The 461,373-nt window shown below is 56.7% G+C and carries 374 protein-coding genes, 9 tRNA genes and 1 pseudogene (1 of these 384 only partly in view); 223 read left to right on the forward strand and 161 right to left on the reverse strand.

Features of this window, described 5'->3' with window-relative positions:
• Window positions 1–74: 74 nt before the first annotated feature.
• From ACNKU7_RS08195 to acnB, 3 genes are all read right to left on the reverse strand, one after another.
• Window positions 75–407: a hypothetical protein gene (locus tag ACNKU7_RS08195; RefSeq protein ID WP_418296490.1), complete on the reverse strand. Its 333-nt coding sequence runs from the start codon at window positions 405–407 to the stop codon at window positions 75–77.
• 199 nt (window positions 408–606) lie between these two features.
• The gene (locus tag ACNKU7_RS08200) at window positions 607–1,122 is read right to left on the reverse strand and encodes a DUF3592 domain-containing protein (protein WP_418296491.1); all 516 of its coding nucleotides are present in this window, start codon (window positions 1,120–1,122) and stop codon (window positions 607–609) included.
• A 308-nt stretch (window positions 1,123–1,430) separates the two neighbouring features.
• The gene (gene acnB / locus ACNKU7_RS08205) at window positions 1,431–4,046 is read right to left on the reverse strand and encodes a bifunctional aconitate hydratase 2/2-methylisocitrate dehydratase (RefSeq protein ID WP_418296492.1); all 2,616 of its coding nucleotides are present in this window, start codon (window positions 4,044–4,046) and stop codon (window positions 1,431–1,433) included.
• 389 nt (window positions 4,047–4,435) lie between these two features.
• Between acnB and ACNKU7_RS08210 the strand changes: the two genes are divergently transcribed.
• The 3 genes from ACNKU7_RS08210 to ACNKU7_RS08220 all read left to right on the forward strand — a co-directional run bounded on the left by ACNKU7_RS08210 (window position 4,436) and on the right by ACNKU7_RS08220 (window position 6,389).
• The gene (locus ACNKU7_RS08210) at window positions 4,436–4,897 is read left to right on the forward strand and encodes a DUF1289 domain-containing protein (protein ID WP_418296493.1); all 462 of its coding nucleotides are present in this window, start codon (window positions 4,436–4,438) and stop codon (window positions 4,895–4,897) included.
• Window positions 4,898–4,941: 44 nt separating this feature from the next.
• Window positions 4,942–5,853: a lipid kinase gene (locus ACNKU7_RS08215; protein WP_418296870.1), complete on the forward strand. Its 912-nt coding sequence runs from the start codon at window positions 4,942–4,944 to the stop codon at window positions 5,851–5,853.
• 110 nt (window positions 5,854–5,963) lie between these two features.
• On the forward strand, window positions 5,964–6,389 hold the full coding sequence (locus ACNKU7_RS08220) for a hypothetical protein (RefSeq protein WP_418296494.1): 426 nt from the start codon (window positions 5,964–5,966) through the stop codon (window positions 6,387–6,389).
• 46 nt (window positions 6,390–6,435) lie between these two features.
• On the opposite strand, the gene ACNKU7_RS08225 is transcribed toward ACNKU7_RS08220, so the two are convergent.
• Window positions 6,436–7,365, reverse strand: a complete 930-nt coding sequence (locus ACNKU7_RS08225; protein WP_418296495.1) for a hypothetical protein — start codon at window positions 7,363–7,365, stop codon at window positions 6,436–6,438.
• Window positions 7,366–7,609: 244 nt separating this feature from the next.
• Here ACNKU7_RS08225 and ACNKU7_RS08230 point away from each other — a divergent pair, with 244 nt between their 5' ends.
• Complete coding sequence (locus ACNKU7_RS08230; protein ID WP_418296496.1) at window positions 7,610–8,230, forward strand: MiaE family protein; 621 nt, start codon at window positions 7,610–7,612, stop codon at window positions 8,228–8,230.
• Between the two features lie 9 nt (window positions 8,231–8,239).
• Here ACNKU7_RS08230 and ACNKU7_RS08235 read toward each other — a convergent pair whose 3' ends face one another.
• Window positions 8,240–8,500 carry a DUF3081 family protein gene (locus ACNKU7_RS08235; RefSeq protein WP_418296497.1) on the reverse strand — a complete coding sequence of 87 codons (261 nt, stop codon included), beginning with the start codon at window positions 8,498–8,500 and terminating at the stop codon, window positions 8,240–8,242.
• A 108-nt stretch (window positions 8,501–8,608) separates the two neighbouring features.
• The gene (locus ACNKU7_RS08240) at window positions 8,609–9,550 is read right to left on the reverse strand and encodes a hydrogen peroxide-inducible genes activator (RefSeq protein ID WP_418296498.1); all 942 of its coding nucleotides are present in this window, start codon (window positions 9,548–9,550) and stop codon (window positions 8,609–8,611) included.
• A gap of 124 nt (window positions 9,551–9,674) precedes the next feature.
• Between ACNKU7_RS08240 and ACNKU7_RS08245 the strand changes: the two genes are divergently transcribed.
• Both ACNKU7_RS08245 and ACNKU7_RS08250 read left to right on the forward strand, forming a co-directional pair.
• A complete protein-coding gene (locus ACNKU7_RS08245; protein ID WP_418296499.1) occupies window positions 9,675–10,349 on the forward strand; it encodes a carbonic anhydrase in 675 nt (224 codons plus the stop codon).
• A 91-nt stretch (window positions 10,350–10,440) separates the two neighbouring features.
• A complete protein-coding gene (locus ACNKU7_RS08250; RefSeq protein ID WP_418296500.1) occupies window positions 10,441–12,078 on the forward strand; it encodes a SulP family inorganic anion transporter in 1,638 nt (545 codons plus the stop codon).
• A 36-nt stretch (window positions 12,079–12,114) separates the two neighbouring features.
• Here the strand turns inward: ACNKU7_RS08250 and ACNKU7_RS08255 are convergent, their stop codons facing one another.
• The 3 genes from ACNKU7_RS08255 to ACNKU7_RS08265 all read right to left on the reverse strand — a co-directional run bounded on the left by ACNKU7_RS08255 (window position 12,115) and on the right by ACNKU7_RS08265 (window position 14,645).
• Window positions 12,115–13,278 carry a saccharopine dehydrogenase family protein gene (locus ACNKU7_RS08255; protein WP_418296501.1) on the reverse strand — a complete coding sequence of 388 codons (1,164 nt, stop codon included), beginning with the start codon at window positions 13,276–13,278 and terminating at the stop codon, window positions 12,115–12,117.
• Window positions 13,279–13,356: 78 nt separating this feature from the next.
• Window positions 13,357–14,085 (reverse strand): UDP-2,3-diacylglucosamine diphosphatase, encoded by a 729-nt coding sequence (locus ACNKU7_RS08260; RefSeq protein WP_418296502.1) that lies wholly within the window; start codon window positions 14,083–14,085, stop codon window positions 13,357–13,359.
• A gap of 50 nt (window positions 14,086–14,135) precedes the next feature.
• A complete protein-coding gene (locus ACNKU7_RS08265; protein ID WP_418296503.1) occupies window positions 14,136–14,645 on the reverse strand; it encodes a peptidylprolyl isomerase in 510 nt (169 codons plus the stop codon).
• 167 nt (window positions 14,646–14,812) lie between these two features.
• Here ACNKU7_RS08265 and ACNKU7_RS08270 point away from each other — a divergent pair, with 167 nt between their 5' ends.
• From ACNKU7_RS08270 to ACNKU7_RS08315, 10 genes are all read left to right on the forward strand, one after another.
• A complete protein-coding gene (locus ACNKU7_RS08270) occupies window positions 14,813–16,486 on the forward strand; it encodes a glutamine--tRNA ligase/YqeY domain fusion protein (RefSeq protein WP_418296504.1) in 1,674 nt (557 codons plus the stop codon).
• A gap of 84 nt (window positions 16,487–16,570) precedes the next feature.
• On the forward strand, window positions 16,571–17,944 hold the full coding sequence (gene cysS, locus ACNKU7_RS08275; RefSeq protein ID WP_418296505.1) for a cysteine--tRNA ligase: 1,374 nt from the start codon (window positions 16,571–16,573) through the stop codon (window positions 17,942–17,944).
• A 73-nt stretch (window positions 17,945–18,017) separates the two neighbouring features.
• Window positions 18,018–18,203, forward strand: coding sequence for a DUF3012 domain-containing protein (locus ACNKU7_RS08280; protein ID WP_418296506.1), 186 nt, complete (start codon window positions 18,018–18,020; stop codon window positions 18,201–18,203).
• Between the two features lie 15 nt (window positions 18,204–18,218).
• Window positions 18,219–19,646 carry a Wadjet anti-phage system protein JetA family protein gene (locus ACNKU7_RS08285; RefSeq protein ID WP_418296507.1) on the forward strand — a complete coding sequence of 476 codons (1,428 nt, stop codon included), beginning with the start codon at window positions 18,219–18,221 and terminating at the stop codon, window positions 19,644–19,646.
• Window positions 19,639–20,352 carry a DUF4194 domain-containing protein gene (locus tag ACNKU7_RS08290; protein WP_418296508.1) on the forward strand — a complete coding sequence of 238 codons (714 nt, stop codon included), beginning with the start codon at window positions 19,639–19,641 and terminating at the stop codon, window positions 20,350–20,352. The genes ACNKU7_RS08285 and ACNKU7_RS08290 overlap by 8 nt, the downstream gene beginning before the upstream one ends.
• Before the next feature lie 65 nt (window positions 20,353–20,417).
• Window positions 20,418–24,047: an ATP-binding protein gene (locus ACNKU7_RS08295; protein ID WP_418296509.1), complete on the forward strand. Its 3,630-nt coding sequence runs from the start codon at window positions 20,418–20,420 to the stop codon at window positions 24,045–24,047.
• A gap of 137 nt (window positions 24,048–24,184) precedes the next feature.
• On the forward strand, window positions 24,185–24,634 hold the full coding sequence (locus ACNKU7_RS08300) for a hypothetical protein (RefSeq protein WP_418296510.1): 450 nt from the start codon (window positions 24,185–24,187) through the stop codon (window positions 24,632–24,634).
• 86 nt (window positions 24,635–24,720) lie between these two features.
• Window positions 24,721–25,197, forward strand: a complete 477-nt coding sequence (locus tag ACNKU7_RS08305; protein ID WP_418296511.1) for a GAF domain-containing protein — start codon at window positions 24,721–24,723, stop codon at window positions 25,195–25,197.
• Window positions 25,198–25,203: 6 nt separating this feature from the next.
• Window positions 25,204–25,950: a spermidine synthase gene (locus ACNKU7_RS08310; protein WP_418296512.1), complete on the forward strand. Its 747-nt coding sequence runs from the start codon at window positions 25,204–25,206 to the stop codon at window positions 25,948–25,950.
• 71 nt (window positions 25,951–26,021) lie between these two features.
• Window positions 26,022–26,477, forward strand: a complete 456-nt coding sequence (locus ACNKU7_RS08315; RefSeq protein WP_418296513.1) for a hypothetical protein — start codon at window positions 26,022–26,024, stop codon at window positions 26,475–26,477.
• A gap of 48 nt (window positions 26,478–26,525) precedes the next feature.
• On the opposite strand, the gene ACNKU7_RS08320 is transcribed toward ACNKU7_RS08315, so the two are convergent.
• From ACNKU7_RS08320 to folD, 3 genes are read right to left on the reverse strand one after another with little or no spacing between them, the layout of a single operon-like run.
• Window positions 26,526–27,542: a methyltransferase gene (locus ACNKU7_RS08320; protein ID WP_418296514.1), complete on the reverse strand. Its 1,017-nt coding sequence runs from the start codon at window positions 27,540–27,542 to the stop codon at window positions 26,526–26,528.
• Between the two features lie 6 nt (window positions 27,543–27,548).
• A complete protein-coding gene (gene rsuA / locus ACNKU7_RS08325; RefSeq protein ID WP_418296515.1) occupies window positions 27,549–28,271 on the reverse strand; it encodes a 16S rRNA pseudouridine(516) synthase RsuA in 723 nt (240 codons plus the stop codon).
• Complete coding sequence (gene folD / locus ACNKU7_RS08330; protein ID WP_418296516.1) at window positions 28,264–29,109, reverse strand: bifunctional methylenetetrahydrofolate dehydrogenase/methenyltetrahydrofolate cyclohydrolase FolD; 846 nt, start codon at window positions 29,107–29,109, stop codon at window positions 28,264–28,266. Before folD ends, rsuA begins: the two co-directional genes overlap by 8 nt.
• A 272-nt stretch (window positions 29,110–29,381) precedes the next feature.
• On the opposite strand from folD, the gene ACNKU7_RS08335 reads away from it, so the two are divergent.
• The 15 genes from ACNKU7_RS08335 (at window position 29,382) to ACNKU7_RS08405 (ending at window position 41,965) form a co-directional block, all read left to right on the forward strand.
• Window positions 29,382–29,458 (forward strand) — tRNA-Pro (locus ACNKU7_RS08335).
• A 17-nt stretch (window positions 29,459–29,475) separates the two neighbouring features.
• Window positions 29,476–29,552: transfer RNA gene (locus ACNKU7_RS08340), tRNA-Arg, on the forward strand.
• Between the two features lie 171 nt (window positions 29,553–29,723).
• A tRNA-His gene (locus ACNKU7_RS08345) sits at window positions 29,724–29,799 on the forward strand.
• Between the two features lie 182 nt (window positions 29,800–29,981).
• A complete protein-coding gene (gene cysC, locus ACNKU7_RS08350) occupies window positions 29,982–30,605 on the forward strand; it encodes an adenylyl-sulfate kinase (protein WP_418296517.1) in 624 nt (207 codons plus the stop codon).
• Window positions 30,606–30,875: 270 nt separating this feature from the next.
• Entirely contained in the window at window positions 30,876–33,260 is a 2,385-nt protein-coding gene (locus tag ACNKU7_RS08355; RefSeq protein WP_418296518.1) for a DUF6351 family protein, read from the forward strand.
• 134 nt (window positions 33,261–33,394) lie between these two features.
• Window positions 33,395–33,470 (forward strand) — tRNA-Val (locus ACNKU7_RS08360).
• 46 nt (window positions 33,471–33,516) lie between these two features.
• Window positions 33,517–33,593 (forward strand) — tRNA-Asp (locus ACNKU7_RS08365).
• Between the two features lie 272 nt (window positions 33,594–33,865).
• Window positions 33,866–34,228: an antitoxin Xre/MbcA/ParS toxin-binding domain-containing protein gene (locus tag ACNKU7_RS08370; protein WP_418296519.1), complete on the forward strand. Its 363-nt coding sequence runs from the start codon at window positions 33,866–33,868 to the stop codon at window positions 34,226–34,228.
• A complete protein-coding gene (locus ACNKU7_RS08375; protein ID WP_418296520.1) occupies window positions 34,225–35,007 on the forward strand; it encodes an RES family NAD+ phosphorylase in 783 nt (260 codons plus the stop codon). Before ACNKU7_RS08370 ends, ACNKU7_RS08375 begins: the two co-directional genes overlap by 4 nt.
• Before the next feature lie 11 nt (window positions 35,008–35,018).
• Window positions 35,019–35,993 (forward strand): 1-aminocyclopropane-1-carboxylate deaminase/D-cysteine desulfhydrase, encoded by a 975-nt coding sequence (locus ACNKU7_RS08380; protein WP_418296521.1) that lies wholly within the window; start codon window positions 35,019–35,021, stop codon window positions 35,991–35,993.
• Window positions 35,994–36,202: 209 nt separating this feature from the next.
• Window positions 36,203–37,072: an NAD(+) kinase gene (locus ACNKU7_RS08385; RefSeq protein ID WP_418296522.1), complete on the forward strand. Its 870-nt coding sequence runs from the start codon at window positions 36,203–36,205 to the stop codon at window positions 37,070–37,072.
• 41 nt (window positions 37,073–37,113) lie between these two features.
• Window positions 37,114–37,512 (forward strand): FAD synthase family protein, encoded by a 399-nt coding sequence (locus ACNKU7_RS08390; RefSeq protein WP_418296523.1) that lies wholly within the window; start codon window positions 37,114–37,116, stop codon window positions 37,510–37,512.
• Window positions 37,513–37,542: 30 nt separating this feature from the next.
• Window positions 37,543–39,741 carry a bifunctional glycosyltransferase/CDP-glycerol:glycerophosphate glycerophosphotransferase gene (locus ACNKU7_RS08395; RefSeq protein WP_418296524.1) on the forward strand — a complete coding sequence of 733 codons (2,199 nt, stop codon included), beginning with the start codon at window positions 37,543–37,545 and terminating at the stop codon, window positions 39,739–39,741.
• 6 nt (window positions 39,742–39,747) lie between these two features.
• A complete protein-coding gene (locus ACNKU7_RS08400; RefSeq protein ID WP_418296525.1) occupies window positions 39,748–41,058 on the forward strand; it encodes a hypothetical protein in 1,311 nt (436 codons plus the stop codon).
• Between the two features lie 46 nt (window positions 41,059–41,104).
• Window positions 41,105–41,965 (forward strand): hypothetical protein, encoded by an 861-nt coding sequence (locus ACNKU7_RS08405; RefSeq protein WP_418296526.1) that lies wholly within the window; start codon window positions 41,105–41,107, stop codon window positions 41,963–41,965.
• Between the two features lie 322 nt (window positions 41,966–42,287).
• Here the strand turns inward: ACNKU7_RS08405 and ACNKU7_RS08410 are convergent, their stop codons facing one another.
• The 8 genes from ACNKU7_RS08410 to ACNKU7_RS08445 all read right to left on the reverse strand — a co-directional run bounded on the left by ACNKU7_RS08410 (window position 42,288) and on the right by ACNKU7_RS08445 (window position 50,621).
• Complete coding sequence (locus ACNKU7_RS08410; protein WP_418296527.1) at window positions 42,288–42,971, reverse strand: hypothetical protein; 684 nt, start codon at window positions 42,969–42,971, stop codon at window positions 42,288–42,290.
• A gap of 20 nt (window positions 42,972–42,991) precedes the next feature.
• Window positions 42,992–44,482 (reverse strand): capsular polysaccharide export protein, LipB/KpsS family, encoded by a 1,491-nt coding sequence (locus tag ACNKU7_RS08415; RefSeq protein WP_418296528.1) that lies wholly within the window; start codon window positions 44,480–44,482, stop codon window positions 42,992–42,994.
• Window positions 44,479–45,489, reverse strand: coding sequence for a glycosyltransferase (locus tag ACNKU7_RS08420; protein WP_418296529.1), 1,011 nt, complete (start codon window positions 45,487–45,489; stop codon window positions 44,479–44,481). Before ACNKU7_RS08420 ends, ACNKU7_RS08415 begins: the two co-directional genes overlap by 4 nt.
• Window positions 45,490–45,639: 150 nt before the next feature.
• Window positions 45,640–46,839 carry a capsular polysaccharide export protein, LipB/KpsS family gene (locus ACNKU7_RS08425; RefSeq protein ID WP_418296530.1) on the reverse strand — a complete coding sequence of 400 codons (1,200 nt, stop codon included), beginning with the start codon at window positions 46,837–46,839 and terminating at the stop codon, window positions 45,640–45,642.
• Between the two features lie 23 nt (window positions 46,840–46,862).
• On the reverse strand, window positions 46,863–48,137 hold the full coding sequence (locus tag ACNKU7_RS08430; RefSeq protein ID WP_418296531.1) for a glycosyltransferase: 1,275 nt from the start codon (window positions 48,135–48,137) through the stop codon (window positions 46,863–46,865).
• 50 nt (window positions 48,138–48,187) lie between these two features.
• Entirely contained in the window at window positions 48,188–49,162 is a 975-nt protein-coding gene (locus tag ACNKU7_RS08435) for a hypothetical protein (protein ID WP_418296532.1), read from the reverse strand.
• The gene (locus tag ACNKU7_RS08440; protein WP_418296533.1) at window positions 49,159–49,857 is read right to left on the reverse strand and encodes an ABC transporter ATP-binding protein; all 699 of its coding nucleotides are present in this window, start codon (window positions 49,855–49,857) and stop codon (window positions 49,159–49,161) included. Before ACNKU7_RS08440 ends, ACNKU7_RS08435 begins: the two co-directional genes overlap by 4 nt.
• On the reverse strand, window positions 49,854–50,621 hold the full coding sequence (locus ACNKU7_RS08445; protein WP_418296534.1) for an ABC transporter permease: 768 nt from the start codon (window positions 50,619–50,621) through the stop codon (window positions 49,854–49,856). Before ACNKU7_RS08445 ends, ACNKU7_RS08440 begins: the two co-directional genes overlap by 4 nt.
• Before the next feature lie 260 nt (window positions 50,622–50,881).
• On the opposite strand from ACNKU7_RS08445, the gene ACNKU7_RS08450 reads away from it, so the two are divergent.
• Window positions 50,882–52,000, forward strand: coding sequence for a glycosyltransferase (locus ACNKU7_RS08450; protein ID WP_418296535.1), 1,119 nt, complete (start codon window positions 50,882–50,884; stop codon window positions 51,998–52,000).
• A complete protein-coding gene (locus ACNKU7_RS08455) occupies window positions 52,000–53,082 on the forward strand; it encodes a glycosyltransferase family 4 protein (protein WP_418296536.1) in 1,083 nt (360 codons plus the stop codon). The genes ACNKU7_RS08450 and ACNKU7_RS08455 overlap by 1 nt, the downstream gene beginning before the upstream one ends.
• Before the next feature lie 45 nt (window positions 53,083–53,127).
• Here the strand turns inward: ACNKU7_RS08455 and ACNKU7_RS08460 are convergent, their stop codons facing one another.
• Genes ACNKU7_RS08460 through ACNKU7_RS08485 form a run of 6 tightly spaced genes read right to left on the reverse strand, consistent with a single transcriptional unit; the run spans window position 53,128 to window position 60,277 of the window.
• Window positions 53,128–54,801 carry a BatD family protein gene (locus tag ACNKU7_RS08460; RefSeq protein WP_418296537.1) on the reverse strand — a complete coding sequence of 558 codons (1,674 nt, stop codon included), beginning with the start codon at window positions 54,799–54,801 and terminating at the stop codon, window positions 53,128–53,130.
• A gap of 17 nt (window positions 54,802–54,818) precedes the next feature.
• Window positions 54,819–56,657 (reverse strand): VWA domain-containing protein, encoded by a 1,839-nt coding sequence (locus tag ACNKU7_RS08465; protein WP_418296538.1) that lies wholly within the window; start codon window positions 56,655–56,657, stop codon window positions 54,819–54,821.
• Entirely contained in the window at window positions 56,654–57,703 is a 1,050-nt protein-coding gene (locus tag ACNKU7_RS08470; RefSeq protein WP_418296539.1) for a vWA domain-containing protein, read from the reverse strand. Before ACNKU7_RS08470 ends, ACNKU7_RS08465 begins: the two co-directional genes overlap by 4 nt.
• Window positions 57,696–58,265, reverse strand: coding sequence for a DUF4381 domain-containing protein (locus tag ACNKU7_RS08475; protein ID WP_418296871.1), 570 nt, complete (start codon window positions 58,263–58,265; stop codon window positions 57,696–57,698). The genes ACNKU7_RS08470 and ACNKU7_RS08475 overlap by 8 nt, the downstream gene beginning before the upstream one ends.
• Window positions 58,265–59,281 carry a DUF58 domain-containing protein gene (locus ACNKU7_RS08480; protein ID WP_418296540.1) on the reverse strand — a complete coding sequence of 339 codons (1,017 nt, stop codon included), beginning with the start codon at window positions 59,279–59,281 and terminating at the stop codon, window positions 58,265–58,267. Before ACNKU7_RS08480 ends, ACNKU7_RS08475 begins: the two co-directional genes overlap by 1 nt.
• 36 nt (window positions 59,282–59,317) lie before the next feature.
• On the reverse strand, window positions 59,318–60,277 hold the full coding sequence (locus tag ACNKU7_RS08485) for an AAA family ATPase (RefSeq protein WP_418296541.1): 960 nt from the start codon (window positions 60,275–60,277) through the stop codon (window positions 59,318–59,320).
• A gap of 397 nt (window positions 60,278–60,674) precedes the next feature.
• On the opposite strand from ACNKU7_RS08485, the gene ACNKU7_RS08490 reads away from it, so the two are divergent.
• Window positions 60,675–65,558 (forward strand): NAD-glutamate dehydrogenase, encoded by a 4,884-nt coding sequence (locus ACNKU7_RS08490; RefSeq protein WP_418296872.1) that lies wholly within the window; start codon window positions 60,675–60,677, stop codon window positions 65,556–65,558.
• Between the two features lie 76 nt (window positions 65,559–65,634).
• The gene (locus ACNKU7_RS08495; RefSeq protein ID WP_418296542.1) at window positions 65,635–66,675 is read left to right on the forward strand and encodes a quinone-dependent dihydroorotate dehydrogenase; all 1,041 of its coding nucleotides are present in this window, start codon (window positions 65,635–65,637) and stop codon (window positions 66,673–66,675) included.
• 73 nt (window positions 66,676–66,748) lie between these two features.
• Here the strand turns inward: ACNKU7_RS08495 and rmf are convergent, their stop codons facing one another.
• Complete coding sequence (gene rmf / locus ACNKU7_RS08500) at window positions 66,749–66,952, reverse strand: ribosome modulation factor (protein WP_418296543.1); 204 nt, start codon at window positions 66,950–66,952, stop codon at window positions 66,749–66,751.
• Between the two features lie 436 nt (window positions 66,953–67,388).
• Between rmf and rlmKL the strand changes: the two genes are divergently transcribed.
• Entirely contained in the window at window positions 67,389–69,584 is a 2,196-nt protein-coding gene (gene rlmKL / locus ACNKU7_RS08505) for a bifunctional 23S rRNA (guanine(2069)-N(7))-methyltransferase RlmK/23S rRNA (guanine(2445)-N(2))-methyltransferase RlmL (RefSeq protein WP_418296544.1), read from the forward strand.
• A 46-nt stretch (window positions 69,585–69,630) separates the two neighbouring features.
• Here rlmKL and ACNKU7_RS08510 read toward each other — a convergent pair whose 3' ends face one another.
• Together ACNKU7_RS08510 and ACNKU7_RS08515 are read right to left on the reverse strand one after the other, a co-directional pair.
• The gene (locus ACNKU7_RS08510; protein ID WP_418296545.1) at window positions 69,631–72,030 is read right to left on the reverse strand and encodes a bifunctional serine/threonine-protein kinase/formylglycine-generating enzyme family protein; all 2,400 of its coding nucleotides are present in this window, start codon (window positions 72,028–72,030) and stop codon (window positions 69,631–69,633) included.
• Between the two features lie 38 nt (window positions 72,031–72,068).
• Complete coding sequence (locus ACNKU7_RS08515; RefSeq protein ID WP_418296546.1) at window positions 72,069–73,046, reverse strand: PP2C family protein-serine/threonine phosphatase; 978 nt, start codon at window positions 73,044–73,046, stop codon at window positions 72,069–72,071.
• 430 nt (window positions 73,047–73,476) lie between these two features.
• Between ACNKU7_RS08515 and ACNKU7_RS08520 the strand changes: the two genes are divergently transcribed.
• Entirely contained in the window at window positions 73,477–74,349 is an 873-nt protein-coding gene (locus ACNKU7_RS08520) for an FHA domain-containing protein (RefSeq protein ID WP_418296547.1), read from the forward strand.
• Window positions 74,350–74,408: 59 nt separating this feature from the next.
• The gene (locus ACNKU7_RS08525) at window positions 74,409–74,660 is read left to right on the forward strand and encodes a glutaredoxin family protein (protein ID WP_418296548.1); all 252 of its coding nucleotides are present in this window, start codon (window positions 74,409–74,411) and stop codon (window positions 74,658–74,660) included.
• A gap of 92 nt (window positions 74,661–74,752) precedes the next feature.
• On the opposite strand, the gene ACNKU7_RS08530 is transcribed toward ACNKU7_RS08525, so the two are convergent.
• The gene (locus ACNKU7_RS08530) at window positions 74,753–76,801 is read right to left on the reverse strand and encodes a transglycosylase SLT domain-containing protein (RefSeq protein WP_418296549.1); all 2,049 of its coding nucleotides are present in this window, start codon (window positions 76,799–76,801) and stop codon (window positions 74,753–74,755) included.
• Between the two features lie 93 nt (window positions 76,802–76,894).
• Here ACNKU7_RS08530 and ACNKU7_RS08535 point away from each other — a divergent pair, with 93 nt between their 5' ends.
• Window positions 76,895–78,799, forward strand: a complete 1,905-nt coding sequence (locus tag ACNKU7_RS08535; RefSeq protein WP_418296550.1) for an ATP-binding cassette domain-containing protein — start codon at window positions 76,895–76,897, stop codon at window positions 78,797–78,799.
• A gap of 55 nt (window positions 78,800–78,854) precedes the next feature.
• On the opposite strand, the gene ACNKU7_RS08540 is transcribed toward ACNKU7_RS08535, so the two are convergent.
• Window positions 78,855–79,298: a universal stress protein gene (locus ACNKU7_RS08540; protein ID WP_418296551.1), complete on the reverse strand. Its 444-nt coding sequence runs from the start codon at window positions 79,296–79,298 to the stop codon at window positions 78,855–78,857.
• 181 nt (window positions 79,299–79,479) lie between these two features.
• Between ACNKU7_RS08540 and ACNKU7_RS08545 the strand changes: the two genes are divergently transcribed.
• From ACNKU7_RS08545 to ACNKU7_RS08560, 4 genes are all read left to right on the forward strand, one after another.
• Window positions 79,480–80,016: a hypothetical protein gene (locus ACNKU7_RS08545; RefSeq protein WP_418296552.1), complete on the forward strand. Its 537-nt coding sequence runs from the start codon at window positions 79,480–79,482 to the stop codon at window positions 80,014–80,016.
• 325 nt (window positions 80,017–80,341) lie between these two features.
• On the forward strand, window positions 80,342–83,050 hold the full coding sequence (topA, locus tag ACNKU7_RS08550; protein WP_418296553.1) for a type I DNA topoisomerase: 2,709 nt from the start codon (window positions 80,342–80,344) through the stop codon (window positions 83,048–83,050).
• Window positions 83,050–83,577, forward strand: coding sequence for a DUF6586 family protein (locus ACNKU7_RS08555; protein ID WP_418296554.1), 528 nt, complete (start codon window positions 83,050–83,052; stop codon window positions 83,575–83,577). Before topA ends, ACNKU7_RS08555 begins: the two co-directional genes overlap by 1 nt.
• A 62-nt stretch (window positions 83,578–83,639) precedes the next feature.
• Window positions 83,640–83,894: a hypothetical protein gene (locus ACNKU7_RS08560; RefSeq protein WP_226661919.1), complete on the forward strand. Its 255-nt coding sequence runs from the start codon at window positions 83,640–83,642 to the stop codon at window positions 83,892–83,894.
• A gap of 100 nt (window positions 83,895–83,994) precedes the next feature.
• Here the strand turns inward: ACNKU7_RS08560 and lexA are convergent, their stop codons facing one another.
• A complete protein-coding gene (lexA, locus tag ACNKU7_RS08565) occupies window positions 83,995–84,603 on the reverse strand; it encodes a transcriptional repressor LexA (protein ID WP_418296555.1) in 609 nt (202 codons plus the stop codon).
• Window positions 84,604–84,912: 309 nt separating this feature from the next.
• On the opposite strand from lexA, the gene ACNKU7_RS08570 reads away from it, so the two are divergent.
• Complete coding sequence (locus ACNKU7_RS08570) at window positions 84,913–85,560, forward strand: LOG family protein (protein ID WP_418296556.1); 648 nt, start codon at window positions 84,913–84,915, stop codon at window positions 85,558–85,560.
• A 75-nt stretch (window positions 85,561–85,635) separates the two neighbouring features.
• Here ACNKU7_RS08570 and ACNKU7_RS08575 read toward each other — a convergent pair whose 3' ends face one another.
• The gene (locus ACNKU7_RS08575; protein ID WP_418296557.1) at window positions 85,636–85,968 is read right to left on the reverse strand and encodes a DUF6763 family protein; all 333 of its coding nucleotides are present in this window, start codon (window positions 85,966–85,968) and stop codon (window positions 85,636–85,638) included.
• A gap of 228 nt (window positions 85,969–86,196) precedes the next feature.
• Here ACNKU7_RS08575 and ACNKU7_RS08580 point away from each other — a divergent pair, with 228 nt between their 5' ends.
• From ACNKU7_RS08580 to ACNKU7_RS08595, 4 genes are all read left to right on the forward strand, one after another.
• Window positions 86,197–86,826, forward strand: a complete 630-nt coding sequence (locus ACNKU7_RS08580; protein ID WP_418296558.1) for a TetR/AcrR family transcriptional regulator — start codon at window positions 86,197–86,199, stop codon at window positions 86,824–86,826.
• A 105-nt stretch (window positions 86,827–86,931) separates the two neighbouring features.
• Window positions 86,932–87,945, forward strand: a complete 1,014-nt coding sequence (gene nagZ / locus ACNKU7_RS08585) for a beta-N-acetylhexosaminidase (RefSeq protein WP_418296559.1) — start codon at window positions 86,932–86,934, stop codon at window positions 87,943–87,945.
• An 87-nt stretch (window positions 87,946–88,032) separates the two neighbouring features.
• The gene (locus ACNKU7_RS08590; RefSeq protein WP_418296560.1) at window positions 88,033–89,154 is read left to right on the forward strand and encodes a mechanosensitive ion channel family protein; all 1,122 of its coding nucleotides are present in this window, start codon (window positions 88,033–88,035) and stop codon (window positions 89,152–89,154) included.
• 274 nt (window positions 89,155–89,428) lie between these two features.
• Window positions 89,429–89,644 carry a cold-shock protein gene (locus ACNKU7_RS08595; protein WP_226661900.1) on the forward strand — a complete coding sequence of 72 codons (216 nt, stop codon included), beginning with the start codon at window positions 89,429–89,431 and terminating at the stop codon, window positions 89,642–89,644.
• 241 nt (window positions 89,645–89,885) lie between these two features.
• Here the strand turns inward: ACNKU7_RS08595 and ACNKU7_RS08600 are convergent, their stop codons facing one another.
• From ACNKU7_RS08600 to mfd, 3 genes are all read right to left on the reverse strand, one after another.
• Window positions 89,886–91,121, reverse strand: coding sequence for a DUF819 family protein (locus tag ACNKU7_RS08600; RefSeq protein ID WP_418296561.1), 1,236 nt, complete (start codon window positions 91,119–91,121; stop codon window positions 89,886–89,888).
• Between the two features lie 108 nt (window positions 91,122–91,229).
• Window positions 91,230–92,078 carry a CsiV family protein gene (locus ACNKU7_RS08605; RefSeq protein ID WP_418296562.1) on the reverse strand — a complete coding sequence of 283 codons (849 nt, stop codon included), beginning with the start codon at window positions 92,076–92,078 and terminating at the stop codon, window positions 91,230–91,232.
• Window positions 92,079–92,172: 94 nt separating this feature from the next.
• Window positions 92,173–95,670 carry a transcription-repair coupling factor gene (gene mfd, locus ACNKU7_RS08610; protein WP_418296563.1) on the reverse strand — a complete coding sequence of 1,166 codons (3,498 nt, stop codon included), beginning with the start codon at window positions 95,668–95,670 and terminating at the stop codon, window positions 92,173–92,175.
• A gap of 316 nt (window positions 95,671–95,986) precedes the next feature.
• Between mfd and ACNKU7_RS08615 the strand changes: the two genes are divergently transcribed.
• The 11 genes from ACNKU7_RS08615 to ACNKU7_RS08665 all read left to right on the forward strand — a co-directional run bounded on the left by ACNKU7_RS08615 (window position 95,987) and on the right by ACNKU7_RS08665 (window position 107,004).
• On the forward strand, window positions 95,987–97,450 hold the full coding sequence (locus ACNKU7_RS08615) for a glyceraldehyde-3-phosphate dehydrogenase (RefSeq protein ID WP_418296873.1): 1,464 nt from the start codon (window positions 95,987–95,989) through the stop codon (window positions 97,448–97,450).
• Window positions 97,451–97,862: 412 nt separating this feature from the next.
• Window positions 97,863–99,203, forward strand: a complete 1,341-nt coding sequence (locus ACNKU7_RS08620) for a Na(+)-translocating NADH-quinone reductase subunit A (protein ID WP_418296564.1) — start codon at window positions 97,863–97,865, stop codon at window positions 99,201–99,203.
• 2 nt (window positions 99,204–99,205) lie between these two features.
• Window positions 99,206–100,417, forward strand: coding sequence for an NADH:ubiquinone reductase (Na(+)-transporting) subunit B (locus ACNKU7_RS08625; protein WP_418296565.1), 1,212 nt, complete (start codon window positions 99,206–99,208; stop codon window positions 100,415–100,417).
• Window positions 100,410–101,192 carry a Na(+)-translocating NADH-quinone reductase subunit C gene (locus tag ACNKU7_RS08630; RefSeq protein WP_418296566.1) on the forward strand — a complete coding sequence of 261 codons (783 nt, stop codon included), beginning with the start codon at window positions 100,410–100,412 and terminating at the stop codon, window positions 101,190–101,192. Before ACNKU7_RS08625 ends, ACNKU7_RS08630 begins: the two co-directional genes overlap by 8 nt.
• Before the next feature lie 2 nt (window positions 101,193–101,194).
• Window positions 101,195–101,866 (forward strand): NADH:ubiquinone reductase (Na(+)-transporting) subunit D, encoded by a 672-nt coding sequence (locus ACNKU7_RS08635; RefSeq protein WP_418296567.1) that lies wholly within the window; start codon window positions 101,195–101,197, stop codon window positions 101,864–101,866.
• A gap of 3 nt (window positions 101,867–101,869) precedes the next feature.
• A complete protein-coding gene (gene nqrE, locus ACNKU7_RS08640) occupies window positions 101,870–102,478 on the forward strand; it encodes an NADH:ubiquinone reductase (Na(+)-transporting) subunit E (protein ID WP_418296568.1) in 609 nt (202 codons plus the stop codon).
• A gap of 18 nt (window positions 102,479–102,496) precedes the next feature.
• Window positions 102,497–103,723: an NADH:ubiquinone reductase (Na(+)-transporting) subunit F gene (gene nqrF, locus ACNKU7_RS08645; protein WP_418296569.1), complete on the forward strand. Its 1,227-nt coding sequence runs from the start codon at window positions 102,497–102,499 to the stop codon at window positions 103,721–103,723.
• Window positions 103,689–104,810, forward strand: coding sequence for an FAD:protein FMN transferase (locus ACNKU7_RS08650; RefSeq protein ID WP_418296570.1), 1,122 nt, complete (start codon window positions 103,689–103,691; stop codon window positions 104,808–104,810). Before nqrF ends, ACNKU7_RS08650 begins: the two co-directional genes overlap by 35 nt.
• 2 nt (window positions 104,811–104,812) lie before the next feature.
• A complete protein-coding gene (gene nqrM / locus ACNKU7_RS08655; protein WP_418296571.1) occupies window positions 104,813–105,070 on the forward strand; it encodes a (Na+)-NQR maturation NqrM in 258 nt (85 codons plus the stop codon).
• Between the two features lie 72 nt (window positions 105,071–105,142).
• On the forward strand, window positions 105,143–106,540 hold the full coding sequence (gene sthA / locus ACNKU7_RS08660) for a Si-specific NAD(P)(+) transhydrogenase (protein WP_418296572.1): 1,398 nt from the start codon (window positions 105,143–105,145) through the stop codon (window positions 106,538–106,540).
• Complete coding sequence (locus ACNKU7_RS08665; RefSeq protein WP_418296573.1) at window positions 106,537–107,004, forward strand: thioesterase family protein; 468 nt, start codon at window positions 106,537–106,539, stop codon at window positions 107,002–107,004. The genes sthA and ACNKU7_RS08665 overlap by 4 nt, the downstream gene beginning before the upstream one ends.
• A gap of 130 nt (window positions 107,005–107,134) precedes the next feature.
• Here ACNKU7_RS08665 and ACNKU7_RS08670 read toward each other — a convergent pair whose 3' ends face one another.
• Entirely contained in the window at window positions 107,135–107,452 is a 318-nt protein-coding gene (locus ACNKU7_RS08670) for a hypothetical protein (protein WP_418296574.1), read from the reverse strand.
• A 188-nt stretch (window positions 107,453–107,640) separates the two neighbouring features.
• On the opposite strand from ACNKU7_RS08670, the gene ACNKU7_RS08675 reads away from it, so the two are divergent.
• From ACNKU7_RS08675 to ACNKU7_RS08690, 4 genes are all read left to right on the forward strand, one after another.
• Window positions 107,641–109,272, forward strand: a complete 1,632-nt coding sequence (locus ACNKU7_RS08675) for an alpha/beta hydrolase (protein ID WP_418296575.1) — start codon at window positions 107,641–107,643, stop codon at window positions 109,270–109,272.
• A gap of 86 nt (window positions 109,273–109,358) precedes the next feature.
• The gene (locus ACNKU7_RS08680; RefSeq protein ID WP_418296576.1) at window positions 109,359–110,600 is read left to right on the forward strand and encodes a lipoprotein-releasing ABC transporter permease subunit; all 1,242 of its coding nucleotides are present in this window, start codon (window positions 109,359–109,361) and stop codon (window positions 110,598–110,600) included.
• A 69-nt stretch (window positions 110,601–110,669) separates the two neighbouring features.
• A complete protein-coding gene (gene lolD, locus ACNKU7_RS08685) occupies window positions 110,670–111,419 on the forward strand; it encodes a lipoprotein-releasing ABC transporter ATP-binding protein LolD (protein WP_418296577.1) in 750 nt (249 codons plus the stop codon).
• Entirely contained in the window at window positions 111,412–112,680 is a 1,269-nt protein-coding gene (locus ACNKU7_RS08690; RefSeq protein WP_418296578.1) for a lipoprotein-releasing ABC transporter permease subunit, read from the forward strand. Before lolD ends, ACNKU7_RS08690 begins: the two co-directional genes overlap by 8 nt.
• 222 nt (window positions 112,681–112,902) lie before the next feature.
• Here ACNKU7_RS08690 and ACNKU7_RS08695 read toward each other — a convergent pair whose 3' ends face one another.
• The gene (locus ACNKU7_RS08695) at window positions 112,903–113,439 is read right to left on the reverse strand and encodes a DUF2062 domain-containing protein (RefSeq protein WP_418296579.1); all 537 of its coding nucleotides are present in this window, start codon (window positions 113,437–113,439) and stop codon (window positions 112,903–112,905) included.
• A gap of 430 nt (window positions 113,440–113,869) precedes the next feature.
• Here ACNKU7_RS08695 and ACNKU7_RS08700 point away from each other — a divergent pair, with 430 nt between their 5' ends.
• The 7 genes from ACNKU7_RS08700 (at window position 113,870) to ACNKU7_RS08730 (ending at window position 122,691) form a co-directional block, all read left to right on the forward strand.
• The gene (locus ACNKU7_RS08700) at window positions 113,870–114,601 is read left to right on the forward strand and encodes a GntR family transcriptional regulator (protein ID WP_418296580.1); all 732 of its coding nucleotides are present in this window, start codon (window positions 113,870–113,872) and stop codon (window positions 114,599–114,601) included.
• A gap of 21 nt (window positions 114,602–114,622) precedes the next feature.
• Window positions 114,623–115,501, forward strand: a complete 879-nt coding sequence (gene prpB, locus ACNKU7_RS08705; RefSeq protein WP_418296581.1) for a methylisocitrate lyase — start codon at window positions 114,623–114,625, stop codon at window positions 115,499–115,501.
• 58 nt (window positions 115,502–115,559) lie between these two features.
• Window positions 115,560–116,684 carry a bifunctional 2-methylcitrate synthase/citrate synthase gene (gene prpC / locus ACNKU7_RS08710; protein WP_418296582.1) on the forward strand — a complete coding sequence of 375 codons (1,125 nt, stop codon included), beginning with the start codon at window positions 115,560–115,562 and terminating at the stop codon, window positions 116,682–116,684.
• A gap of 159 nt (window positions 116,685–116,843) precedes the next feature.
• Complete coding sequence (gene acnD / locus ACNKU7_RS08715; RefSeq protein ID WP_418296583.1) at window positions 116,844–119,441, forward strand: Fe/S-dependent 2-methylisocitrate dehydratase AcnD; 2,598 nt, start codon at window positions 116,844–116,846, stop codon at window positions 119,439–119,441.
• Between the two features lie 166 nt (window positions 119,442–119,607).
• Entirely contained in the window at window positions 119,608–120,786 is a 1,179-nt protein-coding gene (gene prpF / locus ACNKU7_RS08720) for a 2-methylaconitate cis-trans isomerase PrpF (protein WP_418296584.1), read from the forward strand.
• 424 nt (window positions 120,787–121,210) lie between these two features.
• Window positions 121,211–121,537: a hypothetical protein gene (locus tag ACNKU7_RS08725; RefSeq protein WP_418296585.1), complete on the forward strand. Its 327-nt coding sequence runs from the start codon at window positions 121,211–121,213 to the stop codon at window positions 121,535–121,537.
• A 221-nt stretch (window positions 121,538–121,758) separates the two neighbouring features.
• Window positions 121,759–122,691, forward strand: a complete 933-nt coding sequence (locus tag ACNKU7_RS08730; RefSeq protein ID WP_418296586.1) for a putative phage abortive infection protein — start codon at window positions 121,759–121,761, stop codon at window positions 122,689–122,691.
• Window positions 122,692–123,392: 701 nt separating this feature from the next.
• Here the strand turns inward: ACNKU7_RS08730 and ACNKU7_RS08735 are convergent.
• From ACNKU7_RS08735 to ACNKU7_RS08745, 3 genes are read right to left on the reverse strand one after another with little or no spacing between them, the layout of a single operon-like run.
• The gene (locus ACNKU7_RS08735) at window positions 123,393–123,986 is read right to left on the reverse strand and encodes a hypothetical protein (RefSeq protein WP_418296587.1); all 594 of its coding nucleotides are present in this window, start codon (window positions 123,984–123,986) and stop codon (window positions 123,393–123,395) included.
• 51 nt (window positions 123,987–124,037) lie between these two features.
• Window positions 124,038–125,120, reverse strand: a complete 1,083-nt coding sequence (locus tag ACNKU7_RS08740; RefSeq protein ID WP_418296588.1) for a hypothetical protein — start codon at window positions 125,118–125,120, stop codon at window positions 124,038–124,040.
• 17 nt (window positions 125,121–125,137) lie between these two features.
• Window positions 125,138–126,061, reverse strand: a complete 924-nt coding sequence (locus ACNKU7_RS08745; protein ID WP_418296589.1) for a hypothetical protein — start codon at window positions 126,059–126,061, stop codon at window positions 125,138–125,140.
• A gap of 524 nt (window positions 126,062–126,585) precedes the next feature.
• Between ACNKU7_RS08745 and ACNKU7_RS08750 the strand changes: the two genes are divergently transcribed.
• Window positions 126,586–127,266, forward strand: a complete 681-nt coding sequence (locus tag ACNKU7_RS08750) for a DUF998 domain-containing protein (protein WP_418296590.1) — start codon at window positions 126,586–126,588, stop codon at window positions 127,264–127,266.
• Between the two features lie 124 nt (window positions 127,267–127,390).
• A complete protein-coding gene (locus ACNKU7_RS08755) occupies window positions 127,391–128,374 on the forward strand; it encodes a hypothetical protein (protein WP_418296591.1) in 984 nt (327 codons plus the stop codon).
• A 57-nt stretch (window positions 128,375–128,431) separates the two neighbouring features.
• Here the strand turns inward: ACNKU7_RS08755 and ACNKU7_RS08760 are convergent, their stop codons facing one another.
• A complete protein-coding gene (locus ACNKU7_RS08760) occupies window positions 128,432–129,214 on the reverse strand; it encodes an OmpW/AlkL family protein (protein ID WP_418296592.1) in 783 nt (260 codons plus the stop codon).
• Window positions 129,215–129,704: 490 nt separating this feature from the next.
• Here ACNKU7_RS08760 and ACNKU7_RS08765 point away from each other — a divergent pair, with 490 nt between their 5' ends.
• The 14 genes from ACNKU7_RS08765 to ACNKU7_RS08830 all read left to right on the forward strand — a co-directional run bounded on the left by ACNKU7_RS08765 (window position 129,705) and on the right by ACNKU7_RS08830 (window position 148,396).
• Window positions 129,705–132,086: a TonB-dependent receptor gene (locus ACNKU7_RS08765; RefSeq protein ID WP_418296593.1), complete on the forward strand. Its 2,382-nt coding sequence runs from the start codon at window positions 129,705–129,707 to the stop codon at window positions 132,084–132,086.
• A gap of 67 nt (window positions 132,087–132,153) precedes the next feature.
• Window positions 132,154–132,858 carry a response regulator transcription factor gene (locus ACNKU7_RS08770; protein WP_472439828.1) on the forward strand — a complete coding sequence of 235 codons (705 nt, stop codon included), beginning with the start codon at window positions 132,154–132,156 and terminating at the stop codon, window positions 132,856–132,858.
• Window positions 132,858–134,084: a sensor histidine kinase gene (locus ACNKU7_RS08775; RefSeq protein ID WP_418296594.1), complete on the forward strand. Its 1,227-nt coding sequence runs from the start codon at window positions 132,858–132,860 to the stop codon at window positions 134,082–134,084. The genes ACNKU7_RS08770 and ACNKU7_RS08775 overlap by 1 nt, the downstream gene beginning before the upstream one ends.
• A 412-nt stretch (window positions 134,085–134,496) precedes the next feature.
• Complete coding sequence (locus tag ACNKU7_RS08780) at window positions 134,497–135,369, forward strand: polyprenyl synthetase family protein (protein WP_418296595.1); 873 nt, start codon at window positions 134,497–134,499, stop codon at window positions 135,367–135,369.
• A gap of 9 nt (window positions 135,370–135,378) precedes the next feature.
• On the forward strand, window positions 135,379–136,368 hold the full coding sequence (ccmA, locus tag ACNKU7_RS08785; RefSeq protein ID WP_418296596.1) for a heme ABC exporter ATP-binding protein CcmA: 990 nt from the start codon (window positions 135,379–135,381) through the stop codon (window positions 136,366–136,368).
• A gap of 17 nt (window positions 136,369–136,385) precedes the next feature.
• Entirely contained in the window at window positions 136,386–137,573 is a 1,188-nt protein-coding gene (locus tag ACNKU7_RS08790; protein WP_418296597.1) for an ABC transporter permease, read from the forward strand.
• Between the two features lie 14 nt (window positions 137,574–137,587).
• Window positions 137,588–138,079, forward strand: a complete 492-nt coding sequence (locus ACNKU7_RS08795) for a sterol desaturase family protein (protein ID WP_418296598.1) — start codon at window positions 137,588–137,590, stop codon at window positions 138,077–138,079.
• A 169-nt stretch (window positions 138,080–138,248) separates the two neighbouring features.
• Window positions 138,249–139,310 (forward strand): type 2 isopentenyl-diphosphate Delta-isomerase, encoded by a 1,062-nt coding sequence (gene fni / locus ACNKU7_RS08800; protein ID WP_418296599.1) that lies wholly within the window; start codon window positions 138,249–138,251, stop codon window positions 139,308–139,310.
• A 27-nt stretch (window positions 139,311–139,337) separates the two neighbouring features.
• On the forward strand, window positions 139,338–140,528 hold the full coding sequence (gene crtY, locus ACNKU7_RS08805) for a lycopene beta-cyclase CrtY (RefSeq protein ID WP_418296600.1): 1,191 nt from the start codon (window positions 139,338–139,340) through the stop codon (window positions 140,526–140,528).
• Entirely contained in the window at window positions 140,525–142,048 is a 1,524-nt protein-coding gene (locus ACNKU7_RS08810; RefSeq protein ID WP_418296601.1) for a phytoene desaturase, read from the forward strand. Before crtY ends, ACNKU7_RS08810 begins: the two co-directional genes overlap by 4 nt.
• Window positions 142,038–142,982, forward strand: coding sequence for a 15-cis-phytoene synthase CrtB (crtB, locus tag ACNKU7_RS08815; protein ID WP_418296602.1), 945 nt, complete (start codon window positions 142,038–142,040; stop codon window positions 142,980–142,982). Before ACNKU7_RS08810 ends, crtB begins: the two co-directional genes overlap by 11 nt.
• A gap of 13 nt (window positions 142,983–142,995) precedes the next feature.
• A complete protein-coding gene (locus ACNKU7_RS08820; protein ID WP_418296603.1) occupies window positions 142,996–144,030 on the forward strand; it encodes an amidohydrolase family protein in 1,035 nt (344 codons plus the stop codon).
• Window positions 144,031–144,155: 125 nt separating this feature from the next.
• Complete coding sequence (locus ACNKU7_RS08825) at window positions 144,156–146,501, forward strand: DNA polymerase II (protein ID WP_418296604.1); 2,346 nt, start codon at window positions 144,156–144,158, stop codon at window positions 146,499–146,501.
• Between the two features lie 350 nt (window positions 146,502–146,851).
• Window positions 146,852–148,396 (forward strand): alpha/beta hydrolase-fold protein, encoded by a 1,545-nt coding sequence (locus ACNKU7_RS08830; protein WP_418296605.1) that lies wholly within the window; start codon window positions 146,852–146,854, stop codon window positions 148,394–148,396.
• A 112-nt stretch (window positions 148,397–148,508) separates the two neighbouring features.
• On the opposite strand, the gene ACNKU7_RS08835 is transcribed toward ACNKU7_RS08830, so the two are convergent.
• Window positions 148,509–149,447 (reverse strand): SDR family oxidoreductase, encoded by a 939-nt coding sequence (locus ACNKU7_RS08835; protein WP_418296606.1) that lies wholly within the window; start codon window positions 149,445–149,447, stop codon window positions 148,509–148,511.
• A gap of 173 nt (window positions 149,448–149,620) precedes the next feature.
• Here ACNKU7_RS08835 and ACNKU7_RS08840 point away from each other — a divergent pair, with 173 nt between their 5' ends.
• Both ACNKU7_RS08840 and ACNKU7_RS08845 read left to right on the forward strand, forming a co-directional pair.
• The gene (locus ACNKU7_RS08840) at window positions 149,621–150,544 is read left to right on the forward strand and encodes a M14 family metallopeptidase (RefSeq protein WP_418296607.1); all 924 of its coding nucleotides are present in this window, start codon (window positions 149,621–149,623) and stop codon (window positions 150,542–150,544) included.
• Between the two features lie 66 nt (window positions 150,545–150,610).
• Window positions 150,611–151,456 carry a PA4780 family RIO1-like protein kinase gene (locus ACNKU7_RS08845; protein WP_418296608.1) on the forward strand — a complete coding sequence of 282 codons (846 nt, stop codon included), beginning with the start codon at window positions 150,611–150,613 and terminating at the stop codon, window positions 151,454–151,456.
• 86 nt (window positions 151,457–151,542) lie between these two features.
• Here ACNKU7_RS08845 and ACNKU7_RS08850 read toward each other — a convergent pair whose 3' ends face one another.
• From ACNKU7_RS08850 to ACNKU7_RS08860, 3 genes are all read right to left on the reverse strand, one after another.
• Window positions 151,543–152,226, reverse strand: coding sequence for a winged helix-turn-helix domain-containing protein (locus ACNKU7_RS08850; protein ID WP_418296609.1), 684 nt, complete (start codon window positions 152,224–152,226; stop codon window positions 151,543–151,545).
• Window positions 152,227–152,627: 401 nt separating this feature from the next.
• Window positions 152,628–153,149: a hypothetical protein gene (locus tag ACNKU7_RS08855; RefSeq protein WP_418296610.1), complete on the reverse strand. Its 522-nt coding sequence runs from the start codon at window positions 153,147–153,149 to the stop codon at window positions 152,628–152,630.
• Window positions 153,150–153,434: 285 nt separating this feature from the next.
• The gene (locus ACNKU7_RS08860; protein ID WP_418296611.1) at window positions 153,435–155,171 is read right to left on the reverse strand and encodes an amidohydrolase; all 1,737 of its coding nucleotides are present in this window, start codon (window positions 155,169–155,171) and stop codon (window positions 153,435–153,437) included.
• Window positions 155,172–155,646: 475 nt separating this feature from the next.
• Here ACNKU7_RS08860 and ACNKU7_RS08865 point away from each other — a divergent pair, with 475 nt between their 5' ends.
• The 6 genes from ACNKU7_RS08865 (at window position 155,647) to ACNKU7_RS08890 (ending at window position 164,361) form a co-directional block, all read left to right on the forward strand.
• Entirely contained in the window at window positions 155,647–157,074 is a 1,428-nt protein-coding gene (locus tag ACNKU7_RS08865) for a metal-dependent hydrolase family protein (RefSeq protein ID WP_418296612.1), read from the forward strand.
• A 52-nt stretch (window positions 157,075–157,126) separates the two neighbouring features.
• Window positions 157,127–158,662 carry an amidohydrolase family protein gene (locus ACNKU7_RS08870; RefSeq protein WP_418296613.1) on the forward strand — a complete coding sequence of 512 codons (1,536 nt, stop codon included), beginning with the start codon at window positions 157,127–157,129 and terminating at the stop codon, window positions 158,660–158,662.
• A gap of 434 nt (window positions 158,663–159,096) precedes the next feature.
• On the forward strand, window positions 159,097–161,526 hold the full coding sequence (locus ACNKU7_RS08875; protein WP_418296614.1) for a TonB-dependent receptor: 2,430 nt from the start codon (window positions 159,097–159,099) through the stop codon (window positions 161,524–161,526).
• A gap of 47 nt (window positions 161,527–161,573) precedes the next feature.
• On the forward strand, window positions 161,574–163,055 hold the full coding sequence (locus tag ACNKU7_RS08880) for a carotenoid oxygenase family protein (protein WP_418296615.1): 1,482 nt from the start codon (window positions 161,574–161,576) through the stop codon (window positions 163,053–163,055).
• A gap of 98 nt (window positions 163,056–163,153) precedes the next feature.
• A complete protein-coding gene (locus ACNKU7_RS08885; RefSeq protein ID WP_418296616.1) occupies window positions 163,154–163,657 on the forward strand; it encodes a hypothetical protein in 504 nt (167 codons plus the stop codon).
• Between the two features lie 149 nt (window positions 163,658–163,806).
• A complete protein-coding gene (locus tag ACNKU7_RS08890; protein ID WP_418296617.1) occupies window positions 163,807–164,361 on the forward strand; it encodes a cytochrome b in 555 nt (184 codons plus the stop codon).
• Window positions 164,362–164,370: 9 nt separating this feature from the next.
• Here the strand turns inward: ACNKU7_RS08890 and ACNKU7_RS08895 are convergent, their stop codons facing one another.
• From ACNKU7_RS08895 to ACNKU7_RS08915, 5 genes are all read right to left on the reverse strand, one after another.
• Entirely contained in the window at window positions 164,371–164,985 is a 615-nt protein-coding gene (locus ACNKU7_RS08895) for an ABC-type transport auxiliary lipoprotein family protein (protein ID WP_418296618.1), read from the reverse strand.
• Between the two features lie 20 nt (window positions 164,986–165,005).
• Window positions 165,006–165,959: an MlaD family protein gene (locus ACNKU7_RS08900; RefSeq protein ID WP_418296619.1), complete on the reverse strand. Its 954-nt coding sequence runs from the start codon at window positions 165,957–165,959 to the stop codon at window positions 165,006–165,008.
• A gap of 103 nt (window positions 165,960–166,062) precedes the next feature.
• Window positions 166,063–166,551: a DUF4234 domain-containing protein gene (locus ACNKU7_RS08905; protein WP_418296620.1), complete on the reverse strand. Its 489-nt coding sequence runs from the start codon at window positions 166,549–166,551 to the stop codon at window positions 166,063–166,065.
• A 151-nt stretch (window positions 166,552–166,702) separates the two neighbouring features.
• Window positions 166,703–167,146: an OsmC family protein gene (locus tag ACNKU7_RS08910; RefSeq protein ID WP_418296621.1), complete on the reverse strand. Its 444-nt coding sequence runs from the start codon at window positions 167,144–167,146 to the stop codon at window positions 166,703–166,705.
• A 104-nt stretch (window positions 167,147–167,250) separates the two neighbouring features.
• Window positions 167,251–167,715 carry a GNAT family N-acetyltransferase gene (locus ACNKU7_RS08915; RefSeq protein ID WP_418296622.1) on the reverse strand — a complete coding sequence of 155 codons (465 nt, stop codon included), beginning with the start codon at window positions 167,713–167,715 and terminating at the stop codon, window positions 167,251–167,253.
• Between ACNKU7_RS08915 and ACNKU7_RS08920 the strand changes: the two genes are divergently transcribed.
• Window positions 167,709–168,287 carry a tRNA-uridine aminocarboxypropyltransferase gene (locus tag ACNKU7_RS08920; protein ID WP_418296623.1) on the forward strand — a complete coding sequence of 193 codons (579 nt, stop codon included), beginning with the start codon at window positions 167,709–167,711 and terminating at the stop codon, window positions 168,285–168,287. The genes ACNKU7_RS08915 and ACNKU7_RS08920 overlap by 7 nt on opposite strands.
• 98 nt (window positions 168,288–168,385) lie before the next feature.
• Here the strand turns inward: ACNKU7_RS08920 and ACNKU7_RS08925 are convergent, their stop codons facing one another.
• The gene (locus tag ACNKU7_RS08925) at window positions 168,386–168,814 is read right to left on the reverse strand and encodes a hypothetical protein (protein ID WP_418296624.1); all 429 of its coding nucleotides are present in this window, start codon (window positions 168,812–168,814) and stop codon (window positions 168,386–168,388) included.
• Between the two features lie 306 nt (window positions 168,815–169,120).
• Between ACNKU7_RS08925 and ACNKU7_RS08930 the strand changes: the two genes are divergently transcribed.
• The 6 genes from ACNKU7_RS08930 to ACNKU7_RS08955 all read left to right on the forward strand — a co-directional run bounded on the left by ACNKU7_RS08930 (window position 169,121) and on the right by ACNKU7_RS08955 (window position 174,536).
• A complete protein-coding gene (locus ACNKU7_RS08930) occupies window positions 169,121–169,579 on the forward strand; it encodes a GNAT family N-acetyltransferase (RefSeq protein WP_418296625.1) in 459 nt (152 codons plus the stop codon).
• A gap of 103 nt (window positions 169,580–169,682) precedes the next feature.
• Window positions 169,683–170,054 carry a hypothetical protein gene (locus tag ACNKU7_RS08935; RefSeq protein ID WP_418296626.1) on the forward strand — a complete coding sequence of 124 codons (372 nt, stop codon included), beginning with the start codon at window positions 169,683–169,685 and terminating at the stop codon, window positions 170,052–170,054.
• Window positions 170,055–170,066: 12 nt separating this feature from the next.
• Window positions 170,067–170,333: a hypothetical protein gene (locus ACNKU7_RS08940; protein ID WP_418296627.1), complete on the forward strand. Its 267-nt coding sequence runs from the start codon at window positions 170,067–170,069 to the stop codon at window positions 170,331–170,333.
• Window positions 170,334–170,366: 33 nt separating this feature from the next.
• Window positions 170,367–171,056 (forward strand): ABC transporter ATP-binding protein, encoded by a 690-nt coding sequence (locus ACNKU7_RS08945; RefSeq protein WP_418296628.1) that lies wholly within the window; start codon window positions 170,367–170,369, stop codon window positions 171,054–171,056.
• A complete protein-coding gene (locus tag ACNKU7_RS08950) occupies window positions 171,032–173,458 on the forward strand; it encodes an ABC transporter permease (protein ID WP_418296629.1) in 2,427 nt (808 codons plus the stop codon). Before ACNKU7_RS08945 ends, ACNKU7_RS08950 begins: the two co-directional genes overlap by 25 nt.
• Window positions 173,451–174,536 carry a lipocalin-like domain-containing protein gene (locus ACNKU7_RS08955; RefSeq protein WP_418296630.1) on the forward strand — a complete coding sequence of 362 codons (1,086 nt, stop codon included), beginning with the start codon at window positions 173,451–173,453 and terminating at the stop codon, window positions 174,534–174,536. The genes ACNKU7_RS08950 and ACNKU7_RS08955 overlap by 8 nt, the downstream gene beginning before the upstream one ends.
• Before the next feature lie 46 nt (window positions 174,537–174,582).
• On the opposite strand, the gene ACNKU7_RS08960 is transcribed toward ACNKU7_RS08955, so the two are convergent.
• Window positions 174,583–175,020: a bacteriohemerythrin gene (locus ACNKU7_RS08960; protein WP_418296631.1), complete on the reverse strand. Its 438-nt coding sequence runs from the start codon at window positions 175,018–175,020 to the stop codon at window positions 174,583–174,585.
• Between the two features lie 657 nt (window positions 175,021–175,677).
• Between ACNKU7_RS08960 and speB the strand changes: the two genes are divergently transcribed.
• The 3 genes from speB (at window position 175,678) to ACNKU7_RS08975 (ending at window position 179,779) form a co-directional block, all read left to right on the forward strand.
• Window positions 175,678–176,595: an agmatinase gene (speB, locus tag ACNKU7_RS08965; RefSeq protein WP_418296632.1), complete on the forward strand. Its 918-nt coding sequence runs from the start codon at window positions 175,678–175,680 to the stop codon at window positions 176,593–176,595.
• Between the two features lie 128 nt (window positions 176,596–176,723).
• Window positions 176,724–177,446, forward strand: a complete 723-nt coding sequence (locus tag ACNKU7_RS08970) for an SDR family oxidoreductase (protein WP_418296633.1) — start codon at window positions 176,724–176,726, stop codon at window positions 177,444–177,446.
• A 140-nt stretch (window positions 177,447–177,586) separates the two neighbouring features.
• Window positions 177,587–179,779: an OsmC domain/YcaO domain-containing protein gene (locus ACNKU7_RS08975; RefSeq protein WP_418296634.1), complete on the forward strand. Its 2,193-nt coding sequence runs from the start codon at window positions 177,587–177,589 to the stop codon at window positions 179,777–179,779.
• A gap of 153 nt (window positions 179,780–179,932) precedes the next feature.
• Here ACNKU7_RS08975 and ACNKU7_RS08980 read toward each other — a convergent pair whose 3' ends face one another.
• From ACNKU7_RS08980 to ACNKU7_RS08990, 3 genes are all read right to left on the reverse strand, one after another.
• Window positions 179,933–181,504 (reverse strand): hypothetical protein, encoded by a 1,572-nt coding sequence (locus ACNKU7_RS08980; RefSeq protein WP_418296635.1) that lies wholly within the window; start codon window positions 181,502–181,504, stop codon window positions 179,933–179,935.
• 158 nt (window positions 181,505–181,662) lie between these two features.
• Window positions 181,663–184,599, reverse strand: a complete 2,937-nt coding sequence (locus ACNKU7_RS08985) for a M16 family metallopeptidase (RefSeq protein WP_418296636.1) — start codon at window positions 184,597–184,599, stop codon at window positions 181,663–181,665.
• Between the two features lie 305 nt (window positions 184,600–184,904).
• A complete protein-coding gene (locus ACNKU7_RS08990) occupies window positions 184,905–185,843 on the reverse strand; it encodes a porin (RefSeq protein ID WP_418296637.1) in 939 nt (312 codons plus the stop codon).
• A gap of 347 nt (window positions 185,844–186,190) precedes the next feature.
• Between ACNKU7_RS08990 and ACNKU7_RS08995 the strand changes: the two genes are divergently transcribed.
• From ACNKU7_RS08995 to ACNKU7_RS09060, 14 genes are all read left to right on the forward strand, one after another.
• Entirely contained in the window at window positions 186,191–188,710 is a 2,520-nt protein-coding gene (locus tag ACNKU7_RS08995) for a DNA internalization-related competence protein ComEC/Rec2 (protein ID WP_418296638.1), read from the forward strand.
• Window positions 188,711–188,870: 160 nt separating this feature from the next.
• A complete protein-coding gene (locus tag ACNKU7_RS09000; protein ID WP_418296639.1) occupies window positions 188,871–189,698 on the forward strand; it encodes a hypothetical protein in 828 nt (275 codons plus the stop codon).
• Window positions 189,699–189,787: 89 nt separating this feature from the next.
• On the forward strand, window positions 189,788–190,561 hold the full coding sequence (locus tag ACNKU7_RS09005; protein ID WP_418296640.1) for a hypothetical protein: 774 nt from the start codon (window positions 189,788–189,790) through the stop codon (window positions 190,559–190,561).
• A gap of 258 nt (window positions 190,562–190,819) precedes the next feature.
• On the forward strand, window positions 190,820–191,440 hold the full coding sequence (locus tag ACNKU7_RS09010) for a MotA/TolQ/ExbB proton channel family protein (protein ID WP_418296641.1): 621 nt from the start codon (window positions 190,820–190,822) through the stop codon (window positions 191,438–191,440).
• A gap of 29 nt (window positions 191,441–191,469) precedes the next feature.
• Complete coding sequence (locus tag ACNKU7_RS09015; RefSeq protein WP_418296642.1) at window positions 191,470–191,889, forward strand: ExbD/TolR family protein; 420 nt, start codon at window positions 191,470–191,472, stop codon at window positions 191,887–191,889.
• 110 nt (window positions 191,890–191,999) lie between these two features.
• Window positions 192,000–193,838, forward strand: a complete 1,839-nt coding sequence (gene msbA, locus ACNKU7_RS09020; RefSeq protein ID WP_418296643.1) for a lipid A export permease/ATP-binding protein MsbA — start codon at window positions 192,000–192,002, stop codon at window positions 193,836–193,838.
• Window positions 193,839–193,887: 49 nt separating this feature from the next.
• Window positions 193,888–194,925 (forward strand): tetraacyldisaccharide 4'-kinase, encoded by a 1,038-nt coding sequence (lpxK, locus tag ACNKU7_RS09025; RefSeq protein WP_418296644.1) that lies wholly within the window; start codon window positions 193,888–193,890, stop codon window positions 194,923–194,925.
• Window positions 194,922–195,704, forward strand: a complete 783-nt coding sequence (gene kdsB / locus ACNKU7_RS09030; protein WP_418296645.1) for a 3-deoxy-manno-octulosonate cytidylyltransferase — start codon at window positions 194,922–194,924, stop codon at window positions 195,702–195,704. Before lpxK ends, kdsB begins: the two co-directional genes overlap by 4 nt.
• Window positions 195,705–195,734: 30 nt before the next feature.
• Window positions 195,735–196,757 carry a UDP-N-acetylmuramate dehydrogenase gene (gene murB, locus ACNKU7_RS09035; protein WP_418296646.1) on the forward strand — a complete coding sequence of 341 codons (1,023 nt, stop codon included), beginning with the start codon at window positions 195,735–195,737 and terminating at the stop codon, window positions 196,755–196,757.
• Window positions 196,758–196,832: 75 nt separating this feature from the next.
• The gene (locus tag ACNKU7_RS09040) at window positions 196,833–197,441 is read left to right on the forward strand and encodes an alpha-ketoglutarate-dependent dioxygenase AlkB family protein (RefSeq protein WP_418296647.1); all 609 of its coding nucleotides are present in this window, start codon (window positions 196,833–196,835) and stop codon (window positions 197,439–197,441) included.
• A gap of 196 nt (window positions 197,442–197,637) precedes the next feature.
• Window positions 197,638–198,285, forward strand: a complete 648-nt coding sequence (locus ACNKU7_RS09045; protein ID WP_418296648.1) for a response regulator — start codon at window positions 197,638–197,640, stop codon at window positions 198,283–198,285.
• A gap of 76 nt (window positions 198,286–198,361) precedes the next feature.
• Entirely contained in the window at window positions 198,362–200,176 is a 1,815-nt protein-coding gene (gene uvrC / locus ACNKU7_RS09050; protein WP_418296649.1) for an excinuclease ABC subunit UvrC, read from the forward strand.
• A 146-nt stretch (window positions 200,177–200,322) separates the two neighbouring features.
• The gene (pgsA, locus tag ACNKU7_RS09055; protein ID WP_418296650.1) at window positions 200,323–200,898 is read left to right on the forward strand and encodes a CDP-diacylglycerol--glycerol-3-phosphate 3-phosphatidyltransferase; all 576 of its coding nucleotides are present in this window, start codon (window positions 200,323–200,325) and stop codon (window positions 200,896–200,898) included.
• A gap of 245 nt (window positions 200,899–201,143) precedes the next feature.
• Window positions 201,144–201,746 (forward strand): HNH endonuclease family protein, encoded by a 603-nt coding sequence (locus tag ACNKU7_RS09060; RefSeq protein ID WP_418296651.1) that lies wholly within the window; start codon window positions 201,144–201,146, stop codon window positions 201,744–201,746.
• A gap of 47 nt (window positions 201,747–201,793) precedes the next feature.
• On the opposite strand, the gene ACNKU7_RS09065 is transcribed toward ACNKU7_RS09060, so the two are convergent.
• From ACNKU7_RS09065 to ACNKU7_RS09100, 8 genes are all read right to left on the reverse strand, one after another.
• The gene (locus ACNKU7_RS09065; protein WP_418296652.1) at window positions 201,794–203,152 is read right to left on the reverse strand and encodes a serine hydrolase domain-containing protein; all 1,359 of its coding nucleotides are present in this window, start codon (window positions 203,150–203,152) and stop codon (window positions 201,794–201,796) included.
• A gap of 207 nt (window positions 203,153–203,359) precedes the next feature.
• Window positions 203,360–203,446: transfer RNA gene (locus ACNKU7_RS09070), tRNA-Leu, on the reverse strand.
• A gap of 76 nt (window positions 203,447–203,522) precedes the next feature.
• Window positions 203,523–203,596 (reverse strand) — tRNA-Cys (locus ACNKU7_RS09075).
• A 496-nt stretch (window positions 203,597–204,092) separates the two neighbouring features.
• A complete protein-coding gene (locus ACNKU7_RS09080) occupies window positions 204,093–205,361 on the reverse strand; it encodes a hypothetical protein (RefSeq protein ID WP_418296653.1) in 1,269 nt (422 codons plus the stop codon).
• 83 nt (window positions 205,362–205,444) lie between these two features.
• Window positions 205,445–206,431, reverse strand: coding sequence for a bifunctional Delta(1)-pyrroline-2-carboxylate/Delta(1)-piperideine-2-carboxylate reductase (gene lhpI, locus ACNKU7_RS09085; RefSeq protein ID WP_418296654.1), 987 nt, complete (start codon window positions 206,429–206,431; stop codon window positions 205,445–205,447).
• A gap of 30 nt (window positions 206,432–206,461) precedes the next feature.
• Window positions 206,462–207,586, reverse strand: a complete 1,125-nt coding sequence (locus ACNKU7_RS09090) for a proline racemase family protein (RefSeq protein WP_418296655.1) — start codon at window positions 207,584–207,586, stop codon at window positions 206,462–206,464.
• 290 nt (window positions 207,587–207,876) lie between these two features.
• Window positions 207,877–207,953, reverse strand: a tRNA-Pro gene (locus ACNKU7_RS09095).
• A gap of 144 nt (window positions 207,954–208,097) precedes the next feature.
• Window positions 208,098–208,946: an acyl-CoA thioesterase gene (locus ACNKU7_RS09100; RefSeq protein WP_418296656.1), complete on the reverse strand. Its 849-nt coding sequence runs from the start codon at window positions 208,944–208,946 to the stop codon at window positions 208,098–208,100.
• A 101-nt stretch (window positions 208,947–209,047) separates the two neighbouring features.
• On the opposite strand from ACNKU7_RS09100, the gene ACNKU7_RS09105 reads away from it, so the two are divergent.
• Window positions 209,048–209,920, forward strand: coding sequence for a GntR family transcriptional regulator (locus ACNKU7_RS09105; RefSeq protein ID WP_418296657.1), 873 nt, complete (start codon window positions 209,048–209,050; stop codon window positions 209,918–209,920).
• Between the two features lie 99 nt (window positions 209,921–210,019).
• Here ACNKU7_RS09105 and ACNKU7_RS09110 read toward each other — a convergent pair whose 3' ends face one another.
• From ACNKU7_RS09110 to ACNKU7_RS09120, 3 genes are all read right to left on the reverse strand, one after another.
• Entirely contained in the window at window positions 210,020–210,988 is a 969-nt protein-coding gene (locus ACNKU7_RS09110) for a proline racemase family protein (protein WP_418296658.1), read from the reverse strand.
• A gap of 74 nt (window positions 210,989–211,062) precedes the next feature.
• Window positions 211,063–212,646, reverse strand: coding sequence for an aldehyde dehydrogenase (NADP(+)) (locus ACNKU7_RS09115; protein ID WP_418296659.1), 1,584 nt, complete (start codon window positions 212,644–212,646; stop codon window positions 211,063–211,065).
• Between the two features lie 23 nt (window positions 212,647–212,669).
• Window positions 212,670–213,569, reverse strand: a complete 900-nt coding sequence (locus tag ACNKU7_RS09120; RefSeq protein WP_418296660.1) for a dihydrodipicolinate synthase family protein — start codon at window positions 213,567–213,569, stop codon at window positions 212,670–212,672.
• A 202-nt stretch (window positions 213,570–213,771) separates the two neighbouring features.
• On the opposite strand from ACNKU7_RS09120, the gene pepQ reads away from it, so the two are divergent.
• Both pepQ and ACNKU7_RS09130 read left to right on the forward strand, forming a co-directional pair.
• Window positions 213,772–215,148 (forward strand): Xaa-Pro dipeptidase, encoded by a 1,377-nt coding sequence (pepQ, locus tag ACNKU7_RS09125; RefSeq protein WP_418296661.1) that lies wholly within the window; start codon window positions 213,772–213,774, stop codon window positions 215,146–215,148.
• Between the two features lie 36 nt (window positions 215,149–215,184).
• On the forward strand, window positions 215,185–216,459 hold the full coding sequence (locus tag ACNKU7_RS09130; RefSeq protein ID WP_418296662.1) for an NAD(P)/FAD-dependent oxidoreductase: 1,275 nt from the start codon (window positions 215,185–215,187) through the stop codon (window positions 216,457–216,459).
• A 62-nt stretch (window positions 216,460–216,521) separates the two neighbouring features.
• Here ACNKU7_RS09130 and ACNKU7_RS09135 read toward each other — a convergent pair whose 3' ends face one another.
• Together ACNKU7_RS09135 and ACNKU7_RS09140 are read right to left on the reverse strand one after the other, a co-directional pair.
• The gene (locus ACNKU7_RS09135; RefSeq protein ID WP_418296663.1) at window positions 216,522–217,607 is read right to left on the reverse strand and encodes a M24 family metallopeptidase; all 1,086 of its coding nucleotides are present in this window, start codon (window positions 217,605–217,607) and stop codon (window positions 216,522–216,524) included.
• Entirely contained in the window at window positions 217,604–218,968 is a 1,365-nt protein-coding gene (locus ACNKU7_RS09140) for an MFS transporter (protein ID WP_418296664.1), read from the reverse strand. Before ACNKU7_RS09140 ends, ACNKU7_RS09135 begins: the two co-directional genes overlap by 4 nt.
• Before the next feature lie 128 nt (window positions 218,969–219,096).
• Here ACNKU7_RS09140 and ACNKU7_RS09145 point away from each other — a divergent pair, with 128 nt between their 5' ends.
• A complete protein-coding gene (locus ACNKU7_RS09145; protein WP_418296665.1) occupies window positions 219,097–222,054 on the forward strand; it encodes a TonB-dependent receptor in 2,958 nt (985 codons plus the stop codon).
• A 179-nt stretch (window positions 222,055–222,233) separates the two neighbouring features.
• On the opposite strand, the gene ACNKU7_RS09150 is transcribed toward ACNKU7_RS09145, so the two are convergent.
• The 3 genes from ACNKU7_RS09150 to ACNKU7_RS09160 form a co-directional block, all read right to left on the reverse strand.
• On the reverse strand, window positions 222,234–225,080 hold the full coding sequence (locus tag ACNKU7_RS09150) for a TonB-dependent receptor domain-containing protein (protein ID WP_418296666.1): 2,847 nt from the start codon (window positions 225,078–225,080) through the stop codon (window positions 222,234–222,236).
• 219 nt (window positions 225,081–225,299) lie between these two features.
• Entirely contained in the window at window positions 225,300–227,072 is a 1,773-nt protein-coding gene (locus ACNKU7_RS09155) for a collagenase (protein ID WP_418296667.1), read from the reverse strand.
• 171 nt (window positions 227,073–227,243) lie between these two features.
• Entirely contained in the window at window positions 227,244–229,637 is a 2,394-nt protein-coding gene (locus ACNKU7_RS09160; protein ID WP_418296668.1) for a M9 family metallopeptidase, read from the reverse strand.
• 640 nt (window positions 229,638–230,277) lie between these two features.
• On the opposite strand from ACNKU7_RS09160, the gene ACNKU7_RS09165 reads away from it, so the two are divergent.
• From ACNKU7_RS09165 to ACNKU7_RS09180, 4 genes are all read left to right on the forward strand, one after another.
• Entirely contained in the window at window positions 230,278–230,994 is a 717-nt protein-coding gene (locus ACNKU7_RS09165; protein WP_418296669.1) for a TetR/AcrR family transcriptional regulator, read from the forward strand.
• The gene (locus tag ACNKU7_RS09170; RefSeq protein ID WP_418296670.1) at window positions 230,987–231,541 is read left to right on the forward strand and encodes a DUF1285 domain-containing protein; all 555 of its coding nucleotides are present in this window, start codon (window positions 230,987–230,989) and stop codon (window positions 231,539–231,541) included. Before ACNKU7_RS09165 ends, ACNKU7_RS09170 begins: the two co-directional genes overlap by 8 nt.
• A gap of 435 nt (window positions 231,542–231,976) precedes the next feature.
• Entirely contained in the window at window positions 231,977–233,632 is a 1,656-nt protein-coding gene (locus ACNKU7_RS09175) for a serine/threonine protein kinase (RefSeq protein WP_418296671.1), read from the forward strand.
• Between the two features lie 106 nt (window positions 233,633–233,738).
• Complete coding sequence (locus tag ACNKU7_RS09180; RefSeq protein ID WP_418296672.1) at window positions 233,739–236,483, forward strand: TonB-dependent receptor domain-containing protein; 2,745 nt, start codon at window positions 233,739–233,741, stop codon at window positions 236,481–236,483.
• A 188-nt stretch (window positions 236,484–236,671) separates the two neighbouring features.
• On the opposite strand, the gene ACNKU7_RS09185 is transcribed toward ACNKU7_RS09180, so the two are convergent.
• Window positions 236,672–238,294 carry an electron transfer flavoprotein-ubiquinone oxidoreductase gene (locus tag ACNKU7_RS09185; RefSeq protein WP_418296875.1) on the reverse strand — a complete coding sequence of 541 codons (1,623 nt, stop codon included), beginning with the start codon at window positions 238,292–238,294 and terminating at the stop codon, window positions 236,672–236,674.
• A 456-nt stretch (window positions 238,295–238,750) separates the two neighbouring features.
• Between ACNKU7_RS09185 and ACNKU7_RS09190 the strand changes: the two genes are divergently transcribed.
• The 16 genes from ACNKU7_RS09190 (at window position 238,751) to ACNKU7_RS09265 (ending at window position 254,454) form a co-directional block, all read left to right on the forward strand.
• The gene (locus ACNKU7_RS09190) at window positions 238,751–239,500 is read left to right on the forward strand and encodes an electron transfer flavoprotein subunit beta/FixA family protein (protein ID WP_418296673.1); all 750 of its coding nucleotides are present in this window, start codon (window positions 238,751–238,753) and stop codon (window positions 239,498–239,500) included.
• Window positions 239,500–240,429: an electron transfer flavoprotein subunit alpha/FixB family protein gene (locus ACNKU7_RS09195; RefSeq protein WP_418296674.1), complete on the forward strand. Its 930-nt coding sequence runs from the start codon at window positions 239,500–239,502 to the stop codon at window positions 240,427–240,429. The genes ACNKU7_RS09190 and ACNKU7_RS09195 overlap by 1 nt, the downstream gene beginning before the upstream one ends.
• Before the next feature lie 204 nt (window positions 240,430–240,633).
• A complete protein-coding gene (locus ACNKU7_RS09200; protein WP_418296675.1) occupies window positions 240,634–241,317 on the forward strand; it encodes a type II secretion system protein N in 684 nt (227 codons plus the stop codon).
• Between the two features lie 127 nt (window positions 241,318–241,444).
• Window positions 241,445–243,358 (forward strand): type II secretion system secretin GspD, encoded by a 1,914-nt coding sequence (gspD, locus tag ACNKU7_RS09205; protein ID WP_418296676.1) that lies wholly within the window; start codon window positions 241,445–241,447, stop codon window positions 243,356–243,358.
• The gene (gene gspE, locus ACNKU7_RS09210; RefSeq protein ID WP_418296677.1) at window positions 243,358–244,836 is read left to right on the forward strand and encodes a type II secretion system ATPase GspE; all 1,479 of its coding nucleotides are present in this window, start codon (window positions 243,358–243,360) and stop codon (window positions 244,834–244,836) included. Before gspD ends, gspE begins: the two co-directional genes overlap by 1 nt.
• A 1-nt stretch (window position 244,837) precedes the next feature.
• On the forward strand, window positions 244,838–246,055 hold the full coding sequence (gspF, locus tag ACNKU7_RS09215; RefSeq protein WP_418296678.1) for a type II secretion system inner membrane protein GspF: 1,218 nt from the start codon (window positions 244,838–244,840) through the stop codon (window positions 246,053–246,055).
• A gap of 59 nt (window positions 246,056–246,114) precedes the next feature.
• The gene (gene gspG, locus ACNKU7_RS09220) at window positions 246,115–246,543 is read left to right on the forward strand and encodes a type II secretion system major pseudopilin GspG (protein WP_418296679.1); all 429 of its coding nucleotides are present in this window, start codon (window positions 246,115–246,117) and stop codon (window positions 246,541–246,543) included.
• 21 nt (window positions 246,544–246,564) lie between these two features.
• Window positions 246,565–247,167, forward strand: a complete 603-nt coding sequence (gene gspH / locus ACNKU7_RS09225; RefSeq protein WP_418296680.1) for a type II secretion system minor pseudopilin GspH — start codon at window positions 246,565–246,567, stop codon at window positions 247,165–247,167.
• Window positions 247,157–247,525, forward strand: coding sequence for a type II secretion system minor pseudopilin GspI (gene gspI / locus ACNKU7_RS09230; RefSeq protein ID WP_418296681.1), 369 nt, complete (start codon window positions 247,157–247,159; stop codon window positions 247,523–247,525). The genes gspH and gspI overlap by 11 nt, the downstream gene beginning before the upstream one ends.
• The gene (gspJ, locus tag ACNKU7_RS09235; RefSeq protein WP_418296682.1) at window positions 247,522–248,427 is read left to right on the forward strand and encodes a type II secretion system minor pseudopilin GspJ; all 906 of its coding nucleotides are present in this window, start codon (window positions 247,522–247,524) and stop codon (window positions 248,425–248,427) included. Before gspI ends, gspJ begins: the two co-directional genes overlap by 4 nt.
• Complete coding sequence (gene gspK, locus ACNKU7_RS09240) at window positions 248,399–249,391, forward strand: type II secretion system minor pseudopilin GspK (protein WP_418296683.1); 993 nt, start codon at window positions 248,399–248,401, stop codon at window positions 249,389–249,391. The genes gspJ and gspK overlap by 29 nt, the downstream gene beginning before the upstream one ends.
• Entirely contained in the window at window positions 249,392–250,708 is a 1,317-nt protein-coding gene (gene gspL / locus ACNKU7_RS09245) for a type II secretion system protein GspL (RefSeq protein WP_418296684.1), read from the forward strand.
• 11 nt (window positions 250,709–250,719) lie between these two features.
• The gene (gspM, locus tag ACNKU7_RS09250; protein WP_418296685.1) at window positions 250,720–251,208 is read left to right on the forward strand and encodes a type II secretion system protein GspM; all 489 of its coding nucleotides are present in this window, start codon (window positions 250,720–250,722) and stop codon (window positions 251,206–251,208) included.
• A gap of 232 nt (window positions 251,209–251,440) precedes the next feature.
• Complete coding sequence (locus tag ACNKU7_RS09255) at window positions 251,441–251,710, forward strand: acetyltransferase (protein ID WP_418296686.1); 270 nt, start codon at window positions 251,441–251,443, stop codon at window positions 251,708–251,710.
• A gap of 267 nt (window positions 251,711–251,977) precedes the next feature.
• Window positions 251,978–252,184 (forward strand): DUF2788 domain-containing protein, encoded by a 207-nt coding sequence (locus ACNKU7_RS09260; RefSeq protein WP_418296687.1) that lies wholly within the window; start codon window positions 251,978–251,980, stop codon window positions 252,182–252,184.
• A gap of 41 nt (window positions 252,185–252,225) precedes the next feature.
• Window positions 252,226–254,454: a hybrid sensor histidine kinase/response regulator gene (locus tag ACNKU7_RS09265; protein ID WP_418296688.1), complete on the forward strand. Its 2,229-nt coding sequence runs from the start codon at window positions 252,226–252,228 to the stop codon at window positions 254,452–254,454.
• 94 nt (window positions 254,455–254,548) lie between these two features.
• On the opposite strand, the gene ACNKU7_RS09270 is transcribed toward ACNKU7_RS09265, so the two are convergent.
• Window positions 254,549–257,689 carry a TonB-dependent receptor gene (locus tag ACNKU7_RS09270; RefSeq protein ID WP_418296689.1) on the reverse strand — a complete coding sequence of 1,047 codons (3,141 nt, stop codon included), beginning with the start codon at window positions 257,687–257,689 and terminating at the stop codon, window positions 254,549–254,551.
• 258 nt (window positions 257,690–257,947) lie between these two features.
• Here ACNKU7_RS09270 and ACNKU7_RS09275 point away from each other — a divergent pair, with 258 nt between their 5' ends.
• Window positions 257,948–258,733, forward strand: coding sequence for a S1/P1 nuclease (locus ACNKU7_RS09275; protein ID WP_418296690.1), 786 nt, complete (start codon window positions 257,948–257,950; stop codon window positions 258,731–258,733).
• Between the two features lie 66 nt (window positions 258,734–258,799).
• Here the strand turns inward: ACNKU7_RS09275 and arsH are convergent, their stop codons facing one another.
• The 7 genes from arsH to ACNKU7_RS09310 form a co-directional block, all read right to left on the reverse strand.
• Window positions 258,800–259,513: an arsenical resistance protein ArsH gene (gene arsH, locus ACNKU7_RS09280; protein ID WP_418296691.1), complete on the reverse strand. Its 714-nt coding sequence runs from the start codon at window positions 259,511–259,513 to the stop codon at window positions 258,800–258,802.
• Window positions 259,503–260,537, reverse strand: a complete 1,035-nt coding sequence (gene arsB / locus ACNKU7_RS09285) for an ACR3 family arsenite efflux transporter (RefSeq protein ID WP_418296692.1) — start codon at window positions 260,535–260,537, stop codon at window positions 259,503–259,505. Before arsB ends, arsH begins: the two co-directional genes overlap by 11 nt.
• A gap of 2 nt (window positions 260,538–260,539) precedes the next feature.
• Window positions 260,540–261,013, reverse strand: a complete 474-nt coding sequence (locus ACNKU7_RS09290; protein WP_418296693.1) for an arsenate reductase ArsC — start codon at window positions 261,011–261,013, stop codon at window positions 260,540–260,542.
• A gap of 27 nt (window positions 261,014–261,040) precedes the next feature.
• The gene (locus ACNKU7_RS09295; protein WP_418296694.1) at window positions 261,041–261,385 is read right to left on the reverse strand and encodes a metalloregulator ArsR/SmtB family transcription factor; all 345 of its coding nucleotides are present in this window, start codon (window positions 261,383–261,385) and stop codon (window positions 261,041–261,043) included.
• Between the two features lie 135 nt (window positions 261,386–261,520).
• Window positions 261,521–262,336 carry an exodeoxyribonuclease III gene (gene xthA, locus ACNKU7_RS09300; protein WP_418296695.1) on the reverse strand — a complete coding sequence of 272 codons (816 nt, stop codon included), beginning with the start codon at window positions 262,334–262,336 and terminating at the stop codon, window positions 261,521–261,523.
• A 104-nt stretch (window positions 262,337–262,440) separates the two neighbouring features.
• Window positions 262,441–264,543, reverse strand: coding sequence for a carboxy terminal-processing peptidase (locus ACNKU7_RS09305; protein ID WP_418296696.1), 2,103 nt, complete (start codon window positions 264,541–264,543; stop codon window positions 262,441–262,443).
• 409 nt (window positions 264,544–264,952) lie between these two features.
• Complete coding sequence (locus tag ACNKU7_RS09310) at window positions 264,953–265,606, reverse strand: TetR family transcriptional regulator (RefSeq protein ID WP_418296697.1); 654 nt, start codon at window positions 265,604–265,606, stop codon at window positions 264,953–264,955.
• Window positions 265,607–266,033: 427 nt separating this feature from the next.
• Here ACNKU7_RS09310 and ACNKU7_RS09315 point away from each other — a divergent pair, with 427 nt between their 5' ends.
• Window positions 266,034–267,248, forward strand: a complete 1,215-nt coding sequence (locus ACNKU7_RS09315) for an efflux RND transporter periplasmic adaptor subunit (RefSeq protein ID WP_418296698.1) — start codon at window positions 266,034–266,036, stop codon at window positions 267,246–267,248.
• A 5-nt stretch (window positions 267,249–267,253) separates the two neighbouring features.
• Window positions 267,254–270,436 carry an efflux RND transporter permease subunit gene (locus tag ACNKU7_RS09320; protein WP_418296699.1) on the forward strand — a complete coding sequence of 1,061 codons (3,183 nt, stop codon included), beginning with the start codon at window positions 267,254–267,256 and terminating at the stop codon, window positions 270,434–270,436.
• Window positions 270,437–270,522: 86 nt separating this feature from the next.
• On the opposite strand, the gene modC is transcribed toward ACNKU7_RS09320, so the two are convergent.
• The 3 genes from modC to modA are packed head-to-tail and all read right to left on the reverse strand — an operon-like array spanning window position 270,523 to window position 273,184.
• Window positions 270,523–271,695, reverse strand: coding sequence for a molybdenum ABC transporter ATP-binding protein (modC, locus tag ACNKU7_RS09325; protein WP_418296700.1), 1,173 nt, complete (start codon window positions 271,693–271,695; stop codon window positions 270,523–270,525).
• Window positions 271,685–272,395, reverse strand: coding sequence for a molybdate ABC transporter permease subunit (modB, locus tag ACNKU7_RS09330; protein ID WP_418296701.1), 711 nt, complete (start codon window positions 272,393–272,395; stop codon window positions 271,685–271,687). The genes modC and modB overlap by 11 nt, the downstream gene beginning before the upstream one ends.
• 12 nt (window positions 272,396–272,407) lie before the next feature.
• Window positions 272,408–273,184, reverse strand: a complete 777-nt coding sequence (modA, locus tag ACNKU7_RS09335) for a molybdate ABC transporter substrate-binding protein (protein ID WP_418296702.1) — start codon at window positions 273,182–273,184, stop codon at window positions 272,408–272,410.
• Between the two features lie 281 nt (window positions 273,185–273,465).
• Between modA and ACNKU7_RS09340 the strand changes: the two genes are divergently transcribed.
• Window positions 273,466–274,110 carry a sigma-70 family RNA polymerase sigma factor gene (locus ACNKU7_RS09340; protein WP_418296703.1) on the forward strand — a complete coding sequence of 215 codons (645 nt, stop codon included), beginning with the start codon at window positions 273,466–273,468 and terminating at the stop codon, window positions 274,108–274,110.
• Window positions 274,107–274,319, forward strand: coding sequence for an anti-sigma factor family protein (locus ACNKU7_RS09345; RefSeq protein ID WP_418296704.1), 213 nt, complete (start codon window positions 274,107–274,109; stop codon window positions 274,317–274,319). Before ACNKU7_RS09340 ends, ACNKU7_RS09345 begins: the two co-directional genes overlap by 4 nt.
• 19 nt (window positions 274,320–274,338) lie before the next feature.
• Here the strand turns inward: ACNKU7_RS09345 and ACNKU7_RS09350 are convergent, their stop codons facing one another.
• The 4 genes from ACNKU7_RS09350 to ACNKU7_RS09365 all read right to left on the reverse strand — a co-directional run bounded on the left by ACNKU7_RS09350 (window position 274,339) and on the right by ACNKU7_RS09365 (window position 280,441).
• Window positions 274,339–275,187 carry a mechanosensitive ion channel family protein gene (locus tag ACNKU7_RS09350; protein ID WP_418296705.1) on the reverse strand — a complete coding sequence of 283 codons (849 nt, stop codon included), beginning with the start codon at window positions 275,185–275,187 and terminating at the stop codon, window positions 274,339–274,341.
• A 135-nt stretch (window positions 275,188–275,322) separates the two neighbouring features.
• Window positions 275,323–276,138, reverse strand: a complete 816-nt coding sequence (locus tag ACNKU7_RS09355; protein ID WP_418296706.1) for a CLCA_X family protein — start codon at window positions 276,136–276,138, stop codon at window positions 275,323–275,325.
• A 128-nt stretch (window positions 276,139–276,266) separates the two neighbouring features.
• The gene (locus ACNKU7_RS09360) at window positions 276,267–278,780 is read right to left on the reverse strand and encodes an ATP-dependent DNA helicase (RefSeq protein ID WP_418296707.1); all 2,514 of its coding nucleotides are present in this window, start codon (window positions 278,778–278,780) and stop codon (window positions 276,267–276,269) included.
• Window positions 278,777–280,441 (reverse strand): VRR-NUC domain-containing protein, encoded by a 1,665-nt coding sequence (locus tag ACNKU7_RS09365; protein ID WP_418296708.1) that lies wholly within the window; start codon window positions 280,439–280,441, stop codon window positions 278,777–278,779. Before ACNKU7_RS09365 ends, ACNKU7_RS09360 begins: the two co-directional genes overlap by 4 nt.
• A gap of 146 nt (window positions 280,442–280,587) precedes the next feature.
• Here ACNKU7_RS09365 and ACNKU7_RS09370 point away from each other — a divergent pair, with 146 nt between their 5' ends.
• The 4 genes from ACNKU7_RS09370 (at window position 280,588) to ACNKU7_RS09385 (ending at window position 282,609) form a co-directional block, all read left to right on the forward strand.
• Window positions 280,588–280,719, forward strand: coding sequence for a hypothetical protein (locus tag ACNKU7_RS09370; protein ID WP_418296709.1), 132 nt, complete (start codon window positions 280,588–280,590; stop codon window positions 280,717–280,719).
• A 175-nt stretch (window positions 280,720–280,894) separates the two neighbouring features.
• The gene (locus ACNKU7_RS09375; RefSeq protein WP_418296876.1) at window positions 280,895–281,596 is read left to right on the forward strand and encodes an AzlC family ABC transporter permease; all 702 of its coding nucleotides are present in this window, start codon (window positions 280,895–280,897) and stop codon (window positions 281,594–281,596) included.
• 14 nt (window positions 281,597–281,610) lie between these two features.
• The gene (locus tag ACNKU7_RS09380) at window positions 281,611–281,955 is read left to right on the forward strand and encodes an AzlD domain-containing protein (RefSeq protein WP_418296710.1); all 345 of its coding nucleotides are present in this window, start codon (window positions 281,611–281,613) and stop codon (window positions 281,953–281,955) included.
• 24 nt (window positions 281,956–281,979) lie between these two features.
• Window positions 281,980–282,609 (forward strand): NAD(P)H-binding protein, encoded by a 630-nt coding sequence (locus ACNKU7_RS09385; RefSeq protein WP_418296711.1) that lies wholly within the window; start codon window positions 281,980–281,982, stop codon window positions 282,607–282,609.
• An 80-nt stretch (window positions 282,610–282,689) separates the two neighbouring features.
• Here ACNKU7_RS09385 and ACNKU7_RS09390 read toward each other — a convergent pair whose 3' ends face one another.
• The 4 genes from ACNKU7_RS09390 to ACNKU7_RS09405 all read right to left on the reverse strand — a co-directional run bounded on the left by ACNKU7_RS09390 (window position 282,690) and on the right by ACNKU7_RS09405 (window position 289,276).
• A complete protein-coding gene (locus ACNKU7_RS09390; protein ID WP_418296712.1) occupies window positions 282,690–284,471 on the reverse strand; it encodes an MAC/perforin domain-containing protein in 1,782 nt (593 codons plus the stop codon).
• Between the two features lie 477 nt (window positions 284,472–284,948).
• Window positions 284,949–286,160, reverse strand: a complete 1,212-nt coding sequence (locus ACNKU7_RS09395; protein WP_418296713.1) for an efflux RND transporter periplasmic adaptor subunit — start codon at window positions 286,158–286,160, stop codon at window positions 284,949–284,951.
• Between the two features lies 1 nt (window position 286,161).
• Window positions 286,162–288,537: an ABC transporter permease gene (locus tag ACNKU7_RS09400; RefSeq protein ID WP_418296714.1), complete on the reverse strand. Its 2,376-nt coding sequence runs from the start codon at window positions 288,535–288,537 to the stop codon at window positions 286,162–286,164.
• A 7-nt stretch (window positions 288,538–288,544) separates the two neighbouring features.
• Window positions 288,545–289,276, reverse strand: coding sequence for an ABC transporter ATP-binding protein (locus ACNKU7_RS09405; RefSeq protein ID WP_418296715.1), 732 nt, complete (start codon window positions 289,274–289,276; stop codon window positions 288,545–288,547).
• Between the two features lie 153 nt (window positions 289,277–289,429).
• Between ACNKU7_RS09405 and atpD the strand changes: the two genes are divergently transcribed.
• The 8 genes from atpD to ACNKU7_RS09445 are packed head-to-tail and all read left to right on the forward strand — an operon-like array spanning window position 289,430 to window position 295,650.
• Window positions 289,430–290,818: a F0F1 ATP synthase subunit beta gene (gene atpD, locus ACNKU7_RS09410; protein WP_418296716.1), complete on the forward strand. Its 1,389-nt coding sequence runs from the start codon at window positions 289,430–289,432 to the stop codon at window positions 290,816–290,818.
• A 33-nt stretch (window positions 290,819–290,851) separates the two neighbouring features.
• Window positions 290,852–291,247: a F0F1 ATP synthase subunit delta/epsilon gene (locus ACNKU7_RS09415; RefSeq protein WP_418296717.1), complete on the forward strand. Its 396-nt coding sequence runs from the start codon at window positions 290,852–290,854 to the stop codon at window positions 291,245–291,247.
• 20 nt (window positions 291,248–291,267) lie between these two features.
• Window positions 291,268–291,558: an AtpZ/AtpI family protein gene (locus ACNKU7_RS09420; protein WP_418296718.1), complete on the forward strand. Its 291-nt coding sequence runs from the start codon at window positions 291,268–291,270 to the stop codon at window positions 291,556–291,558.
• Window positions 291,559–291,576: 18 nt separating this feature from the next.
• Window positions 291,577–292,266 carry a F0F1 ATP synthase subunit A gene (locus tag ACNKU7_RS09425; RefSeq protein ID WP_418296719.1) on the forward strand — a complete coding sequence of 230 codons (690 nt, stop codon included), beginning with the start codon at window positions 291,577–291,579 and terminating at the stop codon, window positions 292,264–292,266.
• A complete protein-coding gene (gene atpE / locus ACNKU7_RS09430; protein WP_418296720.1) occupies window positions 292,259–292,534 on the forward strand; it encodes an ATP synthase F0 subunit C in 276 nt (91 codons plus the stop codon). Before ACNKU7_RS09425 ends, atpE begins: the two co-directional genes overlap by 8 nt.
• A gap of 12 nt (window positions 292,535–292,546) precedes the next feature.
• On the forward strand, window positions 292,547–293,308 hold the full coding sequence (locus ACNKU7_RS09435) for a F0F1 ATP synthase subunit delta (protein WP_418296721.1): 762 nt from the start codon (window positions 292,547–292,549) through the stop codon (window positions 293,306–293,308).
• 3 nt (window positions 293,309–293,311) lie between these two features.
• Window positions 293,312–294,799, forward strand: coding sequence for a F0F1 ATP synthase subunit alpha (locus tag ACNKU7_RS09440; RefSeq protein ID WP_418296722.1), 1,488 nt, complete (start codon window positions 293,312–293,314; stop codon window positions 294,797–294,799).
• The gene (locus tag ACNKU7_RS09445; protein ID WP_418296723.1) at window positions 294,796–295,650 is read left to right on the forward strand and encodes a F0F1 ATP synthase subunit gamma; all 855 of its coding nucleotides are present in this window, start codon (window positions 294,796–294,798) and stop codon (window positions 295,648–295,650) included. The genes ACNKU7_RS09440 and ACNKU7_RS09445 overlap by 4 nt, the downstream gene beginning before the upstream one ends.
• A gap of 3 nt (window positions 295,651–295,653) precedes the next feature.
• Here ACNKU7_RS09445 and ACNKU7_RS09450 read toward each other — a convergent pair whose 3' ends face one another.
• Window positions 295,654–297,972, reverse strand: a complete 2,319-nt coding sequence (locus ACNKU7_RS09450; protein ID WP_418296724.1) for a heavy metal translocating P-type ATPase — start codon at window positions 297,970–297,972, stop codon at window positions 295,654–295,656.
• Between the two features lie 140 nt (window positions 297,973–298,112).
• Between ACNKU7_RS09450 and ACNKU7_RS09455 the strand changes: the two genes are divergently transcribed.
• Entirely contained in the window at window positions 298,113–300,860 is a 2,748-nt protein-coding gene (locus ACNKU7_RS09455) for a cation-translocating P-type ATPase (protein WP_418296725.1), read from the forward strand.
• A 7-nt stretch (window positions 300,861–300,867) separates the two neighbouring features.
• Here the strand turns inward: ACNKU7_RS09455 and ACNKU7_RS09460 are convergent, their stop codons facing one another.
• The 3 genes from ACNKU7_RS09460 to ppsA (ACNKU7_RS09470) all read right to left on the reverse strand — a co-directional run bounded on the left by ACNKU7_RS09460 (window position 300,868) and on the right by ppsA (ACNKU7_RS09470) (window position 305,726).
• Entirely contained in the window at window positions 300,868–301,278 is a 411-nt protein-coding gene (locus tag ACNKU7_RS09460; RefSeq protein WP_418296726.1) for a low affinity iron permease family protein, read from the reverse strand.
• Window positions 301,279–301,293: 15 nt separating this feature from the next.
• Window positions 301,294–303,189: a potassium transporter Kup gene (locus ACNKU7_RS09465; RefSeq protein WP_418296727.1), complete on the reverse strand. Its 1,896-nt coding sequence runs from the start codon at window positions 303,187–303,189 to the stop codon at window positions 301,294–301,296.
• Window positions 303,190–303,281: 92 nt separating this feature from the next.
• Entirely contained in the window at window positions 303,282–305,726 is a 2,445-nt protein-coding gene (gene ppsA / locus ACNKU7_RS09470; RefSeq protein ID WP_418296728.1) for a phosphoenolpyruvate synthase, read from the reverse strand.
• Between the two features lie 235 nt (window positions 305,727–305,961).
• Here ppsA (ACNKU7_RS09470) and ACNKU7_RS09475 point away from each other — a divergent pair, with 235 nt between their 5' ends.
• Both ACNKU7_RS09475 and ACNKU7_RS09480 read left to right on the forward strand, forming a co-directional pair.
• Window positions 305,962–306,951 (forward strand): universal stress protein, encoded by a 990-nt coding sequence (locus ACNKU7_RS09475; protein WP_418296729.1) that lies wholly within the window; start codon window positions 305,962–305,964, stop codon window positions 306,949–306,951.
• Window positions 306,948–315,584: a GH36-type glycosyl hydrolase domain-containing protein gene (locus tag ACNKU7_RS09480; RefSeq protein WP_418296730.1), complete on the forward strand. Its 8,637-nt coding sequence runs from the start codon at window positions 306,948–306,950 to the stop codon at window positions 315,582–315,584. Before ACNKU7_RS09475 ends, ACNKU7_RS09480 begins: the two co-directional genes overlap by 4 nt.
• Before the next feature lie 18 nt (window positions 315,585–315,602).
• On the opposite strand, the gene ACNKU7_RS09485 is transcribed toward ACNKU7_RS09480, so the two are convergent.
• Window positions 315,603–316,520: a 1-phosphofructokinase family hexose kinase gene (locus tag ACNKU7_RS09485; RefSeq protein WP_418296731.1), complete on the reverse strand. Its 918-nt coding sequence runs from the start codon at window positions 316,518–316,520 to the stop codon at window positions 315,603–315,605.
• Between the two features lie 23 nt (window positions 316,521–316,543).
• Window positions 316,544–317,542, reverse strand: coding sequence for a type I glyceraldehyde-3-phosphate dehydrogenase (gene gap, locus ACNKU7_RS09490; RefSeq protein ID WP_418296732.1), 999 nt, complete (start codon window positions 317,540–317,542; stop codon window positions 316,544–316,546).
• Between the two features lie 243 nt (window positions 317,543–317,785).
• Here gap and ACNKU7_RS09495 point away from each other — a divergent pair, with 243 nt between their 5' ends.
• Genes ACNKU7_RS09495 through hypE form a run of 11 tightly spaced genes read left to right on the forward strand, consistent with a single transcriptional unit; the run spans window position 317,786 to window position 327,730 of the window.
• Window positions 317,786–318,907, forward strand: coding sequence for a 4Fe-4S dicluster domain-containing protein (locus ACNKU7_RS09495; protein WP_418296733.1), 1,122 nt, complete (start codon window positions 317,786–317,788; stop codon window positions 318,905–318,907).
• Window positions 318,904–319,386: a cyclic nucleotide-binding domain-containing protein gene (locus tag ACNKU7_RS09500; protein ID WP_418296734.1), complete on the forward strand. Its 483-nt coding sequence runs from the start codon at window positions 318,904–318,906 to the stop codon at window positions 319,384–319,386. The genes ACNKU7_RS09495 and ACNKU7_RS09500 overlap by 4 nt, the downstream gene beginning before the upstream one ends.
• Window positions 319,383–320,192, forward strand: a complete 810-nt coding sequence (locus tag ACNKU7_RS09505; protein ID WP_418296735.1) for an FAD/NAD(P)-binding protein — start codon at window positions 319,383–319,385, stop codon at window positions 320,190–320,192. The genes ACNKU7_RS09500 and ACNKU7_RS09505 overlap by 4 nt, the downstream gene beginning before the upstream one ends.
• A complete protein-coding gene (locus ACNKU7_RS09510) occupies window positions 320,168–320,989 on the forward strand; it encodes an NADH-quinone oxidoreductase subunit B family protein (protein WP_418296736.1) in 822 nt (273 codons plus the stop codon). Before ACNKU7_RS09505 ends, ACNKU7_RS09510 begins: the two co-directional genes overlap by 25 nt.
• Window positions 320,976–322,295, forward strand: a complete 1,320-nt coding sequence (locus tag ACNKU7_RS09515) for a Ni/Fe hydrogenase subunit alpha (protein WP_418296737.1) — start codon at window positions 320,976–320,978, stop codon at window positions 322,293–322,295. The genes ACNKU7_RS09510 and ACNKU7_RS09515 overlap by 14 nt, the downstream gene beginning before the upstream one ends.
• On the forward strand, window positions 322,292–322,777 hold the full coding sequence (locus ACNKU7_RS09520) for a hydrogenase maturation protease (protein ID WP_418296738.1): 486 nt from the start codon (window positions 322,292–322,294) through the stop codon (window positions 322,775–322,777). Before ACNKU7_RS09515 ends, ACNKU7_RS09520 begins: the two co-directional genes overlap by 4 nt.
• Entirely contained in the window at window positions 322,759–323,031 is a 273-nt protein-coding gene (locus tag ACNKU7_RS09525) for a hydrogenase/urease maturation nickel metallochaperone HypA (RefSeq protein ID WP_418296739.1), read from the forward strand. Before ACNKU7_RS09520 ends, ACNKU7_RS09525 begins: the two co-directional genes overlap by 19 nt.
• Window positions 323,021–325,348, forward strand: a complete 2,328-nt coding sequence (gene hypF / locus ACNKU7_RS09530; protein WP_418296740.1) for a carbamoyltransferase HypF — start codon at window positions 323,021–323,023, stop codon at window positions 325,346–325,348. Before ACNKU7_RS09525 ends, hypF begins: the two co-directional genes overlap by 11 nt.
• A 26-nt stretch (window positions 325,349–325,374) precedes the next feature.
• Window positions 325,375–325,581, forward strand: a complete 207-nt coding sequence (locus tag ACNKU7_RS09535; protein WP_418296741.1) for a HypC/HybG/HupF family hydrogenase formation chaperone — start codon at window positions 325,375–325,377, stop codon at window positions 325,579–325,581.
• 18 nt (window positions 325,582–325,599) lie between these two features.
• Window positions 325,600–326,703 (forward strand): hydrogenase formation protein HypD, encoded by a 1,104-nt coding sequence (gene hypD, locus ACNKU7_RS09540; RefSeq protein WP_418296742.1) that lies wholly within the window; start codon window positions 325,600–325,602, stop codon window positions 326,701–326,703.
• The gene (hypE, locus tag ACNKU7_RS09545; RefSeq protein WP_418296743.1) at window positions 326,693–327,730 is read left to right on the forward strand and encodes a hydrogenase expression/formation protein HypE; all 1,038 of its coding nucleotides are present in this window, start codon (window positions 326,693–326,695) and stop codon (window positions 327,728–327,730) included. Before hypD ends, hypE begins: the two co-directional genes overlap by 11 nt.
• A 23-nt stretch (window positions 327,731–327,753) precedes the next feature.
• Here the strand turns inward: hypE and ACNKU7_RS09550 are convergent, their stop codons facing one another.
• Window positions 327,754–328,776 (reverse strand): site-specific integrase, encoded by a 1,023-nt coding sequence (locus ACNKU7_RS09550; protein WP_472439829.1) that lies wholly within the window; start codon window positions 328,774–328,776, stop codon window positions 327,754–327,756.
• 205 nt (window positions 328,777–328,981) lie between these two features.
• On the opposite strand from ACNKU7_RS09550, the gene ACNKU7_RS09555 reads away from it, so the two are divergent.
• The 4 genes from ACNKU7_RS09555 to ACNKU7_RS09570 all read left to right on the forward strand — a co-directional run bounded on the left by ACNKU7_RS09555 (window position 328,982) and on the right by ACNKU7_RS09570 (window position 333,533).
• Window positions 328,982–330,052: a DNA-binding protein gene (locus ACNKU7_RS09555; protein ID WP_418296744.1), complete on the forward strand. Its 1,071-nt coding sequence runs from the start codon at window positions 328,982–328,984 to the stop codon at window positions 330,050–330,052.
• Between the two features lie 183 nt (window positions 330,053–330,235).
• Window positions 330,236–330,694, forward strand: coding sequence for a (2Fe-2S)-binding protein (locus ACNKU7_RS09560; RefSeq protein ID WP_418296745.1), 459 nt, complete (start codon window positions 330,236–330,238; stop codon window positions 330,692–330,694).
• Between the two features lie 21 nt (window positions 330,695–330,715).
• Window positions 330,716–332,905 (forward strand): xanthine dehydrogenase family protein molybdopterin-binding subunit, encoded by a 2,190-nt coding sequence (locus ACNKU7_RS09565; RefSeq protein ID WP_418296746.1) that lies wholly within the window; start codon window positions 330,716–330,718, stop codon window positions 332,903–332,905.
• 43 nt (window positions 332,906–332,948) lie between these two features.
• Window positions 332,949–333,533, forward strand: coding sequence for a nucleotidyltransferase family protein (locus ACNKU7_RS09570; protein ID WP_418296747.1), 585 nt, complete (start codon window positions 332,949–332,951; stop codon window positions 333,531–333,533).
• 56 nt (window positions 333,534–333,589) lie between these two features.
• On the opposite strand, the gene ACNKU7_RS09575 is transcribed toward ACNKU7_RS09570, so the two are convergent.
• The 3 genes from ACNKU7_RS09575 to ACNKU7_RS09585 form a co-directional block, all read right to left on the reverse strand.
• Complete coding sequence (locus ACNKU7_RS09575) at window positions 333,590–334,186, reverse strand: FMN-dependent NADH-azoreductase (protein ID WP_418296748.1); 597 nt, start codon at window positions 334,184–334,186, stop codon at window positions 333,590–333,592.
• Window positions 334,187–334,331: 145 nt separating this feature from the next.
• Window positions 334,332–335,198 carry a copper resistance protein B gene (locus tag ACNKU7_RS09580; RefSeq protein WP_418296749.1) on the reverse strand — a complete coding sequence of 289 codons (867 nt, stop codon included), beginning with the start codon at window positions 335,196–335,198 and terminating at the stop codon, window positions 334,332–334,334.
• A 23-nt stretch (window positions 335,199–335,221) separates the two neighbouring features.
• Complete coding sequence (locus tag ACNKU7_RS09585; protein ID WP_418296750.1) at window positions 335,222–337,015, reverse strand: copper resistance system multicopper oxidase; 1,794 nt, start codon at window positions 337,013–337,015, stop codon at window positions 335,222–335,224.
• 362 nt (window positions 337,016–337,377) lie between these two features.
• On the opposite strand from ACNKU7_RS09585, the gene ACNKU7_RS09590 reads away from it, so the two are divergent.
• The gene (locus ACNKU7_RS09590; protein ID WP_418296751.1) at window positions 337,378–339,564 is read left to right on the forward strand and encodes a M3 family metallopeptidase; all 2,187 of its coding nucleotides are present in this window, start codon (window positions 337,378–337,380) and stop codon (window positions 339,562–339,564) included.
• A gap of 66 nt (window positions 339,565–339,630) precedes the next feature.
• On the opposite strand, the pseudogene ACNKU7_RS09595 reads toward ACNKU7_RS09590, so the two are convergent.
• Window positions 339,631–339,813: pseudogene (locus ACNKU7_RS09595) on the reverse strand (S-(hydroxymethyl)glutathione dehydrogenase); the annotation flags it as partial.
• Window positions 339,814–339,907: 94 nt separating this feature from the next.
• On the opposite strand from ACNKU7_RS09595, the gene ACNKU7_RS09600 reads away from it, so the two are divergent.
• The 9 genes from ACNKU7_RS09600 to ACNKU7_RS09640 all read left to right on the forward strand — a co-directional run bounded on the left by ACNKU7_RS09600 (window position 339,908) and on the right by ACNKU7_RS09640 (window position 346,451).
• The gene (locus tag ACNKU7_RS09600) at window positions 339,908–340,234 is read left to right on the forward strand and encodes a LysR substrate-binding domain-containing protein (RefSeq protein ID WP_418296878.1); all 327 of its coding nucleotides are present in this window, start codon (window positions 339,908–339,910) and stop codon (window positions 340,232–340,234) included.
• 822 nt (window positions 340,235–341,056) lie between these two features.
• Complete coding sequence (locus ACNKU7_RS09605; protein ID WP_418296752.1) at window positions 341,057–341,800, forward strand: hypothetical protein; 744 nt, start codon at window positions 341,057–341,059, stop codon at window positions 341,798–341,800.
• Between the two features lie 43 nt (window positions 341,801–341,843).
• Window positions 341,844–342,038 (forward strand): hypothetical protein, encoded by a 195-nt coding sequence (locus ACNKU7_RS09610; protein WP_418296753.1) that lies wholly within the window; start codon window positions 341,844–341,846, stop codon window positions 342,036–342,038.
• 33 nt (window positions 342,039–342,071) lie between these two features.
• The gene (locus ACNKU7_RS09615; RefSeq protein WP_472439830.1) at window positions 342,072–342,377 is read left to right on the forward strand and encodes a beta-barrel domain-containing protein; all 306 of its coding nucleotides are present in this window, start codon (window positions 342,072–342,074) and stop codon (window positions 342,375–342,377) included.
• A 15-nt stretch (window positions 342,378–342,392) separates the two neighbouring features.
• Window positions 342,393–343,121: a hypothetical protein gene (locus ACNKU7_RS09620; protein WP_418296755.1), complete on the forward strand. Its 729-nt coding sequence runs from the start codon at window positions 342,393–342,395 to the stop codon at window positions 343,119–343,121.
• A gap of 12 nt (window positions 343,122–343,133) precedes the next feature.
• Window positions 343,134–343,295, forward strand: coding sequence for a hypothetical protein (locus ACNKU7_RS09625; RefSeq protein ID WP_418296756.1), 162 nt, complete (start codon window positions 343,134–343,136; stop codon window positions 343,293–343,295).
• Between the two features lie 100 nt (window positions 343,296–343,395).
• Window positions 343,396–343,695, forward strand: a complete 300-nt coding sequence (locus ACNKU7_RS09630; RefSeq protein ID WP_418296757.1) for a calcium-binding protein — start codon at window positions 343,396–343,398, stop codon at window positions 343,693–343,695.
• A 339-nt stretch (window positions 343,696–344,034) separates the two neighbouring features.
• Window positions 344,035–344,373 carry a hypothetical protein gene (locus tag ACNKU7_RS09635; RefSeq protein WP_418296758.1) on the forward strand — a complete coding sequence of 113 codons (339 nt, stop codon included), beginning with the start codon at window positions 344,035–344,037 and terminating at the stop codon, window positions 344,371–344,373.
• A 152-nt stretch (window positions 344,374–344,525) separates the two neighbouring features.
• Window positions 344,526–346,451, forward strand: a complete 1,926-nt coding sequence (locus ACNKU7_RS09640) for an LTA synthase family protein (protein WP_418296759.1) — start codon at window positions 344,526–344,528, stop codon at window positions 346,449–346,451.
• Here ACNKU7_RS09640 and ACNKU7_RS09645 read toward each other — a convergent pair.
• The 8 genes from ACNKU7_RS09645 to ACNKU7_RS09680 form a co-directional block, all read right to left on the reverse strand.
• Window positions 346,445–349,585, reverse strand: a complete 3,141-nt coding sequence (locus ACNKU7_RS09645; RefSeq protein WP_418296760.1) for an efflux RND transporter permease subunit — start codon at window positions 349,583–349,585, stop codon at window positions 346,445–346,447. The two genes, ACNKU7_RS09640 and ACNKU7_RS09645, sit on opposite strands and share 7 nt — an antisense overlap.
• A 9-nt stretch (window positions 349,586–349,594) precedes the next feature.
• Entirely contained in the window at window positions 349,595–350,842 is a 1,248-nt protein-coding gene (locus ACNKU7_RS09650; RefSeq protein ID WP_418296761.1) for an efflux RND transporter periplasmic adaptor subunit, read from the reverse strand.
• Window positions 350,839–352,161 (reverse strand): TolC family protein, encoded by a 1,323-nt coding sequence (locus tag ACNKU7_RS09655; protein WP_418296762.1) that lies wholly within the window; start codon window positions 352,159–352,161, stop codon window positions 350,839–350,841. Before ACNKU7_RS09655 ends, ACNKU7_RS09650 begins: the two co-directional genes overlap by 4 nt.
• A gap of 104 nt (window positions 352,162–352,265) precedes the next feature.
• A complete protein-coding gene (locus ACNKU7_RS09660; RefSeq protein ID WP_418296763.1) occupies window positions 352,266–353,282 on the reverse strand; it encodes a hydrolase in 1,017 nt (338 codons plus the stop codon).
• Between the two features lie 60 nt (window positions 353,283–353,342).
• Entirely contained in the window at window positions 353,343–353,834 is a 492-nt protein-coding gene (locus ACNKU7_RS09665; RefSeq protein WP_418296764.1) for a DUF411 domain-containing protein, read from the reverse strand.
• Complete coding sequence (egtD, locus tag ACNKU7_RS09670) at window positions 353,818–354,816, reverse strand: L-histidine N(alpha)-methyltransferase (protein ID WP_418296765.1); 999 nt, start codon at window positions 354,814–354,816, stop codon at window positions 353,818–353,820. Before egtD ends, ACNKU7_RS09665 begins: the two co-directional genes overlap by 17 nt.
• Window positions 354,813–356,153, reverse strand: coding sequence for an ergothioneine biosynthesis protein EgtB (gene egtB, locus ACNKU7_RS09675; RefSeq protein WP_418296766.1), 1,341 nt, complete (start codon window positions 356,151–356,153; stop codon window positions 354,813–354,815). Before egtB ends, egtD begins: the two co-directional genes overlap by 4 nt.
• Before the next feature lie 178 nt (window positions 356,154–356,331).
• Window positions 356,332–358,989 carry a TonB-dependent receptor gene (locus ACNKU7_RS09680; RefSeq protein WP_418296767.1) on the reverse strand — a complete coding sequence of 886 codons (2,658 nt, stop codon included), beginning with the start codon at window positions 358,987–358,989 and terminating at the stop codon, window positions 356,332–356,334.
• A gap of 312 nt (window positions 358,990–359,301) precedes the next feature.
• Here ACNKU7_RS09680 and ACNKU7_RS09685 point away from each other — a divergent pair, with 312 nt between their 5' ends.
• A complete protein-coding gene (locus tag ACNKU7_RS09685; protein WP_418296768.1) occupies window positions 359,302–361,659 on the forward strand; it encodes a penicillin acylase family protein in 2,358 nt (785 codons plus the stop codon).
• A 33-nt stretch (window positions 361,660–361,692) separates the two neighbouring features.
• Here the strand turns inward: ACNKU7_RS09685 and ACNKU7_RS09690 are convergent, their stop codons facing one another.
• From ACNKU7_RS09690 to ACNKU7_RS09720, 7 genes are all read right to left on the reverse strand, one after another.
• A complete protein-coding gene (locus ACNKU7_RS09690) occupies window positions 361,693–361,968 on the reverse strand; it encodes a hypothetical protein (RefSeq protein WP_418296769.1) in 276 nt (91 codons plus the stop codon).
• Between the two features lie 100 nt (window positions 361,969–362,068).
• Window positions 362,069–363,448 (reverse strand): siroheme synthase CysG, encoded by a 1,380-nt coding sequence (gene cysG, locus ACNKU7_RS09695; RefSeq protein ID WP_418296770.1) that lies wholly within the window; start codon window positions 363,446–363,448, stop codon window positions 362,069–362,071.
• A gap of 20 nt (window positions 363,449–363,468) precedes the next feature.
• Window positions 363,469–364,746: a serine--tRNA ligase gene (serS, locus tag ACNKU7_RS09700; RefSeq protein ID WP_418296771.1), complete on the reverse strand. Its 1,278-nt coding sequence runs from the start codon at window positions 364,744–364,746 to the stop codon at window positions 363,469–363,471.
• An 18-nt stretch (window positions 364,747–364,764) separates the two neighbouring features.
• The gene (crcB, locus tag ACNKU7_RS09705) at window positions 364,765–365,139 is read right to left on the reverse strand and encodes a fluoride efflux transporter CrcB (RefSeq protein WP_418296772.1); all 375 of its coding nucleotides are present in this window, start codon (window positions 365,137–365,139) and stop codon (window positions 364,765–364,767) included.
• Window positions 365,140–365,178: 39 nt separating this feature from the next.
• Complete coding sequence (locus ACNKU7_RS09710) at window positions 365,179–366,528, reverse strand: replication-associated recombination protein A (protein WP_418296773.1); 1,350 nt, start codon at window positions 366,526–366,528, stop codon at window positions 365,179–365,181.
• The gene (lolA, locus tag ACNKU7_RS09715) at window positions 366,521–367,138 is read right to left on the reverse strand and encodes an outer membrane lipoprotein periplasmic chaperone LolA (protein WP_418296774.1); all 618 of its coding nucleotides are present in this window, start codon (window positions 367,136–367,138) and stop codon (window positions 366,521–366,523) included. Before lolA ends, ACNKU7_RS09710 begins: the two co-directional genes overlap by 8 nt.
• A gap of 96 nt (window positions 367,139–367,234) precedes the next feature.
• A complete protein-coding gene (locus tag ACNKU7_RS09720) occupies window positions 367,235–369,559 on the reverse strand; it encodes a DNA translocase FtsK (RefSeq protein ID WP_418296775.1) in 2,325 nt (774 codons plus the stop codon).
• A 499-nt stretch (window positions 369,560–370,058) separates the two neighbouring features.
• Between ACNKU7_RS09720 and trxB the strand changes: the two genes are divergently transcribed.
• The 4 genes from trxB to infA all read left to right on the forward strand — a co-directional run bounded on the left by trxB (window position 370,059) and on the right by infA (window position 373,042).
• Window positions 370,059–371,000 carry a thioredoxin-disulfide reductase gene (gene trxB, locus ACNKU7_RS09725; protein ID WP_418296776.1) on the forward strand — a complete coding sequence of 314 codons (942 nt, stop codon included), beginning with the start codon at window positions 370,059–370,061 and terminating at the stop codon, window positions 370,998–371,000.
• 131 nt (window positions 371,001–371,131) lie between these two features.
• Window positions 371,132–371,839 (forward strand): leucyl/phenylalanyl-tRNA--protein transferase, encoded by a 708-nt coding sequence (gene aat, locus ACNKU7_RS09730; RefSeq protein WP_418296777.1) that lies wholly within the window; start codon window positions 371,132–371,134, stop codon window positions 371,837–371,839.
• A gap of 98 nt (window positions 371,840–371,937) precedes the next feature.
• On the forward strand, window positions 371,938–372,657 hold the full coding sequence (locus ACNKU7_RS09735; RefSeq protein ID WP_418296778.1) for an arginyltransferase: 720 nt from the start codon (window positions 371,938–371,940) through the stop codon (window positions 372,655–372,657).
• 166 nt (window positions 372,658–372,823) lie between these two features.
• A complete protein-coding gene (infA, locus tag ACNKU7_RS09740; RefSeq protein WP_010130378.1) occupies window positions 372,824–373,042 on the forward strand; it encodes a translation initiation factor IF-1 in 219 nt (72 codons plus the stop codon).
• Window positions 373,043–373,127: 85 nt separating this feature from the next.
• Here the strand turns inward: infA and clpA are convergent, their stop codons facing one another.
• Both clpA and clpS read right to left on the reverse strand, forming a co-directional pair.
• Entirely contained in the window at window positions 373,128–375,413 is a 2,286-nt protein-coding gene (clpA, locus tag ACNKU7_RS09745; protein WP_418296779.1) for an ATP-dependent Clp protease ATP-binding subunit ClpA, read from the reverse strand.
• Between the two features lie 129 nt (window positions 375,414–375,542).
• Window positions 375,543–375,938: an ATP-dependent Clp protease adapter ClpS gene (clpS, locus tag ACNKU7_RS09750; protein ID WP_418296780.1), complete on the reverse strand. Its 396-nt coding sequence runs from the start codon at window positions 375,936–375,938 to the stop codon at window positions 375,543–375,545.
• Between the two features lie 327 nt (window positions 375,939–376,265).
• On the opposite strand from clpS, the gene cspD reads away from it, so the two are divergent.
• A complete protein-coding gene (gene cspD, locus ACNKU7_RS09755; RefSeq protein WP_418296781.1) occupies window positions 376,266–376,556 on the forward strand; it encodes a cold shock domain-containing protein CspD in 291 nt (96 codons plus the stop codon).
• A 273-nt stretch (window positions 376,557–376,829) separates the two neighbouring features.
• On the opposite strand, the gene icd is transcribed toward cspD, so the two are convergent.
• Entirely contained in the window at window positions 376,830–378,080 is a 1,251-nt protein-coding gene (icd, locus tag ACNKU7_RS09760) for an NADP-dependent isocitrate dehydrogenase (protein WP_418296782.1), read from the reverse strand.
• A 196-nt stretch (window positions 378,081–378,276) separates the two neighbouring features.
• Here icd and ACNKU7_RS09765 point away from each other — a divergent pair, with 196 nt between their 5' ends.
• From ACNKU7_RS09765 to ACNKU7_RS09795, 7 genes are all read left to right on the forward strand, one after another.
• Window positions 378,277–378,924 carry a pseudouridine synthase gene (locus ACNKU7_RS09765; RefSeq protein ID WP_418296783.1) on the forward strand — a complete coding sequence of 216 codons (648 nt, stop codon included), beginning with the start codon at window positions 378,277–378,279 and terminating at the stop codon, window positions 378,922–378,924.
• Window positions 378,925–379,154: 230 nt separating this feature from the next.
• Window positions 379,155–380,282 (forward strand): tRNA 2-thiouridine(34) synthase MnmA, encoded by a 1,128-nt coding sequence (gene mnmA, locus ACNKU7_RS09770; protein ID WP_418296879.1) that lies wholly within the window; start codon window positions 379,155–379,157, stop codon window positions 380,280–380,282.
• Window positions 380,279–380,914 carry a high frequency lysogenization protein HflD gene (gene hflD, locus ACNKU7_RS09775; protein WP_418296784.1) on the forward strand — a complete coding sequence of 212 codons (636 nt, stop codon included), beginning with the start codon at window positions 380,279–380,281 and terminating at the stop codon, window positions 380,912–380,914. Before mnmA ends, hflD begins: the two co-directional genes overlap by 4 nt.
• A gap of 70 nt (window positions 380,915–380,984) precedes the next feature.
• Window positions 380,985–382,358: an adenylosuccinate lyase gene (gene purB, locus ACNKU7_RS09780; protein ID WP_418296880.1), complete on the forward strand. Its 1,374-nt coding sequence runs from the start codon at window positions 380,985–380,987 to the stop codon at window positions 382,356–382,358.
• A gap of 21 nt (window positions 382,359–382,379) precedes the next feature.
• Complete coding sequence (locus tag ACNKU7_RS09785; protein WP_418296785.1) at window positions 382,380–383,564, forward strand: JmjC domain-containing protein; 1,185 nt, start codon at window positions 382,380–382,382, stop codon at window positions 383,562–383,564.
• A 2-nt stretch (window positions 383,565–383,566) separates the two neighbouring features.
• Complete coding sequence (locus ACNKU7_RS09790) at window positions 383,567–384,007, forward strand: GNAT family N-acetyltransferase (RefSeq protein WP_418296786.1); 441 nt, start codon at window positions 383,567–383,569, stop codon at window positions 384,005–384,007.
• A 1-nt stretch (window position 384,008) separates the two neighbouring features.
• On the forward strand, window positions 384,009–384,491 hold the full coding sequence (locus ACNKU7_RS09795; protein WP_418296787.1) for a DUF7931 domain-containing protein: 483 nt from the start codon (window positions 384,009–384,011) through the stop codon (window positions 384,489–384,491).
• A gap of 43 nt (window positions 384,492–384,534) precedes the next feature.
• On the opposite strand, the gene ACNKU7_RS09800 is transcribed toward ACNKU7_RS09795, so the two are convergent.
• Window positions 384,535–386,088 (reverse strand): SulP family inorganic anion transporter, encoded by a 1,554-nt coding sequence (locus tag ACNKU7_RS09800; RefSeq protein ID WP_418296788.1) that lies wholly within the window; start codon window positions 386,086–386,088, stop codon window positions 384,535–384,537.
• 228 nt (window positions 386,089–386,316) lie between these two features.
• Here ACNKU7_RS09800 and ACNKU7_RS09805 point away from each other — a divergent pair, with 228 nt between their 5' ends.
• Window positions 386,317–386,985, forward strand: a complete 669-nt coding sequence (locus ACNKU7_RS09805) for a response regulator (protein ID WP_418296789.1) — start codon at window positions 386,317–386,319, stop codon at window positions 386,983–386,985.
• Window positions 386,982–388,373, forward strand: a complete 1,392-nt coding sequence (locus tag ACNKU7_RS09810) for a sensor histidine kinase (protein WP_418296790.1) — start codon at window positions 386,982–386,984, stop codon at window positions 388,371–388,373. The genes ACNKU7_RS09805 and ACNKU7_RS09810 overlap by 4 nt, the downstream gene beginning before the upstream one ends.
• A gap of 32 nt (window positions 388,374–388,405) precedes the next feature.
• On the opposite strand, the gene ACNKU7_RS09815 is transcribed toward ACNKU7_RS09810, so the two are convergent.
• The 5 genes from ACNKU7_RS09815 to ACNKU7_RS09835 form a co-directional block, all read right to left on the reverse strand.
• Entirely contained in the window at window positions 388,406–390,727 is a 2,322-nt protein-coding gene (locus ACNKU7_RS09815) for an FdhF/YdeP family oxidoreductase (RefSeq protein ID WP_418296791.1), read from the reverse strand.
• Between the two features lie 11 nt (window positions 390,728–390,738).
• Entirely contained in the window at window positions 390,739–391,575 is an 837-nt protein-coding gene (gene fdhD, locus ACNKU7_RS09820; RefSeq protein WP_418296792.1) for a formate dehydrogenase accessory sulfurtransferase FdhD, read from the reverse strand.
• An 18-nt stretch (window positions 391,576–391,593) separates the two neighbouring features.
• Complete coding sequence (locus tag ACNKU7_RS09825; protein ID WP_418296793.1) at window positions 391,594–391,914, reverse strand: heavy metal-binding domain-containing protein; 321 nt, start codon at window positions 391,912–391,914, stop codon at window positions 391,594–391,596.
• Window positions 391,915–392,025: 111 nt separating this feature from the next.
• The gene (locus ACNKU7_RS09830) at window positions 392,026–394,203 is read right to left on the reverse strand and encodes a malate synthase G (RefSeq protein WP_418296794.1); all 2,178 of its coding nucleotides are present in this window, start codon (window positions 394,201–394,203) and stop codon (window positions 392,026–392,028) included.
• Between the two features lie 125 nt (window positions 394,204–394,328).
• Window positions 394,329–395,264 carry a LysR family transcriptional regulator gene (locus ACNKU7_RS09835; protein WP_418296795.1) on the reverse strand — a complete coding sequence of 312 codons (936 nt, stop codon included), beginning with the start codon at window positions 395,262–395,264 and terminating at the stop codon, window positions 394,329–394,331.
• A gap of 173 nt (window positions 395,265–395,437) precedes the next feature.
• Here ACNKU7_RS09835 and ACNKU7_RS09840 point away from each other — a divergent pair, with 173 nt between their 5' ends.
• The 3 genes from ACNKU7_RS09840 (at window position 395,438) to pta (ending at window position 400,560) form a co-directional block, all read left to right on the forward strand.
• A complete protein-coding gene (locus tag ACNKU7_RS09840) occupies window positions 395,438–397,036 on the forward strand; it encodes an isocitrate lyase (RefSeq protein ID WP_418296796.1) in 1,599 nt (532 codons plus the stop codon).
• A 149-nt stretch (window positions 397,037–397,185) separates the two neighbouring features.
• A complete protein-coding gene (locus ACNKU7_RS09845) occupies window positions 397,186–398,421 on the forward strand; it encodes an acetate kinase (RefSeq protein ID WP_418296797.1) in 1,236 nt (411 codons plus the stop codon).
• 6 nt (window positions 398,422–398,427) lie between these two features.
• Window positions 398,428–400,560, forward strand: a complete 2,133-nt coding sequence (gene pta / locus ACNKU7_RS09850; RefSeq protein ID WP_418296798.1) for a phosphate acetyltransferase — start codon at window positions 398,428–398,430, stop codon at window positions 400,558–400,560.
• Between the two features lie 51 nt (window positions 400,561–400,611).
• Here pta and ACNKU7_RS09855 read toward each other — a convergent pair whose 3' ends face one another.
• The 4 genes from ACNKU7_RS09855 to ACNKU7_RS09870 all read right to left on the reverse strand — a co-directional run bounded on the left by ACNKU7_RS09855 (window position 400,612) and on the right by ACNKU7_RS09870 (window position 406,626).
• Window positions 400,612–402,852, reverse strand: a complete 2,241-nt coding sequence (locus tag ACNKU7_RS09855; RefSeq protein ID WP_418296799.1) for an acetyl-CoA hydrolase/transferase C-terminal domain-containing protein — start codon at window positions 402,850–402,852, stop codon at window positions 400,612–400,614.
• Between the two features lie 68 nt (window positions 402,853–402,920).
• Entirely contained in the window at window positions 402,921–405,134 is a 2,214-nt protein-coding gene (locus ACNKU7_RS09860; RefSeq protein WP_418296800.1) for an acyl-CoA dehydrogenase, read from the reverse strand.
• A gap of 159 nt (window positions 405,135–405,293) precedes the next feature.
• Window positions 405,294–405,779, reverse strand: coding sequence for a ribonuclease E activity regulator RraA (gene rraA / locus ACNKU7_RS09865; RefSeq protein WP_418296801.1), 486 nt, complete (start codon window positions 405,777–405,779; stop codon window positions 405,294–405,296).
• A 202-nt stretch (window positions 405,780–405,981) separates the two neighbouring features.
• Complete coding sequence (locus ACNKU7_RS09870; RefSeq protein ID WP_418296802.1) at window positions 405,982–406,626, reverse strand: L,D-transpeptidase family protein; 645 nt, start codon at window positions 406,624–406,626, stop codon at window positions 405,982–405,984.
• 172 nt (window positions 406,627–406,798) lie between these two features.
• Here ACNKU7_RS09870 and ACNKU7_RS09875 point away from each other — a divergent pair, with 172 nt between their 5' ends.
• Complete coding sequence (locus ACNKU7_RS09875; RefSeq protein WP_418296803.1) at window positions 406,799–407,008, forward strand: hypothetical protein; 210 nt, start codon at window positions 406,799–406,801, stop codon at window positions 407,006–407,008.
• A 28-nt stretch (window positions 407,009–407,036) separates the two neighbouring features.
• On the opposite strand, the gene ppsA (ACNKU7_RS09880) is transcribed toward ACNKU7_RS09875, so the two are convergent.
• On the reverse strand, window positions 407,037–409,406 hold the full coding sequence (ppsA, locus tag ACNKU7_RS09880; RefSeq protein ID WP_418296804.1) for a phosphoenolpyruvate synthase: 2,370 nt from the start codon (window positions 409,404–409,406) through the stop codon (window positions 407,037–407,039).
• A gap of 202 nt (window positions 409,407–409,608) precedes the next feature.
• Here ppsA (ACNKU7_RS09880) and ppsR point away from each other — a divergent pair, with 202 nt between their 5' ends.
• The 3 genes from ppsR (at window position 409,609) to ACNKU7_RS09895 (ending at window position 412,433) form a co-directional block, all read left to right on the forward strand.
• The gene (ppsR, locus tag ACNKU7_RS09885; protein WP_418296805.1) at window positions 409,609–410,448 is read left to right on the forward strand and encodes a posphoenolpyruvate synthetase regulatory kinase/phosphorylase PpsR; all 840 of its coding nucleotides are present in this window, start codon (window positions 409,609–409,611) and stop codon (window positions 410,446–410,448) included.
• A 169-nt stretch (window positions 410,449–410,617) separates the two neighbouring features.
• A complete protein-coding gene (pabB, locus tag ACNKU7_RS09890; RefSeq protein WP_418296806.1) occupies window positions 410,618–411,955 on the forward strand; it encodes an aminodeoxychorismate synthase component I in 1,338 nt (445 codons plus the stop codon).
• A 199-nt stretch (window positions 411,956–412,154) separates the two neighbouring features.
• Window positions 412,155–412,433 carry a hypothetical protein gene (locus ACNKU7_RS09895; RefSeq protein ID WP_418296807.1) on the forward strand — a complete coding sequence of 93 codons (279 nt, stop codon included), beginning with the start codon at window positions 412,155–412,157 and terminating at the stop codon, window positions 412,431–412,433.
• Between the two features lie 39 nt (window positions 412,434–412,472).
• Here ACNKU7_RS09895 and cysB read toward each other — a convergent pair whose 3' ends face one another.
• The 5 genes from cysB to ACNKU7_RS09920 all read right to left on the reverse strand — a co-directional run bounded on the left by cysB (window position 412,473) and on the right by ACNKU7_RS09920 (window position 419,116).
• On the reverse strand, window positions 412,473–413,447 hold the full coding sequence (gene cysB / locus ACNKU7_RS09900; protein ID WP_418296808.1) for an HTH-type transcriptional regulator CysB: 975 nt from the start codon (window positions 413,445–413,447) through the stop codon (window positions 412,473–412,475).
• A gap of 174 nt (window positions 413,448–413,621) precedes the next feature.
• Window positions 413,622–414,530, reverse strand: coding sequence for a 5'-nucleotidase (locus ACNKU7_RS09905; RefSeq protein ID WP_418296809.1), 909 nt, complete (start codon window positions 414,528–414,530; stop codon window positions 413,622–413,624).
• Window positions 414,527–415,207 (reverse strand): TetR/AcrR family transcriptional regulator, encoded by a 681-nt coding sequence (locus ACNKU7_RS09910; protein WP_418296810.1) that lies wholly within the window; start codon window positions 415,205–415,207, stop codon window positions 414,527–414,529. The genes ACNKU7_RS09905 and ACNKU7_RS09910 overlap by 4 nt, the downstream gene beginning before the upstream one ends.
• Window positions 415,208–415,313: 106 nt before the next feature.
• Window positions 415,314–417,683 (reverse strand): TonB-dependent receptor, encoded by a 2,370-nt coding sequence (locus ACNKU7_RS09915; RefSeq protein ID WP_418296811.1) that lies wholly within the window; start codon window positions 417,681–417,683, stop codon window positions 415,314–415,316.
• Between the two features lie 125 nt (window positions 417,684–417,808).
• Window positions 417,809–419,116, reverse strand: coding sequence for an NAD(P)/FAD-dependent oxidoreductase (locus ACNKU7_RS09920; RefSeq protein WP_418296812.1), 1,308 nt, complete (start codon window positions 419,114–419,116; stop codon window positions 417,809–417,811).
• Between the two features lie 219 nt (window positions 419,117–419,335).
• Between ACNKU7_RS09920 and ACNKU7_RS09925 the strand changes: the two genes are divergently transcribed.
• On the forward strand, window positions 419,336–420,670 hold the full coding sequence (locus tag ACNKU7_RS09925; protein WP_418296813.1) for a glutamine synthetase family protein: 1,335 nt from the start codon (window positions 419,336–419,338) through the stop codon (window positions 420,668–420,670).
• A 95-nt stretch (window positions 420,671–420,765) separates the two neighbouring features.
• Here ACNKU7_RS09925 and ACNKU7_RS09930 read toward each other — a convergent pair whose 3' ends face one another.
• The 6 genes from ACNKU7_RS09930 to ACNKU7_RS09955 all read right to left on the reverse strand — a co-directional run bounded on the left by ACNKU7_RS09930 (window position 420,766) and on the right by ACNKU7_RS09955 (window position 426,191).
• Window positions 420,766–422,424: an alanine/glycine:cation symporter family protein gene (locus tag ACNKU7_RS09930; protein ID WP_418296814.1), complete on the reverse strand. Its 1,659-nt coding sequence runs from the start codon at window positions 422,422–422,424 to the stop codon at window positions 420,766–420,768.
• Between the two features lie 222 nt (window positions 422,425–422,646).
• On the reverse strand, window positions 422,647–423,666 hold the full coding sequence (locus ACNKU7_RS09935) for a D-cysteine desulfhydrase family protein (RefSeq protein ID WP_418296815.1): 1,020 nt from the start codon (window positions 423,664–423,666) through the stop codon (window positions 422,647–422,649).
• Between the two features lie 113 nt (window positions 423,667–423,779).
• A complete protein-coding gene (gene yajC / locus ACNKU7_RS09940) occupies window positions 423,780–424,112 on the reverse strand; it encodes a preprotein translocase subunit YajC (RefSeq protein ID WP_418296816.1) in 333 nt (110 codons plus the stop codon).
• A gap of 133 nt (window positions 424,113–424,245) precedes the next feature.
• Window positions 424,246–424,692 (reverse strand): helix-turn-helix domain-containing protein, encoded by a 447-nt coding sequence (locus tag ACNKU7_RS09945; protein WP_418296817.1) that lies wholly within the window; start codon window positions 424,690–424,692, stop codon window positions 424,246–424,248.
• Between the two features lie 373 nt (window positions 424,693–425,065).
• The gene (gene bcp / locus ACNKU7_RS09950) at window positions 425,066–425,542 is read right to left on the reverse strand and encodes a thioredoxin-dependent thiol peroxidase (protein ID WP_418296818.1); all 477 of its coding nucleotides are present in this window, start codon (window positions 425,540–425,542) and stop codon (window positions 425,066–425,068) included.
• Between the two features lie 127 nt (window positions 425,543–425,669).
• A complete protein-coding gene (locus tag ACNKU7_RS09955; protein WP_418296819.1) occupies window positions 425,670–426,191 on the reverse strand; it encodes a DUF2244 domain-containing protein in 522 nt (173 codons plus the stop codon).
• 478 nt (window positions 426,192–426,669) lie between these two features.
• Between ACNKU7_RS09955 and asnS the strand changes: the two genes are divergently transcribed.
• Complete coding sequence (gene asnS, locus ACNKU7_RS09960) at window positions 426,670–428,070, forward strand: asparagine--tRNA ligase (RefSeq protein WP_418296820.1); 1,401 nt, start codon at window positions 426,670–426,672, stop codon at window positions 428,068–428,070.
• 107 nt (window positions 428,071–428,177) lie between these two features.
• On the opposite strand, the gene ACNKU7_RS09965 is transcribed toward asnS, so the two are convergent.
• The 15 genes from ACNKU7_RS09965 to ACNKU7_RS10035 form a co-directional block, all read right to left on the reverse strand.
• On the reverse strand, window positions 428,178–429,158 hold the full coding sequence (locus tag ACNKU7_RS09965) for a malate dehydrogenase (protein ID WP_418296821.1): 981 nt from the start codon (window positions 429,156–429,158) through the stop codon (window positions 428,178–428,180).
• 88 nt (window positions 429,159–429,246) lie between these two features.
• Window positions 429,247–429,876: a dUTP diphosphatase gene (locus ACNKU7_RS09970; RefSeq protein ID WP_418296822.1), complete on the reverse strand. Its 630-nt coding sequence runs from the start codon at window positions 429,874–429,876 to the stop codon at window positions 429,247–429,249.
• A gap of 36 nt (window positions 429,877–429,912) precedes the next feature.
• Window positions 429,913–430,689: a TatD family hydrolase gene (locus ACNKU7_RS09975; protein ID WP_418296823.1), complete on the reverse strand. Its 777-nt coding sequence runs from the start codon at window positions 430,687–430,689 to the stop codon at window positions 429,913–429,915.
• Between the two features lie 128 nt (window positions 430,690–430,817).
• Window positions 430,818–431,171: a PilZ domain-containing protein gene (locus ACNKU7_RS09980; protein ID WP_418296824.1), complete on the reverse strand. Its 354-nt coding sequence runs from the start codon at window positions 431,169–431,171 to the stop codon at window positions 430,818–430,820.
• 73 nt (window positions 431,172–431,244) lie between these two features.
• On the reverse strand, window positions 431,245–432,276 hold the full coding sequence (locus ACNKU7_RS09985) for a DNA polymerase III subunit delta' (protein WP_418296825.1): 1,032 nt from the start codon (window positions 432,274–432,276) through the stop codon (window positions 431,245–431,247).
• Window positions 432,273–432,902 (reverse strand): dTMP kinase, encoded by a 630-nt coding sequence (gene tmk, locus ACNKU7_RS09990; RefSeq protein WP_418296826.1) that lies wholly within the window; start codon window positions 432,900–432,902, stop codon window positions 432,273–432,275. Before tmk ends, ACNKU7_RS09985 begins: the two co-directional genes overlap by 4 nt.
• A gap of 9 nt (window positions 432,903–432,911) precedes the next feature.
• Window positions 432,912–433,940, reverse strand: a complete 1,029-nt coding sequence (mltG, locus tag ACNKU7_RS09995; RefSeq protein ID WP_418296827.1) for an endolytic transglycosylase MltG — start codon at window positions 433,938–433,940, stop codon at window positions 432,912–432,914.
• Between the two features lie 63 nt (window positions 433,941–434,003).
• Entirely contained in the window at window positions 434,004–434,723 is a 720-nt protein-coding gene (locus tag ACNKU7_RS10000) for an aminotransferase class IV (protein WP_418296828.1), read from the reverse strand.
• Between the two features lie 141 nt (window positions 434,724–434,864).
• A complete protein-coding gene (gene fabF, locus ACNKU7_RS10005; RefSeq protein WP_418296829.1) occupies window positions 434,865–436,106 on the reverse strand; it encodes a beta-ketoacyl-ACP synthase II in 1,242 nt (413 codons plus the stop codon).
• Window positions 436,107–436,274: 168 nt separating this feature from the next.
• Window positions 436,275–436,511 (reverse strand): acyl carrier protein, encoded by a 237-nt coding sequence (gene acpP / locus ACNKU7_RS10010; protein WP_010130751.1) that lies wholly within the window; start codon window positions 436,509–436,511, stop codon window positions 436,275–436,277.
• Between the two features lie 225 nt (window positions 436,512–436,736).
• A complete protein-coding gene (gene fabG / locus ACNKU7_RS10015; protein WP_418296830.1) occupies window positions 436,737–437,492 on the reverse strand; it encodes a 3-oxoacyl-ACP reductase FabG in 756 nt (251 codons plus the stop codon).
• Between the two features lie 63 nt (window positions 437,493–437,555).
• Window positions 437,556–438,500 carry an ACP S-malonyltransferase gene (fabD, locus tag ACNKU7_RS10020; protein ID WP_418296831.1) on the reverse strand — a complete coding sequence of 315 codons (945 nt, stop codon included), beginning with the start codon at window positions 438,498–438,500 and terminating at the stop codon, window positions 437,556–437,558.
• Between the two features lie 52 nt (window positions 438,501–438,552).
• Window positions 438,553–439,563 (reverse strand): phosphate acyltransferase PlsX, encoded by a 1,011-nt coding sequence (plsX, locus tag ACNKU7_RS10025; protein ID WP_418296881.1) that lies wholly within the window; start codon window positions 439,561–439,563, stop codon window positions 438,553–438,555.
• A gap of 27 nt (window positions 439,564–439,590) precedes the next feature.
• Window positions 439,591–439,785, reverse strand: coding sequence for a 50S ribosomal protein L32 (gene rpmF, locus ACNKU7_RS10030; protein WP_418296832.1), 195 nt, complete (start codon window positions 439,783–439,785; stop codon window positions 439,591–439,593).
• Between the two features lie 78 nt (window positions 439,786–439,863).
• Entirely contained in the window at window positions 439,864–440,331 is a 468-nt protein-coding gene (locus tag ACNKU7_RS10035) for a YceD family protein (RefSeq protein ID WP_418296833.1), read from the reverse strand.
• Window positions 440,332–440,437: 106 nt separating this feature from the next.
• Between ACNKU7_RS10035 and ACNKU7_RS10040 the strand changes: the two genes are divergently transcribed.
• A complete protein-coding gene (locus ACNKU7_RS10040; protein ID WP_418296834.1) occupies window positions 440,438–441,118 on the forward strand; it encodes a Maf family protein in 681 nt (226 codons plus the stop codon).
• Between the two features lie 19 nt (window positions 441,119–441,137).
• Here ACNKU7_RS10040 and ACNKU7_RS10045 read toward each other — a convergent pair whose 3' ends face one another.
• Both ACNKU7_RS10045 and rluC read right to left on the reverse strand, forming a co-directional pair.
• Window positions 441,138–441,782, reverse strand: coding sequence for an HAD-IA family hydrolase (locus tag ACNKU7_RS10045; protein ID WP_418296835.1), 645 nt, complete (start codon window positions 441,780–441,782; stop codon window positions 441,138–441,140).
• Between the two features lie 44 nt (window positions 441,783–441,826).
• On the reverse strand, window positions 441,827–442,810 hold the full coding sequence (gene rluC / locus ACNKU7_RS10050; RefSeq protein WP_418296836.1) for a 23S rRNA pseudouridine(955/2504/2580) synthase RluC: 984 nt from the start codon (window positions 442,808–442,810) through the stop codon (window positions 441,827–441,829).
• Between the two features lie 801 nt (window positions 442,811–443,611).
• Here rluC and rne point away from each other — a divergent pair.
• The gene (rne, locus tag ACNKU7_RS10055; RefSeq protein ID WP_418296837.1) at window positions 443,612–446,722 is read left to right on the forward strand and encodes a ribonuclease E; all 3,111 of its coding nucleotides are present in this window, start codon (window positions 443,612–443,614) and stop codon (window positions 446,720–446,722) included.
• Window positions 446,723–446,835: 113 nt separating this feature from the next.
• A tRNA-Ser gene (locus ACNKU7_RS10060) sits at window positions 446,836–446,923 on the forward strand.
• A 279-nt stretch (window positions 446,924–447,202) separates the two neighbouring features.
• Here the strand turns inward: ACNKU7_RS10060 and ACNKU7_RS10065 are convergent.
• Window positions 447,203–448,306 (reverse strand): low temperature requirement protein A, encoded by a 1,104-nt coding sequence (locus ACNKU7_RS10065; RefSeq protein ID WP_418296838.1) that lies wholly within the window; start codon window positions 448,304–448,306, stop codon window positions 447,203–447,205.
• Between the two features lie 301 nt (window positions 448,307–448,607).
• On the opposite strand from ACNKU7_RS10065, the gene ACNKU7_RS10070 reads away from it, so the two are divergent.
• The 9 genes from ACNKU7_RS10070 to ACNKU7_RS10110 form a co-directional block, all read left to right on the forward strand.
• Entirely contained in the window at window positions 448,608–449,294 is a 687-nt protein-coding gene (locus tag ACNKU7_RS10070) for a hydrolase (RefSeq protein ID WP_418296839.1), read from the forward strand.
• A 24-nt stretch (window positions 449,295–449,318) separates the two neighbouring features.
• Complete coding sequence (locus ACNKU7_RS10075; protein WP_418296840.1) at window positions 449,319–451,334, forward strand: amidohydrolase; 2,016 nt, start codon at window positions 449,319–449,321, stop codon at window positions 451,332–451,334.
• Between the two features lie 17 nt (window positions 451,335–451,351).
• The gene (locus ACNKU7_RS10080) at window positions 451,352–452,998 is read left to right on the forward strand and encodes an MFS transporter (protein ID WP_418296841.1); all 1,647 of its coding nucleotides are present in this window, start codon (window positions 451,352–451,354) and stop codon (window positions 452,996–452,998) included.
• 54 nt (window positions 452,999–453,052) lie between these two features.
• On the forward strand, window positions 453,053–454,438 hold the full coding sequence (locus ACNKU7_RS10085; protein WP_418296842.1) for an alginate export family protein: 1,386 nt from the start codon (window positions 453,053–453,055) through the stop codon (window positions 454,436–454,438).
• Between the two features lie 280 nt (window positions 454,439–454,718).
• On the forward strand, window positions 454,719–456,782 hold the full coding sequence (locus ACNKU7_RS10090; RefSeq protein ID WP_418296843.1) for a multicopper oxidase family protein: 2,064 nt from the start codon (window positions 454,719–454,721) through the stop codon (window positions 456,780–456,782).
• A 10-nt stretch (window positions 456,783–456,792) separates the two neighbouring features.
• Complete coding sequence (locus ACNKU7_RS10095) at window positions 456,793–457,374, forward strand: SCO family protein (RefSeq protein WP_418296844.1); 582 nt, start codon at window positions 456,793–456,795, stop codon at window positions 457,372–457,374.
• 267 nt (window positions 457,375–457,641) lie between these two features.
• Complete coding sequence (locus ACNKU7_RS10100; protein WP_418296845.1) at window positions 457,642–458,931, forward strand: MgtC/SapB family protein; 1,290 nt, start codon at window positions 457,642–457,644, stop codon at window positions 458,929–458,931.
• A gap of 202 nt (window positions 458,932–459,133) precedes the next feature.
• Entirely contained in the window at window positions 459,134–459,838 is a 705-nt protein-coding gene (locus tag ACNKU7_RS10105) for a TVP38/TMEM64 family protein (RefSeq protein ID WP_418296846.1), read from the forward strand.
• A protein-coding gene (locus ACNKU7_RS10110) for a glucosidase family protein (RefSeq protein WP_418296847.1) crosses the window boundary here: on the forward strand, window positions 459,838–461,373 show its 5' portion. 717 nt of this gene lie beyond the right edge of the window; 1,536 of the gene's 2,253 nt are visible here — the first part of the coding sequence; its start codon is at window positions 459,838–459,840; its stop codon lies beyond the right edge, outside the window. The genes ACNKU7_RS10105 and ACNKU7_RS10110 overlap by 1 nt, the downstream gene beginning before the upstream one ends.

Below are 461,373 nucleotides of genomic sequence, written 5' to 3' on the forward strand. Positions count from 1 at the left end.
TGAATGCGATGATTCGAGAAAAACAAGCGTGGTGTGCAACTTAAATTTTGGGTGGTTGACACCACAGTCGCTTGTTAAGTGAGAAGCGGGAATTGGTACCTGGTTTCATCTTTAGAACACGCATCATCACCACGACTGTATACAACAACAAAGTCATACAATTTCAAATCTGAAGACCTGACGGACAATAAATACGCCTTACGTGAGCCTTCTTCTTCTACCGTTTCAAGCATGGCAGCAAACGTATAGCTTTCGTTTTCCTTTCTTCTAACCCCAATACTCTTGAATCCCAATCCTTTGTATTTATTTTTAACACTTATCTCTAAATCAATAGTGTTGTGCTCAGCCCCAACGTGAATGACACTAAAGATTTCCTTTGGAGCGACTTCGCTAGTTTCATCATACACATGCGGACATGAAATAGAGAGCGCGTACGCCGCAGACGAGCAAGAGATAAGCAATATTAGTAGGAGGTAATTTATCGTCATCATCACTTAACGCCTAGCGCAGGCGCAGCCAGCGCGGAGCTCCTTTTGTGTTAATGTTTGAGCGACAGCGAGTAACACAAAAGGTGTGTAGCGTTGGCTGTCGCTCTGCCGCTGCTTGTTACGTTTTTTGGATCTGCTCATACATCCGGTCCCCCAGGTCAGAATCATGCCCCATTACCTCAGCCATGAACCAACCATAGCCAAATATAAAAGCAAGATACAGCACTGCAAGTATCGGAATAGCAATTGCAGATAGCCTGCTGAAAGGTTCAATCTCAATAAATGCTACTTTTGGCGATCGAGGCAAAACCTTGACATTAACGCGATCACCCACCTTGTATTTTTGAAGAAGCTCGTGCTCAAAGTTATGATCTTTGAACAATTGTGGAGACCGTAGAAGCGGAGTATCTGAACAGTATTTTTGACCGTCAAAATCATACTCAAATTTTATATTTGCCTCGTAAACTCGCTGCCCTTCTGTATTTGTAAAATTTGCAAGTTTGGATTCTATGATTTCTCCGTGCACTACAGGGTATGACTTCCACTTCCCCTGAATGCGCCGATAGATGTAGGTTTGCCCTACACCAATAAATGCCAAAATCAAAAATCCAACGTATTTTAAAATTCCCAACATACTTATTTTCTACCGAAACGTAACAGTTTATTCAATAGCCCCACATATAGGCAGAATGCCTATATGTAGGCATCTGGTATCCATATCTGCCAATAATGCCCAGATATGCCCATATCGTTCAAGTTTCCTAGATGCCTAGATCTGGGCATTCGTAAGTTCGCACAGTGGCTGCTCTGAACATTCAATTGTCGAAAATTGCGACATTGCATGGGGGCTTGATCGTTTTAACTGCCAGGGAAATTTTTCGGCGGGCATAAAAAAGCCCCGCCGGGGAGGGCGGGGCTTTTTAGTGTGCTTCAGTCTGTTACTTAAATAGCAACGTCCTGAATTTCGGTAGCGGCGATGCGCTTGCCTTCTTCGGCAGATTTCTGGAATTCCTCAATCTGGTCGAAGTTCAGGTAGCGGTAGATCTCTGCAGACATGGCGTCCAGGTTCTTGGCGAATTCCTGGTATTCCGCCGGGGTCGGCAGCTTGCCCAGGATCGCGCCCACGGAAGCCAGTTCCGCAGAGGTCAGGTACACATTGGCACCGTCGCCCAGGCGGTTCGGGAAGTTACGGGTGGAGGTGGACAGTACGGTGCTGTTCGGCGCTACACGTGCCTGGTTACCCATGCACAGGGAGCATCCCGGCATCTCGGTGCGGGCACCGGCGGAGCCGTAGATGTTGTAGTAGCCTTCTTCCATCAGCTGGTGCTCGTCCATCTTGGTAGGCGGAGAGATCCACATACGGGTGGAGATGCCACCTTTGTGCTGCTGCAGCAGTTTACCCGCGGCGCGGAAGTGACCGATGTTGGTCATACAGGAGCCGATGAACACTTCGTCTACCTTGTCGCCGGCAACATCAGACAGCAGGCGCGCGTCGTCCGGGTCGTTCGGTGCACAAACGATCGGCTCTTTCACTTCCGCCAGGTCGATTTCGATCACGGCAGCGTATTCCGCGTCGGCGTCGGCGCTCATCAGTTCCGGGTTGGCCAGCCACTCTTCCATGGCGCGTGCACGACGCTCCAGGGTGCGCTTGGAACCGTAACCTTCGGCGATCATCCAGCGCAGCAGGGTGATGTTGGAGCGCAGGTATTCGGCGATGGCTTCTTCCGGCAGCTTGATGGTACAGCCAGCAGCGGAACGCTCGGCAGATGCGTCAGACAGTTCGAACGCCTGCTCTACGGTCAGGTGATCCAGGCCTTCGATCTCGAGGATGCGGCCGGAGAAGATGTTCTTCTTGCCTTTTTTCTCGACGGTCAGCAGGCCCTGCTGGATAGCGTAGTAGGGGATCGCATGTACCAGGTCACGCAGGGTGATGCCCGGCTGCAGTTCGCCCTTGAAGCGCACCAGTACGGATTCCGGCATGTCCAGCGGCATAACGCCGGTCGCAGCGGCAAAGGCTACCAGGCCAGAACCGGCCGGGAAGGAGATGCCCATCGGGAAGCGGGTGTGGGAGTCACCACCGGTACCTACGGTGTCCGGCAGCAGCATGCGGTTCAGCCAGCTGTGGATGATGCCGTCACCCGGGCGCAGGGAAACACCGCCACGGTTCATGATGAAGTCGGGCAGGGTGTGCTGGGTGTCGATGTCCACCGGCTTCGGGTAAGCCGCAGTGTGACAGAAAGACTGCATGGTGAGATCCGCGGAGAAGCCCAGGCACGCCAGGTCTTTCAGTTCGTCGCGGGTCATCGGGCCAGTGGTGTCCTGGGAGCCAACGGTGGTCATCTTGGGCTCGCAGTAGGTGCCCGGACGGATACCTTCAACGCCACAGGCCTTGCCAACCATTTTCTGGGCCAGGGTGTAGCCTTTACCGGTATCGGCCGGCTGCTCCGGCTTGCGGAACAGGTCGGAAACCGGCAGGCCGAGGGATTCACGGGCCTTGGTGGTCAGGCCGCGACCGATGATCAGGTTGATACGGCCACCAGCCTGAACTTCGTCCAGCAGTACGTCGGACTTCAGTTCGAATTCAGACAGTACCTTGCCGTCTTCGGCCAGGATCTTGCCTTCGTACGGGCGGATTTCGATCACGTCGCCCATGTTCAGCTCGTCAACCGGGGCTTCGAATACCAGTGCGCCGGCGTCTTCCATGGTGTTGTAGAAGATCGGAGCCACTTTGCCGCCGATACAGATACCGCCACCTTTCTTGTTCGGTACGCCCGGCAGGTCGTCACCGAAGAACCACAGTACGGAGTTGGTGGCAGACTTACGGGAAGAACCGGTACCTACTACGTCACCAACGAAGGCAACCGGCAGGCCTTTGGCCTGGATTTCTTCGATTTGCTGCATCGGACCGGTAACGCCGTGTTCTTCCGGAGTCAGGCCGTCGCGGGTCATTTTGTACATGGCGCGCGCATGCAGGGGGATGTCCGGGCGGGACCAGGCGTCCGGTGCCGGGGACAGGTCGTCGGTGTTGGTTTCGCCGGTTACCTTGAATACGGCAACCTTGATGCTCTCGGCGACCTTGTTGCGCTTGGTGAACCACTCGCCGTCAGCCCAGGACTGAATAACGCCTTTGGCGACTTCGTTGCCGGCTTTGGCTTTCTCTTCCACGTCGTGGAAGGCGTCGAACATCAGCAGGGTGTCTTTCAGCTGCTCACCGGCCAGCTCGGCCAGGTCTTTGTCGTCCAGCAGTTCAACCAGGGTGGAAATGTTGTAACCGCCCAGCATCATGCCCAGCAGTTTGGTGGCGTGTTCGCGGTCGATCAGCGGGGATTCCGCTTCGCCTTTCACGATGGCGGTGAGGAAGCCGGCTTTTACGTAAGCAGCTTCGTCCACACCCGGCGGTACGCGGTTGGTGATCAGGTCGAGCAGCTCCTGCTCTTCACCGGCGGGCGGGTTCTTCAGCAGTTCCACCAGGCCGGCAACCTGTTCGGCGTTCAGGGGCTTGGGTGGGATACCTTGTTCGGCGCGCTCGGCGACGTGTTTGCGATAGGCTTCAAGCACGGATAATTCCCTCTCTGTATATGGGGTAAAACCAACAGCTTTTCAGGGTTCCGGAAGTGTATCTTCTTTTCGACCGGATCCCCGTTTTCATCGGTGGCCGCTGGAGGCGGGTGGCGAATTCTACAATAAAAGCGTTCACGCTGTTAAGTTCGCTGAAAAATCAATAACTTACGCAAATTGCGATCATTCACAAAACAAATAGTGGTCGTATTTTTACCGCGCTGGAAGTGAGAATTACTCGCATTCCGTGGCGCAAGTATCCATTGTGTGAATGGGTGTGAAGGGCAGAATCCGCCGCTGAAAAAATGCTATTCTCTGCGGCCTGTAATTACACGGGTTTGCTTGAGGCCTGTGAAATGCTTTGATTGATTCACGAGGATTTCTGCTGCATGGCGATTTACAAAAAAGTACGCACGCCCTGCATTGGTGTTTGTTCCACGGGAATTGGCGATAACGTCTGCCGCGGTTGTAAACGCTTTGCCCATGAGGTGATCGACTGGAATGCGTATAGCGAGGATCAGCGCCGGATTATCGCAGACCGCCGTGACGGTTATCTTGCAAATGCGGTGCGCAGCCAGCTGGAAATCATCGACCAGCAGGTGCTGCTGTCGCAGCTGCGCCACCAGCAGATCCGCTTCAATGAAGACCAGAATCCGTATTGCTGGGTGTTCGAGTTGTTGCGGGCGGGAGCCAGCCAGATCCGGGATCTCAACGAGTACGGTCTCGCGAGAACCGCAGCGTCCCAGGGGGTATCGCTGGTGGAGGTGCGCCAGCGCATCGATGAAGATTTTTATGCGCTCTCGGTGGCGTACTATCAGCGCTTTGTGGCACCCGGTGTGCGCATCGCCTGAACCATTCTATTTACGAGCGGTTTGACCAGATAAGGAGCCGCGCTATCACTCTTCAGCGCACCAAATTCCAGCGTGCAGTATTGATTGAAAACCCGGCCAGCCGCCGGGGAAATACCGCTGTGTTGGATGAGGGGGTCTCAAGCCTCAAGCGGGCCGGGTTATCGGTCGAAAAAGTGGCTGCCGAGTCCGTGGAGCAGAGTCGTGAGGCGATTCTGCGCTGCGGAAAAGAGGTTGACCTGGTTATCGTCGCCGGTGGTGACGGCACCGTCAGCTCCTGCGCGCCGGCGTTGCTCGAGCGCGGATTGCCATTTGCCATACTTCCTCTTGGTACTGCCAATGATCTGGCCCGTTCCCTCGGCATCACCGATCTCGATCAGGCATTTGCCGCCATTCAGGCGGGCTTTACCGCAGCGATCGATATTGGTGTGGTCAACGGTCACCATTTCTTCAATGTTGCGAATCTTGGGCTGGGCGTGAAAGTCACCGAGGAGTTGACGCCCGAACTGAAGCAGCGCTGGGGTGTTTTAAGCTATTGCAAGGCGCTGTTTTCAGCGCTGGCGCGGCACCGTCAGTTCAAGGTCTCAATCAACGCCGATGGTAACAATTATTCAATGCGGTCTATCCAGCTCGCCGTTGGCAACGGGCGCTTTTATGGCGGCGGCAACGCGGTTCACGCCTCGGCAAAAATTACCGACGGTCTGCTGCATCTGTACAGCCTGCGCCCACAGGGTGTCCGGGAGTTGCTGACGCTGGCACCGCTGCTGCGCATTGGCAGGCATGATGATGTCCGGCGCACTTTTACCGTGGAAGGCCAGCAGATCCGTGTTGAGACCCGGCCGGAAGGCATGGCGATACATGCCGATGGTGAGCCTGTTACCGAGACGCCAGCGGAGTTTATGGTAAAACCGTCAGCGCTCACGGTGGTGGTGCCGGAACAGGCAGGTGAGGGCATTTAACTGTGACTGGCATGGAACCATAGGCGTTTGCGGGTGGCTCTGTGCGGCAATAAGCGTGAGTGCGCGGTGTCATGGTGTGTTGGTATCAGGAAAAGGAAAGTCAGGAGCCGATGAGTATTTTGCGCGATGACGCCCAGGTGGCGTTGCACGACCTATATATCGCATTGAGGGAGAGTATCGACCTCTACCAGTTTGCCGGGGAATATCTGCACGGAGCGGCGGCAAAAACGTGTGCGTCCATCGCCGCGGATCGGACGGAGTTGGCTGCCCGTGTGGCTGAGGCCATCCGGGCTACTGGCGATTTGCCGGCTGAGCCCGACCGGGATCGCGAGACAGCGGAGAAACTTCGTGAGCAGCTTGATGCCCTGTTTGCGGATGACCGGGAGGAGGGGATTATCGAGCACCGCCGTCGCGCCGAGCGTGAGCTGCTGGCGTTACTCGATGGTGAGACTCTGTCGGAACTCGGTGGCGGCTATGCCGACCTGCTGGCGCAATGTCGTACCAGTGTCACGGTGGCGCTCGAGCAGCTCGGTTAGCCCGTCCGGAAATTTGTTGCTGCGCTGCTTTAGGCTCTGTTAGCGGCTATTGGCCGGTATGTAAATGCACGCGCAGTGCCGGGAGCAGTGGATCTGCGGCGATTTTCAGGTCGCGCCGCTGGCGCCGGCGGCCCGCGGGTGGTTCGTGCTCCACCCGTGTAAATTCAGGCAGCCGTCTGCCGCTGCCTGCTATTCCGCGATTCCCGCCGTTTCCGCTTTCCACCAGCACCGGCATCGCCGCATACCCTACCTGGCGGTAGGTGTCCTCTTTTTCTCCCGGCTTTCCGTAGAAGATCTCGGCGACCTGCAGGTTGGCGCGGCTCTGAACCTGGACCTGGCGCAGCAAGTCGTGTTGCCGGGGGTGTAGCCCAGCCAGCAGTTGCCGTTGGTATTGAATGCCGGCGTCTTCTCCCAGAGGGTCGAGCTGCACCAGTTTTTTCTCACACCACTGTACAGTCACTTTCTTGATCGACTTGCGCGCCTTGATCCAGCTGAGGGTTATGGCGTCGGGCCTTTGTGGGCAGAGAAGGATCTGCCGGTAGCACTGGCGCAGGTGCGCCCGTGGATAGCCCGCATCTAGCAGCGCCTCCCGCAGTTGTCCGTCGCGTTCGAGGGTGGGGCGGTCGCCCAGAATATTCTTGTACTCGCTGGTCAACTGCTGAAACTCGGTCTTGGCCTGGTTCAGGTTCTGGGCGAGGGCAATCACGTGGGATGGTGCGGCCAGCAGTCCCGGGATTTGCAGGGTGTGTCGCGCGTCGCCGAGTTCGGCTTCGCCGTCGTAATCGAGCTGGGCATAGAGTGCACCCGCCAGACAATAGGGCGACTCGAATGTCTGATTGAGGCGCAGCGCGGCGTCGCGAGCGAATGCGGGTTGCAGCAGAAAGCTTTCCCACAGGCCGTTATCGAGCTCTGACAAGGCCTCACGCAAGGCCGAGGCCCGTTGGTGCATGGCAGCCAGCGCGCCAGGAAAGGACATGCTGATGGCACGGAGGCGCTGTACAGCGGTGCTTGAGAGCGGCTTGCTGGCCAATGGGGTTACGCTCGCTTTTGCGGTGACGGAGCTTTAGATATTAATCCACTTATTAAGCCGTTATCAAATGCTCTGGTAGCATCTGTCCCACGAACCGATCCTGCCAATACCCGTTGGGTTATCCAGGTGGCGGGGGAGGCGCTATAATGCGCCGCCTTTCCCGTGGTTTATTAAAGATTCGCCGTCGCCTATGTCTATCGAAGTGCCCGATCTCTCCGCCATCCATGATTTTCTACTCTGCCCCACACCCGATGCCTGGGTTGAGGCTGCGTTGTCGGAGCCCGCGTTAATGCTGGTCGATCACGCAAACTGCGAGAAGAAGGCCGCGGGCACGGCGTTGAATCTGATGTTCCGCTATCTGGACAATTTTGATCTGCTCAACAAGATGTCGCGCCTTGCCCGGGAGGAATTGCGTCATTTTGAGCAGGTGATCGCGATTATGAAGAAGCGCGGTATCGCCTATCCGCATATCAGTGCGTCGCGCTATGCCGCCGGGCTGCGCAACGAGGTTCGCTCTGCTGAGCCGGGCCGGCTGGTGGATACCCTGATCTGTGGTGCGATCATCGAGGCGCGCTCCTGCGAGCGTTTTGCACGCATTGCGCCGCACCTGGATGATGAGCTGCAGAAGTTCTACTTCTCATTGTTAAAGTCGGAAGCGCGCCATTTCCGCGATTACCTGAGTCTCGCGCAGAGCGTAAGTGATGAGGATATTGAGCCGCGAGTGCAGGCGCTGCTGGAAGTGGAGCGGGCGCTCGTCGAAAGTGGTGATGGCGAGTTTCGCTTTCACAGCGGCGTGCCGGGAATTGCCTGATGCGGAGCTTCAACTTCGCTCAACTTTTCCCAGCAGGTCAATAAATTCATCCAGATCCAGCGAACTCCGGCAATCGATGGTAAATTTGTTGTGAAAAAATATTGTCAGCTCGACTTTGGCCGATCGTAAAAAAATCGTGTAGCCGTCAAAGTCGGTGCTGGCGGTCAGGCCCCGATACTGCCAGCCGTTTTCCGTTTTTTCCCCGTGCTGGGTGATTTTGTCGAACACCCGCAGCGCCTGCTTGATATCAATCTTTTGTTCCGTATTCATTCTTGAGCCTCTGGATCCCGGTCCGCTATTTGTGTGGCCCACGCTGCGAGCAGCTTCAGCCATGGGGGGCTGCTGGAAGATTTGCCTGTCAGGTGGGTTGCAGGAAGTCTACTCGTGAACGCTCACAATATCGCCCAGCCGTTCGCGCACAATTTCACGAATGTCTGCCGCCAGCGCCCGGTAGTACTGACGGGCGGGTGCGCTGGCTCGCCACACAAGACCGTGTTGACGGCGGATGGGCTTCGAGCGGATTTCACTGACGTGTAGCGCCTCGGGGTTATGCATTTCCGAGTGTACGTAAAGTCCCGGCAAGAATGCCACCCCAAGCCCCATAACGACCATTTGCCGCAGGGTATCCAGGCTCGTGCCTTCGTAGTCGCGCTGCAGGTGTGCGCCGAGGCGCTGGCAGATTTCCTGCACCTGGTGATGGAAGTGGTGGTGGTCTTCCAGGGTCAGGACTTTCTCTCCGCGCAGCTGGGACGGGCTGACCGTGCTTTTGCCGGCGAGCGGGTGATCTGCCGGCACAACAAATTTCAGCGGCTCGGTGAAGAGCGGTTCAATCGCCAGGTCGTCCCGCTCGATCGGCAGGGGGACGATGGCAATGTCGTAGGTGCCGTCTGTGAGGCCCCGCAGCAGGTTACGCGGTGGCGCCTCGCGCACGTAGAGTTTCAGGCGCTGATGTTGGTGGTGCAGGGAAGGCAGGACATTCGGCAGCAGATATGGCCCCAGGGTGGGTGGAACCCCCAGTTTAAAGGTGGTCTGGTGGCCCTGTCCCACCATTTCTGCCAGCCCGGTAAACTCGCGCATGCTGAGAACCAGCTGGCGCGCGTGCTCCAGCAGTTCCCGCCCCTGTGGTGTCAGCAGGGTTCCAGTGCGGTTTCGCTCAAACAGCGATAGCCCCAGAGTGGTCTCCAGTGCCCGGATTTGCGTCGTCAAAGCCGGCTGGCTGACCCGGAGTTCTTCAGCAGCGCGGCGGAAACTGGATCTCGACGCAATGGTCACAAAATACTCCAGTTGCTTGATGGTCGGGGCGGGAAGCTGCACTGGCACATTCACTCCGTTAGATGGTTGATAATTAAAGGTTATCAGCAAATGGTATTTTAACTTATTGAACTATCAAAAAATAATGGATTCCAACAAGTTTGCTCAATAGTTGTTATCAAGAGGAGTTTCCATGGATCACGTGATTTCTGGTGTTGCGAAGTTTCAAAAAGAAGTTTTTCCGACCAAGCAGGCCCGCTTTTCCAAGTTGGCGGACGGGCAGAACCCGGAAGTTTTGTTCATTACCTGCGCGGATTCGCGCATTGATCCGAACCTGGTGACTCAAACCGAGCCCGGCGAGCTGTTTATCTGCCGCAACGCCGGCAATGTGGTGCCGCCCCACAGCAGCCAGACCGGCGGTATGACTGCGTCTATCGAATTTGCCGTGGCCGCGTTGGGTGTTTCACACATCGTAGTTTGTGGTCACACCGATTGCGGTGCCATGAAGGGCGCAATCGCTCCGGAAAAGCTCGAAGGCCTTCCGCACGTGAAAGAGTGGCTGGGCCACTGCCGTTCAGCTACCGAAGTGGTGCGCGGCCGTCACGGCGACCTGTGTTCTGATCACCTGGACGAAGTGACCTTCGAGAACGTGATCCAGCAGATGCAGCATCTGCGTACTCACCCCGCTGTAGCGAATGGTATTGCCAATGGCGGCATCACCCTGCACGGCTGGGTTTACAACATCGGCAGCGGCGAAGTGCTGTGCTTGGACGAGGGAACTCGCGAGTTCAAGCCGATGGAAGAGCGCTATCGTTCCCTGTTTGGCGAATTGCCGGAAGTGGTAACTGGAGGAGCCTGCGGCGCCTGATGCGCAGAAGTTTCGCCGCGCAATATTTTCATATCAGGAGTGGTAGCGTTCTTGCAGGGAAGTTGAATAGCTTGAAAAAGGTAAGGCTGTCATGAAGTTTGATTTGTCCAATTTGCGCGGCGACATCACCGGCGGTATTACCGCCGGTGTCGTTGCGTTGCCACTGGCGCTGGCGCTGGGTGTGGCCTCGGGTCTCGGCCCCATGGCCGGCATGTACGGTGCAATTGCCGTAGGCTTTTTCGCTGCCCTGTTTGGCGGTACCGGGCCGCAGATCTCGGGTCCCACAGGCCCGATGGTTGTGGTGCTGGCTGGTCTCTTCGCCAGCCTGTCCGGCGATGCGTCGCTGATCTTTACTGCGGTACTTCTCGCTGGCTTGCTGCAAATTGCCTTCGGACTGTTTGGCATTGGCCACTACATCCGGCTGGTGCCTTATCCCGTGATCTCGGGCTTCATGACCGGCATCGGTGTCATCATCATTATCCTTCAGCTCAATCCGTTGCTCGGGCATGCATCGCCAAGCGGCACTCTTGGTGCGCTTGGGCATATCCCGGAAGCGTTGTCGGAAGTCCACGGCGCTAACCTGCTGCTGGGTCTGGCGACACTGGCAATGGTCTACTGGTGGCCGAGCAAGTGGGGGCGTTACGTTCCTGGCCCATTGGCCGCCCTCGTGGTTGGCAGCATTGTGGCCTTCTTCGCGCTGAAGGTGCCGGTGCTTGGCGCTATTCCAACCGGTTTGCCGGAGTTGCATCTGCCGGTGTTCGGCGGTGACATGATGTGGCTGGTGGTGGAAGCGGCAATCATCCTTGCTGTGCTGGGTTCACTGGATAGTCTGCTGACTTCGCTGGTGGCAGACAATATGACCCGTACCCGTCACCACAGTAACAAGGAGCTGATCGGGCAGGGTGTTGGTAATGCTGCTGCAGGTCTGATCGGTGGTATTGCCGGCGCTGGTGCGACCATGCGTACAGTGGTGAATATCCGCTCCGGCGGTCAGACCCGTCTTTCCGGCATGATCCACTCGCTGGTGCTGCTGGCGGTGGCACTGGGCCTGGGTCCCTTGGCGGAGAATATTCCGCAGGCGGTGCTGGCCGGTATTCTGGTGAAGGTGGGGCTGGACATCATTGACTGGAGCTACCTGAAGCGTGCCCACCAGGGGCCCCGCTGGGACTTGATCCTGATGGTGCTGGTACTCGGTCTGACCATTTTCGTCGACCTCATCACTGCGGTCGGGGTTGGTGTGGTGCTGGCGGCGTTGGCTTACGTCAAGCAGGTGGCGCGTCTGCAGATCGAGCATTTGCGCAACCTGCCGGAGCATCTGGATTCAGAGGATGATCGCGAGATACTGTCGCGCAACCGGGATCGGATCGCGCTGTTCGAGTTCAGCGGGCCGCTGAGCTTTGGCGCGGCTGCAGATCTGGGCCATCACGTGCGTGAGGAGAGTGCTTCGGGCTCCCGGATTCTGATTCTCGACTTCTCCGCGGTACCGTTTTTGGATCTTTCCGCCGCACTGGCGGTGGAGACCATTGCGGCCGACGCCCGCGATAGTGGCAAGTGCCTGTATCTCGCCGGTATGAACGATGAGGTGTTCAAGGTGCTGAAAGGCTTGAACGGAAGGATACCCGCACAGGGTTCGTTCAAGGATCGCAGTGAGGCTTTGAAAGCGGCGGAAGTCGCGTTGCAGCAATCGGATGAGCCGAGCGTCACGGCGCTGCCAAGTGGGGCCAGCTAGCGCGCTGGTGTCCTGAAAGTAACGCAAAGCCCCGCGTCAGCGGGCGCTTTGCGGCATGTCAAAGCGGCTGACTACGGCGAACGGAGTCAGCTCCTCGAGAATCTGCTCCAGTTCAACCAATTGCCAGCAGGGGCGTGCGCCTCTGCTGGCATATTCATTTCTCAGTATCTTTCTTGCCATGGCCGCAGCTGGTGCTGCTGGAATCCATGGGCCATCGCCGTTCAGGCCGAGAATGTGCCAGCTGCTTTCTGCGTGTGCCAGCTCCCGGGTGGCTCCCGTTATTTTGACCTGCATGCCGCCGTGCGGGCTGCCACCCGGCCAGCGCGCGGCGAGCCAGTGGCCGGCTTTTGCCAGGTGGGTCAGTAGGGGCGGGATGGCGTCCGGGAGCTTGATACGCGCCAGCTGTGCGCAGATGGCAAGTCCTATCTGCAATGGGCGTGGTTGGACTCCGGTGCCAAAGCGCAGGTTTCTTACCTGGGGTATTGCCGCGGGTGCCAGGTGGAGATCCGCTACGTCAAAATTGCATACCCACCGGTTGCCCACCGGGTGACCCACATTGACCCGGCGCAACTCATCCCCGGCGAACGTGGCGTATGGTTGGCCCTCTCGGGTAATGACAAAGGGTTTCCCAAGGGCTTCAAATCCCGATCGAACAGTGGCCAGGCCCCGGCTGATCCGGTGCGCAGGCGTAATATCGATCTCGATACTGTTTACCGAGTCAAAGTGCTCGGCAAGCCGTTGAATGGCGGCGGAGCTGAGGGCCGGCAGGCTGCTGGCTCCGCTGATGACCACCGTGTCCGCTTCGCGCGCCGCGTGATCCAGGGTTTCAATATTGCAGACGAAGTCGCCGGCATCGGCAATGTCGATGTAAGCCGTGTGGCTGGCGATACAGGCCTCTGCCACATGGTAGCCCTGGGCCTGGAAGGGGCCAGCGCAGTGAATCAGCAAATCCAGGTTGAGCGCGGCCAGTTGGGCGGTGAAATTGACGGCTTCATGGTCGAGGCGCAACCCTTCGAAGCGGGCGCTGGGGAAGCGTATTTGCAGTTGATTGGCGAGAATCTCGGCCTTGACGCGGTCGCGGCCGGCAATGATCAGTTGGACATTGTGCTCACTGGCCAGTAACTCGGCAATGCGGGCGCCGAAAGTGCCATATCCGCCGAGAATCAGGACGCGCTTGTAAAGAGAGTTCAGGTGAGGCAACTGGCTGGCTCCGGATCCGTGGAATAGCCGGTATCAAGTGGATACCGGTGCCCGCTCAGGGCAGGCGCTTGGTTTGCCCTAGGATGCCGCGGGCCAGTGCAGGAGTTCAAGTCCATTTTCATTGGCGCGGATGCACCAGCCAAGTTTCCCCCAGTCGCCGAGGACAATGCGCTGTGCCGGGTTGCCATCAATTTCCAGTTGGTGGCGGGCCGGGCGATGAGTATGCCCGTGAACCAGGGTTTGCACGCCGAACTTGCGCATAACCGCAGCTACTTCTTCCGGCGTGACGTCCATTATGTCTTCGGCTTTGTTGCTGTTCATGGATTTGGAGGCGGCGCGGATCTGGGCGGCGATCTGGCGGCGCTCTTCGAGTGGTTTGGCCAGCAGGGCCTGCTGCCACTGCGGGTTGCGGGCCTGCTGCCGAAATGCCATGTATTCCAGGTCGCGGGTGCACAGGCTGTCGCCATGCATCAGCAACACCTGTTCTCCGCCGAGCTTGGCGAGGCTGGGATCAGGAAGCAGGGTGGCGCCACAGCGCTCGGCGTAATCTTCACCCAGCAGGAAGTCGCGGTTGCCGTGCATTAGAAACACCGCCGTTCCTTTGTCGGCATACACCTTTAACTGGCGGGCGACCTCCTGGGCCAGGGGCGCATCGTCGTCATCCCCGATCCATACTTCGAAGAAGTCGCCGAGGATGTACAGGGCCTTGGCGCCGGCGGCCTGGCCGTGCAGGAAGTCGAAGAAGGCGCGGGTAAGTGCCGGGCGGGATTCGTCCAGATGTAGGTCTGAAATGATAAAGCTGGTCACAGAATGATCCGCCCGTTCTCCGTTGGCTGGCCTGGTGCGTGTCCCGGGGATTACTTGTCTGCGTATGCGTCTGAAACAGTTACGCCGGTAATCTCGATGGTTTCGGTCGGTACGTCCTGATGGAAACCGTTGCTGCCGGTCGCTACTTCTTTGATCTTGTTGACCACATCCATACCGTCAGTGACTTTGCCGAATACGCAGTAGCCCCAGCCCTGGGCGTCTTTGGAGCGGAAATTCAGGAAGTCGTTATCGTTGACGTTGATGAAGAACTGAGCAGTGGCGGAGTGGGGATCCATGGTGCGCGCCATTGCCAGGGTGCCGGTGTCGTTCTTCAGGCCGTTATCCGCTTCGTTTTCAATCGCGTCGCGGGTAGGCTTTTGATCCATGTTCGGGGTCATGCCGCCGCCCTGAATCATGAAATTGTTGATTACCCGGTGGAAGATGGTGCCGGTGTAAAAATCGTCACGGCAGTACTGCAGGAAATTGGCAGCGGTTTTCGGTGCCAGGTCAAAATTCAGTTCGATGGCGATATCGCCGTAGGTGGTGTGCAGGGTGATCATAAAATGTCCTGTCCGGGTCAGTTTGGGGCGGCATGATACTCTGATCGCCGGCCTACGCAAACTGTCGCGCGGGCCTCTTGCCGATCGCAATGAAAACCCATGCGGTGTCAGTCATCTGCGTTATAATCCGCCGCTTAGTTCGAACAGCTGTATAAATAGAGAAAGCTATGACATCCGAGAGCAAGCCCGCTCACTTTTTACAGAACATCATCCGTGAAGATCTGGCCGAAGGCCGGGTCAGCGAGCTGACCACCCGTTTCCCGCCGGAGCCCAATGGCTACCTGCACATCGGTCATGCCAAATCGATCTGTCTCAACTTTGGCCTCGCCAAAGAGTTCGGTGGGCAGTGCAATTTGCGCTTCGACGATACCAACCCGGCCAAAGAGGACGAGGAATACGTTGAAGCCATCAAGCGGGATGTCGCCTGGCTGGGCTTCCAGTGGGCTGGGGAGGCAAAGTACACCTCGGATTATTTTGACCAGTTGCACCAGTGGGCCATCCACCTGATCAAGGCGGGTAAGGCCTACGTGTGTGACCTCTCTCCGGAAGAGGCGCGCACCCACCGCGGAACCCTGAAAGAGCCGGGCACCAACAGCCCCTATCGCGACCGCTCGGTGGAAGAGAACCTGGATCTGTTTGCGCGGATGACCGCGGGCGAATTTGATGAGGGCAGCTGCAGCCTGCGCGCCAAGATCGATATGGCCGCGCCGAATATCAACCTGCGCGACCCGATTATTTACCGCATCAAGAAAATGGCGCATCACCAGACTGGTGACAAATGGTGCGTGTACCCGAGCTATGACTTCGCCCATGGCCAGTCCGACGCGCTGGAGGGGATTTCGCACTCCATCTGCACGCTGGAATTTGAAGATCACAAGCCGCTGTACGACTGGTTCATCGAGAACCTGCCGGTACCGGCCCGTCCCCGCCAGTACGAGTTTGCCCGCCTGCACCTGAATTACACCGTGGTGTCCAAGCGCAAGCTTAAACAACTGGTGGACGAGGGCTTTGTGGACGGCTGGGACGATCCTCGCATGCCGACGATTTCCGGTCTGCGTCGCCGCGGTGTCACCCCGGCGGCTATCCGCCAGTTCTGCGAAATGATCGGCGTTACCCGCGCGGACTCAACCGTTGATGTGGGTATGCTGGAATACGCCATTCGTGACGATCTGGACAAGAACGCCCCGCGCGCGATGTGTGTGATGGACCCGCTCAAGGTGACGCTCACCAACTATCCGGAAGGCCAGGAAGAAATGTTGACTGCGCCCGGCCATCCGGTGCGCGACGACCTGCCGGCTCGGGAACTGCCGTTTACCCGAACCGTGTACATTGAGCAGGAAGACTTCCGTGAGGAAGCCAACAAGAAGTACAAGCGACTGGTGCTCGGCAAAAAAGTGCGCCTGCGCAACGCCTATGTGATCCAGGCCGACGAAGTCATCAAGAACGATACGGGCGAAATCGTCGAGCTGCTGTGTTCAGTGGATCTGGATACGCTGGGTAAAGACCCTGCCGACGGCGTCAAGCCAAAAGGGGTTATTCACTGGGTATCTGCCGAGAAGAATGTGGATTGCGAGGTGCGCCTCTACGATCGCCTGTTCAACGATGAATCCCCGGACGTGGGCGACAAGAACTTCCTGGAGTCCGTGAACCCGGACAACCTGCAGGTGCTCTCAGGCTGTAAAGCCGAGATTGGCCTGGCGCAGGCCAAGCCTGAGCAGGGATACCAGTTTGAGCGCAATGGCTACTTCTGCCTCGACAGCAAATACGGCAGCGCCGAGCGGCCAGTATTCAACCGCACCATCGGGCTGCGCGATTCCTGGGCGAAGGAACAGGACAAGTAAGCCGCCTGCCGGTTACGGCACCTGAAAGTGGCGCGCCCGCTGAACCAGCGGCGCGCCAACCAGTAAAAATTATTGTGAGCAGAAATGTCTCTACAGATCTACAACACGTTTTCCGGAAAGAAAGAGCCTTTCAAGCCGCTGGTTGAAGACCGCGTACGCATGTACGTGTGTGGCCCAACGGTTTACAACCGCGTGCACATCGGTAATGCCCGCCCGGTTGTGGTGTTCGACACCCTGTACCGCCTCTTGAAGACGCTGTACAAAGATGTGGCGTATGCGCGCAACATCACCGATATCGACGACAAAATCATGAAGGCGGCACGTGAGAATGGCGAGGACATCGCCGCGCTTACCGCCCGCTATGCCCAGGCGTATTTTGAGGATATGGCTGCGCTCAACAATCTTGAGCCCGACATCACGCCTTATGCCACCCAGCATTTGCCTGAAATGATTGCGATGATCGAAAGCCTGATCGAAAAGGGGCATGCCTATGCCGCAGAAGGTCACGTGCTTTTCGCGGTGGAGTCGATGGAAGACTACGGCAAGTTGTCCAAGCGATCGCTGGACGATATGTTGGCCGGCGCGCGGGTTGAAGTGGCGCCGTACAAAAAGTATGCCGGCGACTTCGTATTGTGGAAGCCGTCGTCTGACGACGAGCCCGGCTGGGACAGCCCTTGGGGCCGCGGCCGGCCAGGTTGGCACCTGGAGTGCTCGGCGATGATCAAGAAGCACCTGGGTGACACCATCGATATCCATGGCGGCGGACGCGATCTCACCTTTCCGCACCACGAAAATGAGCGCGCCCAGAGCTGCTGTGCCAATGGCACTGACTTTGTCCGCTACTGGATGCACAACGGGTACGTGAATATCGAAGGCGAGAAAATGTCCAAGTCTTTGGGCAATTTCCGCATGGTGAACGACCTGCTTGAGCAATACCCAGGTGAGGTGTTGCGCTTTGCGTTGCTCTCGGCGCATTACCGCTCGGAACTGAACTTCAGCGCCGATTTGCTGGATCAGGCCTGGCGAACGCTGGATGGTTTATACGGTGCTCTGCGTGATACGCAGGAAGTCACCGCGGCCGAAGTCGACCTCGAAGGGTCTGCATTCCTCGCGGCCTTGTACGATGACCTGAATACGCCTATAGCCATCAGTGAATTGCATCAGTTGGCGAAGGAACTGAACAAGGCGGAAGGTGCCGGGAAAGCAGTGCTCAAAGGCAAGCTGCTGGCTGCCGGTGCAATGCTTGGCATTCTGCAAATGGATGCGGAAACCTGGTTCAAGCAGTCGCGCGGTGGCGATGAACTCAGTGAAGACGAGATTGAGTCACTGATCGCCGAGCGCCAGCAGAGCAAGCTGGACAAAAATTACGCGCGTGCGGACGAAATCCGTGAGGAACTCAAGGCGCGGGGTGTCGTATTGGAAGATTCCCGCGAGGGAACCAAGTGGCGCCGCGAGTAATCTTAGTCCGCGAACCCGAGGGGCCCTGAAGAGGGCCCCTCAAACACATAACAATGAAAATCGTAGCAAGACCATGAAAAACATCCTGACCATTATCACCGCATCTCTCGCCGTCCTTACCCTGACCGCTTGTGAACCCAAGCGTGGTTCCGAAGCCTGGTGCAAAAAAATGGACGAGATCCCTAAGGGCGAGTGGAGCTTCAATGACGCCGGTGACTACACCAAGTACTGCGTACTGAACCAGAAGCCTGAAAAATAAGCGGAAATCTGCACGTTGTTCTTTGCAGACTCCTATCAGCACTTCTTCCGACCGCTTACCGGTAAATACCGTGAGCAGGTAGTCGAATGCCTGCGCTTGCTGTACGAGCGCCTGTATACGGCCAAGGCCGATTACGGCGAATCGCTTACGCGCGAGCAGATTCTGGAAACCTTTGCCGAGGCTTTAACCCGCGCGCCCCAGTTGGACAGTGACGGTGGCGAAGAGCCGGAAGGGCGTTTCCGCGGGCCGCGCGAACAGGCGGTGTGGGTGCTGAACAGTTTGGTGGAGTATGGCTGGCTGGAAAAGCTGGTCGACTCTGCCTCATTGACTGTGTCCTATCCGTTCAGCCGACGCGGCCGCCTGTTTACCCAGCCACTCGTCGAGCTGAACAGCACCCGTGTGCGCACCAGGCACCGCAATACCCGGAATACCCTTAATGCGCTGGAGGCATTTGCCAGCCGCGGCGAGGTGTACGACCTGATTGATGCCTGGGAATACTCTGAGCGTATCGTCGCAGACTTCACCGACATGATCGCCGAGCTTGAAGAGCGCAAGCGGGAACTGGTTCGTGAAGTCGAGGCGCATATCCTCGTGCAGCAGGCCACGGACGAGTTTTTCTCGTTTATGGAAAGCCGCTTCCAGCCGGATTTGGCGATCCGCCTATCCGCAGACAGTGTTGAAAAGCACCGAGACTCCATTGGCAAGGTGATTGGCCAGATTCGTCGCAAAGACAACGCCAGGAAAGCCGAGTGGGAGCAGCGCCTGCGCCAGCAATTGCCGGAGCTCATGAGTGAAGGGCGGTCAATCCTGTGGCTGATGCTGGATACCATTGAAGACCGTATGCGACGCGCCTGTGAAGTGAAGCTTCCCGCGCTGCGCCATGCGCTGCAGGGCTTTACCAAGCGGGCGGAAATCATCATTCGCCAGCTGAGCTATTTACAGAGCAATACCGAAGGCGCCTTTACGGATCTGTGCCAGGAGCTTGGCCAGTCTGACAGGCGGGATACGGTACTCGCTGCGCTTGGTGATCAATTGGCCTCGTTCCAGTTGCGTCTGTTTGACCCCCGGCAGACCCAGCTTTGGCAGCGCGCCCGTCGCGCACCGGTCAATACGCTGGTTGACGAGCATGACTCGTTATCGGAAGAAAACCAGCGTGGCATCTTGTTACAGCAAATGCTTGATCAGGCGTTCAACTTCAACAGTAGCCATCTGCGCAGCTACCTGAGTGATGCGCTGGGTAGCGGGCAGCGGGTAAGCAGTCGTGACTTGCCCCTGAAAGACGCCCGTGACCTGCTGGCAATGAGCCATGCGCTGGAGGCGGCCGCGGTATCCCAGGACGGCTCAGGGCCGTTTATGCAGGTGACTTTTACCGGTGAAGTGGCCAGCAATGAATACTTTGACCAAATTGACGAATATACCCTCGAGCTGAAACATCGTGATTGAACAGGCATTGGAAGACGCGTTGGCCCAGTGTCGGCTGACCCGTAGTGAATTCTCCGAACTGTTGGTGCGCTTGCTGGATTACGGCGTTATATGCCGCGATGAAAGCAATGTGGAAACTGTTCTGTACGACCGCTTTCAGCGCTGTGAAGCGCTGATTCGTGAATGGCTGTCACCTTTGGGTTTGCGCCTGCAGCATGACAGCCGCTTTCAGTTCATCCGCGTATTTCCACCCGGCGCAGAAGTGCCCGGCATGCCCGACCAGGAAGAGCCACATCACGGCGGTTTCCGCGCGCGCCTTACCCAGCAGGAAGTGGCTGCCATTCTCGTATTGCGGGTGGAGTACGATAAATCCCTGCGAGAAGGCCAGGTGGACGATCAGGGCTGCGTGGCACTCTCTCTGGAAGCCCTGGAGCTCGGTCTGCGCAACCTGCTTAAGCTGTCGCTGCCGGACAAGCTGGCCGATCGCAAGCAATTGCTGAAAAAGCTGCGTCAGTTACGCCTGATTCAGGTGGCTGGCGAAGACAATGAGGCGGCAGCTGAAATTCTCTTGCGAGTGCGCCCGACCATTGCGCAGTTTGTCAGTGAGGCGACCCTCCACCAGTTGCTGGAGGGAGACGCGCCCGCAGCTTCCCAGGAAAACGCGGCCGCGCCACGGATCACGCCGCTGGTCGAAGATCACAGTCTGTTCAATGCCCAGGAATCCTGACCACCGGCCGATGTGCTGGTTGGCAAGCTGGTAAAAATTCACCCTGTTGAACACGCGGAAGTCGCATGTTTCTGAAAAAACTCATCCTCATCAATTGGGGCAATATCCCGCAGCTCGAATATGAGTTCGGTCCTATCAATCTGTTTTCCGGCGGTAACGGCTCCGGGAAAACGACGGCAGCGGACGCGATACAGACCCTGATGACGGCGGCGCACGACACGCTGTTTACGTTCAATCCGGGGCAGGATGAAACAACCCAGCGCGGCCGTGGCGGCAAGCAGGTGCGAACCCTGGCCTCCTATGTGCTGGGGTGTGATGACGGCAGTTACGCGCGCTTGCAGCCGACTGACTGTTATATCGCAGGCAACTTCTTTCCCACCGAGGGGGAAGAGGGCGAGCCTTTTGCGGCGATCATGGCGATTCGGGCGCACCTGGATACCAGCAGCAAACCGGCGCAGGCGCGCCAGGATCTCCTCAAGTTTTTCATTATTCCCGGCGAGCAGCTCGCCATTGGCGACTTCATCAAGGAGTACAAGGACGGCAAGCATTTGCTGCCGTTGGACAAGTTTTATGGCGTCGCCAGCAAACAGTTCGACAAGGTCGAGCAGTACGACAAGAAGAAGGCCTACCTTCGTCGTTTGTATGGGGCTTTCCGTGGGCGCAAAGATGCGGTGCCGGATCGTGAAGCGACGCATGCCGCGCGCACGTTTGCCAACTTTATGGCCTATAAGCCGGTAAAAAGCATCAATGATTTCGTTGCCCAGGAAGTGCTGGAAAAGCGCGACCTTGGCGACGCGATCCGCTCAGTGTCAGAGCTGATGAAAACCATCCATGGGATGGAGCAGGAAGCGCGGGAGATTATTGAGCGGGTAGGGGCTTTGCAGCGAATTGCGGAGTCCGCGGAACTGTACACGGATCAGTGGCAACGGCTTCGGATTCAGGAGTACCTGCAGGCCAAGCATCAGCAGCTGCGGGTACAGAAAACCTATATTGAGGGGAAAAACCGCCAGAAAGCTACCCGCGCAGAACTCGAGCGGACAGCGCAGGAAATCCAGCATGCTGAAAGTCGCAGTCGCGATTTGAACGAGCAGCTGGTTTCCGTACAGGCGCAACGGCAGGGCATCGCTGCGCTGCGCAGCAAAGACGAGCTCAATCAAAAGATTTCGGCCGCGCAGCGCGAACTTTCGGCATTGGGTACTCCGCTGTCGGCGCAGCACCGTGTATTTGCGGCCAACCGCTCGGCCGCCGATGAACTCATCGCTTTGCTGGGCAGCACCTCCGCGGCCCTCGAGCTGCCACTTCTCAGCGATAAAGGGCTGACAAAGGCCCTTAAAGCGGTCGCGCGTGCCGAGGACTTGCCTGAAGTTCAGGGGCTGTTGGGTAAAGACTGGATTGACCTGTCAGCGCAGGAGTCCCTGCGGGAACAGGTGGCTTCCGCGGAGGCCGTACACAACAGCCTCGTGGAACTGCTGGCGGAGTCTGAGCCCGGGCGCCCGACATTAAAAGAGCAGGTGCTGGAACTGGTTTCCAGGGGAGACCTTAAAGTCCAGCAATTGCAAAAGCAGTTGCATGCCCAGGAAGCCCGCATCCAGCATTTGCACTCCAATCGCGTTCGCTATCCGCAATATGTCGATCAGGCACTGGCGGCGATTCGGGAGCAGTGTCCCCAGGCCGAGCCACAGGTTTTGTGCGATTTTGTTGAGGTGCTCGAAGATCGCTGGCAGATGGCCATTGAGGGCTACCTTGGTGGCGCGCGCTTTTCGATTATTGTCGACCCGGACTATGAGGCCGAAGCGATCCGTATTGTGCGGGGAATGCCAGGGCGCAGTAATCGTGCCCGGGTAATCCAGGGGGACAAGGCGCGGCGGGATGCCGAGCGAATGGATGCGCCCGGGGATTCCATCATCGCGCTGATGTCGTTTAGTCACAAAACGGCGGAGTACTACTTGCGCGCCTCTTACGGCAGCGTGCTGCAGGTCGCGGATGCGGATGCGCTGCGCGCGACCCGTCGCGGGCTGACGCCGGAAGGGCTCGCCAGCGGTAACTACAGTATGTGGCGCTGTGATGTGGACGATGGCGAGCTGGTCTTCGGTCAGGGCGCGCGGGCGCGGGCGCTGGCCGCGCAGCAAAAAGCCCTGGAGCAACTTCTGGAGGAGGCGGGCCAGGTCAATGGCCAGCAGCAGCAAATGCGCAAGTTGGCCGCAGCGGTACGCAGCCTGGAACCACTGAAACTGCTGGATCCGGTGGATGCGGCGCTTGCGGCCCAGCGCCAGTGGCGCAGTGCTGAACAGGCTCTGGCGAATCTTGACGTGCAGGATGGAGTCGAGCTTGAACAGCAGGCGAACGAACTTCTCAGCAAGCTGGAAACCGAGCGGCAGCAGCAGGCTGGATTGCAGAAACAGGAAGGCAAGCTCGAGCGGGATCTGGAAAATGTTGAAAAGACCCTGAAGGCCCTTGCGGCGCAGCTGGATAGCCTGGATGAAGCGCTGTCTGATAGCGAAGCGGCCGTGCAGCGAATCTGCCAGCTCACCCCGGACTTTGACGCCGAGGCGGTACTGGCTCTGGCCGACGAACAGGCGGCGGGCGCCGGGGACAGTTTCGATTTCTCTCAGGATATTGCCGAGTGGCAGGGCTTGTTGCAGAAATACAGCCACCAGCTTCTGAATGCGGTAATGCATTACAACAGCAATTGCAGTACCGGCGACACACTGTCGTTTGATCCGGACTTTGCCGGTGGTCACAACGAGGGTCAGTTCAAACTTGTCTGCCAGCTGGTAGATCAGGTTACCGCGCTGCGCAACCGGCTAAAAAACAACTTGCTGGTCGAGCGTCATGAACAGCTACAGGGTTTGAAGAAGTCCTTCAACACCACGTTCGTGACGCATCTGTGTCATGCGATATACCAGTCAATCAATGACGGCAAGCGCGTATTGGACGACCTGAATGTTGAGCTGGAGCATCACCGGTTTGGTGCTGACCGCGAGCGGTTCCGTTTCGATTATCGCTGGGTACCCGAGTTCAAGGAATACTGGGGTTTCTTCAAGGCGGTCATCGACCTGCCAAACCTGGGGGAAGAGCAGAGCCTGTTCGATGCGGAACTCGCACCCAAGCACCAGCAGGTGCGCGACAAGCTGCTGAATATGCTGTTGAGTGAAGACGAGCAGGTCGCGCGACGCGAGCTGGATCGTATCAGTGATTATCGCAATTACCGCAATTACGAGATCTACAAGGAGCCTGAGGGCAAGGAGCCCATTGCGCTCAGTCAGTACGGAACCGGTTCAGGCGGCCAGCTGGAAACACCGGCTTATATTATCCGCTCGGCAGCGGTGACCTCGGCCTTCCGTTTCAATGATGGCAATAGCCATTTGAAGATGGTGCTGGTGGACGAGGCATTCTCGAAAATGGATGAGTCCCGCTCTCGGGAAGTGATCCGTTACCTGACGGAAACGTTGGGATTGCAGCTCTTGTTCATCATGCCGAGCAGTAAGTCGGGTCCGTTCATGGACCTGATTTCCAACCAGTTTGTGTTCAGTAAATGCCCGAGTCCGAAACCGGTGGGTGAGCTGAATACCCGGGTTTACGTTGATCGCAAGGTGTGCAACCAGGAGAAAATTGCCAAGCTTTGGGCCAATCACCGCCGATTGATCCGCCAGCAGGCGAGTCTCGACTTTCTTGAGTTGCTGGAAGAGGCATGACACGGCGAAAGCCGCATTTTGGGTCACGCATTGCCCTTGCGTTTTTGGTGCCAGTTCGCGGAATATAGCTGAGGTTCCAGTAAAATTGCTGGATATGTACTTGATACCCGGTTAGCACTTGAGCAGGGGAGGCTTGAATGCGTCAGTTTTCGATTTTGGTGGTATTCGCGCTGGCTTTTGGCGGTGCAGCGGTGCTTTACGAACAAGAGAGCCGTAAAGTGAAAGGTGTACTGAGCCAAATTACGGATCTGCAGGCGAAAGTGGGCGATATGCAGGCGGAGATCAACCGGCTTAATGCCGAGCTGGAAGCGGTCAAGCTTGCGGAGCGCCGCCGCCCCAATCTCAGCTCGGTTGCCAACCGGGTGTTGCACTCCAAGGCCGACGTGCAGCCCTCGGCGCCGGTAAGTCGCCGAGCCCCACAAACGAGGGAGTCCCAGGGGTTTACTGCAGGTGATGTAACGGCCGCAGCTCCGGCCATTCGCAGTCGCGAGGTTGAAGACGGCGAGTGGACAAAGCCTACCGTGGATGCGGAGGTCTACGAGTCGCAGGCTGGCGGCGAGAAGCCGGTGACTGACCCGTACCAGTAGGTGCCGGTATTTGACTTCACTGCACGAATGCATATAAAAGGGCCCGCGAATATTCGCGGGCTTTTGTTTTTCTATCGGTACTGATTATGGCTACGCCTCTGTCTCCATTCTATGAATCCCTGTGTGCTCAACTTTCCGGCTTGCTGTCGGGGGAGCGCGACTGGCTGGCCAATACTGCCAATGCCAGTGCGTTGCTGTTTATGGAGTTGCCGGACATAAACTGGGCAGGTTTTTATTTTCTGAGCGAGGATGAGCTGCGCCTGGGGCCTTTTCAGGGCAAGCCTGCCTGTACCCGGATCCCCGTAGGCAAGGGTGTTTGTGGTACCGCAGTTGCGACCGGGCAGTCTCAACTGGTTGCAGACGTTCACGCATTTCCGGGGCACATTGCCTGCGATGCAGTGTCGGCATCTGAAGTGGTGGTTCCACTATACGATGGCGAGCGCTGCCTCGGCGTGCTGGATATCGACAGCCCGACAGTGGCCCGGTTTGATGAAGCGGATCTGGCGGGTATCGAAGCATTTGCCCGCACGCTGTTGGAGCTCAGTGATCTGCCTGCCGCTTGATTTCCCATGGCACTGATCTGGCAAAAGGATACGGCGGGCAGTCGCTACGAAGTTCGCACGCATGGCGCGAGTGTAAGGTTATATAGCAATGGCGTGTTTCATTCCCAGTGGAACCCCCGGGATCCGTTAAAGGGATCTCTGTGGGAGCTGTTGCTGTTGCCCGCATTCTTTGTACCGACACGCGAAGTCCGCCGGGTTTTGGTTCTGGGTGTGGGTGGCGGCGCCGTGATCCGCCTGCTCCAGCGGTTCCTGGCGCCCGATGAGATCGTCGGTGTCGATATCGATCGAACCCACTTACAGGTGGCGCGCCGGTTCTTCGGTGTGCGTGGCGCCAGGCTGGAATGTGCCGACGCTCGCGCGTTTGTGGGAGAGCAATTGCGGTTGGGCGAAAGCGGTTGCTTTGACCTGATCATTGACGATCTGTTTGGCCACGCGGGTGGTATTGCCGCAAGGGCGATTGACTCGGATGTTGCATGGAGCAAGCAGCTTTTGGCATTGCTTGCACCTGCAGGTGTTTTGGTCAGTAACTTTGCGAGTAGAGGCGAGCTGCTGAAGAGCGGTTGGCGCGACGACTCGGTTCGCCAGCATTTGAGTGGCTGCTGGACCGCGGAACACCCGGCCTACAATAATTGTATCGGCGTTTTCAGTCGGCAGGCGTTAAGCCGGCGAAACCTGACTGCCCAGGCACCCCCTGAATTAAACCCCCTTAATCCCCGTCGCCGCCTGGATTCCCGTCTTCGCCCCTTGCGCTGAGTTTCGATTGGCGTGTTATTGATCCCTGTGTCTATACTGGATTTAGGCAGTTATTTTCCCGGGATTCGTTGATGCGCTACAAAACCTTGGAGGATGTGATTCAGGAGGGGAGGGAGTTCCACTTGAAGTTAAGCCAGCAATACGAAGAGTTCGAACAGTTGGCCGGCGACGAACGCGCCACACTGTTGCTGGATCAGCTTAAACGGCGTGAAGACTCCATGATTCACACGCTGGAAAACTTCCGCCAGGATATCGGCGAAGGTGCGCTGCACACCTGGGTGCAGTTCGCGCCAGAGGGCCGCGAGCCAGAATTGCTACAGCGGTTGCGTAACCTCGATATCCGGGATGTCGAAGCCATCGGCCAGGTGGCGATGGAGATCGAGATGTACCTGGCCGACCAGTATCGGGATCTGCTCAACGGGGTCGATACCCCATCGGCAAGGCATGCTCTGGAGCGATTGCTTGAACTTGAGCAGTTGGAAGAGCACACCCTGTCGATGAACCTGTTTAACCTGCGAGATTACTAGCTTGGCATCCGGTTAAGCAGTGTTCCCTGCGATAAGGGATTGGCGATCCTATTTGGTCAGTTGATAGACGCAGAATCCCTTCGCCTTATCCACGCAGTTTGTCTGGGTAAAAATCCCCTGGGCTTTCCTTCCTACGGGAATGAACTCATTCACAACAAACAGCGCGGTACCTCTGGGGCGGAGGATGCGGGCGGCCTGCTGCAGGAAGCGATCCGTTAGATCACCTTCTACCTGAAACCCCTGATGAAATGGCGGGTTGCAAATCACCAGATCCGCGCTGCCGGTCGGAACTTCCGAGCCTGCATCCCCGGGCAAGACATTGCCCTTGATATCCAGCTGTGCAAAATTTTCCGCGCAGGCACGCAGCGCCGCGGCATTGTTGTCGGTAGCCGTGAGTGAGAAATCACCCAGTTTCGCGATGCGTGCGCTGAGGTAGCCATAACCACACCCGAGATCCACAATCTGTGCCCCAGGCGCCGGTAGGAACGCAGCAAAGTGTTCTGTCAGCAGGGCACTGCCAGCGTCGACTTTATTCCAGCCAAACTGCCCCGGCTTTGAATAGAGGCCGCCGAGCGCATCAGGTTGTTGCAGGGCACTGTAATCACTGTCATCCAGCGGCGTGCCCAGGGAACTATCCGGGCACATCGTGGAGATGCTCAGATAGTCATTGCCGTGCTTCTGGATACTTTTCGCCACCTTGCATCGCTGAGCGGCTTTTTGCGCGTAGGTTTTTATCCCGCTGTTTTTCTCGCCGAGCAGGATGAGCTCTCCCCCGCTCGGCAAAGAACGTGCAGCAGCGTTGATCACATGGTGAACCGCCGCTTTTTCTTTGGACACAGGGTAGATGATCTGCTGGTAGGGTTTCTGGATGGCGGCGAGGTCAAAGTCATTGAAATACGCCTCGATCCCGCAACGGCGAGCCTGTTGCACAATGTCCCAGCGGTTGCTGAGCAGTGTGCCGCGGTAAGACAGGCCCGGTTGCAGTAACGGCTTACTATTTTCGTCCGCGATCCAGAGTGTGGCTTCTGATGCCTGGGAAACCAGGCGGGCAAGAAGGGAGAGCATCTTTAATTAACTTTCCTGCGCGCCCATACCTGCAATCTCCTCACTGGTGAGTGCCCGGTATTCGCCTTCTGGCAAATCTTCGTCCAGAACGATATCGCCGACGCGCTCCCGGTGCAGTTCCAGCACGCGATTGTCCAGTGCGGCAAACATGCGTTTTACCTGGTGGTAACGGCCCTCGCTGATGGTAATGCGCACCTCGTTGCGATACAGGATCTCAAGCTTTGCCGGCTTGGTTCGCTTTTTCTCGTTGTTCAGCCATATACCCTTGGCGAATTTCTCGATGGCGCTGTCATCGATACCCTCAGCCAGCAGTGCGTAGTAGGTTTTCTCGCAATGGTGGCGTGGAGAGGTAATACGGTGTGACCACTGGCCATCGTCGGTGATCAGCACCAGGCCGGTGGTATCGATATCGAGCCGGCCGGCAATATGCAGCTTCTGCTTGTTGGGCTCATCAATCAGGTCGAGGACCGTCGGATGTTCGCCGTCCTTCGTCGCGCAGACATAGCCCAGAGGCTTGTTCAGCATAAAGTAGCGCGGGCCGGGTTCATGCAGGGCATCTCCGTCCAGGGTAACGGTGTCTGATTCGAGCACCTTCTGAGCGGGATCGGAAATGACTTCCCCGTTAACAGAAATGCGGCCCTGGCGGGCCGCACGTTTGACTTCTGCTCGTGAAAGGTCGGTTACCTGACTGACCAGCTTGTCCAGTCGCAAAGTTTTGTTATTAGCCAATCTTGCGCTCACCGGAATCTACAGATTGATAAATCAGCGTGTTGATGGTCATCGGGCCAACGCCGCCGGGCACCGGGGTGTAAGCTGCGACACGATCGGCAAGAGGTGCGAGTTCGATATCGCCGACGCCGCCGGGGTGATAGCCCGCGTCTACAACGACGGCGCCATCCTTGATCCACTCCGCCTTAATGAACTCCGGGCGGCCCACCGCGCCCACGACAATATCGGCCTGGCGAATGTGCTCGGCCAGATTTTGGGTGCGGGAGTGGCAGATGGTGACCGTCGCGTTGGCGTTCAGAAGCATGGCCGCCATTGGCTTGCCGAGAATCGGGCTGCGCCCAACGACCACGGCGTGTTTGCCTTCCATGGGAATATTGTAGGCTTCAAGAAGGCGCATGATGCCTTTGGGGGTCGCGCAGCCATAGGCCTCTTCGCCCATGGCCATGCGGCCAAAGCCGAGGCAGGTGACGCCGTCGACGTCTTTATCCAGTGCGATGGCGTCAAAACAGGCTCGCTCATCGATCTGTTCCGGTACCGGGTGTTGCAGCAGAATGCCGTGCACGTTGGGGTTGGCATTAAGCTCCGCAATCTTGTCGAGCAGTTGTTCGGTGGTAGTAGAAGAGGGGAGTTCGACCTGCATCGAGTCCATGCCGATGCGGTGGCAGGCGTTGCCCTTCATTTTTACGTAAGTTGCGGAAGCCGGATCGTCCCCCACCAGAATGGTGGCGAGAATCGGGGTTTGGCCGCCGCTCTTCTCTTTCAGCGCGGCAACCCGCGCAGACAGTTCCTCTTCAGTTTTCTGAGCCAGGGCTTTGCCGTCCAGAACCAATGCAGACATAAGGATTTACTCAACTTGATCATAAAGCCGGCGGCCTGCAGCGATTTATAGTGCAAGTGCGCGACTTAGTAGGGGTTGGTTGCGAAGCTTAATGAAAGGACGCTATTTTCGCACAGGCCGCGAACAATTTCCCTATTCAGTCAACAATCTGATTAAACCGTGAGCGACTTTAAAATTTCTTTAAAAATAATAGCTTAGCGGCGTTGACAGCCTAGGGGGGCGCAAGTAATATGCGCGCTCTCCAACAGGGGGGCAACCTTCTGAAAGAGAATCGGGGCATAGCGCAGTCTGGTAGCGCGCCTGCTTTGGGAGCAGGATGTCGGGGGTTCGAATCCCTCTGCCCCGACCAGATTGCCGGGTTATCATGCGCCCGTAGCTCAGCTGGATAGAGCATCCGCCTTCTAAGCGGATGGTCGCAGGTTCGAGTCCTGCCGGGCGTGCCATTATTATATGGCAATAAGATCGGCAAGGATTGGAAGTCTGCAGCGAGCTTTAAGCGCATGACTACCCATTCATCGGCTTAGTCGATGATAAAGCTGCCTGGCGCAGTGTAGGCTTGGTCTGACATAGCCAGACAGACAGTGTTGCCACAAGACACTGATTACCTCTTTATGGTGGCCGTAGCTCAGTTGGTAGAGCACAGGATTGTGGCTCCTGAGGTCGCGGGTTCGATCCCCGTCGGCCACCCCATATATGACCCTAGTTGGTCCCTAAAACCCGGCTTTATGCCGGGTTTTTTGTTTTTCCATGTTAATTGTTCTATTGGTCGCCTTTACCTATGGCGAGGCTTTCTAGGATAATGTCGCCAATTTTTAGCTTTCCATTCAAGGGGGACTTGCTGGGAAGCGCTTTCAATTGTTTAGGGGATAAAAGTGACAGAAGTAGCTGAACGCAAAGCGACCAATATCCATTGGCATGACGGTGAAATCAGCCGTGGTGACCGAGCTGCGATGCTTGGTCATAAAGGTGTGACTCTGTGGTTTACCGGTCTTTCCGGTTCCGGCAAGAGCACAGTAGCTGTCGCCGTAGAAAAGGCATTGGCCGCGCGTGGCGTGTTGAGCTACCGTCTTGATGGAGACAATATTCGCCACGGTATTAACTCCAACCTCGGCTTCTCCGCTGAAGACCGCCAGGAAAACATCCGCCGTGTGGGAGAAATCTCTCGTCTGTTTGCGGATACTGGCGTGGTTGTGCTGAGCAGCTTTATTAGCCCTTACTTTGACGACCGTGCCCTGGTGCGCAAGATGCACGATGAAAGTGATCTTCCTTTTATGGAGGTTTACATCGACTGCTCTCTTGAGGCGGCGGAAGCTCGTGACCCTAAAGGTCTGTACAAGAAAGCGCGTGCAGGCGAGATCCGTGGCTTTACTGGCATTGATGACCCGTACGAAGCGCCCGTTAATCCGGAGCTGCATCTGCGTACCGATCAGATGACGCTGGAAGATGAAGTTGAAGCCGTCATCAAGTCTTTGCAGGAGCGCGGCATCATCGTTTAACGGTAGCGCGCTTTAATTGCCGGGCCGCCGTCATGGGGGCCTGGCAGTCCTTCCTCGTTCCTTTTTTATTTCCTGTATCGCTGCGATTTTTCCACTCTGGCTCAAGCGTAATGGGCTTGAATTTTAGGCGATACCGTCCCGTCCCCATTTCCTTAAGTTGCCTTATCCGCCATCTCGCCAACGATTTCCATCGCGACACATATACTCAATGTGTAGCGGCAGGAGCATTCCTGTGCCGTTGCATGGATCTGCATTCTGATGGAGGCGAATATGTCTTGGAGAGCAAGGATTCTCTCTGCGGTGATGGTGTCTGTGGCGCTGCTGCTTGCTGTGGGTGTCTGGTACGGATACGAGAAACTCCCGAGAATCCCCGGTGTTCCCAAGGCGCCCGTCCTGGGTGTCCCTGCAGGGGCGTTGGATCATACTCCTTTAGCGGCGTACAGTGGTGAGCATCCGCGAAAATCAGGGCGCCCCGCAGAATATTTCCCGTTTCCTATCCCGGTTGGGGCGACTGGCCCTGTTGAGACCCTTTTTTCCGGTCCTTCAACGTATCCGTTCTTGTGCGGGGAGAATGACATTACTGGTTTGCAGCCGCTGGTAGACAACCATGAGCGAGAAGGGATACCAGTCTTTGCCCTGGACGATGAGGGTAAGCAAACAGGTGAAATTACAGGTTACAGCCGAGATTGCAGTCACAATACAGCCGTCTCTTATTTCTATCGCAGCTCAAACGATGGAAGGTTTCACCCGTTAGAAGAGGCACAGGGCGACATTGACCGGGTTACGGTCAATGGCAAAACCACTGACTTTGTCGTGCGCTTCGAGACCGGCACCATCAATCGCTTTTTCTACGCGATCGCTGTGTTGCGTGGCGACGGAGAAACTGCGGAAAAGCCAAATTCCAGCAATTGGAACCGGCGCCTGATTTATCAGTTTCGAGGCGGGGTAGGTGTGGGTCGCCGGCAGGGCGACATAGGGAAAAGTTCTATTTTTGAGCGTCGGGAAGATCAGTTGGCGAGAGGTTACGCAGTCGTTTATTCAACGGCTAACCAGACCAGTAACCACTACAATATCTGGCTTGCGGAAGACACCGCGCGGAGATTGAAGAAACAATTTGAGGCGTTATACGGTGAGCCTTTATATACGGTAGGTATAGGTGGTTCCGGCGGTGCCATCCAGCAGTATTTAATCGCCCAAAATGCGCCTGGCGTTATTGATGCGGCGCTTCCTCTCTATTCATATCCCGATATGGTCAGTCAGACCATCTATGTTTTTGATTGCGAGCCACTTGAATACTTCTTTGATGTCGTTGACGCAGCCAACCCTCGTTGGCGTGACGTCACCGCGAGAACGCCGGTATTGGGGTTGGCGGCGCAAAAGGATTTTGAACACCGTTTTGCTGTATTGGAAAAAGCGGCAGCCTTATTCGATGGTCGATATCGAGGGGTGGCTGATGGCGCATCGGAATGTGTGCAGGGTTGGCGGGGCTTGGTGCCGTTAGTGAACAATCCAAATTTTGTTCACTTCAGTAAAAGTTATGCTGACGAAGTCGCGAATGAAACCCATTGGACGCACTGGGAGGATCTGCGGCCGTTTTATGGGGCAGGGCGCGATGGCTACGCAAATAGCACCTGGGATAATCAGGGAGTTCAGTACGGCCTTGTTGCCTTGCAGGAAGGTAAGTTAGGCGTTGATGAATTTCTTGAATTAAACGCGACTGTTGGTGGCTGGAAGGAGCCCACGGAGCAGGGCGGCGAAAACCTGTGGTTTATGAATGGTGACGTGTTCCCGGTGAATTTGTCGGTGTGGAGTGAGCACAACATGAACCTGGGGAATATGGATAACCCTGCGCCCCGAAGCGTTGCAAGCCTTGAGGCAATCCGTGGAATCTATCGTTCGGGGCATGTATTTCTGGGGGACATTGAGATCCCGGTTGTGGATGTGCGGCACTATCTCGAGGATGAGCTGGACATGCATCATAGCCTCGCGTCATTCGCGACTCGCGAGCGTATCAAGAGGGCGCGTGGACATGCAGACAACCAGCTGATCTGGGTGAGCCACAAGGACTTTGACCCAGTCGATGAAGCCCTGGATATCATTGATCACTGGATGCAAAGGATTGCGGAGCATCCTGAGCGTGGTGTGGCCGGCAACCGCCCGGTTGAGGCGACTGATCGCTGCTTTGATGATCAGGGTAATGTCATTGCGGCAGGCAAAGGTGTATGGAACGGGGCGTGGAATCATCAGCCAACCGGGGCATGTATGAAGCAATACCCAATTTACAGTACATCGCGACAAATGGCTGGTGGTCCAATTACCGGAGATGTCTTCAAGTGTTCGTTACAGCCGGTTGAGAGGGCGATCGCCAAAGGCGTATATGGCATGGCAACTTCTGCGCTGATTGATCGTATAGATGATTTGCGCAGAGTGTTTCCGGATGGTGTGTGTAACTACAATGAGCCTGGCCAGGGGCAGCCAGGCGATCCGCTATTTCTCCGCGGTGGGACTGTTACGATAGCAGGGCATCAAGTTGGTGTTGACTACCGGTTGCCGGCCGACCAGTTAGCTGAGGAGTCGCCGCAAGGTGGTGCTGAGGAGGTGTTGGCGACCCCGGTGTCCGTTCAGCCAGGTGAAGAAACGCGGGGTTCGGATTGAGTCCAAGCTTCCCTGGCGGAAAGGAGATCGGCTGGTAACAGATTCTTTTCCACTTTTGGCGCGAAAATTGTTGACACAAAATTGGAGTCGGGTATTATGCGCGTCGCTCGAGGGGTACAGCCCCACAGCGAATTGGGTGGTTAGCTCAGTTGGTAGAGCGGCGCCCTTACAAGGCGTAGGTCACAGGTTCGACCCCTGTACCACCCACCATCTCTCACTCTTAGGTTAAGAGTCCTGAAGAGAGATGCGCTACCGCGGACCGGTAGTTCAGTTGGTTAGAATGCCGGCCTGTCACGCCGGAGGTCGCGGGTTCGAGTCCCGTCCGGTCCGCCAGATACAAAAAAGCCCCGCTCGCGAGAGTGGGGCTTTTTTGTATCTGATGAAATCAGAACCCTTCGCACACGCTGCGCCCAGCTTCCTTCCCGGTTTGCCCCCGCCCTGTCACCGTCAGTCTTCCTGCGAAGCCACCGCCTTATGCTCAGAGTTTTATGCTCAGAGTTTTATGCTCAGAGTTCTCCGGTGCTGCTGTGTTACCGCCTTTATTGCCACATGTCCTTTTTGAGCATATATTTGGACATGTGTCCTTTTTTGTCTGCGGAGACATTATGGCAAACCCTGCCAGTAACCCAACCCCATCAGAAAGTCAGGTCTTACTAGAGGCAGCGCTTAGCACTGCCAACCATTTGGGGCTGAAAAAGAAAGAGCTCGGAGAGATTATCCATCTGGATGACCGCACTCTGCGCCGCAGAGACGGCCTGTCCCCTCAAAGTGCGGAAGGGCAGCTGGCGCTTTTGTTGGTGCGAGCATACCGGTCTGCTTTTGTATTGATGGGTGGAGAAGAGGGGGCCAAAACCTGGTTTGCTACTGCAAATCGTGCGCTGAATGGGGTACCCAAAGACCTGGCATGTCGCATTGATGGGTTGGTAAGAATAGTCACCTATCTGGATGCTATGCGAGGTAAGGTTTGATCGACCTGAGGGATAAGATACGCCAGTCGGCTACCCGGCTTGTCGGGCGTCTGTATCGTATTATCGAGTCTCAGGAAGAAGTTGCCACCAGGAGTTTGGTCGACAGCCTGCAGAAGCAGGAAATACTGGAGAACCTTCTCGAGCAGAGTAAGCCGGCACGGCTTCCCGGCAGTGAACTTCTCCACTATCTTCTCGCGACACCATTTCGTTACCCACCTTTACCTTGGGGATCCCGCTTTGGGGGTACTGCAGAAACCGGGATTTTCTATGGCAGCAAAACAGTCGACACGGTTCTCGCGGAAGCTGCTTACTACCGCTTATTGTTCCTGAATGACATGGAGCAGGCGCCTGAAAGGCCTGTAACCAGCTACCACCAGGTGTTTTCGGCCAAGTATTGCGCTGATCCCGGTGTCAGGTTACAGGCAGACGGTTGGCGGGAATGCTGGCCTCAATTGACCCATACCACGGAGTACCGCTTTTGCCAGCAGCTTGGCTCTCAGATGCGGCAGTGCGGTATTCACGGCCTCGAGGCGCCATCTGCGCGCGCACTTTGTGCCGGTATTGGACAGTTGCCCTTGATGGGGGGGGAGGCCGTTAACGTCGCGCTGTTCGATCCGTGCGCATTGCTCCGCCGTCCTCCAACAATTGAAGCCGAAGTCACAGCCGAATCCTCACAGGAAGGTGTCTCTTTTTTGCTCAAGTCGGGTGGCGGCGTTCAATCCAGAACATTTGAGCGGTCCCTATTTCTTGAGTCCGGCGAGCTGCCCCTGCCTGCATAAGCGTCAAAAAAATGATCCGTTATCTCACTGAACTCAGTCTTGATGCTTTTTTAAGCGCGGCAACGAATGTCCCATACCAGCAAATCCAGTCTGAACTATTTCCGGGTATCGATCTTTGGGTTCGCCGCGATGACCTAATTGATCCACTCATCTCCGGAAATAAAGCCTACAAGCTGATCTACAACCTCTTGGAAGCGAGGAGGCTGGGCAAAGATACTATCGTGACCTGTGGTGGGGCCTGGTCGAACCATATTCACGCGACTGCGGCTGCAGGTCAGCGATTTGGCTTCAGAACCATTGGTATTATCCGGGGGGAGCGCCCGCCAGCCTTAAGTGCCATGCTTCAGGATGCGGAACGCTTTGGTATGGAGTTGAAGTTTGTGTCTCGATCCATATACCGGGAGCGAGGCACTCCTGACTTCCTGGTGTACCTTGATCGTCTGGGAGCTGGCAATTGGTATGTGCCAGAGGGCGGAGCGAATTCTTACGGTGCCCTGGGTGTGCAATTGCTGGGGTCGATTATTACAAAGACCGCTCCCGTAGATATTGATGAATGCTGGTTGGCCTGTGGAACAGGGCTTACTCTCGGGGCGCTTGCATCCGTGTTGCCCGAAAGTATGAAGTTGGTAGGTGTCCCGGTACTAAAAGCTGAAAAGTCTATCAGAGCCACGGCGGCGCAAATTACCTCCCCTGAGGGGAGGTCAGGCTCTTTCGAGCTGATTGTTGGGGCAGATCATGGTGGCTATGGGAAGTATGATCAGAACCTTACAGAGTTTCAGCGAGAGTTTGAGAGTCTTACTGCCCTTGATCTCGATCACGTTTATACAGCGAAGCTGTCATATGCACTACGTGAACGCTGCAAGCTCGATGAAACTGTGCAAAAAGGGCGCAAACTAAGGGTTCTGTTAATCCATACTGGTGGTTTACAAGGTCGGCGTGGTTTAAAAGTGAAGTGGCCATTACCGCCCGGGATGCCCACTTTTTGATCAGCATGTGCGGTGACCGCACAATCATCCTTAGCCCAGTATCGTGTTCGACTCATACTTTACGGTCAGGCATAATCGTCTGTCACATTTAATGGCATTGGTTGTTTTGTGTTCAGTTAAAAGTAAATTGACTGAAATCTAGCCAGATGTCGATGGGAACGAATTTAATCTAACTGCAATAGCCCAAATTCGGGCACCTTGGGGGAGCGGTGTCGGAATTTCAGAATATTGGCCTGATTGGACGTACAGAAAGTGATAGCGCTGTGCTTTCCCTTAAACGCCTGATGACGTTCCTTCAGCGCGAGGGCTATTCAGTTGTGCTCGAAAAGAATACGGCGGACGACGTCTCAGACCACCGTGCCAGAGTGTCCAGCAAAGAGAAACTGGGGGAACTCTGTGACCTCGTGATCGTCGTAGGAGGTGACGGCAGTCTATTGGCTGCCGCACGGGCGCTTGCCAAATTCAGCGTTCCTTTGTTGGGAATAAATCGTGGCCGTTTGGGGTTCCTAACAGACATTACGCCTGATGAAATTGAGCAGAAGGTAGGAGAGGTTCTATCCGGCAAGTACATGGCGGAAAGCCGCTTCCTGCTAGATATGTCTGTGACTCGCGGTGGCAAGCCCATAGGCAAAGGCTCATCACTAAATGATGTGGTTATTCACCCTGGTGAATATATCCGCATGATTGAGTTCGACCTTTTTATTGATGGCCAATTTGTTTATACGCAGCGTTCTGACGGCCTAATAGTCTCTACCCCGACGGGTTCAACCGCATATGCGCTTTCCGGAGGCGGGCCAATAATGCATCCCAAATTGGATGCAATAGTAGTAGTGCCACTTAATCCACATACTTTAAGTAGCCGACCCATTGTTGTTGAAGGTAGTAGCGAATTCAAAATCATAATTAGTGAGCAAAATGTCACTCACTCATATGTGACCTGCGATGGGCATGATCAGGTAGTTACAGAACCTGGTGATGTTATTCGTATCCATAAAAAGCCTCACCGACTCACATTGATTCATCCTATAGATCACAATTTCTACGAAACATGTAGGTCTAAGCTCGGCTGGGCAGAATAAGTTTTCAGGTTTTAATTTTTTAGAGAGATCCAGGGGAAGTAATGAGAATAATCACATTCGGAACATTTGATGTATTCCATATTGGACATGTAAATATTCTTGAAAGAGCAAAAGAACTGGGTACTCACTTAATTGTTGGTGTGTCCTCTGATGCACTTAATATCAGTAAAAAAGGCCGGCCACCAATTTATAATGAATCGGATCGGATGAAAATAGTCGAGTCACTGCATTGTGTCGATGAGGTTTTTCTCGAAGAGTCCCTGGAGCTAAAAGGCGAATACATCATCGCGCATAAAGCTGATGTTTTAGTTATGGGCGATGACTGGGCCGGTAAGTTTGACCATTATTCAAATCTCTGCAAAGTTCACTATTTTCCCAGAACTGAAGGGATCTCGACGACAAAGATTATCGATGTCGTTCGATCTACTACCGTCAGCTAATTTGTGAACATAGATGCGAGATAATTCATTATGAAAGCCTGCGGTTCATTAGTAAGTATTATTGTCCCTGTCTTTAATGTCCAGGGCCAGGTCAGGAAGTGCCTGAAATCAATCGTCGCACAAAGTTATCGGGAAATTGAGATTATCATCGTAGATGATTGCTCTAGTGATAACAGTGGAACTATTTGCCAAGAAGTTATTGCCGAAAATGAAGGCGTCGCTTTTAAGTATATTAAGCACGACCAAAATAAGGGGTTGGGGGCCGCTCGCAACACCGGAATAGATTGTGCTTCTGGTGAATATATCCTCTTTGTAGATAGCGATGACTGGATCGAAGTAGACTTGCTGCAGCGCGCAATGAATAATGCTCAGCATCATGGCTCGGATGTTGTGATATTCAATCACAAACGTGCCTGGCCTTCTGGCTATACCCGAATGAATTGGAGAACCGACCTATTTGATCGTTTGGCCAATAAAAAATTGACTGATGGCGATAGGGTTGAAATATTTAAAAATCTAAATGTGGCTTGGAATAAGCTTTACAGTATGGCGTTTATCAAACGCGAGGAGATTAGGTTTGGTGAAGGTTATTATGAAGATATTCCGTGGACATACTACATACTGTCTGTCGACGCGAATATAACGCTAGAAAACTACGCAGGTTATTACTATTACCAGCGCCCGGGTTCAATTCTGAATTCCTCAACAGAAAAGCACTTTGAAATATTTGATCGGTACAGTGAATTGTTTGCCAGGCAAAAGCAGTATGCTAGCCATTTATTAAATGAAGAATGCAAGAGAGAGTGCTTTTTCCGGTTTGTTGAGCATGTCGTAAACATGTCATTCGAGCGTGCAGACAGAATCCCTGAGAAACTGAGAGATAAGTTTGCTTTGCGAGCGGGGTCTGAAATCCGCAAGCATGCACTTGCCTTAGACTATAACTTAGAGGACTTCAATTTTTCGTCTGACCCTAGGTTACGTTGGCGATATCCCGTTCTCATGATGGGTAACCGGACAGCACTCTCAATTTTTAAAAATGTTAGGCCGTTAGTCCGTAAAGCGTTTTCGGTGAAAACCCATGTAACTTCTTGGGTTAGAAAACAAGAGTCTCGACTCAAAAAAATTGTTTACCCAAAGCTTTATGAGCATGTTTTTCTAAAGCTGCCGATTAAATCAGAAATAGCGATTTTTTCAGCCTATTGGGATAGTCAAATCGCATGTAACCCTAAAGCCATCTCCGACGAGCTTGAGAATGTGCGTCCAGATATTCAAAAATACTGGATCATTAAGAATGGGATCAGGGTAAAACCCGGCTACCACATAGTTAGGCCGTATTCTCTAAAGTACTACTATTTGATGGCAGTTGGAAAGTATTTCATTAACAACGCCAATTTCCCGAACTTTGTTGTTAAAAGAGTAGGGCAGGTACATATACAGACTAAACATGGAACTCCCATGAAAAAAATGGGATACGACCTGATCAGGGAATCTAGAGCAAATGATCTATCTCCAAAGTGGTTTGCTCATAGGTGCGCCCGTTGGGACTATGTGATTTCCTCAAATGTATATTCCAGTGAGCTGTGGAGAGGAGCTTTCCCCTTTGACTATAAGCTCTTAGAAATTGGTTACCCGCGGAATGATCTTCTTTGTAAATTGGATGACAATAAAATTCTCGATATTAAAGCAAAGTTAGGGCTTCCGAAGAACAAGCTAGTGATTCTTTATTCGCCCACTTTCCGGGACTACGATAAGAGTCATGTGCCAGAGTTTGACCCATACCGTTTTATAGCGGAAATCGGTGTTGATGCAGTGATCTTGGTTCGCTCACACTACTTTAGGAAAGGGCGAGAAGGCTTAGTCTCAGACGGTGTAAGGGTGGTTGACGTAAATGAGTGGCCAAGCATAGAAGAGTTGTATGCCGTTTCGGATATTATGATTTCTGATTACTCTTCTTCAATTTTTGATTATCTAAACCTAAAGAGACCGGTATTTTTGTATGCATATGACTATGAAAAATACCAAGACTATAGAGGGATCTACATTGACTTAGAGAAGGAATTTGATGAGCTGTTTGTTCGAACAGAGTTTGAGCTTGTTGAGAAAGTTAAGTCTTGGCTAAATGGCAGTCGAGATTTTGCCGACAAAATAGAGCGGCTATCACATAAGTTCACATCCCTGGATGATGGAAAGGCATCTCAGCGTTTAATTGAATCTGTATTCGAAAGTTGATTCGCAGTGATTAAGCTTGACCTCTACTATTCCCGTTTTTGGGGGTATGCCCAAAAAATTCGGAAGTCTGTTCTGATTGGGAAATCATTTTGGGCCCCTGACACCGGGGGCTCTGATGTGGACCCCTCTAATTTAATTGAAAAAGATCGAGTGTCAGTTTTTCTCGCGAGATATCGAAAGCTGCTCTATGTCGACAATAGTGATGAGAGCTCCACGTTACAGGTGGCACGTTGGTATAACTCTAACTTCTTGGCTACGTCAGAAGTAGGCGTCGTTATTGTGAAATATGCCAAAAGCCTGCGAAAAGTAACGACTTCACTAGATAAACTGGGTATCCCCTACCTCGCGATCAATTCATTTACTGAGCTGGATTTAAAAAACGTATCGCACATATTCTATGTGTTTAATTCTGCCTCAAATAGCCTTCTAATGGTTAACCGCACTCCGCTACACGTGTTTTTAGGCCATGGACAAAGTGAGAAAGGTGCGTGTGAGCACCCTATGTTGAGGATGTATGATTACATCGGTGTGGCAGGGCCGCGTGCGAAAGAAAAACTGGTTTTAAGTTCTATACTCTCACAGTCTGACGTGGCTAGTCGATGTATTCAGATTGGGATGCCGTACATGCCCCGTAGAGAACGTGACGGTCGGCCCGGTTCTTTAATATATGCACCAACTTGGGAGGGCGGAATGCCTGAACAAGAATATTCAAGTTTACCTTTTGGTAAGACTCAGCAGTATTTTCTTGATTTGGTTGAAAAGAATGATATCCAGGTTGTGGTTATACGGCCCCACCCATCAACTGCGATAAAAAACCGAAATTACGTCGTTTATTTGAATGACCTAATAATGGCTTTATACAACCGATTTGGTGATGACGGTATTGCTATTGAAGTTGAGCTTCAAAGTGGGTCAAACATCGCGAGGCGATTTCAAAGCTCAAAACTCACGAAAAGGCTACCTGCGTCAATTATAATCAGAGAAGTAAACGTTTTAAATTTAGCCGAATATGAATTTGTGTTGGCAGATATTTCAGCGGTGGCGACGGAGGCGGCTGCGCTGGGATTGAAGTTGCATGTTCTTGTTGCACAGCTGTCAGATTTACAAGTTGCCAGGAATAGATATAAGGATGTTATTTACGTGGGCTTGGAATCAAGTGAAGATCTTTCTTGGCCATCTATGACCAAGTTTAAAATTTCGGACGTCAATACACCTGAAGTGGGTTATGAACACGAGAGCTGGGAAAAATTACAGCCTGACATCCTTTTTAGAGAAGTTGTCCTAGAAATGACCAGGCGGGAAAGTAACCTGAAATAACCGATTAACCTTTTGCTAACCCTTTTTTGCTGTTGGATAGTACAAGATGCAAGATAAGCCAGAAATTATTGTTCATTTAGGTGTGCACAAGACGGCTACCACCTACCTCCAGTCACGTCTTCTCAATAGCAAAGCGCGATTGAAAAAGGATAATATTTCATACGTAAAACTTTCATCTTTACGGGAAAATGTCACTTCAAAACTAACAGAGGAAAAGTTTTCTAAAAGCGAAGTATGGCAGTTTCTTGAGCCACATTTGGATGGCAAACTATTAATCCTCTCTGACGAAAATATTTTAGGTGACACGAGAAAGCCTGTCGGCGGGAAGTTGTATCCTAATGCTCGCGCTCGATTGGAGCTTTTGGCTTCTATTTTTGATGGCATCAATGTTTCACTATATCTCACCCTGAGAGAATACGCTACATACCTCATTTCTAGGTACTCAGAGAGTTTGCGTCATTTCCATTTCCAAACATTTGATAATTATATAAATGGAATTGATCTGGATAATCACGGTTGGCTACAGCTTGTTGCAGATGTGAAAGCGGCCTTTCCTCAATCAAATATCTACTGTAATGATTTCTCGTATTTTATAAATAATGAGGAAGAATATTTTAAACGATGGTTTGGGGTATCAATTCCTCTGGAGCCTGCGAAACTTTCGCCCGCTGTGAGGCGCGCTAAGCTTAGCTTGGAAGCCTATGAATTAATAAATGAGTTTTCGAACAATTACTCTAAGAGTCAAACGAAAGCTCTGGTTCGTTTTTTGGATGCCCATGAGCAGGAAACGGAAAAAACGGAATTTAATCCATTTACTGATTCGCAAAGGCGGAGGCTGGTAGAAAAATACAGATCCGATATTGAAGAAATCCAGAAAGACCCTGCGTGCTACTGGATTAAAATGTAAACGTTAGAGCAACTTGGGGAAGTGCGTCAGCTTTTAAATTGCTCTGATATATAGTGTTTTTCTAAAGATCGCGCATTGGGGGGAGCAGGCAACGTTTGAAATAGTTTGAATTGAGTGTTTAACGCCGGTTCCGATTGCCTCCCCCAGATACGTTTTTAAAGTATTTTCTATGAGGATTAATAACAATTAGTTTTTTTGGTGGCAAAGCTTTTGGTGTTTGCTTTACTCCTCGAATTTCGATAGTGCTAAGAGACCGCGAGGATAAGCATTAACACAGAAATTAATGGTAATGCTAGATTAACGTAAGACGGGAGGTTCTTTGCTAAACTGCTTCAGTCTGTATCTCGTAGCCATATTGTATCCCCATGCTTAATATTTTTTCCGCTTGTTGTGGGAAAGTTTCATGCAGTTTTCTCCAATTCAAACCCACCCTTCTATTTGCCATTTTTCTTGTGTTGAGATCTTTAGGTAAATGCTCTAAGAGTAAACCAATACTGGTCGGTAGATTTAGGATCTCGCAAAATTTTTCTAAGCTTCTTCCCTCCTTGGAAAAGTCTTCGATGCGCAAAATTGGCTTTCCAGCAGAAAACCTCTGATTATAGCTGATCCAATAGTTTACCGCGCGACCCAACCGGATGTTCTCCTCGTCATCGAAAGAGGACAGAAAGTTTGGTTTTCCCAAGTGTCTCTCAACCTGATTAAACAAAGCATCTGAATGAGTCGTTGCAGATTCAATGGCAGAAATTGGGTTTCGAACCATGTGAAATTGGATTGGGAATGATTCTGAATATCTCGGAGTTAAAATTGACCACTTCCATCCGACAATTGTGTCAAAGTTCCGGAACATTCTAGGGTTCTGCGCTATATATTTTATTCCATATTCCTTTGGGTAAGGCCAATCGTCACCCATTTCATGAAGTACCGAGAAGCCCATACTGCGTAATGCTTGTGCTATGTATTTGCTGCCACTACGGCCGCAGCATGATATGTGGAATCTTTTCTTCATTTTTTCTTCCAATCTCGGTTTTAGTTTCTAAACCCGGGTATCAAAGATCTGGATATGTTCTTTACGTCAGCAAACACCTGCTTTGGGTTTTCTATTAGCTTCAAGACATTTCTTTTCCAAAAGCTGGATTGACTTAAATAACTAAACTTCTCCTCCTTGTTGATAGGGTAATGAGATCTTGCGCTGCTTCTACACCCCATGAAGATTCTAGATAGCTTGGCCTCGGAATAATGATCCGATTCAACTAGGTGTTCATGTAATGTCTGGTTAATAAAATTCATGAAACTCTTATATTCATCTAATGAGATTAAGCCAGTAAACTTTTCATCGTTTACCAATTCTGGTATGTGATTTATTTCAGGCATGTCATATGTGAATCCCTTGCCGGAGAAAAAAGCGTTATTTACAACAATTGGCTTCTTTCCATAGAAGCATGCTTCCAGTAGTGACTGTGAGCAGATGCCTAGCGCTGTCTCTGACTTTTCTATGAGCTGTACAATATTACAATCCTCGACAATGTGAATTCTCATTTGCGCGGATTTCGGAAGTTCTAATTTGTAAATAGAGAGAATACTGTAAGTGTTGTATTCAGTATATTTTAAGTTGTTGCGCTCCCAGGGGTGAGTTTTAATCACTAAATTATAGGATGTCTCATTTATAATTTTATCGATTAACTTTTTGTATACATCAACTGTAGATCTTTTGGGGTATCTCTGGTTGATAATTGAGTAGTCGTTGGATACTTGGCAAAGCAAGAGAAGAAATCCTGGTTCGAACTGGAATTTATCTCCTTGTTTACTTTGCTTCACATTTTTGTTGTTGACGCCAGTTTTCCTTATCGCTTCATTCGTCCTTCTCCAGCGAATAGTGTCATACTCAATGGTATACTCAGGGCAAATGTATTTTATTTCGGAATTGTTAGGTATAGGTGTATATCTGTTTTCTATGTAAAAATGCCGCCCGGTGAAAAATGTTTCCAAAATCAGCGGTTCTGTGGCAAAAAACTGACACGTCTTTAATAGCGAGAATGCGGATATCGTTGAACCCGAGAATACCAGTGCGTAGCGATAATTTTTTGTATTTAGCTCTTCGAACCACCTGTCAACCCAGAATACCGCCAGAGCATATGCGCTTTTGAGTTTTTTTCTATGGTGCGATAAGCAGTAATCGAAAAATTCGCGTTGTGAATAGAATTGATAATGAAAATTCCCTTCGGAGATTAGGTTGTTTAAGATCTCAAGCTCAACAACCGTTAATATCCTTAACCCTCTATGAGTATAGTTAAAGAACGCATCATCATCCATTCTGTTGAAACGCTTTGAATGTGTCCGAATAGTTAGACTGGTTTCCGAATCGCCACTGATGCATTTGTCTATCGATTCATTTCGGTGATTGTTGTTTTTTGAGTAAGTGTTGAATGAAATGTTTGATCTCTTGAAGTGCTCAAATACAGGTTTAAAATTTTTTTCGTGAATATGAAGAGAGTCTGAAATTAGGATTTCATAGTTCATATTTCTAATATCCGTTCATATTCAAGTTGATACATTTTTATAATTTGTGCCCAGTCCGGGACATTGGTAAAAGAGAAACTTTTGGTTTTTTTTCTGAATGCCGAAATTTGGTCGGCGGCGGAATCGAAGTCGTCATCCAGAAAAAAACCATTCTCCAATTTTTCTGGATTTAGAACGTCAATCGACATGCCGACAGGTGTCGAAATGATAGGTGTCTTTGAGTAAATTGCCTCCGGTATGTTTGCGGGCCCACCCTCAAAATTCGATAATATCAATAGCGCATCTATCCGATTGTATACTTGAGGGATCAAGCTGTAGGGCATGTCCTCGAAACATTGAACATCAAAGCCAAGATTCGCCAATTTCTTTGCGTCTAGATAGCGTTGTTCTCCAACAAGAAAAAAACTAAATTCGCTCGGGTTTAACCGTTTGGCGATTTCATACAGTCTAAATTCGCCTTTCACGCCTCTGGCATATCTTTTAGATATTAGTCCTAAACATGTTTTTATGTTGGAGTTTGGTTTGTGGATAGGCTTGGAAAATATTCCCTTGTTTACTCCGTGAGGGATTACGGTTGTGTTACGTATTTCAAATTGATCATTTAAAGTTCTTTGCTGTGTTTTGTTTATGCATACAACGCGTGAGCACAATTGGTAAGCTTGGATGAATTTATCAATTGATAGCCACTTGTCCTGATCCTTCAGGTCATGATGGACGGTACAAAGAGAGTTCTTGGGGATATGTTGTGCCAACTGTGGTCGGTGGAAATGGTACACATCGCAGTTTGGCAGCGGTTCTTTAGAGACCACTTGGGTATAGTTTTCTGGTAGGTATTCTTCAAAGTAACCTAGGATTGCGGAAAATATTCCGCTATGAATGTCGCTAGACATTACATGGTTAATTTTAAAGGTCTTATTGTTTAGGTCGGGGGCGGGTGAGGCTGAGGCTGAGGCTGGTCCCTTTGCCTTTTCTGCTCTGCTATCAGGAAATACTTGAGTCAGTTCCATGTGTCGCGTCACGCCCTCTACCATTCAGGCTTTGGATTAAAAGCCTTGATTGCATTTTTGATCAAAGAAATTTTGCCAATTAACTCAGAGGTTAAGGCTTCTTTTTGATCTCAGTAGAAACATTTTCGCGATTTAAGATTACAATTTTGTTTATTTGGTGAGAATAAATTGTTTCAGTTTGATTAAGGTCTGGGCAATTTTTTGATCCACTTTCCCGTATTGGGTCGTAAGCTCGCGGCTCAAAGAAGACCTTATTGTCCGAGGGGCGATGGTTGAGAGCTGCATACTTGGGAGAGGGGCTTGGCGGGCTAATAGAAGGCTGATTAGTTCATCTGCCCGTTCCTCATTGAAATGTAATTTTTCTATATCTAACCTATAGTTTATATCGTGCTTATAAATAGCCGGTGATGAACTGAATACACCGCGGCCCAGAGCTACTACCGGTTTATGGTATATCAATGCTTCTAGAAGTACGGTGCTATTTACTCCAATTACCAGTTTGCACTCTGCAAGAAGTTTGTGCAGATCGCTTGTCGTATCTATGCTTATCCGGTCGCTCAAGTTAGCGATTTGATGGTAATCAATCTGATCGTCAAGTGGGTGTGGTCGAACTACTATTTGCGTTGCTTTCGTTGTGTTACTTATCACCCAGACAAGCAATTCACGCATGGTTTTAAATGGCGAAAACAGTGCTATGTTGGTGTCGGTTTCTAATTGAAGAGGAATAAAGATATATTCTTTATTCTTTATTTTGTGATCGCCATTTTTCTTCCTGAATTCGGCTTTCCATTTTTTTACCTCCTGGCTTTCATCGGAGCTTAGTGGGGGAGGGCTGGTCTCTGATATGGAGCTGGCGCCGTTAACGCCGTTAGGATCCTGGTAATAATGGGCTTTTTGTGGGTACCATCCTGCTTCCATGAATACGAAAGACTGATTTGGGTTTGCCGACCTAACTGTTTGAATGAAATCTTGTTGAAAGTGAGCCAGTCCATTCCAAACATGGACTTCATCCGGATTGTAGGCCTTGAGTAGTGGTATCGTTGCTCGATTTCGGTGTTCACGGATCGACTTCATGATTGATTCAGGGTCTTTCGGAAAAACAACCCTGGCTTTTTTCAGTTTTGGCAACACATAGAACGGTATTCCCGTTGGGGCAATAATCGACTTTATTATATTTTTGCAAGATATTGTGTGTGGCGTGTTCAACCCATTGCGGCTTAATAGTTGAACTTCCTCCTCAACAAATATGAGGACTTCATTTCCATCACCTATCTCTTTTAGCGCCAGGTTAACTATTACTTTGGCGCGCTCAATGTCCGGCATCGCCTCATAAATTAGTATTTTTTTCATGACTTTGAACTTGCCGCTGATTTTTAGGTGGCGGTATGCCGAGCTAAGTAAAGCTCTGTTGTCTCGCGGGCCATTTCTTCAACAGATAAAACTTTAGAAGTGTGGAAAAAGTATTCTGGGTGATCCAGGAATTTCAATATTCGCTCGGCCAGGCGTGAGCTGTCATTCGTCGTAAACAGTGAGCTTTCGTTTAATATTTCCGCGCATCCCGGTGTGGAACTCGATACCACCGGTATTTTACGTGCGATTGCTTCCAGCAATACCTGGGGCTGGTTTTCCGGGCTGTTACTGGGTAACACCAGTAGATCCAGGGAGTCCATGAATTTGACTGCACTTTTCTCGTTTATTGCGCCTACATATCTTAAGTTGTCGATGCCGCGTATTGAGTCCCTGAAGTACTCTTTATCTGCGATCGGCCCGGCCACGACAAGTTCAACTTCTTTCGGGAGTGATCGGATCGCGGCAGTCAACGTGTGCAGCCCCTTGTGTGGTGCGATTGCTCCTAGATAGCCTAAGACATGTTTACTTCTGCGCTCTTTTGTATCTTTCTCCTGGAACCAGTCGCTTGATAGACCCGCTGGTAGATATATAGTGTTCTTCAGATTGAAGAAATCAGTGAGCTTTTTCTGTCCAGTTCGGGATAGGCAGATCACACATTTTGCACTTGAGAGAACCGAATAGAGAATTCGATTTCTATTTTCCCAATGGCTAGGTGCATAACCTCGAAGATGATTTACCAATCGCAACCCTATAGTACTTATTGCTCTTGTTGGGCGAGCCGAAAACATTTTCTTCACTGCCTTGTTTGGGTGAGTTTGGACTATACAGTTGCGGCAGCTTTCAGAGTCCCGAAAGCCATTACAAAAAGAAAGGGTGGGTAAGGTTAGGGTGTGCTTAGGGCACATCCACCAGAAATCGGTGGCTGTTATAAAGTATGGGATTTTAAGTTTTCTTGCGGCCTCCAGAACATTTATACCAATATGAGCTGGATTGGCCATATGAACAAAATCAGGTGCGACTTCCTTTAGTAACTGCTCGTAACTACTGATATTGCCCCCTAGCAGGGTTGTCCATCCGTATGTAGGGAGCTCTATGTGTGGAATTTCGCTATCTTTATTGTGTTTGATTGACGTTGATCTATTTTTTGGATTCCCTGCCGCAATTATGCACTCGTATCCCATTTTTGTTAGCTCGGAAGTGAGATTCTTCAGGTACTTCTCAGTTCCTTGAGCATAGCCGGCTCCGTACTGCATTGTGCAGAACAGTATTTTTCCTCGGTTACTCTTGGCTATTTTCATATCGGTTTGAGGCATGACTTGTGTTTAATGGGTGGGTGTTGTAGCCAGAGCTATGTTTTCCTTTTCTTCAGCTGATTAATCTGTTTTTGCTGCGTTATTGCGAACTCAATGAGTCGGGATTGCCCAATATTGATTATTGAGCTCATGCTTGGCCTGTGGCTTTCCTTGGCTATCTCGTTCACTGGCAGTTTTACATTGAAATCCTTAAAGAGCCTTTTAGCGTACAACTGGGATATTTTTAATGCGAGATACCTTTTGGCATAGCTGCTTATTAAGTGATTTTCACTCGGGTACTTGTTGATGATGGTTTCAGAAAATTTTGTTTTTACGGTCGGGCGGGATGAATTGTTGAACAAGGCTACTCCGTATATAGTATATATGTCGGGGGTGACATTCTTCTTCTGGGAAATACCTTTTAAGTGTTCAGAGTAATTTTCCAGACCCGCAGTATGTAGGAAATCCTGGAATATGTTGTTTTCCTTCCACTGCGTATTGTTATACGGGCGAACCCGAATCTGATCTTTCCTGAATACCTTGAGCCAATTAAATATAAAACGTGATTTAAATGCGGATGCGTAGACTTGAGGGCAAAAAATTGCCGGGATCCACTTATACTTGAGGTAGAATCGGGAAAAATCTTCTTTGGATTGGAGGCCTTTTAAGCGTTGCTTAATCCCTGATTCCAGATATTCATCGGATCTGCGAATATAGGCAATAATAGTAGTGTCGATATTGCCCAGCCACTCTTTCAACACTCTGATGTGCTTGTTGTTAAGCGTACAGAGCATTTCCGAGCTTAGGATTACGTACTTGTGATCTTGCTTTAGAATTTCTCTTAACGCTTTCCAGGCCAATCCTTGTTGGCCGCGGATAATCTCATGAGCAAGCTCTTCGTGATGGGTTGCTTTAGTCAGGTTGGGATAGCACACACCCAAATCGGATAATATCTGTCTGTTGTTGCTCAAGATTGATTGGATCGCAGTCGTTCCAGTTTTGTCTGAGCCAATGTGTAGAATTAATTTCATGTGGTTTCACTTTCAGAGGTGTACTTTTCTATTACCTCTGCAGTTGGTGCGAGCATTTTTACGTGCCCTTTCTCAATCCATAATACTCGGTCACATAGGTTCTTAAGCGTGTTGATTGAGTGCGATACCAACACTACCGTTTGATCGGAAGTGACACGTTTTTTCAGTTCGTCGGCTGAACGTTTTTTAAATTGCTTGTCTCCGACACCAAGTACCTCATCAAGTAATAGAATATCTGGTGAAGTATTGATTGCGATAGAAAAACCCAGCCTCGTGCGCTCTCCAGACGAATATGTGCCTACTGGCTGGTGCAGCAGGTGCTCAACACCGCCGAATTTGGCCACGTCAGCAGCCATGCTTTTTGCTTGGGTGATCGATTTTCCTTGCGTGACAAGGGCCATAATGGTGTTGTCATAACCGCTGAGATTCTTGTTGAATCCGAGATTGAGTGACAGTAATTGTGACTTTACTTTCGGACTTCGGGTGATTGTCCCTGTGTCGGGTTTGATTATATCGCCCAGTAGCTTTAAAAGCGTTGATTTGCCAGCCCCGTTTCGCCCAATTACACCAAGTGATTCTCCACGGAAAAGTTCGAATGAGATGCCTTTCAACACCGGTTCTTTTTTGGAAAGTGGGTTTAGTCGTCGACGAAATGCCACACCAACGTCGCTAAAAGACAGCATAACCTCATTCATACCATGACCCTCGGGTAATACTTGTCAAATACGCGGAGGATGGAAAAGCCGATCGTAAAACAGATTAGGCCGAAAAAGAGGGGGTAGGCGAGCCCTCCAAAGGTAACTGGGATGTCATGAAGCAGCACTGAGCGATATGCGTCGAAAATATCTACGTATGGGTTCAGCCGTAAAAGATTTTGTGTCGTTTCTTCGCGGCTGTTTATGTCAAAGAAAATACCGGATGTAAACAGTATTACGGTGACCCCCAGGCTTACGAGATACTTCAGATCTGGAACAAGGGGCACCAGGGCTGCGGTCAGGTAACTAATGCCAAGGTTTACTATGAGTTGGCATGTCATCACGACTAAGACACAGGCCCATGTAATACTCGGGGAGTAGCCGCCGAACAGCAGTATTCCGGTAATTAGTGGCAACACAAGCAGGAATCTTAGCAGCATTGACAAGTTGACTGCTGTTGGAAAAATCCATTTGGGCAAATAAAACTGCTCGAGAATACCTTTATTCGAGGTGATTGACGTGCTGGCGCCAGTGATCGAGGAAGCCGCCCACTTGAATGGGAGTAGTGCGCAAATCAAAAAATAGAAGAACTCAACTCCATGGCCTCCACCCCTCAATCCTGTGGCGAAGGTAATGTAAAATAATCCAGTTAGGAGTAATGGTTCGAGGATCCACCAGAGGGTTCCCAAATAGGAGTTTTCGGCGTCGGCCTTGAGTGCACCTATTCCACGTACCCATATGATGCTCAGGTAGTTGCGTAACATCGTCAGTTGGGAGCCTTCTTTGCTTTTGGGGTTATTTCACGTAAGTTGTGACGCGATGATTAAATAGAGGGTGATGTGGCGCAGGGACAATACGGGATTGCCACAGCCTCCCCCCGTTGATAACCTCCGCAAGCCGGCGAATATACAAGATTTTGTTTAAAAACAGTACCCTACGGAAAGCTCGGCTGGCTGGTCACACTCGAGTTGGTACTAATTGTGACTTGTGTGATTGACAATAGAGTTTGATTGCTTGGGGTTCTGTGTTGAATAAACCTGTCAAAATTCTTCAGTGCTACCGCACTTTTTTTCCTGAATCACAGGGTGGGGTCGAGCAGGTCATCTTGGAGGTCGCTCGGCTGACAGGGGGGGAAGTGCTGACCTTGGCGAGCTCGTCGGTCGGGGAGGGGCATTTCGGTGGCGTAGCATATAGTTCAGCCAAGCGCTGGTTCTCCTTGGCATCTTGCTGCGTAGGGCCCGGAATGCTTCGATTGCTGAACAAAAAATCACCAGACCTGTTGCATTTCCATTTCCCTTGGCCATTTGGTGACCTCGTATACCTGCTTGCAGGGTCTTCGCGCCCACTTGTGATTACGTACCATTCCGATGTTGTCCGCCAGCGTTTTCTGGGAGCGCTGTATCGCCCGCTGATGAAGCGCTTTTTTGCCCGGGCAGACAGAATCGTCGCGACGTCCCAAAATTATGTAGAAAGTAGCGAAATACTGAAGGACTACCGCCACAAGACAGAGGTGATACCGCTGGGTATTTCCGAGTCAGGTTACCCTCGCCCTTCTGACGAAGCGCTTGCTTCGGTAGAAGAGAGGTTTGGTAGAGATTTCATGCTGTTTGTCGGGGTGTTGCGCTATTACAAAGGGTTGGAGTTTCTGGTCCGTGCCGCTTTAGGCCAGCCCTATAGGATCGTTATTGCCGGCTCAGGGCCTGAGGAGGCTCGTCTAAAGGCTTTGGCCGTCGATCTGGGCATTGATAACGTGATATTTGCGGGTTTTGTCGATGAGGTAGAAAAGATGGCTCTATTTCAGCTCTGTCGCGCCACTGTATTCCCGTCCCACATCCGTTCAGAGGCATTTGGTGTGACCTTGTTAGAGGGGTTAATGTGCGGGAAGCCACTCATTTCCTGCGAAATTGGTACGGGGACGAGCTATGTAAACCAGCATGAGGAAACGGGCTACGTGGTGCCGCCTGCAGACCCGGATTCTTTGCGCGATGCGATGAGTACTCTTTGGCACAACCCTGAAAAGGCTGTGTTGATGGGGCATAAAGGCCGACAGCGTTATGAACGCCTATTCACCGGAGAGCGCATGGCGACGGCTTACGCCCGACTTTACGAGTCCGTACTTTCAGAGCGACGTGAAACAAACTGATGGCGCGTATAGCTGTTGACGCGCGTCCATTGTCGATCCCTACAACCGGCATTGGGCGTTACACGCAGGCGGTTCTCGATCGCTTGTTGGATTCTGAACATGAATGGTTTTTGTACAGTGATCGGCCGCTCAAGCTGGATTACGGCACAAGGACTAATGTCCAGGTTCGAACTGGACGTCTAAAGGCTGCGAAATTTGGTTCGATATATGCCCAGCTCCAGTTTCCCAGGTGGTCTCGTCAGGATCAGGTGGATCTTTACTGGTCTCCCAGGCACCACTTGCCTCTACTTATAAGTTCGGCCGTTCCACAGGTTGTTACTATTCATGACCTGGTTTGGAAGCTTTACCCGGAGACAATGTCGCGTTTTGGACATTGGCTGGAAAGGGTGCTTATGCCTCCGTCTATCAGGGCTGCAAGTGCTGTCATCGCTGTGTCCGATGCCACCGCGACAGATGTGGCGCAACATTTTCCTGTCGCAGCCGGACGCTTGCGGACAATCTATGAGGCGCCGTTTTTACCGATTTTTGAGGGGCGCAGGCCCGAGGGCAATTACTTCCTGTTTGTCGGTACTATTGAGCCGCGCAAAAATTTATTCCGTTTGCTTGAGGCGTATTCACGGTATCTAAGACTTGTGGCGGAGCCATTACCCTTGAAAATCTGTGGTGGCAGCGGCTGGGGGCTGCCAGAGCTGGAGGATAAGCTGCGTGTGTTGGGCATTACCGATCATGTCGAAGTGCTCGGATATGTCGAAGATAATCAATTGCCTAGTTTGTATAGAAATGCCCGGGCGCTGTTGTTGCCGTCACTTTATGAAGGCTTCGGATTGCCGATAGTTGAAGCATTCAGCCAAGGGACGCCAGTAATGACTTCGAGTCGTGGCGCGATGCAGGAAGTTGCTGGCGACGCTGGTGTATTGGTGGATCCGGAGTGCGTTGATGGAATGGCCAGGTGCCTCGCTGAGTTAACAGGCAATACTGCTCGCGTCAGGAATCTGCAAAGCCTGGCTCTGGATCGAGCAAAACAATTTAGTTGGGATCGTGCCGCGGAGCAGACTCTGGAGCTGATGAACTCACTGCTTTAGCAGTTTAGCTGACGCTAAATGCCTGCCCCGAATACTGGCTTTGAATCATCCACTAAACAATCCTGGCAGTGCGCCGTGTTTCGGCGATGACTCTTGTTCAATACGGGTCAATCTGTGAATCAGGATCTGCAGCTGCTGTCGATTCATTGGCTTCGGCGGAACCTTGTAAATTGCATCATTCAATATGTCAAAGGCCTGGGACAGATCCGATATTCCAAGCTGCTGCACTGCACAGTCGGGGCTTTGATGTCTGAGCGCAGGCCAGCGGAGCGCAATCCAGTGACGTAGGGCAACTTGAATTTCTTGAGGTTCGCCCGATTTTGCCGCCTCGATCAACTTCTGAGACTCTGCTTGAATTGAGCTATTTCTGCGTGTTTCCCTTAATGGTTCCGCACTTTTGTTTTGCTTCGTGTAAAAAAAGTAAATGATCCATAGCAAGTGTGACGCTATTGCGATTAGCGCAATTTTTTGCCAGAAGCCAGGTTCGACCTCTGTGACAATAGGCGTGGTATGTAGAGGGGGAGATGACGTGCCAGGCGTCGTAGATTCTATAATCGGCGCTCCCTTTACTTTGAATCTGAATGCCGGCAGTTGCGTAGCCCTCTGTTGCCCCGTCTTACTGTCCCACCAGGTGATCGTGATCGGCGGGAGCTGGTAGTCGCCTGGCTTGGTCGCAACAATAGCCGTGGTTTCTATACGGCTACCGATGATTCCGTTGGTGCCCGGGCTGTCTTCCTGCTGTGGCTGGTCAGGATAGGTTTTAAGGCCTTCGACATTCAGCTTTGGCAAGGGCGGCAACTGGGCGGCGCGCAGGCCTTCGGCACGCAAAGTGATGATACGCGTGATCGGTTCGCCTACCTTAAATTCCTCGGGATCCTTGCTCCAGCTTTGAACCAGCCCAAGGCTGGCTGCCGGCAGCCAATGGGTGCCGCTGTAGCTGTCTGGTTTGGGTTCCACCTGAACGCTCTTGGCTTCCGAGCGCAGGCGGATACGCTGCGCATTGCGGTTGAATAGTGAAAACGGGTCTCGTCGCCCGGTGACGGCGATATAGTTGAGCGGTGGGATTTGCAGTTCGCCCGAACTTTCCGGGAACACCGCATACGTCAGCTCGTATACCGCATGCCCGACGCCATTGATCTGTTGCTCATAGCGTTGCTCATCCACTTTTTCAATATGCGCGTCGGGAATCTGCAGCGGGTCTGCGGCGATGTCGTGGAGGCCGACAGTGGTATACAGGCGAACTTTGACGAGGAGCTGTTCCTGTACATAGAGCTTGTCTTTGTCGAGCTCTACTTCCAGAAAAGCCTGCCGGTTGTTTCCGCTCGGTGATTGGCCGGCCTGGTTAACAGTGATTGGAATAGCATCGGAAACCTGCCCGTGCAGGTGCAGTGATGGCACGAACAGTTTACCTTCCTTGAGCGGGGCGAGAATCACCGTCCACTCCACAAAACTTTCGGCGCGACCGTTGAAGACCCGGTACTGGTTGGACTGCTGGCGGGAGAGGACTTCAAAGTCCTGTTCCAGCAGGTCAAAGTCGGGTTGACCACCGCTTTGCGCGCCGCTGTAGCGGAGGGTAAGCGTGAAGGTCTCATTTACCGCGAGCTCGTTTCGGTCTACCGTCGCGGTCAATTCCTGCGCTGCAGCTAATTGAGCAAACAAGAATGTGCTCAAGGTGACTGCTATCAACAGCAACGTTTTGAAAAGTCCTGAGATGTACAACTTACGGGGTGCTCCGCTTACCATCGTTGGGTAGCTCCATTCTCCGGGGGCTGCCACTCTCCGGCGCGGTACGCGCGCCGGCGTTGCAGGCTTTCATATTTGAATTTTTCGCGCATAAGCCCAGCAGGGTCATCGGGTATCTGGCGCAGCCATTGATCCAGGGCTTGCTGGGTCTCGGGGTCCAGGGGGCTTTCCTTGGGCTCGCCGGCTTGGGCGTTTTGCTCCTTCTGCTGCTCCCCTTCGTCACCTCGTTGCTGTCCAGGCTTTTGCTGATCTTCTTCGGCGTCTTCCTGCTGTTGCGAGGACTGCTCCTGATCGTTGCCAGCTTGATCCGGTCGCTGGTTGTTCTGCTGGCCGTCTTCCTGGCTCTGCTGGGATTGCTGTTGTGAGCCGTCCTGGTTTGGCTGCTGGTTGTCCTGTCCCTGTTTTTTCTCTTGCTGTGACTGTTGATCGCCTTGCTGCTGATTTTGCTGTTGCTGCTGTTCCTGTAGCTCTTTCAGCTTCTCAGCAATTTCGCGGTTGTGCTTGGCGTCTGCGAATTGCGGGTTTTGCTTGAGTGCTTCATCGTATGCCTTGATGGCGTCGTCGAAGCGACCTTGCTGGGTCAGGCTGTTGCCGAGATTATAGAGGCCCTGGGGTTTCGCGCTCTGTGCAAAATCCTTAGCCGCCGCATCAAATTCGCCAGCACGATAATTTGCAGTGCCTTGCCACTGCGTATTGTCAAACAACTCGGCGGCTTCTTTCGGCTTGCCATTGAGCAGTAATTCTTCGGCCTGTTGATCCGGTGTCTTCCAGAGATCCTGCCAGGTGTCCGCGTTACTGTTTGGCGCAGGCACCAGGAAGAGCAGGGGTAGGCTGCAGGCGAGGGTTCCGCGGCGGAATAGCAGCAGGGCAAACGGCAGTATGAGGAGTACCAGCCAGGGGCCTTCTTCTCGCCACTGGTCAAACTGCCGCTCGGTGAGTTCGGCCCGCTCTGGGGGGGATTCTTCTGGGATCAGTCGGGCAATATCACTGTCATCAACGGATATTTGCGCGAAATGCCCACCAGTGCTTTCTGCCAGACTCGACAGCGCACGGCGATCAAAACCTGCGATGACAATTGCGCCCGCATCGTCGGTTACAAAGCCACTGCCGTTGGTCTTGGGAATGGGGCTGCCCTCGCCGCTGCCAACGGCGAGAATCGACAGCTGAACGCCGCTACTGCGGAGGTCGCTTTTGATGGTGCCAATCGCGTCTTTGTCGATGCCATCGGTGACGGCGAGCAGCTGACCATTGCCATTGGCGCCATCCTGAATCAGGCGTATGCCCGTTTCCACAGCCATTTCGATATTGCTTCCGGGCACCGGCATGATCCGCGGTGACAGGGGAGGCACAAGGTTGGCGACGGTTGCCGTATCGTCGGTAAGGGGGGCCACCACATGGGCCTCACCGGCATAGGCAACCAGTGCAGTAAGGCCGTCCTTGCGCTGTTTCAGGATGTCCAGAACCTTCAGGCGTGCACGGGTCAGCCGGTTGGGCGACAAATCCGTGGCCATCATGGACGGTGAAAGATCTAGAAGGATCACCAGGGCATCCTGGTTGCTATACACCGGTGAGGGTAATTTGCGCCAGGTGGGGCCCGCGAGGGCGACAATAATCAGCGTGAGCAGGGCAAAAATAAGCGCGAACAGCCAGGGGCGCTTTTCACCACCGCGCATCAAGAGGTGCGGAAGCAGGTCGGGGTCAATCACTTTCTGCAGCCCGCCGCTGGCGAGAATTGTGCGCGCGAGTGCCCAGCATGCCGCGGCCGTGGGCAGAATCAACCACAGAAGGTGGGGCCGCAAGAAGTGGAATTCGGCAATATCAGAAGGACTCATTGGTGCTGTCCTCCCTGTGCGGGAAGCGGGGATTTGGGTGAATGGTTGGATCTCGTGGCCAGCCATCCCATGGCCAGGGGCGCCAGGCCCCAGAGCGCGGCCAAAAGCAGGGCCACGGCCAGAGGCCAGATGTACAGAGACTTGAGAGGTCGGTAGGTTTCCGCATCCTGTTCCACCGGTTCCAGCCGATCCAGTTCGGTATAAATACTGGCGAGTTCCTGAGGGTTGTGTGCGCGGAAATACTGCCCGCCGGTTTTATCGGCAATTGCCTGCAGGGTTTCGCTGTCGAGGTCGCGGGACGGGTTGACCCGGCGCGCGCCAAAGCGCGAACCGAGCAGGCCGGGTTGAACCATTTCTTCCGCGCCTACGCCAATGGTGTAGACCGTAACACCGGCCTGCTTGGCGAGTTCAGCGGCTTTCAGTGGGCTGACTTCCCCTGCGGTGTTGGCGCCATCGGTGAGCAGAATCAACACGCGTTGCTCCGCAGGGCGCTGGGTTAGCCTTTTGACGGAGAGGCCAATGGCATCGCCGATAGCTGTGCCCTGACCAGCGAAGCCGATTTGCGCCTCATTCAACAGGGTGTCGACGGTTGCCCGGTCGAACGTCAGTGGCGCTTGCAGGTACGCGCGGGTGCCAAACAGCACAAGGCCCAGTCGGTCGCCTTTGCGTCGTAACACGAAGTCCCCAACCACCTGCTTCACCGCAGTGATGCGCATGGCGGGGTTGCCATTGAGGATCATGTCCGGGGTTTCCATGCTGCCGGAAATGTCCACTGCTATCAGCAGGTCGCGGGCACTGCTTGTCTGGGTTATGGGTTCGCCAAACCACTGTGGGCGCGCGGCAGCGACCACCAGCAAGGTCCAGATAAGCCATAGCAATAGAAGGTTGAGCCGGTTTGCCGGTGATGAGCCTTTGGCGCGGGGCAACTGGCGGTAGTAGGGCACTTTCAATGCGCTGCTCAGTGGTTCGCTGCGGGGCAGTAGCCAGCGCACCAGCAGTGGCAGCGGCAGCAGGACAAATACCCACGGGAAGCCAAATTCAAACACGAACGGCCTCCGCAGGCGTTGATGTGGGCGTCTCGCTGCCCTGCAGCTGATGCTGTTGCACCCAGTTTATCGCGAAGTCGCGCAATGCAAGTACGCCGCTCGGGTCGCTGTCCCCGTGACGGTACAGGCCTTCCAGCAGTGCGCGGCGGGCGGGTGCGTCCATATCCAGACGTGCGGTGCCCTCGAGAAAATCAATCCAGCGCTGGCCGGTCAACGACGCGCAGGCGCGGCGACCAAAGGTTACGACGGCGACACGCTTCAGGATTGTGTTGATTTCCTCGACGGCGGCTGCGGAAGATGTATCGATGGCATTCAAAAGAGCAATGCCCTCTGCCCGGTAGCGGTTTTGCAGTCGTTTCCGGCGCGCGCGCCAAAAGAGGGTGAATGCGCCTGCAATTGCCAGCAGTACCAGGCCTGCCAGTAGCCACCAGCCGGGTGCCGGGGGCCACCAGCCGACGGCCGCGGGCTCGTGAATATCCTTCAGCTGCTCAAGCAGTGCCTGCATTTCTGGCGTCAGGTTTGGCTGGTTGGTTTGAGGAGCCTGTTGCCTGCTTGGCAGCATCACAACGCCCTCCGCGTCGGAGACGGCTGGCGGTCGCCGTAGGTGTTCAGCAGGGTGGGGATTACGGGTTGTGTGCTGTCGAAGTCGACAAGGGGCAAGCGCAGGCGGCGGCACATCTGGGCAGTCTGCTCACGCACCCGCTGCTGGTGCCTGGCAAAGGTGTTGCGCATACCCTTATTGGATTTGCCGAGGAAAGTGCGCTGCTGGCCATCGCTGATGGTCAGCGACTGATCCGGCAGCTGCAGTTCCAGGGGATCTGTCAGCCGGAGCACCTGAAGGTCTGCGTGCCGGGTCAACAGATAGAGTGCCTGCTCGCAATGCTCGTCGAGATCGTGGCAGTCGCTGATCAGGAACAGGGCGCTGCCGGGGCGGGCAATGCGTCTAGCCTCTTCCAGCAGGGTTGCGAGCGACTGGCTGCCATGGCTGGGGATGGGGCTCACCAGGCTGGATGCAGCGTCGACCATGCCGTGAATGGCGGCGAGAACGGCGTGGTGACTGCGGCGCGGCCGCACGGTTTCCACATCGTTATCCGTAAACAGCAGGGCGCCAATGCGGTCGCCGTGCTGCAGGCCGGCCCAGCTCAGGGCTGAGGCGATGCTGCAGGCGGCGACTGACTTGAATGCGTTTTGGCTGCCAAAAAACATGGGTGAGCGGAGGTCGAGCAGAATGACCACCGGCCTTTCACGCTCTTCCTGATACAGCTTGGTGTGGGTTTTGCCTGTGCGCGCAGTCACACGCCAGTCGATGGCGCGAACGTCATCGCCAGGCTGATAGTTGCGCACTTCCTCGAAATTCATTCCGCGCCCGCGGTAGCGGGTAAGCAGGTTGCCGGCCTGATCGCTGCGATTAACCCGCGGCTTGAACAGTTTTAGTTGGCGGGCGATATGGCGCAGACGCACCAGCGGCGCCACCGATGGATAGGCGCCGCGGAGGTTGAGTTCGCTATGGTTGATCGCTTTGTGCACGTCGCTGTCTTTTATTACCTGGTTCCAGCCCGGACACGTGTCCGGTGTCATTACCTGGGCGGTTCGCCCGGTTACCGGCGTCGCTCATCAGATAGCCGGTACCTGTTGCAGTAACTGCCGGATGACCTCATCCGCGCTGGCGCCTGCAGCTTCAGCCTCGAAACTCAGGAGCAGTCGGTGGCGCAACACGTCCGGTGCAATCGCCATGACGTCGTCCGGGGTGACGTAATCCCGCCCGGCCAGCCAGGCGTAGGCACGGGCACAGCGATCGAGGGCGATGGTCGCCCGCGGGCTGGCGCCAAAATCGAGCCAGGAAGCCAGTTCTGCCGAGTAGCGCGCCGGCTCCCGGGTGGCCATGATCAACTGGACGATATAGGTCTCCACAGCCTCGACCATCTGCATGTCGAGAATCTCCCGCCGTGCGGCGAAGAGGGTTTCCTGACTGACAATGTTGGTTGGGCGGCTTTCCCCCTGGCTGGCTTCCACGCGCGCCAGCTTCAGGATTTGTGTCTCTGCCTCTGCATCCGGGTAATGGATGTTGACCTGCATCAGGAAGCGGTCAAGCTGTGCCTCCGGAAGCGGGTAGGTGCCTTCCTGTTCAATAGGGTTCTGGGTTGCCATCACCAGGAACAGATCCGGAAGGGTGTAGGTTTTGCGTCCGACACTGACCTGGCGCTCGGCCATCGCTTCCAGAAGAGCAGACTGCACTTTGGCGGGCGCACGGTTGATTTCGTCCGCCAGGATCAGGTTGTGAAACACCGGGCCGGGCTGGAAATGGAATTCGCCAGTCTCGGGACGGTAGATGTCGGTGCCGGTGATATCGGCGGGAAGGAGGTCCGGGGTGAACTGAACCCGGTGAAAGTCGCCCTCGATTCCGTCGGCCAGCGTCTTGATGGCTTTGGTCTTGGCAAGCCCTGGAGCGCCCTCCACCAGAAGGTGTCCATCGGCCAGTAAACCTATGAGAATTCGATTGACCAGAGTCGCTTGGCCAATAATCTGCTGTTCCAGCCAATCACTCAGAATTTTTATCTGCTGGCGTGTGTCCATATCGTCACTTCTTTTGCCAATTTCCTGTTTCAATACGCTGCCCGAGCCGGGTGCTATCTATGATCTTTATATATAGTCACTCGTTGCAGTTTGGCGGGCCAGGTTGATTTTAGCGGCAGTATGCCGAGAGGCAACCGCCGGTTTGATTTGACCGCTGTTCTGGCACTTTGTTCAACTCTATTGGTTGGCATGGTTGCCTCGAGCGGTACGGGTGGCTCAGGTGCCAGCAATCGCCACTTTCGGTCGGCGGGCAGGTGCAGGCCGCGAGGGATCAGCCGAACCGCCAACGTCTTGCGACAATCGGCTGCCGGCAAGCATGAACGACACAAGATAAAACAAGACAGTTAAAACGTAGACGCAAATTCTTTTGCGTGCCGATGGGAGGTTACACGTGAATATGGCGACGGTGATTACCGATAGCCGGGAAGAGTTGCTGGAGCAGGTCAGTAGTCTGATTCGCGACAAGCTGGGTGATAAGTCCGGGCCCGTGGTGGCCTTTGCCGAGCAGTTCCTGAACCAGTACCCGTTGGAAGACCTGACGGGGCGGCGCCTGGTGGATGTCTATGGCTGCATCTACACCTGCTGGGATTTCATTCAGCAGAGGGATGCAGGCGAGCGCAAGGTTCGGGTTTTCAACCCGCGACTGGAGGATCACGGCTGGGAGTGTTCCCATACGGCGGTGTGTGTATTGCAGCGTGATATGCCCTTCCTGGTGGATTCCGTGCGGATGGAAATCAACCGCCGCAATACCGTTATCCATTCCATCAAGAGCACAGTGTTGCAATTGCAGCGGGATGAGAAGGGCCACCTGCAGAAGCTGCTGCCTGCCCGCAAGGAAGAAGGCGAGCGCCAGGACGACCCCTCCATTACCAGCGAGGCGATGATCTTCCTGGAAATCAACCTGGATACCTCCTCTTCCAACCTGTCTGAGTTGTCCCGGGCTTTGAAAGACGTACTGGGTGACGTTGAGCTGGTCGTAGACGACTATCTGCCGATGCTGGATACCTGCTCGGCCATGGAAGACCAGCTGCATTCAGGGTTCGCCGAGCACGAAGCCAACCTGGAAGAGGCTTCGGCCTTCCTGCAGTGGATGCGCGACGGCAACTTTACCTTCCTCGGCTACCGCGAGTATGAATTTTGTCAGCAAGGCGACAAGAAGGTTCTGTGTGAGGTGGAAAACCGCCGGCTGGGGATTTTCAAGAAGCTGCCTGATCTCGCCGAGCCTACGCCGGAAAATGCATTTAATGAAGGCAAGCAGCGCTTTTACCAGGGCCCGAACTTCCTGACCTTCGCCAAGTCGTCAGTAAAGTCCCGGGTGCACCGCGCGGCCTATTCCGACTATGTGAGCATCAAACGCTACGACGCCGAAGGTGAGCTGATCGGCGAGTCCGCGTTTATGGGCCTCTATACCTCCCCGGTTTACACCGAGAGCCCATCCAAGATACCAATCATCCGCCGCAAGCTGGCCTCCGTGATGGAGCAGAGTGGCCTTTCGCCCACCGGCCACGATGGCAAAGCCCTCAAGCGCATCCTCGATACCTTCCCGCGGGATGAGCTGTTCCAGAGCAGCACTCAGGAGTTGTTCGATACCACCCTGGGTGTGCTCAGCATGAACGAGCGTGCCCGCCTGCGTCTGTTCATGCGCAAGGATCCGTTCGGCAAGTTTGTGTCAGCATTGGTTTACGTGCCGCGGGATCAGTTCAGCAGTGATGTGCGTGAGAAGATCTGCGATCACATCGCCCGCGCCATCGACGCCAAAGACTCCGACTTTACGACCTATTTTTCTGAATCCATTCTGGCCCGGGTGCACTTTGTATTCCGGGTAGACCCGAGCGAACCCGTGGAATTTGATGTAGCGCGACTGGAGGCGCAAATCGTGGATATTACCCGCAGCTGGGAAGATGTATTCCAAAAGTCCCTGAACGAGACCCATGGGGAAGAAGAGGGCAGCCGACTGGGCAGCATCTTTGGCCAGGCGTTTCCGGCGGGCTACCGCGAGGACTTCGAGCCGCGCATCGCAGTGCAGGACATCGCCTCAATCGCCGAGTTGAGCAATGACAACCGCGTCGCCATGAGCTTTTACCAGCCCGTTGGCGCCGAGCCGGGCAGCCTGCGCTTCAAGGTGTTCAACCTGGGCAGCGGCCTGACCCTGTCTGATGTGATTCCGGTACTGGAAAACCTCGGGCTGCGGGTAATGGGTGAATTCCCCTACACCATTCGCCCGCGCGGACAGCAAGATGTGTGGATGCACGAGTTCCGCCTGGAGTTCGGCCTGCCAACACGCATTGATGCCCAGGCCTCGCGTTCGCTGTTCCAGGATGCGTTTGCGGCGATCTGGGATGGTGTGGCGGAAAGTGATTCCTTTAACCGGCTGGTACTGGCCGCGCGCCTGAACTGGCGGGAAGTCACCATGCTGCGCGCCTATGCGCGCTACCTGAAGCAGACCAAGTTCAGCGCCAGCCAATCCTATATTGCTGCCACACTCGCCAACCATGTCGAGATCACCCGCAACCTGGTTGCCCTGTTCCGTGCACTGTTTGATCCGCGCATCAACTCTGCCGATCGCCAGGACCAGTCCCGGGTCGAGCGCCTGATCAGCAAGATCCACGATGGCCTGGACGGTGTCGACAACCTGAACGAAGACCAGGTCATCCGTCGTTACCTCGACCTGATCCGCGCGACACTGCGCACCAATTTCTTCCAGCTGGACGAAAACGACCAGCCGAAGGATTACATCTCGATCAAATTCAGCCCTCGGGAGATCCCCAACATTCCCGAGCCGCGCCCCGAGTTCGAGATCTTTGTGTACTCACCGCAAGTGGAGGGTGTGCACCTGCGCGGCGGCAAGGTGGCGCGCGGCGGACTGCGCTGGTCCGATCGCCTGGAAGACTTCCGTACCGAAGTGCTGGGCCTGGTGAAGGCGCAGAACGTCAAGAACGCCGTGATCGTGCCGAGTGGTGCCAAGGGCGGCTTCGTTGTGCGCAGACCGCCAGCGGATAACAGCCGTGAAGCCATGATCGAGGCGGGAATCAACTGCTACAAGACGTTCATTCGCGCGTTGCTGGATGTGACCGATAACCTGAAGGACGGTGAGGTGATCCCGCCGCCGCGGGTTGTGCGCCGCGATGAAGACGATCCCTACCTGGTGGTTGCCGCGGACAAGGGTACGGCCACCTTCTCCGATATCGCCAACAGTATCGCCGCCGAGTATGACTTCTGGCTGGGTGATGCCTTTGCTTCCGGTGGCAGTAACGGTTACGACCACAAGAAGATGGGCATCACCGCGCGTGGTGCCTGGGTATCGGTGCAGCGTCACTTCCGCGAAATGGGTGTGGACGTCCAGAGTGAAGACTTCTCGGTAATCGGCATCGGCGATATGGCGGGCGACGTGTTCGGCAATGGTATGTTGCTGTCCGAGCATATCTGCCTCAAGGGTGCCTTCAACCATATGCACATCTTCGTCGACCCGACGCCGGATGCCAGCAGCAGCTTCCAGGAGCGCAAGCGCCTGTTTGAACTGCCGCGCTCAAGCTGGGCCGATTACAACCTGAGCCTGATTTCCAAGGGTGGTGGCATTTTTGACCGCCGTGCCAAGTCGGTGAAAATCTCTCCGGAAATGAAACAGGCATTCGCGATTGAGGCCGACCAGCTGACCCCGAATGAACTGATCAGTGCGATGCTGCGCTCGCCGGTGGATCTGATCTGGAATGGTGGTATCGGTACCTATGTCAAAGCCACCGGGGAGAGCAATGCCCAGGTAGGCGACAAGTCCAACGATAACCTGCGGGTAAACGGCAGTGAGCTGCGCTGCAAGGTGTTCGGTGAAGGCGGCAACCTGGGGATGACCCAGCGTGGGCGCATCGAGTTTGCTCTGACCGGCGGGCGCTGTAATACAGACTTCATTGATAACGCAGGCGGTGTGGACTGCTCGGATCACGAAGTAAACATCAAGATCCTGCTGGACAAGGTGGTGGCCAACGGCGACCTCACCGACAAGCAGCGCAACCAGCTGTTGGAGGAAATGACCGATTCCGTTTCCGATCTGGTGTTGGACAATAACTACAACCAGACCCTTGCGCTGAGTGTGGCCGAGTACCAGATCGGGGATCGCTTCGACGAGTACCGCCGAACCATCAACGCCCTGGAGGCCGAAGGCCGGCTGCGCCGTGCGCTGGAGTTTATCCCGGACAATGAGACCCTTACAGAACGCCAGAACAAAGGGCGGTACCTGACTCGTCCGGAGCTTTCCGTTCTGATCTCGTACGTGAAGGTGAAGCTGAAGGAAGACCTGCTCGGTTCCCAGATCATTGATAACGACCGGGTGCAGGAGGCCGTCGAGTCTGCCTTCCCGCCGGCGCTGGTCGCGCGCTATAAAGGTCTGGTGTATGACCACCAGCTGCGCCGGGAGATCGTGTCTACCCAGGTTGCCAACGAGTTGGTGAACAGCATGGGGATCACTTTCTATCACCGGGTCAGCAGTGCCACCGGGGCTGACATCGATACCATCACTGCAGCTTACATCAGTGCGCGCGATGTGTACCTGATGCAGGAGTTCCAGGATGGTGTCGCAGAGCTGGACTACAAGGTGCCATCGGAACTGCAGCTGCAGCTGATGAACTCCATGATTGGCCGTGTGCGGCGTGCCACCCGCTGGTTTGTGCGCAACCGTCGCGGCGAACTGGATCCGGCCGTAGAGCGCGAGCTGTTCCAGGATTCGGTGCAGCGAGTGATTCGGGCCCTGCCGGAGGTGTTGAGTGGCGAGCCGCTGCGGGACTGGCAGTCGCGCCACGAAAAGCTGGTGCAGGCAAATGTGCCGGAGAAACTGGCGATGCTGGCCGCTTCTCCGACCTACCTGTTCTCAGCCCTGGGTATTTCCCAGTCTGCGCGTGTCAGTGACCGCCCGGTTGAAGAGGTGGCTCGCACCTACTTCACGCTGGCGGACAAACTGGGCCTCTACTGGTTCGGCAACCAGATCATCGATCTGCCGGTAGACAGCTTCTGGCAGGCCCAGGCGCGGGAGACCAGTATGGATGACCTGGACAGCCAGCTGTCCAAGCTCGCGATTCATATCCTGCGCCTTGCGGGTGATGATGGTTTGGATGTGGATAGCGCGGTAGCCCGCTGGAGCGCTATCATGGCGCAGCCCATTCAGCGCTGGAACAGCCTGCTGAAGGAGCTGAAGTCCGCGCAGGGCAGTGACTTTGCCATGTTCACTGTCGCGCTCAGGGAGTTGATGTACCTCGCGAATGCGACCGAGGACCAGGATTCCCTGGCACAATAAGCGACTTCGTCATCCGAGAGTGCCGGGCAGGGACACAGTTATCCTGCCCGGCAACGCAACCAAGTAAAGGAAGCCCATGTACGAGCTAGTGCGCAAAGCTCTGTTTGCGCTGGATCCGGAGCGGGTCCACCACCTTTCTATTGATGCCATTGGTGCCGCTGAGCGCCTTGGCCTGATGTCTTTGTTTGCCAAGAGCATCCCCGATGATCCGGTCGAACTGATGGGGCTGACTTTGCCCAATCCGGTAGGCCTGGCTGCGGGGCTCGACAAGAACGCCCAGGCGTTCAACGGCCTGGGAGCGCTCGGATTCGGGTTTGTGGAAGTGGGTACGGTGACGCCGCGCCCGCAGCCGGGCAACCCACAGCCGAGACTTTTCCGGTTGACGGAAGCCGAGGCCATCATCAACCGGATGGGATTCAATAACCTTGGTGTCGACTATTTGCTGGAGCGCGTCAAACATCGCCGTTACTCCGGTGTGCTCGGCATCAATGTGGGCAAGAATTTTGACACCCCGGTGGAGAAGGCTGCAGACGATTACTGCCTGTGCATGGAAAAAGTCTATGCACATGCAGATTACATAACGGCAAATGTTTCCTCGCCCAATACCAAGGGACTGCGGGATCTGCAGTTTGGCGATAGCCTGAATCAGTTGTTGGCTGCGCTGAAGGAAAAACAGAATGCCCTGGCTGAAGAGCATGACCGCTATGTACCCCTTGCGGTGAAGATTGCGCCGGATATGGAAGATGAGGCACTTGAACAAGTGGCAAAATCGTTCCTTGAGCATGGCATTGACGGCGTGATCGCGACCAACACCACCGTTGATAAATCTTCCGTGGCGGGCATGGAGCACGGCGCGGAGGAGGGTGGCCTGAGTGGCCGGCCGCTGACTGCGCGCTCCACGGAGGTGATCCGGAAGCTTTCTTCAGAATTGAATGGCCGGATACCGATCATTGGTGTCGGCGGTATATTTGATGGGGATAGCGCGGCAGATAAAATCCGGGCGGGTGCGACTGCAGTTCAGATTTATTCTGGCTTCATCTACCGGGGTCCGGCGGTCATTCGTGAAGCGGCGGAAGCCATTGCGAAACTGCATCAAGGCCGTGCAGTAGCGAAATAGTCTGCGAAGTTCGACCTCTTGTCGCCAGGCGAAAAAATCCCGGGATAACCCGGGATTTTTTTATCTAGTCTGTTTAGAGGTTGGCGATGCGTTGTGCCTGAGCTGCAGGCCCGAAGCCGCTCCAGTAATCCTGCCGCCCCTGCCGCCAGCCATTCACCCATTCCTGGTGAAGTGATGCCACTTCATATGGGCAACTTTCAGAATTTCTGCCTTCCATTGCGGCTACATAACCTTTGTGGAATGCGCGGTCGGAGGGATTACGTTTTTGGCGTTTCATCGATGGTGTACCTCGAACTTTCATTCATTCAATACGGTGCGGTCGGCTAATTCCCAGAGATAAGCCTCCGCACGTTTATTGCCGGTATTGGGGTGCCGGATGGCCAGCCCAATGCAGTATCGATGTCGTTTTCTCCTTGCTGGGTGACTCAGATAATTCCCGATTGTTCGTATTCCAGCTTATTGTGGAACGGCCAAAGCGAGAACACTTGCAGTAAAACAGAATAGTGCAGGTGGTGGAATGAACGGATTTTTCTGAAAAACCGCTGCGATAGGAGGAAATCATCTAGGTGGGGAAATGGTATCGCCTACCCGATTAGCAAGAGGGAATGTCATACCCGTTTCATGTATGCTTGCGCCACCCAAGTACCGCCTGGCCAGATTGGCCGGCCTGTCTTTGCCAAAATGGCTACTAACTGCTGACTGAGAAGACCCCTTTGACCGTAGAGTTCAAATTTACCGCTACTTGCCCGAAAGGCCTGGAAAACTTGCTGGCAGAAGAGCTGCGCAATCTGGGAGCCCAGGTTGAACGGGAACAGCCGGCCGCCGTACGCTTCTCGGGCCCCCTGGCGCTCGCGTACCGCGTTTGCCTCTGGAGCCGCCTCGCCAACCGGGTACTTCTTAACCTCGGGCAGGCACGTATCTCCGGAGCTGAAGATCTTTACCAGGCGGTGGTTGAGCTGCCGTGGGAAGAGCACATCAGTCCAACCGGAATTCTCTGGGTGCAGTTTTCCGGAACCAACCAGGAAATCCGCAACAGTCAGTTCGGCGCGCAAAAGGCGAAAGACGCCATTGTCGACCGGCTGCGCAACACCACTGGTGCGCGTCCCGACGTCGACAAACGGGATCCGGATCTGTCGGTCATGCTGCGGCTGCACCGCGATATGCTGGAAGTGGCCATCGACCTGACTGGCGACAGCCTCCACCGCCGCGGATACCGAACGCATATCGGTGCGGCCCCGTTGAAGGAAAATCTCGCCGCCGCGCTGCTGCTGCGCAGTGGTTGGCCTGAGATCGCCGAGAGTGGCGGCGCCTTGCTGGATCCCATGTGTGGCTCGGGAACCATATTGATCGAGGCGGCCCTGATGGCGGCAGACATCGCACCCGGGCTGCTGCGGAAAAGCTTCGGCTTTGAGCGCTGGCTGAATCACCAGAATGACATCTGGCTGGAGCTGCGCGAGGAAGCGCTGCAGCGCCGCAGTGCGGGGCTGGAGCGGGCGATGCCGGAAATTCGCGGCTACGATGCCGATGCCAAAGTGCTGTTTGCCGCGGAATCCAATATTGCCCGTGCGGGGGTGGAACAATTTGTCCGGGTCAGCTGCAGGCCAGTCAGCGGATTCAAGGTGCCGAGCCATCGAGAGGTAAAGCCGGGCCTGGTGTTGACCAACCCGCCGTACGGAGAGCGTCTGGGCGAGCTGGATGCCCTGCGGGAAACCTACGCGGAACTGGGGGGGCAATTAAAGCAGGAGTTTGCCGGCTGGCGTGCCGGCATTTTCACCGGGAACCCCGAGCTTTGTCACAGTATGGGCCTGCGATCGCACAAGCAGTACAAGTTGTTTAACGGCAGTATCCCGAGCCAGCTTCTGCTGTTTGAGGTGCACGCCAATACCGGTGGCCAGGCGGGCGAGGGCGGTAAGCCTGCGCGGCCGCTGTCTGCCGAAGCGCAGATGGTTGCCAACCGGCTACAGAAAAACCTGCGGAATATTGGCAAGTGGGCGAACAAGAACGGGGTCACCTGCTACCGGCTGTACGACGCAGATTTGCCGGAATATTCGGCGGCTATTGATGTTTACCAGTCGCTCGAAGGGGAGAAGTTTGCGCATATCCAGGAGTATCGCGCACCGGCCAGCGTTCCGGAAGAAAAGGCGCGCATGCGCCTGGCGGATTTGGTGCGTGCGACCCGCCATGTGCTTGAGTTGCCGCCACGCCAGGTGTCAATCAAGGAGCGCCGTCGCCACAGCCACAAGGAAAGCGGCAGCCAGTACCAGAAGCGTGAGTCCAGCGCGGGCACGTTCTGGGTGGATGAATACGGTGCGCAACTCGAGATCAATCTATGGGATTACCTGGATACCGGGCTGTTCCTGGATCATCGCCCGGTTCGGCAGTATCTGAGAAAGATGGCCGAAGGCAAGAAGCTGCTCAACCTGTTTTGCTACACCGCGACAGCAACGGTGCAGGCTTTCCTTGGCGGGTGTACGGAAAGCACCAGCGTTGATATGTCGAAGACCTATCAGGCATGGGCCCAGCGCAACTTCCGGCAAAATGGCATGGACGCGTACCGTCATCAGCTGATTGAAGCGGATTGTCTGCAGTGGCTTGATGCTGCGCAGCAAAATCGCAAAGGGCACTACCAGTTGATTTTTCTGGATCCCCCAACGTTTTCCAACTCCGCCAAAATGCAAGGCGTGCTGGATATTCAGCGGGACCACGTCAAATTAATCGAGCAGTGCATGGCGCTGTTGGCCCCGGGTGGGAAATTGCTTTTCTCGAATAACCTGCGCAGTTTCAAAATGGATGAGCAGGTTCTCGAGTCCTATGCGGTCGATAACCTGTCGGCCAGGTTGCTGGACAAGGATTTTCAGCGCAATCCCAGGATTCACAATGTCTGGGAAATCAGCCGCAGCGGGGAATAGGTGAAATAGTGAGACAGGATCTGGTTATGGAACTCTGATAACGGGATCAGAGTTCCATAACCAGGCGAAAGCCGACTTCTTTGGAGGAGGCTTTTTCGTTCAGGCCCGTGCGGTAGTCTGAACTGATATTGCGCAATGGCTCGCGCATGGAGCCACCGCGTACCGCGCGAAGCTTGCAGTTCTTGATGTGCACCGGGCGCGCGTCCGAACGGTGGTTGCTGTAGTCACCGAGAAAACAGTCCTGCACCCACTCGGCGACGTTGCCGGCAGTATCATAGAGGCCAAACTCGTTGGCTTTGTAGTTGCCCACTGGTGCGCTGGATACTGAAAACAGGGTGTTAAATTCACTGGCGCAGCCACGGCGGCAATTGGCTTTGCCTTTGGCGCTGCCGTTACCCCACCAGAATGGTGTATCGGTGGCGGCACGCGCCGCATATTCCCATTCGGCCTCGCTCGCCAGGCGATATTTCTGCCCCGTCTGGCCAGTGAGCCATTTCGCGTAATCCTGCGCGTCGGTCCACGTCACATTCACCACTGGGCGATTGCCGCGGCCCCAGTTTGCGTCATTGGGCAGCGCGCGCTCGGTGGCTTTCGCGAATCCATCATATTCGTCAAAGGTAATTTCGTGGGCCGCAATGGCGAACGGTTTGCGAATAGTGATCTTGTGCTCTGGGCTGGTGAAGGGGCGCCGGTCGTTGCCCATAGTGAAGCTGCCGGCCTTCACCACCACCATTTCCGGGCCGTGTCCGCCGCTTTTCAGCGGGGACTGGAATCTGCGACCGGCCATGTATTTGCGTTCCAGCTCTACCGCCAGCGTAACATCCGCATCATCCACTTCGATCCAGCGTCGCAAAATGTCATAGCCGGGCTTGCTGACTTCGACGTCGTAGCGCCCGGGAGCGAGTGCTATGCCCGGCGTATAGCGAGGCGCAATGTTCATGATGCGGATGCGCGCATCGGTCGGTTTGGCTGAAACCGTGAGGGAGTAGGTTTCCGGCGGCTCGGCTTGCTCGGGCTCGCTCGGCGTTACCGTTGAAGTGTCGGAAGCGGCCTGAGGGGACGGACGCACTGGCGCATCGGCGCTGCGTTCGATTTTTTGCGGGTCAGGCTGGGCGTTGGCCGCCTGGGTTACTTCCGGTGCTTGTGCCGTTGGCGCGAAATTCTCCGTGCGCAATATTGCTCCGGTGTTACGCGGTTGTTCGAGCCGGAGCGGGCCCGGTAGCGGAGAGTTCTCCACCGCCGGCGCCGGTAGCAACAGTTGCGAAGTGATGCCGACGGCATCGTTTACGAGTCCGGATTCGGTTTTCCAGGAGAACTTGTTGCTGATCAAACTGAACAGCACCCACACAAGAACCAGGCTTGCACAGGCGGTGGCGCCCAGTAACCAGGAGCGCCGTTTCGCGGGGGGTGTCTGCAGCATAACCTGCTGAATGCGCAGGATGGTCTGTTGTTCTGCACGGCCGCTATGCTCGTGCAGGGGTTTGTCGCGCCAGCGGGCCCAGGTAGCGGCAAGGCGATCACACAGGGTGCCGTACAGTGTCATCAACAGGGCGCGGAGCAGGCTCGAAACGCGCACTGACGTGTTGTTCAGCTTCGTCGGGGTAGTCGGAGTTTTCCCGTCAATGGCCGCCAGCAATTGGTCGATGGCGTCGACAACATCGAGCCCCCGTTGAAAGCGCTGTTCTGGATCCTTGGCGAGGAAGCGGTCTATCAGGCCCTGATACAGTGAGTGGCGCGCCGGCAGTCGCGGAATAGGGTCTGTCAGGTGCTTGATGGCGATCGCGACAGCTTCTTCCGCCTGGTAGGGCACGGCACTGGTGAGCATTTCATAAAATACGACGCCCAGGCTGTACAAGTCTGCGCGCCCGTCAACGGCGGCGCCCCGGGCTTGTTCCGGGCTCATGTAGTGGGGCGTTCCCACGACCATGCCGGTATTCGTCATGCGGGTCGTGCGGGCCACCGCCCGCGCCACGCCGAAGTCCGTGAGGACGGCAGAGCCGTCCTCGCGAAAAAGAATGTTTTCCGGTTTTAGGTCGCGGTGGACATACCCCTTGTTGCTGGCGTGATCCAGGGCCATCGCAATCTGGCGGGTAATGTGCAGGGCTTCGAGTGGTTCGATTGCCCCTTTCGTCAGCGCATCGGCCACAGATCCACCGGGCAGGTAGTCCATGGCGATATAGTTAAGGCTGCGGTAACGGCCGATGTCGTGGATTGCGACAATATTGGGGTGGGACAATTGGCCGACGATATTCGCTTCGCGTTGGAAGCGCTCGCTGAAAATTGGATCGGCATTGAGCACCGGGGACATGACTTTCAACGCTACCTGCCGCCCCATACTCCGCTGGGTAGCCAGATAGACGGTAGACATGCCGCCCTGATTGATCTTTTTGAGGATCTGGTATCCGGGAATCTCAAGTGAAGCAGCGCCGGTGCTGACAACTTCCATTCAAATATTCCCCGCAGATTTCCGTTGCATTCCCGTGATCAGGCGCGCAGCAGCCACCAGGCTGCTGCGGCACAGATTGCCAAAAACCCGGTAATTGTAGCGAGTTTGAGCGCAAGTCTGCCCTCATTGGCAAAAGAATGCTCCGACGAGGGTACCGGGTCGGCTGTGCGGTTGTTCCGGTTTTGGGGCAATTGTTGTGCCTGTTCCGGAGAGGCAACCAATTGGACGGTGATATTGTCGCGACCACCGGCATCGAGCGCAGCAGCAATCAGTAATTCAGCGGCGCGCTGGTTGTCTGGATTTTCAGCCAGAACCCGGCAAATTTCCTGCTCGCTGACATCGTTGCTGAGTCCGTCGCTGCACAGCAATAGCTTCTGCCCGGGCTTCCAGGCAAATGATGCACGGTCAATTTCCAGGGAAGGATTGGTTGAGCCACCGATGCAGCGTGTAATCACATGTTTGTTGGGGTGGCTGGCTGCTTCTTCGGCATTGATCGCTCCCGAGTCGACCAGCATCTGCACGTAGGAGTGGTCAACGGTCAGTTGCGCAAGTTGGCCGTGTGAAAGCGGGGTGACTGTGCCGGGTTCGGCGCCGAGGGCAGACTCCGTGGCAGTGCCCGGCGTCCAGAGGTAGGCGCGACTGTCGCCAACCCAGTAAACATGGAAGTAGTTTCCGTCTTCCGCAACCACCACGGCGGTGGTGCCCATGGCGGTGGAGTTGCTTTCTTCACCGATCAGGAGTGCGTGGGCCCGCCGCAGGGCCTGCTCATAGTGGCGGTCTGTCGCAGACGAGCGCTGTATTTCCTCGACGACGGTCTGGCTGGCGATTTCACCCGCCTGGTGCCCCCCGAGGCCATCGGCAACAACCCAAACGCCGCGTTTTTCATCGCCCCAGAATGCATCCTCATTCTGGTCGCGACGGTACCCGGTGTGTGTCGCACCGGCGCTGCGCTTGTTTATGTGTACTGCGGAGTGGCTCACGCCACTTGGGCGTTCCCGTACTTTGGCTTCACTCACTGGTATGCAACTACCTGTTACCTGTCGTTATTTTCGAAAGCGCCACGCACGCTGCCCATTCCCTGGGTGGAGTCAGCAGTAGCCGGCGGATTAGGGTGAGGGGTGAGTCCTCAAAACAACGCCTACTCGTTCGAGTGATGCTGCCGCAGATCATTTCCTGATCAGCACTGCCAAATCCGACGCTTCCATACTAGAGCCTTGGAGCATTGTAAGCTGCAAACCGAATCACACGCTAACGAAAATCTCCGTGATAGACTCAACTGATCGATTCTAGGCGGTCTGGGCCTGGAGTCACGTTATAGACCGGTAACTTGTCCGTCCTGACGCCTGTTTTGAATAGTCGGCGGCCGCCAGGCGGGCAGGTTATGTTGTATTTGGAATACTCGCTGGGCCACAGGCGGCGCGGGATCTATTCAAGGATATCTAGGCAATGCTCAAATTATGCGACGTAAAAGATAGTCGACACAGTGTTTGGCTGGTGGCGCCGAAAGTTACCATCGGGCGTGCCAGCAACTGCGACCTGACTCTTCCGGATGCGTCTGTCGCTAAATTGCATGCTGAAATTGTGGTCGAAGGTGAAAACCTGGAGCTGCACAACCTCGCTGGTGCCGGGCAGGTTGCAGTAAATGGCAGGTTGGTTGATGGAAGCTGCCAATTGCAGCGCAATGACCGGGTTCAGCTCGGTGAGCGCAACCTGACGGTAATTGACCCGAAAATCACCCGCATGAAGTCCGCAGCCGGGGGGGCCAATGTTGCCTGGGCGCTGCGTGCCAATCACCCGGCCATTGTCGGCAGGGTGTTTCCGGTGCGTGAAACCAGCATCGTGGGGCGCTCAGAAGAATGTGATCTGACCTTCGCCATGTCTCACCTATCCCGGCGCCATGCACGTCTGGAAGTGCGCGAGGGTCTGCTGTTTGTGGTCGACCTGGGATCTGCGAATGGCACTTACCTGAACAACCAGCGGGTAACGGAATGCCGGGTTAGGCGCGGTGACGAGCTGCGTTTTGACAGCCTCAGTTTCAGTGTGGTGGGGCCGTCGGATGACCTGGATAAAACCACGGTTCGCCAGGCGGTTACCATGCCGGACGCTGGACGTGATGACTCGAGCCTGGAGCAGGCCCTCAATCGCGACCGGCTGCGGTCTGCTGCACGTCCATCGGCTAATGTTGCGGAAGCCGCCAGCGGTTCCTATCAGGCGAGCAGTGCGGCAGCCAGTGGATCCAGTTGGCTGTGGGTTGGAATATTGCTGGCCGGTGTGGCCGGCGCAGGGTATTTCTGGGCGCGAAGCCAGGGTCTCCTGTAGTTTGACTGGTCTGCGTGGGCACATGCCTGCGCAGCCGCACTTGTAATTAGGAGTATGAATTGGCGACTAAGGCGCTCATTATTTATACAACACTCGGGTGCACACTGTGCGAGAAGGCCAAGGTTGAATTGTGGCCGGTGCTGGAGAAGTTGGATTTAACCCTTAAATCGGTTGATATCGCCGACGACGAGCAACTGAGCGAGCTGTTTGGCTGGAGTATTCCGGTGGTGGGGCTGGGTGATACTGGCGACGTGTTGTGCTGGCCGTTCACTTCAGCTGAACTGGAAGACTGGTTGCAAAGTCGTCTTTAAAAAGACCCTGGTCGCGTGTACCCAAGCCGCTGAACTGTCCCCTTTATTCATTGCGGTTCCGCCATTGCCGGCGGAACCTTCGCGCATCCCGCCTACAGTTTTGACTCCGCTTCACCCTTCCTCAATAGCGAGGTTTTGGTGCCGCTGCGGTAGGCATAAATCACCGAGTATGAGAGCACATTCTGTACATACTTGCGTGTTTCGCTATACGGGATTGTCTCAATCCATACATCGAATGGCAGTTTTTTATCCGTGTCCCTGAGCCAGCTGGATACCCTTCCAGGACCGGCATTGTAAGCGGCCGCCGCCAGGAAACGGTTGTTGTCAAAGCGGTTCAGCAGGGAATTGAGATAGTAGGCCCCGAGGTTGATATTGGTTGTTGGGTTCAGCAGATCCCAGCTGTGGCGGTAGGGCACGCCGGCCTTGCGTGCGGTTTCGCTGGCGGTTGAAGGGAGAAGCTGCATCAGTCCCATTGCCCCGGCGTGGGATTTCGCGTCGTGGCTGAAATGACTCTCCTGGCGCGCAATGGCGTAAACCAGGTAGGAGTCCAGTGCGGTCTTCTTGCCCATGCGGCCTGATACTTCCGCAACAATGTCGGAAAAGGCCAGGGGAAAGCGCAGCTCCAGATCGTCGAGGTAGTCTGCGGCGAGGATCGACTGAATCGACTTGTGGTACCAGCCCCAGGCGCTGGCGATCCTGCCTGCCGACATCAACTCCTGCGTGGTCATATCGTCCGTGGCGTAATCCCATTCCCGGCGTGCGTGGTAAAACTCACCGATAGCCTGTAATTCCCTGGCCCGTTGCATGCCGGCACGGGCTGCGACTTCCTCCACCTGTTCCGGTTTGATCGGGGCGGGTTTGTCGACAAAACTGTAATCCTGGCCGATCGCATCAGACGAAAGAAAGCCGTAATAGCTGCGCTCTGCCGCAGCCTTGCGATAGAGCTGCTGGGCCAGTGCCTTGCGTGTCTGCGCCTCACTTTTGCCGTGGGACGCTTGCTCGTCGATGGCGCGGGCTTTCCAGTACAGCCAGCGATCCTGGTTCTGTTCCTCGGTGGGCAGCTGGTCAATCCAGAATTCCACCTGGGCCCAGTCCATCTCCCGGAGCGACTGCCGGATCAACCACTCGCCGGCGCGCTGGTCGAAGAAGCCGTCATTGTGCTTGATCAGGTCCTTCAGGCCTTTGTGGTCGTCCTGACGGGCGAACTGCAAGGCCAGGTAGCGTAAAAATTCGTCTTGCTCGTCGTCGTCATACAGGTAGCTGGCGCTGTAGCGCTGCCATGCGGATCCGGCCTTGCCGGCGTCGCGCTGTGCCAGGCGTCGCAGGCCGATATTCACGATATCGCGATATTCGGGATCCTTCTTGATGAACTTGTCGTAGTTGAGAATTTGCTCGGGTTTGCGGTACACCGCGCGCATAAGTTCCGCACGCTGGGTATCCGTTTTGTTCATCTTGCGCGCGATATAGGCAGCCAGATCCAGGTTTCCCGCCGTCACGGAGAGATAGTGACGCTTCCACGCCAGAGCGTCCGTCAGCCCACCGTCGCTGATCCAGCGATCGAAAGCGGGGTCGCACTCTTTGGGTTGCGAGGCGCCAACACTCCAGAGTTCCTCGATCAGTGCATAGGCTTCTTTTTTGTCGCCGTGACGGCTGAGCGCGTCGGCATAGTAGCAACGCAGTGATGTGCGCGTTATGCGATCCGGTCGGTAGTACTTCAGGTATGCGCGAAAGCGCTCCCGGCTGCCGAGTTCACGCAACACGCGCACGCGCATCCAATCGCCAATGGCTGTACCATCGTACTCTTCGAGGAAGCGGTCGATATCGTCGTAGGGCAATCTCGAGAGATTCTTGCTGATCGCCCAGTAATCGATGTACGGCAGGAGAGGGTAGTCTTTCAGCTCCTTCTTGAGCTTTTTCAGTTCGCGCTGGTCATTGTGCGCGATGGCCAGTCGGGCCTTTTTGAGCTTCTCGCGGGCTGCGACTGCTCTTTCCGCCTCTATGACGTCATTGCGCTCTTTCTTGATAGCGCTCGCCGCACTCGCCGCGGCGACGGCCGTTGGCTGTTGTGCACTCGCGGACAAAGCGAGCATGGAGAGGCCGGTAGAAAGAATTATGGCGAGTCCTTTGCTGCCAATCGACATACTGAAAACCCGATTGAGAAATCGCTTATTCGTGGCGCTCAGAATAAAGCGTAAAATATCCTTTTTCACCCAAAAATATTGTAGTTGTTATTTATGTTGCTTCAGTTGGATGGCGTGTGTTTGCGCTATGGCGTACAAATATTGGCCGATGATGTCAGCGCCAAAATCGAGCGCGGTGATCGGATCTGCCTGGTTGGCCGCAATGGCGAGGGCAAATCCAGCCTGTTGCGCCTGGTCGCCGGCGGTGGAGAGCCGGATGCGGGCGAGGTGATCCGCCAGAGTGGGGCTGTATTCGCCACGCTGGAGCAGGCTTTGCCCGAAGGGTGTACGGACACGGTATACCGATACGTGGCGGCAGGCCTCGGGGACGTTGGCCGCTGGCTGGGGGAGTACCGTGAGAGCCAGAACCCCGATTTGCAGGCAAAAATCGATGACGCCCACGGCTGGGAGTTGATGGCGCGTATCGACAGTGTGCTGGATCGGCTGAGTCTTGATCCCGAAGCGCTTGTCGCGGATATGTCCGGCGGGTGGCAGCGGCGTGCGGCGCTTGCCCGGGCCCTGGTCAGCGAGCCGGATCTGCTGATCCTGGATGAGCCTACCAACCACCTCGACATTGCTGCAGTGGAATGGCTGGAGAGCTTTCTCGCCACATACCGCGGCGCGCTGCTGTTTGTGAGTCACGACCGGGCCCTGGCCCAGCGGCTGGCGAGCACGGTCTGGGACCTCGATCGCGGCATTTTGCGCGTGTTCAACTGTCCTTTTGATCGCTACCAGCAGGAAAAAGAAAAGCTTCTGGAAGAAGAAGCGCGCAACGACGCGCTGTTCGACAAAAAGCTGGCACAGGAGGAGACCTGGATCCGGCAGGGCATCAAGGCGCGCCGTACCCGCAACGAGGGCCGTGTGCGAGCGTTGGAAGCGTTGCGCCGCGAGCGTCAGGCGCGCCGGCAGCAGCAGGGGATAGCGCGCATGTCGCTGGATTCCGGGGAAAAATCCGGGAAGCTGGTGGCGGAGTTGACCGGAGTGAGCTTCGCCTTCCCGGGTGAAGCGCCACTGATCAGCAATCTCGACTTCACCCTGATGCGCGGTGACAAGGTTGGCCTGATCGGCCCCAACGGTGCCGGAAAAAGTACCCTGATCCGGCTGCTGCTGGGGGAGCTGGAGCCGCAGTCGGGCAATATTCGCCTCGGTACCAAGCAGCAGGTGGCGTATTTCGACCAGCGCCGGGACACTCTGAATCCGGAACTTTCGGTACTGGACAATATCGCCGAGGGGCGTGAAAGCATTCAAATTGGCGGCAGCACCCGTCACGTTATGTCCTACCTGAGCGACTTCCTGTTTTCCGGGGTCAAGGCCCGGACAAAAGTGGGGGCACTCAGCGGTGGTGAGCGGAACCGGGCGCTGTTGGCCAAGCTTTTCAGCCAGCCGGCAAACATTCTGGTGCTGGACGAACCGACCAACGACCTGGACGTGGAAACCCTCGAGCTGCTGGAGCAGTTGCTGCTCGACTTCCCCGGAACGGTACTGCTGGTGAGCCACGACCGGGCCTTCCTCGACAACGTCGTCGACAGCTGCCTGGCATTTGAGGGACAGGGACGCGTGCGTGAATATGTCGGCGGTTATCAGGACTTCCTCCGTCAGGGCGGGCGTTTTCTGAGCGCGGAAGAGCAACTGAATGCACGCAAAGGTTCTGGATCCGCATCTGTGAGCGATGCAGTTTCAGGTGATAAGGGCGATGCGCAACCTGCCGCGGAGGCTCCCGGGAAATCTGCACAGAAAGGCAAAAAGCTCAGCTACAAGCTGCAACGCGAGCTGGATGCGCTGCCTGCGCTCATTGAGCAGCTGGAACAACAGCTCGGAGAGCTGGAGGCGGAAATGGCTGCGCCGGAGTTTTACCAGCAAGAGAGCGGGGTGGTGCAGGAAAAACTGGAGAGGCTTGCGGATGTCCAGCAGCAGCTCGAAACCGCTTTCGAACGCTGGGCCGAGCTGGATGAAATGTAGGCGCAGGTGTCTGCGCCTCGTCATCTGCGGGTGTCGCGGGTTTTCGCCCCAGGAATTATTCCTTGGGTGAATGCACCCGCACCGCCAGTACGTCGCATCCAGCGCCGTGAAGAACGCCATTTGCGGTGGAGCCCAGTAGAAGGGCGAGACCGTGCCGGCCGTGGCTGCCGATCACAATCAGATCGCAACCGGAGTCCTCAGCCAGCCGGTGTATTTCCGTGGCGGGCTGCCCCAGCATGACGTGCTGGCGGGATTCCGGGATGTTGAGTGCGGCCCCGGCTTTGCGCAGTTGATCCTTCGCCTGGTTTTGCAGCTGTTCCTGTACTTCGGAGAGATCCATGGGAATATCGCCGCCATAGGCGAAGGTCAGCGGCTCGATAATGTGTGCCAGGCTTACCTGCGCGCCGCTATCCGCGGCAATCTGAGCGGCGCGATCCAGCACCTGGGCCGAGTCTTCAGAGAGATCCAGTCCCACTAATATATTTTTATATCCCGCCATATTCTCCTCGCATCTACAGTAATTCGTGTCGAATTCCGGCAACCCTGCCAGCCGGGATCCGGGGCCTATGCCTGCCCGGATCAACTGAGTCTACTTTAAAACAACAGGCTTGACACACAGGTATGCGTGCAGGGAAAAATGTGTGCCCAATTGATGCGTTTTAATGAGCAAGGAATCTGCAATGGCCAGCTGGCTTCCCCTGATTGTTATTGTTTTCGCCGTCGTCCTGGTGATTGGCCCGGTTATGTGGCTGAAGCCCAGTAGTCGCGATCGGCGCCTGGCCAGTTTGCGCCAACAAGCTGCAGCATCCGGCTTCAAAGTACAGATGCAGCCTTTGCCCCCGTCGCAGGGCGAGGGCAATGCCGCTGTTTATATCGCGCCCTGGCGCAATCCCCGGCGGCTTAAAACCGGCTGGGGACTGGAGCTCAAGCGCATGACACATGACATGCACTTTGATGGCGTCTGGGACTGGTATAAAGGACGTGAGGCGCCAGAGGCCGCGAATGGGCCCCTGCGAGAGCTTCTGGGCCGGCTCCCAGCCGATGCCACGGCCGTTCTCTGTACGGATGGAGGTCTGGGTGTTCAATGGCAGGAGCGCAGCGGGGATCCCGGGATGAAGGCGGTTTCCGATGCCCTGCGGGATCTGCGCCCGGTAATAGAAGAAGCGATTCGCGAGCCCCAGAGAAATGCACCGGGCGCCAGCGGTTCCCCCGAGTGAGGTGGTGTTCTCGGGGTGTCGTGCCACTGTCGCATTTGCGGATCTGGTCTACTGTATACCGGTTAACAGCCGGGGAAGCGGCCGGTCGTCGATAACGGGTGTGTTCGATGATTTTCCGGGCACTCCCGGATGCGGAATTTCAGCTGAACCAGCGGTCAATTAGCGGGTCAGAATTTGCAGATGGGGACCCATTTGGGCAATAAAATTTTGGCGCTTGCTTGACCGCACCGGGGGCGAAGCATATATATTCGCGCAGCGTGCGGTGTCATCCGGCAGTATCGGGCGGCGCGAAAGTAGTAAATTTTCTTTTAAAAATCAGAAGCTTATGGGTAAATCACTGGTCATTGTCGAGTCACCGGCAAAGGCGAAAACGATCAATAAATATCTCGGTAAGGACTTTGTCGTGAAGTCCAGTATCGGTCACATCCGGGATTTGCCAACTGGCGCTTCCAGCAAGCAGGCAGTGGATCCCAAGGAGCGTGCCCGTCGCGCCGCTGAGACCCGCAAGCTTTCTCCCGAGCAAAAAGAGATCTACAAGCGCAAGAAAAACCGCGAGCAGTTGATCCGCCGAATGGGTATTGACCCGGATCACGACTGGGAGGCGCACTACGAAGTGCTCCCGGGCAAAGAGAAGGTCGTGGATGAGTTGCGCAAGCTTGCCGCCAACGCCGACCACGTCTATCTCGCGACGGACTTGGACCGCGAGGGAGAGGCGATTGCCTGGCACTTGCGGGAATCCATAGGCGGTGATGAAAGCCGCTACCGTCGCGTGGTGTTCAACGAGATCACCAAGTCCGCAATTCAGCAGGCTTTCGAAGATCCGGGCCCGCTTGATATCAACCGGGTGAACGCCCAGCAAGCACGCCGTTTCCTTGACCGCATTGTTGGTTACATGGTTTCGCCGCTGTTGTGGGAAAAGGTTGCCCGCGGACTTTCCGCCGGGCGCGTGCAATCGGTTGCCGTGCGTCTTGTCGTCGAGCGCGAGCGGGAGATCCGTGCATTCATTCCAGAAGAATACTGGACGCTGTTTGCCGACACGCACACCGCCAAATCAGATGCATTGCGGCTTGAGGTGAAAAAGCAGGGCGGCGAAGCCTTCCGTCCTACGAATGAAGCTGATGCTATGGCCGCGGTGAAAGCGCTGCAGGCGAGCAATTTTGAAGTTGTTGCGCGGGAAGATAAACCCACCAGCTCCAAGCCGAGCGCACCGTATATCACTTCTACGCTCCAGCAGGCGGCGAGTAACCGGCTTGGCTTCAGTGTGAAGAAGACCATGATGATGGCCCAGCGTCTGTACGAGGCTGGCTACATCACCTATATGCGTACTGACTCGACCAACTTGAGTGCCGAGGCGGTTTCTTCGGTTCGGGATTACATTGTCGAAAATTACGGTGAAAAGTACCTGCCGGCAGACCCGAATCGCTATAGCAGCAAAGAGGGGGCGCAGGAGGCGCACGAGGCCATTCGTCCGTCCGATGTGCGAATGAAGCCCAATATGCTGAGCGGCATGGAACGGGATGCAGAGCGGCTCTATACGCTGATCTGGCAGCAGTTTGTTGCCTGTCAGATGACCCCGGCCCAATTTACTTCTACCTCTGTGGTGGTCAATGCGGGTGATTTTGAACTGCGCACCCGTGGGCGTGTTATTCGCTTTGATGGTTTCCTCAAGGTTGCACCCCAGCAGTCCAAAAAAGACGAAGACGTGGTGCTGCCGGATATCAAGGTTGGCGAAAAGCTCGCGCTGAACAAGCTGGATCCCAAGCAGCATTTTACCAAGCCCCCTGCGCGCTTCAGCGAAGCGGCGCTGGTGAAAGAGCTTGAGAAACGCGGTATCGGCCGCCCGTCCACCTATGCCTCGATTATTTCCACGATTCAGGATCGCGGATATGTTCGCCTGGAAAATCGCCGTTTCTATGCGGAAAAAATGGGCGATATCGTAACGGATCGTCTGAGCGAAAGTTTTACCGACCTGATGGATTACGGCTTTACCGCCAATCTGGAAGAGGCCCTGGATGCGGTCGCTGAAGGCGACAAGGGCTGGAAGGACTTGCTCAACGAGTTTTACTCTGATTTCTCCAAGCGTCTCGAAGCAGCGCAGGCCGCAGAGGGCGGTATGCGCCGCAATGCGCCGACAGACACCGATATTGAATGCAGCCAGTGCGGTCGCCACATGCAGATTCGCACCGGCTCTACCGGTGTCTTCCTCGGTTGTTCCGGTTACGCCCTCCCGCCCAAGGAGCGCTGCACCAACACCATGAACCTGGTGTCCGGGGAGGAAGCGATCGACGCGGATAAGGACGAGGAAGCGGAAACCCGCCAGCTGCGTGACAAGCGTCGCTGCCAGAAGTGTGGCACTGCGATGGACAGCTACCTGCTGGACGAGCACCGCAAGCTGCACATCTGCGGTAACAACCCGGACTGTAACGGTTTTGAGGTAGAGAAGGGCACCTTCAAAATCAAGGGATACGATGGCCCGTTGATTGAGTGCGACAAGTGCGGAAGTGACATGCAGCTGAAGTCCGGCCGTTTTGGCAAGTACTTCGGTTGCACTAACGAAGCCTGCAAGAATACGCGCAAGCTTCTCAAGAACGGGCAGCCTGCACCACCGAAGATGGATCCGGTGCCGATGCCGGAGCTCGCCTGCGAAAAAGTGGATGACACGTATATTCTGCGAGACGGCGCATCCGGTCTGTTCCTGGCCGCCAGTCAGTTCCCGAAGAACCGTGAAACCCGCGCGCCGCTGGTCAAGGAGTTGCTGCCGCACAAGGACGAGATTGATCCCAAGTACAGCTTCCTGTTCTCCGCGCCGGTGGAAGACGACGAGGGTCGGGACACGGTGGTGCGCTTTAGCCGCAAAACCCAGGAGCAGTACGTGCAGTCTGAAGAAGACGGCAAAGCAACGGGCTGGAAGGCGTTTTACACCGCCGGGAAGTGGCAGGTAGAGGCGCCGGCCAAGAAGAAGCCGGCGGCCAAGAAAAAGGCCGCAGCGAAAAAGGCACCCGCAAAGAAGCGTCCGACCGGTAGCAAAAGTTGATGAGTAACCCCTATACCGGCAGCGTGGCTTCTGCGCTGCGGAAAGGCCAGCTGTTGCTTGAAGTGGTATCCGGTGGGGCGCGTGCGGATGCGCCCCCCCTTGCGGAAACGGCACTGCTTGAAGGGGCTCTGCTTCACCTGTGGCGGGCCTACCGGGCGTTCCTCGGCGAGCAGGCCCACCAGCTGGGGCTGGGCGCTGAGCCGGAAAGTGCCCGAGCGCTGAAGAAGTTGGCCGAGGCACGGCAGAAAACCAGTGCGGAAATCGATGAACTGGTCGGGTTGGAAGAAAACCCGGACAGCTGGTTATATGGGATGGCTTGGGCGTGGAAGGGGCTCTGGCGGCTTTCCGCCCAGAACCCGTTGGCAGATGTCGGTAAAGCCGGTGGCGCTGCAGCGGCCTCCCTGATTCCTCTGGCGCAGCTGGATGAGCCGCGGGTAGATACCCTGGGTGCTCAAAAATTAACCTTTTGGTGCCGTTCGCTTAGCGAGCTGATTGCTCGCCAGCGTGCCCAGGGGCAGGAGTGGTAGCGGGGTAATCGTGGGCAGCTGTGTTACACTGCGCGCAAATCCCGCTGTAACTGGAGAAGTGAATGTCCTCTGAGACCTTTGAAATCATCGAGTTGTCCAATGGCGATGTGGCGCTGCGCCGTGCCGGCCACAAGGAAGACCCGCTGGTACGCATTCATTTCTCAGAGGAGAGCCTGCACTTCCTGCGCGAGCACAAGGTCGCCATCGCCCGCGCGATGCTCGAGGCCGGTATCGAAGCCGTTCAGGATTTGAATGAGCTGGAGCCTGAGCCCTTTGAAGAAGAGGACGTGGATCTCACCGAACACACGATCCACTGAATTCTGCGACCATTGGCGGCAGCTTGCTGCCGCACATAAAAAAACAGGGCCCATCGGGCCCTGTTTTTTTATGCATGACTGCCAGGTGGGGTAGGTCGGATCAGTCCGCGTGTTGGCGGATAACCCCAACAGCCAGCCCTTCGATGGCAAAATTCTTGTCGCGCATATCCACCTGGATAACATCAAACTCCGCATTCTCAGGCAGCAGCTGAACCGTCGCCTGGTTGCCGCGGCGGCGGAAGCGCTTCACGGTAACCTCGTCATCAATTCGGGCAACAACAATCTGACCATTGCGGATGTTGTCAGTGCGCTGCACTGCGAGTAAATCCCCGTCCAGAATGCCCGCGTCTTTCATGCTCATCCCGTGCACTCGCAGCAGGTAGTCTGCTGGCGGGTGAAAGAATTCCGCAGGTATCTCACAGTACTCTTCGATGTTCTCTTCCGCGAGTATTGGATTGCCCGCGGCTACGCGCCCAACCACTGGCAGCCCAGTATGGTGATCCGGGATTCGAATACCCCGGGATGCTCCGGCCACCATTTCGATTGCGCCTTTTCTTGCAAGGGCCTTCAGGTGTTCTTCCGCAGCATTGGGTGAGCGAAAACCCAGCTCCTGGGCGATTTCGGCCCGGGTTGGTGGGTAGCCTGTTTCATCCAGATAGGACTTGATCAGATCCAGAACCTGAGCCTGGCGAGCAGTGAGATTTGTCATGGGCATTCCTGTTGTCTGTATTTTTATACAGTTGCTGTGATTATATACAGATTTAGGGGTAGCGCAATCTTTCACGGTGGGCGCTAAAAGGGCTGCTAAACTTGGGGTGTCGCTGAAAACTTTTTGCTGCCTGATGCAGCGCGAATTGAATGGAGGTAACGAAAAGACAGGAACCAGTACCGCCGGAAAATATCCCGTGTCCGCTCAGATGTCGTGGGTGTACAGCACTGCGTGCTAAGTGCCTTCGGCGCATTTTCCCGGGACCGGCTCGGTAAATTAAACCGCGTTGTTTGAATAAGGAGAAGGCATATGCTGGATGCAAAAATGCCGGAGGCGTGGCGAGTGCTGCGTATTCAATCGGAACTTGTCGATGGCATTGAGCGCTTGATCAGCCTCAAGGGGGCAGTCACCGTTTTTGGCAGTGCACGGTTCCCGGAAGATAGTCCCGAGTACCAACAGGCCGTGCGTCTTGGCGAGCTGCTGTCCAGTGAGGGTATTCCGGTGATAACCGGCGGTGGCCCCGGTTTGATGGAAGCGTGTAATCGAGGTGCATTTCCGGAATCGGGCTCTTCCATTGGCCTGAATATCGAATTGCCCTTCGAGCAATATCCCAATGCCTACCTAGATATCAGTTTGCACTTTCGCTATTTCTTCGTCCGAAAATTCATGTTCGTAAAGCACGCTGTGGGCTTTATCGCGCTGCCCGGTGGTTACGGCACAATGGACGAGTTGTTTGAAGCGCTGACACTCGTGCAGACAAAGAAAGTCTTTCGGTTTCCGATTGTGCTGGTGGGCAAGCGCTATTGGGCAGGCCTGGTGGACTGGCTGATGAACACGGTACTTGAACGGCAGTGTATCGATGCCTCGGATCTCAATCTTTTTCGGCTGGTTGATACGGTCGATGAAGCAGCGGAAATCATTATCGAATATATTCGAGAGCGCAATGAAACGCCCTGATGCAGCCTAATGTTGCGCGCACGTCAGGGTGAGGTGAGCGTGAGCGCATTCCAATCCGTTGCCAGTTGGCTGTGATCAGTAACCTTCATCAGTGCCGGAAAAGCTATCCCCCTCCAGCCGGTCAACGGCATTCTGTGCCGGCGAAAGCACCGGGCTTCGGTAACCCCCGTCTTCCGCATCCTGCATTTCCTCCGCTAAACGCCCGTAACCGGCATTGGCGTCCTCAGGAGGAGCAGCGCCTATCACTGGCAGTTGAGGCCAGCTGTCAAACTCGATTTCGTCGACGGTGCCGTCGAGATACTGTATTTCGATGCTGTGACCCTGATAGTCCACCGCGACCACCTCAAAAAGGTCGCCGGTATCAAAGTTCTCGAACCAGCTACCGATTTCCGGGGCAATTCTGGCCATGCGCATGCCCTCCTGTTGCGAAATTTTTGATCTCTCGTAGGCAATCTAGTGTTGTTGTCGGCAGCCCGGTAGTTCAATGGATCCGCTTTGCGGCAGGCGCAGGATGGCGCGCAGGCCGCGGGATTGCGGGGTATGGGGTAGCTGCCTGATGCGAGGTTGTTCCATTTGCCGCCGACTGTGCTAGTCTCGTGTGTTAAACAAGCGTTTAAATTAATGGTTTGAATTGGCATGAGTCAGCCAGATACAGTCGGTCGCATTCTGGACGCCGCAGAGGTGCTGTTCGCCGAACGCGGATTTACCGAGACGTCGTTACGCACGATCACCAGCACCGCCGGGGTAAACCTGGCAGCGGTGAACTATCACTTTGGTTCGAAAAAAGAACTTATTCAGGCGGTGTTTGAGCGCTTTCTTACACCTTTTACGGAGCATCTGGACCGAGAACTCAGCCGGCGTGCGAGCCAGGATGGCGAGTTACAGGTAGATGACCTGCTACAGAGCCTGTACAGCGTGGCGCTGGCCGGGCTGGCAAACGAGGGCAGGGATCCAAAGCGGTTTATGCGTCTGCTAGGTCTCGCCTATACCCAGTCGCAGGGGCATATGCGTCGATTCATCGTGTTGCGCTACGGATCCACATACCGCCGTTTTGCCGGGCTGCTAAGGGAGGCGCTGCCTGGGATCGACCCGGTTACTTTCTACTGGCGGCTTTATTTCATGCTGGGCGCCACAATCTTTTCGCTTTCGAGCTTTGACGCCATCGAGGCTATCCTGAGAGAGGATTTCGGAGCCGAAAGCAGCCTCGAAGAGACTCTCGCCCGTTTGGCTCCTGCTGCGACCGCGTTGTTGACCGGGCCGCAATAATCTCCAGTGTGCGGCCGTCACAAGATCTGTCGCGTATTCCATATATCATCGCAGGGCGAGCTACGGGAGTAGCTTGCCTTTGTGTTATTTCCAGGAGGTATACACATGTCGGCCCAGATCGGACCAGTGATGATCGACGTCGAAGGGCTGGTGCTCTCTGATGAGGATCGCGAACTTCTGCAACACCCTTTGGTCGGTGGACTGATTTTTTTCGCACGCAACTATCGCGACCGCGCCCAGCTTGAAGCCTTGGTTGGTGAGATCCGGGCGGTGCGTCCCGAAATCCTTCTTGCCGTGGATCAGGAGGGGGGGCGTGTACAGCGCTTCCGCGACGAGTTTACCCGTATTCCCTCGATGCAGGCGTTGAGTGCGCAGGCAGATGCACAGCGCTTGCGGGATGTTGGCTGGCTGCTGGCAGCCGAGCTGCTGGCGGTAGGTGTGGACTTCAGTTTTGCGCCGGTGCTGGATGCTGACGACGATTTCTGTCGCATTGTCGGTGACCGCAGTTTTGCCTGTGACCCGTTGCAGCTCTTCGAAAAAGCGCGTCCGTTTATGGCGGGCATGCACGAAGCGGGAATGGCCACCACCGGAAAACATTTTCCCGGGCACGGCCAGGTTCGCGAAGACAGCCACGAAGAGCTACCGGTGGATCAGCGTGCGCTCGAAGAAGTACTGGCCACTGATTGCCAGCCCTTTGCCCAGGGTATTGCTGCCGGTGAGCTTGAAGCCATCATGCCCGCGCATATCCGCTTTGCGCAGGTCGACGAGCGCTCGGTCGGCTTTTCCCGGTTTTGGCTGCAGGACATTCTGCGTGGCAGGTTGGGATTTGATGGTGTCATTTTCAGTGATGACCTGACGATGGAGGGCGCCGGTGCTGCCGGCGGCTACAGTGAGCGGATTCGCGCGGCGATGGCGGCCGGTTGCGATATGGGGGTTGTTTGTAATAATCGCGAGGGTGCAAAGCAGGTCCTGGCGGCGCTTGAAGGGTTTGAGCCTGATCCAGAGTCCAGTCGACGCCTCGCGCGGATGCGTGGCAAGCCGACGATAACGTCCTGGGCGGAACTGGAGCGATCACCCCGCTGGCAGGAAACGCGCCAGTGGCTCGCGTCCTGGATGTAAGGTGCGGACCCGAACCTCGCAGGCGGCGTTTACCGCACGGCCTTGATGTGCAATGAAATTCAATAAGATGTAGAGACGGAGTGTTGTGTGGAATCAGTTAAAGGATTTTTGCAGGGCCTGTTGGGGGATGACCGCTTCTGGATTGCCGAAGTATTCCTGATCGTACTTGTAACTGCACTGGCTTCCTGGTTACTGGGATTGTTTGTCAGCCGGCTTCAGGTCAGGGCTGAGCGCACGGTAAACCCCTGGGACGATGCCCTCGTGGGCTCGATCAATCCCCCGGGTTCTGTTCTGATCTGGCTGATGGGTTTGACGGCGGCTGCAGCGAGGGCTGGTTCCGCGACGGACGCCGAGGTATTTACCTGGCTGGCCGGCAACCCCAGGGCCGTTGCTTTCGTCGTTGTGATTACCTGGTTCGCGCTGCGGTTCGCCAAGGCCGTTGAGGTAAACCTCGCTGACCCCCGCTTTATGCGCAAGCCAATTGACGCTACTACCGTGCGCGCGATCGGCAAGCTGGTGCGCGCCTCGATCATGATTACCGCGGCAATGGTGATCATGCAAAGCCTCGGGTATAGCGTCAGCGGTGTGTTGGCGATGGGCGGTATCGGTGGCCTGGCCATCGGCTTTGCCGCCAAGGATCTGCTGGCCAACTTTTTTGGTGGCCTGATGATTTATCTCGATCGCCCGTTTGCGGTCGGTGATTGGGTGCGCTCGCCCGATAAGGAAATTGAAGGTACGGTTGAAGATATCGGTTGGCGGCTCACCCGGATCCGGACGTTTGATAAGCGCCCGCTATATATCCCAAACGCCGTGTTTACCCAGATTTCCGTAGAGAACCCGTCGCGAATGCTGAACCGGCGTATTTATGAGACGGTGGGTATTCGCTACGACGATGCGAAGTTGATGGCGCCAATCGTCAAAGCGGTTAAAGAGATGCTGCTTCAGCACCCGGAAATCGATACCAACCAGACATTGATCGTGAATTTCAATTCTTTCGCGCCCTCGTCGTTGGATTTCTTTATCTACACGTTTACCAAAACAACTGACTGGATTCGCTACCATGAAATCAAGCAGGACGTTTTGTTAAGGGTGTTACAGATTGTTGAAGATCACGGCGCGTCCTGTGCATTCCCGACGTCGACTTTGCATATCGCGGACATGCCGCAATTGTCTCTGGAGCGCGCGCAGGAAAGCGATCATTTGCGCTAATGGCAGGTAAGTCGCGCGGGGGTTTTCGGTGCCAAATGGTCATATTTATGGAATACAGCACATATATTCGGTGATATGTTGCGCACTGGGCGCGAGAATTAATATTAAATTCGCGTTCATCCCTAGACACTGGCGCAGTTTTATCTAAGAATCGGTAGGGACTTGGCCCATTGGTCAGGTACTTCGAGATTGCGGCATTTGATGTCGCTGAAATTGGGGTAGGCGCACCGTCCACAATAGAGACTGGCGCAATAACAATAATGAGGTTGGCTTAATGAGTGATCGCGTTACGGGTACCGTGAAGTGGTTCAACAATGCCCGGGGTTATGGTTTTATCACCTGTGCAGAGGGTTCCGAAGATATTTTTGTACACTACCGCAGCATTCGTGGGGATGGTTACAAAACCTTGAACGAAGGGCAGGCAGTAGAATTCGAAATGCAGAAAGGCGATAAAGGCCTTTTGGCTGAAGACGTAGTTCCTTGCGAATAATATTGCATTAGGTCAATCCGCTGTGAGTCCTCCGGGCCTGGCAGCGGGCCTCCAAAAGCTGTTTCACATCGCTCTACCGGGGCCGTATCAATAAGATATCTCCGGCGGTTAGGTTTTAATTGCTTTACGCCGGTACTATTGCTGTGGTGTAGAGCTGTTCTCCCGGGTGATTCCAGCAACAAAAAAGCCCCATTAATGGCGAATGCAATCGCCATTAATGGGGCTTTTTTGGTTGTCTGCGTTAGCCCGCGCCGACAATCCTGAGCAGCTGTCCGCAGAACCAGGCCGCGTAGGTTCCCAGTGCATACCCCATTACTGCCAGCAGTACGCCGACCGGGGCGAGTGACGGGTGGAAGGCTGCCGCAACCACCGGCGCGGATGCAGCGCCACCCACGTTGGCCTGGCTGCCAACCGCCATAAAGAAGGTCGGGGCCTTGATCAGTTTGGCGACCAGCAGCATCAATCCCGCATGGATGGCCATCCAGATAATACCGAGTACAAACAGCTCGGGGCTTTCCTTCAGTGCCGTGATATCCATGTGGGTGCCGATAGTGGCCACCAGGAAATAAATAAAGACGGATCCCACCTTGGAGGCTCCAGCGCCTTCGAGTTTCTTGGCGGGTGAAAACGCCATGGCTACACCCAGGGTGGTCGCGATGACGATCAGCCAGAAGAACTGGCTGGTGAAGCTGAAGCGTGCCAGCTGTGGAGCGTTGGTTTGGAACCAGGGGGCCAGGAAGTCCGCGAAAGCATGGGCGATGGCGGTAACACCAAAACCGACAGCGGCGATCAGCATCAGATCCTGAAGAGTCGGGATGCGCGCGTGCTTGCGCTGCATGGTTTCGACGCGCTCGCGCAGCGTGTTAATGGCGGTTGTGTCGGCGCCGCGTCGAGCATCCAGCTGCTTGGCATTGCCGGCCATAAGCAGCAGCACCGCCATCCAGATATTCGCAACGATCACATCCACGGCCACCATGGCAGAAAAGACCTGACCGCCCACACCGAAAATTTCCTTCATTGCTGCCTGGTTGGCGCCGCCGCCGATCCAGCTACCGGCGACGGTGGTCATGCCGCGCCACACCGCATCCGGGCCGTTACCATTCAGTATGTCGGCGTCAAAGAATGACATGATCAGCAGTGCCAGGGGGCCGCCGATCACAATGCCGAGCGTGCCGGTAAGGAACAGGATCAGTGCTTTCGGGCCCAGGTTGACGATGCCTTTCAGGTCGATACTGAGGGTAAGCAGAACCAGGCTCGCGGGAAGCAGGTAGCGCGAGGCAACAAAATACAGGTTGGAGTTGTGCGCATCGATGATGTGGAAAGTGGTCAGCAGGGAAGGCAGGAAGTAGCACAGCAGCAGCGCCGGTACAAAGCGGTAAAAGCGCTTCCAGAAGCGGTGTTCGCTACTCGCCGTATAAAAAACCAGGCCGAGTATGGCCGCTAGCATGCCGAGAATAATCGCGTCGTTTGTGATCATAGTTTTAAATTATTGGGCGGTTTGATGGGTTTATTCTTTGGGCTGGTGTGTTGCCCTGTTTTAAACGCAAGGCGGCCCAAACAGGGCCGCCTTGGAAACGGTTGCCGGTCACTGCAGGGCGGGCAGATCCAGGTCTTCGTCCGTAATTTCATCGGGCTGCGAGCTCACGGTTCGCACTTCAACCAATACACCCAGTTTGGGGTGATCAATATAGTGGAGCTCCCCGCTGCGCAAACGGCGCTCTTCCTGTAACACGGCAACGCGGCTCGCATAAAAGGGGGTGTGTGCTTCAGTCGCGCCATCGGCAAAGAATACCGCGGAGTCTGCGCTTGTGCTGTAACTGCCGTTGCCGCCAAATGCGGAATCGCTGGAAAGCGCGACGGGCTCTTCGCTCACATCGCCGCGGAGTGCACTTTTTGGCTGCGCCGGAATCTGGATGCCCTGCACGCTGGAGGTGGTGGCGCCACTCGGGGCGTCCAGCTCACTGAGCCACAGGTCGGTGCTGAGGTGCAGGTAGCGCGATACGCTGAGGGTGATGCTGCCTTCGAGCGCATGGTGATCCTGGAGAGCCGGGCCACCTTTGATCAATACCTGCGGCGCATTCCGCTGCTCCTGCAGCACCTGTCGCCAGGTCTTGTGGAACAGAACCCGGTAGCCGGGCGAGCGTCGCAGGGCGTCGACCTTGTTGTCCAGCTGGTTTGCCGCCGGCTGCAGGGCCGGGTAACCGGCATCGGCGGAAGAGGGGGTGTCGAAGTCCACCCAGCGATCCGCGTACTCCAGGCGTGGCGCTGCGGGCCAGCTTTCCCGGGACTGATTCATGCCGTTGTCGCGGCTGAAAACCACCAGTTCAATTTCGAACTGGTTGCCCGCGTAGCTGGCGGCCTCGGCGCCTGCGGCGCAAAGGGAGAGTAGCAGTGCGCTGCCAAGGTGTCTGAAGCGATTGGTAATATTGGTCATCTTGATACCGCTATTGTCATTATGGACCGCGCTGCACTGGCGGCGAATGGCCCATGTTATCACTGTTTTCCGACGAGATTGTGCCACGGGTCATCTATTGGGACAGTTGCTCCAGGACTTCGCTGACCTGTTGCAGGCGCTGTTCCGGGCCGCTGTCGTCCAGGGCAAAGCTCAACTGGTTGGCCCCCTGGAGCTGGAAGCTGGTGGGGCGGGTCTGAACCAGCTTGACAAGGGTGAGCGGATCCACGTTGGCTTTGTCCGCGAATTCGATGCGACCGCGGCTGGCGGACGCTTCCAGTTTACGAATCCCCATTTTGTTGGCGTTGAGCTTGATCTCGGTAATCCGGAACAGGTGCTTGACGGGCTCCGGCAGCAGGCCAAAGCGGTCAATCATTTCCACCTGCAGCTCTTTCAGCGCTGCCTTGTCTTCCGCGTTAGCGATGCGCTTGTACATGATCAGGCGGCTGTGCACGTCCGGGAGATAGTCTTCCGGGATCAGCGCGGGTACCCGCAGGTTCACGTCAACCGCGGGGGATTCCAGGGGCTCGTCGATATTCGGCGTGCGGCCCTCGCGGATGGCCTTGACGGCGTGGTCCAGCATTTCCATATAAAGGTTGAAGCCGACGCTCTGGATTTGCCCGCTCTGTTCTTCGCCCAGCAGTTCGCCCGCGCCACGGATTTCCAGGTCGTGGGTGGCGAGGGTGAAGCCCGCCCCCAGATCCTGGGCTTCGCTGATGGCTTCCAGCCGTTTGACCGCATCCGCGGTCATCGCGCGCTTGTTCGGGGTCAGCAGGTACGCATAGGCCTGGTGGTGCGAGCGCCCAACCCGGCCGCGCAACTGGTGCAGCTGCGCGAGGCCGAACTTGTCCGCCCGCTCGATCAGGATGGTGTTGGCGCTCGGCACGTCAATACCGGTCTCAATGATGGTGGTGCAGACCAGGACGTTGAAACGCTTGTGGTAGAAGTCGCCCATCACCTGTTCCAGTTCGCGCTCGCGCATCTGGCCATGGCCGATGCCGACCCGCGCCTCGGGCACCAGCTCCTGGATTTCACGGGCGATCCGCTCGATGCTCTTCACTTCGTTGTGCAGGAAGTACACCTGTCCGCCGCGGAGGATTTCACGCAGGATGGCTTCCTTCACCAGGGCGTCATCGCGCTCCCGTACAAAGGTCTTCACGGACAGCCGTCGCGCCGGCGGGGTAGCGATCACAGACAGGTCGCGGATGCCGGCCATCGCCATATTCAGCGTGCGTGGGATGGGTGTGGCGGTCAGGTTCAGGATGTCGACTTCGGCGCGCAGGCTCTTCAGCTTCTCCTTTTGGCGAACGCCGAAACGGTGCTCTTCGTCGATAATCAGCAGCCCCAGGTTTTTGAACTTGAGGTCACTCTGCAGCAGTTTGTGAGTGCCGACGAGGATGTCCACCTTGCCCTCGGCCACCCGTTCCTTGATTGCGTCCACTTCCTTGGTGCTGCGGAAGCGGGAGATCACCTCGATGCTCACCGGCCAATCGGCAAACCGATCCTGCAGTGTCTGGAAGTGCTGCTGGGCGAGCAGGGTGGTGGGCACCAGCATGGCAACCTGCCTGCCTCCATGGGCGGCCACGAAGGCCGCGCGCATGGCGACTTCGGTTTTGCCGAAGCCCACGTCGCCGCACACCAGCCGGTCCATCGGCTTGTCGGACAGCATGTCGGCCACCACAGATTCGATGGCATGTTGCTGATCCGGTGTTTCCTCGAACGGGAAGCCCGCGGCAAATTCGCGGTAAGCGAGCCCGGGATTGTTGAACGCGTGCCCCACGCGGGCCTCGCGACGGGCGTAAATATCGAGTAGCTCGGCCGCTGCATCGCGCACCTTTTCTGCGGCTTTGCGCTTGGCTTTCTGCCACTGCTCGCTGCCGAGCTTGTGCAGCGGGGCCAGTTCTTCATCGGCGCCGGAATAGCGGCTGATCAGGTGCAGGCTGGCTACCGGCACATAGAGCTTGGCGCCGTCGCCGTATTCCAGTGTCAGAAACTCCGCCTGCTGGCCGTCAATCTCGAGCCCCTGGAGACCCTTGTAGCGGCCAACACCATGATCGATGTGCACCACTGGGGCGCCGATCCGCAGTTCGGCCAGGTTCTTGACCGCGTTGTCGGCATCTTCTTTGGCTTTGCGGCGACGGCGCTGCTGCAGCACCCGGTCGCCAAACAGCTGTGGCTCGGAGATGACATTGATCGCCGGATCCAGCAGAACCATGCCCTGGTCAACGGGGGCGACGGTAATGCCAAATTTTTCACTGCTGTCGACAAAGTCGGCCCAGGAATTGAACGTCCTGGGTTTCTGGCGGATGCCTGCCAGTAATTCCAGTAGCGCCTCGCGGCGCCCGCTGCTCTCGGCACAAAACAGGACGCGCCCGGAATAGTCCATCAGATAGGCTTCCAGCGCGCTGAGGGGCTGCTCGGACTTGCCGTTTACCGGGAGGCTTGGTGGCGTGGTTGTGGCAAAGTTGTAGTTGCCGCTGGTCTCGTCGAGGGTTTCGGCGGAGAAGAAGGCCCGCGGATGGGTCTTGAGGGCCCCGTAAAATTCATCGACGTTCAGTAGAACCTGTCGCGGCTCCAGGATGGGTCTGGTGAGATCGCCGCGGCGGCTCTGGTAGCGGTTCTCGGTCTCCCGCCAGAAGGATTCAACGGGCTTTTGCAGGTCGCCCTGGACGAATACCGGGCTGTTCTCAGGCAGGTAGTCAAAGAGGCTTGCGCACTGCTCAAAGAAGAGTGGCAGATAGTACTCGATACCTGCGGGGGCGATGCCGGCACTGATGTCCTGATAGATGGAGACCGGGCCGGGATCCACGTCAAACTGTTCATGCCAGCGCTCCAGGAACTTGGCCAGCCCGGCCTTGTGCATCGGGAATTCCCGTGCCGGCAGCAGGTCGATCTGCTCCACACGGTCGACGGTACGCTGATCCTCCGGATCAAAGGTACGGAGGGATTCAATTTCATCATCGAACAGGTCGATCCGGTAGGGCAGGGAACTGCCCATTGGGAAGATATCCATTAAAGAGCCGCGCACGGCAAACTCGCCATGCTCGTAAACCGTGTCCACGCAGTGGTAGCCCGCCTGTTCCAGCAGCTTGCGCTGGGCGTCCAGGTCGAACTTTTGCCCCTCGCGCAGCACCAGTGCATTGCCGGCCACGTAATCCTGGGGGGCAAGGCGGTGCAGGGCTGTGCTCACCGGGACGATGACAATACCGCTGTCCATCTGTGGCAGCCGGTACAGGGTGGCCAGGCGGTCGGAAATGATGTCCTGGTGGGGCGAGAAGGTGTCGTAGGGCAGAATTTCCCAATCTGGGAACTGGATGATTTCCAGCGTCTGACCACCCTTTGGAGAATTATTTTCTACCTCCCCATCTCGCCGCGACTTGTTAAAAAATTTCAGCTGAACCTCAAGCTGGTGCGCTTCCTGGCTGTTGCGCGCAATGACCAGGGTCGGGGCGTGGGCGTTTCGCGCTGCCTGCAAAATGGCGAGAGCGGCGCTGGCGCCATGTAATTGCCCCCAGAATTGGCGGTCATTCTGGTTGCGGAAGGCGGGGGGCGATAGTGGGGGGAACTGGCTCATGATTCCTTATAATTCCGTACTTTCTGCCCGCATAAGAGGCGGGAGGCGCACTATTGTAACGGCGATCGATGACCGCTGCAGGCAGGGTGTGAAATTCTGTTTTTCCTCGGGTTCATGCCGGGTGAGTTTTGGTGGTGTGACCGGGCGTTTTGCAGTGGGTGTGAATGTAGTTTAACTACAGTTTTTTGGCTGTTTTTCGTGCGGTTGCGCGCCCATGGGGGAATCCACATAATCCGCTGCCATGTGACCTGGGAGCTGATTGGGAACGCTGCCAGGCGCCGTACTAAGACCTATATTTTTCACTTTGCAGAGGTGTCTGACAGTGACTCAGAAGCGACCGAAGCCCGCAGACTTTTTCAAAGACTGGAAAGCGCGTGAAGCGCTGGCGGAATCCATGATTCCGATGATTGGCAAGCTCAATCGGGAAAGTAATGTCGGCATTTACATGTACGGCCAGAACCTGGTGAATCGCTCTGTGCTGAGCATCATGAAGGCACATCGCTTTGTGCGCCAGGTAGAAGAGAATGAGCTGTCTGAGTTCGAAACCTTCCCGGTGCTCGAAGCCATTTGCAAACTTGAGCTGGGTCCGGTGCATATCGACCTGGGCACGCTGACCAACAAATTCATGCGCGATGAGCGCGGTCTGGCGGTAGAAGATTTTGTTCGCGAAGAGCTGGCGGATGCCTCTGGTGCAGGTACACCGCTGCCGGAGCCGCAGGATGTGGTCATTTACGGTTTTGGTCGAATCGGCCGCCTGGTGGCTCGTCTGCTGATCGAGAAGGCGGGCAGTGGTGACGTGTTGCGTCTGCGTGCCATCGTGCTGCGCAAGGGCAGTGCCGCCAACGACCTGGTCAAGCGCGCTTCCCTGCTGCGTCGCGACTCCGTGCACGGTGCATTCAATGGCACCATCCGCGTGGATGAAGAGACCAACACCCTGATCTGCAACGGCAATGAAGTCAAGGTGATCTACGCGAACACCCCGCAGGAAGTGGATTACACCCAGTACGGCATCAACAACGCGCTGATCGTCGACAGTACCGGTGTATGGCGCGACGAAGACGGCCTGGCCCAGCACCTGGAGAGCAAGGGCGCTGCCAAAGTTCTGCTGACCGCGCCGGGCAAGGGCGATATCAAGAACATCGTTTACGGCATCAACAACGGTGATATCACCCCGGAAGACAAGATCCTGTCCGCCGCTTCCTGTACCACCAATGCCATCGTGCCGGTGCTGAAGGCCATGATGGACAAGTACGGCGTAGAGCACGGTCACGTAGAGACTGTTCACGCGTACACCAACGACCAGAACCTGATCGACAACTACCACAAGGGTGAGCGTCGTGGCCGTTCCGCTGCGCTGAACATGGTATTGACCGAGACTGGTGCGGCGAAGGCTGTGTCCAAGGCGCTGCCGGAGCTGAAGGGCAAGCTGACCGGTAACGCTATCCGTGTGCCGACCCCGAACGTCTCCATGGCGATCCTGAACCTGCGTCTCGGCAAAGAGACCACCAAGGAAGAGCTGAACGAGTACATGCGTGATGTGGCACTGCACTCGCCACTGCGTCAGCAGATCGACTTTACCAATTCTCCGGAAGTGGTATCCAGCGACTTCGTTGGCTCCCGTCGCGCCTGCGTATTTGACTCTATCGCCACCATCGTGGAAGGCGACAACGCTGTGCTGTACTGTTGGTACGACAACGAGTTCGGCTACAGCTGTCAGGTTGTTCGCTGTCTCGAAGATATGGCCGGTGTCCGCTACGAGCTCTTCCCCAAGAAGGACTGAGTCGCGGCTGACCAATTCCCGGGGCGGGCTTGCCCGTCCCGGGGTGTCACATCCTCTAAAGTTGTTGTTTTTTCAGCAAAAATTTCCCCCTCTTCGCCGCTTTTGGCTGCTTTCGCACTGGTAAACACACTGTCCCATCCTTATAATGCGCGCGATTTTGCGGGGCTGCCGTGCAGCCGGGGAAAATGTGCCGGAGGATGCTCATTCCTTGAGGAATAGGGCGTTTCAGAGGTCATCCCCGGGTGGTTAGCAACTTCTTTACCTAGTGGTGTACCGAATGGTGGCTACTATGTGGTCAGGGCTCTTATATGCCGCGGCCTAAGTCCCCGCTATGGGTTTCCTCTTTCATTTTTAGCGTTTTTTAAACCTAGAAGCTTACAAACCTACCAACTTAGAACTTAGGCATAGGCGTATGAGAAAAATCCGTCGGGGATTGGATTTACCCATATCCGGCGCGCCCGAGCAGGTCATCTATGATGCACCTGCAGCCAAGACTGTTGCGGTGCTTGGTCCCGATTACAACGGGATGAAGCCGACCATGGCAGTTGCGGAAGGGGATAGCGTCAAACTCGGACAGCTGCTGTTCACTGACAAAAAGACCGAAGGCGTGCGCTACACCGCACCAGCCGCCGGCCGCGTAGTGGCAATCAACCGCGGTGCCCGCAGGGTGCTGCAGTCTGTTGTCATCGAGGTCGACGGTGATGAAGCTGAGCAGTTTGCCAGCTACAGCGCGGATCAGCTGGCAAGCCTGACTGCTGAGCAGGTGCGGGTTAACCTGGTGGAGTCCGGTCTGTGGACTGCACTGCGCACCCGTCCTTACAGCAAGGTTCCGGCTCTGAATGCCCAGCCTTCTGCTCTGTTCATCAATGCCATGGATACCAATCCGCTGGCGGCAGATCCGGCTGTGATCATCGCCGAGCAGCGCGAAGCGTTTGCCCAGGGTGTCGAGATCCTCGCCAAACTGGCTGAGAAGACCTTTGTTTGTACCGCACCTGATGCGGACATCCCTGTACCGAGCGTTGCTTCCGTGCAGCGTGAAGCCTTCGCTGGCCCGCACCCGGCCGGTCTGACCGGTACCCATATCCACTTCCTGCACCCGGTCAAGCCCGGTCGCCAGGTATGGAGCATCAACTACCAGGACGTGATCGCCGTTGGCAAGCTGTTTGAAACCGGCAAGCTGTTCACCGATCGCGTCGTCGCCCTGGGTGGCCCCCAGGTCACCAAGCCGCGTCTTGTGCGCACCCGTCTGGGCGCTGACCTGACTGCACTGCTGGCTGGTGAGACTACAGGTGATGACAACCGTGTGATTTCCGGTTCCGTGTTTGGCGGTCGTACCGCGGAAGGCCCGCTGGCCTACGTGGGTCGCTACCACAACCAGATCACCGTGCTGCAGGAAGGCCGCGAGCGCCCGATGCTGCACTACTTCACCCCCGGTGCGAACCGCTTCTCCGTGCTGCCGATCTACATCAGCCGCCTCATGAAGAGCAAGCTGTTCAACTTCACTACCAGCACCAACGGTTCTGAGCGTGCGCTGCTGCCGATTGGCACCTACGAGCGCGTAGTACCGCTGGACATCCTGCCGACTCAGCTGCTGCGTGCACTGGTCGTTGGCGACACCCAGGTTGCTCAGCAGCTGGGCGCGCTGGAGCTGGATGAGGAAGATTTGGCACTGTGCACCTTTGTGTGCCCGGGCAAGTACGATTTCGGCCCCATTTTGCGGGACAACCTGACTCGCATTGAGAAGGAGGGTTAAGGATGTTGCGTAAATTACTCGACAACATGGAGCCGCACTTCCACAAAGGCGGAAAGTACGAAAAGTTCTACGCGCTGTATGAAGCGATCGACACCGGTCTGTTCCAGCCGGCTGATCGCACCAAGTCTACTGCGCACGTGCGTGACGGTATCGACCTGAAGCGCATCATGATCACTGTGTGGGCTTGCGCCATGATCCCCATGTTCTACGGCATGTGGAATGTGGGCTTCCAGGCCAACACCATCATGGCTGACATGGGCCTGACCGAAGCAGCCGGCTGGCGTCACGCCATTATCGGCGCGCTGACTGGTTACGATGCCAACAGCCTGTGGGACAACCTGATCCACGGCGCCATGTACTTCCTGCCGATCTACGCGGTGACCTTCATCGTGGGCGGTATCTGGGAAGTGCTGTTCGCCGCTGTACGCGGCCATGAAGTCAACGAAGGCTTCTTCGTAACTTCCATCCTGTTCGCGCTGACCTGTCCGCCGGATCTGCCGCTGTGGATGGTGGCCATGGGTATCAGCTTCGGTGTGGTTATCGGTAAGGAAGTGTTCGGTGGTACCGGCAAAAACTTCCTGAACCCGGCGCTCACCGGTCGTGCCTTCCTGTTCTTCGCCTACCCGGCAGCGATGTCTGGCGACGCGGTTTGGACTGCAGTTGACGGCTACACCGGCGCGACTGCACTGTCTGTGATGGCGAGCGAAGGCATCCAGAGCGGTGTGGTTAACGCTGCTGCCGGCCAGCTGACCTGGATGGACGCCTTCTTCGGCAAGATGCACGGTTCCATCGGTGAGACTTCCACCCTGGCGATGCTGATTGCCGGTGTGATCCTGATCGGTATGAAGATTGCGAGCTGGCGCATTGTGGCCGGTACCCTGCTGGGTATGATGGCGACCGCTACGCTGTTCAACTTCATCGGTTCCGATACCAACCTGATGTTCAATGTGCCCTGGTACTGGCACCTGGTTGTGGGCGGTTTCGCCTTTGGTCTGATCTTCATGACCACCGACCCGGTTTCCGCTGCCATGACCGACGCTGGTCGTTGGTGGTACGGCATCCTCATCGGCGTAATGTGTGTGTTGATTCGCGTGGTGAACCCTGCTTTCCCGGAAGGCATGATGCTGGCGATCCTGTTCGCTAACCTGTTCGCGCCGCTGTTTGACCACTTCGTGGTGCAGTCCCATATCAAACGGAGGTTGGCACGTGGCTAATAAAGACTCTGTAAAAGGTACTCTGATTGTCGCGCTGGTGCTGTGTATCGTCTGTTCTGTGGTGGTTTCCACCGCGGCGGTGATGCTGAAGCCCACCCAGAAGGCCAACGCCGAGCTGGACATGAAGAAGAACGTATTGCTGGCCGGTGGCCTGATCGATGCCGATCAGAGCAACGCCAAGGCCATCGAAGATGCGTTTGAATCTGTGACCATCAAGTACGTAGACCTGCGTACCGGCAAATTCACCGACGAAGCGCCTGCCGGCGGTACTGGCCGCGCTGCGGCCAAGATTGCCAGCGCCAGTGAAAAGCTGCCTGCGGAAGAAGACACCGCCAAGATCATTCGCCGTGAAAACACCAAAGAGGTGTACCTGGTGGAGAAGAATGGCGAGCTGCAGCGCATCATCCTGCCGGTTCGTGGCTACGGCCTGTGGGGTCAGCTGTACGGCTTCCTGGCTCTGGAAAGTGACCTGAAAACCGTAGCGGGCCTCGGCTTCTACGAGCACAAGGAAACTCCGGGACTGGGTGGTGAAGTTGACAACCCGCGCTGGAAAGCCCAGTGGAACGGCAAAGAAGTTTACGATGCCAACGGCAACGTAGATATCACCGTAATCAAGGGCAGTGTTGATCCGAACAGCCCCAAGGCTGCGCATCAGGTAGATGGTCTCTCCGGAGCCACCCTGACCAGTAAGGGCGTCGACAACCTGGTTAACTTCTGGCTGGGCAGCCAGGGTTACGGTCCCTTCCTGAAAAATCTGAAAGCAGGGGAGGCGTAAGCATGAGCACGAAATTAAAAGACACTCTGCTGGAGCCGGTTTTCAACAACAACCCCATCGCGTTGCAGATCCTCGGTATCTGTTCTGCGCTGGCGGTGACCAGCTCACTGCAAGTGACGCTGGTAATGTGTATCGCTCTGACCACGGTTACCGCGTTCTCGAACATGGCGGTATCCCTGATCCGTAACCAGATCCCCAACAGCATCCGTATCATCGTGCAGATGACCGTGATTGCATCGTTGGTAATCGTGGTGGATCAGATCCTGAAAGCGTACGCCTACGACATTTCCAAGCAGCTGTCGGTATTCGTTGGTTTGATCATCACCAACTGTATCGTAATGGGCCGCGCGGAAGCCTTCGCCATGAAGCACGGTCCCAAGGACAGCTTCTTCGACGGTATCGGCAATGGTCTGGGCTACAGCTTCATCCTGATCTGCCTCGCAGTGATCCGTGAACTGTTCGGTGCGGGCAAACTGTTCGGTATTGAAATCCTGTCTACCGTCAACAACGGTGGTTGGTATATCCCGAATGGTCTGCTGCTGTTGCCGCCGAGCGCATTCTTCCTGATCGGTCTGATCATCTGGGCAATCCGTACCTGGAAGCCGGCTCAGGTGGAAGAGCAAGAGTTCAAGATCGCGCCTAACTCTAAAGCTGTTGCGGCGCAGGAGGCCTGATAGATGGAACATTTTATTTCTCTGATCATCCGCGCCGTTTTCATTGAAAACATGGCGCTGGCCTTCTTCCTCGGGATGTGTACCTTCCTGGCGGTATCCAAGAAGGTCGAAGCGGCGATTGGTCTCGGTGTTGCGGTAATCGTAGTACTGACCATCACCGTTCCGGTTAACAACCTGATTTACACCTACCTGCTGAAAGACGGTGCGCTGGCATGGGCCGGCTACCCGGATGTAGACCTGAGCTTCCTCGGCCTGCTGTCTTACATCGGCGTTATCGCGGCTCTGGTACAGATCCTGGAAATGTTCCTGGATAAGTACGTGCCGGCGCTCTACAACGCCCTGGGTGTATTCCTGCCGCTGATTACCGTGAACTGCGCCATCATGGGTGCGTCTCTGTTCATGGTGGAGCGCGAATACAATTTTGGTGAATCTGTTGCTTATGGCTTCGGCGCCGGCCTCGGCTGGGCGTTGGCGATTACCGCTCTGGCGGGTATTCGCGAGCGTATGAAGTACAGCGACGTGCCGGAAGGCCTGAAAGGCCTGGGCATCACCTTCATTACCGTTGGTCTCATGTCGCTGGGCTTCATGTCCTTCGGCGGCATCGATATCTAAGCGGGGAGGTCGAATAACATGGAATTAACCGATATCTATTTTGGCGTAGGCATGTTCACCGTGATCGTGCTGGCGCTGGTAGCCATCATTCTGGCTGCCCGCTCGCGCCTGGTGAACACCGGTGACGTCAACATCCTGGTCAACGGTGAGAAAACCCTCACCGTGCCGGCGGGTGGCAAACTGCTGCAGACCCTGGCTGCCAACAACCTGTTCCTGGCCTCCGCCTGTGGCGGCGGCGGCAGCTGCGCGCAGTGTGTGTGTAAGGTTCTCGAGGGTGGTGGCGACATGCTGCCGACCGAGGCTGCGCACTTCACCCCGCGTGATGCCAAAGCCGGCAAGCGTCTGTCTTGCCAGGTGGCTGTTAAGCAGGATATGAAGATCGAAGTGCCCGAAGAGGTGTTTGGTGTGAAGCAGTGGGAATGCACTGTGGAATCCAACCCCAACGTGGCCACCTTCATTAAAGAGCTGACCCTGAAGCTGCCGGAAGGTGAGAACGTCGACTTCCGTGCTGGCGGTTACGTCCAGCTGGAAGCGCCGCCCCACCACGTGAAATTCTCCGACTTCGATATCCAGCCGGAATATCGCGGTGACTGGGAGCACTTCGGCTTCTTCAAGCTGGAATCCAAGGTTACCGAGCCGGTGGTGCGCGCCTACTCCATGGCCAACTACCCGGAAGAGAAGGGCGTTGTTAAGTTCAACATCCGTATCGCCACTCCGCCGCCGCGCACCGAGGGTATCCCCCCGGGCCAGATGTCTTCCTACGTCTTCAACCTGAAGCCGGGCGACAAAATGCGCGTATACGGTCCCTTCGGTGAGTTCTTCGCCAAGGACACCGAGAACGAGATGGTCTTCATCGGTGGTGGTGCCGGTATGGCGCCGATGCGTTCGCACATCTTCGACCAGCTGAAGCGCCTGAACTCCAAGCGCAAGATCAGCTTCTGGTACGGTGCGCGCTCCCTGCGCGAGATGTTCTACGAGGACGACTACAACGGCCTGCAGTCAGAGTTCGATAACTTCCAGTGGCACATCGCCCTGTCTGATCCGCAGCCGGAAGACAACTGGACCGGTTACACTGGCTTCATTCACAACGTAGTGTACGAAAACTACCTGAAGGACCACCCGGCTCCGGAAGACTGTGAGTACTACATGTGTGGACCGCCCATGATGAACGCGGCGGTAATCAACATGCTGAAGAACTTGGGCGTAGAGGATGAAAACATCCTGCTCGACGACTTCGGTGGCTGATGACCACATGATTGGCTGTGTAACAACAACCACAAAAACAGGGCCGAAGCTTTCGGCCCTGTTTTTGTTTGTGCGCAAAGGGTTTTTGGGTGTGGTGAGCGTGTTGCTGGCACTGGTGCTGGCAGCGTGTGAAGGCAAACCCGAGAGCTGGAAACTGTCCGGCCCTACAATGGGAACCAGCTACCACATCACGCTGGTGCAGGTGCCCGCAGGGGAGGCGAAAGCCCCGTTGCAGTCGGCAATCGATGCCGAGCTGGCTGCGGTCAACCAGGAAATGTCGACCTATATCCCGGATTCAGAGCTGATGCGCTTTAATGCGGCGGCGGTGGATGCGAAGGTTGAAGTGTCCCGGCACCTGGCCGGTGTAGTGGGGCGTTCACTGGATATCTACCGCCGTAGCGGCGGCGCGTTTGATGTCACCATCGGGCCTCTGGTGAACCTGTGGGGTTTCGGGCCCAATCCTGAGCCTGAAACCATCCCGTCCGCGGAAGACATCGAGCGTTTGCAGCAGGTGCTTGGCTCCGACGCACTGACGCTGGATGGCCTGGTGCTCAGCAAGTCGCGCCCCGTATCCATCGACCTCTCGGCCATAGCCAAGGGGCACGGTGTCGATCGCGTGGCGGAGCTGCTGGAGTCGCGCGGTATCACCAACTACCTGGTTGAGGTAGGCGGCGAGCTGCGTACTGCCGGGGTCAACCCGCAAGGGCAGCCTTGGCGCATTGGCATTGAGCGGCCGACGGCCGGTCAGGTCGTCCAGAAACCGATTCAGGTGAGCGGTCGCGCGGTGGCAACGTCCGGTGATTACCGCAACTACTACGAGCGCGACGGCAAGCGCTACGCTCATACACTCGATCCGCGCACCGGCCGCCCGGTCGAACACCGCCTCGCATCCGTGACTGTAATCGCGGACAATTGCGCGGAAGCGGATGGCCTGGCGACGGCACTGAATGTGATGGGGGCCGACGCGGCGTTAGAATTGGCGGATAAAGAAGGTCTGGCGGTGTTTCTGCTGGTGAAGTCTGACGAAGGCTTTGAGGAGCGCTATAGCGCTGCCTTCACTCCATATCTTGAAAGTCAGGGGAGGTAACCGTGACTATTTATATCCTCGCATTTGTCATTTTGGTTTTGATTGTCACCGGTATGGCACTGGGTGCGATTATTCAAAACAAGCCGTTGAAAGGTTCCTGCGGTGGCCTCAACAAAATCGGCATGAAGAAAGACTGCGATATTTGTGGCGGGGACGACCAGGAGTGTGAAAAGGAGCAGGAGCGCCAGCGCAAGATCGCTGAAGCGAAAGCGGCTTCTGCTACCGACCTGGCTTACGATGCCACCAAGCGCCGGGACTGATCCCGGCTTTGGCGTAGCTTGTGCGCCATGATTGGATCCAATAAACACTTAAATAAACAAGACAGAAATTCGATGGCAGATTCCAAGTACGATCTGGTAATAATCGGTTCCGGCCCGGCCGGTGAAGCGGCAGCGATGAGCGCCGCAAAGAAAGGACTGCGTGTTGCAGTAATCGAGCGCAGCTCCGCAGTCGGCGGCAATTGCACCCATAAGGGCACCATTCCTTCCAAGGCACTGCGTCACTCCGTAAAGCAGCTGATGCGCTACAACACCCATGCCGTGTTCCGTGCGCTGGGTGAGCCGCGCCGTTTGACCTTCCCGCAGGTGATGGAAACGGTAAACAAGGTCATTTCCTACCAGGTGGAAATGCACACCAGTTTTTACGCGCGCAATCGCGTGGATCTGATTACTGGCGATGCGCAGTTCCGCGACGCCAACAGTGTCGTGGTACAGCTGACCGATGGTGCCCGTGAAATCGTCACCGCGGAAAAATTCGTTGTGGCCACCGGCTCTCGCCCGTACCGCCCGGCCGATGTCGATTTCAATCATGAGCGCATCTACGACAGCGATACCATTCTCGACATGGAGCACACGCCGCAGGCCATCATCATTTATGGTGCCGGTGTAATCGGTTGCGAATACGCATCGATTTTCGCTGCGCTCGGGATGAAGGTGGACCTGATCAACAGCCGTGGCCACCTGCTGGAGTTTCTCGATGACGAGATTTCCGATGCCCTGAGCTACCACCTGCGCGACATGGGCGTTACCGTTCGCCACCGCGAGGAGTATGCGCGTGTAGTGGGTACCGATCGCGGTGTGACCATGGAAATGCAATCCGGCAAACGGATTTCCGCGGACGCGTTACTGTGGTGTAACGGGCGCTCCGGTAACACTGGTTCCCTCGGTCTGGAAAATGTCGGCCTTGAGGCCAACCACCGCGGCCAGCTCGCCGTGGATGATCACTATTGCACGTCAGTAGAGAATATTTTCGCTGTGGGCGATGTGATTGGCTGGCCGAGTCTCGCCAGCGCGTCCTACGACCAGGGCCGCGCTGCCGCGGATGCCATAGCCGGGCGCGAGCATCGCCTGATTGAAGATGCACCCACAGGCATTTATACCCTGCCGGAGATTTCTTCCGTGGGTAAAACCGAGAGCGAGCTGACCAATGCCAAGGTGCCTTACGAAGTAGGGCGTGCACTGTTCAAGCACACTGCGCGGGCGCAGATTTCCGGTGAGCGCGTGGGCATGCTGAAAATCCTGTTCCACATCGAAACCCGGGAAATTCTCGGTATCCACTGTTTCGGTGCGGAGGCGGCGGAAATCGTGCACATCGGTCAGGCGATCATGAAGCAGCCGGCTCCGAACAACACGATCGATTTCTTCGTGAACACCACGTTCAACTATCCGACCATGGCCGAAGCCTACCGCAGTGCGGCGCTGGACGGCCTGAACCGGGTGACCCGCCTGTGACCGAGCCATCGCCTTCTGAATTCCGTCAGCTGGTGGAGGGGATATTTGCCGATATCCCCTTCGTGCGCGAAGTCGGTCTCGGCTTGCACGAGTTCGATCTGGAAAACCAGACGCTGTCCGCGGCGTTCGAGCTGAAGCCGCAGCTGATCGGCAACCATTTCAAGAATATTCTGCACGGCGGCGTGATCGCTACGGCGATGGATACCGTGGGCGGAATGACGGCAATGGTTGCGGCTTATCAGCGTATGGGTGGGTCAATCGACTGGAACGAAAAGATCCAGCGCCTCACGCGTCTGGGCACTGTGGACATGCGGGTGGATTACCTGAAGCCCGGCCGTGGATCCCATTTTGTCTGTGAGGGATCGATTCTGCGGGTGGGCAATAAGCTCGTGGTAACGCGCATGGAGCTGCACAACGACAGTCAGGAGCTGATTGCCACTGGAACGGCAACCTTCCTTTACTGACGGTTGCTGACCGGGTATCAATGGGTGAACCCGGGATCGGGCCGCAGGGCGATGTCTGTGATCGGGTATCGCCATCCTCGATTCGAGCGATGGCGATTCTTTCCAGCAGTGGGAAGTGGCGAGGCTGTTCTCAGCCGCGGTGCTTTTTCACCACGTGCAAAACGCGCTCGTACTCAAAATAAACGTAGAAATCTGCATATTCCCAGCGAGTGATCGCCGGTTCACCGACCGGGCCCTGGATGCTCAGCGGCTCGCCCAGTTCAGTTGTTACAAATTCCTGCTTCTTGCCGCGGAGGATGTTGGCCTCGGCCACCAGTCCCTGACTACCTACCGGTACTTCCACCGTCTCGGCCTGGGCTGTAAGTGCAGTCGTGAAGAGCGCGGCGCCGAGCAGGGATGCCATGCCAAGGCGGCTCAGCAGGGAAGAAGAATGGCGGTTTGAGAACATACTGTCTCTCCGATTTGATTATTCGAGTTGTCAGGCATTAAAGCAGATATTGTGCCGAAACACGCGGCATTCTTCACGTTTTATCTCCCCTCTATTGCACGAATAGCCCCGGATAGCCAGGTTTGGGGAGTGACTCTTGGTCAATATGCTAGGCTGATATTTCAACTCGACCCATCAGGCAGTCACGGATGCGACTCCCGCTTCAATTCTCTACCGCAGGGTTGCTGGTAGGTACCATCTTCTTTGCGCTTTCCCTGACGCCCTCGCTCATCCCGCGGGAAGGCGTGGTGCAGGGGGCGATTTCCGGTGTGTCCACGGTTGCCGGCTACGGCGTCGGCGTGTTCGCGGCCTGGCTTTGGCACTATATGGAGTTGCCGGCGGTCAGCGGTCGAACCCGCGCAGTGTTGCGCTGGCTGGTTGCCGCAGTGTGCGTGTTGCTGGCCGTGGGATTCCTGTTGCAGGCAACCAGCTGGCAGAACTCGGTACGGGCGCTGATGGGGCTGGAAGAGGTGCCCGGGGTCCGCCCGTTTACAGTCGCGCTGGTTGCTGCGCTGGTGTTTCTTGTGCTGCTGTTGATCGCAAAACTGTTCCGGCGCTTGTTCTATTTCCTGTCCGGCAAGCTGCAGCGCCGGGTGCCGCGGCGGGTCGCCACGCTGCTGGGGCTGGTGGCCGCGTTCCTGTTGTTCTATTCCGTGATCAGTGATGTGGTGCTCAGCGCAGCGCTGCATAAAGTAGATGCCATATACCAGCAGCTGGACGCGCGCATCGCGCCGGATATGGAGGCGCCAACCGGGGCCAACCAGGCTGGTGGCCCGGACTCGCTGTTGCGCTGGCAGGATATGGGGCACCAGGGGCGGCGTTACCTGGCGCTCGGGCCAAAGGAAAAAGATATAGCCGAGGTATCCGGTCGCGCAAAAGACCCGATCCGCGTCTATGTAGGGCTTAACGCGGCAGAGACTCCGGAGGCCAGGGCCAGTCTGGCACTGGAAGAACTCAAGCGGGTAGGGGGCTTTGATCGCGCGAATTTGATCCTGATTACGCCTACCGGTACCGGCTGGGTGGATCCCGGGGCGATCAATTCCATCGAATACCTGATGCGCGGGGATATCGCCAGCGTCGCCGCCCAGTACTCCTACCTGCCCAGCCCCATCGCGCTGATGACCGAGGATGCCTACGGCCGCGAGACGGCGGAGGCATTGTTTCAGGCCATTTATGGCCACTGGAGCAACCTGCCCAAGCAGGCCAGGCCAAAACTGTACCTGTTCGGCTTGAGCCTTGGCGCGCTCAACTCCGACCGATCCTTTGATTTCTACGACATCATCGACGATCCCTTCCACGGCGCGCTCTGGACAGGGCCGCCATTCCGCTCCGACACCTGGCGCATGGTCACGGCCCATCGCGATGAGGGCTCCCCGGCCTGGTTGCCGGAGTTTCGCGGCGGCTCGGTAGTGCGTTTCGGCAACCATTTCGGCGGCTACGAGAAGGGCGGCCAGCCCTGGGGGGACTTCCGCATCGCCTATCTGCAGCACGGCAGTGACCCCATCGTCTTTTTCGATCCCGCGGCGGCCTACCGCAAACCGGCATGGATGGAGAAGCCCCGCGCACGGGATGTGTCGCCGGATCTGAAGTGGTACCCGATCGTGACCATGCTGCAGCTGGGAATGGATATGCACGCCGGTATTGCGCCCATGGGTTACGGCCACAGCTACGCGCCGGAAGATTATGTGCACGCCTGGTATCAGCTCACCCAGCCCGAGGGCTGGGATGAAGCCAGCCTGAAGCTGCTGAAAGAAAAACTGGGCAAGTGGAATCCCCGCTGAAATCTGCGGTCACACTTGTAAGACGGCTCCGAGTATTGTGCGTAAATGCTTGGATTTCTTGGCGTTTTTCCGCTTAAATCAGCCACATGATAAAACCTGTACCCCTCTATATTGGCCTCCGCTACGTGGCCGCCCGCCGTCGGCAGCAGTTTATTTCCTTTATTAATGGATTCTCCCTGTTGGGAATGGCGCTGGGCGTTTTTGCGCTGATCGTGGTTACTTCGGTAATGAACGGTTTCGACCGGGAGCTGAAAACGCGGATCCTCGCGGTGGTGCCCCATGGGTTCGTGGAGCACAAAGATGGCCTGGACGACTGGCAGGGCGCTGCCGACCAGTTGCGCGGCCAGCCGCACGTGGTGGCGGCGAGTCCTTTTGTCCGCGGCTTTGCGCTGCTCGGTGCCAATAACCAGTCCCAGGGCGTCGAATTCCAGGGCATTGATCCCGAGGCCCTGCGCGAGGTTTCCGCCGTTGGCGAAAACATGCTGATGGGCGGCATGGATACCCTGCAGCCGCGCAGCTACGAAATTGTCCTCGGCCGCATCCTCGCGCGCCAGCTCGGGGTCATTCCCGGGGACAGCGTCATCCTCACACTGCCGGAAGTGGTGATCACCCCCGCCGGTATTTTCCCCCGCACCAAACGCTTTACCGTTGCCGGCGTATTTTCGGTGGGTGCCCAGGTAGACCAGAACATGGCCCTGATGCACATCGAAGACGCCGCGCGCCTGCTGCGCATGCCGGGCAAGGTGCAGGGGCTGCAGCTCAAGTTCGATGACATGAACAATGCCCTCGGCCGCGTGGAAGGTTATGCCGCCGGCCTGGGTGAAGGTTTCACCGGCGAAGACTGGAGCCTTTCCCAGGGCAGCCTGTTCCAGGCGGTGAAGATGGAAAAGACCGTCGTCACCCTGATGCTGATGATCATTGTCGCGGTAGCGGCGTTCAACATCGTCTCGGCCCTGGTGCTGATGGTGGCGGACAAGCGCTCAGACATCGCCGTGCTGCGCACACTGGGCCTTACCTCGCGCCAGATCATGGCGGTATTCGTGGTGCAGGGCAGCGCGATAGGCATCATTGGCGCATTCATTGGCGCCGCGCTCGGTACCCTGATCGCCCTTAACCTGACCGACCTGGTGTCTTGGGTGGAGAACTTCCTCGGCGCCAAGATTTTTGATCCCCGGGTGTTTTTTGTGAGCTTCCTGCCGTCGGAATTCCGTGCCGGCGACGCCGCCATGGTACTGAGTGCCGCGGTGATCATGAGCCTGCTCGCAACCCTGTTCCCGGCGTGGCGTGCGTCCCAGATCGCACCGGCAGAAGCACTGCGCTACGAATAACCCAAATACTGCCGCAGGTGCCTGCAAACAGGCGCCTGCGGGAAAACGAACAGAGCACAGACAAACCAGATGAACAGCCAAGTGGAAATCAAACCGGAAGAGGCGCGCTCGCAGCCGTCCGCAGAAATCGTGCTGGCCTGTCACCAGCTCAGCAAAACCTACAAGCAGGGCAGCAACGAGCTGCAGGTATTGCGCGGCGTCGAACTGCAGGTGCCGAAGGGCGAGCGGCTGGCGATCGTCGGCGCGTCCGGCTCCGGCAAGTCAACGCTGCTGAACCTGCTGGGTGGCCTCGACACGCCGAGTACTGGCGAGGTGTGGGTGTCCGGACAGAACCTGGCCAGTCTCAACGCCAACGAGCGCGGCTGGCTGCGCAATTCGAGCCTCGGTTTTGTGTACCAGTTTCACCACCTGCTGAATGAATTCACCGCGCTGGAAAACGTCGCCATGCCACTGCTGATTGGCAAGCAGTCCGTGAGTGAAGCCCGCGGAGCGGCGCAGGAAATGCTCGAGGCCGTCGGCCTCGGCCAGCGCCTGGACCACAAACCGGCGCAGCTGTCTGGCGGTGAGCGCCAGCGTGTCGCCATCGCCCGCGCACTGGTGGCGAAGCCGGCCTGTGTGTTGATGGACGAGCCCACCGGCAACCTGGATCGCAACACCGCGCACGAGATTCACAAACTGATGGATCGCCTGAACCGGGAAACCGGGATCAGCTTCATCATCGTCACCCACGACCCGGAACTGGCCGGCGCGCTGGATCGCTGCCTGCACCTGGAAGACGGCCAGCTGGTGGAAGGCTGGCAGCAGGGTGAGCATGTTTAAGCCGCTTCCCGCATTTATCGGCCTGCGTTACGCGGGCGCCCAGCGCAGCGGGCATGACTCCGCCGGACTGGTGTCATTTATTTCCGGCCTGTCGATGATCGGCCTGATCCTAGGCGTGGCGCTGATGATCGTGGTGATGTCGGTGATGAACGGCTTTGACCGCGAGCTGCGCGAGCGGATTCTCGGCATCATGCCGCACGCCACCGTGTACAACGCCAGCCCGGATATCAACTGGCAGCAGCTACGCGATGAGGTGGAGGCCTTTCCCGGCGTGACCGCCGCCGCCGAGGTGTGGCAGGTCAATGGCCTGGCGCGCAATGGTCTCGAAGTCACCCCGCTGCTGGTGCAGGGGGTGAACCCGGAAACCATCGTGAAGGTGTCGAGCATCGCCGAGTTCCTGCAGCCCGACAGCTTCAACGCGCTGACGTCCGACCCGCTGCAGCCGGGCATCATTCTCGGCAAGGGCATTGCCGACAAGCTTGAGATCGCCGTGGGCGAGCACCTGTCCGTGGTGGTGCCGCAGAGTGGCAATGCCGAAAATGGCGGCCGCGCCGCCGCGCATCTTGCGGGCTTCAAAGTGGTGGATATTTTCCACTCGGGCACCGCGCTGGATCATTCGCTGGCACTGGTGGACTGGGCGCAGGCGAAAGAACTCGCCGGCGGCGCTGGCGGCGCCGGGGTACAGATGCGGGTGGAAGACATGCTGCGCTCGTTTGTGGTGTTCCAGCAATTGCTGCGGCAGCTGCCCGCCGAGGGCTACTACGGCAACGACTGGACCGGCACCCACGGCAACCTGTACCAGGCGATTCAGATGTCCCGCAACCTGGTCGGCCTGCTGGTGTTCCTGATCATCGCTATCGCCGCCTTCAACGTGGTGTCCACCCTCGTCATGGTGGTGATCGACAAGCACGGGGATATCGCGATCCTGCGCACCATGGGCGCCAGCACCCGCGAAATCCTGCTGACCTTTGTCAGCCAGGGCGCGCTGGTGGGTCTAATCGGCGTGCTGGTGGGCGGGGCACTCGGTGTGCTCGGCTCGCTGGTGGTCACCGACCTGGTGGCGGGGCTGGAAAGCCTGTTCGGCATCCAGTTCCTGAAATCCGACGTCTACCCGGTGGACTACCTGCCGTCAGAGTTGCAGTGGGGCGATGTGCTGCTGGTGGTGGGCGCCGGCTTCCTGCTCAGCCTGATTGCGACCCTGTATCCGGCCCGCCAGGCCAGCCGGGTTCAACCGGCCGCTGCCTTGCGTCACGACTATTGATCTCCCGCCGTCATGCCGGACTTGATCCGGCATCCAGTGCGGGGGTTAGGGCTACTTCTGAGCTGGATCCCGGATCAAGTCCGGGATGATGCACACAGATACCGTCATGCCGGACCTGATCCGGCATCCAGTGCGGGGGTTTGGATTACTTCTGAGCTGGATCCCGGATCGAGTCCGGGAAGACAAGAAGGGGGGTAGGAGAGAAGGGGCAAGAGGGCGGGCTTAATTGCCCTGTTTCAACTGCGCCTTGCGCAGTTCCAGCCGCTGTTTCCAGCGTTTCACCACATGCCAGCGCCACACCGCCTGCATCACAAAGTAGGCGAGGGTGGCGAAGAACAGCCCGCAGATAAGCGACCCGGAAAACAGTGGCAGCCAGATCCGGCCCACTTCCTGCGTCAGCCACTCCCACGACAGCTCAATCCGGAACTCCAGCGGCGGCGTGCCCAGCAGCCAGGCGCCCAGTTTGTAGGTGCTGTAAAAAATGGCGGGCATGGTGACCGGATTGCTGATCCAGACCAGGATCATCGACAGCGGCAGGTTGCAGCGAAACCACAGTGCCAGCAGGGCGGCAATCAGCATCTGCCCGGGAAGCGGCAGGAAGCTGGTAAAAATGCCAACCGCGAACGCCACGGATACTGAGTGACGGTTCAGGTGAAACAGGTTGGGGTCGTGAAGCAGGTTACCCAGAAACTTCAAGCCATTATTGGCGCGCACTTGCTCGGGGGTTGGCAACCAGCGCCGGATAATACTTTTGGGCATGATTCTAGTCTGCTCGATCCTAGGTTGCCTTTCGGAAAATTCAGAAGCCCAACACACCTACATGGTCGGTCTCCATGAGCGGCTCCTCCACGCAATTACGACCCTGAAAGGATAGGGTGAACAGGTGTGAGCGCGGCCCGGAGTTGGGCGGCGGGTATTATGCCCATATCACCTTTTCAAGACTACCATTCAGATGCCGGTTCCTATCGGCACGATTGTTCGATTTTATGATAGCCGTGTGCAACCCCCGTCTGCTGAAACCTGCGGCAATTCCGGTTTGGGCGCTCATTTCTTCCGTATTTACATAAATGACCTTTTAGTCACCGCTTTGCTTTCGGGTTGTCGACAAAAGTAGGGTTGACGACGCTAAATTGGCCGTTTAACCTGCCTCGCACTATAAAACTGTCGACAATCAAGCGGTGGTGGATTTGTGAGCGAGACTGCAGCGAGCAAAGATCAGGGGCGCGGGGACTTCGCGCCTGCCCGGGAAGACGGGGATTCCATGGCCGGCGCAAGAAGCCTGGCCGATCGCCTGTTCCTGACGCTGCGCAGTGAAATTGTCGAAGGCCACATCGCCGCCGGCAGCAAAGTCAGTGAGCCTGAGCTCGCCCGTCGCTTCGACGCCAGCCGCAGCAGCCTGCGTGAAGCCCTGATGCGGCTCGAGTCCCTCGGCCTGCTGGAGCGCCGGGTCAACGTGGGCGCGCGGGTGGTCGACCTTACCGAGCGCGGCCTGCTGGAACTCTACGACGTGCGCGAGGCGCTCGAAGGCATGGCCTGTCGCCTGGCCGCCCAGAACCGTAGCGAAGAAGACCTGGCAGAGCTGCGCCACATGCTGCACCGCCACGAGCAGCAGGAAGAGCTGCAGAAGGGCACCGCCTACTTCCAGCCGGAAGGGGACTTCGACTTCCACTTCCGCATCGTGCAGGCCTCCAACAACGACCTGCTGATCGACACCCTCTGCAACAAGCTTTATTACCGCGTGCGCATGTACCGCTACCAGCTGGGTATGGCGAGCCCGCGCGCGCACCGCGCCTTCCGCGAGCACAGCCACATCATCGAGGCCATCGAGGCCGGTGACGGCGAGCTGGCCGAAATCCTGATGCGACGCCACATCCGCGCGTCGCGCAGCAACATCGAAAAGAAACTTTCCAAAACCGATTAAATGAGAGAACAGGGGCAGTTTATGAGCAGACCTGAATCCGCCGGCGCACGTTTTCGCCAGGCCCTGAAAGACAACCAGCCGCTGCAGGTTGTCGGCACCATCAACGCCTACACCGCGATCATGGCCGAGCGCATCGGCCACCAGGCGATCTACCTGTCCGGTGCCGGCGTTGCCAACGCCTCTTACGGCCTGCCGGACCTGGGCATGACCAGCCTCGACAACGTGCTGGAAGACGTGCGCCGCATTACCGCCGCCTCCAGCCTGCCGCTGCTGGTGGACATCGATACCGGCTGGGGCGGTGCGTTCAATATCGCGCGCACCATCAAGGAAATGATCCGCGCTGGCGCCGCCGCCGTGCACATCGAAGACCAGGTGGCGCAGAAGCGCTGCGGCCATCGCCCGAACAAAGAGATCGTTTCTAAAGAGGAAATGGTTGACCGCATCAAGGCCGCGGTGGATGCCCGTACCGACGACGACTTCTTCATCATGGCCCGTACCGATGCGTTCGCGCAGGAAGGCCTCGAAGCCGCCATCGAGCGCGCCCAGGCGTGTATCGAAGCCGGCGCCGACGGCATCTTCGCCGAAGCCGTGACCGAACTGGAACACTACCGCGCGTTCAAAGATGCACTGAATGTACCGATCCTCGCCAACATCACCGAGTTCGGCAAAACCAAGCTGTACAACAAGGCCGAGCTGGCGGAATCCGGTGCCGACATGGTGCTGTACCCGCTGTCTGCCTTCCGTGCCATGAACAAGGCCGCGGAAAACGTCTACACCAGCATCCTCGCCAATGGCGACCAGCAGGCCGTGGTAGACACCATGCAGACCCGCGCGGAACTGTACGACTACCTGAACTACCACGAGTTTGAAGACAAGCTCGACGCGCTCTTCAAGAAGTAAGAGTTCAAGAAGTAACAATCCATAAAGAAATAATTCGCGAGAAAAGAGGACTTAAGAGATGGCAGAGAAAAAAGTTGGCGGAGCAGGCCTGCGCGGCCAGGTAGCTGGTAAAACCGCACTTTCCACCGTAGGCGTATCCGGCTCCGGCCTCACTTACTGCGGCTACGACGTCAAAGACCTGGCAGAAAACTGCGAGTTCGAAGAAGTCGCCTACCTGATTTTCAACGGCGAACTGCCCACCGCAGCCCAGCTGGCGGACTACAAAGGCATCCTCAAAACCATGCGCGGCCTGCCACTGGCCCTGCGCGAAGTGCTCGAGCGCATCCCAGCCGACGCACACCCGATGGACGTCATGCGCACCGGCTGCTCCATGCTGGGCAACCTGGAAGGCGAAGAATCCTTTGAGCAGCAACAGGATCGCGCCAACCGCCTGCTGGCCGCATTCCCGTCCATCATCTGTTACTGGTACCGCTACACCCACGACGGCGTGCGCATCGAAACCGAAACCGATGACGACTCCATCGGCGGCCACTTCCTGCACATGCTGCGCGGCGAAAAGCCGAACGACCTGCATGCACAGGTAATGAACGTATCCCTGATCCTGTACGCAGAGCACGAGTTCAACGCCTCCACCTTCACCGCGCGCGTATGTGCCTCCACCCTGTCTGACCTGTTTAGCTGCATCACCGGCGCCATCGGCTCCCTGCGCGGCCCGCTGCACGGCGGCGCCAACGAAGCGGCGATGGAACTGATCGAGCGTTTCTCTTCCGCCGACGAAGCGGAAAAAGAACTACTGGGCATGCTGGAGCGCAAGGAAAAGATCATGGGCTTCGGCCACGCGGTATACACCGAATCCGACCCGCGCAACGCCATCATCAAGCAGTGGTCCGAGAAGCTGGCTGCAGACGTTGGTGACACCGTGCTGTACCCGGTTTCCGTACGCTGCGAAGAAGTTATGTGGCGCGAGAAGAAGCTGTTCTGTAACGCCGACTTCTTCCACGCCTCCGCGTACCACTTCATGGGCATCCCCACCAAGCTGTTTACGCCGATCTTCGTAATGTCACGCGTAACCGGCTGGGCCGCCCACGTATTTGAACAGCGCGCCGACAACCGCATCATCCGCCCGAGTGCCGAGTACACCGGCCCGGAACTGCGTAAAGTGACTCCGATCGCTGAGCGTTAATTTTTACTTTACTACCCCGTCATTCCGGCCCTCTCGTCATTCCGGCGAAGGCCGGAATCCAGCTCCACCGAACCACCCGCGAGCACTGGATCCCGGATCAAGTCCGGGATGACGAGTGAAGAACATCAAGCACCAATCAACCCGAACGGGTGATATACGATGAACACCGAATTCCGCAAAAAACTCCCCGGCACAGACCTAGATTATTTCGACACTCGTGAAGCAGTCGAAAACATCCAGCCGGGCAGCTATGAAAAACTGCCGTACACCTCCCGTATCCTGGCAGAAAACCTCGTGCGCCGCTGTGAGCCAGAAAAACTCACCGACGCCCTCAAGCAGATCATCGAACGCAAGCGCGACCTCGACTTCCCCTGGTTCCCCGCGCGCGTCGTCTGCCACGATATTCTCGGCCAGACCGCACTGGTGGACCTTGCCGGCCTGCGCGACGCCATTGCAGAGAAGGGCGGTGACCCCGCCAAAGTAAACCCGGTGGTGCCCACCCAGCTGATCGTCGACCACTCCCTGGCCGTCGAACACCCCGGTTTTGAAAAAAACGCGTTTGAAAAAAACCGCGAAGTGGAAGAGCGCCGCAACGAAGACCGCTTCCACTTCATTAATTGGACCAAAACCGCATTTGAAAACGTCGACGTAATCCCGCCCGGCAACGGCATCATGCACCAGATCAACCTGGAGAAAATGTCTCCGGTGGTGCAGGTGAAAGAAGGCGTTGCCTTCCCGGATACCTGCGTCGGCACCGACAGCCACACCCCGATGGTGGATGCGCTCGGCGTAATCTCCGTGGGTGTGGGCGGTCTTGAAGCCGAGAGCGTGATGCTCGGCCGCGCCTCCTACATGCGCCTGCCTGACATCGTCGGCGTCGAGCTGACCGGCAAACTGCAGCCCGGCATCACCGGTACCGACATGGTGCTGGCGCTGACCGAATTCCTGCGCCGCGAGCGCGTGGTGGGTGCATATCTCGAATTCTACGGCGAAGGCGCCTCCAGCCTGAGCCTGGGCGACCGCGCCACCATCGCCAACATGACGCCCGAATACGGTGCCACCGCCGGCATGTTCGCCATCGACGAGCAGACCATCGACTACCTGAAACTCACCGGCCGCGACGACGCGCAGGTAGCGCTGGTAGAAAAATTCGCGAAAGAAACCGGCCTGTGGGCAGACAGCCTGAAGAATGCCGAATACGAGCGCGTACTCAAGTTCGACCTGTCTTCCGTTACCCGCAACCTGGCCGGCCCGTCCAACCCGCACGCACTGCTGCCGGTATCCGAACTGGCCAACCGTGGCATCGCCAAAGAGTGGAAGGAAGAAGAGGGCCTGATGCCCGACGGCGCGGTGATCATTGCCGCGATCACCAGCTGCACCAATACCAGCAACCCGCGCAACATGATTGCCGCGGGCCTGATTGCACGCAACGCCAATAAACTCGGCCTGACCCGCAAGCCCTGGGTAAAAACCTCCCTGGCACCGGGATCCAAGACCGTAAAAATGTACCTGGAAGAAGCCAACCTGCTGCCGGAACTGCAGCAACAGGGCTTCGACGTGGTCGCGTTTGCCTGCACCACCTGTAATGGCATGAGCGGCGCGCTGGATCCGAAAATCCAGAAAGAAGTGATCGACCGCGACCTGTACGCCACCGCCGTACTCTCCGGCAACCGCAACTTCGACGGCCGTATTCACCCGTACGCCAAGCAGGCCTTCCTGGCCTCGCCGCCGCTTGTGGTGGCCTACGCTATCGCCGGCACCATCCGCTTCGATATCGAGAAAGACACCCTGGGTTACGACAAAGACGGCAACCCGGTCACCCTGAAAGATATCTGGCCGAGCGACGAAGAGATCGACGCGATCGTCAAACAGAGCGTGAAGCCCGAGCAGTTCCGCGAGGTCTACATCCCCATGTTCGATTTGGCCAAGGCTGAATCCGAGAAGGGCGAGCCGCTGTACAACTGGCGCCCGCAGAGCACCTACATCCGCCGCCCACCGTACTGGGAAGGTGCGCTGGCCGGTGAGCGCGCGCTGAAAGGCATGCGCCCGCTGGCGGTGCTGGGTGACAACATCACCACCGACCACCTGTCGCCGTCCAATGCGATCCTGGCCAGCAGTGCCGCCGGTGAATACCTGGCGAAAATGGGCCTGCCGGAAGAGGACTTCAACTCCTACGCCACCCACCGCGGCGATCACCTCACCGCCCAGCGCGCCACCTTCGCCAACCCGAAGCTGTTGAACGAAATGGTGCGTGACGAAAACGGTGAAGTGAAGCAGGGCTCGCTGGCGCGCGTTGAGCCGGAAGGTAAAGTCACCCGCATGTGGGAAGCCATCGAAACCTACATGGACCGCAAGCAGCCGCTGATCATTATCGCCGGCGCCGACTACGGCCAGGGTTCCTCCCGCGACTGGGCCGCCAAAGGCGTGCGCCTGGCCGGTGTGGAAGCGATTGTGGCGGAAGGCTTCGAGCGCATTCACCGCACCAACCTGATCGGCATGGGCGTACTGCCGCTGGAGTTCCTGCCGGGCACCACCCGCGAGACCCTGGGCATCGACGGTACCGAAACCTTCGACGTACTCGGCGACCGCACCCCGGGCGCAACCCTCACCCTGCTGATTCACCGCAAGGATGGTGAAACCGTAGAAGTGCCGGTGAAATGCCGCCTGGATACCGCCGAAGAAGTCTCCATTTACGAAGCCGGCGGTGTACTGCAGCGCTTCGCCAACGACTTCCTCGAAGCCGAAGCCAGCGCCTAAACCAACTCCTCGTCATCCCGGCGAAGGCCGGGATCCAGAAAAAAACCTCGTCATCCCGGACCCAATCCGGGATCCAACAAACCCTCGTCATGCCGGACTTGATCCGGCATCCAGGGGCACTGGGTCCCGGATCAAGTCCGGGACGACGAACAGTGTGAGAACCACAATGACTCATGCACCCCAAATCAAAGTCCCCGCCACCTACATGCGCGGCGGCACCAGCAAAGGCGTGTTCTTCCGCCTGCAGGATCTCCCGGAATCCGCACAGGTTCCGGGCGCCGCGCGCGACAACTTCCTGCTGCGGGTGATCGGCAGCCCCGATCCCTACGGCAAGCAGACCGACGGCATGGGGGGAGCCACCTCCAGCACCAGCAAAACCGTCATCCTGTCGAAGAGCGAGCAGCCGGAGCACGACGTGGATTACCTGTTTGGCCAGGTCTCCATCGACAAGCCGTTTGTGGACTGGTCCGGCAACTGCGGCAACCTCACCGCCGCCGTCGGTGCCTTCGCCATCAACAGTGGTTTTGTCGATGCAGAGCGCGTGCCAGCGAACGGCATCTGCACCGTGCGCATCTGGCAGTCTAACATCAAGAAAACCATCATCGCCCACGTACCCATCACCAATGGGGAAGTGCAGGAGACCGGTGATTTCGAACTGGACGGCGTCACCTTCCCGGCGGCCGAAGTGCAGATCGAATTCATGGACCCGGCGGATGGTGAAGGGGCGATGTTCCCCACCGGCAACCTGGTGGACGACTTGGAAGTGCCGGGAGTCGGCACATTAAAAGCCACCATGATCAACGCCGGCATCCCGACCATCTTCGTCAACGCCGCGGATATCGGTTACACCGGCACCGAACTGCAGGAAGCCATCAACGGTGACGACAAGGCGCTGGCCATGTTCGAGACTATTCGTGCTTATGGTGCGAAGGCCATGGGCCTGATCGCAACGGTGGAAGAGGCAGCCGCTCGCCAGCATACCCCCAAGGTCGCGTTCGTAGCGGAACCCAAGGGCTATGCAGCATCCAGCGGCAAGCAAGTGGACGCGGGTGAAATCGACCTGCTTGTGCGCGCTCTCTCCATGGGCAAGCTACACCACGCCATGATGGGCACCGCTGCGGTGGCCATCGGTACTGCCGCCGCCATTCCCGGCACCCTGGTCAATCTGGCCGCTGGGGGAGGGGAGCGCAATGCTGTCACCTTTGGCCATCCTTCTGGAACGCTGAGGGTCGGCGCGGAAGCGGAAGTTGCCAACGGGCAGTGGACTGCCACCAAGGCCATTATGAGCCGCAGTGCGCGGATTCTTATGGAAGGGTGGGTGCGGGTGCCCGGTGATTCCTTCTGAGCTGAGGGTCGCTTGACTTATTTGCTTGCTCTATTCGCTTTTACGTTTTCTTGTAATGGCTCGTCAGGGAGGCAGTAGCCCCCTGACACATATTCTGAACCTCAAAATTCCTATTGCGTGTACGGTAAATAGCCAACCTCCTTTTCAGCCGGCCAAGATCACGAGACGCGTCGTCTATCCACTGAGAAATACTTCTAAGTCATTGACTTTGAAGGACCGCTTAATATGATCATGAGGCGTCAATCAAAAAAATTAATTTCGACGCGTCGCGTTATCACACCGATAGAATGGCGTGACGATATTTCAACTTATGAAAAATTTAGGTTTTATCCACTTTGGGGGAAAGCGTGCCTCGTGGATAGACGACAGCTGGATAAATAGACGCGTCTTTTGAATTAACTGTTATGAAAATTAAAGGAAAAAAATGAAAAAATACGCTTTTTTTGGTTGTACGTTACTGGTGCTATCCACAGTTTCAAGTGCGAGTGACTTGATGGAAGAGAAGCTCAAGCGTATGAACGGATTAAATCCCCAGAATGTGAATGTCAGTGGGCTCCAGGCAATGATTGGCAGTTTAGCGATGGAAGCTTGTGCCCAGGTTTTAAGAAATTATGCATTATCAATTGGAATTGAAGATATTAATAAGCAGGATGAATTCATTGAAATGATGAAAGAGAACGGAGAACTCGAAAGCTGTGCACACGATAAAATAGTACAAAGCTATCCAGAAGATCCGTCTTATTACAATTAGCGGTTTAAACTATTTACGAATCTTAGTTGTCAAATGCCCACTGAATAGAGACGTCTAGTTTGACCCCTAAAAAGGCATAACAAAGCAATGCAGCCGACGTCTTACTTTGTGTGATTTTTGCACGGTCGATGTGCTCCCATTTTCGTGCAAAAAGCACACAAAGCAAGCCACGTCTGATTGCGCCGTTATGCGTCAGTAAGAGTCAAATAAGAATTTTAACTATGTCAAAAAGAAGAGTTTATACAATTTGTATTTCTGCGATATTGATTGCAGCGCTAGTTGTTTCCCAATATTTCAGAATATTTAATGGTGATCTCAGTGAGAATCAGGCAGATTGGGCAGCTTTTGGATCATTTCTTGGTGGAACCGTTGGAGCCATTTTTGCTTCTCTTTCATTCTTTGCGCTTATCTATACAGTATTTTTGCAGCGTAAGGAATTAGATACAGCCATATCCGCTTTAGATAAAAGTGCCGTTGCACATGAACAGCAAGTTAAAAACCAAGAAATCCAGAAGTTTGAAACAACCTTTTACTCTTTACTCGAGCAACACAATCAATCGATACAGAGAGTATTCAGCAAAGATTCAGATTATCACTATTTCTTGAGTAATCTAGAGACCGTGGCAGAGAAAAATGGTGTAGATGAGTTTTTGAAAAATAGACAAAATCATATTTTGTCAAACATTGAAGTTTCACAGTATTTTAGAATACTCTATCAAATACTTAAATATATAGCTAAAAACAACATAAAAAATGTCAATCGTGAATATAGCGCTTCCTATTTGTCAGATCGAAAATCAATTTCGGAAAACGAAAATGTTGAAAAGCTTTACGCAAGTATTGTAAGAAGCTTTGTGCCGGTAAGTTTGCTTCCGGCACTTGCTCTCAACTGCATCCCAAGACATGATGGCCTAAACAACTTAGATCTGTTTTGGCTTCTATTAGAGCGGTATGAATTTCTTGAGCATATGAGGGTAGATAGGTTGCCTAATAACCTGTCGTCTTATCATATTCTAAATAGATACTGCTATGCCTTGGGAAATAATGACTTTTTTAAGGTAAAGTACCAAGTTTTGCTAAGTAAGTATCCGGATCTGTTTAACGAAGATCTGATGGAAGGTGGTCTTTTATATACACTGCATGAGTACGCATAACAAAGCGCGGCAGAGGGACGGCGTTAAGCAATGGAGAGCCAGAGATGATCGTAACTATAACAGGATGTCTGATTTTCGCTGTAAGTATTTTGCAAATTCGATTTCCGAACTTAGCAGTTCTTTTAAATAATAAAGATCCAGCGACCTAGGAATTTCTTGGGGCCCCATCAGGGTTTTCTTTCGCAGACCTAGGTAATACGCTTTCACTTTTCAATTGGGTTCTTTCTAAAAGGTTCTTAGATTCAAATAATCCGGATATCGTTGCAGAAGGACAAAGGGCACATATAAAGGCTCGTAGAGTAAGATATGGCCTTATTTTGGGCCTAGTTATAATGGTGGCGGGGTTGGCCATGGCTCTTGTGCAGTCATTTGCTTAACAAGGCCGGGCGATTCGCTCCAGGCCTACCGCCCTCCTCGGGACAGCTTACTTTGCGCGCATTTTGCGCAGGTCGCTACGCTCCCATTTTCGCGCAAAAGGCGCAAAAGGTAAGCTGCCCCTGCCGGCGGCGTTAGGGCGATGAAGTCGGCCGTCGAAGGATTAAATGTTTGCGGAATGGGTTTAGATGAATAATAATTGGGGTCAGAGTAACGTTTTGACAGTGGATGCTACGGAGGTATAGGGTGCCAATATTTTACTCTGGCCCCAATATTCCTACATGCTCTGACTCCAATATTGCGTATCCTTCTCCCTTTTTTCGTATCTATTTTAGAGTAGATGACTTCAGTCTGTATATTACAGCCTGCATCACTGCTGAGATAACAGCTCCTATAACTACACCAATGATCAGAGTCACTGGTTGCAAAGAATCCATGGAGGCAAGCTTCTGTCCTAACTCGGTCAAAGAATCTAGAACAACTTTTTTAAATCTCTCATCTCTGTCTTCTGATTCTATCGTTTGTGTAAGCTTTTCTCTGAGTGGGAAGCAGTATTCGTTGAATTCGGAATTTTCGGCTTCCTGAATTTCACCAAAAACTCCCTTGGATCTTTTCCATCCGATCCGTTCAGCTTCTTTAACTAGATACTCTATGTCGATAAATGAGTCGAGAGCGTCATGTTCTATCTGTACAATATGTGCTCGGAATGTATTTTCTTCTATGTCCCACGCAATATCATGGATGGTGAAATTGTTGGTGCTAGACACAATTTTCATCCCTACTAATGGCTGAAAGCCGAGCGTTACACCACCTCTGTAGAGAGTTATAAATTTATCCCTGTCTTCGCTCCATATGTGAAGCACAAACACTCCGGAAAATGTGTGATCCTGGTTAAAATCCGTTTCTTTTTCTTGTTCCATTTCTAAGCATCCCCCTAACTTTGAGTGGGGTTATCGGGCGTTTAATTGCATCTAGGTTTTTAATGATTTTATGAGGGCGCCGATTTGATCAAGGCCGTCATAGGTAGATGGTAGTTTTTCATCGCCTGACACAATACCGGCAAATATTACATTCTCAAATTTTGCAAGTGATTCATTGTCTTTGCTTTTTAGTTCCTTGGCATAATCAGAATAGCTTTGAATAAAACGGCAGAGTGTCTTTCTTAGTTCTATCTGAATAAGCTGGGACTTGAGAGATTTAAAATTAAAGAGGAGTACTCTGAAATAGTAAATTAGCAATGCTGTGATGGAGATTACCGGGAAAAGAGACATCCAAAATATATTGGATGATGTATTAACTTCGTCAGCGTTTTTGATTAAATATCCAAGCTCAAAAGTTGCGGGAGCAAATGTTAGTAAGCCAATCCCCCAAAGGGCCATTAGAGTAACCACTAGCTCCCCTTTTTTTGCGGTCGCAAGTTCATCAAAACCCTGATGCAAGCCGACAAAGTTAAAAGCTGTTTTGTATTTATCTAGGGAATTCTTAAGCTGGTTAACAGCTTCAGTTTTCTTAATGATTTCCCCGTCTAGCTGCTTAGTTAAAGCATTAATCTTACCAACGGAACCATTAAATTCCTTAATGCTTCCTATAGCCTCGCTATTGGTTACACGTCTAAACATCTCCAAAGGCATGCTAACTTGGGCAAATTTTATTTGTTCTCTAGCTTCATACTCAAATTTTTCCAAATTATCAAAGAAAAACGACTTTGCAGCGTTAAATTCAAAGCTAAATTCACCACCGCTAGAAGCATAGAATTCCATCAGAAATCTACATAGGCTTGATGCAAAGTTGTCAAGATGTTCTTTGCTTAATTGTTCGTCATCTAGACCGTTTATCTCTTGGGCGGAGCCGGTTAGATTTGTTCCTATCCACTCAATATTTAATTGGCATCGAGAATCCCATTGTTCGGATTCCTTATTCATTGATGTAAGAATAAACCTACAGTGAATATTTCTCTTTTCTTCGAATTCATCTTTAGCCTTCATTAGGCTAATTTTTGAACGGGCTTCTGCGAGTATGGATTTATGATGATCTATGGTAAAAAACTGTCTCACATTGGTTCCTATTTTTCCTAATTTTTCATGGGTGCAAGTTCAAGGTACCTGCTCATATTCCATGCCATTTTCTTACCTAAATTTTGAATTGCTTCCTGCTGACTTAAGCTCTCATCAGTGAATCCGCATGATATGATTTTTGAAATTATTTCTGCGACCATATGTAAAAAAGTTTGAATATGAAAAAGCTCAGTCGATTCCTTTGGGTAGTTTTCAGGAACAGAAAATCGATTAGGATTACTAAACGTCAAGCCATGTTTAAATCCGAAGCCGTTTATTTCTAATATGATTTGGTCTCTTACCTCCAACGAGAGTTGAAGTAACTCATTTGCTGTTTTTTTTGCATCTGGGAACGATTCTTGTTTTATATTGACATTTTCTATGATTCTGTGCGCTTTGTTATAAAGTGCGCATGCATCAGAAAAGAAATCTAGACATGAGAGGTCTCCAGTCTTTGCTCCTGGGAAGGCGTTCAGGTGTATCCTGTCGATGTCAAAACTCTTTAATATACTGTGTGGATGTGAGTGTTGGTCCCTTTTTAGACCATTTAGTTTTTCTTCTAGATAATCGCGATGTTTGAAATAGTTTGTGAAATTATTGTGAGACTCTGATGCGGTGATTTGCCGCTGTTGCTGTGCCGCACGGTAGTTGGAAACCATTAAGGCAAGGACTGCAAGCTCAGCTGTAGCGATTCCAACAGGAAGTTTTAATACTTCAAAAACTGATTTATTTATTCCCTTCAGGCTCCAAGAAAACCCAAAATCGAACCAGCCTGTAATTCCACACGTAAGAATAGCAATAAGAATCGAGAGAGAAGAAAAGTCTAACCACTTCTTGTACCAGTCTGTGGTTACCCATCCCTCTGGGGTCGGATGAACCCAGCTATATAGCCACCGAACTTTTGACTGGTATGGCGTTCGTCTAAGTTTCTCTTGAGACATCACCCTGTCCTTAACTTCCTTTATTTAGAAGAGGTTATTTGTTATGGCCCTACATGTTCTAGAATGTGACAGGCATCACGATTGTAGCGACGCGCTAGGAGTGTGTAAACATACAGTGGGCGGGTGAGCGTAGGTCAAATTTCGCACATAATTTATCTTCTATAAAGTGGCAAATTTGAATAAATGGGGTCAGATCAACATTTTGAATAAATAGGTTCAGATCAACATTATGACACCCATTTGCTCCCACTGAGTTTTCCATTCATTAGTCTTTGGCCATAGCAAAAAGTGAAGGGCAAGCTCGATGGCCAGATTGCCGCGCCTCGGACCTGCGGGGATTCGACAGCATGTTACATAGTGGGGCAACAACTGGCAGGTTTGCTTCTGTTCAGAACAGGGCTTGGTCGTCTACGCCGGTTGGCTAAAATAGTGTGCAAGGAAATTCGATATTCAGGTACATGCCTGGGTGTTGATGACCACCCACGGCCACCTGCTGGTAACTCCGAACGTATGAGGCTGGGTCCATGGATAGGAAACCACTAGACACAGAGATTGATCATCACACGGCTAAATTCATCGTGGGATTTATCGCTTTGTCACTCGCGATTTTTACGGACTTGCTGACGCCTGGGGTCAGTATCAGCTCGATTAGCCTGTCATATCATTTAACGGATAATGCCCGAAATGTATTCGTTGGATCTCTCTGCGTAATTTCGGCTTTTCTCTGGTCGTACAATGGTTACTCATTGTTTCAAGCTGTCTTAAGTAAAATCGCAGCAGTCGCTGTCGCAGCCGTGGCATTTTTCCCATGCGATTGCTTTACCGGCCGGTTTGATGACGGAGCAGCTAGAGAAGCCACGATGACCGGGATTGTCCATACGGCCTCGGCAATCTCAATGTTCATTATCCTCGCAATATTTTGTTGGCTGTTTTACCTGAGAGCGAAAGGAAAGAACTCTAAAGAGGCGAAGGTTAGGGGGCTAATTTATAGAATCTGCGCAGTAGCTCTGGTTGGTGCTATGGCCGTACAGTTACTCGATATTCTGAACTGGGTAGATTTTAGCGGTATTACTCAGCGGTTGACTTACTATGTCGAAGCGACAGGTTTGTTTGCATTTGGTGTTGCATGGCTGACAGCGAGCCGAATGTTGCCATTTATTACTAATGAAGATGAGCGCGTAAAAATCGAGATTTCTGAACGTTAGCTGAATTTATGGGGTTGTGTTCATTTCTCGGCATTGGTTGTTCTCGGTTCATTTGCCAGTAGATTCAGGGGCGATTAAGTTGCGCCGGGTTAAAAAGCAGGTGTGAATCCAAGGAAAACGCACCATGCGCCAGTTCCCATACCGATTACTCGCCGCTCTCACCATCACTTTGACGCTCGGTGGCTGTGTCACCTACCCGGCAGCCCCGCCGGTGGTCGTCGGGAGCACCTATGTCCGGAAGGCTCCTCCGGTTTACTCCTATTCAGTGATCACCGACCCCGGCTATCGCTACTACGACGATGCCCTCGGCGTTTACGTGTTCTACGACCGCAGCGACGTTTTCTATCGACAGGGGCGTTACTATCGTTGGTATCAGGATCATTGGATCAGTGCCAGTCACTGGGGTGGTCGTTGGTATCCAGCCCCCAATTTCTATATCTCGGCAAATTTCAATGATCGCTGGCATACGCGCTTGCGCCGCCATGGCCATCACTATGCCGGAGGACACCACGACAGACCGCCGCGCAGGCACGATCATGACGACGGTTACAACCGGCAGGACCGGCATGACAGCAACGGGCATCGACATGATCGTCGTGAGGAGGGGCAGGATCGTCGTGGGCACGGCCAGGATCGTGGCCGAGGCGGCGAACAGAGGTTTGCTGGCATAGGCGAGCCAAAGCCACGGGTGTCCCAGGTGGATAACCGGAGTGGGGATCGCCGTAGTGAACACCGGAATCCACGCCCGAATCCAGGCCGGGACGTACGGGCAGTTAAACTTGCGGACAAGCCAACCGGCATTCGCGACCCGCGGGTTGTTCCTGCAATAGAGCGCCCGGCAATCGATCGCCGCGCGGTGCGCGATAGGCCCAAGCCACAAAACCTGCGCGGCAAGCCCCAGCGCCAGCGTAATGCACCAAATGATCAGCGCAATGCTACTGCGAAGCCAGCTCCGCGCCAGGAGCGCGAGCAGCCAGAGAACGAGCAGCCAAGGGAAAAGGAAAAGAAAAAGCAGCCCAAAAAGAAAATTGATAAGCGCGATCAGGTGCGCCTGGAGCGTGAGCAGCGTACCGGCCGGTCACGTGAAACACGCCGTCAGATCGATTGATCCTGTCCACAAAAAAGGGCGCCGAAGCGCCCAAGATAATTTGCCGGATTTGGAGCGTCAGAAGGAGAATTTGTACCCTACTGACAGATTGAACATCCAGGGGTCATAGATGTAGTCCCCGGAATAGGACTCCAAAACCCGCTCTACCGCCGGGGGGGGTGGGGCGTCATCCAGACGCCGTAACCGCATATCGGTATCGGCTCGCGTGTACACCGCGGCGACATTGACCAGCCACGAACTTTCGCGTCCGAAGTTGAAATCCATACCCATTTGCCAGGTATATCCCCAGGACGAACCCATATCGAAGTCGCCGCGCCGATCAAACTCAGCCAGGTCGTCCCGCACTAAACGGTTAAGGCTACCGGTACTGAAGTCGGTATAGCTAATTCCACCACCGATATAGGGCTGCACCATGCAGGTATCATCGAGGGGGTAGAACTTCAGGCTTAAGGTACTGATATCGGCATCAAATCTGGTCACGTCGCGATATTCGACACCTTCCAGATCCTGCAAGAAAAAGCTATCAGCGTGACTGCTCGTATGGTTGTCACCATCCATATAGCCAAGCTCGATACCCCAATGCTCCACAGGCTTCCACTCGAGGTTCATATACCAGCCCCACTCGGAACCGGGATCGACGTTAGAGCGAAATGCATCGCCAGACAGGAAAGTGTCGTCGACAAAGCTAACCTCGTCGTCTCCTGCGGAAATGTAGTATCCGCCGACACGGACAATGAAGTCCTGTGGTCCGGTCAAGCCGAGGGGGCCCGCCGAGGCGGTAGTACTCAGCGCCAAAGCCAGAGGTGCCAAGATCGGTGAAAATTTCAACATCCGTTTCATTCAAGGTAACTCCTTAAATACCCATGGAATAAAAAGTGTAATACAGCCATTTTCGGCAGATTAAAAAACAACCAACTTTACATGCCAAAATCGCCCACCGTTGCGATGCAATGACGCTTGAACAGCGTCGCGAAGGCGAGTTTCGTCGCCAGGAGCATTAATTTTTGTCAGTCTGTTCAATATTTAATCGGAATTAAGTTTGTAGACTGCCAGTTGAGCGTTGTCTGAGGTCAATCCCATGGCAGGGAAGTTAAGCCGTTGACTTGAAAGGGGATTCAAATAGTATCGAGAGCAGTGGTACCCAGGTGCGCAAAGCGCTGTTCTGGATGTTTTTCTGAAGGCAGCTTCATTCATTACAGCTGGTTGATTATTGGCCAGCTTTGGCGCCTTCACCTAGCTTTCACATCCCGGCGACTTTTTAGTTACATTGATGTTGTTAACCTCCCGGCGTTTCATCAAATAAATACGGCCAATATTTGGGGATGGCAACATGAGCAAGCAATTGAGACAGGTATCGTGGTTGGCTCTATCGGCGCACCTGATTGGATTACCACTTGTCACACACGCCGCAGAGGCGCCCGGCGCACTGACGTTCATCGTCAAAGACCAGTATACCGACCGGCCTCTCTCATCCGTGCAGATCACGCTCGAGGAACGGGAAACCAATACCACGCGATCTGTACAGACCGATGCACAAGGTCGCATCGTCATTGACCAGCTCGACCCCGGCCTCTACTCGGTGAGCGTAGCCAAAGGCGGGTTCAATTCCCTGTATGAGCCAAGCATCCGCGTGGTTACGCGCAAAAACCTCAAGGTTGAACTCGAGCTTGGCGAGCAGGCGCTTGAGGAAGTCGAGGTCCGGGCACAGCAGGCGGAAGCATTGTCCGTTAGCAGCACCTTCCTTGATCGAGAGGCGTTGCGCAGTGCGGTTGGTGGCGGCGCAGACCCGCTGCTTTCGCTCGATGGTTTACCGGGCCTGGCATCCGCCAGTGAGTTCGCGAGCTTCAGCGTGCGCGGCCGTGGCCCGCGGGATAATCTGATATTCGTTGATGACTTTCCCTTTGATAAAGCGGTGCACTTTGATGCGACGCTGGGTGAAGAGGAAGATGTCGGTGGTGGCGGCCGCTTCTCGATTTTCGCACCGAATGTGATCAGCGGTGCCGAGTTTTCACCGGGTGGCTGGAGTGCGGCTTATGGCGGCCGGGCGGCATCACTGCTCAAACTGGATGTCGCAGACGGCAATCCCAGTCCTTCCGCCAGTTTCCGCTACGACCTTGCGGGCTATGAAATTGGTTATGACGGTCCTACCGGTATCACTGAAGACTCTACCTTGCTCGTTTCTGCCCGACGGCTGGATTTCGGTGCCTTGTTTGAAACGATCGAAGAGCTCGATATCGGTGAGCCGGTCTTGAGAGACGTGATCGTGAAGTCGGTCATACCCGTTAACGAGAACCACACGTTTGAAATTCTGTTGATGGATACCCACGAGGACTATACCCGCGGCGTAACACACGTGTTTGCTTCGCCCAATTTCGAAGATGCGTCGCTTCAGGATTCTGAACAGGATAGTGATTTGTACGGTATGACGTTGCGCTCCCTGGTCGGTGAAGACGCTGTCTGGACCAACAAGGTGTACTACCGCACAAGCGACAAGGTCAGTTCAGAGGGTGAATCATTTCCTGATCTCGTACCTGAGGGATCGCCTGCGTCCAGCTTTCCGGTGCGGGAAGACATTATTACCGTCGGTGAGGCCGAGACGGAGATCGGCTGGCGCAGTGACTTCGAGATGGTAAACCAGTGGGGCGTATTCAGTGCCGGTACTCGAGTCACGCAGATTGAACTGGACTATAACACTGTCCTGGATGGTGATTGGATCCGATATGTCTATGACGATGATGATTTCAGGCCAGACCCCGATCAGCGCTTTATTGTACTGACGCCCGAGAGCATCAACTCTTCGCTCGTCCAGAAGGAAACCAACTACGCCGGTTACGTAGAGCAGCTGTTTGAACAGGGCGATTGGGATATCCGCACAGGTATGCGGTTTGAACGCGACGGCTTTGCCGACCAGAGCTTTGCGTCGCCCAGGTTCAGCGTCAATTGGCGGCCGAGTACAAAGGTTCGATATTTTGCGACTGCCGGACTGTTCCATCAGTCACCACGGTTCCTGGATCTTGCCGCTAACGAGGCGAACGATCTTGAGAATGAAGAAATTACCCACGCCAGTATCGGCTATGAATACTTCCCGAGCAGCAACTGGTCGGTGTTGACGGAAGCCTATTATCAAAATCTCGATAACCTGGTGGTAGACCTTGACCGGGCAAGCGGAACCTTTGCGAACATTGGTGACGGCACATCGTACGGCGTTGATATTGTGGCCAACGGTATGATTCGCGAGGGCATTTACGCTACTGCAACCTATTCGTACAACGATGCTGTAGTCGACCGGAAAGACGGTCGCGGTGACGTTGCCGCTGACTTCAGCCGCGAGCATGTGGCTACCCTCGGCCTGACCTGGGAAATCAGCAGCCGCTGGAAGGTCGCCGGGCGCTACAAATACCTTTCCGGTACGCCAGATGACCTCTTTATTATTCACTCGGACGTGTTGGCAGCGGGGCAGCCTCTGCGCTACTCGAAGGAGATCACTGAGCGGAATGTCGGCCGCACCAGTGGTGCCGGTTCTTTCAACGTTCGCGTTGACTACCGGCGCGCATTTGGCCCCATCGACGTAACCGCCTTTCTCGATGTCATCAACGTAACGGCTGCATCGTCGAGCGACGAGTCTGAGTTTGATTACCGTCGGGGCGTTGTAGTTGAGGATGATAGCGAAGCCGAGCCGCTGATTGGCCTGCGGCTGGACTATGCCTGGTAAGTCGTGCCTGGTAAATAGGGCCTGGTAAATCGCGCTTGGTAAATAGTGCCTGGTAAGGGGGTAGGGGATGATACACGCGCTAGGTGCCGCGCCGATCAGAGTGTTGGTTGTCGAAGACAATCGCGATATTTGTGAGAACATTGCCGCGTATCTCGAAAGGCATGGCTATCTTATGGATTTTGCCTATGACGGGATCAGCGCGATGCACCTGGCGTTGACGAATCCGTTCGACGTGATTGTTCTGGACCTGATGCTCCCGGGGATGGATGGGCTGGGTGTATGTAAAAAGCTGCGCGCTGAATCCGCAGTAGAAACACCCGTGCTTATGCTAACCGCGAGAGACACACTCGACGATAAGCTCAGGGGGTTCGAGGCTGGAGCCGATGACTATCTGGTTAAGCCATTCGCACTACAGGAGCTGCACGCGCGACTGCAGGCGCTGTACAAACGAAGCCGGGGAAAGGCCGCAAACCTGTTGACTGTCGGCGATCTGACGATGAACAGATCCACATTGGAAGTGCATCGGGCGGGGCAGCGGATTGATCTTGCTCCTGCCGGGATGAGGCTGCTGCAGCGATTGATGGAGGCGGCTCCGTCCGTCGTGGCTCGCGATGATCTCGAAACCTTATTGTGGGCCGACGAGCGCCCCGATGGTGACGCGCTTCGCTCACACATGTACAAACTGCGGCAGGCCGTCGATCGGCCGTTTGATAGCGCGCTCATTCACACAGTGCATCGCATTGGGTACCGCATTGTGGAGGAAGCCGAATAATGTACCGGCACAGTTTGCGCACGCGTGTTGCCATTGCCTTCGCGATGTGTGTTGCTGTGCTCAGCGTGGTCTGGGGGTTCGCGTTCTTCGCTGCGGTCCGTTTGAGCGAAGACCGCGTTCTGGCGCAGCAGCTACAGAGTGCCGCCGAAAACTATCCTTCTCTGGCGATGAACCTTCGCGGATACGAGGAGGTTGGTAGCTTGCCGGCATCACTCCGGGAATGGGCACAGACAAGCCCCGCTGAGGGACTGTACGAGTTCGAAGCTGAGGAATTGCATGTTGCGGTGGTACCTGGCGGCAATGGGCAGCGACGCGCATTTGTAGTGTTCGACGTTTCTGATATTGAGGCTGCTTCGTCAGAGGACTGGTGGTTGCTGCTGGTGATCACGGGTGTTGTGGGCGCGCTCGGGGTGCTTGGTTTCGGGCTGGGCGTTCTTGTGATGCGCAGAGCGGTCGCCCCTGTCGCGCAGCTCGCTAAAGTGGTCGCTGACATCGATCCAGAGCAACTGTCGGCCGAAGATCATAAACGCATTGAGCCCAGCCGGTTCGGCGATGATGAGGTTGGCGTGCTCGCCAGGACGATTGAGAAGACACTTGAGCGTATCAGCGAATTTGTTGAGCGGGAGCGATACTTTACCGGTTCAGCCAGTCATGAGTTGCGCACGCCGATCACAGTGATCATGGGCGCGCTTGAGCTATTAGAAGAGAGCGATCTGTCAGCGGCCGATAGGAAGGCTGTAGATCGAGTGAAGCGTGCGACGTTCGAAATGAAGGCCACAATTGACATGTTCCTGTGCCTCGCTCGCGAAACCGACAGCGGGTTGTATAACGAACAGTTTTCAGTGACGCCGCTGGTCAGTCAGGCAATCGACCAGCAGCGCCACCTGTTAAACGGCAAGAGCGTCGATCTTGATATCGACGATCTCGCAACACCCAGAGTCTGCGGACATCCACAGGCTTTTTCTATCGCGGTCAATAATCTGGTGCGAAATGCGTTCGAGCACACGCTCAACGGGCAGGTGCCGATCACGATTCGCATCAGGGAGAAAGAGCTATTCGTTACCAATCAGCTGTGCAGTGACCTGGATGAGCGGCACACGCCGACCGAGTCGTCGCATGGGTATGGTCTGGGGCTGGGTATCGTTCAACGGCTGTGTGAGCGCAATGGCTGGTCGTTTTCGCTGTATGCGGACGAGGCGCGTGTAGTCGCCCGTCTTTCGTGGTGATGGCGGCAGACCCGCGATGCACGGCTTGGCGTCGGCAAACCGGTTCGTAGGCTATGCTGTCATGTTGAGATTAGCTCGTCAGATTAGTTAGTCAGATTAGTTAGTCAAATTGACGCGTTAGATCGGGACGTTTGTAACTGAGGTGATTCTGACCACCGTCATAGCCGGCGACCCGGCTTTATAAAAAGTCAGGTCGATACAGTTTTTCAAGTTGTGGCTCAATGGAGTCAGCTCTGATTTCATTGCGGCCGCATAGGTAGTCAACCGAGGGAACAGGGTGACCTATACACGCAAGCCGCAATCGTCCGTCGCAGAGTCCGCGTCTGTCGCGTCCCCAGTTAGTATGAGACAGGGACCAATAACCGTCTCGGCGCCAATGTCTCCACTGATGGAAGTTGTCCATCTGAGGAGCATGGTAAACACAACCTTGCTGGAGCTTCTGCCAGCTCCAGAAACACCGCCCACGCATCTGCATCAAGCGATGCATTACGCTGTAATGGGGCCAGGCAAGCGCTTGCGCCCGCTTCTTACGCTTCTGGCTGCGAACGTGGCCACAGACAGTCCCGTCCTCCCAGGCAGTCATACGCTCCGAATGGCCTGCGTATCGGAACTGGTGCATACCGCTTCGCTGATTCTCGACGACCTGCCCTGTATGGACGATGCGACTATTCGCCGCGATCGCCCTTGTACGCACATACGCTTTTCCGAAAGCACAGCCATTCTTGCCTCAACAAACCTCCTCAACCTCGCGTACGGGGTTATCGCCAATTGCCCCAACGTGGATGCCTCCACCAAAGTCGCCGTGAGCGCGCATCTCAGCCATGTTATTGGCTCTATGGGATTGGTTGGCGGGCAGGTCGCTGATTTACAAAATCAGCCCATGGGTGCCCGGAGCGAAATTGAGCAGCTCTATCACCAGAAAACAGGTTGCCTGTTTGAGTTTTCTGTCGTCACTGGTGCACGGCTTATGGGGCAGGGCGCAGAAGTGATAGAGGCATTGACGCGCTTTGCCCGTGCCTTTGGCCTGGTGTTTCAGCTTTACGACGATATGTTGGACCACAGTATCTTTGCGCTAGAGACCGGTAAGGACGTGCAGCAGGATGCGGGGAAAACCACTTTGCTTTCTCTTTACACACCGGAAGAATTGCGTGGTGCATTTAGCGACGCACAGGCACTGGCAAGAGAGCAGTTGCGCAGGGCAGGGCACGCGGAATCCTTACTCGCAGCACTCGTGGAGCAACAGTTCGCAACCTTCAACGGTGCGGCGCAGAGGCTCGGGAGTTAGACCTGGCGAATGACGGCGACGGCAGCACTCACCATTGATCAACTACGGGTCGTCTACGGCAGCCACCGCGCCCTGGACAACGTCACTTTGCAGGTAAGTCCGGGTGAAATCCTAGGTATCCTCGGGCCTAATGGTGCAGGAAAATCGACATTGCTGCGCGCCATTACCGGCAAGTTGCGTCCCACCTCCGGGCAAATATTCATAGCGGGAAAAGCACTTCTTCCGGGCAAGGCCTACCAGCATTCCATCGGCTTCACCCCCCAGTTTCTGGGTTTATACCGGCACCTGACGGGGCGGGAGAACCTGGAGTTTTTCGCGCGCTGCACCGGTGTCCATCGTCATCAGATAAGCGCACGGGTCAGTCAAGCGCTGGAAGAAATCGAGCTGACAGACAAAGCCGAAGTGCGGGTAGACCAATTGTCCGGTGGTATGCAACGGCGCTTGCACCTGGCAGCCACCCTGGTCTCGCAGCCTTCGCTACTGGTGCTGGACGAACCCACAGCCGGGGTCGACCTGGGTGTGCGCATGTCAATCCACGACCTTATTCGCCGCCGCGCCGAGCAGGGTGCGACCGTGGTCGTTGTTACCCATGAGTTAGATGAAGCTGAAGTGCTGTCCCACCGCGTAGCGCTTCTTCATCAGGGGCGGCTGAGAGCCCTGGCCGAGCCGCAGACATTGGTACAAGAAACCTTCGGTAACCGTCAGCTCTTCGTCGTACGTACGGTTCACATGGCTCCCCCGGCACTCTGTGAGCGGCTGCAGGAGATCGGTTTTCGCCCTCAAAGTGATGAGAGTAGTGATGAGAGTAGTGACGAGAGCAGTGAATGGTGTCTGGAAAGTGACCTGCCGCTGGATAAGCTGATCGATCACCTCTACCGCGACCTTGCCGGAGCGCGTGATGCCATTGCCGAGGTCTCGGTGCGCCGTCCCGGATTGAAAAACGTGATGCAGCACTTTACCGGTGCGCCCACCGATTCAGCGCTGGAGTCGGTGTCATGAGGGCGATTTTCCGGGTGATGGCCCTGGGGCTGTGGCGTGACCGCGGTGCGTTACTTTTGGCATTTGCTTTGCCCAGCCTGGTATTCGCCATATTTGCCAGCATTTTCTCCGGCGCCGCGGAAGGCGACTTGCACTTGCGGGTAGGGCTCGTGCTGGAAACGGAAGATCCGGTATTGCAGGACTTCGCTCAGTACCTGACACAAAGCGAAGACGTGGAGATTACGGCACTGCCCGATTCGAACCGTGCTCAACTACTGGAAGAAGTGCGACAAGGCAATTTCGATACAGCGTTAATCATCCACGGGCAAGCAGGCGATAACAGCAGCCCACTGTTTACCATCGTCAGCGAGCCTACCCGTGAAATTGCTGCCCTGTCTTTACAAGGCTGGCTGCGGCAAAGCCTGGCCTCCCAACAACCACAGGTTCTTGCGCAACGTCTTGCGCAAAGCACGGAAGCATTAATTGATGGCTTCACGCCCGCACAACAGGCGCGCCTGGACGCCGCATTAGGCGCAATGGCCCGAGAGCCGGACAGCGCAGCCGCGAAAGACGCACTTATCGAGTTTCAGCCGGTTTATGGCCAGGCGCCAGCGTCTATCTCTGGGCTTAGCGGCATTGCTTACTATGCCGGTGCCACCACGATTCTGTTCTTGTTATTGTCCGCCGTGAACGCCGGCATGGTCAGTCTGGAGGAGCGCCAGAACGGTATCTCCGAACGCCTCCTGCTGAGCAAAGCGGCGCACGCCCGGTTACTGCTGGGACGGTTTCTGTTTTTGTTAACTCTGGGATTTTTGCAGGCCAGCGCTATTTTCCTGGTTGCAAGGTTCGGGTTTGGACTGGAGATAGAGAGCGCTTTGGCGCAAGTGATTGTCATGGCACTTGCCTGCGCCGCAGCCAGTGCCGGGCTGGCACTTTTGCTCCTGTCGCTGTGTCGAACAACTCAACAGGCGACAACCTTTTCTTCGTTTTTTGTACTGATCATTTCCGCCGTCGGCGGCTCAATGGTGCCACGTTTTATGATGCCTGACTGGTTACAGGCGGTGAGCTTGTTCACGCCCAATGCCTGGGCTATTGAAGGTTTTTACGGGGCGTTGATTCGCGGCGATAGCTGGGCTCAGCTAGCCCAGCCCGGCGGCATCCTGGCTGCCGTGGGCCTGGTGTGCCTGCTGTTAGCGGCCATTCCCTTATTCAAGACGCCGGCCTAGGAGGGGTATAGAGCATGATGGACTGGTTCTGGACGCTCGTGCTTGTGGTAGTGGCTTTCCTGGGCATGGAAGTGTTCGCCTGGTACGCCCACAAGTACATCATGCACGGGTGGGGCTGGGGTTGGCACAAGTCCCATCACGAATCCCATCATGAAACCACTGACGGCGTGTTCGAGAAGAACGACCTGTATGTTGTTGTGTTTTCGCTGGTGGTGGTCGGCATGTTTGCTGTGGGTGACCTTTACTGGAAGCCGCTCATGGCAATCGCATCAGGCATTACGCTTTACGGCGTCGTGTACTCACTGTTTCACGACGGTGTGGTTCACCGACGCTGGCCGATTCGCTGGCAACCGAAGAGTGGCTACTTGAAGCGCCTGGTGCAAGCGCACCGAATACATCACGCCGTACGTACTCGAGAGGGTGCTGTGTCCTTCGGCTTCCTTTACGCGCCAGGTGTCAGGAAACTCAAGCAACGCCTCAAGCAGCAACAGGCTGCATCTGTGTGAGAGGGTTCTCCAGGATGCGATAGCGCTCGGTGCTTTGAGGTCTTGGTGGTTTGAGGTTTCGGTGCTTTGAGGTCTCGGTGCTTTGAGGTCTCGGTGGTTTGAGGTGTGGCCTCTTTCGATATCAACAATAAACAATGGAAGTTCAATGTATTCCCAGCGGGAGAGTTGCATGACCGATGACGGTTTGGTGAAACGCAAGAATGATCATCTCGACATCGTACTGGACGCGCGTCGGGCCAAGACTTCGACCCTTACGGGATTTGCCGATTATCGTTTCGCCCATTGCGCCTTGCCACAGTTGCACCTGGACGATATCGATCTCAGCACACGACTTTTCCAGAAACCACTGAAGGCGCCGCTATTGATCAGTTCGATGACCGGCGGTGCCGAGCGGGCCAAAACGATCAATCATCACCTGGCAGAAGCCGCCCAATACCTGGGTATCGCCCTGGCCATCGGTTCCCAGCGGGTCGCACTGCAGTCTGGCAGCGATCACGGTCTTACCAAGCAGTTACGACGCATCGCCCCGGATATCCCCCTGCTTGGCAATCTCGGCGCAGGCCAGCTACGGGAGCCCCAGGGGATCGAATGGGCCCTCCGGGCGGTAGATATGATCGAGGCGGATGCATTGATCGTCCACCTCAACCCGCTGCAGGAGGCGGTGCAGGAGGGCGGCGACCGGGACTGGCGTGGCGTGCTTCAGGCCATCGGTAACTTGGTCACATCGCTCGGGGTACCGGTGGTCGTTAAGGAAGTGGGTGCGGGTATCTCCCCCGATGTGGCCCGGGCGCTGGTGGAAGAAGGTGTGGCGATGATCGACGTGGCCGGCGCCGGCGGCACCAGCTGGGCAGCGGTGGAGGCGGAACGCACGACAGACGAGACTCAGCGCCGGGTCGGCATGGCCTTCGCCGGCTGGGGAATCCCCACGGCTCAGGCCATTCGGGCGGTACGCAAGACCCTGCCGGAGACGCCACTGATTGCTTCCGGCGGCATTCGCGATGGGGTGGACACCGCCAAGGCAATACGCCTGGGAGCGGACCTGGTGGGGCAGGCGGCGGCAGTGCTCGAGAGTGCCACCGAATCCAGTCAGACGGTGGTCGAGCACTTCGAGGTGGTCATCCAGCAGTTGCGTATCGCCTGTTTCTGTACCGGCAGCGCCGATCTGCAGGCCTTGCGTGCGGCGGTGCTGCTGGATGATCGCGGCGACCCTCTGGAAGACCCCCATGACTAGGTCTATCACCGGCAAGGGGTATTACGCATGAACGCGCCGGACTATGACCTGATTCTGGTGGGGGGCGGCCTGGCCAACGGCCTGATCGCCCTGCGCCTGCTACAGGCGCAGCCAGGGTTGCGTCTGCTGATGTTGGAAAGTGAAAGTCGCCCCGGTGGCCAGCACACCTGGTCGTTTCACGATGGCGATCTCTCCGCAGCCCAACATGCCTGGCTGGCGCCCCTGGTTGGCCGCCGCTGGAAGCAGCACCGGGTGATTTTCCCGCAGCGCGAGCGCCTGTTGAATGGAGGCTATGCCAGCATTTTTTCCCGGGATTTCGCCCGCGTTCTTGAAGAAGCCCTGGGCGACAGGCTGTGGACCGACACGCGCGTGGCCCGCCTTGCCCCGGACCGCGTGGAACTCGAGGATGGCCAGGTGCTGCACGCGAACGCGGTGATCGACGGCCGGGGTCCCGCCGACAGCGCGCATCTGACCCTGGGGTATCAGGCATTTCTCGGGCGGGAAGTGCGCCTGGACAAACCCCACGGCCTGGAAGAGCCGATCCTCATGGACGCCAGCGTGCCTCAGCAGGACGGCTACCGGTTCGTCTACGTGCTGCCGTTAAGCCGCGATACCCTGCTGATCGAGGATACCCACTATGTGGACCGGCCGGAGGTGGACGCGTCCCGGTTGCATGCGCATATCGACACCTATGCGCGGGATCGCGGCTGGCAGATCGTCGATACCCTGCGAGAGGAGAGTGGCGTATTGCCGATCACCCTGGCGGGCGATTTCGATGCCTTCTGGCAGGGCGCCCAGGGCCAGCCGCGAAGTGGCCTGCGCGCCGGTCTGTTCCACCCCACTACCGGTTACTCTCTGCCCCAGGCCATGGGTCTGGCGGAGTGCATCGCCGAGCTTGGAAATCTCGATGCGGCGTCGCTGTTCCAGGCCATCCATGCCTTCGCCGCGCGGGAATGGCGGCGTCAGGGCTACTTTCGCCTGCTCAATCGCATGCTGTTTCTGGCTGGCCGTCCGGAGCAACGGTGGCAGGTCATGCAGCGCTTTTACGGCCTGTCGGAACCGCTGATCGAACGGTTCTACGCCGGACACCTGACCCGGGCCGACAAGGCGCGCATATTGATAGGCAAGCCGCCGGTGCCCCTTGGCGAAGCGCTCAAGGCGGTGTGGCTGAATTCACCGCAAAAGATCGCATCCACTTCCTTTGGAATACGCGCATGACACGACTCCGACCCGGACCCGGACCCGGATCTCAACCCCAGCGTGCCCTGGTGATCGGCGCCGGCTTCGGCGGCCTGGCCCTGGCGATTCGCCTGCAGGCGGGCGGCTACCAGACCACTCTGCTGGAAAAGCGCGACAAGCCCGGTGGCCGCGCCTATGTCTATGAGGACAAGGGGTTTACCTTTGATGCCGGTCCCACGGTGATTACCGATCCCTCCGCGCTGGAAGAGCTTTTTAAACTGGCGGGCAAGGACCTGGCGGATTATGTCGAACTGCTGCCGGTCACGCCCTTTTACCGTCTCTGCTGGGAAGATGCCCCGGCCTTTGACTACGTCAACGATCAGGCCACCTTGGATCGACAGATCGCCGACCGCAATCCCCGGGACGTGGAGGGTTATCGACGGTTCCTGAACTACTCCAGGGCGGTGTTCGAGGAGGGCTATCGCAAGCTCGGTGCCGTGCCGTTTCTCTCGTTTCGCGACATGCTCGCCGCCGGGCCGCAACTGGCACGGCTTCAGGCCTGGAGCAGCGTCTATTCCATGGTGTCGAAATTCATTGAAGACCCGCACTTGCGCCAGGCTTTTTCCTTTCATTCCCTGCTGGTTGGGGGCAACCCTTTCGCCACCTCCTCGATCTACACGCTGATCCACGCGCTGGAGCGGGAGTGGGGCGTATGGTTTCCACGGGGCGGCACCGGTGCCCTGGTGCGGGGCCTGGTCCAGTTGTTCGAGAACCTCGGCGGCACCCTCGAACTGAACGCGGAAGTGGAACGCATCGAGACCACGGGGGATCGGGTGAACGGCGTGACCCTGAGGGATGGCCGGCATGTGCCGACGGATGCACTGGCCTCCAACGCGGACGTGATGCATACCTACAGCAAGCTGTTGAGCGGGCACTCCCGCGGCGCCCGCAAAAGCCGGGCCCTGGGCCGCAAGCGCTACAGTATGTCGCTGTTCGTGATCTATTTCGGCCTGGACAGGCCACCGCAAGGCCTGGAGCACCATACGGTGTGCTTCGGCCCGCGCTATCGGGAATTGATCGACGAGATCTTCAACGCGGACACCCTGGCGGAGGACTTCTCCCTCTATCTGCACTCTCCCTGCGTCACCGATCCGAGCCTGGCGCCGGAAGGCTGCAGCGCGCACTATGTCCTGGCGCCGGTGCCACACCTGGGCAAGGCGAATATCGACTGGGAAACCCAGGGTCCGATATACCGCGACCGCATCCTCGACTATCTCGAGCGTCACTACATTCCCGGGCTACGGGCGCATCTGGTGACCTGCCGGCACTTCACGCCCGTGGATTTTCGCGAGGAGCTCAACGCCCACCTGGGTTCCGCCTTCTCCCTTGAGCCGACGCTTACCCAGAGCGCCTGGTTCCGGCCCCATAACCGGGACGCCAGGATCGACAATTTCTATCTGGTGGGGGCCGGCACCCATCCCGGCGCCGGGGTACCCGGAGTGATCGGTTCCGCCAAGGCGACTGCCGGCCTGATGCTGGAGGGACTCAATGAGGGATAAGCTGGGACAGCACGCCGCGCAGACGATCGCCGCGGGCTCCAAGAGTTTCGCCACCGCCGCCAAGCTGTTCGATTCGGCCACTCGGCGCAGCGCCATGATGCTGTACGCCTGGTGCCGCCACTGCGACGACGTGATCGACGACCAGCAGCTGGGCTTTCCCGCGCAGGAAACTTATGAAGCTCACGAAACTGGGAGCGAAAGCAGCGAATCGCGCCTGAACGAGCTGCGAGACTTAACGCGTCGCGCTTATGCGGGGGAGCCCATGCAAAGTCCGGCCTTCGCCGCCTTTCAGGAGGTCGCGCTCCGCCACGGGATTCCCGAGCGCTATCCCCAGGCTCACCTGAACGGCTTCGCCATGGACGTCGCACAGCGGCGCTATGTCACCATCGACGATACCGTGGACTACTGCTATCACGTGGCCGGCGTGGTGGGCGTCATGATGGCCTGGGTCATGGGTGCGAGGGATGAGGCGACCCTGGATCGCGCCTGCGACCTGGGGCTGGCCTTCCAGCTGACCAATATCGCCCGCGACATCATCGAGGATGCACAGATCGGTCGCTGCTATCTGCCGGAACAGTGGCTGGAAGAAGCCGGCATTCCACGCCGGGAGATGACCGCACCACAGCATCGTGAGGCTCTGGCCGGTCTGGCCCGACAACTGATCGATCTGGCGGAACCCTACTATGACTCCGCACACGGTGGATTGTTGGCGTTGCCACCTCGCTGCGCCTGGGCCATCGCGACCGCCCGCGGCGTCTATCGGGAAATCGGGATCAAGGTGAAAGCGCACGGCGCTCGGGCCTGGGACTCGCGAATCTCGACCACCAAGGTGGAGAAGGCGCGCTTGCTGGGGCAGGGACTCGCTCAGGCAGTGGTATCCCGCTGGTACAGGCCGGCGCCAAGATCTGGCAGTCTCTGGCAGCGTCCAGCGTAAAGGTGGGCAGCAAGTGAATACACAAAAAAGTAAGATCCTGCAGCAAGGCGAGCGTTCGGACATCGCACTGCGAGATCATGACTTGTCATTTATCGGCACGGAAGAGACCTTTTCCACGCATGAGTTGATGGCGCTAAACGGCAATCAGTTTCTCGAGAATACTGGTCTTGCCGAAATCGGCCCGCGTCGTATTGCCGCAATGGATGAGGCGGGGATCAACGTTCAAATACTCTCCGCACATACGCCAGGTGTGCAGAATGTCCCGGGGCAGAAGGGCATCGATTTTGCGTATCGTCTCAATAAAATGCTTGTCGACGGATCGATGGCCACCTATCCGGGGCGGTTCCAGGCATTTGCAACCTTGCCGTTGCAAAATCCGGAGGCCTCAGCGGACGAGCTGGAACGTGCAGTTCGGGAAGATGGCTTTCTGGGATGCTTGACCAATGGAATCATCGGCAAGAAATTTCTCGATCATCCCGATTTTGAGCCCGTGCTGGCGCGTGCCGAAGCCCTGGATGTGCCGATATACATCCATCCAGGTTTGCCACCGGACGAAGTCTTCCAAATCTACTACAGCAATATGCGGCCGCAATATCAGGCGGAGTACCAGAACCAGGTGCTCAGCATCTCTGCCTATGGATGGCACCAGGAAGTCGTTACGCAATGCCTTCGAATGATCACGTCTGGGGTATTCGACCGATTTCCCAAACTACAGATCATTATCGGCCACATGGGAGAAGGCCTTCCGTTCTTCTATAAACGCATCGTGGAGAAGATGAGTGCAGTGACCAAAGACACCCTGGATAAGCCGTTCGAGCAATACTTTAAAGACAATTTCTGGTTTACAACCAGCGCATTCTTTCAAGATGAATTGCTCGATCTTTTGCTGAAGTACATCAGTGTGGATCGAGTGATGTTTGCAACCGACTACCCGTTTGCGAACATGAAGGAAGGAACAGATTGGTTTCGGGCCGTAGACCTGCCACGCGAGACTAAGGAAAAAATCGCGTTCCGAAACGCAGAAAAACTGTTCGGCATAAAGGTCTGACGCATCCGCCCCGCCCGGTGAACGATACGTCGACTCGCGACTACTGATATCTGTGTATTTATCCAGTAGAATGGCGCCCATCACCAAAACAACTCCCAATCCAAACCTCAACCCAGAACAGCATTTTGCCTCAAGGATTCCTCCTCACCCGCCACAGCTTTGACCAGCGCGGCAGCACCTGCATCCACTACTGGCTGGCCACGCCCGAGGGCCCGGTCAAGCTGGTTATTGAAGGCGAGCGCCCGGTGTTTATGGTGAAGGTCGCGGACCGCGCTCAGGTCGCCGAGGCTCTGGCCGGCGTGCCTTTCGATTGGCAGCAGCTGGGCTTCCAGACCTTTGGCCGCGAGGAAGCGGCCATGCTGTATTTTCCCACCATTGACGCCCACCGCCGGGCCCAGACTCTGATGCAAACTCGCGGCATCGAGGTGCTGGAAGGGGATTTTCGTCTCCACGACCGCTACCTGATGGAGCGCTTTGTTCGGGGTGGCCTCTACTTTGAAGGCGTGGCTCAAGCCAAAGACGGCTATACGGAATATCGCAACGTGCGCCTCAAGGGCGCCGAGGTGCAGCCGGATTTCAAGGTGGTTTCCCTGGATGTGGAGTGCTCCGGCCCGGGCGAGCTGTATTCCATCGGTCTCTACGGGCACGGCGTGGAAGAGGTGCTGATGGTGGGGCAGCCCGAGAGCGCTGACACCACCATCCACTGGGTGGATGACGAACGCGCGTTGCTCCAGGCACTGGAGGCCAGGATTCAATCCCTGGATCCGGACATCATCATCGGCTGGTCCGTGGTGGACTTTGATTTTCGTCTGCTGCTGAAACGGGCGGGGCGCTATGGCCTGCGCCTGAAGCTGGGGCGCGGCGGCACCGATGCTCGCTGGCGGGATGGCCGCGAAGGCAGCCAGGGTTTCGTGACGCTGCCGGGCCGGGTGGTACTGGACGGCATCGACGGACTGAAGAACGCCACCTACAGCTTTGAAAGCTTCAGCCTGGAGTTCGTGGCCCAGACGCTACTGGGTAGGGGCAAGGACACCGAAGACGTGGACAACCGCCTGGCCGCGATTGAGCACGACTTTCGCCATAACAAACCCAAGCTGGCTGCGTACAACCTGGAAGACTGCCGCCTGGTCTGGGATATCTTCCAGCACACCCGCTTGCTGGATTACCTGCGCCTGCGGGCCCAGCTCACGGGTCTGGAACTCGACCGTAGCGGCGGCTCGGTGGCAGCCTTTACCAACCTCTACCTGCCCAGGCTACACCGCAGCCGCTATGTGGCACCCAACCTGCCGGCTGACGGCGGCCTGGCCAGCCCGGGTGGCTATGTGATGGACTCCCGGCCGGGCCTGTACGACAACGTGCTGGTGCTGGATTTCAAGAGCCTGTATCCCAGCATTATCCGCACCTTCAAGATCGACCCGATGGGGTTGATTGAGGGATTGGCTGATGACAGTGCCATCCCAGGTTTTCGCGGCGCGCGCTTTTCCCGTGACAAGCATTTTCTGCCGGACATCATCACCAACCTCTGGGCCGAGCGCGACATCGCCAAGCAGGAGCAGGATGCCGCCCGCTCCCAGGCCATCAAGATCATCATGAACTCCTTCTACGGGGTACTCGGAAGTGGGGGCTGCCGTTTTTACGACACGCGCCTGGCCAGCTCCATCACCCTGCGCGGTCACGAGATCATGCAACAGACGGCCCGCTGGATTGAGGAGCTGGGTCACCAGGTCATCTACGGCGATACCGATTCCACGTTTGTCTGGCTGAGTGGCCAACCCAGCCCGGAAGAGGCCGATGCGATCGGCAAGGGCCTGGCGAGCGAGATCAATACGCGCTGGCAGGACAAGCTCAAAGATGAGCTGGCGCTGGCGTGCGAACTGGAGCTGGAATTCGAAACCCACTACCAGCGATTTTTGATGCCCACCATTCGCGGCTCGGAGGCCGGCTCCAAGAAGCGCTATGCGGGCCTGGTGGTGAAAGGGGGTGAGGAAAAGCTGGTATTCAAGGGCCTGGAAACGGTGCGCAGCGACTGGACGCCCCTGGCCAAGCAGTTCCAGACCCAGCTCTACGGCATGGTGTTTAAGGGTGTTGATCCGTCCGACTATATCCGCGAGACGGTGGAGAAAACCCAGGCCGGGGAGATGGACGAGCAGCTGGTATATCGCAAGCGGCTCCGGCGCAGGTTGGAGCAATACGTGAAAAACGTGCCGCCCCAGGTGCGCGCGGCGCGACTGGCCGATGACCTCCGCCGCCAGCAGGGGCTGGAACCCCGCTACCAGAACAAGGGTTGGATTCACTACGTGATCACCCTCAACGGCCCAGAGCCGGTGGATTACCGTCAGTCCCCGATCGATTACCAGCACTATATCGACAAGCAGTTGAAGCCCGTGGCCGATGCCATATTGCCCTTCATCGATCTGGATTTTGACAGCCTGGTGGATGGGCAGATGGGTCTGTTCGGGGTGCTTGATTGAGTGTCGGCTTGAGACGGGAAATAGCCAGTCGTTTATTCAATTCATCGGCGGCCCTTGAATTTATTGGGTGAATGAAAGAGTCGTTGCCTGTTCAAGCCCATTGGCAAAATAAAACCGTCAGACAAACCTGAATTTCATGCCTTCTTATTTGTCACCAGTAGAAAAACTGCTTCTCGCATAATGGTGCAGTTCACATTTTTCCCGCTATCCAGTACATTCGTTTGAATGTCTCCGAAACGAGATATCGCGCTCCTTTCCGTGTTTTTAGTCACTGGTGCAATTTTAAAAAAAATAATCGCGGGCCTTAATTAATAAGGCGCGATTGATTTTTCACTATATAGGAATTGAACATGAAGGCGATAACCTTTGTGGCTGTGGTAGTCCTGGCAATCGCCACACAGATCTGTTCAGCGGCAAGTGGGTATGGTGTGAACGTCTCGGTTTCCGTCGGGCCTGAGGTGGAGGAGGGGTTCGTGTCCAGTGGCAGGTTGTTTCTGTTTTTGAGCGAGAACCTGGAGAAGGAGCCTCGTACTGATCTGTGGCCTGTGTCTCCTCTGCGCAATCACATTTTTGCCCGCAATGTCACGGAGTGGGAAAAGGGAAGCCTGCAGGTTCTTGGTGCTGGTACCAAACTTCAGGGCACTGCTTCCTGGATGCTCGCAAATGTCCCGGCGGGCACATACAAAGTCCAGGTTCTCTGGGATCAGGATCTTGAGGAGTCACAGATAAATGCCCCGGGCAATCTCTACAGTACTGTTCAGGAAGTCAAAATTTCCGGGGATACAGCGCTGAAAGTCGATATTGACCAAATAGTTGCCGCGCACACGTTGTTGGAGCACGATCATGTAAAGTCGGTGGAGATAGAAAGCCGCTTGCTGTCTGAATGGTGGGACAGGCCGATGAAACTTAAGGCGTCAGTGCTGCTTCCGTCCAGTTATTACGAGAACCCCAGCAGGGCTTATCCGCTTCGGATCAATATCAGTGGGTATGGAGGGCGCTATACACGCGTAAATTACCTTTTGGAAAATGAAAAGTTCACCGACTGGTGGTTCCACAAGGACGCCCCGCAGGTGATCAACGTGTATTTAGATAGCGATGGGCCATTCGGTGACCACTATCAGCTTGATTCTGAGAACAGTGGCCCATATGGCGCGGCTCTGATTGAGGAGCTTATTCCCGCCATCGAGCGATCTTTCAGGACCAGAGAGGACGCAAACTATAGGTATGTCGATGGCTGCTCTACCGGGGGGTGGGTCTCGCTAGCGTTACAGATTTTTTATCCAGATCACTTTGGTGGTGTCTGGTCCTTCAGTCCAGACTCGGTTTCATTTGATCACTACCAGTTAGTGGATCTTTATAAAGACGATAATTTGTTTGTTAATGAGTGGGGGAATCTCCGTCCGGTTGCCAGGGATATTTATGGAGACCCTATGGTGACGGTTAAGGATTTCATCCGGTATGAAAACGTACTCGGATCGTCCAATACATATGTGAATTCCGGCTTCCAGTTCGGCGCCCATACGGCGTTGTACAGCCCCAAAGGTGAAGATGGTTTACCTGTGCCGATGTTTGATCCTCAAACTGGCGCCATCAACAAGCAGGTTGTAGAGGCTTGGAAAAAGTATGATCTCAAGCGTCATCTGGAAGCAAACTGGAGCTCTCTTGGGCCCAAGTTGCAGGGGAAAATCTATGTCTGGATGGGAGATATGGATCACTTTTACCTGAATCCGGCGGCTCGCAGCCTGAGTGAGTTCATGGCCGGTACCAGTGAGCCGCAATCGGATGCGAAATTTGTATTTGACGCAATGGAAGGGCACTGTACTAAATTCAGTGATAAGAAAGTTCTCGGAATGATCCAAGAGCGAGTCGACAAGCTAGACGCATCTTCATTGTAGCGAAGATATTTCTTCTCTCCGTATGAATTGATAACACTGAGAGTAAGTGATATGACCTCGCCCCCAGAGTCCCATCCAACTACAGGGTACCGGATTCTGGGGACTGTCGTTTTTACGACACGCGGCTGGTCCTCTCATCCGCAATCGCGCTCAGGCCTTGCCGAAAGGTGGTGACCTTGAAAACGGGGAACCGCGATTTGAATTTGTCCGAAACGAAGATGTTATCCGCCTTGTAGCGCGGCAGGAGTTCCGCCGCATCCCTCAGCGTTTTGTTGAACAAACCGGCCAGCCAGAGCTGCCAGCGTTTTAACACCGTATAGTTGTCTTCGACACCAAAAGTCCCGGCGGCAAGTTGAATGAACTGCCGGTAAGTCAGTCGGTTGTCGTCGCAGGGCAGGTGCCAGGTCTGCCCATAGGCATCGGGTGTATTGCCGAGCAGGGCCATGGCGCGGCTGGCGTCCGGTGTGTAGATCAGCGTGCGCAACACATCGTCACGCAGGAACACCTTCGCAGATTTGCCGGCTAACAGGTTGTCGACGACGGTCGCATTGGTAATGCTCTGGGTCTTTCCCGGCCCGTAGAACTCTGGCGCCCGGCAAATTATTGCCTGCACGCGGCCTTGCTCCATGGCATCAAGCAGTGCCTTGGTGATTTCACCGCGGACTTTGCCTTTCGCTCCACTCGGTTCAAATGGGGAATCTTCGGTCTGCGGCAGCTCGGTTTGCGGATACATATAGGTGTTGTCGAAGTACACCAGCTTGGCACTATGGGCCGCGCAGGCTTCAATCACATTGCGCATCAGGATGGGCCACTGTTCCACCCAGAGCTGGGTATCCATGGGCAGTCCGGCAGTCAGGTATACAATCTGTGAACCCTCGACGGCCTGCAGTGTCTGCTCGGCATCCAGCAAGTCGGCGCTGAGTAATTCATCCGTTTCATTGACCTTTTGCGGCCGGCGGCTGACCAGGCGGATATCGCTGGTGAAGTCACGCTTCAGGTGCAGGGCCAACTCACGCCCGATTTGTCCGCTTGCGCCCAGTATTGTTTGCATCTGTCTGGCTCCCCGTCTGTACGGGGTGAACTGTAACCTTAAAGTTGAGCGTAAGGCCAACGGACGGCGGGTGACGTTTTGGTCAGTTTGCGCTGGTCTCGCGCTCTATCCGCTATGTCTCGCCCGGGTGCTAGAATGGCCGCTTTCTCGCTCATCACCGGAGAACAAGCGACATGAACACCGCCCCCGCATTCTATCCAATCGGTACCCCTGGCACGCCCTGGGGCGATGCGGAACGCAACCAATGGCTGTCCCAGCAGACCCGTCACCGCAGCTACGAGGCTGAGGTGGTAAGCAAGATCGAGCGCCTGCATGATCGCTTCGACCTGGAAGAGTACGGCCGGTTGGAGTACGGCGAGCAAAGCTTCCCGCTGCTGGCGATCCGCAGCCGCGACTGGAATGACGATCTGCCGGTGATGCTGGTGACGGGTGGGGTGCACGGCTACGAGACCAGCGGTGTACACGGTGCGCTTCAGTTCGTGGATCAGCATGCGGCGGACTACGCCGGCCGCGCCAACCTGCTCGTGGCGCCCTGTATCAGTCCCTGGGGTTATGAGCGCATCCACCGCTGGAACCCGAACGCCATCGACCCGAACCGCTCGTTCTACGACAACAGTCCGGCGGAAGAGTCGGCGGCGCTGATGCGACTGGTGGCGCCGGTGGTTGATCGCGTAGTGATGCATATCGATCTGCACGAGACCACCGATACCGACGAAACCGAGTTCCGTCCCGCACTGGCCGCCCGCGACGGCAAGCCGTTCACGCCCGGCGGCATTCCCGATGGCTTCTACCTGGTGGACGACAGCGAGAGCCCGCAGCCGAAATTCCAGCAGGCGGTGATCGCGGCGGTGGAGAAGGTCACCCACATTGCCCCGGCCGACGACAACAACGAGATCATCGGCTCGCCGGTGGTCGCGCGCGGTGTTATCGAGTATCCGCTTAAAAAGCTCGGCCTGTGCGCCAGTGTCACCAACGCCAACTACAAAACCACCACCGAGGTTTACCCGGACAGCCCCCGTGCCACACCGGCACAGTGCAATACTGCGCAGGCCGTTGCCGTATGTGCAGCGATCGATTACGCGCTGGCGCACAGCTAACAGGGACAAGCAATCCGCGGCGGTGCGGCCGGAAGGTCGCATCCGCCGACGATCAAAAGAAGATCTATGAAAGTACCCAAGAGATTACAACCGCTGGTCGATGACGGCATGATCGACGAGGTTATGGCGCAGTTAATGAGCGGTAAGGAAGCGCAGGTGTATGTGGTGCGCTGCGGCGATAGCATGCGCTGCGCCAAGGTCTTCAAGGAGGCCAGGCAGCGCAGCTTCAAGCAGGCGGTGCAGTACCAGGAAGGCCGCAAGATGCGCAACAGCCGCCGAGCGCGGGCGATGTCGAAGAAGACCCGCTACGGCCAGAAAGAGCAGGAGCAGGCGTGGCTGAGTGCCGAGGTCGATGCGCTGTATCGGCTGGCAGCGGCCGGCGTGCGCGTCCCCGAGCCCTATGGCTTCGTCGACGGTGTCTTGCTGATGGAGCTGGTGGCCGATGATGAGGGCTACGCGGCCCCGCGACTGGATGACGTCACGCTGACTGCGGAACAGGCCCGCGAGTATCACGGCCAGGTGATGGCCGATGTCGTGCGCATGTTGTGTGCGGGCCTGGTACACGGCGACCTTTCCGAGTTTAACGTGCTGCTGGACCGCCACGGCCCGGTGATCATCGATTTGCCCCAGGCGGTGGATGCAGCCGGCAACAACAACGCCGCCATGATGCTGCAGCGCGATGTCGACAACATGCGCAACTATTTCGGCCGCTTTGCCCCTGAGCTTTTGAAAACCGATTACGGCAGGGAAATCTGGGCGCTGTATGAGGTGGGTGAACTGCACCCGGAAATTAACCTTACCGGGGTTTTCGAACATGACACGACCAGCGTCGACGTCGCGGACCTGATGGCCGTCATCGATGATGTTCGCGAAGAACAGGCCGAGCGCATGGCACCGGCCTGGGAAGAGTAGGGCGACGATTGGCTCTGGTAAGGCTGATGCCAGCCATGACTATCAATGCGTTCTGTAAGGCGAATGGAATCAATGCCTGAGCAAATTTAGGCTTTAGTTTGATTGAGAGCTTGTAATGCCAAAATCGTAATCTGATCTGACGCAATGAATACGATGGTGACAGGCAACTTCGCGTCTGCCTCTGGGGGCGCGGTGGGGGATCTTTCCTCAATAGGTAGTGCCAGCAGCACAAGCAGTGCAGAAAGCAGAGCCAGGACCAGAACTACCAGAACGGACAGGATGGTGGGCGGCAGCAGGCGTCCCGGCCAATGGGGAAGGGGCTGCGTGTGCTCATGCGACATCGAGATCGCAACTGGAAGGCAGTCGCCTCCAGGCGGTGGATCCGCGGGCTTTACTACGGCGTTCAACTGGTAACCGCGCTTGGGCACGGTGGTGACCAGGCCGCGGTAGCCGCTCTCGCCACCGGCACTGGCCAGTTGCTGGCGCAACTGGTAGATACACTGGGTCAGTGCTTGGCCATAAGTCTGGCCGCCCGGCCAGCATGTGTTTAGCAGTTGCTCGCGGGTGTGCAGCGTACCGGGTTCGCTAGCGAGCGTCTGCAGCACCGACATCACCCGCGGTTCCAGCCGGACTTCGCCGCCGCGGCCACGTACTACGCCCGTGGCCGGATCCACATACAGATCGGAGAGACAGAAGGCCGCCCGGGTCGATGCCGGGGTACCGGTACTTCCCTCCGGCTGTAGGTGCAGCACATTTTCGGAGCGTCCCATCCTGGTGACTTCCCTGCAATCAAACCGGCTTCTCGAGCCATTCCAACCACAAAGAGCCCTCGGCAGGGCTATGCCTCTAGCTCTGCCAGGCGGTCGTAGCCCTACTTAACTTCGTCGCAGAAGCGTCAGGGCCATTCGACCCTGGCAGGCAGTCGTCGAACCGACAGAAGTTAGACCTCGCATGGCGGATACGCAAGTGGCTGGCGTAAAGCGTGGAAGAGGTCGCGATGATCGATGCGTCCGGCCTGCCCAGGTTGGTACAAATGTGGGTATTGAGGACTTTTGGGGGAGAGCGCCGCTGATCGCAGGATAACCGCGCCCTCGTGCCGGAAAATTCCGCTGTGATTAGACGGGCTCCAGAATATACGGAGCCGCCGCTGGGCGGCAGGCCCGCATACACCTCAATCGTTGACTGAGAATCGGGAGCCTTCGAACTTGGGGCAGACTTTGATGCCGACTTCGTCACCGCTCAAGTCGTAGTTTGTCACCTCGCCTAATCCGAGGTAGGTCGTGCCATCCGCGCTGATGTTCACGACGCTCCGGATGATGGTGTGGCCAATGCGCGAGCCATCAGGGGTGCTATTCGTAGGATCCGTATCGAAGCGGAAATACTTGGCGGTCCACTGATAATCACCGCCTCCCAGGTATTTCCAGACCATCATGTGTGCTGACGTTGCCGCCGGGTTCGTGCCCGGGACTATTTGACCGGTGCCGCCCGCTTCAAACTTGTGCTCCCCTGGGAATGGAGGCACTGGAAATGGCAGGCCGGTGGTGCAATTGGTAATACTGATAGTGACGTCCCAGAGTCCCACGATTCGCCTGGCGTTTTCAGCACCTTCCTGTGCGAATGCAGAGGCCTGGGTGAGTAGCGAGCCAGCCAGCAGGGCGCCGGTACAGGTAATGGTCTTGAGCGTGTGCTTCATCGGAATTCCTCGCAGGAGTTCGGTCCCGGGGCGGGCGCCCGGGAAGCCGTAATAATGAACTCTCGCTGATACCGTCGGGTTTTACATAAGGAAGGCCTCAGTTTTTTCTCAGGAAAACTATTCCTGATGTAATTCAACAAATCGTGGATAGCATTCGAGGGCTGGTAGGGTGGTTGTCACGACAGCCCCGCCTATGTAACTAAGAGCCGGAAGCGTTGAGCACAGCCGTATACCGCTGTTGGCCGGGCAGTAGGCGTAAGCGGAGGGTTCTTGGGCAATTGGGCGTCAGTCGCCATGCCGGTGCAGGATGGCTCCCACCAGTCGATCGATTGTCGCCTCCCGAATCGCTTCATCGCCGGCGTTGATTGACGTAGTAGATTTGGGCTGCGGTGCGGTCGATCGCGGGGCAGGGCCGACAGGCTGCAGGCGCCCTTCGAGCATCGTGCCCCACACCTTGATGTCTTTAAGCTTTTCCGGCGCAACCTCGTATGGGCTTTGCATAAGCACGGTCAGGTTTGCGTCTTTGCCCACTTCGATGGAGCCGACCCGTTTTTCCATCTGGATTGAGTAAGCGGCGTCGATGGTGATCGCTTTGAGTGCGTCGTCGAGTGGAACCCGGTGCTGCGGCCCGGCTACCGGACCTTCCGCGGTATTGCGATTCACCGCCGCCCACACCAGCTGCATCGGTTTGGCCGGTGCCATCGGCATGTCGGAATGGAAGGACAGCGAGCCACCATTTTTCAAAACGTCTTGGTGCGGCACCATGTTGGCGGCTCTTTCCGGCCCGATACCAAGCTTTGCATAGCGCCCGGCGAGCGCCGTAACGTAATAGGGATTCGAACTCACAATGCCACCGAGTTCTATCCAGCGTTTGATCTGGTCGGCTTGCGCAAAGCCGAAATGCACGAGCACCGTACGGTGGTCCTTGCGTGGCTTGCGCGCCATGGCTTTTTCAAGTTCTCCGAGCAATACATCGAGGCCCGCGTCGCCGTTATTGTGCACGTGGATCTGGTAGTCGGCGTCCCAGTACGTCTGGAACATGAATCCGAATGCCGGGGGGTCGATGATCCAGGCACCATGGTGGCCGTCGGTGTAGCCGTCTTTCATCTGCATCAACTGGCTGTAAATTGCACCATCGGTGAAGAGTTTCACCTGTTGGGGCAGGTACCAGGTGCGGCCACTGCCCCAGTTCTCAACCTTGCGTGTTTCAGCGAGCAGGCTATTTGGGTCGTCTGGCTTTATTGCATAGAAGCTCTTGCCGTCACCGATAAAGCAGTGGTTGAACGGCGTGGCATCATCCGAGTACACCGCGTTGACCGCATCCTGCAACTTTTTCGACAGGAACCCACCCGGCTCGCAAGCGAGGGTGATGCCGTTGCGATGGTAATAGTCCTCGGTGTATTCGAGTCCGCGCCGGAATTGCTCTGTGGAGGCAAGGTAAGGGGTGAGCTTCGGGAGGATTCCAATCACCCCTTGTTCGTAGAAATGCCCCTTGCTTAGATCGATCATCGACTTGGCGCTCGACCCGAGACCGGATACGTAGGCCTCGTCGATACTCGTCAGCTCGAGAGCGGCGGTATTCAGGTAAAACTCGTGCTGCGACCGGTGCCAAACGAAAACTGGAAAATCTGGTGCCAGCTCGTCGAGTAAGGTACGCGACATCTCGCCGTGAAAGTAGTGATGATAACCCCAGGTGATAAACGGCTTGTTCTTGTCCTTGTGCGCACCGAGCGCCTTCTTCAGGCGCGCCCGGTAACCCTTTTCGTCGCGTACGGCGAGGGAGAACCCGTCGATGGTGTCCCAGTCCTCAATTGAAATGACCTTCATGTTCATCGCCAGAGCCGCGAGAACCGGGTGAACGTGTTGCTCGACAAAGCCTGGCATCACAACCTTGTCGTTGAATGATTTATCGAGGCGCGCGTTCTTGCCAACTTGTGCGCTGACTTCATCACGGGTGCCGACCGCGACGAACTTGCCGTCGCGCACTGCGATGGCTTCGGCTTTCGGTCGCTTAGGATCCATGGTGATGAATTCACGGGCCGTGTAGATCACTGTTTGTGTTGATTGCTCGGCAAGAGGGTCGAGGTCCTGTAACCGGATTGCCTGAGACCACGTCATGGCGGGGAAAGCGAGCAGGAGCGTGGACGCTACTGTCGGTAGTTTTGCAAAAAAGGACATATTTCCTCCTGAATCGGACACAGGGTCTTCACGACAATTCTCAATCGGTATCTCGGTCCAGTTCGTGTGGTGCCTGACAAGCTTAGCTGAGCCGAGGCAAGGAAACGCCTACGCGAAGCCCTCACGAGGCCTTCACGTTAGTTAGAGCAATTGGGGCTCTGTAATAACAGGAGAAAATAAATGGAACCGGATCAAGGTTATGGCATTAATTCGATTGAAAACAATCAATATGAAGAGTTTGATCTGGTGCTGGCAATTTCCAGTGGGGAATTCATATAGCGCAAATATGCACTAGCCTTGTGACTTGGCGATGAACGTAATGGGTATATCACTGGGGCGCATGGATGTATCCGCCGCGGTGATCGCTACCTTTCCTTACTCCATGCATCGCCGCAAAAAAGGAGTGGCATCTGCCATGAAGGTGATCCAATCAGTCACGGCGGCGCTGATTTTAAGCTTGACGTTTTGCGCCGCGACCATGGCTCAGGAAAGCAAACCGAAGCTCGTTGTACTCATTACCAACACACGCATCTTTGACGGCGAGAACGAGAAGCTCGCCGACGGCATGAGTGTGCTGGTCGAGGGCAACAAGATCAGCCAGATCGCCAAATCCATCCCCGCGCCGGCGGGGGCAACGGTGATCGATACCAACGGCAAGGTGCTGATGCCGGGGCTATCGGATATGCACTGGCACGTGATGTTCAATGCGCCGGCGATGCCCGTCCTGCTTACTGCCGACATCGGCTACCTCACCTTGCTCGCTGCCCAGTCAGCACATGACGATCTGATGCGCGGCTTCACCACCGTGCGTGATGTAGGTGGCAATTCCTTCGCCGTGAAGCGCGCGATCGACGAGGGGCTGATACCGGGGCCGCGGATCTACCCATCCGGCCCCATGATCAGCCAGAGCTCTGGACATTCGGACAACCGCCCGCGCAACGAACCGGGGCATGAGACCTATCTGGAAAAGAACCACATGCTGGCGGTCGCCGACGGGGTGCCCGAGGTGATGACTGCCGTGCGCCGCAATCTGCGCATGGGCGCGACCCAGATCAAGCTCGCCGCCGGTGGCGGTGTCTCGTCCGACTACGATCCCCTTGATGTGACGGAGTACACCTTCGAGGAGCTGAAAGCCGCGGTGGATGTGGCCAGGACCTGGAACACCTATGTGGCGGTTCACGTCAATACGGATGCTGCGGTGCGCCAGGCGATTGCGGCCGGCGTGATATCGATCGAGCACGGTTTCCTGATGGAAGAGGGAACGCTGAAATTGATGGCGGATAAGGGCGTGTGGTTCAGCATGCAGCCGCTGTTGAACGACGAAGATGCCATCTATTTTCCTCCCGGTTCCGCCAATGAGGCCAAGTGGATCGAGGTGACCGATGGCACCGACAAGGTGATCAAGCTGGCGAAGAAATACGGGGTCAAGACGGCCTTCGGCACCGACGTGTTGTTTGATCCCGCCCTTGGCAAAAAGCACGGCAAGCTGCTGGCCAAGCTCAAACGTTGGTACACACCCTACGAGGCCCTCAAGATGGCCACGTACGATAACGCCCAATTGGTCAAACTGTGCGGGCCACGCGACCCGTATCCCGGCGAGATCGGCGTGGTGAAGGAGGGCGCCCTCGCGGACCTGCTTCTTGTGGATGGCAATCCACTGGAGAATCTCGACCTCGTTGCAGACCCGGACAAAAACTTCGTATTGATCATGAAGGACGGAGTGATCTACAAGAACACCATCAATTAAATACATGGGTTTTTGACGGGGGCGACGACACTTAAACACTGGAGATTCGATAATGAATCGCTTTTATAGACGTTTGATTTCAGCCTTCCTGTTACAGGTTCTGGCAGCGCCCCTGATGGCCGCTGACTACGACCTTGTCATCAACAACGGCCGGGTGATGGACCCGGAGACCAAGCTCGATGCCGTCCGAAACGTGGGTATCAAGAACGGTATTATCACCAAGATTTCGCAAGAAAAACTCAGCGGCAAGGAAGTCATTGACGCAAAGAATCATGTCGTTGCACCGGGTTTCATTGATACGCATTTCCACGGTATGGACGCCTTCGGAATGAAGCTGATGGCCCGCGACGGGGTGACGACGGCCCTGGAACTCGAAATCGGCGCATATCCGGTCGAGGATTTCTACAACTGGAAAGCGGGGAAATCACAGCTGAATTATGGCGCGTCCGTCGGTCATGCGGCGATCAGGCTCGGTGTGCCGCTAAAGCTCGACCCCAAGGGCGACATCCTGTATTCCGGTTTCCTGAAAGAGGCCATACATGATGGAGGCAGCGAATGGAATACGAAACCGGTTAACAGCGCACAGAAGAAGGAGATCCTCGACAAGATCGAGGACGGGCTGAAGCAGGGTGGCCTCGGCATCGGTTTCCCCATCGGTTACTACACCGTGGTCGGCGCCGACGACGTGATGCAAGCGGCAGCACTCGCCCGCAAGTACAATCAGTTCATTACCTCCCATGTTCGCTATCTCTCCCAGGTACCGCCGAGCGGCTATATCGGTCTGGAGGAAATGCTCACGGTTGCCTCGATCAACAAGGTGCCATTCCTGATGCACCACCTTCCGAGCAACTGCCTCGGTAAAACAACGCCATGTATCGAGCTCCTGCGGGCAGCGCGGGAGATTGGACTGAATGTTGCCGCAGAATTTTACCCTTATACCTTCGCGTCATCGATCGTCGGAGCGGACTACCTTGCCGAGGGCTTCGAGGATCGTATAGGAATGGATGTCAGCAAGATCATCAATATCGCAACGCAAAAGCCACTGACCACGGAAGATATGGCCAAATTACGCAAGGAAGCCCCGGACACACAGATCATTTTCTACAGCATGACCGATGAGCAGATGATGGCGTCATTCCGGGAACCTGGCTTATGGGTGGGCAGTGACAATATGCCTTTTGTGGCGACAGGTAGCGAGCCAATCTCCTGGGACACGCCCTACGGGCAGGGCAGTGCACACCCTCGCGCCGCAGGTACGCATGCGCGTGTGTTGCGCCTCAACCGGGAGAAAAATATTGTCCCGATGATGGAGGCGATAGCAAAGCTCTCCTATCACCAGGCCAAGTGGTTGGAGCCTATGGTGCCCGATATGCGCAAGCGGGGACGGATCCAGGAAGGTGCCGTTGCCGATATCACGATCTTTGACCCGCAGAAGGTCACAGACAACGCGGACTGGGCACCGGGTAAGAACTCTCTTCCGTCCACGGGGATTCCCTATGTGATCGTCAATGGCACCGTAGTGGTGAACGACTCCAAGGTACAGAAGGTCTTCCCGGGGCAACCGATCCGCAACGCTATCGTGAAGTAGCGGGAGGGCCGCACGTGAAGCCCGCTGACGGCTTGTGCGTACTGACCGAGGGCTTTGACGCTACGGCATAACCGTGATTATGGGTATGACAATGTGTTTGTGCGCTATGACGCGCAATTAGCCACGTTCCCGCTGGGATTATTCGCAGCCCGTGTGCCGTCGATATTCCCCATGGCGCGGGACTGCACTGTCAACGCGTCAAACACCGGTAGCACGCGTGGGTCGAGTGCATCCTCCCATCGGATGTAGTCTTATCTGGATGCGGGGAATGGCATCAATAAAAAACAGTCAGAATTGTTTGTTAGTGTTTTTCGTCTTTGTTATTGTTGGCAGGTGATGCTGCCTGCATTGCGGCACCTGATGAGAGTAAGCGGGGTTCAGGGACTTACCCGCGATAACTATAAATAGCCACTTGCCTCGAAGGAATGACAATAATGAAGCGATACGTTGCACCGATCAGCTGTGTCCTGCTCGCCAACCCTATAGCCTCCGCGATTGCACAAAACACCCAATTCGATGCGGAGAGAAGCATCGAGCACATCACTGTTACCGCCACCAAGCGCGAAGAAAGCATCCAGGAAGTGCCGATATCCATCGCCGCCTTCGACAAAAACTTCTTCAGGGATTCCGGCGAGACAAATTTTAACGCGCTGGAGCAATACACCCCGGGCCTGAAAATCCAGTCCGGCCCGGATTCCAGAACCACATCCCTGCGTATACGCGGTATCGGCTCCGCGGGCTCCAATGCCGGTATTGACCCCAGCGTCGGGGTTTTCATTGATGGCGTGTACCAGGGCCGCGCCGGCATGAATATTAGCGAGCTGGTGGATATCGAGCGGGTGGAAGTGCTCAGGGGCCCCCAGGGTACCCTGTACGGCAAGAACACTGCGGCCGGTGCCATTAATGTGATTACTTCCAGGCCGTCTGCGGAGTTTGCCGCCGAAGCGGACCTGGCCTTTGACAACAATAACCGCAAAGAGCTGCGCTCGATGGTGAACCTGCCGCTCGGCGATTCTGGCAACGCCATGCGCATGAGCGCGTTCGCGATCAACGGCGACCACCTGTATACCAACGCCTACACCGGTGAAGGGGTCAACGATGCGGATAAGTGGGGGCTGAAAACCCGCTTCCTGTTCAATTTCGAAGACAGCGAATTGCTCATCAATGCGGATTTCTCCAAGGAAAACACCGACTGTTGCGCAATGGCGGTGATCGATTACAACGGCGTATCGCCGATCATGATCGGCACCCCAATGACCAACAACCCCTCGGCCATGCTGCCGGGGCTGCCTTACGCTGCGCTGGAAACGGCGCCGGGCAGCATTGGCGCGCCACCGCAGGCCGACCCCTTTGGCGATGATTACTGGTTCAATGACGAGCTGGGCAATGAGGTCGAAGTAGGGGGAATATCTGCCGAGTGGAACTACCAGGCTCCGGATTCCCACAGCGTCACCTTTATCAATGCCGTCAGGACTTACTCGTCCAACAGCAGTTACGATGGCGACTTCACCGCCTACGATGCGGCCTCGGCGGCAACCACCGAAGAGGACCTGAAGCAGTTTTCCACCGAGCTGCGGGTAGCCTCGCTGGGCAGTAACACGCTGGACTATCAGGTGGGCCTGTACGGTTACTACTCCGACTTCGAAACCGAAGGCAGCCTGGGCATGAACGAGACGATCCTGCTCAATTCGCCCCCGCTGCAAACGGGCTTGCCGCCGCTTTCTGCGATCCTCGGCAGCCGTTCGCAGAATATTGATGTGAACGAGTTTTCCACCAGTGCCGTCGCGATTTTCGGTCAGGTGGCGTGGAACCTCAGCGACCAGCTGAGTGCGACCCTTGGCTTGCGTGTAACCCAGGAAACCAAGGAACGCACCGGCTCCCAGCGTACCCTGCGCACGCCAGTTCCGGGTCTGCCACCGGAGTCGCTGCCCCCGTTCCAGTATCTGCCGTTTGATCTGGCACCTATTGCCGGGGCTGACGTCGACTTTGACCAGAAGCGCAGCGACAGCAACGTCTCGCCGTCGTTCAACCTGCGTTATTTCATCAACGATGACCTGATGGCGTATGCCAGCGTGAGCAAGGGGTTCAAGTCCGGCGGTTTTGACCAGCGGCGCGTGCCCGTGCAGGTGTTCGGCCGAATCAACGGTGGCAATGACAGCGCCGGCGAGTTCGATGAAGAGGAGGCGACCAGCTATGAGCTGGGCTGGAAGAGCGCGCTGCTGAACAACCGCCTGACTTTCAACGGCACCTTCTACTTCGTTGACTATGACAACTTCCAGGCGCAGGCCTTCGACGGTGCAAGCACCACCGTCACCAATGCCGGTGCGCTGGAAAGCTACGGGTCGGAAATGGACATCCTGTTCGCTGCCAGTGAGTCCCTCACCCTGGGTACGGCGATTGGCTACAACAAGGCGGAGTACAAGGAGTTCGACAATGGCCAGTGTACTGCCATGGATTCCCTGTTCTGGTCGCTGGCCAACCCCACCGCGCCCTGCGTGGCCGACCTGGCCGGGCAAACCCTGGATAATGCACCGGAGTGGACTTACAGCTCCTTTGCCCAGTACGAGCAGCCCCTGTCTTCAGACCTGCAGGTGATCGCCCGCCTCGAGCATAACTTCGTGGACAGTCACTATCTCGACCAGGATCTGGACCGCAACCTGTTCAATGATTCGGTGGATCTGGTCAACCTGCGCCTGACCCTGAGCAACCTCGACCGCAGCTGGGAGGTGGTAGCGTGGGGTAAAAACCTGCTGGATGAGGAATACTTCCTGATGGGCATCGACATTCCCACCATTGGTGGCTACGCCGGTGTTGTAGCGCCTAGAGCCAGCTACGGACTTACTCTGCGCCGCAGCTTCAATTAAGCATCAGGATAAGTCGCGAGTCGCGTGTGGAATAAATGGAGAGCATTATGACCATTGCAGAAATCACCCGGGAAAACCTGCAGGCCCCAACGATCAAGGGTAATTTTGAGGCGCAGGAAAACGAGTACGACTACTGGGTGACTGACATCGAGGGGAAGGTGCCCGGTGACCTCACCGGTACCTTCTTCCGCAACGGCCCTGGTCGCCTGAAACTTGGGGGCGAGGTAGTCGGGCACTGGTTCGATGGCGATGGCATGATCGCGCGCACCACCTTCACCGGGGGCAAGGTGCACTTCTCCAATCGATTTATCCGCACGCCCAAATACGTGGATGAAACCGAAGCCGGTAAGTTTCTGTACCGGGGCTTTGGCGGCGCGCCGAAGGGCAATTTTTTCAAACGCTTCGCGCCGCCTGCCAACCCGGCCAATACCGGCCTGATCCTCCACGGCGGCAAGTTCCTGGCCCTGAACGAGGGTGGGCGACCGTTCGCCGTCGACCCCGCCACCCTCGAAACCTACGGCGAGTTCAACTACGACGACAGCCTCACAAAGACCAATGTGTTCAGCGCGCATGGCAAGATCAACCCGAAAACCGGTTACTATTACAACTTTGGCCTGTGCTTCGATATCGGCTGGGGCGGGATAAAACCGGGTTTTGAGCTGTATAAAATCGACCCGAGCGGGCACATGGTGGGCCGTGCCCGCTTCGCGCTGGATCATATGCCGTTGCTGCACGACTTTGCGATGACGGAGAACTACGCCATTTTTATCCAGTCGTCGGTGTCCATGCAGGGCAATATCCTGATGACCATGCTGAAGAATGGGTCGTTTGCCGACCTGATGCTGTACGACAAGCAGCTCACCAACAAGATCCTCATTGTCGACCTGCACAGCCTGACGCTGGTCGATACCATCGAGATCGATCCCATTGCCTGCCTGCACTTCGGCAATGCCTATGAAAAAAATGGGGAAATCCACTTCGACCTGATGGAGACGAAGGAGGGCGGCTTCGCCACCCCGGATCACAAGATCGAACCCCTGGATCTGTTCTCTGAAGATGTGAATTTCCGCTCCGGCGCCGCCCGCTACAAGCGCTGTGTCATCAACCTGAAGAGCCGGCGCTTCCAGAGCGAATACATTGACGGCGCGCTGGAAGGCGAATTTCCCCAGTGGGACTGGACCCGCACCACCTCGGAAAACCGCTACGCTCTGGCCACAGGGTATACCGGAGAAGGCCCCAAGACCTACTTCAACGCGATACAGAAAATCGACCGCAATACCGGAAAGGTGGAAGTCCATGACTTCGGCAGCTACCGCTTCAATGGTGAACCACTAATGGTGGCGAAGCCGGACACCGACGCGGAGGACGATTTCTACTGCCTGTGCTATGTCTACAATGGCAATACCGACAAGTCTGAAGTGGTCGTGATTGACAGCCGGCGTTTTGAAGAACCCGTCGCCACCATCAAGCTCGACTTCCATATTCCGCAGGGCTTCCATGGCATGTTTAGCCCAAAAGTATTCTTGTAAAGCGCCATATCGGATTGCCGGCGTGGCTGCCCGTGCGTTAGTGTGTAAGCGTGCGGCCGCATCCTAAGCATTTCCCAATTTCTCCGTGCGGAGGCCCTATGAAAGGGACAGCAGTAGTTCTGGCCGCATTATTATCTTTGCCGGGTATCCTGGCCGCAGAGGAAACCTATATTCTTTTCGATATCGAAGTTAGCGGATATCGAGATGATGACCCGGTTTGGTTGGCGGTTGAGGGGCCTGACGGGCTCACGCACTGGAGAGTTGAGAAGTATATTTTTGCGATTTCTCCCGGGAAATATAGAGTCGATCATGTTGATTTTCATGAATCGATAAGGTTTAGGCATGGGACTTTGCATATTGGGGAGGGGGAATCGATAACGTTTGATGTCCGATCCGGTTTCATCAATTTTCTAGGTACGTTACTCGTGGAAAAAAAGAAGCGGCAAGGCCTTGAGATGAGGTTCAAAGCTGATGAGTCATTGGTGAGGCTGGGCTGCCAGCTCAATCCGGCAGTTTTTTCTGAATTAAAGGTCGTTGTGGCTCTGTTGCCTGATCAGCCTCATGAGTATGAGGTGGATTGCACTGATCTGGCATCTGAATAATCGGTGATGTGGTATTGGCCGCACTGTTCTCGTGCAATTCGTAATACGCTCTTGGCGCGATTCTTTGTCCATCTCCCTGATATTTCCCTCTCCCTCCATCAGCGAATAAAATCATTGTCAACAACGATTTATTAGTGTGGCTAACGAGAATGCTGATAAACACCAGGCAGTGCTACGGTACCGTGGCCATTGCGCTCCACTGGCTGATGGCGATGTTGCTCATTGGTCTTATCGCGCTGGGGTTGTATATGACCAGTCTGCCCGATGTGGGTTTTGACAAGGAAAAACTCGGGCTGATTGTCCTGCACAAAGAGTGCGGCATTTTGGCCTTGGCGCTGGCCATGGTTCGGCTGGCGTGGCGTGTTGGCAACGTATTACCGGAGCTGGTGGGGGATTTGCCGGACTGGCAGAAGGTCGCGGCGCGTTTTGTACACCTGTGCTTTTACGGTCTGATGTTTGCCTTGCCGATCAGCGGATGGCTGATGTCTTCTGCGGCGAGTATTCCGGTGTTTTTCTTTGGGGTGAGGCTGCCAGATCTCATCGCCCACAATGACTATCAGTTCCAGATGCTGGTCGACGTACACGAGTGGCTGGGCTATGTACTGATCGGCTTGATTGTGTTGCACGCCGGGGCGGCGTTGAAACACCACTTCATTTCACGGGACAGCACCCTGAAAAATATGTGGCCCCGCGCAACCCGCTAGAACCACTATCTATTTCACGTGTTCGATTACAAATCCGGCGATTTGCTGGAGGGCTAGCGCCGTAGCTCCGTTTGCTGCGACCACACCTGCGTACGGGTTCTTCTCCAGCATCGGCTCGTGCAGGTATATGCCCCTGCTCGCAATTACCCGGTTGGAACCTCCGTCGATTAACTGCACGCGTAGGGAAAGATGGAGTGTGGCCGGATCGGAAGTGAAGTCCTGCGTGAGCTCGAGGATTTCGGTGCGCAGGGCATAGCGGTATGGGCCGAAGTAGGGTGGGCTGACCACCGTATCGAAAGAGTGTGTGTTTTCCAGTGTCTGCGCCAGAAGCGGAAGCAGCATCTGCGCCGGGGTCGCACCCCATTCGTGCAGGCTGAAATAGTCGACCTGGTGGGGCCGGGTGCGGTAGGCGATACGCGTTGTGTCGTAAACCGGATTTATGCTCGGTGGCAGTACCAGCAGCGTAGCTGCGCGGGGTTCTCGCCGGGGGCCTTCGGGTGGCAGCTGGTCGATCACGGCCACCCGCATTTCGGTTTCCAGCGGCGAAAACAAAGAGCAGCCTGAAATCAGCACCACGACAAATGCCGCCACCAGTACTCTGGCTCGCAAGATGTAAGCGCGCATCCGCGTATAACGTCCCGCAATCATTCTGTTTCGCCCGGGCCAAGCGGCGGCGGGGCACTGCCGCGCAGGAGGACCGCCGGGTTGCGATCGATCTTGTCCGTCAACCGGTTCATGGAGTGGCTGAGTCGGTTGAGGGTGCTCATGGTTCGGTAGGCCTCAGGCAGCACCTGGAGTTGCAGTGCGTTGACGGAGTCCCTGCTTGAATCCAGCAATGGCCCCAGCCGAACGCTCGCCTGTTCGGTGTTGGCGATAATCGAGTTCAGCCTGTCTTGGTTGCCCGCGAGCATGTGGCTGACCTGCTGCAATGCATCGACGGTGTCGCTGCTCGAATCCAGCAAGGGCCCGAGCCTGCCGCTCGCCTGTTCTGTATTCGCAATAATCGCACTGAGTCTCTGCTGATTGTCGGCCAGCATATGGGTGACTTCCTGCAAATTGCCTACGGCGAGCTTGAAGGAAGCGATGGTGTCTTCATCCAGCATGGTACGCAGCAGTTCGGTCAGCGATTGTACGTTCTCGTTCACCTGGCTTATGGCGGTATCGAGATTCACTGAGCGGGACGCCGTGCTGGGTATCTGGGGATAGCGGGTTCCTGCAGCGGCTGTCAGCGGAGCCTGATCCGTGCCGACATTATCCAGCAGGATATACACATAGCCGGTGAACCCACGGGTGGCGAGGCCGCGTGCGGTGATGGTCGCAACGGTGGCTTTGGTAACAGGGGCATTGTTTTCGACTTCCAGCAGGATGCGCACGGAGCTGGGGCCGGTGAGTGCCACCTCCGTTACCCTGCCTACATCGACGCCGTGGAATTCTACCGGAGCGCCGGCGATTAACCCGGACACCGAATCTTCGGTGAGAATCTGGTATGTCGTAAACCGACCAGACGTGTTGTAGAACCAGATCGTGCCGGCCAGGATCGCTATCAGCACAGTCAACGCAAATGCCAATCTTGCCCGGTTCGCAATGCTGATATTCACCGAGCGCTCCTCCGATGGTGAGAATGGCCCGAAATATTACCACAGGAAGTCTAGCTCAAGTCGCCACTGGTTAATCGGATATGGCGAATGGTAATTCGCTTGCTTATTTGTCCACCGTGGGGCGGTTGTGGTCAATATGCTCGTTGATTTTGTATTGCAAATAGATGGCGTCAAACAGGAACGTTAAAACTGAACTTAAGTTTGACGGGGAGCTAGTACTCTCAGTCATCAAGTCTTGCAGGCGGTTTTTAACTTTGAAGAGGCTCGTGAGCAAAGTCACCAGGTAGGCAATATTTGTCGCGGCTATCGCCCATTCCATTTGGGGGAAGGCATATTCCAATACGTAACTGGATGCCAGGAATATAACCATCAATAGGAGCCATATTGGCGCGATGGGGTTACTTTGAATTCTGTTGAGGGTACGGGCGTTAATAATGATCCAGTACACCGTATAGATTCTCAGGGTCACAATGGAAAGCAGGAATACCCACCACGCACTGAAGCGTCGAAAATTATCGGATATGAGGTCATCAGAGGTTGTGGCAGCGACATTCAGATCTGCGGTTGGCGCACTATACGGGTTGATTTCCATGTTTTTTCCTTTGCTCTGGCAATTTATTGTGTAGTGCTGACCTTTTAAATGCGCGGGCATGCGTTGCTATGTGTGGCTGCTGTCGAAGAATATACATCCGCGAAGCTTCGCCACTCGACAGAACATAACGGAAAGTCAGTATGTGGCCGTTCTAGGGATGCGGTTTAATCGTGACCTCTGCTATCAGAGTAACCTCGGCCTTGAGCGAGTTGGTCACCAGACAGCTTTCCTCAGATTTTTCTAACAGCTTGTGCGCCTTCTCTGCATCCGTTCCCTCGGGGACTTCCAGTTTCGCGCTTACTTCAAACGCCGTGAAGCAGGTCTTGCGCCCATCCTTGTCCAGCGTGCCGGTCGCGCTGCATTCCAGCGCTGTCCAATCGAGGCCGTTGAACTTGGCAATGGCGCGGAACGTCAGGATAAAACAGTCCGCCACCGCGGCGACCAGGAGATCTTCCGGCGACCAGTGATCACCGGGGCCGCCAAACTGGGCCGGGGGTGCGGAGAGCAGGGAGTCGACACCTTCCGTGGTCAGGGTAATGTTGCTTTCGGCCGACGCACTTGCAGTGACCTTGTAATGATGGGGAAAGGCTTGCATGGGGCCTCCAAAGTATTTGCCTTTGATCGCGGCAGGGGTGGAGCATGGGCGATGGCGGTCGGGCCATCATCAGCAGCCACAACGGTAACTCTAATCGGTAATGGCTAGCCGGCAGCCTGATAACGCATCAGCACAATATCGCGCCCCTGCTTCTGGTAGGTATGGAAGCGATCGATAATGGCTGAAGGCAGGCCGGCTTCAGCTACTTCTGTATAGCCCAGAGACTCGTAAAATGGTACCAGGTGCCGGTAGGGGAAGGTGAAGGTACTGTCGTCATAGGCTTCCGCCATGCGCGCCAGTAACAGCCGCGCCACACCGCGCCCACGGTAGCCCTCAGCGACGGCCACTCCGGCCAGCAACTGGCTGTCTGTCAGTTTGCGCAGCGAGCCACAGGCGATAATCTGGTTCTGCCCGTCGCGAATTACCATACAGGGATCATGCCGCCGCGCTTTGCCGCGGAATTTGTGGCTGCGGTAGAATTTGTTGGCTAGCGGCATTTCCGCGTCAGTGAGCCACTGGGCAGTAAAAGTATCAGTCGAATTATCCGGATCCATATCTCTCAATGCCACGCGAAACCTGCCCAACCTGCCAACGCCCGCTCAAGGTCTGCTATTGCAGCGCGCTGGTTCACATCCCCAGTCGAATCAAGGTGCTGATCATACAGCACCCCCTGGAGCAGAAGCACCCGTTCAACACCGGGCGCATGGCGCATTTGTGCCTGGATAACAGTGAATTGATTGTGGCAGAGCACTTTTCCGACGCGGAGCTGACGCTGTTGCTGAAGCCCAGGTCGGCCCTGCTGTATCCGTCGCTGAGCTGGCTGCCGGAAGCGGAGCCCGTCGAGCCCGGTACCCCACAGGCTGAGATGCTGGAGCAGCTAGTGGTGATTGATGCGACCTGGCGCAAGTCCAAGAAGATGCTGCATCTGCATCCTGTGTTGCAGCAGTTGCCTCGGGTCAGCTTCGAGGGCGAATTGAGTTCCAACTACCAGATTCGGCATTCCTCGCTCGAGAACAGTCTGTCTACGATCGAAAGTATTGTGATGGCGATGCGGAAACTGGAGCCGGAAGGGAAGATTGATGAAATCCTGAGACCTTTCGAAGCGATGGTTGCTCAGCAGGGGACCTTCAGTCGTTCATAACGGGGTAACTGCGTTTCCGCTGCATCGGCCTGAGGAACGTCATCGTAATTGAACGCCGGCGCCGCTGGAATTCGCGGCGCCGGTACTATTTGCGGTTCTCAGAAGCGCAGGCGAACGCCCAGGGCGCCATCGACTTCAAAGCCTTCTTTGCGCTCGTTATCACTGAAGGCAAAGTTGGGCACGGCCTGGATGTAGGCCTGCACGCTCGGTGCAATTCGGAAGGTCAGGCCTATCGGCAGGCGTACGCCGGCTCGGTCATCGTAGTCGTCACGACCGCCATCATCATAGAAGCCACCCGCGTCGATATACGCAAACAGGGTGCCGCGATCATTGCGGAAGTTCTGCAGTCGCATATCCACCGCAACTGCGTCGCTGTTCAGGAAGATTGAGGTTCCGCGAAATTGTGCGGTCACACCGGCGCCCAGATCGTAGGCAACACCGATTCCGAACCCATTGTTGCTGCTTGCCAGTGATGGTGCGCTGATAACGGCCGCCAGAAGGGGGAGGGCAAAACGGAGCAATTTCATAGATACCTCGTATGTGGGTGGCAATAAGGCCGCGAGTATAGAGAAGCTGCGGCGTTATTTGTTGCGCCATATCACAGTCCAAGGCTCCTCTGGCCATGGCGTTCCCGTTCGGCAGGCTGTTTTTTGCTCGGCATGACAGAGTCATAAATAATGGCTCCGGTTGTTCATATTTGATACTTTCCCGGCCTTGGTGAAAATCAGACTGAAAAGTTCAGCTGATTGGAAAACATAGTAAGCAGTACCGATGGCGTCCTGCGCGCAAATAGTGTTTGCAACACAGATACTGAAAGTGGGTAGTCGAGTTTTATGGACGTGGTGAATCTGTCCGAGATGCCAGGCATGATCGATCTCTTGTCGCGTTGGCATTACGAAGAGTGGAGCGACCTTTACCCGGATGAATCCCGGGAAGACTTCAAGGCAGAACTGGCGAATTGCCTCGGTTCGGATTCAGTTCCCGCAACGTTTATCGCTGTCGAAAATCAGGCGCTGCTGGGCTCCATCAGTGTTTTACCCAGGGATATGGATATTGAAGAACCCTGGGGCCCGTGGCTGGCGAATTTTTATGTAAAGCCTGAGTGCCGCAGTATGGGCGTGGGCCGGAAGCTTATCGAGAAACTGCTGGCTTACTGTGCATCCAACGGGATTCCACAGCTCTACCTCTTTACCCCTAGGACACGCGAATATTACGAACGCCTGGGCTGGGAAACCATTCGAACCACCGAGTACCACGGACAAACCGTGGATATTATGCTGCGCAGGCTTTAGGCCTGGTTCGCTGGGCCAGAGATTGCACAGCAAGGTGTTGAGAGGCAACCCTTGTGCGTTGCCGCGGTGACCGATGAATGCTTTTTGCATGAACAGGATTTACATGTATAAAAGCAGTTTTACCGCTTTCTTCCTGAATTTTCTGGCTGCGCCGATTGCATTTTCAGGCGATGCAGTCCTGCACACGAAGGTCTCTGCATTGCAGTCTGGCCAGGGTCTTGCGGGTATAGTCTGGAGCTCCTGTCGCCCGGATTCCTCTTGTTCCGGGACCACCTTTGCGTTCAGGGCACAGCTCTGCCTGTTTCCGGCAGACCGCACGGGCTTCTTTTACGCAATCAATGCGGATAATGAGCAGGCGGATTACGAACTGTTTAACCTGCTTTTCATCGAGCACTTGAAGCTGGGCTCTCCCGACAAGGCGGCGACCACGCAGCAGTCAGTGAGTCTTGCGGGCTACACCGGGTTGTACGTCTAGGCGCCGAATGGCATGACGCAGTTCTCCTGGCTGGATTACATGTTCGGCAGTGTTTGGCTCGGTGCGGAGCAGGTGCGGCGTCCGCGTGCGAGCAGGGTGGAATTGCTGGGGTGTTTTGCCCCCGTTGGTTTTGCGCCTGCTATTGTTCAGTCACGATGTTTTGTCGGTCAGGTTCAGGTTCTGGCTCTGATTGGTCGTGCTCAAAAACTTGCAGGTCGAGCTTGCATGGGCGTTCAGGGAGCGGGGAATGCGGTAAGCCCGCTGGCAAAAAATTTGTGAGGCAGCAGCGTATCAGGCAAGAAAGGGCCCTCGATGAATGATTCCCTGCTAGTAGAGGCACGTGACCTCGAGCGGTCTTACCACAATGGCCGCGAACAGATCCGTGTATTGCATGGTGCATCGCTTGAGCTGCGGCGTGGTGAGGCCGTGGCAGTGATCGGGCCCTCGGGATCCGGCAAAAGTACGCTGCTGAACCTGCTCAATGGCCTGTTGCCACCAGAAAGTGGCGAGCTGCGACTGTTCGGGCGCGCGCATACGGAGCTGACAGAAAGCGACTGGGCAGAAATGCGCCGCACCCGCATCGCCACACTGTTTCAGGATGGCAACCTGATCCCCACACTCACCGTCTCACGCAATATCGCTTTTCGCGCCGGGCTCGCCGGCGTGCACCGACACGACGGCGACGCGCTGCTGGAGCGTCTTGGCATTGCGGAAACGGCACAGCGTTATCCCGATCAACTTTCCGGTGGCCAGCGACAGCGGGCGGCACTGGCCTGCGCTTTCGCCATGCAGCCGGAACTGATTCTCGCCGACGAACCCACCGGCAGCCTTGACTACGCCACGGCCCAGCGCGTGGCTCCGCTGTTCTTCGATGCGATCCGCGAGCGCAGCCTGGGTGCGCTGATCGTCACCCATAACCCGGAGCTGGCCCAGCGCTGCGACCGGATCCTCGAATTGCGTGACGGAGCACTGAGCCCATGGGTCTCGGCGCAGTTTTCCTGAGTCATTACCGCCGTCATCCCGGTCAATTGGCGGGGCTGCTGCTGATTCTGGTGTGTGCTGCCATGTTGTGGAGCGGGGTGCGTTCGCTGACCGGTTCTGCAGAAGACGCGGTTGCCCGTTCGCGCGCCGCGCTTGAGCCGCTGGTGCGTGCCGTGCGCGTGGATGGGCGCCCGCTGGCGGTGGAAGATTTCGTGCAATTGCGCCGCGCCGGGCTTTGCGCCTCGCCACAGCTGGAAGTGCGCCTGGACGCCGGTGATGCTCCCTTGGTGGTGGGTATCGATCCGTTCAGTGCCGGATGCCTGCAGCAATATCGTCCGCCGCAAGACGGGGCTGGCGAGCCTGCAGGCATTGCGGAAAAACTGCTCTCGGCACTCAGCGATCCGGTACTGTTCGGACGCGCAGCGGATCTGGCGCGCTGGCGGCAACTGTCGCTGCCGGAAGCCGCGGGAATTGAACTAGAACAGTTGGACGGGCTGCCGCGCGGGCAGTTGCTGACAGATATATCCGTGGCCGCGGAGCTCGCCTCAAGAGGGAATGGCACGCTGGCGATTCTGTTGCCGGCAGCGGAGATTGACCGGTTGCCGCTCCCGCTGGGCTACCGCACCGAGGTCGAAGACTATGGCGTGCAACCGGATCCCCTGGTGAATGCCTTCCTGTTGAGTCTCGATGCACTGGGCGCGCTCGCGTTGCTGGTGACGGCATTGCTGGTGCGCAGTGTGTACCGCTTTGCGCTGGAGCAGCGGCGTCACAGCCTCGACATTCTGGTGCGGCTGGGTGTGCCGCCGGCGCAACTGCGCTGGGCGCTGATCGCGGAAGTCTTGCTGGTGGCGCTGGTGGGCGGCAGCCTCGGTGTGTGGCTGGGTGGGGTGCTGGCCTCGGCGATGGCGGATGGTTTTGCCGGCACACTATCCGGCCTGTTCAATGTGGACACCCTCGCGCAAGGTGCACCGACCGCGGAAACCTGGCTCGGTATGGTGCTGATTCTGGCGCTGCTGGTGGGGTGGGCCTGCCTGGATCTGTTCGCGATCCGGCACAACCAGCGCCACGGCAGCGCGAATTTCCGCAATAGCGCGGGCCGCGCGGCGGCAACCAGGTGGCGCTGGATTGGTGCGCTTGCGCTGGTCTCAGTATCTCTGGTTGCGCTGCTGTCGACCACTACACTCTGGCTGATATTCGCGTCCACCACGGGCTGCCTGATCGGCATCGGCATGTTGTTGCCGGAAGTGCTGGCGGGCCTGCTCGCGCAGCTCGAGCGCCGTTGTCAGAAACCTCTCCTGGAATGGTCGTGTTCGGAAATGCGCGCGCTGTGCCGGCTGTTGGGCCTGCCACTCACTGCACTGGCTTTTGCCATTGCCACGGCTATCGGCGTTCAGGCCATGGTCACCGGCTTCGAATCCACCTTCGCGCGCTGGCTCGACCAGCGGCTGCAGGGCGATCTGTACCTGGATCCCGGGCGTCCCATTGTCACTGAAGCCTGGAGCGCGCAATTGCAGGCGTTGCCGGGAATCACCGCGGTGCTGCCGATGGTGCGCGGCCGCGCGCTGTTGGAAGTCGGGTCACCAGATACTGCGAAGCCGTCAGAATTGCCAGTGGATGTGATGGCGATAGATCCGGCCTCGCCGCTGTTGCAGGGCTGGCCTTTCCTCGCTGCGGTGCCCGATCTCTGGGCTGAGCTGCCAGTGCGCGGTGTGCTGATCAACGAACAGCTGGCACGCCGGCAGTCGCTGGCATTGGGCGATCGCGTGCGCATCCGCCTCGGCGAAATGCCAGTTTCCCGCGAAGTCATCGGAATCTACGCCGACTACGGGCGGCCCGACGGCGAGCTGATGGTGCCGTTGACCATGGTGAGCGATGCACTGCCGGACCGTTATACCGCGTTTGTACTGGGTGCGCCCGATGTCGACAGACTGCCGTGGCGGGACTGGCCAGAACAGTATCCGTGGCTGGCTGGAAGCCGCATGCGCGACCAGGCCGGGCTGAAAGAGGCGGCCAACGGCGCATTCACCCGCACCTTTCAAATGACCCGCCTGCTCAATACGTTGACCCTGACGCTGGCCGGTACGGCGCTGGCGCTGATGGGGCTAGTGATTTTTCGCTTGCGGCAGGGGAGTTATACGCTGCTGCATGTCTACGGCGTGCCGCGATCGGGGCTGCGCCGCCGGCTGGTCGCGCACAGCATGCTGGTGACCGGCTTGCTCGCGCTGCTGGCGACACCGCTGGGTATTTTCCTCGGCTGGGTGCTGGTGGCGAAGGTCAATCCCGCCGCCTTCGGCTGGGCATTACCGCTGCATTTCTATCCCGGGTTCTGGCTGCAGGTGTGGCTGCTGTGCCTGTTGATTGGTGCGGTGGTCGGTGTGCTGGTGGGTAACCCCGTGCGGCTGGAGACCCTGAAAAATGAATAATTCAACCTTCAACGGGCTGTGGCGCGCAGTGTTCGCCATCGTAGTGCTTCTGGTCGCATGTACGAAAGATGCCGTTGATGAATCGTCAATGGGCGCCCTGCGGGAACCGCCGGCGGGGTTCAAGCAGGCCGCGCTGGGGATGCCTGTGCGTCTGCCGGAGGATTTGGGGGCTCACCCGCAATACCGGCTGGAATGGTGGTATCTCACGGCCAACCTGCGCACCGAGGACGGTGAGGATTTCGGTGTGCAGTGGACCCTGTTTCGCAACGGCCTGCGCCCAGGGCCTTATGCCGAAAAGACGCCCGGCTGGCAGCGCAACGAAGTCTGGCTGGCCCATGCCGCGCTGAGCCGCCCGGATGACCACCACTTCGCCGATCGCGCCGCCCGTGGCGGTACCGGGCAGGCGGGGGCAACCGCGCAACCGTTCAGCGCCTGGATCGATGACTGGCGGCTCGACAGTCGAGGGCCTGATCAGTGGGATCTGGCAGTGGGTACTGAAGACTTCACTTATCAGCTGCGGTTGCAGGTCCAGTTACCGGCGGTGCTGAACGGGGAGGGGGGCTTCAGTGCCAAGTCCGCCGGTGGGGGCGGCTCCATGTATTTCAGTTACCCGAAGCTCGCCATAGACGGCGAAATCGAAGTTGGCGGCGACAACTTCCGGGTCACAGGGCAGGGTTGGTTCGACCGCGAGTGGAGCAGCCAGTACCTGAATCCGGACCAGCAGGGTTGGGACTGGATGGCGCTGCACCTGGAAGACGGTCGACACCTGATGGCATTCCGCGTGCGCGGTGCGGAAGATTTTTATTCGGCCACGCTGGTCGCCGCGGACGGCGGTGCGCACACATTGGCGGCGAAACAATTCACCCTGAAGCCAGTAGAGTATCGCGACAGCCGATTCGGTAAGGTGCCGGTTGTTTGGCAGCTGCAAATTCCCCTGGCGAATATGGATCTTTCCATCCGCTCCTGGCCGGGTGATTACTGGAACCCGGGAACCTTGCGCTATTGGGAGGGCCCTGTCACTGTGACCGGCACTCAGGCAGGCGAGGGCTATCTGGAGATGACCGGTTACCTTCCCTGATGGCGGACTGGCCCTCGAACACTGTATAAACTCGAGGGCTTCGGGATCAGAAGAATTTCGCAACCATGCGAGAGAGTAGTGAACCCGATGGTGTCTTGATGTTCACCGACTTTACGTAATCACCATCTTCGTTCTTTATGTGATTCGCCAGCCAGATCTGCAGTTCGCCCGACAGGGTTTTCGCGATATTTTGCCCGGCCTTGTGTGCATCGAAATATTTTTGAATACGCTTTACGAAACTGGCATGTACGGCTTTGTGTGCATCCAGGAGCGGGTATTTGTTTTGCTCCAGCAGGCTCTCTTCAAATGCGAAGTGAGATGCTGTGTAGTTGATCAATCCCATCAAAACTTGCGTTACTTTATCGCGATCATTGGCCTGTGCTGCCTCGTCGAGTTTATTGATGTAATCCACAATGCCTCTGTGTTGCTCATCAATAATGCTGATGCCGGTATTTAGCGATGTGTCCCATAACATCTTAGCCATGCTTACCTTCTTCTTTTTCTGTGTTTAATTCTCTACGGCCTTTATTTTCAGATCCTTTTCGTTTGATTATTCCGTTGTGAGAGCAATAACGGACCGCAACTACCGTGTGCTACCTTACCGGTGTTCGAGTAGTTGGCGTTGATGTAGATCAAGCACCTTACAGTTTTCGGCCAAGCGCCAAAGCGTAGCCCGGCGAAGCCGGATAAATCCGACCCTCCATTCTTACGTTCCTGTGGCCTCGCCCAAAGCCGGCACCCTGGGCATGGCTTGCCGACGGTGCGTCTCAGTGGTGCAGGGTGCAGGAAAAAGGAGTCCCTGGTCCGGCAGCCGTTGCGCGAGCCCAGACCCTTACAGACCCTTAATAGAATGTGGTGCCGGGCGGTGCCCCAGGTACTTTCCGGTCGGCGATAATTTTTCGCGTGAGTCAGGTTGGGGTACTTGAAAGTTGGCAACCTTCAGGCATACTCCGCCTGCGGTTCGACCGCCGTCGCAAACATCACGACGTTAAACCTGAAGTCCGTTCTGGGCGCTGGGAATCCCAAAACGAGAGTGTCGCCATGGCATCCTCGTACCCGGCCTCCGCTCGAGGTGTTCTGGCGAATAGTCCCGTTTTTTCCGCGCTGTTATGTAAAGCCGGAGTGGACACAGGAACCTCTCATGTCTGATACCCGTTTTTTATCTGAATTCTCCAATACCTACGCGAACATCTTCTCGTTCTGCGGCCTGCCCCTGTCTCGTGATCTGGATGGCGCGGATGCCGTAGTGATGGGCGTGCCTTTTGACCTTGCCACGACCGGTCGTTCCGGCTCCCGCTTCGGGCCGTCTGGGGTGCGCCAGGCTTCCGCCCAATTGCGTTGGGAAAACAAACGCTGGCCCTGGCGGTTTGCGCTGGGTGACCGGCTGCGGGCCATTGATTACGGCGACATTGTGTTCCGCGATGGTGACAGTGCCGCGATGGCGGCACTGGTCGAGCAGCACGCGGACCACATTGTATCCGCCGGCAAGACCTTGCTGACCCTGGGCGGCGACCACTTCATTACGCTGCCGCTTCTGCGTGCCCATGCGCGCAAACACGGTCCGGTGGCGCTCTTGCATTTTGATGCCCATACCGATACCGAGGCCACCGACTATGTTTACAACCACGGTGCCATGTTCCACCACGCGGTGCGTGAAGAGCTGATCGAAACCGGGCGCAGTATCCAGGTGGGTATACGTACCGAGTACACGGTGGAGACCCACCCGTTTGAGGTACTGGACGCGGCCTGGATGAACAGCCATTCGCTGGAGGAATCCCTGCAGCGCATCCGCGCGCGCGTGGGTGACGCACCGGTATACCTGAGCTTCGATATTGACTGCCTGGATCCGGCCTTTGCGCCGGGTACCGGCACGCCGGTGATTGGAGGACTGACCTCCGACCGCGCATTGCAGATCATTCGTGGGCTTGGCGACCTGAACATCATCGGGATGGATGTCATGGAGGTGGCACCGTGCTACGACCATGCGGAGATCACGAGCCTCGCTGGCGCCACACTGGCCCTGGAAATGCTCTACCTGCTGGCGGCCCGCAGCCGATAGCTGGTAACTGCTTTAGACGAGCGTCCGGGAATTCTGAATAATATGCCCCGGTTTTATGGGGTAGTGTTCAGCGCCGGTGTTGAGGCCCAGGCCGGCGCAAGGCGTTAAAACGATGGAGGAAGCTTGTCTTGAGCAAAGCAAAAGTTGCGGTTGTTACCGGGGCAGCCCAGGGTATTGGTAAGGCGATCTGCGATGCCTTTACCCTACAGGGTGTCACTGTGTGTTCCATTGATGTGCAGGAAAACGACTATTTCGTCGGTGATATCGCCGATGAGCAGGTTTTGAAGGCATTTGCGTCCAAGGTGGTTTCGGAGCACGGCGCCGTGGACTACCTGATCAACAATGCCTGCCTGTCACGCGGCGGGTTGAACTCCTGTTCGTTCGACGACTTCAATTACGTGTTGCGTGTGGGTGTTACCGCGCCGTTTTATTTGACCCAGCTGTTGCAGGAACATTTCAATCCCGGGGCAAGCGTGGTGAACATATCGTCCACGCGCGCAACCATGAGCCAGGCGAACACCGAAAGCTACAGCGCTGCCAAGGGCGGTATCAGCGCATTGACCCACGCGATGGCAGTGACTTTGGCGGGGAGGGCGCGGGTGAACGCCATTTCCCCGGGCTGGATCGACACCACCAATACACAGTTTGAAGGGAGTGACGCGACACAGCATCCGGTGGGCCGTGTTGGCAGCCCGGCGGATGTCGTGAATGCGGTGATGTTCCTGTGTGATGACAAGAGCAGTTTCATTACCGGCCAGGACATCACGGTAGATGGGGGCATGACTCGCCAGATGGTGTATCACGGCGACGGCGGTTGGTCCTATTCGCCGGATACGCAACGTGGCGGGTAAAGATAGGCTGATCTTCCTGCGCGCTTTCTTGTAAAGGGGTGATCTCGCGCTGCAGTAAACCGAGACGGGCTACCCTAAATTCTGGATAATGCGCGCCCTCAGCGTCTTCGGCGCCCCACTTTCAGACTCCGGTAGTCCCCATGGAAATTAACGTCAACTTCCTCGATAACCTCAGACTTGAAGCCAAGTTTGACGACTTCACGGTCATTACGGACCAGCCCATCCGTTACAAGGGGGATGGTTCGGCGCCGAGCCCGTTTGACTATTTCCTCGCATCTTCCGCGCTGTGTGCGGCGTACTTTGTGCGGGTGTACTGCCTGTCGCGCAATATCCCGACAGACAATATCCGCCTGTCGCAGAACAACATCGTCGATCCCGAGAATCGCTACAACCAGATCTTCAAGATCCTGGTGGAGCTGCCGGAGGACATTTCCGAAAAGGACAGGCAGGGTATCCTGCGCTCCATTGATCGCTGTACGGTCAAGAAGGTGATCCAGACCGGGCCTGACTTCCAGATCGAGACGGTGGAGAATCTGGCGGAAGACGCGCAGGCACTGCTGATGGTGCAGCCGGATGCGGAGCACCAGACGTTTATCGAAGGCAAGGACCTGCCACTGGAGCAGACCATTGCCAACATGACCAGGATCCTGGCAGATCTGGGCATGAAGATTGAGATCGCTTCGTGGCGCAACATAGTGCCGCATGTGTGGTCGCTGCATATCCGCGACGCGGCCTCGCCCATGTGTTTTACCAACGGCAAGGGCGCAACCAAGGAAAGTGCCCTGTGTTCCGCCCTCGGCGAATTCATCGAACGCCTCAACTGCAACTTTTTCTATAACGATCAGTATTTCGGCGAAGAGATCGCGAACGCGGCGTTTGTGCACTACCCGAATGAAAAGTGGTTTGCACTGGAAGAAGACGATGCGCTGCCGGCCGGTATCCTCGATGATTACACCCTGGCCATTTACAACCCGGACGGCGAGCTGGCGGGCTCCAATCTGGTAGACACCAACTCCGGGCGCGCGGATCGCGGTATCTGCTCGTTGCCCTTTGTCCGTCAGTCCGATGGCGAAGTGGTGTATTTCCCTTCCAACCTGATCGAAAACCTGTTCCTCAGCAACGGCATGAGCGCGGGTAATACCCTGCATGAAGCGCAGGTGCAGTGCCTGTCGGAAATCTTCGAGCGCGCGGTGAAGAAGGAGATTATTGAGCAGGAGATTGCACTGCCGGACGTCCCCCGCTCGGTACTGGAGAAGTATCCGGAGATCCTTGAAGGTATCGAGGAGCTGGAAAAGCAGGGGTTCCCGATCCTGGTCAAGGACGCTTCTCTGGGCGGCCAGTTTCCGGTTATGTGCGTGACCCTGATGAACCCGCGCACCGGCGGCGTGTTCGCCTCGTTCGGCGCGCACCCGAGTTTTCATGTTGCGCTGGAGCGCAGTCTCACCGAGCTGATGCAGGGGCGCAGTTTCGAGGGCCTGAACGATGTACCGCCGCCCACGTTTAACAGCCTGGCGGTCACTGAGCCCAACAACTTTGTGGAGCACTTTGTCGATTCCACCGGTGTCGTTTCCTGGCGTTTCTTCAGCGCCCAGTCGGAATACGAATTTGTGGAGTGGGACTTTACCGGCAATCACGCCGAGACCAATGCGGAAGAGGCCACCGATCTGTTTGGCATCCTCAGGGACATGGGCAAAGAAGTGTATGTCGCCACCTATGAAGACCTCGGCGCGCCGGCCTGCCGGATTCTGGTGCCGGGGTATTCCGAGGTATATCCGGTGGAAGACCTGATCTGGGACAACACCAACAAGGCGCTGGATTACCGCGAGGATATCCTCAATCTGCACCGCCTCAGTGATGATGCGCTGGAAGATCTGGTCGAGCGCCTTGAGGAGAGTCAGATCGACAATTACGAGACCATCATTACCCTTATCGGTGTCGAGTTTGACGAGAACACGGTTTGGGGGCAGCTCACCGTGCTCGAGCTGAAGCTGCTGGTGTACCTGGCCTTACAGCGCCACGAGGAAGCGCTGGAACTGGTGGAAAGCTTCCTGCAGTACAACGACAACACTGTGGAGCGCGGTCTGTTCTACCAGGCGGTGCGCGCAGTGCTGGAAATCGAGCTTGACGACGAGCTGGCGCTGGAAGATTACATCGTGAACCTGCAGCGCATGTTCGGTGAAGAAAAAATGAAGGCTGTGGTCGGCTCGGTAGATGGCAGCGTCCGCTTCCATGGCCTGACACCGACCAACATGCAACTGGAAGGTCTCGACAAGCACCTGCGCCTCATCGAGAGCTATAAAAAGCTGCACGCCGCGCGCGCAGCCCGGGCCTGATGCAAGCACAGATATCGCCCTGTCACTGATTATGCAGGCCACCTCAGCGTGGCCTTTTTTATGCCTCTTGAGAGGTGAATCCCCAGGATTGAGCACCGCAACTGCCTATCGAAGCTTATCCGCGTAGCTTAAACAGTGAGACCGCGGCTGCGGTCAGGGCATCGAACATCCGATTTGCGGATTTTCCTCCTGGCCGGACTTCGCGTTGAGCAGCAGGAAACTCATTACGTGAAGAGCCTCAAAACGCTCCTCATAGGGCGGGAATACGCTAACACCGTGAGGGAAGGCATTGAGGTGGCAGCGTGAACAGCTGAAGCCTTTTTGCGTATAGGTCTCCAATGTGGTGTTCACCAAATTTTGCACATTGGAATGCTGTGCACCCGGGATACCCGGCCCCAGGTGCCGGTTGGGGGCCTGCAGGTTTTTGTTTTGGGTACCGATCAACTGGTAATAGGACCAAACCGTATCCCGCAGAAGCCATTGATACTTCCTGTTGGCGAGCTGCACATCCGCAGGAATTGGTGTCTCCCGGGAAACATTTACCTGTTTGATATCGGACTTTTGCGGCAACAAATCGCCGAGCTTGAAAGCCGGGGGGATCAAGCCGGCTTCACCGGATCGGCCGTCGACTTCATAGCCATTGGGGTACTGTGGAGCGCCAGCCAGAAACTGCCCGCCTTCAATACCGGGATTGAGCGCAGGGTGTGCCGGTAGTGGTAGCGGATCGTTAAAGCGCTTCTGTAGCCGAACATTGTCCACGTGCTCGAAGGTTGAGGGCAGGTGCCCGAACGGTGTTACCCGGTGGATATGGAAGCCCACCAAACCCATCAATTTGGGCTCGCTGAGGGTTCCATCCGGCAGTGGGAACTGGAGAATGCGGCGAAAGTAGCGCCCGGGAATGTCCGCGTCGGGCCCGCTGGTTTTCAGTACTTTCCATGCTGCTTTGACTTCGGTTATACCCTGGCGTGCATACAGTGGCAGGTCGCGTAAGTAGAACTCCAGCCCGGTGGGCAGTGGCTGAAATTTACTGCTGTCGTCATAGGGGTTCCGAGCCGGTATGGGTGCGGCTTCGTGTTCATTTGCGTATTCGATGAAGTTGTTTACCGCGAGGATCTGGTTGTCCGCATCGTAGTATTTGAATTGCTTGATGTAGCGGAAGTAGGGCTGGCTTAGGAGAACCTCCACCCGTACAAACTCTTTGTTCTGGTCGACTAGCGGACCGGTCGGGACATTGGAATTCGTGTAGGGCTGGTTGATCCCGGCAGCGAAGGGACGCCCATACACATAGCTGTTGGAGTAGCAGGGAGGCGAGGGTTGGCGCTGGAGTTCGGCGAACTCAGGATTACCCCAATTTACTGGCCAGTATTGTGGCGGTGTAAAGGCGGTTTCCGGCTGCATGTACGATTCCCACACCACAATTGGGTGTGGCGTGGCGTTGTTGGCGATACCGGCAAGTTTTGCGCCCGGATCTGGTTGTCCGCCGGGGCCTCCTTCTTTCCAGGGCCAGTTCAATGCGATAAAGGATTGCCAGGCAAAGTCGTAGGTGTCCTGCTGTTGTGCTGGAGGAGTTTGGTAATTGTCCGGGTCGGCAGGGTAGCCAGGATGGTTGAGGTCGAACGGCAGGAGCCAGGGTGTTTGCCACCCAGGAAGCTGGTTGGCCTTGCAATAAGTAGAGGTCAGCAGTGCACAGATCAACACCGTACACGCTCTCGAAGGCACTTTCATACTGCGAAGCTCCGTTCGAAAAACGCATCCTGTTGCTTTAAGCCTAGGACGAAGCCGTCACCCGCGTGTTTAACCCGCCGCCATTGGCGCCGGATGATAAAAATGCCGAACAAAAAAAGGCGGCCGAAGCCGCCTCATTTATTGGGTGGAGCAGGCGGTTACAAGCTCGCCGACTCTGGTTCGGCCGCTTTTGCGGTTTCTTTTACGTAGCCGTCTTCATCCAGCTCCACAATGGGCATGCCCAGTTTCTCTACCTCTTCGCGGATCGCAGCGGCATCACCAACAATGACGACGGCCATGTCCTTGGGCGTCAGCACGTCGGTAATGACCTTGTTCAGGGTCTTGCGATCGGTTTCCTTCAGGATGGCACCCTGCTGTGAGCGGTAGTCCAGTGGCAGGTCATAGCTCAGGATGTTGCCGAGCAGGCCGAGTTTTGCGTCCGGCGTTTCGTAGTTACGCGCTTCCTGCTGGCCGATGGCGGAGCGCAGGTAGCTGAACTCGGTTTCCGTCATTCCTTCCGCGTCAAAGGTTTCCAATTCCTTGAGGACTTCGCTCAGTGCATCTGCAGTGGCTTCCTTTTTCACCTCAGAGCTGAACAGGTACATGCCGTCACGGGGTTCGCCCATCAGGTACGTGCGGGCACCGTAGGTATAGCCCTTGTCTTCGCGCAGGTTCAGGTTGATGCGGCTGTTGAAGTTGCCACCCAGCGGGAAGTTGCCCAGATAGGCGAGGTAGTAGTCACCCAGGGCGTCGTAAGGCAGGGCAGGCTGGCCCAGTCGCAGGCTCGACTGTGCGGCGCCTTCCTTGTTGACCAGATAGACGGTGCGGCCTTTGATTTCCGGCTTCTCGAACGCCAGGGCCGCCCGTGCCGGGTGAGAGACCTTCAGCTTTGCGAGGCCATCAAGTGACTTGATGATGGTTTCGTGTGGCAGGCTGGTGCTCACAGTGACACCGCTCAGGTGTGCGGGGAAGTGTGCCTTGTAATAGCTTTTAACGTCGTCGAGGGTGATGTTGGCAACAGTGCCGGGCAAGCCGGCGGACGGGAAGCTGAGTGGGTGCTCCTGGCCACGCATCACTGCGCCGAGCGCGCGGGTTGCGAGGCCCTGTGGCGTTTTGCGTGCCTGTTGCAGGCCCTCGATGGTCTGCTGCTTGATGCGGGCAAAGTCTTCTTCGGTGAATGCAGGCTTGAGGATGCGCTCCATCATCAGGGGCATGGCTTCATCGAGATGCTTCGCCAGTACATTCAGGCTGACTGTGGTCTCGTATTGTCCGCTGCTGATGCTGACGCCCGCGCCCAGGCGTTTCAGGGCTTCAGTGAACTCTGCGGCACTGCGCTCCGTGGTCGCTTCGCCCATCAGGGAGGTCATCAGTGCGGTCAGGCCGGCTTTGCCCCGCGGCTCGTCGCGCTGACCGAAGTCGAATACCGCCTGTATCGTAACCGTCGGCGTTTCGTCATTCTGAACGGCAAGCAGGCGCACGCCATTTTCCAGTTTTCCGTCTTTGATCGCCGGCAGTTCCACCTGCGGGTTGACGCCAGGGGTAGGCTGTACGCTGCGGTCGAAATTGTCTTTCACCGGGCGCAGGGCGAGTGCTTTGTCTTCGTCGGCGTAGGCCTCAGGGATGGTGCGTTTCCACTCGTAGTTCTGCTTGGCGGCCGCCAGTTCAGGCTTGCCGTTAGGAACCACACTCAGCAGTACCGCGGGCTTGTTGGCGATGTACTGGTCGAATACGCGAGTGACGTCATCTGTGGCAACAGACAGGTAGGCTTTGATTTCCTTGTCGATGCCTTTCGGGCTGCCGGTGAATGTTTCAAAAGCGGCCAGAGTCGATACCTTGCCGGCGACGGACTGCAGGCCGAATACGCGGCTGGACTCATAACCGGCTTTGAATTTCACCAGGTCATCTTCGGTGACGCCGCGCTTGGCAAACTCGACCAGCGTTTCGCGTACTGCATTTTCCATTTCTGCCAGTGACTCGCCCGAGGCGGGGTTCTGGATCACGATGAACCACATTTCACAGGCCAGTTCCTTACAGGAGTGGCTCACACTCGCGGATACCGCGCGGCCGGTTTGCACCAGGCGCTGGTAGAGCATGGAGTCCTGGCCCTGGCCAAGAATTTCCGCTGCCGTGTCCAGCGCAGGCTCATCCGGGTGATTGCTGTGAACTGTCGGGATCATCATCGCCAGTGCAGGCAGATGAATATTGTCCTCAAGGGTAACGTAGCGATCAGACTCCAGGGTGGCGGGCTGCTTGGGCAGGTTTTCAACCTCAGGGCCGGCGGGGATGGAGCCAAAGTATTTAACCACCCACGCGAGTGTCTGTGCCTTATCGATATCCCCGCCGATGGTCAGCGTCGCGTTGTTAGGGCCGTACCAGCGCAGGAAGAAGCGCTTTAGGTCGTTAAGGTCGGCGCGGTTGAGGTCTTCCATCCAGCCGATGACCGGCCAGGAGTAGGGGTGGCCATCCGGGTAGGTGGCGGCGAACATGGTTTCCAGTGCACGCCCGTAGGGACGATTGTCCACGCGCTGGCCGCGTTCGTTTTTTACGGTCTCGCGCTGGACTTCAAATTTTTCTTCCGTCACGGCGTCGAGGAACACGCCCATGCGGTCCGATTCCAACCAGAGCACAGTTTCCAGCTGGTTGGCTGGTACCGTTTCGTAATAGTTGGTGCGGTCGGTATTGGTGGTGCCATTCAGGGTGCCGCCGGCCTCCTGGATGATGCGGAAGTGCTCTTCGTCGGCTACGTTGACCGAGCCCTGGAACATCATGTGCTCAAAGAAGTGGGCAAACCCTGAGCGGCCCGGATCTTCGCGGTTGGAGCCCACGTGATAGGTGACATCCACGTGCACAAGCGGATCGGAATTGTCTTCGTGAAGAACAACCGTGAGTCCGTTTGCCAGCTTGTATTTACTGTATGGAATGGCGATTTCTGCGCCATCACCATCGAAGGTTTCGACCAGGGTTACACCTGCGGGCAGTGTGATCTGGGTTTCAGATGCCACGTCCGTGGGCGTCGAGGCAGTCTCCCCGGGGCCTTTGCTGCAGGCTGCGAGTAGGGCAGCTGCGAAAGTCAGCGCGATTTTGGTGCGATGCATTTGGTTAAAGACTCTCTTTTATTTTCCGGAACCGTGGATGCTAACACAGCTGGAGCAGCTGGGAGGTATGCAGAGCGGTGGCCAAACCTGTTGGCACCTTTTGCCGCCTGGCGACCATATGCGCACCGATGCGCGGGGTGCAGCGTGTATGGAGTGGCACTCAAGAGTTACAGCTGTGAAGCTGATGGGAGATGGAGTATTTGGTGAAGCGGGGTTGATTGCTGCTGGTGCAGTTAAAAAAAGCAGTCATAAAACGGAAATAAAAAAGGGGCGCTAAGTAGCGCCCCCAGGAATTCAAGAATTTGTTAGAACTTGAATTCGGTACCTACGCCGAAGTAGCTGCGCTCGTAGTCGCCCGCAGCGGTTTCATCGGTGTAGAAGGTGAACACTTTGGCGGCCTTGGACAGTTTGTAGTCCAGGCCCAGGCTGAAGGTTTCGCCATCGGTTTTTACAATGTCGGACTGGCCATACTGGGCTTTCGCAGTCCAGTTATTGATTTTGTAGGCAACGGAGGTCATCCAGCCGTCTTGCTTGCTGCTGTCGGCTTTTTCCTGCTCTTCATACAGCGCGCCAACTTGCAGGTTGCCGAAGTCGTACTGGCCAATGACACGATTTACATTCCAATCGTTGGCTTCCACATCCTGATCGTAGGCGTAGGCCAGGTAAACGCCGTTGTTGTCGTAAGCAAAGGATACGGAAGTACCGTTATCACGGGTGTCGACCAGATTGCCTGCGTCGTCGAAAATTTCCGCATCTTTATTGCTGATGTAAGCTGCGGAAACCTTGAAACCTGCAAATGACGGGGTGGTGTACTGGAAGTTGTTGGATTCGCGGTTGTCACTCTTGGTGATGAGGCTCTTGATATCGCCTTCCAGGTCGTTGAACAGATCGACTTTCTTTTGTGCAACTTTCAGCGGGGTATCAAATTTACCGCCGATGACCTGTCCGAAGCCGCCTTCGAGGCCAGCGAAGATATTGCGCTGGCTGAAGGTCTCGTCAGCTTCACCGTCGATATCTACTTCGTATTCCATTTTGTAGATACCCTTGATACCGCTGTCCAGCGGCAGCTCACCCTTTACACCGAGGCGGGAGGCGTTGCTCTTGATATCGGTAACGGAGCCATCACCCTCGTCATTGGACTGGAAGGAAGCGTTTGCCTTGCCGTAGAAGTTGAACACTTCTTCCGCACTGGCAAATGCGGGGATCATGGCAGCGATGGCAAGGGAGATTGCGGTCTTTTTCATCTGCGGTCTCACTGATGGAAATTATTAAGACGTTGTCCGTCGATCAGATGCCGCGCAGTTTGCTACCGCAATGTTACAAACATGTTAAATGTGTAAGCTAATTGAAAGTTTTGTGACTAAAAAGTGCGCAGAAAGGCAGTAAAGTCCCGAATGGCGGGGGCTTGGGGCGGAAAGGTGGCGAAGAATTGTCCAGGTGGCGGTGCGGTTTTCAGTCCCGATAAAGTGCGTCAAGCAGGGAAACAGCGGAATTGGATCAGGAGTGTCCATTGGGTGAGGGAAGGGGTTTTCGGGGCTGGTCAGGTTCCTTAACACTTTGGTTGTGGTGTCTGGCGTCAGGTATCGGGCAGGTGGCCTTCTGGCCTGCATTGCCCCATATCTCGGCGGTCGGCTGGCTTGGCTACTTCCTGGTGGTGCTGCTGGTCGCCGTGCTTGCTTTCGGGTCTCAGTTTCCCCGTTTTGGCGGCGATTTAGCTGGGGCGCGGGTTCAGAGGCCGGCCCGTAAGGGCAGCGGGACGCTGGTACGTATTGGCTGCCGGCTGCTTCTGCCTGTCCTGATTGGCACGGCGTGGGCACTGTATGTGGATCGCCAGGCCCTGGACCAGCGGCTGCCAGAGGCCATGCATGGTGCCGATGTGGACGTCACCGTGCGCGTGACCTCGCTGCCGGAAGTAACGCCGGCGACTTCGGCGTTCGGGCATCCCGCGAAGTCGGATAGCCATCTCTACGATGTGAAATTTACCGCGCAGATCGAGTCTGTGGCGGATTCCGGCATGCATGGCCAGGCTGTGGTGCTCGGTTGGTACGGTATCGAACACGCCAGTGTGCCCCAGGCCGGCAGCCGCTGGCAGCTGCAGGCACGACTGAAGCGCCCGCGGGGTACCGTTAACCCGCACGCCTTTGATTATGAGGCCTGGCTGCTGGAGCAGGGGGTTTATGCAACCGGCTATGTGCGGGATAAGTCGCGGCGGCCATTGAAGCTTGAGGATGGCGCGGGTATGCCCGCGCTGCGTGAGCGCCTTCGATCCCGCATCGATCAGGGCTCATGGCCATACGGGCGCCTGATTCGGGCGCTGCTGCTCGGCGATCGCTCAGGCCTGACGGCGCATGATGAACAGCTGTTGCGCACCACCGGCACAGGGCACCTTCTGGCCATATCCGGCCTCCACGTGGGGATGGTGGCCGGCTTTTTCCTGCTGCTGGGGGCCGGGGTGAGCCGAATCACCGGGCTTGTGATTCCGCACAACCCGAGAGTCGTGATTGGCTTGTGCGGGATTTTGGGGGCCCTGTGCTACACGCTGTTGTGTGGGGCGCCGCTCTCTGCACAGCGCGCCTGGCTGATGACCAGCGTCGCTCTTGTGGCCTGGATTTGTCGAAGGCGTATTTCCGCCGGTCTGGCTGTGGCCGTGGCGCTGGCGCTGGTGCTCGTATGGCAACCACTGGCGGTGCTTGGCGTCGGTTTCTGGCTATCGTTCGGGGCTGTGGCGGCGCTGCTGCTGCGCTTCAGTGGCCGGCAGCAAGTGGAAGGGGCCTATTCGGTGCGCGGGGGCGCAGACGCCCATACTCCATCGCCGCGGTTGTGGAAGGCGATGAGCAGCTACCTGAGTACCGCATGGCGCAGCCAGTGGGCGATTGCGCTGGCACTTCTGATCCCTTCAATCCTTTTCTTCTCCGGTGCGAGTGTATCGGCGCTGATCATCAACCTTGTCGCTATTCCGTGGGTGGGCTTTTTGATCCTGCCGCCAATCCTGCTGGGAACTTTGTGTCCGGCTGACGCACTAACCGAGCTTTGCTGGTCGTTTGCCAGCTGGCAGTTGGGGCAATTGCTTGCGTTTCTGGACTGGGGCAATGGGTTTCTTGCTGGCTGGCACGGCCTGCCAGCCCCGGGCATAACGGTTGTGATTCTTGGCCTGGTCAGTGTGGTGATGTTGCTTATGCCACGGGGCTTTCCCGGGCGCAGGATGGGGTGGTGCCTTATCCCCGTAGTGCTTGCGTGGGAATTACCTGGCCAGCCGGCGCCTGCGCCCGCACTCAGCGTTACGGTGTTGGACGTGGGACAGGGGCTGGCGGTGGTTGTCGATACCGGCGATCACCAGCTGGCAGTGGACGCAGGTGCGGATACCAATCGCGGTTGGAGCGCCGGGCGGGCTATTGTCGCGCCCTTTCTCATCGGTAACGGCCACCGCGCGTTGGATGCGCTGGTGGTAAGCCACGGCGATCGCGACCATGCGGGCGGCGTGGCCGGGTTGGCTCAGTCGGTTCAGGTTCGCGCATTGATCGCGCCCGGGGCGCTTGGCCAGAGGTTGGCTGGGGGCTCATCTGTTCTCGGATCCACCAGCCAGTGTGTGGCCGGCAAAGTAGAGCGTTGGGGTGGTCTCACACTTGAATGGCTGTGGCCGGATCCGGTGGGGGCACCCGGTCCGATCAGCGGGGAAGAAAATGACCACAGCTGTGTCGGCCTGTTGCGTTGGGGAGAAACACGGATTCTGCTTACCGGGGATATTTCCCGACAGGTGGAGCGGGAGCTGGCGCAGCGGTTCCCCGAATTTGCACCGGTTGACCTGTTGGTGGCCCCTCATCACGGTTCGCGAACTTCCTCGTCTCAGGCCCTGATCGAATGGGCGCGGCCGGAGTTCGTGGCGTTCAGTACCGGGTACCGGCACCACTTCGGGCATCCCCATCCCCAGGTGACGCGCCGTTACCGGTCGGCCGGGGTAAAGATGTTCAACACGGCGAGCCTGGGAGCCATCCGCTTCTCGTGGCGCGAGGGCCAGTCGATGCCAGACATTGATTGCGCCCGCGAGTCGCTCAGGTTCTGGTTTGCCGAAGAGCGCGCGGGTGTCTCGGCGTCTTGTGCGGCCGGTACATGATGATGTTGGTGCAGGCGTTGCGGAGCCGGTCGCAAGAACGCATTTTCATGGGGTTTGCACATGTTAATGAGGTGCGGATGAGAGCTGGGTCAAAGTTTATGCCGTGGACTCGGTGCTATCGTGCCATGTAATTTCAACAATAGTAGTTTTGGTTGATCGTATGAAAATTAGTCAGGTAGCCGGAGCGATCCTCGTAGCCGCGGGCATTGCGATTCCCGGCGTTAGTCTCGCCGCGGAGTGGAAATACACACTCGGTACCGATATCAGTAGCGGTGATTACGGTGATACCGCAGACACTGACATCGTATCCATGCCATTTACCGCAAGTTATTCCCCGAATGCGAGCTGGACGTTCAAGGCCTCCCTGCCATGGACGCAGGTCGAGGGCCCCGGTGGTGTGATTCCCGGTGGTGACGGCGGATTTCTTGTCGGTCCGGGCAAAGGCAAAGGCAATGGTAATGGCGGTGGCAACAGCGGTGCTGATGAAGTAGTTATCTCCAGTGCTTCCGGTCTCGGCGACCTGTGGCTGACGGGTACCTATAGCCTTGAGCCAATCGCACAACAGTACTTTGTTGACCTCTCTGCGAAGTACAAGGTGCCGCTGGCTGATGAAGACAAGGGGCTGGGTACCGGCGAGACGGATTACACCCTGCAGGCCGAAGTATTCACAGTGATGGGTGACTTTACGCCGTTTGTCACTCTCGCCAAAAAATACAAGGGCGACCTGCCTGACGTAGAACTGCGTGATGTCTGGTATACCTCCGTGGGCAGCGGTTATCGCCTCAGTGACATTGCAAGCGTTGGTGCTTCCCTGGATTACCAGCAGGCAGCGACCGCCCAGGCCGACAGGCAGACCGAAGTATTTGGCTATTACAGTCACAAGCTCAGCAATCAGTGGAGCGGGATGGTGTATGGCTATATCGGCTTGGCCGACGGCAGCCCGGATCAGGGATTTGGCGTTCAGGTCAGCTACCGTCCGGCAAATTGATCCCCGGCTTAACGCAAACTTATTTTGATGATGACGATGCCGGCACGCAAAAGTTGCCGGCGTAACCAGAGTAACCAGGAGAAAGCAGGATGAAGCTTCCATTTAAAGCGACAGCACTGGCCGCAGCGTTGGCGGGCGTTGTTGTAATGCCGCAGGTTTGGGCTGATGAAGATTTACCTGAGACTGATGTCGAGGTGGTTGAGGTAGCCAGCTCTGTGCCCGGTGACCGCATTGCCGGTATGTTTAGCGACTTCTTCGGTGGCGAACAGGAAGCCCAGGATGTAGTGGCCGGATTGCGCGATGGCAGTATCCATTTTGTTGAAGTGGTCGCTGAAGGCGAAGATGGCGCTGATGAAGGCGTTGTAGTTGAAGTTGAAGTTTCAACAGGCGATGCGCCGGAAGTGGAAGAGGGCGCTGAGGGCGGCGCTGGTATGGGTTACGGAAACGTCGTGATAGCCATGGCGCTTGCCGAGCAGCTGGCTGGTATTTCCCAGGCCGAAGCAGCTGAAGGGGAAATGGGGCTTGACGCGCATGCTTCCCTGAATGAAATCCTGCGCATGCGTCAGGTAGATGGCATGGGCTGGGGACAGATCGCCAAGTCCCTTGGCGTGAATCTGGGTGAGGTGATGAGTGGTATCCGCTCTAACCGTCCTGACATGAGCGAAAAGACTGCTCGCCATGAAGAACGCGATGCGATGCGTGCCGAGAAGCATGCAGAGCGTGACCTCGCCCGTGCCGAACGCACCGCCAAGGCGCCCAAGGTAGAGCGTGTGGCAAAAATGGATCGCCCGGAAAAACCGGTTCGCCCGGAAAAAGCCGAGCGCCCTGAAAAACCGCAGCGCCCGGAGCGCCCCGGTAAGTAATTCTCAAGACTTGCCGTCCTCTAGAAAAGCCGCCGCAAGGCGGCTTTTCTTTTTGATACATAGTATTCATGCGGCTTGCGCGCGGTTGGGTGGCCCCGAAGGTTTTGCAATCCTGTTCACAAGGATGAAAAACATGCCCCGCGAGCGCTTAGCCCGCGCCACGACCTGTGGTAGAGTCTCCGGCCACGACCTGAATTCGCTACGTTCAAGTTCAAGGTTCGGTCACTTTCCGTTCCGTTGTTTTGGGGCATAGAAAACGTGTTAGAAATTATAAAAAGCGGCGGCTGGTTAATGCTGCCAATCCTGCTCTGTTCTGTTGCTGTCATTGCCATCTTCATTGAGCGCCTCTGGAGCCTTAATGAGCGCAAGATCGCGCCGCGAGGCCTGCTGGGTGAAGTGTGGAGCAGTTTGAAAAACAATCAGCTGACCACCGAAAAAATCAAGGAGCTGCGTGATTCGAGCCAGCTCGGGCGTATCTTCGCCGCCGGCCTGTCCAACTCCCGCCACGGCCGTGATGTCATGAAAGACAGCATTGAAGAAGCCGCCAGTCAGGTTGTGCATGAGCTTGAGCGTTTTTTGAACGTGCTTGGCACCATTGCCGCGGTGGCGCCACTGATAGGCCTGCTGGGTACTGTAGTGGGGATGATCCAGGTATTTACCGCGATTATGCTGGAAGGCACTGGAAATGCGGGCGTGCTCGCCGGCGGTATTTCCCAGGCGCTGATCACCACCGCAGCTGGTTTGACCGTTGCCATTCCCGCGCTGATGGCGCACCGCTATTTCCAGCGCAAGGTGGATTCCATTGTGGTCACCATGGAGCAGGAAGCGGTAAAGCTGGTTGATGCCCTGCATAGCGACCGCCGTATCGAAGCTGCGTAAGCGCCCAGAGCCAAACCGAGGAGCGCTGCATGCAATTTCGCCGCCAGAGTAAAGAGCAGGAGGGGATCAACCTCACACCACTGATCGATGTGGTGTTCCTGCTGCTGATTTTCTTTATGGTGACGACCACCTTTACCAAGGAAAGTCACCTGAAGTTGAACCTGCCCGAGGCCGCAGGCCCCAAGGCAGATAACCCGCCTTCTACGATTGAAGTGCTGATCAATGCGGATGGATCTTACGCCGTCGATGGTCGCGCGCTGATCAACAAGAAACTGACTACGCTGAAATCTGCGCTGTCGGAAGTGTCTGGTGGGGAGTACAATCGCCCGCTGATCATTACCGCAGACGCCACTGCCGAGCACCAGGCAGTGGTTCGCGCCATGGATGCCGCTGGCCAGCTGGGGTTTGTCCACCTCAGTATCACCACCCGGCAGCCGGGCGAACAGTAATCTATATAGTGTTGAACCACTCGGGGTTGCGGAGACGCACCCGGGTGGCTTGCTGATGCGGGCTTCGCCAGGTTGGCGGCGCCCGTGCAGGACACACTGCCAAGAATTCTATGGATAAAACGCCTCTACCCGTGCAGACGCCTGAACATGGCGCCCGTACCTATCGCCGCCTGTTATCGTATGCACTGCCTCAGTGGCCGCTGTTTGTGCTTGCGGTGCTGGGCTTCATGCTGTTTTCCTTTATGGAAGTCACGCTGATTGCCGTGACCGAGCTTCTGCTCGACGCCGTGGGGGCGGGTATCCAGCAGGGCCGGGGTTTCCTGTCCCAGTTTGTCGCCGGGCATTTCCCCGGCGGTGTGATGCCGCAGGATACCGCGCGCTGGCTGGTACCGGCCGCTATGCTGATGATCATTGTGTTCCGCGCCATCGGAAACTTTGTCGGCAGCTACGGCCTGGCTTATGTGGCGCGTGCGGTTATCCATCAATTACGCACAGAGCTGTTCGAGCATATCGGTCAGCTGCCGAGCAGCTATTTTGACCGCTTCACCGGGGCCTTTCTCATTTCCAAGGTCGCCTACAACGTTGAGCAGGTCACCAACTCCATTACCAAGGCATTGAAGACCATGATCCGGTCTTCGTTCACCGCGATCGGGTTGCTGACCTACCTGCTAATGGTGAACTGGAAGCTGACCCTGACCTTCTTCCTGTTTGTGCCGATCATTGCGGTGATTGTCAGCGTGGTGGGCAAGCGTTTCCGCAAGCTGAGCCATCGTATTCAGAACACCATGGGCGACGTCACGCACGTTACCCAAGAGGCGATCAACGGGTACGAAGTCGTCAGGATGTACGGTGGTCGCACGTATGAAAATGGTCGCTTCCAGGCCGCGAGCAATGCCAACCGCCAGCAATTCATGAAGCTTGTCGTCGCCGACAATGCCAGTGTTTCCGTAATCCAGATCATGGTGGGTTTGGCGACCGCCGTGCTGGTCTGGTTCGCATTGGCGCCAGGTATGGTTGAGTCGATGACGCCCGGGGTATTTGCATCCTATATCGGTGCTGCGGCTTCTCTCGCGAAACCGATACGTAACCTTTCAGAGGTGTATGCGGAAATCCAGAAGGGTATTGCCGCGGCAGAGAGTATCTTCGAGGTGTTTGATGCGCCGAAGGAGCCTCTGGGCGGTGATCTGGCACTGCCTGAGCCGGTCACTGGCGCCGTGCGCTTCGAGCATCTCGGGTTCCGTTACACCGACAAGGGGCCACCGGTATTGAGCGATATCGACTTTTCTGTCGAATCCGGTCAGACCGTGGCGCTGGTTGGCGCGTCCGGCTCGGGCAAGAGTACCCTGGTGAGCCTGCTGTCGCGGTTCTACGAACCTACGTCCGGACGGATCCTGCTGGATGGCGTGGACATTACACAGGTTCCGGTGGCGGCGCTGCGCGAGCAGATCAGCCTGGTATCCCAGAATATTGTGCTGTTTAACGATACGGTGTATCGCAATATTGCCTACGGTGAGCTTGGCAGCAAATCCGAAGCCGAAGTGATGCGTGCCGTTGAGCTTGCTCACGCGCAGGAATTCATTCAGGAATTGCCGCAGGGGTTGCAGACCGTTCTCGGGGATAACGCCCAGATGCTGTCCGGAGGGCAGCGCCAGCGACTTGCGATTGCCCGGGCCCTATTGAAAGATGCGCCGGTACTGGTGCTGGATGAGGCCACGTCCGCACTGGATAACGAATCTGAGCGTCACATTCAGGCCGCGCTGGCGGAGGTGATGAAAAACCGCACCACCTTCGTGATCGCCCACCGGTTGAGTACCATTGAAAGTGCGGACCGCATCCTGGTTATGGATCAGGGGCAAATTGTGGAAAGCGGAACGCACACGGAGCTGCTTGCGCAAGGTGGCCGGTATGCATTGCTGTTGCGCCAGCAGACTGGTGAACACCTGGGCTAGTTTGAGGTTCAGTCGAGAACAACGCGGACGAGGGAGCGAGTAGGGCAGAATGTCTCTGGAAGACTGGTTTAACAAACGCTGGTATCCGGTGAGCGAAGGTGGAGACAGCGGCGTTGGCCGCATGTACTTGCCGCTGCTTGCGCCGCTGGAAGTGGCTTTTCGCCAGGCTTCGCGGCTGCGCAAACTGCGCAGCAAGCCTGCTCCGCTGCCTGTGCCGGTCATTGTGGTCGGCAATATCACCGTGGGCGGGGTGGGTAAAACGCCCCTCGTCGCCGAGCTGGGGCGCTGGTTGCAGGAGCGCGGTAAAAAGCCGGGCATTATCAGCCGGGGATACGGTGGCCGTGCCCAGCATTACCCCTATAACGTTACGGCGCAGTCGCACCCGCTGGAATCCGGGGATGAGCCCTTGATGCTGCACCTGATGACCGGGCTGCCGGTCATGGTGTCGCCCAAGCGTGCGCAGGCTGCCGAGGCGCTGATCGAACAGCACGGGTGTGACGTGATCCTGTCTGACGATGGCCTGCAGCATTACGACCTTTGGCGCAGCCTTGAGATCTGTGTGATCGACGGATCCCGCGGGCTTGGCAATCAGCATTTGCTGCCACGCGGGCCGTTGCGGGAATCCACTGAGCGGCTCGCAAGTGTGGATATGGTGGTGGTAAATGGCCCACCTTCTCAGCGTGTGCTCTCGCAATGTGAGGAGCACCTGGATTACACCATGCAGCTGCAACCGTCGCGCTGGCATCAGTTCAACCTGGATCAGACCTCAACGCTCAAACTGGAGTCCGGGCCCGATCTGGGGCCCTGTCACGGTGTGGCAGCGATCGGTAATCCCCGGCGTTTTTTCGATGCTCTGCGAGCCCTCGGCTATACGGTGATGGAAATGGCCTTTCCGGATCATCATCAGTTCAGCCAGAGCGAGCTGCAGCTCGACGGTATAACCCCGGTCATCATGACGATGAAAGACGCAGTAAAGTGCCGTGATTTCTGGCAGAGCCACTGGTGGGCCATTGAAGTCCATGCAGTGTTGCCGGATCTCTTCTATCAGCGAATTCACCAGCATATCGAGGGCTTTAAACCCGCATGAGCGCTTCGGACAAACTTGCCCCTGTTTCATTTGATGTGATCATACCGGCCCGCTTTGCATCGAGCCGCCTTCCTGGTAAGCCTCTTGCTGATATCGCAGGCAAGCCGATGGTGCAGCGCGTGCACGAGCGCGCCGTCCAGAGTGCCGCTGAGCGCGTTGTTGTCGCCACGGACGATATGCGTGTTGCCGAAGTGGTGCAGGGCTTTGGCGGTGAGATTTGCATGACCTCCGCCGATCACGCCTCGGGAACCGATCGCCTGCAGGAAGTGGCAAGCAATCTGGGATTGGCGCAGGATCGGATTCTGGTGAATGTTCAGGGAGACGAGCCGCTGATCCCGCCTGCAGTCATTGATCAGGTTGCGCGAAACCTGGCCGAAAATACTGCAGCTGGCGTAGCGACTCTGGCGGAGCCGATAACCCGCATCGAAGATTTCCTGAATCCGAATATCGTTAAGGTGGTGGCCGAGGAGAGTGGCCTGGCGCGTTATTTTTCCAGGGCGCCGATTCCATGGCCGCGAGACGCTTTTGCAAACTCAAGGGATGCGCTGCCTGAGGGGTTGAATCCGCGCCGTCATATCGGCATCTATGCTTACCGGGCGGCGCAACTGAACTTGTTTGTCAGCTGGCCAATGGCACCGCTCGAGCAGTTTGAGGCGTTGGAGCAGTTGCGTTTTCTTTATCACGGACAGGCCATTCATGTTGCCGACGCCATGGAAGAGGTGCCCGGTGGAGTGGATACGGCCGAGGATCTCCAGCGTATGCGCGATCTGTTCGTTTGACACTGGCGATGGGGCATACAGCGGTAGCACATGATTCGAAGCGATATTGATCTCCAGCCTTTCAATACAATGACAATCGCCGCGCGCGCGGACTATTTTGCCGAGGCGACCAGTCTCGAAGAGCTGCGGGTTGCGCTGGATTTTGCGCGCGAGAAGCAGCTGCCCATACTGCCCCTGGGCGGCGGCAGTAATATTGTGCTCACCGGGGACTTTCCGGGCCTGGCACTGCACGTCGCCCTCAAGGGGTTAAAGCTCGAAGACCTGGGGAACCAGACGCAGATTACCGCGGCCGCCGGTGAAAACTGGCACCAGCTGGTGATGCATACCGTTGCCGAAGGGCTCGGCGGGCTGGAAAACCTTGCCCTGATCCCCGGAAATATAGGCGCATCCCCGATTCAGAACATTGGTGCTTATGGCGTCGAGCTCAAAGACAGTTTTCACAGCCTGACTGCGATGGAAATCGAGAGCGGCGCACTCGTTGAATTTTCGGCAGAAGAGTGCAGGTTTGGTTATCGCGACAGTATTTTCAAGCAGGATGCGCGCGATCGTTACCTGATCTGCGAGGTGCGCCTGCGCTTGCCACACCAGTGGGCGCCGCAGGTGTCCTATCCCGCACTGCAGCAATATTTTGCTGCGAACTCTGTGGCTGAGGATACCCTCAAGCCGCAGGATGTCGCCGCCGCAGTCATTGCCATTCGCAACTCCAAGTTGCCAAACCCTGTGCAGATTCCGAATGCGGGCAGCTTCTTTAAAAACCCGGTTGTCGATGACGCACAGTACACTCAGCTGCGTCAGCAGCACCCGCAGCTGGTGGCGTTCGCCGCTGGCGAGGGCTGGAAACTGGCTGCCGGCTGGTTGATCGACCAGGCTGGATGGCGCGGTTTCGAGCGAGAAGGGGTTGGCGTCCACAGTCAGCAGGCGCTGGTGTTGATTAACCCCGGCCACTGCTGCGGCAGCAAGGTTGTCGCTCTCGCCATGGAAATTGCCGCCGATGTCAAAGCGAAGTTTGGTGTGGATCTCGAGCCTGAGCCCCGTTTTTACCCAGGTGTATAGGGCGCGCCGGGGGCTAGTTTGAGCGCGCCTGAGGATAAACTGCCACTCGACTTTGCTGCCGCGGCGGAGCAATTGTTGGCACTGCCTGATGCCGAGGATATTCCGCTATTCCCTGGGCGGGCAGTCTATGTGCCGGCCTGGCTCGACTCCAATCACGCGAGCGTCGTTCTGGCGGCCTGTGTCGACAACTTACACTGGACCAGTCCAACCCTGAAGATGTTCGGGCGCGCGCATCAGATTCCGCGCCGGCACGCTTTCGTGGGGGATGCCGGTGTTCACTACCGCTGGTCCGGGCTAGTGCAGACGGCGGAGCCCTGGATACCAGAGCTGTCAGAAATCCGTGCCCGCCTTGCCTGTATCGGGCTGTCATTTAATTCGCTGCTCGCCAACCACTATCGGACCGGGAGGGATAGTATGGGGTGGCACGCGGATGATGAGCCGGAGCTCGGGCAATTGCCCGTTATTGCAACCATCAGCCTCGGGCAAGCGAGAAAGCTTCGATTTAAGCCGAAAGGTGAAGGTGCCTCCCTGGGAGTTCTTTTGCGACATGGTTCGCTTTTGCTGACTTCAGGGGAAGTGCAGCAGCACTGGTTGCATCAGGTTGCGAAGAGCCAGGCCAGAATGATCGACCGGGTCAGTCTTACTTTCCGTTATATTGGTTTGGAAAGCCAAGCTTCGATATAACTTTTCACTTTTAAGCCTTGTAGTCAGCGCGCTTTGCAGCGCTTGTTTTGTCTGGTATGTTTTCATCAGGCTCTGTGGATGGATACTTGCGGGAAATTCCCGTTGGGCAAAAAAACAAGAAACACAGTTTCGCGCGGGTGCTAACTTGTAGGAAAATCTTGCGCGATCTGACTGAGAATCCGTAGTTGGGGCTAATTTGATAAAAGTCTTAGTGGTAGACGATCACGATTTGGTGCGCATGGGAATATCGCGCATGCTGGGTGACGTTGCCGATATCGAAGTGGTGGGCGAGGCCAAAAGCGGCGAGGAAGCCATTGCTTTTGTGCGTGAATCAGAGCTCGACGTGATTCTGATGGATGTCAGAATGCCCGGGATGGGGGGAATGGAAGCCACTCGCAAGGTGCTAAGCCGCTTTCCCGATGCCCGAGTGATTGCCGTCAGCGCACTGGACGATGAGCTTTTCCCGACCCGCCTGATCGAAGCCGGTGCCAAAGGTTATGTCACCAAGGGCGCAGACCTGGAGGAAATGGTGCGGGCCATCCGCGCTGTCATGGCGGGTGATACCTATATCAGCAGTTCGATTGCTGGCAAGCTGGTTTGGAACAAGACTCGCGGGGGCAACAGTTCACCCTTTGGTGAGCTCTCCGAGCGCGAGTTGCAGACCGCGGTCATGATCGTGAATGGCAGCAAGGTATCTGAAATTGCCGAGACATTGTCGGTCAGCCCGAAAACAGTCAATACCTACCGATACCGCATTTTTGACAAGCTGCATATTCACTCTGACGTGGAGCTCACCTTGCTGGCGGTAAAGCACAACGTACTCGATCCGGAGGAGGCGTTGTAGAATATGGGTTCGCCCATGAATGAGATTACGAAGACAGGGGCCGCATGCGGCCCCTGTTTTTTTGAAGCTGCAGCCGATGTTTGACAGTAAACGTTTCCTTCCCACCGTCACCCGAAAACCGGGCGTCTACCAGATGTTCGATGCCAGCGGTGGCGTGCTGTATGTCGGTAAGGCAAAGAATCTGCGCAATCGACTGGCAAGCTATTTTCGCGCCACAGGGCTCACCACGAAAACCATGGCGCTGGTGGAGAAAATAGCGAATATCGAAGTCACGGTTACCCGCAGTGAGACGGAAGCGCTGGTGCTTGAGCAAAGCCTGATCAAGTCCCAGCGGCCACCCTATAACGTCATGCTCAAAGACGATAAGGGGTATCCGTATATCTTTCTGTCCACCAGTGACGCATTTCCCCGAATCGCTTTTCACCGCGGGTCAAAGCGCAAGAAAGGTGACTATTTCGGGCCATTTCCCAATGCGTCTTCGGTGCGCGATAGCCTGAACTTCCTGCAGAAAACCTTTCGCATCCGCTCCTGCGAAGACAGTGTATTTGCCAACCGCTCGCGGCCCTGCCTGCAATACCAGATCGAGCGCTGCACGGCACCGTGCGTCGACTATATCAGTCAGGAGGAGTACGGTGCTGACGTACGCCATGCACAGATGTTCCTGCGCGGTAAAAGTGACACCATCATGCGCGAGCTGGCCGAAGAGATGGAGGCGGCGTCTTGTGCGCTGGAGTTTGAAAAAGCCGCGCGTCTGAGGGATCAGATTGCGGCGTTGCGACGGTTACAGGCGGACCAGGTTGCAGAGAGCGGGGCAGGGGATGTCGATGTGCTCGGTGTGGCCACCGAGGGCGGCCTCTGTTGTGTGCATATCCTGTTTATCCGCCAGGGGCGAATTCTTGGTAGCCGGAGTTATTTCCCCAGCGAGAAGCTGGGGTTGAGCGCTAATGAGCTGCTGTCGGCATTCATACCGCAGTTTTATCTCGGCGCGCAGCGCGAGATGCCGCGGGAAATCCTGGTGTCGGAGTTGCTTGAAGACAGCGATGTCATCCAGCAGGCGTTGAGTGCGCACGCGGGTCGCGAAATCGCAATTTCCCACAAGCTCCGTGGCAACCGGGCGACCTGGGTGGAGATGTCCCAGCAGGCCGCCATGCAAAACCTGCAAAGCCGGACCGCATCCCAGCAAAAGCTGCAAAGCCGCTTCGAAAACCTGCAGGAAGTGTTGCGGTTGGAGGAGCTGCCTGAGCGGCTCGAATGTTTCGATATCAGTCATTCCAGTGGCGAGGCGACGGTTGCCTCCTGCGTTGTCTTCGATACCGGTGGGCCGGTGAAGTCAGACTACCGGCGGTTCAATATTGAAGGCGTCGCGGCCGGCGACGATTATGCGGCCATGGGCCAGGCGCTCAAGCGCCGTTACACGCGTCTATCCAGCGGGGAGGGGCGGTTCCCCAATATCCTCCTGATTGACGGTGGTAAAGGGCAGGTGGCGCAGGCGGTCGATGTATTAAATGAGCTTGGTGTGTCCGGGGTGCAGATCATCGGTGTCGCCAAGGGGACAACGCGCAAGGCTGGCTTCGAAACTTTGCATGTAGTGGCGGAAAACCGCGAGATGGTATTGAATGCGGATTCGCCAGCGCTGCACCTGATGCAGCAGGTCAGGGATGAAGCTCACCGCTTTGCGATTACCGGCCATCGACAGCGGCGCGACAAGAAGCGCCGTGAGTCGCCGCTCGAAGGGATTCCGGGGGTGGGCCCCGCCCGCCGTCGAGCCTTGCTGCATCACTTTGGCGGGTTGCAGGAGCTGCGCCGGGCTACGGCCAATGAAATTGCCAGCGTGGAAGGCGTGAGCCGAAAACTTGCCCAGGATATATACTCCGCTCTGCATCATGAGTAGTGTTTACTGCCGGGTGATAAAGGTTCCCGCTACAGCGATCGAGTATTCAATTGGCTCCGGGAAACCATGATGACGTTTATTTTTAGGGCAGGGCTTGCTAAGTTACGCACTGCCGACGAAGTGTGTTCAGCGATATAAGGACCAGCATGACCCTTGCCAATCAACTTACCCTGCTGCGTGTAGCTCTGATTCCGGTTTTGGTGCTGGTATTTTACCTTCCGTACAAGTGGAGCTACTTTGCTTCCGCGCTGATATTTTCTGTTGCTGCGGCAACTGATTGGCTGGATGGCTACATTGCGCGCAAGTATAACCAGAGCACGCCGTTCGGCGCTTTCCTGGATCCGGTGGCCGACAAACTGATGGTGGCGACCGCCCTGGTGCTGCTGGTTGATCTCCACAACTACATTTTCTTCACGATTGCTGCTGCGGTAATTATTGGCCGTGAAATTGCGGTATCCGCGCTGCGGGAATGGATGGCCGAACTCGGCCTGCGCAGCAGCGTTGCGGTGAACTACATCGGCAAGGTGAAAACGACGGCCCAGATGGCTGCAATCATCGTCCTGCTGGCGTTTGATGTGCGAGAGTTTCCGGTGATGGAAACCATTGGCTATATCTTGCTCTATGTCGCCGCCGCTCTGACACTCTGGACCATGATCATTTACCTGAAAGCCGCCTGGCCAGCATTGGCTGGCGAAACCGCCCCGAGCGAAAAGGATTCGTAGCCAATACGCTGACAGCTGCGCGCTATCGACCAGCTGAAATTTCAAACGCCCGGCTTTGTAAGTCGGGCGTTTTCGCTTTTTTTGGGGGCTTGAATCCAGCCCCGCACCGTCATAGCTTCCCATAGCCTCCGCTGCGTATCGCCGTGTTGCAACAGGCTTCACAGATCTCACATCAAGGATATTCGCGCCAACCCCTCTAATGTACGATCGTCCCATTTGGGTTGATCTAATAAGGGAAGGGGGTTGTGTTGCAGCGCAATAAATTCATTCAATCGGATTGGTCATTCTCTCGCTTTGGTTCCGCGATGGTTTTGCTGGCAGCGCTCGCTGGTATCGCTGTTGCTGAAGCGTCCGCGCAGGGCGGTGGATATAAGCGCGCGGAATGGCTGCCGAGATGGTCTGACCGAGACAGTGATTGCCAGGATACGCGGCATGAGCTGTTGATTCGCTTCTCACTCGCACCGGTGACATTCAGCGATGGCCGGGAGTGCAAGGTTGTGAGCGGTCTGTGGATGGATCCTTACACGGGTAGCTTTTTCGAGCTGGCATCGGATCTGGATGTAGAGCACATAGTCCCGCTCAAATGGGCCCATGATCATGGCGGGGCAAACTGGAGCCGGGAGCTGAAGCGCCAGTTTGCTGAAGACCCCGACAACCTGTGGCTGGTCGATGATGGCCGTAACCAGAGCAAGGGGCACCTGGGTCCGAATGAGTGGATGCCACCTTACGGTCCGGTAAAAAAATTCTATCTGCAGCGCTTTATGGCGGTCGTCGAGAAATATGGGCTGCAGGCAACGGAAGTCGAGCAGCGCCTGTTTCTCGCGATGCTGGACGCTCATCAGGGCTGACCTTGGATCCTGGGGCGGGGCTTGGGGTGGATTCAGTGGTGATGCCGCTAGGGATTGCCGAGGCAGCTCAGGATGCGTGCAAACTGGCGCTCCATCGGATAATCACCGCTCGTCCAGCCCAGGCGTACCACAACTGCTCTGTGGCTGGGGCAGACCATGAGCTTTTGTTCGCGGTTGCCGAGCATGAAGCAGGCATCCGCTGGCAGTGTTTGGTAGCGCGGCGGTGTACCCGGGGCGGAGTTCAGCCATAGTTGGTACCCGTAGCGTGGATCATTGGCGCTCGTATTTGGGCTTGTTGCTCTGTGAATCCAGTCAGGGCTGATTAGCGCCTGGCTGCCGATGCAGCCGTTGTCCAGGATGAGTTGGCCGAGCCTTGCCCAGTCTCGAGCCGATGCGTAGGCGTAGGAGCTTCCGGTAAATACGCCGCAGGCGTCGGTTTCCAGCAGCGTGTTGGCCATCTGCAGTGGCTCCAGAAACTCCCGAAACAGAAAATCAATACACGCCTGCGTGCCCCCCAGTTTCCGGTGCATCCACAGTGCCAGCAAATTGGTGGTGCCGGATGAATAGTGGAAGTGGCTTCCGGGCGGATGTTGGAGCTTGCTCCGCAGGGCGTAGTCGGCCGTGCCGGGCGTGGTGAACAGCATGCGGGTTACGTCGCTTCCGGGCGCGTAATTTTCATCAAATGCCAGGCCGGGGCACATCTGCAGTAATTGTTGGAGGGTTATGCGCGATTTACCATCGCCGTGCCATTCGGCAAACAGGTTTTGCGCGTGAATGTCCGCAAGGCCAAGTGTTTCCATGCGTCCCACTAGTAAAGCAGTCAGGCTCTTCGCCATCGACCAGCCCAGCAGCTTCGTTTCCCTGGAAATTAAGGGCGCATAGGATTCCGCAACCAGCTCCCCATTCTGGATCGCGATCAGTGCACGAGTTTCCAGTTGGTTCTCCAGATCTTCTTTGAGTATTTGATCGAGGAGTGCTTCGGCTTTCAGGGAAGAGTGTCCGCTGTTCCCTTCCTGTGGCCAGGTATGGTGATCAGGTGTGATCGTGGGGACTCGAATACGCGAAGGATCGTATAGGAGGGTGCTGCCCAGTGTGCAGCCTAGCCCTTTGTGATAAGTGGCTCGCGACTGCCGAATTCTGCCAATGCGCGCGATAACTTGGCTGTTTTCGAACTTGAGGTCGACAAAGCGAAAGGCCCATGAGTAGCCCTTTAGGTCGTGCAGTATCCTGCTGCGATCAAATCCAGAAATATGCCTTGCCGAGCAGGCAAGCTTTGCCGATAAGCCGGTAAGCACTTCCAGCGTATCGTGTGCCCGCCTGAGCTGCCTGCCAAGCCATCGGTAAAATTTGGAAAGTAGCCAGGAAAGAATTCCGAGCACCAGGAATCCAATAAAAATGCTGTCCATCCAATTAAGTGGCCCTGCGAAAATCTAGAAAGAGCATAGGACAGGCGGCGAGGTGGAACGAAAATACGATGGGCTTCAGCGTGATTTTGCTTGGCGGAAGATCCCTGCCGGGAGTATTCGTTAGAGGTCAGTAGGGGAGGGCGCGCGCAAGGTGCAATCGGGTGCCGGCACCCATGTGCTGGGTAATTTACAGTGCATCGGGAAACGTGGTGCCCAGAGCCGGACTTGAACCGGCACGACCAAAAGGTCGGGAGATTTTAAGTCTCCTGTGTCTACCAATTCCACCATCCGGGCAGATGGTCCACACACAGTGAATCGTTCACTGGAGCTGGTGCTGCCAACCAATCACTAGGTGATTGATCAGAGAAAATGGAGGCTAGGGTCGGAATCGAACCGGCGTACACGGAGTTGCAGTCCGCTGCATGACCACTCTGCCACCTAGCCATAGGTGTTCGCCCTGAGGCGTAAAAAACGCTGCTGATTCTATCTGACTCTTGCCAAAAATCCTAGCGTTTTCTGATACTTACGCGCCATGTGGTGCGTTGAGAGGGCGCTATTCTAGGGATTGGGCTCTAATAGTCAAGGGGTAATTGACCGTGGGGTTTATCTTTTTTTTCCTGACTGAAATGTGGCCTGCCGCGAAATAGAAAGCGACAGGCAGAATTCGGATGAATGGCTGTTGCGGGCTTAATTAACTTTCCAAATTGGGGGAGGGGGATCTATTCCCAATTGATCTAAGTTATTCGCCCAGTGCGCTGGCAAATCCGGGGCCGTCGACAATACTGAGTGTAGCTGGCTAGCACACATCTCCCCCAAGTCGTGTTTAGTAGTGCCGGCCCGGGCACCTTCCTCCATACGGGTGTCCATGTGTGTTGTAAGGATGAAATCCTCCAAGTTTCACTCCTAATGGTCTTGGCCCTGACGCTCTCCCCCCCCGTCGTCAGGGCTTTTTTTTGCCTTCAAGAAATTCGCGGTCGAGCAAGGTGATTTCCTCGCCGGCGGCCTTGTTCACCAGTGTGCGGAATTTCTTCAATGTGACCTTGCCGCGATCTGCGGCCAGCGATGTCACCACATTATCCAGGCTCTGCTTGCCGTCACTGGCCTCCTGAATAGCGGTGTCGACGCAGTGCAGTACCCATACCGCACGTGCAGTGATTGGCCCGGATGAGCGCTTGACCAACAGGTTGGGCGATTCCTCGCCCCACGTCTTGAGCGCTTCAAGGGTCTGCTGGTATCGACGTTCACTGATGCCTTTGGTGCGGCGCAGCGTCTGCAGTGAATAGTATTCGGCGATGCCTTCGACGATCCAATCGCTTTCGTGGTCGCCACGAATCCCGGTCCCAACGTGGACCAGCTCATGCAGGAGGCTGCTGGTGCGGTTGCCCGAAATCAGCGGGCGGTCGGAGTGGATAAACAAGGAGCGCGTGCCGGAAAGTCCCCCGCGCCACATGGGGTCACCGGCCATGACGATCAGTAATTTCTCGGGGAATTGCGGGAAGACTTTTTTCAGCTCCGGAAGTGTCCAGCTCAGGAACGCGAGCGTGTCCTGGCGCCGAATATTCTTACCAAGGGGAGCAGCAATTACGGTATCGGTACCGTCGATAATGTCCTGCCGGCTGCCGATCCGTCCCGAGATCAGCCAGCCTTTGGGGCGGATAAAGCGGCGCCCGGGATCTTTAAGTTGGAAAATGCCCTGTTCATCTTTGACGTAAGGGGCGAGGGTATTCCATTTTTTCGGCGTCACCACCTCCAGGGTGGCACGGGACTGAAGCTCTTGCGGTGCACGCGCGGAGATGGGGGGGATCAGTTTGTCACTGCGTAGAATCGCCCACTTGTTGATGATGCGGGAGTCGTAACTGCCCGACGACTTTTTCGCGTCGATCACAAACTGGTAATGGATGGAATCCTGTTTGCCCTTGGGGGTCCAGACTGCATTCTCACCTTCAATTGTGAGGGAGTCTCCATCCAGGTTTTTATGCCGGTCGGGATCCAGGTGTAATGTCAGCTGGGTTGGTAACTGAGCGCCAGACAAGGAAATTTCCACATCCGCCAGACCGCTTTCCGGGTCCAGCTGTGTTTTGTACAGAATATCGTAGTACTGGCGTTCGGCTGCAGAGGCACTGCTAATCGCAAGCGCGGTGCCAATGAGTAGAAGGGCCGCAGCAATAGCGGCCCGGCCGGTCGAAATGAAAAACGTACTTTGGAGCATGAATACTATCTGGCTCTGGTTACCTACGGGGGCCGTTACATGGTATGACCGCAGAGAAGGTTAACAGTGCCAGGCTAGAAAGCTCAAAGTGTTTCAGTGTGGAAAATGCCCGTTTTGTGATCGGTTTTACTGCTTCCTGCGATTCGCTTGTAGGTAAGTTGCGCGGCAACCAGGTCTTCCAGGGCTTGGCCGACCGATTTGAAGCAGGTGACGCCCGATCTTGGTAGTGGCGCCTTTGCCTGGCAGAGCTTGGGCAGGTCGCCGAGGATGGACTGCGGGTCGATAATGCCCTCCGCGATAGGGATGGCGAGATCCCCGGTTTCGGAAAGGGCGTGAGGCAACACGTCGGCATAGAGCGCGACCCGCTTGACCAGGAGGTCATCGGCTTCGCGCATATCGGGGCGGTAGGCGCCCACCAGGTCGATATGTTGCTCCTCGCGCAACCATTTACCGAACAGCAGCGGCGTTTTACTCATGGTGGCGCAGCTGACAATATCCGCCCTCTGCATGCCGGACTGTATGTCATTGCAAATGTTGACGTTGAAAGGTTCGCCGATAAGGGACCTTGCAACCGCCTGCGCTTTGTCAGGGTCTCTGCCCCAAATCAACACCTCCTTGATTGGTCGGACGCAGGCGTGAGCGCGTATCAGTTCCGGGGCCAGGGTTCCCGTGCCGACCATCAGCAGGGTGCTGGCATTGATGGGGGCCAGATAGTCCGCGGCCAGCGCTGAAGCTGCGGCAGTGCGTCGCGCGGTAATACTCGCTGCGTCCATGACCACTTTCGGTGCGCCTGTGGCAGCGTCGATAAGCGTATATTGCCCTTGAATCGATGGTTGCTCGCGATTGTCCGGCGCAACCACAACGGTTTTTATTCCGAGGAATCCATCGGCCTGCCACGCGGGCATTAGCAGCAGGGTATTTTCGTTTTCATGGTTGGCCGAGTAACGATAGTGATGATGGTGGCGCGGTGGCACTGTCACATTTTGAGCGCGGAATGCCTCTCTCAATGCATCGATCAGTTCCGGATATTTTAGTGCCTGCTGTACGGCATCGGCGTCAATATATTGCATGTTACTAATGTGTCTGTTGGTGGATAGGATTTAGCCGAGCAGAAAGCCGTCTTTTAATGGGTCGGCTGGGTCGATATAAAAACGGTGTTGCCCTGTGATGTGGGCGGTGCCACTGATCTCTGGAATTACCGCTGCGTGACCGCAATAATCGAGGGCTTCGGAAATTTTTCCGGTAAAAACGCCTCCGGTTATGCTCTTTACGTGAAGTGTCTGGTTTTTCGTGAGCCGGCCTTGCGCATGGTGCAGTGCCAGTCGACCGGAAACTCCGGAACCGGTTGGTGACCGGTCCAATTCTCCATCCGCAAATACGCAAACATTGCCACTGAGTATCCGGTTATCGCTCGCTGGTTCAGATGTCGATTCCGGGAGCTGGCTCATGTCCATAAAAATGGTGCCATAAAGAAAGCTCAGGTCAGGCTCAGCGGGGTGCTCAATCGAGGGCCCCTGCTGATTCACTGCTGCTTTTATGGCGCGGCCCACGCGAATTATTTCTTCTAGATTTTCCGGTGCCAGGGAGAAGGGCAGCTGGTGCGCATCTACATAAGCGTAAAAGGCACCACCGTAAGCAATGTCGTAGCGGATAGTGCCAAGGTCGGGCAGGCAAACGGATTGATCGCGGGCTAGTACGAAGGAGGGGACGCAGAGGAAGCGTGTAGAAAGTACGCAGCCATGGGCATCAGTCCTGGCGAAGGCCTGAATCCGCCCGCAAGGTGCATCAATGACGACGGGCGTTTCAGCGTCTACACAGGGTTCGACCCAGCCCATCTCCACCGCGAGCTTTGCCAGTGCAATTACCGCATGCCCGCACATGGTGCTATAGCCCTCGTTGTGAATGAAAATGGCTCCGAAGTCCGCGTCATCATCGTTGGGTGGAACCAGTATCGCGCCGTACATATCCCGGTGCCCGCGGGGCTCCCACATTAGCGCTTTGCGTAAGTCATCGTATTGTTCCCGCGCTGACCTCCTGCGGGAGAGGACGTCGTTTCCTGGTAATGCAGGGAATCCGGCAAGGATTACCCGAAGGGGTTCGCCTGCGGTGTGCATGTCGATGGTGTCAACCATCGGCCATTCCGCTGTCGTTGGCAGGCTGGGCTGGTGTAGGTAATGGTTTTGAATTCTTTGAAATGCAGTTTCTCGAGCCATATCAGCACCCAATATTGTTATTGGCGACAATAGCAATATTGGGTGCGAGCATCAATTATTTATATGCACGTTGTTCATGCTTGGGCGGGGCGTTGGGTAGGGGGCATGTGAGGGGAGAGTTGGAACACTGAAAGCCGGGGCGGGATGGGGCTTTCTTGAGACTGTTTGGCAGGTGTGTCCCCGGCTGTGTCCCGGGAGTTGGTGTGTACGGAAAAAAGTCTGCGTAGGGCATCCTAAATAAGCAGGGCTACGCGAAAAAAAGACATAAAAAAACCCGCCTATTGGCGGGTTTTTCTAAATTTTGGTCGGTGAGAGAGGATTCGAACCTCCGACCCCTTCGTCCCGAACGAAGTGCGCTACCAGGCTGCGCTACTCACCGATTTTGATCTCGTCTCAGCTTGAGATCGAGATTTTCTTCCTCTTCCTGAAGAAGTGGGCGGCATTATAGCAGCCGCCGCGCATCTGTAAACCACTGATTTCATTAAATTTAGTGTTGGGGTGGAAAATTTTATTCCGGGCCCCGTCAGCCCTTGATCTGCCTGATCAAACCTTCCTGAGTAGTGGAGGCTACCAGTATCCCATCGCGGGTGAAAATCTGGCCGCGGCAGTAGCCGCGCGCGCCGCTGGCGGACGGACTGTCGGTCACATAGAGCAGCCATTCATCAGCGCGGAACTTGCGGTGGAACCACATGGCGTGATCAAGGCTCGCCGGCATCAGGTTGCGATCGTAAAGGGATATCGGGTGGGGCTGCAGGCTGGTGCCGAGCAACGCCATATCTGAAGCGTAGCAAAGTGCGCTGCGGTGCTCGACCGGGTCATCGGACAGGCTGTCGTCGACTTTGAACCAGAACATGCAGCGGGGCTCACGGGCAGCCCGGTCAAAATAGCTTTTTGGGTCCACCGGGCGGAAGTCGACCATAAATCGGCGCTGGTCGTCTGCGGCTGTCGCCATGCCCATCTCTTCAGCCAGCTGCTGGGTATTTTTTAACCCCTCCGGAGGTATGACGCCTTCGGTCGGCATGGAGTCCTGGTGGTCAAAACCCGGCTCGTCAATCTGGAAAGACGCGGACATATTAAAGATGGCCTTGCCATTCTGGCGGGCGACTACGCGCCGGGTGGTAAAGCTGCCGCCGTCGCGGATTGGGTCAACATCGTAGATGACCGGCTTTTCACTGCTTCCCGGGCGCAGGAAGTAGGCATGTAAAGAGTGGGGGAGGCGCCCTTCGACGGTGCGGGTGGCCGCCATCAGCGCTTGTCCGAGCACCTGCCCGCCAAACAGCACCTTGCGGTGATTTTCCACGTGCTGACGGCTGCGAAAGAGATTGGTGTCCAGCTGCTCGACATCGAGCAGCTTGCTCAGCTTTTCCAACATGGGCGATACTGCCTATCTTCTGTAAAGTTTTTACATTCAATACCCGCGGTGCTACGCGATAGCCCCCCGGGAAGCGGAAAATAATAGCAAGTGTTGGCCCAATGACCATTACTGAATTCATCAAGTCTGATGTCAAAGCCGTTCTCCAGGCACAAGGCCGTCTTCCTTACCGGCTTACGCTGGGGGCGATGTCGGAACACTATAAGGTCAGTTTGACCCCGGTGCGCCACGCGATCGATGAGCTGGTTGAGGAAGGCGTGATTCGCCGGAAGGACAATGGCCGTCTGGAAGCGGTGCCGGAAGCGTTGGAAGGCGTAGTCCTGGAGTCGCCCAAACCCGATGCCACCGAGAGCAGGCTCTACGATGAGATTCGCGAGGAGGTAATTGCGCGCAGCCTCAACCAGGACTCGGAGTATCTGCGGGAGCAGGCCACCGCAGAACAGTATGGCGCGGGGCGCACGGTGGTGCGGCAGATCTTTTCGCGGTTGGCGGGTGCGGGGCTGATTGAACATGTGCCACGTTGTGGCTGGCGCGTCCGGCCGTTCAGTGAGCAGGATATGCACGACTACCTGGATATCCGTGAGATGCTTGAGCTCAAAGCCCTGGAGCTCGCTCGGGGCCAGTTCACCGATGACGAGCTGAATCAGCTGCTGAAAGCGAATAAGCCGGGGAAGGGTGCCGCCAAATCGGAACTGGATTTTGACCTGCACGATTACTGGATAGAACGCTGTGGTAACCGGTATATCGTCGAGTTTTTCAAGCGTTACAGTCCTTTCTACAATGCATTGTTCAATTACGCGGTCATTGATGAAAAAGTGAAGCGCGAAATGGCGCGGGAGCATTGCGAAATCGTCGAGTGCCTGTTGGCAAGGGATTGGAAGGGGGCCAGAAAGGCCTTGTCTTCGCATATCCGGGAGCAGCGTGAGGCGGTATCACGCATGATCGAATACCTGAATGCGAAGGAGACGGTTTAACCCTGGTCAGCAGGTTAAGGCGATTAACCACCCTGAAAATCAAGGCTAATTCACAGGCCTTATCAAAGCGGATCAGCCCGAAGGCGATCCGCTTTTTGTTTAAATGCCATAGGCAAAGCTATCTTCGGGGTCCATGATCAATCTGGATTCCGCACACACATAGGCGCTTCCGGTGATCGTAGGGATGATCCGCGGCCGGCCATCCGGCGCGTCTTCGTCTTTACGCACTTTCCCTTCGAAGACGCTGCCGATGATGCTTTCCTGCCGCCAGGTTTGCCCCTCGTCAAGGAGCCCGTCGGCATACAGGCAGGCAAGTTTTGCGCTGGTGCCGGTGCCACAGGGCGATCGGTCGTAGGCTTTGCCCGGGCACAATACGAAGTTTTTGCTGTCGGCTTTGCGCGGATCCGACGGGGGGCCAAACAGCTCGATGTGATCGATTTCGGTTCCGTCTTCGCCGCAAATACCCTGCTGCTTCAGCGCCTGTCGCACACGCCAGCAGTAGTCCGTAAGATGTCCGGCCTGATCTGCCTCCAGTGGCAGGCCGTGATCTCCGATCAGGAAAAACCAGTTTCCGCCCCAGGCGACATCACCGGTAACAGAGCCAATACCCGGTACTTCAACGCACACCGACTTGCGGTAACGGTAACTGGAAACATTATCCAGGCTTACGCGGTGGTTGTTGTGCAGCACAAACGAGATATCGCCCACGGGAGTCTCAAGCCGGTGCGCGCCGGGTGCGATCAGCCCCTGGCGGGCAAGCGTGACAGCGACACCAATTGTGCCGTGACCGCACATCCCGAGATAACCCACATTGTTAAAAAAGAGTACCCCGGCTGCACTTTCCGGGTTTACCGGTGTGCACAGCATCGCGCCGACCCAGACGTCGGATCCCCTGGGTTCGCAAATGACGGCGGAGCGAAACTGGTCGTGCTGGGTACGAAAGCGCTGTAGTCGATCGGCCATACTGCCGCTGCCAAGATCGGGGCCGCCCGCGATGATCACTCGCGTCGGCTCGCCGCCGGTATGGGAATCGACGACATCAATACTGAAATGGGACTGAACTGACACCAACATTCTCCAGATTATTTTTAGATTTTACGGTGAATGGCTCGTAGCCGCCTCTGAAAATCACATCGGGATTGTCACAGGTGCGTGACATCACCCTGTGTCCAGTTGCCGTCCACCAAACGCCAGGCCTCGCAGGGGTTTTTATCCTGCAGCAGTGGGGGCAGGCGGTGTGGGCGCACATTGTCGTAGCACTCAAGCTTGCTGAATCGTTGCAGCGAAGCGGGTATACCCACCGCGGTGAATCCGGGGTGGCCGGAAGCGGGGTAGGGGCCGCCATGGTTCATCGCAGGCGAAACCGCAACACCCGTTGGCATTTTGTCGTTAAGTAGGCGGCCAACCTTGTTGCGCATTACCGGTTCCAGCTGTTCGTAGTCAGCATCGTCGGTTCCGTCTGCAGCCGTGTAAAAGCAGCCCGTGAGGTTCCCTTCCAGGCGCTCCAGGATTTGCCGGGTTTCCACGGTACTGCTGCTGATGATAAGCAAGGCAGCGTTGCCAAAAGCTTCCGTTTGGAATCCGTGGGGGTTCTGCAGAAACTGCTGGCCGTCGGCGATGAGCAGTGTGTTCGGCTGGCAGCAGCGGTTTGGATCTGCGGTATTGGCGGCGGTCAGGCATTCCGCTCCGGTATCCTGCAGCTGGCGTACCGCACGCTTGAGACTGTCCTCGGTACCTTTATTCAACAGGGTGCCCACTGGAGCCTCATCGAACAGTGCCGCACACTGGCGCACGAAGGTGTCGGCGGTATCGCCCTTGGGAAGAATGACCAGCCCAGGGTTTGTGCAAAACTGGCCGGTACCCATAAGGCAGCTTGTCGCAAATTCCTCGGCGATGGCCGGGCCCCGTTGCTCCAGTGCCCCCTTTAGAATCAAGACCGGGTTGATACTCGAGAGCTCGAGATAGATCGGCTTGCCGGCTTCGTCCGCGGCTTTCTTTAGCGCCAGGCCGGCGCTTTGTGAACCGGTAAATGCACTCGCACCAGTTCTCTGGTCACTTACCAGGCGCAAGCCGTCCTCTCTTGCCGTGCCATAGAGCATCTGTACGGTTGCGGCAGGCAGGCCAGCCTCCTGTAGCGCCGCAAATGCGAGCCTGGCGAGCTTCTGGCAGGTGTGTGGATGAGCCGAGTGCGCCTTGGCGATCACCGGGTTTCCTGCCGCGATCGCCGCTGCGAAGTCGCCGCCTGCGATGCCGTTAAATGCCAGGGGGAAGTTATTCGGGCCAAATACAATAACCGGGCCGATCGGCGCGCGCAGGGTGCGGATATTGGCGCTCGTGTCCAGCGTGGCCTGTGCCCAGCCGCCGGTGCGGGCCGCTGCGGCAGCCTGGCGAAGCTGGTTTGTTGTGCGCGGGAGTTCCACATTCAACAGTCGCGGTTCGAGCGGCAGACCGGTTTCCTCGTGCGCAATCTGGCAGATTTCCAGAGCCGCACTTTCAATTTTGTCGGCGTAGCGTTCCAGGAAGACGGCTCGGGATTCCCCCGGCAACTGCTTCAATGCGTGCGCAGCCTGCGCTGCGTGCTCGAGCGCTGCGTCGCAGTCGCTCCAGCTGGATACAGGGAAATAAAGTTCAATGGGCGTGCGGGTAGTTGGATTGAGCGGCTGAAAGCGGCCGCATTCGGCCGCTTGACGCCACTCACCCGCTACCAGGATAGGGGCTGTGTACATCGCAAATTCTCCACTCATCCTGCTCAGTTGATGGTCGGGCGGGTAGCAATGGCCTGGCGGATTATCCGCAGTACTTCCTCGCGCTCTTCGCCGCAAATGGGGAGTCGTGGATTGCGGCAAAGTTCGCTGCCGTAGCCACATTCCTGAACCGCGAGCTTGATGTACTGCACCAGCTTGGGTTTGGTGTCCAGGTGGAGGAGGGGGGTATACCAGCGGTAGACTTTGCGAGCCTCTCCCAGTTTTCCGCTGGTGGCGAGATCCCAGAGCAGGCGGTTTTCCTGTGGGAATGCGTTCACCAGTCCGGATATCCATCCGTGTGCGCCAAGCGCGAGGCTTTCCAGGGCCAGGTCATCGACGCCGCAAAACAGAACAAAGTCATCATCAACCAGGTTGGCGATATCTGTCAGGCGCCGCGGGTCATCGGAAGCTTCCTTGACCGCGACAATGTTCGGTATCTGCGCGAGTTCGGCAACCGCTTCTGCGGATACGTCGACGCCGTAGCAGGCGGGGTTGTTGTAAACCATTACCGGCAGGTCGGTAGCCTCGGCGACACCGCGGATGTGCGCGACAATTTCACGCCCATCGGCTTTGTAGGACATCGGTGGTAATACCATCAGGCCATCAACGCCTGCGCGCTTGGCGGCGCGGGCAAATTCCTGTGCCTGGGTTGTTGTGTACTCGGAGACGCCAGTCAATACAGGTACTCGTCCAGCGATGTGTTTTACGGTCGCCTCCAGTATCGCAAACTTCTCCGCCTGGCTAAGGGAGCAGTTTTCCCCAACAGTGCCGAGCATTACCAGGCCGTTGATGCCGGCATTCAGCATCACCTCCAGGTGTTCCAGGGTGGCCGGAATATTAATGCTCTCGTCGGCGTTGAACTGAGTAGTAGCTGCGGGGAAAACGCCACTCCAATTGATCTGCATTTGACTTCCTCATCATTGTTGCGCGGTAGGGATACGGCTCGGACGCAGTTCGCAATAAAAAGCGCTTTGCCTCTATGTGTTATTGTGTACAATAAATAACAATTTCCAGTGGTGTCAACTGGATTTTTCGGACACGCCCTTAATCCGGTGCTGTGTCGCTGCAAGCCCAACTTCTATGCCAACCAACTCGGAACTCCAATATATGCAACTGGCCGATCTATACCCCCAGCATATTGATGAACTCATCCTGCGCCATGAACGTGCGTTGACTACTTCAGGCTATAAACGGGTTGTGATCTATTCGGGTGCTGCCAAACTCCCTTTCCTGGATGACAACCACTATACGTTCAAGGTGAACCCCCATTTCAAACACTGGGTTCCCCTGCTTGAGCATCCGCACTGCGCAATTGATCTCAAAATCGGGGAGAAACCCAAACTGATCTATTTCCAGCCGGAAGATTACTGGCACAAGCCGCCTGCGGATCCGCAGGGCTATTGGACGGATTTTTTTACTCTGGAGCTGGCCACCTCCATTGATGAAGTCAAAGCGGCATTGATGGGAAGTCTCGATGGCTGTGCATTTATCGGTGAAGACCGGGATATGATGCCCGCGTTGCCCGATGAACAGTTCAATCCGCCAGCAGTGATTGATGAGCTCCACTACTACCGCGCATACAAGACGGCCTATGAGGCCGAGTGCATGCGCCGCGCGAACCTTATGAGTGCGGCGGGTCACAACGCCGCGCGGGACGCATTTCTGGGCGGCGGCACTGAACTGGATATCCATCATGCATACCTGCGGGGAGCCGGTGTGCTTGAGGCGGAACTGCCTTATGTCAATATCGTTGCCATGAATGCCCACAGCTCGATCCTTCACTACCACGGTGCCGACCGTGAGCCTTTGGACCGTAACGATATCCATTCGCTGGTGATCGACGCGGGCGCGGATTTTCAGGGCTACGCCAGTGACATCACGCGTACCTACGCGTTCCGTGACGGTGAGTATGCCGAGTTGGTGACGGCGCTTGATGGCGTGCAGCGGTCGCTCGTTGATAGCGTTGAGATTGGGAAGAACTTCTCGGATCTCCATTGGCTGGCCCACTTGAAGATTTCGCAGATCCTGGAGCAGTTTGGCTTCGTGCAGATGCCGGCTGAGTCCATCGTCGCTGAGGGCATCAGTAATATGTTCTTCCCGTGTGGACTGGGCCACTTCATCGGCCTTCAGGTCCACGACGTGGGTGGCTATCAGCTGGCTCCCGGGGCACCCGCCAGGCTGCGGGATCCACGGGCGCCGTATTTGCGTTTGGCACGGGACATAGAGCCGGGGCAGGCGGTCACCATTGAGCCGGGCATCTACTTTATGGATATGCTGCTTGGGGAGCTGGCACGCTCCAGACACAGCCGGTTGGTAAACTGGGACAAGATCGAGAGATTCCGCCAGTATGGCGGTGTGCGGGTTGAGGACTGCCTGCTGGTTCACAACGACAGGGTTGAGAACCAGAGCAGGGAAGCCTTTGCGGCTCTGGAAAAGCGCGGTTCCGCCGATATGAGCCTCGAATCTTCGGAAGCAGTGACTTGATACCCGGTGTTTTCCTTGCAATAGGTGACGTTAACGATGAACAAGACCGATAGCGAGGGGCTCAAGGTTGGCACGCTGGTCGTTGGTGCGGGCATAGTCGGCACCACGATCGCAGAGCAACTTCAGTGCCGCGGCCATGATGTGATGTTGCTGGATCGCGATGAGCCCGGCAGGGGATGCTCGTTCGGCAATGCTGGCCATTTCGCCACCGATGTAGTGCTGCCCCTGGCAAATATGCAGACCATTTTGAGCCTTCCCAAAATTATTCGGGATCCTCTGGGGCCTTTATCGATTCGTTGGTCGTATCTCCCCAAGATCCTGCCATGGCTCGCGCGGTTTGCCGTGGCCGCATTGCCCCACAATGCGCGTGCGTCCTGCGACAGCCTGCGGGCACTGAATGGCCGATCGATCGAGAGCTACGACCGGCTGTTGAAGCGCACCGGACTCACAGACCTGATGACAAAAAATGGCGCCCTGACGGTATATGAGGCGGCCGCTTCGATTGACGCAAATGCCGGCTCAGTGGCGTTACTCAAGCGCTTTGGCGTCGACGTTGAATTGAAAACTGGCGACGAAATACGCGAGTTGGAGCCCGCACTCAGCCAAAAAGTCGCCGGTGGGCTCTATTTCCCGAAGACAGCGCACAGTGTGAATCCTTTTCGCCTGGTTTCCGCGCTTGCCGAGGTTTTTCGTGCACAGGGCGGAGCAGTGGTTCAGGGCGAAGTCGTCAAGATTTCGCCGCGCGAGGGCGGGGGCTGTGATGTGATTCTGAACGATGCGCGTCGCCTGTGCGCTGATCGCGTTATCGTCGCTACCGGGGCTTGGTCGAAGCCTCTGGCGGCCCAACTGGGTTACCGGGTACCTCTCGATACAGAGCGGGGCTATCACCTGATGTTACCCGAAAGTGATTGCGCTGTTTCACGGCCTCTGGTGTCGTATGAGCGCGCATTTGTGATGACGCCGATGGAAGAAGGATTGCGGTTGGCCGGAACGGTCGAACTGGCCGGGTTGGATGCAGAGCCAAACTATCAGCGCGCGGATATACTTTTCCAGCACGCCCAGGCGCTCCTGCCCCAGGCATCACGAGAGGGGGCCACGCAGTGGATGGGCTTCCGCCCGTCGCTGCCTGATTCCCTCCCGGTTATCGGTGCCGCGCCAAAACACCGTGACATCTACTTTGCGTTTGGGCATCAGCACCTGGGCCTGACCCAGGCCGCCGTGACCGCTGAGCTGGTTGCGGATCTCGTCGAAGGCAAGGTTCCGGAGATTGATCTGAATCCGTACGCGATTTCCCGCTTCGGTTTACTGTGAGCGTGCATTGCCCGGTTTTCCGGGCAATGCACTAGGTAAGCAGCACGGTATTGGCGGCGGCGTTAAAGCTCGATCAATTCTTTTGGAAACGAATTCAGTACTTCGATCCCGCTGGCGGTTACCAAAACATCATCCTCAATCCTCACGCCCCCCCAGCCTGGAATATAGATTCCCGGCTCCACTGTCATAACAAACCCCGGCTCAAGAACTGTATCGTCGCCCGCAGCAAAGTAGGGCTTTTCATGGGTTTCCAGTCCAAGCGCATGTCCAAGCCCATCGCCGGCGAAGCGTCCATAGGGGCTATCGCACAGGAACCGGCTGACAATATCCGCTGGCTCAGAGCAGGTGGTTCCGGAAATTACGGCATCCAGCCCCAGCTGTTGGGCCTCTTGCACCAGGGCATACACCTCCCGCTGTTGAGCAGAAGCGCGGCCTATCACGAAGCTTCGCGTCATGTCCGAGCGATAGCCATTCACCACGGCGCCAAAGTCGATGGTCAGCAAATCACCACTCTGCAGAATGCGTTTACTGGGCATCCCGTGAGGTCGGGCACTGCGTGGGCCAGAGGCGAAAATCGTTGGGAATGCCAGGCCTTCAGATCCCAGTTGCATCAGGGAAGATTCCAGCATCAGCGCGGCTTCGCGCTCCGTCACGCCGGGTCTGAGCTTCGGCAGCAGCAGTTCGAGAGCCTGGTCGCCAATCCGGGCTGCTTCGCGTATGTCATTCTGTTCTGCTGAATCCTTGATACGGCGAAGCCTTTCAATGACATCGGCGACCGGCTTGGTTTCCATCGTCAGCTCTTGTTCGAGTGCGAGCCACTGCCCGTGCATAAAGTGGTGTTGTTCAAACCCCAGCCGTTTCAGGTTCTCATTTGAGGCGATGCGGTTAATCAATTGGCCCAGAGATTCACGGGCGCGGTCGCGAACAACGACGTCTGTTGTGGTGGAATGGCACTGCTCTTCGGCCTGCTCGCCAAAGCGGTAGTCTGTGATCAGGTATTGCTTGTCCTGTGTTAGCAGTAACAATGCAACGTTGCGCTCTTCACTTGCGAACCCACTGAGGTAACGGATGTTTGCCATGCTGGCGACCAGCAACCCGTCGATGCCCTGTGGGAAGAATTGCTTGCGTGCTTGTTGTATACGTTTCATTGGAAGTGTTCCTGTTGCTTATTTCCAATAGTGCGGCGGTGATACCAGAGCTGGCCTGCGGCCGTTACCAGGGCTAGAACCGAAAATGCTCCCCATAAGAGATCGGGCCTGTTCATCGTCCTGACCAGCGTTGCATATGCCCATCCTGAAAGAAGGCCGGCGATCAGAAATCCGAGCGCCATTGAGAGAAAGTAGTAGCCCATGAATAACGCTGCGCGCTCTGTTGGCATCACTTCAGCGACATACTCTTGGCTTTTCGGTGAGGCGAGCATCTCGCCCACTGAAAACACAATCACTGCCCCGATGACACCCACGCCTCCGGCCAGGAATCCAAAACCGAGCCAGGCAAAACTGGCGGCCATAACGACAGTGCCGATAACGATGAGAGGAATGGAAGGAATGTAGCGGCAGCGTCGGCTGATAAAGATTTGGAGGGCCAGAATGCTCGCGAAGTTAAATGCAGTGATGAACTCAGGACTGATTTGCTGGCCATCCTGGCTGGCAATTGCGTGTCCAATCGAGGGGGAAAAATGTTCGACCTGGTGAAGTATCGGTGAGGTGTCAACAAAGTCCCGGATATACAGCGGCAATGTAAGAAATAGCTGGTTGTAGCATGCCCAGAACCCGGACATGATCAGCAAATAGGCAACAAATGAACGGTCGGTTAGTACCGTTCCTATATCCCGGAATACAGAGTTGAACCGCGCTGAACCTGTAGAGGGTTTCGAGTCCTGGGTGGCGGGGTCCGCGTAAAACTGCAGCAGCAGGAAATTGATCGTTATCCAGAAAGCGGCGACGCTGAAAACCCATTCCCAGCTTATCCCCTTGACCACGCCTGCGATGATCGGGCCAACGAATCCACCGACATTGATCATGGTGTAGAAAATCCCAAACCCGACACTGCGATTTTCGTCTGTTGTGGTTCTACTCACGGTGGCAACGACCAGCGGCTTGAATATCGCTGCGCCCACGGCAACCAGAAGCAACACTGTGAAGAACGGCCAGAACCCCGTCACCTGTCCCAGCAGATAGTAGGCCGGGGTCATTATTGCGAATGCGACAAAGAACATTTTCCTGTAGCCGTAGCGGTCGCCCAATGCGCCGGTAAATACGGGCAGCAGGTACAGGATAAAGGGAATAACACCCTGAATGGTTCCCCTTTCGGTATCGGTAAGTCCCAGTCCCCCAGCAGCAGGGGAGTTGCTCATGTACAAGGAAGAGAGGGTGAAGAAGCCATACCAGGCTAGCCGCTCGAAAATCTCCATGGCGTTTGCCACATAAAAACTGCGAGCGAAATGCGGTGCGTTTTGCTGCGCTTCGGGTCGTTCTGAAACGCTTGGCGCGGTATTCGACGTATCCATGCTGTGGCCTCGATGTTCTTATTGGTTATTTATTGTCATTGTACACAAGGTGTGATTTATTTGATATTGCATGCAAAATGATTTGCGGCGAAATAATAAATACCAATTTGAAATGAGGGTTAGAGACCATGGAAATCAAGAAACGACTGTTGGCAATGGCCATCAGCACCGCTCTCGGCAGCGCAGGCGTATTTGCTGCTGACACCTCAGGCGGCACCCTGAAAGGACAGGTAATCAGCGCTTCCGGAGAGGTCTTGTCCGGCGCCCAGATTACGGTTCGACATTTGAGCAAGGGCTTCACCCGTACGGTCACGAGTAATGCGCAAGGGGAGTACAACCTGAATAACCTGCCGGTGGGAGAGTACTCACTGGAGTTTGAAAAAGCAGGCTACGACCGCGCAGGGGCTCCGCAGGTGCTGGTCAGAATTGGCCAGGCCGTAGTTTTCGACGGGCGCCTGGCACGAGAAGGGGACGTGCTGGAAGTCGTTGAGGTCACAGGTAGTCGGGAGCGGCCGGTGGATACCGGTAGTTCGACCGCCGGAATTGTGATTACTCAGGAAAAGCTGGAGCTGCTGCCGGTAAACACCGGCTTTGAAGCAATGGCTCAGCTCGCGCCCGGCGTGGTTGCGCCCGGTGGGTCTGCCTTTAGAGGGGCTTCAAGCTTTGGTGGCGCATCTTCCGCTGAGAACGGCTATTACCTCAATGGACTGAATGTTGCGAACATCAAGACCGGGCTCGGATCCATCTCTTTACCGTGGGAGGCAATCAGCCAGACGCAAGTCAAAACGGGGGCCATTGATCCCGAATTCGGCGGTGCTCTGGGGGGGATTGTCAATGCCGCGTCCAAATCCGGTACCAACGAGTTCAACTTTGGTTCCCAGCTCAGAATGGATCCGGATTCGCTGCGCGGTCAACACAGATCTTTGCGCGACTCTGCTGGTGAATACGCGATCAATACCGAACAAAATGGGATGGACTTCCAGGAGTTTCAAGTGTGGGGAAGCGGCCCCATAGTCAAGGATAAAGCCTTCTTCTATGCGCTTTTCAGTCCTCGCCAGACGGACGATACCTGGGCCGAAGGCTCCAGGTATTATGACCGCACCCGTAAGGAAGATCGTTGGCTGGTCACTGTAGACTGGTACATCAATGAGAACCATGCAGTGGATTTCACCGCGATCAACAACGAGGTGAACGGACATTACGACAGCTTTGTGTACGCGCCCGATCAAAATGCGATCGGCGAATTTAACGGCAAAACAAAGAGTCGCAGCGGCGGGCAGGTGTATGGTATGCACTATAACGGTCGCTTCACCGACGCCTTGACCGTCGACTTCACAGCGGGTCAAACACAGGAAACCGTATATAACTCGGCGTTGAACAATTTTCCATCGGTATACGACTGCCGTGCAACTTGCGTGAGTTTCAGCAACCACAGTGATTCCACGATCTATGACGAAGACTATGTTCGTGATCAGCTCCGCCTGGATGTCCGCTATGACTTGCTGGATCACACGATCAAGGTTGGTATAGATCACAGTAGTCTCGATGTGTTCTATCAGGAGAACCAGAACGGCGCCGGGGATGCCCGTGGTTGGTGGGAACAACGCCTGGCAGGAATCAACGACCCATCTCTGCAGCCTAGCGGTACGGATCTGGTGCAGCGCCGTATTCGTGTGCGCGGCACAGACTCTACCGTGACGTCTTCCGCATTTTACGTACAGGATTCATGGGAGGTGACAGACACTTTCACACTGAACCTCGGTGCGCGTTACGAACAGTTCGAAAACACTGTGACCGGTGGCGAAGCATTCGTGGACAACGATGGTATTTCTCCGCGGATTCAGGCCGTTTGGGACTTTAACGGCGATGGCAACAGCAAGGCATTTGCCACGTTCGGCCGCTATTACCAACCGGTTTCGGCGAACATGAACATCACCCAGGGGTCCTATTCCCGTGAAACCTTTGATTACTATGCGCCCGGTGCCACGGACGCGAATGGTCGCGTTACGTTGAATGCGGATGGATCTCCTAGCCGCGGTGAACTGCTGCACAGCTGGGTGCGCCAGCAGGGGATTGTGGAACCCGACCTGATTGCGAGCGGCAATCTCGAAGGCATGTATGCAGATGAGTTTACTCTGGGTATGGAAACCCTGGTGCTGGATGACATGGTGCTCGGTGTTCGCGGCATTTACCGCGATCTCAAGCGGTCGATTGAAGACAGTGATATCGGACCAGTGCTGAGCAATTACCTGCAGGCAAATGGCATTGAAGACAACGTAGGGCAGGGCAGTTACTACGTATTGCTCAATCCCGGTGAAGACGTTGATATCAGCTATGATTTTGACGGTGATGGCACCGTGGATAATGTGACGCTGAGTGCCGAGGAGCTGGCCCTGCCGAAAGCGTCGCGGCGCTATCTTGCGCTGGAAACCTCATTGCGCGGCCAGGTGACTGATCGTTTGTTCCTCGATGCATCCTATACCTGGTCCCACAATTACGGAAATACGGAAGGTCTCGTTCGAACGGACAACAACCAGGCAGATCCGGGTTGGACCACGTCTTACGATTATGCTGACCTGATGGATCACAGTTACGGCGATCTTCCCAACGATCACCGGCACGCGTTAAAACTGAACGGCTTCTACGATATTTCCGAGAACTTGACGTTCGGCTTTGTCGGCTCCGTTATTTCCGGGCGGCCTCAAAATTACTTCAGTACACATCCTGTTGGTGTGGATAGTTGCGCTGAATCGAGCCCTTGGAGTGACTGCATCAGTCAATACTACGGAGAAGTGTCGTTCTACGATGAGAATGGCAATCCAAAACCCCGCGGCTCCGCCGGCAACTTGCCCTGGATGAAGCAGCTGGATCTTTCCCTGGCCTATCGGATGCCGTTGTTTGATGGTGACCTGTTATTGAAGGGCACTATTTACAATGTTCTAGATGACGATACCGCATTGGATGTGAATGAGATCCGGACGATGGAGACTGATACAGGTGACGTTGTGTTGAATCCGGATTATGGCCTGACCGAAAGCCGGAATGGTGCCCGCTACTTCAGCCTGGTTGCTCGTTACGATTTCTGACATGGCTAATCTTTGATAACTGCTTATAAGGCAGAACTTAAAATCCCGGCCAAAAGCCGGGATTTTTTGCTTTATTACGGACGAAAAAAAGCGCCGCAGAGCGGCGCGAAAGCAGAGAGGTCCGATTTACTCTCTAGATTGCCCGGGAGGACATGTACCTGTGAGTACGTGGTGAAAACTTAAAAGGCGAAGCGAACCCCGGCATACATATAACGACCAAGCAACGAATAGTTAGCCGATCCATACGACGTGTATGGGTGATCGGTCCAGGTTTCGTCAGTGAGATTGTTCACACCGAGGTACGCCTTCGCCGCTTCGGTAACCTGGTAGCCAGCCCAGAGGTTGTAGTACAGGGAGTTCCTGATCACGCTATTTTCGTAACGCTCAGGGTTGCCATCGAGGTCAATCGGACCTCCCTGGGTGAACTTCGTGGTCAGGTTCAAGGTCAGGTCGTTGAGGTAGTAAGAGGTGCTGAGATCCGCTTTCCACTCCGGAACGCCGAACTCACCTACGTATTCGGTTGTTACCAGTTTACCGGTCAGGTTGTCGGTGGCTGAATATGAGCTTTCCAGCTGGCGTGTGGCGAGCAGGTTGAAGCGTAATTCCCCGGGCAGGCTAATAGCGTCAGCCAGACTGAATCGATAGTCTGCCTCAATATCCACACCAGTACGGCGGGAGCCATCAGCGTTTATGTAAGTGTCGCGAACGGACTCAACGTCGCCATTGGCCGCGCGCATAACCTGGCTGCAGAAATCGTTGTTGATGCTTTCCGAGTCTACGCACAGCGCCAGTGTGTTACTGGCACCGAAGCGCACGATCATGTCGGAGAGGTCGATGTCGTAGTAGTCGATCGAGATATTCAGCCCATCGACGAAGGTTGGGGTAAATACAAAGCCTGCGGTAAACGTAGTGGCTTCCTCTTCCTTCAGATCCTGGTTACCTTCGGAGATAACGCGCCCGCGCTGGCCTTTCAGGTTTGAGTCCCAGTTTCCATCAATACCCAGCGCTGCACAGTTTGCCGCCCGGCGGCCGTCGGCAGGGCCGCCGTTAACTTCGTCTGAGTCGCATGGGTCGGTCAGGTCGCTATAGCCGATACTGGTGCCAAGGAACATTTCGCCGAGTTGCGGGGCGCGTACTGCCATTGAGTAAACGGATCGGAAGCGCAGACTGTCATTGATGGTCCAGTTAATCCCGGTCTTCCAGCTGGTAAAGTTGGCGGTCTCGGTGGAATACTCGGCGCCGCGCACCGCAGCTTCGAATTCCAGAGCATCGACAAGCGGCAGATCCGCAAGTATCGGCACGAGCAATTCACCGTAGGCTTCATGAACGGTTCGGCTCACGTCATCAATGGCGGTTTGCTGCGAACTGAGCACGCCGGATTGCCATAGATCAGAAGGTTGGTAGTCAAGGTTTTCGTACCGCGATTCAAATCCGGCACCAAACCTAGCAATACCGGCGGGAACGTTGAAAAGGTCACCGGTGATGTTTGCGGCAAAGGTATGCTGCTTGACATCCGTAGTCGTGAGATGCGTTGCCATAATGTAATCGTTTACGGCATCAGAAGTGGACTCGAACGGAGAAAATTCCGGGCAGTTGCCGGCGTCGACACATGGTCCGATCAGTGTAAACGTGCTTGAGTCAAACCGGTCAAAGCGGATGTTGTTCCCACGGGTGAGTTCAGTGCTGGTATACCCGCTGTTGACATAGGTGTCCCATCGCCAGCCATTTTCCAGTTCGCCTTCCAGGGTGATGCTGGCCGCGAGGTATTCGCGGTCGGTTTGATGCCAGCGCGGGCCTGCTTCATCAAAAGTGTAAGGAAGCTGTAGCCAGTTATCACCGTAGGCTTCGAGAACGGTCAATACGCTGTCGGGAACCGTAATGTTATTGGCCTGTAAGGTCTCGACTGTTGTCCAGTTAGACCAGATAAAGTCCGGATCAACTTCGTCGTAGGACTGGGTGCCGGAATACATCAGGTCTGCAGCGATACTGGTATTTTCGCTGATTTCATATTGCACTCGGCTATAGCCATTCAGCCGCTCAAAAGGGCTGCGGGCGAAGTTGTACGCATTGGGATCGAACCCGCTGCCATCGGTAACCTTCCAGCCCTGGGATATTGCGCTTGCCGGGGTGCGTAATTCTGCTTCGTCCCCGTTTATTTGATACCAGTCGCTATCGCCAGCCGCACCATTCCATACGCCAAACACATTCCCGCGGATATTGAAATCCTGGTAAGTGATGCTGTTGTGGATGATCTGATCCGGGATGCCGTCGTCTGGGCCGGTATCTTCGGGATTTGGGATATAGCGGCTGCGGCCCGCTGCGTTTTTACGGTCGCGGAAGAAAAGCGGATCCTGCTCAAACCAGTCGAGGGACAAGGCAAAATTTCCGCGGTCATCTGCGAAATTTTGACCAAAGGTGAATGTGATGGATTGGTTTGCGGCGCCTCCTGCGTCGGAGTCGCCGGCCTGGGCACGCAGAGACAGGCCTTCATAATCATTCTTGAGAATGAAGTTCACTACACCCGCCACGGCGTCAGCACCATAAACTGCCGACGCACCACCGGTAAGCACCTCAACCCGCTCGATCAATTCACTCGGGATCATCCCGATCTCTGTCACCATCGTATTGTCGTCGCTGGTGGTCTGAACCGGACGGTGTCCATTGACCAGGGAAAGTGTACGTTTTACGCCCAGATCCCGCAGGTCGAGTACGTTCAGTCCCGAGTTGCCGAACGAATAGCTGCCGCTGGTGGAGTCGTAGCCCGAGCCAAATTGGGGCATGGTGGAGAGCACTTCGTTCAGGTTCAATTCGCCGGTCATCTGGATCGCTTCTTTGTCGATCATGGTTGTAGGCGAGGGTGTATCAAAGGTTGAGCGCTGGATACGCGAGCCGGTTACCACTACTTCTTCAAGTGCGGCATCCCCCAGCAAGTTGGTGTCCACGCTGGTGCTTTGCGCATGCAGAAGCGAACTGTGGCAGGTTGTCGCTGTAATCGCGAGCGTGAGGAGCTTCTTTGATGTGTTCATTTTTTGGTCCCCTAAAACTTATATTGTTGTTGTGTGCAAAAGCATTTAAAGGTTATATCAAAGATGACATGGCACACAATAGCTATTTAGGGTGGTTTTGGCGTTAGGGGTGAGTGGGTCCAGCGCGAGAAGGTAGTTGTTTCGTTAGTTGCGTAAGTTGTGACGGATCGTAAGGCTGTGGTTGAGAGAAGGGGGCGGAGAGACCACCCCCGAGAAGTTTTAGCCAACGTGACGATGGTTTTTACCCGCAACGAGCCGTGCGGGTTGCAGGTAATCCCGGTACAGGTAGCGGTAGAGTCTCCGTGGGTGTTGTTCTGATTGTTCTTCGGTGCCACGCGTCAAAACCTGCTCACCCAGCCAATCGGTGAACTTTGGTTGCAGTGTCGCGGCGAGTATTTCAAGCTGCTTTTGGTAGCCCGTAAAGTCGTCTGCTCGAAGATAGTGTGCGAGCTTCGCCAGGTTTTCACTGTCCTGTTGATACAGGAAGCGAATCGCAAGATAGCTCCACGTGTAGACCCGCGTGCCGCCGTCTTTATATTCGGTGGCAAAGATTTCGCCGAGGGTAGGGTAGTCTGAGGGGAGAATCTTGTTCAGGTCACGCTCGGCGGTTTCATAGTGATCGCCATGGGCGATGTAGTTGGCGAGGCCTTCCGCCCACCACACCATGTGGCTGGGGAAGTGGCCGAAGCCTCCCCGCTTATTGAAGCGGCCGTCCAGGTAGTGGACGTACTCGTGTTCGAGATTCCAGATGCTGAAGTCTGGATCCTTCCAGAAAGCTTCGAATGCGATAAACCGAGCCTGGTTATCCGGCTGTTCAGGAACGCCCTCAAGGAACATTCCGCCGTTATTGGTATCAATGTCGAACAGCAGCGATGCGTATTGGTTGTACTGGCTGTAATTGTCAAAGACGACGACTTCCAATGCATCATTGTGGTCATTGGCTACGGGCTGCCTGTTGCTCGCGAGTTTGCGGTGAAAGTCGTCTTCTTGCGCGAGCAGTGTTCGGCATGCAGCCTCTAGCGCGTCGTTGCTCATCGAATTAGCCCTGATATACAGCGCCGGTGAACAATGGTGCTCTATCGGTAGAGCTTCACGATCACCTGGGAAAACACAGCGCCCGGAAAATTCGCTTTCGCAGGCGCTTTTGCCCCGGAATGACGTGACCAGATAAGGCCGGGTATATAGCTGGCGGCGGGCAGTTTCGCTTAACTGGGGCAGGTCGCGAGCCAGGAGTTTCCAGACGGTCTCGTCGAGGTGTTGTGCGGAATCCTCATCCTGGAGCAAGTGTAGATTTCCGAGGGCCCACAAACTGTGGCTGAGAGGCCAGTCCTGTCCGGTAATAAACGCATTGGTGCCACGCGCGAAGCTTAGTAGTGCGTCTTCGGTGAAGCCGCCAGCCGTTAGGGCTGCTGATATCACCTTGTTACTGCGCGCTTCATAACCCAGAAAACCCAATGCGCGAAAGCCCTCCCAAAGCGCGTACTCTTCCGCCTCGGTTAACACTTTTTCCTGCATCCGGTTCAGTACAGCAAACAGAGCGGGTAAGTGATTGCCAAGGTGGACGTCGAGTGGTGTGCGGTTGTAGTAGCGGTACAGGGTCACCGAGAAATGTTCTTGCAAGCGTGCCGCCCGGTCGTCGAGCGCGGAAAAGGCAGTGTGCTGGCGGAGATTGGTCATTACCTTGTCCAGTGCCAGCCAGTTCAGGTGGTCTAAGGAGCTTTGCTCTCCGAAGTAGCTGTAGGCCCGAAGGTAATAGAGGGACCTATCCAGCAGTTGGAAGTCTGGGGTCTCTTGGGAAAGCTGGCGGTCGAGGGATATGAGCACCTGCCGGAGATTTTCCGGCGTATGGATTTCGCCGGATTCCCAGAGTTCTGTCTCAGTGCTCGTGAGCCATGCAAGTGCGGGATCACGCTGCAGTACCTTATCGCAGGATGTGGTTAGCAATATAGCGAGAATCATACTTGTGAGTAATGGAAGCTGCTTGTTGGGCATGCACTTTCTCCCCTGTCTTATTCTTAAATATATATTGCGCACAATAACATAAAAGTTGTTTTGAACAATAGGGTGGCGGCAGCTATCGGTGATTGCGCGGGAATCGGTGGGTTTGGTGTGGATTTGTGGTAGAGCCCCCGGCGTAAAACCGGGGGCTTGATGTGGGCGGGATCAGTTGGTGATCAACTGGATGCCGGTACCTGAGAATGGTTCTGTGGCAATTACTGAAATGTAATACCAGCCCGAATCCGGCTGACTGATGGTGATGCTATCGCTGTTGCCAGAATTGGTTGAGCGCTGATCGTATTCCGTTGCCGTAGCCCAGGTTGCATCATTTACATACAAATCCGCATTGCCTTCGCCGCCAGCTAACTTCACCGTCAGGGTGCTGGTGCCGCTTGGAATATAGGTGTAGTAGTAATTGATGGTACTGCTATCACTAACGCACGTAGTGGCGTTTAGCTCGATATTCCCGTAGGAAACAGGCGCGCCGCTGCAACTTGTGGTGGTGTTTTCTGTATAGCTCGCCAGAAGGCTGACACCGGTGAATGCTTGATAGGCCTTGAGGCGGACGTACCAGCGACCGGGCTTGGGATTGGCAATCTCGCAGACTTCCGTATTGCCACCGATGTATGGGCGGCAATAGTATTCTGTATCGGTAGCTTCACTGTCATAGCGGACATACAGGTCGGCATCGCCACTGCCTCCGGTGATCGCGATAGTGAGGCTTTCACTGTTCTCCGGCAGGTCGATGTAATAGTGCAGGTCATCTCCCTGGGTAGAAACCGCGAGGCCGGTCACCTCGACATTGTTGATCAGGGCATCCCCCTGGTTTCCACCACCACCATCATTACCTCCGTCATCGGCATTACTGTCGACCTGCTGCAGCCAGGTTTGCCACTCGCTGTCATAGGTGGAGCCAATATTGTTTATGTAGTTCAGGTACGCATCGTAATTGCCAGCGCGCAAGTAAGTGAGAAGCTGGGTAACCTCACTGTGATGCTTTTCGAACATGAACCGCACCGCGAGATAGCCCCAGCGATAAATACGATCCTGTCCGCTACTGTAGGTATTGGCAAAGATGTCACTGAGGTTGTACGCACCGGTACGCGCCATTTCGATAGCTGTATCGTTGTCGTCCTGCTTGGAGACATATTCTGCCAGCCCTTCGATCCACCACACCGTTTTGTGGCTACCGGTTTGCGCATCGCCGAAGCCGCCGTAAAGGTTATAGCGGCCGTCCAGGTAGTGCACGTATTCGTGGGTCAGGTTCCAGACTTCGAATTCCGGGCGCAGCCAGTCAGCCTCGTGGGCAATAAAGCGGGCCTGGTTGTCGGTAGCGGACGGGTCGCCTTCCAGGTACATGCCGCCATTGTCGGTGCTGATCCCGTAAAACAGTGGGGCGTAGGTGTTGTATTCATCCCAGTCATCAAAGACGACAACTTCCAGATCGGTGTTCTGGTCGTCTGCCACCGGGTTGTAGTTGGTTGCCAGCAGTTGGTGAAAGTAGGTTTCCTGATCGGACAGCTTGCCACAGGAGCCTGTCATTTCAGCCTGGGTCATGTCCTGGGCGAGAATTTTAAGGGAGCTACTGCAGGTGTACTGGTTGGCGAGTATCTGCTGCCTGAGGTTCTCCTCGAAGCCGCAGATGCCAAAATCACTGCAGTTGCCGTAGTAGTCGGCGTTGCCCGCGGCCGCGATCCACACGCTATTTCCCGTTCCTGTCATGCTGTACCGGTTGAGCAGCTGAGCAGTTTCGGCCACCACGGTGTCGTAAATCGGTGCCGTGTCATATTGCAGAAAACGGGTAAGCTCGCGGGCCGCGTTTTCCTGCATGAACTGGGCATCGGTATCGAGCATCCAGTCCGAGCGGGCAAAGGCGCCAAGCAGCTCAATCAGCCGGGTATCGCTGGCGGTCAGGTTCTTGAAGTCAGAGGCGTAGTGTCCGCGAAACAGTACGGTAAAAATGCCGTTGACCGAGGCGCGCATACGGCTGAAACTCGCCGCTTCCTGATCCCAGTCCTGCAGCCAGCGCTTGACGACAGGCAGGTAGCGCGCGTTTTCTTGCGCGCTGTCGATCAATACGATGGCGTCAATAGTGGCGTTTCCGGCCGAATTCGATTTGGCGTAGAAATCTGGATTTGCGGTAAACGCGTCGAGCGCGTCGATGACGGCAGTCTGAACGCTTGTGTTAAAGGACACGTTATCGGGATAGTAGTACTCGATGTAGTAACCGGTGCGAAGGAAGTAGAACAGCTTATTGATACTGGCGTCTTCCAGTGACGCATCGTAAGTTTCCGACAGGCTTTCGGCGGCGTTAGCTACTGTGACCATTTTTTGCGGTGTGAAGCTGGCAAAACTGGTGCTGTTGCCTTCGTAGAGGTCGTTGATACAGCTGGTATCGGACGCGAGGATATGATCTACCAGTGCCTGGCCGCTGTATTGGGCGTAGTCGGCCGCGTTACAGGTAGCGAGAGGTTCTGCTGTTGCCTGGGCGGCGAATGTCTGCACGGCTTGAGAAGTTGTTTGCTGTTCGGGTATATAGCGCGGCTCTACCGGGGCCATCACGGGGTTCCGGGGTTGAGTTTGGGTTAGTGCGATTCCTTGGGTGACACTGGGCTCCGAGGGGGTTGCGGCTGAGGGTGCGGCGGATACCTGGCAAGCCGCACCGAGTAGTATTGCGGTGACTCCGGTAACCAGGGAGTTAACGGAAATCCTCATTAGGTTCTTTTTCATATTGTTGCTTCATTATTGTTTCTTGAATGGTGGCGCCGGCAACTTTCTGGCGCGTGTTGCTTGTTCAATTGGATATTTTTCTGCCCTCCTTTGTTGTGGGTGCAAAAACATAATATTGCACGCAAAGATATTCTGTGCGCAGCGCACATTTCTCGTGCTCGCAGGCGGAAAATTCATCGTTTTCTTTGAGGCTTGTAGAGGCGCGTGTCTGGCGGGAGCAGGGCTGTACTCACCGGCTGCTATAAATGAAGAGTGATGGTTGGCAGGCGCCGCTTCACGTAAGCGGTGGGTTTTCGATCAGTCAAGACAGTCAGCGGGGCGAGTATTATCCCGGGGCTGGTTAATAAATAGGCGCGAAGTCCCTTGATACGACAGGTAATTACTTTTCCATCGCCGGGGAATTGCCTATCATTCATGAATGAATAGTCAATTTCAGTCTCCAAATACACGGACAGCTAAGGTCGGAAGTATGGATAAGGCAAAAGAAAAGGTTCAGCGTTTTCGTGCGCGGGAGCAGCGTATCCTCGACGCGGCTCTGGAGCTGCTGCTGGAGCACGGTGAAGAAAAAGTCACCGTAGAGCAGATTGCTGAGCGCGTCGATATCGGTAAGGGCACCATCTATAAGCACTTCATATCGAAAACAGAAATATATATGCGGCTGCTTATGGACTATGAGAAGTCGCTCACCGAGCGTTTGAAGTCCGCGGTCGCAACCGCGGAGCAGGGTGATATCACCGCGCCCGCTAGGGCTTACTTCGAGTCCCGCATGGCGGATCCCGCACGCGATCGCCTGTTTCAGCGCCTTGAGGAAAAGATCATTGCGCTGAACCTGGCGCCGGAAATGATCGCGGAGCTTCACGCGCTGCGGAATTCCAATGCCACAGCTCTCAATAGAGTGTTTGAGCGGCGGATGGAGCAGGGCGTGCTGAAAAAGGTACCGGCTTACTATTACTACTCAACATACTGGGCGCTGGTGCAGGGTGCGGTCGAACTCTATCACTCCAAGTCATTTGCGGATGTGATTGAGGATCGCGCCGGCCTGATGGACTTCATCATGGATGTCGGTGTGCATATTGGAGACATGTCCGGTCGTCGGGCCAGTGATTCCAGTGCGGAAGGTGGCGCGACTCCGTCCCCGGCATCAGGCGGCATGCCAGGCAACGCGACGGGCAGTAGCTTTGGCTGAGCCGCTTTTCCAGCAACTGCAGAAGCTGCATGATGAGTTTCGTGGCCACCCGCCGGTGGCCAGGTGGAACCCGGATCTGTGTGGAGACATGGATCTGGTCATCTGTAGTGATGGGCGCTGGGTGCATGAAGGCACGGAAATCAAGCGGCAGCCCCTGGTGAACCTGTTTGCCAGTATTTTGAAGAAAGAGCAGGGCGACTATTTTTTGGTTACCCCGGTGGAGAAATGGCGTATCCGCGTTGAGGACGCGCCTTTTCTAGTCACTCAGGCCGCCAGAGACGAATCCCGCGTCCTGCTGACCACCAATACTGGCGATGTCGTGCCTCTGGACAGTGAACATCCCCTTGTGCTTAAGCCGTTTGGGGAGCCGCCACTGCCGATACCCTACATAGAAGTTCGCGATGGGCTGGAAGCCCGAACCTCGCGTGACGTTTATTATGAGCTGATCGACTGGGCCGAGCCCCGTCAGCCGAGTGCCCCTCCCACGCGACTCTGCCAGCTTTGGCTGAAAAGTGCCGGCGAGGAGTTTTTGCTCGGCGAGTATTGAGTTCCTGACGTCCCGGCCGTTGCTCCTTCCCTCAAGTTTCTGTTCATTCCGTGGCCGGCAAAAAGTTTTTTTGTCGATGTTTCTTGCATGCTGCGCTGATAATCATTTGCGTAATTAAAGCGCCGTTTATCCAGCGCCATATATTCAGAAACATATATGAAACATATATGAAATATGCATGAAATGAATCTGTCATTTATGCATAAGCTTTGTTCGTTTTTGAAATTTTTCCCGTGTTTTTTTTCAATTCGTACCATTCGTAACATATTCGCAACACTCCATTTCTAGACTCCCCTTCGTCCAAATCGCGCAAGCGAATAAGTGCAAATTAATTCATGGTTGATTGAGCGTTGAGCCTCAGGCCTTGGCTGCATTGACTATTTATAAGCCGGCTTTCAATAACCAAATTTTTAAAACATCCTTTAGGGGGATTCTATGAAACGCGTAAGCAACAAGCTGCTGTTGGCAGCGGCGATTTCTGCTCTGCTGGCGGGTTGTGACAGCGGTGGTATCAATATTGAGCCGCAGACCGTTGATAACTCCGTAGACAATTCTGTGACCAATCCGGGTACTGTCGAAGAAAACCCCTGTGCCGAGCTGGCTAGCGGCGTACAAGGTACCCCAGAAGGTGCAAACTGCCGTTACGGCGCCGACTTCGTTTCTTACGCAAACCCACTGATGGAAGACCTCTACCTGCCGGCCCTGCCGAACGGTGGTGCGCATATTTTCGATGACATTCTGTTCGTTGGTGCGAGCTACGGCAGCGCTGCTGACCTGGCAGCAGCCGGTATCGCTAAGGGCGGCGACGGCCCGGCTCTGGAAATTCAGGCAGGCGCGACTATCGCATTCAAGGACAAAGAGTCCTTTGTGGTTGTTAACCGTGGCTCCCAGCTTTTTGCTCGCGGCACTGAAACTGCACCGATCACCTTCACTTCCGAAACTGACGTTCTCGGTACCGTAGGCCCTGAAGATGTGTCCCAGTGGGGCGGTATGGTGATTAACGGCTTCGGCGTGACCAACAAGTGCGTTTACACCGGAACAGTGGCTGGTGGCGATCTGGCGCTTGCCGGTGAGTGTAGCCTGCCTGCTGAAGGTTCTGACTCTGACCAGGAATCCAACTACGGTGGTGACAACAACGCGGATAACTCCGGTGTAATGACCTACGTTCGCGTCAAGCACACGGGTGCCGAGGTTGTTGAAGGAAATGAGCTGAACGGTGTGACCTTTGCCGGTGTTGGTAGTGGCACCGTTGTAAACAACCTGGAAGCCTACGCAACCTACGACGACGGCATCGAGATGTTCGGCGGTGCAGTCAATATCGAAAACTATGTAGCGCTCTATGTCCGTGACGACTCCATCGATATCGACGAAGGTTGGCAGGGCTCCATCACCAATGCGCTGGTGATCCAGAGCGAAACCGATGGCAACCACTGTATCGAAGCGGATGGTATCGGTAGCTACGATGACATGGTTGACGGTTCCAAAACTGATCGCCGTGCGGAGATTGTTGCTCAGGGTATCAACAGCCGTCCGGTGATCGATGGTCTGACTTGTATTGTTTCTGCTGCGTCTTCACAGGTCACCCACGATCCGGGCGCCGGCTGGCGTCTGCGTGAGGGTATCTACCCGACCATTACCAACTCCCTGATCGTGGCCTCTTTCGCTGCGGATGAAAACGGCGCTGACGGCAGCAACTACTGTCTGCGCGTGCAGAGTGACGAGACGCTTGCCGCACTGGTGAACGGCTCTGAAGCCAGCCTTGCTGCCAACGTATTTGCTTGTGAAGACCAGGTTAAGGGCGATCTGCCGGGTAGTGTTACTCCGGCAGAATGGGCCGCTGCAACTGGTAACGAGTTTATTGCGATTGCAGGCAAGGTCGACCCGACCGCTAACGCAAACAGTGAATTTGTGTTGCTGGGCGGTGTTCCCGCTTTCTATACCGAAGCAGCTGCCGCGCAGATGGGTGTAACGGTTTCTCCCCAGCAGCGGGCCTTCCTTGGCGCCCTGAGTGTAAACGGTAGCGACTGGACTAATGGCTGGACCTACGGCCTGCATGAAGGCAGCCGCGCTCAGCCGCTGTGGTTTGAGTAAGTTGCGAGTGGGGTAAACCCCGCACATGGGCGCCGGTTCACATTAAGGGCCGGCGCCCTCTTTGCTTCTACCACAGTAATAAACAGGAATATAAGAGGCCTGGGTAATGGTTAAGATCGAAAAATTTCAGAGAGCGCCGCTGGTACTGGCTATTACCGCGGTTTCAGCTTTTGCTTCCGGTGTTTACGCACAAGACGCTGAGCAAATCGGTGAGGCAGCTGAAGTAAAGCCTCAAGTTGCGGCGCCGCAAATTGAAGAGATGATGGTGCAGGGCCGCCTGCAGAGTTCGGCAGAAACGCTCATCAACGAGCGCCTCGATGATGAGGTGGTGATGGACGTACTGGGTGCGGAAATGATTGGCCGCATCGGCGACTCCACAGTGGCCGCCGCGTTGAAGCGCGTATCTGGATTGACTTTGGTTAATGACAAGTTTGTCTATGTTCGAGGTCTCGGCGAGCGTTACTCCAGCACCACCTTGAACGGTGCAACTGTCCCGTCTCCGGATCTGACTCGCAACGTGCTGCCGCTGGATCTCTTTCCTACATCTGTAGTTGAGTCTTTGGCCGTACAGAAAAGTTACTCTGCCGACCAGTCTGCAAGCTTTGGTGGTGGTAACGTGGATATCCGTACGAAAGGTATTCCCGAAGACCTGACTTTTTCCTTTGAAGTCGGTACCGGTATGAACACCGAGACCGATGGGGATGTTCTGAGCTATGCCGGCGGTGATGACGATGCGTTTGGTGCTGACGACGGCACCCGTGCATTGTCCTCAAACCTTGAAGCTGCTATGCAGCGCTTTAAGGGTGACCTGAGTGTGGCCGGTATTCGCGATACTCTGATTGCTGAAGGAAACGAGTATGCAAATGCCCAAGAGGCCTACTCTGCAGCTCAGGCATTGAACCGCGAGCTGGCTCTGAACCTGAACCGCGATATCGCCGTAGCAGAAGATTCCAGCGCTCCTGACTCTGACGTTAAGGCGAGTGTTGGCAATAGCTTCTATTTTGGTGATCAGTGGGAGCTGGGCTTCCTTGCTGGCGCTTCATACAAAAGTAAGTGGCGGGAGACTGAGCGTACCCAGCGAAACCATGCCTTCCCGGAAGAGCGTATCAATACCCGTAACAGGTCTACCTATTCAGTCGATCTGAACGGCAGTCTGAATCTTGGCCTGCGCTACGCGGATGAGCATGAACTGGAAACCACCAGCCTGTTTCTGCGCAATACCGACGATGAAACTTCCATCAGCGATTATTTCAATGAGAATCGTCAGGTATCGGATGGTCGTGGCTTTCGTTCGTATGAACTGAAATACGAAGAGCGCGAGATGGTGGTCAATCAGGTCAAGGGTAGCCACCGGGTTGGCGCTGAAACCAAAGCTCTGATGCCTGCCGGTATGCTGAACTGGGTTCCTGATGAGCTTTCAGTGGATTGGTTTTATTCGGATGCGACTGCGACCACTGATATTCCAAACCAGGTTGGCGTTTCTGCCAATACTGAGACCGACCCAGTGACGGGTGAGGTTATCAGCTCAGACGTACGAGTGGCTGCTCGTAGCGCGGACTTCCGTTTTACCGAGTTGGAAGACCAGGTTACCAACTACGGGTGGACAGCGACGTTGCCCTTGGAGTTTTCTTCATCCTATCTGGAATTGAGCGCTGGTTTTGCACGTACCGAAAAAGGACGTACCTACAAGCAAACCGAGTTGCTACTGGATATTCTGGAAGTTGGTGATAACGCTTTCCTGAATGGGCCTCTGGATCAGGTGTTTAGCGACGAAAATATTACGGACGCGGATAATAACTTTGTATTCGACCGTTCTCCAGGCAATAAGCAGAGCTATATTGCAGCAACCTTGACCGATGCGGCCTTCGGTAAGGCTGACTGGACTCTGAATGATACCTGGCGTGTTTCCGCCGGTGCGCGCTGGGAGGACTACAGCCAGGTTGCATTGAAGTGGAACCCTTACGGTTACACCGTGGAAGATCCCCAGATCACATCTGACCTGGATGAGTTGAACAGCGCAGTCTATTCCCAGGAGGATGTATATCCATCCCTGTCCCTCACCTATATGGGCTCTCTGTGGGCAGATACCTTCCAGTTGCGCTTGGGCGCATCAAAAACTGCGGTGCGGCCGGATCTGCGCGAGATTACCGATTCGTTGTATATCGATCCAATCACTGATGAGCGCGTTCGGGGCAATCCAAATGTACGTCCGTCCGAGATCAGCAATTACGACCTGCGGGGGGAGTGGTTCTTCGATAATGGAGATAACCTGACAGTTTCTCTGTTTTACAAGGATATCACTGACCCGATTGAGTTCTTTGAGGCTCCGATCAGTGACACTGACCGACTGCGTGAACTGGTAAATGCCGAGTCAGGTGAAATTACCGGTATCGAGCTGGAAGGCATGAAGGATCTTGGTTTCCTGGGCGGTTTTATGGAGAGCTTCTTTCTCCAGGGTAATGTAACTATTCAGGAGTCTGAGCTTGTGGCGGGCGCCGATGCCGATGCGCCGACCAATCAGGTGCGAACACTGGCTGGTGCCTCCGAATACGTGGTGAATACGCTGTTTGGTTTTGATTCTCCTGATGGCGATCATTCCGCGACCATCGGGTACAACGTCTTTGGGGAACGTCTGTATTTGGCCGGTCGTAACGGTGCCCCAGATTCCTTTGAGCAACCGTTCCACTCTCTGGATCTGACGTACTCCTGGTATCCCACCGATGAGGTCACGGTCAAAGTCAAGATGCAGAATCTACTGGATGACGCGATTGAAATTGAGCGTGCTGGCGTGATTGTGTTCGAAGAGAAGCCGGGTCAGTCTTTCTCTTTGAGTGCTCAGTATCAGTTCTAAGGGCTGGTGTTTTAGGGGCTGATGTTTTAGGGGTTGGAAATACAACAACAATCCTGGAAGGATGATACCAGCAGTTAATACTTCAAAGCCGGGCGCTGGCACAGTGTCCGGCTTTTTTATGGGCTCGAGGTTGTTTTGGCAGAAATAAAAAAGGCGCCCGAAGGCGCCTGAAACAAACTGATTGCAGTTTACATATTCGGGTAGTTGGGGCCGCCGCCGCCTTCCGGTGCAACCCAGACGATGTTCTGGGTCGGATCCTTGATGTCGCAGGTCTTGCAGTGTACGCAGTTCTGCGCGTTGATCTGGAAGCGCTTGTTGCCGGCTTCTTCAATCACTTCGTAAACCCCGGCAGGGCAGTAACGCTGCGCCGGCTCGTCGTAGATCGGCAGGTTGTGGTTCAGCGGTACGTCAGCGTCCTTCAGTGTCAGGTGACAGGGCTGGTCTTCCTCGTGATTGGTATTGGAAATAAATACCGAAGACAGCTTGTCAAAACTCAGTACACCGTCGGGTTTCGGGTAGCTGATCTTTTTGCAGTCAGCGGCCGGTTTCAGCTGTGCGTGGTCGGCCTTGCTGTCGCGCAGGGTCCACGGCAACTTGCCTTTAAACAGGTTGATATCGATAAATGCGTAAGCCGAGCCCAGGATGTTGCCCCACTTGTGCTGGGCAGGCCCGAAGTTGCGCTGCATATTGAGCTCTTTCCACGCCCAGCTCTGCTGGTACTTGGTGGTGTATTCAGTCAGCTCGTCGCTCGCACGTTCCGCGGCGATGGCTTCGGCTACGGCCTCTGCGGCCAGCATGCCGGATTTCATCGCGGTGTGGTTGCCCTTGATCTTGGCGAAGTTCAGGGTGCCGGCGTCATCGCCGATCAGCAGGCCGCCGGGGAAGGTCATTTTCGGCTGGGACTGCAGGCCGCCTTTTACGATGGCACGTGCACCGTAGGCCACGCGCTGGCCGCCTTCCAGATACTGCTTGATCACCGGGTGGTGCTTGTAGCGCTGGAATTCATCGAATGGGCTCACGTGCGGGTTGCTGTAGGACAGGTCCGTAATCAGGCCCACAACGACCTGGTCGTCCTCCAGGTGGTATAGGAAACCGCCGCCCGGGGTGCCGGACTCATCCAGCGGCCAGCCGGCTGTGTGCACAACCAGGCCCTGCTGGTGCTTGGCGCTGTCGATCTTCCAGATTTCCTTGATGCCGATCCCGTAATGTTGCGGGTCGCGATCCGCATCGAGGGTGAACTTTGAGATGAGTTGCTTGCCCAGATGGCCGCGACAACCCTCGGCGAAAAGGGTGTACTTGGCGTGCAGCTCCATGCCCGGCATGTAGGAGTCTTTCTCCTCGCCATTGGCGCCGACACCCATGTCACCGGTTGCGATACCTTTTACGGAGCCATCGTCGTTATACAGGACTTCCGCAGCTGCGAAGCCGGGGAAAATCTCTACGCCCAGGTTTTCGGCCTGTTCGGCCAGCCAGCGGCACAGGTTGCCAAGGCTGATAATGTAGTTGCCTTCGTTATGCATGGTGGTCGGCACCAGCATATTAGGCACTTTCATACCTTTTTCCGGGCCGCGCAGTACGTAGATATCGTCGCCTTTCACTTCGGTGTGTAAGGGAGCGCCGCGTTCTTTCCAGTCCGGGAAGAGTTCGTTCAGGGCAGTGGGTTCAAATACAGCGCCGGAGAGGATGTGTGCACCCACCTCGGAACCTTTTTCCACCACGCAGACCGACAGGTCTTCATTGATCTGACGAAGTCTGCACGCAGCTGCAAGTCCGGCGGGGCCTGCACCCACGATGACTACGTCGTATTCCATTGACTCGCGTTCCACAGGTGTCTCCTCAGCAAGTTGCTCTCATTATTCAGCCGCCGAATTGCGGCGGACCTGTATTCTGGCGGCCGATTATATCGGCGATCGTATAACCCTACCAATTGCAGGATTTTTCAATTCTGATGGCAAAAGCAGCGTAAGGCCTTGATTTTTATTAAGAGAATAGGGTGGTGTTATGGTCTGGAATAGATCTGGTGAATGACTGCTAGGCTTACTATTCCACTATTGATTTTGGCTTTTGAAAGGGCCACCATACACGCCGCTCAAACAAGTGTTTGAACTGGTGACGCCACTATATTTGCCGTAATACCCAGCGGTATTGGGGTTTGGGGTGGGCCGGTTGCCGAGCTCAGCCGGGAGGCTGCCCGAGTATAAACGCCGCATTGGCTCCTGCCGGAGTGCAATAGCGGCTTCTACGTAGACTACTGAGACGGGATTTTCATGAAAGTTCTTGTAGCTGTGAAACGCGTTGTGGATTACAACGTGAAAGTCCGCCCTAAGGCGGATGGTTCTGATGTGGACACTGCCAACGTCAAGATGTCCATCAACCCCTTCTGTGAAATCGCTGTGGAAGAAGCGGTACGCCTTAAAGAAAAGGGCGTAGTGAGCGAGATCGTCGCCGTTTCCATGGGGCCGAAGCAGTGCCAGGAACAGATTCGCACAGCGCTTGCGCTGGGTGCTGACCGCGGTATTCAGGTAGAAACTGACGCCGAACTTCAGCCGCTGGCCGTTGCCAAGTGCCTTAAGGCGCTGGTCGAAAAGGAAGAGCCGCAACTGGTTATTCTCGGCAAGCAGTCCATCGATGGCGACAACAACCAGACTGGTCAGATGCTGGCCGCATTGACTGGTATGGGTCAGGGCACCTTTGCCTCCGAAGTGAATGTGGAAGAAGGCTCTGTCAAGGTGACCCGCGAGGTCGACGGCGGTCTGCAGACCGTTGAGTTGAGCCTGCCGGCCGTAGTCACTACAGACCTGCGCCTGAATGAGCCTCGCTACGCTTCCCTGCCGAACATCATGAAGGCTAAGAAGAAGCCTCTGGATGTCACTACCCCGGCAGATCTGGGTGTGGATATCGCGCCCCGCACCAAGACCCTGAAAGTTGAGCCGCCGGCCGAGCGCCAGGCTGGCATCAAGGTTGCCGATGTTGCGGAACTGGTGGAGAAACTGAAGAGCGAGGCGAAGGTAATCTGATGAGCATCCTGGTAATTGCAGAACACGATAACGCCGAACTGAAAGGCGCGACTCTGAACACCATCGCTGCCGCTAAAGCCATTGGTGGTGACATCGACGTGCTGGTCGCTGGCAGCGGCTGTGGTGCCGTTGGTGAGGCCGCTGCGAAAGCGGAAGGCGTCAACAAGGTACTGGTTGCTGACAACGCCATTTACGAGCATCAGCTGGCCGAAAATGTTGCCAAGCTGGTGGCAGACCTGGGTAAAAATTACAGCCACGTACTGGCGCCGGCCACCACAACCGGCAAGAACATGCTGCCGCGCGCAGCGGCTCTGCTGGATGTACAGCCGATTTCCGACATTCTCTCCGTGGAGAGCCCGGACACCTTCAAGCGCCCGATCTACGCGGGTAATGTGATCGCCACCGTGCAGAGCTCTGATGCCATCAAGGTGGCTTCTGTGCGCACTACTGCTTTCGATCCGGTTGCAGCTGAGGGCGGCAGTGCTGCCGTTGAAGCTGTGGGCTTCGCGGAAGATGCGGCGGTCTCCAAGTTTGTCGGGGAAGAACTGGCGGTGTCTGATCGTCCTGAGCTGACTGGCGCCCGCGTGGTGATCTCTGGTGGCCGCGGCATGCAGAATGGCGATAACTTTGAAATGCTGTACAAGGTCGCAGACAAGCTGGGTGCGGCCGTCGGCGCATCTCGTGCGGCAGTAGACGCCGGATTTGTGCCTAACGACATGCAGGTGGGCCAGACTGGTAAGATCGTCGCCCCGGATCTGTATATTGCGGTCGGTATCTCTGGCGCCATTCAGCACCTTGCGGGTATGAAAGACTCCAAGGTGATCGTGGCCATCAACAAAGATGAAGAAGCGCCGATTTTCTCGGTTGCGGATTACGGCCTGGTAGCCGATCTGTTTGATGCGGTACCGGAGCTTGAAACAAAGCTGTAATCTTTGCTTCATACACTGTCGGTAGCGAAAAGGGCGGCTTCGGCCGCCCTTTTCATTGGCCCAAATTATTTGAGCGAAGTGTCTGATTGGTCACTTTTTGAACCTTTACGGCGCTTAACATTGCCTTTCTTGTAATGAGCTACCAGAATAGGCGCCCAATAATGAAAACGGGCTGTATGTGGTACAGCAGAGACGGGTTTAGTCATGTCTTTGGTCAAACGCGCTGTAGCGTCAGTAGTCAATAATTCCGCCGGAGCCTCTCCGCGCACCGTGAATCGTAGTCTGTGGGCTACGGTCGCCGTGGTAGGGGGGTGGCTCTCTGTCAACCTGGTTGCCTACGGAAGCCTGGTGATTCCCGGCAAAGGCGAAGAGAGCCTGCTGGTTGAACGCACCAATCGATCCGTCGCCAGCGCGCCCAACGTAAGCCTGCCCAGCACCCCGTTCTTTGGTGTCGCGGAAGTCAAGAAAGAGACGGTCGCGGAACTGGACCTTGAAAACATTCCCATCACGCAGTTGAACCTTGTGCTGTCTGGTGTTCTAAGCAGCAGCGTCAGCGATCGGGCGAGCGCGCTGATCGCCGAGCGCGGCAAGCCGGCAGAGCGTGTTTTTGTGGGCGATAAGACCGCCGGAGGGGCTGAAGTCTATTCGGTGGAGGTTGACCACATCATCCTGCGTCGCAATGGCCAAATGGAAAAGCTGACATACCCGGATGCGGATGGCCGCCCGACCGTTCCCAAACAGTACGCAAACTATGCACGTGAGGCGGCCCAGGCAATTGGCGCGAACGCTTCGATGGGGTCTGCCGATAAGCAGCAGTCGATTCGGGAGCGGCTGGAGCAACTGCGGGAGATGGCCCGGACCAGGCAGAATATCAGAACTGAGCGATAGGGTAGCGCAGTTCAATAGCCTGTTTTGCAAGACCTACAACCAACAGAATTACATAAGAATTAGAGTCAGAATTACAATGATGCGCTTGTTTTGCCGACGACTCACTGCAGTCGCCCTGGTTTTTTTGATGTCGTTTTCGGTGCAGGCTCAGGCGCCCGAACGGGTTACGCTGTCACTTGACAACGCTGACATCCGGGACTTGATCAATTGGGCCGCCGACTTTACCGGCAAGAACATCATCGTTCACCCGAACGTTAAGGGTAAGGTCACTGTTGTGGCTGGCGACCCGATGACCCACGAACAGGCATTCGATGTGTTCATGTCAGTGCTGCAGGTCAACGGGTTCAGCCTGGTGGAGCAGGGCGACGCCTGGAAGGTGGTGCCGGATGCGCTCGCCAAGCAGCAGGCAATACCGGTAGCGGATGACCGCACCAAGGCGCCCGGCGAATCGCTCGTGGTTCGAACGGTCAAGGTGGAAAACATTTCTGCAGCCCAGCTGATCGCCATGCTGCGCCCCCTGATCCCGCAGACCGGGCACCTGGCTGCCTACGCGGACACCAATACCCTGATCATCGCAGACCGCGCGGCAAACATTGACCAGATCGTACGCCTGATCAAACAGCTGGATCGCGCCGGTGCCATTGATATTGAACTGGTACCGCTGGAATTCGCATCCGCGAAGGAAGTGAAACAGGTGATCAATGAACTCCTTCAAGGTGGCGGCAAGCAGGCGGGCAGCGATGTCCAGCCCCTGCGGATTGCCGTTGACGAGCGCTCCAATGCCATCCTGCTCACCGGTGACCCGGTAACCCGTGTACAGCTCAAGAAAGTGATTCAGCGGTTGGATCAACCCCTGGCCGGTGAAGGCAATACGGCGGTTGTCTATGTGCAGTACGCCAGTGCCGCTGACCTGAAGCCCATCCTTGAGGGCATGAGCGGCAGTATCCAGAAGACGGAGAAAGATCAGCAGGTCGCGGATGTAGAAGTCAGCATCCAGGTAAATGAAGAGCTGAACGCGCTGATCCTGACTGCGCCGCCTTCGCTACTGGAAACCATGAAGGGCGTTATTGCCAAGCTCGATGTGCGCCGCGCGCAGGTGCTGATTGAGGCAATTATCGTTGAAGTCACCGAAGGTACCGGGAATGACCTTGGTATCAAGTGGATCGCTGGTGACGATGATGTGTTTGCCGGCTTCGAGAATGACATCGCCCTTGGCGATGAAGATGACGAAGGCAGCATTGTCGTGGATGGCGCCGTCATCAATCCGACGTCTTTGAACCCGATCAACCTGGTGCGCCAGGGCCTAAACCTCGGTTTTCTGAGCGGTAGTGACGTGCGGGTTGCAATCAACGCGATTGCCAGTGAGAACAACGCAAATATCCTGTCCACGCCGACCATCATGGCGCTGGATAACGAAGAGGCAGAGATCCTCGTCGGCCAGAACGTACCGTTCATTACCGGTGAGCAGCTGCTGTCTGGCAGCAACAACGACCCGTTCACCACGATCCAGCGTCAGGATGTGGGTACCACGCTGAAAGTTACCCCGCGGGTAAACAACAACAATTCCGTAACGCTGGAAATCGAACAGAAGGTGGAGAACGTCCTGCCGGTTACCGGTCAGGCGGCGGACATCGTCACCAGCAAGCGCGAGATCCGCACCAAAGTGCTGATCGATGACGGCGCCATTCTGGTGCTGGGCGGTCTGATCGAAGACAAGGTAACGGAAATCAATCAGAAGGTGCCATTGCTCGGCGATATCCCGGGTATTGGCCGCCTGTTCCGCAATTCCTCCAAGTCAGTCGACAAGACCAACCTGATGGTGTTCCTGCGTCCGAAAATCCTCAGCACGCAAATTGCGGGCTATGAAGAGACGCGCAAGCGCTACCGCGATATGCAGGAAAAGCAGCTCCTGCTGCGCGACCGCACCAGCCGTATCTGGGACTGGCACCGCGGCGAGACCCTTCCGGATCTGTTGCCTCCGGCAGCCGGTTACGAGCAGCAGGAAGAGCTGCTGCCAGTGGAGACTGAGGCAACCAAATAATGGCTGAGCTTGCAGTAAAACGCCTGCCTTACGCGTTCGCCAAACGGCACCAGGTGCTGTTGGCGGAAGAGAATGGGGCACCGGTGTGCCAGTATGTAGCGCCGCTCAACCCCATGGTGTTGGCGGAAGTGCAGCGCCTGTGTGAAGTGCCTCTGACTGCAGCGGCGGTCGATGGTGAAACCTTCCAGAACACACTTCAGCGGCTGTATGAAAACCGTGAAGGCGGCAACCTCTCTGACGTTGAGGGGCTTGGCGATGACCTCGATCTGGCTGCGGTGGCAGATTCCCTGCCTGAAACAGAAGATTTGCTCGAGCAGGAAGACGATGCACCCATCGTGCGCCTGATCAACGCAATCTTTGCAGAATCCCTGAAGCAGGGCGCGTCTGATATTCACATCGAAACTTTCGAAAAGCGCCTCGTGGTGCGCTTCCGGGTGGATGGTGTGCTGCGTGAGGTACTTCAGCCCCGTCGCGCCCTGGCCCCTTTGCTGGTATCCCGTATCAAGGTGATGGCGAAGCTCGATATCGCCGAGAAGCGGGTGCCCCAGGACGGCCGTATTTCCCTGCTCATGGGGGGGCGTGAGGTGGACGTTCGTGTATCCACCATGCCGTCTTCTGCGGGGGAGCGGGTTGTGATGCGTCTGCTGGACAAGCAGGCGGGCAAGATGGATATGCGCCAGTTGGGCATGGAGGAGCGTGACCTTAAGGTCATGATGGAGCTGCTCGGTCGCCCGCATGGTATTTTGCTGGTTACGGGGCCGACCGGCTCCGGTAAAACCACCACGCTGTATGCCGGTCTCGCCAGCATCAACAACCGCGAAAAGAATATTTTGACCGTGGAAGATCCGGTCGAATACAACCTGGAAGGCGTCGGCCAGACCCAGGTTAACACCAAAGCGGACATGACCTTTGCCCGCGGTCTGCGGGCGATTTTGCGTCAGGATCCCGACGTGGTGATGGTGGGTGAGATTCGCGACCTGGAAACCATGCAGATTGCCATTCAGGCGAGTCTTACCGGACACCTGGTGCTCTCCACCCTGCATACCAATACTGCACTGGGCGCGGTGACGCGCCTTGTGGATATGGGTATCGAGCCCTTCCTGTTGTCTTCCAGTGTGATCGGTGTGCTGGCCCAGCGGCTGGTCCGCGTCCTGTGCCCCGAGTGTCGGCAGCCGCATCAGGCGGATGCCTTTGAGTGCCGTTTGCTGGGCGTGGAAGCAGGAAAGGGAGCCACCATCTATCAGCCGGGCGGCTGTGACCGCTGTAACCACAGCGGCTATCTCGGGCGCGTCGGTATCTATGAACTGGTGCCGGTGAACGAGAAACTGCGCCAGATGATTCACGACCGGGCCTCGGAAAACGCCCTGGTTCAGGAGGCCCGCACCTTGGGGCCTAGCATTCGCGACGACGGCATGGCCAAAGTGCTGTCTGGTATCACTTCACTGGAAGAAGTACTGAGGGTAACCCAGGAGTCCTGACATGGGTGCATTCGAGTACACGGCCCTGAACGCCGGGGGGCGTAAAAACCGCGGTACCCTTGAGGCAGATAGCGCCAAGGCGGCCCGCCAGCAGCTGCGGGCGAAAGGTTTGATTCCCCTCGAGGTCAGCCCGGCATCAGAATCTCACTCTCAGAGCGGCGGCAGCCTGCTGTCCACCAGCCCTGGGCTGGGAATCAAGGCGCTGGCGCTGCTTACCCGGCAGATCGCCACGCTCTTGCGCGCGGGCATCCCGCTCGAAGAAACCCTGGGTGCCATCGCCAACCAAACCAGAAACCAGAAGGTGCGCCGTATTGTATTGGCGGTGCGGGCGAAGGTGCTCGAAGGGCACAGTTTCGCCCAGGCATTGGGAGGTTTCCCGCGGGCCTTCCCCAAGCTCTACCGCGCCACAGTGGAGGCGGGAGAGCATTCTGGTCACCTGGACGATGTACTGGAGCGCCTCGGTGATTACACCGAGAGTCAGCAACAGTTTCGTCAAAAAGTGCAGCTGGCGCTTATCTACCCCGTTGTCCTCGTCGTAATCTGCATATTGGTGGTTACCGGGCTGATGGTTTACGTTGTTCCCGACGTGATCGAGGTATTTACCGGTACCGGACAGCAGTTGCCCCTGGCCACCCGGATTCTGGTGTCGATCAGCGACTTTATCTCCGCATGGGGCTGGATGATTCCGCCGGCGCTGGTTCTGATGGTGGTGGGCTGGACACTGTTGATGCGTCAGGCCGGGTTCCGTTACCGTTTCCATCACCGTCTGCTTGATATGCCAATGATTGGCTGGCTGGTGCGCGGCGGCCAAAGTGCCCGCTATATAGGCACTCTCGCCATCCTGACCGGGAGCAGTGTGCCCCTGGTGCAGGCGATGGGCATTGCGAGTGGCGTTATGGGCAATGACTTCCTGAAGGATCGCCTGCAGGCGGCGCAGAAGTCTGTGCGGGAAGGCGGTAGTTTGCGCCGCGCACTGGAGGACGTGGAATACTTTCCTCCAATGATGATTTACATGATCGCGAGCGGTGAGTCATCCGGTACGCTGGATCAAATGCTGGTGCGCGCTGCGGAAAACCAGGAGCGTGACCTGCAGGGCGCGGTTACCGCTTTCGTGAGTTTGTTTGAGCCGATTATGCTGCTGGTAATGGCGGGAATCGTGCTGTTTATCGTTATGGCAATCATGATGCCGATCATGAGTATGAATCAGCTGGTGGTTTGAGCTGGTTGAGAAGGGAACAGTGCGGCAAACTGTCGCTTGGCTTTGAATCGAGGTGAAAAATGAAGAATTTGCGTAAGAGCGGGGGTTTTACCCTGATCGAGATCATGGTGGTGATTGTGATTCTTGGTGTCCTGGGTGCTCTGGTTATCCCAAACGTGCTGGGTCGTACCGGAGAAGCCCGTGTTAAGGCGGCGACCGTGGATCTGCGGGCCATTTCCACTGCGCTGGATATGTACCGCATGGACAACTTTGTATATCCGAGCTCTGATCAGGGTCTCGAGGCGTTGGTTACCAAGCCTTCCGGTTTCCCTGAAGCCAAAAACTGGACCGACCCTTACCTGAAGAAAGCGCCGAAAGATCCCTGGGGCAATGAGTATCAGTACATCAGCCCCGGCAGCAACGGTGCTTACGACCTCTTCAGCCTGGGCGCCGATGGCAAACCGGGTGGTGAAGGCGAGGCCTCCGACCTGTTCGCTTCAGAACTCTGAGGCTGGTTCGGGTTATCTCTGATGAAAGCCACAACCCGTCAGCGGGGGTTTACGTTGATCGAGCTGTTGGTGGTGATTGTGATCATCGCCACGCTGGCGGGTATGGCAACTCTCTCCCTGGGTAATTCGGAAGGTCGTAACTGGACTGGTGAGGTGCAGCGGTTGGCCAACCTGTTGCAGTTGGTCGCAGATCGCGCTCTGATCGACAAGGCGCATCTCGGCGTCGTGCTCGAAGAGGACGGTTATACGGTCGTTCGTTACGACAATTCGGCCATGAAATGGGTCGAGCTGGATTTCGCCGATAACCCGGCGAGCGCCAACGCCCGCCGTTTCACCTCCCACGAATTACCGCAGAATATGCGTATCGAAGTCCTTTCCCAGACGGAACTCCCCGGTGCCAACAGCAGTGACGCGGAGTTTGGTCGTGAAAAAGGCAAGGGCAGTTCTTCGAAGAAAGACAGCAAAGAGGCACTGCCCCAGTTTGCCGCACTTTCAAGCGGCGAAGTACTTCCGATAGAAGTCGCAGTGCACCTGCTGAAAAACGAAAAAGTCGCCCGCAGCGCCGTCGTTTCGTACAGCACCCTCCACGGAATGGAGCTGGAGTGGTTGAGCGATGAACTCTAGGTTTCGCCAGCGGGGCTTCACCCTCGTTGAAGTGCTGGTGGCACTGGTGATTTTCGGCGTCATCGCCGCCAGCGTGCTCAAAACGCTGCAGGACAGTGTGCGTCAACAGGCCGCACTGGAAGAGCGCCTCGCGGCGAATTGGGTCGCACAACAAGCGCTGGAAGAGATTCGTCTCAGAACAGACTGGCCGCCACTGGGCAAGAAAACCGAAAAAGTCATCGTGGGCGAGCGCGAGTGGCAGGTGGCCGCCGAGGTCAAGTCCACCAGTGAGCCGCGCATGCGACACCTGATCGTGCAGGTCGGCTGGCCCGACCAGTCCCCGATCCTTACCATCGATACCTGGATGGCGCAGCCATGAAGGGTGTTTCTGTTTTGCGCTCGCGCCACACCCGCAAGGTTGGCCGGCCTGCGGCCAGCGAGGGCGGTTTTACGCTGATCGAGCTGCTCGTGGTGCTGGTTATCGTATCTATCATCGGCATCGGCTCCTATTCCCTCCTGGAAACTTTCTTCAACACGGATCGTGTATTGACGGGGCGCGCGGAGGTTATGCGGCGACTGTCGATGGCGATGTACCGGCTAGACGATGACCTGCGACAGGTGACGGTGCGCCCGGTCAAAAATGCCTACAGCGGTTACGAGCCGGCATTCCAGGGTGTCGCCAACGAGTTTGAGTTTACCCGCCTGGGTGCCGCGAACCTCACCGGGGAGCCGCGTGGCCAGTTGCAACGGCTGCATTACGGGATAGGGTTCGCCGAAGAGGATTCAGATTGGCGCGAGCGCGACCGTTACCAGGACGACGGCGATTCTTCGGCCCTGTTGCTCCGCAGTCGCTGGAGCGTGCTCGACCGAGGCCCGGATACAGAGCCGTTGGCTGAGCCCGTTCTCGATGGCGTGATCGATATGATGGTGCGCTATTACGATGGCGAAAGCGAAGTCTGGTTGTCGCAGTGGCCCCCGGTATCAACGGGCACTACGCCCGGAACAGCTGATCTCCGCTTGCCAGAGGCTATTGAAATAACCCTGATTACCCAGACTACCGGAGAGATGCGCCGGGTGTTCTCACTACCGGAATACACCATCACTGCGGGCAGTGGTTCTGGTGGCGACAGTGGTGGTGACCGTGACGGCAGCGATGGTGGCGACGATAGCGGCGACGATGAGGGTCGCGGTGAAGGCGAGTCGGATTCATCGGGCGGTGATGAGGGTGAGCGCGAATCGAGTGGGGGGGCGGATGGCCAGTCCGACAGTGATGCCCGCTAGGATCGTACAGCAACGGGGCGTCGCCCTGATCACGGTTTTATTGGTGATGGTCATTGCCGTGGCGGCGGTGAGTCATGCGGTGATGCGAAATCAGCTGGCGATTTCCCGCACCGGGGCGATTCTCGCCAATACCCAGCTCGCAGAGTTCGTGCGCGGTGCGGAAGCCTGGGCGATCATCGCCCTGGAGCGCGATTTTGAAGAGGACGCTGGTGCAGCGGACAGCAGTGACAACCTGCAGGAAGCCTGGGCTCAGAAGCTGACAGAATTTAACCCGGATAACGGGAAAATACGCATACAAATCAAGGACTTGCAGTCTTGTTTTAATGTAAATAATTTAACACTGGGTCGAGCTGGAGGCGCCGAGAGCGCCTACGCGAACCAATTGCGCAATCTGGTGCGCAATGTGGGCGGGCAGCCGGACTTGGCGCTGGCCATAGAAGACTGGCTCGATGCGGGCGATACACCGCTCGGCTCCGGGACCGAAGACACCGGCTACCTGGGAATGGAAGTGGCCCACCGGACGCCGGATACCCTGATCACAGACATTTCAGAGCTGCGCCATGTACAGGGCATGGAAGCCGATATCTGGCAGGAGCTGGAGTCGGAACTCTGTGCGTTACCGGAAACTGGCAGTCGAATTAACGTGAATACGGCCTCTCAGCCACTTCTCGAGGCGATGTTTCCCTCAGCGAACATCGCTGGGCTGATCAATCAGCGTGAATCAGGTACACCATTCGCCCAGGCCTCTGACCTGGATACTTTCGAAGTGAAGGGTGGCACTGGGGATGTGGACTTCCACAGTACCTACTTTGTTGCACATATCGCCGTGCAGCTGGGTTTTGAGCACCGGCAGTATTGGGAATCCATTCTTCAGCTCGATGCGACATCGGGTAAAGTGAAAGTCATTCAGCGCCAGCGGCGCGAGTTTTCCGGGCAGTTATTGCAGGAATTACTGGGGGATTAATTGAGCCAGAAACAGATGCTATTGAGGCTGGTTGAACCAGCGGCCGCTGATGTCGCGCCGCTGGAGATCCAGTGCTGGAGCGGCGGCACATGGCGGCCGGTAATCATCGACGAAGAGTTTGTGCGCGCATTCCGTACGGCCGCGGCAGAAGGTGATCAGGAGATCGGGATCGCTCGGGAATCCGGGTCAGCGGCTCCTCAAGGTGTGCCGCCTTCGGAGGCAGTGGCGCTCGAATTTGAACCGGATTGTCGCGCTTTATTACTGCTGCCCGGCAGCTGGGTCTGGAGCGGGCTGGAGGTTATCCCTCGCGCGGCCCGCCGCCAGAGCAGTGCGGTGGGCTACATGGTGGAAGAGCAGCTGGCGGAAGATGTTGAAGATCTCCACTTTGCCTGCACGCCGGTGAGCGGTGACCTGTGTACGGTAATGGCGGTATCCCGTTACAAGATGGACGTGTTACATGCACAGCTTGAGCGTCTCGGTTGGCCCGTGACCGTTGCGATTCCTGAGTACCGCCTGTTGAGTGTGCTTTCAGGTCAGAGCAGTGTGTGGCTCGAGGGTCATTGGGCGCACCTGTGGCAGGGCGCCGGTCGCGGTCTCACCGTTCACCGTTCGCTGCTGTTGCCCGTCGCGGAAAGTCTGTTTGCCCCGGAAACCGATGACGCCGATGCGGCCACCGGTGGTGAGCGCCAGTCACTGCGTATCTTCGGGCAGGCCGAGGAGCTCGAGGTGGCGGGCCTGTCGCAGCTCGCGGATGTGGAAATTGCCCCGGCACCTGCCGAAGAACTGCTGCTGCAGCAGCTGGCCGGTACCCAGGCTGGAAACCTGCTCTGTGGGGAGTATCAGATTTCCCTGCATGCAGCTGAAGGGCCCTGGTGGAAGAAACCCGCCATCGCGGTCGCGGCCTGTTTTATTGCGCAGCTTCTGTTTTTCGTTGGTGTCGGTACCTATTACAAGGTTCAGGCGAACCGCGCGGATGCCGACGCACGTGCCTTGTTCAGCGAAATTTTCCCCAATGATACGCCGCGCGCCGACCTCCGCCGCCAGGTTCAGGGTTACCTGAATCAGTCCACTGGCGGCGCCGGCGATTTCGCCAGCCAGTTACAGCAGTTGGCGAGTGTCTGGTCTGGTGGTGATTTGCGCCTGCAGTCGCTGCGTTTCGACGGCAATCGGGGCGAACTCGTACTGCAATTGCGTGCGGCCAACCTGGGCCAACTGGACGCGGTAGTCGGGAAGCTGTCAAACAGTCAGTATCGGGCGGAACTGCTGGCGGCGAATGAGCTGGAAGACGGTGTGTCCGGGCGGATTCGCCTGCGTTGAGTGAGATTACGATGAAACAACAAATTGAGCCGTTAGTGCAGAAGTGGAAGTCTCTGCCTTCCAATGACCAGAGGGCCCTGGGGTTGCTGGGGCTGTTCCTGGGTGTGATGTTTATCGTCTTCGGCCTGTTCAAGCCCGCACTTAGCTTCTTTGAAACATCGAAGCTGGAGGCTGAGCAGGCCCGCGAACTCGCGTCCTGGATCCAGCAGCAGCGCCCGCAACTGGAGCGTGTGGAGCGCAGCGGCGGTGGAAGTGATCAGGCGCAGGGTACTCTGCTGCAGCGGGTGACGGCCGCGGCCAAGAATCACAATGTCACCATCAAGCGTTTTGAGCCGGAGGGCGATGGGCGTATTCGGCTTTGGATAGACGAAGCTCGCTATCAGGATTTGCAGCCCTGGCTGAACAACCTGATGAAGCAGAAGTTCGTGATCCAGTCAGTTAGCGTTGATGCCCTGGCGGAAGAGGGGATGGTCTCGGCTCGCCTCACGCTTGAGCGGTAACGTCATGGAATGGATTCAAATGCACATTTCTGGTTGATAAGTGATCATGCTTTTCGATTTTTATGTGGTTTGGAAGGAAATAGTCCTAAACCCTCCGATTTAGTCGGCGCTTTTAGGGCTCGATGAGCGGGGAGTTCGAGTCTCTCCATAGGGGTACAGCCAAGATTTCTGCCCGAAATGGCACCTGTTTCTCTCTATACTCAAACCTGAACGGTTGAAACAGGTGGCAATAATGTTATTCAGAAATGCCGAGAGCAATCATTTGGTCGATGTGGCAGACATTGTCACGCTGGCGAACCCCTACGAGCTGACGGTGGTCGGGCGCTACCTTTGGGGAGAAGAAGTTCAGGATCCGGAAGTGTTCGATAAAGCGCAGTTGCGTTTCCTGTCTGGTGAGCCGCTACCGCTGTGCTGGCACGACAGCAAGTATCGCGAGCGTGAAGTCCGCCGTATCAAATGCGGCACCCAGATCAATGATGGTGATTATTACCAGGGCGCCTGACGGCGTAATTTCGGTTGCTGCCGTTCAACGGGACATGGGAGCAGCCCAACAGGTAACGAGCCTGCCGTATCCTCATGGTTTCGTGGCAGTACCTCCTATACAATACGCGCCAATTTTTAGCCGGTGTCACCGGGTGGCGCGATCGTAGCAGTTACATAGATCCATGCTGGCAGGCTGCACACGGCGTCCTGTTCGCGCCACTCTGGCACTGTAGTACTAATTGCGAGCTTGGGTCTCGCTGAATCTGGATCCCGGGGCGGTTGTGCCATGAGTTTCGAGTTGTTTGAAGAGTATTCCCTTTACCTGGGAGTTGGCGGCCTGATTCTGTTTATGATTTTCATAGTCTGGAATCTGGCTAAAGAGTCGAAAGCGGGCCGCTTTGGTACCTTCATTCTGTTTACCGCGCTCGGGCTTGGCCTGCTGGGGTTTCTAATAAAAACGGTACTGGTTGAAGTCATGGGGCTTGGCCAGTAAATCGATACTGAGCCGATCAGGGATGCCGGGAAGAGTGCCATATGCCGCTATTTGATCGCCCTGAACTTAAAGTTCAGAAAGACCGTCGTGTATGCCGCAATACGGACTCACGAATTGCCAAGTACAGTCGCCGGGGGATGTTGTTTTCCCTTGTGGCCTTTACCATCGCCGTGGTGATGGGAGAGTTGCGCCACATCAACCCCGAGCTGGCGCTGCTCCTCGGCATCGGTCTGGTTCTGTTCACGCTCTGGCGCGGATACTATGTGTTCCGCTTTGAGACGCTGTATGCCACTGGGCCCAAGCGCTGGCGTCGCCAGTACTTCCTCGCCTCTACGCTCGGCGCCGCCTGGTGGGGCCTGATTTTACTCTGCCACGTACTGCTGCTGGGGCTGTCGCCCGTCACGCAGTTCCTTTGGCTTTATACGGTGGTATTTTGCGCGAGCGTTACCACGGTATTTTCGCCTTACCATCGCTTCCTCACCTGGTTTCTGGCTGCTTCGCTGGTACCTGCCGCTCTGCAGGGTTTTTTGACCGCTGACGTGATCGGTGCAATTTATGGCGCCTTGACCCTGGCCTTTGTGTGGCTGATGGCTCATCAGGCCCGTAAGGAATCCGAAAACTACTGGGATCGGGTTTCGGCGATGCAGGCGCTTCAGCAGAAAGCCAGCAACCTGGCGGCGGCACGCAAGCACTCCGAAGCCGCAGTGGAAGTCACTAACGAATTCCTCGCCAATGTCGGGCAGGAGTTTCGCAGCCAGCTTTCAGATTCATTGGGCGCTCTGGCGTTGCTGGAAGGCGACAGCCTGAACGAGCGCCAGCGCGAGTGGGTGCGCCTGGCGAAAAATGCCGGTAACCAGCAGCTCAAACTCGTAGACAACGTGGGTATGTTTACGCGGGTGGCGCGCAAGGATATCCACCTGCGTCGCGCGCCGTTTAATTTAGTGCGAACGATTGAGAAGGCGTTCAAGTTCGCAGCGCGCACGGCCCAGCGACAGCGCCTCGAGTTCAATTTCCAGATTGGCGACAGTCTGCCGGTAATGGTGACAGGGGATAATCGCAAGACCGCGCAACTTATTCGCAACCTGGTTGATTCGGCCACGGTGATTGCCCAGGCTGGCGAATTGTGGGGCGAAGCGAGCTTTGAGCATATCAGCGGCGAAGAGGGCCAGCTGACCCTGAAGTTCAAGGACAACGGTCGCGGCGAGATTCTGCCGGACGAGTCCGAGCTCTTCGGTGCCTTTTCGCGAATGGATACCACGCAAGTTACCACCGGCCTGGGGCTGAATATCGCCAAGGGGCTGGCGGAAGCCATGGGCGGTTACCTGCAGTTGCATTCCTCCGATGAAGGCAACCGCTATCAGGCTGTGATCAAGTTCGAGATCGAGCCGAACCAGCGCGTGTATCTGACGCCGGATCGTCGTCTGCAGGATACCGATGTCGTTGTTCTGCACCAGAAAGGGCTGTTTGTCACCGGAACCATTCAGGTACTGCAGTCGTTCGGCATGAACGTAGCCAGTTTCCACTGGTCCGATGACAGTACGGATGCGCTGGCGGCACTCTCGATGGCGGTGGAGCGCCAGCAGCTGGTCTTGCTGATACCGGCACTTGGCGATTCGCGTCTGCTGAATGAGGTGCGGGATACGCTGGGTAATAGCGAGACTGCAGGTGAAGGCGCTGGCGAGCATTTAGGGCAGACATTTCCACTGATCTGTCTCGGTGGCTTCGGCAGTAAGGCGAAATTTGCCGCGCTGGCCGGACTCAACCCGGATGCCCAGTACCTGGCTCGCCCGGTTACGCGCAAGGAGCTTCACGATGCACTCGTCTTGCGTTTGTTTGGTGGCAGTAAGAAAACCAGCCGACGTGTCGTCAGTGGCAATACCGAAATCAATCGCAAGCGAAAGCTGCTTTTAATTGAGGAGTCTCGCCAGCATCAGGGTGTAACCGAAGAAATGCTGCAAACGCTGGGGTACCAGGTCGAAGTGATGCCCTCGGTGGAGGAGGCGCTGACCAAACTTCCCGGGAACAACTACGACCTGGCACTGGTAGATTGCCAGCAGAATACGGTGCATAGCGCTGAAATAATCGAAAAACTCCGGCTGTGGGAGGCTGAGTACTCTCCCGATGATCGGTTGCCCATTGTGGCGCTGACCAGCACTACGGAGGAACAGTTTGAGGGGCGCTGCCTGGCGGCGGGAATGGACGATTTCCTCACCAAACCGTTGAGTAAAGACACTCTCGCGGAAACTCTGGAGCGCTGGTTGGGCGAATAGTTTTCTGCGAGGAATAAATTCCGCCTGAGGTAAAATCCGGGTGCAGTAAAAAGGCCTGCTATCGAGCAGGCCTTTTTTGTCCTCGGCGTTAGTTTCAGAAGTTATATTTCAGCCCCAATTTCACGCGCCACGTGGATTCTGCAGCCTGGAAGCGGGAGAAGTTGGCTGTATTGCCACCGCCAAATGGCTCGGAATACACGTACTGGCCGTCGGGGTTGACGTCGTAGTCAAACAGGATCTGCTGTGGATACTGGATGTCGTAGACTTTGCCCCAGTCGTTATTCAGCAGGTTGGCAAAATTGTCGATGGTGAAGTAAACCAAGCCTCGGTGTGCCGGCATAAACCCGGGAATTTCCTGGGTGATTGCCAGATCCATGGTGGTAACCCAGGGCATTCTGCTGGAGTACTTGTCAACGTATCCCCCTGCAAAGCCTTCCACGCCCGCCGCCCTGGCGATCTCCATTATTTCCGCGTAGCTCAGTCCATTGGCAAAATCCACGGCGTCATCATCCGCACCGGAGGGGATATAGGCCAGATAAACATCGGATCCGCTGAAGGCATTCTGATCGCCCAGATCATCGTCATAGTAAGCGCCGAGTGTCCAGGAGAATGGACGGCCGGAGCGGCGCTCCATGAACAGGTTAACACTGGTGGCATACCCGGATACAAACTCCGTGCGATAACCCAGGTTCAGCACCAGGCGGTGCTCGATTTCGTAATAGGCGGTGCCTTCCAGTGGCTGGTTGCGGTTCTCCACCACTTCATACTGGTAGTTCGATTCGGCGGTAGAACTGGTGCCCGGATTTACTTCGGTGACATCCTGATGCGTGTACGACAGGTTTACTGAGAGGCCATTGTCGAAGGCTTTATCCAGCGCGGTGGTCCAGAGAATACTGCGGCCACCATTGGCTACGTTGGTGAGCTGGAGGTCGTAGTTACCTTCGTAATCGGTGCTGGCGTAGATGCTGTCCCAGATAATTCGCCCTTCCACTGTGCGATTGCCGCGGTCCATGCGGGACAGATCCCGCCAATACACGGCGTTCTGACGATCCACATAAGTCAGTTCGGTGGTCCAGTTGATATTGTTGGCAACGCCAGGCACATCGAAATGGTAGTCGGCGGCCAGTTGGTAGCGCCAGTCTGAGGGCAGCTCAAAATTCGGATCGATGGTGTTGGTGCTGCCGGCTCCGGGTGCCAGGGCATTCATCACACTTTGCGGTACGCGAGTGAAGTCGACCTCACCCGGATCCAGGTCGCTGATGTAGACCGCGTCTTTGGTGGTGCCATCATTGGTATAGGCGTTGGATACCCATACCAGCGGCATGCCACCACTGTAGCGTCCTGCGCCGCCGCGCAGGGTCAGGTCGTCATTGATATCCCAGTTGAAACCAATACGCGGGAGCCAGATATCGCGGCCATCGAGGTTTTCGGTATTCGCATAACCGTAAGTGCGTTCGAAGAGACTGTTGCGGTTGGGTGCGCTGTCGATGTTGAGCTGCTCATAGCGCAGCCCCGCCACCAGTTCCATACCGGCAAATGGTTCCAGGGTTACATCGCCATACACGGCATAGGTAGTACCGTTCACATCGTAGGCGATATCCTGGATATCGTTGGTGTAGGCGTTGCTGTATTCCAGGCTGTTGATGATACCGGCTTCAAAGTCGTCGATGCTGTTGAAGCTCCAGGTACCGGATGCGTCGCGGCCGTAGAGATTGTAGTTCCAGGTATCTTCAAGCTCGGCACCGAAACGGTACTGGATGTCGTTGCTGATGTACGTGCCGTGAATACCCATGTTCCACACTTCGTTCGCAAGTACGTTCGCATGACGGTTTTCATCTGCGCCGGCCACGATGGCACCGTTGGCGGTTCGCACGTTGATCTCGCCCCAGTTACTGTTGGTCAGGGAGGCCTGTTCGTATTCCTTGTACGACAGGTTCACTTCGGTACTGAAGGTGTCGGACCAATCGGAGAACAGGTGTGCTGTGTAGTAGGTTGTATCCTGGGCAAGGATCCAGAGGTTGGAAGACAGGTTCAGGGTATTGTCACTGTCGGTGTAGTTCTGTGCGGAGCGGGTTTCCTGTTTACTGTACGTGAAATCAGCGCGTTGGGTGTCGTTGATGTTCCAGTCCAGTTTGATCAGTGTTTTTTCATCGCTGTCGGGTTTCGGCGCAGAGCCTACTGTATCGGTCAGGCCGTAAACATCCTGTAGTATTGCCAGCACACGATCCCGCTCGATGGTGGTGACGTCGTGGTTGGACAGGTTGTCGAGGTCGTAGTTGAAACTGATTGCGTCTTCCCACTTTTCATACGCGGTGAAGAAGAACAGCTTGTCCTGAACCAGGGCGCCACTGAAGCTTGCACCGTAGGTTTCTTCTTCATTCTCGATATCAATCGTGTTTACCGCGCCATCTTCAGCCAATCGGTCATCCCGCGCGGTGCCAATCCAGGGAACTGACTCGAAGAAGCCACTGCCGTGGTACTCATTGGTGCCGGATTTGGTTACCGCATTGACGTTGCCGCCGGTGAATTTTCCTTTGCGAACATCGAACGGCGCGTAGGAAATTGAAATCTGCTCTATTGCATCCAGTGAGATTGGCGGGCGGTTGGTGGGATAGCCATTTGCCTGCAGGCCGAAGGTGTCATTGATGCCTACGCCATCGATGGTCAGTGAGTTGTACTTGGGGTTGCTGCCGGCAATGCTGAGCTCAGTGCCGTCCGGGCTGACGACGGCGAGCGGATTCGCACGGATGACATCCTTTAAATCGCGATTGAATGTGGCAACACTGCCAATCTGGTCTTCACCAAAAATGCTATTGGCGCCCTGATTTGTATACTGCTGGGCTTCGGCCGTGACGACCACCTCCTCGAGATCATTCAGGGAAACTCCGTTGCTGCCCAGGTTGATCGGCAGCGAAAGGGCCTCATCCAGTGTCAGGTAAATTCCGTCAAGTACTTCTTCCCCGGATTCGGTTGTCACTGTGATGGTATAGGGTCCGCCCACGCGCAGGCCGCTCGCGCTGAAACGGCCGGAATCATTGCTTTGAATGATGCTGCGGCTATTGGAAGGCTGATGAATGATGGTAACCGTAGCGTTTCCAACAGGAACTTCCCCGTTGCTGGTGACAATGCCGCGGATTGCCGAAGTCGTCTGTTGGGCGAATGCGGCGGGGGCTATACCCAGTGCAGCGATGACTGCCGTAGATAGCAGTGCGCGTGGGAATAATGCGTGTTTCATTGAACTCTCCTGGTCGTATTTGGCCTGAATGCGTCGTGTATCGCGAAGATCCCTGTTGGCCATATGTCGCTTGTAATTTTCTGGCTGTGATTACAGTGCCAGTCGATCGGCGCGCACATTGTTCGCGTTAAGTCTTTCAGGCGAGTGAAGGAAAGATGTCCAAAACATCGCAAATTGGTTACCGATCCCGGTCATAACTGCTTTGTCATAATCCGTGCGTATCGTTCTTCCCACTTTTATTTAAGCGGGGAATTGGATGTGCGTTTTTTGATCTTTGCTGTTGTATTTGCGACTTGCTATGCGCCGGCCGCGGCTTTTGCCTGGGGGCCGGACGGCCATCGAGTGGCCGGCGAAATTGCCTGGCAATTACTCGATGAGCCAGCGCGGGAGCAGGTTTCCCGGCTATTGCAGGTCAAAGGGGAGGCGAGTTTGGCGGAAGCCGGAACCTGGGCCGACAGGATTCGCGGGCAGGGCAAATACGACTGGGCGGCACCGTTACATTACGTCAATCTCCCGGAGGCCTGGGCCGGCTATGACGAACAGCGGGATTGCCCGACGCCGGGTTGTGTTGTGAAGGCTATAGGGACTTATCAGCAGCAGCTGTCTGACCGGCGCCTGAGTGAAAGCCAGCGGGCAGAAGCACTGCTATTTCTGGTGCACTTCGTTGAGGATATCCATCAGCCCATGCATACCGGGTTGAAGGGCGACCGCGGCGGCAACGATGTACAGGTGCAGTTCTTTGGTTTCGAGACCAATCTTCACGCCTTATGGGATAGATACCTGCCGGCGGGCTTCATTGCCGATTGGCAGCAATATGCCGATCTGCAAGTGGCAAACCTCGATGAGTCGATGGCTCAGCCCTGGTTGGGTACCTCCGCCGTCGAGTGGGCGTCTGAATCTCACGTGCTCGCGCACAGCAATGCTTACGCAGGCGGAGCTGTACTCGGTGAGCGGTATTTTGAGCAGAACAAACCTGTGGTGGAGCAGCGGTTGCTCCAGGCGGGTGTGCGATTGGCCGATCTGCTGAACACGGCCTTGCAGTGATCTGGTAGACGGGAGCGGGAGGAGGTGCAGCCCCGGTTGTCTACACTTCCTCCCGCCAGGCCTTGATTACATCGAGCGCTGATCGATGCGCTTGCGAAACTCCTCCCAGCTTTCCTTGCGCTCGGAATAGCGATCGACAAAGTAGTCCCGCTTGTCTTTCAGCAGGAAGGTAAATTTCATCAGCTCCTCCATTACATCGACAATGCGGTCGTAATAGGGGGAGGGCTTCATCCTGTCGTTATCATCAAACTCCAGCCACGCCTTGGCGACTGAAGACTGATTCGGGATGGTGACCATGCGCATCCAGCGCCCCAGAATTCGCATCTGGTTGACGGCGTTGAATGACTGGGAGCCACCGCATACCTGCATGATGGCGAGTGTTTTTCCCTGTGTTGGTCGTACCCCGCCGAGCGACAGGGGGATCCAGTCGATCTGGGTTTTCATTATGCCGGTCATGGCGCCGTGTCTTTCTGGTGAAGACCACACCATGCCGTCGCACCAGGTTGCCAGTTCGCGCAATTCTCTGACTTTGGGATGCTCCTGATCGGCATCATCCGGCAGGGGCAAACCCGAAGGGTTGTATATTCGTGTCTCCGCGCCCAGCGTCTGCAGAATACGCGCGGCTTCCTCCGCGGCCAGGCGACTAAAGGAACGTGTTCTCAGTGAGCCATACAACAACAGGATTTTCGGAGCCTGTTCGGAAATAGGGGACTGCAGCTCGGCCTGGTCGGTAAGGCGAAAGCAGTCCTGTTCGACGTTTGGCAGGTCATCAGTTTTCATACGGTGTATCTCCAAACCAGTGGCGGGTGCGGTTGGCGAAAGCGACGAGTGAAAGCATGACCGGTACCTCGACGAGGACACCGACGACCGTGGCCAATGCCGCACCGGAGTTCAGGCCAAACAGTGAGATGGCGACAGCCACGGCCAGCTCAAAAAAGTTGGAGGTTCCGATCATGCAGGCGGGTGCAGCGATATTGTGGGGAAGTCGCATGTAGCGCGCGGCCCCGTAGCTGATGGCAAAAATGCCATAGGTCTGGATCAGCAGGGGAATGGCGATCAGTAAAATCGCAAGAGGGTTGCCAAGAATGGTCTCGGCCTGGAAACCAAACAGCAGCACCACGGTAGCGAGGAGGCCCGCAATGGAAACGGGTTTCAGTTTCGCCAGAAATGCCGTAAGCCGGCTGTGGTCATCTGTCTTGTCCAGCATTCGCCGGGTAATGATGCCCGCAATAAGTGGTAGTAAAACGTAGAGGATCACGGACAGCAGCAGGGTATCCCAGGGTACAGTGATATCGCTCACACCGAGTAAAAAGGCCGCGATCGGTGCAAAGGCAAATATCATGATGATGTCGTTCACCGACACCTGTACCAATGTGTAATTGGGATCGCCCTTGGTGAGGTGGCTCCACACAAACACCATAGCGGTACATGGGGCGACGCCCAACAGGATCATGCCGGCAATATATTCAGAGGCGGTCTGCGGATCCACGAGGTCGGCAAAGACAACCCGGAAAAACAGCCAGCCCAGCGCGGCCATGGTGAATGGCTTGATCAGCCAATTTACGCTCAGCGTCAGCAGCAGTCCTTTTGGTTTGCGGCCAACATCGCGAATTGAGGAGAAGTCCACCTGTACCATCATCGGGTAGATCATCACCCAGATAAACAGGGCAACAGGCAGGTTTACGTGGGCGACTTCCATCGCGGCGATGGCATGGAACAGCCCGGGTGCAAAACTGCCCAGGGCGAGGCCTGCCACAATACACAGACCGACCCACACAGACAGATACCGTTCAAACAACCCCATGATCAGTGCTCCTGCGCGATTCTATTCAATGCGTCGCGCAGTGCGTCGCCCTTGAGCGCATCTGCCCCGGTGTCGAGGATGGCTTGAATCCTGGCCTGGATCGTATCCATCACGGCGCTGAACGCTTGCTCGACTTCGGACTCCGGGCCGTCAAGTTTGGAAGGGTCTGGCAGACCCCAGTGTACTTTGATCCCATTGCCCATCCACAGGGGGCAACTCTCGTTCGCGGCGGAATCGCATACGGTAATTACCGCATCGGGATTCAGGGTGTCGAACAGATTCCAGGATTGACTGGTGAGTCCAGTGGTGGGGATGCCGCGAGCCGCCAGGTAGCAAATCGACCAGGGATGCACTTCGCCAACCGGCTGGCTGCCTGCGCTAAAGGCTTGTATACGACCTTTGGCCAAATGATTGGTGATCGCCTCGCTGAGGATGCTGCGGCAGCGATTGTGGGTGCAGATGAACAGTAGTTTCATTGGCTGTTTTTCTTAACGTGGTGTTGATCAGCAGCAAATAGCGCTGCGTTCCGGGCGGTTACCCATGCGGCAGAGCGCTGTGTGGGCATCTGCCAGGTAATCCTGGTTGTGCTGAAGCGTGGTCGTAAGAGTGTTGCGGGCCCAGGCCGGCAGATCATCTGCCAGACGGTAGAATACCCACTGCCCCTGACGGCGATCGGCAAGCAGGCCGCACTGGCGAAGTTGTGATAGATGGCGGGAAACCTTTGGCTGGCTTTCATCAAGGGCTGCGGTGAGCTCACACACGCACAGCTCGGATTCCTGGGTGATGAGAAGCAGGCAGCGCAGGCGGGTATCGTCCGCGAGGCATTTGTAAAACTGCACGGGGTTCATCGCAATGCCCTGTTCAGGTCAGCGGGGTGGCGGGCAATCATATATGAAAATACATATATGTGAAATTTCATATGTTGGGTCGCGTAAAAAAGCCGCCCGAATGGGCGGCTTCTGGCGTGCGGGGAGCGCTGTGCGTCAGACCTTGAACTCAGCCCATACCGGGGCGTGGTCCGAGGGACGCTCCATGCCGCGAATGTTGTAGTCCACACCGGTTGCGACACAGGCATCGGCCAATTGCTGGCTGGCAAGAATCAGGTCGATACGCAGGCCGCGCTTGGGTTCGCGATCAAAGCCGCGGCTCCGGTAATCGAACCAGCTAAAAATGTCGTTGGTTTCCGGGTTGCAGCTGCGAAAGGTGTCGACCAGTCCCCAGCCCTGCAGTTTTTCCAGCCACTCGCGCTCTTCCGGCAGAAAGCTGCACTTGCCGTCGCGCAGCCAGCGCTTGCGGTTGGACTCGCCGATACCGATGTCGAGATCGGTTGGTGAAATGTTCATGTCGCCGATGACCAGAACCGGGGCATCTTTTTCGCATTCGGTCTCAAGGTAATTGTTCAGGTCGGCGTAGTACTTGCGCTTCGCCGGGAACTTGAGCGGGTGTTCGCGGCTTTCGCCCTGGGGAAAGTAACCATTGACGACGGTCAGGGGTTTGTCCGCACCGATATCGAACTGGCCGGCAACCAGGCGGCGCTGTGCATCTTCGGCATCACTGGGGAAGCCATACTGGCTTTTCAGGAACGGATAGCGGGAAAGCAGGGCGACGCCATAGTGGGTTTTCTGGCCAAAATAAATGACTTCGTAACCGAGGTCTCGCACCACATCTACCGGGAACTCTTCATCGGTAACCTTGGTTTCCTGAAGGCCGATAATGTCTGGCGAGTGCGATTCAACCAGTGCTTCCAGCTGGTGGAGACGGGCACGAATGCTGTTTACGTTAAAAGATACGACTTTCACCTTTCCCCCTGAATACCTATAAAAACCAAGGCCCGCTATTCGGAGAATACCGGGCCCGGTAACGTCGTAAGTTGTTGCGGCTGCCCGCAGGCAGCCGTGATTATTTAGAAATTGGCCACCTGCGGTGCGCGGGTCACCCGGTCTTTCAGGCCAATAAAGTCCGCCATGATGTACCCGGCTTCATTGAGGACAGGGTCATCCTCGAGGGTGATCTCAACCGGGCCGCCTACCGGAGCCGTTTCTTCGGACTCACTTTTCTCCATGGCCTCGAAGCTCTCGTACGGCTCCAGCCCTTTGGCCGCGCGGCGCTTGTTTTCCATCGCCAGCAGCTCATTGTTGAGGGTTTCGCGCTCGATATTGCGTGTTTCCTCGTTCAGCGACACGGATTTCTTGTTGGTCTGCTCGATCTGATACTTGAACTGCTCGCGCAGGAAAACGAAGTCCGGATCGACGGAAGTGCGCTTGTCGTGCTTGCGTACCAGGTCGGGCACCAGGTCTTTCAGGTTGAAATACTTGGCGTGCGGCACCGCGTGGATGCGGTCCCAGGGCAGGGCGGTGTCATAGGCGCTTTCGCCCACACTTTCCGAGTCGATCAACTGCGGCATGCTGATATCCGGAGATACGCCTGCATGCTGGGTGCTATCGCCGGAAACCCGGTAGAACTTGGACTGGGTAATTTTCAGCTGGCCTTCTTTCAGCGGGGCCATGGTTTGCACTGTGCCTTTACCGAAAGACTGGTTGCCGACCACCAGGCCGCGATTGTAATCCTGAATTGCGCCGGCAAAAATTTCCGATGCGGAAGCGGACAGGCGGTTGATCAGGACCATCAGCGGGCCGCGATACATGGCGCGCGAGCGGGAGCGGTTGTGACGGGAGATCTGTTCATTGGCGTGCCGAATCTGCACTACCGGGCCCTGATCAATAAACAGATCCGTGAGCATGGTGGCTTCCTGCAGGGAGCCACCGCCGTTATTGCGCAGATCCAGGATCACGCCGTCCACACCTTCTTTCTGCAATTCGTCCAGCAGGCGTGCGACGTCGCGGGTGGTGCTTTTGTAGTTGGGGTCGCGGCGGCGGTAAGCTTCAAAATCAATATAGAAGGTGGGCAGGTTGATCACACCGATCTTGTAATTCTTCTCGCCATCGGAGAATTCGAACGTAGCTTTTTTAGCGGCCTGGTCTTCCAGTTTCACTTTGCTGCGCTTGATCAATATGGTGCGGTGGGTGCCGTCGCCGCCGGTGGGAATGGTCTCCAGCCGTACAAAGGTGCCGGCGGAGCCGCGGATGAGATCCACTACGTCGTCAAGGCGCCAGCCAACAACGTCGACCATCTCGCCTTCTTCGTCCTGGCCCACCGCGACAATCTTGTCATTCGGCTTGATTTTGCCCGTGCGATCCGCTGGGCCGCCGGCTACGAGACGGGCCACCTTGGTGTATTCGTCTTCTACCTGCAACACCGCGCCAATGCCCTCGAGGGACAGTGACATGCTCATGTTGAAGTTCTCCAGCGAGCGCGGAGACAGATAGTTGCTATGCGGGTCGTACAGGCGGGTGAGGGAGTTCATGTAGAGCTCGAACACGTCGTCTGAATTCTGCTGGCTGAGGCGTTTCAGCTGTCCTTTATAGCGGCGCAACAACAGATCGGCGATTTCCTCGTCGTTCTTGCCGGTCAGGCGCAGGTTGAGCACGCTGGACTTAAGGCGCTTGCGCCAGAGATCGTCGGCGGCGCTGATGGTTTGCGGCCAGTCGCTCTTTTCCCGATCCAGCTCAAGCGATTCATCTTTGGTGAAATCAAACTTGGGCAGGCCGTTTTCCAGCTGCGACAGGATGTTGTCCAGCCGATCAGAGACCCGCAGGCGGTAGCGGTTGTAAATCTCGAAGCCGCGATCCACGTTGCCCGCTTTCAGGTCATCGTCCAGCTTGTCCCGCCACTGGCGGAACTCGCTGATATCGGACGCGAGGAAATAGCTTTTGGAGGGATCGAGACTGTCGATGTATTCGTCCCACAAGCCGGTGGACATCTCGTCGCCCACCTTTAGTTTGTTGTAGTGCAGCATTTCAAGCTTGCTGACGATTTCGCGCGCTGTGCCCCCCTGGTCTTCGTGGGGTTTAAGCTCTTTGACTTCTGCCAGGCTGGCAGGAGATGCCAGTATCAGGAGAGAGAAGGAAAGGCCGGTTGCGAGTGCGGCTAGTCGATTGCTAAGCATAAGGAGTCTCTTTATACGTCCTACTTCAAGGCGTCCCACTGACGTTGGTCGAGCCGATTACGGGCTGTCAGCCATTCACCGGGCAGTGGCGACTTATAGCTTAGGACAAGTATAAAGGCTGAAAGCTCCGAAAGGCATGAATTGCTTCTTGAACGAGGCGAAAGATGCCAGTTATGCGCCAATTGGAAGGAGGTTTTTCCTGTCAGCGGGAATGAATTGTACGAATTTTCTACAGTACGGTCGCCCACGCGATTCGGCAACCGTGTTAGAAGGGGGGCGCGGGCTCTAATTCTTGCATCAGTGCGCTGGAGGGAATGTATGCTGCGACAAGCAGTGCGCAAATCATGCACTGCCCGATCGTGCATGGGGCTTATGGTTACGGCTTGTATTCGCTGCTCCTGGTTGTTGATCAGGGCATCTCCGCCAGGTGATGCTTTTTTATCAGGAATGGTGATGTGCGCAGCATCTCCAGCATGGCATCGGCCTGCCGGGCACCGACTTCGGCCAGGTCATAGGCGGCGGGGTTCATCAGCCAGTCCTGAAGCAGGCCCACGAGGCTGCCGTGGATAATCGGGACAGCGCAGTCTAAATCCAGATTGGCAGGCAGCTGCCCCTTGTCGATTGCGGCCTCCAGCAGCTTGCGCAGGCGGGTGGCGCCTTCGCAATGGCCGTCGGAGCAGCGCTGTTGAATATCGCCGAGCTCGGCAACCATCTCGCAGCGCATCAGGATGATTTCGAAAATCTGCTGCCACTCTTTATTGGTGGCGACTTCCTTGTACAGGAATATCCAGCGCTCACGCAGGTGGCCGAGCGGGTCGCAGCCGCCGTCGTGGGGCATCTGGCAGATGGATTCGTCCGGCAGCTTTACGCGATCGGCAAGTGCGCTGAAAAGATCCGCCTTGTTCTGAAAGTGTCCATAGACGGCGCCGCGGGTTACGCCTGCCAGTTCGGCCACTTCAGTAAGGGAAGGGCGGGATACGCCGCGCTTGTGAAAAACGCTGATAGCCGCATCGAGGATGCGCTCGCGGGTTTCCTGTGCTTCTTCTTTACGCCTTCTGGCCATGAACGTGTTCCTACGCTGTCTTTCCGGTTCGTTGGCAACCGATGTCACGAGTTTTGTGGCTGGGAAACGTCCTGTCTGTGCCGGTTTGACGCGACTGAACCGGGGGATCCAGACCAGTTTGTCGCGTGCAGAGTGTAATTCATCGTCACGCGTGAATAAATAGTTGATATTCATTCATGCATGTATTTAAATCCCCCTCCTTAGCGTAACTAGTCATAAATGACCAATCTGTCACACGGAATGACATAAATGGTCAGTAGTTTGAAACTTCGTCGCGTTGGGTGTTGCGAAGTGGCTTCGGTTCGTCGCCGGGGCTTTTACAGGCTCTGTTAACCGTTTGCTGGTTTACGCCTTCCCTAGATACATATTTCCCGGCTGGCGCCTGATCGTCGATGCGCCACGTTCATGAGCGTTCCAAGAGGTTGTCATGTTGCACAAGAAAAAGTCATTGATATCCGGCAGCCTGCTGCTGGCCGCTGCGCTGTTATCGGCCTGCGGTGACAAGCAGCAAGCCATGCAGGGGCACACTCCCCAGGTCACCGTGGTGACGCTCAACAGCCAGCCGGTAACGCTGACCCGTCAGCTCCCCGGCCGCACGACGCCTTACAAGGTTGCGGAAGTGCGCCCGCAGGTGGATGGCCTTGTGAAAGGCCAGTTGTTCAAGGAAGGTGGCCTGGTGGAAGCCGGCCAGCCTCTGTATCAGCTGGACGATGCCCGTTATCAGGCAGACTATGAAAGCGCGCAGGCGGCACTCGAGCGCGCCAGGGCGCAGTTCAATGTTGCGAAACTGCAGGCGGAGCGGACCCAAGCGCTGGTAAAGAGCGGTGCGGTGAGCAAGCAGGACAACGATACCGCGATTGCGACACTGCAACAGGCAAAGGCGGACGTAGCTGCAGCGAAAGCGGCGCTTCAGCGCAGCCGGGTTCAGCTCGATTTCGCCCGCATCAGCGCACCGATTGCGGGTCGGATTGGTATTTCATCTGTGACGCAGGGGGCGCTGGTAACTGCGAACCAGGCGACGCCACTGGCGACCGTTCAGCAACTGGATCCAATTTATGTCGACCTGACCCAATCGGTCAGCGAGCTGTTGAGCCTGCGCCAGGCGTTGGCAGCGGGCACCATGGAAAGTGCGAGCCATCTGCCGGTGAGCATCCTGCTCGAAGACGGCAGCCGCTACCCCCACGATGGCAAACTCGAATTCTCTGAGGTCAGTGTTGATCCGGCCACCGGCAGCGTGCGCCTGCGCGTTACCGTGCCAAATCCCGATAACCTGCTGTTGCCCGGTATGTACGTGCGCGCGGAGGTCGGCAGTGGCCAGCGCGACAACGCCATTCTGGTTCCGCAGCAAGGCATTGCGCGCGACCCGAAGGGCAACACCACCGCTCTGGTCGTGGCCGAGGGCAATACGGTTGAAGTTCGCAACGTCAAGGTTGGCCAGACCGTAGGCAGCTATTGGCTGGTTGAAAGCGGTTTGAACGTTGGTGATCGCGTCATCGTTGAAGGGCTGCAAAAGGTGCGTCCCGGTGCGGTAGTTAACGCTGGCGAGGCGGCGGCACCAGCGCCGGTGGATCTGCCGGCACCAAGCGATTCGGCCAAAGCGCAGCCGGATAACGGCCAGGCAAGCGACGCGAGCAAGGGGTAACCGCTATGGCAGGATTTTTCATTGATCGCCCAATTTTTGCCTGGGTGATTGCAATCGTCATCATGCTGTTTGGTGGTCTGGCGATCACCAAGTTGCCTGTCGAGCGCTACCCGGATATTGCGCCGCCGGTAGTTTCCATTAATGCGAGCTATCCCGGGGCTTCCGCGAAAGTCATCGAAGACACGGTGACCCAGGTTATCGAGCAGAACATGAAAGGCCTCGATGGCCTCATTTATATGTCTGCCACCAGCGAATCGATTGGTACCGTGGGTATTACGTTGACCTTTGCCAACGGCACCGATCCGGACATCGCCCAGGTGCAGGTACAGAACAAGCTGCAGCTGGCGATGCCGCTGTTGCCAGAGGAAGTGCAGCGCCAGGGAATTACCGTTGGTAAGGGACGCAGCGGCTTCCTGATGGTTTTGGGCTTTGTTTCGTCCGACGGCAGCATGGAGAAAGCAGACATCGCCGACTTCGTGGTGTCGAACATTGCCGATCCTCTGAGCCGGGTTCCAGGCGTGGGAAGTATCCAGGTCTTTGGTTCGAAATACGCCATGCGCATCTGGCTGGATCCCAACAAGCTGGATGCCTACAAGCTGACGCCGTCTGACATCGTTGCGGCGGTACGTGCGGAAAATCAGCAGGTGGCCGTTGGCAGCCTGGGTGGTACTCCCGCCGTGGCGGGCCAGCAGCTCACCGCAAGTATTACTGCGCAGAGCCGTATGCAGACACCGGAAGAATTTCGCAACGTAATCCTGCGCGCGAATGCCGACGGTTCGGTACTGAAACTCGGCGACGTTGCCCGCGTTGAACTGGGTGCGGAAAACTACGGCAATATCACCCGGTATAACCGCTTGCCGGCCACCGGTGTGGCCATCTCCCTGGCCACCGGTGCCAATGCACTGGAAACCGCAGACGCCGTGAAGGCGAAGCTGGCGGAGATGAGTCCGTATTTTCCCGCTGGCCTGAAAAGTGTGGTGCCGTTTGATACCACGCCGTTTGTAAAGGTATCCATTCACGGCGTTCTGCAGACGCTGGTAGAGGCGGTGATCCTGGTATTCCTGGTGATGCTGCTGTTCCTGCAGAACATCCGCGCCACCATTATTCCGACCATTGCCGTACCCGTGGTGCTGCTCGGTACTTTTGGTGTGCTCTCGCTGCTGGGCTTCTCGGTCAACATGCTCACCATGTTTGCGATGGTATTGGCCATCGGCCTGCTGGTGGACGACGCCATCGTGGTGGTGGAGAACGTTGAGCGGGTGATGCACGAAGAGCATCTGTCGCCCAAGGAAGCCACCAAAAAATCCATGAAACAGATTACCGGCGCGCTGGTCGGTATCGGTGTGGTGCTGTCAGCCGTATTTGTGCCGATGGCATTTATGGAGGGTTCCACCGGGGTTATTTATCGTCAGTTCTCGGCGACCATCGTCGCAGCGATGACTTTCTCTGTACTGGTGGCCATTGTCCTGACACCGGCGCTCTGCGCCACGATGCTGAAACCCGGCAACCACGGTGCAAAAACCGGCTTCTTTGGCTGGTTCAACCGCACTTTTGATCGCGGGGCCAAAACCTATCAGCGCGGTGTACGCGGCATCCTCGCCCGCAGCGGCCGCTTTATGGCGATCTTTGTCGCGCTGACGGCGGTCATGGTATTCCTGTTTGCGCGTTCGCCGAGTTCCTTCCTGCCGGAAGAGGACCAGGGTGTGCTGTTTTCTCTGGTGCAGACGCCGGTGGGCGCTACCCAGGAGCGCACCATGGAATCGGTGAAGAAGCTCGAAAACCACTTCCTGGAAAACGAAAGCGACCTGGTCGAATCCGTGTTCTCGGTACAGGGCTTCAGCTTCGCCGGCAGTGGCCAGAACAACGCCATGGCTTTCATCAACCTGAAGGACTGGGATGAGCGTAAAGAAGAATCTGAGTCGGCCCAATCTGTGGCGATGCGGGGCATGGGCGCGCTGAGCCAGATCAAGGACGCAATCGCCTATGCGTTTGCACCGCCGGCATTGCCCGAACTTGGTACCTCCGCGGGTTTTGCGATGTATCTGAAAGACAATGCCAACCAGGGCCATACTGCCCTGATCGCAGCGCGCAACCAGTTGCTGGGTATGGCTGCCCAGAGCGCGCTGCTTACCGGCGTGCGCCCGAATGGCCAGGAAGATACACCGCAGTTCCGCCTGAAGGTGAACAATGCCAAGGCTTCGGCGCTGGGGGTTTCCATTGCCAATATCAACAGTACCCTGGGCGTCGCCTGGGGCGGTCAGTACATCGACGATTTTATCGATCGTGGCCGCATCAAGCGGGTATACATGCAGGCCGATGCGCCTTACCGCATGAATCCGGAAGACTTCCGTCTCTGGTCCGTGCGCAATGCCAGTGGCGAGATGGTTCCGGTGTCTTCTTTCGCCACATTTGAGTGGGAATACGGCTCGCCCCGTCTGGAGCGCTACAACGGTGTACCGGCGGTGCAGATCCAGGGGCAGGGCAAGCCCGGCGTGAGTTCCGGTGAAGCCATGGCAGAAATGGAACGCCTGGTAAGCCAGCTGCCGGAGGGCTTCGGGCTTGAATGGACCGCGCTTTCCTATCAGGAACAGCAGGCGGGCTCCCAGACTACGTTGCTGTATGGCCTGTCGATCCTGATCGTATTCCTGTGCCTGGCGGCGCTGTATGAAAGCTGGACTGTACCGACGGCGGTTCTGCTGGTGGCTCCGCTGGGAATCCTGGGTGCGGTGCTCGCCAGTAACCTGCGCGGATTCGAGCGCGACATCTATTTCCAGGTGGCGATGCTGACCACGGTGGGCCTGACCAGCAAAAACGCAATTCTTATTGTCGAGTTTGCCAAGCAGAACCTGGAAGCCGGCCTGTCCCTGATTGATGCGACCATGGCTGCGGTACGCGACCGCCTGCGTCCGATCCTGATGACCTCGCTGGCGTTCGGTCTCGGCGTATTGCCGCTGGCAATTGCTGCCGGTGCCGGATCCGGCGCACAGCAGGCGATTGGTACCGGAGTGCTGGGCGGCATGATTGTGGGCACATTCCTGGGCGTTTTCTTTATTCCGCTGTTCTTTGTAGTGGTTCAGAAAATGTTTGGCGGCCGCCAGCTTGCAGAATCCGGCAGTCCCTTGGCTGGCCAGCAAGTGGCAGAGAAGAAAAGCGTTGAGCATCGGGAAACCACTACCGATGCCGCTTGATTGAATTTACACGAGCTTGTAAACCTTGGCCGGGCCTCGCGAAAGCAGCCCGGCTTTTTTTATTCTGCAATATGGCCACAGTGAAATCAGCGCGCGATGGCCACCGATTTGATTTGCGCCCAAACTTGGTCGCCAGGCTTTAGCGCCAAGTGTTCGAGTGAACGTCGTGTAATTCGGGCGAGCAGCGAGGCCGGTTGATCAGCGGTCTCTGTGTCTGCATCCGGCGGGCGGCACTGCGCGGTAGCAGCGAGTTCTATCAGCGCCATCGCGGAATCCCGATCAGCGGATATCTTGCGCACCTGCACCGGCAGCCGGTTGAGAATACTGGTGTCTTCCACCGCAGTGCGGCTCAGGCTCACATCCCGGGCCAACACCCGCAGGCGGATCTGGCTGCCCACAGGATCACCGTGATCCCTAAGCCAAATTTCGCCACCATCAAAGACTGCCCGTGCCAGCTGCCACTGCGGGTCTATCTCGTCAACCGCAGCCTGCAGCAGTACGCCAATGTCGTCGCCCACCGGTACAGGAAAATCGGATCGCGAAATCAGTTCGATTGCCGGCCCGCTCGCGGATACTTGCCCGTTATCCAGTAGCACGAGGTGATCCGCCAGCCTTGCCAGCTCATCGACCGCGTGGGTGACGTACAGAATCGGGATGTCGAGGGTGCGGTGGAGCGTCTCGAGATAGGGGAGGATTTCCCGTTTGCGCATATTGTCCAGTGCGGACAGGGGCTCATCCATCAGCAACAGGCGCGGTTGAATCAGCAGTGCGCGCGCGATGGCAATACGCTGCTGTTCGCCGCCCGACAATTGCGCGGGGCTTCGCCGCAGCAGGTGGCCGATCCCCATCAGTTCCAGAATGTCGTCAATGGCGGCCTTTGCCGGTGGCGAATCCGCGCGGCGGCAGGCGAAATCGAGGTTGCCTTTTACCGAGAGGTGCGGAAACAGGCTGGGTTGCTGGAATACAAAGCCAATCGGCCGCTTGTGGGTGGGCAGGCTCTTGTCACCGTTTTGCCAGGTCTCGCCATTTACCGTCAGTACGGCACCGGGAGCCGGCTGCAGCCCGGCGATCGCGCGCAGCAGTGTGCTTTTGCCGGAACCGGATGGGCCGAATATTCCGGTAACGCCACGTCCGGGCAGGTCAAATTCTGCGTTCAGCACAAAGTGGTCTTCAGCGTTTCTGGAAGCCGCCGATGGCAACGGAATATAAAACCGGCCATAAATACCGCTGTGTGCAGTGGAAGCAGGGCTACGGGCCATAACGCAATCCATTGGCAAACGGGGTGCCGGCCGACTGCCGGTTTTGCAGTACATAAAGCACCAGCAAGACAGAAAACGAAAACAGCACCATGGCCGCCGACAGCCAGTGGGCCTGCCCGTATTCCAGCGCTTCCACATGATCGTAAATCTGTACTGATACCACGCGCGTCTCTCCCGGAATATTGCCGCCGATCATCAGCACCACACCAAACTCGCCCACCGTGTGGGCAAAGCCCAGCACCGAAGCGGTAATGATCCCCGGTTTGGCCAGCGGTAAACGCACATGCCAGAAGGTGTCCCAGGGGCTGGCCCGCAGCGTTGCAGCCACTTCAGCCGGGTGTGTTCCCTGGGCGGTAAATGCATTTTGGATTGGCTGTACCACAAACGGCAGGGAGTAGAGCAGCGACGCGATCACGAGCCCCCAGAAGGTAAAGGCCAGGGAGCCCAGGCCCAGTGAGGTTGTGAGTTGCCCCAGTGGGCCGTGCGGGCCCATAAACAGCAGCAGGTAAAACCCCAGCACTGTCGGCGGTAACACCAGTGGCAAAGTGATGAGCGCACTCAGAGGGCCCTTGAGTGGCGAGCGGGTATTGGCAAGCCAAAGCGCCAGCGGGGTGCCGACCAGCAGTAGCAGCAGGGTGACGGTGGTGGCGAGCCGCAGGGTGAGCCAGATTGCCGAGAGGTCGGATTCGCTAATGAACATGTCCCGGTGCACTCACTGGATCGTCGCGGCAGAAGCGGGAGGCCTATAACCATAGGATTCCATAATCTTTCGTGCCGCGTCACTCTGTACATACTGCCAGAACGCATTCACAGCCGCGCTGTTGCGGCCGCTTTCGAGTATGACGGCGTCTTGCAGTATTGGGCTGTACAAGTCTTCGGGCACCAGCCATGCGGAGCCCTGGCTTATCTTTCCATTGCGGGTCACCTGGGAGAGGGCGACCAGGCCGAGGTCGGCATTGCCGGAGGCGACAAACTGGAATGTCTGCGCAATGTTTTCACCCTGCACCCGATGTCTGCGTGAGGCGGATTCCAGCCCGAGGCCTTCCAGTACCTCCAGCGCTGCCGCGCCGTAAGGGGCGAGCTTGGGGTTGGCAATGGCAAGCTTGTGGTAGGTGCCCTGTTTGAGCGCGCTGCCGGATGCGTCCACCGCGCCGGGATCCGCTGACCAGAGTACCAGCCTGCCGCGGGCGTATGTGATGCGGCTGCCGGGCAGCGTCAGGCCGTCGCGCTCCAATTGTGCCGGTTTCGCCTGGTCTGCGGAGAAAAATGCCTGGAATGGAGCGCCGTGATGGATCTGGGCAAAAAACTTGCCCGAGGACCCTATCGCGAGCCGTACCTTGTGACCTGTACGGCGTTCAAATTGCTGGCTGATCGCCTCCATGGGTGCTGCGAAATTCGCTGCTACGGCAATGATTATTTCCTCAGCGCGAGTGCCCGCTGTGGCGAAGGCGCAGCAAAGGGCAAGGATATTGCAAAGTCTCGTATTCATCCTGGCGCGGCAGGATGAGTGCGCCAACCATTTCCGACAGGTTTTGAGCACAGGTGTGGGTTCCTAAAGCAGCCGTATGGCACATGAGTAGACCGGTAACCAAGCGCTATATAGTTGTGCATATGGCGGCTGACTGCAACTCCACAGGGGCACTGTCGGGCCGCCAGCGGTTGGCGAGCGCAGCAATAACCGTTAGGGTCTGACATTTTCGGCGCCAGTGTAAGAAATCCTGCCGAGGCCCGACAAACCCCCGGATTGGCAACAGCGACCAGAAGCGAACTATGACAGAGCTGTCCGTAGTGGAACCGAATGAAGCCACAGAACAGTTGATCGACCCGGTTTACCTGGGCGAGCTACGTGCGCAGATGCTCAAATTTGCCCAAATTCAGTTGGGGGATCCCTATCGGGCGGAGGACGCTGTGCAGGAGGCGTTGATCGGCGCACTCAAAAACGCGGGATCCTTCGCCCGGCGATCCGCGCTCAAGACCTGGGTGTTCTCGATCCTGAAGTTCAAGATTGCCGATATCTTCCGCGAGCAACGCAAAATTATTGCCAGTAGCGAGCTGGCCGATGGCGACGCGGATGAGGAGGTTTTTTCCGCGCTGCTGTTCAGGGAAAATGGCCACTGGCATAAGCCCCAGCGCCCAACGGCCTGGGACGGGCCGCAGGGCGGCGCCCTGAGCGCGGATTTCTGGCGAGTGTTCGACGCCTGCCTGAACGGCCTCCCGGAGCAGCAGGCCAGGGTGTTCATGCTGCGGGAATTCATCGAGCTGGAATCGGAGGAAATCTGTAGTCGCCTGAACCTCTCCACCAGCAATCTGCATGTCACTCTTTACCGTGCGCGCTTGCGATTGCGTCAATGCCTGGAGAGCAGCTGGTTTGCGTCAGAAAGCGCAGAACAAATTGCAGGGGAGATAGGAATATGATGACTTGCAAGCAGGCGACACGCGCCTGTTCTGAATCCCTGGAGCGCCCGCTGAGAGCCGCGGAAACGATTGAGCTGAAACTCCATCTCGCCATCTGCTCCGGGTGCCGCAACTTCAGCCGGCAGATGCACACACTGCGCTCTCTGGCCCGGGACTACGCGAAAAAGCCCGGGGCAGAGGGGGGCATCGAGGATGCCCCGGAAACCTGAATCGCCGACGGTCTGGGGATCAGGCTTCTCCGCTGGTGCGTTGTTCGGGCTTGCCGTACCAGAAGTTGTAATAGTCTTCGGTAACCCGCTGTTCGATGTAGGTAGCCTCTTCCCGTGGGCAGAAGAGGGTAACTGTCAATACATCGTGGCCGATATCACTGGTGGTAATACTGATTTTCGGCTCCGTACCCGCGAGCTCCACACCCATCCGGTGCTCGATCAGCTTGCAGTAACGCTCGGCAACTTCCTTGAATGAATCACAGTACTCAAGAACCCGCTCAGTGATGTAAGCCTTGGCCTTGAACGGGTTTGCGCCCTTGCTTTCCCGCACAATCGAAAACGTGTGCTCGATATAGCGGCGCATGAAATTGAGGTTCTTTACCGGCTGGGAAAAGAACACGCTGTTTGGCACGTACAGGGTGGTTCCGGTATAGCCGTTGCCGAGCCCGTGGGGGTCAATTTCCAGCAAGGTGGTACTGAGCCAGTTGTTGTCGATAACCTCGCCAAACTGGTCGCCGATTTTCACCCAATCCCCGATAGTGAACGAGCGCATGCTGGCCTGGTAGATGCCGCCCACAAGGCATTGCACTGCGTCGCGCAGTGCGACCACAATCGCGACGGAAAATGCGGCAATGGACAGCGCAAAGTTTCGCAGTTCCGGCATCCAGATGGCAAACAGCGCAAGGACGACGGAGAGATTGCCGACATTGTGAACGGTGTGTATGCGGCGACGAATGTCCTGCCGCGACCAGCTGGATTTCCTGAACAGCGCGGTCAGGATAAAACGCACGATCAAAATCGCGGCGACCGCCAGCAGGCTGATGACAAATTTGTTTTGAATGAGTTTGGTCAGTAAATCGGTGGGCATGAACTATCCAGCATTGAAGACCGGCGGTGCGGCATTTCCGGGCGACGCAAGCATAGTCGGATTGGAGTGCTAAATGAACCCGCATGCGATAAATCATTGGCGGATTTCACATTTACGAAAAGCCGGCGAGGCTCGCTAGTGGTCGGCGGAATTTGGCGCAGTGTCTGCCGTGCGCGCATTTTGTGCATGCAGTGCGCTTCCGAGCATGGAAAAGTAGTCACTGAATGCGGCGTTAATACGTTGCCGGTGAGCGCCGGTCGGGTAAAGCCCCATGCGCGCTTCTTCCGTCGCCTTGGTGCCCGACACCAGGAAATTGTTGCTGATAGTCGCGTCCTGCACAAAAGCCTCGAACGCCCGTGCGCTGATTTCTGCCGGGTCACTGAAGTACACATTGCCATTGGCCTTGTCCGCGGCGCAGGAAACCCGGAATAACTCGCTGGGATTTTCCCCGGTTTCATCCAGCATGATGGCCCTGAAACAGGCGAACAGGCGATCATTGAGCGGGTGCGGTATCGGGGTTGCGTCGCGCAGCCAGGCTTCGGAGGCGTATGTCCGCCCGCTTACGTCACTGAATACCTTGTCTGCAAGGTAGTGATCCAGCGCGTGAAACCACTCATGGGCGATGGAGCCGGGACCGGCATTCTTTGCCAGGGAGAAGGTGCGCGAGGCCGGTTCGTAAAATGCCATCGTGCCCGGGCGCCCGCCAATCCCATATTGAAATGACAGGGTCTCCCGCAGCGAGATCAGGATTTCCGGGCCGCGCAGAATCGTCATCAGATCCGCCAGCGCGTCGTAAAACAGTCCGGCGGCTCGATCCCGCTCGGCCTGGGTTACCCAGCGGCCAACACTGATGGAGCGGAACCCGAACTTTCTGCGCACATCAACAAAGGTGACCGGGTTCCGGTCTCGCTGCACGGGGCCGCGGCGGTAAAACTGTCTGGGTGAGGCCATAAATCACGTGGGCGTATCAAGCGGGGACGACGAAAGCGAAGCTGGATGTTAATACAGCACATCCGGCGCCAACAAGGGTGCAGCAAAAAGGGGCGGCAATGATGGTGGGGCTGCCGCGGTGGGGCGCGTTAACCCGGCTGAACGTCACGCCAGAACTGATTGAGGGCCTGTGACAGCGCGGTGCCGCTGGTGCAGGTCTGCAATGACCAGTGGGCCGGATAGAGCGGGCGGTAAAACGGGTCAGCGAAGCGCGCATCCGCCAGCACCACAACGCCGCGGTCGGATTCGCTTCGGATCACCCGCCCGGCGGTTTGCAGCACGCGGGTAAGCCCCGGGTAGCGGTAGGCGATATCGAAGCCATTGCCGCCACCCCCTGTGGCACAGGCGACGTCGCCGGCAAGCCGCAGCAGTTCCTGTTCTTCGTTGACCTGCGGTAAACCGACGCCCACCACAATGGTGCCGATCAGCTGCTCGCCCACGTAATCGATACCTTCCCCGAATACACCGCCCATGATGGCAAACCCAAGGGTCTGGCGATTTTCGCTGAAGGCTTCCAGGAATGCTGCACGTTCCCCGTCACTGGCACCGGCGGTTTGCTGGAGCACAGGGATTTCGGGGAACTCGCGGGCAAAGTGATCGAGCACCTGTTGCAAGAACCTGTAGGAGGGAAAGAACACCAGGTAATTGCCGGGACGGCTGTGGTAGACGCGGGCGATCATATCGACCAGTGCAGCGGTTGCGCGTTCGCGCGCGCGATACCGCGTATCCACATAGGGGCACAGGTAAACGCCCATCTGCGCAGGATCAAATGGCGATGGCAGTGACAGGTAGGGCGTAAGCGGCTGCAGGCCAAGTTGCTGATAGAGGTAGCCCGGTGGTCGCAGGGTGGCTGAAAACAGGATCACGCCGTGGAACTGGCGATAGCAGGCCTGCAGGTAATCGGCGGCGCTGAGACACAGCAGTTTCAGCTGCTGCTCCTGCCAGGGGGTATCCGGGTGCGCCCTGCGGGTCAGGCAGCGGTGCTGATCACCCAGCAGCGACTCGATGGTGAGGTAGCGGTAGAGCCCATTCAGCCACTCGCGAATTTCCTCTGGTGGAGATAGGGACTGCTCCGACAATTGGCTGACCACCGCCATCACTTTGTGCGCCGCCTGGGTGATCGCATCCGGGCGATATTCCGCGTATTGCTCGAATTCGACCGAATCCTTCGCCGAGTCTTCCCCGTGGATCGCTGGGGCGCCATGGCGGGTGATTGGGGTTACCCAGACGTCGCCATTCTGGCCGGCAAAAGATACGGCAAAGCGCTCCCGGTCTGGCCGCTCGCTGACCCAGCGATCCAGTGCCCGCACCAGTGACTGGATACTGCGTTTCAGCGACGGATAGCCCTTGCAGGCCGCAGCGGCGCGGCGGCTCTCGCTGCGGGTTAACACTGCGCTGTGCATATCCCGCGCGCGATCCGCCAGGTTGTGGGCCTCGTCCACCAGCAGTGCCCGTCGGCGGCTGTCATCACAGAGGCTCTGCATGCGCACCAGTGGATCGAATACGTAATTGAAGTCGCACACCACCAGATCCGCCCAGGGCAGCATCTGCAGTGACAGTTCAAAAGGGCACAGCTGCAGCGCGTCGGCCACGCCGGCGACAACGTCCGGTGTCAGTAGCGGTTCGCCAAGCAGCTTGTGCCGCGCTTCCGGCAGGCGATCGAAAAAACCCTGGGTGCGCGGGCATATCCCGTCGGCATCAAGGCTGCAGCGCCCGGTGCGGCAGGCGCAGGTTTTGTCCCGCGCCTGGATCTCCAGAAGTGACAGGGTCAACCCGCGATGATGCAGGCGGGTGGCGGTATCCCGCACCATCTGCCGCCCGGAGTTTTTCGCGGTGAGGTATACCAGCTGGTCGACGTGCTGTTCACCCATGGCCTTGATCGCGGGAAACAGCGTGCTGATGGTTTTACCGATACCGGTGGGCGCTTCTGCCAGCAGCTCGTTGCCATCGCGCAGGCTGCGGTAGGCGGCAACCGCGAGTTGCCGCTGGCCCGGGCGATAGTCAGGGAAGGGAAAAGTGAGCGCCTGCGCGGTGGTATGCATGCGTGTGCGGTGTTGCTGCCAGGCCTGGTGCCACTGCAGATAGGTATGCAGCGCTGCGTGGGCGAACGCCTCCAGTTCCGCGCGCTGGAAATTCTGTTGTTCCGGGTAGGACTTTTTGTCTTTCAGGTTGTACCACAGCATCTGCAGTGTCAGTGGGCCTGTGTCCCCGGTATCGCCGTGGGCCTGCTGCTCGAGGAGATAGCAAAAACCGTAGATTTTCAGCTGTGCCCAGTGCAGCTTGCGCACGGCTTCGGGCAATTTCTGCGGTGGGCAATAGGTGGTCTTGATTTCCTCGAGCATCGCCGGCTGGTGCAGGATATCCACGCGGCCGCACAGCTGAACCGGCTGCCCCGCAAACAGGAATTCAACTTGCAGACGGTATTCCGCTTCACTCCCGGGCGGGCGGCGCTTTTGCAGTTTCTGGTGCGCGCGAATACCTTCCTGGGCGGTTGGCCCCGCCGGGGCGTCCGCAAGCAGATCCCCCGTGCGACAGGCGAACGCCACCAGTTCACCCACAGACAGGCGCAAAGTTTCAGCAGTGGCCATCTCAGTCTCAGTCATCCCTGTCGCCATTCGACGTGCAATACCCGATGCGGTATCCCGTGGCGGGCGAAAAAACCGAGCCAGCGCTGCTGGTTCTGCTGCAGTCGGTCGCCGGGGCCTTTGACTTCAACCAGTTCGTAGCCGCCGTCAGCCGGAAAGTGAATCAGGTCCGGCAGGCCATTGCGGTGGTGACTGATATCCGCCAGCAGGCGCCGGAACAGTTCACGCCAGTGGTGCGCGGGAATGTGTTCCAGTGCTCGGGTCAGCAGGGCGGCCGACAGGGCCTCCCAAGCCACCAGTGGGTTGGCGATGCCCTGTTTCGAGTCGAAGTGTTGCCAGACCCGCGCCGCCAGCGTTTGCCCGGTGAGCTCTGCCAGGCGCTGATCCAATGCCTCGCGGCGCGATGGGTAAAAGTCGGGCGTACGGAAATCACTGGGCGCGACCTGAAATGGATTGAAGAAGGCTCCGGGTACGGGGGCAAACAGCAGATCCCATATGTACAGCCCCAGCACGCCATTGAACAGGGTGTTTTCCACGTAGAAGCATTCGCTGTCGTGTTCGCTCTCCAGCCAGGCCGCGGCGATCAATTCCACGCGCCCATCCGCAGGGGGTAGGGCGACGGTCTCTGTGGGAGGCTGGTAGCGGTCCGGTGCGGCCCAGTCTTTTGCGTGCTTTGCGCGCTTGGCGGTGCGGTGGCCGAAGCTTTCCGCAAACACAGTCTCAGCCTCATTCAGTGGTGCGGCGAGAATCTCGCGGCACAGTGAAAGCCCGCCATCGATATCGCCGCGCTTGACGGCAATGCGTGCGCGGCGCTCTCGCGCCGGTGGTCGCGTGCACGCCTGGTAGAGTTGATCTGCGGCATCCAGCGCGTCGCACCGTTCCAGTTGTCGCGCCAGTGTCAGGCGCAGGCGATCAACGCGCCTGTGCAGGGTAGCGTCTTCGCCATGGGCTGCCGGTAGTTGTGCGGCCAGTGCGAGGATGGCTTCACTGCCGTTTGCGAGGGCCTCGTCTGCCAGCATCAGGCAGTCGTAATACTGCAGGTGCTGTTCGATCTGCGCGCGACTCTGGAATGGCAGGTTGTGGCGGTCGAGGGGGTAGCGTTCGTACTGGTACAGACCGAGGTCCCGCAGCACCCAATCGGTGAGATCCTGATTGAGGTTGCCAAAGAAACACAACTTGAAGGTTTCAAAATGCTCCGCGGCCTGTACCGCCAGAATTGGTTCGCCTGCACTGACGTTGGCGGGATCCAGCGGCTGCTCCAGCAGGGCCTGTTCCAATTCCGGGCGCTTGATGGCATTCGGCAAGGGTGACAGGCTTCGCGGCAGCAGTTCCGCTTTGGTGAACAGCGGCAGGATTTCCGCCAGCGGGAGTGCGGGATTGCGCAGCAACAGCCCGCTTGTCACCAGCTGTTCCACGGCCCGGGGCAGGTCGTCAATTTCTGAGTAAGCGAGTTTGGTTTGCCGGAACAGGGCGCCCGCCGACGACGGCACCCCTTTGCGCGACAGCAGTCTTACGTACAGCCGCTGGCTGTCGGTCGCCAATGCCTGAAAATCCGCAAAAAATGCCCGCTCTTCTGCCGACAGCAACGCGTCGTAACGGGATATCACAAAATCCAGCAGTGCGCGGAAATTGCTCAGGTAATAGTCGGGGGCCAGTTCGACGGGGGTGGGCGAGGGCATAGCGGTACTGAATCGTGTGGGGATGGTGCATATTTGACTGTATGGTTATACAGCAGTTGCGGGGGTTGGACAAACGCTTGTGCGACCATCCATCCAGACTGTTCATGCCGTGACTGGGCTTCGGTATCGGAGCAGGTCAATCCGGGATGGCGCGTTACACGATTCGCAATATCCAGGAGCGCGCCGCCAACGAGCCCAATGTCTCGCCTGAGTCGGTCAGCTTTGGTGTAGCGATCGGACGCCTGGGCCGCGATGTGCCTTCGCCCTGCACGATGTGATGACGGGTACAGTTGCGGCTGAGTGGCCGCGGCTGCGACAATCGCCTGGGGCGATACCCGGATCCTCGCCCTATACATTCCCGGCCGAGCTCCCCCCCAGGTATCGCTCCGGCGACACCTGGGCCACGTTGCTGGTCATGATCGTTTATGCCCCAAAAGGAGATCCCTCGTGAGCATGCAGGCCAGTGCACGGGAAAATCGCGCGTGGCTACTGGGGATGCGCGAGTCCATCCCTTTGCTCGGGGGTTATATTCCCGTTGCCATTTCGTTCGGGTTGATCGCCGTTCAGTCCGGCTTCAGCAGCTGGGAGGCGGTGGCTATCTCCGTACTCATCTACGCCGGCGCATCCCAGTTTCTGTTTGTGGCCATGGTCGCGGCGGGAGCACCCCTGTGGTTTGTGGTGTTGATGACGCTACTGATCAACGCGCGCCATGTGGTCTACGGCCCCAACCTGGTTCCCTGGCTCACCACCAGCCGTTGGTGGCCCTGGCTGATGCACGGGCTCACCGACCAGATCTTCGCCCTCGCACATACCCGCCTTCCACAATTGCCCGAAGAGCAACGCCTGGGCTGGTTTTTTGGTGGCAGCCTGCTGGCCTGGTTCAGCTGGATAGGCGGGACAGCCATTAGCGCCGTGGCCGGTAAGGAACTGACGCAACAGTGGCCATTGCTCGGCGAAGTGATGCCGTTTGCATTGCCGGCGCTCTTCCTTGTGCTATTGGCTCCGCGGTTTACGTCCTGGGTGTGGTCAGTAGCGCTGGGCAGTACGGTGGTTGTTGCGCTGCTGTTTACCCTGAATGGCATGAGCAACGCGGCGATTCCGGTGGCGGCAATTGCAGGGGCAATTGTTTTTTTCGGTATGAATGCACTGAGGTAGCGGGGCAACAAGTAATGGACAGCGGAATCTGGGCAGCCTTGATCGTGACCGCCACCGGGACTTTCCTGATGCGCTCACTGCCAATGGTGTGGATGCAGCGCCACCTGGTAAGGCGCAAAGCGAAAAATACCATGGACGCCATGCCCATCTGGCTGGGTGTACTTGGGCCGCTTATGATTGCAGCGATGCTCGGGGTATCGCTGGTGCCTGCCAAAGCCGGCGTTGCCTCATGGGCAGCCACTGCGCTTGGGGTACTGGTAACCCTGCTTGTGGGCCGGCGCACAGGCTCCCTCGGCTGGCCCATTTTTGCCGGTGTCGCGGTCTTTGGGGGTGTGATATTCCTTGCGAATTCCGCGTGATGACTTAATGGCTGATGTAGAAATATGAAACTGATGATTGTGGGTGCGACTGGTCTGGTGGGTCGACATGTAATGGATCTTGCACTGGCGCACGATGCAGTGGACCAGGTGATCGCGCCCGTGCGGCGGCCACTTGCCGCGCATCCGAAACTTGTTGCGCCACACGTGGACTTTGAAGAGTTGCCGGCGGATGCCGGGTGGTGGCAGGTGGATGCAGTGGTCTGTGCCCTGGGTACCACCATGCGCATCGCGGGCTCGCGGGAGGCCTTTGCCCGGGTGGATCACGATTACCCGCTGGCGGTCGCGCGATTGGCCCACGCGCACGGCGCCCGAACCTATGTGCTGAATTCGGCCCTGGGTGCCGATCCCGATTCCCGCTTTTTCTACAACCGCACCAAGGGCGCGCTGGAACGGGATCTGCAGGGTATTGCGTTTGAATCGCTGACGTTTGTGCGCCCGGGGCTGATTGGCGGGCAGCGCGATGAGATTCGCCTCGGCGAACGCCTGGCGACCGTCCTTCTCAATATCGCCGGGCCGCTATTGCCGCGGCAATGGCGAATCAATCCCGCCACGAATATTGCACAGGCTTTACTCGATGCGGCGATAGATCCCAGATCCGGCGTCAGTTCGATAGGTTCCGCTGACCTGGCCTGAGCCCGAATCCACCTTGGTATCTACAAGCTACCTATAAAGTCAGGCCGCAAAAACGGCCTGACTTTCCGGCGTTTTGAGGTTTAAAAAATAAATTTACTGCCTTTCAAGTCAAACTCATCGTTTATCCTGGTGCGTGAGCCGGGTGCCGCGATATAGCCGCTCGACTCGACACCCATGCCATTATCCTTGCACCAATAAACGTTTCCACTGTCGTCAACCGGAAAAAATACACCATTCTGCCTGCCGACAATGGCAGCGGGGTAGCCGGAAATGACGCCGTCCCAAGGCAATTGACTCACTTTTTGGGGGTCACCATCAATAACCCAATCGCGTTCACCGGATGACCCAAGGTATTGGTTTCTAGCCACGAATCCCGTTTCTGAAGCCGCGGGCATGTAGAAGTAGAGCTTGTGGTCTCCAGTGCAGAATGCTTGGAATGACGCAACATAGTACACGTCACTGCCGGATCCAGTCTGCCATCCAGGCACCGATATACCATTGAGGTATTGATACCAAAACACATCAAATCTGTTGTTGGTTCCTTGCTGGAAGACAAAAATCATGCCGTCATCAGTGACAATAATAGAATGTGTTTTTTCAATTTTTGGGAGAAAATTATGGCAAATGACTTTCCCTGCTGGCTCCTTTATCTCCATGCTTTCTCCAACACCGGTGAATTCATAACATTTTAACTGGTTGGTTTTGTCAATTGTGAAAAGCAGGTCTTTTCCGGAAGAAAAAGCAAAACTAACCTCCTCTTTAAGCTGGAGAAGAGGGTGTCTTCTCGCCACCCATGTGCCGATACCATTCTCCCCTTCGTAAGATGACACCTGCAGCATATTGTCTTGAGTGATTGAGAAAATATTGTTGGGATCTCCAATATTTGATGACTTTATGTATTTGTCAATTGCCTGTCTGAGCAGGCCCCTAATAGTATCGATATCTGTTATGTCGGGAAAATTTTGCTCTGTCATTAGTTCGTCAAGTTGACGCAATGATACTTTTATGGGAGCTGGGTTTAGTGGTACTGATGCCATCCATGCATTGATATCGGAATTCGGCGTGCCGCCTCTAAATCTCAATTGCTCTTGCTTGGTTTCTGTTTTTCTCTGAAACTCCTCCGAAAGCTCGTTTTTTTCTGTATTCGAAGCACCTGCGGAAAATTTTTTGAATGTCGCCTCTGCTTCGGTTCCAATCTCTACGCCCGACTGGACAAGGCTCTCGTAGGTGTCGGCGTCGATACGTATGGTTTGGTACGCTATACCCCCAAAGGTTACCTCGTTGGCGAAGTGTGTGCCGAACCTTTGAATGAAAATATCGTATTCGGCTGCATTAGCGTTGATCAGGTTTTGTACTGCGTTTTTTAATTCTTGAGAAATCTTCAGCGGAGCGGAGTAGCCGTCGTCTTTATCAAGGAGTCGAATTGCTGGCGCTTCGACTTCAGCGGACATCCAGGTGAACATGGAGCGGCGCCCACGGTTTGTGCGTGCAAACGTATTGAACATGCGAGAAGCGCTTGCTTTTATTACGCCTTCTAGCCCCGCATTCACTTTCACGTGTTGTGAAAATTTTTTCTCCAAAGTTGAGGATTCAAAGATCATTTGCGATTCGCTGATCTGATCTCCTCCCGTTTCAGGTCGATATCCAACACCTTCAGGCAGAAGTCGACTGCCGTCGGCGACTGGTTTGAAATCATCGGGAAGGAATTCAAGAGCGGTAAGTAATAGGGAGGACTCTTCCAGGTCTAACGGATTTATTTTTGTTATATCAAAAAGTCGACCTAGGTAGCTTATATTTTTGAATTTTCCCGAAATGCTGCCAACAAACTGTCTTAAAGTATATTCATTATCTGTATCGGGCATTGACGAAGCTCCTGCACATAATAGGTTGGTTTTTGCCTGTCTGGTGGTTAGGCAAATTTCAATCTAGCAGCGCCTCATTTTTTTTGTGCGTCAAAAGCACATTGCTGAATGCGCACACTGCAAATACGGTCAATTTTTCACATTTTCACCCAAAATTTCTGTGCCATATTTTTCGGTGTGATCCCAATTGGCATGTTGGTACCATTTTTCTCCGGTGAATATGAATGCGTTAAATATCGCATGGGTAATTTCTTCAATACCCGTGATGTTGCCTGCTGGGATCAGCAGGCGGAATGAGTTGATATAGGGCTCCGGCTCAGAAAGTGAGAGCGTTGACGGCTAATGAAAGGGGTGCTGGATGCTGGCCAGGTTTCTGGCCCAGATTTCTTGCCCGAGATACGGGAATCGGCATGATTCTCGGCAGTATCGCGGATATTCAGGAAGCCATGAATGATCCAGACAGCGGATTTTTCGCAATCAAAGTGCTCGCCGGGTAATCTTGACGCCGTCGGTAATCCGCTCGCTGGGATGCAGCACAATGGATTCTCCTGGCGTAATGCCGGAAAGAATTTCCGCGGTGCGCCCGTTGTTATGACCGACCTCGACCTCCGTGCGCACGGCGCGATCACCCACCACTTTGAACACCGCCCACGCCTTCTGGTGTCGGAACAGGGCACCGGTAGGCACCTGCACCACATCGTCTGCGCGCCAGATTTCGATGGCGGCATCCACGCGATAACCGTGGCCGAGGCGCGACCATTCTTCCCTCGGATCGGTGAAGTCAACGATCACGTTGACCCGCTGTTCCTCGATTCCCAGCGCGGAAATCTTGGTAAAACCAAAGGGCTCCACCAGCCGCACGCGCCCGTGCAGTGTTTTGTCACCACCCCAGGCGGTGATTGCGACCGTCGCACCGGACTCCACTTTTACTGCATCGCGGGAAAGCAGGTCGATGACGATTTCCAGTTGTCCCGGATTGCCAATTTCCAGCAGCGGTGTGCCAACCGGTACTACCCGTTCGCTTTCCTGTAACAGCTGCAGCACACGCCCGCCAACCGGAGCAGTGACTTTAACCAGGTTGCTATCGTCGATTGTTGGTGCTCCGCGATGGGGGGCAATCAGGGCTGCGCGGGCATTGTCCAGTTCGCTCTCGCTGACACGTTCCGCGGCACGGGCGGTATCCAGCGCGGCCTTGGCGCTGTCGAGCGCGAGTTCGGTGCGCTCCAGTTCCACTTTGGAGATATAGCCTTTTACGGCCAGTTTCCGCGCGCGTTTGGCATCCGCCTCGGCAAACGCCAGTTTGGCCTCCGCATCGCGTCTTTCCGCCTCGGACAACTTGAGTGCGGCCTGGGCGCTGCGGATTGCGGCCTCGGCCTGGCTGCGGCTGCGTTCATCGAGAAACTGGGGATGGGTCGGCAGTAGCTCGGCGAGGGTGGTGGAACCGGCTTCCACCGAGTCACCCACTTCACTCTGGATGCGCAACAGGTAACCGGTGACCGGAGCCGAGACCACAAACACATCGTGCACCCGCGTATAGCCTTCATCGCTGACCGCCAGCTGCATAGGGCCTCGGCTCACCTGTGTCATATCCACAGGCACCGGCTTCGGCAGGAAGGCATAGATCATGAAGGCCGCAAGCCCTGCGACTACCAGGAGCCCGACGATGCGTTTGAACAGTTTTCGCCCCATATCACTCCCGCGTCTTGAGTACGGCGACCAGATCCAGCTGCTGGATACGCCGGTGCACCAGCACACCGGAGGCCGCGGCAGACAGCAGCACCACCAGTGCCGCATAGCCGTAAGTGGAGGGGCTGATGATCAATGGAATCCGGAACAATTCGGTATTGAATGACTGCACCAGTGTCCACGCCAGCAGATAGCCGAGAGAGGCGCCCAGTGGCAGCGCAAGCAGCGTCAGCAATGCCAGTTCGCCGAGCAGGATGTACGATACCTCGCCGCGGGTAAGGCCCAGTACGCGCAGGCTCGCCAGCTCGCGGCCGCGCTCCGACAGGGAAATACGCGCGCTGTTGTACACCACCCCCAGTGCGATCAGGCTGGCGAACAGGGTATTGAAAAAGACAAAGGTACCGAGGCTCTCCTGAAGCGTTTCATAAAAGGCGTCCTGGGCCTGCTCCTGCAGGCTGACGCCGGCGACTATCGGGGTGTTTTTCAGTGCCTGGTAAAATTCGTCCGTCCGATCCGGATCCACCAGCAGGTAGGTGCCGGAAATGGCGATATCGTCCTTCAATATCCGGTTCATCACTTCCAGATCCATGTAGGCCGCTGTGCCCATGTAAGTTTTTACAATGCCGCTGACCTCTACATCCAGTTCCGGGCGTCGCCCGGTGCGGATTTCCAGTCGCAGGAATTCGCCGCTGCGAATATCCAGTAATTCCGCCAGCTTGTCCGACAGTACGATGCCATAGCCGGGCAGTGGTACCGGTCGCAGGTTCGTATCGACCACGCGGCTCAACTCCGCCTGTGGTTGCAGACCGATAATCGCCTCGCGGCGGCTGTTGGGGCCGTTGCGCAGAACTACCGGTATGGCGCGAAAGGGCTCTGCGTGCATGGCCCCCGGCGCATGCAGGACATCCTGGACCGCACGCACATTGCGCGGCTCGACGAAATTGACGGTCACATCCTGGCGGTCGATCACGTTGAAACTGATATCGACCATGTACAACATCGCGTCGAGGGAAAAACTCGAACCGATCAGCAGCCCCATGGACATGGCAATGCCGATGGTGGTCATCGCTGCGCGCCGCGGCCATCGGTAGAGATGCCGCAAGATCATGCGCGATGGCTGATCGATCAGCCTTGTCATGCGATCCAGCCAGCGTGCGGAGCGGCTGTAGTCCGGCGGCGGTGGCGGCACCATTGCCACCGCCGGATCCAGGCGCACGACCCTGCGCACGGCGCCAAAAGTGCCTGCTGCAGCGACCAGCAGGCTGAAGCCTATTCCCACAAGATAGACGTCCAGCGGCGCGCGAAATAGCAGAAACGGGAACTTGAAGTAATCCATGTACATGCGCGCCAGCCCGTGGCCGAGCCACAGTCCCAGGGCTATGCCAATAACGACTCCCAGCAATGTCACCAGTCCTATCATTTTCAGGTAGTGCCGCGCCACTGCACCATTGCTGTAGCCGAACGCCTTCAGCAGGCCGATCTGTTCGCGCTCCGTATCCACCAGCCGGCCGATCACTACATTGAGCAGGAATGCCGCCACCAGCAGGAAAATGGGTGGCAATAGCCGGCCCATGGTTTCCAGCTGCTGGATTTCGTTGGTGAGGAACTGATCCGAGATCTGCTGATCGCGCCCGTAGGCGCCGGTGGCGCCATAGCGCTTGAGCAAGAGATCCAGTTGTTCCAGCAGTGCGTCAGTATTTTCGCCCGGTGAGGCGAGCAATACCGCTTCGTTGAACGCACCGTCCAGGTCGAAGGCATTGGCCAGTGCTTCCAGATTCATCCACAGCACGCCGAAGCGCTTTTTGTCCGGAACAATTTCACCCGGTGAAATCGCGTATACGTACTCCGGTGACAACACCAGGCCGGTAATGGTGAGTTTTTTCTTGGTGCCATTGAGGATTGCGTACAGGTGATCGCCGGGTTCGAGCTGGTGGGCTTCGGCGAAGGCCTCCAGTGCCAGCACTTCCTCTTCGCGCTCGGCATCCGGGTAGCGCCCGTGGCGCAATACAAAGTCGTTGATGTGGGGACCACGAATGGCCGGCAGAGACTGTATTTCGCCGGTAATGGGCGCAGCAGACCCTTCGACATCGAGGATGACACCGGCACGGATGCGGGTTTCCGCGCGGCGCACGCCGGGCAATTCGGCAATCTGTTCCAGCAGTGCACTCGGGGCGCGCTTTACTGGCGCCCAGATGTCCGCAAAACGATAGCGCTCATAGTAAGCGGCGCGGGTATCCGCGAGTGAAGCGAGCATGCCCTTGGACATCAGGTACATACCCACGCCACAGCCGATCACCACTGCAATAGCCAGTGCCTGGCCCTTGATGGCCCAGAGGTCGCGCAGGAGTTTGCGGTCGAGGGGGGCGAGGAATTCAATCACGTGCTTGCTACCAGCTCAGTTCCGCTGGCGCGCAGGGGTGTGCGTTCTGTTCGATGCTCTGTATGCGTCCGTCTCCCATGACCAGGATCCGGTCTGCCATATTGGCGATGGCAGCGTTGTGGGTAATCACCATGGTGGTGGTACCGAGTTCGCGATTGACCCGGGCGATGGCCTCGAGTACTACGATGCCGGTTTTACTGTCCAGTGCCCCGGTGGGCTCGTCGCACAGCAACACCCGTGGTTGCTTGGCAATGGCGCGCGCAATGGCCACCCGCTGTTGCTCGCCGCCGGACAGCTGGGCGGGAAAGTGATCCATACGCTTGCCAAGCCCCACCAGTTCGAGCGCCTGTTCCGGCGACATCGGGTCGCGCGCGATTTCCGTCACCAGCGCAACATTTTCCCGCGCGGTGAGGCTGGGGATCAGGTTGTAAAACTGGAATACGAAGCCGACGTACTCGCGGCGAAACTGGGTCAGGTGGCGGTCGTCAAATGCTGTGAGTTCATCGCTGTCAAAAAACACCCGTCCCTCGGTAGGAGAATCCAGCCCGCCGAGAATGTTGAGCAGGGTGGATTTGCCACTGCCGGAGGGCCCGAGCAATACCACCATTTCTCCGCGTGGCACGGCCAGGTCCACCCCGCGCAGCGCGTGCACCGTGGATTCGCCGCTGCCGTAGGTTTTGGTAAGCCCCTCGGCGCGAATGGCCGGCTGGCTGGAGGTCGGTTGTTCGTCGTTATGCATGGCGGACACCAGATCCTTTGGCTGTCCAATTCCCATCGAGGGGCGGGTTTCGGCACCGCTGGCGGCATACGACGCATCAATTCCGCACAGGCCGCTGCAGTGCCGCTGGCTGCTTCTATTCTAGAAGGAAACTAATGACATGAAATAAAAACCATGCTGAACCCGGATGGCGGAACCGAAACCTTGCCGCCCATAGGCACCATTGCCGAGGTGCACGGACCGGTAGTGGTGATTCGCTGTGAACATTTGCCGCCGCTGCGCCAGGCACTGCGCGCGGCCATCGACCACGAAAATTACCTGTTTGAAGTCCACCAGCACCTGGATCAGCACCACGCCCGCGCGATTACGCTGCACCGTACTGCCGGACTGCGCCGCGGCCTGCCGGTTTTCGATACCGGCGCGCCGCTGCACGTGCCGGTGACGCCGGACTGTCTCGGCCGCCTGCTGAACATATTCGGCGAGCCACTGGACGGTGGGGCGCCACTCGAGGCGCAGGCGTTTCGCAATATTCATACGCCACCGGCGGCACTGTGGGATGCCGTGGGCACCGGGGACATTTTGCAGACCGGCATCAAGGTCATCGACTTGCTGTGCCCGTTTGTGCGTGGTGGTAAAACCGGGCTGTTTGGTGGTGCCGGCGTGGGCAAGACGGTGCTGGTGATGGAGTTCATGCATGCGGTGGCGTCGCTGCACAGTGGGGTGTCGGTGTTTGCCGGTGTGGGCGAGCGCATTCGCGAAGGCCACGAGCTGTGCCACGAAATGCGCGAAGCCGGGGTGATGGAACAGACGCTGATGTGCTTCGGGCAGATGGACGAATCGCCGGGGGTGCGTTTTCGCGTGGGGCTTTCCGCACTGTCTTATGCAGAGTACCTGCGGGACTCGCTGCACAAGGAAGTGCTGTTCGTGATGGACAATATTTTCCGCTTTGTGCAGGCGGGCAGTGAAATCTCCAGCCTGCTCGGGCGCATGCCCGCCACCGTTGGCTACCAGCCAACCCTGATCAGCGAAGTGGCCGAAATGCAGGAGCGCATACTCTCCACCCCCCAGGGCGCAGTGACCTCGGTGCAGGCGGTATACGTGCCTGCGGATGACATGACCGACCCCGCGGTGGACGCGATCCTCAGCCACCTGGACTCATCGGTAGTGCTTTCCCGTGCCCAGGCGGGCAAGGGCATATACCCGGCCGTGGAGCCACTGCAGTCGGCCAGCCGGCTGATGGATCGCCATACCCTGGGCGACCGCCATTACGCGGTGGCGGAAGGTGTACGTGAGATTCTGGCGCGATACCACGAACTCGAAGACATCATCGCCATGCTGGGTATCGGTGAGCTGTCCGCTGCCGACCGCCTCGTGGTCATGCGTGCACGCAAGATACAGCGCTACCTCACCCAGCCATTTATGGTGACGGCCTCGCACACTGGCATTGCCGGGGTTTCCGTACCGCTTGAAGACACCCTGGATGACTGTGAGGCGTTCCTGCGCGGGGACTATGACGGGCTGGCGGAGGAGGACTGTTACATGCGCGGAACTATTAAGCGGTGAAAAAATGTAGGGAGAGCGGGTGAAGGTGTGCCGATGAACAGTTTTTCCCTCGAGCTGTTATCCGCCACGGAACAGCAGCAATTTGATGGCGTCACCAGTTTTGTGGGCGAGGACGCTTCCGGCAGCTTCGGCATTCTTGCCGGGCATACCCGCACCATTGCGCCGCTGGTATTCGGTCTCGCGCGCTTTCGCCGCGGCAGCGAAAACTGGCAGTATCTGGCACTGCCCGGTGGGCTGCTCTATTTTCTGGACAACCGCCTGCAGATTTTCACGCGCCGTTTCCTGATTGATGAAGACTACGCGCGCATCTCCACGCTGCTGCAGCAGCAACTGCTGGCCGAGGAACAGCGCCTTGCAGAAACCAGGGAAAGCCTGGCGCGCATGGAGGAATCCATGCTGCGCCGGCTGTGGGAGCTCACCAGGGAATAGGAGAGGGGGCAGGCCTCGATATGACGAACGATCACGACCGGCACCAGCGCAATCAGCAACTGAGCGACCGCGTTGAGCGACAGGCCAAGCGGATGAAAAAAGCCGAGCGCGAGCGGGAAACGCTGTTGGCGCAGACGATCTACATCGGCACCCTCGGACTGGTGTTTGTATTGCCGGTTGTGGGCGGCGCCTATCTCGGTCGCTGGCTGGATGGCTTGGTGGAAGGCTATTCCACCCGCTGGACCCTGAGCCTGATTTTTGTCGGCGTGGTGGTGGGCGCCGTCAATGTGTATCTGTTGATACGGGAATAGGTGATAAGGGATTAGCGCATGCACAGCGACACGATGTCATTTCCAGTGCTGTTGCAACTCGGGCCGCTGAAGGTGACCACCACGGTGGTGACTACCTGGGTAATCATGGCACTGCTCGCGCTGTTGGCCTGGCTGGTAACGCGGCGCCTGCAACAGCGCCCGGGGCGGGCACAAACCGTGGCGGAGGGTATTGTCTCCACCATCGAAGAGGCCATCAGGGCGGTAGCGCCCAATCATGTGCCGCTATTGTTGCCGTTTATTGCCACATTGTGGATCTTCCTTGTGGTGGCCAACCTGTGTGGCCTGATTCCCGGGGTGCACTCGCCCACGCGGGATCTGTCGGCAACGGCAGCGCTGGCCATTCTGGTATTCCTGTCCGTGCACTGGTTCGGGATCCGCGACCAGGGCCTTAGAGCCTACCTGCGCCACTACCTGGTGCCGACCCCGGTACTGCTGCCGTTCCATATCCTGAGTGAAGTCACCCGCACACTGGCGCTGGCCGTTCGCCTGTTTGGCAACATCATGAGCCTGGAAATGGCCGCATTGCTGATCCTGCTGGTCGCCGGGTTCCTCGCCCCGGTTCCTATACTGATGCTTCACGTGGTCGAGGGCCTGGTACAGGCCTATATCTTCGGCATGCTGGCGCTGATCTATATCGCCAGTGGGCTGCAAACCCATCAATTGAGGCAGGAAGCCCGCAATGAATGATCTGTCCTGGTTTGCGACTCTTTCGACCGTCGCGGCGATGATCGGCATGGGGATTGGCGTGCTGGGGCCGGCGATCGCCATGGGGCGGGCCATCAGCAGCGCACTGGAGGCCATTTCGCGGCAACCGGAGGCGGAAAAATCCATCCTGCGCACGCTGTTTATCGGCCTCGCCATGATCGAGTCTTTGGCCATTTACGTTCTCGTCATCGGGTTGATCGTCCTGTTCCGCAACCCGCTGCTGGAATACCTGCTCAATGCCAAATCCTGACGGGGCGCAACCGTGGAACTGAGCTGGTCAACTTTCCTGCTGGAAATCCTCAACTTTTTTGTCCTTGTGTGGGTGTTAAAACGCTTTCTTTACCGTCCGATCCAGTCGGTCATTGCGCGTCGCCAGCAGGACATCGACGCGCGCCTCGCCGAGGCCAGCGCAAAAGAAGCGCAAGCCAGGCGGTTGCAAGATGACTACGAAGACCGACTGGCCCAGTGGCGCAGTGAGCGCGAGCAGTCCCGGCAAGCGCTGGAGCAGGAGTTGCGTGGTGAGAAGGCGCGACGGGAAAAGTTACTGGCGGAGGATCTGGAACAGCAGCGGGCCAGGTCAGTCGCGGTGGATAGCCGCCGGCAGGGGGAGCAGCGGCGGCAGCTGGAATTGCAGGCGATGGAACAGGGCAGCCGTTTTGCCGCGAAATTGCTGGAGCAGGGCGCCGGGCCCGAAACCGAAGCCCGCCTGCTAAGCGTGTTTCTCGAAAGCCTCGCGGAAATGCCGGAAGCGCGGCGGCTGCAGCTGTGTGCGCAGTTGCGCGATACGCCGAAAGAAGCGCAACTGCAGGTGGCGAGCGCATATCCGCTGGATGGCGGGATGCGCAATAAAATTGAACAGGCGCTGACCGCTTGCCTCGGGAGACCGGTGGCCTGCCGGTTTACCGAGCAGCCCGAACTGATCGCTGGGGTGCAGGTTTCCATGGGTGCCTGGGTAATGGGTGTCAATGTCCGAGACGAACTGCAGGGCTTCGCGCACCTCGCGCCGGATTCGGTTGGGGGCTAAGCCATGACCGCAAGCCTGATCCAGCAACGGCGCGACTGGCTCGACAGGTACCAGCCTCAATTGCGCATCGCCGAACAGGGCTGGGTGGTGTCCGTCGGCGATGGCATCGTGTGGGTGGCCGGGTTGCCGACGGTCGCCATCGACGACGTGCTTGAATTCAGTGACGGTAGCCGCGCACAGGTGTTCGACCTCAATGTGAATCTGGTGGGTGGCGTGTTGTTGCAGGCGACGGACGGGCTCACTGCCGGTACCCGTGCTACCTGCCGCAGTCAGCCCCTCGGCATTCCGGTGGGTGATGAGCTTTTGGGGCGTGTACTGGATCCCCTCGGCGGATCGCTGGATGGTGGCGCGGTGCCGGAATGTACCGCCTGGCGCCCGCTGGAAGCGCGGGCACCGGCCATCGCCGAGCGGGATTTTGTGCAGCAGCCGCTGTACACCGGCAGCAAGGTACTGGACACCATGATTCCGATTGGCTGCGGCCAGCGGCAACTGTTGATCGGCGACGAGGGACTGGGACGCAGTGCGCTGGCGCTGGATGCGGTCACGAATCAGCAGGGTAAAAATATCCGCTGCGTGTACGTGCTGATCGGCCAGAAACGCTCCACGGTCATCGGCACCATCGAGCTGCTGCGCAAGGCCGGCGCGCTGGATTACACCACCGTGATTGTGGCGGAGGCGAGCGCATTGCCTGGCATGCTGCATCTCGCGCCCTTCGCGGGTTGCACGGTGGCGGAATACTGGATGCGCCAGGGCTGGCACACCCTGGTGGTGTACGATGACCTTTCCACCCATGCCAAGACCTACCGCGAGCTGTCGTTGCTGTTGCGGCGGCCACCGGGGCGCGAAGCCTATCCCGGCGATATCTTCTCCGTACACGCGCGCTTGCTGGAGCGCGCCACTTGCCTGAACGCCGCCAATGGTGGCGGTAGCATGACCGCGCTGCCAATCGTTGAAACCAAACTCGGCGAAATTGCGGCCTACATTCCCACCAACCTGATTTCCATTACCGATGGCCAGGTATACCTGGATCGGGATCTTTTCAGCGGCGGCTTCCGTCCCGCCATCGATATCGGCAAGTCGGTGTCGCGTATTGGTGGCCGCGCCCAGCATCCGGCGGTGAAGAAGGAAGCAGGGCGCATGAAACTGGATTACCTGCAGTTCCTAGAGCTGGAAATGTTTACCCGTTTCGGCGCCAGGCTGGAGTCGGGGATGGAAAAAGTGATTCGCCGCGGTCGGGTACTGCGGGAAATCTTCAAACAGGATCGCCTGACACCGCTGCCGATAGAGTTCCAACTGGCATGGATGGTCGCCTTTAACGACGGTCTGCTGGATGAGCGTGACCCCCGCGCACTGCCGGAGTTGTTGGCGCACTTGGAAATACAGGTGGCTGCCAGCGGTCTCGCCCTGGATGACGGGCGGGATCAGTGGGCAGCCCTGGCACGGGACTGGATCGGTGAACCTGAGGCCAGTGAGCCAGGTGAAGCGCGGTGAGCCGTCGCCACGAGCTGCGGCATCACCAGAGTCAGCTGGGCGAAGCGCGCCAGATTATCGGCGCCATGCAGTCGCTGGCGTTTATCGAAGTGCGCCGCCTGCGCAAAGTAATGGAGATCCAGCAGAAGGTCGTCGCCGGGCTGTACAGCGCCGCGCGGGATCTGCTCGGCTTTCACCGCGAACTCTTGCCGGTGGCACAAGCTGAAAACCCGTTGTACCTGGTGCTGGGATCCGAGCGTGGCTTCTGCGGTGACTTCAACGAACCGCTGTTGCAGACCCTGCAACGGTGCCTCACTGAAAGCGCCGGTGAACACGCCCGCGTGGTGGCCTGTGGCCGCAAGCTGAGCGGGCATCTGGAAACCCACCCGCAACTGCAGGCGACTTTTGAAGGCGCCACGGTGCTGGATGAAGTAGAGGATACGCTGATCCGATTGGCGAACGGGTTGGCGGGGCTGCTGAATGGGGATGCCCCGCTGATTGTGATTTACCACGGGGGCGCGGACGAGGAAGTGATAGCGCGCCCTCTACTGCCGCCGTTTGCCGAACTGCGAGACCAGCCCGCGCAGTTTGCTTATGCACCACAGCTATACGTTACGCCCGCGCAGCTGATGCAGGATCTCGTCGACCAGTACCTGTTTGCCGCGCTCCACGAAATACTCTACGTATCGTTGATGGCAGAAAATCACCTGCGTATGCAGCACCTCGAGGGCGCAGTGCGCCATCTGGACAAGCGCCTGAACAATCTCAAAACCAGGGAAAACCAGCTGCGTCAGGAGGAGATCATCGAGGAAATCGAAGTAATCCTGCTCAATGCCGAAAGCGGGGCATCGTCAGATTTCAATGTCGATTAACGCTCAAGGCTGGGAATCGCTCAGGGTAAAGTAGAGTTCTTCCTCCTGGGCAAAGTGCAACCGTACGATGGCAATAAGGCTGAACAGTAGCCGACGCAGTTCCTGCAGTTGAAGCTCGTCCGGTTGCACCCCGGCGAGATCGTCGGCAAGTTGCTCGTAGCGGCGCGCGAGGCGAAAAATTTCCCGGTGGGTATGGCTCATTGCCCCCATCGGATCGAAGCCGCGCACCATCGCGGCCAGTGCCGGGTACAGCTGCTCCTCGTCCTCGCGCTCGTGGGGTAACAGCTGCTCCCGTATCACCCTGGATACCGCATTGATTTCATCGACTGTGGACGGGTGCAATCCGCCGTTGAGTATGTTGCAGGCCTGTTCCAGTCGATCCAGCACCGGTTGCAGTTCGCTGTGTTGCAGCCGCAACTGATCCGCCAGTTCCACCGGCATGACCGCTTCCGCCCGGTGTTGCGCCGGTAGCCGCAGTGCCCGTAGTGCATTGAAAATCACCGCGACGTCGATACCTTCCTGCACCAGAGCACCGATCACCGGTGGCAGGTATCCAAGCGCGGCGACCAGCATCGCGAGTGCAGACAACCCCATACCCGCCAGCACACTCTGCAATGCGATCCGGCGACCGCGCCGCGAGATATGCAATCCTTCCGGCAATCGGTCGAGTCGATCCACCAGCAATACCACGTCGGCAGCCTCGGCCGAGGCACCGGCACCGCGCGCGCCCATGGCAATACCCACGTCGGCTGCCGCAAGGGCCGGGGCATCGTTGATGCCGTCGCCAACCATGGCAGTGGTGCCGCCCTTACATTCGGCTTTGACCGCGGCTACCTTGTCCGCCGGCGAGCGCTCGGCGAGCACCGCATCGAAACCCAGGGCCAGCGCTACAGTTTCGGCCACGTCCTGGCGATCCCCACTCAGCATGACGGTGCGTTCCACGCCGGCGCGGTGCAATTCCCGCAGGGCACGCGGCGTATCCAGGCGCACCTGATCCGCCAGCAGCAGCACGCCCGCCATTTTCCCTTCGACAGCGACAAAGGCACCGGAGAGACCGTGCAGGGACATGTAGCGCAAGCGGCTCGCGGCCCAGTTGTCAGGTGTGGCGCCATCCAATGCCAGGGCCAGGCTGCCGACGGCGACGGTTTTGCCTTCCACGCGTCCGCGCAAGCCTTCGCCGGGGGTTTCCTGAGCCTGTTCGGGGATCGAGAGCGCCAGATCTCGGCGCTGCGCCTCGGCCACCAGGGATTGGGCGGTGTTGTGCTGGGAAACCTGGTCCAGCGATGCCGCGAGGCGCAATACTTCGTCGGGATGAAACCCCGCGGGGGTCTCGATCCCCACCAGCTGCTGGCGTCCGGTGGTCAGGGTGCCGGTCTTGTCGAACACCAGAATCCTGGCGTCGGCGAGCTGTTCCAGGGCGGCGCCATTCTTGATCAGGATTCCGCGTTTGGCAGCGAGAGATATGGTGGCGATGATCGCCACCGGTGCCGCGAGAATCAGCGGGCAGGGGGTAGCGACCACCAGTACCGCCAGTGCACGCAGTACATCGCCGGAAATCGCCCATGCCAGCCCGGCCACCAGCAACGCCGCGGGGATGAACCACAGCGCGTAGCGATCGGCGAGGCGGGTGAACGGAGCCTTGGCAGCCTGGGCTTCGGTCACCATACGCACGATACCGGCGTAGGTACTTTCCCCGGCGGTTTTCAGTGCCTGCAGATCCAGTGGGCCGCCGGCGTTGATCACACCGCTCATCAGCTGATCCCCGCGCAGGCGTCGGCGCGGAAGGGATTCACCGGTTACCGCAGATTCATCCAGTTCGGCGGTTGCGGACAGGAGCAACCCGTCCACAGGTACCGCCTCGCCGGATTTCACGATCAGTTGATCGCCGACCTGCACCTGCTCGGCCGAAATTTCCTCGATACCTGAGCCCACGCGGCGGTGTGCGACTCTGGGGCTGCGCTCCAGCAGCGCGGACAGAGCCTGCCGGGCGCGGCCGCTGGAGTACTCTTCCAGAGCGCGACCGCTGGCGAACATGAATGCGATGACGGCGCCGGCGAGGTATTGCTCAAGCACCAGCGCCCCGATCATGGTCAACAGTGCCAGTACGTCTACGCCGGCCTTGCGCTGGGCAAGGGCCCGCAGGCTCTCCACGCTGGCGACCACAAGCATCAGCACCACCGCAGCCGCCCACGGCAGTGCTGGAGAACTGTTCAGCAGCTGCGCTACACCGCCCGTCCCGAGAAGCAGCGCAATGACGACAACCAGGCATTTGTGCAGATGGCGTGCGAGGCAGTTTAAATCGTGTCCGGCTGGCGTATCCACTCCCGATCCTCGCCGCTTTTATTGAGTGTATGTGGAGTCTCAGGCGATGCGATGGTTATTCAATACAAGGCTTGCGGTAGATGTCGGGTCTATAAACTAACTTTGCAGTTACCGCGATCGCTAAATGCCGCAAACCCCTCATGCAAGCCGAAGTCGACATACATAACAACATTGCCGCATACCCATGGCACAGCCTGGCTACACAGCAGGTGGCAGACCAGCTGGCTTCCGGTACCTGCGGATTGGCAGCGGAAGAGGCCCGACAGCGCCTGACCAGTTATGGCACTAACGCACTGCCTCTGCCACGGCTGCCGGGGTTTTTGCGTTTGTTTTTACGTCAGTTCATCAGCCCGCTGATCTATGTGTTGCTGGCCGCGATGCTGGTTTCATTGGTTGCCGGAAAGTTTGCCGACGCCTCATTCATCGGTCTCATTCTGCTCATCAATGCGCTGATCGGCGCGGTGCAGGAACACCACGCACACCGCAGCGCACAGGCGCTGCGCAAATTAATGGTGACCCGTGCGCGGGTAATGCGGGATGGCGAGCTCAGCGAAATTCCGGCAGAAGAGCTGGTGCCGGGGGACCTGGTTTTACTGGTTTCCGGCGATCGTGTACCCGCGGACTTGCGGCTGCTGGATTCGGTTGGGCTTGAGGTGGACGAGTCGATACTCACCGGTGAATCACTGCCGGTGTCCAAGTGTAGCGAGGCATTGTGCGAGGCTGAAACACCGGTAGCGGAGCGCACTAACGGTTGTTTCGCCGGCACGCTGGTCAGCTCAGGGAGGGCGAGCGCGCTGGTTGTTGCCACGGGCTTGGCGACGGAAATGGGGAAGCTCAGCCGAACCGTGGCCGGGGCTGAGCCCGTCAAACCGCCACTGTTTCTGCGCATTGAGCGGTTTAGCAAGAAACTCACACTGGCGTTGCTTGTCGCCGTCGCTTTACTGGCTGTGATCGAGTTGGCGCGCAATACCGAGCCTTTGGTGATCTTTATGACGGCGGTTGCGCTTGCGGTGTCCGCAATTCCTGAAGGGTTGCCGATGGCGTTGACGCTGGTGCTGTCAGTCGGCACCCGTCGCATGGTTAAGCGCCACGTCATCGTGCGCAAGCTGGTCGCTGTGGAGAGTCTCGGTTCCTGTACCGTGATTGCTACCGACAAAACCGGAACCTTGACGGAAAACCGCCTCACCGCACGGGAAATCCAATTTTTTGATGGCACCAAGGTGCTTCTCGAAGGCGGCAGTCTGGCCGGGCAGGAAACGCCTGCGGCCAGCGACTCCGTCGCCGGCGTTCACGACAGTTCAGAAAATCCGCTGGTAGGTCGGCTGGCGCGGGCTGCCGCCCTGTGTAATGAGGCAGAGTGGCATCCGCTGGACAATGGGGACTGGCAGGGAAGTGGTGACCCTGTGGATCGGGCACTTCTTGTTATGGCCTACCAGCTAGGGCTGCGCCCGCGCCAACTCGTTGCCGACTGGCCACTGCTCGCCCAGGTGCATTACGAGCCGGTGTTGGGATTTGCGGCCACCTTGCACGGTGGGCACACGGATGGGGAATGCAGCAGGCTGGTTTGCGTCAAGGGCGCGCTGGAAAAGCTGCTACCCATGTGCGACACCATGGCAACCAGTGACGGCAATATACCGCTGGACGTGGCTCGTGCCCATTTACTGTTGCAGCGGCTTGCCGAGCGCGGTGTGAGGGTTCTGGCATTTGCCGATGGCAACTTACAGGGAGAGTGCAATTTCACTGGGGAACAGTTGCATGGCCTTAATCTGCTCGGGCTGGTGGGCATGGTCGATCCGCTGCGACCGGAAGCAGCCGCGGCAATAGGGCAGTGCCGCACCGCCGGCATCCATGTATGCATGCTGACCGGGGATCACCCGCACACTGCAATGAGTATCGCGCGGGAGCTACGGCTCGCAGATGCCGGCGACGATCCGGTAACGGGTGCAGATCTGTCGCGGGCGGAAGCGGAGGGCCAGCAATCCCTGGATGCGCTCACGGCGCACACCCGTGTATATGCCCGGGTATCGCCAGAGCAGAAGCTGACCATCGTACAGTCGCTGCAACGGCAGGGGCAGTTTGTTGCGGTTACTGGTGATGGCGTAAATGACGCGCCCGCCCTGAGTAGTGCACATGTGGGTGTGGCTATGGGCGAGCAGGGCACTGAAGTCGCGAAGGAATCGGCTGATCTGTTGCTGACCGATGACAACTTTGCGTCAGTGGTCGCCGGTGTCGAGGAGGGGCGGATTGCTTACCAGAATATCCGCAAGGTGATTTTCTTTCTGATTTCCACTGGCGCAGCGGAAGTCGTACTGTTCGTGCTGAGCACCAGCTTTGCGCTGCCGCTGCCCCTGACCCCCGTACAACTTCTTTGGCTGAACCTCGTAACCAACAGCGTGCAGAGCGTTGGCCTGGCACTGGAGCCCGGCGAAGGGGACGAGATGCGTAAGCCACCGCGTCCACCGGATGAGTCATTGTTTAACCCCGTGATGCTGCGCAGGGTAATGGTCTCAGGTCTGGTGATGGGTGGGCTGGCCTTTGGCTGCTTTTACCTGCTGCTGGCAGGTGGATGGGCATTGGATGCGGCGCGCAACAGTGTGCTGTTGCTCATGGTGCTGTTCGAGAACGTGCAGGTGCTCAATAGCCGATCCGAGAGCCGCTCGATTTTTCGTCAGCCATTTTTTTCCAATCCGCTGTTGCTGCTGGGTACCCTGGCCGCGCAGGGCATTCATATCCTGTGCCTGTACTCGCCGCTGATGCAGAGTGTACTGGGCGTTTCACCGGTAAGCTCCGCACAGTGGGGAATACTGCTTTGTATTGCCCTGTTGCAACTGGTGGCGATGGAAATCCTGCTGTTACTGGGTAAAGAAAAATCCACAAGCACTGCCTGAGGCTGCTTCAGGCTTCCGGGGTGCCGGTATCCTTTACCCCGTGCGCCAGTTCTTCCCGCGCGACGGTTGCCAGGTGTTCGTAGCGGCGCAGGAAATCCTGCAGGCTTTCATCATCCAATTCTTCCAGATCCAGCAGGGCGTTATGTGCGCCCTTGGTTGCTCGTATCAGTTCGTCCAGTTTCAGCTGGATGGCTTCGGTATCCCTGTTCTGTGTGTTCTGGATCAGGAATACCATGAGGAAGGTCACTGTGGTGGTAATGGTGTTGATGATCAACTGCCAGGTGTTGCTGAAGCCGAATAAAGGCCCCGAGATGGCCCATAGCACGATGATAGCCGCAGCCAACGCGAAGATTTTTGGCCTGCCGCAAAAGTGCGCGGCGCCTTTCGCGAGTTTCGAATACCAGGTTGTGGGACGCATGGAATTCCCCTGTTGCTAGATCTCGATCTTGGTGCCCAGTTCAATGACCCGGTTGGCCGGGATGCGGAAATATTCAACAGCGCTGCTGGCATTGCGCGCCATGGCGCTGAAGAGGCGTTCGCGCCAGTGGGCCATGCCGCTGGCTACCTGCTTGGACGCAACCACGGTTTCGCGGCTAAGGAAAAAGGATGTCTGCTCCGGGTCAATCGGCAATCCCTGGTGGGCTTCCAGATCGCGCAGGGCCTGGCCGATGTCCGGGTGCTCCATAAATCCGTAGACAAGAAGCAGGCGATAGCAGCCATTGCCCAATGCGTTCAAGTGATAGCGGTTGTGAATGCTGACCCGGGGATGATCGAGAATGGTGACGGTCAGAAAGAGAACCCGCTCATGCACGATTTTATTGTGCTTGAGGTTGTGCAGCAGTGCGTGGGGAACGGATTCCTGCGTGGACGTCATGAATACAGCGGTGCCGGGTACACGCTGTGGTGGTTCGCGAAACAGGGATTCCAGGAATGTTTCCAGCCCGGCTTCCTCCTGCCCAAGCCATTTATTCAACAGCGCTTTGCCATCCCGCCAGGTGACCATCAGCAAAAGTGCAATGGCGGCAAGGGCCAGCGGAAACCAGCCGCCATGACTGACTTTCATCAGGCTCGATGAGAAGAACGCGAGATCGATACAGCAGAAAAACAGCGCGCCCGCCACGCACAATGCGAACGGGTAGTGCCAGCGGAAACGGTAGACAAAGGAGGCAATAACAGTGTCCATGAGCATCGCACCGCTGACCGCAACACCATAGGCGGCGGCGAGATTTGACGAAGAACCGAAGCCGATGACCGCGGCCACAACCAACACCAGTAACAGCCAGTTGATTCCCGGCATGTAGATCTGCCCCGGCTGCGCCGAGGAGGTATGCCGCACCGCCATACGCGGCAGGTACCCCAACTGGATGGCTTGTTTGGCCAGTGAAAAGACACCGGATATACATGCCTGCGAGGCGATCACCGTTGCCGCGGTGGCGAGCGCCACCATCGGGTAGAGTGCCCAGCCGGGAAACATACGATAGAACGGATTGTCGGCCGCGCCGGGATCGGAGAGCAACAGCGCCCCCTGCCCCAGGTAATTCAGGGTAAGTGCAGGGAAAACCAGGCCGCCCCAGGCGAGCTTGATCGGGCCGCGGCCAAAGTGCCCCATATCCGCGTACAGTGCCTCTGCACCTGTAAACACCAGAAGCACAGCACCGAGTATGGCGAAGGAGCCGACTCCGTGACTGGTGACGAAAATCAGTGCGTGAACCGGATTCAGGGCGTGCAGAATCAACGGGTTGCTCACCGTCCCGTGAATCCCGGCGAGCATCAGAACCAGAAACCACAGCGCGGTGATCGGGCCGAAGAGGGTGCCGACCGTTGCGGTTCCAAAGCGCTGCAGGAAAAACAGTGCGACTAAAACGCAGACCGTGATCGGTAATACGAAGGGATGCAGTACTGCCAGGCCAACTTCCAGCCCTTCAATGGCGGACAGTACCGAAATGGCCGGCGTAATTACCGCGTCGCCGAAAAACAGCGCCACGCCGCACAGGCCCGCAGTGGCAATCAGCCAGCGCATGCGGCGGCTGCGCCCGCGGGTTGCCGCCAGCGCGAGGGCGGTCAACGCCATGATCCCGCCCTCGCCATCATTGTCGGCCCGTAATATCAGCAGTACGTACTTGATTGTGACCAGGATCATCAGTGCCCAGAATATGGCCGAGATACCGCCGAGGATGTTCGCCTGCGTCAGGGGCAGGCCGTGTTCCGTATGGAAAATCAGCTTTACGGCATACAGCGGGCTGGTACCGATATCCCCGAACACGATACCGAGTGCAGCCAGTGTGAGCGCCGCGCGGTTGGGTCCATTTTCCCGCGTCAATTCCGTCATGTGCTGGGTCTTGTTCAATGGCTGAGTTTGCGATCCCGCTGGCGCGGATCAGGCTCCATATTCAGGCGGTGCCCATCCTGCGCACCGACGAATCAGCGGGTGGACTGCCCGTCCTTCCCGTGTCCGTCCTGCAGGCGTTGCTCCATGGCGGCAACGCGCGGAATGGTGCGTAGCAGGGCATCCGGACTCAGGCTGATGGACGTAATACCGAGTTTCACCAGGTACTCCGCAACTTCCGGATAGTTGGATGGGGCCTCCCCACAAATCCCGGCGGGTATGCCATTGCGTTTCGCGCCCTCGACAGCCTGCCGGATCATTTCCATTACCCCTGGGTCGCGCTCATCAAAATCAAACGCGACGATGTCGGAATCCCGGTCTACGCCGAGCACCAACTGGGTGAGGTCGTTGGAACCGATGGAAATGCCATCGAACAACTGGCTGAATGCGTCAATCTGCACCACATTATTGGGGATTTCACACATGACATAGACCTCGAGCCCGCGTTCACCGGGTGTCAGGCCATGGGCGGCCATGGCCGCCAGTACCTTTTCGCCCTCGGGGATGCGCCGGCAGAAGGGGATCATCACCTTGATATTTTCCAGTCCCATCTGTTCCCGCGCGCGCTTTAGGGCGGCGCACTCCAGTGCAAAGCCCTCGGCATAGGCCGGATGCGCATAGCGCGCCGCACCGCGAAATCCCAGCATCGGATTTTCTTCATGGGGCTCGAAATTGCGACCGCCAATCAGGCGTGCATATTCATTGGTCTTGAAGTCGGAGGTTCGCACAATCACCGGCCTCGGGTAAAAGGCGGCGGCGATGGTGCCAATGCCCTCGGAAAGTTTCTCAATGAAAAACTCGCTGCCGCTTGCATAGTGGGCGGTCAGCGCATCCAGGGCCTGACGTTCTTTTTCATCGCCAACCTTGTCCGGGCACGCCAGAGCCATAGGGTGGGCCTTGATGTGCTCGTTGACGATAAATTCCATCCGCGCCAGGCCAACGCCTTCACAGGGCAGGGCACTCAGGCGGAACGCCTGCTCCGGACTGCCCAGGTTGATCATCATTTTGGTCTTGAGCGTGGGTACCTCATCCAGTGAGGTGGTGGAAACCTCGAACGGGAGCGCGCCGCGGTAGATTTTTCCCATGTCCCCCTCCGCGCAGGACAGTGTTACCAGGTCGCCATCCTGCAGCGGGTGCTCGCTGCCAATGCCAACGACTGCGGGGATGCCAAACTCGCGCGCGACAATGGCAGCATGACAGGTGCGTCCACCGCGCTCGGTCACCACGGCCGCAGCCTTGCGCATCGCCGGCCCCCAATCGGGACTGGTGCTTTCTGCAAAAAGTATTTCTCCCTCATCGAATGCGGACAGCTGGGTCGTGTCGTTGACCCTGCGCAGTTTGCCACTGGCGATGGCGCTGCCAATAGCGCGCCCGGTGGCGAGCAGCGAACTTTTGTCTGGCTTCTTCTTGAACAGGTAGCGCCTTAGCTGATTGCGCGGTTTTTGCGAGGCCACCGTTTCCGGGCGTGCCTGCAGGAGGTAAAGCTGGCCGTCGTCACCATCCCTGGCCCATTCCAGGTCCATTGGGCACGGCTGGCCCCGCTGGGCACTGTAGTGCTTCTCCGTTTCAATCGCGTAATGCGCGAGGGTCAAAATGTCATCATCGGACAGGCTGTAGTGCGAGCGGCGCGCGCCGGGGGTTTCGATATTGTGCAGTTCCTGGCTGTTTAAATCCTCGTCACACACCAGGGTTTGCTGTTTGGCGCCCAGTTGCCGGCGCAGTACGCAGCGGTAGCCGCGTTCAAATGTGGGCTTGTGCACATAAAACTCATCCGGATCGACGACGCCCTGCACGATATTCTCGCCGAGCCCATAAGCGGAAGTAATGAATACCACATCCCGGAAACCGCTGTCCGTGTCGAGCGTAAACATGACACCACTGGAGGCGATATCGGCGCGCACCATTTTCATCACGGCGATGGCCAGGAACACCTTGAAGTGGTCGAAGCCGTTACGCTCCCGGTAGCTGATGGCCCGCGCCGTGAACAGGGAGGCAAAACAGTGGCGGCAGGCCTCGAGCAGTCCATTGAGGTCGCCAATATTGAGGAAACTGTCGTGTTGCCCGGCGAAACTCGCCTCCGGCAGATCCTCGGCCGTGGCAGAACTGCGTACGGCGAGTCGCAATTGCGGTCCGTATTGTTCACACAACTCAACATACGCGTCGGTGATTTCAGCGACCAGTTGATCCGGGAGCCCCGCGTTGTAAACAATCGCGCGCGCCTGTGCGGCGATTTCTGCCTGTTGATCGCTGGGGGCAGTGGCGAGTTCGCCGAGCACTCTGCGCAATGATTCCCAGGCCGATGCCTGTTCGAGCATGTCGCGGTACGCATTTGCGGTAATCGAAAAGCCGTTGGGTACGTGAATCCCCATCGGCGTCAGGGTTCGGTACATTTCCCCCAGGGAGGCGGCTTTACCGCCGACCTCGGCGAGGTCGCAAAGCCCTGTTTCTGCAAACCAGCGGATATAGCGGTGATCGGTCATTCGGGTGTGGCGCCTGAGATTGACTCGTTAATCAACGTGAATTGCGAAGATTTTCATTTATCTCAAAGTAGCCGAGCTAAGCTCTATGCGCGTCCAGATTTCCCGCATTTCTTGCGGTAAATGTCAGCAACGGCGGTGCCATCTCCGCTCCAATACATCCGCTGACGCAAGATTCTTTTCCGCATTACAACCGTCATCTACGACACTTGCCCATTGAGTTCCGGGGGGAATTGCTATGCCGTTCAAACATCTATTGATACCGCTGGACAGCTCATCGCTGGCGGAGGAAGCCATCGCCCATGCCGTATCGGTGGCGAAACAGTGTGGGGCGGATATTCACCTTTTGCACGTACAGAAATCTTCCTCGCATACGGACGATCACTGTACGGATCCAGTGGACTGGCGGCTGCGGCGCGCGGAGATTCGCAGTTACCTGAACAGCCTCACGGAACAGATAGCGGCACACGATATAGCGGTGACCGTTAGCATCGTGGAGGGCCGCCCTGCGGAGCAGATTGTGGAGTACTGCGAGAAACATGCGATCGACCTGATCGTGATTACCGCCTATGGAAAAGGCGGCATCAGTCGGTTTGATTTTGGCAGTACCGCGCAAAAGGTGTTCAGTGGCGCCGGGCGCTCCTTTCTGATTGTGCGTCCCGGTGAGCAGCCGGGCTTGCAGGAACCAACCGCCTATCGACGCATCCTGGTGTCCATGGATGGGTCGCCGCGCTCTGAATGGGTGGCATGCCAGGTGGCGTCACTGATGCGCGGCCAGGAAGTGGAAATCATCCTGTTGCAGGTGATCGCGGTTCCGGAGATGCCACGGCGCATGCCGATCACCAGGGAAGAGCACGCGACCCGGGAGAAATTTGTCGAGTGCAATCGCCGTGCAGCGGAGGCCTATCTCGAAGAAATTGCGAATCAGCTTAAGAACGGTATCAAGGTGCGCCCGCGGCTACTGGTGTCCCAGAATGTGGCGGAACGAATTTACGCAACAGCCGCGGAAGAGGGGGCGGATCTGATTGCGATGAGTGCACACGACTGGCAGACCGGCGCCCAGCAGGTGACGGGCACGCTCTGTCATACAGTGATGTGCCATAGTCGCCTGCCAGTGCTGGTGTTTCAGGACCTGCCAGAATCACAGCTGCAGACGCTGCGGGGCGCAGCCGATAGCATGCAGCAGCCCTCTCACTCATTCGCAAAAAATGGCTCGACTCATCAATGAAACTGCGCCGTGGAAACTCCGACGGGCTCGCCCGTGCGCGCGAGTTTTTCTCGCGCAAAAAGAAACACCGTCCGGTCGCCGGGCCTGCGCAGGCGGGCGGAGAACCCTCTGAGGGCCCGGGTGCCAGTGATGAGCAAAAGCGCCTGGGCGAAATCGGCGCACTTGCCAGGCGCCACCGCCATATCGTTACTGGTGTCCACGGCTACCCTCTGCACTCACGTCTTCGTGTTCTCGACAGGGATTTCCAGACTGTCTACCGGCGACTCGCCACCCGTGTAGAGGCCGGTGAGAAGGGCAGCCGCAGCGAAGAATGGTTGCTGGATAACCGCCATGTGGTGCAGGAAGCGCTTGAACTGGTGCGCGAGTCACTGCCGCGCAATTACCTGCGCCAGCTCCCCAAGGTTGCGATCGAGGGTGACGGGACGGATCTGCGTGTTCGATCCCTCGCCGCGCTGTTGATTGCCGACGTTATACAGCCACTGGATCTTGAATCCGTTTACGACCTGGTTGATCACTATCAACAGGAAAGTATTTTGACCACAGGCGAGCTCTGGGCTTTGCCGGCCATGCTACGGCTGAGCCTCCTTGAGTCTCTGGTGCATTTCGCGGAAGTTGCGCTGGAAAAAGCCGAGGCGGGGGGCGAGGGCGAGAGCGTCGGTATCGCCAGCGCGATTATCAGCCTGCGGGAGTTACGCACCCATGACTGGCGGGCGTTTGTCGAGGCGCAAAGTCGCGTTGAGCGCATCCTGCGTGATGATCCGGCGGGGGCTTACGCGCAGATGGATTTTGAAACCCGGGATCGCTACCGGGGCATTGTGGAGCAACTGGCGCGTGGAAGTCAGGTTGCTGAGCACCGTATTGCTGAGCGGGTGCTGGATCTCAGCGGCGACGAAAGTAGTGAGGCTCGCCGCCGTCACGTTGGGTTTTATCTGGTCGGCGACGGGCGCAGGGAGCTTGAAAAAGCGCTCGAATTCCAGCCCAACGCGTTTCAGCGCATACACAGACGCGTGCTGGATCACGCGTCCACGGTGTATTTTTTCACCCTCATATTGCTCTCGGCCCTGCCGCTAATCGGGTTGGCCATTTACCTGTTGTTTGATGGCACATCTATTGGTGTGTTTCTGCTGACCATGGCGGTTGTCGCTATCCCGGTCATCGGGGTTTCCCTCGCCCTGGTCAATGGCTTGATCACCCACAGCCTGGCGCCACAAACCCTGCCGAAGATGGACTTCGATGAAGGTATTCCGGAGGAGTTCCGCAGTGCCGTAATCATGCCGGTACTCTTTGCCGACAGCGAAGATGTCGAGAAAATTCTCCAGTGCCTGGAAATCAATTTTCTCAACAATGACGACCGCAACCTGGTGTATGTGGTGTTGAGTGATTTTGCGGACGCCGAGAACCAGCATGCGGGGGACGACGCTGCGTTGCTCGCGTTTGCGAGGGGAACGATTGACACCCTCAATGCCCGCTACGCCGACAGCGACGGCAGGGAACCCTTTGTACTGTTACATCGGGAGCGGCGCTGGAACCCGGCAGAGCACTGTTGGATGGGCTGGGAGCGCAAGCGCGGCAAGCTCATAGAGTTCAACCGTCTTCTGAGAGGACACGACGACCACAGCTTTACAGCTTGTGTTGGCAATCGCTCCGCACTGGACAAAATCCACTTCGTCATCACCCTGGATGCAGACAGCCAGATGCCTCCCGGCACCGCGGCGCGGCTGGTGGCAACCATGGCACATCCACTCAACGCAGTGGTCATCGATGAGCGCACCCGGCGTGTGGTGGCGGGACACGGGTTCCTGCAACCGCGGTTGGAGACGGACCCCTCGGGTGGTGAAGGTACAATATTCAGCGACATATTTTCGGGCGATCGCAGTGTCGATCTGTATACCCATGCCGTATCCGACGCCTACCAGGATCTTTTCGGTGAGGCCATTTTTGCAGGCAAGGGCATTTACGATCCGCGGGTGTTTTCCCAGACACTGGCCGGCCACCTGGCGCAAAACGCAATTCTGAGTCATGACCTGCTCGAAGGTGCGATTGGCGGCGCCGCGCTCCTTTCCGATGCCATTTTCTACGAACAGTACCCGCCAAATGTATTCGCCCTGCTGCGGCGTTCTCACCGTTGGATACGCGGCGACTGGCAACTGCTGCCATGGCTCTGGAAACGGGTGACCATTGATGGCGGCGAACGGGTAAGCAATCCGCTGCCGCCCATACACCGGTGGAAAATCGCGGACAATTTGCGCCGCAGCCTGGAGGCGCCGAGCCTGTTGTTACTTTTCCTGCTGGCGTGGAGCGGAATTTTACCCGGCAGCGTCTGGGTATGGACGCTGGGTGTGCTGTTTCTGTCGGCTTCCACCGTGTGGCTTGAGCCTCTGTCGACCATTTGGCGCGTTACCGCGAGGCCCAACCGGGCCCATCACTACCTGAGAAACCTGCCCGGTATTCTGCGTCAGCGCCTGTTGCACTGGCTGTTGTCCCTGGCGCTACTGCCGGCGCAGGCGGTCAATGCAGTAGATGCGATCGTGCGAACACTCTATCGCCTCGGTGTGTCACGTCGACACCTGCTGGAGTGGACATCGGCCGCACATGTGAACAGGGCCATCAGCAGCAAGTCGATTGCCAGTATCAGCTGGCGCGAACTTTGGATGTCGCCGTTACTGGCGGTAATGATCATGGTATGGCTGGCCATCACTGCGCCCTCCAGCCTGTTGCCAGCGATTCCGCTGCTGCTGGCCTGGCTGTTCCTGCCGCAGTTAAACCAGCGTATCAGCCGGCCGCACTCCTACGAAACACAGCCGCTGCGGGAAGCAGAAGAGCAGGAATTGCGCCTGCTGGCCCGGCGCACCTGGTATTTCTTCGAACACTTCATGGGGCCCGACGATCACTGGTTGCCACCGGATAATTACCAGGAAGAACCGGTAGCGGTGCTTGCGCGGCGAACGTCCCCCACCAATATCGGGCTGGGCCTGTTAGCCACGCTCAGTGCGTACGACTTTGGTTACCTGGATCTCACCCAGTTACTGGCACGGCTCAACAACAGTTTCGATCGCATGCGGGGGCTGCAGCGTTACCGCGGGCACTTCCTCAACTGGTATGAAACCCGGGAACTTCACCCGCTGGATCCCCGTTACGTCTCCACCGTCGACAGCGGAAACCTGGCCGGCAGCCTGCTCACCCTGGCGAGTGGGCTCGAAGCACTGGATCGCAGTGAGATCAGTGGGCATCAGCTGGTGCGCGGTATTGCGGATACTCTTGGCGTTGTCGTCGAGACGCTGCAGCCACCTGAGCCGGAGGTGGCATCGTCGACATTGCGCGAGGTGACAGGTTACATCAGCCAGCTGCGTGAAAGGCTCGACGCTCGGGTGGAAGAGGATCACTGGTGGCAGATCATCGACGATATTTACGAGCGCGAAGTCCCCGCACTGCAGGATCGTGTGGTGGCGCTGATCGAAGGTGACGAATATTTCAGTGCGGAATCCCTCGGACGGTTACGTCACTGGCTCGACGAATTGCTCCAGCACTCCATCGCCGCACGCCGCTACCAGGAAAGCCTCGAACCCTGGCAGCGGCTGATCGCGGCACCGCCTGTTGCGTGTCGGGAGCAGGGTGGACAAGTCTCCGAGCAGTTTCAGACTCTGGTGGATGAGTTGAATCGCCCGGTAACCCTGGCGAGTCTGCCGGAAACTTGTGCGGGGGCAGCACAGCAGCTCGATCGACTGGAGATGGTGTTGTCATCCGCTGGCGGGCCGCAGCGGGAAGAGGTTGGTGACTGGATTGCCAGGCTGCGGCATTCATTCGCCGCGGCGCAGGAAAATGCCGCGCGATACCGCCGTGATCTCAGCCGGCTGGCCGGGAAGGCGCGGGATTGGGTTGCAGAAATGGACTTCGCCTTTCTCTATGACCCGGAGCGCCACCTGTTCCATATTGGTTACAACGTAAATGATGCCGCGCTGGACCCCAACTACTATGACCTGCTCGCCTCGGAGTCTCGGCTCACCGGCTTTGTAGCCATCGCCAAGGGGGATGTGCCGGCGCGTCACTGGCGCCATCTGGAGCGACCTTTCCGGCGTGTACAGCGCAGAGCGGTATTGATGTCGTGGAGCGCCACACTGTTCGAATACCTGATGCCGCGCCTGCTGATGGAAACCCCGGATCACAGTCTGGTTGGGCGGGCCTGCCGCAATGCCATCGATGTGCACCAGGAGTTTGCCGGTCGTTTTGGCGTTCCCTGGGGCATCGCGGAGTCCGGCTTTTACGAACTGGACAGCCATTTACACTACCAGTATCGGGCATTTGGTGTGCCCGGTATCGGCTTTCGGCGCGACCTTGGCGAGCGGCTGGTCATCGCGCCCTACGCATCGATGATGGCACTGCCATTTTGCCCAGACAAAGTGATGGAGAATCTCCGGCAACTGCGACGTCATGGTGGCTACGGGCAATTCGGCCTGCACGAGGCCATCGACTTTGGGCGCACATCCAAGCCGTCACCGCGCCGGGCGCGCACGGTGCGCTCATACATGAGCCACCACCAGGGCATGATTCTCCTCGCGGTAAACAATTTCCTTCACGGCGACGTCATGCTGCGCCGCTTCCACGACGACGCCCGCATTGCCGGGTTGACCCCCTTGCTGTACGAACGCATGCCGTCTTCGCCGCCTGCAATCCGGCCGTGGAAGCGCCCGGGGGTTATGCGCACTTTCCATGCGGAGGTGGTTCTGGAGACCTGGGCGGCGACGCCTTCGCTGCCATACCCACAATACAACCTGCTTTCGAACGGCCATTTTTCATCCGTGCTCGCGGCCGATGGTGCCGGCGGCAGCTATTGGGACAATATCGCGCTGACACGCTGGCAAACCGATCCCACCAGCCATTCGTGGGGACGTTTTTGCTACGTGCGGGATCTCGACAGCGATGTGCTGTTTTCGGTCGGACTTGCGCCATGCGGTGGTGACGCTCACCACAGCTCGGCATACTTTTCCCCGCAGAGTGTTGAGTACCAGCAGCGCGAAGCGGAACTGTTCTGTCGACTGCATGTGGCGGTCAGCTCCCAGCACGATGTGGAAGCGCGTCGCCTGAGTATCAAAAACGAGAGCGATCGCGAGCGACACCTGTTGCTGGCCGACTTTGCCGAGGTGGTACTGGCGCCCGAGCGAGACGACCTCCGTCATCCGGCGTTTGCCAAGCTGTTTGTCGAGAGCCAGTACCTGCCCGAGGATCAGGTGATGATCTATCGCCGGCGGCCCCGCGGCAGTAACGAGAAACCGATTTATCTTGCTGTCTCTGTGCTGGTGCAGCCAGGCGTGCAACACCGGTTGGCGTGGGAGACGGATCGCTTTCAGTTTCTGGGCCGCGGCGGTTCACCCGCACACCCCCGTGCCATGGTCGAAGGGCTGGCGAGTTTCACTGGCACCACTGGCCCGGTGCTGGATCCGGTGATTGCCGCCGCACAGGAAGTCACGATTCCGCCGCAGTCTGAAATCGAGGTGATTTATCTCACCGGTGCCAGCAAATCGCGCAGCACTCTGCTATCAACCCTGAACGCCTATCGCTCGCGACCTAAAGCCCGCTGGGTTTTCGATCTCGCGCGTATGCAGTCGGAGCAGGAACTGCGCAACCTGCATATCACTTCCGGTTCCATGCAGTGGATGATGAATCTGCTTTCCGCGGTGCTCGCACCGATAGCGCCGTTGCGCGCGCCTTCGCGGGTTCTGGAGCGCAGCCGGAATATTCAGCCCGGGCTGTGGAGCAAGGGCATCTCCGGTGACAACCCGATTTTGCTGGTGCACATCCGCAATGCGCACGAGATCGATTTTGCCGAACCGATACTGCAGGCGCATACATACTGGTGTGGGCGCGGCGTGAGCGTCGATCTGGTGCTGATCGACGAGGAGTCCGCGGGATATGAACAGCAGATTCGCGACCGGCTCCAGGAGCTGATTGTGGATGTGCGCGGGCGCACGTTGCGCAAACTCTCCGGCACAGTGGTGATGATTCCCGGACAGGAGTTACCGGGGGATGTTCGCATCCTGTTGCTCTCGGCAGCGCGGGTGATCCTCGATTCGTCGGCTGGCTCTGTACAGTCACAATTGCAAAGCGGCTTTTCCGCGCTGCAGACACTGCTGCAACCCTTACCGCCGTTTGTGCCGGTCGCACCGGCCGATGACACCCCACAACCAACGCCAACGCTACCGCGACCCGATACGCTGCTGTTTGATAACGGCCTGGGCGGTTTCTCTGCAGACGGTCGCGAATACATCCTGCATCTTGCGCCCGGCCAGCGCCCACCTGCACCCTGGGTCAATGTGATTGCCAATCCCGCCTTTGGCTGCCTGGTTTCCGAAAGCGGATCCTGCTGTACCTGGGCGGGTAACAGCGGCGAGCATCGCCTGACCGCGTGGAATAATGATCCGGTACGAGACCCCAGTGGTGAAGTGCTCTATCTGCGCGATGAAGAAACCGCGGAAGTCTGGACACCCACGCCCGCACCGCGGCCGGCAGAAGGGGCGTATCAGGTGTGTCACGGTGCCGGCTACAGTGAATTTCGCCATAACAGCAATGGTCTCGAGCAGGCCTGGCGGATTTTCGTCGATCGCGAAGCGCCGGTGAAAGTTGGCCGCCTGACCCTGAAGAACTGCTGGGATCGACCGCGCAGGCTCACGGCCACCTATTACGTGGAATGGATACTGGGCCTCGTCCGCGCCAGCAGCTGGCCGCATCTGGTGTGTGAATTTGAGGCCGACAGCTGTGCGCTGCTTGCGCGCAATGCTTTTGTGCCCGATGCGAATCCTGGCGTGGCATTTCTGACGGCCAGCCTGCCACCCCACGGCCTTTCCATGGATCGCCACGAATTCCTGGGGGACTCCATTGGTCTTGAGGCGCCCGAAGCGCTGTTTCGCATCGGCCTGTCGGGACGAGTGCAGTCCAGCGGCGATCCCTGCGCCGCGTATCAGGTGCATATTGATCTGGCGGCCGGGGAAACGCAGCAGGTCTACTTCGTGATGGGTGAGGGGGCGGATCGGGAGCACGCGTTGGAGCTCGCCAACCGTTTTCGTGATCCTGAATCAGCGGAAGCTGCGCGGGAGCAATTTGAGGCGTTCTGGGAGGAGTTTCTGGGGCGGGTGCAGGTCGAAGTGCCTGACAAGGCGACGGAAATTCTGGTTAATCGCTGGCTGCCGTATCAGACACTGGCCTGTCGTTTGTGGGGGCGCAGCGGGTTTTACCAGTCGAGCGGCGCCTTCGGGTTCCGCGATCAGTTGCAGGATGTGCAGGCTTTGCTGTGGACCCATCCGGAATGGACCCGAGAACATATTCTGCGCGCCGCTTCACGCCAGTTCCAGGATGGTGATGTGTTGCACTGGTGGCACGAAAACCCGTTGCGGGGCGTGCGGACACGCTGCTCCGACGACCTGTTGTGGCTGCCGTTCGTTACCGCGCAGTACATCCGTACCACTGGCGACTACGGCATACTTGATGAATCGGTTGTCTACCTCAAGGGGGCACCGCTCAAGAAGGATGAACACGAGCGCTACGCCGAGTTCGATCCCAGTGATGAATACGGCTCTCTGTATGAACACTGTTGCCGGGCGATTGAGCGTGCCAGCGCCGTTGGCCCACACGGCTTGCCGGTGATCGGCAACGGCGACTGGAATGATGGCTTCAGCCGCATCAGTACCACCGGGCGTGGCGAGAGCGTATGGATGGGCTGGTTCCTGCTGCGGGTGTGCCGCGATATGGCGCCACTGTGTGAGCACATTGGGGATACTGCGCTGGCGGAACACTATCGCAAGCTGGGCGAAAACTTCCGGGTTCAGGTAGAGGAAACCGGCTGGGACGGCGCCTGGTACCGGCGCGCATATTACGATGACGGCACGCCGGTTGGGTCGAAGCAGAGTGACGAGTGCAAGATCGACCTGATTGCGCAAACCTGGTCGGTTCTGTCCCAGGAGGCGCCTACTGACCGTGCCCGCGAGGCCATGGCGTCCGCCTACGAGCACCTGGTGCAGGAAGATGCACGGCAGATTTTACTGCTGAAGCCGGCATTCGATAAAACCAAGAAAGATCCGGGCTATATCAAGGGCTACCCGCCGGGCATCCGCGAGAATGGCGGCCAGTACACCCACGCCGCAACCTGGGCTGTGTGGGCGGCCTCAGGGCTGCACCACAGTGCGCGAGCGCACCATCTGTTCAGCCTGCTCAACCCGATCACGCATACGGATACCGCCTCCGGTGTCGCGCGCTACCGAACCGAGCCCTATGTGCTGGCCGGCGACGTTTACGGTGTTGCACCGCACGTAGGGCGCGGCGGCTGGACCTGGTATTCCGGCGCTTCGGGCTGGCTTTATCGCGCGGCCCTCGAGGCGCTGCTCGGGGCTAGAATCCTCGATGGCAATACGCTCGAAATAAAACCCTGCCTGCCGGATTCCTGGGATAACTTTCGCCTGTCGCTGCGCTTTGGCAGCAGCCGGTTCGATATCGACGTACGGAATTGCGGTGGCAATCCGCGGGAAATCGAAGAACTCACGCTGGATGGGGAGCCGGTGGAAGGGGAGCGCATCCCTCTCAGTGATGATGGCGAGTGCCACCGGGTGCTGCTGGTGTTTTCAGGCGGCGCTGCCGCGACGGCCTGAGCATATCTGGAGTAGGGTTCACATGTGTTTGAACAGCTGCTCGGTGTCTTCTTTGCGGCAAAGCTCGGTGCCTTCGGTCATTACGGCCGCTGCACCGGCGGCCACACCGAACCTGGCGGCCTCTGGCAGGGCGCTGCCTCGGGATAGCGCAGCGAGCAGGCCGCCCACCACGGCATCGCCAGCGCCGACCTTGCTCCTGAGCTTAACCGCCGGGGCAGGAATACGCTCAAGCCGGTCACCGGTTACAAGGAGTACGCCGGCACGGCCGAGCGACAGTAGCACCACCTGTGCACTGCCATGGCGGATGATCCCGGCTGCGGCATTTTCAATAGCCCTGTCGTCGGGCAGCTCGTGCCCAACCAATTCCACCAGCTCGCGCACGTTGGGCTTGATCAGGTAGACGCCAACCGCGAGCGCATGGCGCAACGCTTCCCTTTTTGTGTCCACCACGATACGGATCCCGGCAGGCACGGCCCGCAGCAGTTCTTCGTACCACGCTGGCGGTACGCCTTCCGGCAGGCTGCCGCTGAAGACCACATACTCCGTCGAAGGCGGGATCTGGCCTACCTGTGCGATCCAGCGTGCGCGTTCTTCACTGGAGAGCAGGGGGCCCGGCATCCCGAACCGGTAGAGGCTGCCGCTGCACTCCTCGCGCACAATCAGGTTCTCCCGCACAGGTTCACTGATCGGAACAGGGCAGTGGTGGACCTTTTCCTCATCCAGAAATTGCCCCAGCCGGTGACCATTTTCACCCCCGCAGGTCCAGTAGGCACATACCGGCGTTTCCAGCCGGCTGATGACCCGGGCGACATTGAGTCCACCACCACCGGGATATGCACGAACCTGGTGGCATGCGAGCTTGCAGTCGGGAAGAACGCGATCGACGGCGACGGTTTTGTCGATACAGGGGTTGAGGGTAATGGTGACGATGCTCATGAGTGCAGTGCACCGGCAGTTGGCTAGAGCATTCTCGTGATCATATCGACACAGCGTTGCGAGAATGCCCACTCATTGTCATACCAGGCAAACACCTTGAGGAATTTGTCGCCCACCATCAGGGTATCCTTGGTGGTGACGATGGCGCTGTAGGGTTTGCCGACAATGTCACTGGACACCAGCTCGCGGTCGTCGACGGCAAGGATATCTTTCAGTGGGCCCTCGGCCCAATGGCGAAAGGCATTATTGACTTCGTCAACGTTGGTGCCCTTTTGCAGCAGGCAGGTAAGATCCAGCAGTGAACCGCATTTCAACGGCGCACGTACCGCGCAGCCGTGGAGTTTGCCCGCCAACCCGGGAAGGATAAGGCCGATGGTGGTTGCCGCCCCGGTGGTGGTGGGTACAAGGTTCGCTGCGGCGGCACGGCCGCGGCGGTGTTTGCTGTTGTGGCCATCAACCAGGTTTTGCGAAGCGGTGTAGGCATGGATTGTATTGATCATGCCATGCTCGATACCAAACTCCTCGTTGAGTACTTTCGCGACGGGAGCCAGGCAGTTTGTGGTGCAGCTGGCGGTGGAAATGATGTTGTGGCGATGGCGGTCATAGCGGTGATCATTGACGCCCACGACGAAATGACCGTCCAGCATGCTTTTGCCCGGTGCCGAAATCAGCACTTTCCTGGCACCGGCCGCGAGATGTTTTGAGGCGCCGGCCCTGGTTCGAAACATCCCGGTGGACTCAAACACGACATCCACACCTTTTTCCCCCCAGGGCAGCTTGGACGGGTCGCTCTCCGCGCTGACGGAAATCGACAAACCGTCAATCAGCAGGGTGTCGCCCTCGCCGTGCACTTTAAGATCCCGGGTGTGGTAGGTCGTATCCAGCTCCAGCAGATAGGCCAGGTCCTCTACACTGGCGAGGTCATTCACGTGCACCACTTCCACGCCGCCGCGATGGGATTCGAGCGCGATACGCAGTACCTGCCGGCCAATTCGACCCAATCCATTTATGCCGATTCTCATCGCGTTTCCTGATTTCTGTTTCGCGGCCGGTCGCTATTCGCGCTGCCCAATGACTGGATGGAGCTGGATGACGCTATCCGGCGCTGTTTGTCCGACATTGTCATCTTTGTCCTCTCAAGTGTGGCCGTCCGTTTCTACACTCTGGCTAATTAAATCAATCTAAAGAATAGATGCGGGTGGTTGATGCGGGCCAATCGCATAAAGGCATTTAGGTGCAGGATTTACCCCGGGGGGTAATCGAGCATGCAAAATTTCCTGCTGGACGCTGAGGATCTGGATGCATTGATCCAGGCCATACGCGCGCCAGGACGCCAGCTGAAAGGCCCGATACTGCGTGATGGCGCCATTGTGTATGACGATGTGCACTCCGCAAATGACCTGCCGCGGGGGTGGACCGACGTACAGGAAAAGGGCACCTATCGCGTGGTGAAGCGCGATGATGACGCCTTCTTCGGCTATGCAGTCGGGCCGCATTCCTGGAAAAAATTCCTGCAGCTACCGCGCCGGCTGGTGTGGAAAGGACAAAAAAACACGAATGGCGTCCAGATCTGTGAGGTGCAGGAGCCGGTGCCCGATCTCGCATTTATCGGCGTACGCAGCTGTGAACTGCACGCGATTGCCGTTCAGGATCGGGTGTTTATTGACGACAGGTATCGCAATGACAGCTACGCCAGCCGGCGCGCGAACCTGTTGATCGTAGCAGTGAACTGCACGACAGCTGCGCCAACCTGTTTCTGTGTGTCCATGCACACCGGGCCACAGGTGACCTTGCCCTGCGATCTGGCATTGACCGAAGTCATCGAAGGTACCCAACACTATTTCCTGATCCGAAGCGGCAGCGAACAGGGTGCGCGGATTTTGCAGCAGTTGCCGGTAAAGCCGGCAACCGATCGGCATATGGAGCAGGGCGAGAACGCGATTTTTCAAGCACAAGAGCAGATGGCCCGGGGCGTGCGCCATTTCCAAAGTGAGGATCTGAAGGAGCTGCTCTACAGGAATTACGACAGCCCGTTATGGGAATCTGTGGCGGATCGCTGCCTTTCCTGTGCCAACTGCACCATGGCGTGTCCAACCTGTTTCTGCTCCACGGTTGAAGATACGACAGACCTTACCGGTGAACACGCTGAGCGCTGGGAGCGCTGGGATTCGTGCTTCACCGGGGATTTCAGTTATATCACCGGCGGTTCAGTGCGGGCCGACACCCGATCCCGCTATCGTCAGTGGATGACCCACAAGCTTGCTACCTGGCAGGATCAGTTTGGTTCCTCCGGCTGCGTCGGTTGTGGTCGCTGTATTGCCTGGTGCCCGGTGGGCATTGACATCACCGAGGAAGTGACTCGGTTCAGAGAGATGGAAAAACAATGAAGAGCATGGCGCAACTGTTACATGAACACCCGTTCTTTACCGGGATGGACGCTGAGTATCTCGACTTTATCGCCGGTTGTGGCGAGAACCACATCTACAACGCCGGCGACTATATCGCGCGGGAAAACGCCCCGGCGGATCACTTTTTCCTGATTCGTGACGGTAAAGTGGCGGTGGAATGCTATGTGCCGAATTACGGTTCGCTCTGCGTGCAGACCTTGCACAGCGGCGATATTTTCGGCTGGTCGTGGCTGTTCCCTCCGCATCTATGGACATTTGACGCGCACGCGCTGGATGAAGTCCACGCGATCCGCCTGGATGGCAAGTGCCTGCGGGAAAAATGCGAGACAGATCCCAAGTTCGGCTTCGAACTTATGAAGCGCTTCGCGCAGATCGTAACAGAGCGGCTGCGGGCAACCCGGATACAGTTGATGGATGTGTACAGCCACCGCCGGCCACCACTGGAAGGCGGGCAATGATACCGGCGCTGTTCCGGGTCGATCGTCGCATTGATGAATTTGCAGGAACATTCACCCTGTACCTTTCCAGTGAACAGTCCCGCGAACCCCCGCTGTTCCGGCCGGGGCAATTCAACATGCTCTATGCGTTTGGCGCCGGGGAGGTACCAATTTCGATGAGCGGATCGCCTGCGGAGCACAATGGTTATGTGCATACGATCCGAGCGCACGGCCTGGTGACTCAAGCGCTGGCGCGACTGCGTGATGGCGATACCATCGGCGTGCGCGGCCCATTCGGTCATGGCTGGCCACTGGAAAAGGCGGAAGGCAAAAACCTGTTGATCATCGCTGGCGGCCTGGGTCTGGCGCCATTGCGACCGGTACTGTGCAGCCTTTTGCAGGGGCAGCCGGCTGTAAAGCAAGCGACACTTTTTTACGGTGCCCGGCGACCGCAGGAGGTACTGTTTCGGGATTCCATGCGCGATTGGCGTGAACGGATTGCGCTGGTGCTGTCGGTCGACGATGCGGACACCCAGTGGGACGGGCGCGTCGGGGTCATTACCGAACCATTGCGCAGCGCGGAAATCGATGGTGAAAACTCCATCGTGTTCCTGTGCGGGCCAGAGGTCATGATGCGCTTCTGTGTCCGTTTGCTGCTGGACAAGGGAGTGCCGGAATCATCCATCTATCTGTCAATGGAGCGCAATATGAAGTGCGCCACTGGCCATTGCGGACACTGTCAGTGGGGCCCCAGTTTCATCTGTAAGGATGGGCCGGTGTTCAATTATGGGAGCGTGAGCCGGTGGATGAACATACGCGCGCTCTAGAAGCCCGGGAAGTGAAGCCCAAGCTGGCGGTTTGGAAGTTCACTTCCTGTGACGGCTGCCAGCTGAGCCTGCTGGACTGCGAAGACGAGCTGTTGGCGCTGGCGGATCGCGTGGAAATCGCAAATTTCATGGAAGTCTCTAGCACACAGCTACCCGGCCCTTACGACCTATCGCTGGTGGAGGGATCCATCACCACGGCCGAGGAAGAGCGGCATATTCGGGCGATACGCGCACAGTCCCGCGCACTGGTAACCATCGGTGCCTGCGCCACCGCAGGCGGGATACAGGCGCTGCGGAATTTCGCCGATGTCGAGGAGTTTACCGCTGCGGTGTACGCGCATCCGGAGTACATCGCCACGCTGAAAACCTCAACTGCGATCAGTGCCCATGTAGCGGTGGACTTCGAACTGCAGGGCTGCCCAATCAACAAGCGCCAGTTGCTCGAGGTCATCAGCGCGTTTCTCCATCGCAGGCCGCCACAGGTGCCAGCGCATTCAGTGTGCGTGGAGTGCAAGTTGCGCGGCAATGTCTGTGTCTGGATTGCCCATGGGACGCCCTGTATGGGGCCGGTGACGCATGCTGGTTGTGGCGCACTCTGCCCGGCCTACAACCGGGGCTGCTATGCCTGTTTCGGGCCCAAGGAAAATCCCAATACCGGTTCTCTCTGCCACTGGTGGCAGCAGGAGTTGGGCGCGGATAAGGCGCGTGTGATCGAGAACCTGCGCAACTTCAACGCCGCCGCGCCCATATTTGAGGCGGCCAGCCGGCAGCAGGAAGGTGGTGATGAGCAAGCGTAAAACCATCAAGGTTGATTACCTGGCTCGGGTCGAGGGCGAGGGGGCCCTGTATATCCGCTACGACGACCAGGGTGTACACGATGTAAAACTCAAAATCTTCGAGCCACCACGCTTCTTCGAGGGATTCCTGCGCGGGCGTGACTATCTGGAGGCTCCGGATATCACGGCGCGCATCTGCGGTATCTGCCCGGTTGCCTACCAGATGAGTGCGGTTCACGCGATGGAGCACGCACTGGGTATTGTGCCGTCCGCGGAAGTCAGGGCCTTGCGCCGCCTGCTTTACTGCGGCGAATGGATTGAGAGCCACACGCTGCATATCTGCATGCTGCACGCGCCGGACTTCCTCGGCTATCCAAGCGCAGTCGCCATGGCAAAGGACCACGGTAAAATCGTGCAGGAAGGGCTGCAGATCAAAAAGGCGGGCAATGCCATCGTGAGCTTGCTTGGGGGCAGGGAAGTACACCCGATCAATGTTCGGGTAGGTGGTTTTTATCGTGTACCGAGTGTGTCTGAGTTGCAGCCACTCAGGGAGCAGTTGCTACACGGGCGCGATATGGCATTGGATCAGGTGCGCTGGTCCGCTGCTCTGGCTTTTCCAGCATTCGAACGAGAAGAGCCGCGGCAATATGAATTTGTGGCCCTGCGGCACCCCGGTGAATACCCGATGAACGAGGGGCGCATTGTTTCCTCGCGTGGGCTGGATATTCCGGTGGACGACTACGATGCGCATTTTCAGGAAGAGCACATCGCGTACAGTCATGCCCTGCACAGCAAGCTCATCGCGCGTGGGGCGTATTTTGTAGGGCCAATGGCCCGCTACAACCTGAACTATGCGCAGCTTTCGCCCCTGGTCCGGGAAACCGCAGAGGCGATCGGTTTCCCCCGGGTTTGCAGGAATCCATTCCAGAGCATCGTTGTCCGCAGCCTCGAAGTGCTTTACGCCTTCGACGAGGCGCTGCGAATCATTGAAAACTATCGTCCCCCTGATACGCCATATATCGAAGCCGCGCCGTTTGCGGCAACGGGCTATGCGGCGACTGAAGCCCCTCGGGGCCTGCTCTTTCACCGCTACACCGTGGATCAAGCCGGAAAAATTACCGAGGCCAAGATCGTGGCACCGACCTCGCAAAACCAGAAGACTATTGAAGATGACCTGCAGCTGATGCTGCCCGGATTTTTCCACCTGCCTGAGGATCAGCTGCAGGCACAGTGCGAGCAGGCCATCCGCAATTACGACCCGTGCATTTCCTGCTCAACGCACTTTCTGCGTTTGCACATGGATCACAGCGCAAGGAACCTGCGATGACGGACTGGATGGTGATCAGTTTGGGTAACCGCTTTCGCGGGGATGACAGTGTCGGCCCTTATGTGCTCAGTCGGCTGCGCGAGCAGGTCGGCGAATTTGTTGAGTGCGTTGAAAACGGCGGTGACATCGGTCAATTGCTGAAGGAGTGGAAGCAGCGTCCGGTGTGTCTGGTGGATGCGGTGATGGATGAACGCGGGCGGGTTGGCGACATCGTCCGTATCGACGGCCTGGCCGAGACACTGCCGCCAAGTCTCAGCACTACCTCCAGCCACGGTTTGAGCCTGGCCGAGGCGATCGAACTTGGAAAGTCCCTCGATGCATTGCCGCGGCAATTGGCGATTTACGCCATCTGTGGTGAAAACTTCGCCATCAGTGCGGGGTTAACCCCGGCGGTCAAGGCCGCTGCGGCAATCGTCGAAAAGGAAATCCTTGAGTTGTTAAACATGCAGGCAGGAGGCCCGCAATGCATGAGCAATCCCTGATAAAGAATCTTGTCGAAAAAATCCAACGGCTGGCAGCACAGGAACGCGGCAAGCTGGTCTCGGCCAAACTGCGCCTGGGTGCCCTCGCGCACATTTCGGCAGAACATCTCCGCGAACATTTTGAGCACGAGACGAGCGGCACGGCCCTCGAAGGAATAAAGCTCAAGATTGAGGAGTTACCGGATATCAACCATGCACAAGCGCAGGATATTGTGCTGGATAGCCTGGAATTCGAGGGTGACGATGGCTGCTGAGTTGACCGAACGGCACCGCTTGAATATTACCGGTGTGGTGCAGGGTGTGGGCTTCCGGCCTTTTGTCTATCGCCTGGCTCAAGCCTGCGAACTCGATGGCTGGGTCGCCAATGACGCCAGTGGTGTCTGCGTGGAGGTTCAGGGCAATGCCCGGCTGTTGCAGGCATTTATCCACCAGTTGCCGCTGGATATGCCCGAACACGCGAACATTCAAAGCCTGACCAGCGCGCGGATCCCGCTGCAGCCCGAATCGGGCTTCCACATCCGCGACAGCACGCAGGGGCATTCTCCATCGGCGATTGTGTTGCCGGATCTGGCACCTTGTGCGGCCTGCGTGGGGGAAATGTGCGATCCTGCCGATCGCCGCTACGGCTATCCGTTTACCAATTGCACCCAGTGCGGTCCCCGATTCAGTATCGTGGAGCAGCTGCCGTATGACCGCGCGCGCACGGCGATGAAACACTTCCAGTTGTGCGGGCAATGCCTGCGCGAATACTCCGATCCCGATGATCGCCGCTTTCATGCGGAACCCAATGCCTGCCCGGAATGTGGCCCGCAGCTCACCCTGTGTGACCCGTATGGCACCGTGGTTGCGAGTGCGGCTGCTGCACTGCAGGCGGCATTGGGCGCGCTTCGTCAGGGGCGGATTCTGGCGTTGAAGGGTGTGGGTGGGTTTCAACTGCTGGCTGATGCCTCCTGCGCGGAAACGGTCGCGCTGTTGAGGAGTCGCAAATACCGCCCGCACAAGCCATTTGCGCTGATGTATCCGGACATGGCCGGCGTGCACGCTGACTGCTTTGTTTCAGAAGCGGAAGAGAAACTGCTGAACGCCCCGGAGCGGCCTATCGCGATATTGAAGGCCAGGCCACAGGCCAGTGCCCGTATCGTCCGGGAAGTGGCCCCGGGGAACCCCAATCTCGGCGTGATGCTGCCCTGTTCACCACTGCATTTTCTCATTGCGCAGGGGGTACAGCGGCCACTGATTGCCACCAGTGGCAACCGGGGCGGAGAACCAATCTGTACCGAAAATGATGAAGCGCTGAAGCGTCTTGGTGAAATCGCGGATCTGTTTCTGCTACACGATCGCCAGATCCTGCGGCCGCTGGAGGATTCCGTCGTGCGGGTAATGGATGGCGAATCCGTATTGCTGCGCCGGGCGCGAGGTTACGCGCCGTTACCACTTCCTTTGCCGGATTGCACAACCGCAAGTGACGATGTACTGGCCGTGGGTGCGGATCTGAAAGGTTGTGTTGGCGTCACCCACGGCCATACCGTACACCTCAGCCATTATCTGGGGGACCTGGAAAGTCCGCTGGCATTGGCGAACTTCCAGCGCGCAATTGACGACCTTACCAACTTTTATCAGCTGAAGCCGTCTGCGGTCATATGCGACCCGCATCCGGGCTACGTTTCCCGGCGCAAGGCCGAGGAAAGTGGCCACGGGTTGCTGACGGTTCAGCACCACGTTGCGCACTTTTTTTCCTGCATGGCTGAGCACGGGCACCGTGCACCGGCCCTTGGCGTGTGTTGGGATGGTAGCGGTTTTGGCGAGGACGGAACCCTGCGAGGCAGTGAATTCCTGCGCTGGGATGGCGGCGATATCGTAAACCGGATCGCAAGCCTGCGAAGCTTTCCCTTGCCCGGCGGTGACCAGGCCATTCGTGAGCCGCGGCGCGCGCTCGCCGGACTGCTCTACGAAATGCTGGGTGACGAGGCTTTTACAAAGGCACCGCTGTTGCAGCTATTCAGCCGCAGTGAAGTCGGCAATCTCAAGAAAATGCTGGAGCGTGGAATCAACACTCCCCGTTGCTCCAGTATTGGCCGTTTATTCGACGGCATTGCTGCGTTATGTGGGCTGGCGGGAGCGATCAGCTTTGAGGGGCAGGCGGCCATGGCTGTCGAGTTTGCCGCGGAGAAAGCATCCACCGATCACTGCTACCCCTTTGAACTGGATTTTCCAGATGGTCACGGCACCCTCGACTGGGCGCCGATGCTCAGCGCAGTACTGGATGATTTACGGCGCGGGGTGAAGGTCGAAGTCAGAGCGGCCGTTTTCCACAATACCCTCGCCAAAATGCTGCTTTCGGTGGCTGAATCCGTTGGTGAGCCTGATATTTTTTTGTCGGGCGGTGTGTTTCAAAACAAAGCCCTGCTGGAAAAAACCAAGGGACTGTTGCGGGCTCACGGGTATCGCCCGCACAGCCACAGCAAAGTACCGCCCAATGATGGAGGTATCGCGCTCGGGCAGATCTATTTTGCTCGCACCATGGCGGCCAGTGGGGTGAAAAACGGGGAGGGCGGAGCCCTGTGTGTTTAGCAATCCCCGGACGAGTTGAGGAAATTTTGGGTGAGGAGCCCCTTGAGCGCAGCGCCCGGGTCAACTTTGGCGGTATCAGCAAGGAAATCAATATTGCCTTCGTACCCGAAGCCGGTGTTGGGGATTACGTAATCGTGCATGTGGGCTTTGCGATCAGCCGGGTGTGTGAGCGCGAAGCACAGCGGATATTCCAGTACCTGGCCGAAATCGATCGGCATGCAGATTCAAAATAAGTAGGGAAGAAATCGCCGATGAAGTATCTGGACGAATATCGCCAGCGCAAGGAGATTGAACTCCTGGCGGCGGAAATAGCGCGGATCACAACACGCCCCTGGACCATTATGGAAGTGTGTGGAGGCCAGACCCACGCCATCGTGAAGTATGGACTGCAGGCCTTTTTACCCGATCACGTTGAACTGGTGCATGGTCCCGGCTGCCCGGTGTGCGTCACCCCGCTGGTAATACTCGATCAGGCCATGGCCCTCGCGGCCCATGACAAGGTCATTTTCTGCACGTTTGGCGATATGCTCCGGGTTCCCGGTAGCCAGCAGAACCTGCTGGCGGTTAAGGCGGCGGGCGGCAATGTGCGCACGGTCTACTCCCCGCTTCAGGCGGTCGCTATTGCACAAGAAAACCCGGATAAGGAAGTGGTGTTTTTCGCCATCGGGTTTGAGACAACGGCGCCCGCCAACGCCATGGCCGCTTTCCTCGCCCGGCAAAAAGGGCTGTGCAACTTTTCACTGCTGGTATCCCAGTTTCTGGTGCCGCCCGCCATTGTTTCGATCAGCTCTTCGCCAGACGCCCGTGTACAGGCTTATCTCGCTGCTGGGCACGTGTGTGCGATCACCGGGTATGAACAGTACGAGCCATTGGCCGCGCGGTATCGGGTTCCAATTGTCGTTACCGGCTTCGAGCCACTGGATATCCTGGAGGGTGTACTGACGTGCGTGAAGCAGCTGGAGCAGGGACAGCATAGAGTGCAAAACCAATATGCCCGGGTAGTGGCACCAGCGGGCAACCAGGAGGCACGGAGCATTCTGCAGCAGGTATTCGAAGTCGCCCCGCAATCCTGGCGTGGTGTTGGCGAGATCCCGGACAGCGGCATGCGTTTGCGCAAGGAGTACGCGGAGCTGGATGCAGCGCAAAAATTCGGACTTGAAGTCCCTGCTCTCTGTGATAACAGTGGCTGTATCGCCGGCGAAATCATGCGCGGACAGAAAAAGCCGGCGCAATGTCCGCACTTCGGCAACCGCTGTAGCCCCCAGCACCCACTGGGCGCACCCATGGTTTCCACGGAAGGCCCCTGTGCGGCCTACTACCGTTACAGCACACCGGTAACGAGCAATGAATATTGATTGCCCGCTGCCCAGTGAAGTCGAGGAGACCATTCATCTCGGACATGGCGGTGGTGGCGAGCCCAGCCAGCGGCTGTTGCACGAGCATATTTACCCGCATTTCAACAACGCCTGGCTGGAGCGACCCCACGATAGCGCCATCCTGCCTGCGCAGGCATCAGCGCTTGCGTTTACCACTGATTCCTACGTGATTTCACCGCTGTTCTTTCCCGGTGGCAATATTGGCGAACTTTCCGTGTATGGCACGGTGAATGATCTGGCGATGAGCGGTGCCCGCCCACTCTACCTCACCTGCAGCCTGATACTTGAGGAAGGACTGCCGCTTACTACCCTCGACCGGATCGTGGCGTCAATGGCACAGGCCGCGCTGGCCGCGGGAGTGCAAATCGTCACCGGGGATACAAAAGTGGTCGAGCGTGGCAAAGGGGATGGCCTCTACATCAACACCGCCGGGGTGGGTGCGCTTGTCAGCCAGCAACGAATTGCCCCGGAGAGCGTCAGCAGCGGGGATGTGATACTGCTTTCCGGTGATGTTGGTCGCCATGGCATGGCGGTAATGGCAAAGCGGGAAGGGCTGGAGTTTGACTCCGCACTGGAGAGCGATTGCGCTCCACTGCACGAGCCGGTGCTTGATCTGCTGGCCAATGGAATATCTGTGCACTGCCTGCGGGATTTGACGCGCGGGGGCCTGGCAACAGCGCTGCTTGAAATTGCGCGTGCGGGTGGCCTGCAGATGCATATACAGGAACAGGCAATCCCGATAAGTGACCCGGTGCGAGGTGCCTGTGAGTTGTTGGGCATTGACCCGCTCTATGTGGCGAATGAGGGACGCTTTGTCGCGCTGGTACCTGAAGCACAGGCGGCGGACGCCTTGGCCGTTCTGCAAAGCAGCGCGGTTTCCGCCGGGGCGCGCGTAATCGGGCACGTAAGGGCAGGGGGGGCATCCGGTCTGATCCTGCAAAACGCGCTGGGTTGCGAGCGCATCCTGGGCTTTCTGCCGGGAGAGCAATTGCCCCGAATCTGCTGAGCCTCACCGCGCTTTACCTTCGCCTAAGCGGGGTCTGCCAGTGCCGCCATCTTTTCCATGAGCGTGACGGTAGCGTTGTCCGTAAGCCGCTGGCCTTCTTCTATATATTCCCAGACGGTGGTATCGCTCCTCCAGCCACCCTGTTTCTTGATCAGCTCAAAGTCGACTTTCTCCCGCGCGGCGGATGTGGACAAACCGCGGCGGAAACTGTGGCTGCTTAACGTATCGACGAAATCAAAATTGCACTCCGCCCCCAACGTCTTCAAAAGCTCGTTGACGGAACCCGGATTCAGGGCGCCGGGCTGTATTTGGTCCCAGCGATTGACCGCGCGGAATATCGGGCCCGCAGTGATGCCGGAGGCCGCGAGCCAGGCTTTCATGGCCGTGCCGGGGCACACTGCCGGGCTGCCGAAGGGTAGTGCCCTAAGCAGGCCCTCACCGGTCTGATCTGTCTTCGAGCGGGGCAGGCGGATCACAAGTCCTTCATCTTCCCAGATTAGATCTTCAGCGCGTATGGCAACCAGCTCACTGCGGCGGAAAGCCCCGAAGAAGGCTGTCAGCACCAGCGCTATGTCCCGCAGTTTCTTCTTGCTGTCTGGTCGTGCGCGCAATCGGCTAGTCATGGTGGCGATATGTTCCAACCGTAACGCTTTCGCTTTCTGTTTGGGGCGGGCGTGTACCCGGCGTATGCCCTGCATGGTCTTATGAACCAGTGGCTCCAGAACCGGATTCGGGATGCCCTGGTATTTGTGCCATTGCCCAATCGCCGTGAGGTGCAGCTCCAGTGTGCGCGGATTTAGCGTTTCAGCGCGCCCGAGCAGGTAGTGAACCAGCGTTTCACTGTCTGTTGGCAGCCTCCCTCCCCATTTTTCGAATTGGCGGATCGCCGAGCGATAGGCTTTGCGAGTGCTCGCCGATGTAGCTGCGTCCAGGTATTCCTGAACCTTTTCGCGAGGCTGCAGCTCATGTGTGCGCTGGTGAGCCGGTGGCATGCCTGCCGCTGGAGAGGGTGCGGTTTGGGATGGCGCGTGGGGCTTTGTTTTCATTGCTTCTTCTTCGCCGCAAAACGGGGATTTGTACCGCCAAAACGAAAGGATGAATTTCGAGGTGAAATCTAACCTGCGATAAGTTTGATTATCGTGGGTTAGAGTTTCACCCTCAAGAGCTGATTTAATTCCGACGAATTATGTTATATAACGTAACACGTAATACACTACGAAATAATCACAACGGAAAAAACGGGAAGCACTAATGGCTCGCACAGGAGTTGGCTACTTCGATATCGCCAAGGCGGCGACAAAAATCAAAGAGCGTGGCGAAGAGCCCACCGTTGACCGTGTGAGGGCAGAGCTCGGCACCGGCAGCAAAAGCACCATCGCGCCTTTGCTGAAGCGCTGGCGGAATGAAAGCGCTGGCGCGCCAGCGGATACCAATGGATTGCCCAAAGATCTGGTGGATGCACTCAAGGCTTTACATGAACGTATTCAGGAGGATGCCGATACCAGGGTGGCGGAAGTGCAACAAGAGTCATCCGCGGCAGAGGAGAGATTGCGAGCGGAACTGACCCAGCTGCGCGCGGTACTGGCGGAACGCAGCGCAAGCCTTGAGGCGCTGGAGCAAAAACTGCAGGAATCCACCAGCGAAGTGGCGTCACTCCAGGGGACGCTGGGTGAGACACAGGCGGCACTGACAAAAAGTGAATTTCAACTGGAACAGGCGCACAACCAGCGCGCCGAACTCAAGCAGGCTTTGCAGGAGTTGAAGCAGGAGAATCGGGATATCCGCGAGCATTTCGAGTTTTTCCAGCGCCGCACGGCAGACGATCGCCAGCAGGAGCGGGATCAGTTTCGGCAGGCCAGCGCGCAGCTGGGGGCTCAGGTTGCCAGCCTGACGGAGCAAAATGCACAGCTCAATCAGCGGCTATTGAGCCGTGAGGCTGTTATCGAAAACCTGCAAAGCGAGAAGGCCGGGCTTGAATCAGAGTGCCTGCAGGCCCGTCATACGGTGGCCCATAGCCAATCTGAACTGAAGCTTTTGTCGCAACGGGTTTTGCAACAGGATGTGGCTGCCGGCGAAAAAGACGCGGCGATTGATGCATTAAAAGAAAAGATGGCGAGCCTTTCAGGCATCAGCGCCTCGCAGCAACGAGAGATCGAATTGCAGCGAGAAGCCTATGCCCGGCTCGAAAGCGAGATGCAGGTGATCGCAGCCAGGCTGGCTGCTGCCACCGATGAAAACCGGCAGATCCTGCAGGATAAGGCGGTACTGCAGGGGCAGCTGAACCAGTTGGAACTTAGCCGAACAGCCGCGCAATCGGCGTAGCGATATTGCCCGTAATCTTGTGAAATCCTAGTCCAACCACCAATTTTGTTGATTGCTTTTGTGAGATAGCCAGCAAAATTGGCGTACCCGGCAATACAGCTACTTGCAAGGAGCGGCCGGTAGCATAGATTGCTACTGATCTGCAAGCGGTTTGCATTTGGAATAATGACAAGGAGCCCGGTCATGTCTCAGACCCTCTCAGTTAATGGTGTCGACCATCAGGTGGATGCCACTCCGGATACGCCTTTACTATGGGTGTTACGCGATTTTCTCAGCATGACCGGCACCAAGTTCGGGTGTGGCATGTCACTCTGTGGTGCCTGTGCCGTACATATCGATGGCCAGCCAATACGCTCCTGCGCCACACCACTGCAGGCGGCAATGGGCAAAAAGATCACTACCATCGAAGGGGTCGCTTCCCCGGTAGCCAAGGCTGTACAGCAGGCCTGGAATGAAATCCAGGTGCATCAATGCGGCTACTGCCAGTCTGGACAGATTATGTCCGCGGTCGCCTTGCTCGAGCGCAACCCCTCTCCCTCCGATGCCGATATCGATTCGGCGATGAGCGGCAACATCTGCCGCTGTAACACCTACCCGCGTATTCGTGCAGCGATCAAAAATGCAGCAGAGCAACTGGGCTGAAGCGGATAAGGGGAGAATTTTATGCGTCGTTTTAGTATTGAAAGTGAAGCCGGGTTGAGCAATAGCCGCCGCAATTTCCTGAAAGTTGTCGGGGGTGTTGGGGCGGGCCTGACGCTGGCGATACATGCCCCCGCAATTGCCTCGCAGATCAGTGGCGGTACCGCGCCTGCTGCCAGTGGCAAGGGCTTTGCTCCCAACGCCTTTGTCCGTATTGGGTCGGACAATCGCGTCACAGTTGTGATCAAGCATCTTGAAATGGGGCAGGGGACGTTTACCGGGTTGGCGACACTGGTCGCCGAAGAGCTCGATGCGGATTGGGCTCAGGTCGATTCCGAAGGTGCTCCGGCTGATGCAAAACGCTACAACAACCTTCTATGGGGGCCTGCGCAGGGAACCGGCGGCAGTTCAGCAATCGCCAACTCCTACCAGCAGATGCGCATGGCCGGCGCGACGGCCAGGGCAATGCTTATGGCGGCAGCGGCGCAGCATTGGCAGGTGCCCGTTTCAGAAATTCAGGTCAAGCAGGGTGTTGTCAGCCATTCGGGTTCGGGACGGACAGCGACTTTCGGGGAGCTCGCGGAACTGGCAGCAACCCTCCCGGTGCCGGATACAAAAAATATCCAGCTCAAAGACCCTTCCGAGTTCACCTATATCGGCACGTCGTTGCCGAGAAAGGATACCGGCAAGACAGACGGAAGTGCGATTTTTACCCAGGATGTGCAGCTCGATGGGATGCTGATTGCCGTCGTGGCGCATCCTCCCCGTTTTGGCGCCAAAGTAAAAAGTTTCGATGCCAGCAAAGCACTGGCATCAAATCGGGTGGTGGATGTTATCCAAATCCCAACCGGCATCGCGGTATTGGCCAGGGATTACTGGAGCGCGAAAGTTGCCCGCGACAAGCTTGATATTGTCTGGGACGAAAGCAATGCCATGGCAAAGAGCTCGGCACAAATCATGGCGGACTATCGCGAGCGCTCGAAGCAGGGCGGTACTGCGGCGCGCAATGATGGCGATGCACAAAAGGCCCTGGATGCTGCGGATACGGTGATCGAAGCCTTTTACGAATTCCCGTATCTCGCTCACGCGGCGATGGAACCGATGAACTGCGTTGCCTTGGTTAACAAGGATGGCTGCGAGATCTGGAATGGCGAGCAGTTTCAAACGGTAGACCAGAGTAACGTTGCCAGGCTACTTGGAGTCCCCGCAGATAAGGTCAAGCTGAATATGATGTTTGCCGGCGGCAGCTTTGGTCGCCGGGCCAATTCGGATTCCGACTACCTCATCGAGGCGGTTCAGATCGCCAGGAACAAACCCGGTATCCCGGTAAAGCTTGTGTGGTCGAGAGAGGACGATATGCAGGCGGGCTACTACCGTCCGGCCTATGTTCACAGGATTCGCGGCGGCCTGGACAGTAAGGGCAACATTGTGGGCTGGGAACAGCATATTGTTGGCCAGTCCATCCTGGCTGGAACCGTATTTGCCGGGCTGATTAAAGATGGTGTCGATGGCAGCTCGGTCGAAGGGGCCAGCACGCTCCCATACAAAATTCCGAACATACGGGTCGAGACCACCTCCGTCGAACAGCAGGTTCCGGTGTTGTGGTGGCGATCCGTTGGCCACACACACACGGCGTTTTCTACCGAGACCTTCATAGATGAGCTCGCTGCGAAGGCGGGGCAGGATCCGGTGGCACTGAGATTGAAGCTCCTTGCCGACCACCCTCGTTGGCAAGGGGTACTGCAACTTGCCGCAGACAAGGCAGATTGGGGTAAGCCGCTGCCCAAGGGCTGGGGACGGGGTGTGGCTGTCCACGAATCATTCAATTCCTATGTGGCCCAGATTGCCGAGGTCTCAGTTGCGGCCGATGGCACCTTCAAGGTTGAGCGGGTGGTGTGCGCCGTGGATTGTGGGGTGCCGATCAACCCGGATGTCATAAAGGCCCAGATGGAGGGCGGCATCGGGTTTGGCCTTTCACCGGCGCTGATGAGTGCGGTCACGCTGGAAGATGGAAAGGTAGTTGAATCCAATTTCCACAATTATCAGGTGCTGCGCATTAACCAAATGCCAAAAATTGACGTACATATCGTGCCGTCTGCCGAGCCGCCAACCGGGGTCGGCGAGCCGGGCGTGCCACCTATCGCTCCGGCCGTGGCGAACGCACTCTCCGCGGTAACCGGAAAGCGGTATTACGCGATGCCAATCAAGGCGTAATGTCCACGGTGGCAAGTGAATGAATAGCCCCAGGATTGCAGCAATGATCATGGCTGCGGGCGCATCCTCGAGGTTTGATGGCTGTAAATTACTGGCGGACATCAATGGGGGGCCAATGCTGCAACACGTGATCAGCCAGGTGAAGGGCTTGGTTGAGGATACATTTGTTGTCAGTGGGGCCTGGGAGCAGTCGCTGTCGATGGCGCGAGAGCGCGGGGCGCTAGGTGATGTGACGCTGATTTATAGCCAGTTGTGGCGCCAGGGGCTCGGCCATTCCATCGCTGCGGGTGTTGCCGAACTCGCATCGCTTTACGATGGGATCCTGGTGCTCCTGGGGGATCAGGTTGCCGTTTCTGCCGACGATATACAGAAGCTGCTGGCGAATTTTGCCGGAAAGGATATTGCCTGCGCGTATTATGCCGGCAAGCGCGGCGTGCCCGCCGTGTTTGGGCGCCGATGTTTTGACCAGCTCAGGCGTCTGAGCGGCGATCAGGGGGCGAAAGGGGTGCTGTACAACCCGGAACTCAGAGTCGCTACCTGTGACATGCCCGCGGCAGCAATCGACATCGATACCGAAGCCGAACTTTCGCGCTGGTTGGCACGCTCCAGTCGCTTGCCCGGCTTGTAACGGGGGGCACAGTCTTCGCTTGTGCGCCCCGTCACCGCTTTGGAGAGCCTGGCAGCTTACGCCGCCAGATCGGCAATGCGACGGTGGGCTGCGGAAAGCGCCTCCTCGCGAGCCTGATCGTTCATCGCCAGGCCCTCGGCATGGATGATTTCAACATCCTGAATGCCAATAAAACCCAGAAACTGGCGGATGTAGGCCGTCTGCGCGTGATCTTCGCCGTAAACCCCGCCGCGCGTAATAAATACAACGGCCTTCTTGCCTTTGAGTAGACCCTCAGGGCCATTGGCAGTGTACTGGAAGGTAATACCCGCACGGGCAATATGGTCGAAGTAGGTGCTGAGCGTGGACGGCACACTGAAGTTGTACATCGGCACACCGAGCACAATGACTTCAGAGTCCCGGATTTCATCGATCAGCTGCTGGGAGAAATCCGCAACCTGCTGCTGTTCTGGAGAGCGCTCTTCCGCCGCTGTGGTGAACGCCTGGAAGCGTGCCTGATCAAGGTGCGGCACCGGTGCTGCGGCCAGGTTGCGCTCCACCACGGCGGCGCCCGGGTTCTGCTGCAACCACTGATCGGCGTAGGTGTCTACCAGCTGGGAAGACTGGCCATCGTTGCTGAAAAGACTGGTTTTGATCTTGAGTATCTGGGACATAATCGGCTCCTTCGAGTCTTTGATTAGATGGAGCGATTGAAACACTTAGAATTGCGACAGAAAATCGCAAATATTGAGTTGAATTCGTCGAATTTATAGAAAGCTGTTTCCCGGGCAGATTTCGACTGCTTTGAGCCCTGGTCTATTAAAACCAGAACCGGAAGCCCACGACCGCGAACGTAAATTCGGTTTCTGCGCCATCTGACCTGACCAGATCGGCGGTGTCTCCGAGTTTTCTCTCCCAGGAGACGCCCAGGTAGGGGGCAAACTTGGGTGTGATCATGTAGCGAAGGCGCAGACCAAGCTCTATGCCCGTGAAACCGTCGCCGACGTTATAGGCGGGAACCTCCGCAAACGAAAAGTCTGTTTCCAGCCGGGGCTCCAGTTCCAGGCGCTGGGAGAAATGAAAGCTGCGTTCGATTTCCAGCCGCCAAGAGGCATCGCCATCTTCGCTGACATAGGCGGTCAGGTCGGTTTCAATGCCGTAGGGCGTCATCCCCTGGAATCCGGCGGCGGCAAAGGATCGGCTCTCTGCCGGATTAAAGTCATGGCGTATACCCAGCTGCAAATCCCAGTATGAGCGTACGGCGCGATTCCAGAATACTTCGAGCCTCGCGGATTCCGTCTTGCCACCAACCTCGCGCTCGCCTTCGGCCTCCAGGTAGAGCTTGTTGCGGTCACCACCGTACCAGCCGTCGATCTCCCACAACATGTTTTCGCTATCGCCGTCGCGGCCGTATTCGAGCCGTTTGGCGAATATTTGTGCGAATTTTTGATTGTCGTGGATGGGTATTACCCCGAAATTCTGCTGCGGCCGCCCGGGTGAGTCCTCGGCGTATTTCCGGATCTGTTGGCCCGGCGGCGGAGGCAGGGCAGGGCTGCGATAGCCCTCCGGTTTTGGTTCGGTACCGTCCTCGCTGGCCTGTACGGGTACCTCTACAGAAGGCGGTGCCTCGGCCAGGAGTATTGGCGAAAGCAGGAATGCGACGAGGCTGGTGGCGAATTGTCTCATGGGCAACTTGTTGATGGCTGGATTCAAGCGACGCGCACCACCTGGAACATCCCGGCTTCCATGTGGTACAGCAGGTGGCAGTGGAATGCCCAATCGCCTTTTTCGATGGGCGTAATCAATACCGACAGGGCCTCTCCAGGCTTGACCAAAATGGTGTGTTTGTAAGGGATCTGTTCATGGCTGGCACCGGTCTCAAGCTGCATCCACATGCCGTGCAAGTGCATTGGGTGCTCCATCATTGAGTGGTTCACGAGGAACAGTCGCAGTCGTTCGTTGTGCCGGAACAGATAGGGGCCCGGCTGCTCGGTGAATTTCTTGCCGTCCAGCGAAAATACGAATCGCTCCATGTTGGCGGTGATATTGATGCACATTTCCCGGTCCACCGACGCTCTGTACGGCTGAGGTTCAGCGGAGACCAGGTCTTTATAGGTGAGCACCTTCCAGCCATCGTGACCGAGTCCCACACCGGGTTCGCCTAGACGGCTTTGCGGGTTCATTACCACCATCGCCACGTTGGGGTTGTCTTTATCCGGCAGGAAGGGCATCGGGCCATTGGGGCCGGGAATCGCGTCATTCTGCATTTGCATCCGCTTGTGATGCAGTTTCTCCTTCATTGCATCACTCATGCCGCCAAAGTATTTGCCCTTCATCATGCCCATACCGATATCTTCCAGCCGGCGATCAGGGGTTGGGCGCAGTGCCGGTACCGGTGCGGCCATGCCTGGCTCTGGGGCGAGGGTACCGCGCGCGTAGCCACTGCGGTCGAGTGATTCGGCATACAGCGTATAGGCGCGCGCTTCGCGGGGCATGATCAGCACATCGTAGGTTTCTGCAACGCCGATACGGAATTCATGGCAGCGTACAGGCTTGACCGCCTTGCCATCCACCATGACGACATCCATATCCAGTCCGGGAATGCGCACGTCGAAATTGCTCATCGATGACGCGTTGATAATTCGCAGGCGCACCGTCTCGCCGGGCAGGAACCGGCCGCTCCAGTTCATATCCGGCGAGTGGCCGTTCATCAGGTAGGTATAGATATACCCGGTGACATTCGACAGGTCGCGCGGGCTCATATTCATTCGGCGAAACGGGAGTCGCTCCGCGTTCGCCTCAGCAAAGCCCATATTTCGGACATCGCGCATGTAATCAAATACGGTGCGCTTGTAATAGATGTAGTACTCGGGCGACAGGTTGATGTTGCGAAACAGGGTTTCAGGGTCGGTAAAGGCCCAGTCCGAGAGCACGATGACGTGGTCGCGGTCATAGTGGAAGGGCTCATGCTCCTTAGGATCAATGACCAGTGGGCCGTAAGAGCCACTTTGCTCCTGAAGATGGGAATGGCTGTGGTACCAGTAAGTGCCAGCCTGCTTCACCTGGAACTGATAGCGGAAGGTTTCCCCCGGCTGGATCCCGTTGAAGTTGACTCCGGGTACGCCGTCCATACGAAAGGGCACGAGGATGCCATGCCAGTGGATGGACGCGTGTTTTGTATCCTGCATGTGATTGGTGACATCCATGGTCACCGTGTCACCTTCGCGCCAACGAACCAGCGGTCCCGGTACCGTGCCGTTGATGGCGGTGGCTTTGCCGGTGCGGCCGTCGATTTCCAGCGGGGTATAGCGGAATGCCAGGTCAAAGTAGCTTTGCGGCTGGTAGTTGCGGATCCCATCGTGGAGGTACTTGGGCGAGGACAGGGCCCAGGCGGCGAGGGGGAAGGTCGTATTGATCCCGGTAGTGAATACACCAGCCCCCAGCATCTGCAGGAAGCGCCTTCGCGTCCCGAAAAGTGGTTCCGGTTTATCCTCCTGTGCCATGGTCGACAATCCCTTGCGTGTGCACGTCCACCTCTAAGCTAGTGCACGGAGTGGATGTGACGGAGCTATACACGCCATATTTCCGCCTCAGGGATCACCGCTCATGGCGCATGGCCCGTCGCGCCCGCGCCACAAACGCCAGGTAGACGCGAAAAGCAAGTCCAGTCATGCCGGCGCATGGTAACGACGAGAAAGTGTGAACGAGTGAATTGCCAGTCATGATTGACATGATATATTGGCGCGATACGCGTCATCAGCGAGTTGCCAGCTTTTTGTCGTGGAATTGGTGAGCAGGTCTGTGGGCGTGGCTCCACCAGCTTTAGGCACACATTATTGAAGTATTGAAAACATCGGAGAATGAAATGCGCAAATCCCTGTTAGCGGTAGCCATTGTCGCTGTTGCTGCCTGTTCCAAGGGGCCGGAGCCGGATTCGAGTAAATCTGTGCAGGCACTCGAAGTAGAAAATGCACAGGTGGCAGGTGACCTGACCGCTCCGGCAGCGCAAGACAACCCCTTGCTCCAGCCAAGCGCCCTGCAGTACCAGGCCCCTGATTTCAGTCAAATTAAAGATGGTCACTTTGAACCGGCATTCGAGCAGGGCATGCGCGAGCACCTGCAGGAGATCCAGGCCATCGCCGACAATCCGGAACCGGCCAGTTTCAACAACACCATTGTGGCCATGGAGCAGGCGGGCTCTCTGCTGACCCGTGTTTCACGTGTTTTCTTTAACCTGGTCGGCAGCGACAGCAACGAAGCCCGCCGGGCACTGCAAAGCAAACTGGCGCCCAAGCTTGCCGCCCACTCCGACAGCATCTACCTGAATGCCGACCTGTTTGCACGCGTGGAAAAACTCTATCAGCAGCGCGTGACCCATGAAATGGATGCGGAATCCACGCGTCTGCTGGAAGAGTACTACGACAAGTTCGTCAAAGCCGGTGCCAAGCTTTCCGATGAGCAGAAAGTGACCCTGCGTGCCCTGAACGAAGAGCACTCCAAGCTCACTACCGAGTTCAGCCAGAACCTGCTGAAACTCAGCAAAGCCATTGCCGTCGTTGTCGACGACAAGAGCGAGCTGGAAGGTCTTTCAGAAAGCGAGATCAAAGCGGCGGCAGAGGCTGCTGCGGACGCCGGTCACGAAGGTAAATACCTGATCAGCATCACCAACACCACTCGCCAGCCGGTGCTCACGTCGTTGAAAAACCGTGAACTGCGCCAGCGCATCTGGGAAGCCTCCGCGTATCGCGGCACTTCCGGCGAGCTGGACAACCGTCCGCTGGTCAAGCGCATGGCACAGATTCGCGCACAGAAGGCAGATCTGCTGGGGTACGAAAACTGGGCGGAGTACCAGTTGACCAACACCATGGCGGAAAAACCGGAAAACGTGTTCAGCATGTTGAGCTCCATGGTGCCGGCGGTAGTCAGTAACACCAAGGCAGAGCAGGCCGATATCCAGGCCATGATCAAGGAAGAGGGTGGTGATTTCGAGGTACAGCCTTGGGATTGGGCCTACTATGCAGAAAAGGTGCGTCAGGCAAAATATGACCTGAACGAAAGCCAGGTACGTGAGTATTTCGAGTTCGAACGCGTGCTGCACGATGGCTTGTTCTACACCATGAACAAACTCTTCGGTATTCGCTTCGAACCGCGTCCAGACCTGCCCGTTTACCATCCGGACGTACAGGCGTTCGAACTGTTCGATCACGACGGCAAGAGCCTGGCGATTTTCTATGCAGATTACTTCGCGCGTGACGGCAAGCGTGGCGGTGCCTGGATGAGCTCCTTTGTCGGTCAGTCCGGCCTGCTGGAGCAAAAGCCGGTCGTGGTCAATGTGATGAACATTCCTAAAGGCCCGGAAGGGGAGCCGACACTGGTCAGCTTCGACAATGTCACCACCATGTTCCACGAGCTGGGCCACGGCCTGCACGGAATGTTTTCCAACGTCCGTTACCCGAGCCTTGCTGGTACCAGCGTTTCCCGTGATTTTGTTGAATTCCCGTCTACCTTCCAGGAAGACTGGGCGAGCAACCCCGAGGTACTGGCCAACTACGCTTACCACTACAAGACTGGCGAGCCGATTCCCGCCGAACTGCTGGAAAAAGTGCTGAAGGCCAAGAACTTCAACATGGGCTTCGATACCCTGGAGTATATGTCTGCCGCGCTGCTGGATATGGAATGGCATTCCCTGTCTGCCGATGCACCGCAACAGGACGTAGAAAAATTTGAAGCCGAGGCACTGGCAAAACATGGCGTCGACGTGGCTGCGGTACCGCCGCGCTACAAATCCACGTTTTTTGCCCACTCTATGGGTGGCGGCTACTCAGCCGGTTACTACGCCTACATGTGGAGTGAGATCCTGGCTGCTGACGCCTTTGCCTTTCTGGGCGAGCGCGGAGGCCTGAACCGCAAGAATGGTGACTGGTTCCGCAAGAACATCCTGGAAGTGGGTAACTCTCTGCCGCCAATGGAATCATTCAAGAAATTCCGTGGTCAGGCGCCGACTACCGATGCGCTGCTGGTTCGTCGTGGACTTAAGCCAAAAGAAGGCTAAATCAATAAGCCGGGCATTAGCCCGGCTTTTTTTTTGAATGCTTCCTTACCGTTGGCCCGGTAATTCTTACTGGTCGAAATGGATTACGGAGCGGATGCTTCCTCCTCGATGCATCAATTCGAAGGTTTCATTGATGGCTTCACAGCCCATGGTATGGGTAATGAAGTTATTCGATGTGCACTCGCCTGCAAGGTAGCGCTCCACATAGTCTGGCAATTCAGAGCGTCCCTTGACGTCACCCAAAGCCGTAATGATGGCGCGAAAGCTGGGTTCACGCACCGTGCATGTCTGTACATCTCCACAATATCTCGCACTCCACGGTGAGCCACGCAGCCTGTCTTAGCTGGCTCGACACAACTGCCTGCTCGGTACCCTCGACTACTGGCGATTTCATGAGCAAGGGCGCCCACGAAATATCCGGGTCAGTGGCAGTATTCGCTGCAATAGCGGACGCGCGCTGGTTGATGCGGCACTGAAAGGTATAGGCATCGTGCAACTACCGGACTATTACGTGGATGAAGATCTGGAAGCAGGGCGGCTGGTTTCGCTACTCGAGCACTACCGGGAGCAGGACGACGGCATCTGGGGAATCTACCCGCAAAATCGCCATCTGTCGGCGAAGGTCAGTATGTTACTGGACTTTTTAAGTGGGTTTATCAATTCGGTGTAGAGAAGGTGTCATTGCGGCTAGGTAGTCTTGTAGTCTCAGTGATTACGCATCTATCTTCCTATCCTGATTTCGGTGCGGGCTATTTCATGCCATCAAATCATCAAGGTAACGCGAAGTATAGCGGGAAATGGAGTCTCAAGATAAATATGGCGCGGCAGTGTTAGATTTGATTTTTTATGAGTGCCCATAAAACCGAAATCATGCGCAGAGCTATAAGTTAATAATACAAATAGCTAATTATTGGTACTTTAGTTTCTGTTATTTTATTTATAAAAAATTTTTAAGAAGTATTTAGATCTATGTGATGTAGCTCAAAATCTGTCCGAGAGTTTTTGTACGAATAACTTTAATATTGGTCGATGGTTTTATCGGCCTAAATGATTTCTTGAACTAAGTAGCGGCGGATACAGCGAGCTTAGGAATTATTTGGAGTGATTTTAGCTCCGAAAATATCCACCGATAAAACATCTATATTTTCACTTGAAATCGTAACCATTTAGATGGAGGCTTTCACAGAGTGACACAGGCGTGCGAAGACGATGGATGCATTTTAAGCAGGGATGAGTTGCAGAGAAAGGTACTACCCAACCAGGCACTCAAAGTATGCGTTTCCCTTTGGATCAATTGAACAGGATAAATACTCTGAAGCTCCTGTTGCTAGATATATATCAGTTTCTATTCTGGAGATGGATTTGATTAGAAAATTTTAAGAAAAGAAAAAAGAAAAGGAATGTATATGCATATTTTTTAGTCCGCTTGAAGAGCCGGTTTACAGCAGTTTCAAAATGACAGTCCACACAAAAAAAGGGCGGGGCGACAACGGTGGCGAAAGAAAAAAAATGTGTGTTATCAAAATCGCAATTTTGGTCTGCGATTGGTTTTTTATCGATAAGTATAACTTTTTACTTTTCTTTGAAATCTAGTGGGTTGCCTCCCAGAGGGGAGATGAATAATAACAAAGGTTCACCCGTAGCCACTATGGAATACTTGAAGCCGACTAAAGAGCATCACAATGGGAGCATTTTAAAGTATACGTATCAATATGGCACATTGACCATTGATCGGAATTACCACGGAGATAGGGACTTAAAGACTCATAGATTGTTTGCAGAGATATATACATTCTGGCCAGAATTTGGAAAGCGCGACCACTACCTCAAGTCGGATGAGGATATGCGACTTAGGATAATGTTTGAGATAGATAAGAGTGGAATAGCAGTTCCAAGGGATTTATATGGTCAGTATTCCGACAATTTAAATCCTTTTCGGGTGGAGGATAATCGATATCCGGGATTTTTTGGCTATAAACGTAATAACGGTTGGGTTTATATAGCAAAGAATGGCGAATTGGTTATGCCACAAGGAACCCCGGTGGTTATATCCTGCTCAGATGATGAATCATTCGCATATTTTTCAAAGAGTAATGTTGGGCATTGTTCGTATCACTTTATTTTTGATAAGGATCTTAGAGCGATAGTGAGATTTGACAAGCCGTTGATGAAAGACTTTGTGCAGGTCCATAAAGATCTTATGGAATTTATGAGTTCAGTCAGGGAGAGTAAGTAATGACATTAGCCGCAACCTGGTTGCGCGGGATAAATTCCTGGAGATGGAACAGCAGCGCATAGACGAAGAGGAAGAGTTGGCACTGGAACGATCACGGATTGAGCAGCTTCAATCTCAGCTCCGCAAACTGGGGCTGCAGCAGAGCTGCCAGCAGGTAATCCATGCACCCATTGCCGGTACCGTGCAGGGGCTGGCAATTCACACCCGCGGTGCCGTGCTGAACCGGCCCAGGCCTTGATGCAGTTAGTCGCTGGAAGTACAGGCCTGAGTATTGAACAAGGATATCGGCTTTGTTAAGGAGGGGCGGCCGGTGAGCGTAAAAATTTCCACTTGCAACTTTACCAAGTACGGCACTGTTTCCGGGGTAGTCGTCAATCTCTCCGAGGATGCTGTTATGGGTGAGGAAAATGGTTATCGGTATCTGTCTAATATCAGTCTGGATATGCAGAACCTGAAGCTGGCGGATCGGGAGCAGCCTTTGAGGGCGGGAATACATGTGGTTGCCGAGGTAAAGACTGGTACGCGAAATATCTACGAGTACTTTATCAGCCAGTTCGTGAATCGCTTGGGGGGGTAGCTTTGGGGAGACGTAGTGATGAATGTAAGAAGAAATAAGAGTATTGAATTCAAGGTGAATCGGCTGACTGTTATTGAAAATTTTTCAATAAGTTCATTGCACCTTTTTGGTGTGGCCTTGCTGGTTTTTGTGGGTTTACTCATATCGGCGTGTGAAAGGGAGTACAGACCAAGTGCAAATACAGAAGAGCATAAGTTGGCTCATGGTCATATTGCTGGTGAAACTAACAAGATCTGGGTAGGTGATACTCTTCTGAGTATTCCTCCAAACATTAATTATCAACCCGTAAGCAATGAAAGAATTATTCCTGGAAGGGCAGACCAGATTAAGTTTGGATTAAGGTATCCAGAGCCCGAGCCTGAGAGTTCATTTAATTTGGTTATGATTAAAGTTAGGAATGGAAGTGAAGATCCAGATTTTTTACGCAACAGAATTAGCCGGAAAAATTGGCAGAAAATCTCGGATATAGATTATTTAGGTTTGACAGAGTATCGAAAAGATACGCGGAGCACCGGTTATGGTCACGTAATGTATACGCCGATAGATAGCTCATTTAAAACTCCGAAAGGCGGACCCATTATCTATTCATGTCAAGGTAATGATTTTCATGTAGTGTCCTGCTACTCAGGTTTTGAGTTACAAGATGGATTGTATGTGGAATATATTTTTCCGTATTCACTTATAAAAAAGTGGAAAAAAATACAGCTTGATGTGGCCAACTTTGTTAAAAGATTGATAGCATAAAAGGGAATTTGCGTGGGTGATATTTATATTTCAGAAGAAGAAAGAAGTGAAATCGACCGACCATATAGACTTGGTTTGAATTCGGACGGAAATTATTCGCATATATATGAATATATTGCCTCCATTTTGGACAATGGTGACGTTAAATTGCGGTTTGACGGTTTGACGGTTTGACGGTTTGACGGTTTGACGGTTTGACGGTTTGATAGGCCTGGGTTCTGGCCAAGACATCATCAACAATCTCTCTAGTACCGCTGTATCAGATAACGATGTCTTGCAGTTCCTAACCGATCTCGACGAAAGCAATCTATGGTTCAGCCGCGATGGTGACAACCTGATCGTCGACATTATCGGGTCTGATGACCAGGTGACGATTCAAGACTGGTATGCTGATAGCGCACAGCAGCTGGATGAAATCCGTACCGGTGATGCGATTCTGCAAGCAAGCATGGTCGAGAATCTGGTGAGCGCAATGGCGACATTCGGTGCGCCGCCAGCCGGAGAAGCTCAATTGCCGCAGGAGGTACGTGACCAGGTGGATCCTGTCATCGCTGCAAACTGGCAAGCTGCGTAATAGGAGCAATGCGGCAAACCCGAGTATATGAAGAGCTCGGGTTTGCCTTAAATAGCTTAATTTAGTGGGAATTTTCCGGTATCTGATCAGCCTGTTCTGTGCATCCTCTTATGCGCATAATATAGATTATGTTAAATTGATTATGTTGCCAGGCATGCCCCAAGCCGGTTGGCTACTGCCCCTTAATCTGCACTTCCCAAATGCGTTTAGTGTCATTCCTGCTGTCTCTGATGCCAGTATAAAAATTCTGTCGCCGGTTTCGTGCTATTGCCCGCGCTGTGTCTATGGAATTGCCCACGGCTCCAGTAGCATGCGCGCCTCTTTTCAGGGGGAACCACAATGACCATCGGACAGAAAATCTATATGGCGATCGAGCGTCTATCGGTAGCGCCAAAGCACTGTAATGAATTCCAGCTGTCGTTGCGTGAGTCGCTTGTTCATGAAGGCGCTGAGGTGCAGTTGGCTGACCAGCTAGCGTCAGTCGTACAGGAGACGCTAAAAGCACAAACTGGCAATGACTATCACCTGGGCATGGTCGAGTTGATCGCCATGCGCCCTGAATTCGAACAGCTGATGTTACAAGACGTTGCGGTGACTTCGGCGATGCACAAGTACATGTCGTTCTTTCTCGACCTTATGGATGTGCAGGCCGTGAATCCGCAACCACAGGCGGTGTAACTCGTCAGAATGTTCGCACCTGAGCTGATGCATCACGCTTAAGGCTTTCTTAATTTTCTGTTAAGTTTCCGGTTATAGGCTCTTCTGGCTCGCCGGCCGCTACGCATCCTCGCGTCTCGGTCGGTATTCCGTCGTATTGATTGAGCCAGCCAATGTTTCAGCTATCCCTGCGCTTTTTGCTCCTTTCACTGGCCACGCTTACGCTGTGGCGGCTGGGCCTCGGGGTCTGGTTTTATGGCCGCATCGGCGATCTACCGGCTCTCGGTCGGTTGCTGTTGGGCGGTTTCCGGATTGATATCAGTTTGCTGGCGATGCTAGTGGCTCTGCCATTGCTGGCCGCGCCCTGGCTGAATCATTCAGTGGCGGCGCGCAAGTCAACAGCGTGGTGGTACCGCGTTTGGTGGCTCATGGTCATTTTTATGGAGCTGGTAACGCCTGAGTTCATCGCTGAGTACGATACGCGGCCAAACCGTTTGTTTTTTGAGTACCTTGTCAGCCCTCAGGAAGTGGGATCCATGCTGTTGGAGGGCTATCTCGGGGCTATTTTTGCGGTCGTAGTATTCACGGCCTTGGGCTCGATAGCCGGCAATCGAATACTGCGGTGCGCAGAAACCAGTGACGTCGAGCCAGGCAGTACTGGCGGGAGACTGGCGGTCACCCTCGCCTGCTTCCTGCTGTGCTTTTTGGCTGCCCGCGGAACCCTGCAGCACCGCCCTATCAACCCGGCCCTGGTCGCATTTAGCGATGATAATCTGGTCAATGTGCTCGCTTTAAACTCGTTGTACAGCACTGCCTATGCGCTGTATTCGCTTCGCCATGAAAGCGATGCGGGTAAACGTTACGGGAAATTACCGGAGCGTGAAGTGATCGGGTTGGTGCGTGAGGCGGCCGGTCTCGATGCAGCGCCTGCAGACCCTGAACACCCCAGCTTTCACCGGCAACAACCTGCGCAAAAGCCTGCATCACCCATGAATCTGGTGATTATCGTGGAGGAATCCCTCGGCGCGCGCTACGTGGGCGCGCTGCTAGGGGAAAACCTCACCCCGAACCTCGATACATTAGCGAACGAGGGCTGGTGGTTCGCAGAATTGTACGCAACCGGCACGCGTTCGGTACGCGGGCTTGAGGCTCTCGTCACCGGTTTTTTCCCAACCCCGGCGCGTGCGGTATTGAAGTTGCCGCGTGCACAGCGCAATTTTTTTACCCTGGCGGATTACCTGGGGCAACACGGCTACCACAGCCGGTTTGTATACGGGGGCGAATCCCACTTCGACAACATGAAAACCTTCTTCCTGGGGAATGGCTTTCAGGAAATACATGACCTGCCAACCTTCACGGCACCGGGTTATGTGGGATCCTGGGGGGCCAGCGATGAAGATATGTTTAACGAGCTGGACCGGTTGCTGTCGCAGGATGATAAACCCACCTTCACCCTCGCCTTCAGTGTCAGCAACCACAGCCCCTGGGAATTTCCCGAGGGCCGGATTGTGCCTCGGGGCGAGCGCCAGTCCCGTGAAAATGCCATCCGCTACGCCGACTGGGCCTTGGGTCAATTCTTCGACAAAGCACGGCACTCCAAGTACTGGGATAACACCCTGTTTGTCGTTGTAGCCGATCACGACTCGCGAGTCTCGGGGGCCGATGTCATCCCCGTCGAGCACTTCCATATTCCCGCATTAATCATCGGCCCGGGTATTGCGCCGAAACGGGATGAGCGCCTTGCCAGCCAAATCGACTTGCCCCCCACCCTGCTCTCACTTTTGGGTATCGACGGCACTCATCCAATGCTCGGGCAGGATCTCACCAGACAGAGCCCTGATCGTGCGTTGATGCAATACGGGGAGCGGTTCGGTTTTCGCACGGGAAATCAGTTGGTTGTTCTGCGCCCGGATCAACCGCCTGGTCAGTTTGAAATCCAGGACAGCGCTCTGATATCACGACCTGTTTCGCCGACAGCTGTGAAGACCGCACTCGCCCATGCATTGTGGCCTGGCCTGGCATATCGCCATCAGTGGTATAGCTCCAGCGCCACTGGAAGGTCTGCGCCTGCTGAAAGTGTTTCGGTTGCTGGTCACTGATGATCAAAGTTCATGTTTCTTGTAGCAGGTGCTGCTTCGCGCGAGTGCAGTATTCGGTAAAGGGCTGGTAGCACCAAAAGCGTCAGTATCGTTGAAGAAATAATGCCGCCGATGACCACTGTCGCTAGAGGTCGCTGAACTTCTGATCCGATTCCGGTATTCAGCGCCATGGGCACAAAACCCAGTGAGGCAACCAGGGCAGTGGTAATCACCGGCCGCAGCCTTATCAGTGCGCCTTCTATGATGGCGCTTTCAAGATCCTGCCCGTGATAACGCAAATCCCGGAAGAAGGCCACCATAACCAGGCCATTCAGTATTGCGATGCCCGAAAGCGCAATAAAGCCGACCGCGGCAGAAATGGAAAACGGGATATCGCGAAGCATCAATGACAGCACACCACCGGTAAGTGCCAGAGGAATACCACTGAAGATAGTTAACGCATCTTTCATTGAACCCAGAGCAAGTAACAGTAATCCCATGATCAGCACCAGAGTTAGCGGTACAACCAGGCTCAGGCGCTGGCTGGCCGAACGCAGCGACTGATAGGTGCCGCCATACTCAAGCCAGTATCCGGCAGGAAGTTTCACTTTACTGCTGACCGCCTGCTGTACCTCGGAGACGAAACCGCCAAGATCCCTCCCCCGCACATTTGCGGTTACCACTACGCGTCGCTTGCCGTTTTCACGGAATACCTGGTTGATTCCCTGAACGAGATTCAGTTCGGCTACTTCTTCCAGAGGGACATAATTTCCATCGCGAAGATGCACCGGCAGCTTTGCCAGCTCCGAAGGATCTTTCCGCAGTACTTCGGGCAGGCGTACAACGATGTCCACACGACGGTCGCCTTCATAATAGTGACCCGCGACCGTGCCACGTAAGGCAGTGGCCAGCTGATCCTGAACATTACTGATATCTAGTCCGTATTGCGTAAGGGCCTCTCGATCAGGGCTGATGGTGAGCATCGGAAGCCCGCTTGTCTGTTCCAACTGGATGTCGGCAATGCCTTCCACGTTCTTTATCGCCGCTTCAATTTGATATCCGATGGCTGTAAGCTGGTCGAAATCGTCGCCAAATACCTTGATCGCGAGCTCTGACCGGACACCGGCAATAAGCTCGTTGAAGCGCATCTGAATTGGCTGCAGGAATTCATACTTGTTGCCGGGAATCGGTTCCACCAAAGTCTCGAGTTCTTCAACCAGTTGGCTTTTAGGTTTATTCGGGTCGGGCCATTCAGTACGCGGCTTCATGATGATGAAGTTGTCGGCAACACTCGGCGGCACAGCATCCGTTGCGACCTCAGCAGTCCCAAGTTTGGCAAATACACGCTCGACCTCCGGCATTTCCCTGATTCGGGACTCCAGAGTCTCCTGTAGAACGATGGCCTGCTCAAGGGAAGTACCAGGTATCCGTAATGCATGCATGGCGACATCCCCTTCGTCCAGGTTAGGTACGAACTCGCTGCCAAGTTTGGTGGCGCTGTAGGCAGAAACGAGTACCAGCACTGCTGCCACCGCGACCACGAGTATCCGTTGACGGATGGCAAATTCCAGCAGGGGGCGGTAGATATCGCGTATTTTGTCCAGTACCAGATGCTTTTTCTCAACCACCGGTTTGCGAAAAAGGAGGGCGATACAGGCCGGCACAAAGGTGATTGAAAGCAGCATGGCCGCCAGCAACGCCAAGACCACTGTGATTGCCATCGGGTGGAACATTTTGCCCTCGACACCGCTGAGAGCAAAAATAGGCAAGTACACCGCGGTGATAATAAAAACGCCGAACATGGCCGGACGGATTACCTCGCGGGTGGATTGAAAGACCACCTCCAGTCTCTGTTTCAAGCCCAGTGGCGCACCATTTCCTGAGGCCTCACTCAGGCGGCGAAGGCAGTTCTCAACGATGATGATGGCGCCGTCAACCAACAACCCAAAATCCAGCGCACCGAGGCTCATCAGATTCGCACTGACCCGCGCTTGCACCATGCCGGTTACTGTCATCAGCATGGCAATGGGGATTACCAGAGCTGTCAGTATGGCTGCGCGTACATTTCCCAACAGTAGGAACAGAATGACGATGACCAGTGTTGCCCCTTCGAGCAAATTCGTGCGCACGGTGTGTAAAGTCTTGTCGACCAGACCAGTACGATCATAAACCGCCGTTACGGTTATACCGGCTGGCAAGCTCGCCTTGATGGCCTCAAGTCTTTCACCGACAGCATTGGCTACTGTGCGGCTGTTTTCCCCAATAAGCATGAATACGGTGCTCATCACCACTTCGCGGCCATTTTGCGTAGCGGCACCGGTGCGCATCTCATGGCCTTCACCGACTCTGGCTACATCACCAAGCCTGACCGGAACACCCTGAGCACTGGTTATAAGGAAGTCTTCAATCGCGTCTACGGATTCCACCTGCCCTGGTACACGCATGAGCCACTGGGCACCGTTGTAGTCGATGAAGCCAACACCACGATTACTATTGTTTGCCTGCACCGCTCGGATAAGATCCTGTTGGGTCAGGCCAAAAGCGAGGAGGTTTTGGGGCTCTATAGCGACGAGTATTTCCCGCTTATAGCCGCCGATAGGATTGACTTCAACGACCCCGGGAACGCGCAGCAACTGCGGGCGTATAATCCAGTCGTGTACCGTGCGCAGGTCGGTGGTGGTGATCGCACTGCCATCCGGCTTGCTCGCGCCCGGCTCTGCATCGACGGTAAACATGAAAATCTCGCCAAGACCTGTCGAGATGGGGCCGAGCTCGGGCTCTAACCCTGGTGGCAAGCTATTGCGTGCGGCAATCAGGCGCTCATTTACCAGCTGGCGGGCAAAGTAAATATCGGTGCCGTCTTCAAAAATTACCGTGACTTGGGACAGGCCATAGCGTGATAACGACCGGGTATAGGCGAGTTTGGGTATTCCCGCCATGGTGCTTTCGACCGGAAAGGTTACGCGCTGCTCAATTTCCAGCGGTGTGAAGCCTGGCGCTTCGGTGTTAACCACCACCTGTATATTGGTGATGTCCGGAACGGCATCAATGGGCAGACGGGTGAAATTCCATATGCCGATGCCGCAGAGTAATGCGACTGTCGCCAGTACCAGCAGGCGATTCTGGATTGAGAACCGGATCAGATAGGCCAGCATCCGACAATCTCAGTGATCATGTGCGGCACCGGATTTTTCGATATCTGCCTTGATGATGTAACTATTGCCCGTGACATAGCGCGTGCCTGGCTTGAGTCCATCGAGTACTTCCACCCATTCATCGGCTTGGCGCCCGAGTTTGAGCATGCGTACTTCATATTGGTCTCCATACTGGGCGTAAACCACGGCGTGATCCCGATAGGACTGAAGTGCCGATCGCTGTACCGCAAGTGGCACCTCGTATTCATCGATCTGTATGGCTGCAGAGAGAAATGAACCGGCGGCCAATCCCTGTGAAACCTGATCTAACATGACTCGCACAATGCTGGCCTGATTTGGCCGGAGCACGGGATCGATCTGCTTTACCACGCCGGTTACCGGTGTGCGCATTCCTCGCACGATGAGCGACACAGGGTTGCCGGGATGAACACGCGGGCGCACTGATGGAAATACTTCCAGTTCCGCTATAAGTGCGTGTTCATCGGCAATGACGAGTAAGTTGCGACCGCCAGTTTGCTCCCCTGGGTTGGCATTTCGCTGCAGAACAATGCCATTGATGGGGGAGCTTATAGTGTAAGTTTTGAGGTTTTCATTACTGTTTATCGCAAGCACGGCTTGACCTTTGGTTACTCTTTCCCCGAGGGCAACGTTCACCGAGTCTACGGTGCCGTCAAAACGGGCTCGGACTTCCCTCTTTCGCTCTGGATTCATAACCAGCCGGCCGTAAGCTTTTGTGGTTTCTCGCAGAAGCGCTGGCCCGGCAATTGCGGTTTGTATGCCCAAGGCTTCAGCATTTTCTCGAGTGATACGCGTGCGCCCTTCAAAGCTGTCGTATTGCCAGTGATACATTTTGCCGCGACTGCGAATAGTCACGCTCACCACAAAGGAGTGGGGCTCACGAATCTCTGTGTTCCCACGTAAATAATCGTCTTTGGGGACGAAGCTGATTTGTTCCTGTTCCCCATCCAGTCTGCTGAGGGTTACCGATGCAAGGACCTCTCGCGGATCCACCGGTTTACCCTTCTCTGAAACCCAGGCTCTGAACTCCGGCGAAACACCGGATTCAAAGATTGCGAGTTCCACCGCGATGTCGTCTTTGCGCAACATGCGACCATGGTGGGGGCCCGTTTCAACGGGGGCGGAGCTATGTCCGCCATGCTTCTCACTGTCTGCTACCCCGACTGCACCGCCGCTGAACACGCCCGCGCCGAAAAGCAGCAACGTCACAACCAGACTGCCGATTAAATACGTTTTCACTTTTCGTACCCAGGCGGGCTTACAGGTAAAGGCTGGGCAAGGGACAGGCCGGTAAGTTTTTCGATCTCTATCCAGTACAGTCGGGTTGAATATTGGGCCTGCAGGAATGAAAGGCGAGCATCGATAAGATCCCGCTCAGCCGCTGCAAGTTCGTAGTAACTGTATTTTCCCAACTGGTAAGCGTTACGGGTGTCCGCCAGCGCCCGTTGTAGGCTGGGGATGATGCGATGAGCAAATGCCTCGGATACATGACGACTATGCAGTAGTTGCTGTGCCATAACGTAGACTTGGGTTTCCAGCGCAATGCTTTGTGCGCTCTGTTCCACCTGGTACCGCTTCTGCTCCGCCATAAGTGCGTTCACCCTGGCAATATTGCGATTGCTGCGCCCGAGTGGAATCGTAATGCCGGCAACGAGACTGTAATCATCGACCTCTTCCAGGCGACGGATGCCGGCATCTATACGCCACTGGATACCAGCCTCCGCCTTTGCCAGAGCAATGTCAGCTTCAGCAATTCGGTCTCGATTCAGGAAAAGCGTGAGTTGGGGATTATTGCTGACCTGCTCCTGCAACCAGGCGATATCGATCGTTGCAACTGGCACCGCAAGCGACCCTTTCAGTGCCGAAAAGCGCGGATGTCTGTCACCCCACTGGGCAGCAAGCTGGTACTTGGAAATGATGTATTCATGTTCGACGTCTTCAGCGGCCAGGCTGCGACGCTCCAGTTCCGCCCTGGCGCGCGAGGCTTCGGCCTCGGGCAGCTTTCCTGCTTGTACTTGCCTTCGAATATCTTCCAGACCGTGACGGGCCTCTCTCTTCGCGTGTTGCGCGAGAGACAACCGCTCTTGTTGTGCCAGAGCCTGCAAGAAATAGCGCGCGGTATCCGCAGCCACATCCAGTGCAGCAATTTGCTGCTCGGTTTCAATCAGTGAAGCTTGTATGCGAGAGGCTTGTACACGCTTGTCGATAACATCGCACTGCAGCACCCAGCCAACACCCACCGTGACTTGTGCATTTTGAGTACCGTTAAAGTTTCCCGTGCCGGCGACGTCTTCGATTTCCACTCCAAGCTCTGGTCGCGGGCCGACGCCCGCCTGGATCGTACGCGCCGCTGCCGCTTGACGACGAAATTCATACGCTGCAAGCCGTGGATGTTGCTGCAGGCTGTAGAACACGGCCTGCTCGTAGCTTATGGTCAGAGTGCCAGCCTGCTCCTGGGTTTCGGCAACCGGCCGTAAAAATGCAAACAGGGCCAAAACGACCACTGCGACTTGTGCAACCAGCTTCTGTTGCTGGTAAGGCAAGACATTTCGCTGCACTGGGGTTCCCTGCGAAGATCCGGGATCGAACAGCTCTGGTGGCGGTCGGATCCGATTGATCATTGTTATGCACCAACCTTAGCAGTTCGCCGCTAAACCGCTCGCTATTCAGGGCAATTGGGCATGTTATCGAGGAAGAACTGAGGGATCCGTGCTTCCAACCAGTATTGGGGACGCCAGAGGCTTCCACTTATAAACCCCACATGACCGCCCTGCTTGCTGATCTCCAGGGTTACAGAGGGACTCACTTCGTGCGGTTCGGGAATGGCACTTCTGCAGACGAACGGATCATCGGCCGCATGGAGAATCAGTGTCGGTATTTGTATGTGCTTTAGCAGAGGCTTACTTGAAGCGCGGGTGTAGTAGTCATCGACGTCGGCAAATCCATGTAGTGGCGCCGTAAAGTGATCATCGAAATGCCGGAAGCTTGAGAAGTACCGCGCCTCATCGAGTTTGGGCATCTTGTGGGCCAGCTCTGGATTCTGTGCTTTGCGCCGTAGGCTGTCGCGCAAGCTGCTAAGTAGATGGCGCTGGTAAACCCTGGAAAACCCCTGCTGCAGCCGTCGGCTGGACGCGTGCAGATCCAATGGTGCGGACACCGAAATCGCCGCGCTCAGTGGGGATTGCTCAGCATCCTCGCCGAGCCATTTCAGAAGAACGTTGCCACCCAGCGAGTAACCAACCGCCATGAGTGGTGTTGCCGGGAAGCGCTCGCGCAGATGCCCGGCCAGCCACCGGGGATCGGCACTGTCGCCACTGTGATAGGCACGTGGCAACAGATTGGGCACACCGCCGCAGCCTCGAAAATGCATAACGGCGACCTGAAAACCTGACGCCTTAAGTGCCTGCATAATACCCTGCACATAAGGTGACTCTACCGAGCCTTCAAGGCCATGAAGAATCAGTACGATGGGTGCACTGGCATCATCTCGCAGAGGTGCTGGCGTATGCAGCGCTAGCCGGTCGCCGTCGGGCGTCTGTAGCCATTGGCACTGGGTGTGGATCCAGGGGCGCGGGCGGTGGTAGCGGGGAAAAATTGTTTGCAGATGGCAGTTGCCAAGCCCTATGGCAGGACGGAAGGCTTCAGTACGGACAAGGGATGAATGGGGGCTACTGGGCATTATCTGGTACAACTTGTAAGGGCCGCTCAGATTAACGGCCCTCGCAGGAATTTGCCAACCTCAAGATGCTTCGGGCGCGGTCACTGCTTCATACAAGCGGTAATCGCCCCCCGGCATGATCACGAATACGTTATACGGCTTGAAATCTTTACCCCGATACATCCCGGGACTGCCTTTCGGCATTCCTGGAACAGCCAGGCCAATGGCATTTTCGGGCGGATGCGCAAGAAACTTCCGTATCAGGCGCGCAGGTACATGCCCTTCGAACACATACTGGCCTTTCGAGACACCGGTATGGCAGCCCTGCATACTGTGCGGAACGCCTTTCTGTTGCTTGATAGTGGCGGTATCCAGATCATTTTCGCTGGTCACCGTAAAGGCATTCTGCTCGAGGTGCTTTATCCACTCCTTGCAGCAAAGACAGAACGGCGACTTGTACACCACGATCTCATCCTGTGATGTCTCACCGTCTGCATGACTGGCAAGTGGTACAAGCCAACAGGCGAATAATAAGAATAAAATGCGGAAGCTGGGGTTAGGTGATTTCTGCATAGTAGATGGCAAAATGATTGTTGTTGTCCGTCCAATGCCGACATGGCGTAAAACCCGTGCGTGCCAGCAGCTTCGTGAGCCCTTCCTGGGTATATTTGTGGCTGTTTTCGGTGTGGATAGTCTCCCCTTCTTCAAACTGAAATTGCACACCAGCCACCGTAACTTGCTGGCTTTTCAGGCTGACCAGGTGCATTTCCACCCGTTGTCGTAGCGGATGGTAAAAGGCGCGATGGGAAAAACCATCCATGTCAAAGTTGCCATTCAGTTCACGATTGATCCGCCGGAGCAGGTTTTTATTGAACGCTTCCGTCACGTGCTCATCATCGTGATAGGCGCGCTCAAGCACCACAGAGTCCTTGACCAGGTCAACGCCCAGCAGGAGCCCGTCGCCTGGCGACAGCCAACTGGCAAAATCCGCCAGTAGCCTCTCGGCCTGCTCGCAGGAAAAATTGCCGATGGTAGACCCCGGGAAGAAAATCACGCGGCGATTACCCAGCCGGTTAGGCTCCCAGGTTATTGGCGCAGTGAAGTCTCCGACAACCGCCTGTATCGGCAGTGATGGTAGTGCCGCCTGAAGCCGAGATTCTGCTGCATGCAGAATCTCCGGCGAGATATCAATGGGAATATACGCTGCGGGGGACTCCATCACAGACAGCAGGGGCTCGGCCTTTTCACAGTTACCCGCGCCGGGCTCGACCAGGGTGACATTTGCCCCGAGCGTCCTGGCAATTTCGGGCAGATTCTCTGCGAAAATATGCGCTTCAGTCCTTGTCAGGTAGTAATCCTTGAGCTCGCAGATTTGCTCAAATATTTTTGAACCGGCTGCGTCATACAGGTATTTACACGGAAGAGACTTGCGGTCTGCCCTGAGCCCACTTATCACATCGCTTAAAAAATCACCGCCCTCCATTTCTTGCGACTGCAGAACCTTGGGGACGTTGCCTTTCGGAGCATTTGGCTGGGTATTTAGCGCAATATTCAAACTGGGTCTCCTGCCAGTCGGATGCCGGTGAACTGCCATGCTTGATAAGGATAGAAAAAATTGCGGTAACTGATGCGGATGTGGCTGGCCGGTGTCACACAAGAGCCACCGCGCAGTACCATCTGGTTGCACATGAATTTGCCGTTGTACTCACCTACCGCATCGGCACTGGCGCGAAATCCGGGATAAGGCAGGTACGCACTGCCCGTCCACTCCCAGAGATTGCCGAGAAATTGCGCTGGACCATGGCTTTCGACCGCAGCACAGTATTTGCGTTTTTCCAGCATGTTGGCACTCGACAAGGCATCTGGCTGCCGGTGTAGCCAGGCCGCGACTTCCCATTCGAACTCCGTGGGCAGGCGCTTTCCGGCCCAACTGGCGAAGGCGTCCGCCTCATAAAAGCTCACGTGTGACACCGGAGCTTCCATATCCACGGGTACCAGGCCCCCGAGGGTGAACTGGAACCAGTCGCCATCACGCTTTTGCCAGTAGAGGGGCGCTTCTCGCCCGTGCTGATGTACCCAGGCCCACCCGTCCGAGAGCCACAGGCGGGGTTCGCGATACCCGCCCTCTTCCATAAACTCGAGGAACTCCCCATTGGTGACCAGGCGCGAGGCGATCTGAAATGCGGGCAGGAGTTGCTGGTGCGCAGGCCCTTCATTGTCGAAGTAAAAGGCATCGCCATCACTGCCTATGGCGTAGGTGTCTTCAGGTACTTCCAGCCATGTCAGGCCCTTTGCCCGCACATCCGGGTCGTCGTCACCGTCGAGGTCTTCGAGATAAGCCGGTAGTAGAGGATTTATCGAGAACGCATGCTTGATGTCAGTGAGTATCAGTTCCTGGTGTTGCTGCTCATGGTGGAGGCCAAGTGTCAGCAGCTCGCCGACAGGCAACGGGCAGTCTTCTTCGGTAAGGAGTTGCTCGATTGCGCGATCCACGTGCTGCCGATACGCAAATATCTGTTCGATGTCTGGTCGTGAGAGCAACCCGCGCTGGGGTCGGGAAAACGGCTGGCCGAGAGCGTTGTAATAGGAATTGAACAGGTGATGGTAGTCGGGATCAAACACCCGGTATCCGGAGAGGGACTTCCTCAGCAGGAAGGTTTCAAAAAACCAGCTGGTGTGCGCCAGGTGCCATTTTGTGGGACTGGCATCAGGCATGGATTGAAGCTGCATGTCTTCTGCGCCCAGCGGGTCAGCCAGTGAACAGCTTTCATTGCGAACCTGCTGGTATTGGTTAAGCAGGTCGATACGTGCATCTATCGACAGCTCCTGCATGGAAGGAGAAGCTCCGGACTCCCCCGCTACCTCTGATCCCACCTGCGTAATCAGATTCATCCCCGGATCCAGTCAACGACTTTAGTGTTTTGATCATACATGCATTGTGGTGGATTCCCATGAATACGGCGCATTTAGTGCGGGATCTCGCGCCAGGAATTTGCTGGCATGATCGGCAGGCACAAAAAAGGGCCGGCAAAGCCGACCCTTTCGAGTTGATCCGCAATGGAAATTGCGATCAGAAGCGCACGGTGAAGTCTGCGCCGTAAGTACGCGGCAGGAAGCGCCATGCAGGGCTCGCGCCGATTGCAGCACCAGTGCCGCCGTAGCCGCCGGCGATTTCTTCGTCGGTTACGTTCTGAACCCACAGGGCTGCAGCGTAACGGTCGGAAGCGCTGTTCCAGCCAGCACGCAGGTTGAACAGCTGGTAGTCCGGGATTACACGAGCCGGGTCGCTGATGGAGCCCACACGCTCGCCGGTCCAGTTGTAGTCACCGCGCAGAACAACTTCGCCACCTTGATCCAGGCCGAAAGAGTATTCAGCCATGATGTTGAACTTGTTCTTGGGAGTGCCCACACGCGGCTGGCCTACACGAGAGTTTTTCTCTTCCGTTTCACCGATGGATTCGATGATCTGGTAGCGGGTGTACTCGGTATCCAGGTACGAGTAGTTACCGGCGATGAACAGGTTGTCGGTGGCTGCCCACTGAACTTCCATTTCCGCACCACGGCCTTCCGCATCAGCGTTGCGCAGGTAGTAGTTCGGGATTGGCTTACCAACCAGATCCAGTTGCTGCAGGTTCTTGTAATCGTACGCGAATACAGACGCATTGAAGCGCACTGCATTGTCAAACAGGCTGCTCTTCATGCCGATTTCGAGGTTGGTCACGCTCTCCTGGTCGAAGGACGGATCAATACCAGGAGCAGCACTGAAGCTGTTGAAGCCACCCGCCTTGAAGCCATCTGCCAGAGAGATGAAGGTCATGACGTCATCGTTCCAGCGATAATCCAGCACGACACGGCCAGACAGGTCGCTCCAGGAATCATCCAGCTTCGCGTAAAGATCTTCGATGCCATTGTTGTTGAACGCCATGCCGAAGCGCTGCTGCATCACTACGCCGGGCATAGGAATAGCAGTCAGGAAACTACCGTCGGGCAGAGGAATCGCCAGCGGGTTACCGTCATCATCAACGAGACCGATATTACCAACCAGCGCTACCGGCAGTGCATTCTGGTAGGAGCTCTCAATGGTGAAATCTTTTTTATCGGCGGTATAGCGTGCGCCAACAGTCAGATCCATTTTTTCAGTGAGGCTCCAGGTGGCGTCACCGTAAATCGCCGCGGAACGATAGTCACCAGTGTTGGTAACGCTTTCGTTCCAGGGGGTATCGGCGGCAACCCATGGATAAATTCCAGTCATCAGAGAGGCCATCATGTCCGCTCTGCTCAGGTTTTTCGCACCGAGCTCCATTCCGTAAGGTGCCAGCATGGCATTCAGCGGCGCCAGCTGAGCGCCAATCTGCTGCTGGAATACATCGGAAGCCATCAGCAAGTCATAAACCACGGAGGTTACTGCGGAACCTTCCGGCATGCCCGGTACCAAGCCAGCTGCCATAGCCGCGCGAATTTTTGCAGCCGCATCTTCCTGCTCAGTGGTGCTCATCTGATCGAAGACGGCCTGCGGAATACCAAACATCTCCGGATTACCCTTCAGGCCTTCATAAATCGCGAAGGACTCGAGAGAACCTGCGGTGAAGTACGCATCGGTAACGTGTTCCAGCTCTTCACGAGAATACGACGCACCCAGGGTCCATTTCAGCGTGTCAGTCGCGCCATTGAGACGGAATTCCTGGGAGAACTGGGTCTGCTCATCAAAGTTGGCAGAACCGAACATGTAATCCGGGTTAGCGGTGCCGTCTTCGTCCTGCTGCAGGTGCGCGTCAAAACCGCGATATGCAGTGATCGAGGTGAAGGTCAGGTCGTTGAAGTCGTGGGTAATGGTCAGCGACGTGCCCCAGGAATCACGATCTTCAATGGTTGGGGTATCCAGCGCGTAATCACCAAATACATCGGTGCCGCCATCCATCGCCTGCAGGGTCGGAACAATGGAAGAGCGCAGCGCACTGCCCTGATCCATGATGCCGTAATCGGCACGCCACAGTACTTCAGTGTCAGGAGAGGCTTCCCAAACCAGGGATGCACGGTACGTCTGGGTATCGATATTGCCGGTTGTGGCGCCGCCGTTAATATTGTCAGCGAACGAGTCGCGACGGTTGGTAGACGCGGTGAAGCGACCGTATACGGTGTCGCTCAGCTGGCTGTTCAGCAGCAAATCAGAAGAAATACGGCCGAAGTTACCGGCAGACAGGTTCAGCTCGGCAGTGTCTTCCGCCTGCGGCTTCTGGCTGATGATGTGGATGGCACCACCGGTCGCATTGCGGCCGAACAGAGTACCCTGCGGGCCTTTCAGCACTTCCACGCGCTCAATGTCGGCCAGAGGAATCTCGGCGCCTGCGCCACGGCCGGTATATACGCCATCGACGTACACGGCCACTGCTGGGTCGGAGCCCACAGTAAAGTCGCCAGTTTCAATACCGCGCACGCTGTAGGTCGGCTGCAGCGGGGTATCGTTGTTCATTTCCACGCCGGGGGTAAATTTACCCAGATCCGTCAGGTTCTTAACGCCCATCGCTTTCATGGAGTCGCCAGTAAAAGCGGAAATGGCAATAGGAACATCTTGCAGGTTTTCGGCGCGCTTCTGCGCAGTTACTACTACTTCTTCGATCTCGGCAGCATATGCAGTGCCGCTCAAAGCGGTTGCTACGGCTATGGCGCCGGAGAGGGTGGACAGGGTAAAGAACCGGTTTTTACCGGACTGATCGGCGTTGTGCATCATCGCGGCCTCGCGTTTAGTTTTTATTGAACAAGCGTGATGAAAACTGCTTTTTTTCATTGTTATGTCCGGCCATATTACGGGCACAAAAGTATCAAGAAAAGCACTTGGTGACTTTTTTGTTGTGACTAGTCAGTTTTCTCTCAGGACAAAGTGCATTATCGCGCCATAATGGCATTTATTTCTACCCCACATGTATCAATATGACCAAATATTGTCCCCCGGTAACATAAGAATTGAAAAATCTATTGGTACACTCATAAACGCGCCAAGTCCCAAAATAACAACCTGACAATTTATCTCGGAAAATGAGCGATGACTGATAAGCCACAATTGATACCTCGCCTCATACGGCTGGCAACCGCCCTTCTTGTCCTTTTTATACTAGTTTTGCTTGCTGCATGGTTATGGCTTCGCCAAAGCCTGCCCCTGCTGGAAGGCGAACTTGAGACAGGGCAACTGGAGATCCCGGTCGAAATTGAGCGCGACAGCCAGGGGGTCGCCTTCATCAGGTCGGAAGATCGCGGCAGCATCGCCTATGCGCTCGGATTCCTGCATGCGCAGGAGCGTTTCTTCCAAATGGATCTGCTGCGTCGCAACGCGGCCGGCGAACTGTCCGAACTGGTAGGCTCCGCGGCGCTGGAGCACGACAAGGGCATTCGCGCGCACCAGTTCCGCAAGCGCGCCGAACGCAATATTGCGGCAATGCCCGAAGCGCAGCGCCTCCTGCTTCAGCGTTACGCCGATGGCGTGAATTTTGGCCTCGATCAGCTTGGCGCCTATCCCTGGGAGTACGCCCTGCTTGCACAGGAACCCCGCGAGTGGGTTCCGGCAGACAGCCTGCTCTCCATTTTCAGCATGTATCTCACGTTGCAAAGTGAAACCGGCAAGTTCGAGCGACGCGACAACGCACTGGCCGAACTGCTGCCAAAGGACCTGTACGACTTCTTCGTACCGAAGGGGGGAATCTGGGATGCACCGCTAATCGGCAGTGCGCGGGATCCGATCAACCTGCCTGAAACGGATATCGCCGCGCTTGATGTAGCCGGTGAGCCTATGGCCTATGCGCCCATGCAGAGCGAAGACATGATTGTCGGCAGCAATAACTGGGTTGTAGGCGGCGCTTTGACGGCCCACGGTGGTGCCATTGTTGCCGACGATATGCACCTCGCCATCACGGTGCCCAATATCTGGTACCGCGCCGGCTGGGTGGTTCCCGGCAGTGAGCGTGAAATGCGCGGCGCCTCCCTCCCCGGTGGCCCAATCATCGTGGCCGGTAGCAATGGCCAGGTCGCCTGGGGCTTTACCAACACCACGGCGGACTGGGGTGACCTGATTCCCCTCGAGCTCTCTGAAGACGGAGCACAGTACCGGACTCCCGACGGTTGGGCAGACTTCACTATCGAGAAAGAACAGATCGAGGTCAAAGGCCAGGCGCCAACCGAGCTGGAGATCCGGAAAACCATCTGGGGGCCGGTCGTTGCCACCAACCATCACGGCACGCCCCTGGCCTACCGCTGGGTCGCGCACGATGTGCGTGGTGCCAATATGAATCTATTGCTGATGGAAAATGTCACCAGCACAAAGGACGCCCTGGATCTTGCCCCGCAGCTCGGGATTCCCCATCAGAACTTTGTCGTTGGTGACAGTGAAGGCAATATCGGCTGGACGGTGGCAGGCCCCATTCCGCGCAGGGTCGGTCTCGATGGCAGCCGATCCGTGAGCTGGGCTGATGGTACGGCTTACTGGGACGGTTACCTGACGCTGGAAGAGCAGCCCAGGGTCTACAATCCGCCCTCCCACCGGATCTGGACCGCAAACTCCCGCACCATGGATGGGGAATACCTGAAAGTGATGGGTGATGGTGGCTACGCTCTGGGGGCCCGCCAGCAACAAATCCGCGATGCCCTTTTCGCTCGGGAAACGTTCGACGAACAGGATCTGCTGGACATTCAGCTGGATGATCGCGCCGTTTTCCTGCAGCGCTGGCAGGAGCATTTGCTGACGCTTACCCAGGAAATGGCCGGCTACGAAGAGATAGCCGCTCAAATCAGGAACTGGGGCGGACGCGCCAGTGCGGATTCCGTAGGCTACCGGATTGTGCGCAACTTCCGCCTCAACTTTATCGAGCTCGCAACCGCGCCGGTATTGACCTACATGCGGCGCTACGAAGAGGATTTCTCCTTTGGTCGGGTGAACCGGCAGGTAGAGTACCCTGCATGGGAGATGCTTGAGAAAGAGCCTGAGCACCTGCTCAACCCGGAGTACGAATCCTGGCGCGCACTGAAAATGGCCGCACTTGATACGGTTCTTGAGCAAATGGCGGAAACCGGACTGCCTCTCGCAGAGCAGACCTGGGGGGCACAAAACTCAGCGCGTATTGAACACCCGCTGGGTAAAGCCGTGTCAGCAGTGAACTGGTTTACCGCAATGCCTGCAGACCCCCTGCCCGGCGACTCACACATGCCGCGCGTGCAGTCCTCCACCAATGGCGCGTCAGAACGGTTGGTGGTGGCGCCAGGCCGGGAGGAATCGGGAATTTTCCATATGGCGACAGGCCAGAGTGCCCACCCGCTGTCTCCATTCTTTGGTAATGGGCATCGCGACTGGGTGGAAGGCAAGGCCTCGCCCTTCAAGGAAAAAGAGATTGTCTACAGCCTGCGATTGAATTGATTGATACAACTCGCCTGGGTCGCGCAACGCGGCTCAGGCGGTTTCATCAAGAATGGCGAAAGACAGGAAAGAAGTTAACAACCCGATTGCCAACATAAAGGGCAGTAACGGGAAGCACAGCATCAGCAGCGACGTGCCAATCCAGAGGTTTTTCACCCAGCCCCGCTTGATCTTGTAGCGCTTGGAATAGCGCCGCAGGTGATCATCATTTTCTTTCGCCAATACAATTTCACTTTCCTGCGGAAGGAAAGTTCGCACCACGATGGTGCAATAAAATCGAACCAACTTCCAAAACATACTGGCCACCACTCGCGAACAACTCCCTCAGTATAGTTAGGGGAGCTGCGAGTGATAATCGAGTTTACGTCGGCGTGACAAAGCGGCCCAAAAGCACGGCGTGTGATCCGGGTTAGTTGAACCAGCCCAGTTTTTCCCGAAGGTTGACCACGCCGCCTACGATGGTAAGCGCAGGCGCCTCTACTTTGTGTTCTTCGGCCAGTCCCGGCAAGGTGGCGATGGTACCTGTGATCACGCGCTGCTCCCGGGTGGTACCCTTCTCCACCAGTGCTGCCGGCGTGTCTGCCGCCATCCCATGGGCGATCAGCTGCTCGGAAATGGTGGCAAGCCCCGTGAGGCCCATGTAGAACACGACAGTCTGGTTCGGTGTCACCAGCTCCTGCCACGGCAACACCAGAGTACCCTGCTTTAGATGCCCGGTAATAAAGCGAACCGATTGCGCGTAATCCCGGTGCGTTAGCGGTATGCCGGAATACGCCGAGCAGCCGATCGCCGCGGTAATACCCGGAACCACCTGAAATGGAATTTGTGCTTCCGCCAGCTTGTCGATTTCTTCACCACCTCGGCCAAAAACAAACGGATCCCCGCCCTTCAGGCGCAAAACCTTTTTGCCCTCCTTTGCGAGATCGACCAGTAACTGGTTGATGTCGTCTTGAGGAACCGAGTGAAACTGCTTTTTCTTGCCGACATAAATGCGCTCTGCATCGCGCCGGACCAGCTCCAGAACTTCATCCGATACAAGGCGATCATACAAAACGACATCGGCCTGCTGCATCAGCCGCAAAGCGCGAAACGTCAGCAGATCGGGATCGCCAGGCCCCCCGCCCACAAGGTAGACCTCACCACCGGGCGCGGGCGTCTCCTGCCACCGCTGGAGCTCTTTCAGCAACGTCTGCTCGGCATCCGCGCCGTGGCCGCGTTCAACCTGGCCGACAATCGGGCCGTTAAACACCCAGTGCCAGAAGTCTTTTCGCTGGGCCTCTGGTAACGCCGCTTTCACCTTGCCCCGCATACGGCCGGCAAGCTCTGCGACCATCCCGAGACCAGGTGATAGCAATGTTTCTATTTGCGCGCGCAGCATCCGCGCCAGCACAGGGGCACTGCCGCCACTGCTTATGCCTACCGCCAGTGGGCCGCGCTCAACGATCGAGGGAAAAGTGAAGGTGCAAAGATCCGGTGAGTCCACCACATTAACGGGCAGGCGCAGTGCACGGGCATCGACAGACACCTGTTTATTCACCGTGGCGTCGGCGGTGGCAGCAACCACCAGATCAACGCACTTTAGCAGGTCGGCATGGTAGCGGCCGACGATGTACTCGCCGCCGCTCGCCAATACCAGCTGGTGCAACTCATCCGTGATGTCCGGAGCCACTACCATTAGGCAGGCCTCCGCTTTCTTCAACAGCCGCGCTTTGCGCGTGGCAATGGAACCCCCACCAACAATAAGGCAGGGGCGGTTTTTCAAATCAAAAGCGAGAGGCAGGTAACGCAAGGTTGTATTCCAATTACTGCTTAGCCGATCTTGGTTGCGCCCCCCATGTACGGGCGCAGTACTTCCGGTACTTCGATACTACCATCGGCCTGTTGATAGTTTTCCAGTACCGCAATCAATGTGCGCCCCACTGCCAGACCCGAACCGTTCAATGTGTGCAGCAATTCGGGCTTTCCGGTCTCCGGATTGCGCCAGCGCGCTTTCATACGGCGAGCCTGGAAATCGCCCATCAGGGAGCAGGAAGAGATCTCGCGATACTTGTCCTGGGACGGGATCCACACTTCCAGGTCGTAGGTCTTGCGAGCGCCAAAGCCCATGTCGCCACCGCACAGCACCACGGTGCGGTACGGCAGGTTCAGCTTCTGCAGCACGGCTTCGGCATGGCCCGTCAGCTGCTCCAGGGCATCCACGGACTGGTCCGGACGCGCGAACCAAACCAGCTCAACCTTTTCAAACTGATGCTGGCGAATCATGCCGCGGGTGTCACGGCCATGGGAGCCCGCCTCGGAGCGGAAGCAGGTGGTGTGGCTGACAAATTTATGCGGCAGCGAATTCGCATCTTCGACGATTTCGTCGCGGTAGAGGTTGGTCAGCGGCACTTCGGCAGTGGGAATGAGGTAGAAATTGCGCTCATCCTCCAGCTTGAACAAATCTTCGGCAAACTTGGGAAGCTGAGACGTACCGAACAGGGAATCGCTATTGACGATGACCGGTACATTGGCTTCCTGGTAGCCGTGCGCGTCTACATGCAGGTCAAGCATGAACTGCGCCAATGCGCGGTGCAGCTTGGCAACAGAACCGGTCATCACAGCAAAGCGGGAACCGGTCAATTTGGTTGCCACTTCAAAATCGAGGCCGCCAAGATTCGCACCCAGGTCAACGTGGTCGCGCACTTCAAAATCGAAGCTGCGTGGCGTGCCCCATTGGCGCACCTCCACGTTGTCATCTTCGTCCGCGCCTTCCGGCACAGACTCGTCCGGGATATTCGGGATGGCCAGCAGAATGTCGTCGAGTTCCTGCTGCAATTCCGCCAGCGCCTGCTTGGCTTCCGCCAGCTGTCCGCCCAGCGATTCTACTTCTTTCAATAGCGGGGCAATGTCCTCGCCGGCGGCTTTGGCACGGCCAATATTTTTGGATTTGCTGTTGCGCTCGTTCTGCAGCGACTCGGTACGCACCTGCAGTTCCTTGCGCTGCTCTTCGAGCTGTTCCAGTTTTGCTGTATCCAGCTGCATACCGCGCTTGGCGAGCGCCGCCGCAACCTGGTCCAGTTGAGTACGAATCAGTTTAGGATCGAGCATGATGTATTGATTACCGCGTTATAGATATTTCATGGCCAGTGCAATGGCGGTTCCAGTGGCTGCCAAACACACCAGCAGGCTGGCCAAAATATAGGCCAGAGCCGTTAAAGGCTGGCCATTGTGCCACAACAGCACGGTTTCCAGCGAGAAGGTCGAGAAGGTTGTGAGCGCACCGAATAGCCCGGTCATAATCATCAATCGCCACTCAGGCCCCAGAAGGCCGCGCTCAACAATCAGCACATAAGTGATGCCGATCAAAAATGAACCAATGAGATTGACGATAAACGTGCCGAGTGGAATCCGGCCCTCGAATACGGGATAGCTCCACAGGCTAATCAGGTGGCGAAGTAAGGCGCCTACTGCCCCTCCGAAAGCGATTGCAAGCCATTGCATAGCGATGTTCTGACGTTCTTGTTGTTATCCGGGGTGAGTTTAAGGCTTTTCCGGGCTCGGGTAGCGCTGCAGGTCACTCTGGCGGTTGAGGGTTTCCAGTCGCTGCAACTTCTCCATAATCTTCCCCTCCAGACCTCGATTGACCGGGTGATAGTAGCGCCGGTCGCTGATGGGCTCGGGAAAATAGTTCTCACCCGCGGCAAAACCCTCAGGCTCGTCGTGTGCGTAGCGATATTCAGCGCCGTGAGCCATTGATTTCGCGAGCTTGGTGGGCGCATTGCGCAAGTGTACCGGCACCTCGTAACTGGGCTCCCGACGCACATCTGCCAGTGCCCGCTTGTATGCGGTGTATACGGCGTTACTTTTGGCTGCGATGGCCAGATACACGATCGCCTGGGCAATTGCCAGCTCGCCTTCCGGGCTGCCAAGCCGCTCCTGTACCTCCCAGGCGTTCAGCGCGATCTCCAGCGCGCGCGGATCGGCATTGCCGATATCCTCACTGGCCATCCGCACCACTCGGCGCGCAACGTATAACGGGTCGCAGCCGCCGTCGACCATACGGGCAAACCAGTAAAGCGCGGCATCCGGGTCTGATCCCCGCACGGATTTGTGCAGCGCGGAGATCTGGTCGTAAAAGTAGTCGCCTCCCTTGTCAAAGCGGCGCACATCCGCACTGAGGACTTCGCTCAATACGGTTTCGTCAATGACCTGCTCCCCACCCTCTTCCCGGGAAAGGTCGCAGGCAATCTCCAGCAGGTTGAGCGCGCTGCGAGCGTCACCATCCGCGCTCAGGGTAATCTTGTCCAGCACCGCCGGCGACATGCGAATCTGTCGCCCGGACAGTTCGGGATCCTCGGTGAGCGCGCGGGTCAATAATCCGCTCAATTCCTCCTGGCTCAGACTGCGCAGGAGGTAGACACGGCAGCGGGACAGCAGTGCGTTATTGAGCTCGAAAGCCGGATTTTCGGTGGTGGCACCAACAAAGGTAACGGTGCCCTCTTCCACATACGGCAGGAAGGCATCCTGCTGTGACTTGTTGAAGCGATGCACCTCATCCACAAACAGAATGGTGCCGCGGCCAAACTGGGCGCTGTGCTGCTCGGCCTCGGCGACCGCCTGGCGTATTTCTTTGACGCCTGCAAGAACCGCGGAAAGTGTCGCAAAGCGCGCATCGCACTCCTGTGCCAGCAGGCGCGCAAATGTGGTCTTGCCAACACCTGGCGGCCCCCACAGCACCATTGAGTGCAGTTGGCCACGCTCAACGGCTTCCCTCAGGGGTTTACCGGGGCCCAATAAATGCGTCTGGCCCACATAGTGGGCCAGAGTCTGGGGCCGCATGCGTGCGGCCAATGGCTGGTGCCTGGGTTGCGATCGGAACAGATCATTCATCGCGGATTACATCGGTCCCCTTGGGCACTTTGAAATTGAAAATGGACGAAGACAGCTTCGGATTGGCCTGCAGGCCGTTGAAGTTGATTTCAGTGGTCTGTCCCATCCCGTCACGCACGGTCATTGCCGCTGGCAAGCCGCCCTTGTCGAAGCGAATCACCATGGACTTGAATGGTGCCGAGGCGCGTTTGGGCGTCAGGTGATAGGCACCCTGCTTGCTGGAAACGGAGAATGACCCGCGAATATCCTCGACTTTGCCACCCAGCAGCAACGCCGGAGTCTCTTTCATGCGGTTGTCGACGGGGCGGATGGTGACCTGCTCGAGATCCGGGTCGTAAAGCCACAGCTTCTTGTTGTTGGTGACCAGAAGCTGCGGAAATGGCTCGCCAGTCTGCCAGCGCAGCTTGCCGGGGCGCTGTACAGAAAAGTTGCCGCTGCTCTTCTGCAGGACTTTGCCTTTTTCATCTTTCAGGGTCTGGCGAAAACTTCCGGAAATGGCCCCCAGCGGCTGCAGCAGCCGACTCAATTCGTCGGTGGCGTCAGCGCGGGCACCAGAGGTGCCGAGGGTCAAACCCAGTGCGATCAGGAAAAGACTCAGAGTGTGTTTCATGGCTGCCTTCCAATTTGCTTGTCGGTTGGGGCTGTCCTTAAAGACTAGTTGGCGGGAGGTGAACCCTGCCTGAACCCCAAACGAAATGCCAAAGCTTTACGCCGGTGGCGGCGCGAGCACCTCGCGATTGCCGTTCGCCTGTTGCGGGGTTACGACCCCGGCAGCCTCCATGGCTTCGATCATGCGCGCGGCGCGATTGTAGCCGATACGAAGCTGGCGCTGCACAGACGAAATGGATGCCTTTCTTGATTTGGTCACAAAAGCGACGGCTTCATCGTACAGCGCATCGGCCTCGGGGTCGTCCTCACCACCTTCGGTCGCCATCCCGGGCACAGGGATACTGTTGTTGGAATCGTCCACAATGCCATCGATGTACTCTGGCTCGCCGCGGCGGCACCAGTCAGCCACCACCTCGTGTACTTCATGGTCATCCACGAATGCACCGTGCACGCGGATGGGGACGGCTGTGCCCGGTGGCAGGTACAGCATGTCACCGTGCCCGAGCAGCTGCTCCGCACCGCCCTGATCCAGAATCGTGCGCGAATCCACCTTGGAAGAAACCTGGAAAGCCATTCGTGTAGGTACGTTGGCTTTGATCAGGCCGGTGATCACGTCCACAGACGGGCGCTGCGTCGCCAGCAGCAGGTGGATACCTGCCGCCCGCGCTTTCTGCGCAATCCGGGCAATGAGCTGCTCAACCTTTTTACCAACAATCATCATCATGTCGGCAAATTCGTCAATCACGACGACAATCGCGGGCAAATGCTTGAGGTGTGGCGGAGTCTGCTCCGACTCCGGCACGCTCGACATTGGATCCGGCTGCCAGATCGGGTCTACCAGCGGGGTCCCCGCCGCGTTGGCTTCTTTGACCTTGCGATTGAAGCCGGCCAGGTTGCGCACGCCCATGGCCGCCATAAGCTTGTAGCGACGCTCCATTTCGCCCACGCACCAACGTAGACCATTGGCCGCATCGTTCATATCGGTAATCACGGGGGTGAGCAGATGCGGGATACCCTCGTACACGGAGAGCTCGAGCATCTTCGGGTCAACCAGGATCAGTCGTACCTGTTCCGGTGTGGATTTGTACAGCAGGCTCAGCAGCATCACATTGATACCGACTGATTTACCGGAGCCGGTAGTGCCCGCCACCAGCAAGTGCGGCATCTTGGCAAGATCGGCCACTACCGGCTGGCCCGCAATGTCGTGCCCCAGGGCGAGCGTCAGTGCCGAGCCGGATTTTTCATAAACTTCAGCGCCAATCACTTCAGACAAGCGAACCATCTGGCGGTTTTCGTTCGGAATCTCGATGCCCACCACCGACTTACCCGGAATGACTTCCACCACACGCACACTGATTACCGCCAGTGAGCGCGCAAGGTCTTTGGCCAAATTGGTAATGCGGCTGACTTTGACCCCTGCTGCTGGCTGAATTTCGAAGCGAGTGACCACCGGGCCCGGCAACACCGACACAACCTCAGCCACCACCCCGAAATCCTTGAGTTTCAACTCCAGCAAGCGGGAAAGTGCTTCGAGGGACTCACGGGAGAAACCGGCCTTCTTATTGGTATCTGCGGGATCCAGCAGCGATAGCGCCGGCAAAGTACCGGTAACCGGCTCATTAAACAGTTCCCTTTGCTTTTCTTTGGCCACCCTTGGGCTTTCTTTTACCGGGGGGACAATCGGCTCGATCTTGGGCGGCAGTCGCTTGGCCGTTCGCTGCTTTTCCTCCTCTATGGCCGCCTTGCGAACGACTTTCGCTTCCCGGGCTACGCGTTTTTCTTCACGATCCTGTTTAACCCTGGCCATGCGCGCGGCAAGCGCCGAAAAAACAACCAGCACACTGCGTCCGATATCTTCGAACAGCTTCAGCCAGGACATGCCGGTAAAAATGGTGACGCCGATAGCAAACAGGGCCAGTAACAAAATTGTCGCGCCGACATATCCGAGCCCCTTCTCCATAAAGGCGGATATGGCCGCACCAATTATTCCGCCATTGGAAAATGGCAGGGGATCCTGGGCCTGAGCAAAACAAAGTGTTGCGATAGCCGCACCGGCAAGCAGCAGCATCAGGAGGCCGGCCAACCGCAGTGCCAACAGCGGTCCGTGAAAACGCGCATTCCGATCTCGCAACATGCGCAGCGCACGCCAGCCGATCAAAATCGGGAACAGATAGGCCATCCAGCCAATCAGGGACAGGCTGACATCAGCGAGCCAGGCGCCGGTTGGACCTATGGCGTTGTGTATATCACCGCCATCACCCGTGTGCGACCAACCGGGATCGCCGGCGTCGTAGCTGAGCAAACTGATACCAACCAGGAGTGTGCCGGCCAGCAAAGCGATCAGTGCACCTTCGCGCACGATGCGGGCAATGAATGTCTCGGGAATAGCGTTTGCCGTTTCGGCGTCAGTCTCAGCCTTCAATGGCTTACCTCAGTCTTTTTGTTGAGCTCTTTTCTTGTGACGGCATTCGGCTGAGCCGCTCTGTTTCATGTCGACTGTGTACTACACCCGCCACGCAAATGCCACACCAAGACCTTTCTATAATTTACTTTAAAAAGATGAAACCATATAAATATCAAATACTTAAAGCTGCTTCTTAAATCGATTTGTGACGCCGGTTTAGAAGTGTGGAGCTCACTCGAATATGGCGCATTAATAGCCTGCCACCTCGCTCGGCGATCATTTTCGCTGGCTATAGAACCACCCAATGAGATAAATAAGACCAAACTATTTGGTCACGTTTCCGTGATCCCCTATCATTCCCGCAACTTTGGCAGCCCATGCCTCGAGACTGCTCGCGCAACCGGCATCTGCTGGGGTATCACCTTGATCCGGCCTCGCCTTCTCGGCATGATCCCCCTCCAGGGCAACCAGCGCTGCCACACACTATTATCTAAAACCTGAAGTTTGCGAGTATTTCATGAGCAACCATCACCGACTGATCATTCTCGGATCCGGTCCCGCCGGCTATACCGCTGCCATCTACGCAGCTCGCGCCAACCTCAATCCGGTTGTAATTACCGGCATGCAGCAAGGTGGTCAGCTCACCACTACCACAGAAGTAGAAAACTGGCCGGGCGGCACCCACGACCTGCAAGGCCCCGATCTGATGGTGCAGATGCAGCAACACGCGGAGCGCTTCGAGACCCAGATCCTTTTCGACCACATCCACGAAGTAGATCTGAAAAACCGCCCGTTCACCCTGAAAGGTAACGAAACCTATACCTGTGATGCGCTGATCATTGCCACTGGCGCCTCAGCCCAATACCTGGGCTTGCCGTCAGAAGAGGCCTTTCAGGGCCGCGGCGTAAGCGCCTGCGCAACATGCGACGGCTTTTTCTATCGTGACCAGAAGGTCGTGGTCGTTGGTGGCGGCAATACCGCGGTAGAAGAGGCTCTGTACCTCTCCAATATCGCCAGCGAAGTGGTTCTGGTTCATCGCCGCGATGAGCTGCGCGCCGAGAAGATCCTGCAGGATCGCCTGCTGGACAAAGCAAAGAATGGCAATATCACCCTCTGCTGGCACCACACCCTGGAGGAGGTTCTGGGTGATGACAACGGCGTAACCGGTGTCCGCCTGAAGAATGTGCAAGATGGCTCCACCAAAGACGTGGACACTTCCGGTGTATTCATCGCCATCGGCCACAAGCCGAACACTGACATCTTTCAGGGTCAGCTGGAAATGAACGGTGGCTACATTGTGGTTGAAAGCGGCCTGAACGGAAACGCGACCCAGACATCCGTCCCGGGTGTGTTTGCTGCCGGCGATGTGTCCGATCACATCTACCGCCAGGCGGTTACTTCCGCTGGTACCGGCTGCATGGCGGCGCTGGATGCGGAGCGTTACCTGGACGCCCAGTAAACTGCTCGAGCCGTTCGGCTGATTTCAAAGGCGATCGTTAGATCGCCTTTTTTATTGCCGGGAAAGTGGCATCATTTTTTTTATTCGGTATCTTCGTCTGCAAAACCCAGCAAGGCAGCCCAGCTCTTTTTATGATGCTCCCCCTACTTGATTCGGATTACATTGAATTCCCGGACACCAGGGATGCGCTGGACGATCCCAATGGCCTGCTGGCCGTCGGCGGCGCACTGACGCCGGACTGGCTGCTGGCGGCCTACCATCGGGGCATATTCCCCTGGTTCTCGGATGACCAGCCAATCCTGTGGTGGTCGCCCTCCCCCCGCTGTGTATTCTTCCCCAATGAGGTCACCTTTTCCCGCAGCCTGCGCAAGACGCTGCGCCAGCAGCGATACAAGGTGACCTTCGACCAGGCATTCAGTGAAGTGATGCAGGGCTGCGCAGGCCCCCGGGCCGACGAGAGCGGCACCTGGATAACGGATGACATGCACCACGCCTATCAGGCCATGCACGCGGCGGGATGTGCCCACTCCGTGGAAGCCTGGCAGGATGGGGAGCTGGTTGGCGGGCTGTACGGAATAGCCATTGGCCGCGTGTTCTTCGGGGAGTCGATGTTTCATCGCGCAACGGATGCCTCCAAAGTGGCTTTTGCGCACCTTGTGGCGCAACTGCGGCAATGGGGTTGCCGGCTGATTGATTGCCAGGTGAGCAATCCCCACCTGCTAAGTCTTGGGGCGGTCGAGATACCCAGAGCGCAGTTTGAGACCATATTGAAACAAGAGGTCGCGCGCTCCCCTTTTCCCTCCCCCTGGCCGCTCAGGGCGCCGCCCCCCGAAAGCTAGCCGATGCGCTCTTGGTACTGGGACAAAAACAACTTAACCTGACTCACAGTGAGCTCTTGTCACCCATAAAGCGGTGGCAAACTTGTGGAGCATAAAGCTTGAGTAAATATTCCCAGCTCGACTCAATACGGCTTCTGGCGACCCTTCCACACCCATGTGGCTACCTGGAAGACAGGGACGCCACTACCGTGTTTGTTGACCCCGAAGTTCCCGTAGACCAGGTACTGTACAGCCGCCTTTCTGAGCTCGGCTTTCGCCGCAGTGGCAGCTACCTGTACCGACCCCAGTGTGCCAGCTGCAACGCGTGTATCCCGTCCAGGGTACCGGTTGAGCGCTTCGCGCCAAATCGCAATCAGCGGCGCTGCTGGCGCAGAAACCGGGATCTTGATGTCATCCATCAGACTGAAATAGATACTGATGAACAGTACGCTCTCTATGCACGCTACATCGAGGAGCGCCACGCAGACGGGGAAATGTACCCCCCCAGCCGGGAGCAATTTCGCAGCTTCCTGAATAATCCGTGGGGCACCACGCGGTATCTGGAATTTCGCCTCGAGGGGCGACTCGTCGCCACAACGGTAACCGATGTGCTCTGCGGTGGTGTTTCCGCTATCTATACTTTCTATGATCCGGACGAAGACCGCCGTAGTCTTGGTAGTTATTCCATTCTTTACCAGATCGAATGGGCTCGCCGCCTTGGTCTGCCAAGCGTCTACCTCGGATACTGGATCGAGGCATGCCAGAAAATGGCGTACAAGAACCAGTTCCAGCCGCTGGAAATCCTGGAGAATCACCGCTGGTCACAGAAGGCTGACTAGCCAGTTTCAACGCTCTCTAGCGACTCGCTTTCCGCAATCGTTACCTGAACCCGGATAGCGCTTGGCCTTGCGGCGCTTTTCGTGCAAAATGCACGCCCGTCGCACCTGGCGTCCGCTTCAGGGTCGACTGTAAAGCTAGTAGAAATTAATCAAAGGTTGCTGCCGCATGGCAAAAGACGATTACATTGAAATGGAAGGTGAGGTGATCGACACCCTGCCGAACACCACGTTCCGCGTGAAATTGGAAAACGGGCATGTGGTAATCGCACACATTTCCGGCAAGATGCGCAAGAATTACATTCGCATTCTGACTGGCGATAAGGTCAAGGTAGAGCTGACTCCCTATGACCTGAGCAAAGGTCGGATTACCTACCGCGCTCGCTGATTCAGTCGCTGCGCGATCCCCGGATTCCGCAGCAATAAAAAAGCCACCTTATGGTGGCTTTTTTCGTTTGCGCAATTCTGCAGAATTAATGCAGGGCTGGTACGGCTGTCGTGATCTTGATTTGATTCTCTTCAACCGTAACCTCAACACGCCCACCCTCTTCTGACAGGTCGCCGAACAGCACCGCTTCAGCCAAAGGTTTGCGCAGTTTCTCGCGGATCAGGCGGGCCATTGGTCGTGCACCCATCTTTTCGTCGTATCCGTTAACCGCAAGCCACTCCCGAGCCTCACTGTCGACCTCCAGGGTGACTCTCGACTCATCAAGCTGCGCCTGCAACTCGACGATAAACTTGTCCACCACCGTTTTCACTACCGAGAGATCCAGTGCGCCGAACTGTATGATACTGTCCAGGCGATTGCGGAATTCGGGAGTGAACATCTTTTTGATCTGCTCCATACCGTCGGAACTGTGATCCTGGCTGGTAAACCCAATCGAGCGACGACTCATCAATTCCGCCCCGGCATTTGTGGTCATGATCAGAATGACATTGCGGAAGTCAGCCTTGCGGCCATTGTTGTCCGTCAAAGTACCGTGATCCATGACCTGCAGGAGCAAGTTGAATACTTCAGGATGCGCCTTCTCAATTTCGTCGAGCAGCACCACGCTATGAGGGTGCTTGGTCACCGAATCAGTAAGCAGGCCGCCCTGATCGAAACCGACATAGCCGGGAGGCGCGCCAATCAGGCGGGACACCGTGTGCCGCTCCATATATTCCGACATGTCAAACCGGATCAGCTCGATACCCATGACCTGGGCAAGCTGGCGACACAGTTCGGTTTTACCGACACCCGTGGGGCCTGCAAACAGGAATGAGCCTATCGGTTTCTCTTCCGCACCGAGGCCGGCCCGGGAGAGCTTGATTGAAGTGGCCAGCGCATCAATGGCCTGATCCTGGCCAAATACAACCATCTTGAGGTTGTCTTCCAGTTTGGCCAGCTGCACCTTGTCGGATGCCGACACGCTTTTGGCTGGGATGCGCGCCATCTTCGCCACAATATTTTCAATTTCTGTCACGGTGATGGTGTCGGTGCGCTGATCCGGCGGCAGTAACGCCTGATACGCGCCCGCCTCATCGATTACATCGATAGCCTTGTCTGGCAGGAAGCGTTCCGTGATATGTCTGTTGGCGAGCTGTGCAGCCGCCTCCAGCGCGGAATCGGTGAAGCGCACCTTGTGGTGATCTTCAAAACAGGACTTCAAGCCCTGCAGAATCTGCACGGTCTCTTCCACGGACGGCTCGTGGACATCGATCTTCTGGAAGCGGCGGGAAAGTGCACGATCTTTCTCGAAGATTCCGCGATACTCGTTAAAGGTCGTGGACCCGATACAGCGCAGCTGGCCACTCGACAGCAGCGGCTTCAGCAGATTGGACGCATCCATCACGCCGCCCGAGGCCGCACCCGCACCAATGATCGTGTGTATCTCATCAATGAACAGAACGGCATGCTCCCGCTTTTTAAGCTCAGCGAGCAGAGCCTTGAAGCGCTTCTCAAAGTCGCCCCGGTATTTGGTTCCAGCCAGTAGAGAGCCCAGATCCAGAGAGTAAATGGTGCTTTCCTGGAGCGGTTCCGGTACTTCCCCGTCAACAATGCGACGCGCCAGGCCCTCAGCGATCGCCGTTTTGCCCACGCCGGATTCACCCACCAGCAGCGGATTGTTCTTGCGCCGGCGTGCCAGCACCTGCGTTACCCGCTCAACCTCCGGGCCGCGCCCCACCAGCGGGTCGATACGACCGAGTATCGCCTCCTGATTGAGATTCGTGGCGTAACTCTCCAGTGGGTCAGAACCACCAGACTCGGCAGTGCTACCAAGATCTTCATCCACCTGATCAGGGGAAGGGTCAGGGTTGCTGTGGGAATTGTGGCCACCGGAACTGACACGGGAAATTCCATGTGTGATGTAGTTGACCACATCAATACGGGCGACACTCTGCTGCTTTAGGTAGTAGACAGCCTGACTTTCCTGCTCGCAAAAAATTGCGACCAGGACATTAGCTCCAGTCACCTCTTTCTTGCCGGAAGACTGCACATGAAACACAGCTCTCTGCAACACGCGCTGGAAGCCAAGCGTTGGCTGCGTCTCGCGCTCGGTGTCATTTTCGGGAATGAGCGGGGTTGTCGAATCCACGAATTCGAGCAACTCCCTGCGCAGTGCACTCAGGTCAGCTCCGCACGCGTGAAGGACGTCTGCGGCGGATTCATTGTCCAGCAGTGCCAGCAACAAGTGCTCAACCGTCATGAACTCATGGCGTTTCGCACGTGCACCTTTGAACGCTAGATTGAGCGTTACCTCTAAATCCTTGCTGAGCATCTAAACCTCAAACCTTACTGGCCAATGTCGTCCGGGCGCCTGAGCCGCGATCCGGTGTTTGCTGATTTGTCTGTCGCCGGCCCTGCTAGCCGGGAGTGTCCGCACTTCGTCGGGTGCGGCCTCTATCACCTACTCCTCCTCTCCGCTTTCATCACCTTCATCAGCTTCAATCTCACACAGCAATGGATGCTCGTGGTCTCGTGCAAACTGATTAACCTGCGCGGCCTTTGTTTCCGCTATATCTCGAGTATAGACACCACAGATGGCTTTTCCCTTAGTGTGCACCTGCAGCATCAGCTGTGTGGCGCGCTCTCGGTCTACGTAGAAGAACAGCTCCAGTGCCTCGACCACAAAATCCATCGGAGTGTAGTCATCGTTCAGCATCACGACCTTGAACATCGGGGGGCGTTTCAGGCGAGGTTTGGCCTCTGCTACCGCCGTGTCGCCGCCCGCTCCATGTAAATAGCCGTCGTCTCCTCCCTCACCTTGGTCAGAGTGTAGTTTAATGGTTTGTAATTTTCCCATAGCGCCAATCAATCAGAATTCAGGTTTACTGGAGGTTTCCGCTTACTCGTAATGACACTCTGTCAGCGTGTTCGAGGCGGACAAAATTGAGGGGGCATTGTAACCTCATTCTGGATTGCGCACAGTCTGGACAGTCTCTTCTTCTTGACAAGTAAGAGGGTCTTGGCTACAAGAGGTAGTAACCGCGCCAATGCGGTTTGTGGCAGTCGCCACCAGCAGTACATAGTGAAGATGTACCAATAAATGAGGCGCATGAAGCGCGATAACAATAAATAAGACAACTTTTAGGCGGCCAGCAGTCGCCCCGGCAATTAGAGGGATTTCGCCATGCCTACCGGTACCGTTAAGTGGTTCAATAATGCCAAGGGATATGGATTTATTCTGGCGGACGAGGGAGGAGAAGATCTGTTTGCGCATTACTCCGCAATTCAGATGGAGGGTTACCGCACCCTGAAAGCGGGCCAGCAGGTTAATTTCGATATTATCCAAGGTGACAAAGGCTACCATGCCGCCAATATCACCATGGCAACTGCTGATGCCCCCAAAGCTCCGGTGCAGGCCGCCCCGGCACAGACTCACCAGGAGCGTGCCAAGGAAGCGGAAGAAGTTTTGGACTAAAGGTCCGGCACCCATTACCGCTGTTACCTGCAGCCCGGCAATCACCGGGCTCTCCCCTCCTATTGGCAACAGTTTTTAGCCTGCCTTTGACAGCGCTGTCCGATCTATTGCGCGGAAGCCTCTCCCCGCCGCCCCATCCTGCCCCCGAAACATTTCCTGCGTAATGCCTCTGGGAGTGTCTTCGCGCCAGCGCGCACACACCGGCATGGATTCAGACAAAAAAAAGCCCGACCCCCTCGCGGGGGCCGGGCTTTTTTCGAACCGACGGTCGGATTAAGCCATGTGCTTGATGACTTCTTCGCCGAATGCGGAGCAGGACTTCAGTTCCGCACCTTCCATCAGGCGCTCAAAGTCGTAAGTCACGGTCTTGGCTTCGATAGCGCCTTCCATGCCCTTGATGACCAGATCTGCAGCTTCGTTCCAGCCCAGGTGGCGGAGCATCATTTCTGCAGACAGGATCAGGGAGCCCGGGTTTACCTTGTCCTGACCAGCGTACTTAGGTGCAGTGCCGTGAGTCGCTTCAAACAGCGCAACTTCGTCGGACAGGTTTGCACCCGGAGCGATACCGATACCGCCAACCTGGGCAGCCAGCGCGTCAGACAGGTAGTCGCCATTCAGGTTCAGGGTGGCGATCACGTCGTACTCGGCCGGACGCAGAAGGATCTGCTGCAGCATGGCGTCGGCGATTACGTCCTTAACCACGATTTCCTTGCCGGTGTTCGGGTTCTTGAAGCTGCACCAGGGGCCGCCGTCGATCAGCTGTGCGCCGAACTCTTCACGAGCCAGCTCGTAGCCCCAATCTGCGAAGGCACCTTCGGTGAACTTCATGATGTTGCCTTTGTGCACCAGGGTCAGGGAGTCGCGATCCTGATCGATGGTGTACTGCAGGGCCTTGCGAACCAGGCGCTTGGTACCTTCTTCGGAAACCGGCTTAACACCGATACCACAGTTTTCCGGGAAGCGGATTTTCTTAACACCCATCTCGTCCTGCAGGAACTTGATGACCTTGTTCGCTTCGTCGGTGCCGGCTTTCCACTCGATGCCAGCGTAGATGTCTTCGGAGTTCTCGCGGAAGATCACCATGTCTACCTTGTTCGGCTCTTTAACCGGGGAAGGTACACCGCTGAACCAGCGCACTGGACGCTGACATACGTACAGATCCAGCTCCTGGCGCAGAGCAACGTTCAGGGAGCGGAAGCCGCCACCTACTGGAGTGGTCAGCGGGCCTTTGATGCTGACGACGTATTCTTTGATCGCTTCCAGGGTTTCAGCCGGGAACCAGTCGCCGCTGTAAGTTTCTGCAGCTTTCTCACCGCAGTAGATTTCCATCCACTCGATGGCTTTCTCGTCGCTGTACGCTTTGCTGACTGCTGCGTCAATCACCTTGCGCATTACCGGGGTGATGTCCACACCGATGCCGTCACCCTCAATGAAAGGAATAATCGGGCGATTCGGTACATTCAGAGAACCGTCTGCATTAACTGACACTTTTTCGCCGTTGGCCGGCACTTGGATGTGACCCATGTGGTTTGACTCCCGTAACACATATTTAATTGACCAGCCCGATGCCCGAAAAACCTGCATAATGCGCGGCTGATACGGCGGCCGGTAAGAACTGCCGACCCCTTGTTACCCCGGGGGCTGGCTAAAAATCGGCGGGATTATATCAGTATCAGTCGAATTTTGTAGTTTGATTACAACTAAAGCACCACTAACTTTTATGAGCCGCCTGATTCTTCTCAACAAACCCTATGGTGTGCTTTGCCAGTTCACCGATCCCGAGGGGCGCCCCACACTGGCAGATCACATAAGCCAGTCCGGGGTTTACGCAGCAGGAAGGCTTGATTTTGATTCAGAAGGCCTGCTGCTCCTGACCGACGATGGCCAGCTGCAGCACACCATTGCCCACCCGCGCAACAAGCTGCCAAAAACCTATTGGGTGCAGGTAGAGGGAGCGATTACTGAAGAAGCGATGGCCCTGCTCCGTTGCGGCGTGCAACTGAAGGACGGAATAACCGCGCCCGCGAAGGCTAAGGCGATACCCGAGCCGGTAATCTGGCCCCGCAACCCGCCGATTCGGGAGCGGAAAAACATACCGACATCCTGGCTCGAGCTCACGATCACCGAGGGACGCAACCGGCAGGTCAGAAGGATGACCGCCGCCGCGGGATTCCCCACGCTGCGCCTGATTCGCTACGCAATTGGACAGTGGACGATCGATGGGCTGCGCCCCGGCGAATCGCGCTCGTTGGATGTACACCTGCCGGCAGTGACAGGGAATCGCCCCAGTCACGGCAAGAACGCCGGTAGTCGCCGGCGCGATGGCAGGCGACCCGGTGCGGCGCGGCCGCGCAGAAATGACCGCTGATTCGGCGGTAGGCGCCCCATTCACTCAGGGGCAATCAACGGGCTAGTCTGTATGAGAAGCTTTGCCGATCTCCGGCCCTGTGGTTGCAGGTTGGTCACGGCAGGCAATCATGGGTAAAATGCGCCCCCGATTTTCCCGCTCGCGGTGGAAACTGCTCTCAATCCTTTACGGCGGAGTCTTCTGTGCCTTTAGATTCACCAGCAAACCCTTCTGAATTTGCCAGTACCGGTATTCCGGCAGGCGGTCGTGTCATCGTTGGCATGTCCGGCGGCGTCGACTCTTCAGTCGCCGCGCTGCTCCTGATGCAACAGGGGTATCAGGTCGAAGGCCTGTTCATGAAGAACTGGGACGAAGATGACGGCACCGAGTACTGCACCGCAAAACAGGATCTGGCCGATGCGGAGTCTGTCTGTGCACGTCTGGGAATAAAACTGCATACCGCCAATTTCGCTGCAGAATACTGGGACAACGTCTTCGAGTATTTTCTGTCCGAATACAAAGCGGGCCGCACGCCGAACCCCGACATCCTGTGTAACCGCGAAATCAAGTTCAAAGTCTTTCTGGAATATGCGCAGGTGCTGGGCGCTGACGCCATTGCTACGGGGCACTATGCCCGCCGCAAAGACATAGACGGTCGCACCTATCTGGCCAAGGGGCTGGACACAAATAAAGACCAGAGCTATTTCCTCCACGCGGTGGGCGAAGCCGAGTTCGCGCGCTCACTGTTCCCGCTCGGCGAACTGGAAAAGCCAGAAGTGCGCCGCATCGCCGAGGAAAACGGCTTCATCACCCACGCCAAGAAAGACAGTACCGGTATCTGCTTTATCGGCGAACGCCGTTTCAAGGATTTCCTTGAGCAGTACCTGCCGGCACAACCCGGAGAGATGCAGACGCCGGAAGGCGTGGTCATGGGCGAGCACTTTGGGCTGATGTACCACACAATTGGCCAGCGACAGGGCCTGGGTATTGGCGGCGTAAAAGGCGCTGGCGACGCGCCCTGGTATGTCGTTGGCAAAGATCTTGAGCGAAACGTGCTGCTGGTTGCCCAGGGCAAGCACCACCCCCTGCTCTACTCGACCGGACTCAAGGCCTCGCAGACACACTGGATCAACGGCGCACCGCCCGCGACCGAATTCCGCGCCGGCGCCAAGACCCGCTATCGCCAGGACGACCAGGATTGCCTGGTACAGGTGAGCGCCGATGGCAACCTGACCATCACATTTGACCAGCCGCAACGCGCCGTCACACCGGGGCAGTCAGTCGTCCTCTACCAGGGCGACATCTGCCTCGGCGGCGCAGTTATCGATGTAGCCACCGGTGTAGGCCAGGTGGATGCGGCTACGGGGAGCAACTCTTGAGCAACTGGAACGATCAGGCACTCGCATTAGCCGGTGTCTTCCAAGCTGCAATTCTGGTCGAGCGTCTGGCCAAGACCGGCACTGCGCCGGCCGAACAACTGGAAACCGGCGTGTACAGCCTGTTCCAGCAGAACCCGGAAACTACCGAAGACGTGTTCGGCGGCGTTGAAAAAGTACTGCCGGGGCTGCGTGGCGCGCGCCAGCTGATCGCCACGAGGCAGCACCCAGAATATACCGATTGCCTGCGCTATGTACTTTCGATCCTTTACCTGCAGCGACAGCTGGCGAAAAAGCCGGAATTGCTTGCCATCATCGGCAGTCGCCTGGAGAAAGCCCAGACACAGGCAGATCACTTTGGCATAGGCCACGAAAACGTCTACGCCAACCTGGCCAGCATTTACAGTGACACCCTCAGTACCTTTCGTTTTCGCATTCAGGTACTCGGCGATTTCAATTACCTCCAGCAACAGCGTATCGCGAACCAGATCCGAACCATGCTGTTTGCCGGTGTACGTGCGGCCACCCTGTGGCGGCAACTTGGCGGCCGCCGGCTGCACCTGCTGTTCCAGCGCAAGAAACTGATTGCGGCGATGGACGCGCTGGTGTCCAAGTACGAGAGCCTGGAGCACTGACCTATTTCGTTTTTCCGCCGCCAGACTGCCTTGGCACTGCGCGGCTGATATTCAATATCGGAGAGATATGATGACTGTCGAACTATCCGCATTGACCGCGGTTTCCCCCATTGACGGCCGCTATGAAGGCAAGACTGCAGCCCTTCGGGACATTTTCAGTGAATACGGCCTGATCCGCGCGCGGGTGGAGGTTGAGGTGCGCTGGCTGCAACAGCTGGCCCGCCACGAAAAGATTGCCGAGGTGCAGCCGTTTACCGGTGGCAGCAACCAGATCCTTGACGATATCGTCAGCAAGTTCTCCGTTCAGGACGCAGAGCGCATCAAGGAAATTGAGCGCACCACCAATCACGACGTCAAAGCGGTTGAGTACTTCCTGAAAGAAAAAGTGAAAGGCAACGACCAGCTCGAAGCGGTTAGTGAATTCATTCACTTTGCCTGCACATCCGAGGACATCAACAATCTCTCCCACGCGCTCATGCTGCGTGCAGGACGGGATCAGGTGCTGCTCCCGGCGATGAACCAGATCATCACCGAGGTTGCTACCCTGGCGAAAACCTTTGCCGACGTGCCCATGCTGTCCCGCACCCACGGGCAGACTGCGAGCCCGACTACCGTTGGCAAGGAGCTCGCCAACGTCGTTGCGCGCCTGCGCCGCCAGGTAAAGCAGATCCATGAAGTGGAATTGCTCGGCAAAATCAATGGCGCTGTCGGTAACTACAACGCGCACCTGTCCGCCTACCCCGACGTAGACTGGCAGGCCAACGCAGAAGAGTTTGTGACTTCACTGGGCCTGACCTGGAACCCCTACACCACGCAGATCGAGCCGCATGACTACATTGCCGAGCTGTTCGACGCAATCGCCCGCTTCAATACCATCCTGATCGATTTTGACCGTGATATCTGGGGCTATATCTCCCTCGGTTACTTCAAGCAGAAAGTGGTTGCCGGTGAAGTTGGCTCTTCCACCATGCCGCACAAAGTCAATCCGATCGATTTCGAGAATTCCGAGGGCAACCTGGGCATTGCAAACGCGGTGTTCCAGCACCTTGCCGCAAAACTGCCGGTTTCCCGCTGGCAGCGCGACCTCACCGATTCCACCGTGCTGCGCAATATGGGTGTAGGCGCCGGCTACTCAGTCATAGCTTACGCGGCAACGCTGAAGGGGCTGAGCAAGCTTGAGATCAACCGCGCGCGACTTGAGGAAGACCTGAACAACGCGTGGGAAGTTCTGGCCGAACCGATCCAGACCGTAATGCGCCGTTACAACATCGAAGAGCCCTACGAAAAACTCAAGGCTCTGACCCGCGGCCAGGGCATTACCAAGGAAACCCTGGCAACGTTTATCGACGGCCTGGATATGCCGGAAGAGGCCAAGCAGGCCCTGCGCGAGATGACGCCCGCCAGCTATATCGGTAACGCCGTACAGCAGGCAAACAATATCTGATCATTGCCTGGAGGCGATGCCGTGACCAAAGCTCTGACCCATCTTGGCGATATCAGCGTCGAGGAATTTCTGCGGGATTACTGGCAGAAAAAGCCCTTACTGATCCGGCAGGCCTTTCCGCAATTCACGCCCCCGATTTCGGGGGAAGAGCTGGCGGGAATGGCGCTGGAAGAACACATTGAATCGCGCCTGATTGAAGAACACGGCATCGAGGGGCCCTGGCAGTTACGCACGGGCCCCTTCACCGAAGAAGATTTTTTTTCGCTGCCAAAGAGCCATTGGACACTGCTGGTGCAAGCTGTGGATCAGTGGGTGCCCGAGGTGGCGAAACTGAAAGACAAGTTCCGGTTTATCCCGGATTGGCGGCTCGACGACATCATGATCAGTTATGCCGCTGATCAGGGCTCGGTCGGCCCGCATTACGATTTTTACGATGTCTTCCTGCTGCAGGCTGAGGGAAAGCGCCGCTGGCACCAGGGCGCCAAGGCCGATGCCAGCAGTCCGCGGGTAGAAGGCACCAAACTGAATATTTTGCAGCACTTCGAGCCGGAGAACAGCTGGGTGCTGGAGCCGGGTGACATGCTTTACCTGCCTCCACAGTTCAGCCACTGGGGCATTGCCGAAGGTGGTTGCACCACAATTTCGATCGGCTTTCGCGCGCCGTCGGCGCGCACCCTGCTGGAAGACCTGGCGTCCGAACTGGCGATGGGCCTGCCCGATCACCTCCGCTACACAGACCCGGATCTGACACGGCCGGAAAACCCTTCCGAGATTGACCCTGTCACTGTGGCAAGAGTGCAGCGGCAATTGGCGGAGTGGTTACAGCAGCCCCAGAATATCGCCCAGTGGTTTGGCGCAATCATGACGGAAGCCAAATACCCGGATACCGTCGCCCTCGATGCAGGCAGTGCCCAGAACTGGCGCGACATTCTTGCCGATGGCGGATCCCTGATTCTCAATCCCGGTTCGCGCTGCGCCTTCTGTCGCGATCCGGAAACCCTGTTTATCGACGGGGAGTCCTTCCCTGCCCCTCTACGTTTTGCACAAGCTTTCTGCGACACTCGTGAACTGACCAGTGCCGATGTGGATCCCTACCAGGAGCTCATGGCACATAATGGTCTGCTGGACCAACTGGTGTCACAGGGCAGCCTGATCAATCCCGAGGATCTGGACGCCTGGGACGATGAGGACGACGAAGAGGAATAACCATGAGTCTGTTTGTGCGCCTGGCCGACTGGCAGGCGGATCACGCCGCCATTCGCATGATCCGACAGCAGGTTTTCATAGAAGAACAGCAAGTGCCCGCAGATTTGGAGTGGGACGAGCACGAGACCAGTGCGCAGCACTTCCTGGTGTTTCACAATGACAAGCCGGTGGGTACCGGTCGCATCACCGGCGACGGAAAAATCGGCCGGATGGCCGTGCTTGCCGATGCGCGGGGGCTTGGTGCAGGTTTGCAGCTGCTCCAGTTTATCTGCCATTTCGCTTGTGTAGAGGGACAACAGTCGGTCTACCTGAACGCCCAGCGCCACGCAGAGCCCTTCTATGCGAAAGCGGGTTTTGTCGCCGAGGGAGAGACATTCATGGAAGCCGGCATTCCCCACGTGCGCATGACAAGGCAGTTGCAGGAACCAGCCGAAAGTGCGTGACATGAGCACCGGTGCACAAAGCTTCACTGGCCATGAAGGCGGTGCGACGGCGCTGCTTCAACTGCTTGAAAGCTGCAAGCGGCAGGTACGAATCTCATCGCTATGCCTGACCCACGCGATATACAGTGAGGCGCTCACTGTGCAGGCCCTCTCCGACTTCGCCAGGCGCAGCCGCTACAGCCGGGTCGAAATTCTCGTTTCAGACACGACCGCCATGTACCGCCGTCCACATCGCTTGCTGCCACTGATCCAGCGACTCGGCAGCCATATCCAGCTGCGCTGCCTGCAGGATGAGCATGGGCCTGAAGTACACGAATATGTAGTCGGCGATGATCAGCAGGTGCTGTTCGTAGCGGATCCGGATCTGTGGCGAGGTACCTACGAGCTGGAAAGCCGCCAGCGAGCACGTAAATTGAATGAGGCCTTTTCACAGCGCTGGGCGCAAGCTGTGGAAGACCCCAATTTGCGGCAACTGCAGCTTTAATTCTCCTGCAGTAACGGGGCTTGCGCCCCGCTCTGGCAACCGATCAGGCCGCTATTCTCAGGCGCTGCTTCTCCGCGCGTTTCACCGAAATCTCACTGCGCTCAATGATGTCGACGTCTATTCCACGCGTACCGGCAGTGGCCACGAAGTCAGTAATGATTTCCGCAACATCGTGGTTGATGTACACACAGTTTTGCTTGTCGATGATGACATGCGCATTGTTGGGTACTTCGCTCAGCTCCTTACGGATGGCACCCTTGTTAAGGAAGGTAACCTCTTCCGCAAGCTGCAGGCTGATGCGTGGGCGGTTGTCCTGCTCAGTGTCTTCTTTTTTGTGCAGGAAGTGCGAATTCAGGTAGTTACGGCGCAGCAGGGCAAAAATCGCCGCAGCCATTCCCAGGCCCACCCCGGTCAACAGGTCGGTGAACACCACGCCCAGCACAGTAATCATGAACGGCACGAACTGCCCCGCACCGTTGTCCCACATTTTCTTGAACAGTGCGGGCTTGGCCAGTTTATAGCCCGTAAGAATAAGCACGGCAGCCAGCACACCCAGAGGAATCGTGTTCAGCCAGGTAGGCAGTGTCGCCACGCACACGAGCAGCAACAGGCCGTGAATGATGGTGGACGCCTTGGAGCGTGCACCGGTCTGCAGATTCACAGAACTCCGCACGATGACCTGGGTTACCGGCAAACCACCGATAAAGCCAGAGAGTGAGTTGCCCACACCCTGCGCGACCAATTCACGATTCGTTGGCGTAGTGCGCTTGAGCGGATCCATCTTGTCGATCGCTTCAACGCTGAGCAGAGTTTCCAGGCTGGCAACAACTGCAATGGTCACCGCCACGGTCCAGACCGCGGGGTTGTTCAGCTGAGAGAAATCGGGCAGCGTAAACTGGCCAAAAAACTCTCCCAGACCGGACGCCACCGGCACGCTGACCAACTGGGCTTCAGACAAACGCAACAGGTCAAATGGGATGAACATCAGATGCAACGCAACCGCCGACGCAACTGCCAGTACCGGTCCGGGAATTCGGCTGGCTACCGGATTGTTTTTGATGATTGGGGTCTCCCAGACAATGAGCAGGGCCACCGAAATCAGGGTGATCACCAGCACACCGCGGTGAATGTTGGCAAAAAATGCCGACAGGGTCGCGGTCAGGCTGTCACCCGCCAGCTCGACGCCACCCACACCAAATGCGTAGGGAATCTGCTTCAGGATAATGATCAGACCAATACCGGTAAGCATGCCGTTGATCACTGAAGACGGAAAGAAATAGCCGAGAATACCTGCCCGCATTACCCCTAGCAGCACCTGCATCAAACCGCCAAGAAAAACGGCGAGCAGGAAAGTCTCAAATGCACCGAGGCTTTCAATTGCGGCAAGCACGATGACGGCCAGGCCGGCTGCAGGCCCGGAAACCCCAAGCGGTGAACGACTGATCGCACCGACAACAACACCACCGACGATACCGGCAATCAATCCGGAGAAAAGCGGTGCGCCTGAGGCCAGCGCAACCCCAAGACATAGTGGTAACGCAACAAAAAAGACCACCACACTCGCGGGCAAATCTTTCTTCAGATCCTTTAAATTCATTACGGCTTACTCCTGCATAACCACCGCACCAGGCAGCGGTCAACCAATGACAGCAGATGCGGGCCCAAATCCAAGGGGCTCACATGAAGCCGGCGAGATTACACAGGTCAACTTTCAGTAACCTTTCATGCATCGGTAAACGTGAATGTCCAAATAGTCAGGTATATAACGGCTTCATCGTGTAATCTTTGCGCATTCAACGTATAGGCAAAACGTTTTTGGAGCGTCATGAACATACTTTTGGTGGAAGATGACCCACTGCTTGCCCAGGGTCTGCAACAGGCATTGCGTCAGGCTGAATACTCGGTCGTACATACCGCGCAGGGCGAGCATGCCGACGGTCTGCTGCTGGCTCAGGAAATGGATCTGATGATCCTGGATTTGGGCCTTCCCGACATTGATGGCCTCGACGTACTGCGCCGACTGCGCGCGCGCAAGCACCGTATCCCGGTGTTGGTTCTGACTGCGCGGGACGGTATCGACCAGCAGGTCCAGGCACTGGATCTGGGGGCCGACGACTACCTGGAGAAGCCCTTTGACTTGCGAGAACTCGAGGCGCGGGTCCGCGCATTGTTGCGTCGCAGTTACGACCTGTCGTCAGACGAAGTCTGCGTTGGCGAACTGACCGTGAGTCCTTTTCATCGCACTGCGACGCTTCAGGGGCAGCGCCTGGAGTTGACCGCGCGCGAGTATGAAATCCTCGAGGCTCTGGCACTGTCTTCACCGCGGGTGATGACGAAAGCACGCCTGGCGCAGCGGCTGATCAAGCCCGGTGATGAACTTGGGGATAATGCCGTCGAGGTCTATATCCATCGGCTGCGCCGCCGCCTTAGTGGTTCTGGTGTGGCGATTCGCACCCTGCGCGGTGCCGGCTACCAGCTTGAGGTACAGGCGTGAGAACACGCTACGGCTTGCGCACACAGCTACTGCTGCTGGTCGGCATATCGCTGTTCTTCCTGTTCCTGATCGAGACGCTGGTTTCCTACGCGATCGGCCTGCATGTCACGAATCAGGTGTTCGATCGCTGGCTGCTGGACTCCGCATACTCACTGGCTCAGGAAGTGCGGCGCGATGGCGGCCGCCTGCGGTTTTATGCGGACAAAGCTGCGATCGAAGTGTTTGAATGGGATGAACTGGATCAGGTGTACTTCCGCGTTGCAACACCCGACGGTCAGGTTCTTGGAGGGCAAGCGGAGCCCTGGGTGGCCGCCGACATAGCCACACTCAAGCAAGGCCCGATGTTCCGTAACGTCGAGCTGAATGGTGAGTGGGCGCGGAGCGTCACCGTGCTCGCAAACCCGGATTCACCGGATAGCACCGCGATTGTCAGCGTTGCCGAGACACTCAACAAACGGTCGCCGCTGGCCCGCACGCTGATGGCTGAAGTGATCGTTTCCAAGATTATTTTATTTGCAGTAGCGCTGTTGCTGATCGCTATCGCCCTCTCGAAGGGTATCCGCCCTCTTCGCAAACTCAGCCAGGAACTTGCGAATCGCTCTCCGCGGGATTTGACCACCATCGAAACGCCGCCGGCGCCTCACGAAGTGCATACACTGGTGGACAACACCAACCGGCTGTTACGGCGGCTGGATACAGCGTTTACCTTGCGCGAGCAATTTATTGGCAACATATCCCACCAACTGAAGACGCCATTGGCAGGGATAAAACTGCAGGCGCAGCTGGCCCTGCGCGACAACGACATAACATCCGTGCATGCAGCGCTCGAGCGTATCTGTCAAACCACCGATGCCATGTCACACGTCAACAACCAGCTGCTGAAGCTGGCTCGGGCGGAAGCCGCGTCCGGTCGCGGCCTGAGAAATGAAGTCGTCGCGCTGAACAGCGTCGTGCAGGAAGTAACCTCTGGTCTCAAGTATCTCGCACAGGAGCGCGAGGTACATGTCGTTTCACAATTGGACGGCGCCGACTTCCGGGTACTGGGCGAGTACACATTGCTGCGCGAACTGGTGTGGAACCTGGTGGAAAACGCGATTCTTTACATAGACCGCGGTGGTTCGGTGTGGGTGTTATTGGCCACGGACAATGTCACTGGGGAAATCGTATTAACTGTCAAAGATAATGGTGCGGGGATTCCCCGGGAGCACTGGCCTCAGATTTTCGAGCGCTTTTTCCGCTCCAGGAATGTCGGCGAGGGTTGTGGGCTGGGACTCGCGATCGTGCGTGAAATCGCTATCGCGCACAGTGCAGAAGTCAGCCTGGAAGCAGCCCCGGATACCACTGGAGCCTGTTTTGTTACACGCTTCCCGCCGATGGAAAGCGCGTAACACATCGATCTCCGATTGCGCCCTCAGGCCGCCTAAATAATTCGCTGTGGTGCCGTACTCGGTTCGAGGCGGATTGCGATGAACTTGGATGTGGGCGTATAGCTGCCAATGCCGTAGCTTTCCAGTGGTACCAGTGGGTTTGTTTCCGGGTAGTACGCCGCCGCCTGGCCGGCGGGTATATCGAATGCAATCAGCGTAAAACCGGAAACCCGCCGCTCGCGGTCATCGTCCCATAGTGAGACGATGTCCACTCGCTGCCGATCTTCAAAACCCAGCCGATGAATATCCTCCTGACTGGCAAATACCACGTGGCGCTCCCCTTTGACACCGCGGTAGCGGTCGTTGAGGCTGTAAACCGTCGTATTGTATTGGTCATGGGAACGAAGGGTTTGCAGAACCAGGTCGTGCTTGCGGCCTTTCTTGCGTACTCCCGTGCTGATCAGGCTCTCGGGTAACGGCTCAGAGATGAAATTCGCTTTTCCCGTTCCTGTATTCCACTGGCGCTGCCCTGCAGAGTTTTGCAGATAGAAGCCGCCGGGCGTGGACAACCGCAGATTGAAATCATCAAACCCGGGAATCACATCAGCGATAAGATCCCGAATACGGGCGTAGTCCTCGATCAGCCACAACCAGTCCACGGGCTCCTTACCCAGTACAGCCTGCGCCATACCGGCGATGATGGCGGGCTCCGAACGCATTTCTGCCGAAAGCGGCGTTAACTGCCCGTACGAGGCATGTACCATGCTGAATGAATCTTCCACCGTGACTGCCTGAGGTCCTCGGGCCTGCCGGTCGATGTCGGTGCGGCCGAGGCATGGCAGGATGAGCGCTTCGCGACCGGTGACAAGGTGGCTGCGATTCAGCTTGGTACTGATCTGCACCGTAAGCGCACAGTTGCGCAGCGCCTCATGAGTACGTGCGCTGTCCGGTGTCGCCTGTGCAAAATTTCCGCCGAGCGCAATAAAGACTTTGATCCTGCCTTCCAGCATCGCACCGATGGACTGAACCACGTTGACCCCGTCTTCCCTCGGGCAGTCAAAAGCGAAGCGGCGCTCGAGCGAGTCCAGCAGTGCAGACGGTGGCTTGTCGTCGATTCCCATGGTGCGGTCGCCCTGCACATTACTGTGGCCGCGCACCGGGCAGAGTCCTGCTCCAGGCATGCCGATTTGCCCGCGCAGCAATTGCAGATTGGTGATTTCCTGAATGGTGGCGACCGAGTGGCGATGCTGGGTGACGCCCATAGCCCAACAGATGATGGTGCGCTTGCTGCGGCAATAGATATGCGCTGCCCGTTCTATCTCGGATTTCTCCAGCCCACTCTGCTCCAGAATGGCGCTCCACGGCGTACTCTCTACCTGCGCGCGATACGCTTCGAACCCCGTGCAGTGTTCATCGATAAACGCCTGGTCCAGCGGTCCTTCGGCCTGATCCCGCTCCGCTTCCTGTTGCCATTGGAACAGGAATTTCGCAATGCCACGGATCACAGCCATGTCGCCGCCCAGCGCGGGACGAAAGAAGGCAGTAGACAGCGACATCTCACCATTGGTGAGCATCTGCACCGGATCCTGGGGCGCCTGGAAGCGCTCCAGTCCGCGCTCGCGCAGTGGGTTGAATACCACTACCTGCGCGCCGCGCTCCACCGCCTCACTCAGCGGCTCGAGCATGCGCGGGTGGTTGGTGCCCGGGTTTTGACCGATCACAAATATCGCTTCGGCATCGGCGAAGTCGGTATAGGTCACCGTGCCCTTACCGGTGCCAATGCTGGCTTTTAACGCAACGCCGCTCGCTTCGTGGCACATATTCGAGCAATCGGGCAGATTGTTAGTGCCATAGGCCCGGGCAAAAAGCTGATACAGAAAGGCCGCCTCGTTGCTGGCGCGGCCCGAGGTATAGAAAGCAGCCCGATCCGGCGAGTCCAGTGCGTTCAGGTGGCTGGCGATAATCTCAAATGCCCGTTCCCAGGAAATCGGCTGGTAGTGATCGCCGTTGCCATCGAAGTACATGGGTTCAGTGAGGCGCCCCTGGTATTCAAGCCAGTAATCATCTTGCGCCAGCAACTCGGCGATGCTGTGCCTGGCAAAAAAATCCGCATCCACACCGCGCCCGCTGGCCTCCCAGTTCACCGCTTTGGCGCCATTCTCACAAAACCGGATACGTCCCTCTTTCGGAGCCTCACCCCAGGCGCAGCCCGGGCAGTCAAACCCACCGTGCTGATTGGTCTGCAGCATGGCGCGCAAATTCTTGAAGGGTTGCCGGCTGTCCAGCCACGCATGCGCAACGCTGCGCAATGCTCCCCAGCCTGCGGCAGGCTTTTGGTAAGGGCGGAAGCGAAAACGGTCTACCGGGGTCTTCATGGCATATCTCGTTATTCAGAGGGGTTCAGTAAGGGTAGCGGGCTGTATACCCGGGTGGGCCCGTTGGCGGGCTGGTGCAGCAGGTTCAGGTTATATTTCTGCGCCCAGCGGACGCTGATGTCCGATGGGGATGACAGGCTCACCAGTGTACCCACCTTCAGGCGCACGGCTTTCTGCACCAGTTCCAGGCTGCAGCGACTGGTCAGGGCAACAAATCCCTCGGCCAAATCCAAGCCATCCCGTGCGCAGGCGCCCAACAATTTGTCCAGCGCATTGTGGCGACCGATGTCTTCACGACAGAACACCGTGACACCCCGCGCATCCACAAACAGGGCCGCGTGCATGGCCCCCCTGCGCTGCCGGTGCTGTTGCGCTTGCTGGAAGCGGCCGCGCAAATCGTTCAGCTGATTCACTGGTGGCAGGGCTGATGCGGCAACACTTTCACTGGTTGCCAGCGGTGCCAGTGCCTGCTCGAGGGCCGCAACACCACAGAGCCCACATCCACTGGTTCCCGCCAGGCTGCGCTGTGACTGTTTGAGTTGGTGCAGTGCGCGCTGACTGAGAGTGACATCAACCAGAATGCTGTCCTGGTCTCCCGCTGCAATTTCGATATCAAGAATCTGCCCTGCGTACTGGACAATACCGGTGCTGAGACTGAAACCGGTGGCAAAGTCCTCGAGATACTCCGGCGTCGCCATCATCACCGCATAATTCACACCGTTGAAACTGAGCGCCACGGCACGCTCTTCAGCGAGCGCCTGGACGCCCTGATTTTTAGGTTCAACGTCCGACGCCAACGCGTCCTCGTAGCACGTGAATGGCATCGTGCTGTGTGCGATCGAAGTCACAGAACCCCACTACTTCCTTTATCGTATTTTTACCGCAGTGCCGCTGACGCTTACCATCATCATGGCACCCTTCTCGCCCACCACCTCGTAATCGAGATCGATCCCGACGATGGCATTGGCGCCCATTGATCTCGCCTGATGTTCCACTTCCTTGAATGCAATTTCCCGTGCGCGGCCCATTTCACGCTCGTAAGCGCCGGAACGGCCGCCAACGATATCGGTGATTGCGCCGAAGATATCCTTGAAAATATTCGCGCCGAGAATCGCCTCGCCGACAACGATGCCCAGATACTCTTCAATCTGGCGGCCTTCAATGGTTGGCGTAGTCGTTTTGATCATCTGAAAATCCCTTTAAAGTCGCGTGCGTTGAATTTAACCGGTATGGAAACACAAAGCCTCGCACATTGGCGAGGCTTTGCAGTGTATTAGGACGTGGGGCGCGACACGCAATCAGCTGTGCAGGTGCGCCTTGAACTCCCGGCGGCGCCGGTGCAGTACCGGCTCGGTGTAACCATTCGGCTGGGCACAGCCATCAAACACCAGTTCACAAGCCGCCTGAAAGGCGATGCTGCTGTCGAAGTCTGGCGCCATGTCGCGATAATTCGGGTCACCTGCGTTCTGACGATCCACTACCGCCGCCATCCGCCGCATGGTCTCCTCAACCTGGGCCCGCGTACAGACACCCTGCTTCAGCCAGTTGGCGATGTGCTGCGAGGAAATACGCAGTGTGGCGCGATCTTCCATCAGGCCCACATCATTGATGTCTGGCACCTTGGAACAGCCCACGCCCTGGTCAACCCAGCGCACAACATAACCGAGAATACCCTGCGCATTGTTATCCAGCTCCCGCTGGATTTCTTCTGCACTCCAGTCCGGCGCGTCCGCTACCGGCACGGTCAGGATATCGTCCAGGCTTGCCGGAACCCGCTTCGCCAGTTCAGCCTGCACTGCCGATACATCCACTTTGTGGTAGTGCAACGCGTGCAGTGTGGCTGCAGTGGGAGACGGTACCCAGGCGGTGTTTGCTCCTGCCATGGGGTGTCCGATTTTCGCTTCCATCATCGCCGCCATCTGATCCGGGATGGGCCACATGCCTTTACCGATCTGCGCCTTACCCTTGAGGCCGGTGGCGAGACCGGTGTCTACGTTCCAGTTTTCATAAGCGGCAATCCACTTCGACTGCTTCATGTCACCTTTGCGGATCATCGGGCCCGCCAGCATCGAGGTATGAATCTCATCGCCAGTGCGATCAAGAAAACCGGTGTTGATGAAAACCACACGCTCGCGTGCGGCGGCAATACAGGCTTTGAGGTTTACGGTGGTGCGACGCTCCTCATCCATAATGCCCATTTTCACGGTATTGCGGGCGAGCCCCAGCGCATCCTCAATACGATTGAACAGGGTATTGGCAAACGCGACTTCTTCCGGGCCGTGCATCTTCGGCTTTACGATGTACACGCTGCCGGTACGGGAATTTCTGATGGTGCCGCTGCCGTTCAGGTCGTGCATGGCGATCAGTGTCGTCACCATGCCATCGAGAATACCCTCGGGGATTTCACGGCCGTCGCGATCCAGAATCGCATCGTTGGTCATCAGGTGCCCGACATTGCGCACAAACATCAGGCTGCGCCCGGGCAAGGTTACCTCTCCGCCTTCCGCGCCGATGTACTTCCGATCCTGGTTCAGGCGGCGCACAATCTCTTTACCACCTTTTACGATGGTTTCCTTAAGGTCGCCTTTCATCAACCCAAGCCAGTTGCGATAGACCAGGGCCTTGTCTTCGGCATCGACCGCCGCAACGGAGTCTTCACAATCCATGATGGTTGTGAGAGCGGACTCTACCAAGACATCTTTCACGCCCGCAGGATCCGTTTTTCCGATGGCGCTTTCACGGTCGATCTGGATTTCAAAGTGCAAGCCATTGTGAACCAGAAGAATCGCGTCCGGGGCATCCACTGCACCGCGGTAGCCAACAAACTGACGGCTGTTGTTGAGCGTCGCCACTTTGCCGTTGCGCAACTCAACTTCCAGCAAGGAGCCATTGATACGGTATGCGGATACATCGGAGTGGCTCACACCATTAAGTGGTGCCGCCTGATCGAGGAAATCCCGCGCATACGCGATCACTTTTGCACCGCGCACAGGATTGTAATTGCCGGCTTTCTCAGCACCCTCGGACTCACTGATTACATCGGTACCGTAGAGCGCATCGTACAGGCTGCCCCAACGCGCATTGGCAGCGTTGAGTGCGTAGCGTGCGTTCATCACCGGAACAACCAATTGCGGGCCTGCCATTGTGGCAATTTCCGCATCGACATTCGCGGTGCTCACCGCAAAGTCGGCTGGCGCTTCTACGAGGTAGCCGATATCAGACAGGAATGCCTTGTACTTCTCCAGATTGCGGAAACCTTCCGGGTTATCCGTATACCACTGATCCAGTTTTGCCTGGAGTTCGTCGCGCTTTTGCAACAGTGCGCGGTTCACCGGCGCCAGGTCGTTGACGATTTTTTCCAGCTCGGCCCAGAACACTTCGGCACTCACACCGGTACCGGGGATCACATCCTCATTGATCAGTTTGTGCAGTTCTTCGGCAATCTGCAGACCGCCGATGCGGACTCGTTCCGTCATGTCTGACCTCTCGGTAATTGTGGTTATTGCGGCATTCTAAACAAGCGGCCAATCATATCGCTAATTTATAGACGCTATCTTCAGTATTTTCATTCTGAATGTAGGTGTACCAAAACCATCACAGATCACAATTGGCGACCGACATCCAGAATCAATCGACGCATCCAGCGGTGCGGTGCACTCTGCTGTAACAGTGGGCTCCAGGCCATTTTCAATTCCAGCGGTGGGATATTCAGGGGCGGGTCACGCAGCACTACGCGCGGGTTGGCATGGGCCAGCTGTGCCATGCGGGCCGGCACCGTAACGATCAGGTCGCTTTGCTCGGCGAGCAGCATGGCCACCTGGTAGTGCCGGGTAAATACCGAAATGTCACGCTTCTTGCCCAGTCGCGCAATTGCCTCGTCCACCCAGCCCAGCCGCTGAACATCTTCCGGGTTTACCCCAACGCCCACGCCCATGCCGGTCTTGCTCACCCAGATATGCTGGGCCTGCAGGTAGCTGTCGAGATTGTAGTCGTCGAGGATCGGGTTATCGGCCCGCAGCACGCAGGAAAATGCGTCGCTCCATATTGTTGCCTGGTGAAAGCTCTGGGGCATGCTGTCGAACCGGTTGATCACCATGTCCACCTTGCCCTGCTCTACATCCACAAAGCTCACGTCACTCGGCGTCATGATGTCTAGACTGATACCGGGTGCAGAGACGCGCAATTGTTTCAGGAGCGGCGGAATCAGTGTGGATTCCGCATAGTCACTGGCCATGATACGGAAGGTGCGACGGGCCTCGGAAGGTTCGAATTCGCGGTTTGGCTGAATGACCTGGTCAATGGCCGCCAGTGCCTCGCGCACCATTGGCTGCAGTTCGATGGCGCGCTCAGTTGGCATCATGCCCTCGCGTGTGCGCACCAGTAACGGGTCAGAAAACAGTTCGCGCAATCGCTTGAGTCCGTTGCTCATGGCGGGCTGGGACAGGCCCAGCTGGTTCGCCGCGCGCGTGACATTGCGCTCACGCAGCAATACATCGAGGTATACAAGGAGGTTGAGATCAGCTCTTTCCAAATTCATCGACAGCTCTCGCCCTGCTTTAGCGGCAGGTGTTCTCTAAGGTTTCCAGGGGGTAGCGCCACTTATTCACCGATTGGATAGCGGGAATAATGACAATAAATTAGCCAAATTATGCCAGCACTCCTAGGATACGAACAACCTACTTGCAGTCACCTTTTTGAGGAAACACGGCTATGTCTACTTACGCACAAGAAATCGAAAAAGCAGCCAAGCTCTGTAATGCCAACGGTACTTCCTGGGATGCCATTAATCCTGAGTCCGTGGCTCGTATGCGCCTGCAGAACAAGTTCCAGAATGGCCTGGATATCGCAAAATACACCGCCGATATCATGCGCAAGGACATGGAGGCCTACGACAACGACACCAGCAAGTACACCCAATCCCTGGGTTGCTGGCACGGATTTATCGGCCAGCAAAAAATGATTTCCATCAAGAAGCATTTTGAAGGCAAGACGGATCGCCGTTACCTGTACCTGTCCGGCTGGATGGTTGCTGCCCTGCGCAGCGAGTTCGGCCCGCTGCCCGACCAGTCCATGCATGAAAAAACGGCAGTAGCAGGCCTGATTGAAGAGCTGTACACCTTCCTGCGCCAGGCGGATGCCCGCGAACTGGGCGGACTGTTCCGCGAGCTGGATGCAGCGCGCAACGCCGGCGACAAAGCGGCAGAGAAAGCCGTCATCGATAAAATCGACAGCCACGTGACGCATGTAGTGCCGATCATCGCAGATATCGACGCCGGTTTCGGTAACGCGGAAGCGACCTATCTGCTGGCAAAGAAAATGATCGAAGCCGGTGCCTGCTGTATCCAGATTGAAAACCAGGTTTCTGACGAGAAACAGTGCGGCCACCAGGATGGCAAGGTCACTGTTCCCCACGAGGACTTCCTGGCCAAGATCCGCGCGGTGCGCTACGCATTCCTGGAACTGGGCGTGGACAATGGTGTAATCGTGGCGCGCACCGATTCCCTGGGAGCCGGCCTCACCAAGCAGATCGCGGTGACCGCTACCCCGGGCGACCTGGGCGATCAATACAACTCTTTCCTGGATTGCGAAGAAGTGGCCCCGGGCGACCTGGCCAACGGCGACGTGATCATCAACCGCGGTGGCAAACTGCTGCGCCCGAAGCGCCTGGCATCCAACCTGTTCCAGTTCCGCAAAGGCACTGGTGAAGCGCGCTGCGTACTCGACAGCGTGACCTCCCTGCAGAACGGCGCTGACCTGATCTGGATCGAAACCGAGAAGCCTCATATCGGCCAGATCGCCGGCATGATGGATGAAATCCGCAAGCAGGTACCGAACGCCAAGCTGGTGTACAACAACAGCCCGTCCTTCAACTGGACCCTGAACTTCCGCCAGCAAGTGTTCGACGCGTGGAAAGAAGAAGGCAAGGACGTGTCTGCCTACGACCGCGACAACCTGATGAGCGCCGAGTACGACGACAGCGAGCTGTCGGCCGCGGCGGACGACAAAATCCGCACCTTCCAGGCTGACGCAGCCCGTGAAGCCGGCATCTTCCACCACCTGATCACACTGCCGACCTACCACACCGCAGCGCTGTCCACCGACAACCTGGCGAAAGAGTACTTCGGCGAGAAAGGCATGCTGGGCTACGTGGAAGGCGTACAGCGCAAGGAGATCCGCCAGGGTATCGCCTGTGTGAAACACCAGAACATGGCCGGCTCCGATATGGGCGACGACCACAAAGAGTACTTCGCCGGCGAAGCCGCGCTGAAAGCCGCAGGTAAAGACAACACCATGAACCAGTTCGGTTAACCGAGGGTTCTGGAACAAAATCCCTGAGTATCGCTTCACTCATTCAACGGGCCGCCTAGCGGCCCTTTTTTTATCCCGCCCATCTCCCCTGCACTGGCGCAATTTTAGACTACCCTTATGGCATGCCCGAATGTCACCCGGCGTGCGATATGCAGACTTCCAGCCATGTCCTAGTACTGAACTGTGGCAGTTCCTCGTTGAAATTCGCGATTATTGACCCGCGCGACGGCCGCGAGCTGTTAAGTGGGATCGGCGAGTCCTTGGGGGAAAGCGCTCCCTGCATCCGCTGGAAATGTGGTGATACCAAAGCGCAAGAGTCCCTCGAATCCAATGCGGGCCACACTGAGGTAATCCAGTTTCTGGTGGGACAGATCCTGAGCCAGCAACCTGCGCTCAAGGAACACCTCGCCGCTATCGGTCATCGGGTGGTGCACGGCGGTGAGAAATTTTCCCATTCCGTTCTGATTGACCAGGCCGTAATCAACGCAATTCAAGAGTGCTCGGCCCTGGCACCACTGCACAACCCCGCTCACTTACTGGGAATCGATGCCGCCTCCAGGGCTTTTCCTGATCTGCCGCAGATCGCCGTGTTCGATACGGCATTTCACCAGAGTATGCCGCGGCACGCCTATATCTATGCCCTGCCCTACAGCCTGTACCGGGATCACGGATTGCGGCGCTATGGTATGCACGGTACCAGCCACCGGTTTGTTACCGAGCGCGCCGCGGAGATACTCAACCTGCCGCTTAACGAGGTGAACCTCATTTCCGCACACCTGGGAAATGGTGCGTCCATCACGGCGGTCAAGAATGGCCAGAGCGTAGATACCAGCATGGGGCTGACACCGCTTGAAGGGCTCGTAATGGGAACCCGCAGCGGCGATGTCGATCCGGGATTGCTGATGCACCTGGGCAACCATCTTGGGTTCAGTATCGACAAGATCAACAATCTGCTGAACAAGCAAAGCGGCCTGCAGGGTATTTCCGAACTGAGCAATGACTGTCGCGAACTGGAGCAGGCGGCAGAACAGGGCCATAGCGGTGCCCTGTTGGCACTGGAGATATTCTGCTACCGCCTGGCGAAGTATATCGCCAGCTACTACGCACCACTTGGAGAGGTCGACGCCCTGGTGTTCACCGGGGGTATTGGCGAAAACTCCAGCCTGATCCGGCAAAAAGTCATGGAGTACCTGGGCGGCCTCGGCTATCGCCTGGTACCGGAAAGAAACCTGCAGGCGCGTTTTGGTGAAGAAGGTGCCATCAGTGCTGACGACACGCCCATGACTCTGGTGATCCCCACCAACGAGGAATGGGTCATCGCGCGGGATGCGGCAGCACTGGTGCCGCCGGATCGCCCCTGCCACGATGCGCTGACCCGGGAGTAGCGAAGTATGTCGCGCACAATCATGTTGGTGCCCATAAGCGCCGGTGTAGGCATCACCTCCGTGAGCCTCGGTACACTGCGCGCACTGGAGCGCAACGGTGTCGGGGTCAGCTTTTACAAGCCGGTGGCCGAATCGGTAAAGAACGAGCAGAACTTTGACCGTTCGAACGAGATCCTGCGCAACGCCTCCAACCTGCGCGTACCCGATTCCTACCCGATGCATATTGCCGAGTCGATGATCAGCCGCGGCGACCTGTCTGACTTGCTGGAAAATATTCTTGCCCGCTTTCGCGAGGGCGTGAACGATGCGGATGTTGCCATCGTCGAGGGGTTGGTACCCAACGCTGAAAACCAGTACGCGACACAATTAAACTTCCAGATCGCGAAGACCCTGGACGCGGAGATTGTGCTGGTAGTATGTCCAAATCTCGATTCCACACAGCAATTGAAAGACCGCCTGGAGCTTGCCATGGCGGCATTTGGCGGTGCGGAATCCGGTCGTGTAGTGGGATGTATCGTCAACAAGGTTGGCGCCCCATCCCATGTGCCAGACACCCCGGGAGCTGACATTACCGGCGTGTTCGAGCCGCCCAAAGCCCGTCGCGGCAGTCTGGAAATTCTCGCACTGTTTGGCAAGAGCCCCCTGCCGATCATTGGCTGCATCCCCTGGAATGCGGATCTGGTCGCGCCGCGAGCCAAAGACCTGGCCGATCACTTTGGCGCAGAGGTCATAAACTACGGGGAGCTCGATTCCCGACGCCTGCACAGTATTACCTTCTGCTCCAGATCCCTCAGCAACATGATTTACCGCTTCGAGCCTGGCGCAATGCTGGTCACGTCCGGCGACCGCCCGGACGTCATTGTTGCCGCCTGCCTCGCGGCAATGAACGGGGTTAAAATCGGTTGCCTGCTGCTGACCGGGGGCTACTACATCGAGCCCATGGTGCGAAAGCTCTGTGCTCCGGCGATGGATACCGGGCTACCGGTGATACTGGTCAACACCAATACCTGGCAAACCGCCCTGCAGCTCCAGACCTTCAACAGTGAAACCCCCACGGACGATCTCGAGCGCATCGAGCGCGTACAGGATTTTATTGCCGGCCACCTGGATAATCATTGGGTGGAGTCTCTGGGACGGGACTCCAATCGCCCGAAGCGCCTTTCGCCGCCTGCGTTCCGCTACCATCTGACGGAGCTCGCGCGCAAAGCCAACCGGCGCATCGTATTGCCGGAGGGTGACGAGCCGCGGACAGTGAAGGCCGCGCTGATCTGTGCCGAGCGCGGCATCGCGCGGCCGGTACTGCTGGGCGACCCGAAGGAAATCCATCGGGTTGCCGAACAGCAGGGGCTCAGCCTGACCGACAAGGTTGAAATCATCGACCCCAAGTCTTCGCGCAACAAATACGTTGGCGCCATGGTAAAACTGCGCAAAAACAAAGGCCTCACTGAAATCGTGGCGAAAGAGCAGCTCGAGGACAACGTGGTACTGGGCACCATGATGCTGGCGCAGGGCGAAGTCGACGGACTGGTGTCCGGCGCAGTACATACCACAGCAAATACAATTCGCCCGGCGCTGCAGCTGATCAAGACCGCACCGGGTGCCAGCCTGGTCTCATCTGTATTTTTTATGCTGCTGCCGGATCAGGTATTGGTCTACGGGGACTGTGCGATCAATCCGGATCCCAATGCGGAAGAGCTGGCGGATATCGCAATCCAGTCGGCCGATTCGGCGGCTGCGTTCGGCATTGAGCCGAGGGTCGCTATGATCAGCTACTCCACCGGCACATCGGGCACAGGTTCAGACGTCGACAAGGTGCGCCAGGCCACCCAGCTGGCCAAGGAAAAACGCCCGGATCTGATTATCGACGGCCCGCTGCAGTACGATGCGGCCATTATGGAAAATGTGGCAAAGAAGAAGGCACCAGACAGCCCGGTCGCGGGACGCGCGACGGTATTCATTTTTCCGGACCTGAATACCGGGAATACCACTTACAAGGCCGTGCAGCGCAGTGCCGACCTGATCAGTATTGGCCCGATGCTGCAGGGGATGCGCAAACCTGTGAATGATCTTTCACGCGGGGCGCTGGTGGAGGATATCGTTTACACCATCGCACTGACCGCGATCCAGGCCAGTCAATAAACCCTCCCTTACACAATCAAACGCCCTGCCCTTGTGCTATCGACAGCCGTATCAGTGATGCTGCTGCGCCGGGGCCTCTTCCGCTATGGCGGTATCACCCAGTGGCCTGCGTTCATCGACAAAGCACACCAAAGCGCCGGCAACCAGGTAGGCCTGCAGGCGGTGCTCAAACGTATCGGTGAACTCAAAGGCCATACGATCGAGACAGCGGTGAATGAAGTGGTTTTCAGGGGTTCTGTCGCGCCACGCGCGATAGCCTTTGTGTAACAGCGGCCAGAGTTTCCAGGGTTTTCGTCCGTGGGCCTTGAGCGCTTTGAGGGCAATGGCCAGGCGGGCTTCCTCCTCGGTCAGATCGGTGCCGAGGGGAAAGTGCGGAAGCAGCTTGGGCCTGTGGCCCTGCTCAAACACGCGCACCAGTCGCTCTGGTGTGTTGTTGCGAAACGCCTCCGGGATCTGATAATCCGGCTCAATTTTTCCGGCCTGTTTCGCCCGCTCCAGCAGTGACGGCTGGAAGCGGGAGTCGGCGATACCCAACAGTGTCGCAATCACATCGCGATCCGTTTTCCCGCGCAGATCCGCGACGCCATATTCGGTGACGACAATATCCCGCAGGTGTCGGGGAATCGTGCAGTAGGGATACTCCCAGACCAGGTTACTGCGCGTTTCCCCGCCGCTGACACGGGTGCTCGGCACCGCGATGACAGAGCGCCCATCCGGCAGCTCATGGGCCTGGGCGACAAAGTTATACTGCCCTCCCACACCGCTTACCACCTGCGCATTTTCAATACCGTCGGACACCACGGCCCCCGTCAGGGTAACCATCATTGCCGAATTCACGAAACGCGCATACTGGCGCTGGGCCACTTTCAGGTCGCGATCTTTGTGCAGCTCGTTGATGAAATCAATCGCCGTCATATTGATGCCGGCCATCTCGTCTGCGGGCATTTCGCGTAATGCCCTATACATGGCGTTGGAACCGAGATAAAAACCGCCGTGCAACCAGATGGCACCGGGAAGCTTGCGCCCGAGGCACGCCCCGAGAAGCTTTTTACGGCCCACACTGCTGTGCAGGTCACACTCCTCCATCTCCCCATGGCTATCCAGGAAGCGGTGTCCGCGCCAGCTATAGCTGGGATCGACAATACCCAGCTCCTGGAGGAAGTCGGTGTCCTGTTTGGTCAGCGGGCATTGAATCCTGCCGGCTTCGTGCAGGGCCAGCAGCAATTCCTCGTCGACAAGCCCCGTAATTCGCCCCTCGTTCATAAGCCGCTGTATCGCCGTATCCGGGTACACCGCCCGCTTGATCACTCCGGCCTTGCGCAAATGGAGAAAACCTTCTGGAACCATTTCGCTGGCCCCGTAGAGCCCGCGGTTGAACACGTCGAGCTCCGGGCCTTGCCGACGCAACCGGTTATCCCTGTCCACATCCAGGGAATGCAAAATCCCGCGAAAGTCGTCGTTGTACTGGTGGCGTAAGATCAAGGCATGGGTTATGGCATCGCTCAACGCACCGATCCCGATCTGTAGCGTACCGCCATCGCGGACCAGGCCGGCGATATGGAATGCCAGCGCATAATCGGTAAAACGCACCGGCGGATTGGGAGCCGGGAATAGCGTCTGGCGGACGCTTTCCCCGGCAATCACGCAATCCAGAAGGCTCGCTTCTATTTCTGCGTCACCTGCGATGTAAGGCAGTTCCGGATTCACTTCGCCCACAAACAGAACCGGATCCCGCCCCGGTTGCCGTGTCAATTCCAGTAGTGGCAGAGTGAGATCCGGATTACTGCTGAGACTGTAAGTGCCGCCGCCATCTGCCGGTGGCGAAACCATCTGTGCGATCACATTGACGCCGCGATCCAGCAGATCCCGCGGCACATGGGTGTAATTCGCACTGACATATTGCTGCTGAGCAACCGGGTTGTTGAGGAAGCTCCCCGGTTGCATATAGAACTCACAGACTTCTACATTGGATGGCAACAGGTTTTTCCTGCGCGCCTGGGTATAGGCAAGATCCTGGTAGCCGGCATACAGCCGATCAAGCAAGGGTTGTACAAACCGGCGCTGCAGTTCATTCCCCGCAGGCGGTCGTTCGAGGGTTAGCGCCGTAAATATGGTGAGTGAGATCTCCGGATCCTGCTGTGCCCGCGCGTACATCGCGTTGGCAAAGTGGTTGGCCTTTCCCAGGGCAAGAGGCAGCCCCAGTACGATGCGCTTGCCCACTCGCTGCAAAACTGCCTCGACGCAGTCTTCCGCCGATGTGAAAGTAACCGGCACTTTCTTCTGCTCTGCCATGACTATCCCAGCTTTCCCTGCTTACCGCGTGACCGCGTCTGAACACCCGCCCTCCTCTCTCCTGTGCGCTATTTCAGCTTGTCGAAGTGATCGACCTGTATCGCGCGGTTGACCATATCCGCTGTGCGCTGGATTTTTTCCGCTTCTTCTTCACTGATCAGTTTGCTGGCGAGAGCCGACTCGATGGCCTCATCGTCCAGCGCGCGCAAACCTCCTTTCCTCATTTTTGCGCGAATGGCTGCGGTATCATGGCTAAGCAGGAATGCCTGCTCAACGAGATCGATGCCATCCCCTTCATTGCCAGGAAAGACGCCGTCGGTCAGGCGATCCCGGGTTTTGGATGGTTCCATGATCAATTCGGCACAGGCGCGCGCCTGGCGATCGGATGCGGTCCGGATACTGTGCCCCCAGGGCATGGTCAGGAACTGCATCAGCTGTCCGACGAAGCGCATCGGAAAGTTATGAAAGACTTCCAGCAGGCTCACTTCAACATTGTGCATGCCGGCACGCATCGCAAATTCCAGCAGCGGGCGATCATCATCCGGGCTGCCATCATCGTAGAAGCGCTTCAGCATCGCGCTCATCAGGTAGAGCTCGCTCAGCACGTCCCCCAACCGCGACGAGATAAGTTCCTTGCGCTTCAGCGCGCCCCCCAGTGACATCAGCGATATTTCGGTTACCAGCGTGAGAACCGCGGAGTAACGGTTTATCTGCCGGTAATACTTCGCGGCATTGCCGACCCCCTTGGGGCTGCTCGCAAAGAGCCCACCGGTCCAGCCGTGAAATACTGCCCGACAGAATGTCTTCACTTGAAAAAGGATATGCTTGGGCAGCAGTGCATCCAGTTGCTTCAGGCCCTCCTCCCGATCCGGGTTGGTTGCCGCCTCCATTTCCTGCAGTAAATATGGGTGACAGCGAATTGCGCCCTGTCCGAAGATCATCAGGCTGCGAGTAAGGATGTTTGCCCCCTCGACGGTGATCGCCACCGGTACCGCGCGGTATACATTGCCGAGGTAATTGAGTGGCCCATCCATGATCGCCTTGCCCGCATGGATATCCATTGCATCGTTTATGGCCTGGCGCAGCCCGTTGGTCGCATGGGCTTTCATGATCGCCGACACCACCGCCGGCTTGCGCCCCTGATCCAGCGCCCGGGTTGTGGTCTTGTGGGCGGAGTCGAGTACATAAGCGATGGACGCAATTTCGGCGAGGCGGCGCTGAACCCCCTCGAACTTCCCGATGGGAATCCCAAATTGTTCTCGAATCGCGGCATAGGCGCCGGTGGTTCTGGCCGCCATCTTGGCACCGCCCGTGGAAAGGGACGGCAGCGAAATCCCGCGCCCTGCCGCCAGTGCGCTCATCAACATGTGCCAGCCATGGCCGATATTTTCCTGGCCACCAATGATCCACTCCATCGGAATGAACACATCCTTGCCCCAGTTAGGCCCATTCTGAAAGGCCTGCATGGCAGGCAGATGGCGCTGGCCGATGGTTACCCCGGGCGTATCCGTGGGCACCAGGGCCACGGTGATACCCAGCTCTTCCTCTTCACCGAGGATGTGATCCGGGTCGTACAGCTTGAAGGCAAGGCCGAGGATCGTCGCAACGGGCCCGAGGGTGATATAGCGCTTGTGCCAATTTGCGCGAATGCCCAGGGTGCGCTCGCCGTTGTATTCCTCGTAACAAACCACCCCGTTATCCACCATCGAGGCGGCATCAGATCCGGCCTCGGGACTTGTCAGGCCGAAACACGGGATCTCCCGGCCATCGGCCAGACGGGGAAGGAAATGATTCTTCTGCTCTTCGGTGCCATGCGCCATGAGCAGCTCCCCGGGGCCAAGGGAGTTGGGCACCATTACAGTGACGCCCACGGTGGTGCTGCGTGTCGAAATCTTGGTAACAATTTGAGCGTGGGCCGTGGGCGAAAAGCCAAGTCCGCCATACGCTTCCGGAATAATGATGCCGAAAAATCGCTTTTCTTTCAGATAATCCCAAATCTCGGGACCAATATCGTAGTCTTCGTGCGTGATTTTCCAGTCGTCTACCATGCGGCAGAGTTCTTCCACGGGCCCGTCGAGAAACGCCTGTTCTGCCTCGCTGAGCTTGGGGGGACCCATTTCCAACAACTGGCGCCAGTCAGGCTTTCCTGACAGTAGCTGGGCATCCCACCAGACCTCTCCCGCCTCCATGGCTTCGCGTTCGGTATCAGAGATCGGCGGTAAAACCTTTTTGATCCAATTGAGAAGGGGTGCGGTAATCCATTTCTGGCGCAGGTCGCTCATTGCTTATCCTTTGATTTTTGCAACGTGGGTAATGCAACAGCGGAAACTGGCGTCGAAAATACCGGGAAAGCCCGGTACTAACGTTCCAATCCGCTGGTTGCAACTATAGGCAATAACCAACGTAGCAATATCTGAATCCCCCTTTCAACCGGCGCATTCTCAAACCAGGGGATGGGGCGACACAATCACGCCATTATTGTCAGCGTATACATAATCGCCGGGTCTGAAGGTAACGCCGCCAAAAGTGACGGGCAGATCGCGCTCGCCAATGCCCTTCTTTTCGGTTTTCATCGGATGGCAGCCAAGGGCCTGCACGCCGAGATCCAGCGCAGCGATGGCGTCAACATCGCGGATACACCCATACATGAGAATGCCTTCCCAGCCATTAGTGCATGCCTTTTCTGCAAGCATGTCGCCCAGGCAGGCCCGTCGCATGGAGCCCCCGGCGTCCACGACCAGCACTTTGCCACGGCCGCTTTCTGCCACCAGTTCCCGCACCAGCGAGTTGTCCTCAAAGCATTTGATGGTGACTACTTCTCCGCCAAACTGCTGGCGGCCACCGTAGCTCAGGAACATTGGCTCAACCGCCTGAACACTATCGGGAAATTCATCACAAAGATCCGGGGTGGAAATTTTACCTGTCATTGCGAGCCCTCCTGCTTCGTTCTCAGATACACGAATGATCATGTTGGTCCAGGGATAGTATCCCCCGGTCATGCAGGATGCAGCCGGACAATAAAAATACCGGGTATTACCACAATGGATAACACCCGGCTGACAGGCACGCTGAACTGTTCCAACTCGTTTTAAATCACGCGTGAGCTACTGCGCAGGTCACGCGCCACACTCAATAAGTCACGGATACCGGCATGCCGACACGGGCATATTGGAAAAACTTGCGCGCCATATGCGGGGGCATGCGCACGCACCCGTGTGACGCTGGATAGCGCGGTACATGACCTGATGCGTGCAGACCAATACCGCCATTGAAACGGATGTAGTAGTTCATTTTGGCCCCGCGATAATAAGTACCGGGGGGACGGCTATGGCGGCGGGTGTCAACGTCAGCCTTGACCACACGCCCGGTATTTCGGTCGACGTAGCTACCGTAGATACTGGAACGGTGATTCGGGCGCTTCGCCAACACACGAAACTTGCCCGGACTGGTACTGAACCCTTTCTTGCCCGAGGACACAAAGGACACCCCTACCAGGCGGCTGCCCTTGTAGAAATACGCTTTTTGCTCGGACAGATTAATACGGATGGAGGGTGGACCGGATGAACTCGCGGCTGCTTCATCATCGAACCAGTTGCCTCCTGTATTGGCCGCTACAGGCAAGGCCACCAGCAGACACAATAAAAGCAGCAGAGCTTTCGCACTCCACAACCAGTATTCCGCCCCGACCCTGCTCGCCCAACCTCCGTATCCGGTGGGCGTCACTATCGGATCCAGGGCTACCTCACGGCAGCGAAGCTCTAGTCTGTTTTGCATGATGGCACCTCAATCAAGACTCCTGACAAACGCCCCCTTGCGGCCCTTGCGCCAGAGTTGTTGTCATTCGCCAATGCCCACGGTGAATCTGTGGGTGCGACGGGCGCGTGAACCTTTGATGGAGCTAATTCGATTCTATTGAGATGAATGCAAACTCTTAGATTGAATATCTATGGAGCAGACGGATTTTATGGTGATCGGAAATCTACTTAGACTGGCCGCCAACGGGTCACAATGTACAAATCCAGCCGTATTCAAAACGCCATCACGCAACTGGTGCGGCGGGGTAAAACATTGTTCCAGCGGCTATCGCGGAAAGTGCTTGATTCCGGTATTTATTCGGCGCGACGAAGAAAAGAAATATAAAAAAGGCGGCTTTTAAAGCCGCCTTTACAAACAAAATCCGAAGCCTATGAGGCACTCGACTGGTTGGCCAGGTAAAGCCAGGTATCCACTGCGGTGTCCGGGTTGAGGGAAACACTGTCGATTCCCTCGTCCATCAGCCACTGGGCAAAGTCTTTATGGTCTGACGGACCCTGGCCACAGATACCGACATACTTGCCAGCCTTCTTGCACGCCTGAATTGCGCGCGACAGCAACATTTTCACTGCAGGGTCGCGCTCGTCAAACAGCTCTGCCACCAGCCCGGAGTCACGATCAAGCCCCAGGGTGAGCTGGGTCAGGTCATTCGAACCGATTGAGAAACCGTCAAAGTACTGCAGGAATTCTTCGGCCAGCAGCGCATTGGATGGCAGCTCACACATCATGATGATCTTGAGGCCATTCTCACCACGCTTGAGGCCATTTTCCTCCAGCAGCTCGACAACCTGGCGCGCCTCATCCGGGGTGCGGACGAACGGCACCATGATCTCGACGTTGGTCAGGCCCATTTCATCGCGCACCTTCTTGAGGGCGCGACACTCCAGCGCAAAGCAATGGCGGAAATCTTTTGAGCGGTAGCGCGCTGCACCGCGGAAACCAAGCATCGGGTTCTCTTCACTCGGCTCATACATCTGCCCGCCGATGAGGTGCGCGTACTCATTGGACTTGAAGTCCGACAGGCGCACGATCGTGCGATTCGGCGCAAATGCTGCCGCCAAAGTGGAAATACCCTCAACGAGCTTTTCCACAATAAAATCTTCGGGCGACGCGTAACCGCCGATGCGATTGCGGATGGTCTGCTGCAGATCCAGCGGCAGGCGATCCATTTCAAGCAATGCCTTTGGGTGAATTCCGATCATACGGTTGAGGATGAACTCGAGGCGCGCCAGGCCAACTCCCTGGTTTGGCAGGTTGCTGAATGCAAAGGCGCGATCCGGGTTGCCCACGTTGAGCATGATCTTGAACTGCAGATCTGGCATGTCGCTGACTTCGGTCAACGAACGCTCGAAGTCCAGCTCACCAGCCATTACAAAGCCGGTATCCCCTTCTGCACAGGTCACCGTGACCGGGGTTCCGGTAGACAGCTTCTCGGTCGCATCGCCACAGCCAACAACCGCAGGGATACCCAGCTCGCGCGCGATAATCGCTGCGTGGCAGGTACGGCCGCCGCGGTTAGTGACAATCGCGCTGGCTTTTTTCAGTACTGGCTCCCAGTCCGGATCGGTCATATCCGTCACCAGGACTTCGCCATCCTGCATCTTGGCCATGTCTTCCACGGACTCGAGTACGCGTACCTTACCGGCACCAATGCGCTGGCCGATGGCACGGCCCTCACACAGAATGTCGCTGCGCTCGTGCAGCTTATAGCGCTCGATGCTGGTACCACTATCGCGTGAACGCACGGTTTCAGGACGCGCCTGCACGATAAACAGTTTGCCGGTATCGCCGTCTTTCGCCCACTCGATGTCCATAGGGCGCTGGTAGTGCTCTTCGATCTTCTGCGCCTGGCGTGCCAGCTCGGTCAGCTCTGCGTCGGTCAGCGCGAAACGCAAGCGATCCTCTTCGGCTACCTGCACGGTTTTGACCGATCGGCCACATTCGCCGCTCTGGTCGTAAACCATCTTGATCGCCTTGCTACCGCGATTACGGCGCAGGATGGCTGGGCGCCCAGCGTCCAGCGCCGGCTTGTACAGATAAAATTCGTCCGGGTTTACCGCGCCCTGCACAACGGTTTCGCCGAGACCGTAGGCGGCAGTAATAAAGATTACGTCGCGGAAACCACTTTCTGTGTCGAGGGTGAACATTACACCCGAGGCGCCAGTCTCACTGCGCACCATGTGCTGGATACCAGCAGACAGGGCCACACCGACATCCGCGTAACCCGTGTGCACCCGGTATGCGATGGCGCGGTCGTTATACAGGGATGCGAATACCTCTTTTACCGCCTGCAATACGGCGTCGATGCCGCGGATATTCAGGAAGGTTTCCTGCTGACCGGCAAATGACGCGTCAGGCAGGTCTTCAGCCGTGGCGGAAGAGCGCACCGCAACCGCGGTTTCACCACCGCCCAGTGCCTCGTAGCCCGAGCGGATTTCCTCTTCGAGCTTCGCCGGGAACGGGGCGCCCAGGAGCCACCCGCGAATTTCCTCACCGGCCGCGGCCAGCGCTGTCACATCCTCGACATCCAGAGTGGAGAGTCGTTCGGCGATACGCGTATCCAGCTGCGCCGCAGACAGGAACTCGCGGAACGCTTCGGCGGTGGTGGCAAAGCCACCGGGAACGCTGACTCCCGCTCCGGAGAGTGAAGAAATCATCTCACCGAGCGATGCGTTTTTGCCGCCGACCTGGTCGACATCCGCCATGCCAAGCTTGGCGAATTCGAGAGTGTAAGTCGTCAATGGAGTGCCCTCTGCAACTGCTGTGTTGGCGGAAGATTATAAGGAAGGGTTTTGTAAATAATACCCCGCAATTTAGGGTAAAAATGTTGTAATTTTTCTACAAAAAACGGCATATGCAGTACAAGCTGAACCTTGATTCACATTGTCACTGCTGGTGATATACCATTGCCACCGCAAAAATGACCGCAGGAGAAGTGTGGCAATGACTGAGAATAAACCGCAACGCAAGCGCACCGCGTTTTTCATCTCCGATGGCACGGGCCTTACCGTTGAGGGTATCGGCCACAGCCTGCTGGCTCAGTTCAAGGATCAGCAGGTTGAGCAGGTCACCCTGCCCTATGTCGATTCGGATGCGCGTGTGAACCAGGTACTGCAGCGCATTGAAACGGCAGCCACCGAGTCCGGCCTCCAGCCGATCATCATCACCAGTATTGTTTCCGACCAGATCCGGCAGCAACTACACCAGAGCTCCGCATTGATGCTCGACGTCTTTGAAAGTTATCTGGCACCTCTGGCCAACCTCTTTGGCACGGATCCCGCGCGCACAGTCGGTGTATCCCATGGCATTGCGGACGACCGCCGTTACAGCGAGCGCATTGATGCTGTGCATTTCGCGATGGATAACGACGATGGGCGTCGCACCCGGGAATTCGAAAGTGCGGATGTGATCCTGGTGGGCGTATCCCGCTGCGGAAAAACACCCACCTGCCTGTATCTCGCCCTGCAGTTCGGGCTCCGCGCAGCCAACTACCCGATCACCGAAGAAGACATGGACAGCACCGCGCTGCCCAAAATCCTGCGCCCCTATCGCCACAAGCTGTTCGGCCTGACAATCGACCCCCGCCGCCTGATGAGCATTCGCCAGGAGCGGCGAGCCAACAGTCGCTATGCGTCACCGGAGCAATGTGAGTTCGAGGTGCGCCAGGTAGAACAGATGCTGCGTCGCTCACAGGTTCCCTGCCTCGACGCAACAAAACTGTCAGTGGAAGAACTGGCCACCCGATTGATGTCACAGGCCGGGATCGAGCGCAGAATCAGCTAAATTTAAAGTTGGACATCGGGCACCTTCCCCGCCGCGAGTAATGGCCAGACACAGATACTGGCAACGGCTTGGGGCGGGAATTTCATTGGAAAATCGGGTAAAGTAGCGCGCCCCAATCGCACCCCATCCTATCGGGGTGATGTAACCAGTAATCCGTCCGGGAAAAGTTTTGCAAATCGTCTCCCTGCCATACGCCGAGAATACGTCGCTAGCACTGTCTGCCATCTCCGATTTGCCGCAGCCCGTCTGGCTGGATTCCGGTCGCCCGCGGGCGCAGGGCGGGCGCTACGATATCTTCAGTGCCGATCCGATTGCCCGCATCGCCCTCGATGCCGCCTGCCCCGACCCTTTCATACAGCTCGATGACCTTCTGTGCGAACTGGAACCGCAAGAGATGGACACCCAGCTGCCTTTTTGTGGGGGCGTCATTGGTTACGCCGGGTATGAGCTTGGCAATCGCGGTAATTTTCTCGCGCCGGACACAAGACCAACCCTCCTGCCAGCCGCCTCATTCGGGCTCTACACCTGGGCGCTGATCGTCGACCATCAACTGCAAGCGTCCCATCTCGTGTTTCATCCGGCCTGTACCGCAATACAGCGGAACGACCTGATCGCACGCTTTCGCGCGCTGGACTGGCAGGGAGCACTGCATCGCGAGCCGTTTCGACTGAAAGCACCCTTCGCTCACGAGTTCACCGAAACCCAGTACGCAGATCGGATTGAGCGTATCCTCGAATATATCCGAGCGGGCGATATCTATCAGGCGAACTTTACCCAGCGCTTCTTCAGTGAATACGAAGGCGACCCCTTAACCGCCTACCTGGCCTTGCGGGAAGCCGCCGCAGGCCCCTTCTCAGCTTATATGTCGCTGCCGGAAGGCCAGATCCTGAGCCTGTCTCCCGAGCGCTTCATTCACGGTGATGGTGACCTGCTGCAAACCGAACCCATCAAGGGAACAATTCCGCGAGACAGAAACCCCGAGCGGGATGCGGAAGCGGCACAGGTACTGGCCAAAAGCCCGAAGGATCGCGCAGAAAACCTCATGATCGTGGACCTGCTGCGCAATGACTTCGGCAAAGTGTGCCGCCGGGGCAGCGTGCGCGTACCGGAACTGTTCGCAGTGCAGAGTTTCGCCAACGTCCACCACCTGGTCAGCACCATCACCGGCCAGCTGCCGAAAAACGTGGTGTTTTCCGAGGTGCTGGCAGCCTGTTTTCCCGGTGGCTCCATCACTGGTGCGCCCAAAAGGCGCGCTATGGAAGTCATCCGTGAACTGGAGCAAAGCCCACGGGGTGTTTATTGCGGCTCCATCGGATATATCAGCGCCTGCGGACGCGCGGATACGAACATTGCCATTCGCACGCTCACTGCCAGCGCGGGCAAGCTTGAATGCGCTGCCGGGGGCGGCATCATTGCCGACTCAAACGCGGCAGCTGAGCACAAGGAGTGCCTGGACAAAGTCCGGATCCTGCTGGAAACGATGGAAACCCGCTTCGGCGCGGGGTGAAGCCCCGAGGATTACCCCCCACTCGATTCAAGTACGAATAACAAAAGTTATAGATTTATTGCCCTTCGATATTTCCCGGAACTCCAGCGCTCTGCTAGATTTCGCGCCAGGCTGTGCCAATGTCACAGCACCCACACCCAAACAAAAGATCTCACCGGCTCCGATCAGCGGCGCCGCCACAGGATACAAGGCAGTACTGATGCGGATTACCCTGGTTAAGAAAGTGCTTGCAGATGGCTCGCTGTGCGCGAAATGTAAAGACGTAGAGCAGAAGCTGAAGGAAAACGATCAGGAACAATACCTTGATCAGGTTTTGATTGCCGACGAAAGAGACCCGCAAAGCCCGGGCATGCAACTGGCCCAGTCGCTGCAGGTTCAGCGCGCCCCGTTCTTTGTGGTAGAGAAAGAAGGCGAAGAGCCGCAGGTCTATACGGTTTACTTCAAATTCGCCAAGGAAGTACTCAAGGGTTTGCAGTAACAGCAAACCCTTTCACGCTCAGCGCGCGAACTGCTGACCTCAGTACACCGGCAGCTCAAGGTGGGAAAATAACTCATCGACCTCCGCGCGCGAGGACGCCTGGGCCGCCTGATCCACCAGATCCCGCGTGAGGTGCGGGGCAAACTGCTGAATAAACTCGTACATAAACCCGCGCAGGAAAATCCCCTTGCGGAAGCCGATCTTGGTCACGCTGGACTCGAACAGCTCACTGGCATCCAGCGCCACCAGGTCACTGTCCTCATCCTCCACCGCGGCCATGTCGGCAACAATGCCGATACCCAGGCCGAGTCTTACATAAGTCTTGATGACATCCGCATCGGCCGCGGTAAACACCACCTTGGGCGACAAGCCTTTTTCCAGGAAGGCCTCATCCAGCTTGGAACGCCCGGTAAACCCAAACACGTAGGTTACGATCGGGTATTTTGCGACCTCTTCCAGTGTGAGCTTCGATAGCTGGCACAACTCGTGGTTTTTGGGGACCAGAATACAGCGGTTCCAGCGGTACACCGGCATCATCACCAGGTCACTGAATAGCTCCAGTGCCTCCGTGGCGATGGCGAAGTCTGCCGTGCCGTCCGCGGCCATTTCCGAGATCTGCATCGGCGTTCCCTGATGCATATGCAGGGCAACTTCGGGATAGCGGGCAATAAAGCTTTTAATCACGGTAGGCAGTGCATAGCGCGCCTGGGTGTGCGTAGTGGCGATCGCGAGGCTGCCGCGCTTGTCATTGCTGAACTCCTGCGCGACCTGCTTGATATTTTCCACCTTGCGCATGATTTCGCCGGCGGTTTTCAAAATCGCTTCACCAGCGGGGGTGACCCGCGTGAGGTGCTTGCCGCTACGGGCAAAGATCTCGACGCCCAGCTCATCCTCAAGCAGACGGATCTGCTTGCTGATACCGGGCTGTGAGGTATACAGGCTTTGGGCAGTGGCAGAAACATTCAAGTCGTGATGCGCCACTTCCCAGATATAACGCAACTGCTGCAGCTTCATAGTCTCTCCCTGTACTTAGCCTATTTTTGCGCCAACCAATGGTTATAAAAAACCTATGACTTTATGCGGGAAAAGCATAGCAGCGAATGTATCTATGAGCCAATAGATAAGCACAAAGCGGAAACGGCAGGGAATACGATGCCGGTGCAGTTTTCCGTGGAAAACAGACCGACATCAGTCTTCGAGGTTGGCAATCCCGTGTGGCACGTGACCGGTCGCCACATGCTGCGCAGCTGAGGCGCAGTGGGCGGGCTGATCATCAAAGAAAACATCAGCGCCAAAAGCGCGCAAAAACTCCCCTTTTGGCAAACCGCCCAAAAATACCGATTCGTCAATACGAACATTCCACGCGCGCAGGGTACGTATTACGCGCTCGTGAGCTGGCGCAGAACGGGCTGTCACCAGCGCGGTACGAATCGGACAGCTTTCCGGGTGGAATTCCGCCTGCAGCTTTTGCAGCGCCTCAAGAAACCCCTTGAAAGGCCCTCCCCCCAGCGGCTGCTTGGCCGACGCGCGCTCGGCCGTGGTGAACGCCGCCAGCCCGTCGCGCTTGAAAATCTGCTCGGCCTCATCGGAAAAAATCACCGCATCACCATCGAAGGCGAAGCGCAATACATCGTCACCGCGCTCACGGGCACCGCCGGCAATCAGCGTTGCAGCAGCCACGCCCTGCTCCAGTGCGCGGCGGACGTCGCCCCCGTCCGTAGACAGGAACAGGTTGCAGCCAAACGGCCCGATATAGCGGTACGGGCTTTCGCCATTACAAAACGCCGCGCGGGTAATATCGAGGCCGTAGTGCTCGATGGAGTTGAATACCCGCAGGCCGGTATCGGCACTGTTGCGCGACAGCAGCACGACCTCAACGCGGGCGCCGCCCTCGAGCCGCTTGTTGATCTGCAGAAACTTTTCGACCAGCGCGAAAGCATCACCTTTCGGCAGGATGTCGTTCTCGCGCTCAATCTGGTAGCCCGCGAAAGCTTCCACCCCCTGCTCTTCATATACCCGGTGGCTCTCGCGGAGGTCAAAAAGTGCCCTTGAGGATATGGCAATAACGAGTTTGTTCGCCGGCGAAGCAGTACTCAAGGCGCCTCCACATCATCCAGCCCGGAGGGGCGAGACTCGTTGCGGTGAGGTTCAAGTAGAACCATCAGCATTCTCGACAGGTCATCGCGGGTTCGCTGGGCGCGCACCCCCTGCTGGTTGACAATCACCAGCAGAATGGCGTGACAGGTTTCCAGTGTTGCCCTCGCAAGCCGGTTGGCTTCGTTGGGCGGACAGGCAAAACCAAGGCGCTCGAACATGGCGACCAAATGGTTAATGACCAGCTCGTCGTGCCGCTCGTCCAGTTCGTGAAGCTCCGGTATGCCCCACATGGCCTGCACCAGTGGCAACAGGCCGCGCTGCTCCCGGTAAACCGACAGCCAGAGCTCAAGCAATTCATCCAGAAACGCTTCCAGACTCAGCTGCTCCAGCTCGCTGGCCGCCAGCTCGTCCAGGCGCTCAGTGAGACTCGCCAGCCACTGTTCGCCCATGGCGTAGAGAATGGCGTGTTTGTTGGGAAAATAGTGGTAAACGGATCCGACGGAAACGCCGAGCTCCTTGGCGATCAGGATTGTGGTGAGGTCATTGAGCCCCACCTGCTCCAGCAGTCGGCCCGTGGTATCCAGAATCTGCCTCGCGCGCTCCCGCGCACGAGCCTGAACCGGTTCCCGCCGGGGGGCCAGCTGGTTCTTACGACGTTTTTGCTCTGCAGTCGACACTTCGATTTCCTTTCACTTCAGACCCCTTTTTTAACAAAAAAACCGGCGCATTGCGCCGGTTTTTTTGTCCATCCTGTGAGAATGAAGAAAGGAGTACCCAATACCCTTAGAAGCGGTAGTCGAGGCTAACCCCGGCCACGCGTCCGCGGGACGGATCGGTCTGGGTGGCCGGCAGGTTGTAATCGGCCTCCGCGTAACCCCAATGGTAGAACTCTTCACCGGTGAGGTTTTCAACGTAAACGCCTGCGGTCCAGGTATCTGCCGGAGAAGTCAGGGATGCACGCAGGTTAACCACATCGCGGCGTTCCAGCTTCACTTCATCGGTGTTTTCCAGATCGGAGAACTGCTCATCGGTGAAATTGTATTCCGCGGTAAATGCGAGCTGTCCAAACCCGGTATCACGACTGTAGGTCAACGCGGTGGATGAAGAGAACTCGGGAGAGAACGCCATTTCATTACCATCACAGTCTTCACACAGCTCTTCCGGAGCACCGGTGAACTTGGTGTTCAGCCAGGCCAGCCCCATGTAGAGATCCAGGTTATCGGTGATCAGCCAGCGGGCATCCACCTCGAGGCCCTGCCCTTCACTTTCACCCACGTTGCGGGTGACCGCCGCAGCACCGATGAAGAATGCCTGCTGCAGGTCATCGTAGGTGTACTGGAATGCGGCCGCGTTCAGGTGCAGGCGGTTGTCCAGCAGGCGCGCCTTGAGGCCGAGCTCGTAGGACAATACCTGCTCTTCGTCGAAGCGATTGGGTTCAGCATTGGAGGAATCTACAGTCCACTCGTACTCTTCCAGCCAGGCTTCGTCGTCTGCGGCAAACGCCGGATCGGTCACCCGGTAAGTGAGATAGTCAAAACCGCCGGACTTGTAACCTGTCGCAACGCTGGCGTAGGCGGTAACCTCGTCACTGAAATCGTGATTCAGAGTCAAGCGGCCAGACAGGTTGCTCCAGGTGTTGTCGCCGGTAATCGGGCCGTCAGTAAACATGCCCTGGTAGTTCCAGCCACCGGTCCAGGTGTCCGGCCAAGGGGAGTCTACGGTGTAGGTCTTCTGGTCTTCGGTGTAGCGCACACCCAGGCCCAGGCTGGTGGCGTCGGTCAGGTCAAACGTTGTGTTCGCAAACACACCCCAGCCGGAATATTCACCACGAGTGAAGGCCTGCTCCACGGACATGCCGTCGCCGATCATGACACCGCCGGGAATGGGCATACCGGCGGTGGGGGCATATTCCCATGCATCGCCGCCTGTCCAGAAGGCATCATCCATTTCCTCCGGGTAGGCCAGAGCCAGATCCGCACAGGTCGCGCTGGAGTCCACGTCCAGCTCGTAGTCCACGGCCATCGCACCGGCACAGATGAAATCTTCCGAGTCGACACCGGCAAAGTACGCATCCAGGTCTTCCTGGTAGTAGCTCGCACCGAGCACCCAGTTAAATGGGCCGGCATTGTCCGAGGTCAGACGGAATTCCTGGCTGAAGAAGTCGCCAGACTGATCCCGCACAAAGGTATCAATTGCCTGTGCGGTGCCGTCGAAGTCCTCAACGTAGGTGTAGTCGTGCGTCTTGTAACCGGTGATGGAGGTCAGCGTAGTGCTGCCCATCTGATGTTCGATAGTCAGGATTGCATCGCCAATCTGGGACTCATCAGTACCCTGCTGGTCGTTGTAGACCTCATCGTAATTCGCGTCGGTCGCCAGCGCGCGATAGATGGTTCCATCACTGACACGGTCTTCATACTGCGCCATCAGGGTCACGGTGGTGTCCGTCAGGCCGGTATACACACCGGTAAAGCGCATGGCATCGGCTTCGCTCGCGCCGAGGTCGGGGCCACCAGCCAGGTTCCTGACGTGTCCATCTTGCTCTTTGTGCATACCGGCGATACGCACGGCAAAATCTTCGCTTACCGGGAGGTCAACACTGCCCTCGAAGTTCATGCGGCCGAGCTGACCGGCACCCGCTGAAATCTGGCCGCCAAAAGTCTCGCCCGGCTTCTGGGTGGTCATGGAGATGGCACCGGACGCCGTGTTGCGGCCGAACAGGGTTCCCTGAGGGCCCTTCACCACTTCCACGCGCTCGAGGTCGTACATGCTCGGGGTGGCGCCGGTACGGCTCTGGTATACGCCGTCCAGGAAGACGCCGAGAGCCGGATCACTGCCGGAGCCAAAGCTGTTGTTGTTTACGCCACGTACAGACACGGCATCAAAGAAGGAGTCTGTGGTTTCACCGGAAATTCCCGGGGTCATCGCAAACAGATCTTTGAAGTCGGTGAGATTGGACTGCTTGATGGTGTCGCCGGTAAAGGCACTCACGGACATCGGTACATCCTTGAGTGACTCCGCGCGCATCTGCGCAGTCACCGTGACTTCTTCGATTTCCGCGGCGACAGTGCCGGCACTGACAGTGAAAACAACGGCACCAATGGCGGAGGCCAGCAGGTTTTTGTTGCCACCGAATCGCTGGTCTGAAAATGTCATCGTTACTCCCCGTAGGTTATTTTTTTTCGGGTTTCTGCCCATTTACTACCACTCAGGACGTTACCCAGCGTTTTAATAGGTCGGCCCGTTATCCCACAAACCGAATTTTTGTTCAACTTTTTGATTCATCCGCCCAGCTTGTCCTTCAGGCTGTAGTAGAGCATTCCTGCGACAAGACCGGGCCAACGCAGCAGGGTTCCACCAGGGAAACTGGGCGTTGGAATTTGCGCCAATATATCAAATCTTTCCTCAGTTCCGGCAACAACTTCTGCAAGTAATTTGCCGGCAAATGTGGCCGTTGGGACACCGTGGCCAGAGTAACCCTGGCTGTAGAAAACATTGGGCTCAAGACGGCCAACGCAGGGCATCCGGTTCAGGGTGATGGCAAGGGTTCCACCCCATCCGTAATCGATTCTTGTGTCGGCGAGTTGTGGATAGATCCTCAGCATGTATTTGCGCACGAACGCACGAATATCCTGAGGGAAACGCGAGGTGTAGTTCTCCCCACCACCAAACACCAGACGGTTATCGCTGGAGAGCTTCCAATAATTGATCACAAACAGCGTATCTTGCAGCGCGTAGTCGTTCGCTATCAATTCTTGTGCCAGGGCGTCCGGCAGCGGCTCGGTTGCCAATACGAAATTGTTGATCGGCATGATCTTGCCCGCCAAACGGGGCTCCAGACCACCCAGGTATCCGTTGCAGGCAAGTATGACGTTGGCGGCACGCACCCTGCCCTTCGAGGTGTTGACGGTACAGGGAGATCCACCGGAATAACTGGTCACCCGGCTGTGCTCAAAAAACTGCACGCCGGCCTTCGCGGCAGCTTCCGCGATACCGAGGGCAAAGTTCAGCGGATGCAGATGGAGTGACCCACTGTCCACCTGCCCTCCATAGAATCGGTCGGAACCGACGAGTGTGCGGATCTCATCCTGCTCGGCATATCGTATCTGGTCGTAGCCGTAACGACCCTGAAGCAGCTCAGCTTCTTCCTTCAACCAGGCGCTGTGGCTGCGCTTGGCCGCCAGGTGCATGATTCCCCGCTTCAGGTCACACTGGATTTGGTGCCGGTCAACCAGGTCTTCAACCAGCTGTACAGCTTCAAGACCCAGGTCCCACAGCGCTTTGGCAGTGTCCAGGCCGAGCATCTTTTCCAAATCCTCCTGCCCCTTGCGCTGCCCAACACCGACGTGCCCGCCGTTTCGGCCGGAAGCCCCCCAGGCCAAGCGCTCGGCTTCAAGAACAACCACCTTGTACCCCCGCTCGGCGAGGTGTAACGCGGACGACAGGCCGGTATACCCTGCACCAATAATGCACACATCCGCCTCGATCTCCTGATCCAGTGCTGGATATTGGGGCGCGGAATTGGCACTCGCGGCGTAATAAGAATCGATGTGGCCCAGCAATTTGGTAACGGTTCCACTAGAAGACATGTAAGCAAACTCCGGAAAGGGTCGGATAAAACCGAATTATCATTCAATATTTATTGAATAATAATTCGGGTTTTTGTCATAATCAAAGCCTGCAGTGTCCAATCTCAAAAATTTCCGACAAACTGCAGCGCCCCACATGTCGCATTCTGGTCGCGGCGTGGCGGGCTCTATACTAATAAACCCCACTTCGGGGACGACCATACACAATCAAGGTGTAACATGGACAAAATTACCCAGTGGCTCGCAGAACACTCAATTTCTGAGGTCGAGTGCCTGGTGCCGGACATGGCCGGAAACGCTCGGGGCAAATTCACCCCGACCGATAAATTTCTCACACAGGACAGTCGACTGCCGGAAAGTATCCTGGTTCAGACTGTTACCGGTGATTACGTGGACGAGCACAACGAGCTTGTTGACCCGGCAGATACCGATATGCTGCTGGTGCCAGCGCCGGACTCCATCCGCCTGAACCCGTGGGCCAACGAACCAACGGCGCAGATCATCCACGACTGCTATACCCGCGACGGCAAGCCCCACCCGATCAGCACGCGCAACATCCTGAAATTTGTTCTGGACAAGTATGCGGAACAGGGCTGGAAGCCGGTCGTAGCGCCGGAAGTAGAGTTCTACCTGGTTAAGCGCAACCTGGATCCGGACGAAAAGCTCTCCGCTCCAGTGGGCCGCTCCGGGCGTACCGAGAAAACCCGACAGTCCTACAGTATCGATGCAGCCAACGAATATGAGGCCATCATCGAGGACATGTACGATTTCTGTGAGGCCCAGGGACTGGATGTAGACACCCTGATCCACGAGTCTGGCACCGCGCAAATGGAGATCAACTTCCTCCACGGCGACCCGCTGACACTTGCGGACCAGGTGTTTACCTTCAAGCGCACCGTACGCGAAACCGCGCTGCGCCACGGCATCTATGCCACGTTCATGGCCAAGCCAATGGAAGATGAGCCCGGTAGCGCACTGCATCTCCACCAGAGTGTTATCGACATCAAAACCGGCAAAAACATTTTTGTCGATGACGACGGCAATGAGAACGAGCTGTTCATGAACTTTATCGGCGGCACCCAGGAATATACCCCAGGGTTTATTACCTTCTTTGCCCCGAACGTAAACTCATTCCGACGGTTCACGCCGGAAATGGCAGCGCCCACAAGCCTGCACTGGGGCTACGACAACCGCACCTGCGGCCTGCGGGTACCGGACAGCTCGCCTCAGGGAAAACGCCTGGAGAACCGCTTCCCCGGTGCCGACTGCAACCCCTACCTGGCAATCGCTGCCTCTCTGGCCTGCGGTTACCTGGGCATGATGAACAAGGTCAAGCCAAGCGAGCCTTACGAGGGCAGCTGCGCGTCCGAGCCCATCACCCTGCCCCGCACCCAGGAACATGCACTCAACCTGCTGGCGGAATGCCCTGAAGCGTCGGAAATGTTCGGAGAGAAATTCGTGCGTGCCTGGGCCGCTATCAAGCGCGACGAGTATGAAGAGTTCAACCGCGTGATCAGTTCCTGGGAACGCGAATACCTCCTGCTGAACGTGTAAACCGATAACTCTCCGGTTTGCTATCACAGCAAATAAAAAACCCGGCCTAGGCCGGGTTTTTTATTGCCCGGCATTTAATCCGGGCAACGCACAGGTTATTTGTGGCTGGGATCTTTCCAATAATCCTTAACGGTATCCTTCATTTCCCTCGCAAGAATGGAGATGCCGAACAGGTTCGGCAGCGTCATCAATACGATGGCAACAGCAGACAGGTTCCAGATTACGGTCGTATCCTCCACAGCAGCCCAGAAAAAGGCCACCACATACACAAGACGGTACGGCATTACCGCCTTGGGACCAAACAGGTAGATCATTGAGCGGTCACCATAGTAGGACCACGCAATCGCCGTTGAAAATGCAAACAGCAGGATGCCCAGCGTCACAATGTAACTACCAAAATCGCCGAAGAAACCACGCTGGAAAGCCCGGTTGGTCAACGCCACGGAGTGCAACAGCGAGTTGCCCCAGACATCGACATTCGGGTTTACGAAGCGCCCTTCATTGACGTTCAGCACACCGCTGAAATTATCATCGGCAACACGGAATTCAACATCTTCCGCCACAGAACGGGCATTGATAATGGTGAATTCATCCTGGTTCAGCGGGCGACCATCAGCCACAACCACAGTACCGGTATACGGCTTAACCTCAGAGTTCCTACTATTCAGGAAGCCGAACAGCTGGTTCACGTCCACTTCTTCCTTGTCGGAGTAGCTTCCAGCCACGACGATCATGTCTGCACGCTCAAAGCGGTTCATATGCTTTTCAGTCCAGACCCCGGAAGAGAGAATCACCAGCCCCGTCAGGGTACAGATAATCAGCGTGTCAATGAACGGCTCAAGCAGGGAGACCATACCTTCAGACACCGGCTCATCGGCACGCGCCGCGGCGTGCGCAATCGGCGCCGAACCCTGCCCCGCCTCATTCGAGAAGAGGCCGCGGTTAACACCACGGTTGAAGGCATATGCGAAAGTTGCCCCGAGGAAGCCGCCGGCGGCCGAGCTGCCATTGAACGCACCAGAGAACACCGAGGCAAAAGAAGGGATGATATTTTCGTAGTTATACAGGATCACCGCGAGCGCGCCGATCACGTAGAGCGCTGCCATCACCGGTACAATTGTCGAGGTTACCTTGGCGATACGGGTAATGCCGCCAATAATCACCATCCCCAGCAGAATGGCCAGCACGCCACCGGTCAGCATTTTGTTCAGGCCGAAAGTGTCGTACATCGCCTGTGCAATGTTATTGACCTGGGGCAGGCTGCCGGTACCAAAAGAACTGATGACGGTGGCGATGGCAAATATCACCGCCAGCCATTTCATATTCAGTCTGCGCTCCATGTAAAACATCGGGCCACCGGCATAGAAGCCATCAGCAGCCTTGATGCGATACTTGTGAGACAGGGTCACTTCGACAAACTTGGTTGTCATACCCAAAAATGCGGTCACCCACATCCAGAACAGCGCTGCCGGCCCACCAAGAAAAATCGCAAGGCCCACGCCACCGATATTACCGGTACCTACGGTGCCGGACAGCGCGGTGGACAACGCCTGGAAGTGGGAGGTATCGCCGGGATCGCCAGGCTTGTCGTACTTGCCCTGAACAATCTTGATGGCGTGCCCAAAGTAGCGGATCTGCGGAAACCCAAGATACAAGGTGAAGAAAAAACCAACTCCCAAGAGCACCCAGGGAAACCAGGGTGCTGACCCCAACAGGCCATCCAGAGTTAATAACAACTGATTGAAGGATTCCAAACTAACCCCCACTTCATATTTATTTTTTGATTAATCTTTAGCCGCCCAAAATGGGCAACTTCAAGCTGATCGGCAGATTAGCAGCTTACGTTACGCGAGAACAGTAATCCGCTAAATATCAGCAAGATAGCCTCCATTTCTGCCAAGAAATAACCAAACTGGCAATTAATTTATCAACATAGATGCTTATATCGCAAAATGTCTTTACCCGCCCCGCTCGCTTCACGGTCGCTGGAAATGTGCGCGATGCGGGAAAACACCAAACTGTCCGCCGGTATGTACAAACACCAGGTCGCGGCATCCTTCATAGGTGCCGGCCTTGATCTCCTCCAGAAGACCATGGAAAGCCTTGCCTGTATACACCGGATCCAGTAAGAGGGCCTCGGTTTGCGCCAATTTGGCGATGGTCTCGTATACCGCCGCATCAGCGACACCATACCCGGGTCCGATGTAGCGGTCGTTCACCGCAATATTCAAACGCTCAGGCGCCAGCGTTTTGTCATAGCGACGGCACCAGTCGCTCACGTCATCGATTACTTTGCGAACAAAGTAGTCATTATCATCGCATACCGCATATCCGGTAACCTGATAGCCTGCCCCCAGCAGATACCCACCCAGGGTAAGCCCGGCCTGGGTTCCGCCGCTTCCCGTCGCGCACACGATATGTTCTGGTTCAATGTCATGTTGCTGGAAATCCTGCGCCAACTCTTCCGCAGCCTGAATATAGCCCCAGATTCCGAGACCATCGCTGCCTCCAGTAGGAATACACAACGCGCGCCCACCCATTGTTTCATAGTGGCGCGCCCAGTGAGCGAAAAGCGCCGGAAGCTCATCCAGATATTGCCGCAAAGGGTAAATGGACACATTGGCTCCAGCCACGTAATCCACCAGCAAGTTGCCATCCGCATCCTCCCCGCTCACTGGCGCGGCTCCTCCGCGAAGGATCAGGTGTGATTTCAGCCCCATTTTTGCAGCGGCCAGCGCCGTGGCCCGGCAGTGATTTGACTGCTCACCGCCACAGGTAATCAAAGTGTCGCAACCCGTGGCCAGTGCTTCGGCAATGATGAACTCCAGTTTGCGCAACTTATTGCCCGACATCGCGCTTTCAGTGAGGTCATCCCGCTTAACCCATAGTCGCGGCCCTCCGTAGGGCTTCGAGTACAGTTGGGAAATTCGATCCAGCGGCTGTAGCGGGGTCGGTACATTTGCAAGCTTGACCCTGTCTGGGTATGCAATCGACATTTTCTACTCCATTTCCGAAAAGCATTTCAAAGCACAAACAAAAAAGCCCGGCCAAGCCGGGCTTTTTTCGTTAACTAATCCCCGGGCAACGTTTACCACGGAGCTAACGGGCATCAGATGTTCTTGATGGTGCCTTTCGGCAAAACCGCGTGAACCGCGACCTTCTGGAACTTGAGCTTCATGTTTTCAGCAACCTCAAGTACCAGGTAATCGTCGTCCACCTTCTCTACACGGCCCAGCATGCCGCTGGTCATTACGACTTCATCACCCTTCTTCAGGGCACCAACCAATTCCTGGTGCTCTTTTTGACGCTTCCGCTGTGGCCGAATGATAAACAACCACATAAATACGAACAGGCCGGCGAACATCAGCAGGGTTACCAGCGGGTTGCCCTGGGGAGCCGGTGCAGCTGTTTGCGCCACTGCAGCGGGAATAAAGAAATCCATGGTTCAAACCTCAGTAGAATTGGCAGAAATCAGCCGCCAACTCTAACGGCTTTATCAGACATAGGCAATCCAGAGAAGCTGCGTGAACAGCTGCTCTGGATTACGTGATGCGAGGTTGATCAGTTGGTGCTGGTCAGAACCGCTGGCGAACCTGGCGGCGATAACCTGTAGGCGACATACCGGTCCAGCGCTTGAACGCACTGGTAAAACTGGTTCGGTCGGAAAAATCGAGAATACGGGAAATACCGTCCACGCTGAGCGCAGTATCCTTGAGAAAGTGCACCGCATGACGAAAACGCACGTGATCGCGCAGTGATGCAAAACTCAGGTTGTGTTCCTGCAAACGACGTTGAAGGGTACGGGTGGACATACTGAGATCCGATGCAACCGGACGAATTGCCAGTGATGCTTTACCAATCCGTTGTTCCAATACATCGATCACCCGGGCAGCAATGCCAAAACTGGTGGCTTCCGGTGGAGCCAACAGTTGATCCAGGATGTTGGGGTCACCCGACAACCTGGCCTGCTGCAAAGGCTTATCTTCTGAGAGCGAAGCTTGATCTGGCTGAATTTGGTTCATTGAGCTGCTCCTTGATGGGTTCCTTGAGCCGCGGTTATTGTTCTACGCCCGCTTCCTGCGAGTCCCTATTTACCACTGCCAGCTATGCTGGCTACTACCTGGGTGCGGGGGCGCACCTGAAAACAGGCAATGAAGCCTCCCCGGAGTACTGACTTCTTATACAACTTCCTCGCACCACACACAATCGCTCCGGGTTAGACGGTTGGGCGGCGCTCCTTTACACAAGCCAGTATAGACCATACTGCGACAATGCAAGGGACGACAGCAAAATTTTTTCGACCCGTTCACGCTTGTCGGATTGCCTGCCGGACCATTTGTGATCAATAGTCGGGCAGCCGGCAATGAACCAACTGCCATTACTGACTATTGGCAATCAGGACAGATTCTCATCAATCCAGGCCAACACATCATCGTGGTGCGTTTTGGTCTTCACTTTATCGATGATATGACGCAGTCGGCCACTTTTATCAATGATAAAGGTTGTGCGCAGGAGCCCCATGAACTCCCGCCCCATGAATTTTTTCATGCCCCAGCAGCCGTACTTATCGGCAACCTTGTGATCCTCATCCGCAAGCAGGTCAAAATTCAGCTCGTGCTTGTCGATAAACTTCTGCAGCTTGCTTTCCGGATCCGGGCTCAGACCCAAAACCACAGTATCGCGCTTGGCAAACTCCATGGCGCTATCACGAATACCGCAGGCCTGTGTGGTACAGCCCGGGGTCAGGGCCTTGGGGTAGAAATACAGGACGACATTCTTTTTATCTCGAAAATCCTTCAACGCCACCTTGTCACCCGCCTGATTATTCAACGTAAATGCCGGTGCAAGATTGCCGATCTTTGGAAACGCCATGATCCCTCCCCTAATAATTAATCACCTGAATTGGTGGCACACGCCCACCAGGTTGGCGCGATTATAACGAAACAGGCCTGCATCCGCAGGCCACGAAACACCCTCTATACCAACCCGGCGACGGCAATCAGAATTCCCGCAACTGGAAACCTTTTTCCTTGCGGGCACAAATGCCGCAGTCCCCCAATTTATCAACCAGCGCCGCCTTCTCCTCGTCGGTCAGAAAATCCCCAACCTCCAGGCACCCCTCCGGCCCTGTAAATGTCAGGCATGCCGGCTCAGAGGGAACCTCCCCCATCCGAACCAAAACGGACAGGCTGTCCCTTGAGAACTCTGCGTGATACACGGGCTTACTCAGGTTTCCACGACTTGAATCCAGCATTACGCGATCATCGCTGATACGGATCACTTCCCTGCGGGTACTTTCCAGGTACACGTAACCAAACAGCACCGCCAACAAAATGACCTCCAGCACAGCGAACGGAATCACCATCCAGGCGCCAATCAGTGCGAAGGCGATGCTGATCCCGAGCGACACTGCCACCAGGGAAATAAACACCCAGAGATTGCCGGAAAAAGAGAGGGACTGATTGGGCGCAAGCAGGATACAGGCCCGGCGCCCGCGGGCGTCACCAACTTGTTTAACCATGGCTAGGACTTCCACCACTGTGACCACTTCAGTGTAGGACAGGCGGTTTTTGAACCAAGGGTCACAATCCTGGTGCAAGACCTCTCGCCCACCCGTACCTCCCTGGCAACTCATCTATAATCCCCTGCAAACACGCTCACCCGGGTGCCAGTTGTGCTGCTCCAGCAACCCTTTGTGGGGCCGGGATTAACGGGCGCGATCCTGCGAGACACGCCGCCAGCCCATCCACGTGGGTTCTTCCGCAAGCTCCCTTTCACGGGAGGTCTCGCAAGACTACGCCCGGCACCGGCATCTACACCGCGCTCGCAGCTACATTCGGCGAACTGCAATGCCCTCAAGGGCTGGATTTTCCCCCGATGAGGCGGCAAGATGCCGGCGTCATCCAATTCGGGAACCCGTGGCCACAAGCCACGGCAAACTGCTCAGGCCGCCAACACCCCCGGCCGCGAGCAGGCCTAAACACAACAAGAGTCATCCTATGCAAGTTGAATCTATCGATACGCTACTGAAGACCAGCCAGCGCGAAGGCGAATCCGTGCGCATTCAGGGTTGGATCCGCACCCGCCGGGACTCTAAAGCCGGCCTCTCCTTTCTCGCCGTACACGATGGAAGCTGTTTTGATCCGATCCAGGTCGTCGTCGAATCCAGCATCAATAACTACCAGTCTGAAGTACTGCGACTGACCACTGGTTGCGCCGTCGATATTGAAGGCACCATCAAAGCGTCAGAGGGCAAAGGCCAGGCCATTGAACTGCTGGCGAGCAGCGTAACGGTGGTCGGATGGGTAGAAGACCCCGACACCTACCCCATGTCGCCCAAGCGCCATACCATGGAACACCTGCGTGAGTATGCCCACCTCCGCCCGCGCACCAACGTAAGCGGCGCCGTGGCGCGGGTGCGTAACTGTATCGCCCAGGCGATCCACCGCTTCTTCCATGAGCGCGGATTTAACTACATTCACACGCCGATCATCACTGCCTCCGACTGTGAGGGTGCCGGCGAGATGTTCCGGGTCAGCACCCTGGATCAGACCAACCTGCCGCTTACCGACAAGGGCGACGTGGACTACAGCAAGGATTTCTTCGGTGAAGAAACCTTCCTCACGGTTTCCGGCCAGCTCAATGTGGAAAGTTACTGCCTTGCCCTGTCCAAGGTTTATACCTTCGGCCCGACATTCCGTGCAGAAAACTCCAACACCACCCGCCACCTGGCCGAATTCTGGATGGTGGAACCGGAGATCGCCTTCGCCGATCTGGCCGACTGTGCGAATCTCGCGGAAGAAATGCTGAAATACGTGTTCCGGGCAGTGCTCGAAGAGCGTCCAGACGACATGGCATTTTTCGCCCAGCGCATCGACAAGGATGCCATTTCCCGTCTCGAGAACATCATTGATAACGACTTCGCCCGCATCAATTACTGCGAAGCCATCGAGATCCTTGAGAAGTGCGACCAGAAATTTGAGTTCCCGGTGTCCTGGGGCATCGACCTGGCCTCCGAGCACGAACGCTATCTGGCAGAGAAACATTTCCAGAAGCCCGTCATCGTGCTGAACTACCCGAAGGACATCAAAGCCTTCTACATGCGCATGAACGACGATGGTAAAACCGTGGCGGCGATGGACATCCTCGCACCGGGTATCGGTGAAATCATCGGCGGTTCCCAGCGCGAAGAGCGCCTGGACAAACTGGATGCGCGCATGGATGAAATGGATGTACCCAAAGAGCATCTGGACTGGTACCGAGACCTGCGTCGCTATGGCACCGTTCCGCACGGTGGTTTCGGCCTGGGCTTTGACCGTATCGTTTCCTATGTGACCGGCGTGGGTAACATTCGCGATGTCATCCCGTTCCCACGTACTCCGCGCAACGCCAAGTTCTGATTTTCCCGGACTACGGCCATAAAAAAACCCGCATAAACATGCGGGTTTTTTTTGCTTCCTGATTACTAACAAGGTACGCGCGTAGTCGGTACCCCGTCAGTAAAGGATCAAGGCAGCAGGTGCGCTACGGCATCACGCTCTTCCGCCAGCTCCTGCTCGGTAGCAGTCATCTTTTCGCGGGAGAATTCGTTGATGTCGACACCCTGTACGATTTCCCAGTCGCCGTTCTTACAGGTAACCGGGAAGGAGTAGATCAGGCCTTCCTGGATGCCATAGGAACCGTCGCTGTATACAGCCATGCTGGTCCAGTCACCTTCAGCGGTGCCCAGCGCCCAGTCACGCATGTGGTCGATGGCAGCATTCGCAGCAGATGCCGCAGAGGAAGCGCCACGAGCTTTGATGATGGCCGCACCACGCTGCTGAACAGTCGGGATGAAGTCACTCTCGTACCACTCCTGTTCCACTTTATCCATGGCCGCAGCACCGTTGACTTTAGCCTGGTGCAGGTCCGGGTACTGGGTAGCAGAGTGGTTGCCCCAGATGGTCATGTGGGTGATGTCATTAACCGTGGAACCGGTCTTGTTTGCCAGCTGGGTCAGCGCACGGTTGTGGTCCAGGCGGGTCATTGCGGTGAAGTTGCGCGGATCCAGATCCGGCGCATTGCGCTGGGCAATCAGTGCGTTGGTGTTGGCCGGGTTACCGACAACCAGAACCTTCACATTGCGCGCGGCTACGTCATTCAGGGCTTTACCCTGAGCGGAGAAGATAGCGGCGTTGGCTTCCAGAAGATCCTTACGCTCCATACCGGGGCCACGCGGGCGCGCGCCAACCAGCAGTGCGTACTCAACGTCTTTAAAGGCAACGGTGGCGTCATCGCTCTGCACAATTCCAGCCAGCAGCGGGAATGCACAATCTTCCAGTTCCATCGCCACGCCCTTCAGGGCTTCCAGTGCCGGGGTAATTTCCAGCAACTGGAGAATAACCGGCTGATCTTTGCCCAACATTTCGCCAGAGGCGATGCGAAACAGCAGCGAGTAGCTGATCTGGCCGGCAGCGCCGGTAACTGCAACACGAACAGGTGCTTTCACGATTAATCTCCGTTGTTTTCAGGCGCCCGCATTATAGGGCCTTGCAAATAAATTTCATCAGACATTAGTCAGTATCAGACCAAATTTGTCAGGCCAATGATGCTGCTGTTTCCTGATAGCGCCCGTCCAGAGCACGGTAAAGCTGTGCGCTGTAGTCGGCCGCGTTGGTGTCGAGACCTTGCGCGATCTCCGCCAGGTGCTCGTTGTCTTCCTTCCCGGCCCAGGTCTTGCGGTAGCTGCCATCCTTGTAGCCGTTGTCCTGACGGAAGCGGTTCAGCACATTCTTGCCCACGTAGCGGCGATAAAGATCATCGAAAGTCATATCGACGTCGGTCAAAAGTTGAGCGAAGCCATTCAGGTCAAACTGCTTGGTCGACAGAGTGTTGAGCGTGAAAGATTCGAGGTCTTCCTTGAAATCCGCAGCGGAGCGATCAGTGGCGGCAAGCACGGCCTGCATTTTTTCCGCAACCTGTGCCGGTGTCCCCTGCTGCAGCTCGAGGCTCAGACCGAAATGCCAGATATCCACCAGCTCCAGCTTTACCTGCTCCATTTCGGGCTCCTGTTTTTTCCACCACTTCCAACCGTAGTGATCCAGGAGCTCTGCGCTTTCCACCCAAATTGCGCGATACCAGGCAAAATTCTGGCCGCGCCAATCGCTGTTGACGAGCGTGTTGATCTCGTCCTGAAGCGACAACATTGTCTCTAGTTGCTGTTGCATCTTGGTAATTCCTGTTTGGCTCGGGCCGATGGCGTATCAGGCTGCCCGAGGGAAAAGTCGATAGAAGTTTTCCGTGGTGCGCTCCGCCAATTCTTCGTAGGCGATGCCACGCAGCTCGGCGATAAATTCCGCAACTTCACGGACATAGGCCGGGATATTCGGCTTGCCCCGGTAAGGCACCGGCGCAAGATAAGGGGAATCGGTTTCAACCAGCAAGCGGTCAAGTGGCACCTGCCTGGCCACATCGCGCAGCGCTTCGGCATTTTTGAATGTGACGATTCCGGAAAGGGAAATGTAATAATTCAGGTCGAGCGCGGCTTTCGCCATTTCCCAGCTTTCGGTGAAGCAATGCAGAACACCAGCGTGCTCGCGGCTGCCGTGTTCACGAATCAGGGCAATGGTATCTTCCCGTGCGTCACGCGTGTGCACGATCACCGGGAGTCCCACCTGCCCCGCTGCCTGCAGGTGCGCGACAAAGCTCTGCTGCTGCACCGCTTTGGTTTCGGTGCTGTAGTAATAATCGAGGCCGGTCTCGCCCAGCGCTACCACTTTAGGTTTTGCCGCAAAAGATACCAGCGTGTCGATATCAGCAAGCCCGGAGTCAACATCCAGAGGGTGCACGCCGACAGAACAGACCACGTCATCGTATTCCGACGCCAATGACACCACACTGTCCACGTTTTCCAGGCTGATACCAACGCAGAGGAACTTCCCAACCCCACGCTCGCGCGCCAGCTCCAGCACACGACTGAGATCACCGTCAAATTGATCCAGTTTGAGTCGATCCAGATGGCAATGAGAGTCAACCAGCATGAAATTCAGCCCTGAGGATTGTGATAAATGAGCGGAGGATTATACAGATTCACACCGCACGGGGGCGGTGTGTTAATAGACTGGCCGGCCACTTGGCCAGCCCCCATTCAGGGGCTATCGGCCAACGGCTACAGTGTGTGTGTCGGCCGGCTGGACTCCAGGGAGCCCGCGAGGACAGTTTCGATCTTGGCTTGGGCAGCGTTTTCCTTGTCGTTGAACTGGATACCAATACCCGGTGTCCGGTTGCCCTGAGCGCCCGAGGGGGTAATCCATACGACCTTGCCTGCAACCGGCAGCTTTTCCGGTTCATCCATCAGGCTCAAAAGCAGGAAAACCTCATCGCCGAGGCTGTACGACTTGTCCGTGTTGATGAACAGGCCACCATTCTTAACGAACGGCATGTATGCCGCGTAAAGCACTGACTTGTCCTGAATCTTCAGCGACAGGATGCCGTTGCGGGCGCCGCCACCCATTCCTTTCATATCGAACCCCTAAAATTCTCGTTATCCCGGTAAGGTACCGCGCCCGTGGTCAACATGTCTACTTTCCCGCCGTTCAGCGGAACAGTTTGCCCCAACGGATCAACAACTCCTCCATCAGCAGCCGCCGATTCGGGTTGCTGTTGCCCGTCAGTAACTGACGAGCCTTCAACAAATGGTCGTAGAATCCGAACAGCGGCCGCAGGCTCACCGGCCCACTGCCAGGCAGCTGCTGCAGGAGCGCGGCCACCTGGCGATCCCTGAGTTCGTCAGTGCTGCGCGCCTTCAGCATCTGGGTGACCAGGTTTTGCCAAAACTGCAGCAGCAAATTGAGATCCACTGCTTCCCCGGGGGCTTCCCAGCGACCCGCCAGCGCAACGGCGCTTTCGCCCGCCTGCGCAAGCGACGTGAGATCCGCGAAAAACTGTTCCCGCAGCTCCTGAACCTCGGGTTCCATCAGCGCCACAGCCAACAACGGTGCGCCACCGGCCAGTGACAGCAAGCTGACCGCCCTCGCCCCTTCCACTCCACTCTCGCCCAACCAGCGCAGTGCAGCCTGCTGAGGCGGCACAGGGAAGACCACTGTCTGGCAGCGACTCCGAATGGTGGGCAGCAGGCCTGAAGGACTGTCGGTGATCAGCAGAAACACCACCGAACTCGAAGGTTCCTCAAGGTTCTTCAGGAGGGCGTTGGCCGCATTCACATTCATCGACTCCGCAGGTGCAAGCCAGATCACTCTTGCCCCCTCACGGCCACTGGTGCGCCCGACAAACTCACCCAGCTGGCGGATCTGCTCAACTTTCAATGGCCCCTGCTCTTTCTCCGGCACCACACGGATAAAGTCAGGGTGAGAACCGGCAATCCGCAACTGGCAACCGCGACACTCTCCACAGGCGAGCCCATCGCGAGGCTGGTCGCACAGCAACAGTGCGGCAAATGCCTCGGCGAAACGCCTTTTCCCGAGCCCGGGCTGGCCACTCAGCAACAAGGCATGAGGGCAACGCCCCGCCTTCCATTGGGCACCCAGACGCTGCCACTGGCTAACCTGCCAGGGCATTGGGGAAGGGATCGCTACGGCAGTGTGTACTGGCAGGGTTTCTTCACTCACGGAAGCAGCGCCTCCATCTCTTCTCGCAACTGCTGCTGAACCTGCTGAAGAGGCCGGGATGCATCGATAATTGCATATCGCGCAGGCGCTTCCGAGGCACGGGCGCGATAGGCGTTGCGAACCTTGTGAAAAAACTCAAGCTGCTCACTCTCGAAGCGGTCGGCTTCACCGGTCGCCGCGGCGCGTTCAAGGCCAACCTCAGGATCGAGATCCAGCAGCAGCACCTTGTCCGGGCGCAGGTCGCCCTGCACCGTCTGCTCCAATTGCGCGATCAGGTTCCGATCAAGGCCGCGACCGCCACCCTGATATGCGTAGGTTGCGTCGGTAAAACGGTCACAGATCACCCACTTGCCACTGTTCAACGCCGGCAGAATAACCTGGCTCAGATGCTGGGCCCGGGCAGCGAACACCATCATCAGCTCGGCCGTCGGGTCTACCGACTCCTCACGCTTTTGCAGCAGCAGCTCACGCAACTGTTCAGCCAGTGGCGTTCCGCCAGGCTCGCGGGTTTGCACGAAATCGATCCCACGATCCGTGAGCCAATCGATCAGGAACTTCAGGTTAGTCGACTTGCCGACCCCTTCCCCCCCTTCGAGGGTGATAAACATACCTCTGGGCAATTCCATTCTGGTCTCTTACTTTTGTTCCGCGGGATCAGGCTGAGCCGGACTAGAGCGGTAATTCGTGCTGCGCTGCAACTGGTATTCGCGCACCGCACGATTGTGCTCATTGAGCGTGGAGGAAAACTGGTGGGTGCCATCGCCTTTGGCGACGAAATACAGGGACGTACCCTCCTTGGGATGCAGCGCAGCATGAATTGCCTCGCGCCCCGGCAGCGCAATCGGCGTTGGCGGCATGCCACTGATCATATAGGTGTTATACGGTGTCGCCTTACGCAGGTCCGCACGACGCAGATTGCCGTCATAGTCATCGCCAAGACCATAGATCACGGTCGGATCCGTCTGCAGACGCATCCCTTTTTCGAGGCGGCGAACAAACACACCGGCGATTTCATCGCGCTCCCAGGGCGCGCCGGTTTCCTTCTCCACCATGGAGGCCATGATTAATGCGTGATAGGGGTCGCTGTATGGAAGCCCTTCTGCGCGGCCCTGCCACTCCTCATCCAGCACGCTTTGCATGCGCTCACGCGCCTGTTGCAAGATGCCTATATCCGTGGTTCCGGAGCGATACACGTAAGTATCAGGGAAAATCATACCCTCCGGGCTACCGTGGATACCCAGAGCCTGCGCCGCGGAGGCTACGGTAACCCCCGCTTCCGTAGGCTTGATACGCTGGGCTGCGCGAATTTGTTCAAGCGCCTGCCGAAATGTCCACCCCTCAACGATGGTGACCCGGTAGCGAGTCACATCGCCGCGATGCAAACGACCAACCAGATCCATTGCGTTACTGCCCGCGGGGATGATGTACTCCCCTGGATGAATGCTGGTTTGCTCCTTGAGGCGAGCGTACACACGGATCATCCTGGGCGATTTCAACACGCCATCAGCAGCAAGGCGGTTCAGCACCCGGGATAGGTTACTGCCGGATTCCACGTCAATCCGCATACCATCAGGCCCTACCGCCAAAGGTTCAACCAGGGCTGTCTGGGCCTTCCAAATCAAGCCACCACCGAGCGCCACGGCGAGCACCAGAACCAGTAACACGAGCCCCCATGAGGAGCCGCGTCGCACCGTTTTTTTATTTTTTTTGCTTTTTGCCAAATCAATTCACCACAATTCTTTTGCCACCAACTGCTGCAAGCGCGCCGTCGCAGGAAATACGCCCGAACCATACTGCGATTGCCGGTCACCACGCAATGAGACTACAGGAATCACCCCCCGCAGGCTGTTACAAAGTGCCACTTCGTCCGCTTTTTTTAGAGCAGCGAGATCCAGGCTAGTTTCTTTGATTGGCAACTTTCCCATCAGCCAGCTTCGCATCACGCCGTGAACACCGTAGTAAGAGAGATCAGGCGTAACCCACTCCCCACCGGTAAACACCAGAAGGTTGCAGCGCAGCGTTTCGATCACATTGCCGCCCTGCTCCAGCATCAACCCCTCTTTCGCTCCGGGTTCAGCACCGAGCTCAAGCGCCGCTCGGTTATACACTTCTCTTTCAATGGTTTTACAGCCTGCTGAGCGTTTGCTTGCCAGGGGAAACATGGTTGAGCAGGGAATGAGTTCGACCCCTCCCGACCAGGCCGCGAGGGGGATTAACGGTTCAGCAGATAGATCCCAGCGAACGCAGCCGTCCACGATTCCATATCGCAGGCGCAAACGTAAGGGCACGCACCAGTCGTTACCCTGTTCCAGCAGGTCGCGAACAGCCGACTCAATTGCCGCCAGTGATTCCGGGCTGAGGTTGCCGCAGCGAACCAGACGCGCACGATGCTCAGGCCACAGGGGGATGCCCGCCGCCTCAGCACGCATTGTTTCCAGGATGCCCACTGAAAACACGTGATCACCAGGCAGGGATTTGACCCATCCTCGATCAGAACAGTACAGTGCTTTAGCTTGCGACATATTGGGAGGTGCTACGGCACTGCCACGGGCGCAACTTAATCTACCCGGGCAGTGCCATAGGCATTATCAGATCCGACGGAAGATCAACGAGCCGTTAGTACCGCCGAAACCAAAGGAGTTTGAGAGTACGGCGTCGATAGACCGCTCTTGCGCAGTATGAGGCACCAGATTGACCCCGCCGCAGTGCTCGTCAACATTGTCCAGATTGATGGTCGGGGGAGCGACCTGATCCTTCAATGACATGACCGAGAAAATGGCCTCGATAGCACCAGCTGCACCGAGGAGGTGGCCAGTCATGGACTTGGTAGAGCTCACGGCCAGCTGATCCAGCGTACCGTCGAATACCGAGCGCACCGCAGAGATTTCAGCCTTGTCGCCGAGCGGCGTCGAGGTACCGTGCGCGTTGATGTACTGGATTGCTGCAGGCGCCAGTTGCGCATCGTTCAGGGCGTTGCGCATGGACAGCGCCGCACCGGCGCCATCTTCGGGCGGAGACGTCATATGGTGGGCGTCACCACTCATGCCAAAGCCGCAGAGCTCCGCATAAATTTTTGCACCGCGAGCCTTTGCGTGCTCATACTCTTCCAGTACCAGCACGCCCGCGCCTTCACCCAGAACAAACCCGTCGCGATCCCGATCCCACGGGCGACTGGCTGCTTGCGGGTCGTCATTGCGGGTTGAAAGCGCCCGGGCTGCACAGAAACCACCGAGCCCCACTGGCGTGGTCACCATCTCGGCGCCACCGCACACCATCACATCGGCATCGCCGTACTGAATGGTACGCATACCCAGACCGATTGCGTGCGTGCCTGTGGTGCAGGCAGTGGTCGTGGAAAGGTTTGGCCCCTTCATCCCATATTTAATGGAAAGGTTGCCGGCGACCATATTGATAATCGCACCCGGAACAAAGAAAGGGGAAACCCGGCGCGGGCCCTTCTCTGCAATCAGCATCGCGTTGTTCTCGATCGCCGCGATTCCACCCATGCCGGAACCAATGCAGGCGCCAACTCGGGGGGCGTTACTTTCGGTGATTTCCAGACCACTGTCTTCCATGGCCTGAATACCAGCACTGAGCCCGAACTGCAGGAAAATATCCATTTTGCGCGCTTCTTTCTGCGGCAAATGCGGCTCGGGATCAAAATTCTTTACGGTAGCGGCAAAACGCGTTGAAAAAGCTGAAACATCAAAGGTATCGATATTCACTGCGCCGCTCTTGCCCTCAAGCAAAGCGCCCCAGGTATCCGCAAGGGTATTGCCCAGAGGGCTCACTGCGCCCATACCGGTAATGACTACTCTTCTTCGCGACACTAGTGCCTCCCCCGAATTCCTAAATTAGCGATGACAATTATCGCGCCACCGGTCACATTTCTTCAACTCAAAAACACGGAGAGCCGCGCTATGCAACATAGAACGGCTCTCACAAATCGTGCGCAAAGGGTAAAAGCTTACCCCTTACTTAAACTACCCAGCTGGGGATCAACCGAGGTTCTGGTTGATGTAGTCGATAGCCAGCTGAACAGTTGTAATTTTTTCTGCTTCTTCGTCAGGAATTTCAGTCTCGAATTCCTCTTCCAAAGCCATTACCAGCTCAACTGTGTCGAGGGAGTCAGCGCCGAGATCTTCAACAAAGGATGCTTCAGGCTTTACATCTTCTTCCTTAACACCCAGTTGTTCAGCAACGATCTTTTTTACGCGCTCTTCAATGCTGCTCATGATTCAATTTAACTCCTAGTGGATAAAAATCTGTTTTGGTTATTGATCACAAAAACTTCGTTTTTTTACCGTAGACCAACAACCGCTTAACACAGCTTATGGTTAATGCGAGGCGGCATTGTACCCTGATTTTTTCAGGATGTAATGCACCGGTCTCAACCATACGCAGAATATGAAAAAAATATTTAAAAATCATGTACTTGGGTCAATTTTCGCAAACGAAAATCAGCCCATATACATGCCCCCATTCACCTGAATGGTCTCCCCGGTCACATAACCGCCGGCATCACTGGCCAAAAATGCAACAACACTGGCGATCTCTTCCGGCGCACCCAGGCGACCCAGCGGAATCTTGCCGAGCAACGCTTCACGCTGCGCTTCCGGAAGAACCTTGGTCATATCCGTATCAATAAAGCCCGGCGCAACCGTGTTCACGGTAATGCCGCGGGAACCAACTTCTGCCGCGAGCGCTCTCGCAAAGCCGCCCACGCCAGCCTTGGTGGCAGCGTAGTTGCTCTGTCCTGCATTACCCATACTGCCAACGACAGAACTGATGTTAATAATGCGACCCCAACGCGCCTTGGTCATGTCACGCAGACAGCCTTTGGTCACGCGATATACCGCAGTCAGGTTGGTATTGATTACGGAGTCCCACTCGTCGTCCTTCATGCGCATCAGCAGGTTGTCCTGCGTGATACCCGCGTTATTCACGAGAATGGTCGGCGCACCAAACTCAGCCTTAACGGCCTCCAGCAGTGCTGCAATACTTTCAGGGCTGGTGACGTCCAGCTCCTTACCCGCACCTTTTACGCCCTTTTCGGCGAAGCGCGCGGAAATTTTCTCAGCACCAGAGGCGCTGGTAGCAGTACCGATAACTGTTGCACCCTGGGCGCCCAGAAGGTCGGCAATTGCAGCACCAATACCACGGCTCGCGCCGGTAACCAGTGCAACCTTACCTTCAAGTGAAGTATTCAGTGACATAAATGCTCCCGATTGGCGTCACTGGGCGCGAACACCCGTGGCCGCCGGTAAATGTAGTTAAAATTATTGAGCGGTAGCCGAAACAGCCTCAGCCAGTTGCGCGGGCGTTTCAATATTGTGGGCCGCCAAACCGCGATCAATTCGCTTGGCCAGCCCGGACAGGACTTTACCAGGCCCGCATTCGACGAGAATGCCAGCTCCATTCTTGGACATTTCCTGCACACACGAAGTCCAACGCACCGGGCTATAGATCTGCTCGATCATCAACGCCTTGATCGCAGCCGGGTCAGCCTCTGGCTTAGCGTGCACATTATGAATAACGGGGATTTCTGGCGCAGAAAATTCGGTCGCCTCAATCTGCGGAGCTAGTTTTTCCGCAGCAGGGCGCATCAGCTCGGTATGGAAAGGCGCACTGACCGGCAGTGGAAGCGCGCGCTTGGCGCCGGCAGCCTTGCAGGCATCTATTGCACGCTCAACCGCGGCGCTACTACCGGCAATCACGACCTGCCCAGGAGAGTTGTAGTTGACAGCGGCAACGACATCGCCCTGCGACGCCTCGCTGCAGGCGACTTCTACAGCGGAATCATCAAGACCGATAACAGCAGCCATGGCGCCCTGCCCTGCAGGCACAGCCTCCTGCATCAGTCGGCCGCGCTCGCGCACCAGGCGTACAGCATCCTCAAACGCAAGCACTCCGGCGCACACCAGGGCCGACCACTCGCCAAGGCTGTGACCACCCATCAGTGCCGGCTTTGCGCCACCATTGGCCAGCCAGGCACGATAAAGCGCAACGCTCCCCGTAAGCAGCAGCGGCTGGGTTCGCTCGGTGAGATTGATATCTTCCTGCTTACCGTTCTGGCACAGATCCCAGAGATCGTAGCCAAGAACAGCGGAAGCCTGATTGAAAGTTTCGGAAATCTGCGGGAATTCGGCCGCAGCTTCAGCCAGCATACCTATTTGCTGTGAGCCCTGACCGGGAAAAACGAACGCCAATGCTGAGTTGGTCATGGAACATCCTTTAACCAATTGAACTGAACTGGGGCCGTCTTCCCTGGGCGACTCAATCGCAGCCGGTCTGTCGCTGCGCCTGGAGAGCCATGGATTTGCCGAGGCGCTGGGCCAGATCGGCTACCGCGCAATCCCGCGCGGTCAAAAGTGCACGATAAAATGCCTCGCTACTGGCACCACCGTGGCTCTTAATCACATTGCCTTCGAGCCCCAAAAAGCTGGCGCCATTATAGCGACCGGGCTCTAGCTGTGCGCGCCATTTTCGCAACAGTTTTATGGCTAATTGGCCAAAAAAACGCTTTATCGGCGCCTTTTTGTCGATTGTGAAAGTCTTTTGACCAATAAGTCTTATGATGCCTTCCGCCGACTTCATTGCCACATTACCCATCAGGCCGTTGCAAACGACCACATCAGCAACACCGGCAAAGATATCGTGCCCCTCAACAAAGCCCACATAGTCGAGTGAAGGATCAGCACTCAGGAGCTTGCCTGCACGACGAATCTCTTCCGTGCCCTTGTGCTCCTCCGCACCAATGTTCAGCAGCGCAACAGTCAAATGCTCCTTGCCTGAGAACACCTTCTGGGCCTCCACGCCCATCCGCGCAAACTGGACCAAATCTTCCGCACTGCAATCGATATTTGCACCGAGATCCAGCAGGAAACAGGAGCCGTCCGCAGTCGGCAACGACTTGCCCAACGCGGGCCTGCGCACACCCTCAACGGTCCCTACAATACTCCGCCCGAGGGCCAATAGCGCTCCGGTATTCCCCGAAGTCACCATTGCCGCACAACTGCCATCCGCCACGGCCTGCAAGGCACGCGCCATGGAGGACTCACGCTTGTGACGAAGCGCGTGAACCGGATTGCAGCTTTGGGAGATCACCTGCTCACAATCGACAATTTCCATGCGCTCACGGAAAGCCGGTGGCTGGTTAACAAGGAGAGATTGAAGCTGAGAGCGCGGGCCAAACAGGCGAAGCTCAGCCTGGGGGTATCGGGTAAGGAATCTTATACAGGCCGGAACGACAGAGCGGGGACCTAAGTCCCCGCCCATCGCATCCACGGCCAATCGTAATTGGCTGGACAAGGCTTACTCTTCTTCGGAAGAGGCGCCGCCGACATTAACCACTTTGCGACCGCGATAGAAACCATCTTTGGTCACGTGGTGACGGTGATGCTTCTCACCGGTAGTCGGATCTACAGACAGAGTCGGGCCACTCAGGGCGTCGTGGGAACGACGCATGCCGCGACGTGAACGGGTTTTCTTGTTCTGCTGAACAGCCATTTGGTGCTCCTAAACATAACTAACAGTTAACACCGGAACCGGGGCGCCTACCGGCGAGCCCAAACCCTTCAAACAACTTCAAGACTTGTTTGACGAACCCTTCAACTGTTCCAGTACTTTAAAGGGGTTTTCCTGCTGCTCCACCGCTTCCGACGACCCTTCCCCGCTCCGGAATTCGCCCCTCGGGACGCATTCCTCTTCGTGAAAAGCCACCATCGGCAGGTTGAGCAAAATCTCATCCTCCAACACCTGATACAGGTCCAGCTCATCGCCATCCTGTATCACCGGATCCAATGATTTAGGCAACGATTTGCCCTGCTCTTCGGACCACACAAAGCCCCAATTGAAGTCTGCCTGAATCTCCTCCGTCACCGGCTGCAAGCAGCGCTGACAGAGCAGCTGAACTTCCAGCTGCAACCGGCCTTCGGCCATTTGGTTGCGCTGCAAATCCCTTCCAAACTCCAGCTCGGCGAAAACTTCACCGACCACCGATTCGACTGATGACATCAACCGCGGCAAGGAATCCTGCGGCACAATGCCCTTCAATTGCTGCTCTCGCTGAACCAGCTTGCGAGCATCTATACGGCGCGGGAGCGCAGATTTCATAGGGGGTGTCGACATAAGCGCGCAATTCTATGGACTCACCATAGCCTTGTCAAAACAAATCCACCAGCGCAACATCAGCGCTGAAACCACATTAACTGACCAGCCATCCATGCAACCACAGGCCGCCTACAAAATGCGCACCCTGATCCTAGCCTCAAGCTCCAACTATCGAAAAACCCTGCTCGAACGCCTCGGCCTGCCTTTCAGGTGCCAAGCCCCCCATATAAATGAAGAAGCATTGCCAGGCGAAGACGCGATAACACTGGCCTGCCGCCTTGCCCGGGAAAAAGCGGCCGCACTCAAGGAATCCTGCCCGGCCGCACTTATCATCGGCTCGGACCAGGTCGCCGAGTGCGCCGGGCGTCTACTGGGCAAGCCGGGCAGCACTGCCACTGCCGAAGAACAACTGAGCTTTTGCTCCGGCAAAAGGGTCAACTTTCACACAGGCCTGAGCGTACTGAACAGCGAAAACGGCCAGCAAATAACACAATGTGAAACTTACTCTGTGCTATTTCGACCCCTCACCTCCGCACAGATTTCTTTCTACGTCGCCAAAGAAAAACCCCTGGACTGCGCGGGATCGTTTAAAGCGGAAGGGCTCGGCATCGCTCTATTCGAAAAAATGGAAGGGTCAGACCCCAATAGCCTTGTCGGCCTACCATTAATTCGGTTGGTTTCGATACTTGCCGAATTCGGCGTGTCGCCACTCGACCCGCCCAACAATTGACCGGCAGAACCCCCACGGCCTAAGCCACCACTGGCGGGCCGTCGAGCAGCTCCGAAAAATGGTCAATCACCCGCAGAGGGCCACAGGCGTGCAATCGATCCCGGCTGTGCACGCCGTAACTGACACCAATGCCGGCCATATTGGCCGCTGCCGCCATTTTCAGGTCATATTCCGTATCCCCGACCATGACGGCCTCCGCCACCGGGCACCCGGTCTCCTGCAAAAGCTCATGCAGCATCAACGGATTGGGCTTGGACGCCGTCTCATCTGCACAGCGGCTCGCCACAAACAGACTGCCGATGCCGTGCTCCTCGAACTCCCTTGCCAGCCCGCGGCGACTTTTTCCGGTTGCCACCGCCAGCTGGTGCCCCTGCCCTAGCAGCGCATCCAGGGTTGGCAATACACCGTCAAATAACATCAGCGGTTCTGCGCGGGCAGCGAGCCACTCTTCGGCATAATACTCACGGAGGTCACGCCGCTGTTCGCTGTGCGCCTCCGGAAACAGGCTGGCAATCGCCTCGGGCAGTCCCAACCCGATGATTTCACCAATGGCCTCGGGGTGAAGCACCGGCAAACCAGCGCGCTCAGAAGCCCGCTGCATGCAGGCGACGATACGCGCCTCGGAATTACACACAGTGCCATCCCAGTCGAGAATTATCAGCATTCGACCACCTCTTCAGCTACGACCGGCCTACCGGATCAGCATGGCTATGCGCCCCGCAGCCCCTGCAACACCACCTCAAGCTCCTCCGGCAATGGCGCAGCAACAGAGACCGCACGACCGTCAGGCAATGTGCACCGCACCTCTGCAGAGTGCAGAAAAAGGCGCTTGAGCCCCAACTCCCGAAAGGCACTATTCACCTCGTCAGGCGTGTATTTGGGGTCGCCCGCGAGCGGACACCCCACAAACTGGGCGTGAACCCTGATCTGGTGCGTTCGACCTGTGATTGGCTCGGCCGCCACCAGGGTGCCCGCAGGAAAACGCTCGAGCACCTGAAAGCGTGTTCGAGAGGGCTTCCCCTCCCCATCGACAACCACAATGCGCTCCCCACTCTTTAGAGTGTTCTTTCGCAGCGGTGCCTCAACCAGCTTCTGACTCCGCGGCCACTTGCCACTCGCAAGCGCCAGGTAGGACTTCCCCATACGACCGGCGCGCAATTCCGCCTGCACATGGAGCAGCACTGACCGCTTGCGCGCAACGAGAATCGCGCCACTGGTATCACGGTCGAGTCGGTGAACCAGCTCCATGAAAGGACTCTGGGGATACATTTGGCGCAACGCCTCGATCAAACCCAGCCGAACCCCGCTGCCACCGTGGACTGCCAAACCTGCGGGCTTGTTGACCACCAGCAGGCCACCCTCATCAAACAGTATTGCAGACTCGAGCACACGCCTCAGCTGCTCACCGGCAACAGGCTTCTCCGGCGCTTCAGACACACGGATTGGCGGAACACGCACGACGTCACCGCCTTTCAGGCGATATTCCGCTTTTACACGCCCCTTATTCACCCGAACCTCACCCTTTCTCAGGATTCGGTATATACGGGAGCGCGGCACGCCCTTGAGGCGCGCCTGCAGGAAATTGTCGATTCGCTGGCCGGCCAGCTCATCGGGAACGGTGAGAAACTGAACACCAACGCCCTCGGGCGCACTGGTAGGGGCGTCTGCCGGGTCAGAGGAATTGCGGGGCATGGATGGCTTCTTTTCAGGGGGGGTACTTCGCATGGAGCGCATGATAGCGCCATGTACAGGACAAATGGAACCATTCCATTGAAGCTGCAAAGAAAGCCGTGATATATTCGGCAGGCCTGTATTGGGACTGGTTTTCGGCGGTGCACGGTTTTTCTGCTATACAAAAACCTCAGGTGCCGTTCTCGAGAAAATACCGCTGATCGGCAGGTGCGCGGAATGGCCGCGTCATCAACAAAACTTTGTCGGCGAGATCAATCCAGAGGCAACGCCCCGCTTTCAGCGGAGGCGCCCGACCAGAAAGTCTCTCGCCGACCCAACCCCGCCAACGCGGGATTTTTGCGAAGGTAAGACGGGCGAGGCCCGCAGCGCTTGAAATAGACTCGAATAGTTACATCCCACTCTGCGAATGAGTTGCCAGCGACCGCACTGGCCCCCGGGGAGCATTTGCCAAGGCAAGCCCGGTAAAATTACTAGACAGAAGACAGGCCCAGCCACGAGCCGGCCCCAGAGTGTCAAGAGGATGTAATCCATACCGCCCCAGCATGTTGGCGGTAGTCAGGTTCGCGCCCCGGCCAATTTATTCAGGCCACGCCGAATTGACAGGAACAGATGCCGCACTGATATATCGGCATTTTGAGTTACGGCAGAGTGACCCGCCGGTGACACCGCCCCTGTAAGGGCGGATACGCCCGGATTACGCTCTGCGTCACCGACGACCCCATGTGTCTCGGTTGCGACAACAACAAGCCTGCGAGCTTCATCGTGTCTCACCTTTGCGCAACGCAAGGAATAGACATACGCATGAAGAGAATGCTCATCAATGCAACACAGCCGGAAGAGCTGCGTGTTGCACTGGTCGACGGCCAGTGGCTGTACGACCTCGATATCGAAAATCGCACCCGCGAACAGAAAAAAGCCAATATCTACAAAGGCAAAATCACCCGCGTAGAACCTTCACTTGAAGCCGCCTTTGTCGACTACGGCGCTGAGCGTCACGGCTTCCTGCCCCTTAAAGAAATTTCCCGCGAGTACTTCCTCAAGCAGCCGAAAGAACTCGAAGGCCGCGTCAAGATCAAGGATGTGGTCAAGGAAGGCATGGAAGTAATCGTCCAGGTGGACAAAGAAGAGCGCGGCAACAAGGGCGCCGCACTCACTACCTTTATCAGCCTGGCCGGCCGCTACCTGGTGCTGATGCCAAACAACCCGCGCGCCGGCGGTATCTCCCGCCGCATCGAGGGCGATGAGCGCAGCGAACTGCGTGACGCCCTGTCCAGTGTCGAGGTTCCCTCCGGCATGGGCATCATCGTGCGCACCGCAGGCGTTGGCCGCAGTGGTGAAGAGCTGCAGTGGGACCTGAACTACCTGCTGCAACTGTGGACCGCCATCAAGAAAGAAGCTGACGATTCCAAAGCACCGCATTTCCTGTTCCAGGAAAGCAACGTCATCATCCGCGCCATCCGCGATTACATGCGTGACGATATCGGTGAAGTGATTGTCGACGATCCCGGTGCATACCAGCTGGCCGCGGAATTTGCCCGCCAGGTAATGCCAAACTACGCCAACAAGGTGAAGTACTACGAAGACTCGATCCCCCTGTTCAATCGCTACCAGATTGAAAGCCAGATCGAGACCGCCTTCGAGCGCGAAGTGAAACTGCCTTCAGGCGGCTCCATCGTCATCGACGTTACCGAAGCCCTGGTGTCCATCGACATCAACTCCTCGCGCGCAACCAAAGGTGGCGACATCGAGGAAACCGCGCGCACCATCAACCTGGAAGCGGCGGACGAGATCGCACGCCAGCTGCGCCTGCGCGACATGGGCGGCCTGGTGGTTATCGATTTCATCGACATGCAGAGCAAGTCCAACCAGCGCGAAGTTGAAAAGCGCATGGAGAAGGCTCTCGGCATGGATCGCGCGCGCGTTCAGGTCGGTCGTATCTCCCGCTTCGGCCTGCTGGAAATGTCACGCCAGCGCCTGCGCCCCTCCCTTGGCGAAACCACTTTCCGTGTGTGCCCCCGCTGTAGCGGCCAGGGCACCATTCGCGGCACCAAGTCCCTGGCCCTGTCCATCCTGCGACTGGTCGAGGAAGAAGCGAAGAAAGAGCGCAGTGCAGAGATTCGCGCAATTACGCCGGTCAATGTTGCCACTTACCTGCTGAACGAAAAGCGCAAGGCCATTTCCAACATCGAGGCGCGCAACAATACCCGCGTGGTCATTGTTCCGAATGCCGATCTGGAAACCCCGCATTTCGAAGTGCAGCGTCTGCGTGATGATGACTCCACCACACTGGAAACCTCGTACAAGATTTCCGGGACCATCATTGAAGAGTCTTCCGCCGCGGATAAAGAAGATGAGCCGCTGCGCGCGCCGGCACAGCCTGCCGTTCAGCAGATCACCCACACCGCTCCGGCACCCACTCCTGTGGCCAAGCCGAAGAAGGTGGCGGAGAAAAGCGAGCCCGGTTTGTTTAGCCGCCTGATCAGCGCAATTACATCTCTGTTTACCAGTGATGACGACAAATCTGACAAGTCGCACAAGAAGTCCAAGGGACGCGGCAAGAACTATCAGCAGCGCAATCGCAATCAGCGTGGCGGCCGTGGCCGCGGCCGCAACAACCGCAACCGTCGCGACGATCAGCGTCAGGAGCGCGGGGGCGAAGAGAAGCGCGACAACAAGCGCGAGAAGCGCCAGGAAGAAACTCAGGAAGTATCCGCGGATCGCCGTAACGACGGCCAGCGCGATTCGCAGCGAGACAACCAGCGCGAAAGCCAGCGCCGCAGTCGCCGCCGTCGCGGCGGTGAACGTCGCGAGCAGCAAGCGCCGACCAGCAATCAGGATCTGGAAGCCCAGAACGTTGCTGTTGCCGAGGACCAGGAAGACACTGGCAGCGATGAGCAGCGCCCTGCCCGCCGCCCCAGCAACGTCCGTGGCCGACCGCAGCCCCGCCGCCGCGGCCGTCGTGGCGACGCCAATGCCGCAGCGACAGAAGAAGATCAGACCCTGAACCGCGAAGTGAGCGAAGCTATCGACGAAGCCGAGCGCGAAAACAAAGGTCGTCGCACAAGAGGTGGCTCTGACGGCGCGCCGAAGAAGCAGCAGGGTAATGCCCCGCGCGCGGAACAAGGCGAGCAAGCCAACGCTGAAGCTCAAAACGTGAAGGCTGAAAAACCGGCCAGAGCAAAGCCGCAGCCTAAAGCGGCGGCTGAAACTACCGCAGAGAGCAAGCCGAAAGCAGAAGCTGAGCCTGTCGCCCAGACCGAAGCAACCGTACGCGAGGAATCCAGCCCCGCTATCGAAGTGCCGGAAGTGAAGGTTACCGACACCGCCGAGGCAGCAGTGGAAGTTACCGCTGAAGCCAAGCCCGAGCCGCAAGTTCGTCGCGAAGAGCAGCCCAAGGCAACCGAGGAAACTGCAAAAGCCGAAGCGGTGGACGCCACGGCAAGCACCGAAACCGAAACCGAAACCGAAACTGAAGTTGCGCCTGCCAGCGCAGCTGCAGAAGTCCCCTCGCAGAACAGCGAAGAGCCCGAGGAACCGGTGAAGGCAGAAGCGCAGGCTGAGGAATCCGTAGCAGCGCCAGTTGAAGCGACACCGGCTGCCGAAGCAGAAGTTGTCGAAGAAAAGGCTGAGCCGGTTGCGGCTGCAACTGAGCCCACCTCTTCTGACAAAACTGCTGGCAAGCCGACCCGCGCGAGCAACGATCCACGGATCAACCCGCGTCCGCTGGAAAACCTCGAGGTGATCACCCAGCGCCCTGAACTCGGTGAACTTCGCCCGCTGGACACTGCCCAACCGGCAGCCATCGAGCACAAACCGCGCGCACTGCAGCGCCCGGCAAACGACCCGCGGGTAAACCGCGAGCGCCAGCCGGCAACTGCAGAAAACGACACCGACTCAGCTGCTGCCAGCTGATCGGAATTCAATGGGTTAGCTGCTCAAAAATGCAGCTAACTCATTGAAGTTGTTAAAAAAATTTCAAATCCCCTTGTAAGGGAAAAAACTGCCGGTATAATGCCGGTCAAGTTGGTGGGGTGGCTGAGTGGTCGAAAGCGGCGGTCTTGAAAACCGTTGAGTGTAACAGCTCCCAGGGTTCGAATCCCTGCCCCACCGCCATATAAAAGAGCCCGGCTTTATGCCGGGCTTTTTTGTATGGTGTTGGGGTGGATTTGGATGAGAACCCCGTTCGAGCCGGAGCGGGCAAAGCCCGCGGAGACCAGCGAGCGCAGCGAAGCTAATCCCTGCCCCACTCTCATCCTTCGAAAACAAAGCCAATCTGTAGCCGGATTTTTATATAGCGCTGTGAAAGATCTGGATGAAAACCCCGTTCACTCGGCGGGCAAAGCCCAGAGCGACCGAGCGAAGCGAAGCTAATCCCCGCCCCGCCGTCCCCTCTCAATCCACTCGCTCCGGATGCGCCCGCAGGCGCAGTACCAGGCAGATGCCCAGGACCAACGTCAGGACCAGGATCCCGTGCGGCAACCAGCCACTGGCGAGCAGGAACGGCACAGCGAGCAACATGATCCAGCAGCGACTGTCTTTGGACGCAAACTGGTCGCGCACAAGCCACAACCCGAGAACATAGACTGAAACCGCCATCGAGACCGTGATCGTCGCCAGGCGTGAATCCCCGTTCCCAGCCCGAATTTGCTCAACGGCCACCACCAGTCCGGCGCCAACGGCCGCGCCGCCGGCAAAGATCAAAAAATGCCCGTAAGCCCACACGAACACACGCTGCAGCTTTTCCGATGCGAGGTGCCCATCCACAGAGAAGTAAAGCCACCACATACAGAACGCCAGCACTGCGCCACAGGTGAACACCAGTAAATACTGCCCCCAAAAGCCCGAATGAATGGCATGCACAAGTGCCTCGCTGCTGCCCAACAAAACTTCTCCGAGCACGATGATATTCAGGAGGCCGAACCGCTCGACAATGTGATGCCTGTGCCACTGGGTACTGCCGGCCTTCTCCCCCAGAAACGGGATAAACATTTCTACCGCAATACCCACAATGAAGAGCTCGGTGAAGTACTGCCCATTCTGCGGCACCAAAAATACCAACCACGCCCAGTAAACCTGCATCAACACCTGGCCGCCGGCATAAATCAGCGCCGTTCTGCGATAACAGGGTTTTGCCCACGCCACGCGCAGCCACAATGAAGCAAATGCAAAGCGCATGATGAGGTAGCCGCTGAACATGAAACGCAGGTCATGCCCTTCGAAGAAGCCGGGCGTACTGGCAGCGATAAACAGTGCTCCCACCATCAGTACCATTACCGTGACACGGTAGCCGACGTCATCATTGTCAAAACTGGACGCAAACCACGTAAACAGGTTCCAGGGCCACCAGACGCACCAGAACACCAACAGAAACTTGATCAGCCCGTCCTGCCAGTGCCCGGCAGATATTGCATGCCCCAGGCCATGGGCGGCGGCAGCAATCGCAATCACAAAGACAAGGTCAAAAAGGAGCTCCAGCTGCGTTGCGGCGCGATGCACCTCGTTTCGGTCGCGGGGTAGTAAAGGGCGTAGGTATCTGGACACCCTCATCATAAATCTCCGGCACTTGCACGTATCTGGAGCATAGACTGGCACCACCAGACAAATTGATGCCCTTAACGGCGAAGGGAAATTTCGCCATCAAGGACGTTGGCAGCGGATCAGACCTTTTATGTAGCAGCCACCAAAGACTGCCGCAAAAGCACTGCTAAGCTTCTGTCGGCTTTACTTCGCACCCGCCCCGAACCTTTACCCGAACAACGGCACGCCAGCCTTGCCTCGAATGCAGGAGCATCCCCTGATGACCAGTAAGCCCGAACTATTAATGCCGGGAAACTGCCAGCTGATATTTATCGACCAACAGCCCCAGATGGCGTTTGGCGTGCAGTCGATTGATCGGCAGGTATTGAAAAACAATGTCGTCGCCCTCGCCAAAGCTGCGAAGGTATTCAAGATTCCGACAACCATTACCACCGTCGAGACCGAGAGTTTCTCTGGCCACACCTACCCGGAGCTGCTGGCAGTGTTCCCTGAGCTGCCACTGCTCGAGCGCACTTCGATGAACTCGTGGGATGACCAGAAGGTTCGGGATGCGCTGGCCAAAAACGGTCAAAAGAAAGTGGTGGTGTCCGGTCTCTGGACCGAGGTCTGCAACAACACATTCTCTTTCGACGCCATGCGCGAAGGCGGATATGAGATCTACATGGTGGCGGACGCCTCTGGCGGAACCTCCAGGGAGGCCCATGATTACGCGATGCAGCGCATGATTCAGGCCGGTGTAGTCCCGGTTACCTGGCAACAGGTAATGCTTGAATGGCAGCGGGATTGGGCGCACCGCGATACCTACGATGCGGTGATGGAAATCGTTAAGGAGCACTCCGGCGCCTATGGTATGGGCGTCGACTACGCGTACACCATGGTGCACAAGGCGGACGAACGCGTGAAACATGGTCCCGTGAAAGACCCTGTGGCCGCCAAGAAAAGCTGACACGCTGTGCCGGAGAGCCGGGAAATGGAAAACTCGACCGATAACGCTTCGAAACCGCCCGTTACCGGCGTCTCCCGCAGGAAGGTGGTAAAAAGCACCGCCGCTCTCGGGATGTTTGCACTGTTCGGTCCACTTGCCCGAAATGGCGTCTGGGGAGGAGACAAAACCGTGGCAGACACGATTCTTCGCAATGGCAGCATTACCACCCATGACGCCCAAAAACCGGAAGTGACCTCCCTGGCCATGAAAGATGGCCGGGTACTGGCGATCGGGGACGACAAGGAGGTTATGCAGCTGGCCGGGGATCAGACCCGGGTCATCGATCTCGGTGGCAAGCGTGTCATCCCCGGGCTCAACGACAGCCACACCCACCTTATCCGCGGCGGCCTGAATTACAATATGGAGTTGCGCTGGGAGAACATTCCCTCTCTCGCCGACGCCCTGCAGATGCTGAAGCAGCAGGCAGCGCGCACCCCCGCGCCCCAGTGGGTCAGGGTTGTGGGGGGCTGGTCTGAATTCCAGTTTGCCGAGCGCCGGATGCCCACCCTGGATGAAATCAACAAGGCCGCACCGGATACCCCGGTGTTTATCCTGCACCTGTATTCCCATGCCCTGCTGAATCGCGCGGCACTGAGAGCGGCCGGCATCGATCGCAATACCCCCAACCCACCTGGCGGCGTCATCGAGAAGGACAAGCAGGGCAATCCAACCGGGATGCTGATTGCAAAGCCCTCCGCACTGATTCTCTATTCCACGCTGTCACAGGGCCCGAAGCTGCCCCTGCAGGATCAGATCAATTCCACTCGGCATTACATGCGTGAGATGAACCGCCTCGGCATCACGTCCGTCATCGATGCAGGCGGTGGCGGCCAGAACTATCCGGATGATTATGAGGTGGTGCAAAAACTGGATAACGACAACCAGCTGACCGTGCGCATCGCCTACAACCTGTTTGCGCAAAAAGCGGGCTCTGAATTAAGCGACTATGAACGCTGGGTAGCAATGACAGAACCGGGCGCGGGCTCCGCCATGCTGCGCATGAATGGCGGCGGTGAAAACCTCACCTGGTCTGCCGCCGACTTCGAAAATTTCCTCGAGCCGCGTCCGGATTTGGCGCCGACCATGGAAGAAGAGCTGGAGCCGATTGTCACCCTGCTGGCAGAAAATGCGTGGCCGTTTCGTATTCACGCCACCTACGACGAGTCTATCGACCGCTTTCTCACCCTGTTCGAGCGGGTTAATGGCAAAACACCGTTTAAGACACGCTTTATCATCGATCATGCGGAGACCATCAGCGAGCGCAACATCGAGCGGATCAAGGCGCTCGGCGGCGGCATTGCCACCCAGCACAGAATGGCATTCCAGGGAGAATATTTTGTCGACCGCTACGGCGCTGACGCGGCGAAAACAACACCACCTATTGCAAAAATGCTGGCCATGGATCTGCCGGTAGGCGCTGGTACCGATGCCACTCGCGTTGCCTCTTACGATCCCTGGACAGCCCTTTACTGGCTTGCCACCGGCAAGACCCTGGGCGGCCTGTCACTGTATGACCGGGACAATATTCTCGACCGGGCCACCGCCCTGCGCCTGTGGACACAGGGCTCAGCGTGGTTTTCCGGTGAAGAGAAGGTCAAGGGCGCGCTCACCCCTGGCCAGTATGCAGACCTTGCCGTGTTGTCGGCGGACTACTTCAAAGTCTCAGACTCAGCGATCAGGCAGATCGTTTCCGAGCTCACCATCGTCGGTGGCAAGATCGTGTACGCGGCGGGCCCATTCGCCAAGTTCGATCCTCCCCTGCCCCCGGCAAGTCCGGACTGGAGCCCGGTCAACAGCACGTCCTCACCGGCTATGCGACAGGCAGGGACTGCAGCGATTTCATCCAACCGCCAGCAATCAGTGCGCGCCTGTGGCAACGGGTGTGCCTCTGCCTGCACCCTTCACGGCCACAATCACCAGATCGCGTGGAACTCCCCCATTCCAGCAAGCAATCCCCGCGATTTCTGGGGCGTGCTGGGCTGTTCCTGTTTTGCGTTCTGAACCGCGGCGTACGCCCAATGGCTGCGAACGATAGCACTGACAATCGCTCGGCATGGACGCCCTTCCGCCACGTCGCCTTCACCGTATTGTGGACGGCCACGGTAATCTCCAACGTCGGAACCTGGATGCATGAGGTGGCCTCAGGCTGGCTGATGACATCACTGTCACCGTCCCCATTGATGGTGGCTCTGGTGCAGGCCGCAACCAGCGCTCCAGTGTTTATGTTCGCCCTCGCCGCCGGTGCCCTTGCGGACCTGATCAGCCGGCGCAAACTCCTGATAACCGTAACCGTGCTGCTGTTTTTCAACACCCTGGCGCTCGCGGCCCTGGTACTGTCTGGCAAGGTGACGCCCCCTATCCTATTGCTGTTCACATTTCTTAACGGTGCCGGTGCAGCCTTTGTTGCACCGGCGTGGCAAGCGATAGTCCCGCAACTGGTTCCGCGTCCCAACCTGCAATCGGCCATCGCACTCAACGGCGTGGGCGTAAACATCAGCCGGGCCATAGGGCCGGCCGTGGCCGGCGCGATCATTGCCGGCATTGGCATCGCCTGGCCCTACCTCGTCAATGCCCTCAGCTTCCTGGTTGTCGCGGCCGCATTACTCTGGTGGAAGCCACCGGTTGCGCCGCCCAGTGATTTGCCCGCTGAGCGTTTTCTGAACGCCATGCGTGCCGGATTGCGCTATGTACACGCCAGCAAAGCGATGCGGGCTACCCTGGTGCGGGCAGTGGCTTTTTTCCTGTTCGTCAGTGCATTTTGGGCACTGCTGCCACTGGTTGCGCGGCAGGAGCTGCAAGGCGGCCCGCAATTGTACGGACTCATACTCGCCGCCGTGGGAGTCGGAGCCGTTATTGGTGCCCTCTTTCTGCCGCGACTGACCAGGAAATTTTCTGCCGATCAATTGGTGGCCATGGGCACATTAGGTACCGCCCTGGTACTGGTTGTCCTGGCCCTCGCCAAACGCACCGACGCTGCCATTGGTGCAAGTCTGCTCGCCGGGATGTGCTGGATCACAGTGCTCTCGCGCCTGAACATCTCCGCACAACTCGCTCTGCCGGACTGGGTTCGAGCAAGAGGCCTGTCCATATTCATCACCATTTTCTTCGGTGCCATGATGGTGGGCAGCGTGCTCTGGGGTCAGGTGGCCGTAAAACTCGGCATTCCCAATACACAGCTGATTGCCGCCGCCGGCGCGCTGATCGCCGCACTGCTGACCTGGCGCTTCAAGCTGCTGCAAACCGATCAGCTGAACCACGCCCCCAGTGGTTACTGGCCACAACCGGTAGTGGCTGATGAAATTGCGCTGGACCGCGGGCCAGTGATGGTTACGGTTGAATATCAGATAGCGCCTGCGGACACAGGCCCATTTATGGATGCAATGCTTCACCTGAAAGCCTCGCGGGAGCGACACGGGGCATATGCATGGGGACTGTTCGAAGACGTAGCGATGCCAGGCAGGATGCTTGAATATTTCATTGAAGAGTCCTGGGTGGCGCACCTGCGCCACCATGAGAGGACATCCATACTGGATGGCCAGATCCAACAGGAGGCACTCAAATACCAGCGCTCTGGTATTACCCCTGTGGTAACGCACCTCCTCGCACCGGACCGGCAACGCTCGTTACCGCACAATGCGCCCACAGAAGATGGGGCCCTGCAATGATCGGCCAAGGCCTGCAAACCCTGAACGGCAAGCGGATTCGTAGCGGGTGGTGATGTGAGGCTCCTTGCCCGTACATTACTGCCCATTCTGCTGGCCGGCGCAGCCGCCTACGCGTGTGCCGATGACCTCCCTCCCATCAAGAAACTGCGTTTTGAAGAAGACTACTCAGGCTTGCTTGCGCGTCCTGCTCATTCCTGGCCGGGTTGCTGGAAGGCCATGCCTCTGGATACTGAGAGCACCGGTTACATCAGTATCGGAGGAGAAATCCGGCAGCGCTATGAGTACACCAACAACCCGACTTTCGGCCAGGATCCCCAGGACAAGCACGGCGTGTGGTTTCAGCGCTACGCTCTGCTTGCAGACCTGCACTGGAACGAGCATTTCCGGTTATTTGGGCAATTGAATAGCGCGCTCGAAACCGGGAGACGCGAAGACCCCAGCCCCGTTGACGAAGACCAAATGAGCTGGCAGAACCTGTTCGCGGAGTTTTCGGCTGATAGCGGTGAGAAACGGTCTCTGGCACTCCGCGCAGGTCGCCAGGAAATCGTACTCGGCTCCGGTCGCCTGGTCGACGTCCGCGAAGGCCCCAATGTCCGCCGCACCTTTGACGGCGCCAGGGCTTTTTTGCGCAATCCGAGATGGCGACTGGATCTGCTCGCGACCCGCCCACGAGAAGACAATCCGGGGGTGTTCGACGATGGAGCCAACAACCGCTTCGCACTTTGGGGCGCCTATGCCACGCTACCTGCGTTCGGCTATCTCGGCTCTATCGACGTCTATTACCTCGGTTTTCAAGATGAAGACGCGCAGTTCGTACAGGGGGAAGGACGAGAACAACGGCACTCATTCGGCACGCGCGTCTGGGGCAACCAGAACAACTGGGGCTGGAACTGGGAAGCGCTTTACCAGACCGGGTCTTTCGCGGATGGTGACATCGATGCCTGGACCCTCGCCACAGAAACCAGCTACCGCTGGAACAATCTACCCTGGAAGCCAGAGCTCCGTGTGAGCATCAACATCGCGAGCGGTGATGACAACCCCGACGATCCGGATCTCGGTACCTTCAATCCGCTGTTTCCACGCGGTAATTATTTCTCAGAAGCCGCTGTCTTCGGCCCCCGGAACTTTTACAACTTCCATACATTCATCAACGCCCAACCCTCCGAGCCCTGGTCGCTGACCGCCGATCTGAATTTTTTCTGGCGCCTGGAAACCCAGGATGGGCTCTACAGCCCGAGTGGCCAGATCATCCGCGCCCCCAATGGCAGCGTCGCGCATTTTTCGGCTTCTGCGCTCTCTCTTACTGCGGAGTACACCATTTACCGAGGCCTGGTCTTGACCGCGATTCACACGGTCGGCAAGCCTGAGAAATTCCTTGAAGAAACGGGTGCACATGAAATTTTGAATTTCACAGAGCTAACCATGCAATATCGTTTTTGACGCTCACTATCTGCACAAGTAAGTACCAGAAAAAATCTCTTATAAAAATTCCTTGGCGACATCACCGGATACCCCGCCGAAACCAGCGCCACTACGATTTTTCAAGGTAGCACAGGAAAAATATCCTACGTATTTTTTAATAAGGACAGGTCGTTTTCTCATGACAAGAATTACGCCTATCTTTTTGCACATCATAATTTTCCAATTAGGCTCTTTAGCGCTACCTCGAAAATAAGCATTTAACAGTGAAGAGTCACATCTTCCATTAGGGAGCTGCCATATGGCCACCCGTCGGCAGATACTGAAGCAGGGAGTTTTGGGAAGCAGCGTGCTCGCGCTTTCCGGACTTAAATTGAAAGCGGGGAGTCTGGAGCCTATCAGCGCCCTGGCCCAGGATGGTGGTGATGATGACGACCCATCCCCGATACCGGCAGGATGGCAGCCATTTGTGACACCGCTACCGGTTCCCCCCATATTACAACCCAGCACATGTAACCCACCCCCCGGCTCCGGCCTGCCCTTTCCTGCTGATGGCAGCGGTGCACAGGTCGGATCGGAAGCCGTTTACCACGGTATAGCGCCAGAATTTTTTGATCCCCGCTACAACATGAGCCACCCCGGCGTGCCAGACGATCACCGCACGTCACTCACGACCTACCAGATGTCCATGCAGACCACCCAGGCGCATATCTTCGGGGCCGAATTTCCCCCGGTGGAAATGTACGGTTACGACGGGCATGTACCGGGCCCCACCGTGATTGCACGTTTCAAGGAGCCTGTCGTGATCCGCCATACGAACAACCTTCCGGTAGAAACCTCCGTACACCTGCATGGCGGTCACAATCCGGCGCATTCTGACGGATACCCGCATTTTTATGTACTGCCAGGGCACAGCCGGGACTATTTCTACACCAATATCGCGCCAAGGGATGATGGGGATCTGTACCGCTACGATAACTTTGACACCAGTGAAGCCCCGTCCACGCTGTGGTATCACGACCACGGCATGGATATTACCGGCCACAATGTGGCGCACGGATTAGCCGGTTTTTACCTGGTCACTGATGAAATCGAAGAAGACTTGATGGATCCGAATCGAGAGGGCGGCCAGGTGCTGCCAAACCTTCGCGATCCGGAAGATGGCTATGGCATTCACGATTTCCCGCTGATGCTTCAAGACCAGCGACTCACACAAAACCGAGAAATTTTTTACGACCTGCTAGATCACAATGGCCGTCTTGGCGATCTTTTTCTGGTAAATGGCGCAGTCCAACCCGTTTTAAAAGTAAAACGTCGCAAATATCGCTTCCGCATTCTCAACGCCTCTAACGCGCGCTGGTATGCAGTTCGCCTCAGCACACGAGATCCATTTCTGCTGGTTGCCACCGATACCTGGCTGCTCCCCAAAGCTCAGCAGCACAAAACGCTGACCATTGCCCAGGCTCAGCGGCGAGATATCATCATTGACTTTACCAACGCGCCGTCCGAGCTCTTCCTCGAAAATATCATGGAGCAGACTGATGGGCGTAGCCCCGATGGTATCAATCCCAGAGAGAAAGTCAGGCTGCTCAAATTCGAAGTCGAACCCGATCCCGCGGCATCGGATCTGACCATTGCCACCGGTACCAGACTGCGCAAAAAGAAAGCTCTCAAACCGGAGGATGTAACCGTTACCCGCCTTTTCGAGTTTGTGCGACAAAACGGAGCCTGGAAGATCAATGATAAGTGGTTCAGCCCACGGCGCTCAGATGCGGTGCCATCGCTGGAAAGCACTGAGCGCTGGATCCTGAAGAATGGCGGTGGCGGATGGTCACATCCGATCCATATTCACCTTTCAGCTTCCCAGGTTCAAAGAATTAACGGCTCAATTCCTCCACGAGAGCTTCGGCACAATTCTGACACCATGGCACTGCCCCCCAATGGGATGATTGAACTCCTGATCCGATTCGGCACTTTCACCGGCCCCTTTGTGTTCCACTGCCACGTACTCGAGCACGAAGACATGCGCATGATGGCCGTATTCGACCCCCGCCCGGAAGGCGAAGCCAGCCCATTCAACGGTGTTACGCCCTGCTCGGCGATGGTTTCAGGGTTGCCAGATCCTGAGCCACACGGGCTCTTTTCTGAGTCCGACGAAATGGATCGGGATACTACTGATGGAGATGGTGTCGGCAACCCGCAAGGTAATTGGACTCCGGCCGGTGGCGGCGTGGCACCTAGTCCCGACGGTTCCGGTGAAGATCTGCTGCGCACGCGGAATGCAAACGCGAGTTCGAGCAGCGACCCACTGCAGGCGGCGCTTGAACAGATCCTTAGAGACAATCGCAGCGTGGCAAGTGAGTGAGGATTACAAAATGACAACTCTACACCCCTCTCGCCGTCGTTTTCTTGGGCTCACCGGTGACCCCAATCCCAAATCCCAGCAGAGATGGGAACGTCAGTCAGACAAGATACCCGACTATATATTGACGACACAGCACGGAATTCAATTGCGTTTTTATTCAGATCTGGTCAAAAGCCGTATTCCGATCATTAATTTTTTCTATACCCACTGTAACGGCATCTGTATGCCAACGACTGCCAATTTAAAAAAGGTACACGCAAAGCTTGGCGAAAGGGTCGGCCGGGATATTCTATTCCTGTCCATCAGCCTGGATCCTGAGCGCGACACGCCTGCGGCCTTGCTTGAATATGCAGCAATGTATCGCCACCCTCCCGGGTGGCTCTTTTTAACAGGCAAGTTCCAGGAGCTTGAAGAAATCAGGCGCAGTATTGGCGCCTATGATTTGGATCCTCTTATTGACGCAGATCGAGAGCAGCACACCGGTATCGTTACGTTCGGAAATGAGCGCACCGACCGCTGGGCGGCCCTTCCTGCACTGATGGATGCCGATGGCCTCACAAGATCTATCAAGCGCATCACCCGGCCCACCTGAACATAAACCGACCCTGCTGCAAGCGCCGCGCGGAAACTATCCGTCAGTGGCGCAAGCATTCCCCACTCCACGGTATGGGCTCATCCGCGATATCCAAGGTAGTTTCAACAGCCCCATTCGAAATTTACTTGCGTGTTGCGACACGCCCTGCTCTGGCTGCACTTTGATCTGTTACAAAGTCCATCCACGCCAATTACGCACTTTTCACGCCACGCATACACTCTACATGTGGCAATAGCCGAATTACCGCCGATACTCATTTTAGAAATGAATAATGTATCAACCCCCTCGGTTTCCCTGCCGCCACTGGTCGACACTGAAAGCATCGTGTCATTTGGTATTGCGCTGGGCCTCGGCCTGCTTATCGGATTACAGCGTGAGCGCACTACTGATCGTATTGGCGGCATCCGAACATTCCCGCTTATCGCGTTACTGGGAGCGCTCACTGCGCACATCAGTTTGCGTCCCGATTTGGGCTGGATTTTGCTGGTGGGCTTACTCGCAGTCATTGTTTTGATTCTGCTTGGCAATATTGAGCGTCTGCGTGGTAAGGGGGAGCACATCGGGATTACCACCGAGGTCAGCGCCTTACTGGTCTATATCCTCGGTGCCTATATTGTGCTGGGTGACAAGACGGTGGGGGTTGCAGTTGGCGGCACCATTGCGGTCCTCCTGCACCTCAAGCCCGGAATGCATGAGTTTGCGCACAAGATCTCCGAACAGGAGCTGCGCTCCATCATGCTGTTCGCGGTCATCTCGCTGGTCATTCTGCCAATTCTGCCGAACGAAACCTTTGGGCCCTACGACGTCCTGAATCCCTTTGCCATCTGGCTCCTGGTAGTTCTGATCGTGGGGATTGGTCTCGGCGGCTATGTTGCCTACAAGATTGTCGGGGCACAGGCCGGCACCGTATTGAGCGGCCTGATCGGCGGACTTATTTCCTCGACTGCCACTACCGTCACCTACGCGCGGCAGGCACACAACGCAGAAAAGGCCAGTAGTCTCGCGGCGCTGGTGATATTGATCGCCTCAACCAGCATGTTCATCCGTATTTTCGTCGAGATCACGGTCGTTGCTCCGCGGATGTTGCCCAAGTTGATGCCGCCGCTGCTGGTGCTGCTGGCCGTGAGCCTGGCTGTGTGCCTGTGGGGCTACCGGCAGGTGAAGGACAAGGAAAATGCGATGCCGCCTCCCGACAACCCGGCGGAGCTGGGCCCGGCACTGTTGTTCGGCGCACTGTATGCGGTGGTGTTGGTGGCCATCGCCGCGGCCAAGGAATACTTCGGCAATCACGGCATCTACGGAGTGGCCATGATTTCCGGCTCCACCGGTGTGGATGCCATCACCCTGTCAGCGGCTAACCTTGCTGAGTCCGGTGCCATGCAGACTGACACAGCGTGGCGCGCCATTGTGGTGGCCTGCCTGTCCAATCTCATGTTCAAGGCCGGAATTGCCGCCGTACTGGGCGGTGGCAGGCTGTTACGACAACTGCTGGTTCTGTTTGCACTGCCGGTCACCGCGAGCCTGCTGGTTCTGTGGCTGTGGCCGCACAGCTGATCCCGGGCACCACATGAACAATCGTCATTAGTTGCCGCATAAAAATTCTCTTTCGCAATAAACAGGAATAAATACCGGCCACGCTGTTTGTGGATTGGCTAGTCTTCTGAAGGAACGCTGTAAAAATCAGGTACCGGCGCAACCGCGCCCGACAACCAGATAGATCAGCACGGATACCGCAACCTGCGCGGATAGTAATGGCGTGAAGTTTTCTCCCATCTGGCTCATCGTAATCAGCACCGCAACAGTGGCCACCGTACTGGCCACCCTGCACCACTTCGACCTGGATGATCGCATTCTTGAGCTGATTCAGTGGTTGAACAGTCGCGGCTGGGAAGCCAGCCTCTGGTTTATTGCCATCATTGCGGTGGCGATCGTATTCCTGATTCCCGGCGTGATCTTCACGATGGGCGCGGGGTTCGTCTTCGGGGTTATCAAGGGCACGGTGTATGTGGTTTTGGGAACAGTGATCGGTGCCACCATCGCCTTCCTGATTTCCCGCTACCTGTTTGGCAAAAAGGCTTCCGATTGGATACTCTCCAAGATCAAGCCCGCAAACCTCGGTGAGGTGGTGCGCGATGAAGGCTGGCGAATGGTGATGCTGACGCGGCTGGTTCCCCTGTTTCCATTCAAACTGTCCAACTATTTCTTCGGCCTCACCCCACTGCGCCTGCGGGATTTTGTGATCGGCAACTTCCTCGGTGTGATTCCAATTACCGTGCACAACGTCTATGTGGGATCCATTGCGGCCGATCTGGCCAGTCTTGGTACCGCGCGGGATTCCCGCACTCCGGTGGAGTGGGCCTTGTATGGGCTCGGATTCCTGCTGGCCATCGTAGCCCTGGTCGGGCTGACCCGCATGGCGCGCCGCGCCCTGAACCAGAAAATTGACGAAGGAGAGCTCTGATGCCCTGGATGAAATGGCTTCCCTGGCGGTTCTTCGTACGAAAATTCGCGACGGCCCACGGTTTTCTCGACCCGCTCGCGGTGATGGCACGCATGCAGCGCTTTGCTGAACCTTCCGAGGTCAGCGAGCCCATTGAGCTATTGCGTGCCGGGGTGATTTTCCATGCCCGCGCGCTGATGAACAGCAAGGTCATCCAGCACAACCTGGACTGGATTTGGCCCTACTGGATTGAGCGCCAGTTCGATCCGGCAGATGTGTCGTTTATCCCGCGCGCCTTTTCCATTACCCACTGCAACCTGAGCCATCGCAACTGGACCGCCGTGGGCGTGCCCGGCAGCGAGGAAATGCCCATCGTCGATCCGCGTGGGCTGCTAACCCCGCATTACGATGGCTGGTCAATCGACAGCTGGATCATTGGCGACGATGGCATCAACGTGTATCCGTCGCAGATGCAGCAAGTGTCACAGCGGCTGGAAATGGATCGCGGCGATAAAGGCGTGGCGGTGGTAACGGAAGCGGCTACAGACACCGCGCAACTGACCAGCCGCGTTTGGGCCGAGCTCTCCGAACGGCACAATAACTGCCTGCTGCAACTCCGCGGCAGTCACGCTGAAGGCGGCTGGCTGGTGGTCTCGCTGCGGCCGTGTAATCCCGAGGGCGTGGCCCTCATCAACAAAGTGGTGCTTGGCAACAACCGCGACCAGTGGCTCGTGGATGGCACCGACAAAATCCTGTTCGACCGCCCGGTAGACCGGCACCACGCATCGGATTACCGGCGCGGTGATATCTCCCTCTACCTCCACGATGAATCCAATGAAACCCACGCGGAGTGCGATGTGGGCATGGCTACCGCCGCTGCACTGTTCCGGATTGAGCCCGGACAGACCGTGGATACACTGGTTACCATCCCGCAGCACTGCAAGCTGAACAGCCGCAACGCCCCATCCGGGTGGGCGCACAACCTCAGCCAGCATTGCCAGATGTCTGTGCCAGACGCACAAATGCAGTTTCTCTACGACGCTGCAGTGCGCACCCTGATCCTGCACTCCCCGCACGATGTCTATCCCGGCCCCTATACCTACAAGCGTTTCTGGTTCCGGGATGCCGCATTCATGATTCAGTCGCTGCTTCACGCAGGTCTCATAGAGCGGGCGGAGCGCGCCCTCGAACGCTTCCCTTCCCGCCAGAAGCGCAATGGCTATTTTCATTCGCAAGACGGCGAGTGGGATTCCAACGGTGAAGCGCTCTGGATCATTGACCAGTACTGCCGCATCACCAATAGCAAACTCAAGCAGGAATGGCTGGATCCGGTGCTGCGCGGCGCACAGTGGATAGACGACAAACGCCTGCCCAAAGACGGCAGCCTCACCGGCGGACTGCTGCCGGCCGGTTTCAGCGCCGAGCACCTGGGCCCCAACGATTGCTACTACTGGGATGATTTCTGGGGCATAGCCGGCCAGCTCGCCGCTGTTGCGCTTTGCCGTCGTAACGGACACGACAATGAAGCAGATCGTTTCCAGTCACACGCCGATGAC

Origin of the sequence: Microbulbifer weihaiensis (genome assembly GCF_048323715.1) — a bacterium.
Classification (GTDB): domain Bacteria; phylum Pseudomonadota; class Gammaproteobacteria; order Pseudomonadales; family Cellvibrionaceae; genus Microbulbifer.

Coding starts and splice junctions, on each gene's coding strand:
- ACNKU7_RS08925 (WP_418296624.1), bottom strand. CDS start 168,814: ATGAAATTGCTCCGTTTTGCCCTCCCCCTTCTGGCGGCCGTTATCAGC.
- egtB (WP_418296766.1), bottom strand. CDS start 356,153: ATGAATCTGATTACGCAGGTGGGATCAGAGGTAGCGGGGGAGTCCGGA.
- ACNKU7_RS08910 (WP_418296621.1), bottom strand. CDS start 167,146: ATGCAAGCCTTTCCCCATCATTACAAGGTCACTGCAAGTGCGTCGGCC.
- icd (WP_418296782.1), bottom strand. CDS start 378,080: ATGGGTCACATCCAAGTGCCGGCCAACGGCGAAAAAGTGTCAGTTAAT.
- ACNKU7_RS08680 (WP_418296576.1), top strand. CDS start 109,359: ATGATAAAACCTGTACCCCTCTATATTGGCCTCCGCTACGTGGCCGCC.
- ACNKU7_RS08905 (WP_418296620.1), bottom strand. CDS start 166,551: ATGGAAATCAACCCGTATAGTGCGCCAACCGCAGATCTGAATGTCGCT.
- ACNKU7_RS08750 (WP_418296590.1), top strand. CDS start 126,586: ATGGATAGGAAACCACTAGACACAGAGATTGATCATCACACGGCTAAA.
- ACNKU7_RS09180 (WP_418296672.1), top strand. CDS start 233,739: ATGGTTAAGATCGAAAAATTTCAGAGAGCGCCGCTGGTACTGGCTATT.
- ACNKU7_RS08280 (WP_418296506.1), top strand. CDS start 18,018: ATGAAAAACATCCTGACCATTATCACCGCATCTCTCGCCGTCCTTACC.
- bcp (WP_418296818.1), bottom strand. CDS start 425,542: ATGGCGTTTCCAAAGATCGGCAATCTTGCACCGGCATTTACGTTGAAT.
- ACNKU7_RS09465 (WP_418296727.1), bottom strand. CDS start 303,189: ATGACGGAATTGACGCGGGAAAATGGACCCAACCGCGCGGCGCTCACA.
- ACNKU7_RS09370 (WP_418296709.1), top strand. CDS start 280,588: ATGGCGCGTTACACGATTCGCAATATCCAGGAGCGCGCCGCCAACGAG.
- ACNKU7_RS08420 (WP_418296529.1), bottom strand. CDS start 45,489: ATGGAACTGACTCAAGTATTTCCTGATAGCAGAGCAGAAAAGGCAAAG.
- ACNKU7_RS09190 (WP_418296673.1), top strand. CDS start 238,751: ATGAAAGTTCTTGTAGCTGTGAAACGCGTTGTGGATTACAACGTGAAA.
- ACNKU7_RS08735 (WP_418296587.1), bottom strand. CDS start 123,986: ATGGAACAAGAAAAAGAAACGGATTTTAACCAGGATCACACATTTTCC.
- ACNKU7_RS08545 (WP_418296552.1), top strand. CDS start 79,480: ATGGCCAGCTGGCTTCCCCTGATTGTTATTGTTTTCGCCGTCGTCCTG.
- ACNKU7_RS08730 (WP_418296586.1), top strand. CDS start 121,759: ATGTCAAAAAGAAGAGTTTATACAATTTGTATTTCTGCGATATTGATT.
- ACNKU7_RS08405 (WP_418296526.1), top strand. CDS start 41,105: ATGCAAGATAAGCCAGAAATTATTGTTCATTTAGGTGTGCACAAGACG.
- ACNKU7_RS09765 (WP_418296783.1), top strand. CDS start 378,277: ATGAGCCGCCTGATTCTTCTCAACAAACCCTATGGTGTGCTTTGCCAG.
- ACNKU7_RS09710 (WP_418296773.1), bottom strand. CDS start 366,528: ATGAATGATCTGTTCCGATCGCAACCCAGGCACCAGCCATTGGCCGCA.
- ACNKU7_RS09580 (WP_418296749.1), bottom strand. CDS start 335,198: ATGAGACAATTCGCCACCAGCCTCGTCGCATTCCTGCTTTCGCCAATA.
- ACNKU7_RS09935 (WP_418296815.1), bottom strand. CDS start 423,666: ATGTCGATTGCATACCCAGACAGGGTCAAGCTTGCAAATGTACCGACC.
- ACNKU7_RS09955 (WP_418296819.1), bottom strand. CDS start 426,191: ATGGTTAAACAAGTTGGTGACGCCCGCGGGCGCCGGGCCTGTATCCTG.
- crtY (WP_418296600.1), top strand. CDS start 139,338: ATGAACGCGCCGGACTATGACCTGATTCTGGTGGGGGGCGGCCTGGCC.
- ACNKU7_RS08765 (WP_418296593.1), top strand. CDS start 129,705: ATGAGCAAGCAATTGAGACAGGTATCGTGGTTGGCTCTATCGGCGCAC.
- ACNKU7_RS09130 (WP_418296662.1), top strand. CDS start 215,185: ATGAACAAGACCGATAGCGAGGGGCTCAAGGTTGGCACGCTGGTCGTT.
- ACNKU7_RS09640 (WP_418296759.1), top strand. CDS start 344,526: ATGTTTCAGCTATCCCTGCGCTTTTTGCTCCTTTCACTGGCCACGCTT.
- ACNKU7_RS08560 (WP_226661919.1), top strand. CDS start 83,640: ATGTCCTCTGAGACCTTTGAAATCATCGAGTTGTCCAATGGCGATGTG.
- ACNKU7_RS09405 (WP_418296715.1), bottom strand. CDS start 289,276: ATGCATAACGACGAACAACCGACCTCCAGCCAGCCGGCCATTCGCGCC.
- ACNKU7_RS09195 (WP_418296674.1), top strand. CDS start 239,500: ATGAGCATCCTGGTAATTGCAGAACACGATAACGCCGAACTGAAAGGC.
- ACNKU7_RS09495 (WP_418296733.1), top strand. CDS start 317,786: ATGCAAAATTTCCTGCTGGACGCTGAGGATCTGGATGCATTGATCCAG.
- pepQ (WP_418296661.1), top strand. CDS start 213,772: ATGCAACTGGCCGATCTATACCCCCAGCATATTGATGAACTCATCCTG.
- rluC (WP_418296836.1), bottom strand. CDS start 442,810: ATGCCCCGCAATTCCTCTGACCCGGCAGACGCCCCTACCAGTGCGCCC.
- ACNKU7_RS08235 (WP_418296497.1), bottom strand. CDS start 8,500: ATGAATACGGAACAAAAGATTGATATCAAGCAGGCGCTGCGGGTGTTC.
- ACNKU7_RS08575 (WP_418296557.1), bottom strand. CDS start 85,968: ATGGCCAGAATTGCCCCGGAAATCGGTAGCTGGTTCGAGAACTTTGAT.
- ACNKU7_RS08490 (WP_418296872.1), top strand. CDS start 60,675: ATGGCGACGGTGATTACCGATAGCCGGGAAGAGTTGCTGGAGCAGGTC.
- mfd (WP_418296563.1), bottom strand. CDS start 95,670: ATGAGCCAGTTCCCCCCACTATCGCCCCCCGCCTTCCGCAACCAGAAT.
- ACNKU7_RS09875 (WP_418296803.1), top strand. CDS start 406,799: ATGGAGCAGACGGATTTTATGGTGATCGGAAATCTACTTAGACTGGCC.
- ACNKU7_RS08310 (WP_418296512.1), top strand. CDS start 25,204: ATGGCACTGATCTGGCAAAAGGATACGGCGGGCAGTCGCTACGAAGTT.
- ACNKU7_RS08430 (WP_418296531.1), bottom strand. CDS start 48,137: ATGAAAATAGCCAAGAGTAACCGAGGAAAAATACTGTTCTGCACAATG.
- ACNKU7_RS10090 (WP_418296843.1), top strand. CDS start 454,719: ATGGCCACCCGTCGGCAGATACTGAAGCAGGGAGTTTTGGGAAGCAGC.
- ACNKU7_RS08445 (WP_418296534.1), bottom strand. CDS start 50,621: ATGTTACGCAACTACCTGAGCATCATATGGGTACGTGGAATAGGTGCA.
- ACNKU7_RS09315 (WP_418296698.1), top strand. CDS start 266,034: ATGTTGCACAAGAAAAAGTCATTGATATCCGGCAGCCTGCTGCTGGCC.
- ACNKU7_RS08985 (WP_418296636.1), bottom strand. CDS start 184,599: ATGCATCGCACCAAAATCGCGCTGACTTTCGCAGCTGCCCTACTCGCA.
- arsB (WP_418296692.1), bottom strand. CDS start 260,537: ATGGGGTTGTTTGAACGGTATCTGTCTGTGTGGGTCGGTCTGTGTATT.
- ACNKU7_RS09975 (WP_418296823.1), bottom strand. CDS start 430,689: ATGCTGGTTGACTCTCATTGCCATCTGGATCGACTCAAACTGGATCAA.
- ACNKU7_RS08475 (WP_418296871.1), bottom strand. CDS start 58,265: ATGCTGCCAAGCAGGCAACAGGCTCCTCAAACCAACCAGCCAAACCTG.
- ACNKU7_RS09920 (WP_418296812.1), bottom strand. CDS start 419,116: ATGTCTTCTAGTGGAACCGTTACCAAATTGCTGGGCCACATCGATTCT.
- infA (WP_010130378.1), top strand. CDS start 372,824: ATGGCAAAAGACGATTACATTGAAATGGAAGGTGAGGTGATCGACACC.
- ACNKU7_RS08625 (WP_418296565.1), top strand. CDS start 99,206: ATGTTGCGTAAATTACTCGACAACATGGAGCCGCACTTCCACAAAGGC.
- ACNKU7_RS09000 (WP_418296639.1), top strand. CDS start 188,871: ATGAAAATTAGTCAGGTAGCCGGAGCGATCCTCGTAGCCGCGGGCATT.
- ACNKU7_RS09520 (WP_418296738.1), top strand. CDS start 322,292: ATGACGGACTGGATGGTGATCAGTTTGGGTAACCGCTTTCGCGGGGAT.
- ACNKU7_RS08605 (WP_418296562.1), bottom strand. CDS start 92,078: ATGACCAATATTACCAATCGCTTCAGACACCTTGGCAGCGCACTGCTA.
- crtB (WP_418296602.1), top strand. CDS start 142,038: ATGAGGGATAAGCTGGGACAGCACGCCGCGCAGACGATCGCCGCGGGC.
- ACNKU7_RS08225 (WP_418296495.1), bottom strand. CDS start 7,365: ATGTCCTTTCCTGGCGCGCTGGCTGCCATGCACCAACGGGCCTCGGCC.
- ACNKU7_RS09360 (WP_418296707.1), bottom strand. CDS start 278,780: ATGACTGAGACTGAGATGGCCACTGCTGAAACTTTGCGCCTGTCTGTG.
- ACNKU7_RS09455 (WP_418296725.1), top strand. CDS start 298,113: ATGCAAGCCGAAGTCGACATACATAACAACATTGCCGCATACCCATGG.
- ACNKU7_RS09980 (WP_418296824.1), bottom strand. CDS start 431,171: ATGAAAGGAATGGGTGGCGGCGCCCGCAACGGCATCCTGTCGCTGAAG.
- rpmF (WP_418296832.1), bottom strand. CDS start 439,785: ATGGCTGTTCAGCAGAACAAGAAAACCCGTTCACGTCGCGGCATGCGT.
- ACNKU7_RS08465 (WP_418296538.1), bottom strand. CDS start 56,657: ATGAGTCCTTCTGATATTGCCGAATTCCACTTCTTGCGGCCCCACCTT.
- ACNKU7_RS08305 (WP_418296511.1), top strand. CDS start 24,721: ATGGCTACGCCTCTGTCTCCATTCTATGAATCCCTGTGTGCTCAACTT.
- ACNKU7_RS08635 (WP_418296567.1), top strand. CDS start 101,195: ATGAGCACGAAATTAAAAGACACTCTGCTGGAGCCGGTTTTCAACAAC.
- tmk (WP_418296826.1), bottom strand. CDS start 432,902: ATGGAATTGCCCAGAGGTATGTTTATCACCCTCGAAGGGGGGGAAGGG.
- ACNKU7_RS08980 (WP_418296635.1), bottom strand. CDS start 181,504: ATGAAAGTGCCTTCGAGAGCGTGTACGGTGTTGATCTGTGCACTGCTG.
- ACNKU7_RS09590 (WP_418296751.1), top strand. CDS start 337,378: ATGCGCAAATCCCTGTTAGCGGTAGCCATTGTCGCTGTTGCTGCCTGT.
- ACNKU7_RS09570 (WP_418296747.1), top strand. CDS start 332,949: ATGATCATGGCTGCGGGCGCATCCTCGAGGTTTGATGGCTGTAAATTA.
- ACNKU7_RS09505 (WP_418296735.1), top strand. CDS start 319,383: ATGATACCGGCGCTGTTCCGGGTCGATCGTCGCATTGATGAATTTGCA.
- ACNKU7_RS08850 (WP_418296609.1), bottom strand. CDS start 152,226: ATGGGACGCTCCGAAAATGTGCTGCACCTACAGCCGGAGGGAAGTACC.
- ppsR (WP_418296805.1), top strand. CDS start 409,609: ATGACTGAGAATAAACCGCAACGCAAGCGCACCGCGTTTTTCATCTCC.
- clpA (WP_418296779.1), bottom strand. CDS start 375,413: ATGCTCAGCAAGGATTTAGAGGTAACGCTCAATCTAGCGTTCAAAGGT.
- lexA (WP_418296555.1), bottom strand. CDS start 84,603: ATGACAAATCTCACTGCTCGCCAGGCTCAGGTTCTGGATCTGATCAAG.
- ACNKU7_RS09790 (WP_418296786.1), top strand. CDS start 383,567: ATGAGTCTGTTTGTGCGCCTGGCCGACTGGCAGGCGGATCACGCCGCC.
- ACNKU7_RS09265 (WP_418296688.1), top strand. CDS start 252,226: ATGCCGCTATTTGATCGCCCTGAACTTAAAGTTCAGAAAGACCGTCGT.
- acnD (WP_418296583.1), top strand. CDS start 116,844: ATGAACACCGAATTCCGCAAAAAACTCCCCGGCACAGACCTAGATTAT.
- ACNKU7_RS09390 (WP_418296712.1), bottom strand. CDS start 284,471: ATGCCCGATACAGATAATGAATATACTTTAAGACAGTTTGTTGGCAGC.
- ACNKU7_RS09145 (WP_418296665.1), top strand. CDS start 219,097: ATGGAAATCAAGAAACGACTGTTGGCAATGGCCATCAGCACCGCTCTC.
- ACNKU7_RS09140 (WP_418296664.1), bottom strand. CDS start 218,968: ATGGATACGTCGAATACCGCGCCAAGCGTTTCAGAACGACCCGAAGCG.
- kdsB (WP_418296645.1), top strand. CDS start 194,922: ATGAGCGCTTCGGACAAACTTGCCCCTGTTTCATTTGATGTGATCATA.
- uvrC (WP_418296649.1), top strand. CDS start 198,362: ATGTTTGACAGTAAACGTTTCCTTCCCACCGTCACCCGAAAACCGGGC.
- ACNKU7_RS09295 (WP_418296694.1), bottom strand. CDS start 261,385: ATGAACCCCGTGCAGTTTTACAAATGCCTCGCGGACGATACCCGCCTG.
- ACNKU7_RS08895 (WP_418296618.1), bottom strand. CDS start 164,985: ATGCGCGCTTACATCTTGCGAGCCAGAGTACTGGTGGCGGCATTTGTC.
- ACNKU7_RS08355 (WP_418296518.1), top strand. CDS start 30,876: ATGTCTTGGAGAGCAAGGATTCTCTCTGCGGTGATGGTGTCTGTGGCG.
- ACNKU7_RS09500 (WP_418296734.1), top strand. CDS start 318,904: ATGAAGAGCATGGCGCAACTGTTACATGAACACCCGTTCTTTACCGGG.
- ACNKU7_RS10080 (WP_418296841.1), top strand. CDS start 451,352: ATGGCTGCGAACGATAGCACTGACAATCGCTCGGCATGGACGCCCTTC.
- clpS (WP_418296780.1), bottom strand. CDS start 375,938: ATGGGAAAATTACAAACCATTAAACTACACTCTGACCAAGGTGAGGGA.
- ACNKU7_RS09800 (WP_418296788.1), bottom strand. CDS start 386,088: ATGAATTTAAAGGATCTGAAGAAAGATTTGCCCGCGAGTGTGGTGGTC.
- modB (WP_418296701.1), bottom strand. CDS start 272,395: ATGTTCATTAGCGAATCCGACCTCTCGGCAATCTGGCTCACCCTGCGG.
- ACNKU7_RS08455 (WP_418296536.1), top strand. CDS start 52,000: ATGGCGCGTATAGCTGTTGACGCGCGTCCATTGTCGATCCCTACAACC.
- rne (WP_418296837.1), top strand. CDS start 443,612: ATGAAGAGAATGCTCATCAATGCAACACAGCCGGAAGAGCTGCGTGTT.
- murB (WP_418296646.1), top strand. CDS start 195,735: ATGATTCGAAGCGATATTGATCTCCAGCCTTTCAATACAATGACAATC.
- nagZ (WP_418296559.1), top strand. CDS start 86,932: ATGTCGGCCCAGATCGGACCAGTGATGATCGACGTCGAAGGGCTGGTG.
- ACNKU7_RS09515 (WP_418296737.1), top strand. CDS start 320,976: ATGAGCAAGCGTAAAACCATCAAGGTTGATTACCTGGCTCGGGTCGAG.
- ACNKU7_RS08875 (WP_418296614.1), top strand. CDS start 159,097: ATGAAGCGATACGTTGCACCGATCAGCTGTGTCCTGCTCGCCAACCCT.
- ACNKU7_RS08390 (WP_418296523.1), top strand. CDS start 37,114: ATGAGAATAATCACATTCGGAACATTTGATGTATTCCATATTGGACAT.
- ACNKU7_RS09320 (WP_418296699.1), top strand. CDS start 267,254: ATGGCAGGATTTTTCATTGATCGCCCAATTTTTGCCTGGGTGATTGCA.
- trxB (WP_418296776.1), top strand. CDS start 370,059: ATGAGCAACCATCACCGACTGATCATTCTCGGATCCGGTCCCGCCGGC.
- ACNKU7_RS08745 (WP_418296589.1), bottom strand. CDS start 126,061: ATGTCTCAAGAGAAACTTAGACGAACGCCATACCAGTCAAAAGTTCGG.
- ACNKU7_RS08935 (WP_418296626.1), top strand. CDS start 169,683: ATGTATAAAAGCAGTTTTACCGCTTTCTTCCTGAATTTTCTGGCTGCG.
- yajC (WP_418296816.1), bottom strand. CDS start 424,112: ATGGATTTCTTTATTCCCGCTGCAGTGGCGCAAACAGCTGCACCGGCT.
- ACNKU7_RS09305 (WP_418296696.1), bottom strand. CDS start 264,543: ATGCTTAGCAATCGACTAGCCGCACTCGCAACCGGCCTTTCCTTCTCT.
- ACNKU7_RS08975 (WP_418296634.1), top strand. CDS start 177,587: ATGGAAATTAACGTCAACTTCCTCGATAACCTCAGACTTGAAGCCAAG.
- ACNKU7_RS09175 (WP_418296671.1), top strand. CDS start 231,977: ATGAAACGCGTAAGCAACAAGCTGCTGTTGGCAGCGGCGATTTCTGCT.
- ACNKU7_RS08760 (WP_418296592.1), bottom strand. CDS start 129,214: ATGAAACGGATGTTGAAATTTTCACCGATCTTGGCACCTCTGGCTTTG.
- ACNKU7_RS09160 (WP_418296668.1), bottom strand. CDS start 229,637: ATGGCCCCGGTAGAGCCGCGCTATATACCCGAACAGCAAACAACTTCT.
- ACNKU7_RS08855 (WP_418296610.1), bottom strand. CDS start 153,149: ATGAAGCACACGCTCAAGACCATTACCTGTACCGGCGCCCTGCTGGCT.
- ACNKU7_RS09680 (WP_418296767.1), bottom strand. CDS start 358,989: ATGATGCACAACGCCGATCAGTCCGGTAAAAACCGGTTCTTTACCCTG.
- ACNKU7_RS09355 (WP_418296706.1), bottom strand. CDS start 276,138: ATGGCCTCACCCAGACAGTTTTACCGCCGCGGCCCCGTGCAGCGAGAC.
- ACNKU7_RS09015 (WP_418296642.1), top strand. CDS start 191,470: ATGCAATTTCGCCGCCAGAGTAAAGAGCAGGAGGGGATCAACCTCACA.
- gap (WP_418296732.1), bottom strand. CDS start 317,542: ATGAGAATCGGCATAAATGGATTGGGTCGAATTGGCCGGCAGGTACTG.
- ACNKU7_RS09915 (WP_418296811.1), bottom strand. CDS start 417,683: ATGACATTTTCAGACCAGCGATTCGGTGGCAACAAAAACCTGCTGGCC.
- ACNKU7_RS09260 (WP_418296687.1), top strand. CDS start 251,978: ATGAGTTTCGAGTTGTTTGAAGAGTATTCCCTTTACCTGGGAGTTGGC.
- ACNKU7_RS10075 (WP_418296840.1), top strand. CDS start 449,319: ATGGAAAACTCGACCGATAACGCTTCGAAACCGCCCGTTACCGGCGTC.
- ACNKU7_RS09585 (WP_418296750.1), bottom strand. CDS start 337,015: ATGGCACAGGAGGATAAACCGGAACCACTTTTCGGGACGCGAAGGCGC.
- ACNKU7_RS10100 (WP_418296845.1), top strand. CDS start 457,642: ATGAATAATGTATCAACCCCCTCGGTTTCCCTGCCGCCACTGGTCGAC.
- ACNKU7_RS09255 (WP_418296686.1), top strand. CDS start 251,441: ATGTTATTCAGAAATGCCGAGAGCAATCATTTGGTCGATGTGGCAGAC.
- ACNKU7_RS08435 (WP_418296532.1), bottom strand. CDS start 49,162: ATGAAATTAATTCTACACATTGGCTCAGACAAAACTGGAACGACTGCG.
- atpD (WP_418296716.1), top strand. CDS start 289,430: ATGCTGAACCCGGATGGCGGAACCGAAACCTTGCCGCCCATAGGCACC.
- ACNKU7_RS08840 (WP_418296607.1), top strand. CDS start 149,621: ATGAACACCGCCCCCGCATTCTATCCAATCGGTACCCCTGGCACGCCC.
- ACNKU7_RS09005 (WP_418296640.1), top strand. CDS start 189,788: ATGAAGCTTCCATTTAAAGCGACAGCACTGGCCGCAGCGTTGGCGGGC.
- ACNKU7_RS09080 (WP_418296653.1), bottom strand. CDS start 205,361: ATGCTCCAAAGTACGTTTTTCATTTCGACCGGCCGGGCCGCTATTGCT.
- ACNKU7_RS09645 (WP_418296760.1), bottom strand. CDS start 349,585: ATGCTGGCCTATCTGATCCGGTTCTCAATCCAGAATCGCCTGCTGGTA.
- cysB (WP_418296808.1), bottom strand. CDS start 413,447: ATGAAGCTGCAGCAGTTGCGTTATATCTGGGAAGTGGCGCATCACGAC.
- ACNKU7_RS09100 (WP_418296656.1), bottom strand. CDS start 208,946: ATGTTGGAAAAGCTGAGCAAGCTGCTCGATGTCGAGCAGCTGGACACC.
- ACNKU7_RS09845 (WP_418296797.1), top strand. CDS start 397,186: ATGCAGACTTCCAGCCATGTCCTAGTACTGAACTGTGGCAGTTCCTCG.
- ACNKU7_RS09945 (WP_418296817.1), bottom strand. CDS start 424,692: ATGAACCAAATTCAGCCAGATCAAGCTTCGCTCTCAGAAGATAAGCCT.
- hypD (WP_418296742.1), top strand. CDS start 325,600: ATGAAGTATCTGGACGAATATCGCCAGCGCAAGGAGATTGAACTCCTG.
- ACNKU7_RS09290 (WP_418296693.1), bottom strand. CDS start 261,013: ATGAAACTACTGTTCATCTGCACCCACAATCGCTGCCGCAGCATCCTC.
- ACNKU7_RS09345 (WP_418296704.1), top strand. CDS start 274,107: ATGATGACTTGCAAGCAGGCGACACGCGCCTGTTCTGAATCCCTGGAG.
- ACNKU7_RS09925 (WP_418296813.1), top strand. CDS start 419,336: ATGGACAAAATTACCCAGTGGCTCGCAGAACACTCAATTTCTGAGGTC.
- ACNKU7_RS09870 (WP_418296802.1), bottom strand. CDS start 406,626: ATGCAAAACAGACTAGAGCTTCGCTGCCGTGAGGTAGCCCTGGATCCG.
- ACNKU7_RS08865 (WP_418296612.1), top strand. CDS start 155,647: ATGGGTATATCACTGGGGCGCATGGATGTATCCGCCGCGGTGATCGCT.
- ACNKU7_RS08410 (WP_418296527.1), bottom strand. CDS start 42,971: ATGAAGAAAAGATTCCACATATCATGCTGCGGCCGTAGTGGCAGCAAA.
- ACNKU7_RS08600 (WP_418296561.1), bottom strand. CDS start 91,121: ATGATCACAAACGACGCGATTATTCTCGGCATGCTAGCGGCCATACTC.
- ACNKU7_RS09340 (WP_418296703.1), top strand. CDS start 273,466: ATGACAGAGCTGTCCGTAGTGGAACCGAATGAAGCCACAGAACAGTTG.
- ACNKU7_RS09575 (WP_418296748.1), bottom strand. CDS start 334,186: ATGTCCCAGATACTCAAGATCAAAACCAGTCTTTTCAGCAACGATGGC.
- ACNKU7_RS09350 (WP_418296705.1), bottom strand. CDS start 275,187: ATGCCCACCGATTTACTGACCAAACTCATTCAAAACAAATTTGTCATC.
- ACNKU7_RS09415 (WP_418296717.1), top strand. CDS start 290,852: ATGAACAGTTTTTCCCTCGAGCTGTTATCCGCCACGGAACAGCAGCAA.
- ACNKU7_RS09425 (WP_418296719.1), top strand. CDS start 291,577: ATGCACAGCGACACGATGTCATTTCCAGTGCTGTTGCAACTCGGGCCG.
- gspG (WP_418296679.1), top strand. CDS start 246,115: ATGAAGAATTTGCGTAAGAGCGGGGGTTTTACCCTGATCGAGATCATG.
- ACNKU7_RS09460 (WP_418296726.1), bottom strand. CDS start 301,278: ATGCGTCCCACAACCTGGTATTCGAAACTCGCGAAAGGCGCCGCGCAC.
- ACNKU7_RS08570 (WP_418296556.1), top strand. CDS start 84,913: ATGCTGGATGCAAAAATGCCGGAGGCGTGGCGAGTGCTGCGTATTCAA.
- ACNKU7_RS09565 (WP_418296746.1), top strand. CDS start 330,716: ATGCGTCGTTTTAGTATTGAAAGTGAAGCCGGGTTGAGCAATAGCCGC.
- ACNKU7_RS09380 (WP_418296710.1), top strand. CDS start 281,611: ATGGACAGCGGAATCTGGGCAGCCTTGATCGTGACCGCCACCGGGACT.
- ACNKU7_RS08770 (WP_472439828.1), top strand. CDS start 132,154: ATGATACACGCGCTAGGTGCCGCGCCGATCAGAGTGTTGGTTGTCGAA.
- gspM (WP_418296685.1), top strand. CDS start 250,720: ATGAAACAACAAATTGAGCCGTTAGTGCAGAAGTGGAAGTCTCTGCCT.
- ACNKU7_RS08485 (WP_418296541.1), bottom strand. CDS start 60,277: ATGGACACACGCCAGCAGATAAAAATTCTGAGTGATTGGCTGGAACAG.
- gspK (WP_418296683.1), top strand. CDS start 248,399: ATGGCCAGTCCGACAGTGATGCCCGCTAGGATCGTACAGCAACGGGGC.
- crcB (WP_418296772.1), bottom strand. CDS start 365,139: ATGCAATGGCTTGCAATCGCTTTCGGAGGGGCAGTAGGCGCCTTACTT.
- prpF (WP_418296584.1), top strand. CDS start 119,608: ATGACTCATGCACCCCAAATCAAAGTCCCCGCCACCTACATGCGCGGC.
- ACNKU7_RS09825 (WP_418296793.1), bottom strand. CDS start 391,914: ATGATCAAAACGACTACGCCAACCATTGAAGGCCGCCAGATTGAAGAG.
- ACNKU7_RS08595 (WP_226661900.1), top strand. CDS start 89,429: ATGAGTGATCGCGTTACGGGTACCGTGAAGTGGTTCAACAATGCCCGG.
- ACNKU7_RS08520 (WP_418296547.1), top strand. CDS start 73,477: ATGCTCAAATTATGCGACGTAAAAGATAGTCGACACAGTGTTTGGCTG.
- ccmA (WP_418296596.1), top strand. CDS start 135,379: ATGACGGCGACGGCAGCACTCACCATTGATCAACTACGGGTCGTCTAC.
- gspD (WP_418296676.1), top strand. CDS start 241,445: ATGTCGTTTTCGGTGCAGGCTCAGGCGCCCGAACGGGTTACGCTGTCA.
- ACNKU7_RS08950 (WP_418296629.1), top strand. CDS start 171,032: ATGGGTCTCGGCGCAGTTTTCCTGAGTCATTACCGCCGTCATCCCGGT.
- rmf (WP_418296543.1), bottom strand. CDS start 66,952: ATGAAACGCCAAAAACGTAATCCCTCCGACCGCGCATTCCACAAAGGT.
- asnS (WP_418296820.1), top strand. CDS start 426,670: ATGCAAGTTGAATCTATCGATACGCTACTGAAGACCAGCCAGCGCGAA.
- ACNKU7_RS09440 (WP_418296722.1), top strand. CDS start 293,312: ATGACCGCAAGCCTGATCCAGCAACGGCGCGACTGGCTCGACAGGTAC.
- ACNKU7_RS09815 (WP_418296791.1), bottom strand. CDS start 390,727: ATGAAGACCCCGGTAGACCGTTTTCGCTTCCGCCCTTACCAAAAGCCT.
- topA (WP_418296553.1), top strand. CDS start 80,342: ATGGGTAAATCACTGGTCATTGTCGAGTCACCGGCAAAGGCGAAAACG.
- aat (WP_418296777.1), top strand. CDS start 371,132: ATGATGCTCCCCCTACTTGATTCGGATTACATTGAATTCCCGGACACC.
- atpE (WP_418296720.1), top strand. CDS start 292,259: ATGAATGATCTGTCCTGGTTTGCGACTCTTTCGACCGTCGCGGCGATG.
- ACNKU7_RS09150 (WP_418296666.1), bottom strand. CDS start 225,080: ATGAACACATCAAAGAAGCTCCTCACGCTCGCGATTACAGCGACAACC.
- ACNKU7_RS09200 (WP_418296675.1), top strand. CDS start 240,634: ATGTCTTTGGTCAAACGCGCTGTAGCGTCAGTAGTCAATAATTCCGCC.
- ACNKU7_RS09105 (WP_418296657.1), top strand. CDS start 209,048: ATGACCATTACTGAATTCATCAAGTCTGATGTCAAAGCCGTTCTCCAG.
- ACNKU7_RS09310 (WP_418296697.1), bottom strand. CDS start 265,606: ATGGCCAGAAGGCGTAAAGAAGAAGCACAGGAAACCCGCGAGCGCATC.
- ACNKU7_RS09550 (WP_472439829.1), bottom strand. CDS start 328,776: ATGAAAACAAAGCCCCACGCGCCATCCCAAACCGCACCCTCTCCAGCG.
- ACNKU7_RS08425 (WP_418296530.1), bottom strand. CDS start 46,839: ATGAAAAAAATACTAATTTATGAGGCGATGCCGGACATTGAGCGCGCC.
- ACNKU7_RS09155 (WP_418296667.1), bottom strand. CDS start 227,072: ATGCCCAACAAGCAGCTTCCATTACTCACAAGTATGATTCTCGCTATA.
- ACNKU7_RS08650 (WP_418296570.1), top strand. CDS start 103,689: ATGAAAACATCCTGCTCGACGACTTCGGTGGCTGATGACCACATGATT.
- acpP (WP_010130751.1), bottom strand. CDS start 436,511: ATGAGCAGCATTGAAGAGCGCGTAAAAAAGATCGTTGCTGAACAACTG.
- ACNKU7_RS08940 (WP_418296627.1), top strand. CDS start 170,067: ATGACGCAGTTCTCCTGGCTGGATTACATGTTCGGCAGTGTTTGGCTC.
- speB (WP_418296632.1), top strand. CDS start 175,678: ATGTCTGATACCCGTTTTTTATCTGAATTCTCCAATACCTACGCGAAC.
- ACNKU7_RS09120 (WP_418296660.1), bottom strand. CDS start 213,569: ATGCAGATCAATTGGAGTGGCGTTTTCCCCGCAGCTACTACTCAGTTC.
- ACNKU7_RS08725 (WP_418296585.1), top strand. CDS start 121,211: ATGAAAAAATACGCTTTTTTTGGTTGTACGTTACTGGTGCTATCCACA.
- lolA (WP_418296774.1), bottom strand. CDS start 367,138: ATGAAACACACTCTGAGTCTTTTCCTGATCGCACTGGGTTTGACCCTC.
- ACNKU7_RS08860 (WP_418296611.1), bottom strand. CDS start 155,171: ATGGATCCTAAGCGACCGAAAGCCGAAGCCATCGCAGTGCGCGACGGC.
- purB (WP_418296880.1), top strand. CDS start 380,985: ATGACTGTCGAACTATCCGCATTGACCGCGGTTTCCCCCATTGACGGC.
- ACNKU7_RS08315 (WP_418296513.1), top strand. CDS start 26,022: ATGCGCTACAAAACCTTGGAGGATGTGATTCAGGAGGGGAGGGAGTTC.
- ACNKU7_RS09135 (WP_418296663.1), bottom strand. CDS start 217,607: ATGAAACGTATACAACAAGCACGCAAGCAATTCTTCCCACAGGGCATC.
- ACNKU7_RS09635 (WP_418296758.1), top strand. CDS start 344,035: ATGACCATCGGACAGAAAATCTATATGGCGATCGAGCGTCTATCGGTA.
- ACNKU7_RS08810 (WP_418296601.1), top strand. CDS start 140,525: ATGACACGACTCCGACCCGGACCCGGACCCGGATCTCAACCCCAGCGT.
- ACNKU7_RS09270 (WP_418296689.1), bottom strand. CDS start 257,689: ATGAAACACGCATTATTCCCACGCGCACTGCTATCTACGGCAGTCATC.
- ppsA (WP_418296728.1), bottom strand. CDS start 305,726: ATGACCGATCACCGCTATATCCGCTGGTTTGCAGAAACAGGGCTTTGC.
- gspF (WP_418296678.1), top strand. CDS start 244,838: ATGGGTGCATTCGAGTACACGGCCCTGAACGCCGGGGGGCGTAAAAAC.
- cspD (WP_418296781.1), top strand. CDS start 376,266: ATGCCTACCGGTACCGTTAAGTGGTTCAATAATGCCAAGGGATATGGA.
- ACNKU7_RS08795 (WP_418296598.1), top strand. CDS start 137,588: ATGATGGACTGGTTCTGGACGCTCGTGCTTGTGGTAGTGGCTTTCCTG.
- ACNKU7_RS09895 (WP_418296807.1), top strand. CDS start 412,155: ATGCGGATTACCCTGGTTAAGAAAGTGCTTGCAGATGGCTCGCTGTGC.
- ACNKU7_RS08555 (WP_418296554.1), top strand. CDS start 83,050: ATGAGTAACCCCTATACCGGCAGCGTGGCTTCTGCGCTGCGGAAAGGC.
- ACNKU7_RS08580 (WP_418296558.1), top strand. CDS start 86,197: ATGAGTCAGCCAGATACAGTCGGTCGCATTCTGGACGCCGCAGAGGTG.
- ACNKU7_RS08270 (WP_418296504.1), top strand. CDS start 14,813: ATGACATCCGAGAGCAAGCCCGCTCACTTTTTACAGAACATCATCCGT.
- hypE (WP_418296743.1), top strand. CDS start 326,693: ATGAATATTGATTGCCCGCTGCCCAGTGAAGTCGAGGAGACCATTCAT.
- ACNKU7_RS09475 (WP_418296729.1), top strand. CDS start 305,962: ATGCCGTTCAAACATCTATTGATACCGCTGGACAGCTCATCGCTGGCG.
- ACNKU7_RS09420 (WP_418296718.1), top strand. CDS start 291,268: ATGACGAACGATCACGACCGGCACCAGCGCAATCAGCAACTGAGCGAC.
- ACNKU7_RS08945 (WP_418296628.1), top strand. CDS start 170,367: ATGAATGATTCCCTGCTAGTAGAGGCACGTGACCTCGAGCGGTCTTAC.
- ACNKU7_RS09555 (WP_418296744.1), top strand. CDS start 328,982: ATGGCTCGCACAGGAGTTGGCTACTTCGATATCGCCAAGGCGGCGACA.
- ACNKU7_RS09385 (WP_418296711.1), top strand. CDS start 281,980: ATGAAACTGATGATTGTGGGTGCGACTGGTCTGGTGGGTCGACATGTA.
- ACNKU7_RS09115 (WP_418296659.1), bottom strand. CDS start 212,646: ATGTACACAGCCCCTATCCTGGTAGCGGGTGAGTGGCGTCAAGCGGCC.
- ACNKU7_RS09830 (WP_418296794.1), bottom strand. CDS start 394,203: ATGACGGAACGAGTCCGCATCGGCGGTCTGCAGATTGCCGAAGAACTG.
- hypF (WP_418296740.1), top strand. CDS start 323,021: ATGGCTGCTGAGTTGACCGAACGGCACCGCTTGAATATTACCGGTGTG.
- ACNKU7_RS09065 (WP_418296652.1), bottom strand. CDS start 203,152: ATGGACAGCATTTTTATTGGATTCCTGGTGCTCGGAATTCTTTCCTGG.
- modC (WP_418296700.1), bottom strand. CDS start 271,695: ATGGCCCGTAGCCCTGCTTCCACTGCACACAGCGGTATTTATGGCCGG.
- ACNKU7_RS10095 (WP_418296844.1), top strand. CDS start 456,793: ATGACAACTCTACACCCCTCTCGCCGTCGTTTTCTTGGGCTCACCGGT.
- gspJ (WP_418296682.1), top strand. CDS start 247,522: ATGAAGGGTGTTTCTGTTTTGCGCTCGCGCCACACCCGCAAGGTTGGC.
- ACNKU7_RS08880 (WP_418296615.1), top strand. CDS start 161,574: ATGACCATTGCAGAAATCACCCGGGAAAACCTGCAGGCCCCAACGATC.
- prpC (WP_418296582.1), top strand. CDS start 115,560: ATGGCAGAGAAAAAAGTTGGCGGAGCAGGCCTGCGCGGCCAGGTAGCT.
- ACNKU7_RS08380 (WP_418296521.1), top strand. CDS start 35,019: ATGATCCGTTATCTCACTGAACTCAGTCTTGATGCTTTTTTAAGCGCG.
- msbA (WP_418296643.1), top strand. CDS start 192,000: ATGGATAAAACGCCTCTACCCGTGCAGACGCCTGAACATGGCGCCCGT.
- ACNKU7_RS08300 (WP_418296510.1), top strand. CDS start 24,185: ATGCGTCAGTTTTCGATTTTGGTGGTATTCGCGCTGGCTTTTGGCGGT.
- ACNKU7_RS08780 (WP_418296595.1), top strand. CDS start 134,497: ATGGTAAACACAACCTTGCTGGAGCTTCTGCCAGCTCCAGAAACACCG.
- ACNKU7_RS09185 (WP_418296875.1), bottom strand. CDS start 238,294: ATGGAATACGACGTAGTCATCGTGGGTGCAGGCCCCGCCGGACTTGCA.
- ACNKU7_RS10045 (WP_418296835.1), bottom strand. CDS start 441,782: ATGCTGATAATTCTCGACTGGGATGGCACTGTGTGTAATTCCGAGGCG.
- ACNKU7_RS09805 (WP_418296789.1), top strand. CDS start 386,317: ATGAACATACTTTTGGTGGAAGATGACCCACTGCTTGCCCAGGGTCTG.
- folD (WP_418296516.1), bottom strand. CDS start 29,109: ATGTCTGCATTGGTTCTGGACGGCAAAGCCCTGGCTCAGAAAACTGAA.
- pta (WP_418296798.1), top strand. CDS start 398,428: ATGTCGCGCACAATCATGTTGGTGCCCATAAGCGCCGGTGTAGGCATC.
- ACNKU7_RS08265 (WP_418296503.1), bottom strand. CDS start 14,645: ATGATCACCCTGCACACCACCTACGGCGATATCGCCATCGAACTGAAT.
- ACNKU7_RS08675 (WP_418296575.1), top strand. CDS start 107,641: ATGCGACTCCCGCTTCAATTCTCTACCGCAGGGTTGCTGGTAGGTACC.
- ACNKU7_RS08990 (WP_418296637.1), bottom strand. CDS start 185,843: ATGAAAAAGACCGCAATCTCCCTTGCCATCGCTGCCATGATCCCCGCA.
- ACNKU7_RS09660 (WP_418296763.1), bottom strand. CDS start 353,282: ATGCCCAGTAGCCCCCATTCATCCCTTGTCCGTACTGAAGCCTTCCGT.
- ACNKU7_RS09860 (WP_418296800.1), bottom strand. CDS start 405,134: ATGAGCGACCTGCGCCAGAAATGGATTACCGCACCCCTTCTCAATTGG.
- ACNKU7_RS08230 (WP_418296496.1), top strand. CDS start 7,610: ATGTCTATCGAAGTGCCCGATCTCTCCGCCATCCATGATTTTCTACTC.
- gspI (WP_418296681.1), top strand. CDS start 247,157: ATGAACTCTAGGTTTCGCCAGCGGGGCTTCACCCTCGTTGAAGTGCTG.
- ACNKU7_RS08670 (WP_418296574.1), bottom strand. CDS start 107,452: ATGTTCTCAAACCGCCATTCTTCTTCCCTGCTGAGCCGCCTTGGCATG.
- gspH (WP_418296680.1), top strand. CDS start 246,565: ATGAAAGCCACAACCCGTCAGCGGGGGTTTACGTTGATCGAGCTGTTG.
- prpB (WP_418296581.1), top strand. CDS start 114,623: ATGAGCAGACCTGAATCCGCCGGCGCACGTTTTCGCCAGGCCCTGAAA.
- ACNKU7_RS09795 (WP_418296787.1), top strand. CDS start 384,009: ATGAGCACCGGTGCACAAAGCTTCACTGGCCATGAAGGCGGTGCGACG.
- ACNKU7_RS09835 (WP_418296795.1), bottom strand. CDS start 395,264: ATGAATTTGGAAAGAGCTGATCTCAACCTCCTTGTATACCTCGATGTA.
- fabG (WP_418296830.1), bottom strand. CDS start 437,492: ATGTCACTGAATACTTCACTTGAAGGTAAGGTTGCACTGGTTACCGGC.
- ACNKU7_RS09560 (WP_418296745.1), top strand. CDS start 330,236: ATGTCTCAGACCCTCTCAGTTAATGGTGTCGACCATCAGGTGGATGCC.
- ACNKU7_RS08480 (WP_418296540.1), bottom strand. CDS start 59,281: ATGACACCGGACACGTGTCCGGGCTGGAACCAGGTAATAAAAGACAGC.
- gspE (WP_418296677.1), top strand. CDS start 243,358: ATGGCTGAGCTTGCAGTAAAACGCCTGCCTTACGCGTTCGCCAAACGG.
- ACNKU7_RS08845 (WP_418296608.1), top strand. CDS start 150,611: ATGAAAGTACCCAAGAGATTACAACCGCTGGTCGATGACGGCATGATC.
- ACNKU7_RS08890 (WP_418296617.1), top strand. CDS start 163,807: ATGCTGATAAACACCAGGCAGTGCTACGGTACCGTGGCCATTGCGCTC.
- ACNKU7_RS08620 (WP_418296564.1), top strand. CDS start 97,863: ATGAGAAAAATCCGTCGGGGATTGGATTTACCCATATCCGGCGCGCCC.
- ACNKU7_RS08395 (WP_418296524.1), top strand. CDS start 37,543: ATGAAAGCCTGCGGTTCATTAGTAAGTATTATTGTCCCTGTCTTTAAT.
- ACNKU7_RS08415 (WP_418296528.1), bottom strand. CDS start 44,482: ATGAACTATGAAATCCTAATTTCAGACTCTCTTCATATTCACGAAAAA.
- ACNKU7_RS09665 (WP_418296764.1), bottom strand. CDS start 353,834: ATGCAGAAATCACCTAACCCCAGCTTCCGCATTTTATTCTTATTATTC.
- rraA (WP_418296801.1), bottom strand. CDS start 405,779: ATGACAGGTAAAATTTCCACCCCGGATCTTTGTGATGAATTTCCCGAT.
- fabD (WP_418296831.1), bottom strand. CDS start 438,500: ATGACCAACTCAGCATTGGCGTTCGTTTTTCCCGGTCAGGGCTCACAG.
- ACNKU7_RS10070 (WP_418296839.1), top strand. CDS start 448,608: ATGACCAGTAAGCCCGAACTATTAATGCCGGGAAACTGCCAGCTGATA.
- ACNKU7_RS09395 (WP_418296713.1), bottom strand. CDS start 286,160: ATGGGGCGAAAACTGTTCAAACGCATCGTCGGGCTCCTGGTAGTCGCA.
- modA (WP_418296702.1), bottom strand. CDS start 273,184: ATGAATACGAGACTTTGCAATATCCTTGCCCTTTGCTGCGCCTTCGCC.
- arsH (WP_418296691.1), bottom strand. CDS start 259,513: ATGAAAACTGATGACCTGCCAAACGTCGAACAGGACTGCTTTCGCCTT.
- ACNKU7_RS08250 (WP_418296500.1), top strand. CDS start 10,441: ATGAAGTTTGATTTGTCCAATTTGCGCGGCGACATCACCGGCGGTATT.
- ACNKU7_RS08790 (WP_418296597.1), top strand. CDS start 136,386: ATGGCCCTGGGGCTGTGGCGTGACCGCGGTGCGTTACTTTTGGCATTT.
- ACNKU7_RS08210 (WP_418296493.1), top strand. CDS start 4,436: ATGGCGATTTACAAAAAAGTACGCACGCCCTGCATTGGTGTTTGTTCC.
- ACNKU7_RS08220 (WP_418296494.1), top strand. CDS start 5,964: ATGAGTATTTTGCGCGATGACGCCCAGGTGGCGTTGCACGACCTATAT.
- ACNKU7_RS09165 (WP_418296669.1), top strand. CDS start 230,278: ATGGATAAGGCAAAAGAAAAGGTTCAGCGTTTTCGTGCGCGGGAGCAG.
- nqrF (WP_418296569.1), top strand. CDS start 102,497: ATGGAATTAACCGATATCTATTTTGGCGTAGGCATGTTCACCGTGATC.
- ACNKU7_RS08835 (WP_418296606.1), bottom strand. CDS start 149,447: ATGCAAACAATACTGGGCGCAAGCGGACAAATCGGGCGTGAGTTGGCC.
- ACNKU7_RS08775 (WP_418296594.1), top strand. CDS start 132,858: ATGTACCGGCACAGTTTGCGCACGCGTGTTGCCATTGCCTTCGCGATG.
- cysS (WP_418296505.1), top strand. CDS start 16,571: ATGTCTCTACAGATCTACAACACGTTTTCCGGAAAGAAAGAGCCTTTC.
- ACNKU7_RS09840 (WP_418296796.1), top strand. CDS start 395,438: ATGTCTACTTACGCACAAGAAATCGAAAAAGCAGCCAAGCTCTGTAAT.
- pgsA (WP_418296650.1), top strand. CDS start 200,323: ATGACCCTTGCCAATCAACTTACCCTGCTGCGTGTAGCTCTGATTCCG.
- ACNKU7_RS09485 (WP_418296731.1), bottom strand. CDS start 316,520: ATGAGCATCGTCACCATTACCCTCAACCCCTGTATCGACAAAACCGTC.
- ACNKU7_RS08440 (WP_418296533.1), bottom strand. CDS start 49,857: ATGAATGAGGTTATGCTGTCTTTTAGCGACGTTGGTGTGGCATTTCGT.
- ACNKU7_RS08540 (WP_418296551.1), bottom strand. CDS start 79,298: ATGGCGGGATATAAAAATATATTAGTGGGACTGGATCTCTCTGAAGAC.
- lpxK (WP_418296644.1), top strand. CDS start 193,888: ATGTCTCTGGAAGACTGGTTTAACAAACGCTGGTATCCGGTGAGCGAA.
- ACNKU7_RS08530 (WP_418296549.1), bottom strand. CDS start 76,801: ATGTCGATTGGCAGCAAAGGACTCGCCATAATTCTTTCTACCGGCCTC.
- ACNKU7_RS08320 (WP_418296514.1), bottom strand. CDS start 27,542: ATGCTCTCCCTTCTTGCCCGCCTGGTTTCCCAGGCATCAGAAGCCACA.
- ACNKU7_RS08495 (WP_418296542.1), top strand. CDS start 65,635: ATGTACGAGCTAGTGCGCAAAGCTCTGTTTGCGCTGGATCCGGAGCGG.
- sthA (WP_418296572.1), top strand. CDS start 105,143: ATGGCAGATTCCAAGTACGATCTGGTAATAATCGGTTCCGGCCCGGCC.
- ACNKU7_RS08510 (WP_418296545.1), bottom strand. CDS start 72,030: ATGGAAGTTGTCAGCACCGGCGCTGCTTCACTTGAGATTCCCGGATAC.
- lolD (WP_418296577.1), top strand. CDS start 110,670: ATGAACAGCCAAGTGGAAATCAAACCGGAAGAGGCGCGCTCGCAGCCG.
- ACNKU7_RS09970 (WP_418296822.1), bottom strand. CDS start 429,876: ATGCAACAGCAACTAGAGACAATGTTGTCGCTTCAGGACGAGATCAAC.
- ACNKU7_RS08755 (WP_418296591.1), top strand. CDS start 127,391: ATGCGCCAGTTCCCATACCGATTACTCGCCGCTCTCACCATCACTTTG.
- ACNKU7_RS08960 (WP_418296631.1), bottom strand. CDS start 175,020: ATGGCTAAGATGTTATGGGACACATCGCTAAATACCGGCATCAGCATT.
- ACNKU7_RS08930 (WP_418296625.1), top strand. CDS start 169,121: ATGGACGTGGTGAATCTGTCCGAGATGCCAGGCATGATCGATCTCTTG.
- ACNKU7_RS09365 (WP_418296708.1), bottom strand. CDS start 280,441: ATGCCCTCGCCCACCCCCGTCGAACTGGCCCCCGACTATTACCTGAGC.
- ACNKU7_RS08885 (WP_418296616.1), top strand. CDS start 163,154: ATGAAAGGGACAGCAGTAGTTCTGGCCGCATTATTATCTTTGCCGGGT.
- ACNKU7_RS09855 (WP_418296799.1), bottom strand. CDS start 402,852: ATGGCAGAGCAGAAGAAAGTGCCGGTTACTTTCACATCGGCGGAAGAC.
- ACNKU7_RS08955 (WP_418296630.1), top strand. CDS start 173,451: ATGAATAATTCAACCTTCAACGGGCTGTGGCGCGCAGTGTTCGCCATC.
- ACNKU7_RS08295 (WP_418296509.1), top strand. CDS start 20,418: ATGTTTCTGAAAAAACTCATCCTCATCAATTGGGGCAATATCCCGCAG.
- ACNKU7_RS09610 (WP_418296753.1), top strand. CDS start 341,844: ATGGAACAGCAGCGCATAGACGAAGAGGAAGAGTTGGCACTGGAACGA.
- ACNKU7_RS09525 (WP_418296739.1), top strand. CDS start 322,759: ATGCATGAGCAATCCCTGATAAAGAATCTTGTCGAAAAAATCCAACGG.
- ACNKU7_RS08695 (WP_418296579.1), bottom strand. CDS start 113,439: ATGCCCAAAAGTATTATCCGGCGCTGGTTGCCAACCCCCGAGCAAGTG.
- ACNKU7_RS08535 (WP_418296550.1), top strand. CDS start 76,895: ATGTTGCTTCAGTTGGATGGCGTGTGTTTGCGCTATGGCGTACAAATA.
- lhpI (WP_418296654.1), bottom strand. CDS start 206,431: ATGCAATATATTGACGCCGATGCCGTACAGCAGGCACTAAAATATCCG.
- ACNKU7_RS08830 (WP_418296605.1), top strand. CDS start 146,852: ATGAAGGCGATAACCTTTGTGGCTGTGGTAGTCCTGGCAATCGCCACA.
- ACNKU7_RS08690 (WP_418296578.1), top strand. CDS start 111,412: ATGTTTAAGCCGCTTCCCGCATTTATCGGCCTGCGTTACGCGGGCGCC.
- ACNKU7_RS08870 (WP_418296613.1), top strand. CDS start 157,127: ATGAATCGCTTTTATAGACGTTTGATTTCAGCCTTCCTGTTACAGGTT.
- serS (WP_418296771.1), bottom strand. CDS start 364,746: ATGCTCGATCCTAAACTGATTCGTACTCAACTGGACCAGGTTGCGGCG.
- ACNKU7_RS08920 (WP_418296623.1), top strand. CDS start 167,709: ATGCCACGCGAAACCTGCCCAACCTGCCAACGCCCGCTCAAGGTCTGC.
- ACNKU7_RS09685 (WP_418296768.1), top strand. CDS start 359,302: ATGACTGATAAGCCACAATTGATACCTCGCCTCATACGGCTGGCAACC.
- ACNKU7_RS09375 (WP_418296876.1), top strand. CDS start 280,895: ATGCAGGCCAGTGCACGGGAAAATCGCGCGTGGCTACTGGGGATGCGC.
- fni (WP_418296599.1), top strand. CDS start 138,249: ATGACCGATGACGGTTTGGTGAAACGCAAGAATGATCATCTCGACATC.
- ACNKU7_RS09480 (WP_418296730.1), top strand. CDS start 306,948: ATGAAACTGCGCCGTGGAAACTCCGACGGGCTCGCCCGTGCGCGCGAG.
- ACNKU7_RS08370 (WP_418296519.1), top strand. CDS start 33,866: ATGGCAAACCCTGCCAGTAACCCAACCCCATCAGAAAGTCAGGTCTTA.
- ACNKU7_RS08245 (WP_418296499.1), top strand. CDS start 9,675: ATGGATCACGTGATTTCTGGTGTTGCGAAGTTTCAAAAAGAAGTTTTT.
- ACNKU7_RS08200 (WP_418296491.1), bottom strand. CDS start 1,122: ATGTTGGGAATTTTAAAATACGTTGGATTTTTGATTTTGGCATTTATT.
- nqrE (WP_418296568.1), top strand. CDS start 101,870: ATGGAACATTTTATTTCTCTGATCATCCGCGCCGTTTTCATTGAAAAC.